This window comes from Aliiroseovarius marinus (assembly GCF_050881025.1).
Classification (GTDB): Bacteria; Pseudomonadota; Alphaproteobacteria; order Rhodobacterales; family Rhodobacteraceae; genus Aliiroseovarius; species Aliiroseovarius marinus_A.
Map to the genome: position 1 here is coordinate 56,863 of NZ_JBNNXQ010000002.1, position 452,052 is coordinate 508,914.

The 452,052-nt window shown below is 59.0% G+C and carries 453 protein-coding genes, 11 tRNA genes, 1 pseudogene and 1 riboswitch (2 of these 466 cut by a window edge); of the genes and pseudogenes, 207 read left to right on the forward strand and 258 right to left on the reverse strand.

From position 1 onward, the window contains the following. The 6 genes from ACRY08_RS05655 to ACRY08_RS05680 all read right to left on the reverse strand — a co-directional run. On the reverse strand, positions 1–1,640 hold the 5' portion of the coding sequence (locus tag ACRY08_RS05655; protein WP_432448915.1) for an SIR2 family protein. 859 nt of this gene lie to the left of the window's left edge; the window shows 1,640 of its 2,499 coding nt (coding positions 1–1,640); the start codon lies at positions 1,638–1,640; its stop codon lies beyond the left edge, outside the window. Positions 1,641–2,097: 457 nt separating this feature from the next. Continuing rightward, entirely contained in the window at positions 2,098–2,400 is a 303-nt protein-coding gene (locus ACRY08_RS05660) for a hypothetical protein (protein ID WP_432448916.1), read from the reverse strand. 96 nt (positions 2,401–2,496) lie between these two features. Beyond that, entirely contained in the window at positions 2,497–2,715 is a 219-nt protein-coding gene (locus ACRY08_RS05665; protein WP_432448917.1) for a hypothetical protein, read from the reverse strand. A 5-nt stretch (positions 2,716–2,720) separates the two neighbouring features. Further along, positions 2,721–3,548 (reverse strand): hypothetical protein, encoded by an 828-nt coding sequence (locus ACRY08_RS05670; protein ID WP_432448919.1) that lies wholly within the window; start codon positions 3,546–3,548, stop codon positions 2,721–2,723. Between the two features lie 192 nt (positions 3,549–3,740). Beyond that, positions 3,741–3,816 (reverse strand) — tRNA-Thr (locus tag ACRY08_RS05675). Between the two features lie 44 nt (positions 3,817–3,860). Continuing rightward, positions 3,861–5,522, reverse strand: a complete 1,662-nt coding sequence (locus ACRY08_RS05680; RefSeq protein WP_432448920.1) for an ABC transporter permease — start codon at positions 5,520–5,522, stop codon at positions 3,861–3,863. Between the two features lie 81 nt (positions 5,523–5,603). Here ACRY08_RS05680 and ACRY08_RS05685 point away from each other — a divergent pair, with 81 nt between their 5' ends. Continuing rightward, positions 5,604–6,479 (forward strand): hypothetical protein, encoded by an 876-nt coding sequence (locus ACRY08_RS05685; RefSeq protein ID WP_432448922.1) that lies wholly within the window; start codon positions 5,604–5,606, stop codon positions 6,477–6,479. An 84-nt stretch (positions 6,480–6,563) separates the two neighbouring features. Here ACRY08_RS05685 and ACRY08_RS05690 read toward each other — a convergent pair whose 3' ends face one another. Continuing rightward, positions 6,564–6,821, reverse strand: coding sequence for a DUF2312 domain-containing protein (locus ACRY08_RS05690; RefSeq protein ID WP_432448923.1), 258 nt, complete (start codon positions 6,819–6,821; stop codon positions 6,564–6,566). A gap of 161 nt (positions 6,822–6,982) precedes the next feature. Between ACRY08_RS05690 and ACRY08_RS05695 the strand changes: the two genes are divergently transcribed. Next, on the forward strand, positions 6,983–7,198 hold the full coding sequence (locus tag ACRY08_RS05695) for a hypothetical protein (protein WP_432448924.1): 216 nt from the start codon (positions 6,983–6,985) through the stop codon (positions 7,196–7,198). Positions 7,199–7,207: 9 nt separating this feature from the next. On the opposite strand, the gene ACRY08_RS05700 is transcribed toward ACRY08_RS05695, so the two are convergent. The 8 genes from ACRY08_RS05700 to ACRY08_RS05735 form a co-directional block, all read right to left on the reverse strand. Continuing rightward, complete coding sequence (locus ACRY08_RS05700; protein ID WP_432448925.1) at positions 7,208–9,316, reverse strand: 3-hydroxyacyl-CoA dehydrogenase NAD-binding domain-containing protein; 2,109 nt, start codon at positions 9,314–9,316, stop codon at positions 7,208–7,210. A 140-nt stretch (positions 9,317–9,456) separates the two neighbouring features. Beyond that, a complete protein-coding gene (locus tag ACRY08_RS05705) occupies positions 9,457–9,669 on the reverse strand; it encodes a hypothetical protein (RefSeq protein ID WP_432448926.1) in 213 nt (70 codons plus the stop codon). A 93-nt stretch (positions 9,670–9,762) separates the two neighbouring features. Further along, a complete protein-coding gene (locus ACRY08_RS05710; protein ID WP_432448927.1) occupies positions 9,763–10,089 on the reverse strand; it encodes a TraR/DksA family transcriptional regulator in 327 nt (108 codons plus the stop codon). 112 nt (positions 10,090–10,201) lie between these two features. Further along, positions 10,202–11,380, reverse strand: coding sequence for a FliM/FliN family flagellar motor switch protein (locus ACRY08_RS05715; RefSeq protein WP_432448928.1), 1,179 nt, complete (start codon positions 11,378–11,380; stop codon positions 10,202–10,204). Between the two features lie 97 nt (positions 11,381–11,477). Then, positions 11,478–14,174 carry an ATP-binding protein gene (locus ACRY08_RS05720; protein WP_432448929.1) on the reverse strand — a complete coding sequence of 899 codons (2,697 nt, stop codon included), beginning with the start codon at positions 14,172–14,174 and terminating at the stop codon, positions 11,478–11,480. Further along, positions 14,171–14,539, reverse strand: a complete 369-nt coding sequence (locus tag ACRY08_RS05725; RefSeq protein ID WP_432448930.1) for a hypothetical protein — start codon at positions 14,537–14,539, stop codon at positions 14,171–14,173. The genes ACRY08_RS05720 and ACRY08_RS05725 overlap by 4 nt, the downstream gene beginning before the upstream one ends. 80 nt (positions 14,540–14,619) lie before the next feature. Continuing rightward, on the reverse strand, positions 14,620–14,985 hold the full coding sequence (locus ACRY08_RS05730; protein ID WP_432448931.1) for a response regulator transcription factor: 366 nt from the start codon (positions 14,983–14,985) through the stop codon (positions 14,620–14,622). Positions 14,986–15,120: 135 nt separating this feature from the next. Then, entirely contained in the window at positions 15,121–16,518 is a 1,398-nt protein-coding gene (locus tag ACRY08_RS05735; RefSeq protein ID WP_432448932.1) for a short-chain fatty acyl-CoA regulator family protein, read from the reverse strand. Positions 16,519–16,754: 236 nt separating this feature from the next. Here ACRY08_RS05735 and ACRY08_RS05740 point away from each other — a divergent pair, with 236 nt between their 5' ends. The 6 genes from ACRY08_RS05740 to ACRY08_RS05765 all read left to right on the forward strand — a co-directional run bounded on the left by ACRY08_RS05740 (position 16,755) and on the right by ACRY08_RS05765 (position 22,513). Next, the gene (locus ACRY08_RS05740) at positions 16,755–18,101 is read left to right on the forward strand and encodes a substrate-binding protein (RefSeq protein WP_432448933.1); all 1,347 of its coding nucleotides are present in this window, start codon (positions 16,755–16,757) and stop codon (positions 18,099–18,101) included. Between the two features lie 120 nt (positions 18,102–18,221). Then, on the forward strand, positions 18,222–19,253 hold the full coding sequence (locus ACRY08_RS05745; protein ID WP_432448934.1) for a branched-chain amino acid ABC transporter permease: 1,032 nt from the start codon (positions 18,222–18,224) through the stop codon (positions 19,251–19,253). Positions 19,254–19,256: 3 nt separating this feature from the next. Continuing rightward, entirely contained in the window at positions 19,257–20,462 is a 1,206-nt protein-coding gene (locus ACRY08_RS05750; protein ID WP_432448935.1) for a branched-chain amino acid ABC transporter permease, read from the forward strand. Between the two features lie 15 nt (positions 20,463–20,477). Beyond that, positions 20,478–21,233, forward strand: coding sequence for an ABC transporter ATP-binding protein (locus ACRY08_RS05755; protein ID WP_432448936.1), 756 nt, complete (start codon positions 20,478–20,480; stop codon positions 21,231–21,233). 14 nt (positions 21,234–21,247) lie between these two features. Next, complete coding sequence (locus tag ACRY08_RS05760) at positions 21,248–22,042, forward strand: ABC transporter ATP-binding protein (protein ID WP_432448937.1); 795 nt, start codon at positions 21,248–21,250, stop codon at positions 22,040–22,042. Between the two features lie 159 nt (positions 22,043–22,201). Then, positions 22,202–22,513 (forward strand): glucose-6-phosphate isomerase, encoded by a 312-nt coding sequence (locus ACRY08_RS05765; RefSeq protein WP_432448938.1) that lies wholly within the window; start codon positions 22,202–22,204, stop codon positions 22,511–22,513. Positions 22,514–22,688: 175 nt separating this feature from the next. Here ACRY08_RS05765 and ACRY08_RS05770 read toward each other — a convergent pair whose 3' ends face one another. Then, on the reverse strand, positions 22,689–24,194 hold the full coding sequence (locus tag ACRY08_RS05770; RefSeq protein WP_432448939.1) for a class I adenylate-forming enzyme family protein: 1,506 nt from the start codon (positions 24,192–24,194) through the stop codon (positions 22,689–22,691). A 229-nt stretch (positions 24,195–24,423) separates the two neighbouring features. Between ACRY08_RS05770 and ACRY08_RS05775 the strand changes: the two genes are divergently transcribed. From ACRY08_RS05775 to aat, 5 genes are all read left to right on the forward strand, one after another. Then, positions 24,424–24,978 carry a LuxR C-terminal-related transcriptional regulator gene (locus tag ACRY08_RS05775; protein WP_432448940.1) on the forward strand — a complete coding sequence of 185 codons (555 nt, stop codon included), beginning with the start codon at positions 24,424–24,426 and terminating at the stop codon, positions 24,976–24,978. Positions 24,979–25,106: 128 nt separating this feature from the next. Beyond that, positions 25,107–25,556 (forward strand): hypothetical protein, encoded by a 450-nt coding sequence (locus tag ACRY08_RS05780; protein ID WP_432448941.1) that lies wholly within the window; start codon positions 25,107–25,109, stop codon positions 25,554–25,556. Positions 25,557–25,751: 195 nt separating this feature from the next. Further along, positions 25,752–26,249, forward strand: coding sequence for an acetyl-CoA carboxylase biotin carboxyl carrier protein (gene accB / locus ACRY08_RS05785; protein WP_432448942.1), 498 nt, complete (start codon positions 25,752–25,754; stop codon positions 26,247–26,249). A gap of 10 nt (positions 26,250–26,259) precedes the next feature. Then, on the forward strand, positions 26,260–27,612 hold the full coding sequence (gene accC / locus ACRY08_RS05790) for an acetyl-CoA carboxylase biotin carboxylase subunit (protein ID WP_432448943.1): 1,353 nt from the start codon (positions 26,260–26,262) through the stop codon (positions 27,610–27,612). Positions 27,613–27,618: 6 nt separating this feature from the next. After that, positions 27,619–28,275: a leucyl/phenylalanyl-tRNA--protein transferase gene (gene aat, locus ACRY08_RS05795; RefSeq protein WP_432448944.1), complete on the forward strand. Its 657-nt coding sequence runs from the start codon at positions 27,619–27,621 to the stop codon at positions 28,273–28,275. Here the strand turns inward: aat and ACRY08_RS05800 are convergent. The 17 genes and pseudogenes from ACRY08_RS05800 to ACRY08_RS05880 form a co-directional block, all read right to left on the reverse strand. Then, on the reverse strand, positions 28,239–28,595 hold the full coding sequence (locus ACRY08_RS05800) for a DUF2155 domain-containing protein (protein WP_432448945.1): 357 nt from the start codon (positions 28,593–28,595) through the stop codon (positions 28,239–28,241). The two genes, aat and ACRY08_RS05800, sit on opposite strands and share 37 nt — an antisense overlap. Continuing rightward, complete coding sequence (locus tag ACRY08_RS05805) at positions 28,595–29,053, reverse strand: outer membrane lipid asymmetry maintenance protein MlaD (protein WP_432448946.1); 459 nt, start codon at positions 29,051–29,053, stop codon at positions 28,595–28,597. The genes ACRY08_RS05800 and ACRY08_RS05805 overlap by 1 nt, the downstream gene beginning before the upstream one ends. 60 nt (positions 29,054–29,113) lie before the next feature. Next, positions 29,114–29,485, reverse strand: a complete 372-nt coding sequence (locus ACRY08_RS05810) for an NADH:ubiquinone oxidoreductase subunit NDUFA12 (RefSeq protein WP_432448947.1) — start codon at positions 29,483–29,485, stop codon at positions 29,114–29,116. Between the two features lie 199 nt (positions 29,486–29,684). Further along, complete coding sequence (gene clpX / locus ACRY08_RS05815) at positions 29,685–30,953, reverse strand: ATP-dependent Clp protease ATP-binding subunit ClpX (protein ID WP_432448948.1); 1,269 nt, start codon at positions 30,951–30,953, stop codon at positions 29,685–29,687. A 162-nt stretch (positions 30,954–31,115) separates the two neighbouring features. Further along, positions 31,116–31,742 carry an ATP-dependent Clp protease proteolytic subunit gene (locus ACRY08_RS05820; RefSeq protein ID WP_432448949.1) on the reverse strand — a complete coding sequence of 209 codons (627 nt, stop codon included), beginning with the start codon at positions 31,740–31,742 and terminating at the stop codon, positions 31,116–31,118. Positions 31,743–31,982: 240 nt separating this feature from the next. Then, positions 31,983–32,807 (reverse strand): annotated as a pseudogene (locus ACRY08_RS05825) (ABC transporter permease); the annotation flags it as partial. A gap of 32 nt (positions 32,808–32,839) precedes the next feature. Next, complete coding sequence (locus ACRY08_RS05830; protein WP_432448950.1) at positions 32,840–34,114, reverse strand: ABC transporter permease; 1,275 nt, start codon at positions 34,112–34,114, stop codon at positions 32,840–32,842. 119 nt (positions 34,115–34,233) lie between these two features. Then, complete coding sequence (locus ACRY08_RS05835; RefSeq protein WP_432448951.1) at positions 34,234–35,340, reverse strand: extracellular solute-binding protein; 1,107 nt, start codon at positions 35,338–35,340, stop codon at positions 34,234–34,236. Between the two features lie 113 nt (positions 35,341–35,453). Continuing rightward, positions 35,454–36,554, reverse strand: coding sequence for an ABC transporter ATP-binding protein (locus ACRY08_RS05840; RefSeq protein WP_432448952.1), 1,101 nt, complete (start codon positions 36,552–36,554; stop codon positions 35,454–35,456). Positions 36,555–36,956: 402 nt separating this feature from the next. Then, entirely contained in the window at positions 36,957–38,165 is a 1,209-nt protein-coding gene (locus tag ACRY08_RS05845; protein ID WP_432448953.1) for an aminopeptidase P family protein, read from the reverse strand. Positions 38,166–38,376: 211 nt separating this feature from the next. Beyond that, positions 38,377–39,591: an efflux RND transporter periplasmic adaptor subunit gene (locus ACRY08_RS05850; RefSeq protein WP_432448954.1), complete on the reverse strand. Its 1,215-nt coding sequence runs from the start codon at positions 39,589–39,591 to the stop codon at positions 38,377–38,379. 5 nt (positions 39,592–39,596) lie between these two features. Continuing rightward, entirely contained in the window at positions 39,597–41,927 is a 2,331-nt protein-coding gene (locus ACRY08_RS05855) for an ABC transporter permease (RefSeq protein WP_432448955.1), read from the reverse strand. 39 nt (positions 41,928–41,966) lie between these two features. Beyond that, complete coding sequence (locus ACRY08_RS05860; protein WP_432448956.1) at positions 41,967–42,692, reverse strand: ABC transporter ATP-binding protein; 726 nt, start codon at positions 42,690–42,692, stop codon at positions 41,967–41,969. Between the two features lie 208 nt (positions 42,693–42,900). Then, positions 42,901–43,332 carry a universal stress protein gene (locus ACRY08_RS05865; RefSeq protein ID WP_432448957.1) on the reverse strand — a complete coding sequence of 144 codons (432 nt, stop codon included), beginning with the start codon at positions 43,330–43,332 and terminating at the stop codon, positions 42,901–42,903. Further along, positions 43,329–45,944, reverse strand: coding sequence for a TRAP transporter permease (locus tag ACRY08_RS05870; protein WP_432448958.1), 2,616 nt, complete (start codon positions 45,942–45,944; stop codon positions 43,329–43,331). The genes ACRY08_RS05865 and ACRY08_RS05870 overlap by 4 nt, the downstream gene beginning before the upstream one ends. Before the next feature lie 131 nt (positions 45,945–46,075). Then, positions 46,076–47,044 carry a TAXI family TRAP transporter solute-binding subunit gene (locus ACRY08_RS05875; RefSeq protein ID WP_432448959.1) on the reverse strand — a complete coding sequence of 323 codons (969 nt, stop codon included), beginning with the start codon at positions 47,042–47,044 and terminating at the stop codon, positions 46,076–46,078. A gap of 37 nt (positions 47,045–47,081) precedes the next feature. Continuing rightward, positions 47,082–47,957, reverse strand: a complete 876-nt coding sequence (locus tag ACRY08_RS05880; RefSeq protein WP_432448960.1) for a MurR/RpiR family transcriptional regulator — start codon at positions 47,955–47,957, stop codon at positions 47,082–47,084. 141 nt (positions 47,958–48,098) lie between these two features. Here ACRY08_RS05880 and ACRY08_RS05885 point away from each other — a divergent pair, with 141 nt between their 5' ends. Together ACRY08_RS05885 and ACRY08_RS05890 are read left to right on the forward strand one after the other, a co-directional pair. Next, positions 48,099–49,418, forward strand: coding sequence for an aspartate aminotransferase family protein (locus ACRY08_RS05885; RefSeq protein WP_432448962.1), 1,320 nt, complete (start codon positions 48,099–48,101; stop codon positions 49,416–49,418). Beyond that, a complete protein-coding gene (locus tag ACRY08_RS05890) occupies positions 49,415–50,194 on the forward strand; it encodes a 3-keto-5-aminohexanoate cleavage protein (protein WP_432448963.1) in 780 nt (259 codons plus the stop codon). The genes ACRY08_RS05885 and ACRY08_RS05890 overlap by 4 nt, the downstream gene beginning before the upstream one ends. A 12-nt stretch (positions 50,195–50,206) precedes the next feature. Here the strand turns inward: ACRY08_RS05890 and ACRY08_RS05895 are convergent, their stop codons facing one another. The 12 genes from ACRY08_RS05895 to ACRY08_RS05950 form a co-directional block, all read right to left on the reverse strand. Beyond that, positions 50,207–50,725, reverse strand: a complete 519-nt coding sequence (locus ACRY08_RS05895; RefSeq protein WP_432448964.1) for a DUF2478 domain-containing protein — start codon at positions 50,723–50,725, stop codon at positions 50,207–50,209. A 66-nt stretch (positions 50,726–50,791) separates the two neighbouring features. Beyond that, positions 50,792–51,493, reverse strand: a complete 702-nt coding sequence (locus tag ACRY08_RS05900; RefSeq protein WP_432448965.1) for a NapC/NirT family cytochrome c — start codon at positions 51,491–51,493, stop codon at positions 50,792–50,794. 31 nt (positions 51,494–51,524) lie between these two features. Next, on the reverse strand, positions 51,525–51,953 hold the full coding sequence (locus ACRY08_RS05905; RefSeq protein WP_432448966.1) for a nitrate reductase cytochrome c-type subunit: 429 nt from the start codon (positions 51,951–51,953) through the stop codon (positions 51,525–51,527). Positions 51,954–51,975: 22 nt separating this feature from the next. Beyond that, positions 51,976–52,899: a quinol dehydrogenase ferredoxin subunit NapH gene (gene napH, locus ACRY08_RS05910; RefSeq protein WP_432448967.1), complete on the reverse strand. Its 924-nt coding sequence runs from the start codon at positions 52,897–52,899 to the stop codon at positions 51,976–51,978. Further along, entirely contained in the window at positions 52,896–53,762 is an 867-nt protein-coding gene (gene napG / locus ACRY08_RS05915) for a ferredoxin-type protein NapG (RefSeq protein ID WP_432448968.1), read from the reverse strand. Before napG ends, napH begins: the two co-directional genes overlap by 4 nt. A 26-nt stretch (positions 53,763–53,788) precedes the next feature. After that, on the reverse strand, positions 53,789–56,290 hold the full coding sequence (gene napA, locus ACRY08_RS05920) for a nitrate reductase catalytic subunit NapA (RefSeq protein ID WP_432448969.1): 2,502 nt from the start codon (positions 56,288–56,290) through the stop codon (positions 53,789–53,791). 13 nt (positions 56,291–56,303) lie between these two features. Next, positions 56,304–56,576: a chaperone NapD gene (locus ACRY08_RS05925; RefSeq protein ID WP_432448970.1), complete on the reverse strand. Its 273-nt coding sequence runs from the start codon at positions 56,574–56,576 to the stop codon at positions 56,304–56,306. Next, complete coding sequence (gene napF, locus ACRY08_RS05930; protein WP_432448971.1) at positions 56,573–57,073, reverse strand: ferredoxin-type protein NapF; 501 nt, start codon at positions 57,071–57,073, stop codon at positions 56,573–56,575. Before napF ends, ACRY08_RS05925 begins: the two co-directional genes overlap by 4 nt. Positions 57,074–57,429: 356 nt before the next feature. Next, on the reverse strand, positions 57,430–58,554 hold the full coding sequence (locus tag ACRY08_RS05935; RefSeq protein WP_432448972.1) for an aminodeoxychorismate synthase component I: 1,125 nt from the start codon (positions 58,552–58,554) through the stop codon (positions 57,430–57,432). An 84-nt stretch (positions 58,555–58,638) separates the two neighbouring features. Beyond that, on the reverse strand, positions 58,639–60,246 hold the full coding sequence (locus ACRY08_RS05940; protein WP_432448973.1) for a hypothetical protein: 1,608 nt from the start codon (positions 60,244–60,246) through the stop codon (positions 58,639–58,641). 116 nt (positions 60,247–60,362) lie between these two features. Next, positions 60,363–60,815 (reverse strand): ribose 5-phosphate isomerase B, encoded by a 453-nt coding sequence (gene rpiB, locus ACRY08_RS05945; RefSeq protein ID WP_432448974.1) that lies wholly within the window; start codon positions 60,813–60,815, stop codon positions 60,363–60,365. A gap of 195 nt (positions 60,816–61,010) precedes the next feature. After that, positions 61,011–61,100: transfer RNA gene (locus ACRY08_RS05950), tRNA-Ser, on the reverse strand. Between the two features lie 230 nt (positions 61,101–61,330). Between ACRY08_RS05950 and ACRY08_RS05955 the strand changes: the two genes are divergently transcribed. Further along, the gene (locus ACRY08_RS05955; RefSeq protein WP_432448975.1) at positions 61,331–62,566 is read left to right on the forward strand and encodes an aspartate kinase; all 1,236 of its coding nucleotides are present in this window, start codon (positions 61,331–61,333) and stop codon (positions 62,564–62,566) included. 50 nt (positions 62,567–62,616) lie between these two features. On the opposite strand, the gene ACRY08_RS05960 is transcribed toward ACRY08_RS05955, so the two are convergent. Next, positions 62,617–63,522, reverse strand: a complete 906-nt coding sequence (locus ACRY08_RS05960) for a DMT family transporter (protein ID WP_432449606.1) — start codon at positions 63,520–63,522, stop codon at positions 62,617–62,619. 150 nt (positions 63,523–63,672) lie between these two features. Here ACRY08_RS05960 and ACRY08_RS05965 point away from each other — a divergent pair, with 150 nt between their 5' ends. Continuing rightward, the gene (locus ACRY08_RS05965; protein ID WP_432448976.1) at positions 63,673–64,545 is read left to right on the forward strand and encodes a hypothetical protein; all 873 of its coding nucleotides are present in this window, start codon (positions 63,673–63,675) and stop codon (positions 64,543–64,545) included. 38 nt (positions 64,546–64,583) lie between these two features. On the opposite strand, the gene cysK is transcribed toward ACRY08_RS05965, so the two are convergent. Continuing rightward, positions 64,584–65,651, reverse strand: a complete 1,068-nt coding sequence (gene cysK, locus ACRY08_RS05970) for a cysteine synthase A (protein WP_432448977.1) — start codon at positions 65,649–65,651, stop codon at positions 64,584–64,586. A 363-nt stretch (positions 65,652–66,014) separates the two neighbouring features. On the opposite strand from cysK, the gene ptsP reads away from it, so the two are divergent. Both ptsP and ACRY08_RS05980 read left to right on the forward strand, forming a co-directional pair. After that, positions 66,015–68,264: a phosphoenolpyruvate--protein phosphotransferase gene (ptsP, locus tag ACRY08_RS05975; RefSeq protein ID WP_432448978.1), complete on the forward strand. Its 2,250-nt coding sequence runs from the start codon at positions 66,015–66,017 to the stop codon at positions 68,262–68,264. A gap of 87 nt (positions 68,265–68,351) precedes the next feature. Continuing rightward, a complete protein-coding gene (locus ACRY08_RS05980; RefSeq protein ID WP_432448979.1) occupies positions 68,352–68,735 on the forward strand; it encodes a hypothetical protein in 384 nt (127 codons plus the stop codon). On the opposite strand, the gene ACRY08_RS05985 is transcribed toward ACRY08_RS05980, so the two are convergent. Then, positions 68,692–69,213 (reverse strand): GNAT family N-acetyltransferase, encoded by a 522-nt coding sequence (locus ACRY08_RS05985; RefSeq protein WP_432449607.1) that lies wholly within the window; start codon positions 69,211–69,213, stop codon positions 68,692–68,694. The two genes, ACRY08_RS05980 and ACRY08_RS05985, sit on opposite strands and share 44 nt — an antisense overlap. 84 nt (positions 69,214–69,297) lie before the next feature. Between ACRY08_RS05985 and ACRY08_RS05990 the strand changes: the two genes are divergently transcribed. Continuing rightward, positions 69,298–69,903, forward strand: coding sequence for a flavin reductase family protein (locus tag ACRY08_RS05990; protein ID WP_432448980.1), 606 nt, complete (start codon positions 69,298–69,300; stop codon positions 69,901–69,903). 99 nt (positions 69,904–70,002) lie between these two features. Further along, positions 70,003–70,668 carry a CatB-related O-acetyltransferase gene (locus ACRY08_RS05995; protein ID WP_432448981.1) on the forward strand — a complete coding sequence of 222 codons (666 nt, stop codon included), beginning with the start codon at positions 70,003–70,005 and terminating at the stop codon, positions 70,666–70,668. Here ACRY08_RS05995 and ACRY08_RS06000 read toward each other — a convergent pair. Then, positions 70,665–72,260 carry a SulP family inorganic anion transporter gene (locus tag ACRY08_RS06000; protein WP_432449608.1) on the reverse strand — a complete coding sequence of 532 codons (1,596 nt, stop codon included), beginning with the start codon at positions 72,258–72,260 and terminating at the stop codon, positions 70,665–70,667. The genes ACRY08_RS05995 and ACRY08_RS06000 overlap by 4 nt on opposite strands. A 193-nt stretch (positions 72,261–72,453) precedes the next feature. Between ACRY08_RS06000 and ACRY08_RS06005 the strand changes: the two genes are divergently transcribed. From ACRY08_RS06005 to ACRY08_RS06015, 3 genes are read left to right on the forward strand one after another with little or no spacing between them, the layout of a single operon-like run. Next, on the forward strand, positions 72,454–73,323 hold the full coding sequence (locus tag ACRY08_RS06005) for an S-methyl-5'-thioadenosine phosphorylase (RefSeq protein ID WP_432448982.1): 870 nt from the start codon (positions 72,454–72,456) through the stop codon (positions 73,321–73,323). After that, a complete protein-coding gene (locus ACRY08_RS06010) occupies positions 73,320–74,348 on the forward strand; it encodes a DUF418 domain-containing protein (protein WP_432448983.1) in 1,029 nt (342 codons plus the stop codon). Before ACRY08_RS06005 ends, ACRY08_RS06010 begins: the two co-directional genes overlap by 4 nt. After that, entirely contained in the window at positions 74,345–74,875 is a 531-nt protein-coding gene (locus ACRY08_RS06015; RefSeq protein ID WP_432448984.1) for an adenine phosphoribosyltransferase, read from the forward strand. The genes ACRY08_RS06010 and ACRY08_RS06015 overlap by 4 nt, the downstream gene beginning before the upstream one ends. Before the next feature lie 278 nt (positions 74,876–75,153). Here the strand turns inward: ACRY08_RS06015 and ACRY08_RS06020 are convergent, their stop codons facing one another. From ACRY08_RS06020 to coxB, 10 genes are all read right to left on the reverse strand, one after another. Next, entirely contained in the window at positions 75,154–76,560 is a 1,407-nt protein-coding gene (locus ACRY08_RS06020; protein WP_432448985.1) for an FAD-binding oxidoreductase, read from the reverse strand. Positions 76,561–76,670: 110 nt separating this feature from the next. After that, entirely contained in the window at positions 76,671–77,255 is a 585-nt protein-coding gene (locus tag ACRY08_RS06025; protein ID WP_432448986.1) for a GNAT family N-acetyltransferase, read from the reverse strand. Beyond that, positions 77,255–78,517 carry a M16 family metallopeptidase gene (locus ACRY08_RS06030; RefSeq protein ID WP_432448987.1) on the reverse strand — a complete coding sequence of 421 codons (1,263 nt, stop codon included), beginning with the start codon at positions 78,515–78,517 and terminating at the stop codon, positions 77,255–77,257. Before ACRY08_RS06030 ends, ACRY08_RS06025 begins: the two co-directional genes overlap by 1 nt. After that, a complete protein-coding gene (thrC, locus tag ACRY08_RS06035) occupies positions 78,514–79,911 on the reverse strand; it encodes a threonine synthase (protein ID WP_432448988.1) in 1,398 nt (465 codons plus the stop codon). The genes ACRY08_RS06030 and thrC overlap by 4 nt, the downstream gene beginning before the upstream one ends. 14 nt (positions 79,912–79,925) lie before the next feature. Continuing rightward, the gene (locus ACRY08_RS06040; RefSeq protein WP_432448989.1) at positions 79,926–80,594 is read right to left on the reverse strand and encodes an SURF1 family protein; all 669 of its coding nucleotides are present in this window, start codon (positions 80,592–80,594) and stop codon (positions 79,926–79,928) included. A gap of 74 nt (positions 80,595–80,668) precedes the next feature. Then, positions 80,669–81,469, reverse strand: a complete 801-nt coding sequence (locus ACRY08_RS06045) for a cytochrome c oxidase subunit 3 (protein ID WP_432448990.1) — start codon at positions 81,467–81,469, stop codon at positions 80,669–80,671. Between the two features lie 27 nt (positions 81,470–81,496). Beyond that, entirely contained in the window at positions 81,497–82,072 is a 576-nt protein-coding gene (locus ACRY08_RS06050) for a cytochrome c oxidase assembly protein (RefSeq protein ID WP_432448991.1), read from the reverse strand. Then, positions 82,069–82,242 carry a hypothetical protein gene (locus ACRY08_RS06055; RefSeq protein WP_432448992.1) on the reverse strand — a complete coding sequence of 58 codons (174 nt, stop codon included), beginning with the start codon at positions 82,240–82,242 and terminating at the stop codon, positions 82,069–82,071. The genes ACRY08_RS06050 and ACRY08_RS06055 overlap by 4 nt, the downstream gene beginning before the upstream one ends. After that, positions 82,242–83,186, reverse strand: a complete 945-nt coding sequence (gene cyoE, locus ACRY08_RS06060) for a heme o synthase (RefSeq protein WP_432448993.1) — start codon at positions 83,184–83,186, stop codon at positions 82,242–82,244. Before cyoE ends, ACRY08_RS06055 begins: the two co-directional genes overlap by 1 nt. Positions 83,187–83,280: 94 nt before the next feature. Next, entirely contained in the window at positions 83,281–84,138 is an 858-nt protein-coding gene (gene coxB, locus ACRY08_RS06065; protein WP_432448994.1) for a cytochrome c oxidase subunit II, read from the reverse strand. Between the two features lie 219 nt (positions 84,139–84,357). Here coxB and tldD point away from each other — a divergent pair, with 219 nt between their 5' ends. The 6 genes from tldD (at position 84,358) to ACRY08_RS06095 (ending at position 91,391) form a co-directional block, all read left to right on the forward strand. Next, positions 84,358–85,782, forward strand: a complete 1,425-nt coding sequence (tldD, locus tag ACRY08_RS06070) for a metalloprotease TldD (protein WP_432448995.1) — start codon at positions 84,358–84,360, stop codon at positions 85,780–85,782. A gap of 109 nt (positions 85,783–85,891) precedes the next feature. Continuing rightward, a complete protein-coding gene (gene dprA, locus ACRY08_RS06075; protein WP_432448996.1) occupies positions 85,892–87,082 on the forward strand; it encodes a DNA-processing protein DprA in 1,191 nt (396 codons plus the stop codon). A gap of 149 nt (positions 87,083–87,231) precedes the next feature. Beyond that, positions 87,232–90,672 carry a pyruvate carboxylase gene (locus ACRY08_RS06080; RefSeq protein WP_432448997.1) on the forward strand — a complete coding sequence of 1,147 codons (3,441 nt, stop codon included), beginning with the start codon at positions 87,232–87,234 and terminating at the stop codon, positions 90,670–90,672. A 51-nt stretch (positions 90,673–90,723) separates the two neighbouring features. Then, entirely contained in the window at positions 90,724–91,113 is a 390-nt protein-coding gene (locus ACRY08_RS06085; protein WP_432448998.1) for an MAPEG family protein, read from the forward strand. 85 nt (positions 91,114–91,198) lie between these two features. Beyond that, positions 91,199–91,273: transfer RNA gene (locus tag ACRY08_RS06090), tRNA-Gly, on the forward strand. A 43-nt stretch (positions 91,274–91,316) separates the two neighbouring features. Continuing rightward, positions 91,317–91,391 (forward strand) — tRNA-Gly (locus ACRY08_RS06095). A 461-nt stretch (positions 91,392–91,852) separates the two neighbouring features. Here ACRY08_RS06095 and ACRY08_RS06100 read toward each other — a convergent pair. Continuing rightward, positions 91,853–92,215, reverse strand: a complete 363-nt coding sequence (locus ACRY08_RS06100) for a helix-turn-helix domain-containing protein (RefSeq protein ID WP_432449609.1) — start codon at positions 92,213–92,215, stop codon at positions 91,853–91,855. Between the two features lie 228 nt (positions 92,216–92,443). On the opposite strand from ACRY08_RS06100, the gene ACRY08_RS06105 reads away from it, so the two are divergent. The 4 genes from ACRY08_RS06105 to hisH all read left to right on the forward strand — a co-directional run bounded on the left by ACRY08_RS06105 (position 92,444) and on the right by hisH (position 95,689). Beyond that, positions 92,444–93,325 (forward strand): LysR family transcriptional regulator, encoded by an 882-nt coding sequence (locus ACRY08_RS06105; protein WP_432448999.1) that lies wholly within the window; start codon positions 92,444–92,446, stop codon positions 93,323–93,325. Positions 93,326–93,551: 226 nt separating this feature from the next. Next, positions 93,552–94,268, forward strand: coding sequence for a hypothetical protein (locus tag ACRY08_RS06110; protein ID WP_432449001.1), 717 nt, complete (start codon positions 93,552–93,554; stop codon positions 94,266–94,268). A gap of 170 nt (positions 94,269–94,438) precedes the next feature. Next, on the forward strand, positions 94,439–95,026 hold the full coding sequence (hisB, locus tag ACRY08_RS06115; RefSeq protein WP_432449002.1) for an imidazoleglycerol-phosphate dehydratase HisB: 588 nt from the start codon (positions 94,439–94,441) through the stop codon (positions 95,024–95,026). 24 nt (positions 95,027–95,050) lie between these two features. Continuing rightward, positions 95,051–95,689, forward strand: coding sequence for an imidazole glycerol phosphate synthase subunit HisH (gene hisH, locus ACRY08_RS06120; RefSeq protein ID WP_432449003.1), 639 nt, complete (start codon positions 95,051–95,053; stop codon positions 95,687–95,689). Positions 95,690–95,734: 45 nt separating this feature from the next. Here the strand turns inward: hisH and ACRY08_RS06125 are convergent, their stop codons facing one another. Beyond that, complete coding sequence (locus tag ACRY08_RS06125; RefSeq protein ID WP_432449004.1) at positions 95,735–96,118, reverse strand: DUF2147 domain-containing protein; 384 nt, start codon at positions 96,116–96,118, stop codon at positions 95,735–95,737. A 138-nt stretch (positions 96,119–96,256) separates the two neighbouring features. Here ACRY08_RS06125 and hisA point away from each other — a divergent pair, with 138 nt between their 5' ends. The 4 genes from hisA to ACRY08_RS06145 are packed head-to-tail and all read left to right on the forward strand — an operon-like array spanning position 96,257 to position 98,599. Beyond that, positions 96,257–96,982, forward strand: a complete 726-nt coding sequence (gene hisA / locus ACRY08_RS06130) for a 1-(5-phosphoribosyl)-5-[(5-phosphoribosylamino)methylideneamino]imidazole-4-carboxamide isomerase (RefSeq protein WP_432449005.1) — start codon at positions 96,257–96,259, stop codon at positions 96,980–96,982. A 1-nt stretch (position 96,983) separates the two neighbouring features. Next, positions 96,984–97,460 (forward strand): DUF2867 domain-containing protein, encoded by a 477-nt coding sequence (locus tag ACRY08_RS06135; protein ID WP_432449006.1) that lies wholly within the window; start codon positions 96,984–96,986, stop codon positions 97,458–97,460. Positions 97,461–97,490: 30 nt separating this feature from the next. Beyond that, positions 97,491–98,288 (forward strand): imidazole glycerol phosphate synthase subunit HisF, encoded by a 798-nt coding sequence (gene hisF / locus ACRY08_RS06140; protein WP_432449007.1) that lies wholly within the window; start codon positions 97,491–97,493, stop codon positions 98,286–98,288. Continuing rightward, positions 98,285–98,599: a phosphoribosyl-ATP diphosphatase gene (locus ACRY08_RS06145; RefSeq protein WP_432449008.1), complete on the forward strand. Its 315-nt coding sequence runs from the start codon at positions 98,285–98,287 to the stop codon at positions 98,597–98,599. The genes hisF and ACRY08_RS06145 overlap by 4 nt, the downstream gene beginning before the upstream one ends. Positions 98,600–98,709: 110 nt before the next feature. Here ACRY08_RS06145 and ACRY08_RS06150 read toward each other — a convergent pair whose 3' ends face one another. The 3 genes from ACRY08_RS06150 to rlmB form a co-directional block, all read right to left on the reverse strand. Next, positions 98,710–99,153: a CoA-binding protein gene (locus ACRY08_RS06150; protein WP_432449009.1), complete on the reverse strand. Its 444-nt coding sequence runs from the start codon at positions 99,151–99,153 to the stop codon at positions 98,710–98,712. A 213-nt stretch (positions 99,154–99,366) separates the two neighbouring features. Then, a complete protein-coding gene (locus ACRY08_RS06155; RefSeq protein ID WP_432449010.1) occupies positions 99,367–99,834 on the reverse strand; it encodes a YHS domain-containing (seleno)protein in 468 nt (155 codons plus the stop codon). Positions 99,835–99,907: 73 nt separating this feature from the next. Beyond that, a complete protein-coding gene (rlmB, locus tag ACRY08_RS06160) occupies positions 99,908–100,690 on the reverse strand; it encodes a 23S rRNA (guanosine(2251)-2'-O)-methyltransferase RlmB (RefSeq protein WP_432449011.1) in 783 nt (260 codons plus the stop codon). Between the two features lie 160 nt (positions 100,691–100,850). Between rlmB and ACRY08_RS06165 the strand changes: the two genes are divergently transcribed. Further along, positions 100,851–100,934, forward strand: a tRNA-Tyr gene (locus tag ACRY08_RS06165). Positions 100,935–101,130: 196 nt separating this feature from the next. Here the strand turns inward: ACRY08_RS06165 and ACRY08_RS06170 are convergent. From ACRY08_RS06170 to capB, 7 genes are read right to left on the reverse strand one after another with little or no spacing between them, the layout of a single operon-like run. Then, positions 101,131–102,300 carry an ABC transporter substrate-binding protein gene (locus tag ACRY08_RS06170; RefSeq protein ID WP_432449012.1) on the reverse strand — a complete coding sequence of 390 codons (1,170 nt, stop codon included), beginning with the start codon at positions 102,298–102,300 and terminating at the stop codon, positions 101,131–101,133. Next, entirely contained in the window at positions 102,297–103,370 is a 1,074-nt protein-coding gene (locus tag ACRY08_RS06175) for a branched-chain amino acid ABC transporter permease (protein WP_432449013.1), read from the reverse strand. The genes ACRY08_RS06170 and ACRY08_RS06175 overlap by 4 nt, the downstream gene beginning before the upstream one ends. A gap of 3 nt (positions 103,371–103,373) precedes the next feature. Continuing rightward, entirely contained in the window at positions 103,374–104,288 is a 915-nt protein-coding gene (locus ACRY08_RS06180) for a branched-chain amino acid ABC transporter permease (RefSeq protein ID WP_432449014.1), read from the reverse strand. Beyond that, the gene (locus ACRY08_RS06185; protein WP_432449015.1) at positions 104,285–105,019 is read right to left on the reverse strand and encodes an ABC transporter ATP-binding protein; all 735 of its coding nucleotides are present in this window, start codon (positions 105,017–105,019) and stop codon (positions 104,285–104,287) included. The genes ACRY08_RS06180 and ACRY08_RS06185 overlap by 4 nt, the downstream gene beginning before the upstream one ends. Then, positions 105,019–105,768 (reverse strand): ABC transporter ATP-binding protein, encoded by a 750-nt coding sequence (locus ACRY08_RS06190; RefSeq protein WP_432449016.1) that lies wholly within the window; start codon positions 105,766–105,768, stop codon positions 105,019–105,021. Before ACRY08_RS06190 ends, ACRY08_RS06185 begins: the two co-directional genes overlap by 1 nt. Before the next feature lie 3 nt (positions 105,769–105,771). Further along, entirely contained in the window at positions 105,772–107,898 is a 2,127-nt protein-coding gene (gene capA / locus ACRY08_RS06195) for a caprolactamase subunit alpha (RefSeq protein ID WP_432449017.1), read from the reverse strand. A 24-nt stretch (positions 107,899–107,922) separates the two neighbouring features. Continuing rightward, the gene (capB, locus tag ACRY08_RS06200) at positions 107,923–109,674 is read right to left on the reverse strand and encodes a caprolactamase subunit beta (protein ID WP_432449018.1); all 1,752 of its coding nucleotides are present in this window, start codon (positions 109,672–109,674) and stop codon (positions 107,923–107,925) included. Positions 109,675–109,943: 269 nt separating this feature from the next. On the opposite strand from capB, the gene ACRY08_RS06205 reads away from it, so the two are divergent. After that, entirely contained in the window at positions 109,944–110,894 is a 951-nt protein-coding gene (locus ACRY08_RS06205) for a helix-turn-helix domain-containing protein (RefSeq protein ID WP_432449019.1), read from the forward strand. 358 nt (positions 110,895–111,252) lie between these two features. Then, positions 111,253–111,696 carry a hypothetical protein gene (locus ACRY08_RS06210; RefSeq protein ID WP_432449020.1) on the forward strand — a complete coding sequence of 148 codons (444 nt, stop codon included), beginning with the start codon at positions 111,253–111,255 and terminating at the stop codon, positions 111,694–111,696. Here the strand turns inward: ACRY08_RS06210 and ACRY08_RS06215 are convergent. After that, entirely contained in the window at positions 111,667–112,407 is a 741-nt protein-coding gene (locus tag ACRY08_RS06215; RefSeq protein WP_432449021.1) for a hypothetical protein, read from the reverse strand. The genes ACRY08_RS06210 and ACRY08_RS06215 overlap by 30 nt on opposite strands. Before the next feature lie 129 nt (positions 112,408–112,536). Here ACRY08_RS06215 and ACRY08_RS06220 point away from each other — a divergent pair, with 129 nt between their 5' ends. Beyond that, positions 112,537–113,946 (forward strand): DNA cytosine methyltransferase, encoded by a 1,410-nt coding sequence (locus ACRY08_RS06220; protein ID WP_432449022.1) that lies wholly within the window; start codon positions 112,537–112,539, stop codon positions 113,944–113,946. Here ACRY08_RS06220 and ACRY08_RS06225 read toward each other — a convergent pair. Then, entirely contained in the window at positions 113,943–114,782 is an 840-nt protein-coding gene (locus ACRY08_RS06225) for a hypothetical protein (protein ID WP_432449023.1), read from the reverse strand. The two genes, ACRY08_RS06220 and ACRY08_RS06225, sit on opposite strands and share 4 nt — an antisense overlap. 135 nt (positions 114,783–114,917) lie before the next feature. Then, a complete protein-coding gene (locus ACRY08_RS06230) occupies positions 114,918–115,967 on the reverse strand; it encodes a hypothetical protein (RefSeq protein WP_432449024.1) in 1,050 nt (349 codons plus the stop codon). A gap of 168 nt (positions 115,968–116,135) precedes the next feature. Between ACRY08_RS06230 and ACRY08_RS06235 the strand changes: the two genes are divergently transcribed. The 7 genes from ACRY08_RS06235 to ACRY08_RS06265 all read left to right on the forward strand — a co-directional run bounded on the left by ACRY08_RS06235 (position 116,136) and on the right by ACRY08_RS06265 (position 120,536). Then, positions 116,136–117,047, forward strand: coding sequence for a tyrosine-type recombinase/integrase (locus ACRY08_RS06235; RefSeq protein WP_432449025.1), 912 nt, complete (start codon positions 116,136–116,138; stop codon positions 117,045–117,047). A 20-nt stretch (positions 117,048–117,067) separates the two neighbouring features. Continuing rightward, a complete protein-coding gene (locus ACRY08_RS06240; RefSeq protein ID WP_432449026.1) occupies positions 117,068–117,295 on the forward strand; it encodes a hypothetical protein in 228 nt (75 codons plus the stop codon). Next, on the forward strand, positions 117,259–117,861 hold the full coding sequence (locus ACRY08_RS06245; RefSeq protein ID WP_432449027.1) for a hypothetical protein: 603 nt from the start codon (positions 117,259–117,261) through the stop codon (positions 117,859–117,861). Before ACRY08_RS06240 ends, ACRY08_RS06245 begins: the two co-directional genes overlap by 37 nt. Positions 117,862–117,969: 108 nt before the next feature. Further along, positions 117,970–118,239, forward strand: a complete 270-nt coding sequence (locus ACRY08_RS06250) for a helix-turn-helix transcriptional regulator (RefSeq protein ID WP_432449610.1) — start codon at positions 117,970–117,972, stop codon at positions 118,237–118,239. Positions 118,240–118,568: 329 nt separating this feature from the next. After that, positions 118,569–119,552 (forward strand): DNA-primase RepB domain-containing protein, encoded by a 984-nt coding sequence (locus ACRY08_RS06255; protein ID WP_432449028.1) that lies wholly within the window; start codon positions 118,569–118,571, stop codon positions 119,550–119,552. Then, positions 119,549–120,202, forward strand: a complete 654-nt coding sequence (locus ACRY08_RS06260) for an AAA family ATPase (protein WP_432449029.1) — start codon at positions 119,549–119,551, stop codon at positions 120,200–120,202. Before ACRY08_RS06255 ends, ACRY08_RS06260 begins: the two co-directional genes overlap by 4 nt. A 136-nt stretch (positions 120,203–120,338) precedes the next feature. Continuing rightward, positions 120,339–120,536 (forward strand): hypothetical protein, encoded by a 198-nt coding sequence (locus ACRY08_RS06265; protein WP_432449030.1) that lies wholly within the window; start codon positions 120,339–120,341, stop codon positions 120,534–120,536. A 550-nt stretch (positions 120,537–121,086) separates the two neighbouring features. On the opposite strand, the gene ACRY08_RS06270 is transcribed toward ACRY08_RS06265, so the two are convergent. Next, positions 121,087–121,317 carry a hypothetical protein gene (locus ACRY08_RS06270; RefSeq protein ID WP_142854522.1) on the reverse strand — a complete coding sequence of 77 codons (231 nt, stop codon included), beginning with the start codon at positions 121,315–121,317 and terminating at the stop codon, positions 121,087–121,089. A 434-nt stretch (positions 121,318–121,751) separates the two neighbouring features. Here ACRY08_RS06270 and ACRY08_RS06275 point away from each other — a divergent pair, with 434 nt between their 5' ends. Continuing rightward, positions 121,752–122,267, forward strand: coding sequence for a hypothetical protein (locus ACRY08_RS06275; RefSeq protein WP_432449031.1), 516 nt, complete (start codon positions 121,752–121,754; stop codon positions 122,265–122,267). Between the two features lie 13 nt (positions 122,268–122,280). Here ACRY08_RS06275 and ACRY08_RS06280 read toward each other — a convergent pair whose 3' ends face one another. From ACRY08_RS06280 to ACRY08_RS06290, 3 genes are all read right to left on the reverse strand, one after another. Then, a complete protein-coding gene (locus tag ACRY08_RS06280; RefSeq protein WP_432449032.1) occupies positions 122,281–124,017 on the reverse strand; it encodes a UvrD-helicase domain-containing protein in 1,737 nt (578 codons plus the stop codon). A gap of 2 nt (positions 124,018–124,019) precedes the next feature. Continuing rightward, on the reverse strand, positions 124,020–125,948 hold the full coding sequence (locus ACRY08_RS06285; RefSeq protein ID WP_432449033.1) for an ATP-dependent nuclease: 1,929 nt from the start codon (positions 125,946–125,948) through the stop codon (positions 124,020–124,022). 660 nt (positions 125,949–126,608) lie between these two features. Beyond that, complete coding sequence (locus tag ACRY08_RS06290; RefSeq protein ID WP_432449034.1) at positions 126,609–126,986, reverse strand: hypothetical protein; 378 nt, start codon at positions 126,984–126,986, stop codon at positions 126,609–126,611. Between the two features lie 844 nt (positions 126,987–127,830). Between ACRY08_RS06290 and ACRY08_RS06295 the strand changes: the two genes are divergently transcribed. The 5 genes from ACRY08_RS06295 (at position 127,831) to ACRY08_RS06315 (ending at position 131,849) form a co-directional block, all read left to right on the forward strand. Next, positions 127,831–128,406, forward strand: coding sequence for a hypothetical protein (locus tag ACRY08_RS06295; RefSeq protein ID WP_432449035.1), 576 nt, complete (start codon positions 127,831–127,833; stop codon positions 128,404–128,406). 11 nt (positions 128,407–128,417) lie between these two features. After that, a complete protein-coding gene (locus tag ACRY08_RS06300) occupies positions 128,418–128,750 on the forward strand; it encodes a DUF2190 family protein (protein ID WP_432449036.1) in 333 nt (110 codons plus the stop codon). Between the two features lie 21 nt (positions 128,751–128,771). Beyond that, positions 128,772–129,710: a major capsid protein gene (locus tag ACRY08_RS06305; RefSeq protein WP_432449037.1), complete on the forward strand. Its 939-nt coding sequence runs from the start codon at positions 128,772–128,774 to the stop codon at positions 129,708–129,710. An 8-nt stretch (positions 129,711–129,718) separates the two neighbouring features. Beyond that, positions 129,719–130,633 (forward strand): hypothetical protein, encoded by a 915-nt coding sequence (locus tag ACRY08_RS06310; RefSeq protein WP_432449038.1) that lies wholly within the window; start codon positions 129,719–129,721, stop codon positions 130,631–130,633. A 472-nt stretch (positions 130,634–131,105) separates the two neighbouring features. Continuing rightward, positions 131,106–131,849, forward strand: coding sequence for a DUF4145 domain-containing protein (locus ACRY08_RS06315; protein WP_432449039.1), 744 nt, complete (start codon positions 131,106–131,108; stop codon positions 131,847–131,849). Positions 131,850–131,966: 117 nt separating this feature from the next. Here ACRY08_RS06315 and ACRY08_RS06320 read toward each other — a convergent pair. The 11 genes from ACRY08_RS06320 to ACRY08_RS06370 form a co-directional block, all read right to left on the reverse strand. Next, positions 131,967–132,041: transfer RNA gene (locus ACRY08_RS06320), tRNA-Phe, on the reverse strand. A gap of 80 nt (positions 132,042–132,121) precedes the next feature. Beyond that, the gene (locus tag ACRY08_RS06325; RefSeq protein ID WP_432449040.1) at positions 132,122–132,316 is read right to left on the reverse strand and encodes a DNA gyrase inhibitor YacG; all 195 of its coding nucleotides are present in this window, start codon (positions 132,314–132,316) and stop codon (positions 132,122–132,124) included. Beyond that, positions 132,316–133,353, reverse strand: coding sequence for a ribonuclease E/G (locus ACRY08_RS06330; RefSeq protein WP_432449041.1), 1,038 nt, complete (start codon positions 133,351–133,353; stop codon positions 132,316–132,318). Before ACRY08_RS06330 ends, ACRY08_RS06325 begins: the two co-directional genes overlap by 1 nt. Further along, a complete protein-coding gene (locus ACRY08_RS06335) occupies positions 133,350–133,934 on the reverse strand; it encodes a Maf family protein (protein ID WP_432449043.1) in 585 nt (194 codons plus the stop codon). The genes ACRY08_RS06330 and ACRY08_RS06335 overlap by 4 nt, the downstream gene beginning before the upstream one ends. A 13-nt stretch (positions 133,935–133,947) precedes the next feature. Then, complete coding sequence (gene infA / locus ACRY08_RS06340) at positions 133,948–134,166, reverse strand: translation initiation factor IF-1 (protein ID WP_008186030.1); 219 nt, start codon at positions 134,164–134,166, stop codon at positions 133,948–133,950. Between the two features lie 122 nt (positions 134,167–134,288). Beyond that, entirely contained in the window at positions 134,289–134,696 is a 408-nt protein-coding gene (locus tag ACRY08_RS06345; RefSeq protein ID WP_432449044.1) for a low molecular weight phosphatase family protein, read from the reverse strand. A 65-nt stretch (positions 134,697–134,761) separates the two neighbouring features. Then, positions 134,762–135,244 (reverse strand): UPF0262 family protein, encoded by a 483-nt coding sequence (locus ACRY08_RS06350; protein WP_432449045.1) that lies wholly within the window; start codon positions 135,242–135,244, stop codon positions 134,762–134,764. Between the two features lie 16 nt (positions 135,245–135,260). After that, entirely contained in the window at positions 135,261–136,562 is a 1,302-nt protein-coding gene (hisD, locus tag ACRY08_RS06355) for a histidinol dehydrogenase (protein WP_432449046.1), read from the reverse strand. Positions 136,563–136,626: 64 nt separating this feature from the next. Then, positions 136,627–137,109, reverse strand: coding sequence for a DUF2948 family protein (locus ACRY08_RS06360; RefSeq protein ID WP_432449047.1), 483 nt, complete (start codon positions 137,107–137,109; stop codon positions 136,627–136,629). Positions 137,110–137,114: 5 nt separating this feature from the next. Beyond that, a complete protein-coding gene (gene murA / locus ACRY08_RS06365) occupies positions 137,115–138,380 on the reverse strand; it encodes a UDP-N-acetylglucosamine 1-carboxyvinyltransferase (protein ID WP_432449048.1) in 1,266 nt (421 codons plus the stop codon). A gap of 10 nt (positions 138,381–138,390) precedes the next feature. Beyond that, positions 138,391–138,549: a hypothetical protein gene (locus ACRY08_RS06370; protein WP_432449049.1), complete on the reverse strand. Its 159-nt coding sequence runs from the start codon at positions 138,547–138,549 to the stop codon at positions 138,391–138,393. An 89-nt stretch (positions 138,550–138,638) separates the two neighbouring features. On the opposite strand from ACRY08_RS06370, the gene ACRY08_RS06375 reads away from it, so the two are divergent. The 3 genes from ACRY08_RS06375 to ACRY08_RS06385 all read left to right on the forward strand — a co-directional run bounded on the left by ACRY08_RS06375 (position 138,639) and on the right by ACRY08_RS06385 (position 140,231). Next, a tRNA-Thr gene (locus ACRY08_RS06375) sits at positions 138,639–138,713 on the forward strand. Between the two features lie 266 nt (positions 138,714–138,979). Then, positions 138,980–139,591 carry an autoinducer binding domain-containing protein gene (locus ACRY08_RS06380; protein WP_432449050.1) on the forward strand — a complete coding sequence of 204 codons (612 nt, stop codon included), beginning with the start codon at positions 138,980–138,982 and terminating at the stop codon, positions 139,589–139,591. A gap of 52 nt (positions 139,592–139,643) precedes the next feature. Beyond that, on the forward strand, positions 139,644–140,231 hold the full coding sequence (locus ACRY08_RS06385; protein ID WP_432449051.1) for an acyl-homoserine-lactone synthase: 588 nt from the start codon (positions 139,644–139,646) through the stop codon (positions 140,229–140,231). Between the two features lie 68 nt (positions 140,232–140,299). On the opposite strand, the gene ACRY08_RS06390 is transcribed toward ACRY08_RS06385, so the two are convergent. Together ACRY08_RS06390 and ACRY08_RS06395 are read right to left on the reverse strand one after the other, a co-directional pair. Then, positions 140,300–142,192, reverse strand: a complete 1,893-nt coding sequence (locus ACRY08_RS06390) for an acyl-CoA synthetase (RefSeq protein WP_432449052.1) — start codon at positions 142,190–142,192, stop codon at positions 140,300–140,302. 213 nt (positions 142,193–142,405) lie between these two features. Beyond that, on the reverse strand, positions 142,406–144,202 hold the full coding sequence (locus ACRY08_RS06395) for an ABC transporter transmembrane domain-containing protein (RefSeq protein ID WP_432449053.1): 1,797 nt from the start codon (positions 144,200–144,202) through the stop codon (positions 142,406–142,408). A 213-nt stretch (positions 144,203–144,415) separates the two neighbouring features. Here ACRY08_RS06395 and ACRY08_RS06400 point away from each other — a divergent pair, with 213 nt between their 5' ends. After that, the gene (locus tag ACRY08_RS06400) at positions 144,416–144,811 is read left to right on the forward strand and encodes a hypothetical protein (protein WP_432449054.1); all 396 of its coding nucleotides are present in this window, start codon (positions 144,416–144,418) and stop codon (positions 144,809–144,811) included. Further along, positions 144,808–145,287 carry a YdcF family protein gene (locus tag ACRY08_RS06405; protein ID WP_432449055.1) on the forward strand — a complete coding sequence of 160 codons (480 nt, stop codon included), beginning with the start codon at positions 144,808–144,810 and terminating at the stop codon, positions 145,285–145,287. The genes ACRY08_RS06400 and ACRY08_RS06405 overlap by 4 nt, the downstream gene beginning before the upstream one ends. On the opposite strand, the gene ACRY08_RS06410 is transcribed toward ACRY08_RS06405, so the two are convergent. The 5 genes from ACRY08_RS06410 to ACRY08_RS06430 form a co-directional block, all read right to left on the reverse strand. Then, positions 145,271–145,687 (reverse strand): hypothetical protein, encoded by a 417-nt coding sequence (locus ACRY08_RS06410; protein WP_432449056.1) that lies wholly within the window; start codon positions 145,685–145,687, stop codon positions 145,271–145,273. The genes ACRY08_RS06405 and ACRY08_RS06410 overlap by 17 nt on opposite strands. A 212-nt stretch (positions 145,688–145,899) precedes the next feature. Beyond that, positions 145,900–146,484 (reverse strand): rhodanese-like domain-containing protein, encoded by a 585-nt coding sequence (locus tag ACRY08_RS06415; protein ID WP_432449057.1) that lies wholly within the window; start codon positions 146,482–146,484, stop codon positions 145,900–145,902. 92 nt (positions 146,485–146,576) lie between these two features. After that, complete coding sequence (locus tag ACRY08_RS06420) at positions 146,577–146,897, reverse strand: antibiotic biosynthesis monooxygenase family protein (protein WP_432449058.1); 321 nt, start codon at positions 146,895–146,897, stop codon at positions 146,577–146,579. A gap of 83 nt (positions 146,898–146,980) precedes the next feature. Then, positions 146,981–147,361, reverse strand: coding sequence for a zf-TFIIB domain-containing protein (locus ACRY08_RS06425; RefSeq protein WP_432449059.1), 381 nt, complete (start codon positions 147,359–147,361; stop codon positions 146,981–146,983). Between the two features lie 138 nt (positions 147,362–147,499). After that, positions 147,500–147,907: a universal stress protein gene (locus ACRY08_RS06430; RefSeq protein ID WP_432449060.1), complete on the reverse strand. Its 408-nt coding sequence runs from the start codon at positions 147,905–147,907 to the stop codon at positions 147,500–147,502. A 128-nt stretch (positions 147,908–148,035) separates the two neighbouring features. Here ACRY08_RS06430 and ACRY08_RS06435 point away from each other — a divergent pair, with 128 nt between their 5' ends. The 12 genes from ACRY08_RS06435 to trmD all read left to right on the forward strand — a co-directional run bounded on the left by ACRY08_RS06435 (position 148,036) and on the right by trmD (position 155,123). After that, positions 148,036–148,158 carry a hypothetical protein gene (locus ACRY08_RS06435; RefSeq protein WP_432449061.1) on the forward strand — a complete coding sequence of 41 codons (123 nt, stop codon included), beginning with the start codon at positions 148,036–148,038 and terminating at the stop codon, positions 148,156–148,158. A gap of 21 nt (positions 148,159–148,179) precedes the next feature. Beyond that, positions 148,180–148,530, forward strand: coding sequence for a hypothetical protein (locus ACRY08_RS06440; protein WP_432449062.1), 351 nt, complete (start codon positions 148,180–148,182; stop codon positions 148,528–148,530). A 187-nt stretch (positions 148,531–148,717) separates the two neighbouring features. After that, positions 148,718–150,232: a signal recognition particle protein gene (gene ffh, locus ACRY08_RS06445; RefSeq protein ID WP_432449063.1), complete on the forward strand. Its 1,515-nt coding sequence runs from the start codon at positions 148,718–148,720 to the stop codon at positions 150,230–150,232. Positions 150,233–150,242: 10 nt separating this feature from the next. Continuing rightward, positions 150,243–150,806, forward strand: a complete 564-nt coding sequence (locus ACRY08_RS06450) for a GNAT family N-acetyltransferase (RefSeq protein WP_432449064.1) — start codon at positions 150,243–150,245, stop codon at positions 150,804–150,806. Beyond that, on the forward strand, positions 150,803–151,351 hold the full coding sequence (locus ACRY08_RS06455) for a GNAT family N-acetyltransferase (RefSeq protein ID WP_432449065.1): 549 nt from the start codon (positions 150,803–150,805) through the stop codon (positions 151,349–151,351). The genes ACRY08_RS06450 and ACRY08_RS06455 overlap by 4 nt, the downstream gene beginning before the upstream one ends. Continuing rightward, on the forward strand, positions 151,348–151,644 hold the full coding sequence (locus ACRY08_RS06460; protein ID WP_432449066.1) for a chorismate mutase: 297 nt from the start codon (positions 151,348–151,350) through the stop codon (positions 151,642–151,644). The genes ACRY08_RS06455 and ACRY08_RS06460 overlap by 4 nt, the downstream gene beginning before the upstream one ends. A gap of 44 nt (positions 151,645–151,688) precedes the next feature. Beyond that, positions 151,689–152,090, forward strand: a complete 402-nt coding sequence (rpsP, locus tag ACRY08_RS06465) for a 30S ribosomal protein S16 (protein WP_432449067.1) — start codon at positions 151,689–151,691, stop codon at positions 152,088–152,090. 21 nt (positions 152,091–152,111) lie between these two features. Next, entirely contained in the window at positions 152,112–152,741 is a 630-nt protein-coding gene (bluB, locus tag ACRY08_RS06470; protein ID WP_432449068.1) for a 5,6-dimethylbenzimidazole synthase, read from the forward strand. An 8-nt stretch (positions 152,742–152,749) separates the two neighbouring features. Beyond that, entirely contained in the window at positions 152,750–152,917 is a 168-nt protein-coding gene (locus ACRY08_RS06475) for a hypothetical protein (protein ID WP_432449069.1), read from the forward strand. Between the two features lie 3 nt (positions 152,918–152,920). Continuing rightward, a complete protein-coding gene (gene rimM, locus ACRY08_RS06480) occupies positions 152,921–153,433 on the forward strand; it encodes a ribosome maturation factor RimM (protein WP_432449070.1) in 513 nt (170 codons plus the stop codon). Continuing rightward, on the forward strand, positions 153,430–154,230 hold the full coding sequence (locus tag ACRY08_RS06485) for a hypothetical protein (RefSeq protein ID WP_432449071.1): 801 nt from the start codon (positions 153,430–153,432) through the stop codon (positions 154,228–154,230). The genes rimM and ACRY08_RS06485 overlap by 4 nt, the downstream gene beginning before the upstream one ends. A 38-nt stretch (positions 154,231–154,268) precedes the next feature. Continuing rightward, positions 154,269–155,123, forward strand: a complete 855-nt coding sequence (gene trmD / locus ACRY08_RS06490) for a tRNA (guanosine(37)-N1)-methyltransferase TrmD (protein WP_432449072.1) — start codon at positions 154,269–154,271, stop codon at positions 155,121–155,123. A 61-nt stretch (positions 155,124–155,184) separates the two neighbouring features. On the opposite strand, the gene ACRY08_RS06495 is transcribed toward trmD, so the two are convergent. Beyond that, the gene (locus ACRY08_RS06495) at positions 155,185–157,095 is read right to left on the reverse strand and encodes a cation:proton antiporter (protein WP_432449073.1); all 1,911 of its coding nucleotides are present in this window, start codon (positions 157,093–157,095) and stop codon (positions 155,185–155,187) included. 456 nt (positions 157,096–157,551) lie between these two features. Here ACRY08_RS06495 and rplS point away from each other — a divergent pair, with 456 nt between their 5' ends. Then, positions 157,552–157,926 (forward strand): 50S ribosomal protein L19, encoded by a 375-nt coding sequence (gene rplS, locus ACRY08_RS06500; RefSeq protein WP_432449074.1) that lies wholly within the window; start codon positions 157,552–157,554, stop codon positions 157,924–157,926. A gap of 11 nt (positions 157,927–157,937) precedes the next feature. After that, positions 157,938–158,159: a 50S ribosomal protein L31 gene (rpmE, locus tag ACRY08_RS06505; RefSeq protein ID WP_432449075.1), complete on the forward strand. Its 222-nt coding sequence runs from the start codon at positions 157,938–157,940 to the stop codon at positions 158,157–158,159. 55 nt (positions 158,160–158,214) lie between these two features. Here the strand turns inward: rpmE and ACRY08_RS06510 are convergent, their stop codons facing one another. The 3 genes from ACRY08_RS06510 to ACRY08_RS06520 all read right to left on the reverse strand — a co-directional run bounded on the left by ACRY08_RS06510 (position 158,215) and on the right by ACRY08_RS06520 (position 159,372). Beyond that, positions 158,215–158,469, reverse strand: coding sequence for a peptidase (locus ACRY08_RS06510; RefSeq protein ID WP_432449076.1), 255 nt, complete (start codon positions 158,467–158,469; stop codon positions 158,215–158,217). A 199-nt stretch (positions 158,470–158,668) separates the two neighbouring features. Then, on the reverse strand, positions 158,669–159,028 hold the full coding sequence (locus ACRY08_RS06515; RefSeq protein ID WP_432449077.1) for a Lin0512 family protein: 360 nt from the start codon (positions 159,026–159,028) through the stop codon (positions 158,669–158,671). Beyond that, a complete protein-coding gene (locus ACRY08_RS06520) occupies positions 159,028–159,372 on the reverse strand; it encodes a Lin0512 family protein (protein WP_432449078.1) in 345 nt (114 codons plus the stop codon). Before ACRY08_RS06520 ends, ACRY08_RS06515 begins: the two co-directional genes overlap by 1 nt. 173 nt (positions 159,373–159,545) lie before the next feature. On the opposite strand from ACRY08_RS06520, the gene ACRY08_RS06525 reads away from it, so the two are divergent. The 11 genes from ACRY08_RS06525 (at position 159,546) to ACRY08_RS06575 (ending at position 170,911) form a co-directional block, all read left to right on the forward strand. Continuing rightward, positions 159,546–160,358, forward strand: coding sequence for a division plane positioning ATPase MipZ (locus ACRY08_RS06525; protein ID WP_432449079.1), 813 nt, complete (start codon positions 159,546–159,548; stop codon positions 160,356–160,358). 61 nt (positions 160,359–160,419) lie between these two features. Further along, positions 160,420–161,367, forward strand: a complete 948-nt coding sequence (locus tag ACRY08_RS06530; protein WP_432449080.1) for an ABC transporter permease — start codon at positions 160,420–160,422, stop codon at positions 161,365–161,367. After that, the gene (locus ACRY08_RS06535; protein ID WP_432449081.1) at positions 161,364–162,188 is read left to right on the forward strand and encodes an ABC transporter permease; all 825 of its coding nucleotides are present in this window, start codon (positions 161,364–161,366) and stop codon (positions 162,186–162,188) included. Before ACRY08_RS06530 ends, ACRY08_RS06535 begins: the two co-directional genes overlap by 4 nt. Then, positions 162,185–163,762 carry an ABC transporter ATP-binding protein gene (locus ACRY08_RS06540; protein WP_432449083.1) on the forward strand — a complete coding sequence of 526 codons (1,578 nt, stop codon included), beginning with the start codon at positions 162,185–162,187 and terminating at the stop codon, positions 163,760–163,762. Before ACRY08_RS06535 ends, ACRY08_RS06540 begins: the two co-directional genes overlap by 4 nt. Then, on the forward strand, positions 163,763–165,202 hold the full coding sequence (locus ACRY08_RS06545) for an aldehyde dehydrogenase family protein (RefSeq protein WP_432449084.1): 1,440 nt from the start codon (positions 163,763–163,765) through the stop codon (positions 165,200–165,202). It begins immediately after the preceding gene. 3 nt (positions 165,203–165,205) lie between these two features. Further along, positions 165,206–165,634: an acyl-CoA thioesterase gene (locus ACRY08_RS06550; protein WP_432449085.1), complete on the forward strand. Its 429-nt coding sequence runs from the start codon at positions 165,206–165,208 to the stop codon at positions 165,632–165,634. Continuing rightward, on the forward strand, positions 165,631–166,788 hold the full coding sequence (locus ACRY08_RS06555; protein ID WP_432449086.1) for a winged helix-turn-helix domain-containing protein: 1,158 nt from the start codon (positions 165,631–165,633) through the stop codon (positions 166,786–166,788). Before ACRY08_RS06550 ends, ACRY08_RS06555 begins: the two co-directional genes overlap by 4 nt. Positions 166,789–166,841: 53 nt before the next feature. Further along, positions 166,842–167,582, forward strand: coding sequence for an SDR family oxidoreductase (locus ACRY08_RS06560; RefSeq protein WP_432449087.1), 741 nt, complete (start codon positions 166,842–166,844; stop codon positions 167,580–167,582). After that, positions 167,582–168,568 carry a P1 family peptidase gene (locus ACRY08_RS06565; RefSeq protein WP_432449088.1) on the forward strand — a complete coding sequence of 329 codons (987 nt, stop codon included), beginning with the start codon at positions 167,582–167,584 and terminating at the stop codon, positions 168,566–168,568. The genes ACRY08_RS06560 and ACRY08_RS06565 overlap by 1 nt, the downstream gene beginning before the upstream one ends. A gap of 36 nt (positions 168,569–168,604) precedes the next feature. Beyond that, positions 168,605–169,162 (forward strand): hypothetical protein, encoded by a 558-nt coding sequence (locus ACRY08_RS06570; RefSeq protein ID WP_432449089.1) that lies wholly within the window; start codon positions 168,605–168,607, stop codon positions 169,160–169,162. A gap of 270 nt (positions 169,163–169,432) precedes the next feature. After that, positions 169,433–170,911 carry an NAD-dependent succinate-semialdehyde dehydrogenase gene (locus ACRY08_RS06575; RefSeq protein ID WP_432449090.1) on the forward strand — a complete coding sequence of 493 codons (1,479 nt, stop codon included), beginning with the start codon at positions 169,433–169,435 and terminating at the stop codon, positions 170,909–170,911. Positions 170,912–170,963: 52 nt separating this feature from the next. Here the strand turns inward: ACRY08_RS06575 and ACRY08_RS06580 are convergent, their stop codons facing one another. The 11 genes from ACRY08_RS06580 to ACRY08_RS06630 form a co-directional block, all read right to left on the reverse strand. Continuing rightward, a complete protein-coding gene (locus tag ACRY08_RS06580) occupies positions 170,964–171,977 on the reverse strand; it encodes a biotin-dependent carboxyltransferase family protein (protein ID WP_432449092.1) in 1,014 nt (337 codons plus the stop codon). Next, complete coding sequence (locus tag ACRY08_RS06585; protein ID WP_432449093.1) at positions 171,974–172,657, reverse strand: 5-oxoprolinase subunit B family protein; 684 nt, start codon at positions 172,655–172,657, stop codon at positions 171,974–171,976. Before ACRY08_RS06585 ends, ACRY08_RS06580 begins: the two co-directional genes overlap by 4 nt. Position 172,658: 1 nt before the next feature. Beyond that, positions 172,659–173,426: a LamB/YcsF family protein gene (locus ACRY08_RS06590; protein ID WP_432449094.1), complete on the reverse strand. Its 768-nt coding sequence runs from the start codon at positions 173,424–173,426 to the stop codon at positions 172,659–172,661. Positions 173,427–173,503: 77 nt separating this feature from the next. Then, a complete protein-coding gene (gene nadC, locus ACRY08_RS06595; protein ID WP_432449095.1) occupies positions 173,504–174,361 on the reverse strand; it encodes a carboxylating nicotinate-nucleotide diphosphorylase in 858 nt (285 codons plus the stop codon). Then, positions 174,358–175,926 carry an L-aspartate oxidase gene (locus ACRY08_RS06600; RefSeq protein ID WP_432449096.1) on the reverse strand — a complete coding sequence of 523 codons (1,569 nt, stop codon included), beginning with the start codon at positions 175,924–175,926 and terminating at the stop codon, positions 174,358–174,360. The genes nadC and ACRY08_RS06600 overlap by 4 nt, the downstream gene beginning before the upstream one ends. A gap of 6 nt (positions 175,927–175,932) precedes the next feature. Continuing rightward, the gene (nadA, locus tag ACRY08_RS06605) at positions 175,933–176,982 is read right to left on the reverse strand and encodes a quinolinate synthase NadA (protein ID WP_432449097.1); all 1,050 of its coding nucleotides are present in this window, start codon (positions 176,980–176,982) and stop codon (positions 175,933–175,935) included. 236 nt (positions 176,983–177,218) lie between these two features. After that, a complete protein-coding gene (locus tag ACRY08_RS06610; protein ID WP_432449098.1) occupies positions 177,219–177,788 on the reverse strand; it encodes a DUF3833 domain-containing protein in 570 nt (189 codons plus the stop codon). A gap of 5 nt (positions 177,789–177,793) precedes the next feature. Then, entirely contained in the window at positions 177,794–179,011 is a 1,218-nt protein-coding gene (locus tag ACRY08_RS06615; RefSeq protein WP_432449099.1) for an MFS transporter, read from the reverse strand. Beyond that, complete coding sequence (locus ACRY08_RS06620; protein WP_432449100.1) at positions 179,011–179,505, reverse strand: hypothetical protein; 495 nt, start codon at positions 179,503–179,505, stop codon at positions 179,011–179,013. Before ACRY08_RS06620 ends, ACRY08_RS06615 begins: the two co-directional genes overlap by 1 nt. Then, the gene (locus ACRY08_RS06625; protein ID WP_432449101.1) at positions 179,498–180,655 is read right to left on the reverse strand and encodes a class I SAM-dependent methyltransferase; all 1,158 of its coding nucleotides are present in this window, start codon (positions 180,653–180,655) and stop codon (positions 179,498–179,500) included. Before ACRY08_RS06625 ends, ACRY08_RS06620 begins: the two co-directional genes overlap by 8 nt. Then, on the reverse strand, positions 180,594–181,937 hold the full coding sequence (locus ACRY08_RS06630) for an NAD(P)/FAD-dependent oxidoreductase (RefSeq protein ID WP_432449102.1): 1,344 nt from the start codon (positions 181,935–181,937) through the stop codon (positions 180,594–180,596). The genes ACRY08_RS06625 and ACRY08_RS06630 overlap by 62 nt, the downstream gene beginning before the upstream one ends. A 128-nt stretch (positions 181,938–182,065) precedes the next feature. Here ACRY08_RS06630 and ACRY08_RS06635 point away from each other — a divergent pair, with 128 nt between their 5' ends. Both ACRY08_RS06635 and ACRY08_RS06640 read left to right on the forward strand, forming a co-directional pair. After that, positions 182,066–182,833 (forward strand): DUF1365 domain-containing protein, encoded by a 768-nt coding sequence (locus ACRY08_RS06635; RefSeq protein WP_432449611.1) that lies wholly within the window; start codon positions 182,066–182,068, stop codon positions 182,831–182,833. Continuing rightward, complete coding sequence (locus ACRY08_RS06640) at positions 182,830–183,555, forward strand: SDR family NAD(P)-dependent oxidoreductase (RefSeq protein WP_432449103.1); 726 nt, start codon at positions 182,830–182,832, stop codon at positions 183,553–183,555. The genes ACRY08_RS06635 and ACRY08_RS06640 overlap by 4 nt, the downstream gene beginning before the upstream one ends. A gap of 40 nt (positions 183,556–183,595) precedes the next feature. On the opposite strand, the gene ACRY08_RS06645 is transcribed toward ACRY08_RS06640, so the two are convergent. The 3 genes from ACRY08_RS06645 to ACRY08_RS06655 form a co-directional block, all read right to left on the reverse strand. Further along, positions 183,596–184,231, reverse strand: a complete 636-nt coding sequence (locus tag ACRY08_RS06645; RefSeq protein WP_432449104.1) for a ChrR family anti-sigma-E factor — start codon at positions 184,229–184,231, stop codon at positions 183,596–183,598. Next, positions 184,228–184,815 carry a sigma-70 family RNA polymerase sigma factor gene (locus ACRY08_RS06650; RefSeq protein ID WP_432449105.1) on the reverse strand — a complete coding sequence of 196 codons (588 nt, stop codon included), beginning with the start codon at positions 184,813–184,815 and terminating at the stop codon, positions 184,228–184,230. The genes ACRY08_RS06645 and ACRY08_RS06650 overlap by 4 nt, the downstream gene beginning before the upstream one ends. A gap of 340 nt (positions 184,816–185,155) precedes the next feature. Next, positions 185,156–187,411: an adenosylcobalamin-dependent ribonucleoside-diphosphate reductase gene (locus tag ACRY08_RS06655; RefSeq protein ID WP_432449106.1), complete on the reverse strand. Its 2,256-nt coding sequence runs from the start codon at positions 187,409–187,411 to the stop codon at positions 185,156–185,158. A gap of 134 nt (positions 187,412–187,545) precedes the next feature. Here ACRY08_RS06655 and ACRY08_RS06660 point away from each other — a divergent pair, with 134 nt between their 5' ends. The 13 genes from ACRY08_RS06660 to ACRY08_RS06720 all read left to right on the forward strand — a co-directional run bounded on the left by ACRY08_RS06660 (position 187,546) and on the right by ACRY08_RS06720 (position 198,719). Continuing rightward, positions 187,546–187,983 (forward strand): DUF1489 family protein, encoded by a 438-nt coding sequence (locus tag ACRY08_RS06660; RefSeq protein ID WP_432449107.1) that lies wholly within the window; start codon positions 187,546–187,548, stop codon positions 187,981–187,983. A gap of 242 nt (positions 187,984–188,225) precedes the next feature. Beyond that, positions 188,226–189,092: a branched-chain amino acid aminotransferase gene (locus ACRY08_RS06665; RefSeq protein WP_432449108.1), complete on the forward strand. Its 867-nt coding sequence runs from the start codon at positions 188,226–188,228 to the stop codon at positions 189,090–189,092. Between the two features lie 64 nt (positions 189,093–189,156). Further along, positions 189,157–189,612, forward strand: coding sequence for a universal stress protein (locus ACRY08_RS06670; RefSeq protein ID WP_432449109.1), 456 nt, complete (start codon positions 189,157–189,159; stop codon positions 189,610–189,612). 81 nt (positions 189,613–189,693) lie between these two features. After that, the gene (locus tag ACRY08_RS06675) at positions 189,694–190,257 is read left to right on the forward strand and encodes a NifU family protein (protein WP_432449110.1); all 564 of its coding nucleotides are present in this window, start codon (positions 189,694–189,696) and stop codon (positions 190,255–190,257) included. Beyond that, on the forward strand, positions 190,247–190,852 hold the full coding sequence (tsaB, locus tag ACRY08_RS06680) for a tRNA (adenosine(37)-N6)-threonylcarbamoyltransferase complex dimerization subunit type 1 TsaB (protein ID WP_432449111.1): 606 nt from the start codon (positions 190,247–190,249) through the stop codon (positions 190,850–190,852). Before ACRY08_RS06675 ends, tsaB begins: the two co-directional genes overlap by 11 nt. 11 nt (positions 190,853–190,863) lie before the next feature. After that, complete coding sequence (locus ACRY08_RS06685; protein ID WP_432449113.1) at positions 190,864–191,298, forward strand: GNAT family N-acetyltransferase; 435 nt, start codon at positions 190,864–190,866, stop codon at positions 191,296–191,298. Positions 191,299–191,493: 195 nt separating this feature from the next. After that, complete coding sequence (locus ACRY08_RS06690; RefSeq protein WP_432449114.1) at positions 191,494–192,489, forward strand: BMP family lipoprotein; 996 nt, start codon at positions 191,494–191,496, stop codon at positions 192,487–192,489. Positions 192,490–192,496: 7 nt separating this feature from the next. Beyond that, positions 192,497–194,068, forward strand: coding sequence for an ABC transporter ATP-binding protein (locus ACRY08_RS06695; protein WP_432449612.1), 1,572 nt, complete (start codon positions 192,497–192,499; stop codon positions 194,066–194,068). Beyond that, positions 194,065–195,171: an ABC transporter permease gene (locus ACRY08_RS06700; protein ID WP_432449115.1), complete on the forward strand. Its 1,107-nt coding sequence runs from the start codon at positions 194,065–194,067 to the stop codon at positions 195,169–195,171. The genes ACRY08_RS06695 and ACRY08_RS06700 overlap by 4 nt, the downstream gene beginning before the upstream one ends. A 1-nt stretch (position 195,172) precedes the next feature. Then, on the forward strand, positions 195,173–196,180 hold the full coding sequence (locus ACRY08_RS06705; protein WP_432449116.1) for an ABC transporter permease: 1,008 nt from the start codon (positions 195,173–195,175) through the stop codon (positions 196,178–196,180). Then, a complete protein-coding gene (locus ACRY08_RS06710) occupies positions 196,164–196,967 on the forward strand; it encodes a purine-nucleoside phosphorylase (RefSeq protein ID WP_432449117.1) in 804 nt (267 codons plus the stop codon). The genes ACRY08_RS06705 and ACRY08_RS06710 overlap by 17 nt, the downstream gene beginning before the upstream one ends. A 67-nt stretch (positions 196,968–197,034) precedes the next feature. Continuing rightward, positions 197,035–197,952, forward strand: coding sequence for a sulfite exporter TauE/SafE family protein (locus tag ACRY08_RS06715; RefSeq protein WP_432449118.1), 918 nt, complete (start codon positions 197,035–197,037; stop codon positions 197,950–197,952). Further along, a complete protein-coding gene (locus tag ACRY08_RS06720) occupies positions 197,952–198,719 on the forward strand; it encodes a TIGR02186 family protein (protein ID WP_432449120.1) in 768 nt (255 codons plus the stop codon). Before ACRY08_RS06715 ends, ACRY08_RS06720 begins: the two co-directional genes overlap by 1 nt. Before the next feature lie 219 nt (positions 198,720–198,938). Here the strand turns inward: ACRY08_RS06720 and ACRY08_RS06725 are convergent, their stop codons facing one another. The 6 genes from ACRY08_RS06725 to ACRY08_RS06750 all read right to left on the reverse strand — a co-directional run bounded on the left by ACRY08_RS06725 (position 198,939) and on the right by ACRY08_RS06750 (position 206,084). Then, positions 198,939–199,667, reverse strand: coding sequence for an SDR family oxidoreductase (locus ACRY08_RS06725; protein WP_432449121.1), 729 nt, complete (start codon positions 199,665–199,667; stop codon positions 198,939–198,941). Next, positions 199,660–201,198 carry an ATP-dependent DNA helicase gene (locus ACRY08_RS06730; RefSeq protein WP_432449122.1) on the reverse strand — a complete coding sequence of 513 codons (1,539 nt, stop codon included), beginning with the start codon at positions 201,196–201,198 and terminating at the stop codon, positions 199,660–199,662. Before ACRY08_RS06730 ends, ACRY08_RS06725 begins: the two co-directional genes overlap by 8 nt. A 69-nt stretch (positions 201,199–201,267) precedes the next feature. Beyond that, entirely contained in the window at positions 201,268–201,918 is a 651-nt protein-coding gene (locus ACRY08_RS06735; RefSeq protein WP_432449123.1) for an acyl-homoserine-lactone synthase, read from the reverse strand. Positions 201,919–202,006: 88 nt separating this feature from the next. After that, positions 202,007–202,720 carry a helix-turn-helix transcriptional regulator gene (locus ACRY08_RS06740; protein WP_432449124.1) on the reverse strand — a complete coding sequence of 238 codons (714 nt, stop codon included), beginning with the start codon at positions 202,718–202,720 and terminating at the stop codon, positions 202,007–202,009. A 467-nt stretch (positions 202,721–203,187) separates the two neighbouring features. Continuing rightward, entirely contained in the window at positions 203,188–204,477 is a 1,290-nt protein-coding gene (gene ccrA / locus ACRY08_RS06745) for a crotonyl-CoA carboxylase/reductase (protein WP_432449125.1), read from the reverse strand. Positions 204,478–204,638: 161 nt separating this feature from the next. After that, on the reverse strand, positions 204,639–206,084 hold the full coding sequence (locus ACRY08_RS06750) for a 1-acyl-sn-glycerol-3-phosphate acyltransferase (RefSeq protein WP_432449126.1): 1,446 nt from the start codon (positions 206,082–206,084) through the stop codon (positions 204,639–204,641). A 227-nt stretch (positions 206,085–206,311) separates the two neighbouring features. Between ACRY08_RS06750 and ACRY08_RS06755 the strand changes: the two genes are divergently transcribed. Next, positions 206,312–208,276, forward strand: coding sequence for a methylmalonyl-CoA mutase family protein (locus ACRY08_RS06755; protein ID WP_432449127.1), 1,965 nt, complete (start codon positions 206,312–206,314; stop codon positions 208,274–208,276). Positions 208,277–208,449: 173 nt separating this feature from the next. On the opposite strand, the gene ACRY08_RS06760 is transcribed toward ACRY08_RS06755, so the two are convergent. Continuing rightward, a complete protein-coding gene (locus tag ACRY08_RS06760) occupies positions 208,450–208,992 on the reverse strand; it encodes a DUF4329 domain-containing protein (RefSeq protein ID WP_432449128.1) in 543 nt (180 codons plus the stop codon). A gap of 45 nt (positions 208,993–209,037) precedes the next feature. Between ACRY08_RS06760 and deoD the strand changes: the two genes are divergently transcribed. Beyond that, entirely contained in the window at positions 209,038–209,742 is a 705-nt protein-coding gene (gene deoD / locus ACRY08_RS06765; protein ID WP_432449129.1) for a purine-nucleoside phosphorylase, read from the forward strand. A gap of 53 nt (positions 209,743–209,795) precedes the next feature. On the opposite strand, the gene creD is transcribed toward deoD, so the two are convergent. Next, complete coding sequence (creD, locus tag ACRY08_RS06770) at positions 209,796–211,358, reverse strand: cell envelope integrity protein CreD (RefSeq protein ID WP_432449130.1); 1,563 nt, start codon at positions 211,356–211,358, stop codon at positions 209,796–209,798. Between the two features lie 68 nt (positions 211,359–211,426). Beyond that, on the reverse strand, positions 211,427–212,290 hold the full coding sequence (locus ACRY08_RS06775) for an urea carboxylase-associated family protein (RefSeq protein ID WP_432449131.1): 864 nt from the start codon (positions 212,288–212,290) through the stop codon (positions 211,427–211,429). A gap of 117 nt (positions 212,291–212,407) precedes the next feature. On the opposite strand from ACRY08_RS06775, the gene ACRY08_RS06780 reads away from it, so the two are divergent. Continuing rightward, positions 212,408–212,914, forward strand: a complete 507-nt coding sequence (locus tag ACRY08_RS06780; RefSeq protein WP_432449132.1) for a DUF2478 domain-containing protein — start codon at positions 212,408–212,410, stop codon at positions 212,912–212,914. 3 nt (positions 212,915–212,917) lie between these two features. Here ACRY08_RS06780 and ACRY08_RS06785 read toward each other — a convergent pair whose 3' ends face one another. The 3 genes from ACRY08_RS06785 to ACRY08_RS06795 are packed head-to-tail and all read right to left on the reverse strand — an operon-like array spanning position 212,918 to position 215,023. After that, positions 212,918–213,775, reverse strand: a complete 858-nt coding sequence (locus ACRY08_RS06785) for an acyltransferase (protein WP_432449133.1) — start codon at positions 213,773–213,775, stop codon at positions 212,918–212,920. Then, positions 213,744–214,547, reverse strand: coding sequence for a tryptophan synthase subunit alpha (gene trpA, locus ACRY08_RS06790; protein WP_432449134.1), 804 nt, complete (start codon positions 214,545–214,547; stop codon positions 213,744–213,746). The genes ACRY08_RS06785 and trpA overlap by 32 nt, the downstream gene beginning before the upstream one ends. Before the next feature lie 59 nt (positions 214,548–214,606). Next, the gene (locus tag ACRY08_RS06795; RefSeq protein WP_432449135.1) at positions 214,607–215,023 is read right to left on the reverse strand and encodes a VOC family protein; all 417 of its coding nucleotides are present in this window, start codon (positions 215,021–215,023) and stop codon (positions 214,607–214,609) included. A 99-nt stretch (positions 215,024–215,122) separates the two neighbouring features. Between ACRY08_RS06795 and ychF the strand changes: the two genes are divergently transcribed. Then, entirely contained in the window at positions 215,123–216,220 is a 1,098-nt protein-coding gene (gene ychF, locus ACRY08_RS06800) for a redox-regulated ATPase YchF (protein ID WP_432449136.1), read from the forward strand. Between the two features lie 208 nt (positions 216,221–216,428). Here the strand turns inward: ychF and ACRY08_RS06805 are convergent. The 3 genes from ACRY08_RS06805 to ACRY08_RS06815 form a co-directional block, all read right to left on the reverse strand. Then, positions 216,429–216,515 (reverse strand) — tRNA-Leu (locus tag ACRY08_RS06805). Between the two features lie 52 nt (positions 216,516–216,567). Continuing rightward, the gene (locus tag ACRY08_RS06810; protein WP_432449137.1) at positions 216,568–217,125 is read right to left on the reverse strand and encodes a tetratricopeptide repeat protein; all 558 of its coding nucleotides are present in this window, start codon (positions 217,123–217,125) and stop codon (positions 216,568–216,570) included. Between the two features lie 31 nt (positions 217,126–217,156). Beyond that, entirely contained in the window at positions 217,157–217,636 is a 480-nt protein-coding gene (locus tag ACRY08_RS06815) for an Lrp/AsnC family transcriptional regulator (protein WP_432449139.1), read from the reverse strand. 109 nt (positions 217,637–217,745) lie between these two features. Here ACRY08_RS06815 and putA point away from each other — a divergent pair, with 109 nt between their 5' ends. Together putA and ACRY08_RS06825 are read left to right on the forward strand one after the other, a co-directional pair. Continuing rightward, the gene (putA, locus tag ACRY08_RS06820; RefSeq protein ID WP_432449140.1) at positions 217,746–221,198 is read left to right on the forward strand and encodes a bifunctional proline dehydrogenase/L-glutamate gamma-semialdehyde dehydrogenase PutA; all 3,453 of its coding nucleotides are present in this window, start codon (positions 217,746–217,748) and stop codon (positions 221,196–221,198) included. A 77-nt stretch (positions 221,199–221,275) separates the two neighbouring features. Continuing rightward, positions 221,276–222,022: a rhomboid family intramembrane serine protease gene (locus ACRY08_RS06825; RefSeq protein WP_432449142.1), complete on the forward strand. Its 747-nt coding sequence runs from the start codon at positions 221,276–221,278 to the stop codon at positions 222,020–222,022. A gap of 43 nt (positions 222,023–222,065) precedes the next feature. Here the strand turns inward: ACRY08_RS06825 and ACRY08_RS06830 are convergent, their stop codons facing one another. The 3 genes from ACRY08_RS06830 to ACRY08_RS06840 all read right to left on the reverse strand — a co-directional run bounded on the left by ACRY08_RS06830 (position 222,066) and on the right by ACRY08_RS06840 (position 224,102). Continuing rightward, the gene (locus tag ACRY08_RS06830) at positions 222,066–222,266 is read right to left on the reverse strand and encodes a hypothetical protein (RefSeq protein WP_432449144.1); all 201 of its coding nucleotides are present in this window, start codon (positions 222,264–222,266) and stop codon (positions 222,066–222,068) included. A gap of 69 nt (positions 222,267–222,335) precedes the next feature. After that, on the reverse strand, positions 222,336–223,124 hold the full coding sequence (locus ACRY08_RS06835) for an inositol monophosphatase family protein (protein ID WP_432449145.1): 789 nt from the start codon (positions 223,122–223,124) through the stop codon (positions 222,336–222,338). Positions 223,125–223,196: 72 nt separating this feature from the next. Next, a complete protein-coding gene (locus ACRY08_RS06840) occupies positions 223,197–224,102 on the reverse strand; it encodes a LysR substrate-binding domain-containing protein (protein ID WP_432449146.1) in 906 nt (301 codons plus the stop codon). Positions 224,103–224,199: 97 nt separating this feature from the next. Between ACRY08_RS06840 and metF the strand changes: the two genes are divergently transcribed. Both metF and ACRY08_RS06850 read left to right on the forward strand, forming a co-directional pair. Continuing rightward, entirely contained in the window at positions 224,200–225,066 is an 867-nt protein-coding gene (gene metF, locus ACRY08_RS06845; RefSeq protein ID WP_432449147.1) for a methylenetetrahydrofolate reductase [NAD(P)H], read from the forward strand. A 151-nt stretch (positions 225,067–225,217) separates the two neighbouring features. Then, positions 225,218–225,700 (forward strand): PaaI family thioesterase, encoded by a 483-nt coding sequence (locus tag ACRY08_RS06850; protein ID WP_432449148.1) that lies wholly within the window; start codon positions 225,218–225,220, stop codon positions 225,698–225,700. A gap of 12 nt (positions 225,701–225,712) precedes the next feature. On the opposite strand, the gene ACRY08_RS06855 is transcribed toward ACRY08_RS06850, so the two are convergent. Beyond that, positions 225,713–226,852 carry a type III PLP-dependent enzyme gene (locus ACRY08_RS06855; RefSeq protein WP_432449149.1) on the reverse strand — a complete coding sequence of 380 codons (1,140 nt, stop codon included), beginning with the start codon at positions 226,850–226,852 and terminating at the stop codon, positions 225,713–225,715. A gap of 121 nt (positions 226,853–226,973) precedes the next feature. On the opposite strand from ACRY08_RS06855, the gene ACRY08_RS06860 reads away from it, so the two are divergent. From ACRY08_RS06860 to ACRY08_RS06870, 3 genes are all read left to right on the forward strand, one after another. Further along, a complete protein-coding gene (locus ACRY08_RS06860) occupies positions 226,974–227,405 on the forward strand; it encodes an Lrp/AsnC family transcriptional regulator (protein WP_432449150.1) in 432 nt (143 codons plus the stop codon). Between the two features lie 55 nt (positions 227,406–227,460). Further along, on the forward strand, positions 227,461–229,089 hold the full coding sequence (locus ACRY08_RS06865) for an alpha-D-glucose phosphate-specific phosphoglucomutase (RefSeq protein ID WP_432449613.1): 1,629 nt from the start codon (positions 227,461–227,463) through the stop codon (positions 229,087–229,089). A gap of 138 nt (positions 229,090–229,227) precedes the next feature. Next, positions 229,228–232,275 (forward strand): valine--tRNA ligase, encoded by a 3,048-nt coding sequence (locus tag ACRY08_RS06870; RefSeq protein ID WP_432449151.1) that lies wholly within the window; start codon positions 229,228–229,230, stop codon positions 232,273–232,275. Between the two features lie 40 nt (positions 232,276–232,315). Here ACRY08_RS06870 and ACRY08_RS06875 read toward each other — a convergent pair whose 3' ends face one another. Then, a complete protein-coding gene (locus ACRY08_RS06875; protein WP_432449152.1) occupies positions 232,316–232,492 on the reverse strand; it encodes a Tat pathway signal protein in 177 nt (58 codons plus the stop codon). 97 nt (positions 232,493–232,589) lie between these two features. Here ACRY08_RS06875 and ACRY08_RS06880 point away from each other — a divergent pair, with 97 nt between their 5' ends. Further along, positions 232,590–233,705 carry a pyridoxal phosphate-dependent aminotransferase gene (locus ACRY08_RS06880; RefSeq protein ID WP_432449153.1) on the forward strand — a complete coding sequence of 372 codons (1,116 nt, stop codon included), beginning with the start codon at positions 232,590–232,592 and terminating at the stop codon, positions 233,703–233,705. Positions 233,706–233,771: 66 nt separating this feature from the next. On the opposite strand, the gene ACRY08_RS06885 is transcribed toward ACRY08_RS06880, so the two are convergent. Beyond that, positions 233,772–234,971, reverse strand: a complete 1,200-nt coding sequence (locus tag ACRY08_RS06885) for a pyridoxal-phosphate-dependent aminotransferase family protein (RefSeq protein WP_432449154.1) — start codon at positions 234,969–234,971, stop codon at positions 233,772–233,774. Positions 234,972–235,113: 142 nt separating this feature from the next. Between ACRY08_RS06885 and ACRY08_RS06890 the strand changes: the two genes are divergently transcribed. From ACRY08_RS06890 to ACRY08_RS06900, 3 genes are read left to right on the forward strand one after another with little or no spacing between them, the layout of a single operon-like run. Then, positions 235,114–235,800, forward strand: a complete 687-nt coding sequence (locus tag ACRY08_RS06890; RefSeq protein ID WP_432449155.1) for a tyrosine-protein phosphatase — start codon at positions 235,114–235,116, stop codon at positions 235,798–235,800. Then, positions 235,797–237,680, forward strand: a complete 1,884-nt coding sequence (locus ACRY08_RS06895; RefSeq protein WP_432449156.1) for an ABC transporter ATP-binding protein — start codon at positions 235,797–235,799, stop codon at positions 237,678–237,680. Before ACRY08_RS06890 ends, ACRY08_RS06895 begins: the two co-directional genes overlap by 4 nt. A 53-nt stretch (positions 237,681–237,733) precedes the next feature. Then, positions 237,734–238,474, forward strand: coding sequence for a YgfZ/GcvT domain-containing protein (locus tag ACRY08_RS06900; RefSeq protein ID WP_432449157.1), 741 nt, complete (start codon positions 237,734–237,736; stop codon positions 238,472–238,474). 88 nt (positions 238,475–238,562) lie between these two features. On the opposite strand, the gene ACRY08_RS06905 is transcribed toward ACRY08_RS06900, so the two are convergent. Further along, on the reverse strand, positions 238,563–239,108 hold the full coding sequence (locus ACRY08_RS06905; RefSeq protein ID WP_432449158.1) for an rRNA large subunit pseudouridine synthase E: 546 nt from the start codon (positions 239,106–239,108) through the stop codon (positions 238,563–238,565). Positions 239,109–239,218: 110 nt separating this feature from the next. After that, a complete protein-coding gene (efp, locus tag ACRY08_RS06910) occupies positions 239,219–239,782 on the reverse strand; it encodes an elongation factor P (RefSeq protein WP_432449159.1) in 564 nt (187 codons plus the stop codon). A 224-nt stretch (positions 239,783–240,006) separates the two neighbouring features. Between efp and ACRY08_RS06915 the strand changes: the two genes are divergently transcribed. Then, complete coding sequence (locus ACRY08_RS06915) at positions 240,007–240,324, forward strand: DUF6280 family protein (protein ID WP_432449160.1); 318 nt, start codon at positions 240,007–240,009, stop codon at positions 240,322–240,324. Between the two features lie 116 nt (positions 240,325–240,440). Next, positions 240,441–241,901 (forward strand): cobyric acid synthase, encoded by a 1,461-nt coding sequence (locus ACRY08_RS06920; RefSeq protein ID WP_432449162.1) that lies wholly within the window; start codon positions 240,441–240,443, stop codon positions 241,899–241,901. Between the two features lie 132 nt (positions 241,902–242,033). Here ACRY08_RS06920 and ACRY08_RS06925 read toward each other — a convergent pair whose 3' ends face one another. The 3 genes from ACRY08_RS06925 to ACRY08_RS06935 form a co-directional block, all read right to left on the reverse strand. Beyond that, positions 242,034–243,095, reverse strand: a complete 1,062-nt coding sequence (locus ACRY08_RS06925; protein WP_432449163.1) for a hypothetical protein — start codon at positions 243,093–243,095, stop codon at positions 242,034–242,036. 122 nt (positions 243,096–243,217) lie between these two features. After that, positions 243,218–244,600 (reverse strand): TolC family outer membrane protein, encoded by a 1,383-nt coding sequence (locus ACRY08_RS06930; protein ID WP_432449164.1) that lies wholly within the window; start codon positions 244,598–244,600, stop codon positions 243,218–243,220. A 104-nt stretch (positions 244,601–244,704) separates the two neighbouring features. Beyond that, positions 244,705–245,358 carry a protein-L-isoaspartate O-methyltransferase family protein gene (locus ACRY08_RS06935; protein WP_432449165.1) on the reverse strand — a complete coding sequence of 218 codons (654 nt, stop codon included), beginning with the start codon at positions 245,356–245,358 and terminating at the stop codon, positions 244,705–244,707. A 212-nt stretch (positions 245,359–245,570) separates the two neighbouring features. Here ACRY08_RS06935 and ACRY08_RS06940 point away from each other — a divergent pair. Then, positions 245,571–245,644, forward strand: a tRNA-Cys gene (locus ACRY08_RS06940). Positions 245,645–245,862: 218 nt separating this feature from the next. On the opposite strand, the gene ACRY08_RS06945 is transcribed toward ACRY08_RS06940, so the two are convergent. Then, complete coding sequence (locus ACRY08_RS06945; protein ID WP_432449166.1) at positions 245,863–246,795, reverse strand: hydrogen peroxide-inducible genes activator; 933 nt, start codon at positions 246,793–246,795, stop codon at positions 245,863–245,865. Positions 246,796–246,928: 133 nt separating this feature from the next. On the opposite strand from ACRY08_RS06945, the gene katG reads away from it, so the two are divergent. Then, on the forward strand, positions 246,929–249,109 hold the full coding sequence (katG, locus tag ACRY08_RS06950; protein WP_432449167.1) for a catalase/peroxidase HPI: 2,181 nt from the start codon (positions 246,929–246,931) through the stop codon (positions 249,107–249,109). A 165-nt stretch (positions 249,110–249,274) separates the two neighbouring features. On the opposite strand, the gene ACRY08_RS06955 is transcribed toward katG, so the two are convergent. The 10 genes from ACRY08_RS06955 to ACRY08_RS07000 all read right to left on the reverse strand — a co-directional run bounded on the left by ACRY08_RS06955 (position 249,275) and on the right by ACRY08_RS07000 (position 260,911). After that, entirely contained in the window at positions 249,275–250,666 is a 1,392-nt protein-coding gene (locus ACRY08_RS06955; protein WP_432449168.1) for a TRAP transporter large permease, read from the reverse strand. A 3-nt stretch (positions 250,667–250,669) separates the two neighbouring features. Next, positions 250,670–251,329 carry a TRAP transporter small permease gene (locus ACRY08_RS06960; protein ID WP_432449169.1) on the reverse strand — a complete coding sequence of 220 codons (660 nt, stop codon included), beginning with the start codon at positions 251,327–251,329 and terminating at the stop codon, positions 250,670–250,672. 104 nt (positions 251,330–251,433) lie between these two features. Then, positions 251,434–252,435, reverse strand: coding sequence for a DctP family TRAP transporter solute-binding subunit (locus tag ACRY08_RS06965; protein ID WP_432449170.1), 1,002 nt, complete (start codon positions 252,433–252,435; stop codon positions 251,434–251,436). Between the two features lie 236 nt (positions 252,436–252,671). After that, a complete protein-coding gene (locus ACRY08_RS06970; RefSeq protein ID WP_432449171.1) occupies positions 252,672–253,898 on the reverse strand; it encodes a sigma-54-dependent transcriptional regulator in 1,227 nt (408 codons plus the stop codon). After that, positions 253,895–255,655, reverse strand: a complete 1,761-nt coding sequence (locus ACRY08_RS06975; protein WP_432449172.1) for a sensor histidine kinase — start codon at positions 255,653–255,655, stop codon at positions 253,895–253,897. The genes ACRY08_RS06970 and ACRY08_RS06975 overlap by 4 nt, the downstream gene beginning before the upstream one ends. 95 nt (positions 255,656–255,750) lie before the next feature. Beyond that, a complete protein-coding gene (locus tag ACRY08_RS06980) occupies positions 255,751–256,650 on the reverse strand; it encodes a glucokinase (RefSeq protein ID WP_432449173.1) in 900 nt (299 codons plus the stop codon). Continuing rightward, positions 256,647–257,744 carry an ABC transporter ATP-binding protein gene (locus ACRY08_RS06985; RefSeq protein ID WP_432449174.1) on the reverse strand — a complete coding sequence of 366 codons (1,098 nt, stop codon included), beginning with the start codon at positions 257,742–257,744 and terminating at the stop codon, positions 256,647–256,649. The genes ACRY08_RS06980 and ACRY08_RS06985 overlap by 4 nt, the downstream gene beginning before the upstream one ends. A gap of 97 nt (positions 257,745–257,841) precedes the next feature. Then, positions 257,842–258,738: a carbohydrate ABC transporter permease gene (locus ACRY08_RS06990; protein WP_432449175.1), complete on the reverse strand. Its 897-nt coding sequence runs from the start codon at positions 258,736–258,738 to the stop codon at positions 257,842–257,844. Then, the gene (locus ACRY08_RS06995) at positions 258,731–259,603 is read right to left on the reverse strand and encodes a carbohydrate ABC transporter permease (protein WP_432449176.1); all 873 of its coding nucleotides are present in this window, start codon (positions 259,601–259,603) and stop codon (positions 258,731–258,733) included. Before ACRY08_RS06995 ends, ACRY08_RS06990 begins: the two co-directional genes overlap by 8 nt. A gap of 63 nt (positions 259,604–259,666) precedes the next feature. After that, positions 259,667–260,911: an ABC transporter substrate-binding protein gene (locus ACRY08_RS07000; RefSeq protein WP_432449178.1), complete on the reverse strand. Its 1,245-nt coding sequence runs from the start codon at positions 260,909–260,911 to the stop codon at positions 259,667–259,669. Positions 260,912–261,132: 221 nt separating this feature from the next. Here ACRY08_RS07000 and ACRY08_RS07005 point away from each other — a divergent pair, with 221 nt between their 5' ends. The 4 genes from ACRY08_RS07005 (at position 261,133) to comE (ending at position 264,828) form a co-directional block, all read left to right on the forward strand. After that, positions 261,133–261,876, forward strand: coding sequence for a response regulator (locus tag ACRY08_RS07005; protein WP_432449179.1), 744 nt, complete (start codon positions 261,133–261,135; stop codon positions 261,874–261,876). Then, the gene (locus ACRY08_RS07010) at positions 261,873–263,321 is read left to right on the forward strand and encodes a sensor histidine kinase (protein WP_432449180.1); all 1,449 of its coding nucleotides are present in this window, start codon (positions 261,873–261,875) and stop codon (positions 263,319–263,321) included. Before ACRY08_RS07005 ends, ACRY08_RS07010 begins: the two co-directional genes overlap by 4 nt. Before the next feature lie 449 nt (positions 263,322–263,770). Next, positions 263,771–264,277 (forward strand): sulfopyruvate decarboxylase subunit alpha, encoded by a 507-nt coding sequence (comD, locus tag ACRY08_RS07015; RefSeq protein ID WP_432449182.1) that lies wholly within the window; start codon positions 263,771–263,773, stop codon positions 264,275–264,277. After that, positions 264,274–264,828 (forward strand): sulfopyruvate decarboxylase subunit beta, encoded by a 555-nt coding sequence (gene comE, locus ACRY08_RS07020; protein ID WP_432449183.1) that lies wholly within the window; start codon positions 264,274–264,276, stop codon positions 264,826–264,828. Before comD ends, comE begins: the two co-directional genes overlap by 4 nt. Before the next feature lie 159 nt (positions 264,829–264,987). Here the strand turns inward: comE and mnhG are convergent, their stop codons facing one another. From mnhG to ACRY08_RS07070, 10 genes are all read right to left on the reverse strand, one after another. Then, on the reverse strand, positions 264,988–265,365 hold the full coding sequence (gene mnhG, locus ACRY08_RS07025; RefSeq protein ID WP_432449185.1) for a monovalent cation/H(+) antiporter subunit G: 378 nt from the start codon (positions 265,363–265,365) through the stop codon (positions 264,988–264,990). Then, entirely contained in the window at positions 265,362–265,649 is a 288-nt protein-coding gene (locus ACRY08_RS07030) for a K+/H+ antiporter subunit F (protein ID WP_432449187.1), read from the reverse strand. Before ACRY08_RS07030 ends, mnhG begins: the two co-directional genes overlap by 4 nt. After that, positions 265,646–266,146, reverse strand: coding sequence for a Na+/H+ antiporter subunit E (locus tag ACRY08_RS07035; protein ID WP_432449189.1), 501 nt, complete (start codon positions 266,144–266,146; stop codon positions 265,646–265,648). The genes ACRY08_RS07030 and ACRY08_RS07035 overlap by 4 nt, the downstream gene beginning before the upstream one ends. A 1-nt stretch (position 266,147) precedes the next feature. Then, positions 266,148–267,689 carry a monovalent cation/H+ antiporter subunit D gene (locus tag ACRY08_RS07040; protein ID WP_432449190.1) on the reverse strand — a complete coding sequence of 514 codons (1,542 nt, stop codon included), beginning with the start codon at positions 267,687–267,689 and terminating at the stop codon, positions 266,148–266,150. Next, positions 267,686–268,036 carry a Na+/H+ antiporter subunit C gene (locus ACRY08_RS07045; protein WP_432449192.1) on the reverse strand — a complete coding sequence of 117 codons (351 nt, stop codon included), beginning with the start codon at positions 268,034–268,036 and terminating at the stop codon, positions 267,686–267,688. Before ACRY08_RS07045 ends, ACRY08_RS07040 begins: the two co-directional genes overlap by 4 nt. Position 268,037: 1 nt before the next feature. Beyond that, complete coding sequence (locus ACRY08_RS07050; protein WP_432449194.1) at positions 268,038–270,917, reverse strand: monovalent cation/H+ antiporter subunit A; 2,880 nt, start codon at positions 270,915–270,917, stop codon at positions 268,038–268,040. A 942-nt stretch (positions 270,918–271,859) separates the two neighbouring features. Then, on the reverse strand, positions 271,860–272,207 hold the full coding sequence (locus ACRY08_RS07055) for a DUF779 domain-containing protein (RefSeq protein WP_432449195.1): 348 nt from the start codon (positions 272,205–272,207) through the stop codon (positions 271,860–271,862). Between the two features lie 89 nt (positions 272,208–272,296). After that, on the reverse strand, positions 272,297–272,713 hold the full coding sequence (locus ACRY08_RS07060; protein WP_432449196.1) for a c-type cytochrome: 417 nt from the start codon (positions 272,711–272,713) through the stop codon (positions 272,297–272,299). A 128-nt stretch (positions 272,714–272,841) separates the two neighbouring features. After that, positions 272,842–273,462 carry a pyridoxamine 5'-phosphate oxidase family protein gene (locus tag ACRY08_RS07065; RefSeq protein ID WP_432449198.1) on the reverse strand — a complete coding sequence of 207 codons (621 nt, stop codon included), beginning with the start codon at positions 273,460–273,462 and terminating at the stop codon, positions 272,842–272,844. Between the two features lie 32 nt (positions 273,463–273,494). Beyond that, on the reverse strand, positions 273,495–274,067 hold the full coding sequence (locus ACRY08_RS07070) for a tetratricopeptide repeat protein (RefSeq protein ID WP_432449200.1): 573 nt from the start codon (positions 274,065–274,067) through the stop codon (positions 273,495–273,497). A gap of 182 nt (positions 274,068–274,249) precedes the next feature. Between ACRY08_RS07070 and adh the strand changes: the two genes are divergently transcribed. Beyond that, entirely contained in the window at positions 274,250–275,770 is a 1,521-nt protein-coding gene (gene adh / locus ACRY08_RS07075) for an aldehyde dehydrogenase (RefSeq protein ID WP_432449202.1), read from the forward strand. Between the two features lie 89 nt (positions 275,771–275,859). Here adh and ACRY08_RS07080 read toward each other — a convergent pair whose 3' ends face one another. The 4 genes from ACRY08_RS07080 to ACRY08_RS07095 form a co-directional block, all read right to left on the reverse strand. Next, positions 275,860–278,097: a PAS-domain containing protein gene (locus ACRY08_RS07080; protein WP_432449204.1), complete on the reverse strand. Its 2,238-nt coding sequence runs from the start codon at positions 278,095–278,097 to the stop codon at positions 275,860–275,862. Then, complete coding sequence (locus tag ACRY08_RS07085; protein WP_432449205.1) at positions 278,090–279,235, reverse strand: FIST N-terminal domain-containing protein; 1,146 nt, start codon at positions 279,233–279,235, stop codon at positions 278,090–278,092. Before ACRY08_RS07085 ends, ACRY08_RS07080 begins: the two co-directional genes overlap by 8 nt. A 21-nt stretch (positions 279,236–279,256) precedes the next feature. Next, positions 279,257–279,964, reverse strand: coding sequence for a LuxR C-terminal-related transcriptional regulator (locus ACRY08_RS07090; protein ID WP_432449206.1), 708 nt, complete (start codon positions 279,962–279,964; stop codon positions 279,257–279,259). A gap of 70 nt (positions 279,965–280,034) precedes the next feature. Further along, the gene (locus tag ACRY08_RS07095; protein WP_432449207.1) at positions 280,035–281,786 is read right to left on the reverse strand and encodes a PQQ-dependent methanol/ethanol family dehydrogenase; all 1,752 of its coding nucleotides are present in this window, start codon (positions 281,784–281,786) and stop codon (positions 280,035–280,037) included. A gap of 149 nt (positions 281,787–281,935) precedes the next feature. Between ACRY08_RS07095 and ACRY08_RS07100 the strand changes: the two genes are divergently transcribed. From ACRY08_RS07100 to ACRY08_RS07120, 5 genes are all read left to right on the forward strand, one after another. Continuing rightward, positions 281,936–282,895, forward strand: a complete 960-nt coding sequence (locus tag ACRY08_RS07100) for an ABC transporter substrate-binding protein (protein WP_432449208.1) — start codon at positions 281,936–281,938, stop codon at positions 282,893–282,895. Between the two features lie 173 nt (positions 282,896–283,068). Continuing rightward, positions 283,069–283,662 carry an ABC transporter permease gene (locus tag ACRY08_RS07105; protein ID WP_432449209.1) on the forward strand — a complete coding sequence of 198 codons (594 nt, stop codon included), beginning with the start codon at positions 283,069–283,071 and terminating at the stop codon, positions 283,660–283,662. Next, positions 283,649–284,254 (forward strand): ATP-binding cassette domain-containing protein, encoded by a 606-nt coding sequence (locus ACRY08_RS07110; protein WP_432449210.1) that lies wholly within the window; start codon positions 283,649–283,651, stop codon positions 284,252–284,254. Before ACRY08_RS07105 ends, ACRY08_RS07110 begins: the two co-directional genes overlap by 14 nt. A gap of 59 nt (positions 284,255–284,313) precedes the next feature. Then, positions 284,314–286,332 (forward strand): 4Fe-4S binding protein, encoded by a 2,019-nt coding sequence (locus ACRY08_RS07115; RefSeq protein WP_432449211.1) that lies wholly within the window; start codon positions 284,314–284,316, stop codon positions 286,330–286,332. Continuing rightward, positions 286,329–287,213 carry an FAD:protein FMN transferase gene (locus tag ACRY08_RS07120; protein ID WP_432449212.1) on the forward strand — a complete coding sequence of 295 codons (885 nt, stop codon included), beginning with the start codon at positions 286,329–286,331 and terminating at the stop codon, positions 287,211–287,213. Before ACRY08_RS07115 ends, ACRY08_RS07120 begins: the two co-directional genes overlap by 4 nt. A 3-nt stretch (positions 287,214–287,216) precedes the next feature. On the opposite strand, the gene ACRY08_RS07125 is transcribed toward ACRY08_RS07120, so the two are convergent. Together ACRY08_RS07125 and pedF are read right to left on the reverse strand one after the other, a co-directional pair. Further along, a complete protein-coding gene (locus tag ACRY08_RS07125) occupies positions 287,217–288,128 on the reverse strand; it encodes a substrate-binding periplasmic protein (protein ID WP_432449213.1) in 912 nt (303 codons plus the stop codon). Positions 288,129–288,133: 5 nt separating this feature from the next. Further along, the gene (pedF, locus tag ACRY08_RS07130; protein WP_432449214.1) at positions 288,134–288,841 is read right to left on the reverse strand and encodes a cytochrome c-550 PedF; all 708 of its coding nucleotides are present in this window, start codon (positions 288,839–288,841) and stop codon (positions 288,134–288,136) included. A 120-nt stretch (positions 288,842–288,961) separates the two neighbouring features. Between pedF and ACRY08_RS07135 the strand changes: the two genes are divergently transcribed. The 10 genes from ACRY08_RS07135 (at position 288,962) to ACRY08_RS07180 (ending at position 295,674) form a co-directional block, all read left to right on the forward strand. Next, positions 288,962–290,137: an ABC transporter substrate-binding protein gene (locus ACRY08_RS07135; RefSeq protein WP_432449215.1), complete on the forward strand. Its 1,176-nt coding sequence runs from the start codon at positions 288,962–288,964 to the stop codon at positions 290,135–290,137. 4 nt (positions 290,138–290,141) lie between these two features. Continuing rightward, a complete protein-coding gene (locus ACRY08_RS07140) occupies positions 290,142–291,110 on the forward strand; it encodes a YVTN family beta-propeller repeat protein (protein WP_432449216.1) in 969 nt (322 codons plus the stop codon). Between the two features lie 10 nt (positions 291,111–291,120). Beyond that, the gene (locus tag ACRY08_RS07145) at positions 291,121–291,555 is read left to right on the forward strand and encodes a hypothetical protein (RefSeq protein ID WP_432449217.1); all 435 of its coding nucleotides are present in this window, start codon (positions 291,121–291,123) and stop codon (positions 291,553–291,555) included. Further along, positions 291,552–292,262: an ATP-binding cassette domain-containing protein gene (locus ACRY08_RS07150; RefSeq protein WP_432449218.1), complete on the forward strand. Its 711-nt coding sequence runs from the start codon at positions 291,552–291,554 to the stop codon at positions 292,260–292,262. The genes ACRY08_RS07145 and ACRY08_RS07150 overlap by 4 nt, the downstream gene beginning before the upstream one ends. Further along, a complete protein-coding gene (locus ACRY08_RS07155; protein ID WP_432449219.1) occupies positions 292,259–293,044 on the forward strand; it encodes an ABC transporter permease in 786 nt (261 codons plus the stop codon). The genes ACRY08_RS07150 and ACRY08_RS07155 overlap by 4 nt, the downstream gene beginning before the upstream one ends. A gap of 726 nt (positions 293,045–293,770) precedes the next feature. Next, positions 293,771–294,007 (forward strand): ParB/Srx family N-terminal domain-containing protein, encoded by a 237-nt coding sequence (locus tag ACRY08_RS07160; protein ID WP_432449220.1) that lies wholly within the window; start codon positions 293,771–293,773, stop codon positions 294,005–294,007. Between the two features lie 144 nt (positions 294,008–294,151). Beyond that, complete coding sequence (locus tag ACRY08_RS07165; protein WP_432449221.1) at positions 294,152–294,466, forward strand: hypothetical protein; 315 nt, start codon at positions 294,152–294,154, stop codon at positions 294,464–294,466. Beyond that, positions 294,421–294,858, forward strand: a complete 438-nt coding sequence (locus ACRY08_RS07170) for a DNA-methyltransferase (protein WP_432449222.1) — start codon at positions 294,421–294,423, stop codon at positions 294,856–294,858. Before ACRY08_RS07165 ends, ACRY08_RS07170 begins: the two co-directional genes overlap by 46 nt. A 77-nt stretch (positions 294,859–294,935) precedes the next feature. Next, positions 294,936–295,400 carry a DUF5681 domain-containing protein gene (locus ACRY08_RS07175; RefSeq protein ID WP_432449223.1) on the forward strand — a complete coding sequence of 155 codons (465 nt, stop codon included), beginning with the start codon at positions 294,936–294,938 and terminating at the stop codon, positions 295,398–295,400. 64 nt (positions 295,401–295,464) lie between these two features. Further along, complete coding sequence (locus ACRY08_RS07180) at positions 295,465–295,674, forward strand: hypothetical protein (protein WP_432449224.1); 210 nt, start codon at positions 295,465–295,467, stop codon at positions 295,672–295,674. Between the two features lie 195 nt (positions 295,675–295,869). On the opposite strand, the gene ACRY08_RS07185 is transcribed toward ACRY08_RS07180, so the two are convergent. After that, on the reverse strand, positions 295,870–296,748 hold the full coding sequence (locus ACRY08_RS07185; RefSeq protein WP_432449225.1) for a LysR family transcriptional regulator: 879 nt from the start codon (positions 296,746–296,748) through the stop codon (positions 295,870–295,872). Positions 296,749–296,838: 90 nt separating this feature from the next. On the opposite strand from ACRY08_RS07185, the gene ACRY08_RS07190 reads away from it, so the two are divergent. Genes ACRY08_RS07190 through ACRY08_RS07215 form a run of 6 tightly spaced genes read left to right on the forward strand, consistent with a single transcriptional unit; the run spans position 296,839 to position 300,336 of the window. After that, positions 296,839–297,138, forward strand: a complete 300-nt coding sequence (locus ACRY08_RS07190) for a DUF2218 domain-containing protein (RefSeq protein WP_432449226.1) — start codon at positions 296,839–296,841, stop codon at positions 297,136–297,138. Positions 297,139–297,141: 3 nt separating this feature from the next. Then, positions 297,142–297,633 (forward strand): hypothetical protein, encoded by a 492-nt coding sequence (locus tag ACRY08_RS07195; RefSeq protein ID WP_432449227.1) that lies wholly within the window; start codon positions 297,142–297,144, stop codon positions 297,631–297,633. Between the two features lie 53 nt (positions 297,634–297,686). Further along, positions 297,687–298,064 carry a DoxX family protein gene (locus ACRY08_RS07200; protein WP_246934373.1) on the forward strand — a complete coding sequence of 126 codons (378 nt, stop codon included), beginning with the start codon at positions 297,687–297,689 and terminating at the stop codon, positions 298,062–298,064. 21 nt (positions 298,065–298,085) lie between these two features. After that, positions 298,086–298,874, forward strand: coding sequence for a nuclear transport factor 2 family protein (locus tag ACRY08_RS07205; protein ID WP_432449228.1), 789 nt, complete (start codon positions 298,086–298,088; stop codon positions 298,872–298,874). Between the two features lie 56 nt (positions 298,875–298,930). Then, complete coding sequence (locus ACRY08_RS07210; RefSeq protein ID WP_432449229.1) at positions 298,931–299,806, forward strand: SPL family radical SAM protein; 876 nt, start codon at positions 298,931–298,933, stop codon at positions 299,804–299,806. Beyond that, positions 299,803–300,336 carry a redoxin domain-containing protein gene (locus tag ACRY08_RS07215; protein ID WP_432449230.1) on the forward strand — a complete coding sequence of 178 codons (534 nt, stop codon included), beginning with the start codon at positions 299,803–299,805 and terminating at the stop codon, positions 300,334–300,336. The genes ACRY08_RS07210 and ACRY08_RS07215 overlap by 4 nt, the downstream gene beginning before the upstream one ends. A gap of 428 nt (positions 300,337–300,764) precedes the next feature. Here ACRY08_RS07215 and ACRY08_RS07220 read toward each other — a convergent pair whose 3' ends face one another. From ACRY08_RS07220 to ACRY08_RS07285, 14 genes are all read right to left on the reverse strand, one after another. After that, entirely contained in the window at positions 300,765–301,175 is a 411-nt protein-coding gene (locus tag ACRY08_RS07220) for a universal stress protein (protein ID WP_432449231.1), read from the reverse strand. Between the two features lie 48 nt (positions 301,176–301,223). After that, complete coding sequence (locus ACRY08_RS07225; RefSeq protein ID WP_432449232.1) at positions 301,224–303,017, reverse strand: thiamine pyrophosphate-binding protein; 1,794 nt, start codon at positions 303,015–303,017, stop codon at positions 301,224–301,226. Then, entirely contained in the window at positions 303,017–304,426 is a 1,410-nt protein-coding gene (locus ACRY08_RS07230) for an aldehyde dehydrogenase family protein (RefSeq protein ID WP_432449233.1), read from the reverse strand. Before ACRY08_RS07230 ends, ACRY08_RS07225 begins: the two co-directional genes overlap by 1 nt. Next, positions 304,407–305,321: a sugar phosphate isomerase/epimerase family protein gene (locus tag ACRY08_RS07235; RefSeq protein WP_432449234.1), complete on the reverse strand. Its 915-nt coding sequence runs from the start codon at positions 305,319–305,321 to the stop codon at positions 304,407–304,409. The genes ACRY08_RS07230 and ACRY08_RS07235 overlap by 20 nt, the downstream gene beginning before the upstream one ends. 117 nt (positions 305,322–305,438) lie before the next feature. After that, a complete protein-coding gene (locus ACRY08_RS07240; protein ID WP_432449235.1) occupies positions 305,439–306,629 on the reverse strand; it encodes a Gfo/Idh/MocA family protein in 1,191 nt (396 codons plus the stop codon). 1 nt (position 306,630) lies between these two features. Continuing rightward, on the reverse strand, positions 306,631–307,296 hold the full coding sequence (locus ACRY08_RS07245; RefSeq protein WP_432449236.1) for a hypothetical protein: 666 nt from the start codon (positions 307,294–307,296) through the stop codon (positions 306,631–306,633). After that, entirely contained in the window at positions 307,286–308,482 is a 1,197-nt protein-coding gene (locus tag ACRY08_RS07250; RefSeq protein ID WP_432449237.1) for a Gfo/Idh/MocA family protein, read from the reverse strand. Before ACRY08_RS07250 ends, ACRY08_RS07245 begins: the two co-directional genes overlap by 11 nt. After that, the gene (locus tag ACRY08_RS07255; RefSeq protein WP_432449238.1) at positions 308,472–309,296 is read right to left on the reverse strand and encodes a citryl-CoA lyase; all 825 of its coding nucleotides are present in this window, start codon (positions 309,294–309,296) and stop codon (positions 308,472–308,474) included. The genes ACRY08_RS07250 and ACRY08_RS07255 overlap by 11 nt, the downstream gene beginning before the upstream one ends. Then, positions 309,293–310,153, reverse strand: coding sequence for a shikimate dehydrogenase (locus tag ACRY08_RS07260; protein WP_432449239.1), 861 nt, complete (start codon positions 310,151–310,153; stop codon positions 309,293–309,295). The genes ACRY08_RS07255 and ACRY08_RS07260 overlap by 4 nt, the downstream gene beginning before the upstream one ends. Continuing rightward, complete coding sequence (locus tag ACRY08_RS07265) at positions 310,150–312,033, reverse strand: bifunctional sugar phosphate isomerase/epimerase/4-hydroxyphenylpyruvate dioxygenase family protein (RefSeq protein ID WP_432449240.1); 1,884 nt, start codon at positions 312,031–312,033, stop codon at positions 310,150–310,152. The genes ACRY08_RS07260 and ACRY08_RS07265 overlap by 4 nt, the downstream gene beginning before the upstream one ends. After that, the gene (locus ACRY08_RS07270; protein WP_432449241.1) at positions 312,033–313,328 is read right to left on the reverse strand and encodes a TRAP transporter large permease; all 1,296 of its coding nucleotides are present in this window, start codon (positions 313,326–313,328) and stop codon (positions 312,033–312,035) included. The genes ACRY08_RS07265 and ACRY08_RS07270 overlap by 1 nt, the downstream gene beginning before the upstream one ends. Beyond that, on the reverse strand, positions 313,325–313,891 hold the full coding sequence (locus tag ACRY08_RS07275) for a TRAP transporter small permease (protein WP_432449242.1): 567 nt from the start codon (positions 313,889–313,891) through the stop codon (positions 313,325–313,327). The genes ACRY08_RS07270 and ACRY08_RS07275 overlap by 4 nt, the downstream gene beginning before the upstream one ends. Positions 313,892–313,918: 27 nt before the next feature. Continuing rightward, positions 313,919–314,929: a TRAP transporter substrate-binding protein DctP gene (gene dctP, locus ACRY08_RS07280; protein ID WP_432449243.1), complete on the reverse strand. Its 1,011-nt coding sequence runs from the start codon at positions 314,927–314,929 to the stop codon at positions 313,919–313,921. 94 nt (positions 314,930–315,023) lie between these two features. Further along, a complete protein-coding gene (locus ACRY08_RS07285) occupies positions 315,024–316,109 on the reverse strand; it encodes a Gfo/Idh/MocA family protein (protein WP_432449244.1) in 1,086 nt (361 codons plus the stop codon). Positions 316,110–316,314: 205 nt separating this feature from the next. Here ACRY08_RS07285 and ACRY08_RS07290 point away from each other — a divergent pair, with 205 nt between their 5' ends. Next, on the forward strand, positions 316,315–316,968 hold the full coding sequence (locus ACRY08_RS07290; protein ID WP_432449245.1) for a GntR family transcriptional regulator: 654 nt from the start codon (positions 316,315–316,317) through the stop codon (positions 316,966–316,968). A 267-nt stretch (positions 316,969–317,235) separates the two neighbouring features. Here the strand turns inward: ACRY08_RS07290 and ACRY08_RS07295 are convergent, their stop codons facing one another. Beyond that, positions 317,236–318,114, reverse strand: coding sequence for a LysR substrate-binding domain-containing protein (locus ACRY08_RS07295; RefSeq protein WP_432449246.1), 879 nt, complete (start codon positions 318,112–318,114; stop codon positions 317,236–317,238). 98 nt (positions 318,115–318,212) lie between these two features. On the opposite strand from ACRY08_RS07295, the gene ACRY08_RS07300 reads away from it, so the two are divergent. The 5 genes from ACRY08_RS07300 to ACRY08_RS07320 all read left to right on the forward strand — a co-directional run bounded on the left by ACRY08_RS07300 (position 318,213) and on the right by ACRY08_RS07320 (position 321,455). Then, entirely contained in the window at positions 318,213–318,917 is a 705-nt protein-coding gene (locus tag ACRY08_RS07300) for an SDR family oxidoreductase (protein WP_432449247.1), read from the forward strand. Further along, positions 318,907–319,158, forward strand: coding sequence for a DUF6552 family protein (locus ACRY08_RS07305; protein ID WP_432449248.1), 252 nt, complete (start codon positions 318,907–318,909; stop codon positions 319,156–319,158). Before ACRY08_RS07300 ends, ACRY08_RS07305 begins: the two co-directional genes overlap by 11 nt. 255 nt (positions 319,159–319,413) lie before the next feature. Then, positions 319,414–319,827, forward strand: coding sequence for a DUF2924 domain-containing protein (locus ACRY08_RS07310; RefSeq protein ID WP_432449249.1), 414 nt, complete (start codon positions 319,414–319,416; stop codon positions 319,825–319,827). Beyond that, entirely contained in the window at positions 319,824–320,924 is a 1,101-nt protein-coding gene (locus ACRY08_RS07315) for a recombinase family protein (protein ID WP_432449250.1), read from the forward strand. Before ACRY08_RS07310 ends, ACRY08_RS07315 begins: the two co-directional genes overlap by 4 nt. A gap of 6 nt (positions 320,925–320,930) precedes the next feature. After that, positions 320,931–321,455: a hypothetical protein gene (locus tag ACRY08_RS07320; protein WP_432449251.1), complete on the forward strand. Its 525-nt coding sequence runs from the start codon at positions 320,931–320,933 to the stop codon at positions 321,453–321,455. Between the two features lie 172 nt (positions 321,456–321,627). Here ACRY08_RS07320 and ACRY08_RS07325 read toward each other — a convergent pair. The 7 genes from ACRY08_RS07325 to ACRY08_RS07355 form a co-directional block, all read right to left on the reverse strand. Beyond that, a tRNA-Gln gene (locus ACRY08_RS07325) sits at positions 321,628–321,702 on the reverse strand. A gap of 207 nt (positions 321,703–321,909) precedes the next feature. Next, the gene (locus ACRY08_RS07330) at positions 321,910–323,358 is read right to left on the reverse strand and encodes a phosphomannomutase/phosphoglucomutase (protein WP_432449252.1); all 1,449 of its coding nucleotides are present in this window, start codon (positions 323,356–323,358) and stop codon (positions 321,910–321,912) included. 39 nt (positions 323,359–323,397) lie between these two features. Next, a complete protein-coding gene (locus ACRY08_RS07335) occupies positions 323,398–325,116 on the reverse strand; it encodes a capsule biosynthesis protein (protein ID WP_432449254.1) in 1,719 nt (572 codons plus the stop codon). Then, positions 325,094–325,753, reverse strand: a complete 660-nt coding sequence (locus tag ACRY08_RS07340; protein WP_432449256.1) for an ABC transporter ATP-binding protein — start codon at positions 325,751–325,753, stop codon at positions 325,094–325,096. Before ACRY08_RS07340 ends, ACRY08_RS07335 begins: the two co-directional genes overlap by 23 nt. A 211-nt stretch (positions 325,754–325,964) precedes the next feature. Then, complete coding sequence (locus tag ACRY08_RS07345) at positions 325,965–327,266, reverse strand: Na+/H+ antiporter NhaA (RefSeq protein WP_432449257.1); 1,302 nt, start codon at positions 327,264–327,266, stop codon at positions 325,965–325,967. Positions 327,267–327,431: 165 nt separating this feature from the next. Beyond that, entirely contained in the window at positions 327,432–328,478 is a 1,047-nt protein-coding gene (locus tag ACRY08_RS07350) for a permease (RefSeq protein ID WP_432449259.1), read from the reverse strand. Next, the gene (locus ACRY08_RS07355; protein ID WP_432449260.1) at positions 328,471–328,812 is read right to left on the reverse strand and encodes an ArsR/SmtB family transcription factor; all 342 of its coding nucleotides are present in this window, start codon (positions 328,810–328,812) and stop codon (positions 328,471–328,473) included. Before ACRY08_RS07355 ends, ACRY08_RS07350 begins: the two co-directional genes overlap by 8 nt. Positions 328,813–328,908: 96 nt before the next feature. Here ACRY08_RS07355 and ACRY08_RS07360 point away from each other — a divergent pair, with 96 nt between their 5' ends. Together ACRY08_RS07360 and ACRY08_RS07365 are read left to right on the forward strand one after the other, a co-directional pair. Continuing rightward, positions 328,909–329,490, forward strand: coding sequence for a uracil-DNA glycosylase family protein (locus ACRY08_RS07360; protein WP_432449261.1), 582 nt, complete (start codon positions 328,909–328,911; stop codon positions 329,488–329,490). Between the two features lie 17 nt (positions 329,491–329,507). Further along, positions 329,508–330,296, forward strand: coding sequence for an SseB family protein (locus tag ACRY08_RS07365; protein WP_432449263.1), 789 nt, complete (start codon positions 329,508–329,510; stop codon positions 330,294–330,296). A gap of 61 nt (positions 330,297–330,357) precedes the next feature. Here ACRY08_RS07365 and ACRY08_RS07370 read toward each other — a convergent pair whose 3' ends face one another. Then, a complete protein-coding gene (locus ACRY08_RS07370; RefSeq protein ID WP_432449264.1) occupies positions 330,358–330,600 on the reverse strand; it encodes an accessory factor UbiK family protein in 243 nt (80 codons plus the stop codon). Between the two features lie 91 nt (positions 330,601–330,691). On the opposite strand from ACRY08_RS07370, the gene lgt reads away from it, so the two are divergent. The 3 genes from lgt to pgeF are packed head-to-tail and all read left to right on the forward strand — an operon-like array spanning position 330,692 to position 333,425. After that, positions 330,692–331,585: a prolipoprotein diacylglyceryl transferase gene (lgt, locus tag ACRY08_RS07375; protein WP_432449265.1), complete on the forward strand. Its 894-nt coding sequence runs from the start codon at positions 330,692–330,694 to the stop codon at positions 331,583–331,585. After that, the gene (locus ACRY08_RS07380; protein ID WP_432449266.1) at positions 331,582–332,670 is read left to right on the forward strand and encodes a class I SAM-dependent methyltransferase; all 1,089 of its coding nucleotides are present in this window, start codon (positions 331,582–331,584) and stop codon (positions 332,668–332,670) included. Before lgt ends, ACRY08_RS07380 begins: the two co-directional genes overlap by 4 nt. Next, positions 332,667–333,425 carry a peptidoglycan editing factor PgeF gene (gene pgeF, locus ACRY08_RS07385; RefSeq protein ID WP_432449267.1) on the forward strand — a complete coding sequence of 253 codons (759 nt, stop codon included), beginning with the start codon at positions 332,667–332,669 and terminating at the stop codon, positions 333,423–333,425. The genes ACRY08_RS07380 and pgeF overlap by 4 nt, the downstream gene beginning before the upstream one ends. Positions 333,426–333,899: 474 nt before the next feature. Here the strand turns inward: pgeF and ACRY08_RS07390 are convergent, their stop codons facing one another. Then, positions 333,900–334,400, reverse strand: coding sequence for an Lrp/AsnC family transcriptional regulator (locus tag ACRY08_RS07390; protein ID WP_432449268.1), 501 nt, complete (start codon positions 334,398–334,400; stop codon positions 333,900–333,902). Between the two features lie 248 nt (positions 334,401–334,648). Here ACRY08_RS07390 and trxB point away from each other — a divergent pair, with 248 nt between their 5' ends. Both trxB and ACRY08_RS07400 read left to right on the forward strand, forming a co-directional pair. Then, on the forward strand, positions 334,649–335,590 hold the full coding sequence (gene trxB, locus ACRY08_RS07395; RefSeq protein WP_432449269.1) for a thioredoxin-disulfide reductase: 942 nt from the start codon (positions 334,649–334,651) through the stop codon (positions 335,588–335,590). Between the two features lie 143 nt (positions 335,591–335,733). After that, a complete protein-coding gene (locus tag ACRY08_RS07400) occupies positions 335,734–337,809 on the forward strand; it encodes a bifunctional sulfate adenylyltransferase/adenylylsulfate kinase (RefSeq protein ID WP_432449270.1) in 2,076 nt (691 codons plus the stop codon). Between the two features lie 112 nt (positions 337,810–337,921). Here ACRY08_RS07400 and ACRY08_RS07405 read toward each other — a convergent pair whose 3' ends face one another. Then, positions 337,922–338,161 (reverse strand): DUF1150 family protein, encoded by a 240-nt coding sequence (locus ACRY08_RS07405; RefSeq protein ID WP_432449271.1) that lies wholly within the window; start codon positions 338,159–338,161, stop codon positions 337,922–337,924. A gap of 4 nt (positions 338,162–338,165) precedes the next feature. Beyond that, positions 338,166–338,579 carry an Hsp20 family protein gene (locus ACRY08_RS07410; protein ID WP_432449272.1) on the reverse strand — a complete coding sequence of 138 codons (414 nt, stop codon included), beginning with the start codon at positions 338,577–338,579 and terminating at the stop codon, positions 338,166–338,168. A gap of 164 nt (positions 338,580–338,743) precedes the next feature. On the opposite strand from ACRY08_RS07410, the gene ACRY08_RS07415 reads away from it, so the two are divergent. From ACRY08_RS07415 to ACRY08_RS07425, 3 genes are all read left to right on the forward strand, one after another. Beyond that, a complete protein-coding gene (locus ACRY08_RS07415; protein WP_432449274.1) occupies positions 338,744–338,962 on the forward strand; it encodes a YdcH family protein in 219 nt (72 codons plus the stop codon). 76 nt (positions 338,963–339,038) lie between these two features. Then, positions 339,039–339,527, forward strand: a complete 489-nt coding sequence (gene purE, locus ACRY08_RS07420) for a 5-(carboxyamino)imidazole ribonucleotide mutase (protein ID WP_432449275.1) — start codon at positions 339,039–339,041, stop codon at positions 339,525–339,527. After that, positions 339,520–340,608, forward strand: coding sequence for a 5-(carboxyamino)imidazole ribonucleotide synthase (locus ACRY08_RS07425; RefSeq protein WP_432449276.1), 1,089 nt, complete (start codon positions 339,520–339,522; stop codon positions 340,606–340,608). The genes purE and ACRY08_RS07425 overlap by 8 nt, the downstream gene beginning before the upstream one ends. 170 nt (positions 340,609–340,778) lie before the next feature. Here the strand turns inward: ACRY08_RS07425 and ACRY08_RS07430 are convergent, their stop codons facing one another. The 3 genes from ACRY08_RS07430 to ACRY08_RS07440 form a co-directional block, all read right to left on the reverse strand. After that, positions 340,779–341,264 (reverse strand): DUF2937 family protein, encoded by a 486-nt coding sequence (locus tag ACRY08_RS07430; RefSeq protein ID WP_432449277.1) that lies wholly within the window; start codon positions 341,262–341,264, stop codon positions 340,779–340,781. Between the two features lie 140 nt (positions 341,265–341,404). Further along, entirely contained in the window at positions 341,405–342,757 is a 1,353-nt protein-coding gene (gene proS / locus ACRY08_RS07435; RefSeq protein ID WP_432449278.1) for a proline--tRNA ligase, read from the reverse strand. Positions 342,758–342,833: 76 nt separating this feature from the next. After that, entirely contained in the window at positions 342,834–343,034 is a 201-nt protein-coding gene (locus tag ACRY08_RS07440; protein WP_432449279.1) for a hypothetical protein, read from the reverse strand. Between the two features lie 164 nt (positions 343,035–343,198). Here ACRY08_RS07440 and ACRY08_RS07445 point away from each other — a divergent pair, with 164 nt between their 5' ends. The 4 genes from ACRY08_RS07445 to ACRY08_RS07460 are packed head-to-tail and all read left to right on the forward strand — an operon-like array spanning position 343,199 to position 348,797. Next, entirely contained in the window at positions 343,199–344,284 is a 1,086-nt protein-coding gene (locus ACRY08_RS07445) for an AI-2E family transporter (RefSeq protein ID WP_432449280.1), read from the forward strand. Beyond that, positions 344,284–344,967 carry an HdaA/DnaA family protein gene (locus tag ACRY08_RS07450; protein ID WP_432449281.1) on the forward strand — a complete coding sequence of 228 codons (684 nt, stop codon included), beginning with the start codon at positions 344,284–344,286 and terminating at the stop codon, positions 344,965–344,967. The genes ACRY08_RS07445 and ACRY08_RS07450 overlap by 1 nt, the downstream gene beginning before the upstream one ends. Before the next feature lie 41 nt (positions 344,968–345,008). Then, complete coding sequence (locus ACRY08_RS07455) at positions 345,009–347,207, forward strand: RNA degradosome polyphosphate kinase (RefSeq protein WP_432449282.1); 2,199 nt, start codon at positions 345,009–345,011, stop codon at positions 347,205–347,207. 48 nt (positions 347,208–347,255) lie between these two features. Continuing rightward, on the forward strand, positions 347,256–348,797 hold the full coding sequence (locus ACRY08_RS07460) for a Ppx/GppA family phosphatase (RefSeq protein WP_432449283.1): 1,542 nt from the start codon (positions 347,256–347,258) through the stop codon (positions 348,795–348,797). A gap of 85 nt (positions 348,798–348,882) precedes the next feature. Here the strand turns inward: ACRY08_RS07460 and ACRY08_RS07465 are convergent, their stop codons facing one another. From ACRY08_RS07465 to ACRY08_RS07525, 13 genes are all read right to left on the reverse strand, one after another. Next, positions 348,883–349,224: a hypothetical protein gene (locus ACRY08_RS07465; RefSeq protein ID WP_432449284.1), complete on the reverse strand. Its 342-nt coding sequence runs from the start codon at positions 349,222–349,224 to the stop codon at positions 348,883–348,885. A gap of 36 nt (positions 349,225–349,260) precedes the next feature. Further along, positions 349,261–350,286 carry an endonuclease/exonuclease/phosphatase family protein gene (locus ACRY08_RS07470; RefSeq protein WP_432449285.1) on the reverse strand — a complete coding sequence of 342 codons (1,026 nt, stop codon included), beginning with the start codon at positions 350,284–350,286 and terminating at the stop codon, positions 349,261–349,263. After that, on the reverse strand, positions 350,286–350,966 hold the full coding sequence (locus tag ACRY08_RS07475) for a TerB family tellurite resistance protein (RefSeq protein WP_432449286.1): 681 nt from the start codon (positions 350,964–350,966) through the stop codon (positions 350,286–350,288). The genes ACRY08_RS07470 and ACRY08_RS07475 overlap by 1 nt, the downstream gene beginning before the upstream one ends. A 30-nt stretch (positions 350,967–350,996) precedes the next feature. Continuing rightward, positions 350,997–351,470 (reverse strand): GNAT family N-acetyltransferase, encoded by a 474-nt coding sequence (locus ACRY08_RS07480; RefSeq protein WP_432449614.1) that lies wholly within the window; start codon positions 351,468–351,470, stop codon positions 350,997–350,999. After that, positions 351,470–352,084, reverse strand: coding sequence for a VOC family protein (locus tag ACRY08_RS07485; protein ID WP_432449287.1), 615 nt, complete (start codon positions 352,082–352,084; stop codon positions 351,470–351,472). The genes ACRY08_RS07480 and ACRY08_RS07485 overlap by 1 nt, the downstream gene beginning before the upstream one ends. A 68-nt stretch (positions 352,085–352,152) precedes the next feature. Then, positions 352,153–354,279, reverse strand: a complete 2,127-nt coding sequence (scpA, locus tag ACRY08_RS07490) for a methylmalonyl-CoA mutase (RefSeq protein ID WP_432449288.1) — start codon at positions 354,277–354,279, stop codon at positions 352,153–352,155. A gap of 81 nt (positions 354,280–354,360) precedes the next feature. Beyond that, positions 354,361–354,876 (reverse strand): hypothetical protein, encoded by a 516-nt coding sequence (locus ACRY08_RS07495; RefSeq protein ID WP_432449289.1) that lies wholly within the window; start codon positions 354,874–354,876, stop codon positions 354,361–354,363. Continuing rightward, positions 354,873–356,426 carry a hypothetical protein gene (locus tag ACRY08_RS07500; RefSeq protein ID WP_432449290.1) on the reverse strand — a complete coding sequence of 518 codons (1,554 nt, stop codon included), beginning with the start codon at positions 356,424–356,426 and terminating at the stop codon, positions 354,873–354,875. Before ACRY08_RS07500 ends, ACRY08_RS07495 begins: the two co-directional genes overlap by 4 nt. Before the next feature lie 2 nt (positions 356,427–356,428). After that, positions 356,429–358,474, reverse strand: coding sequence for an acetyl-CoA carboxylase biotin carboxylase subunit (locus tag ACRY08_RS07505; RefSeq protein WP_432449291.1), 2,046 nt, complete (start codon positions 358,472–358,474; stop codon positions 356,429–356,431). Positions 358,475–358,605: 131 nt separating this feature from the next. Beyond that, complete coding sequence (locus ACRY08_RS07510; protein WP_432449292.1) at positions 358,606–358,812, reverse strand: hypothetical protein; 207 nt, start codon at positions 358,810–358,812, stop codon at positions 358,606–358,608. A 316-nt stretch (positions 358,813–359,128) separates the two neighbouring features. Further along, a complete protein-coding gene (locus ACRY08_RS07515) occupies positions 359,129–359,485 on the reverse strand; it encodes a hypothetical protein (protein WP_432449615.1) in 357 nt (118 codons plus the stop codon). Positions 359,486–359,499: 14 nt separating this feature from the next. Beyond that, positions 359,500–359,997, reverse strand: a complete 498-nt coding sequence (locus ACRY08_RS07520; protein WP_432449293.1) for a DUF6497 family protein — start codon at positions 359,995–359,997, stop codon at positions 359,500–359,502. Continuing rightward, on the reverse strand, positions 359,967–361,499 hold the full coding sequence (locus ACRY08_RS07525) for an acyl-CoA carboxylase subunit beta (protein WP_432449294.1): 1,533 nt from the start codon (positions 361,497–361,499) through the stop codon (positions 359,967–359,969). Before ACRY08_RS07525 ends, ACRY08_RS07520 begins: the two co-directional genes overlap by 31 nt. A gap of 132 nt (positions 361,500–361,631) precedes the next feature. On the opposite strand from ACRY08_RS07525, the gene ACRY08_RS07530 reads away from it, so the two are divergent. After that, a complete protein-coding gene (locus ACRY08_RS07530; protein ID WP_432449295.1) occupies positions 361,632–363,035 on the forward strand; it encodes a helix-turn-helix domain-containing protein in 1,404 nt (467 codons plus the stop codon). Further along, positions 363,032–363,862: an alpha/beta hydrolase gene (locus ACRY08_RS07535; protein ID WP_432449296.1), complete on the forward strand. Its 831-nt coding sequence runs from the start codon at positions 363,032–363,034 to the stop codon at positions 363,860–363,862. Before ACRY08_RS07530 ends, ACRY08_RS07535 begins: the two co-directional genes overlap by 4 nt. 51 nt (positions 363,863–363,913) lie before the next feature. On the opposite strand, the gene ACRY08_RS07540 is transcribed toward ACRY08_RS07535, so the two are convergent. The 4 genes from ACRY08_RS07540 to betI form a co-directional block, all read right to left on the reverse strand. Next, the gene (locus tag ACRY08_RS07540) at positions 363,914–364,153 is read right to left on the reverse strand and encodes a YdcH family protein (RefSeq protein ID WP_432449297.1); all 240 of its coding nucleotides are present in this window, start codon (positions 364,151–364,153) and stop codon (positions 363,914–363,916) included. Positions 364,154–364,233: 80 nt separating this feature from the next. Then, positions 364,234–365,889, reverse strand: a complete 1,656-nt coding sequence (betA, locus tag ACRY08_RS07545) for a choline dehydrogenase (protein WP_432449298.1) — start codon at positions 365,887–365,889, stop codon at positions 364,234–364,236. 22 nt (positions 365,890–365,911) lie between these two features. Further along, positions 365,912–367,420 carry a choline-sulfatase gene (gene betC, locus ACRY08_RS07550; protein WP_432449299.1) on the reverse strand — a complete coding sequence of 503 codons (1,509 nt, stop codon included), beginning with the start codon at positions 367,418–367,420 and terminating at the stop codon, positions 365,912–365,914. Further along, positions 367,417–367,998, reverse strand: coding sequence for a choline-binding transcriptional repressor BetI (betI, locus tag ACRY08_RS07555; protein ID WP_432449300.1), 582 nt, complete (start codon positions 367,996–367,998; stop codon positions 367,417–367,419). The genes betC and betI overlap by 4 nt, the downstream gene beginning before the upstream one ends. A gap of 196 nt (positions 367,999–368,194) precedes the next feature. Between betI and choX the strand changes: the two genes are divergently transcribed. From choX to ACRY08_RS07590, 7 genes are all read left to right on the forward strand, one after another. Beyond that, positions 368,195–369,127: a choline ABC transporter substrate-binding protein gene (gene choX, locus ACRY08_RS07560; protein ID WP_432449301.1), complete on the forward strand. Its 933-nt coding sequence runs from the start codon at positions 368,195–368,197 to the stop codon at positions 369,125–369,127. Positions 369,128–369,201: 74 nt separating this feature from the next. Next, a complete protein-coding gene (locus ACRY08_RS07565) occupies positions 369,202–369,816 on the forward strand; it encodes a LysE family translocator (protein WP_432449302.1) in 615 nt (204 codons plus the stop codon). A 3-nt stretch (positions 369,817–369,819) separates the two neighbouring features. Then, positions 369,820–370,656, forward strand: coding sequence for a choline ABC transporter permease subunit (gene choW, locus ACRY08_RS07570; protein WP_432449303.1), 837 nt, complete (start codon positions 369,820–369,822; stop codon positions 370,654–370,656). Continuing rightward, a complete protein-coding gene (choV, locus tag ACRY08_RS07575) occupies positions 370,653–371,678 on the forward strand; it encodes a choline ABC transporter ATP-binding protein (RefSeq protein ID WP_432449304.1) in 1,026 nt (341 codons plus the stop codon). Before choW ends, choV begins: the two co-directional genes overlap by 4 nt. 87 nt (positions 371,679–371,765) lie before the next feature. Then, entirely contained in the window at positions 371,766–372,524 is a 759-nt protein-coding gene (locus tag ACRY08_RS07580; protein WP_432449305.1) for a hydroxypyruvate isomerase family protein, read from the forward strand. A gap of 72 nt (positions 372,525–372,596) precedes the next feature. Beyond that, the gene (locus ACRY08_RS07585) at positions 372,597–372,962 is read left to right on the forward strand and encodes a VOC family protein (RefSeq protein WP_432449306.1); all 366 of its coding nucleotides are present in this window, start codon (positions 372,597–372,599) and stop codon (positions 372,960–372,962) included. 3 nt (positions 372,963–372,965) lie between these two features. Next, positions 372,966–373,664 (forward strand): helix-turn-helix transcriptional regulator, encoded by a 699-nt coding sequence (locus ACRY08_RS07590; RefSeq protein WP_432449307.1) that lies wholly within the window; start codon positions 372,966–372,968, stop codon positions 373,662–373,664. A 3-nt stretch (positions 373,665–373,667) separates the two neighbouring features. Here the strand turns inward: ACRY08_RS07590 and polA are convergent, their stop codons facing one another. From polA to ACRY08_RS07610, 4 genes are all read right to left on the reverse strand, one after another. Then, positions 373,668–376,460, reverse strand: a complete 2,793-nt coding sequence (polA, locus tag ACRY08_RS07595; protein WP_432449308.1) for a DNA polymerase I — start codon at positions 376,458–376,460, stop codon at positions 373,668–373,670. Positions 376,461–376,547: 87 nt separating this feature from the next. Beyond that, a complete protein-coding gene (locus ACRY08_RS07600; protein WP_432449309.1) occupies positions 376,548–376,730 on the reverse strand; it encodes a zinc-finger domain-containing protein in 183 nt (60 codons plus the stop codon). Between the two features lie 152 nt (positions 376,731–376,882). After that, positions 376,883–377,266 carry an HIT domain-containing protein gene (locus tag ACRY08_RS07605; RefSeq protein WP_432449310.1) on the reverse strand — a complete coding sequence of 128 codons (384 nt, stop codon included), beginning with the start codon at positions 377,264–377,266 and terminating at the stop codon, positions 376,883–376,885. Between the two features lie 47 nt (positions 377,267–377,313). Continuing rightward, the gene (locus tag ACRY08_RS07610) at positions 377,314–378,891 is read right to left on the reverse strand and encodes a DUF5928 domain-containing protein (RefSeq protein WP_432449311.1); all 1,578 of its coding nucleotides are present in this window, start codon (positions 378,889–378,891) and stop codon (positions 377,314–377,316) included. Between the two features lie 151 nt (positions 378,892–379,042). Between ACRY08_RS07610 and ACRY08_RS07615 the strand changes: the two genes are divergently transcribed. Both ACRY08_RS07615 and ACRY08_RS07620 read left to right on the forward strand, forming a co-directional pair. Further along, entirely contained in the window at positions 379,043–379,861 is an 819-nt protein-coding gene (locus tag ACRY08_RS07615; RefSeq protein ID WP_432449312.1) for a sulfotransferase family protein, read from the forward strand. Positions 379,862–379,900: 39 nt separating this feature from the next. Continuing rightward, on the forward strand, positions 379,901–380,317 hold the full coding sequence (locus ACRY08_RS07620; protein WP_432449313.1) for an OsmC family protein: 417 nt from the start codon (positions 379,901–379,903) through the stop codon (positions 380,315–380,317). A gap of 507 nt (positions 380,318–380,824) precedes the next feature. Here ACRY08_RS07620 and ACRY08_RS07625 read toward each other — a convergent pair. Together ACRY08_RS07625 and nth are read right to left on the reverse strand one after the other, a co-directional pair. Continuing rightward, on the reverse strand, positions 380,825–381,817 hold the full coding sequence (locus ACRY08_RS07625; protein ID WP_432449314.1) for an adenosine kinase: 993 nt from the start codon (positions 381,815–381,817) through the stop codon (positions 380,825–380,827). Then, positions 381,814–382,458, reverse strand: coding sequence for an endonuclease III (nth, locus tag ACRY08_RS07630; protein WP_432449315.1), 645 nt, complete (start codon positions 382,456–382,458; stop codon positions 381,814–381,816). Before nth ends, ACRY08_RS07625 begins: the two co-directional genes overlap by 4 nt. A 115-nt stretch (positions 382,459–382,573) precedes the next feature. On the opposite strand from nth, the gene ACRY08_RS07635 reads away from it, so the two are divergent. From ACRY08_RS07635 to ACRY08_RS07645, 3 genes are all read left to right on the forward strand, one after another. Next, on the forward strand, positions 382,574–383,437 hold the full coding sequence (locus ACRY08_RS07635; protein ID WP_432449316.1) for a bifunctional helix-turn-helix domain-containing protein/methylated-DNA--[protein]-cysteine S-methyltransferase: 864 nt from the start codon (positions 382,574–382,576) through the stop codon (positions 383,435–383,437). A 101-nt stretch (positions 383,438–383,538) separates the two neighbouring features. Continuing rightward, entirely contained in the window at positions 383,539–384,204 is a 666-nt protein-coding gene (locus ACRY08_RS07640; RefSeq protein ID WP_432449317.1) for an OmpA family protein, read from the forward strand. A 131-nt stretch (positions 384,205–384,335) separates the two neighbouring features. Then, positions 384,336–385,091, forward strand: coding sequence for a FadR/GntR family transcriptional regulator (locus ACRY08_RS07645; protein WP_432449616.1), 756 nt, complete (start codon positions 384,336–384,338; stop codon positions 385,089–385,091). A 72-nt stretch (positions 385,092–385,163) separates the two neighbouring features. Here the strand turns inward: ACRY08_RS07645 and ACRY08_RS07650 are convergent, their stop codons facing one another. The 5 genes from ACRY08_RS07650 to ACRY08_RS07670 all read right to left on the reverse strand — a co-directional run bounded on the left by ACRY08_RS07650 (position 385,164) and on the right by ACRY08_RS07670 (position 387,825). Beyond that, positions 385,164–385,733, reverse strand: coding sequence for a F0F1 ATP synthase subunit B (locus ACRY08_RS07650; protein WP_432449318.1), 570 nt, complete (start codon positions 385,731–385,733; stop codon positions 385,164–385,166). Then, positions 385,730–386,269: a F0F1 ATP synthase subunit B' gene (locus ACRY08_RS07655; protein WP_432449319.1), complete on the reverse strand. Its 540-nt coding sequence runs from the start codon at positions 386,267–386,269 to the stop codon at positions 385,730–385,732. Before ACRY08_RS07655 ends, ACRY08_RS07650 begins: the two co-directional genes overlap by 4 nt. 76 nt (positions 386,270–386,345) lie before the next feature. Beyond that, entirely contained in the window at positions 386,346–386,582 is a 237-nt protein-coding gene (locus tag ACRY08_RS07660) for a F0F1 ATP synthase subunit C (protein ID WP_055188564.1), read from the reverse strand. Positions 386,583–386,642: 60 nt separating this feature from the next. Further along, complete coding sequence (locus ACRY08_RS07665; protein ID WP_432449617.1) at positions 386,643–387,446, reverse strand: F0F1 ATP synthase subunit A; 804 nt, start codon at positions 387,444–387,446, stop codon at positions 386,643–386,645. Positions 387,447–387,474: 28 nt separating this feature from the next. Then, positions 387,475–387,825 (reverse strand): AtpZ/AtpI family protein, encoded by a 351-nt coding sequence (locus tag ACRY08_RS07670; protein ID WP_432449320.1) that lies wholly within the window; start codon positions 387,823–387,825, stop codon positions 387,475–387,477. A 229-nt stretch (positions 387,826–388,054) separates the two neighbouring features. On the opposite strand from ACRY08_RS07670, the gene ACRY08_RS07675 reads away from it, so the two are divergent. Then, positions 388,055–388,387: an ArsR/SmtB family transcription factor gene (locus tag ACRY08_RS07675; RefSeq protein ID WP_432449321.1), complete on the forward strand. Its 333-nt coding sequence runs from the start codon at positions 388,055–388,057 to the stop codon at positions 388,385–388,387. A 108-nt stretch (positions 388,388–388,495) separates the two neighbouring features. Here the strand turns inward: ACRY08_RS07675 and ACRY08_RS07680 are convergent, their stop codons facing one another. Further along, positions 388,496–389,386 carry a LysR family transcriptional regulator gene (locus tag ACRY08_RS07680; RefSeq protein WP_432449322.1) on the reverse strand — a complete coding sequence of 297 codons (891 nt, stop codon included), beginning with the start codon at positions 389,384–389,386 and terminating at the stop codon, positions 388,496–388,498. A gap of 104 nt (positions 389,387–389,490) precedes the next feature. Between ACRY08_RS07680 and ACRY08_RS07685 the strand changes: the two genes are divergently transcribed. Next, entirely contained in the window at positions 389,491–390,054 is a 564-nt protein-coding gene (locus ACRY08_RS07685; protein WP_432449323.1) for an FMN-dependent NADH-azoreductase, read from the forward strand. Between the two features lie 170 nt (positions 390,055–390,224). On the opposite strand, the gene ACRY08_RS07690 is transcribed toward ACRY08_RS07685, so the two are convergent. Next, positions 390,225–390,311: transfer RNA gene (locus ACRY08_RS07690), tRNA-Leu, on the reverse strand. A 116-nt stretch (positions 390,312–390,427) separates the two neighbouring features. Here ACRY08_RS07690 and lipB point away from each other — a divergent pair. The 4 genes from lipB to ACRY08_RS07710 all read left to right on the forward strand — a co-directional run bounded on the left by lipB (position 390,428) and on the right by ACRY08_RS07710 (position 394,188). Continuing rightward, on the forward strand, positions 390,428–391,108 hold the full coding sequence (gene lipB / locus ACRY08_RS07695; RefSeq protein WP_432449324.1) for a lipoyl(octanoyl) transferase LipB: 681 nt from the start codon (positions 390,428–390,430) through the stop codon (positions 391,106–391,108). Positions 391,109–391,237: 129 nt separating this feature from the next. Further along, positions 391,238–391,720, forward strand: coding sequence for a c-type cytochrome (locus ACRY08_RS07700; RefSeq protein ID WP_432449325.1), 483 nt, complete (start codon positions 391,238–391,240; stop codon positions 391,718–391,720). 198 nt (positions 391,721–391,918) lie between these two features. Beyond that, a complete protein-coding gene (locus ACRY08_RS07705; RefSeq protein ID WP_432449326.1) occupies positions 391,919–393,592 on the forward strand; it encodes a cytochrome c oxidase subunit I in 1,674 nt (557 codons plus the stop codon). A 77-nt stretch (positions 393,593–393,669) separates the two neighbouring features. Then, on the forward strand, positions 393,670–394,188 hold the full coding sequence (locus ACRY08_RS07710; protein WP_432449327.1) for a DUF2244 domain-containing protein: 519 nt from the start codon (positions 393,670–393,672) through the stop codon (positions 394,186–394,188). 65 nt (positions 394,189–394,253) lie between these two features. On the opposite strand, the gene ACRY08_RS07715 is transcribed toward ACRY08_RS07710, so the two are convergent. Further along, positions 394,254–394,712 (reverse strand): GatB/YqeY domain-containing protein, encoded by a 459-nt coding sequence (locus ACRY08_RS07715; RefSeq protein WP_432449618.1) that lies wholly within the window; start codon positions 394,710–394,712, stop codon positions 394,254–394,256. A 195-nt stretch (positions 394,713–394,907) separates the two neighbouring features. Between ACRY08_RS07715 and carA the strand changes: the two genes are divergently transcribed. Both carA and ACRY08_RS07725 read left to right on the forward strand, forming a co-directional pair. Beyond that, entirely contained in the window at positions 394,908–396,080 is a 1,173-nt protein-coding gene (gene carA / locus ACRY08_RS07720) for a glutamine-hydrolyzing carbamoyl-phosphate synthase small subunit (RefSeq protein WP_432449328.1), read from the forward strand. Between the two features lie 211 nt (positions 396,081–396,291). Further along, positions 396,292–398,205: a glycosyltransferase family 2 protein gene (locus ACRY08_RS07725; RefSeq protein WP_432449329.1), complete on the forward strand. Its 1,914-nt coding sequence runs from the start codon at positions 396,292–396,294 to the stop codon at positions 398,203–398,205. Here ACRY08_RS07725 and ACRY08_RS07730 read toward each other — a convergent pair. Next, positions 398,177–398,821 (reverse strand): GntR family transcriptional regulator, encoded by a 645-nt coding sequence (locus ACRY08_RS07730; RefSeq protein WP_432449330.1) that lies wholly within the window; start codon positions 398,819–398,821, stop codon positions 398,177–398,179. The genes ACRY08_RS07725 and ACRY08_RS07730 overlap by 29 nt on opposite strands. Before the next feature lie 152 nt (positions 398,822–398,973). Here ACRY08_RS07730 and ACRY08_RS07735 point away from each other — a divergent pair, with 152 nt between their 5' ends. From ACRY08_RS07735 to ACRY08_RS07745, 3 genes are all read left to right on the forward strand, one after another. After that, positions 398,974–399,648: a pyrimidine 5'-nucleotidase gene (locus tag ACRY08_RS07735; protein WP_432449331.1), complete on the forward strand. Its 675-nt coding sequence runs from the start codon at positions 398,974–398,976 to the stop codon at positions 399,646–399,648. Between the two features lie 3 nt (positions 399,649–399,651). Continuing rightward, the gene (locus ACRY08_RS07740) at positions 399,652–400,863 is read left to right on the forward strand and encodes an FAD-dependent monooxygenase (protein WP_432449332.1); all 1,212 of its coding nucleotides are present in this window, start codon (positions 399,652–399,654) and stop codon (positions 400,861–400,863) included. Between the two features lie 112 nt (positions 400,864–400,975). Next, entirely contained in the window at positions 400,976–401,176 is a 201-nt protein-coding gene (locus tag ACRY08_RS07745) for a hypothetical protein (RefSeq protein WP_432449333.1), read from the forward strand. A 6-nt stretch (positions 401,177–401,182) separates the two neighbouring features. Here the strand turns inward: ACRY08_RS07745 and ACRY08_RS07750 are convergent, their stop codons facing one another. Beyond that, positions 401,183–401,653 (reverse strand): Lrp/AsnC family transcriptional regulator, encoded by a 471-nt coding sequence (locus ACRY08_RS07750; RefSeq protein ID WP_432449334.1) that lies wholly within the window; start codon positions 401,651–401,653, stop codon positions 401,183–401,185. Continuing rightward, positions 401,650–402,105: an Lrp/AsnC family transcriptional regulator gene (locus ACRY08_RS07755; RefSeq protein WP_432449335.1), complete on the reverse strand. Its 456-nt coding sequence runs from the start codon at positions 402,103–402,105 to the stop codon at positions 401,650–401,652. The genes ACRY08_RS07750 and ACRY08_RS07755 overlap by 4 nt, the downstream gene beginning before the upstream one ends. 139 nt (positions 402,106–402,244) lie before the next feature. Here ACRY08_RS07755 and ilvC point away from each other — a divergent pair, with 139 nt between their 5' ends. Next, the gene (ilvC, locus tag ACRY08_RS07760) at positions 402,245–403,267 is read left to right on the forward strand and encodes a ketol-acid reductoisomerase (RefSeq protein ID WP_432449336.1); all 1,023 of its coding nucleotides are present in this window, start codon (positions 402,245–402,247) and stop codon (positions 403,265–403,267) included. A gap of 89 nt (positions 403,268–403,356) precedes the next feature. Next, the gene (locus ACRY08_RS07765; protein ID WP_432449337.1) at positions 403,357–404,259 is read left to right on the forward strand and encodes a DMT family transporter; all 903 of its coding nucleotides are present in this window, start codon (positions 403,357–403,359) and stop codon (positions 404,257–404,259) included. 110 nt (positions 404,260–404,369) lie between these two features. On the opposite strand, the gene glmM is transcribed toward ACRY08_RS07765, so the two are convergent. The 8 genes from glmM to ACRY08_RS07805 form a co-directional block, all read right to left on the reverse strand. Then, complete coding sequence (gene glmM / locus ACRY08_RS07770; protein WP_432449338.1) at positions 404,370–405,716, reverse strand: phosphoglucosamine mutase; 1,347 nt, start codon at positions 405,714–405,716, stop codon at positions 404,370–404,372. 4 nt (positions 405,717–405,720) lie between these two features. After that, a complete protein-coding gene (gene folP / locus ACRY08_RS07775) occupies positions 405,721–406,725 on the reverse strand; it encodes a dihydropteroate synthase (protein ID WP_432449339.1) in 1,005 nt (334 codons plus the stop codon). Continuing rightward, complete coding sequence (locus ACRY08_RS07780; protein WP_432449340.1) at positions 406,722–407,621, reverse strand: dihydroneopterin aldolase; 900 nt, start codon at positions 407,619–407,621, stop codon at positions 406,722–406,724. Before ACRY08_RS07780 ends, folP begins: the two co-directional genes overlap by 4 nt. Before the next feature lie 99 nt (positions 407,622–407,720). Then, a complete protein-coding gene (locus tag ACRY08_RS07785) occupies positions 407,721–408,389 on the reverse strand; it encodes a cell wall hydrolase (RefSeq protein WP_432449341.1) in 669 nt (222 codons plus the stop codon). 88 nt (positions 408,390–408,477) lie between these two features. Further along, positions 408,478–411,045: a putative PEP-binding protein gene (locus ACRY08_RS07790; RefSeq protein ID WP_432449342.1), complete on the reverse strand. Its 2,568-nt coding sequence runs from the start codon at positions 411,043–411,045 to the stop codon at positions 408,478–408,480. A gap of 118 nt (positions 411,046–411,163) precedes the next feature. Next, positions 411,164–413,389, reverse strand: coding sequence for a glycine--tRNA ligase subunit beta (gene glyS, locus ACRY08_RS07795; RefSeq protein ID WP_432449343.1), 2,226 nt, complete (start codon positions 413,387–413,389; stop codon positions 411,164–411,166). 5 nt (positions 413,390–413,394) lie between these two features. Continuing rightward, positions 413,395–413,832, reverse strand: a complete 438-nt coding sequence (locus tag ACRY08_RS07800) for a DUF6446 family protein (protein ID WP_432449344.1) — start codon at positions 413,830–413,832, stop codon at positions 413,395–413,397. A gap of 26 nt (positions 413,833–413,858) precedes the next feature. Further along, on the reverse strand, positions 413,859–414,803 hold the full coding sequence (locus tag ACRY08_RS07805; protein ID WP_432449345.1) for a glycine--tRNA ligase subunit alpha: 945 nt from the start codon (positions 414,801–414,803) through the stop codon (positions 413,859–413,861). A gap of 214 nt (positions 414,804–415,017) precedes the next feature. Here ACRY08_RS07805 and ACRY08_RS07810 point away from each other — a divergent pair, with 214 nt between their 5' ends. After that, positions 415,018–416,835 (forward strand): serine protease, encoded by a 1,818-nt coding sequence (locus ACRY08_RS07810; RefSeq protein ID WP_432449346.1) that lies wholly within the window; start codon positions 415,018–415,020, stop codon positions 416,833–416,835. 12 nt (positions 416,836–416,847) lie between these two features. Here ACRY08_RS07810 and ACRY08_RS07815 read toward each other — a convergent pair whose 3' ends face one another. The 7 genes from ACRY08_RS07815 to ftsY all read right to left on the reverse strand — a co-directional run bounded on the left by ACRY08_RS07815 (position 416,848) and on the right by ftsY (position 424,089). Beyond that, complete coding sequence (locus tag ACRY08_RS07815) at positions 416,848–418,296, reverse strand: TrkH family potassium uptake protein (protein WP_432449347.1); 1,449 nt, start codon at positions 418,294–418,296, stop codon at positions 416,848–416,850. Between the two features lie 72 nt (positions 418,297–418,368). Beyond that, complete coding sequence (locus tag ACRY08_RS07820) at positions 418,369–418,587, reverse strand: DUF1127 domain-containing protein (protein ID WP_432449348.1); 219 nt, start codon at positions 418,585–418,587, stop codon at positions 418,369–418,371. A gap of 119 nt (positions 418,588–418,706) precedes the next feature. After that, the gene (folE2, locus tag ACRY08_RS07825) at positions 418,707–419,813 is read right to left on the reverse strand and encodes a GTP cyclohydrolase FolE2 (protein ID WP_432449349.1); all 1,107 of its coding nucleotides are present in this window, start codon (positions 419,811–419,813) and stop codon (positions 418,707–418,709) included. Positions 419,814–419,898: 85 nt separating this feature from the next. Beyond that, positions 419,899–421,077: a trans-sulfuration enzyme family protein gene (locus ACRY08_RS07830; protein ID WP_432449350.1), complete on the reverse strand. Its 1,179-nt coding sequence runs from the start codon at positions 421,075–421,077 to the stop codon at positions 419,899–419,901. A gap of 68 nt (positions 421,078–421,145) precedes the next feature. Continuing rightward, positions 421,146–421,224, reverse strand: a riboswitch (SAM riboswitch). A 23-nt stretch (positions 421,225–421,247) separates the two neighbouring features. Then, entirely contained in the window at positions 421,248–421,871 is a 624-nt protein-coding gene (locus ACRY08_RS07835; RefSeq protein WP_432449351.1) for an inner membrane-spanning protein YciB, read from the reverse strand. 10 nt (positions 421,872–421,881) lie between these two features. After that, positions 421,882–422,784, reverse strand: coding sequence for an EamA family transporter (locus tag ACRY08_RS07840; RefSeq protein ID WP_432449352.1), 903 nt, complete (start codon positions 422,782–422,784; stop codon positions 421,882–421,884). Positions 422,785–422,790: 6 nt separating this feature from the next. Next, positions 422,791–424,089 (reverse strand): signal recognition particle-docking protein FtsY, encoded by a 1,299-nt coding sequence (gene ftsY, locus ACRY08_RS07845; protein ID WP_432449353.1) that lies wholly within the window; start codon positions 424,087–424,089, stop codon positions 422,791–422,793. A 103-nt stretch (positions 424,090–424,192) separates the two neighbouring features. Between ftsY and ACRY08_RS07850 the strand changes: the two genes are divergently transcribed. Beyond that, positions 424,193–424,939 (forward strand): hypothetical protein, encoded by a 747-nt coding sequence (locus tag ACRY08_RS07850; protein ID WP_432449354.1) that lies wholly within the window; start codon positions 424,193–424,195, stop codon positions 424,937–424,939. Between the two features lie 110 nt (positions 424,940–425,049). On the opposite strand, the gene ACRY08_RS07855 is transcribed toward ACRY08_RS07850, so the two are convergent. After that, entirely contained in the window at positions 425,050–425,685 is a 636-nt protein-coding gene (locus ACRY08_RS07855; protein ID WP_432449355.1) for a lysoplasmalogenase family protein, read from the reverse strand. A 103-nt stretch (positions 425,686–425,788) separates the two neighbouring features. On the opposite strand from ACRY08_RS07855, the gene ACRY08_RS07860 reads away from it, so the two are divergent. Next, complete coding sequence (locus tag ACRY08_RS07860; RefSeq protein ID WP_432449619.1) at positions 425,789–426,688, forward strand: lytic transglycosylase domain-containing protein; 900 nt, start codon at positions 425,789–425,791, stop codon at positions 426,686–426,688. Position 426,689: 1 nt separating this feature from the next. Here ACRY08_RS07860 and ACRY08_RS07865 read toward each other — a convergent pair whose 3' ends face one another. Then, complete coding sequence (locus ACRY08_RS07865; protein ID WP_432449356.1) at positions 426,690–428,375, reverse strand: NAD(P)H-dependent oxidoreductase subunit E; 1,686 nt, start codon at positions 428,373–428,375, stop codon at positions 426,690–426,692. A 193-nt stretch (positions 428,376–428,568) separates the two neighbouring features. Between ACRY08_RS07865 and ACRY08_RS07870 the strand changes: the two genes are divergently transcribed. The 10 genes from ACRY08_RS07870 to dtd all read left to right on the forward strand — a co-directional run bounded on the left by ACRY08_RS07870 (position 428,569) and on the right by dtd (position 437,723). After that, positions 428,569–429,642: an alkane 1-monooxygenase gene (locus ACRY08_RS07870; RefSeq protein ID WP_432449357.1), complete on the forward strand. Its 1,074-nt coding sequence runs from the start codon at positions 428,569–428,571 to the stop codon at positions 429,640–429,642. 111 nt (positions 429,643–429,753) lie between these two features. Then, entirely contained in the window at positions 429,754–430,581 is an 828-nt protein-coding gene (locus tag ACRY08_RS07875; RefSeq protein WP_432449358.1) for a TerC family protein, read from the forward strand. A gap of 146 nt (positions 430,582–430,727) precedes the next feature. Beyond that, entirely contained in the window at positions 430,728–431,612 is an 885-nt protein-coding gene (locus tag ACRY08_RS07880) for a 5-bromo-4-chloroindolyl phosphate hydrolysis family protein (RefSeq protein WP_432449359.1), read from the forward strand. Positions 431,613–431,628: 16 nt separating this feature from the next. Then, a complete protein-coding gene (locus ACRY08_RS07885) occupies positions 431,629–432,822 on the forward strand; it encodes a toxic anion resistance protein (protein ID WP_432449360.1) in 1,194 nt (397 codons plus the stop codon). Positions 432,823–432,852: 30 nt separating this feature from the next. After that, entirely contained in the window at positions 432,853–433,812 is a 960-nt protein-coding gene (locus ACRY08_RS07890) for a DUF2927 domain-containing protein (protein ID WP_432449361.1), read from the forward strand. Between the two features lie 22 nt (positions 433,813–433,834). Continuing rightward, positions 433,835–434,944, forward strand: coding sequence for an SPFH domain-containing protein (locus tag ACRY08_RS07895; RefSeq protein WP_432449362.1), 1,110 nt, complete (start codon positions 433,835–433,837; stop codon positions 434,942–434,944). 3 nt (positions 434,945–434,947) lie between these two features. Continuing rightward, complete coding sequence (locus tag ACRY08_RS07900; protein WP_432449363.1) at positions 434,948–435,475, forward strand: cytochrome b; 528 nt, start codon at positions 434,948–434,950, stop codon at positions 435,473–435,475. A gap of 9 nt (positions 435,476–435,484) precedes the next feature. Next, positions 435,485–436,600 carry a primosomal protein N' (replication factor Y) - superfamily II helicase gene (locus ACRY08_RS07905; protein ID WP_432449364.1) on the forward strand — a complete coding sequence of 372 codons (1,116 nt, stop codon included), beginning with the start codon at positions 435,485–435,487 and terminating at the stop codon, positions 436,598–436,600. A gap of 8 nt (positions 436,601–436,608) precedes the next feature. Beyond that, positions 436,609–437,286: a nitroreductase gene (locus ACRY08_RS07910; protein ID WP_432449365.1), complete on the forward strand. Its 678-nt coding sequence runs from the start codon at positions 436,609–436,611 to the stop codon at positions 437,284–437,286. Next, on the forward strand, positions 437,286–437,723 hold the full coding sequence (gene dtd / locus ACRY08_RS07915; protein ID WP_432449366.1) for a D-aminoacyl-tRNA deacylase: 438 nt from the start codon (positions 437,286–437,288) through the stop codon (positions 437,721–437,723). The genes ACRY08_RS07910 and dtd overlap by 1 nt, the downstream gene beginning before the upstream one ends. 228 nt (positions 437,724–437,951) lie before the next feature. On the opposite strand, the gene ACRY08_RS07920 is transcribed toward dtd, so the two are convergent. The 9 genes from ACRY08_RS07920 to ACRY08_RS07960 form a co-directional block, all read right to left on the reverse strand. After that, positions 437,952–438,884 carry a 2-hydroxyacid dehydrogenase gene (locus tag ACRY08_RS07920; protein ID WP_432449367.1) on the reverse strand — a complete coding sequence of 311 codons (933 nt, stop codon included), beginning with the start codon at positions 438,882–438,884 and terminating at the stop codon, positions 437,952–437,954. Beyond that, positions 438,881–440,029, reverse strand: coding sequence for a rod shape-determining protein RodA (rodA, locus tag ACRY08_RS07925; protein ID WP_432449368.1), 1,149 nt, complete (start codon positions 440,027–440,029; stop codon positions 438,881–438,883). The genes ACRY08_RS07920 and rodA overlap by 4 nt, the downstream gene beginning before the upstream one ends. Beyond that, a complete protein-coding gene (mrdA, locus tag ACRY08_RS07930) occupies positions 440,026–441,981 on the reverse strand; it encodes a penicillin-binding protein 2 (RefSeq protein WP_432449369.1) in 1,956 nt (651 codons plus the stop codon). The genes rodA and mrdA overlap by 4 nt, the downstream gene beginning before the upstream one ends. Next, complete coding sequence (locus ACRY08_RS07935) at positions 441,978–442,517, reverse strand: rod shape-determining protein MreD (RefSeq protein WP_432449370.1); 540 nt, start codon at positions 442,515–442,517, stop codon at positions 441,978–441,980. Before ACRY08_RS07935 ends, mrdA begins: the two co-directional genes overlap by 4 nt. Then, positions 442,514–443,377, reverse strand: a complete 864-nt coding sequence (gene mreC, locus ACRY08_RS07940) for a rod shape-determining protein MreC (protein ID WP_432449620.1) — start codon at positions 443,375–443,377, stop codon at positions 442,514–442,516. The genes ACRY08_RS07935 and mreC overlap by 4 nt, the downstream gene beginning before the upstream one ends. A 142-nt stretch (positions 443,378–443,519) precedes the next feature. Then, on the reverse strand, positions 443,520–444,557 hold the full coding sequence (locus tag ACRY08_RS07945; RefSeq protein ID WP_432449371.1) for a rod shape-determining protein: 1,038 nt from the start codon (positions 444,555–444,557) through the stop codon (positions 443,520–443,522). A 165-nt stretch (positions 444,558–444,722) separates the two neighbouring features. Further along, positions 444,723–446,126, reverse strand: coding sequence for an MFS transporter (locus ACRY08_RS07950; RefSeq protein WP_432449372.1), 1,404 nt, complete (start codon positions 446,124–446,126; stop codon positions 444,723–444,725). 98 nt (positions 446,127–446,224) lie between these two features. Continuing rightward, entirely contained in the window at positions 446,225–447,769 is a 1,545-nt protein-coding gene (locus tag ACRY08_RS07955) for a 2-isopropylmalate synthase (RefSeq protein WP_432449373.1), read from the reverse strand. 268 nt (positions 447,770–448,037) lie between these two features. Beyond that, a complete protein-coding gene (locus ACRY08_RS07960; RefSeq protein ID WP_432449374.1) occupies positions 448,038–449,546 on the reverse strand; it encodes a 2-isopropylmalate synthase in 1,509 nt (502 codons plus the stop codon). 163 nt (positions 449,547–449,709) lie between these two features. Between ACRY08_RS07960 and ACRY08_RS07965 the strand changes: the two genes are divergently transcribed. Beyond that, positions 449,710–451,371, forward strand: a complete 1,662-nt coding sequence (locus tag ACRY08_RS07965) for an NAD+ synthase (RefSeq protein ID WP_432449375.1) — start codon at positions 449,710–449,712, stop codon at positions 451,369–451,371. Positions 451,372–451,412: 41 nt separating this feature from the next. Beyond that, on the forward strand, positions 451,413–451,841 hold the full coding sequence (locus ACRY08_RS07970) for a DUF1801 domain-containing protein (RefSeq protein WP_432449376.1): 429 nt from the start codon (positions 451,413–451,415) through the stop codon (positions 451,839–451,841). 12 nt (positions 451,842–451,853) lie between these two features. Here the strand turns inward: ACRY08_RS07970 and ACRY08_RS07975 are convergent, their stop codons facing one another. Then, positions 451,854–452,052: the 3' portion of a hypothetical protein gene (locus ACRY08_RS07975; RefSeq protein ID WP_432449377.1), read on the reverse strand. Its footprint extends 242 nt past the window's final position; only the last 199 of its 441 coding nucleotides appear in the window; the start codon falls outside the window, past its right edge — the gene reads right to left on this strand; it ends in the stop codon at positions 451,854–451,856.

The window sequence follows — 452,052 nt, forward strand, 5'->3', positions numbered from 1 at the left end:
CTAGTCTTCATGTCATCGGGTTGACCTCGGCCTAGTTGATCAAATTCTTTCAGAATGATTTCGTCGAGAGATTTCGTTTCAAATAGGTATTTTAATGAGACAAATAAGTCGGATTTTGCGCGCTTCCTAATGGTCTTTTGGATCTGGTCGTGTGTCATTGACTGGATGTCAGCAGACAACAATCTGGCGATTTCCGGCAGTCGCTTGACGTGAGTTGCTATGCTCTGAACGTCAGTAGGGGTCAGGCGCGACAGGTTGTGGACTCTCGCCTTCGTGGTCAACTCCGGCGACTTAGTCCGATAACTCCAAATAGATGGATGATATGCAATAATGAGCGAGAGCGCGCGTTCCTGTTCCTGCCCAAGATAACTGGCCAATTGGTTCACTGCGAACTGGCTTGCATTCGGTTCATCGAGGAAAAGGCAAGCGCGCTGTCCATCTGTGTGATGCTCTCTTTCGACGTCTTGCCAAGTCGGAAAATCAACGGCAACGTGCGCCTTGTGCTCGTAGCAGACTATGCCACGCTCACTAAGCTCATGAATTGCCAACCTCCCAGCGCTTGTTTTCCCGGAGCCACTTGGCCCGAGCAGCACATGCATAGAGGACGAATTCGTCGAGGTTACTTGCTGGACAATTTCGGTAGCCGCTGACCGGCCAAATGCGTTTCCTACACGAATATCGGCGTAGGTCACTGGGCTTCCAGTGACCATTCGACTAATATTGCTGGATTTGGCGCCTTCCTCAACTGGATTGAGTGACGAGATTTCAGCGGCTATTACATGCTTAGGAACGTCTGAAATCGGGCTAAATATACTGACCGCGCTTGGGCTCTGATCGACGGAAGCTAAGGTACCCAGCAAGGCGTCTAAATCGCCAAACCCCACTTGCAGGCCGCGATTTCTCCATCTCGTAGCTTCGATCTCATCTTCTTCATACAGTATAAGGAATATTTGACCCGGGCATTCTTGTGAGCCGGCCAACTCGACCGCACGTTCCACGTATTGTTTGATATTGGCGTCGGCCATTGAATACCCAACGAATACAACATTGGATGTTGCCAGAGATTGCTCGAAATTCTGAAAGCCAATTTGCCGAAATTTTCGGTATGTTGAGTAGTCTTCATCTGTAATTATCATTCCATGACTTAAGCCGTCGGCGCGATCTTCCGTAATGCAGCCATGCAACTTGAATAGCATGGTATTGTACTGACGGTAATCGAAAGCGTAGTCCTTGTTGGAGCGTACTACTGGCAGTTCGACGCCAGCCTTTTCGAACGCCCTTTCGACAAGCAGATCATAATTTGTCGTGAAGATATTGGCGAAATTGAACTCCGGCAGACGAAGGGCAGCCTTAGACGGTTGGAGTGGTTCGATCTTTGATCGAAGAAATTTTACTAAGTCTTCCCGCCCATACTTCAGCTCAACACGACCGGAAACATCCGAAAGTTCTCTGGTGCGCTCGCCAGTGAAAAACTCTTTCGTTAAATCGTCAGATAAGGCAAATCCAGATGGCGCGCCAGACGGAATACTAGCTCCTGCCCCAAGAAAAAGTGTCGTCGGTATGTTCGACGTGGAGATCGCTGTGGCAATTGCCTTTATGGTTTCCAAATCACTGCTCCAGTATTGTGCGTGGATCGGCATCCCAAGTTGGTAGCCCCCACACCGAAATTCCTACACCACTGGTAGCGTATTAATGCGCATTCTGACCAATTCTTTTTTCTTCCGGGGCACTTCGCGGACGCTGCACTGCGGTGATGTCCAAATCCGTGCAGGCCGTGGTGCTGGCGGTTCCTAGTGAGAAAACGAAACCTCAGGCTTAGTTCCAAGATAACCGACCATTGTAGCGCCCGCGCTGCTGTTGAACGCACGACCAACCTTGCGCAGGTCGCGCTGTGGCACGACTGCGGATGCTTGGTTGCTCGCCACCAAGTATAACCGGTTTTCATCTTTCACTTCGAGAAGGCTCCTGCCGTCTCCGAAGGACTTGGCGTTGAGTACCTGGCTAAGCGCCTCCCAAAGAATGAATCCATCGCCTTTCTTGCGGTGGTTCTGAGGTTCCTTTTAGAACAATTTCCACAGGTCATCCTCGGTCGCGATCTCAGTCATCAGGCGGCCCCTTTGTTTGCTGCGGGCGTCTTGCGATGCGTTCGCGCAGGACACCGCGGTAGTGGGAGTCGTCCACACGGTACGGCTGCATGGCATTCTCGACGACCTTCGCGATCCGCTTTTTGACCTGTTCGACATCGACGGGAGTATCGGTGCGTTTCTTGCGGATCGTGACGATGATCTCGGTGTCGGTGACGCGGACCGTTTTGTCTGCCCTCCAACCCGCCTCTTTCAGGTTGTCTGAAAGAGCAAATTCTTCGGCTTCCGCATTCTTGATCTCTTCCCGTTGCTTCACCGCTTCGGCTTCCGCGAGAGCCTCAACGGAAGGTATGAGTATCGGGTCGATTTCGCCGGTTTCGACAAACCTTTCTTTCGCCGCCTGCTGTTCATTTTATCGCGCCGTTAGGCGCTTCTCGGCACTTTCAAGCCCAGCGAGACGCGCTCTCGTTTCTTGGATTTTTCGCCTGACGTCTTCCAAATCGTCGAGTGTTTCGTCGATGGCAGGTTTGAATGGGTCGTCAAGGTTGTAGTTCGTTGTACCATCTGCCATGCGATTGAGAACGTCAGCGGCAGTCGTGCCACCGGGGTGGAAAAGCAATCCGTCGCTCATGGTTCTCATGGCCGCACCCAGTATCTTGAGGCGGCGATGCCTCGCACGTTCTTGCCCCTAAACAAAAGGCGAGAATGGTCGCCATCATGGACGAACTTAATCTCAGTCGCGATCTTGATGGCGTTCAGCAAGGTCGCTTGCTCGAAGGCAACTTCGTGCGCCGTATGCGTTTCGATGCGCAACTCGGTGTCAGGGCGGTTATCAAAAACTCCTCCGGTGATGCGATCTGGGTAGATTTGCATCAAGCCGTCGTTGTCGCGGACGGGTTTGAAAGAGAAATGCCCGATAACCTGCGCCTGCCAGTCGTTGGAAATGCTGTGTAAGTCGTTCCAATCGTGCGGATCGAACAACTGACTAAGGTCGACCGATCTGTTCGGGCTATGACATAGCGAGAGACTGCTCCCGTTCTCCCATCTGAAGTGCGCGGTTTCTCCGACGCTCACTTGGGATGGTGCAGTGCCAAACGCCTTGATCAATCGAACCTGCCGAACAGAAAGCGAGAAGCTAAGATCGCACTCGCCCGTATCGTATTCGATCACCAACTTGTTGTCGGTTGCGTATGTTTTTCCATCGTGGAGGTGGACACAGTTGATGGGTGTTGTAGCCTCTGCTTTGGAAGGCTTTTTCTTTTTTCTGCTCGTCTTGGGTGCAGACCCGGTGAACCGTGAGGCGAAGTCGATGCCTTCAAGGAATCGTTCCGGCAGAAGGTACCAGTTGTCCGCCTGCGGGGCATCAAAGCACATCAGTTCGCCGTCGAACGCCTTAAGCGGCAGCCGGTAAACTCTGCTCACTTCGTTGCCGTTCTTGATCTCCCGAAGCTGGTTCACGTCCATCCACGCCCTAACTCGCAGACAAACTCGCACACGAAGTCAGCATCTTACGGAATCGTAAACAGAAGTAGGTTACCAAAGCGTTAACAGAATCAATGTGCGGAAAAACCCGTCCGTGTTTGAAAAACGTTTGAAAAACACAGTCCGTCAAGACTGGCGCAATACGATTTTTCATTCACTTTCAATGATTTAAAATGGTGCCCCCACACGGACTCGAACCGCGGACCTACTGATTACAAATCAGTTGCTCTACCAGCTGAGCTATAGGGGCACTCAAGGGGCATTTAAGCCCTTCCTTTCGCGGGATCAAGCGATTTATTGGCGGCTTGCGCGCGCCATGAATGCGACGGCAAGCAACCCGACCGCGATGACCATCAAGGCAGGTGGCGCTGCCTGCCCCAACTGCTCTAGCGAGGCTTGTTCGTACACGCGCGTGGCAAGGGTTCCGTAGTTGAACGGGCGCAGCAGAAGTGTCGCTGGCAACTCTTTCACACTGTCTACGAACACCAAAAGCAGCGCGGTGCCGACGGAGCCTTTGATCAAGGGGACATAGACCTCGGACAAGGCACCGCTTGCTGACCGTCCCAATGAACGCGCGGCCATGGGCAGATTGGGGGACACCCTGTCAAAGGCCGCGTCTGTCGCACCTTGCGCAATCGCGAAAAACCGCACGCAATAAGCATAGACGATAGCAAATGCGGTGCCTGTCATCATCAAGCCGGGGTCCCAGCCTGTGACGGCCAGCACCCCGTCGGCCAGCGCATTGTCTGTCGCAGCCATCGGGATCAGAATGCCGATGCCCAGCACGGCGCCAGGTGCGGCGTAGCCAATGGTGGTCAGCGGCATCAGTTTGCGCGGCAAGACACGGCCGGACAGGCGCACGCCATAGACCAGAAAGATCGCTCCGATCACGGTCACAACCGCCGCGATCCCCCCCACTGTCAGAGTATGGATCAGCGCCGACACCAGACCGTTCGAGAACCAGTATTCCGGTTTGGCCACCGCGTGATCCAGAAGCACGCCCACCGGAAGGACAAACCCGACAAGGAAGGGCAGAGCACAGGCCACAAGCGCACAAAGACCAGTCCAGCGGCCAAGTTGCCGCGGCGCGATGGGACGGCTTTGTCGCGACATCCGGTAAAACCGCGACCGGGAGCGGCTGATTTTCTCAAACGCGGCCAGCACAAAGACAAACAGCAAGATCACCAGAGCGATCTGGGCAGCGCCGCCTGCATTGTGGCTTTCCAGCCAGACCGTGAAAATACCCGTGGTCAGGGTCTGTACGGCGAAATAATCAACGACGCCGAAATCCGACACGGTTTCCATCATCACGATGGCCATGCCGGCCGCAATGGCCGGGCGCGTCAATGGCAACCCAACGCGCCAGAACCGCGCGAAGGGGCCTGCGCCCAATGCGCGGGCGACCTCGTAACTGTCTGCGGATTGTTCGCGAAACGACGCACGGGCCAGCAGGAACACATAAGGGTTAAGCGCGGCGGTCAGAACCACGATTGCCGCCCAACGCGACCGTATCTCGGGGAACCAGTAGTCGCGCGCATTTTCCCAGCCAAACAAGGCGCGCAAGCCGGTTTGAACAGGCCCGGCATATTCCAGGAAATCCACCAGCGCATAGGCCCCGACATAGGCCGGGATCGCCAAAGGGGTCAGCAACAGCCACTCCAGCCAGCGCGACCCTGGAAAGCGATACATGGTGATCAACCACGCAGACCCCGTTCCCACAGCCCCCGCAAGAAGCCCGACGGACAGACACAGGACCACCGTATTTGTGACATAACGCGGCAGGGTCGTTGCCATCAGATGCGGCCAGGCGTTTTCTTCCGGCGTCAGTGCCAACCAGAGGATTGAAAGGATTGGCAGGAAGACCAAGACCGCAATCAACGCAGCGCCCACAGACCAGCCATCAAGGCGCGGCAGGCGCGATTTGGCAGAAGCAATCTGAGTGTTTTGGTCGGTCATATCTGCCTTTTGCCTGAAACAGGTTTAACTGTCCAGAAATCCAACCTATGGTACCGAAAGTTTTCAAAGGCCGCACGCAGAATGCATGTCTCTTTTCACCTTGGTGCTCACCGCACTGACGAAGATCAGCTGATTAAGTCGCTTCTTAAGAATGGCGGGCGGTTGGCGCAGGAAGGCGTGGCCGTGCCCGGGCCGGGGCGCTATCGTAGTCTGGTCAGCGATGTGGTGTCCAAACTGGGTGGGAAACGCGCCAGTCAGGACACGCAGGACCTTCTGATCGAAACCCTCGTGGATATGGATGATGCCGACCGCCTGGTGTTGGGACATGAGAACTTTTTTGGCGCGCCCCACCGCGCGCTGGAACACGGACAACTTTACCCGCTGGCTGAACGCAACTCGACCTGGCTGCGCAACATGTTTCCGGACCTGCGGGTGAGTTTTTTCATGGGAATGCGCAATCCCGCAACGTTTGTGCCCGCAGTTCTGTCAGGCCTGTCAGACGAACAGCGCAACGCGATCATGACCCAATTGGATCCGCGTGCGTTGTTCTGGTCAGACACGATACACGCCATTCGGGATGCCAATCCCGACTGTTCGGTCACCGTTTGGTGCAACGAAGACACCCCGCTGATCTGGCCCGAAATCATGCATGAAATCTGCGGCCTGGACGCAACCACACAGCTGAAGGGCGGCTTCGATATCCTTGGGCAGATCATGCAACCCGAAGGCATGCAGAGGATGCGCGCGTATCTTGCAAGTCACCCGTTGCAAAATGAAATTCAACGCCGCCGTGTCATCGCAGCCTTTCTGGAACGTTTTGCCATTGAAGACGAGATCGAGGAAGAGATTGACCTTCCCGGCTGGACAGAGGAGTTGGTGGAAGAGCTATGCGCCGCCTATGACGATGACATGCTTGAAATCAAACGCATTCCGGGCGTGACACTGCTGACCGCGTGATCTTTCCAACCTGCACCTCAAAAAGAAAAGCCCGCACAGTGGCGGGCTTTGATCTTTGCTGCGATCTTGTCAGCGACGGGCCGCTTACATGCCCAGCGCTTCTTTATACATCTCAAGCACCGCTTCTTCTTCGGCAATATCGTCCTTGTCGCGCTTGCGCAGCGCAATCACCTTGCGCATGACCTTGGTATCGTAGCCGCGCGATTTCGCTTCGGCCATCACCTCTTTTTGCTGGTCGGCAATGTCTTTCTTTTCCATTTCCAACCGCTCAATGCGCTCGATGAACTGACGCAGTTCATCTGCGGTCACGCGGTAGCTGTTGTCGCCTTTGTAATCGTCCATCTGTCTCTTTGCCCCTGGTATCGGTTCCACGACTGCCCGTGGTGTCAGTCGGTCTGATGTAGCCGCTTCGTCCGCCCGCTTCAAGGTCGGGAACGCCGACAGGGGTTGCATGGGCGACGTGGGCGGGTTACCCGCGTGCAACTGAATTTGCGGAGGTCACCATGGACTGGCTTATCATCATCGGCGCAATCCTGTCCTTGATCGGGCTGACCGGGCTGGTCGCCAGCGCTTTGAAAGTGCTCAAGGCCAAACGTGCCGGGCTTGAAGACGCGGAACTGCGCGCCCGGATCCAGAAAGCCATGGCCCTGAACATGGGCGCACTGGGCCTGTCAGTGATTGGCCTGATGTGCGTGATTGTCGGTATTTCGCTGGGCTAAAGCGCGCGCTTACCCGTTGTTCATGTCCGAAAACCTGCGCCCGTTCTTGATCAACTCGTTGAACAGCGGTGACGGCGCCCAGAAACGGGGCTCTTCGGCGCTGCGTTCTTTCAGACCATTCATGACCGACAGAAGGCCACGCTGATCTGCAGCCATCATCGGTCCGCCCTTGTGACGCGGGAACCCGTAGCCAAAGATTTTCACCACATCGATGTCAGAGGGCCGCAGGGCCACGCCCTCTTCCAACAGTCTCGCGCCTTCATTGGCCATCGCGTCCAGACAGCGTGACTGGATTTCTTCTCGGCTGAACATACGCGGAGTAATGCCTTTGCGCGCGCGCTCGGCGGCGATGATGTCCAGCACCTCGGGATTTTCGATCGGGCCATTGTCCTGATCATGCACATAGTAGCCCCGCCCGGCTTTCTGCCCGAACCAGCCCTGCTCGCAAATCAGGTCACCAATGGCGACATAGCGTTCGTTCGGGTCGCGTGTCGCCGCCAGACGCTTGCGTCGCGCCCACGAGATATCCAGCCCTGCCATATCAAGCACTTGATACGGGCCAACCGGGAAACCATAGGCCCGCATTGCCGCGTCAATCTGGGCTGGGCTTGCGCCATCCTCCAGCATGAAATCCGCCGCCAGCCGATACGCAGCCAGCACGCGGTTTCCGATGAACCCGTCAGCCACGCCAGCCCGCACCGGCACTTTGCGCAGCTTCTTGGCCAGCGCGAACCCGGTCGCGACCACATTGGGATCGGTTTTGTCGCCAACCACAACCTCAAGCAGCTTCATGATATGGGCGGGCGAAAAGAAGTGATACCCGACCACATCCTCTGGCCGCGAGATCGTTGCCGCCAGCGCGTTGATATCAAGATACGAGGTGTTTGTGGCCAGAATGGCGCCCGGACGCATCACCGCATCCAATTGAGCAAATACGTCGCGCTTGACCTGTTCGTCTTCAAACACCGCCTCGATCACCAGATCCACATCTGCCAGCTGTGCCATATCCGTTGTTCCGGTCAGGCGCGCCATGCGGGCATCACCCGTGGCCGTATCAATCCGCCCCTTGGCAATGGACCGGTCATAATTGGTTTTGATGCGCGCAACCCCGCGGTCCAACCCTTCCTGATCGCGCTCAATCAAGGTGACCGGGAAGCCCGCATCCAGACAGGAAATGGCGATACCCGCGCCCATCGTGCCTGCCCCTACGACGCCAATCTTGTGAACCTCTCGCAGCGTGGCCCCGGCCAGTTCCGGCACTTTGGCGGCGCGGCGTTCGGCAAAGAAGGCATGGCGCAGTGCCGTGGCCTCGGGGCCAGGTTCGCATTCATCAAAAGCGGCGCGCTCAAAGGCGATACCGTTGTCGAATGGCAAAAGCATGGCGCGCTCCACGCAGTCCACGATTTTTGCGGCCGCAGGCACCGGGCGTTTTGCCGCCTGTGCGCGCCAATGTTCAACCGCATCCGAAAAAGCCGCGGGATCACCAAGCCCCTCAGCGCGATCACGTGTCGGGCGTGGGGCTGTGCCTTGGGCAATCATATTGCGCGCGGTTGCGAAGGCGGCTTTATCCACATTGCGTTCGGCAATCTGGTCGATCAACCCCAGCGCCTGCGCGCGTTCGGCTGTGACCGGCTTTCCGGTCATCATCAGTTCCAGCGCCGGACCGGCCCCCGTAATCCGGGGCACGCGCTGTGTCCCGCCGCCACCCGGCAGAACGCCCAACGTGATTTCTGGCAAACCAAGACGTGTACCCTGTTGCGCGATGCGATAATGGCAAGCCAGCGCGATCTCGAAACCACCGCCCAGCGCGGTCCCGTGAATGGCGGCAATTACTGGCTTTTGAGACGCTTCGATCAGGTCACAGACCTGCGACAGGATCGGCGTGGCGCGCGGCTTGCCAAATTCGCGTACATCCGCGCCTGCAGGAAAACTGCGTCCCTCGGCACCGATGACAATCGCCCCAACCGCCGTGTCATCCTGCGCCCGCTTCACCGCTGCATGTAGCCCAGCGCGGACATCCGCGCCAAGCGCATTGACCGGCGGGTTGTTGATCATTATGACCGCCACGCCTTCGCGGGTTTCAAAGGTGACGAGATCGGATTTCGCTGTTTCGGACATGCCGCGCTCCTGCCTTTTAAGATTGCCTTAAGGGGCAGACCAGCGCGCCTGTTGTCAATGAAAACCGGACAGGCGCACAACATTTCCGACCATTTGGTCGGGAATGTTGCCGGGCGGCCACCCGGATCGGGCGGCCGTGCTTAAATCGGCATATTATCGAACAGATCATCCGCGTCGTCGTCTTCCAGTTCGCTTTCGAACTTGCGAATGTCATCAGGGACCGGCTGACCGGTTTTTTCCAGTTCCGAGATCTTCTCTCGCAGCTGTTCTTGCAAAATATGCCGATCTTCGGGGCGCTTTGCGATCTCGTCCAAGATAAGACCAATCGCGGCTTTCAGTTCTTCAAATGCCATAGTTCCTCCCTTTCCTGACCGGCCAAGCGGGCAGTATCCTTGTTTCCCAGACCGCGCCAATGCGATGAGCTGCGCGTCTGATGCGCCGAACACTCAGCCGTGTTTTGCGGCGCAGTCTTTGCAAAACGGCGTATGCGGCAGCACGTCCAGACGTTCGGCAGACACTTCGCTTCCGCAGTCGACGCAATAGCCAAATTCGCCTTCGTCCATACGGGTAAAAGCCGCGCGAATTTTGATGATTTCGGCTTGACCGGATGTGCCCAGCCCTTCGAGAACCTCATCCTCTTCGCGCTCAACCGCCAGCTCCTCCCAGTCTTTTGACTGATGGCTGTCCAGCTCCTCCTCAATGTCGTGCAGGCGCACGTCAAGCTCCTTCATCCGGGCTTCAAGCATCGAGCGATATTTGGCAACGTCAACCATGGCGGTCCTCCTTTACAAGGAAAAGCATGGCATTCAGACCGCGTTGCGACCTTGATCAAGGTCAATAAAATGAGCGGTTCTTTGGCTAGTGCGGTGGGTCGCGCCCGGCGGGTCACGCGGTTTCCGGTTCGGGTAAGTCGGGCAGGTTTCCGATATCTGGCAGATCGCCCAAGTCCGGCAAATCACCCGTATCAAGACCGCCGTCCAATGGCGGCAGGTCAGGCATATCTGAGCCGGGCAAAGGCGCCATTTCCCCGTCTCCCAATGCCTGATCGAATTCAAGCGCAACCGCGCCTTCCGCCATGGGTAGCTCTTCCAAAGCAGGCAAACCCATCTCATCCGGCAAGGACATTTGCGCGGGCTGCGCCATTGTCATGGACCCGGAGGCGGCAGGGTCCATGGTCTCGTCATAGGCCTCTCCAATCCGCAAGGCGCGCCGACCACCTTGCTGGCCCAGCCGACACTGCGACACGACCTGACCAGACACATCAACAAGGTCAACCTGCCCCAGCTTTTCGCGCGCCAGAGGCAACATCATGCCAACCTCAAGCCCCGAGACATCCGCCACAGTCATGCCCACGCGGTTCAGAACGGCATGCAATCTGGCTTCGGTGCCTTCGACAATCTGCGCCATATCCCCCTGCCCCGAGGCCGCCCCATCGCTGTCATCCATCGCAACATGGCGCGGTGCGGGGGGATCGAAAGGCAACACGATCAGAAGATTGCCCTCTTTGGCACCTCCATCCAAATCCAATTGTGCCGACAAGACCCGATAAGGCACATTTTCCAGCGCCATGTTTGCCGCGCGCATATCCGCAAGCCGCAACGCGTAGCGATAGCCTGACACCGCATCCGCCAGCGGCAACTGGGCCTGCGCGGCATTGACTTCAAACAGCTCAAGCAGCTTGTCGACGAAATCAGAACACATGATCGCATCCGTGCGCGTGGGCGCGCGTGGCACGGCGGGGGTCGGCACCACGCGACCCGTTGTCTGAACTTCGACCAGTGCGGCCATCACATTCGGGTCCAAAACCACCAGCCCAAACGCGCTTCCCGGTCCTTCCACAAGAATGAGCAGGCTGTGTTCGACCACTTTTTCCGTGAGTGTCTCGAGGGTCATGCGGTCTTCATCAACCCCGATGGGCGCCGCGATCAACGCCGCCACATCCTCGGCCGATTTGGACAACGCCATGCGCAGTGCCGACCCTGATGTGGTCGGCGAGATTTCGGGCGGGGGACGCCCGGCACCGGCTTTGCGCCGGATCGCGCTGGTCATGTCCTGATCGGCCATATCCGTCCTGCATGTCGTTGTCGAAAGCGCTTTGTGAAAAAGCGTTTGAACCAGATGTGCCAAGACAAGGTTTACAATTCGTTTATTTCCGCCGAAATCAGGCTGTTTTTTCCAACGGAAGCGTGACCCGAAACGCCGCCCCGCTTTGGCCTGGCAGATAGGTGATGGTCCCACCCAGTTTGCCCATGATCTCGCGGCAGATGGCAAGACCAAGCCCCGCCCCCCCGGCCGCCGCCTGATCAGACAGGCGCGAGAACTTCTCGAAAATCACAGCCTCGCTTTCGGGCGGGATGCCCTTGCCGTTATCGACAAAATCCAAACGCAACAGGCCGTCGCCTTGCTTCACGCGGATTTTCAGCTCTTTCTCAGGCGCATCACAGTATTTGGCGGCATTGGCGATCAGGTTGATGAACACCTGCGTCAGCCGGTCCGTATCCGTGTTCAGCATGACCTCTTCACGATGCGGTTTGCGCAGAACCGACAGCCCCTGCGCTTCAACCAAAGAGCTGGTTGCCGCCTCGGCCCGATCCAGCACCGAAGAAAGCGCCTCGTATTGCATGTTGAGCTGTACCTGACCGTTTTCCAACACGCTGAGGTCCAGAAGATCGTCCAACAGCCCGGTCAGACGCACGGCCTCGCCATGAATGATCGCCGCGTGGCGTTCGGCGGCCTCTGGCTGCGCGGTGCCGCCATCGCGCAGAATTTCCGAAAACGCCCGGATCGAGGTCATGGGCGTGCGCAATTCATGGCTGATCTGGCTGAGAAACGCGTCTTTCTGGATCGACAATTGCGTCAGCTTGCGGTTGGCATCCGACAGTTGGCGCGCGGTTGACGTCAGCTCTTTTTGCTTCTCTTCCAGCTGCAACGAATACTCGCGCATCTGCGCCGTCTCATCAGCCACGGCCATCAGATCGTCGACAGAAACGGTTTCGCCCCCCATGATCTGTGCGATCATCGCATGAGCGGTCGCGGCCCCGACCGAACCGGACAAAGCCCGCTCCAGACGCGAGATGAAATCTGGTGTGGTATCAGGCAGATAGCCCTCTTTTCCCTGCCCACGCGCTTCGGCCTGAAACAGTGATTGCGCCTCGTCGGCCCCCATGATGCGCTGCGCCATCACCAACAGATCTTCCGCCGCAGCGATGCCATGCGTCCAGCGCTGTGTGGCGCTGGTGTGATCCAGAACATTGACGAACTGCGCGCCCTGAAGGCGCTCCAACGGGCCGGGGAAGGTGATCAGCGACACGGCCACAAGGGCTGCCGTGTTCAGGGCCATGGACCAAAACAGCGCATGCACCACCGGGTCCAACCCGGTCACGCCAAACAGCGCCTGCGGGCGCAAAAGCGATAGACCAAAGGGACCATTGGCCAAGAGCTCGGCGCTCATCACGCCTGCGCCGCCCACGCTGGGCAGAAACAGCGTGTAAGCCCAGATCGCGAAACCTGTCAGCAGACCCGCCGCCGCCCCGCTGCGCGAGGCACCGCGCCAGAAAAGCCCGCCCACCAGCGCCGGCAAAACCTGCGCCACGCCAGCAAAGGAAATCAACCCGATTGCGGCAAGCGCCGCGCCACCGCCGGACATCTGGTAATAAAGATAGCCCAGCGCAAGCACCGCCGCGATCGAGATCCGGCGTGCATAAAGCAGCAACTGACGCACATCCCCGGCCATTGACGCGCCGCCGGGGCGGGTCGACAGCCAGATCGGCATCACGATGTGGTTCGACACCATGGTCGACAGCGCGATGGCCGCCACGATCACCATCGACGTCGCCGAGCTGAACCCGCCAAGGAAGGACAGCATGGCGAGCATCTGCTGGTCGAAATGCAGCGGGATTGTCAGCACGAAAAGGTCCGGGTTGGAGCCTTCGGGCAGAATGGACAGGCCCATAACCGCAATCGGCAGGACAAAGAGGCTCATCAAAAACAGGTAGGAGGGAAAGGCCCAGGATGCCGTCGACAATTGCCGTTCATCGATGTTTTCCACCACCAACACCTGAAACATCCGCGGCAGCGTCAGGAATGCGGCGGCGGACAGGAAGGTCAGCCCGACCCAGCGCCCGCCACGCAAGGCCCAAGCCTCTTCGGGCACACGGGTCGCCGCCTCGGTGATTGCCTGATAGATGCCCGACGGTCCCCCGCCGACCCCCCAGACCACAAAGGCCCCCACGGCCATCAGCGCCACAAGCTTGACCACGGCCTCGACCGCGATGGCGATGACCACGCCATGGTGGCGTTCATTCACATCAAGATTGCGGGTGCCAAAAAGGATGGTGAACACCGCGAGCCCCGCCGCCACCCATAAAGAGGTCGTTTCACGGTCCGCCAGCGCCCAGCCTTCAGGGCGGTTTTCCGCAAAAACCGCAAAGGAAAGCGTCACGGATTGCAGCTGCAATGCGATATAAGGCGTGGTGCCGACCACCGCGATCAGCGTCACGATCACGCCCAGCAGGTTAGACTTGCCATAGCGCGATGACAGAAGGTCAGCGATCGAGGTAATCCGCTGGCTGCGCCCCACCCGTACCAGCTTGCGCAAGAGCCACCACCAGCCCACCATAACAAGCGTCGGGCCAAGATAGATGGTGACAAACTCCAGCCCGGAGCGCGCCGCATATCCCACCGCGCCGTAAAAGGTCCACGCCGTGCAATAGACCGACAGTGACAGCGTGTAGATCATCGGCGAGGTCAGAAAGCGGCTTTGATGACGGCGCGCAGAGCGGTCCGCACCAAAAGCCACCAGAAACAAAACGATCACATAGAGCAGGCACACAAAAACCAGCGTGTTGAAACTGATCATGCGGAGGTTCCTGATCTAGGGCCCGTTTTCGGGGCCGGGACGGACCCAGAGCTGGCCTTGTCATGTGCATGGGCCGCAGGTTGGGTCTTTGCATCCCCGACATCCCCGTGCGCCCCGCCTTCGTCGTCCCCATCGACCGTCGGCATGCGCGCCAGCGCCCGCGATATCAAAGCGGCCCCGGCGATCAACCCGAACCAGACCAAAAACACATAAAGCCCGCGCTGCGCAACCGAGGCATACCGCGCCAAAAGCGGCAGCAAGAACAAAAAAGCGCCAAGCAGCGGCAAAAGTCGCGCGGCATCCTCCACCCGGCGGCGGCGGTAACTCAGTCGCTCAAGGAATAACGGTTCCCGGCGTGCTCTCATGCCACGCGCCCCCCGTCACCTCGATACCCCGCAAATGCGGCCCTGACCTGATGGATCTGAACACGCATGGCTGGCCTCGTTTACGGAGAAATTTCCCGAAGGGTTTCAAGAACTTCTGCATTGGAAAACGGTTTGGTCATGAACTTGCTGACCCCAAGGCGTGCGGCCAGATCACGATCGGTTTGTTGTCCACGCGCGGTCAGCATGAGAACCGGCAAATCGCGGGTCGCCCCATCGGCACGAAGATCTTGCAAAATATCATAGCCCGACCGACCGGGCAGCATCACGTCAAGGATCAACACATCCGGCCCAGCCTCTTGCACGGCCTGAACCGCCGTTTCTCCATTGGCATGGGTCGACACCGTCCAGCCATCGCGAGACAGGATGAAACTGATCGCCTCGACGATATTGGGTTCATCCTCGATCACGAGCACCTGTTTTGACATGCATTCCTCCCCACGCAGGCCCGGAACCGGTTCGCGACCGGGCCTTGAACGACTATCTCGGATGCGCCCGGACATGTCAAAGAAAAGGCGCTAACACCTGACAATACTGATGCAATAGGCCCTTGATGTGCAACTTTAACGCGCACCGGACAGGATCGAGGCCTCTCTGCGGGCCAAGCAGCCGGTCCGTGGGCACACCCGACAGGTCGACCCGACCGGCAGGGCTTCATCTCGTCCGCCCGTGCTGCCGGAAAACGCGGCCAAGGCGCTGCCCTCATCCGCACGCCCGGAAAGATGCGCCAGCCAATCCTCTTCCGGCAGGATCAGCATGACCGCCTCAAGCGTCGGTGGAAGTTTGAAATCCAGCACCCCTTTGGGCAGACAGATTGCCATGCACAGGAACCGGCGCGGCGTGGGGCCGGGCTGTTCGACCACCGCGCGGCAGGGCTGTCCGGGATGGCTCAGCGCTTGATAAAGCGGCCAATATGGGCAAGCCGCGCCGAACCGCGGAATGGCAAATCCGGGCAGCGCCTTGCGCAAAACCAATGCCCCCGACCCGTCACATGACACGATCCCTGCCCCCGGCAATCCAGCCTCTTGCGGCAGAAACGCCAGGCGACGCATCACGGCGGGCAATTGCTGGCTGAACCGGGTCGCAAGGGCGGACAGGTCCGGCCCCAATTCTTCAACGGCCGCCTGAAAGCGCTGCAAAGGCATGGCAGCGGCATCGCCGAGATATTGATCGAAATGGCGGCGCGCCATGCCCCGCGCTTCGGCCGTTTCAAAGGCGGCCAGCTGCCCGGTCAAATCGCTGATGGCCGCATCGGTCTGCGCCAGATCATGGCCCGCATCAGCCACCGCCTCTAATTCCGGCAAATGGTGCCCGCGCCCCTCAAGGAAAACCGCCAGTTCTTCACCCGGGGCGACAGGGGCCATATCCTGCCCGGTGCCCGCATCCAGATATTCCACCAAACCCTGCGCAGCACCTGACAGGCGCCGCCCCTCTTCACGCAGGTTGCGCAAAAAACGAGACTGCCAGTCCGGGTCCACATCCCCGCCCTCCGACAGGATCGCCGCGGTCGAACGGATGGCCGTCACCGCCGAGATCACCTCGTGCAGCGACGCCGCAAGTTCCGGGTCATGGGTCAATCTGTCTGACAGGGCTTCGACCAAGCTTTCCAGATCACGCACCCGCTGATGCTGCGTGGCCACCAGCGATGACCAGCCGGGAAACCGGCCTGCCAGATCTTCGGCCCGGTGCAGCTCTGCCTCGGTTTCCGGATGGCGCTGACCGGCTTCGCGCAAAGCCCCCAGAAGCGCGGCCTCGGCCCCCTCGGTCAGGGCCATCGGATCAGTGTCCAGCTCGCGGGCAATGTCCTGCAACAGCTTGCCACCGATTCTGCGTCGATTATGTTCAATCAGATTCAGGTAGGCCGCCGAGATTCCGACAGCTTTCGCCAGCTTTGATTGCTTTTGCCCCAAAAACAGGCGGCGTTCACGGATACGGCTGCCGGTCAGGCGGGATTGAGGCATCGGGATTTCCTAGCGTTTTCGGACACTTTCTGCACCTGCGCGAAAAATAGTTTACAACTCATAACATGTTCATGTTCATTTGTTTACAAAAAAATCGTTTCGTTAAAAGCATTTGTTGCGGAGTTTTCTGATCGCCCCGTAAACTGGAAAAGCCCTGTAAAGGGTCCCCAAGTCATTGGGGCGGGTTAAAAGCGGAGGAGGCTCTGACCCGAAAATGTCCAAACGGGAGGAATAAAATGTCCAATTCAAACCTGACGCGTCGCGGCGTATTGAAGTCGGGTGCCATCGCCGGTGCCGGCGTTGCACTACCGACCATTTTCACCGCATCCAGCGCGGCAGCCTATACCAATGAACCTACCGGTGGTTCGGTCACGCTGGGCTTCAACGTGCCCCAGACCGGCCCTTACGCTGACGAGGGTGCCGACGAACTGCGCGCCTATCAGCTGGCCGTGGAACACCTGAACGGCGAAGGCGACGGCGGCATGCTGAACACCTTCTCGTCGAAAGAACTGCAGGGCAACGGCATCCTGGGCAAGAAGGTCGAGTTCGTGACCGGCGACACCCAGACCAAGTCTGACGCTGCCCGCGCATCGGCCAAGTCGATGATCGAAAAAGACGGCGCGGTGATGATCACCGGCGGATCAAGCTCGGGTGTTGCGATTGCTGTGCAGGGTCTGTGTCAGGAAGCTGGCGTGATCTTCATGGCCGGTCTGACCCACTCCAACGACACCACCGGCAAAGACAAGAAGGCGAACGGTTTCCGTCACTTCTTCAACGCCTACATGTCGGGTGCCGCGCTGGCACCGGTGCTGGCCGCGCGTTACGGTGCTGACCGTAAAGCCTATCACCTGACCGCCGACTACACCTGGGGCTGGACCCAGGAAGCGTCGATCACCGCCGCCACCGAGGCGCTGGGTTGGGAAACTGTCAACGCCGTGAAAACGCCGCTGTCGGCCACCGACTTCTCGTCCTACATCACGCCGGTTCTGCAGACAGATGCAGACGTTCTGGTGCTGAACCACTACGGCGGCAACATGGTGAACTCGCTGACCAACGCTGTTCAGTTCGGTCTGCGTGAAAAGCAGGTGAACGGTCGCAACTTCGAGATCGTCGTGCCGCTCTTCTCGCGTCTGATGGCACGTGGTGCAGGTGAGAACATCAAGGGTATCCTTGGCTCCACCAACTGGCACTGGTCGCTGACCGATGAAGGCTCGCAGGCCTTCGTGAAGTCCTTCGGCACCAAATATGGCTTCCCGCCGTCGCAGGCTGCCCACACCGTTTACTGTCAGACCCTGCTTTATGCAGACGCCTGTCAGCGCGCGGGCACCTTCAACCCGTGCGGCGTGGCCGAAGCCCTGGAAGGCTTCGAGTTCGACGGGCTGGGCAACGGCAAGACCGTCTACCGCGCCGACGACCACCAGTGCTTCAAAGACGTGCTGGTTGTGAAGGGTAAAGACAACCCGACTTCAGAGTTCGACCTTCTGGAAGTTGTGGAAGTGACCCCGGCGGCTCAGGTGACCTATGATCCCGAGCACCCGATGTTTGCCGGTGGCAACCTGGGTCAGTGTAACGGCGGCGCATAAGCCCCCGTTTCGCAACCTTAAATCAAGAAACCGGCCGTGCGGGAGATCCCCCGCACGGCCCTCCCTGACCGGGCCGATCAAGGCAACCGGAAGGGCTGGTTACATCCAAAGGTGGGGACAATGGACGCCATCCTGCTTCAAATCCTGAACGGCCTCGACAAAGGCTCGGCCTATGCGATGATCGCATTGGGCCTTACTCTCATTTTCGGCACATTGGGTGTCGTGAACTTCGCCCACGGGGCGCTGTTCATGATCGGCGCCTTCTGTGCTGTGACCCTGCAACGGTTGTTCGGCCTCTCGTTCGAGACGGTCGACCCGACGCAGAAAGACTTTCTGGGCAATCCGCTGAAGGTGAAGACACCTTACGTGGAAAGCTGGTTCGGCCCCGAGATGGGCGCCTCGATCATCGACTGGGCGGTGCCGCTTGCGATCCTCTTCTCGATCCCGATCATGCTTCTGGTCGGCTACGTGATGGAACGCGGGCTGATCAAACACTTCTACAAACGCCCCCATGCGGACCAGATCCTTGTGACCTTCGGTCTGGCGATTGTACTGCAGGAACTGGTGAAATACTTCTTTGGTGCCAACCCGATCCCCACGGGCGCGCCGGATGCGTTCCGGGGGTCGTTTGATTTCGGCGTCTTGCTGGGCTTTGACGCCAATACGATCATCTACCCCTACTGGCGCATGGTCTATTTCTTCTTCGCCGCCGTCGTGATCGGTGCAGTCTTTGCCTTTTTGCAATTCACCACCTTCGGGATGGTGGTGCGCGCCGGCATGCAGGACCGCGAAACCGTGGGCCTTCTGGGCATCAATATCGACCGCCGCTTCACCATCATGTTCGGCATCGCCGCCGCCGTGGCGGGGCTTGCGGGCGTGATGTATGCGCCAATCAACTCGCCCAACTACCACATGGGTATGGACTTTCTGGTCCTGAGCTTCGTCGTGGTGGTTGTGGGCGGCATGGGCAGCCTGCCCGGCGCTGTCGCCGCAGGCTTCATGCTGGGAATTCTGGAGAGCTTCGCCTCGATGAACTGGATCAAGTCCATCGTGCCCGGCATCGACCAGATCATCATCTACCTCGTTGCCATCCTGATCCTTCTGACCCGTCCGCGTGGTCTGATGGGTCGCAAAGGCGTGATGGAGGAATAAGACATGCTTGGACTGAACAAAAAAGACACCCGCTTCCTCTTGATCGTCATCGCCCTGACCATGGCGACACCGATCCTGTTGCAACCCTTCCCCGAAGGCTCGGGCCTGGCGCAGTTCAACGCAGGCTACCCGGACCTGATGCAGCGCTTTGCCATCTTTGGCATCTTCGCGATTGGCTTCAACATCCTCTTCGGCCTGACCGGCTACCTGTCCTTTGGCCACGCGGCCTTCCTGGGGATCGGCTCTTACTCGGTCGTCTGGATGTATAAGCTTCTGGATTACAACGTGATCTACGGCCTGCCGCTGGCAGTGGTCATGTCGGGCCTCTTTGCCCTTCTGATCGGCTATGTCAGCCTGCGTCGCTCGGGCATCTACTTCTCGATCCTGACGCTGGCCTTCGCACAGATGAGCTTCAACCTTGCCTATTCGGTGCTGACCCCGATTACCAACGGGGAAACGGGCCTGCAGGTCTATACCAATGACCCGCAGATCCTGATGGGCGCAAACGAGCCCAACAGCCCGCATTTCTTCGGCATCGTGATGAACCAATCGGCCAAGATCAACGTGGGCGACTGGGTCTTCACCTTCAACAACGGCTACTACTTCTGCGCCGTGATCGCGATTGCCGCCTTCTACCTCAGCCTGCGCATCTTCCGGTCGCCCTTCGGCCTGATGCTGCGCGCGATCAAGACCAACCAGACCCGTCTGAACTATACGGGCCTGAACTCGCGCCCCTACACGCTGGCGGCCTTTGTGATCTCGGGCATGTATGCCGGTCTTGCGGGCGGCCTGATGGCCTCGATGGACCCGCTGGCAGGGGCTGAACGCATGCAGTGGACGGCCTCGGGCGAGGTGGTTTTGATGACCATCCTTGGCGGTGTCGGCACCATGATGGGCCCGGTTCTGGGCGCAGGCGTGATCAAATACATGGAAAACATCTTTTCCAAGATCAACGATCAGGTTCTGCACGGCTGGTTTGGCTGGATGCCCGACGGGCTGGAAAGCCTCGTGATCGGCTTCAGCCACTTCTTCGTGGGCAAAAGCTGGCACCTGACGTCAGGCCTTCTGTTCATGGTGGTCGTGATCTTCCTGCCCGGCGGGCTTGTGGAAGGCGGCCAACGCATCAAGGCGCTGTTTACGCGCAAGAAGGGTGGCGACGATGACGACGCCGCGCATTCCCCGAAACACGCGCCCCACGTGGCCGAATAAGAAGGAGACGCACAGATGGGACTTCTTGAAGTCAAAGACGTGGGCAAACGCTTCGGTGGCCTTCAGGCACTGGGGGATGTGAACCTCAGCGTGGCCGAGAACACTGTACACGCGATCATCGGGCCAAACGGGGCTGGCAAGTCGACACTGCTGAACTGCTTTGTTGGCAAGTTGATCCCGGATACCGGCAGCGTCATGTTTGACGGCCAGTCGGTTCTGGGGCGCACCCCTGCCGAAATCAACCAGATGGGCATCAGTCGCGTGTTCCAGACGCCAGAGATCTTCGGAGATCTGAACGTCATGGAAAACATGATGATCCCCTGTTTTGCCAAACGCGACGGTGCCTTCCGCCTGCACGCTTTCGAAGGTGTGGAGAACGAGAAAGAGCTGGTCGAAAAAGCCGAGCAGATGCTGATCGACGTGAACATGATCGACAAACGGCACATGCACGCGGCCTCGATGTCGCGCGGTGACAAACGCCGGTTGGAAATGGCCATGTGTCTGGTGCAGGAGCCGAAGCTTCTGCTGCTGGACGAACCCACCGCGGGCATGGCGCGCGCCGACACCAACAACACGATCGACCTGCTAAAGGAGATCAAGGAGAAGCGCGACATCACCATGGCGATCATCGAACACGACATGCATGTGGTGTTCAGCCTGGCCGAACGGATCACCGTTCTGGCGCAGGGCACGCCGCTGGTCGAAGACACGCCCGAAAACATCAAAGGCCACCCGAAGGTTCAAGAAGCCTATCTGGGTGAGGCGCATTAAGAGAGGTCAGACACATGGCAGAAGAAAAACTGATCGACCCCGCGGATCACACAAAGCGGGAAAAGCGCGACTTTTCGAAGTTCCAGAACAAGGCCGCCACCGCGCCCGCCTATTTCTCGGTCTGGGATCTGCACGCGTATTATGGCGAGAGCTACATCGTACAGGGCGTGAGCTTCACGGTGCATGAGGGTGAAATCCTTGCCCTTCTGGGGCGCAACGGGGCGGGCAAAACCTCGACCCTGCGCGCGATTGCCCGGTTGGACGAACCGATGATCACCCATGGCGAGGTCTGGCTGGACCACAACCACCTGCATGACCGCAAAAGCTATGAGGCGGCACAGATGGGCATGGCGCTGGTGCCAGAAGATCGCCGGATCATTCAGGGTCTGACGGTCGAGGAAAACCTGCAGCTGGCGCAGATCATCGAGCCCGTGGGCTGGTCGCTGGACCGGATTTACGAGCTGTTCCCGCGCCTGAAAGAGCGCCGCAAACAAGAAGGCACCACCCTGTCGGGCGGCGAACAGCAGATGCTGGCCATTGCCCGCGCGCTGGCCCGTGACATCAAGGTGCTGCTTCTGGACGAGCCTTACGAAGGCCTTGCCCCGGTGATCGTGGACGAGATCGAAAAGACGCTCAACATCATCAAGGAACAGGGCATCACCACCGTGATCGTCGAACAGAACGCCGTGCGCGCGCTGGAACTGGCGGATCGCGCCGTGATCCTGGACACCGGTAAAGTGGTCTTTGACGGCACCGCGCAAGAGGTTTTGGACAACGAAGCGCTGCGCATGGAATACCTTGCCATCTAAGGTCTGATACTCCCCGAGCGGTCCCCGGGTCGGGGCCCCTCACTTCCTGATGGCCGGCGGCACCCCGTCGGCCATTTTTTTGATAAGCAGGTTCCCGCCTGAAAGGTCGGGTTTTCCGCCATTCGGATGCGCTTGACCCTGCCCGGGCATAGATTCACAATGAGTTTATATTTCATCCAGGAGGATATGATGAAGAAAGCTGTTTTGACCCTTGCCTGTGTCGCAACCCTTGCGGCGACAGCCTGCAATCGCCCGCTGACCGATCAGGAAAAAACCATTGTTGGTGGCGTGGCTGGGATCGGCGCTGGTCTTCTGACCGCAAATGCGATCGGCGCGAACAAAAACTGGACCGTGATCAGCTCGCTGGCCGGCGCAGCTGCTGGCATCATGGTGGCGCGCAACTACCAGACAAACCAATGCGCCTATTCCAACGGCGACGGCACCTATCGCACCGCGCCCTGCCCAGTCTGATACGTTCGGAAAGACTTTCAAAAGGCGCTCTGTTCAGGGCGCCTTTTTCTATGCCAGTTTTTTAAAGCGCTTCGACTTATTGTTGAGGCCCAACAATGAGACGAAACGCACGGAACCTACCAATGTTGTGGGCGTTTCGAAATCAACTTGTGTTTCAAGTTAATCTCGAAACGCTTTAGGCCAACAGCTTGCGCAATTCCGTCTTCAACACTTTGCCATAGTTGTTTTTGGGCAATTCTTGCAGGGCGAAATAGGCTTTAGGCCGCTTGAAACGTGCGATTTGTGACAGGCAATGCGCTTCCAGTGCAGCCTCGTCCAACGTGGTATCCGGTGCAGGCACCACAAAGGCGACCACATCCTCTCCCCAGTCTTCACTGGGCCGCCCGACCACGCTGACCTCTTGCACATCAGGATGGGTCAAAAGCGCCTCTTCCACTTCGCGCGGGTAGATATTCGTCCCGCCCGAGATGATCACATCTTTGGACCGGTCCCGCATGGTCAAATAGCCATCCTCATCCAGAAACCCCATATCTCCGGTCATCAACCAGCCATCTTTCAGAGTATTGGCGCTGGCCTCGGGATTGTTCCAATAGCCGGGCATGACAGGCACGCCGCGCACCATGATTTCTCCCACTTCTCCGGTGGGCAGCGGCGCGCCACCTTCGTCCCCGATACGGATCTCGACCACGCTTTGTGCCCGCCCGACCGAGGCCAACCGTTCCCGCCAACGCGGATGCGTGCGATCCGCCACATCATCACGCGACAGGGCCGAGATCGCCATCGGGCATTCGCCCTGCCCATAAATCTGAACAAAGCGCGGCCCGAACCAGCTTACCGCGTCTTCGATATCCGCCAGATACATCGGGCCACCGCCATAAACGATGGTTTTGATCCCCTCGCCACGCCGCCCCAATGACTTGGCAATATCGGTGAAGCGGCGCACCATTGTGGGGGCCATGAACATCTGAAGCGGACCCTGATTTTGGGCCGTCTCCAGCAACTCCACCTCGTCAAATCCGCCAGAGGCCGGGGTGATATGACGGGCACCTTTGGCCACGTGAATGGGGGCGTAAATGCCTGCCCCGTGGCTCATCGGCGCCATGTAATACACCGCGTCATCAGGAGAAACCTCATCACAATCAAGTAGATAGGACATGGATGCCGCGCGGATCATCGCATGACTGATATAGACCCCCTTGGGCCGGCCCGTGGTGCCGGACGTGTAAAAAAGCCACGCAAGATCATCATCACCGCGCGGCGCAAAGGCGATCGGGTCCGCTGCACACATTTGCGAAAACGCCTGCCCCTCGACCGAAATCAATGGCACATTTGTCACCGCCTGCAACTCCGCGCCTAAGTCATCCGTGACCAGCGCCAGGGACGCGCCTGCATTTTCAAGAATATACGCCGCCTCGCGCGCATGAAGCTTGGCATTGATCGGCACCACCGCAGCCCCAAGCCCCCAAACGCCGAAAAACCCCAACAGGTATTCTGGGCAGTTTTTCATGAACAGCGCAACCCGGTCTCCCGGCCCGATGCCACGCGCCGCCAGCGCCCCTGCCAGCCCCTGCGCTGCACGGTAGAAGCCCGCATAGTTATATTCCTGCACGGCCCCGCGAAAGATTGCCGGGCGTTCCCCTGATATCTGGGCAATGCGTTCCAGCCAAAGCGCAAGGTTCATGGCACATCTCCGTCATTGTCACGCAGGACCAAAGCGTCCGACCTTTAACCTGAGACAGGGTAAAGGTCGGGCGCTGCGCAACATATCAGTGTTCCGCACGCCCTGCCCCAAACCCATTTCTCGGGTTTATGGCAGGACACTTTATCAGCCAGCCCTGCCCGGCGCGACAACCCCCGTATTACTACGCAACCCATTTGTATTCCCCGCCGAGCTTTGGCAGGATGGTCAAATGAATGATGCATCGCAAGAAATGGATCTGGCTTTCATGCACGCCCCAACCGGGCTTGCCCTGACCGAAAACCGGATCGTAAGACGGTGCAATCTGCGCTTTGCCGAAGTGTTTGGCGCAGATGTGGTGAGCTTTCACAACATGCCTTTGGAACGGCTTTACCCGTCACTGAACGACTATGAAAAAGTCGCCCGTGTTGGCGGGGATATCCTAAGGGAAACAGGACGTTACGAAGATGAACGGGTGATGCGGCGGCTGGATGGAACGCTGTTTTGGTGTCGTGTGCGCGGCACCAGCCTGACCCCGCAGGATCCGTTCAAACAAGGGGTGTGGAGCTTTGCTGATCTGTCTTCCGAACGCCCCGTGGTCGAACTGACCGCGCGCGAACGAGAGGTGGCCATTCTGACCTGTCAGGGCAAAACCTCGAAAGAGATCGGCCTTGTGCTGGGCCTGAGCTATCGCACGGTCGAAGCCCATCGCGCGCGGCTTTTACAGAAATTCGGTGCGCGGAAGCTGCCCGAGCTTGTGGCAAAGTTTTCGGGCATGCCGCTCTAAGCTGAGCGACCCTTTATAAGGCCTTGTTAACCAGCCGGTCCGGTTTTCTGTGGATATTAAGCCCACGGTAAGGTTTTCAGGCGCAGTCTACCCAGTGGTGGGGGCTCTGATTGCGAACGGAGCCGAAAATGGACTTCTCTCTTCCGTCGCCCCTGGGGGCGCATGCCACGCTGTCGGGCCAGTTACCGGTGCGCAAACCGCCAGACAGTTCGCGCGTTGAAACAGCGCCGGATACGGGAAAAACCCGGGCCGACATGCACAATTCCAAAGACCACGGTGAAGATGGCGCCTCGTTGACCAAATTGGCCCAGCAACTGCTGGATCCCGATCAACCGGTTGGACCGCCGCCGAGTTTTCAAATGAATGTCCTTGAAATGGAGCAGGAACTGCAGCACCGCCTGGCCAGCATCGAAGCGTTGCGCAACCAGCAAAACGGTGCAGATGACCGGCTTTCCGCCGCCTCGGCCCCGCCCGAGGACAATGCCGCGGCAGAACCCTCCACGCACATTGACACGATGCGGGAAGGCCAATCCGAAAAATATGTTGAGGACAGAGCTGACGGCACGGCGCCAGAGTAGGGCCGCCCGCAGCCCGGATTCCCTTAACAGCATCGTAAAATCAGGCGGATTCGCCCCATGCCAGCGCGTGATTGACGACGGTTTTTCCGGTTCTGTCACGCTTCACGCTTTTCTCCCCTTACGCAGCGTCCTATAAGCGTTGCAATGAGTATTGGCCCGCTTTCCAACTGGGCGAACAATCAAGGGTGAGGACCCATGACAAAAAAACATGATAACGATGTGGCGTTCATCGAAGCGCTGGCAAAACTGCTGAAAGAAAACGACCTGACCGAACTTGAGGTCATGCGCGACTATGGTGAAAGCGATAGCCTGAATGTTCGGGTGAGCCGCGCGAAAGAAGTGGTGCAGCACATTGCTGCCCCGGTGGCGGCTGCCCCCGCAGCGCCCGCCGCACCCGCAGCTGCCGCCCCGGCAGCGGTCGATGCCCCTGCAGCGGCCTCTGATGATCCGGCCAGCCACCCCGGTGCGGTGCCCTCGCCCATGGTTGGCACGGCTTACCTGCAGCCCGAACCCGGCGCGCCCTCCTTTGTCAGCGTCGGCGACACCGTGTCGGAAGGTCAGACCGTTTTGATCATCGAAGCGATGAAAACCATGAACCAGATCCCGGCGCCCCGTTCGGGTAAAATCTCGCGTATTTTGGTTGAAGACGGCTCGCCGGTCGAGTTTGGCGCGCCTCTGATGATCATCGAATAAGGGGCGGAACATGGCCCAGTTCGACAAAATCCTGATCGCCAACCGCGGCGAGATTGCGCTTCGCGTGATCCGCGCGGCGCGTGAAATGGGGATCAAAACCGTTGCCGTGCATTCCACCGCTGACGTGGACGCGATGCATGTACGCATGGCGGATGAAAGCGTCTGTATCGGACCCAATGCGGGCACGGACAGCTATCTGTCGATCCCTGCGATCATCGCGGCATGTGAAATCACCGGCGCACAGGCTGTGCATCCCGGCTATGGTTTCCTGTCAGAAAACGCGACCTTCGTGCAGGCGCTCGAAGATCACGAGATCACCTTTATCGGGCCGTCTGCGGAACATATCCGCATGATGGGCGACAAGATCACCGCCAAAGACACCGCGAACCGTCTGGGTATTCCCTGCGTTCCCGGATCGGATGGTGGCGTGCCCGACATCGAAACCGCGCGCAAGGTCGCGGCTGATATGGGCTATCCGGTGATCATCAAGGCCACTGCCGGTGGCGGCGGTCGCGGCATGAAAGTGGCCGAGACCGAAGCCGATATCGACACCGCCTTCTCGACCGCGCGTTCGGAAGCGAAAGCCGCCTTTGGCAATGACGAAGTCTATATGGAGAAATACCTCCAGACACCGCGTCACATCGAAGTGCAGGTCTTTGGCGACGGTCAGGGCGGCGGCGTGCATCTGGCCGAGCGGGACTGTTCACTGCAGCGCCGTCACCAGAAGGTCTTTGAGGAAGCCCCCGGCCCCTCGATCAGCCCGGAAAACCGCGAAAAGATCGGGTCGATCTGCGCCAATGCCGTGGCCGAAATGGGCTATTCCGGCGCCGGTACGATCGAATTCCTCTATGAAAACGGCGAGTTTTATTTCATCGAGATGAACACCCGTTTGCAGGTGGAACACCCAGTGACCGAAGCCATTTTCGGTGTCGATTTGGTGCGTGAACAGATCCTTGTGGCCGAGGGCAACAAATTGTCCTTTGACCAGAAAGACCTGACGGTAAACGGCCACGCCATCGAAGTGCGCCTGAACGCCGAGCGCCTGCCCAACTTCACCCCCTGCCCCGGCAAGATCACCCAGTATCACGCCCCCGGCGGTCTGGGTGTGCGTATGGATTCGGCGCTTTACGACGGCTATTCGATCCCGCCCTATTACGACAGCCTCATCGGCAAGCTGATCGTACACGGGCGCGACCGGCCCGAGGCCTTAGCGCGTCTCAGCCGCGCCTTGGGTGAGCTGATCATCGACGGGATCGAAACCACGGTGCCGCTGTTTGATGCGCTTCTGGCCGAGGCTGACATCCATTCGGGTGACTACAACATCCACTGGCTGGAACGCTGGCTGGATGAAAACATGGGGTAAGGGCCATTGGCCCTCCCCCCTTCCGATCCCCCTCCGCTCACGGCTGATCTGTTGCTGCGTGCCTATGCCATGGGTATCTTTCCCATGGCCGAGGCCCGCGATGATCCCGAGGTTTTCTGGGTCGATCCCAAACTTCGGGGCATCATCCCGTTAGACGGTTTTCATATGTCGCGCAGCCTTGCGCGCACCATCCGAAAATCTCGGTTTCAGGTCAGTATAAACAGCGATTTTCCGGCTGTTGTTGCGGGGTGTGCAGATCGGGAGGAAACCTGGATCAACGCCACGATCTTCGCGCTCTACCAGGAGCTTCACGCCATGGGGCACGCGCATTCGCTTGAACTGTGGGACGGCGAAGATCTGGTTGGGGGCGTTTATGGTGTCACGCTCGGGGGCGGGTTTTTTGGCGAAAGCATGTTTTCGCGTCGCAGGGATGCCTCGAAAATCGCGCTGGCTTATCTGGTGGCCCATCTGAACAACACAGGTTTCACACTGTTTGACACGCAGTTTCTAACACCCCATTTGGCCAGTCTGGGTGCGATTGAGATCACGCGAGACGCCTATCACGATGAACTGGATCGCGCCTTAGGGGTTCAGGCGGAGTTTGACAGCAACCCCCTGCCCGACGCTCATTGCGTCGCGCAGCGCAGCACCCAGACGTCATAGCGCGGGTGATCCAGCGCATTCAGCGCAGGAGAGGACGCAACCATCCAGCCTTCAAAGGCGGTCTGTTCGGCATTGCCATCCCGGATCACCAGCCATGCATAGGCATCCCCTGAGGGGTTGTCCGTGGGGTAGCGACATTCCCCAAGCGTGATGCGCAGCTTGCCCAGCTCGACCGTATCACCGATTTCCATTTTGAAATCCATCGGCGCGCCAGACACTTTGTCGAGCCCGCGCAAAAGCGCCCCGGGCGCTTTCGCCGTTTGGGCCGCAAGCGGAAGGGCCGCAAACATCGCGGCGACAAAGGCGGCGGCGCGCAGCATCACTGGGTGGCGTCCTCGCCGCTTCCGGCCACGTATTTCAGCAAAAGCTGAACCAGGCTGACAGAGCCTTGCGTGTCCTCGATCTCGGCACCGGGTTCCAGATTGAAGGGGGATCCACCGGGCAGAAGCTCGACAAAATTCCCGCCCAGAAGACCTTCAGAGGACACGATAACCGATGTGTCATCCGGCAGGGCAATATCCGACAGGACCGTGAAATCAGCATCCGCACGGAAGGTTTGCGGGTTCAGGGTGATCTCGGTCACGGTGCCGACTTTCACGCCGCCCAAACGCACATCCGTCCCGATCGAAATCCCATCAGCGGTGCGAAATGAGGCTGTGTAGCTGTTGGCGGAACTGCCGCCCGACAGACCGACAATCTGCCCAGCATAAAGGAAAAATCCGACAGCGGCGGCCAGGACAACGCTGCCCGTGACGACTTCGGTTGTATGGCCACTCATCTTGCCAACCTTTCCTGAAAACACACGGGGGACCGGTTGAGCACCGGTCACTTTGGGGGGTTATTCGGGCTGCCACGCCTCATAGTCGCGGCGATCCGCAGGGGCGGTCTGACGCAACGAGCCTGCCGGTGCATAGGCCAGATCCGAGCCAGTCAGGTTGTCCTGATGCGGCTTTTCCCAGCGCTTATGTGTCAGCGGTTTATCTTCGGGGCAATTGTCGAACGTGTGGTGCAGCCAGCCATGCCAGTCAGGGCTAACGCGGCTTGCTTCAGGCTCGCCCGCATAGATCACCCAGCGGCGGCTGTCGTCACGGTTGCGATAAAAGACATTGCCCTGATCATCTTCGCCGACTTTCACGCCCTTGCGGCGGGTGAAAAGCCAGGTGCCGATGGTCTCACTGTGATACCAGGTCAGAAGCGAAAGAAGGCGCATGTCGATCTCCGAAATTTCCTGTCTCTGATATGGCCCAAGCGACTGCGAAGGTCCAGAGCTTTGCCTGTGTTTGAGCGGGCTTTGCGCGATTTGGGGCCGGTTTCTGCCCAGTGTCCGCCCGGCACAGGCAAAAAAACGAAAGAACCCACCGAGGGCACGGTGGGTTCGATCTTGGATATTGTCCGAATCTGTGGGCGGATCAGCTGGCCGAAACCTCTTCCTTGGCGCCTTCGCCATAGATGATCAAAGGTTTGCTGTCCGAGTTTACGGCTTCGTCATTCACCACAACCTCGTCCACATTTTCCAGCCCCGGCAGATCAAACATCGTGTCGAGCAAAATGTCTTCCATGATCGACCGCAACCCGCGCGCGCCGGTTTTGCGTTCGATGGCACGGTTGGCAATCGCCATCAAAGCGTCCTCGGTGAAGGTCAGCTGAGCGTCCTCCAATTCAAAGAGGCGCTGATATTGTTTCACCAATGCGTTTTTCGGTGCGGTCAGGATGGTCACCAGAGCATCCGCGTCCAAATCTTCCAGCGTCGCGATCACTGGCAGGCGGCCAACAAACTCCGGGATGAGGCCAAATTTCAGCAAATCTTCCGGCTCCAGTTCCTGGAACAGCTCGCCGACGCCGCGATCGTCATTGTCGCGCACATCCGCGCCAAACCCCATGGCCGAGCCCTTGCCGCGCTGCGCGATGATCTTGTCCAGACCCGCAAACGCACCACCACAGATGAACAGGATATTGGTCGTGTCCACCTGCAAAAATTCCTGCTGCGGATGCTTACGACCACCTTGGGGCGGCACCGAGGCCACGGTGCCTTCCATGATCTTGAGCAGCGCTTGCTGCACGCCTTCGCCCGACACGTCACGCGTGATCGACGGGTTGTCGGACTTGCGGGTGATCTTGTCCACCTCGTCAATATAGACGATGCCGCGCTGCGCCCGTTCCACATTATATTCAGACGCTTGCAGAAGCTTCAGGATGATGTTTTCCACGTCCTCGCCCACGTAACCGGCCTCGGTCAGCGTGGTCGCATCCGCCATGGTGAAGGGCACATCCAGAATACGTGCAAGGGTCTGGGCCAGAAGGGTTTTACCGCAACCCGTCGGACCAATAAGCATGATGTTGGATTTTGCCAACTCGATCTCGTCGCCATTGGCAGCGGCATGGTTGAGGCGTTTGTAGTGATTGTGAACCGCAACCGACAGCACGCGTTTGGCATGCCCCTGCCCGATCACGTAATCATCAAGAACCTGACAGATCTCCTGCGGCGTCGGCACACCCTCAGAGGATTTCAGGCCCGAGGATTTCGTCTCCTCGCGAATGATATCCATACACAGTTCAACACATTCATCGCAGATGAACACGGTGGGTCCCGCGATCAGCTTACGCACCTCGTGCTGGCTTTTGCCGCAGAACGAGCAATAGAGTGTGTTTTTGCTGTCACCGGAGGAATTATTCGCCATAGATCAGTTCCTAACGGCCCGGTTCGGACCTTGTTTGCGCCCCTCGGGGCCATCGACCTGCCCCTCGCCCTCAACTCTAGGGCAGGCAATCGGCAGGCACAATCCGGTTTTTCCCGGCGGCCTGCCCCGTGTTGCATTCCGTTTCAGGCGGAAGACCCGGCCTTATTCGTCATCCGTTTTGGCACGGTTTTCGACGATCTCGTCAATGAGACCCCATTCCTTGGCCTCTTCCGGGTCCATGAAATTGTCACGTTCCAGCGCTTCGACAACGGCTTTCATCTTCTGGCCGGTGTGTTTCACATAGATCCCGTTCAGCCGGTCCTTCAGCTTCTGGGTTTCCTGCGCGTGGATCATGATGTCCGTCGCCTGGCCCTGATAGCCGCCCGAGGGCTGGTGCACCATCACCCGCGAGTTGGGCAGCGAGAACCGCATGCCGCTTTCGCCAGCTGCCAGCAGAAGCGAGCCCATCGAAGCCGCCTGTCCGATCACCAGCGTCGAGACCTTCGGCTTGATGTATTGCATCGTGTCATAGATCGACAGACCCGAGGTCACCACGCCACCGGGCGAGTTGATATACATCGAGATTTCTTTTTTCGGGTTTTCCGCTTCAAGGTGCAAAAGCTGCGCCACGATCAGGCTGGACATGCCATCATGCACGGGGCCAGACAGGAAAATGATCCGTTCTTTCAAAAGACGCGAGAAAATATCATAGGCCCGTTCACCGCGCGAGGTTTGTTCCACAACCATCGGGACGAGGGTGTTCATATAGGTATCAATAGGGTCGTGCATGTCCGCCTGCTTTCTATTCACGCCAGAACCCGTTCTGGGTCCCTGACGCCAAACTAGTGCCGTGCCGGGGGGGCTGCAAGGGGCCGCGGACCCCTCACCCCGCGCAACGTGCACATTTCCGTCAGGCTTGCCTGAAAAGGGTTAACAATTCCCTTCATGCAGTGCCGCCAGAAGCGCTTTTGACAAAGAAAAACGGCGCCCCGCGGGACGCCGTTTGTTTCTTTTGTCTCTTTGGGCGTATCAACCCGGCGACATGCCGCGCAGGCGCTCAGAGCGGCGGCGCAGAAGCTCGACCGTGGTCAGGAGCGCAATCGAGATCACAACAAGGATCGTCGCCACCGCCAGAATGGTCGGCGAGATTTGCTCGCGCAGCCCGGTGAACATCTGCCATGGCAGCGTCTGCTGCTTGGCCGAGCCCACGAAGATCACCACCACAACCTCGTCAAACGAGGTGATGAAGGCAAAGAGCGCACCCGAGATCACGCCCGGCAGGATCAGCGGCATCTGCACCCTAAAGAAGGTGGTTACCGGGTCCGCCCCCATATTGGCCGCCGCGCGGGTCAGCGAACGGTCAAAGCCCACAAGCGTCGCGGTCACCGTGATGATCACGAAGGGAATGCCCAGCGCAGCATGTGCCAGAACAACGCCCCAGTAGGTGCCGGCCAGACCAATGCGGGAATAGAAGAAATACATCCCCGCAGCCGAGATGATCAGCGGCACGATCATCGGCGAAATCAGCGTCGCCATGATCGCCCGGCGGGCGGGCACATGCGGCTGGCTCAGGCCGATGGCAGCCAGCGTGCCCAGCGACACGGATAGGAAGGTCGCGGCGGGCGCAATCTTGACCGAGTTCCACAGCGCATCCTGCCAGTCCGGGTTCGAGAAGAAGTCACGGTAGTGCTTCAGCGAATACCCGGCCGGATCGAGGCTCAGCATCTCTTTGGTGAAGGTAAAGAAATCCTGCGCGTTGAAGCTCAGCGGGATCACCACAGCGATCGGTGCAATCAGGAAGAAGAAGATCAACCCGCAGATGATCCGGAACGTGTAGTACCAGATGCGCTGGCCCGTGCTTGCATATGAAGGAATTGCCATGTCCGTTACCCCAGCTTCACGTTGTCGATGCCGACGATCTTGTCATAGGCCCAGTAGAGCACCAGAACGACCGCCAGAAGGATGGCGCCCAGCGCCGAGGCCAAGCCCCAGTTGAGCGAGGACGAGATGTGGAAGGCGATCTGGTTCGAAATGAACGTGCCTTTCGTGCCCCCGACCAGTGCCGGCGTGATGTAGTAGCCAATCGCCAGAATGAAGACGAGGATCGAGCCCGCGCCAATACCCGGAATGGTCTGCGGGAAATAGACCCGCCAGAAGGCTGTCCAATCCGTCGCGCCAAGGCTCTTTGCCGCGCGCAGATAGCTGGGCGGAATGGTCTGCATCACCGAATACATCGGCAGGATCATGAAGGGCAGAAGGATGTGGGTCATCGCCACGATCGTACCAAACTGATTGTTGATGATGATCAGGCGCGCATTGTCATCCACCAAGCCGATCCAGACAAGCAGATCATTGATCACACCTTGCTGTTGCAGCAGGATTTTCCATGCCGAGGTCCGCACCAGAAGCGAGGTCCAGAAAGGCAGCAAAACAAGGATCATCAGGATATTTGCCTGTCGCATCGGCAGGTTGGCCAGTATCCATGCCACCGGATAAGCCAGCATGATGCAGCAGAAGGTGATCGCCAGCGACATCCACAGGGTGCGCCCCAGCAGGTTCATATAGATACGTTCGGCCTCGGGGCGCATTTCTGCCCCGTCTACGCCCACGCGCATATCAACCGCGTTCAGGAAATACCCGGCCGTGACTGGCGGTGAATAGGTCTGGATCGTGCGCCAGTTGTCAGCGTCCCCCCAGCCTTTGTTGATGTCAATCAGCGCCTCTTTCCAAGGGCCTCCGCCTTCGATGTCGAACTTCTTCGCCTTGCGACCGGTCTTGCGGAACAGCGACGAAATACCGGGGTTTTCATAGTTCAGGCGGGTGCCGACCTTGGTGTGGGTCTTGGCCGCCGCCGCGTCTTTCAGGTCGGCTGCCATAGCGGCATAGACCGCTTCACTTGGCAAATCACCTGAATCCGCGTCCCAATCCGCCAAGGCCACAACGGTCCGCGGCAACGTATCGGTTACGATCCCGTTCTTGACCGAACGATAAAGCATATCGGCCACGGGCAGGATGAAGCTGATCAAAATGAACAAAAGCAGTGGCGCAATCAGCAGCAGCGCACGCATTTTCTGTCTGCGAAGCGCCCGTGCAAGACTGCGCTTCAGTGGCGTTCCGTCTGCGGCCAGAACCGGGCCGCCGGTGTCGGTCATATCGCTCATATCATCCCTGTCGGCTGTTGCCGTTTCTTGGTTTCATGTCAGGTCAAAGTGACAAACGAATTAGAAAATAAAGAAAAAAGGGGGTGGAAGGGGCCGAACTGGCCCCTTCCAGTATCGAATTACTTGGCCAGCCAAGCTTCGAATTTCGCGTTCAGATCATCGCGGTTGTCTGCCCACCATTCGTAGTCATAGACATGCACGTTGCCCGAGTTTGCCGGGTCGGTCGGCATGTGCGGCGCCATGTCGATGCCCAGTTCAGCATGCTTACCAACCAGCGGTGCCGACGACTTACGGGCCGGACCATACGAGATGTAAGCGGCCTGATCGGCCAGACGCTGGGTGTCGGTGGCAAACTTCAGGAAGTCCATCACACGTGCCTTACGGTCTGCCGGCAGACCAGCGGGAACAACCCAGCCGTCAAGGTCAAACGACTGCATGTCCCAAAGCATACCGATCGGCTGGTTCTGTTCAGCAATGGCCGAGAACAGACGACCGTTGAAGGTCGAACCGAAGACAACTTCGCCATCAGCCAGCAGCTGCGGAGTTTCGGCACCAGCGGTCCACCAGACCACCTGGTCTTTGATGGTGTCCAGCTTGGCCAGCGCCCGGTTCACACCCTCTTCGGTGCCCAGCGTGTCATAGATCGCGTCTTTCTCAACGCCATCGCAGTACAGAGCCCACTCCATGTTGTCGATCGGGCGCTTCTGCAGCGAACGCTTGCCGGGGAAGCCTTCCAGATCGAAGATGGCGCAGACGCTGTCAGGGGTCTTGTCGCCAACCAGATCGGTGCGGTAGCCGAAGGTGGTCGAGTAAACGATCTGCGGCACGAAGCAATCCGATACCAGCAGCTCGCCGAAGTCTTCCGAAGCCGAGGTGCCATCGGGGGCAGCGGCCAGGTCTTCGTCATGATTGATCTCTTCGGCCAGACCTTCGTCGCACAGGCGCATCGAGTCCGATGCCACGGCATCGACCAGATCCCAGGTCACGTTGCCGGCTTCGTTCATGGCGCGCAGTTTCGCCACGGCTTCGGCCGAGCTTTCGTCCCAGGTGACTTTTACTTCAGGGTGCATCTTCAGATAGGGCTCGACATAAGCCTTCACCTGGCTGGCCTGATAGGCGCCGCCCCAGGAAACGAGGGTCAGCTCGTTGGCCATGTCCTCTGCCGATGCAGTACCAGCGGCAACGGTCAGGGCCGTGCTGGCCATAAGCAGTTTGGAAAATTTCATTCTTGGTATCTCCCTAGTTGTCCCGTTTGGTTGTTAAGGCCTGCCTCAACGGGCACAAGGCAAACCATGGCTGAATGCCCGGGACCGCTAAAGCGCCCCCGGAGCAATAAATATCAGGCGTCGAGCGCGCGGCAGTCTTCCGGCAGCCAGCCAATCTCGATCTGCTGGCCGGGCTTCAGGCGTTCCACATCCGGCGCATTGCGCGTCTTGATGATAAAATCTTCGTTGCCGGCGACCCGCAGGCGGGTCCGGAAAATGTCACCCATATAGATAAACTCAAGCACTTCGGCTTTCAGCGTATGGGCGCCTTCCTGCAGGCGGTCCTTGTTGTATTCAACGCGTTCCGGGCGGATCGAAACCGTGGTCCGGTCGCCGACTTTCGACACGTTGATCGGGGTCGCGTCCAGCTCTTCGCCATCGTCCAGACGCACCACACAGGTGTTGCCCGAAATCTCGGTCACCACGCCTTCCAACGTGTTGTTTTCGCCGATGAACTGCGCCACGAAACTGTTTTCGGGCTTTTCATACAGAAGATCCGGCGGGGCCAGCTGCTGAATGCGGCCATCATCGAAGACAGCGACGTTGTCTGACATGGTCAGGGCTTCGGTCTGGTCGTGGGTCACGTAAACCGTGGTGATGCCCAGATTATGCGCCAGGTGGGTGATTTCGAACTGCATCTTTTCGCGCAGCTGCTTGTCCAGCGCGCCCAGCGGTTCGTCCATCAACACCAGTTCAGGCTCGAACACCAGCGCACGGGCCAAAGCCACACGCTGCTGCTGACCACCTGAAAGCTGCGCCGGACGGCGGCCACCAAAATCGCCCATCTCGACCATGTCGAGCGCGCGTTTGATCTTGGCTTCACGATCAGACTTGCCCATCTTGCGCACTTCCAGTGGGAAGGCCAGATTTTCGGCAATCGTCATATGTGGGAACAATGCATAGTTCTGGAACACCATGCCAATGCCGCGCTTATGCGGCGGGATGTTGTTGATTGGCTGACCACCAAGGCGAATATCGCCATGGGTTGCGGTCTCGAAGCCAGCCAGCATCATCAGGCAGGTGGTTTTGCCGGACCCGGATGGCCCCAGCATGGTGAGAAACTCGCCCTTCGCAACGGACAGGTTCAGGTCTTTTACAACCAGCGTCTCCCCGTCATAGCTTTTCTGGACACGATCAAAAACGACAAATCCGTCGTCGGAAGCAGCTTCAGCCAAGTGACCCCCCTGGTCTATGTTTTTCGTTTTTCTTGCAGACAAGCCAACACGAAGAAATGAGTGAATTCAACAGCCAATTCGACTTTATTCACACCGTTTTGCCAAAAGATCGGCTTTTTGACCGTCAATCTGGACGATTCCAAGCGTGCTTCTGTCGTGCAAAACGCCTTGCGTGGCGCGCCTCCGTCCCGTTGCGGCTTTCCGCAGGGTCATGCCTGCGGAAAACCTGTGTTCCTTTGGTGCGGCTGCTTCGTTCTATCGACGATTCTCGTTCTGCCGCCCCGACATCGTAGCCCCCCCTCGAGGACATTTTTCGTCGAATGAACCTAGTCTGACGACTTTTTACGTCGCTTTTTTACGTTCACGCGACCCTCGAAGGGAATTTTGCGTCACATTTTCCGCCTAAAGCGAAATAATGTTGTGCTCCGGACCGTAAGGGAAACCGGTGATGTTTTCGGCCCCATCTTCGCCCACGACCAAAATGTCATGTTCGCGGTACCCCCCAGCCCCAGCAGTGCCTTCGGGCAAAAACAGCATCGGCTCCATGGAAACAACCATGCCCGGCTCCAAAACCGTGTCGATGTCTTCGCGCAGCTCCAGCCCGGCCTCGCGCCCATAATAATGCGACAGCACGCCGAACGAATGGCCGTAGCCGAAGGACCGATACTGCAGCAGATTTTCCTGCTCGAAGAAGCGGTTGATCTCGGCGGTGATGCCCGAGCAGGTTGCGCCCGGTTTGATCAGGCTCAGGCCCAATTCATGCGCGGCCACATTGGCTTCCCAGATGCGCAGGCTTTCCTTGTCAGGATCACCAAGGAACAAGGTGCGTTCCAACGCGGTGTAATAGCTCGAGATCATCGGGAAAGTGTTCAGTGACAGGATATCGCCGCCTTCCAGCTTGCGGGTGGTGACCGGGTTATGGGCGCCGTCAGTATTAAGGCCCGACTGGAACCAGACCCAGGTATCGCGCAGCTCGCTGTCGGGATGCGACCGAGCGATCTCGGCCTCCATCGCGTCGCGACCGGCCATGGCCACGTCGATCTCGCGCGTGCCCAGCTTGATGGCGTCATAGATAGCCGCGCCCCCCACATCGGCGATGCGCGCGCCTTCGCGGATCAGGGCGATTTCCTCGGCGGATTTCATCATGCGCGCTTGCATCGTGTCAGCAGCAATGTCGGTGAACTGGCTGTCGGTCAGGAACTCTTCGGCCAGCGCGCGCTGCGCCAGCGTCATGTGATCCCCTTCGATCCCGATGGACTTGGCGTTCCCAACAAGGTTCTTCACCGCGCGCCAGTAGTTGTTGCGTTCCCAGTCGGTGTAGATGACGTTGTCGCCATAGCTGCGACGCCACGGCTGGCCGCCGTCGATATTGGCCGACACGGTGGTCGCGCGATCTGCCGTGACCACCAGCCCGTAAGGACGACCAAAGGCGCAATACAGAAAGCCCGAGTAATAGGCGATGTTGTGCATCGAGGTGAACACGGCGGCTTCGACCCCGCGGTCAGCCATGATCTTGCGCAGCGCGCCAAGGCGGCGTTCATATTCCGCGTCCGAGAAGGCCTGAGGCGCTTTTTCACCGTTTTCACATACAAAGAATTGAGGGCGTGACATGTCCCGTCTCTCCATTTCCGAGGCCGGGAGGTTTATATCTGCGCCCGGCCAACCAAACTCCCCGGCGTCCAGGGTGGTTGATCTCCGGACCTGTGCGTTGCCACGATGGGACCGGCACAGGGCAGCGACGCCATCGCTGCGGATGGCCAAAATCTGTCTGGGAAAGGCGCGCCTGTCAATCTTTTTGCGCGCGCCTCTTGGCGCGCGCGCATTAAAGCGTGTCGCGATCCACCACAAGCACCCCATCCATCACACGATCCGAGGGGTGGGCAATCACGCGCGCACCTTCTGCCGGGCCCTTTAAAAGCTCGGCCATGTCGCTGTTCTGCCGCCCGATATCAACATGCTGCAAAACGGCGTGCTCGCCGTCCAGCGTGAACACCGCCCAGCTGTCGCCATCGCGAAACAGCGCTGACAGCGGGACCTGCGTCACCTCGCCCTGCCATTCGACAATGCGCAGATAGGTGCGAAAGGCGTGACCCAGCTGACCACGCGCCTCGGGTGGTGTATCCAGGTCCAGCACCACGCGCACGCGCTGTTCTTCGATGCCCAGTGCGGACATCTTGGTGAAGCCCGACGGTTCAATGACCGAGACATGGGCCTCAAGCACCCCTGCCCCGCCCCAGCGTTCCACATAAGCACGCGCGCCTGTTGTCAGGCGCACCGCGTCCGTTGACAGGATGTCGGCCTCGATCTCCAGCGCATCGGTCTGGCCGATGGACAGGATCGGCGCGCCGGGCATCACCGCTCTGGCGCTTTCATTTGCAACGCTCAGGACCATGCCGGACACGGGGGCATAAATCTCGACGCAGCAGGCATCACTGACCGCGGCCACATCTCGCGCGCCTGGTTCGATCAGCGTGGCCTTTTGCGCGGCCAGTTCTGCCAGTCGCATTTCCTGTGCTGCATGGGCACTGTCGAGCTTGGCCGCCGCCACATCGACGCCCAGCTCGGCGCCGTCAAGCTGCGCCTTGGGAATGGTGCCACGCGCATGCAGGTCATGCAGACGGTTCAGCGCGGTTTGGGCATGGGCCAGATCAGCCTCGGCCATGGCAATCTGCGCCTCGGCCACGGACACGGCCGCCTGCGCCTGCGCCACGGCCGCCGTGGCCTGCGCGCGGGCGCGGTCGTCCAGAAACGCCGGATCACCCGGTGCAATCCGGGCCACCAGCGTTTCCCCCGCCACCACCGCGTCGCCCACCGCCACGGGGCTGCGCTCCAACTGGCCGGACACCGGCACGGACAGCTCGTAGACATCCTTGATGCGCGTGCGGCCCTCGGCGTTCACCGTGACCTCCATCGGCCCGGTGGTGATGGTGACCAAATCCACCGGCACATATTCGGGGCGCGAGGCGGCCCAGACGAATACCCCGACCCCGATCGCGGCCAATCCCGCAAGAGTTACAGTGCGCATATTCCAGTTCATCAGGGTCACTCCCTTGTTTTCATCACGGCGACCAGATCCATCCGGTCAATCCGACGGCGCACGATCAGCGCCGATATGACAGAGGCCGCGGCCACAACGCCCGCCGCCCATAAATACGTATCGCGCGACACCACCAGCGGGATCGCAAAAAGGTCGCTTTCAAAGCTGGCCACCATGGCGCCCGCCAGACCGCGCCCGATCAACAGGCCCAATGGAATGGCGGCAAGGGTCAACAAGAAAAGCTCGCCCAGCAGGATGTAGCTGACCTCGCCGCGGGTGAAGCCAAGGATGCGCAGGCTGGCCAGTTCACGGGCGCGTTCCGAAAGCTGGATGCGCGCGGCGTTATAGACCACGCCAATGGCAATCAGCGCGGCAAGGAAGCTGTTGATCGTGGTGGTCATGCCCGCATTTTGCGCAATCGTATCCGTGAAGGCCTGCCGCACATCAGCCATCAGGGTGAGCCCCGCGATGGCCGGCGCCTGTTTGACCGCCCCAAACAGCGCATCACTGTCGCGCGCATCGATCAACAGGTTGGCGCCGGTCACTTGCGCAGGGCGGTCGATCAGTTTCGCCAGCTGGGCGGCGTCCATATAGGCGCTGAGGCCAAAATACTGCCCGGCCAAGCCGGTCACGACCAGTTCAAAGTCGCGCCCCGGCAGGGTCAGGAAGGAAACCGTGACCCGATCCCCCACGCCCAGCGCCAGCTTGTCTGCCAGCCGCCGCGCCAGCACAATGCCATGGGCCGGATGCACAACCTGTCCGTTCTCGGCATCAAACACACGCGAGAGCTGGTCGTCATCCTGCCGGCCCTCGATGGCAATGCGACGCGTGAGATGGCCGTTGGTCAGACGTGCGGGCATCATCCAGACGCCCTCGGCCGCCATGACACCGGGCAGTTGGGTCAGATCGTCCACCACCGACCGGGGCCGTGGCAGGGCAAATTCAACAATCGCATCCTGTCGGTTGATCTGCACAAAGCTGACATCCATCAGCTCGTCCATTGCATCAAACATGAACAGCGAGGCGATCATGACCGAGGCCGATGTGGCAATGCCGAGCGTGGTCATCGCCGCACGTAGGGGCCAGCGACCTATGGCGCGCAGGATCATCATCGTGGGTTGCGCTGGTTTCAGCCACAAGATCACCCGGTCAAACATGCCGCGCCTGAACCGCGTGGGTGCGGGCGGCGACATGGCCACCGCCGGGCTCAACGCCAGCACCCGGCGCACCGCCATCAAAGCACCCGAGGCCGCCGCCATAAGCCCCGCCAGCGCCGAGATCGCATAGACCGACGGGTATTGCACGAAGATCAGGTAAGGAAAGTCGAAGAACTGCGCATAAAGCTCGGCCATGCCCCGGCTGGCCAAGGCGCCAAAGCCCCAGCCCAGCGCCACCCCGACGCCACCTATGACCATGGCCAGTTTCACATAGTGCCAACCAATCTCGGCCCGCTGATACCCCAGCGCTTTCAAAAGCCCGATCTGCTCACGCTCGAGCGAAATCAGCCGCCCCAGCACCATGTTCACCAGAAAGGCAGAAATCACCAGAAAGATGGGCGGCACAACCCGCGCCATCACATCAAGCTGTTTCAGCTCTCCATCCAGAAAGGCGTTGGAAATCTGGTCCTTGCGGGGATAAGCGCCGGTGCCCCCATAGGGTTTCAGCAAGCCATCCAGCGCCTGCGTGATCGCCGGTTCATCCGCCCCGCGCCCAAAGCCCACAGACACGGTGTTGAAAGCGCCGGTCAGATTATAAGCGGCCTCGAGCACATCTTCGGCCATCCACAAAATGCCAAAGCGCCGATCGTCCGGCATGATCGTATTGGGGCCGATCGTATAGATGAACTCGGGGCTCAGCGCCGTGCCCACGATGGTCAGCGCGCGCTTCTGCCCGTTCAGGGTTACATGAAACCCGTCGCCAAGCTGGAACCCATGCGCCTCGGCAAAGCCTTGATTGACCAAAACCTCGCCACGCGCACCGGGTGTGGGCAGCCGCCCATGGGTGACGCTAGGCACATTCATCGCGGGGCGGCCCGAAGGCGGCACCGACACAATCTGCCCCATCGCCGGTTCCACCATGCCCGCCACATCCAGAATGGCAATGTTCGAGATGCGCGTTTCCACCCGCGCGACACCGGGGATGGTGGCGATCTGGTCGGCCAGGCTGTCCGGCGCGCGGGTGGCCGTGGCAAATAAATCGCCAAAGCGGTTGCGTTCATAAAACGTGTCGCGGGTTTCACGCAACGACCGCTCGGTCCCATTGGCCATGACCATGATCATGACCCCGACGGCCAGGACGGCGGCGATGGCCAGGCTTTGCGCCCAGAGCCTGCGCATATCGCGCCAAAGCTTATGATCCAGCGCCCGCATCAAGGCCTACCAGACGATCTGCGACGGATCGATCCGGGTCGCGTTTTCACGGATTCCCGAGATGTTGCCATCCGCCAACTGCACCACGCGATGCGCCATCGCCTGAATACCCGCATTATGGGTGATCACGATGGTCGAGGTGCCAAGCTCTGCGTTGATCTGCTCCAGCGCCTCCAGCACCTGCACGCCGGTCTTACTGTCCAGCGCGCCTGTGGGTTCGTCGCACAAAAGCACCTCGGGCCGCTTGGCAATGGCGCGGGCGATGGCGACGCGCTGCTGTTCGCCCCCCGACATCTCGGCCGGGAAGTGGTCCATGCGGTAGCCCAGCCCAACGCGCTCCAGCGCCTCTTCGGGGGGCATCGGATCACGCGAAATCTCGGTGACCAGCGCCACGTTTTCGCGCGCGGTCAGCGACGGCACAAGATTGTAGAACTGAAAGACAAAGCCCACATGATCACGCCGATAGCGGGTCAGCTCGCGTTCGCTCATCGCGGTCAATTCCTGACCCTGAAACCACGCCTGACCCGACGTGGCCGTGTCCAGCCCGCCCAGAATGTTCAGAAGGGTGGATTTGCCCGAGCCGGACGCGCCCAAAAGCACCACGAACTCGCCCGCAGGCAGATCAGCCGTGACACCCCGCAGGGCGTGCACCTCGACCGAGGATGTGCGGAAGCTCTTCCAGATATCCTGCATCCTATAAAGGACATGGTCCTGACCGGTTTTGGCACGCATGCTGGCCTCCAAGGGTTCAGCGTGTGGGTTCAGCCTGTGGGTTCAGCCTGTCGGTTCGGAATGGACGGAGCTATCGGCGCCATTCCCTATCTGAAATGTCATGGTTTCAGGCAGGGGTTTCAACCCCTGCGATTGTCGCATTCCGCAAAAGAAAACACCCGGCCACTGGACAGAGGCCGGGTGCGATCATGTAGCTGTCGTGATTGCCCTAGCGGCGCACCACGTAGACCGAGCATTTGGAATGGCGCACCACGCGCGCGGCGTTTGGACCCAGCAGATAGTCCTTCAGATCAGGGCGGTGAGCACCGATCACGATCAGGTCCGCTTTGCCAATGTCAGCAGCTTTCAGCACCTCTTCATATACCGTGCCCGACGACACGATATGGCGCACAGCCTCATCCGCGTCCCCAATGGCATCCGCCGTCAGGGCTTTCAGCGCCACCCCCGCATCATCCTGTGCGGATTTCACGTGATGATCCTGAAAATACGCCCCGACGATGCTCATCCCGAAATCGGGCATGACGGTGATCACATCAAGCTGCGCGTCCTCCATCGCGGCCAATTTGGCCGCGGTTTTCAGAACATGTGCTTCGTCTTCAGGCCGGTTGATATCTACGGCGCAGAGAATGGTCTTGGTCATGCCACCACTCCTTCAATAGGGTCTTCGTCTTTGGCCCGACGCGATTGCACAAAGGCGATAAGGCCCAAAAGCAACAACGCGGGAATGAAGATCAGTTCCTTTGGCATCTGATCGGAGGGCGCCTGTACGGCCGCGATTTGCACCGGATCATCTCCGTAGAAATCGAAGGTCGACAGCTTGTCTGACAAGGGTGTGCCGAACATCGGTTCGTCGATGCGCATCACCTCGCCTTCAGGCATCAACATGATGCCGGATGCCTCCAGACGTGCTGCACCGGTTTCTGCGTCAGGCACCTCGACCACAACGGTCAGGTCTTTCACCTCAAGCGTGTCGAAATCCGGCCCCGAGATGACCATGCGCAACGTATCACCCGGCTCGGCGTCCCCGATGGCCTGTTCGACCCCAGCCGGTGCGATTTGCGTGAACGGCGGTTGGATCTGGTTCATGAAGAACCCCGGACGGAACAGCGCAAAGGCAATGACCAGAAGGGCCACCGTTTCCCAGATGCGCGATTTCGTCAGGAAGAACCCCATGGTGCCAGCCGTAAAGACCAGGATACCGATGGTCGAGACGATGAAGACCATGATGCCTTGCGTCAGTGTCACGTCAATCAACAGAAGGTCGGTGTTGAAGATGAACACGAAAGGCAGGGCCACGGTTCTGAGCGAATAGAAGAACGCCGTGAACCCGGTGCGGATCGCGTCCCCACCTGACACAGCCGCCGCCGCGAAGCTTGCAAGCCCCACAGGGGGCGTCACATCCGCCATGATCCCGAAGTAGAAGACAAACAGGTGCACAGCGATCAGCGGCACAACAAGGCCCGATTGTGCGCCCAGTTCAACCACCACACTGACCATCAACGAGGACACAACGATGTAGTTCGCCGTGGTCGGCAGGCCCATCCCAAGGATCAAGGACAGGATGGCCACGAAGACCAGCATCAGGATCAGGTTGCCGCCGGACAGGAACTCGACGAAATCCGCCATCACCTGACCGATCCCGGTCAGCGATACCGTGCCCACGATGATACCTGCCGTGGCCGTGGCCAGACCGATCCCGATCATGTTGCGCGCGCCGTCGATCATGCCTTCTACAAGGTCGACCACGCCGTCACGCAAACGCGCGGCCGGGCTGTCTTCGCCCCGGAAGAAGGCCTTCAGCGATTTCTGTGTCAGCAGAATCCCGAAGAGCAGGAAGGTCGCCCAGAAGGCCGACAGGCCCGGGGATTTGCGTTCGATCATCAGGAAGTAGACCAGAACGATGATCGGCAGCAGATAGTAAAGGCCCGACTTGTAGATTTTGGCCACGTCGGGCAGCTCGACCACCTCGGCGTTTGGATCATCGGGTTCCAGGTCCGGCACCTGAGCGGCCAGATAGATGAGCGCGATATAGATCGCGAAAAGCAGGATCGAGAGCACCCAGCCAGAACCTGCCGGGAACAGCGAAACAATCCAGCCAACGGGATATTGCGTGGCATAGCACAGCCCCGCGAAACCTGCGAAGAACAGGAACATGCCGCCGATGGTTTTGCCCATTGATACGACCTTGTTGCCGATGGTCGGCATGCGGTTCTTCACCGCCTCAAGATGTACAATATAGACCAGCGCGATGTAGGAAATAATCGCGGGCAGGAAGGCGTGGGTGATCACCTCGACATAGGAGATGCCCACATATTCCACCATCAGGAACGCGGCTGCGCCCATGACGGGGGGCATGATTTGGCCGTTCACGGAAGAGGCGACCTCGACCGATCCGGCTTTCTCTGCCGAGAAGCCAACACGCTTCATCAGCGGGATGGTGAAGGTGCCGGTTGTGACCACGTTCGCAATCGACGACCCAGAAATCAGGCCCGTTGCGGCAGAGCCAACAACAGCAGCCTTTGCGGGACCCCCACGCAGGTGGCCCAGCGCTCCAAACGCCATCTTGATAAAGTAGTTGCCCGCGCCTGCGCGATCCAGAAGCGCACCGAACAGCACGAAGAGGAAGACGAACTTGGTCGACACGCCCAGCGCGATGCCAAAGACACCTTCAGACGTGATCCACATATGGCTCATGGCTTTGCGCAAGCTCGCGCCCGCCCAGCGGATCTGGTCTGGCACAACCTCGGATGACCCGAAAAAGACGTAAAACAGGAAGACAATGGCCAGCGCCACCATGACGGGGCCAAGGGTGCGGTAGGCCGCGATGAACAAAAAGGCCAGACCCGCCAGCGCCACATAAGCGTCCGTCTGATCCGCCAGACCGCCATTCGCGACGATCTTGTCATACATGAAATAGCCATACATCGCCAAAAACGCGCCGCCGATGCCCAGCACCCAGTCGTACCACGGGATGTGATCACGCGGGCTGGATTTGAACAGCGGATAGGCCATGGCCGCCAGGAAAATCGCGAAAGCCAGATGAATCTGGCGCGAGTTGTTGATCAGGTCTCCGGGCAGGATATAGGGCGCAACGGGCGAGGCCAGCAGCACCTGGAACACGGACCAGATCAGGGCCACCGCCGCGATCATCAACCCGACAGAGCCTTTCGGACTGCGCGCGCCAGTGTCACTTGCGGCCACAAGCTCCTGAAGCTCGGCCTCGGACAGCGCCTTGTCTTCTGTGTTGGACATTTCTTTCTCCCTCGGCTGCGGGTGGGCAGCACTCACTTGTCAATTCTTCCATGCGCCCGATCTTTGCGTCGGTTCACATATGATCCGGGGGCAGTCACCCACCCCCGGATCGTCTTGTCAGACAGGACCGATTATTCGATCAGGCCTTTTTCTTTGTAATACTTCGCCGCACCGGGGTGCAGAGGTGCCGACAGACCAGCCGATGCCATCTCTTTCGGGTCAAGATTGGCGAAAGCAGGGTGCAGGCCTTTGAAGTCTTCGATGTTGTTCATCACCGACGAAACAACCGCATAGACAGCGTCTTCCGACACTTTGTCCGAGCTCACGAAGGTCGCGCCCACACCAAAGGTCGCGGTGTCCGCGTCATTGCCGCGATACATGCCGCCGGGGATGGTGGCGGTACGGTAGAACGAGTTGTCTTCGACCAGTTTGGCAACCGCGTCGCCCGACACTTCAACCAGAACCGAATCGCAGGCCGTGGTGGCTTCCTGGATCGAACCCGAGGGGTGACCAACGGTGTAGACCATCGCGTCGATCTGGTTGTCGCACAGAGCCGCCGACTGTTCCGAGGCTTTCAGCTCGGTCGCCAGAGCGAAGTCTGCCGAGGTCCAGCCCAGCGCTTCCATCAGAACTTCCATGGTGCCGCGCTGACCGGAACCGGGGTTGCCGATATTGACGCGTTTGCCTTTCAGGTCTTCGAACGTCTTGATGCCGCTATCTGCACGGGCAACGACGGTGAAGGGCTCTGGGTGCACCGAAAAGACAGCGCGCAGGCCTTCGAACTTGCCGGCATCTTCGAACTTCGAGGTGCCGTTATAGGCGTGGTACTGCCAGTCCGACTGGGCCACACCAAATTCCAGTTCGCCTTCGCGAATGGTGTTGATGTTGTAAACCGACCCGCCGGTCGATTCGACCGAGCAGCGCACACCGTGCTCTTTGCGGCCCTTGTTCACCAGACGACAGATCGCGCCGCCTGTCGGGTAATACACACCCGTCACACCGCCGGTGCCGATGGTGATGAATTCCTCGGCGTGGGCGACCGGTGCCAACATCGTGGCAGCAACGCACCCAGCGGCGGCGAATTTAAACTTCTCGAACATAACATACTCCCTTTGTTTTTCGTTCGATGACCTGTGTTCAACCGTCCCAGACTTCCGCCAGAATACGGTTGGCTCGTTCGACCTCGGATATGCGGTCCCTTGCACCCTTGCCCGAGCGGCTGACCAACAGGCCAATCAGCGTTTCGACAAGAAAGACGGTAACCACATAGGACGAATAGAAATGCGGGCTTTCTGTGGGAACCACAAAAGACGCCGATGCATGTTTCAGTGCAGGACAGCCCAGCGTATCGGTGATGACCACCACATACGCCCCTTTTTCGCGCGCCATCTCAGCGGCGCGAATGGACCGTTCGGCAAAGGGGGGTTTGGTCACGATGATCAAAGCATCACGCGCATCGATCCCGGTCAACCCGCCCCCCAATGATGCGCCCATCCGACTGGCCATCGACCAGTTCCCGGCGCAAAGGCTGGCCATATAGGCCAGGTATTCAACAACCCCCGTGGACCCCAACGCCCCCAAAAGCACCACGTTGCGCGCATCGCCGATGCGACTGACGGCCGCGTCCAGAACCTCGTGATCCACAGTGTCCGAGAAGCTCTGCAGATTGCCCAGACAGGCGGCAAGATGGGCGTTGAAAAAACCAGATTTATGCCCTGCATGATCATCGGCATGATCTTCCTGCAGGCGTTGCGCGCGGTCCGCGAAATTATTGACCCTGCGGCCGATGCTTTGGCGCAGCTCGTCGCGAATTTCCGCAAAATCCGCGTAGTTCAATGCACGTGCAAGCCGGGAAAACGCCGCCGGAGAAACCTCGCAATCCGCCGCCACCTGCCTCAGGGGGCGTGTGGCGACCTCGACCGGATGCGCGCGCAGGAAATCCGCCGCCCTTTGCAGGGTTTCAGACAGATCGCCGTAGTGGTCCGTCAATCGTTTTTCAAATGCGTGCGACAAGTGGCCCCCTGGCAGCTCACGTATTCACAAAGAGTGTTCACTTTGTTTCACACGTTGTCAATTTTTGATTCATGTGTTTCAGTAACGAAAGAAAATTACCCGGCCAATTGGTCGTCAACCTCTGGAATGCGGTCCTGAACCATGTCTCATATCTTTCCACGTCACTGCAAATCAACCCCGGAAATCGCCGCGCGCGGGGATGGAATTTATATATATGATTCAAAGGGAAAGCAATATCTCGATGGATCAGGTGGGGCGGCGGTTTCCTGCCTTGGACATTCAGATGCCGACGTCACCCAAGCCATCAAGGACCAATTGGACCAACTGGCCTTTGCCCACACCGGATTCCTGACATCCGCCCCGGCAGAACGGCTTGCAGAGCGACTCGTTTCACATGCACCAAAAGGAATCGACCGGGTTTATCTGGTCTCGGGCGGGTCCGAAGCGGTGGAAAGCGCGCTGAAACTTGCCCGCCAGTATATGATCGAGATCGGACAACCGAGCCGCACCAAATTCATCGCCCGCAAGCAAAGCTATCACGGCAATACGCTGGGCGCGCTTGGGACCGGTGGCAACATGTGGCGGCGTGCGCCCTTTGATCCGGTGATGGTATCCGCCAGCCATATTGACCCGTGCTATGAGTATCGCCTGCGCGAAGAGGGTGAAAGCGAAGAGGCCTATGGGCTGCGTGCCGCCAATGAACTGGAAGCCGAAATCCTGCGACAGGGCCCCGAAAACGTGATCGGTTTCCTGGCCGAGCCGGTTGTCGGCGCCACCGCCGGGGCCGTGCCCGCCGCGAAAGGCTATTTCAAGCGCATCCGCGAGATTTGCGATCGTTATGGCGTGCTGTTGATCTTGGATGAAGTCATGTGTGGCATGGGGCGCACCGGCACTCTGTTCGCCTGCGAACAGGATGGCGTTGCCCCCGATATGATCACGATCGCAAAAGGGCTGGGCGCGGGGTACCAGCCCATCGGAGCCATGCTGTGCACTGGCCAAATCTATGACGCCATCGCGCAGGGGTCAGGGTTTTTTCAGCATGGTCACACCTATATCGGGCATCCCATCGCGGCGGCTGCGGCGGACGCGGTTGTGAAGAAACTGACAGAGGGCGGGATGGTTGCCCGATCGGCGCAGATGGGCGACGTGCTGCAAACCACGCTTGCCGCCCGTTTCGGCCAGCACCCCCATATCGGTGACATTCGGGGCCGCGGCATGTTTCGCGGGTTGGAACTTGTCGAAAATCGCGAAACCAAAGCGCCTTTTGACCCCAGTCGCCAGATCGCCAAGAAACTCAAGGCCGCCGCGTTAGAGGCCGGGCTGATTTGCTATCCGATGAATGGCACAATCGATGGGCAGCGCGGGGATCACATCCTTCTGGCCCCGCCCTTTATCATCACGCCCGACCAGATTGACGAGTTGGGCGACAAGCTCTCGACCGCGCTGGAGAAGGTTCTGTGAGCTCTGATACACCGCTGCCTCACGTCATGGTTGCCCCGAATGGCGCGCGGCTGACGAAGGCTGACCACCCTGCCCTGCCAATCACATTGGCAGAGCTGATCACGACGGCGCTGACCTGTCGCGCGGATGGCGCAGACGGCATTCACCTTCACTTGCGTGACAAAGATGGCGGGCATCTTCTGGATGCCGGGGCCTATCGCGAGGCGGTGGCGCAATTTGCGACCGAGCTTCCCGGTTTCCCGGTACAGATCACCACCGAAGCCGTGGGCCAATACGACCCCGACCATCAACGCCAAATCGCCCTGAACAGCGGCACCACGCTTGTGTCTGCTTCGGTGCGCGAATTGCGGCGCGACAGCCTTTCCACCACGCGGGACTTTTATGAAGAATGCGCGGCGCGCGGCATTGCGCTGCAGCATATCCTTTATGATGTGGAAGATGCCGATCTGCTGGTTAAATCCTTGCCCGAACACATGTTTGGGGACGAAGAGCTGCAGCTTTTGTTTGTCCTTGGACGCTATAGCGCGGATCAGAACGCCGACCCGGCTGCGCTTGATCGGTTTCTGGCCTGGATGGCTCGACATGCGATCAAACCCGATTGGGCCGTCTGCGCCTTTGGCCAAAACGAAACCCCATCGCTGCTGCGCGCGGCGCGCAACGGTGGCAAATGCCGGATCGGTTTTGAGAACTCTCGCCAACATGCTGATGGGCGCGTGGCCCGCGACAACGCCGAACGCGTGCGCGAGCTGGTGCTGGCGCTGTCTCAGCAAAGGTAAGCGTTGCCTGTATCAGGTCAGTACCGAGAGGCCCAATTGGCAATCAAGCCAGGCTTTCAGCGCAGCGCGACTGGCGGGGACACGCTCTGCCTGACCTTCACAAAAGGATAGAAACGCCGCGTGGTTAAGCTTGTTCACCCCGACGAGCACAGGCACATCAAGTGCCAGCGCCTCGGCGATGACACCGCGAAAGCCACGCCCTTCGGCTTCGTGCTTGCCAAACTTGTTCACCAAGAGAAGGTCCGCGCCATTTACCAAAGCGGCCTCGGTTTCAGCCACGGCCTCTTCCAGCGCCGCCGGGTTCAGACGGCAACCACGCGATCCGGCCCCAAGGGACTGAGATATGCGGATCACCCTGCCTGATTGCAGCAGCGTCACATCCATATCGCAATGATGCGTATCGATCCGGGCCGTGTCGGTCTGCACCGTGCCCACAACCTTCTTCCCATGGCTGGCGAGTGTCTTTGCAGCCTCGGCAAGAAGCAGGTTGGTTTGCCCACGCCCCGGTGCAATCGTATATCCAAGCTTCATATCCGTAGCCTTTTCAAGCGTGGAACAGGCGGGCCACAGCCAAGGCTTGGCCCGCCGTGACAACGATCAATTCTGACCGGTCAGATAGCCTTCCAGTTCGACTTTTGCATCGGCCACGACGCGGCCATTGCCAAGCGGCAGATTGCCATCGGCGGCCAGCTGATCAGAGATCTCTTCATAGCGATCCTGCCACCCTTCGGGCAGATCATGCGCGATACCTTGGTGGCAATCGATGCAGGTTTTCCCTTCATCCAACGCGATCTGGTGGTTGTCCGCCGCACGGTTTTCCTGCTGGGTGAAATCCATGAAGTCAAAGCTGTGACAGTTGCGGCATTCCTTGCTGTCGGTGGATTTCATCCGCGCCCATTCGCGGGCCGCCATATCGATACGGTGGTCTTCGTATTTTTCCGGCGTCCAGATCACACGGGTGACAAAATGGCCATAAAGCTCTTTCGAGGCCTGGATCTTGCGCACGATCTTCGGGCCCCAATCTTTGGGCACGTGGCAATCCGGACAGGTGGCGCGCACGCCAGAGCTGTTGTTTTGGTGAACCGAGCCTTGATATTCGGCATAGGGGTTTTCTGCCATCTCGTGGCAAGAAATGCAGAACTTCTCTTTGTTGGTCATCTCAAGCGCCCAGTTGAAGCCGCCCCAGAAAACCACACCAACAATGAAGCCCCCGATCAGAAGCGTGCCAAGCGAGACACCAGAAGGCGTCCAGAAGCGCGCCCAGAAGCGACGGATAAAGCCGGGATTTTCTTTAGACATGTCCCTGTTCCTTTCGCGTATTCATCCCGCCTCAGTTCGAGGCTTCAAAAGTATTGTCCACCAGTGCCGGCGCATCGGCCTGCGGCACGTGGCACTGGTTGCAGAACCAACGCGTGCCGGCGACCACATCAAGCTGGTTGCCATCGCGGTCCTGATAGTGGGTCATCGACAGGGTCGGCGCCTTGCGTTCACCGGCCACGGTCCAGTCATGGCACGACAGGCAGCGGTTGGCCTTCAGGTCGATCTGGTATTGGTCGATCGAGTGTGGCACCAACGGGGGCTGTTGACGGTAGTTGCGCGTGAAGCGGCTTTCGTCTTGGTGAAACACATCCTCGACGACAGCAGGTTCAGACACATCATTGGTCCGAAGCGAGCTGACGCCATCCGCGCTTTGCGCGAAAGCGAAGGTGGCCAGAAGCGTCGGGGCGACGATGGCACTGATCAGAAGGTTCTTTTTCATTTGGGCATCTCCCGTATTTGTCTCAGGCCGCGCGACTGGCCTCGGGTTGACGGTGTTTGTTCCGGCGTGCCGCGCGGGCTGGCGCGGGGGTCTCATCGAACCGGGTGGTGAATTTAAAGACGTCGGGCGCGCAGACATCGATGCAGCGGCCGCAATTGGTGCAATCCGGCGACAGGATGATCGGCGTGTCCTCATCCGCGCCGCGAAGCGCGGGGGTGATCACCTGCATTTCCGGGCAAACGGCGAAGCAGTCCATGCAGTCGTCGCAATCCGCGCGTTTCACGGCGCTGACCCGAAGGATCGAGTGGGTGCCAAGCAGTCCATAGAATGCGCCGACCGGGCAGAGATGTCCGCACCAACCGCGCCGCGATACGACGAGGTCAAAAAGGAACACGGCAAGGACGAAGGTCCACGCGAACCCCATGCCGAAGATCAGACCCCGGTGCAGCATCGAGATCGGGTTCACGACCTCCCATGCGATGGTGCCGGTGAGCGCGGACACGGCAAGAACCATGCCCAGGACCCAAAAACGCGTGTTTTTCTTGGGCTGCCAGCCTTTTGACAGGCCCAGACGGTCGTGCAGCCAATGGGCGGCATCGGTCACAGGATTGATCGGGCAGACCCAGCTGCAATAGACGCGGCCACCGATTAGGGCGTAAGCCACGCCGACGATCAGCGCGCCAAGGATGGCGGTGGTTTCGGGCCAGTGTTGGGCGACGATGCCCTGCACCAGAACGAAGGGATCGGTGAGTGGTAATATGTCGAAGGTCAGCGATCCGGCCAGATTGCCCTTCACCCACCAGATGCCGAACCAAGGGCCAAGCAAGAAAAGGACAAGGAAACCCACTTGGGTCACACGCCGCAGGATCAGGAACCGGTGGGCCAGCCACCAGCCTTTTTCGTCAATAGCTTCGCGCCCGACAGGAAGGGTTGTGGATTGGCTCATTGCCCTGCCCCCCCTGTTCCTGGAAGTCCAAAGCTTGGCGTGAAACCACCATCCATCGAGGGATCAGGCAGGCCTTCAGGCAAGTATCCGCCGGGGGCGACAAGGTTATCGGTGCCCGGTCCGGGCAGGCGATCGGGCAGGTCGATCAGGTCATCCACCAGCGGGTTGCGATCTTCCCAGCCAAGTTTGTAGTGATCTGCGGCCTCGGCCATCGCGACACGGCGCGGCAGCACCTTGATCGCACTTTCGCCCGGCAACACGCAGGACTTCTCGCATTTGCCGCAGCCGGTGCAGTGATCCGAATGCACGATGGGCATGAAAATCGCATGGTGACCCGAGCGTTCGTTGTGACGCCGCTCCAGCGTGATCGCTTTGTCGATCACCGGGCAGACGCGATAGCACACGTCGCAGCGCAGACCGAGGGCATTGAGGCAATGTTCCTCGTCGATCAGCACGGCAAGGCCCATGTCGGCGTCGTCAATATTGGTCAGCCCGTGATCGAGCGCGCCGGTGGGGCACGCCACGACACAGGGAATGTCATCGCACATCTCGCAAGGCACGTCGCGGGCGGTAAAGAATGGGGTGCCGGTTGCGGGACCTTCGATCCCAAGCTCGGCCAGCTTCAGCGTGTCATAGGGACAATCGCGCGCACAAAGCCCGCAACGAATGCACGCCGCCAGAAAATCCTCCTCGGGCAAGGCGCCCGGGGGACGAATGGCTTGCGCAGGGAGAGCGCGCGCATCCGTTGCGAGTTTGCTCAGAGCCATGCCCGCCACCGCGCAAGCCCCCGCCGCCCGCGCCGCATCCTGAAGGAAGCGGCGACGGCTGGTCGGCGAGGTTTTGCGTTTCGGGGCGGCGGACATGGTGTTTGCTTTCTTCCGTTCAGCGCTTAGGCGCGTTCGACTTTACAGGCGCATTTCTTGAAGTCCGTTTCCTTGGAAATCGGGCAAGTTGCGTCCAGTGTCAGCTTGTTGGTCAGCTGGCCTTCGTCGAACCACGGCATGAACACGACACCACGCGGCATCTTGTTGCGGCCACGGGTTTCGACGCGCGACAGAACCTCGCCGCGACGGGTCGAGACCTGGATCTCTTGCCCGCGCTTCAGGCCACGATCCTTGGCGTCTTCGGGGTGCATGAACACCACGGCAGACGGGAAGGACCGGTGCAGTTCGGGCACGCGGCGGGTCATCGAGCCTGAATGCCAATGCTCCAACACGCGACCGGTGACAAACCACAGATCGTATTCAGCATCCGGGCTTTCAGCGGCGGGTTCGTAAGGCGCAAAGATGATGTTGGCCTTGCCATCGGGCTTGCCGTAGAACTTCACGCCCTCGCCTTCTTTCACGTAGGGGTCATAACCTTCGCGGAAGCGATAGAGCGTTTCCTTGCCGTCCACCACGGGCCAGCGCAGACCGCGGGCCTGGTGGTAGGTGTCGAAATCCGCCAGATCGTGCGCGTGGCCACGACCGAACTCGGCATATTCTTCGAACAGGCCTTTCTGCACGTAGAAGCCGAACTCTTTCGATTCCACGTTGTTGAAGCCTTCAGCCGTTTCCGAAAGCGGGTATTTGTTGACCTTGCCGTTTTCATAAAGCACTTCGAACAGTGTCTTGCCTTTCAGCTCTGGCATGGTGTCCAGAAGCTCGGCCGGCCAAACCTCGTCCGTGGTGAAGCGTTTTGAGAACTCCATCACCTGCCACACGTCCGACATGGCTTCGCCCGGTGCATCCACCTGCTGACGCCAAAACTGCGTGCGGCGTTCTGCGTTGCCATAAGCGCCTTCCTTCTCGACCCACATGGCGGTGGGCAGGATCAGGTCAGCGGACAGCGCGGTAACGGTCGGGTAAGGGTCAGACACGGTGATGAAGTTGTCAGGGTTGCGATAGCCCGGCAGCCCTTCTTCGTTCATGTTCGGCGCGGCCTGCATGTTGTTGGTGCACTGCACCCAGTGGCAGTTCAGGTCGCCGTCTTTCAGCTTGCGGTGCTGCAGCACGGCGTGGAAGCCGGGCTTGCCGGGGATGGTGCCTTTCGGAATGCCCCATGCTTTTTCGCAGATGTCGCGGTGCTCTTCTTTCATGACCACCATGTCAGCGGGCAGACGGTGAGCAAAGGTGCCCACTTCGCGCGCCGTACCACAGGCAGACGGCTGGCCGGTCAGCGAGAAGGGCGAGTTACCCGGTTCCGAGATTTTGCCCACCAGCAGGTGCACGTTGTACATGAGCGAGTTCACCCACGATCCACGTGTGTGCTGGTTGAAGCCCATGGTCCACAGGCTCATCACCTTGCGGTTCGGGTCGGCATATTGCTTGGCCAGCGCTTCCAGTTTCGCGACCGGAACGCCAGACAGCTCGGACACATATTCGGCGGTGTAAGGCGCAACCGCTTCTTTGTATTCCTCGAACGTCATGTCCGACAGTTTGCCGTGCGTGCCGTTGTGAGCGGGGTTTTCAGCGGCTTGTTCCAGAGCATGCTCGGGACGCAACCCGTAACCGATATCGGTGTTGGTGCGTTTGAAATGGGTGTTCTTCTCAACGAAGTCCCAGTTCACCGCATCATTTTCGATAATGTAGTTGGCGATGTAGTTCAGGATCGCCAGGTCGGTCTGCGGTGCGAAGATCATGCCGTTATCCGCCAGTTCAAACGAGCGGTGCTCGAAAGTCGACAGAACATGCACTTCTGCGCCCGGCTTGGTCAGGCGGGTGTCGGTCAGACGCGACCACAGGATCGGGTGCATCTCGGCCATGTTCGATCCCCAAAGGACAAACGTGTCGGCGTGTTCAAGGTCATCATAGCAGCCCATCGGCTCGTCGATGCCAAAGGTGCGGATGAACGAGGCCACCGCGGAGGCCATACAGTGACGCGCGTTCGGGTCGATGTTGTTTGACCGCAGACCGGCTTTCATGAACTTGGCAGCGGCATAGCCTTCCCAGACGGTCCACTGGCCAGAGCCAAACATGGACACGGCAGTCGGGCCTTTGTCCTTGATGGTCTGTTTCCACTTCTCGGCCATCACGTCGAAGGCTTCGTCCCAGCTGACCGGCTCGAAGTCGCCGTTTTTGTCATAAACGCCATTGGACTTGCGCAAAAGCGGCTGGGTCAGACGGTCCGATCCATACATGATCTTGGACAGGAAATAGCCCTTGATGCAGTTCAAACCACGGTTCACCGGGGCTTCCGGGTCGCCCTGGGTGGCCACAACGCGGCCATCTTTCACGCCCACAAGCACGGAACAACCGGTGCCGCAGAAGCGGCAAGCGGCTTTGTCCCAACGGATGTCAGGGGCTTTGGGTTGTGCGATTGCGCCATTGGGCAGCGTAATACCTGCGGCCGAGGCGGTCGCGGCGGCGGCGCTGGCCTTCAGGAATGAGCGGCGGGACGATTTCACGGTCATGTCTGGTCTCCCGTTAGTGTTTGGTCGGCGAAGGGGCGGCGGCGGGTTCGTCGTCGAGCTCTTCGAAATGGTGATAGGTAAGGGTTATGGTCAGAACGCCGGGGATCTGGTGCATCTCCATGATCTGGTCAGATGCGCGCATTTGGGTCGTGTCTTCGACAGTCACGACGATGCGTCCGTCTTCATGCGCATGCACTTCGCCGCCTTCGGTTGCGGCAATGGCCGTCATGACCTCGGCGGTCTTTTCCGGCATCGTGTGCACAAGGCAGCCACAAATGTTGATCATGAGCGAGCCTCCGTTTTGGGTTTGATCTGTTTGAACGAGATGGCGCCGACCGGGCAGGCCAGCGAGCAACCGCCACAGCCATTGCACAGGTCTTCGTCCAGCACAGGTTGCGCCCGGCCACCTGTCTGCAACTGGAACCCAATGGCGCGCTCGTCGCAGTGGTCTTCGCAGGTCCGGCAATTCACACCGTTCATCGACAAGCAGCTGGGTTCAACCGCGCCACGCCACAGAAATTCTCGTTCTGGCGACAGGGCGTCATAGCTGCAGGCATCCGTGCAAGCATGGCAGAAGGTACAGGCGCCCTTGGTGTAATCCAGAAACGGCAGCCCCTTTTCATCGACGCCGATGATCCCTTCGGGGCAGGCTTCCACGCAATCTTCGCATTGCTGACAGGCGTCGTGAAACGCCATCTCAGCCGCCGCACCGGGCGGGCGCTGGCGCAGGGTTTCATTCACCTGACCACGAAGAAAAGCACGTCTGGAAGGGGTGGAAGTCACTGTTGGCTCGCTGTGTTATTTGGCTTGCGCTTTCAGCGATACTCCTTTGCGGCCACCAACCTGTTGACATATGTCAAAGCGAGCCCTGTAAATTTTTCCTTGAAATACATATACTTACAAAATCGCATGTCTGAATTCATGAAAAAAATTCACGTAACCCGCCGAAAACCAACCCAGTTTCAAATCACGCCCGCCCGATGGTTTTCGGAAAGCACGCTGAAATACGCTGCCGTCGTGAGGTAAAAAATTTAACAGTGGAAGGAAATTTCTCAGACCACTGCGACGCAAACACCCGTCGCAGCTTTTTCGCAGCTAAAACGTTTCCATATTGGGTTGAATGAACGGGATGTGGAAACTCAGCTGGCCGTTACATTTAACCGCGCCGCATATTGCGCCTTCCACAGCGCCTCTTCGTATTCTGATGCGGCAGTGCTGTCATAAACCACACCGCCCCCGACATTCAGCGTCACCTGCCCGTCTTCCACGATAGGCGTGCGGATCGCCACGTTAAACTCAGAACGCCCGTCTGGCGCGGCCCACCCGATGGTGCCGCAATAGATATCGCGCGGGAGGTCTTCGAGCTCGGCGATGATCTCCATCGCGCGCAGTTTCGGGGCGCCGGTGATGGACCCGCAGGGATAAAGTGCGCGAAAAATATCACCAAGCCCTGTGTCGGGGCGCAGTTGCCCTTCGACCAAGGACACCATCTGATGCACGGTTTCATAGGTTTCCACGGTGAACAATTCCGGCACGCGTACCGAGCCCACGTCACAGATGCGCGATATGTCATTGCGCAAAAGGTCCACGATCATCAGGTTTTCAGCCTGATTTTTCTCGTCCGTTTTCAAAAACATCGCACGCGCGGCATCCTCAACCGGGTCCGCGCCGCGCGGCTGGGTGCCTTTCATCGGGCGGGTTTCGATGCGGCCCGAGGTGTCGGTGCGAAAGAACAGTTCGGGCGAGCGCGACAGGATCGCGGGCAGACCCGGCGCTTCGACCAGCACCCCGTGTTTGACCTGTTGCAACTGACAAAGTGCTGCATAGATTTCGGTGGGCGTGCCCGTGACACCGCCGCGGATCGGGAAGGTCAAATTGGCCTGATAGATATCGCCGGCACAGATGTAATCCCGCACCCGCACAAAGGCCTGCTCATAGCGCGCTGCATCCCAATCTGGCGTAAGATCATAGAAATGACCCTGCGGCGCAGGCAGGGCCGCTGCCGCTTCAGGCCCGTCATACAGCCCGAACTGCAAAAGCGGCAGGCGGCGACGTTCAGGCAACAGCGGCAGCAAACGTTCTTCCAGAACATAGCCCAGCTCATACGAAGCAAACCCCGCCAGCCACGCCCCCTGCCCGCGCGCGGCATTCAGCGCCTCAAGGGCTGCGGGCACCTCGTCAGGCGTCATGGCCCGGATCATCCCGGACGGGCGATCAAACGCCGCTGCCTCTCGCTGTGGGCCATGATCAAAACGCAGACGCATGGGGTTCCTCTTGCTCTCCCCCCCCTCCTACCGAGAAGTCAGGGGGAACGACAAGACGATTGCGACCTTTGGCGGTGCAAATGGCTATTGTAGCGCCGCCGCGCGCATCTGCGCATAAGATCGAAACCCCACCTGCTCGAAACTGCGGCTTAACGCGGCTTCAAACGCCCCAAGATCAATCTGACCACCACGTTTGATCGCATAAAGATGGCTCCAACCCGCGCCATATCGCGCCGCGACAAGGTCATAGCGGTTCGGGTTTTGGCGGATGTGGTCATAGACGGCAACCGGCGCGCGTGCGACGCGATCGAAAATCTCATGCACTGGGGGAAGATCGGCGGCCTCTACCGTCGAGATCAGGTCTGAGCCTGACAGGCGGCAATGGTCCAAATCATTTGGGCAGCCCGGCGTGATTGTCCCGGCCACATGCCAAAAGATCAGATCCGGGTCACGGGCAGAAATATAGCCAGCCGTCGCCCCGTTTTTCGCCGTCTCGGCCGTGTTCAACCCCACAAGGTCATAGGTTTCCCCCTCGAGCCAATAGGCCAGACGCCCTGCCTCGGTCAGTGCGATACGCGCGGTCGCGGGCACGGCGCTGCGCAGGTGGTAGGGAAAGCTGTTGATATAGTCATGGTTGGTCAACACGCCGACCAGCCGCATCGCCCGTGGGGCGTGATAGGCCAGATGAACCACCGCAAGGGCGGTGATCAGGATCGCGGGCCACGGGCCAGCGCGGCGGCTGAAACCGGACAGGCAGACCATTGCCCCCATCAAGACAACAACGCTCATCGGGGCCTGAAACCGCATGGCGATATTTTGACTTTGCGTGGCGAAGGTCAGCGCAAGAAACAGGGCAATCGGGCCGAGGCTGGCGATGATGAAACGGCGGCGTATCGCAGGCGCACGATAGAGTGCCCAACATGTCAGGCCCAGCAGAAGGACATTGACCTTCACCCAGCGCAAATTGTCGGCAAGTCCCGCAAGCGCCTGATCCGACGCGCTTTTTACGTAAAGCGGCAAAGGCAGAAGTGCCCCGAAATAGCTCATGCGCCAGATAAAATAGGCCAGCCCGATCCCCAAGGCCACCGCCATAGACATAAAGTAGCGCCGCCGATCTTCGCGCGCAATCAGAGGCAGGCAAGCCAAAGTGGCGACGACGCCGATGATCACGCCATCGGGGCGCACAAGTCCAATGAGGATCGACAAAAGCGGCACCGCGGCAAGCTGGCGACTGGGCAGGTTCAGGATCGCAGCCATAAGCGCGGCGATCAGCGCCGCATAAAGCCCGGCCGAAAAGCCCGCGACACTGGCCTGAGCGATAGAATATGCCGGCAGGAACAGAACCAACCCTAAAGGCACCCAAGCGGCAGCGCCCCGCCGCGCGGCTTCTTGGCACAGGATATGCGCGAGCAGCCAAAGTCCGGCTGCATTCAGAACGACACCACCCCAGGCTGCCGGAATGCCCAATGCGGCCAGCCCGGCCAGCGCCAGCATCCACAGAAAGTCAGTTGCACCTTCGGCGGCGGGACCGCCCTCGAAATAGGTGATCTCGCCAAACCGGGCCAGATTTTCTGAATAGATATGAAGGATATAGGCGTCTTCATGCGGGTGCCCGGTGATCAACACATATGCGCTGATCACGGTGAAGATCATGGCCGTCAGGCTGGGAGCAAGAAATGTTCGGGAAGGCACGCCGCGCAATCCTGAGTTGTGTTTCACACAACGCTAGAGTGTTCCGCGCGGGCTGGCAAGGCAGCGCAAGTGGCCCTGTGCCCTGCCCAGTCAACCTGCCCAGTCAATCTGTCCCGTCAAACGACTTCGATCGCCTTGATCATCTCAACGCGCGGGCCATGACGCCCGCCTTCGAACTCGGCGGCCAGGAAGGCATCAACGATGTCCAGCGCCTGCCCCATTCCGATCACACGCGCGCCCATCGCCAACATATTCGCATCATTGTGCTGGCGGATCATCCGAGCCGAAAACGTGTCCGAACAGACACCGCAGCGAATGCCTTTGACCTTGTTGGCCGCCATCATGATGCCCTGACCGGTGCCGCACAGCAGGATGCCCAGATCCGCCGCGCCAGAAGCAACCGCACGCGCAGCTTCTTCCCCGTGTTTGGGATAATGGGTGCTGTCCGTGGTCATCGGACCGATGTCTTCAACCACGTGGCCCTGCGCCGCAACATGGGCAGCAATGGCTTTGCGCATCTCGATATCCGCGTGATCGCTGGACAGGATAATCCGTTTGGCGTTGGTCATGGCAAAGCTCCCCGTGATTGGCAGGACAAACATCAGTGGTTGGCCCGTCTTTAGTGTGTTCCGCGCCGGTTCGCAAAGGATTCGGTCTCTTCAATGGCAACGGCCATGTACAGTCAACGTACTGACCCAAATAGTCGATGCCACGCGACAGAGCGGGGCGGGCACTTGGCCTATCCAGAATTGATCCGAAGAAAATGGCGGAGACGAAGGGATTCGAACCCTCGAGACGGTTTCCCGCCTACTCCCTTAGCAGGGGAGCGCCTTCGACCACTCGGCCACGTCTCCGTCGACCCGTTTATCCATCTCGAATTGCAGGGGCAAGAGTGAAAACGAAAAAATGGCCGCGAAGCGCAGAGTTGGTCACAATTTGCGCCAGAAACCTCCGCGCAACCCGGCCATTTCGGACATTTGCGTTTCGCGTCGAAATCCTGAGCTTTTCATCCACTCTTGCCCTTTGCCCCCACGCGCCCTAAACACGCCGAAACGTAAGATGACGAAGTGGGGATAAGCCCATCATGCCAATTCTGGTGATGAAATTCGGCGGCACATCGGTCGCCAATCTGGACCGGATCCACCGGGCCTCGAAACGCATCGCGCGCGAGGTGGCCAATGGCTATGACGTGATTGTCATTGTCTCGGCCATGTCGGGCAAAACTAACGAGCTGGTGGGCTGGGTGAACGAAACCTCGCCCATGTATGACGCGCGTGAATATGACGCCGTGGTCAGCTCGGGCGAACAGGTGACCGCGGGCCTGATGGCCCTGCGCCTGCAGGAAATGGACATCCCGGCACGCAGCTGGCAGGGCTGGCAGGTGCCGGTGAAAACCACCGGTGTGCATTCGGCCGCCCGGATCGAAGAAATTCCGTCCGACAACATCATGGCGAAGTTCGGCGAAGGCATGCGCGTCGCTGTCGTGGCGGGCTTTCAGGGGATCGCCGATGATGGCCGGATCACCACGCTGGGCCGTGGCGGATCGGACACCACCGCTGTCGCCTTTGCCGCGGCTTTCGATGCGGAACGCTGCGACATCTATACCGATGTGGACGGCGTCTATACGACCGACCCGCGCATCTCGGACAAGGCGCGCAAGCTGGATCGCATCGCGTTTGAGGAAATGCTGGAACTGGCATCGCTGGGTGCCAAGGTTCTGCAGACCCGCTCGGTCGAGCTGGCGATGCGCTATAAGGTGAAACTGCGGGTTCTGAGCAGTTTCGAGGAATATGACCCGGAAGCAGGCACATTGGTCTGCGACGAGGAGGATATCGTGGAAAGCAATGTAGTTTCTGGCGTCGCATACAGCCGCGACGAAGCGAAAATGACCCTGATCTCGGTGGCCGACCGCCCCGGCATCGCATCGGCCATCTTCACCCCGCTAGCGGATGCTGGCGTGAACGTGGATATGATCGTTCAGAACATCTCGGAAGAGGGTCGCACGGACATGACCTTCTCGTGCCCTGTCGATCAGGTGGCGCGGGCTGAAAAAGCCATGACGGACGCCAAATCCGCCGGTGACATCAACTTCCACGACATCGTGGCGGATCAGGATGTGGCCAAAGTGTCGATCGTGGGCATTGGCATGCGCAGCCAGGCCGGGATTGCCGCCAAGATGTTCGAGGTGCTGTCGAACGAGGGCATCAACATCAAGGTGATCACCACCTCTGAAATCAAGATTTCCGTCTTGATTGACCGCAAGTATCTGGAGCTGGCCGTGCAGGCGCTGCATGATGCGTTCGAGCTGGAAAAAGCCTGATACGCTCCGACATACAGATGAATAGGCCCGGCATTGCGACCGGGCCTTTTTTATGGCGTATGTGATTTTGCGGCGCGGCGAAACAGCCGCCCATCATTCACCGCAAAGCCAAGCGCGATGATGGCAAAGCCCAGCCAGGCCTCGGGGCCGATGCGTTCGTCCAGGAAGGTCGCCCCCAACGAGATGGCAAAGGGCGGAATCAGCAGCGTGACCAGCATCAGGTTCGCAGCCCCTGCCCTTGCTAGGATCGCGAAATAGAGCACATAAGCCAGAGCGGTCGACAGACTCGCAAGCCCTAAAAGCGCGCCCCAAGTTATGGGCGTCAGGTCCAGCGATGGCGCGCCATCCACCATCCAGACCACGGGCAGCATGATCAAAGCACTTGCGCTGACCATACCCAGCGCGTTCATCAAAGGCGGTTGCCCCGCCAGCATGACCCGCCCCCAGACACTGGCGAAGGCATAGGATAAGGCGGCGCCCATGATGGCCAGTTGCGCGAGGTTCGCGGGGTTGAACCCCGACAGGGCGTCTGGCCCCATGATCACAGCAACGCCGCAAAGCCCCAGGACGGCACCCGCCAGCTTGCGCGCCGTCAGCCGCTCGTCCGCCAAAAGCACCCCGGCCACCACCGCGCCGAACATCGCCGTGGTGCCATTCAGGATCGAGGCCAATCCGCTTTCAATCTGCACCTGCCCCCAGAAAATCAGCGAAAACGGGATGGCGTTGTTCAGCGCCCCCATGCCCAGATAACCCAGCAATATCCGTGGGTTGCGCGGCAAGGGGATGCGCTTCATCGCGACAATCAGCGCCAGAATAGGAATGGTCCAGACTACACGATGCAACGTGATGGTCAGGGGAGGCACCTCGCCCAGCGCGACCTCGGCAAAGAAGAACGACCCGCCCCAGACGGCGGCCAGGGCGATCAGCATGATCCAGGCTTTTCCATCCAATTGCATCTGCACGTTCCGATCCTCTGTTAACCCCAACAACACGCTAGCTTGCCCCACCGGGCAACCCAATCCGTTTCTTGCGCATGCCGCCTGTCCTGCAGCCAGATAGATTTCGTGCTATGATGGCATTTCGTCACAACAGAATTGGAGCACATCATGTCATATGCAGACACAGCCGGTTTCAAACGTTGGGCAAAGAGCAGACAGCGCGCATTTTTCGAGGGCATCTATGATCAGGTGAAGGGCGACATACTGGATGTCGATCAACCGGTCACCCTTCCAATCGACGCGGGCAGCGCGCCCTGGCGTCGATTTACCGTGACACTGATGGATTTCATGGTCATGGCGCAATACGTCTTTCCGGGCGGCGACGAGGACCCAAATTTCGTCGGAACTTACACGGTCAACAACACGCCGTTCGGCTTTGCCGTATCCCCCGGAGATATCGACACGGATCTGGGTAAGGTTTTTGGTCTGAACCACAAGGTTCTGACGATCGAGAACCTCGATATTGGCCCGGTCCAATCCAGCCTTTACGTCAAGGCGTTCGACACGTCAGACGTGTTGGTCAAGAAGTTCCTTGGGCATTTCCACACGGCGGCGACCTCGACCCTGAATGGCGTGACGGCCCCGCTGCCCTTTGGCAGCCAGGCGCAGGACATGGCAGCCGGGGTCATGGACAAGCTGGTCGACATGCTGGGATCGCCAACCCAAAAGGGTGGCCGCCCATATCTTTACACCACCAAGAAACGCATGTGGATCCGCCCGCCGGATCTGACCTATTGGCGCAAGTTCAAGTTCATCGCTTTTGTCGAGGATGATCCCGGCGACCCGGACCATCCTTACAAAGAGATCTACCTGACCCTTTGGAAGCTCGAGCTTGAAAGCCGGGAATCAATGGAGGGCAACCCCGGTGCCGCCACGCATAGTGCAGGCATGGTGCCGGTCAAGAAAACGACCGAGCCAGCGGCTGAAACCGAAACGCCCGAGGCCGAAACCCCCACGCCTGAAACGCCCGGGGGCAACTAGCCGCCCCTAGGGTGGCCAGCACAGGTGGCAAGTGACGCCTACATCTGCCCGTAAGGCGTCGAGCGCGAGATTTCGAGTTCTTCGTCGCTCATCACCTCTTCCACGCCTTCAAACAAGGGCGTCGAGAGATAGCGTTCGCCGGTATCCGGCAGCATGACGAGGATGTTGGCGCCTTTGGGGGCATCCTTGGCCACCTCAATCGCGGTGGCGAAGGTAGCCCCGGCCGAGATGCCGACGAAAATGCCTTCCTCGGCGGCCAGACGTTGGGACCACTTGATGCCGTCCGGGCCGGGGACCGAGGTCAGCTCGTCATAAAGCCCGCCATCCAGCGCCTCTTGCAGCACGTGGGGGATGAAGTCCGGGGTCCAGCCCTGAATGGGGTGCGGGTTGAAATCCGGGTGGCCTTCGGTGGGCTGGCCTGCATCGTTACGGGTGTTCACATAGCCCGAGGCGACAAGGGCTGCATTGGCCGGTTCGGTCAGGATGATCTTGGTGTCGGGGCGTTCGCGCTTCAACACACGCCCGATGCCCGTCACCGTGCCGCCGGTGCCATAGCCGGTGACCAGATAGTCCAGCCGTTCGCCCTCGAAATCGGCAAGGATTTCGCGCGCCGTGGTGTTTTCGTGGATATCGGCATTGGCGTCGGTTTCAAACTGGCTGGCGAGGAACCAGCCGTTGGCCTCGGCCAGCTCTTTGGCCTTGGAATACATGCCAAAGCCTTTCAGCTCTTTGGGCGTCAGAACGACCTTCGCGCCAAGGAAACGCATCAGCTTGCGCCGCTCGACCGAGAAGCTTTCGGCCATGGTCACAACCAGCGGATACCCCTTGGCCGCGCAGACCATGGCGAGCCCGATGCCGGTGTTGCCGGACGTGGCCTCGACCACCGTTTGGCCGGGCTTCAGCGCTCCGCTCGCTTCGGCCGCTTCAATGATATTCAGCGCAAGGCGGTCTTTCACCGAACCCGCCGGGTTGAATGCCTCCATCTTCACAAAGATATTCACGCCCTCGGGCGCAATGCGGTTGATGCGGATCACGGGCGTGTCGCCCACCGTGTCCAGAATGCTGTCGTAGCGCGTGCCACGCCCGTTTGTCTGACGCGTTGCCATGGAAATTCCTTTCGCAATCACTGTATGTTGCAAGTCTTGCATCAATTTAGGTCTGTTGGCGTGGTCCGAAAACCTAATCGCCGCAAAAAGACCGATATTCGCCCCACCCGATGGCAGGCAGGCGTTTGTCCCGACAATACCCTCTGCCCGGAGTTCCCGTTCCGCCCAGTTTTGCCGAAGGTTTCAGCGCTGCGGGTTTATTTTGCCCGTTCTCCAACCAAATCGGCAGGCGCGCGGGATTTCGCCGAAAATACGTTACGTGTTTCTGGCATAGCGGGAAGACAGCAGATACGATGGGCGGGAAAACGATGCGCCCGGCCCAAGATCCAACGCAAGACATCGTGACAACAGGGAATGGTGAAGATGGCAGAAAGCCAACAAAGCGACAGTCGCAAGCTTCTGGTCTCCTTGCGCGAAACCCTTGCGGCAGCGTCCGAGGGGCAGGAACGGCTGGACCGGATCACATCCCTGATCGCGGAAAGCCTTGGGGTCGAAGTGTGCTCGATTTACCTGTTTCGTGACAGTGAAACGCTGGAGCTTTGTGCCACCGAAGGTCTGAAAGCGGAAGCTGTGCACCAGACGCGTCTGCGTGTGGGCGAAGGGCTTGTGGGGCGCGTGGCCCGCCGGGGCCGCGTGATCAATACCGAAGACGCACCGTCAGAGCGTGGTTTCCGCTATATGCCGGAAACCGGCGAAGAGATCTATTCCAGCTTCCTGGGCGTGCCGATCCAACGGCTTGGCGAAAAGCTGGGCGTGTTGGTCATCCAGTCGAAAGAATCCCGCGTGTTCTCGGCAGACGAGCTTTATGGCGTCGAGGTGGTCGCCATGGTGTTGGCCGAAATGACCGAGCTGGGCGCCTTTATCGGCGAAGGCGAGGCTATGGGCGCACTGCACCAGCGCCCGGCGACATTCACGGGCGGCGTTGGACAGGAAGGTGCGGCTGAAGGTCATGTCTGGCTGCACGAACCGCGCGTGGTTGTCACAAATCCGGTCGCGGACGACCCCGAGGTTGAACTGACCCGCCTGACCGACGCGGTGGATGAGCTGCGCGTGTCGGTTGACGAAATGCTGGAAAACGCCCGCACCAAAGACAAAGAGCAGATGCAGGTTCTGGAAGCCTACCGCATGTTTGCCAACTCCAAGGGCTGGATGCGGCGGATGACCGAGGATATCTCGCGCGGGCTGTCCGCCGAAGCGGCGGTTGAAAAAGAGCAATCGGCGGCGCGTGCGCGCATGGGACAGGTGCCCGATGCCTATCTGCGCGAACGTCTGCATGACCTTGATGATCTCTCGAACCGCCTTTTGCGCATCCTGACCGGTCAGGGCAAGGATACCGGCGCCGAGATGCCTGAAAACCCGATTTTGATCGCCACCAATATCGGGCCGGGCGAGCTTCTGGAATATGGCCGGGGGCTGCGTGGCATCGTGCTTGAGGAAGGCTCGGTCGCCAGTCACGCCGCGATTGTGGCGCGCGCCTTTGCGATCCCCTTGATCATTCAGGCGGGCCATATCTCGACCGAGGCACTGAACGGCGATCACATCCTTGTGGATGGGGAAAATGGCGTGGTACATCTGCGCCCGGAAGACGAGATTATCTCGGCCTTTCGCGACAAGATGGCCATGGAAGCCAAGCAGCAGGAACGCTATCGCAGCCTGCGTGACAAGCCCGCCATGGGGCTGTGCGGCACGGAGGTCAAGCTGCATATGAATGCAGGCCTTATGGCCGATCTGCCGTCGTTGGAAAGCTCTGGTGCGGCCGGGGTTGGCCTGTTTCGGACCGAACTTCAGTTCCTGACCGTGGACCGTGTGCCGCGCAGGGGCGATCTGGCCGCCACCTATGCCCGCGTGATGGACGCGGCGCAAGGCAAACGCGTGACCTTCCGCACGCTGGATATCGGGTCCGACAAGGTGCTGCCTTACATGAACCCGCTGGATGAACCGAACCCCGCCCTTGGGTGGCGCGCGATCCGCGTGGGTTTGGACAAACCCGGCGTCATGCGCATGCAGTTGCAGGCGCTGATCCGCGCGGCAGCCGGGCGGCGGTTGACCGTCATGTTTCCCTTCATCGCGCAGATGGACGAGTTTCGTGACGCACGCGAAATGCTGCTGGCCGAGATCGAACGCGAACGGGCCTTGGGCCACATCCTGCCCGAGAAGGTTGAGATCGGCGCGATGCTCGAGACCCCCTCGATGGTCTTCGCGCCCCAGCAATTCTTTGAAATGGCCGATTTCATCTCGATCGGTGGCAATGACCTGAAGCAGTTCTTCTATGCCGCGGATCGCGAAAACGAACGGGTGCGGCGGCGCTATGACACGCTGAACGTGTCTTTCCTGAACCTGATCGAGGAAATCGTGACCCGTTGCGATGCGGCGCGCACACCGCTGAGTTTCTGTGGCGAAGACGCAGGCCGGCCGATTGAAGCCGTTTGCTTCGCGGCGATCGGGATGCGGCATTTGTCGATGCGTCCGGCTTCGATCGGGCCGGTGAAACACCTGATCCGGCGCACCAATCTAGAAGACCTGAAACAGCTGATCGACGATGTGCGCCTGTCGGGTGAGCAATCCGTGCGTCCGGCTGTTCTGGATTGGATGACCAACAGAAAACCGTCCTGACGGGATCACATTCAGATTTCAGCTGGCAGGTTTAGCGAATCTTCAGAAAGATCGAACAAAATAAGAACAGCAACGAGGAGAATCCCTATGCTGTTTCGAATTTTGGTCACTGGCATCTTCACAGGCACCCTTGCTGCCATCGCGGCATTTGCGCATGGATACGGGGCCATTCTTTCCCTGCTGGCCTATGCAGGCTTTGGCGCCATGGCAGTTGTTGGCATGGGCGTCTTGTCGCTTTTCGCCCCCAAGAAACCTGCCCCCTTTCATGAATGGCAACTGGCACGCGCCCGATCAGAACGGGCTGGTGCCCTGTGGCATCCGCTTGCAGGACCTCTGCCGCGCAAAAGCGTGATTTGGCAGGATCGGCTGGATCGGCTCGACCAGAACACCCCTTCGAAAGGGGCGCCGGCCATCGTGTTCTCGTCTGTCAGAAGCGCGCAGGCCCGTTCAGACGCTGCACATCACCGCTGACGCCCTGCCAGTGGCCCCGCTCTTGCGCATGACCCAGCACCCGATCCGGGTTGGTGGGGGGCGGCATGACAATCCCGTCAAGCTGCGTGAACCCAAAACGCCGGTAATAAGGGGCGTCGCCAACCAGCATAACGCGGTGCCATCCCTTGCGCGCCGCAATGGCCAGACTGTCGGTGATCAACTGACCACCCAACCCCTCGCCCTGCCGTGTCGGGTGCACGGCAACCGGCCCCAATAGCAACGCATCATGGCTTTTCGCCTCAACCTGGCCCGGCACGATACGAACCGGCCAATACCGAATGGCACCTGCCAAAATGCCGTCCACGTCGCGCGCGACAAGCGACAGCGCTGCGACCGGATCAACCCCGTCACGCAGGCGGTAAGACGACAAGGCCTCGCGCCCCGGTGCAAAACACAGGTCATAGAGCGCCTCGACCTCCCACCAGTCCTCATCTGTTTCCGGTGCCAGATAATACAGCGCTTCGTCCCCGTCTTGCCCTGACTTGCTTTGTTCTGCTCTCCTGCTATCACGTCAAGCATATGAAACGGAAGGGAGAAGCCGGTGTTCTATCAACCGAAACAGGGCCACGGGTTGGCGCATAATCCCTTCAACGCGCTGATCGTGCCTCGCCCGATCGCTTGGATTTCAACGCGCAGCGAAGACGGATCGGAAAACCTTGCGCCCTATTCGTTTTTCAACGGCGTGGCCTATGACCCGCCACAGGTGATGTTTGCCACCACCTCAGGCAAAAACGATCGCGAGCTGGGCAAAGACACGCTTGATAATATTCGTCAGACGGGCGTGTTCTGCGTGCATATGGTGGGCGAGGAGCTGACAGAGGCGATGAACATCTCTGCTGCTGCCTTTCCCCGCGACAGGGACGAAATCACCGAAACCGGGCTGTCACGTGCCGAATGCACCACCATCGCGGCCTCTTATCTGCCTGCCGCCCCGGCTGCACTGGAATGTAAGCTCACACAGATCACCCGCCTGCCGGGCGCAGACAACCACGTCTGTTTCGGAGAGGTCATAGGCGTTCACCTGCGCGATGACTGCATCAAGGATGGCCTGTTTGACATCACACAAGCCCGCCCCTTGGCCCGGCTGGGCTATCGCGACTACACGGTGGTAACCGAAAGCTTCACCCTGAACCGCCCGGGCGAATAGACGCGGCGCCCCCCGCCTGCTATGCTGGTGCCCCAACCATGGAGGGTGAGATGAACAAAACGGCCTGATGTCTTCAAATCAATTCTTGTAGGAGCACATATGCCGTATTCTCTGCCCGACGCCACGCGCGTCCACCCCGTGACCCTGCCCGATGGTTCGATCCACAAGGGCACGGTTTTCCTGTCATCCGTCATTGATCAGTCCAACATAGACGTGGGCGCTTTCACCTATGCGTCGGATTTCGATCCTCCACCACCCGGTGGCTGGGCCGCGCGCCTCGCCCCCTATCACTTCCCGATGTCCAAGGGGCAACTGAGCATCGGCAAGTTTTGCCAGATTGCCCATGGGGTGCGGTTCATCACCGCCGCCGCCAATCACGCCTATTCAGGGCTGACCAGTTATCCGTTTGGCATTTTCGCGCTGGAGCACGAGGTGATGGCCCAACCTGACAGCCGAGATACAAAGATCGGGCATGATGTGTGGCTGGGCTTTGGTGCGATTGTCTGCCCGGCGGTCACCATCGGCAATGGCGCCATCATTGGGGCCGGGACCGTGGTGCGCTCGGACGTGCCGGATTACGCAATTGTCGCGGGCAACCCGGCAGAAATCGTCAAAATGCGCCTGTCCTCCAATGACATCGAACGGATGAACCAGCTGGCATGGTGGGACTGGCCCATCGACCAGATCGCCCGTGCGCGGGGTGCGCTGGAAGCAGGCGATCTGGATAGATTGGAGGTCATGGCGGCCCAGAACCCGGGGGCTTAGTGGCCGCCCAGAATTCCGGTTTTCACCGAGTAATCCACGGCGACCTCGTAATCGGGGTCGTCGTCGCTGTCGACAACAAGGTGACCTGCTTTGGTCAAAAGGTCGTGGCAATCACGGCTCAGATGGCGCAGCTGCGCCTTCTTGCCCAGCGCTTCATATTTCAGCGCGACCGCCTCGATCGCCTGCAGCGCGGATTGGTCCACCACGCGCGAGCGGGCAAATTCGATCACCACCAGATCCGGGTCATTCTTGACGTCGAAAAGCTCAATGAACCCGTCGGCCGACCCGAAAAACAGCGGGCCTTCAACGTCATAGACTTTGGCGTCGCCCTCGATGCGGGTCACCGCATGAATACGGGCCGCCGCGTTCCAGGCATAAGCCAGCGCCGATACGATCACGCCGACCACCACGGCGACCGCAAGGTCTTCATAGACGGTCACAGCAGTCACAAGAAGGATCACAAAAGCATCCGTGCGCGGCACGCGGCGCAGAATTTTCAACGAATTCCAAGCGAATGTGCCGATCACCACCATGAACATCACGCCGACCAAAGCCGCCAGCGGGATCATCTCGATCCAGCTTGAGGCCGCAACGATGAAGAGCAAAAGGAAGATCGCCGCCGCGATCCCGGCAATGCGTGTCCGCCCGCCCGAACGCACGTTGATCATCGACTGGCCGATCATGGCACAGCCGCCCATACCCCCGAAGAACCCGGTGATCACGTTGGACGTGCCTTGCGCGATACATTCCTGCGATGCGCCGCCGCGCTGGCCGGTCATTTCGCCCACAAGGTTCAGGGTCAGAAGGCTTTCGATCAGGCCAATAGCCGCCAAAATCACGGCATAGGGCAGGATGATCCAGAAGGTTTCAAGGGTGAGTGGCGCAAGTGCGGTGCCATAAAGCCCTTCGCCCGTGCCAAACGGGTTGTGGAAGCTGGGCAGGCTGCCCTTGATCGACGCCATATCGCCCACGGTGGGCACGTCGATCCCGAAGACAATCACGAGCCCGGCAACGACGCCAATGCCCGCCAGCGGTGCGGGAATGATCGAGGTCAGCTTGGGCAGCCCCCAAATGATCAGCATGGTCAGGCCCACAAGGCCCAACATCATGTATAGCTGCATGCCCGACAGCCACGCCTCGGTGTTGTCGGGGTCTTTGAACTGGGTCATCTGGGCCAGGAAAATCACAATCGCCAGCCCGTTCACAAAGCCCAGCATCACCGGGTGCGGCACGAGCCGGATGAACTTGCCCCAGTGCATAACGCCTGCAAAAACCTGCAGCAGGCCCATCAGAACGACCGTGGCAAAGAGGTATTCGACCCCATGTTCGGCAACCAGCGCCACCATGACCACAGCCAACGCCCCGGTCGCGCCCGAAATCATGCCCGGACGGCCACCAATCAACGCGGTGATCAGCCCAACCATGAAGGCCGCGTAAAGCCCGACCAGCGGGTGCACGCCGGCCACGAAGGCAAAGGCCACGGCCTCGGGCACCAGGGCCAGGGCCACGGTCAGGCCAGACAGCACCTCGGTCTTGATACGCGAAGGTGTCAGCTCGTCATTCGGCGACAAGCGCAGATCAGGACGTTCAATACGATTGGCAAAGCTTGCCAGCAGGGCTCGGGCCACGGGATTACCTCATGCAGGGAGTTGTTCGCGATGGCGCTGTCTAACGGCTTCGCGGCCATCGGGCAATGCCTCAGATGCGAAGCCAACTTGCAATTGTCGCATGGTAACAGACGCGTCCGCACGTTAGGGTGCAAAAAACAGCAGTCAGGAGGCACGAATGGACACCCATATCGGGATCATCGGCGGGTCCGGCATCTACGAGATGGACGGGCTGGAAGACGCGGCTTGGATCGATGTGGACAGCCCTTGGGGCGCCCCATCGGACCAGATTCTGACAGGCAAGCTTGACGGTGTGTTCATGTCATTCCTGCCCCGGCACGGGCGGGGTCATGTGCACAGCCCGTCAGATGTGCCCTACCGCGCCAATATCGACGCGCTCAAGCGGATCGGGGTGACGGATGTGATCAGCGTCTCGGCCTGCGGGTCCTTTCGCGAAGACATGGCACCGGGTGATTTTGTCATGGTCGATCAGTTCATTGACCGAACTTTTGCACGTGCCAAAAGCTTCTTTGGGTCGGGCTGCGTGGCCCATGTGGGCTTTGCCCATCCCACCTGCCCACGCCTGTCTGCCGCCTGCGCAGATGCGGCCCGCGCGGCGGGTGTCACAGTGCACGAGGGCGGCACCTATCTGGCGATGGAAGGCCCGCAGTTCTCGACACTGGCCGAAAGCCGGATGTATCGCGACCAGTGGGGGGCGCATGTAATTGGCATGACCAACATGCCCGAAGCGAAACTCGCCCGCGAGGCCGAGCTTTGCTACGCCTCGGTCGCGATGGTCACGGATTACGACTGCTGGCACCCGGACCATGACGAGGTGGACGTGGCGCAGGTGATCGCGACACTCACAGGCAATGGCGACAAGGCCAAGCGCATGGTGGCCGGGCTGCCCGCGCGTCTGGGCGCCGGTCGCACACCCTGCCCGCATGGCTGTGACCGGGCGCTGGATATGGCGATCATGACCGCACCGGACAAGCGTGATCCGGCGCTTCTAAGCAAGCTGGATGCTGTGGCTGGGAGAGTGATTTGAACCGACTTCATGGTATAGACATTGCCCGCTATGCCGCCTTTGTGGGCATGGTTCTGGTCAACTTTCGGCTTGCCGCAGAAGTTGGGTCCGGCCCCGGCATCGGCACGTTGATCACCGACAATCTGGAAGGGCGCGCGGCGGCGCTTTTTGTCGTTCTGGCAGGCGTTGGAGCCAGCCTTGGGCGCGCGGCGTGGCATGTGACCCTGCGCCGTGCCACGTTCCTGTTTGTCATTGGCATGATGAATATGGTGATTTTCGACGCGGATATCCTGCATTTCTATGCCCTCTATTTCGTCGTCGCCATCGGGTTCATGTCGCGTTCAAACCGCGGGCTTTTGGTGGGTGTGGCCGGGTTCATCGCAATCGCGCTGGCCGCGCAGCTTTGGTTGGATTTCGATCGGGGCTGGAACTGGGACACGCTGAGTTACACCGGGTTTTGGACGATTGAAGGCTTCTTGCGGCATTCGCTCTACAATGGTTGGCACCCGGTGTTTCCATGGGTGTCTTTCCTTTTGTGGGGCATGTGGCTGGGCAGGCAATCCTTGGGAAAACCGTTGGTTCAAATCCTGATGATCCTTGGCGGCGCCTTGGTGGCTGTGGCCGCACATCTGGCCAGTTCGGTGTTGATCCATGACCCCGAGATCGGCGCGTTGATGACAACCGAACCCATTCCAGCTGGCCCACTTTACATGCTGGCAGGCGGTGCTACCGCCACATCAGCGTTAGGCGCGTTCCTGTTGATCACACCCGCGCTTCTGGCCCTGCCTCTGGTGCGGCGGCTGTGCGATGCGATGATTGTCGCCGGACGCCAGACCCTGACGCATTACGTGGCGCATATCCTGATCGGCATGGGCACGCTGGAGGCCATGGGGTTGTTGGGCGGCGCGCTTGGACCTGCGCAGATATTCTGGATATCGCTTGGCTATTGCGCATTTGCCGCGTTGTTCAGCTGGCTATGGTCGCATAAGTTCAAACGCGGTCCATTAGAGGCCGCAATGCGCCTGATTACCGAGGGGAAAACATGAATACCGTCCGCGACTATATCCGCACCATTGTCGACTTCCCGCATGAGGGCATTCTGTTTCGCGATGTCACCACGCTTTTTGCGGACCCGCGCGGGTTTCGCATGGCGGTGGACCAGATGCTGCACCCCTATGCGGGCATGCAGATTGACAAGGTGGTTGGGCTTGAGGCGCGCGGGTTCATCTTGGGCGGCGCGATTGCGCATCAACTGACCCTTGGTTTTGTGCCCATTCGCAAGAAAGGCAAACTGCCCGGCGCAACCCTGTCACAGGCTTATACGCTGGAATATGGCGAAGCGGTGATGGAGGTGCATGACGACGCCATCCAGCCCGGAGAACGCGTGCTGCTGGTGGATGACCTTCTGGCCACGGGTGGCACCGCCGAAGCCGGCATCAAATTGATTGAACGGCTGGGCGGCGAAATCGTTGGCTGTTCTTTCATCGTGGACCTGCCAGAGCTGGGCGGGCGCCAGAAGCTGGAAGAATTTGGCATGGACGTGAATGTTTTATGCGAGTTCGAAGGGTTGTGAACCTCCCGTTAACCTTCTCGCTCTAATCATACCCCTGCCTGATGGGAGATCAGGCGCTGCTTGTGCACACGTAACCAACGTGCGACGCCCTGCCTCCACCCCGGCAGGGCGTCATGCCGTTTAAGGCCATGTTTCAAAGCATGAGGCAGCTGCCTGTGATCCGGGCGGCGGCGGCTCAAAGCAAGCTTTGAGCCTGCATGGTATCTGGTGGCTCACTTCGTGAGCCTTTGGCGCCCGGACCGGCCTGCAGCGCAGTCCTGACCGGTCAGCTCTGGCTGTCAGGTGGGGAAAATCACGCCGGGGTTCATGATCCCCTTGGGATCAAGCGCCTGTTTGATCGCGCGCATCGCGGTCAGGCGGGCAGGATCGCCATATTGCGCCAGTTCATGGGTTTTCATCCGCCCGACCCCATGCTCTGCGCTGAACGATCCCCCATGATCATGCACCAGATCATAGACACAACGCCGCACGGCATCGCGCATTGCCACGAAATCCCGTTTAGACGCGCCCTCTGGCGCAAACACGTTGTAGTGCAGATTGCCGTCCCCAAGATGCCCAAAAGCGTTCACGCGAAACGGCGCGATCTCTGCCAAAGCCGCATCCGCCCGCGTCAGGAACGTGGGGATTTCCGACAATGGAAGCGACACATCATGCGAACTGATCGCGCCGATTGCCCTGTTGGCCAGCGGGATCTCTTCACGCAGCTTCCACAGGGCTGCACTTTGCGCCTCTGACTGCGCAATCACGCCATCTGCGCACATCCCCTGTGTCTGTGCCTCTTCAAACAGCGAAAGCAACACGGCCTCGGGATCCTGATCACGCCCCAATCCCAGCTCGATCAGCACCGACCAGTCAGGCGCTTCACGAAAGGGCTGAGGCCCGCCCAACCCTGTTTCAGACAGAAAGTGAAGGCTGGTGCCCTTGATCAGCTCAAAGGCGCTGACACCCTGCGCCACGCGCCCCTGCAGCATGGACAAAAGCGCCAGGGCGGCGGTTGGGTCGGACACAGTCAAAAGCGCAACACCGGTGCGTTCGGGGCGGGCAAACAAACGCAGGCTTGCCGCCGTGATCACTCCCAACGTGCCTTCCGCCCCGCACATAAGACCACGCAGATCATAGCCCGTATTGTCCTTGCGCAGGCGCTTCAACCCGTGATGCACGGAACCATCCGGCAACACGGCCTCGACCCCAAGACACAGGTCGCGCGCCGTGCCATAGCGCAACACGTTCAGCCCGCCCGCATTGGTCGACAGACAGCCGCCGATCCGACACGACCCTTCCGAAGCAAGAGACAGTGGAAAAAGCCGCCCCGCATCCCGCGCCGCGTCCTGCACATCGGCCAGAATGGCCCCGGCTTCGGCGATCATCACGTTTTCCGACGGGTGAACCGCACGGATGCGGGTCATACGTTCAAGGCTTAGCACCACGGGGTTTGCATCCGGCATCACCTGCCCGCCAACCAGCCCCGTACCGCCACCAAAGGGCACAACGGGCACGCCCCCCGCATGGCAGGCCCGCAAAAGAGCCGCCACCTCTTCGCTGGATCCAGGCGCCACCAGCAATCCGCCCTTGCCCTGAAACAACCCGCGCGGCTCTTCCAGATAGGACGCCGTCAAAGGGCGGAATGCCGCGTCAGGCAACAGCCCGCGCAACTTGGCTTCAAACGCTGCGTCAGCTGAAGTCAAACCCGTCCCCTTTTTCGTGTCTCAAACATCCAAAAGCCACGCGGCACGTGCAGCCACCGCGACCGGGGATCGCCACCCGACGCGGGTGGGCATCGGCCGCGAAACCAAGATCACCCCGCCTGCGTGCGCCCGCGTCGATCTGAGCGCAGATTGGCATAGAGCACATGATTGCGCCAGCGTCCGTTGATCTGCAAATAGCTCTGCGCCACGCCTTCGTATTTGTAGCCGACCTTTTCAAGAACCCCACGCGAGGCTGCGTTTTCCGGCAGGCACCCGGCCTCGAGCCGCGACAGGTCCAGCTCGTTGAAGGCGTAGTGCACCAAGGCTTCCAACCCTTCGCGCATATACCCCATGCGCGCGAAGCGTTCGCCGACCCAATAACCGGTGGTGCCAGCTTGCGACGGCCCACGACGAATATTGTCCAGCGTGATTGCCCCCAGAAGCGCGCCGTCTTCGCGACGAAACATGAAAAGTGGAAGTGCGGTGCCACCAGCGACCGAGCGATTGGCCCAGTAAACGCGATTTGTGAAAGACTTACGTGTCAGGTGATCGGTGGCCCAGCTGGGTTCCCATGGGCTTAGAAAGTCGCGGCTGGCCATGCGCAGGGCGGCCCACATGCGATAGTCACCATGGCTTGGCGGCCGCAGCGTCATGCGCGCCGTTTCAATGCGCACCTTTCTGGGGCGCGAGAACATCAGGCCGCACGCCTTTCCAGCAATGCCTCCAGGCTTTCAGCTTTTGAGGCCGGGCCATAGACGGCCATGGCCATCGGTGCGCGGGTCAGGCTTTCACCAAAGGCCGTCAGATCACCCAGTGTGACCGCTTCGATCTTGGCGATGGTCTCGCTTAGGCTGGGCACATGTCCCCAGATACCCACAAGCCGCGCCATGCGTTCGGCCCGCGCAGAGGGGCTTTCCAACCCCATCAACAGCCCGGCTTTCATCTGCGTGCGTGCGCGGTCCAGCTCGCGCTCGGACATGTCAGATGCCGCGCGTTTCAGCTCGTCAATGCAAAGGGCCGACAGGGCCGCGATGTCATTGCCCGAGGTGCCTGCATAAAGCGTCATCATGCCGGTGTCGTCATAGGCGCCCAGCTGCGAGAAGATCGAATAGCACAGCCCGCGTTTTTCACGCACCTCCTGGAACAGGCGCGAGGACATGCCGCCGCCCAATGCCGAAGAATAAAGCTGGGCCGCATAAAACCCGTCATCGCGGTAAGAAGGCGCTTCGAAGCCAAGGGTGAAATGCACTTGTTCGAGCGTGTCATTCACCTCGACCCGCGCGCCAGAATGCCAGCGCGCTATATCTGCCACCGGGGTCACGCGGGATTTGAGATGGCCAAAAGCGGCCTCGGCCAGTCGCAGCACCTCGTCATGATCCACCGCGCCGGCGGCCGACAGGATCAGCTGGTCGGGGCCGTAATGCTGGTCGACGAAACCCGACAGGTCATCGCGACCAAAACTTTGCACCCGCTCTGCTGGGCCCAGAATGGTGCGCCCGATGGGTTGGTCGGGAAAGGCCGCTTCCTGCAGCCAGTCAAAGACCACGTCATCAGGGGTATCCAGTGCCTGTCCGATTTCCTGCAAGATCACGCCGCGCTCGGTCTCGATCTCGCCCGCGTCAAAAACCGGGTTCAGCACGATGTCGGAAATCACATCAAGCCCCAGCGCCACGTCGTCTTTCAAAACGCGCACGTAGTAGGCCGTGACCTCGCGCGAGGTATAGGCGTTGATATAACCGCCCACATCCTCGATCGCCTCGGCAATCTCCAGCGCGGACCGCTTCTTCGTGCCCTTGAACGCCATATGTTCAAGGAAATGAGCGATGCCGTTTTGGGACGGTGTCTCATGCCGCCCTCCGGCCATCACCCAAACGCCAAGGGCAGCGCTTTCCAGCCCCGGCATGTGTTCTGTGACGACGCGCACGCCGTTGGGAAGTTGGTCCAGACGCACGCTCATGCAGGGGTGGCCTTTCCGGTGCGCTCCATGATCAACGCTTTCAGCGCGTCCAGATCATTGGCCACGCGGGTCATGCGTTCGTCTCGGTCAAACAGGTCTGCCATATGGGGCGGCAAGGGCGCGTCCTGCCCGCAGGCGTCTTTCACGGCTGCCGGGAATTTCGCGGGATGCGCGGTGGCCAGCGTGACCATGGGGCTGTCGCCCAAGTGTTCGTTTGCAACCTTCACACCCACGGCGGAATGCGGACACAGCACTTCGCCGGTGGTGGCAAAGCTTGTCTTGATCTGCGCCATGGTTTCATCTTCGGAGGCTCGACCCGAGGTGAACTGCTCGCGCAGATACTCCATCGCGCCCTGGCTGATCGAGAAGCCGCCGTCTTTCAGGTCATCCATCTGACCGGCCACCGCCGCGCCATCACGACCATAGGCATCAAACAGCGCGCGTTCAAAGTTCGACGACACCTGAATGTCCATCGACGGGCTGATCGAGGGCGTGACGCCCGCCTTGGTATAGGCGCCCGTTTCCATCGTGCGGTGCAGAATGTCGTTCTGGTTCGTAGCAATCACCAGCTGGTCGATGGGCAGGCCCATCTTCTTGGCGATATAGCCCGCGAAAATGTCACCGAAATTGCCGGTGGGCACGGTGAAGCTGATCTTGCGATGTGGTGCGCCCAGCGACACGGCGGACGAGAAGTAATATACCACCTGCGCCAGAACACGCGCCCAGTTGATCGAGTTCACACCGGCCAGTTTCACGCCATCGCGGAAATCAAAGTCGTTGAACATGTCCTTGAGGCGGGCCTGACAATCGTCGAAATCCCCGTCAACGGCCAACGCATGCACGTTCGATTCCGACGGCGTGGTCATCTGGCGACGCTGCACCTCTGACACGCGACCATGGGGGAAGAGGATGAACACATCCACCGCATCCAGCCCCTTGAAGGCTTCAATGGCAGCCGACCCGGTATCGCCCGAGGTTGCGCCCACGATGGTCACCTTCTCGCCGCGACGGCTGAGTGCTGCTTGAAAAAGCTGACCGATCAGTTGCATTGCGAAATCTTTGAAGGCCAGCGTCGGGCCGTGGAAGAGTTCCAGCAGAAAATGGTTTGGCCCCAGCTGTACCAAAGGCGCGCGGGCGTCGTGACCGAAACCCTCATAAGCTTTGGCGATGATCTCTTTGAACGCGTCATCCGTGAAGCTGTCGCCCACAAATGGCTGCATCACGCGAAAGGCAATCTCCTCGTAAGGCAGGCCTGCAAGTGCTGCGATCTCATCCTTCGACATGGTCGGGATGGTCTCGGGCACATAGAGGCCACCATCGCGCGCAAGGCCGGTCAGCATGGCCTCTTCAAAGCTCAGTACAGGGGCGTCACCACGGGTCGAGATATAGCGCATCGAATTTGAGTCCTTCAGGAGTTTCGGCGCTTCTTACGCCAAAGCAGGGTGAGTGTCATCACTGACCATGTCAGCGCCAGTAAAAACCATGTGCCGGCATATTCAAGATGGCGGTTGGGAACACCTTCGGAGGTGACAGGCAGCGGCAAAACACGCGCCTCGGGCGGAGTCATCTGGCGGGTGATGACAAGAAGCGGCTTGGTGTTCAGTGTGTCGGCCATCTGGTCAAGGTCGCGGGCGAACCACGTGTTGCCCGCCACATCATTGTCAGGGGTCGAGCTGCGACGGTCGTCCGGCCAATGCAGGTTGCCTTCGATGGTGACCGGACCAGTGGGCACCGGTGGCAATTCATCCGCCACACGGATGAAACCGCGGTCGATCAGGATCGCGCCCTGATCGGTCTGCAAGGGTGAAATCAGGCGATACCCCGCGCCCGCCTGTTTGGTCGAGACCAGCACGCGCAGGGTGCCGCCGCCGAACTGGCCCGCGACCATGACCGGCAGATAGGTGTCGCGCGCTTTGTCGGGCGCTTGTGGCAGCGCGACCGGGTCGGCCGCGATGCGGGCGTCGATCTGGGCCAGCACGCCCTCTTTCCACTGAAGGCGTTGCACCTGCCATGTGCCCAGCCCGATGAACAGGGCCAGGACGGCGAGGCTTAGAAAGATGGTGATCGCGTTGCGCATGTGAGGACCCGAAAGAAGAAAGGCGCGAAGGTTTCCCCTCGCGCCCATTCATTAGGACTAATCGCAGGTCAGGTTCAACCGCCCCAGATGTAAACGGCTGCAAAGAGGAACAGCCAGACAACGTCAACGAAGTGCCAGTACCAGGCCGCCGCTTCGAAACCGACATGGCTTTCCGGGGTGAAGTGACCCTTCATCGCGCGCAAAAGGCAGATGAACAGGAAGATGGTGCCGACGATCACGTGGAAGCCGTGAAAGCCCGTCGCCATGAAGAAGTTCACACCATAGATGTTGCCTGCGAAGTCAAAGGCTGCGTGGCTATATTCATAGGCCTGAAAACCGGTGAAAATAACACCCAGGATCACCGACAGGGCCAGACCCCAGACCAGATCCTTGCGGTTGTTCTCATGGGCAATCGCGTGGTGAGCCCAGGTCACGGCGCAGCCCGACAAAAGCAGGATCAGCGTGTTGATCAGCGGCAGGTGCCAGGGGTCAAAGGTCTCGATGCCCGCGGGGGGCCAGACGCCATCAATAGCGGGCGAACCTTCGGTCATCGGGTACATGGCGTGTTTGAAGAAGGACCAGAACCATGTGACGAAGAACATCACCTCGGACATGATGAACAGGATCACGCCATAGCGCAGGCCGATTTTCACAACCGATGTGTGGTCGCCGGTTTCGCCTTCATGCACCACGTCCGACCACCAGGCGAACATGACGTAAAGAACGCCGGCCAGACCGGCAAAGAACATCCAAGGTGTGCCATTGGCCATCCACTGAACGGCGCCAAACAGCATGACGAAACCCGCCACGGCACCCAGGAACGGGTTCACCGAAGGCGGAAGAATGTGATAATCGTGGTTTTTTGCATGTGCCATAAGCGTCTAGTCCCTGTTCTTCTGGCGTCAGTTATTCACGGCCGTCGCGGCGGGCGCAAGCTGCGCCACCTCGTCCGGCAATTCGGTTTCATGGAACGTGTAGGACAATGTGATTGCATTCACATATTTGGCCTCACGGTCCTCGATGATTTCGGGGTCCACGTAGAAGGTGACCGGCATGGTCACACGTTCGCCCGGTTGCAGCACCTGCTGTTCAAAGCAGAAGCAGTCAATCTTGGTGAAAAAGCCACCCGCCGAGAAGGGGGCGACATTGTAGCTGGCGGTGCCGGCCACGGGGCGGTCTGTGGGGTTATAGGCCTCGTAAAAGGCCAGACCGGTTTCGCCCAGACGGATTTCCATCTCGTGCTGGACGGGTTTGAACTCCCACGGCATGCCGCGTTCTTTCGAGGCGTCAAAGCGCACCAGAACCTTGCGGTCCAACACCACGTCCGAAGCCTGTTCAGCCACGCCTGTCACGCCGCCAAAGCCCGTCACCCGGCAGAACCAGTCATAAAACGGCACAGCCGCCCAGCTGAGCGATCCCATCAGGATCACCACGCCGACCATCTTGGCCGCTGTTTTATGGTGCTGGGTCAGGCTCATTCGCTGGCCTCAGTTGTTGCGGCGGGGTTTGCTTCCGGCTGATAGAGCTCGCCAACCTTGGCCACGGTCAGCCCGTAGACAAGGGCCACAAAGCCCACCAATACGACACCCAGCCCGACATTGCGCGACAAGCGGCGCTGATGCATTTCATGCTCTGCCTTGATCGCCATCAGCCCCAGCCTCCCAGACCAAAGGGTTTCAGCGAGGCTTCAATCAGAAGCGCGCCGTAGTGCAAAAACAGGTAGGCCAGTGACAGCTTAAACAAGCCGCGTTCCGCCTTGTGGCTGTCTGCTTCGCTGTCTGCATCCGTGCGGCGGAACACGTCCCACGCGCCTTTGATGAACAGGGCGTTCAGCACCAGCGCAATCACCATATAGGTGGGGCCACCGACCGAGGTCAGGCCCAGCGCGATGGCGACAGCGGCCAGCGCGAACGTATAGCCAAGAATATGGTTTCGGGTGGCTTTACGACCGTGGGTCACGGTCAGCATGGGCACGCCCGCGTTGGCATAGTCCCCCTTGGTGAACAGAGCCAGCGCCCAGAAATGGGGCGGCGTCCACGCGAAGGTCAAAGCGAACATCAACACGCTTTCGATCGAGATCCCGCCAGTGGCCACAGCCCAACCGATCATCGGAGGGAAGGCCCCCGCCGCGCCACCGATCACGATGTTCTGCGGGGTCCAGCGTTTCAGCCACATCGTGTAGATCACGACATAGAAGAAGATGGTGAAGGCCAGCAAAGCTGCTGCCATGAAGTTGGAAGCCAGTCCCAGCATCACCACAGCCATCACCGACAGGGCGATACCAATGGCGAAGGCCTCGCCCTCTTCCACCTTGCCCGACGGGATGGGGCGCGAGAGCGTGCGCTTCATCTTGCGGTCGATATCGGCGTCCCACCACATGTTCAGCGCGCCCGAAGCGCCGCCGCCCACGGCGATGAACAGGATCGAGGCCAGCCCAACCACCGGGTTCACACCCACGGGGGCCACCAGCAGACCAACAAAGGCGGTGAACACCACCAACGACATGACGCGCGGCTTCAGAAGCGCGAAATAATCGCCAAACCCGGCCTCGCCGGTGTCGGTCTTGGTGCTTTGTATGCTGGCGTCGCTCATGTCAGGTTCAGCTCTGGCTATGCGTTTTGCTTGCACGAACCGCCCCCTGTGGGGCGGCTGCAGGTCGAAGCGGCCGGGCCGCTCCGGTCACGGTTCAGTTGGCCGAGGCGATCTGTACGGTCGGCGCGGTGGTCGCGTTGCCGGCATATTCTTCGATCGCGCCTTTCAGCCAAGCGTCATACTCTGCCTGGCTTACGGCTTTCACGGTGATCGGCATATAGGCATGGTCCTTGCCGCAAAGTTCCGAACACTGGCCGAAATAGATGCCTTCCTTGCCTTCGTCGACTTCGAACCACAGCTCGGCCAGACGACCGGGAACAGCATCCTGCTTCACGCCAAAGGCCGGGATGGTCCAGGAGTGGATCACGTCAGCAGCCGTCACCTGCATCACAACCTTCTTGCCGGTCGGCACCACGACAGCGGTGTCGGTGGCCAGCAGATAGTCGCTCTGCTCATATCCGTTTTCTTCCAGAGCCGATTTATCCAGCAGGAAGCTGTCGAACCCAAACTCGTGCTCGGGATATTCATAGCCCCAGTACCACTGGTAGCCCGTCACCTTGATGACAACGTCGCCCTTGGGGATCACCTGTTGCTGGAACAGAACCGGCAACGAGAAGGCCCCGATGAACACCAGAATGACAACCGGGATCAGGGTCCATGCGATTTCAATCGGCGTATTGTGCGAGAAGGTCGCGGGCTCGGGGTTGGCGCGGCGGTTGTGGCGCACGATCACCCAAAGCAAAAGCGCTGTCACGAAAAGCGAGATCGCGATGATGATCACGTTGATCAGCCCGTCCAGCCCCTGTGCGGCCTCGGCAATGTTGGTGGCTGCGGGCTGGAACCCGATGGCGCCGTCGACCGGCTTACCGATCACTTCCAGGTTCTCTTGTGCCATAGCGGCGCCTGCGGTCATCATTGCTGTAGCAGTGGCGAAAAGGCTGCTGAAACGCATCATATTCGTCTTTCTCTTCCCTGTGCGGCGCGGCCCGACCCCGGCTCTTCCCGGATCAGGCTTCATCCCGCTCTAACCTCTCCCGCGCATGGGGGCGCGGGAATCCCTTGTTTCTCACTCCTGAAAAACCATATTAAGAGGCTGGGAACAAGAAAAAACCTTCGCAAGTTAATGAACAAAACCGCAAATCCCGGCGGTTAGCGCTAATCCGAGGCCCCGATGACCGAGACCACCCCTTTTCGCCCTTTTGAAACCCAGCTGGACCGGGACACTGCGACCGGCATTTTGACCGAGGCGACGCGTGGCGCGGATGATGGCGAGTTGTTTTTTGAGCGCATGCGATCCGAGGCGCTGGTCTTTGATGATGGGCGGCTGAAAAACGCAAGCTATGACGCATCGGAAGGGTTCGGGTTGCGCGCCGTGAAGGGCGAAACCACCGGCTATGCGCATTCGACCGAGATCAGCGAAGCCGCACTTAAACGTGCCGCCGCCACCGCGCGGCTGGCCGTGGGCGATGGCGGCGGCACCTGGGCTGATGCGCCCGCCCACACCAATCGCAAGCTATATACGGATGCCGATCCGATGGCGGATGCGGGCTTTGGCCTGAAGGTTGAAACCCTGCGCGAGATCGACGCCTTCACGCGTGATCTGGATGCGCGTGTGGTGCAGGTCTCGGCCACCATCGCGGCGTCTTTGCAAGAGGTGCATATCCTGCGCCCCGATGGGCAGCTGGTCTCTGATACCCGCCCGATGACCCGTCTGAATGTCTCGGTGATCGTCGAGAAAGACGGGCGGCGCGAAAGCGGCTCGGCGGGTGGGGGCGGGCGCGCCGGCCTGACCGGGTTGATGGAGGCGTCGCACTGGCAAAGCACCGCGCGCGAAGCCCTTCGCATCGCTTTGGTGAACCTCGACGCGGTGCCTGCGCCCGCTGGCGTGATGGACGTGGTGCTTGGCAATGGTTGGCCCGGCATTCTGCTGCACGAGGCCGTCGGTCACGGGCTGGAAGGTGACTTCAACCGCAAGGGCTCCTCGGCCTTCTCGGGCCTTGTCGGCCAGCAGGTCGCGGCCAAAGGCGTGACCGTTGTCGATGACGGCACCCTGCCCGACCGGCGCGGATCGATCACCGTGGATGACGAAGGCACACCCTCGGGCCGGGCCGTGTTGATCGAGGACGGCGTGTTGGTCGGCTACATGCAGGACCGCCAGAACGCGCGGCTGATGGGGGTTCAACCCACGGGCAACGGACGGCGCCAAAGCTATGCGCATGCGCCGATGCCGCGCATGACCAACACCATCATGGAAAGCGGCGACTCTACACCCGAAGAGGTGCTGGGCGCGTTGAAGGACGGCATCTATGCTGTCGGGTTCGGCGGCGGTCAGGTGGACATCACCAACGGCAAATTCGTCTTTTCCTGCACAGAAGCCTACCGTGTCGAGGGCGGCAAGGTTGGTGCGCCCGTGAAAGGCGCCACTCTGATCGGGGATGGTCCGCAAGCGATGAAGCAGATCCGCGCTATCGGCAACGATATGGCGCTTGATCCGGGTGTTGGCACATGCGGGAAATCAGGACAATCCGTGCCGGTGGGTGTGGGCCAGCCCTCTTTGCTGATTGGCGGATTGACTGTTGGCGGATCAGCGGCGTGAGGGCGGCGTAAGGGCGGGGCGGGCCATGCAAGGGGCTGAAAAACACATCCGTTAGGAGTACGTTAACCATTTCCATCGCATGGTTAACCGGTAAGAGACGGAATCAACCATGCAATCGGATCTAATCCCTTCCCTCCACCCCACCCCCTCACCCCAAACTGTGGAAGACAAGCTGGCTTGGATCCGTCTCTTGCGATCACGCCGCGTTGGTGTGACCACATTTTTCAGACTTATGAACGAACATGGCAGCGCGCAGGCCGCCCTTGAGGCGCTGCCCGAAGTGGCGCGCGTCGCTGGGGTGAAAGACTACGCCCCCTGTCCGCTGGCCGTGGCCGAAGCCGAATATGAACGCGCTCAGATGGCGGGCGCCAAGATGGTTGCCTGGGGCACCAAGGCCTATCCCGAGCTGCTTTCCGAAATCCCGGACCCGCCGCCCTTTTTCTGGACCATTGGCGATCAGGCGTTGCTTCACAGCCCCATGGTTGCCCTGATCGGGGCACGCAATGCGTCCTCCATCGGCACACGCATGGCCCGCAAACTGGCCGGCGAGCTGTCGGACGCAGGGTTCACCGTTGTGTCCGGATTGGCGCGCGGCATCGACACGGTCGCCCATACCGAAGCCCTGGCACGCGGCAAAACCGTGGCGGTGCTGGCCGGTGGTGTGGATGTCATCTATCCCAAGGAAAACACCGTGCTTGCCGAAGAGATCGCCCGCGACGGGCTGCGATTGTCGGAACAACCCATCGGGCTTTCCCCTCAGGCGCGCCATTTCCCGCGCCGCAATCGCCTTATTTCAGGTCTGGCGCGGGCCGTTGTGGTGGTCGAAGCCGCCGCGAAATCCGGCTCTTTGCTGACCGCCAGAAATGCGCTGGATCAGGGGCGCGACGTGCTGGCGGTTCCCGGCCACCCGTTTGACGCCCGCGCAACCGGCTGTAACTTCCTGATCCGTGATGGCGCGGCGCTTGTGCGTGGCGCGGATGACGTGATCGAGGCGATTGGCCCTGCGCGTACAGCGGCAAATGGCCTGCCAGATGACGCAAATTCACCCGTTTCTGACGTTTGTGTTGACGACATTCCCCCCGCCCCGCCGGAAAAAAGAACCCTGGCCGAAACCGCACAGCTGCACCGGCATATTCTGTCGCGGCTTGGCCCCAGCCCGCTGGCCGAGGATCAATTGATCCGCGACATGGGGGATCAACATGGCGCCAGATCGCAAGACATCCTGCCGGAGCTTGTGACGCTGGAGCTTGAAGGGCGAATCACACGCCAGCCGGGGGGGCTTCTTTCGAAGCCCAACTGAGAAGGTGTGCCCGCATTGGTAAAATGATTTTACCAATTTAGCGCTAAACCTTGCGAAATCCTTTCAAAAACTATTGCGCTGCAGCGCGGCACACCCTACGACTTTGGCAATTCCAGCTAAGGGACATGCCGAAACGGGGGGGAAACCTGATGCGCGACTTTCAGAAAATCCTGATTGCCAACCGGGGCGAGATTGCAATCCGCGTGATGCGGGCCGCAAACGAAATGGGCAAAAAGACCGTGGCGGTCTATGCCGAAGAAGACAAGCTGGGCCTGCACCGGTTCAAAGCCGACGAGGCCTACCGGATCGGCGAAGGCATGGGTCCGGTCGCAGCCTATCTGTCGATTGACGAGATCATCCGGGTCGCAAAGGAATGCGGCGCAGATGCAATCCATCCCGGTTACGGGCTCCTCTCAGAAAACCCAGATTTCGTGGACGCCTGTGCCGCCAACGGCATCACCTTCATCGGCCCCAAGGCGGAAACCATGCGCGCCCTTGGCGACAAGGCATCGGCCCGCAAGGTCGCCATTGCCGCCGGTGTGCCCGTCATTCCCGCCACCGAGGTGCTGGGCGATGACATGGGCGCGATCAAATCCGAAGCCGCCGAGATTGGCTATCCCCTGATGCTGAAAGCCAGCTGGGGTGGCGGCGGGCGCGGCATGCGCCCGATCTTTGGCGAAGACGAGGTTGAAGAGAAAGTGCTGGAAGGCCGCCGCGAGGCGGAAGCCGCCTTTGGCAATGGCGAGGGCTATCTGGAAAAGATGATCACCCGCGCCCGCCATGTCGAGGTGCAGATTCTTGGCGACAGCCACGGCAACATCTATCACCTCTATGAACGTGACTGCTCGGTCCAGCGCCGCAACCAGAAAGTCGTCGAACGCGCGCCCGCGCCTTATCTCTCTGAGGCCCAGCGCGAAGAGATCTGCGAGTTGGGCCGCAAAATCTGCTCTCACGTGAACTACGAATGCGCGGGCACTGTCGAATTCCTGATGGATATGGAAACGGGCAAGTTCTATTTCATCGAGGTGAACCCCCGCGTTCAGGTCGAACACACCGTGACGGAAGAGGTCACCGGTATCGACATCGTGCAGGCGCAAATCCTGATCGCCGAGGGCAAATCACTGGCCGAAGCGACAGGCAAGGCCAGCCAGTATGACATCCGTCTGAACGGCCATGCGTTGCAGACCCGCGTGACCACGGAAGACCCGCAAAACAACTTCATCCCTGACTATGGCCGCATCACCGCCTACCGCTCGGCCACCGGCATGGGCATCCGTCTGGATGGCGGCACCGCTTACGCGGGCGGGGTGATCACGCGCTATTACGACAGCCTTCTGACCAAGGTCACCGCCTGGGCGCAAACGCCAGAGGCCGCGATCGCACGCATGGACCGGGCGCTGCGCGAGTTTCGTGTGCGTGGTGTGTCGACCAATATTGCGTTTGTCGAAAACCTTCTGAAGCACCCGACCTTCCTGAACAACCAATACACCACCAAGTTCATCGACGAGACGCCCGAGCTGTTCCAGTTCAAGAAGCGTCGCGACCGGGGCACGAAGGTTCTGACCTATATCGCGGATATCACCGTGAACGGGCACCCGGAAACAGCAGATCGCCCGGCCCCGCCCGCTGACCTGAAGACCCCCAAGCCCCCTGCCCTGCGTGCAGAGCCGGCGGCGGGCACACGTACGTTGCTAGAGGCCGAAGGGCCGCAGGCCGTGGCCGATTGGATGAAGGCGCAAAGCCAGCTTCTGATCACCGACACCACCATGCGCGACGGACACCAGTCGCTTCTGGCAACCCGCATGCGCTCGATTGACATGATCAAGGTGGCGCCGGCCTATGCCGCCAATCTGCCGCAGCTCTTCAGTGTCGAATGCTGGGGGGGTGCGACCTTTGACGTGGCCTATCGCTTCTTGCAGGAATGCCCGTGGCAACGCCTGCGCGATCTTCGCAGCGCGATGCCCAACGTGATGACTCAAATGCTGCTGCGCGCATCAAACGGGGTGGGATACACCAACTATCCCGACAACGTGGTGCAGGCCTTTGTGGCGCAGGCGGCAAAATCCGGCGTGGACGTATTCCGCGTGTTTGATTCACTCAACTGGGTCGAAAACATGCGTGTCGCAATGGATGCCGTTGGGGCTGCGGGCAAGGTCGTCGAGGGCACTGTTTGCTACACCGGCGACATTCTGAACCCCGACCGGGCCAAATATGACCTGAAATACTATGTCGGCATGGCCAAAGAGCTGGAGGCCGCAGGCGCGCATGTTCTGGGCCTGAAAGACATGGCGGGTCTGTTGAAACCGGCCGCTGCGCGGGTGCTGATCAAGGCGTTGAAGGAAGAGGTCGGTTTGCCGATCCATTTCCACACCCATGACACATCCGGCATTGCTGGCGCGACCATCCTGGCAGCCGCTGATGCCGGTGTGGATGCAGTCGACGCCGCGATGGACGCCTTCTCGGGCGGCACATCGCAGGCCTGTCTGGGTTCGGTGGTCGAGGCGCTGCGCAACACCGACCGCGACACCAGGCTGGATATTGGCGCGATCCGCGAGGTTTCGAATTATTGGGAAGGCGTGCGTCACCAATATGCGGCGTTTGAAAGCGGTCTCGAGGCGCCTGCCTCCGAAGTTTACCTGCACGAGATGCCCGGCGGCCAGTTTACCAACCTCAAGGCGCAGGCGCGTTCGTTGGGGCTGGAAGAGAAATGGCCGGACGTGGCGCAGAGCTATGCGGATGTGAACCAGATGTTTGGCGACATCGTGAAGGTGACGCCCTCATCCAAGGTCGTGGGCGACATGGCGCTGATGATGGTCAGCCAGGGACTGACCCGTGCCGAGGTCGAGGACCCCAAGACCGATGTGGCCTTCCCTGACAGCGTGGTCGATATGATGCGCGGCAATCTGGGCCAACCGCCCGGCGGCTTCCCCAAGTCGATCATCAAGAAGGTGCTCAAGGACGAGAAACCGAACCTGAAACGCCCCGGCGCGCATCTGGAGCCGGTTGACCTGGAGGCCACCCGCGCCGAGCTGTCCAAGGAGCTGGAAGGCTTCAAGGTCGATGACGAGGATCTGAACGGCTACCTGATGTATCCGAAGGTGTTTTTGGACTATATGGGCCGCCACCGGACCTATGGCCCAGTGCGCAGCCTGCCCACCAAGACCTTCTTTTACGGTATGGAGCCGGGCGAAGAGATCACCGCCGAGATTGATCCGGGCAAGACGTTGGAAATTCGCCTGCAGGCCTTGGGTGAAACCGACGAGAACGGCGAAGTGAAGGTGTTCTTTGAGCTGAACGGTCAGCCGCGCACCATCCGCGTGCCGAACCGGTTGGTGAAATCCGCCACCCAAGCGCGCCCAAAGGCCGAGGACGGCAACCCCAACCACGTGGGCGCCCCGATGCCCGGCGTGGTGGCCTCTGTCGCGGTGGCCGCCGGGCAGCAGGTGAAAGAAGGCGATCTGCTTTTGACCATCGAAGCGATGAAGATGGAAACGGGCATTCACGCCGAACGCGACGCGGTTGTGGCCGCGCTGCACATCCAGGCTGGCGGCCAGATTGACGCCAAGGACCTCTTGGTCGAACTGGAATAAACGACTATCCCTTGTCGGGTCGGCAACCGCCGGCCTGACAGGGGAGTTTCCATGAGTATCACCATCACATCCGTTGCCGCCGCCCTGATCGGGCTGCTTTATATCTGGCTGTCCACCCGCGTGGTTGCCTTGCGCATTTCCAAACGGGTGAGCGTGGGGGATGGTGACGACAAGGCGCTGCTTTACCGGATGCGCGCCCATGCCAATTGCGCGGAATACGCCCCCATCAGCCTGCTGCTTTTGCTTTTGGTCGAGCTTTCCGGGACGCCACAGGGCGTGACAGTGGCCCTTGCCGCATTGATTGTGCTGGGCCGTTTGCTGCACGCCTATGCGTTCATTCGCCGCCCAATGAACTTTCTGGCGCGGCGCGCAGGCATGCTGATGACCTTTGCTGCCATCGCCATTTCAGCGATCGGGCTGATCGGTCACGCATTGCTTTGAGGCTTGCGCGAAATTCTTTGGAAAAGCGGGCAAAACCCTCTTGCGGCCCCCATCCCATGTCGCTATATCCCCCTCACCGAAGGAAGCGGGCGTAGCTCAGGGGTAGAGCATAACCTTGCCAAGGTTAGGGTCGGGCGTTCGAATCGCCTCGCCCGCTCCAATCGGATACCCGGTCTGGTCACCCGCCAGACAAACCATAGGAAGCGGGCGTAGCTCAGGGGTAGAGCATAACCTTGCCAAGGTTAGGGTCGGGCGTTCGAATCGCCTCGCCCGCTCCAAATGGGACCCTCCGGATATTTTCAGATCATGTGTGTCAGATCAGGCTCATAAGAGCCCGAAGACACCCGTATCACGCCATGCACGGCCACCAATTGCACGGCTTGGAACATGATCCGCCCACAGGTTCGTGACGTCCGCAAATGAAAAAGGGACGGTCAACACCGCCCCTTTTCCTTGTCGCCCGAGCATGATGTCGTCGCAACCGTCCCCACGGCCGCACATCCTTCGCAAACCCGTTAAAGCGTTTCGACTTATTGTTGAGGCACAACAATGAGACGAAACGCGCGGAACCTACCAATGTTGTGGGCGTTTCGAAATCAACTTGTGTCTCAAGTTAATCTCGAAACGCTTTATTCACCCCTCGCATTTGCGGGGCGCGGGCGACAGACCTTTGAACCGTCAAAAGCCCAGCTGGAGCATTTCGGAACAAACATGAGCCTCAAGTTTAATCCGAGACGCTTTAGCTCGCCGCGCGTTCGGCAAGCTCGTGAATCATCGAGTGTATTTGATTGCGCACTTTCTCATCGGCGATGGATGACAATGCCTGCGCCGCTTTTGCCGTGCGTTCATCCAACGCCCCGTTGGCGGCAGCGTCACTGCCCTCACGTGGCAGGCCATCAAAGAAATACCCCGGCTCTACTTTGAGCAGACGCGCAATCTCGAACATTTTGCTGGCTGAAACGCGGTTATACCCCGTTTCGTATTTCTGCAGTTGTTGGAAGGACAGCCCAAGTTGATCTGCAACGATCACCTGTGTCATGCCGCGCAAAAGCCGAACTTCCCTGATTTTCTTGCCCACATGGACATCCACTGGATGAACCATCTTTTTCACCAATTGTTGTTACCCGTATAGCGAGAGTGGCAGGAATTGCACTCAAGCCCAATTGGTTAGCTTTGAACAGGATGGGTAAATAAACTATCACATGATGGGTGATTTTTTTACCCGACAACCTAAAGCTGCTTGTAAAAAGGATTTTTTTGCAAATAGTCTGTCTGTATTCTGGTGAAGCCGCGCCATGAAAGCGGTTAATTTGGAGGCACGGGTATAAAAATGTCCCATCGCGACAGCCCTGCATTGCTTTACGAGATGCTGCGCTCATTCGCATCTTTGGCGCGCACATTGAACCTGTCTCAGACGGTCAGCGACCTGAAAAGCACGCGCCAGACCGTGCGGCGCCATATTGCGCTTTTGGAAGAGTACAAAGGCAGCCCGCTCTTCACCTTGGAAAACCGAAGCTACAAGCTGACCGAAACAGGCCGCAATTCACTGCGCGAGGCCGAAGAGCTGATCGCGCGGGGCGAGGCCTGGCTGCATAATGAAAGCAAACATATCAACGACCTTTACTATTTGGGTCTGCAACTGGGGCCCGTGCCCTATTACCTGCAACAACATCCCTTGACGGCAATATGGGACAAGGGCTCGGATTTGCTGAAATTTGGCTTTCACGCCTGGGCGCGCAGCGAAGGAGATTTGGAAAGCGAGAGCTTTTCGTTGCTGCGCCCCTATCTGATGGTGTTTCGGTTCAATGACGAAAACGGGGACTGGATCTGCACGGAAGTGGGTGAAAAGTCGTCTTTCGCCACGTGGTTTGGGTGGGAGAAATACCGCTCCTCGGTCGGTAAGGGCGTTGGAAGCCTGCCCGGCGGTCCGGGATTTGCCAATCTGCTGGCACAGCCCTTCCATGACATCTCAACCACGCGATCGATCCGGCTGGATCACATTCACACGCGCATCGCCCATGGTCCTGATGACCAGTTGACCCCCATCAGTTACCAGCGCCTTGCGATGGCCTGTCGTTTTGCCGATGGGGAATTTGCTCTGGCCACATTGATTGACCGGACCCGCAACGTAGAGATCAACGATCTGCCGGATGATGTGCGCTGTTCGATGCCTGAAGAGCTGACCATGCGCGTGGTGCCGCCAGAGCTTTGAGGCGATCACCTTGGTGACACGTCCTGCATGCGCCCTGTGCACCCAGCGCGTTGGCGCACATGAACCCTGCCCCCTTCAACCCTGCTTGTCTGCTTGAAATCGGTGCGAGGCTGGCACGGTAGATCATTAAAATTCTAATTATCGCGCCAAAACGTCGATTCCGTTCGAAATAATTCGCGCATAGGTTAAGCTATCCCATGGACAATCGGACGCATGGGAGATGATTATGACCATCCACGACACATTCACCGGAGCACAATATGTGACCGCTATTCTCGACATGGCCAATGACAAAGGCTTGATGATCGAAATGGGGTCGGATTTCAACCTTTACGGGAAATATATCGAAGAGCATCGCACACATCAACCCCTTGGGGACCCATTCAATCCAAAATTGCACCAGATGTCCGAAGACAATGGTTTCTGGATTGCCGGATGGAACGAAAATGGTGAATTGGTGCACACGCAAGCCATGCGTTTGTTCGATCTGCAAGGGGCGGTCCTGTCAGACTATCTGACCCGAAACTTCCAGGCTTTCCCCCCCACCGGGCTGGATCTGGACATGGCGCGCAGCAACTATCAGCCCGGCCCCGGCGCGCGGCGGATTGCCGGCAAAACCTGTTATCACGGCGAACTTTGGGTGCGCGGCGATGATCGTTATCGCGGCACCGGCTTGCCCGGCATGCTGGCCCGGTTTGCACTGGCCACATGTGTGCTGCGCTGGTCGCCGGATTTCATCTTTGGTTTCATGCCCGAGAAATACGCCTTCCGCGGACTGGCCGAGCGCGAAGGCTATATGCACACGGATCCGGGCGCCCTGTCATGGTTTGCCAAAGGGTCAAACGCGCCGCTCAAAGGGTTCATGACCTATATGGGGCGCGAAGATCTGAGCCATCTTCTGACGCTCTGCCCGCGTGAATTCATGACGTCGCAGGCCGCCTGACACCTTTCTGCCCCCAAACGGGGCCGATTATCGCATCCCGCGCGCGCACCCATGTGTCCAATCGCGTGCGCGGGGCTGCGCGGCCACAGCTGCCGCCCGGCTTGCATTGCCATCTTTCCCATACTGCCCAGCCCGCCTATAAGGGGCCGAGACAAAAGAAGGATGACCCGATGCGGCGCGCCCAGATCACTCGTAAAACCGCTGAAACCGCCATCTCGGTCGAGCTGAACCTCGACGGGACCGGACAGTATGACAACCAGACCGGCGTGGGCTTTTTTGACCACATGCTGGACCAGTTGTCGCGCCACTCGCTGATCGACATGACGATCCGCGCCGAGGGTGATCTGCATATCGACGACCACCACACGGTCGAGGATACCGGCATTGCGATCGGGCAGGCGCTGGTCGAGGCGCTTGGCGACAAGAAGGGCATCCGTCGCTATGGCGAATGCCACCTGCCGATGGATGACGCGCAGGTGCGCGCGGCGCTGGACCTGTCCGCCCGCCCCTACCTGATTTGGAATGTGGACTTCGCGGCCCCGAAGATCGGCACCTTCGACACCGAGCTGGTGCGCGAGTTCTTTCAGGCTTTGGCGACCCATGGCGGCATCACGCTGCATATCGACCAGATCCACGGCTTCAATGCCCACCACGTGGCCGAGGCCGCCTTCAAGGCCGTGGCCCGTGCCCTGCGCTTGGCTGTTGAAACTGATCCGCGCAAAGCGGAGGACATCCCCTCGACCAAGGGTGCTCTGTAAAGCACACCCGACCCGGAGACCAACATGCTGACCGTGATCATCGACTATGACAGCGGCAACCTGCACTCGGCCGAAAAAGCGTTTCAGCGCATGGCGGCTGAGACGAATGCAGGTGACGTGATCGTATCCACCAAGCCTGAAGACGTGACCCGCGCCGACCGGATTGTGCTGCCCGGCGACGGGGCCTTCCCCGCTTGCCGCCAGCAACTGTCCGACCATCGCGGCATCTATGAAGCGCTGGAAGAGGCGGTGATCCGTCAGGGCCGCCCTTTCATGGGCATCTGCGTGGGCATGCAAATGCTCGCCACCGTAAGCCACGAATATCAGGACACAGAGGGGTTTGACTGGATCAAGGGGCATGTGCGCAAGATCACCCCCGCTGACCCGGCCCTGAAGGTCCCGCATATGGGCTGGAACGATCTGGTGATCGACAGCACCCACCCTGTGCTTGATGGCGTGACAACGGGCGACCACGCCTATTTCGTGCACTCCTACCACTTTGTCGTGGACCACCCTGCCGACCGTTTGGCCCATTGCGACTACGCGGGCGACATCACCGCCATTGTGGGCCGTGACAACATGATCGGCATGCAGTTCCACCCGGAAAAAAGCCAGGCGGCGGGGCTTAGGATGATCGCGAACTTCCTGAGCTGGACACCATAAAAAAGGGCGCCTCGACGGGCGCCCTTTTCGCTTATGGAGCACTGGTTACTTCACGCGTGACCATGTTTGTTTCTTGCAGATCGGGCCAACACAGCCTGCAACCTTCAGGGTCGATCCGCTCAGAGTCATCTTGGATTTGTAAACCTTGCCGGTCGAGGGCTGCCAAATCTTGCCCCCTGAGTATTTGCCACCGCCATTTGGGCTCATGTCCCACACCAGCTTTTTGCCGATGTTTTCGGATTTGTATTCACCCGATGCATTGAACGTGCGCGAGATTGCACCACAAAGCGCCGCGCCACATTTCGAGAATGTGACATGGGCATAGGCCCCGTCATCCACCTGTGTCTTCCACACACCCATAACCGGATCAGCCGACGCGGCCCCGGCCAAACCAACCACCAGCGCAGCCGCTGTTAGAACTCGTTTCATGTTTTCCTCCCGTTTTCATGCATCCTGCCGCCCGGCCCGGCCTGCTGGCAAGTGTGACGTAGCTGGAGCCATCTCTTGCCGCCTGCCCGCGTCCGTGCCAAAAGCGGCCTGACAAACATATAAGCCGGAGCACCTGCCATGATCCTTTATCCCGCCATCGACCTGAAAGACGGCCAATGCGTGCGCCTGTTGCGCGGCGAGATGGACGCGGCAACCGTGTTTAACGACGACCCCGCCGCGCAGGCGCGCGCGTTTCAGGATGCAGGTTGCGAGTGGATTCACCTGGTCGACCTGAACGGTGCTTTCGCAGGCGAGCCGGTGAACGGCGGCGCGGTCGAGGCCATTCTGAACGCCATCGACGTGCCCGCCCAACTGGGCGGCGGCATTCGCGATATGGCCACGATCGAAGGCTGGATCGAAAAGGGCCTGTCCCGCGTGATCCTTGGCACCGTGGCGGTGGAAAACCCTGATCTGGTGCGCGAAGCTGCCCGCGCCTTCCCCGGCAAGGTCGCCGTGGGCATTGATGCGCGTGACGGGCGTGTCGCCACCAAAGGCTGGGCGGAAGAGACCGATGTGATGGTCACCGATCTTGCCAAATCCTTCGAGGACGCGGGCGTGGCCGCCATCATCTACACGGATATCAACCGCGACGGCGCGATGCAGGGGCCCAATGTCGAGGCGACCGCCGATCTGGCCCGCGCGGTCTCGATCCCGGTGATCGCCAGCGGCGGCGTCAGCTCGCTGGATGATCTGCGCGCGCTGAAGTCCTGTGGTGCGCCTCTGGATGGTGCCATCTCGGGCCGGGCGCTTTATGACGGCGCGATTGATTTGAATGAGGCGCTTGGCGTCCTGAAAAGCGCGTAAGATGGGCCGGGTCCGCACGACCTCGCTGCCCCGCACCTCAAAGCTGTGGGAGCGTTTCACCAAAGGTGACTTTATCGACGGCTATGCCGTGACAAGTCCGCTCAGCGCGCAGGAGGCGCTGCAAATTGGACTGGCGCTACCGTCATGGGCCATGACGCTTCTGAAAATTCGCAACCGCATTCTGTCTCCTTTCGGGTTCAAAACCCGGATCGACAAAGGGTATGTGGACAGCATCTTCCCGCTCGAATTTGAGGATGAGAACGAGGTCATTGTCGGCACGGATGACTGGCATCAGGATTTCCGCATTTCGGTCTTTAAGGCGGATGATACGATCCACATGGCCACTTGGGTGCACCGCCACAATCTGGCCGGCTATATCTATCTGGCCGTGGTCATGCCATTTCACATCCTGATCGTGCGCGATGCCATGCGCCGCATAGCCCGCGCGCCGATTGCACCCGCGCCCCAAGCACAGTAGACACGACCCCGTCCAACAACCGAGGCCCCAATGCTGAAAACCCGCATCATCCCCTGTCTCGACGTGGCCGAAGGCCGCACGGTGAAAGGCGTCAACTTCGTCGATCTGATCGACGCGGGCGACCCGGTGGAACAGGCGCGTGCCTATGACGCCGCCGGGGCGGACGAGCTGTGTTTCCTCGACATCAAGGCCACCCATGAAAACCGCGGCACCATGTTCGATCTGGCCACGCGCACGGCCGAACAATGTTTCATGCCGCTGACCATCGGCGGTGGGGTGCGCGCGCCCGAAGATGTGCGTGACCTGCTTTTGGCAGGTGCTGACAAGGTCAGCTTCAACTCTGCCGCCGTGGCCGACCCGGACGTGATTGCCCGCTCGGCAGACCGCTTTGGCAGCCAATGCATCGTCGTTGCCATCGACGCGAAAACCATTGGCCATGATGCGGATGGTACCCCCAACAAATGGGGAATCTTCACCCATGGCGGGCGCAAAGCCGCACTGGACGCAGACGGCAATCCGATTGACGCCGTTGAATTCGCCAAGTTGATGGAAACCAAAGGAGCCGGCGAGATCCTTCTGACCTCGATGGACCGTGACGGCACCCGCGCGGGCTTCAACCTGCCACTCACGCGGGCCATTTCAGATGCCGTGCATGTGCCCGTGATCGCCTCGGGCGGCGTGGGCAATCTGGACCACCTTGTCGACGGCGTGACCAAGGGTGGGGCCAGCGCGGTGCTGGCCGCTTCGATCTTTCACTTCGGTGACTACACCATCCGCGAGGCCAAGGAACACATGGCCGCCGCGGGCATCCCCATGAGGCTGTCATGAACGTTCTCGATCAACTCGCCGCCACCATCGACGCACGCAAAACCGCCGATCCCGACAGCAGCTGGACTGCCAAGCTCTTGTCCAAAGGCCCGGAAAAATGCGCCGAGAAATTTGGCGAAGAAGCGGTGGAAGCCATCATTGCAGCGGTGAAAAATGACCGCGAGAACCTGACCTTTGAGGCCGCCGACGTGCTTTACCACCTGCTGGTTGTACTTGCCTCTCGTGACGTGCCCCTGGCGGATGTGCTGGCCGAACTGGCGCGCCGCGAAGGCACCTCCGGCATTGCCGAGAAAGCGGGCCGCAAAAGCTAAAGCGTTTCGACTTATTGTTGAGGCACAACAATGAGACGAAACGCGCAGAACCTATTGATGTTGTTGGCGTTTCGAAATCAACTCGTGTCTCAAGTTAATCTCGAAACGCTTTAGCCGACCAGCGCTCCGTCGCCGATCAATCGCGGATACTCGATCGCAGGGCAGCGATCTTCTACCACCTCGATCCCGCGCGCCTGTGCCTTTTCCCGCGCGGCTGCGTTGAAGATGTCCAGTTGCATCCAGACAGTGCGCAGGTTGGGCAATGCCGCAAGGGCTTCGTCCACGATCGGCTCAATCGCTTCTGAGCGGCGAAACAGGTCAATCATATCCGTCTCTGTCGGCAGGTCTGCGACAGACGCCCGCACGGTCTCGCCAAACATCACCTGCCCGGCCAGACCGGGGTTCACGCCGATCACCCGGTATCCCTTTTCAGACAGGAACCGCGCCACGCGAAAGCTGGCGCGTTCCGGCTTGTGAGACAGGCCAACAAGGCCGATCACGCGGGTGGTTGTCAGGATGTGCTTCAGGCGGGCGTTTTCATCTGCATGTGTCATAAGAAACAGCTAAGCTGCCCGCCCCGATACGCCAAGCCCGGTTGCAAAAGAAAAATGCGCCCGAGGGGAGTAGGCCCCGGGCGCAAGTTGGTGGAACGAGGGACAGTGAATTGAGCTTGCAGGCGTTCCACGACCTGCGCTCTGATCTTCATCTATGTGCCATTCCCTTGTGAAAAAGGGCCGGTAAAACACTTGTGAACTGGCTGTGACCCGTCAGGCGTCCAGGATGCCGGGCCAGTTTGCATTGCCCTTGGCGATGTTCCCGGTCACATCCTGCAACCACAGCTCGCGCGCGCGCAGGCTGAAATTCAGGTAAAGCTTGCCTTCGTGAACGGTCCAGGCCTCGGGCACGGTTGGGGCGATATACCCTTTGCTGGCGGCATAGGCGCAATAGCCGCCAAACTGTGGCGCGTATTTCGCGGGGTCCGCCACGAACATGTCGCGGGTCTCGGCGCTGGAGAAAAGCACTTTGGCCCCCTCATGCATCACAGAATGCGCCTCTGATCCGGGCATCGGTGCGCCTTTGGTGAAATAGGCCACCGGGTCGTGACCATCCCAGGCGATGCCATCCTCGGCATAGATGGGCGGGTTCGCGGCAAAGGCGGGGCGGGTCACGAAGGCCGCGCCCAGCGGCAGGGCGGCAAGTCCGGTCAACATGTGGCGGCGGGTCAAATGGGTCATTGGGGTCTCCTTTCGGTTTCCCCCAATCTGCCCCCTGCCGGGCGATATTACAGCCCCCCGCACGGGGAGTTGATCACCGCGTGAGCCGCGTGGCGTAGAGCGCAACGGCGGCGGCGTTCGACACGTTTAGCGATCCGAAGTCACGGGCGAAGGGAATTTTGACAAGCGCATCACAGGTCGCCTTGGTCTTTTCACGCAACCCCGGGCCTTCTGCGCCCATCACAAGCGCCACGGGGCGGTCGGGCCGGGCCGCCAGCGCATCCCCGATGGTTTCATCCGCTTCGCCATCCATGCCCAGCACAACAAAGCCCATGCCCTGCAGTTCAACCATCGTATCTGCCAGATTGCGCACCCGCAGATAGGGCTGGCGCTCCAGGGCGCCGGATGCGGTTTTGGCCAGCGCGCCGGTTTCGGGTGCTGACCCGTGTTTCGTACCAATCACTGCGGCCGCGCCGAATACCTCGGACGAGCGCAAAACAGCCCCGACATTATGCGGGTCCGTCACCCGGTCCAGCAGCACGACCACAGGCATTTTCCCCGTGCCGCCCATGACGCGGGTGGCAAAATCCCCCCAGTTCAAGGGCTTCACCTCAAGAGCGGCCCCCTGATGCACCGAATTTGGGTCAAGCGGGGCGGGAAACTTGCGCGGGTCAGCCATTTCAGGGGTCATGCCGGAGGCTTCAATCGCTTCGGCCAGCTTGTCAGAGGCATTTTTCGTCACGATCAGGCGCAGCTTCTCGCGGTCGGGGTTTTCCAGCGCGTCGCGCACCGCGTGAAGCCCGAAAAGCCAAACGGTTTCAGACGCCGCCTTGCGCTTGTCCTGCTCTTTTTTCACAACCCATTTCGGCTTTTTCATCGCGCCATCCGTCCGTGCAAACCCTTGCCTTTTCACAAGGCCCGGACAATGCGCCAAGCGCCCGGTCGAGACAAGTGCATTTGGGTGATTTTTCATATTGACGCCGCCCGCCGCCCGCGATACCTAGCCCCACGTTCGGCGCATCAGCGCAGGGCAAAGTGGGCGACAGGCCGCAAGGTGTGGCAGGGGACTGTAACTCCCTCGCGGAGACGCACGCTTGGTTCGATTCCAAGGTCGCCCACCACTTTCCCCCCCAAATGTTTGTTTCTGGAATTGTGGCTTGCCGCGTACAGAGAATATCCGTCTCCATAAAACAGACAGTTCAAAACTGGTCGCCCCGCAGGCCGAACGACCGAAACACGCTCTGCAGCCGACAAAGAAGTGATTAAAACCTGCCCCGCTTGCGCAGGACAGGTTGTGATTTTTCAGTCAATGGGCGGTTATTTCAACAGCACATCCAGCGGCACCGGTTCGCTGATTGTCCAGTCACCGACCACGCCGGGCTTGGCATCAGAAATCTCGATGATCTGCATTTTCGCGCTATTTTGGTGATGCAGTGTAGCACTGAAGCTGCGTGGGCCGAATGCTGTTTCCTCTCCTTGCATCTTTTCAAGCTCTGCGGTTACGGCAGGTCCCTGCACGGACCCTGCCCGCTCGACCGCTTTGGCCCAAAGGTCAATCAGGATATAGCCAGGATAGGCATATTGGCTGGACGGGCGCGCGCCGGTCGCTGCCTCATAGGCTCGATTAAAGCCTTCCACGTCTGCGCGCGGGTCATCGCCATAGATCGAGCCCTGAACAGGCAACACGAAACCCGACAGGCCCGGCACCGCATCCAGCCAGTAGGACCCATCAACGGCCGACCCGTTCAGGATGAGCGAATTGATGCCCGCGGCCCGCAACTGGCGCACCGCAGCTGCCGCACCGGGAATGTAGGAACACAGCATGATCACATCGGGTTCCTGCTCCAGAGCCTTGATCCGGCTGATCTGGCTCGCAATCGAGGCGTCATTGTTCTTGAAGGTGTCACGCCCAACGATTTCGCCGCCGGCTTTGGGAAACATCCAGTCAAATCCGGTGCAAATCCCCTTGTTGTATTCAATCGTGCTGTCCAGAAGCACATAGCCCGTTCTGGCGTCGCGCGCGGCTTGCGACCATTCCGCCATCGTCGCGCCCTGAACCGCAGCCAACACCGATCCCGAGAAACTGTTCGGCCCGACACCCTGAATGCCAGCCTTCACGTCCTCGGCACACAAGAAGAACGAGTTTTTGCCCGCGGCTTCTGCAGCCAGAGCGGCCGGTGCGCCAAAGTCGTAATCACAACTGACCACCATCATGTCTGCGCCTTCATCCAGAACCTGCAGGCCAGCTTTGGCAGATTGAGCACGATCTGTTTTCGTGTCGACCTCGACCCATTTAATCTGCTGCCCCAAAAGCCCGCCATTGGCATTGATTTCGTCAATGCGGATTTTTGCAGCGGCGGTTGCAGGGCTGTCATAGGCCTCCATCCAGCCGGATTTGGCAATGGCAAAACCGACGGTGATGTCATCAGCGATGGCGGGCGTCGCCAATGCCAGCATAAGCGACGATGCAATTAAAGTGGATTTCATGGACTTGGACTCCTTGTTGGTTGTTGATTGTTTTTGTTCGATTTTCCACCCCGAATGGGGAATTTCATATCGTTGCCAGCCATCAATCCCGCTGGGCGCAGCATCAGAACAAGGATCATGATCGCGCCGATCAGGATTTCCTGAGCCCCACCGGGAAGAGTGATGGATGTCGGCCCGATCGCCACGCCGTGTTCTAACCGGACCAAGCATTCGATGATGATCGACAGGGCAAGCACACCAATCACGGCGCCCGACAGGCTGCCGATCCCGCCAACCACCAGCATCGCAAGCGAAATGAACGTAATGCCCAGATAAAAACTGTCGGGGTTAAGTACGCCGATCGAATGGCCCAGAAGAGCGCCCGAGACACCGGTGAAAAATCCGCTGATCACCAGCGACAGAAGCCGGTGGTAATACATGTTGATCCCCGACGCCGATGCGGCAACCTCGTCTTCGCGCGTCGCGCGCAAAGCCAGCCCACTGGCAGAATTGGCATATATATTCGCCGCCAGGATCGCCGCGGCCGCCCAACCCAGGGCAACCCATTGGTCAACATAGCGCGCGAGCCCTACCACCGACGAGGTCGCGCCGGTTACACCTTCCCAGTTGGAATAGACGGTGTTGACGATCGCAAGGAACGCAAAGGTTGCGATTGAGGCCGCAATGCCCGACAGGCGCAAGATGGCAGCGCCGGATATCAGCGCGATCAGTGACGCCAGAAGGCCCGAGACGATGGCGGCCGGAAACACTGGCCATTCCGCCTGTGCCAGCCAAGGTGGCAGGTCCGGCAGAAACAGAGATTTCATCTGCGGCTTCAACGTCAGCCAAGCCGAACAATAGGCCCCGATGGCCATGTATCCGGCGTGCCCAAAACTGATGATGCCGGAGTTGCCTACAAATATCCAAAGTCCGACGACCAGAACGACGCGGGTCAACGTTTCGGCGGCCATACGGGCCAGCGTCTTGTCACCTGTCAGGGTAACCAGCAGGGCAAACACCCCCAAAAGGCCGATCAAAAGCGCCGGTGTCGAATAACTCAGCAGGCGGTTTTGTGCATGTTGTGCTTGCATGGGTCAGATCCTCGGTTTGGCAGAGCTGGGCACAAAAAGTCCCTGCGGGCGCACCAGCAGACAGGCGATCACCAGTGTGTAGAGAAAGGCGTCTCGAAAGGGTCGCACCTCTAGCGGCAGGGAGCCTTGCAACAGCACGGACGCCGCTCCGATCAGAAACCCTGCCGCAACCGCTCCGGGCAACGACCCAAGGCCACCAATGACCGTAGCAATAAACGCCACCAGCATTATCTGCCCCCCCATGCGCACGTCGGCCACACCCGTTTGGGTGGCCATGATCAAAGCCACGGCTGCCGCCAGCGCACCCGAAAGAGCAAAGGCACCAGTGATCACAACATTGGCGCGCACCCCCAACAACCGCGCCATGGTGAAATTCTCGGCCGCCGCGCGCATTTCCAGTCCCAGCCGGGTCTTCTTCAACAAAAGCGCGAGCGCACAGACGGCCACCAACGTGGTCAGGATCACGATCAGTTGCAAAAGCGGCAGCTGCGCCCCCACCAAAGAGATCGGCGTGTTCAGATCCGGCCAAAGGCTGATCGCTTTGGGACGCCCTCCATAAACCGCCAACAAGGTGTTTTGCAGGATGAACCCCAGCGCAAACGAAGAAATCATCATCGCCACCGGCGTGGCCTTGCGCATATGCCGAAACACCACGTATTCGCTCGCCACCGCCACAAATCCGCCGATCGCCAGAAGGGTCGGGATCAGCAAAAGCGCCGGCGCTTTACCAAGAAACATGACAGCGACAGCATCGGTCGACGGAACAATCAGGGCAAAAACGCAAAAGGCGATATATTCGCCATGGGCAAAGTTCACCAAGTTCATCACCCCAAAAATCAGCGCGATACCAAGGGCGGCCATTGCATAGATTCCCCCCAGCGACGCCGCATCAAAGAACAATTGGACCGCAGAGCTCATTGGGCCACCTCTGGGTTGGATTTTCCAAAATAGGCTTCGCTTAGAAGATCGGTTTCAGCGAAATCCGCCGCATTTCCATCACCGATAACGGCCCCGTTTCGCAGAAGAATCATCCGCCCCCCCACACGCGCTGCACGGGTCGAACTTTGTTCGACGATCAACAAGGTGAGGCCTCTGTCTTCTTGCAGCTGAACCAGCGTTTCATAGACCTGGTCGACAATCTTGGGTGCAAGCCCCAACGAAGGCTCGTCCACCAACATAAGCTTGGGATTTGTCATCAATGCGCGGCCAATCGCCAGCATTTGCTGCTGCCCGCCTGACAAGGCCCCGGCACTGGCATTGCGGCGTTCCCCAAGGATCGGAAATGCCTCGTAGATTTCAGCAATGTCGCCTTCGATAGCGCCACGGTCCCGGCGTAGCCCAGTACCCACGCGCAGATTTTCATCCACGCTCAAACTGCCAAAAATCTCGCGTCCTTCAGGCACCATCGACAACCCCAGCCGCGCTATGGCTTCTGGCGGGCGGCCGGTCAAAAGATCACCATCCATCTCGATGCGCCCGTGGCTGGTGGCCACTGCCCCGCTGATCGCTCCCAACAGCGAGGACTTCCCCGCGCCATTTGGACCCGAAACGAATACACGCTCGCCTTCTTGCATGTGCAGTGTCACATCGGTCAAAGCGGGCACCTTGCCGTAGCGAACGGAGACATCGAAAATACCGAGTTTGGACATCACGCGGCCTCCTTGTCTGCACCCAGATAAGCATCGCGCACGGCCTGGCTGGACAAGATCACATCCACGTCGCCTTCTTCGATGATCTGGCCGGCATCCAGAACGTAAACGTGGTGCGACACTGAAAGGACCAACCCGACATTGTGTTCAATCAGCAAAACACCGATGCCCAACTCATCCGCGACGCGGCGGATCAGATCGGCCAGATCTGAGGCTTCCGCTTCGGACATGCCTGCGGCCGGTTCGTCCAGCAAAAGATATTGCGGCGCGAACATCAGAGCGCGCGCGATGCCCACTCGGCGTTCATCGGTATAGGGCAATCCCGCTGCAGGCAGGGCCGCCAGATGGGCAATCCCGATCCAATCCAAAAGCCTCATGGCTTCCGCTTCCGAGGCCGACCGGGACCGTCCCAGCCCAACCCCTGTAACAGCCAGGTTGTCCAACACATCCAGCCCGGTGAACAGCCGACCAGCCTGAAAGGTGCGCGCCACACCGGCACGGCGCAGGTCATGGGGCGGCAGCGTCCCGACATGTCGCCCGCCCAGACTTACCTTCCCCGTTGTCGGCGCCTGAAACCCGGTCAACGTGTTGACCAGCGTTGTTTTTCCCGCCCCATTCGGCCCGATCAACCCATGAACGGCGCCGGGGGTGATGGTCATGGTCACATCGGTCAGGGCTTTGAACCCGCCGAAGACCACAGTCACCCCCGTTGCCATCAGGGAGGACGAACTATCCAGCTTGCGCACCATCGCTCAAACCTCGGCCAGCTCTTTGGGCTGATCGGCGGTGGGTTGTTCAGCCTTCGCATCTGCGGTCAAAACATAGACGCCCGTGTCATGCAGGCTGACCGTCCAGCCCGGCTCTACCACGATTGTGGTGGTGACCTCTTCGATCACTGCCGGCCCTTGCAGCGTGTCACCGGCCCCCATGGCCGCACCGTCATAGACGGGCGTATCCTGCGCGGTGCCATCAGCCGTGAACACCATCGGGCGGCGACCTTTCAGGGTTGCGTCAGCCCCTTTGCCGGCCGCAATGGTCATTCGCTTGGGCTTATCGACGTGGCCCGCAATAGTGCTTTCGACATTTACCACCTCGACCGCGCTTTGTGGCTCGTCATAGGTGTAAAGCTCTTTATGACGGGCATGGAACGCGGCCTTGATGTCTTCCAGCGTGGTCTCAGTCACATCGAAGGGGGCAATTTCTACGGTGCATTCATGCACCTGCCCGACATACCGCATATCGAGCGAACGGCGGACTGAAATCCGGTCTTTGGCAAACCCGTCGCCCGCCAGATCATCATGGCCGCGTAGCTCAAGCGATTTGAACAACGTGTCCAGCTTGTCAGCGGCGGCTCCCCCTTCCAGACGGATCGGTGCAGGTGCCATATAGTTGTATTTTACGTCGGAAATGATCTGCCCATAGGCACACAGCCCTGAGGCCAGCTTTGAAATCAGAACTTTGGAAATCCCCATCTCGCGGGCCAGCGCGGTGATATGTGCTCCCGTCGCACCGCCCGCCCCCATCAATACAAAATCACGCGGATCATAGCCCCGTTCCACCGAGACACGGCGGATCGCATTGACCATGTTATTGTTGACGATGGTGAACATGCCGTAGGCGGCTTTTTCGACCGAGATCCCCAGCGGATCAGCCAATTTGGACTGGATCGCACCGCGTGCTTTTGCGACGTCCAGCGGCAGACGCCCCCCTACCAAACCATCGGCGTTCAGATAGCCCAGCGTCAGGTTCGCATCTGTGGTGGTCGGGTTCTCACCCCCCTGCCCATAACAGGCTGGGCCCGGTTCGGAACCTGCCGATTGTGGCCCCATCTGCATCAGGCCCATACTGTCAATCCAGCCGATTGAGCCCCCTCCGGCGCCCAGTGTTTCAACCTGAATCATCGGAATCCCGATGCGATAGCGCAGAAAGTCGATGTTCTTGTTCACATTGGCCTGCCCATCTTTGGTCAGCGTGATGTCAAACGACGTGCCCCCCATGTCACAGGTGATGATGTTCTCGTCGCCCCAGGGCTCGGCCACATCAAGCGCGGCTTGAGGCGCGGAAGCAGGGCCGGAATTGATCGCATAGACCGACTGGTCGCTGACGACTTTGCCAAGTGCAAGACCGCCGTTGGATTGAAAATACCGCACCGGGTGCTGCGACCCCAATTCTCGGAAATAAGCATCGATCGCTTCAACATAGCGTTGCAAGATCGGCGCCAGATAGGCGTTCACAATTGCGGTCGAGGTGCGGGTGTATTCACGCACTTGCGGATAGAGCTGCGAGCCGATGGTCAGACGCACATCCGGCATCATCTCGCGCACGATCTCGGCGGCGCGCAACTCATGTTCGGGGTGCAGCACCGACCAGACAAAGCTGATCGCGACGGAATCCACCCCTTCCGCGATGAAATAGCGGCAGGCGTCACGCACATCGTCCTCATTCATCGGCGTCTTGACCGTACCGTCGGAAATCACGCGTTCGCTCACACCCTTGCGCAAATGGCGCGGTACCAACATGGTTGCCGGCGGATAGTCAGGATCATAGCGATAGCCGTCTTCCTTGTGACCCAACCGGATTTCAATTGAATCCTCGTGACCGCGGGTGGCAATCAGCCCTGTTTTGGCACCCGTATGCGTGATCAACGCATTCAGCCCCACGGTGGTGCCATTGATGCAAAGATCCGAGTTCGAGACGATCTCTTGTGCCGTCAGCCCGGTTTCCTCGGTGATCAAGGCAAGACCGTTTTTGATCGCTTTGGTGGGTTCAGTGGGCGTGGACAGAACCTTGAATATCTGTGTGCTGCCTTCTTTGTCAGCAAGAATGAAATCGGTGAATGTGCCGCCGGCATCAATGCCCAGACGATATTGGGTGCGCATGGTTTTATCCTTTCAAATCAGGTGTCAGGCGGCCGAACGAGCGGCAGCTGTGGCGGCTTCGTCGATGGTCAGTGTGTCGACATCTGCGATGATCACGCCGTAATCCAGACGCGCACCTTCGACCGACACCAGCCCATTGCGGATATCCTCGACCACTTTCAGCGGGTCACGTTCAAGCGGGTTGCCAAAACCCCCGCCGCCCGGGTTCAGGTTGGCGGCGATCTCGCCGGGTTTGATCGTCTCAATCACATTGTCGGTGATGATCTGGGTCTCGCCATTGCGCGTGATTTCCAGACGGCCAACCTTTTTGTGAACCATCTCAGATTTTGCGCCCGCAGCACCCATCGCCGGGATACGGCGACCTTCGCCAAAGGTGACCAATGTCATGTCCTGATCCAGTGGCTCCACCGCCCAGCGGGTGCCCGAGCCCCCACGGAACTTGCCCGCGCCACCGCTATCCTCCATCAGCCCATATTCATGAATGATGATGGGATATGAATGTTCCAGCATCTCGATATCGCCCGAGGTCAGCGCGCCAAAACAACATTCAGGCCCGCAGGCATGCCACCCATCCTGCGATGCCGTGGCGCCCGCCCCCGAAATGATCGAAGCCAGAACCATGGTCACATATTCCTCGCCATGGCGGCTATCCCACCCCGCGATATTACACCCGTTGGCATGGCCCCAGCTGGCTGACACCTTGTCGGGGGCGGCCTGTTCAAAGGCCAGTCGCACCGCATCAGTCAGGGTTTCCATCGGCGTGGTGGTACAATTCATATGCGGTGCAGGAGGCTTGGCGTTGCACAGCGTGCCCTTCGGCCCCATATCCACCGTCACATTGCGATACAGCCCCTCATTGTAGGGCGGCGGCAGTTGAGCAAACATCATCAGGCCCAGATAAACGCCGGAATAGCTGTTGCCCTCGTAGGAGTTGATGAAATAGGGAATCTGCGGCGGGCTGGCGATCTCAATATGACAGCTTTCGCCCTTGATGGTGACGGTCGCGCTGATGTCGAAATCACCAAACCCGTGACCTGCGTCCTCCAACACAGCTGTGCCTGAATAGGTGCCGTCAGGTACCTGAGAAATCAGGCTGTTCATGTGCTTGTTCGCCATGGTCAACAGCTCTTCGATACAGGCCTGAACCGTGTCCTTGCCGTATTTGTCCATCAAGGCGATCAGGTTGCGTGCGCCAACCTGGCAGGCGCCGATCAGGGCGTTGAAATCCCCCTCCTGATCGCGGCGTGCGCGCATGTTGGTCAGCAGCATGTTCATGATGTCGTCGCGCGGCACACCCTTGTCCCAGATCTTGATCGGCGGAATGCGCAGACCCTCGGCAAAGATCTCTTTGGCTTCCGGGTTATAGCCGGCGGGAACCGGGCCACCGATATCGGTCAAGTGACCCTTGCACACTGTCCAGAACACCAGCTCGCCCTGATAAAAGACCGGGTAGTACATGCAGGTATCGATGATGTGGCTACCGGCATAATCCGGGTCATTGTGCAAAATCAGGTCACCTTCATGGATGTCGCCCTTGAAGAAGCCAGCCACTGCTTTCATGGCGGGAATAAGAGACCCCAGATGGATCGGAATATCCTGCCCCTGCAGGATCATTTCCGGCGTGTGATTGAACAGAGCCGTCGAATAGTCATGCGCCAGATTGAACACTGAACTGCGCGCTGTTTTCTCCAGCGCCAGCGTCATCTCGCGCTGGGTGGTTTCCAAAACCCCCCGCACCACTGACAATGTGATGGGGTCTATTCGCTTCTCTGTCATAATCCGGTCCTTTACTTGGGGCAAAGGGGCGCGCCTGATTGGGTATTTCCACCCTTTCGAGCAGGTGTGCGCCTCTTGCACATCAATCCTGAAAGACAGCTTGTTGCAGGGGGCCGACACAGTCTTGACGATCCGCGCAGAAGCATTTGACCGTCGACGCAGAAGAATTTGTTAATCTGTGCAGAATTTCTTGTCCCTCAGCGCATGTCCGCAGATTTCCTTTGTTTTATTGGGAACTCAGGCTAACGTCTTGCAGGGAGGAAACTCATATGACCGCCGGGTTCACATTCTCGACGGCGTCTACAAAGCCGCAAAATCGCTCTAGCCGGTGGAACGCCGTGATCGCCGAAGCCTACTTTCCGCTAGAGCTTCAGTTTCGCGATCCCATCAATTTCAATGGCCAGCTCAGCCGCCAGTCTCTGGGGCATGTCGGGCTCTCGCGATTGACATCAGACCCTGTGAGCTACGAACGTAGACGCGCCCATATCCGAGAAGCGCGAGAAGAGGAGTATCTGGTCACGCTTCCGCGCTCGACATCTGTCGAGTTTCGTCAACTAGGGCGCGACGTTCGGTGTGATCCAGGTGGCTTTATCATCGAACGTGGCGATGAACCTTACCGCTTCATCTACGAAAACCCCAACGACCTGTTTGTTCTCAAAGTCGGACGCAAGGCGCTTGCCGAACGTGTCCGCCAACCCGACCGGTTTTGTGCGCGCGTGATTGATGCCACCTCGGGGACTGCACGCCTGTTCGCAACGATGGTCCATCAAGCGCAGACTCAGGCCTCCGAACTGGGGGGCGGAGCTGCCGAAACAATTGGGCGTCAGCTATTGGAGCTTCTGGGTCTCGCTCTGGACGAAACCACCGATGCAAACTCAAGCACACTATCGTCGGTGCGCGCGGCGCACATTGCACGTGTCGAAAAGTTTATCCGCGAAAACCTGAAAAACCCGAACCTGTCACCCGACCTTGTTGCTGAAAGCTGCGGCATCTCAAAACGCTACCTGCACGATCTTTTTAAGGATGTGAACGGAACGGTAGGCCAGCAAATCCGTGACCAGCGCCTGATTGCCGCCAAAGACAGGCTTGCCGCCGCACCCGGACTTGCGATTGCAGAGGTGGCCTATCGGTTTGGATTCTCGGACCAAGCGCAATTCTCGCGCCTGTTCAAAACCCGGTTTGGCATGACCCCTTCAGAGTTCAAATCGGACGCTGGTTGAGACGGATATAGGCGTCGCACAAAACGAGGCTTCTATGATGTTTTCATTTAAATGGTGCCCGGGGGCGGAATCGAACCACCGACACGAGGATTTTCAATTTTCCTAGGCTTCTTTTCGAACCCTTGCAACTCGCTTCAGGCCGAAGCGAAATTTGTTTACCTTCAATTACTTGTCGCCTTCAGAGCGAAGTAGCCTACTTCACCACATTTCATTCAAGCGCACGAATTCTTGCACCCATAGCGCACCCCGTTGCCAGATTTGGAACTAACCCTTGCCCCTGATGATCTTGAAATTTGACATGCAACAACTCAGGTAAAATCAAACATTGAGATTTAGGAAAGTCGGGAAGTCTACAAACATGCTGATTGCAGAAGAAGAACACCCATTTGTAAACTGCGCAATCGAGGCGAATGCTGAAAAAGGCCAATTCGTCGGCACCCTGTCGTATCGTGGGTTCGAGAACGGAATACTGACGGGCGATAGTCTAGCTGCAGTGCAGCAGCAGTATCGGATTATTTGCGCATTGATTGACAACGATGGCGGCATGTTAAGGCGCGGAACCATCATGTTAGGATACCATAACGAGGTGCTAAAGGGCGACGTGCTTTTGCCGGATGGTGAGGTCGTAGGTTACTGGGAAATGGAAGATGATGACGATACCAGTCATTTCACACCGTGTGGACAATCAGAACCTCAATGCAGTGCTCCGTCAGCATGGATGCTACAAGACTCTATCGTTAGTTGGTTAGCAAACCAAAACCGAGAAGGCGAACTAGCTACTATCGCGGGCAAAGACACCTGACCGACCCTGTTTTGCGAATGCACATCTCCTAAATAAGATGCAATCAGAACACTTGGGTTTGTTTGACCGGCAAACAGTTGAAGCAAAATCCAGTATCGCCCAGTTGGTTTCCGCGGGGTGATCCTTCACCAACCAGTGAGCAGCAGATTGAAGCCAAGGGTCGTGGCGGATGTCGGCAAGCTTTCTAGGCCGTAGCACGCGCTCTATGACCCTCGCCATGTTGACGTCGACCAATGGCCGCGCTTGGCCATGTTGAAAGAGCAGTATCGCGTTGCCCACGTACTGCCCGACGGCAGGCACCTTTTTCAGATCCTCCGCAGTAGCCGGAAAGCATCCGTTTCTTTCAGCCGCGTAGCTCGCAAGCGCTTTAAGCGATACGGCTCTTCGTCTCCAGAGGCCCAGTGGTTTCAACAATTGTCCGAGATCACCCTCGGGGCAGGATGCAATACTTTCCCACGATGGTAGACGGTTGAAGAATTTGTCGTAGATCGCAGAGACTGTTTCGCGGCGCGTTCTTTGCAAAAGCACCTCCACGCAGATGCGTTCATAGTCAGATACTTCTGGGCGCCTCCACGGAAAAGTCGCTCCATTGGTGGTGTACCATTCCAACAGCGTTTCTCTCAGTAAGGTCAGTTTCCGCCTCTCGCCACAGGATACCACAGGAGGTGGCTTGCGCCTTTCGAGCGCTCTGATGTTCTTTTTTTGTTTCATTTTCTGTTGCCACGGAGTTTAACCGTAAATTAGGTATATCACGTCAAGTTCAGGCAGGTTTAGTCGTTCACAATCTGTCTTGAACTAGATATGCTACATCAACGCCCAAAACAGCTACATTTCTTGGATATGCTTGAAGCCGTGAACAAAGTTGTCGAAATCGACCCTACTACCGACGAAAAAGCCGGCTCAAACCGTCGCCCCATGTATATGGTCGACATGTTCGCAGGCTGTGGTGGCTTGTCCATGGGCATGGAGAACGCGGACTTCGTTCCGGTCTTCGTGAACGAACTGAACCCGGACGCGATGGCAACGTACCTGAAAAACCGTCACCATTCCTTGGGAGGGGTGCATTTCTCGGCGAACGAGGACCTTCGGTGCAATGATGCCAATGACTTGCGCGGACCAAGACTAGAACAACTGGTGTCTGATCTCAGGAACATTCCCGAGCTTGGTCTGCAATTTGATTTGGGAGCGAGTGTAAAGTCGGGCGCTGGTTCCAACCTTGATGTTCTGGCGGGTGGGCCTCCTTGCCAAGGCTACTCCGGCATCGGCATCAGGCGTTCCTACGATGTGGACAAGGCTGACATGCCGTCTAACCACCTGTTTGTTCGCATGGCGCACGTCATTCGAAAGCTGCGACCGCGAATCTTCCTTTTCGAGAACGTGCGGGGTCTCCTGAACGCGAAGTGGACGCGTGGTGGCGATGACCAGATTTTTCCAGACGTGCTATCCGAATTTCGTTCGATCCCCGGCTACACCGTTCGTTATTCGCTGGTGAAGGCAAAAGACTACGGCGTGCCGCAGAACCGTCCTCGCGTTCTACTTGTCGGTATTCGTGACGACATCTTGGATTCTTGTGAATGGCTGGAGCCTCAGGCTCATAAGGAAGATGCCGTGAAATGTGGCTTTCTCCCCCAACCCACGGGGGGCTTCCCAGACCTTATCGACCTGCTGGGCGACCTGATCGATGACGGTGTTGCTGATACCTTGCGCAGAGGCGATTTCGCGAAAGGGTCATTCACGACGGACAAGTATCCTTCGAAGCCAAAGAACGATTTGCAGAAACGGCTTCGGACGGCCCCCCACTGGTTCCACTGCAAAACGGTGCCCTTAACTGAACAAGAGTACAGCAAGCACAAGCCGAACATCGTCGCTAAGTTCCAGCACATGCTGGACAATAACGGTGAAATCCCTGACCATTTCAAAACCAAGAAATTTTCTCAGCGCGTTCTTCGTGCGCGTTGGGGTAACACCGAACCCAACATCACTGCGACTTCGCTAGCAGATGACTACGTGCATTTCAGCCAGCCACGCGCCCTGACGGTTCGCGAGTGGGCACGACTTCAACTGTTCCCCGATTGGTACCAATTCGCTGGCAAACGAACCACAGGTGGTTTGCGTCGCGCAGGCAATCCGCGAGAAGGCTTGTTCGACCGCGAAGTGCCAAAGTACACCCAGATCGGCAATGCTGTTCCGGTGGGTCTTGCCGAGGCCGTAGGTGAGCACTTCCGCAAGATTATCGATTCGGCAGTCTAGCTTTCAAACAGACCCGTTTGGGTGTCGATTGATTTCTTTATGCTGGCGCGGACGTTCAAGCTGAATGCGCTCGCGAAATTACTGTCGAATATCTCTGACAGCGAAAGGGCAACGCCGGATTTCGTGGGCAAGCCCCAGTAGTTACCCCCAGTGAGGTTGCAAACACGCTTGACGGCCATCTGCGTGCTCTTGCTGGGCATGCGTCCTTCTTTCTGTGACGGGACGGTCACAAAAGAGTAGGTGAACCTTTGAAGGTTCTTCACGCTGTAACCATTCTTCCCAATGTGGATGCCTGTGCTTGGCCCAAAGCTAGCCCGGTACACCATGTCCCACAACATTGGCACTTGAGCGTTGTCGTTCCAGTTCGTCTTGCACTGAATGATCCCGAGTTCAACGTCACCAATTCGCTTGGCTACCTCGACATCCAAGTTCTTCATGAAACCCTTGTCGGGTTCTGGGAAATCGAAACCCTCGGGGTACACCACGACACAAACATCTGACTCCGTGTTCGTCTGATGGTTTCCGTACCGGATCGTTGTTGCGTCCAGCAAGGTTCGAGGCACCACGGCTTGAGACTGTCGCATCGCAACGGCGTTCGTTCCTGAGAACACCAAGTTGAGATACCACGTGACCAGACTTTCCCAGCCAGCCCCACCACCAGACAATGAACCCTGATCTCGACTACCAGTGTTGGTTGCGAAGAAAACTTCGCGAAGGTGATCTCCAACCTGATGCACCTTGGTTGCGTCGGACAAATCATCTGTAAGGTCAGACACGACCTCGCGCCAAATTGGCCAGCAATCTTGCCAAGTCTTGATCGACGCAACAGCGTCCATCGCCAATTTCCTGTGGTATTCAGCCGTCATTTCAAATCGCTCAAGTTAGTACACGATATTGCTACACGTCTTCTAAGGCACCTCCAAGCCGAATTCACAAAAGGCAACCAGCCAGAAATCGCATTTTTTAGGCAGTTATGTTGAACTTTCTCCTGCGCGTTTTCTGTACTCACCAGCAACTGCCAAGTTAAACTCCAAAATGCGCTGCCAAGGCCCATCCTCTGTACTGAAACCCTCCGGTGCGACACTCTCAAACATCATGTTTTGATATTCGTAGATTTGTGCGATCAGTTCGCCAAGTGGCCGACACTCGCGCCCGGTAACAGAGTCGAATTCAATCTTCTGCTCGATATCCGGCAACGGAACGGTTTGGTCTTGGAATTGGCGTAACACGACGCCTTTGGGTTGGAAATGTGGTGGGTACGTTCGCGGCGCAAGATATGAATCGAAATCCCAATTAACGCCCAAGAAGTTTCGCATAGTTTCCTGTGGTTCCGTTGAGGCCGCCTCACATGCGTCCAATTGCAGGATAGGCTGAACCAACTCGATTGAAGCCTTATGCATCCTCGGGTGTAGAACAGGGTGCTCGACTGCTTTTCGCATGTCAAAATCGACCAACCTTTGAGCACCTACGCATTCACCTTCGTTTATGCACTCTCGGCGTGTTGGAAATGGGAAACCAGCTCGTTCTGAAAAGATGAAATCGGCAGAAATATTGACTAGAAGAATGCTGTTAACCTTCAACCCGAAGCAAATGGGCGCGTTGTGAAATACGATGCTCTCCACACCAAACGCGTTTAGGCTTTTTTCCTCGGTATCAATTGCGTGGACTGCAAGGTATCGATCCTTTCGGCCGATCCTTTCCTTGATGTGGAAGTTAGGGGCTATCCCCGTCGGGTTTCCTTGGAGGACGTGGTAATTTAACCAAAGCCCGACGCGAACTTTATCCATCCAGTCCATAAGCAAGATGTAGTTCTCGACGGTCACGCCCTCGCGATGTTGTAACGCCTCGATGATCGGCTTGATCCGGCTTTCAAGACCAGAGAATTCGTCGTTGCAGGATGTGCACGACGGCATGGTCAAGCTATTCCAAGAGAACTCTATGGGTTTCTGTGTTTTGTAGTTGATGCCCATTTTCACAACGCGCGTTGGGTCGCCTGTCTCCCTTAAGAGCCACTGGGGCAAGACGTGCTCTTTATTCTTGTTTTCCGGAGGTTTCCCACAGAAGACACAAAATCTTTCCAAAAGCACACCCCCAACTGAACGCATTCTATAGAAGTCTTGAACATAAACTCTCAGGCCGCACCAAACCATACCCTGACACGCGGATTCTGGGTGTCTTACAATGTCTGCATGAAACAAATGCTGACAACCAAATCACTCGACGCGATGCCTCCCGCAACCACAAAGCGATACGAGGTTCGCGATGCTAAAGCACCTGGCCTGCATGTGCGTGTGTCGACCACAGGTGCCAAGGTGTTCTACACGTTGGTCCGCCCGAATGGTTCGCGCAGGCGCATCAAGATAGGCCCTTATCCTGTGGTCTCCCTTGCCGACGCCAGACGCAAGGCGATGGAGATCGCCCGTGATGTCGAGTTGGACGAGTTCGACAAAACCCCTGAGGTTTCAGAGTCATCGGCCCTGACGCTGGGTGAGACAATCCCCAAGTTCATTGAGTTCCATACGAAGCCAAACACTAAGGACTGGAAACGCACCGAAAGCGTTATGCAAAAATTCGGCGGCTTGAAGGATCGGCCTATCGACCAGATCAAGCGGCAGGATGTCAGCAAGGTGCTGGACGGCATCATCGCCAACGGCACGCCGACACGCGCAAATCGGGCGCTTTCAGCGATCAAAAAGCTCATGAACTGGTGCGTCATGCGTGGCGATATCGAAACATCGCCTGTGGCTCTCCTCAGGCCGCCTACGCGCGAAATCCCTCGTGATCGTGTGCTGAGTGATGACGAAATTCGCACGATATGGCAGTACAGCGACGCCGAGGACTATCCTTTCGGTCCCTTCCTCAAGCTGCTGATGATGACAGGGCAGCGACGGGCAGAAGTGTCTGACATGCGCTGGTCTGAACTCAACCTTGATGAGGGTATTTGGGAACTTCCAACGAGCCGTGTGAAAAACGGGCGCTTGCATATCGTGCCTCTGCCTCCACAGGCCTTGGACAACTGCGATCCCAGCACAGGTTCCTCGACAGCGACTTCGTGTTCACAACGACTGGGCGTTCTGCGATTTCTGGGTTCGGACGTCTAAAGGAACGTATCGAGGCGACGATGCCCAAAAACACACATGATTGGCGCTTCCATGATTTCAGACGCACGGCCTCCACAGGCATGGCGAAGATCGGCGTGGCACCTCATGTGATCGATGCCGTGACCAACCACAAATCAGGGGTCGTCTCAGGCGTCGGCGCAACCTACAATCGCTACCCGTATTTCAACGAGAAGCGTGAGGCGCTGGAATTGTGGGCAAGCGAACTGAGCAAAATGGTGGGCAGCTAGTTTTCGGGCAAAAGGCGCTGGATGACATTTATGCCCTGTTAAAGGCGGATTTGCACCCGGCATTAATCAATCGACTAGATCAGATCGTCCAAAAATTTCGCCCGATAGTTCTCGCGGTGCCCACCCACTCCAAACTTGGTCCAACACACATCGACGTATCCAAGCAGGCTCAATGGGTTCAGAACAGCATTATCAACACAGCAGAAGAGCTGCGTGATGCGCTTGCGAACGAGTCGCATATGTTTCGTGGTATTATGTCGCCTCAAGCAGATCAGTTGATTGATACATCGACATATATCCCGATGCTCAACAAACTGATCGATGAAGCTGATATGGCTTTTGTGGACTTGGACCAGCAAGCCGCACTCGGAATTCGCAATTCTGAACAACTACAATTTGAGATCGTCAAAGAGTTGTGGGCCGCTTTTTCGACTCATCTGGGTAAGAAATTTCACGCTCGCGGACAGAAGAATGCGGATGAAGCTATTCGGGTTGCTTTCGCGGAGGTTTATGGAAAAGGCGAACGCCTCGCAAGCCTTTTAAAAGTAATGAGAAACTCTAGCTAAGCTGAAGCTGGAATAAGCTATCGACTTCGTGGAACTACCGTTCAGATCGCGCCATCATGTGAGAAGGAGATGGCCATCTCCATCGTAGCAACCGATGGAGGATCTACTATGCAAGACACCGACGAACTGCACCCAAGTATTGGCGAAAATGTGCAGGTAAAGCCAACGAACAAGCTTCTGCTTTCAAGAGCAGATCTAAAGGAGTTGGGAATCTGGCAGTCGAATTCGACGCTAATCAGTCTCGAGCAAGCTGGACGATTTCCCCTGCGCATTCGACTTTCAGGCGCTTGCGTATGCTGGGACCGTAAGGAGGTTTTGTCTTGGATTGAAGCTCGCAAAGCTGAACGCGCCTCTTGGCGCTATGCAGATGCGAGGTAAGCCAAGATGGAAACCACGTACATACGCACCTATTGCCCGAGATGCCTGAGATACTTGGGCATCAAAGACACTCCTAAACATCTGAAACGCTTTGAATCCAAAGGAGTGTTTCCCAAAAGAATTGGCCCGTCCACCTGGAACGCCGAAGAGGTCGACAAGTGGTATTTGGCTGCAACGGGTGTGCACCCACCCATCCTCATTTGCAGAAGCTGAAACAGACGATGGAGGGGCGATAAACGCCCCTCCACCTCTCAATAAAACGCGCAGCCAAAACGACGCGCCAATGGCGCGAACGGAGAAGTTGCGTTCGCAAAAAATGGAAAACCGATATGACGAAAAAGAAAACTTATGTGCCGAACAAGCACCCCAAGAATACCGCCAAAATCTTCAAGGATCTTGACGACGACGCAGATGTCACTCGCAGCCAATATCAGTTCTTTCACGATGTCTGGGATTTCTGGAATGGCCCAAATGGAACCCTCTATACATTCTTGGCATTCAAAAGAGTTTCGGATGGCAAGTGGATCGAAAAGGCAATCAAGATCAAAGACGGCGCGTTGCCTAGGGAAGTCTTCGAAATACTGACCGAGTTCAATCGTTGGGACTACGATCAGTATTTCTGTCCGATTGCATTTTCGAAGCCTCGTCGCAAACGACAGTATGCCTTGCCGACTAGATTTGGTTGGTGCGACATAGATGAAAGCGACCCGTACGCCTACGACCCTTGGCCCAGCCTGCCCTGGCAAACTTCACCCAATCGCTATCAGGCGCTTTGGTCATGGGACAAATACCATAAGCCAAACGAAGCCGAGCGGTTCTCTAAGGCTTTGGCTTACCGACATGGTGGCGACCGGAATGGTTGGACGATTACCAAAATGTTGCGCCTGATGGGTTCAATCAACCACAAGACCCAATATGATGAACCCATTGTTCAAACGGTAGCACGTGATTGGACCGAGGTACGCGCACGCCCTCTAATCTTGAAACGAGATCAGGCGAAGCTCTCCACCCCGATACCAGACGTTGATGCCGATCCCACAAAGTTCAATGCGGCTGATGTCGTTAAGAAGTACAAGGGTGATCTTCACCCTAAAGCGCACACATTAATGAGGAACCGTAAGGCATACGAGCCAAACCGATCCGCCCAGATTTTCCACATGATCGCTGCGCTTCACGAGGTCGGTGCAAGCCATGACGAAATTGCCAGCGTGATCTGGCCCAACCCCTATTTCATCGAAAAGCATGGACGCGACATGGGCAAGCTCAATGAGGAAATTGCGCGTGTTGTCGGTAAGTTGGAGGGTGACCAATGACTTCAAAGAAAAGGGAGCAATTTGTCGGTCTGGACACAATCGACCCCAAGGAAGTCGAGTGGCTTTGGGAACCCTTCATCCCGTTCAGTATGATCACGATCATGGAGGGCGACCCCGGCATCGGTAAGTCATTCCTCGCGATGCAACTGGCCGTGCAGGTCAGCATTGGTGGGGAATTGCCAGATGGTCAAAAGCTAGGGCGTGGTCGTGTGATTTATCTCAGCGCCGAGGATGACGCAGCCTATACGATCAGGCCGCGCATCGATGCGATGGGGGGCGATCCGTCGCTCATTCGGGTTCAGGGTGACTTCCTGTCGTTGGACGAGAAAGGTCTGCAAGCGCTCATGCGCGAGGTGAAGCGCAAACCGCCAGACCTGCTGATCCTTGGCCCTTTGTTCGCTTACATTCCGGCTGGTCAGGATATCTATAAGCCCAACGTGATCCGGCAGCTTTTGTCGTTCCTGAAAGACATCGCAGAGGCTGGCGAGACTGCCGTGGCGATCATCCGGCACCTAACCAAAGCCAAGCATTACAAGGACATATACAGCGGTGGTGGCTCGATGGATGTGATTGGCGCGGCGAGGCGAGATCGGCGTTTCTGGTCTGCGAACACCCGAATGACAGTTCGACCAAGCTGGTGGTTCACATAAAACACAACATCGCCACGAGGGGACAAACGCAGAGCTATGAGATTGCTGGCGAAGAAGGAGGTATGGTGACCCTGAATTGGCTCGGGCCTTCGGATATCACAATCGATGACCTGATTTCTTCTGATGGCCACCTCGAATGTCGGCGCTGGATGAGGCGACCCAGTTCCTGCGCGTATTTCTCAAGAACGGCCCTGAGGCGTCCACAAAGGTTGAGAAAGAGGCTGCTGCACGCGACATCGCCCCCAAGACCTTGGAACGTGCACGGCGCGCTTTGGGCGTCAGGTCGAAGAAGAAGGGGAAAGGCTGGTTCCTGTCGTTGCCCGACGAAGATTGACCACAGGCAGGGTATGAAGTGCGCCAAGAACGCCAACATCGCCATCGATGATTTTGGCGCACCTCACCCCCAAAGTTCGTCACGATCATGCATGACGCCCTTGGCGATCGTGACGTTCTTGAAATCGGCTAGGGGCCGAAAACCTCGGAAGTATGCATGACCACTTGTCTGCCCATATGGCGCGCTCCGATAAAAAAAACGCCTCTCCCATCCCCCTCCTTGTGGTCACCTCATACCAGCGCCTTGGCAGGTTCGCTCAGAAGTGCCCGAGACCGACACGCGGACTATTGATCAGGCTGTTGGAGGCAAGGCGGCCCCAAATATCTGAGTCTTTTCAATTGGTCCGCATTCAGCGCTGTCTGCATTCGCCGATTTGGGTGGCGTGTGGGTGGGTTTACTCATCGGCTAGAGTGTCCATTGTGCCGTTTTCTCATCGGTCCGTTCATATGGATGGGCCAAGCGGCGTTGGCTGTTATTGACGTTAGATCACCATCAAGGTTTTGGGTGCCGCTTGGGTGAACGGATGTCGCCTTGTTGCGCGCTTGCGGCATCAGTTTTGCTCCCAACCTTTGCGATAGAAGTGGCGCATTACGATGGCGCGGTTGTACAGGGGAAAGCCGATCCACAGGCCGTTGGCCGTAATCAGCGACAAGATGGCCCACAACCACATCCCCTTGAACAAATAATACAGCGGCCCGAATAGCAGACACCACAATCGGTGCCAGTTTCCGAGTATGACTTTCTCCTGCCCATTGAATTTCCATGTTGCCCGAATGACCATTGTGGTCTCCTTTGCTGGTTGCGGTTGCAACAGCGCAATAAGATCGTGCAGTTGTGGGCGTCAGGGTAATTCCTAGATCAATGAGCGTCTGCGCAGCCCACAGGGGCCAGCACTGGCGTCAACGGCGCTTTCGTCGCAACACGTCGTTCGTGACGGCCACATGGCCTTCTGGCTCAATGTAACGCGGCCACGCGCGGCCCGCGAGAAGCTACGCGCCGCTATTGGTGACGCAAAGGCGAACCCAGAACTTGCTATGGCCCGCAAGCCACGCACACCATGGCAATGGGTGAAAGGTTCGAGCGCTGAGAAGGAAGCTAGGCGTGCCTTGTCCAATTAGGCAATTACATCAAGTGTAAGGTGTGAACGCTATGTAGCTTTTTCCTTTTGCACACGCAGTCCTTGCTCCAATCCGGTACAAATCGTAGAATCAACTTATGGATGAAAAGGCGCCGCAAATACGCCGTGGGAAATGGTCCCAATCTGGGGTGCCCCACAAGGGGTGGTTGTGCATTTCTACACGCGACCTTCGCGAAGAAGAAGAAGAATACGTGACGTGTGAGATGTGTGAGGCACAGACCATTCGTTTTGTTCATACGATGAGGCACCCAGACTACCATAAAGAATTAGACTGTGGGTGCGACTGTGCCGGTTACATGGAAGGAAACAAGAAGCGGGCACAAGAGCGCGACTCCAGTATGAAAAGAAGGGCCGCACGGCGGCAGAAATTCCCAGATCGAAAGGGCTGGAAAGTTTCAGCCAAAGGCAATCCCCATATCAAAGTGGAAGCGTATCACTGCATTGTCTCAAATCGCAGGTCCGGTTTTACAGTCGGGATCACCGCTCCTTGGTCAGCCGACCCGACTTGGGGCAAGAAAACATACAAGACGCTACGAGAAGCCAAAGAAGGCTGTTTTGATGCTATTGAGTACATGAAACAGTCCAGTCGATAACGGCAGCGCAGCATTACTCGTCCACAAGTGCGCGAGCCTTCTTCGGGCGAACGAGCACAACAAAACTTCGGGCGCGTGAAATACCTACGCGAAGCAGTCTCCTAGAAGCCGCATAAGCTGGTGCTTCATGTGCCATAAAGAAGGGACTAGAATGCAACCCTTCGACTAGCACGACACCATCAAATTCTTTTCCTTTCGACTTGTGAATGGTCATGAGCGTGACGCCTTCTGGATCACGATCCATTCCCATCAAGCGCTCTTGATCCAACACAACTTTCAAAACACGTGCAGCGCCAACATAGTTTGCTTGAGACACCCAAAGATTTGACAACGAAGAAGATAGCGCGTCGGATGCGCGATACAATCGAACCATTCTAGCATCTTGGAAAATGCCCCTTAGGTCAGCGTGTGAGCTAAACGCCGCCCGAACGAGTTTCCAATCTGTCACCGGGTCACCAATCAGGGTAGCTGCATCAAACAGCGCTTGCTCAAGAGTTTTCGGTGAGCCAGCGCGCAGAGCTTTTCCTTCATCCAAGCAAGCTATCGCACGCTCAAAACGACTGACACGATCACCTGCTGTTGAAGCGCCCCGCCCTCCATAGCGTTCGCAAAAGTCTTTCTTAACGAGGAAGTAGGCCTTAATTTTGAAGTGCATCATGCGACGAGTCGCTTGGTTCGGCTCCGATTTGAATTCAAGCGCCGATGCAATTGCCTCTCCCGCTGTCGCAGATAGGACCTGATCCCACACGATATCATGTGGAATAGGTTTCCATTCTCGACCCTTGAAATTGTGCGAAACTTGGAGTGAGTCAGAAATTTCCGCTATTAATTCGTTGCCACGGGCGAGAACCGCTACAGTCGGTTGTTCTTTGCCTCGCTTTCGAAGTTCTCCCAACGTCGCAGCAACTGCGAAGTGGACCGATGATCTGAAATTTTCGCCAGCATAAGAATATAAGAGTCTTTTAACGTCGCTTGTTTTTGGAAGCGGACCGTTCCCGGACAAGACTGCATTGGCATATGCAAGGATCTCGCTGTCTGCGCTACGATAATTATCATCGATTAAATCGACCGCTTTAATTGCGACATCGGACTTGAGAATGTCGAGGCGATCAGCCCTTACGCCGGGTCGGAAAGAACCTTCAAAAATGCGTTGTTCAGTGTCAGCCAAGAAAAGGGTCTGCGTAACATCGCAAAGCTGGCGCACAAATCCCCACTGTTCGTCGTCTGAATCTTGAAACTCGTCTAGAATAACGAGGGGAAAGAGGCGCCCCATCCAGTCGCGAAGATGATTACTACGCTCAAACAGGTCCTTCACGGCCGAAGCAAACAAATCGAAACACACGCGGCCGTCTTGTTCGAGGAGGCGATGACTTTCATCGGTCCAGTTCCCATCGAATTGCGTACGTAATGCCCCTTCGTCTGAAGGAGACATCATCAACAATCGCTTGCCTCCTAGCAATCCGCCGTGACTGTGAAGGACATCCCAACAAAATGAGTGATACGTTCGGACGTCGATGCACTTCATTTCTTCTTTTGAAAGAATTTCCCTACAGCGCCGCAGAATCTGTTGGACAGCCGCCCTTGAGAAGCTAAGAAACAGGATACCTTGTCCAGGCGTTAGTTCTGGGATCAATGCCTTGCATTTCAGAAGGGCGAGTGTCGTTTTTCCGGACCCCGGCCCACCGACCACCAAGGCGTGCTCCCGAGCATCAATAACGGATTGGCGCTTTTCGCAAATCTCGAACGCCATAGCTATAGAATATCGTCTAGGTCGATGTCAGCCAATGGGTCGTCATCTCCTTCGCCATCGCCTTCCTCTATGTCGTCACTCTCTGGTTCAGTATCCAGACTGGGCAGGGCCATTGTTGCCCCGACCTGATCCAAAAACTCCTTTATCGTAACTGGCAATTCGTCGAGCGCTTGGCATTGCTCAATCGCCAGCGCGGCAAACCCAGACCCCTTTTTGTGAAACAAAACCTTCCTAGCTAGTTCTGAGACCTCCGCTTCACTAGGTTCATTGCTGAGGTAGCCCTTGTCGGTTGGATACTCAGCATGAGAAGCCGCTGCTTCAAGGAACCTTTTCAAAACATGGTTCGGCAGTTCAGCAACCAACAATTCTTCCGAACCGGAATAGTCGCTCTCAAAATTTATTTGATATGTTCCCAAGGCCTCTTGCTGACTTTCAGTCCATGCCTTCTTCGGTTTGTCATGGAATGCGAAGGTCACTTTGTTCAGCGTCTCAAAAAACGGACCCCACTTAGGGACACTCGATTGGCTAGTAGCATCAAAAACGCTCACACCTATTAAATCTAAGGGAACGTACTTTCCCGTCGTATCCACAGCCTCGTACACGTAGCTGGCCGCGAGCAACATCTTCGCTTCGGTATCCCCCTCTGCGACCACTACCCCTCGCGCCAAGACAGCTTCTGCTAGCTGCCTGCGGTTCATTCTCAGCGCGCTAGCCTTCACTTTGTCGACGTCTATGCGGTCGGATGAAAGTTCACCATCTTTCCGAGTGATTGATGTCACTGCCTTTAAATCAAACTCTTCAATCACGTATGGCGAGTGGGAAGTTATGATGGCCTGTCCCATGTTACGGAGAAGGTATTTGGCAATTCTGCGTTGAGCGTGAGGGGGAAGAGCGATCTCTGGTTCTTCCATGGCAAAAATGATCGCGTTGCTACCGCGTAGATCAGCAATGTGAGTCAGAAGCGCAAAAACGAGCGCATTCACTGAACCTGTTCCGAGTCTGTCAAACGGAACTGGATGATTGCTTTCGGAGGATTTCAGAAAGAGTTGGACAACCTCGCGCAGATTATCCCGTGTAAGATCAGAAGCAAAGAAACCGGTGGCATCATCGTCGTGTGACAACCCGACGAAACGACCCATCCTATCCCGAACCTGATCCTGAATGCTCTCCAATTGAGGGATGTCACCGATTGCTGGGTCTAGCGAGCTTAATTGCTTCAAGGTGCTTTCCCACATGGACTCTTTCCCTGTGTCACCTAAGCGAAGAATTGTATCCAGTAGAGAGCCACGCTGGAGGCTAAGTGCACGCCGCCCAGTACGAAGAGTTCGCAGATATATGAAACCACACCGCAGTTTCCACTCCCGATTGAAGAATGTCAGTCCAGTTTGGGGTTTGCCGAAATTCTCGTCGTCCTCAGCAACTTCCTCGACAGGGTGAGAAAAGTAGGTAGCCCCAACGAAATCATCTTCCTGTCTGTCGTAATAACCCACGAACTTTAGAGGAAGTGCGCGACAGACATCATCAACGTCAGTGTCCTCTGGGACCGCGCCGTCAACGTCTAGAAAGCCACCCTTAGTGTCGCTCCAAGGTCGTGTCTTGGAAAATAGCTTCTTTTCCATTTCGTCTGGCAAATTCAGCAACACAACATCGATCAAGATTGGTTGTGGATTTCCTTCATCATCCAAATATCGCCCAGCATGAAAGTCATGCTCGTTTACAATCGGTCTGCGGTATCCACGCTCAGGGCCAAGGACGAGTTCTAACGCCTCACATATCGTAGACTTACCCGCATTATTGCCGCCGACTAAAAGCGTATCTCCGTGAAATTCGACCGTTCCCTTCTTAACCCCGCGAAAGTTGGTAATTTCCAACCGTCGAACAACAAGTGGCTTGATCGGTTCTTCTTGCTCGGGGGGGGCAGCATCCGTCATTAAAATATTCCCAAAATACAATTGCCTGAACAATTGCAGCGTAGGCCACGCCATCGCCGCAACGCAAGGTTGAATGAGGTGCGTGCTGTACAGTGTCCACTAGGTTGGGCGACCTAATCGCTAGCAAACTAGCAATCATGTCCTTAATGTGGGGGGGCAGTACCTTTGAGACTGGTGATTGAGACAGGGAAATCCCGAAAAGGCCTTTAAAACAACGCCAAACCTAAAAGGTGGGCGAAAACCCGGCGTGGGCGATTTAGCGCATAAGGCACCATATGTTCACCATGCTTGAGACTGGTGGGACACACGAACGCGCCAAAAATGATGTTTCGATGTGGTGTGGGAGAATTGAGGAATAACCTTGCCTAACAGGGCTTTGAGTGCATCTGATAGTCGCCAGCGGTGCGCCCTGTCGGATACGATTGGACCATGTAGTCTCAAAGTTAGAGAACGTTTGGTGGGACATTCTTGTCCCACCAACGTTGCGGGTGTCCCACCAAGAAAAACAACAAAGAAAACAAAGGCATAACTGAAGGTAAGAGTTTCTGGTGTTCGAACTAGGTGGGACGCGCCGAAATCAGTCTGCCATCCAGCGCGAAAAGCTAAGCGAAATAATTTCGTTTGCAGGTGAGGCGATCAGAATGTAGCAAATTTGGCGCGTTAATCGGATGGGTTGTTGATCCCGTCACACTCGTGAAGTTCGCATTCAGCTATTGGTCGAGCAGTTGGAAATTTATCTTCGGAGTTCACTTCGTTGCGACCAAAGACGTTATCATTGGCATAAAGCGTCTTGGTTGGAACTGGCGCTAAACCTAATGGATTGCCGTCGGCTAGTCTGTAAGCGCGAACCCATCGATACAATGTTCCACGGGACAGATTGATGGAACCTAACCGATTGGGTTGGCCGTTGGCAGATATTACGGCTTCTATTAGATGCGGTGGGATTTTTCGCTCACGAATGCGTTCCTCAATCACACTGATTGCCTGCCCTAAAGACGAAGCTCGGAGTTGTTTGTAGATCAGGATGAACTCTACCACCTCTTTGCGTGCAGCCGCTATATCTACACGATCAATGGTGTTTGGTTTTGGGAGGTAACGTCTAAACTCGCGAGACTTGATGGCGGGGAGCGCGCCCCCACGCCATGTTATTCTAGGCGGGTTACGCACTTTGCTTCTCGCTTTCTACTACCCCCAAAGGATCAATCGAGTATAAGTTCCACAGCTCTCGGTTTGTGTCAGTAGCGTCTGTAATTTCTAGAGCGATGTCATCTAGTAGCTCGGTAATCCCAGATCCGATGTTTGGTTCGTCTGGATTGTCTAGCGCGCATTGCAATAGATTGCTTAAGCATTGGAGTTTTCGGACAGATGCAAGAAGGGCTTCATGTGCATCATTGAAAGCGATTTTGTGCGCTACGACAGCTTCGTCACTTAGTTTTGTCATGCTATTTATTCCTAGTTTCTTTCTAATTCTGGCGGCCCACACCACGTGAGAGGCCGGGAGTTAGAAACTGCACTAGGACAGCGTCGGTGCTTTTAGGCTATCGCCTTGGACATCTGCACAGACCTCCCGGCCACGGTGTATCGCGCATGTGAACGGGCACAAAAATAGCGCCGTTTGATCGTCTTTGATCGGGTGGCGCTGACCGCCTAGTGTGGGTTTCTAAGCCCACATTCTTGTTACCCAATTGGTGGAATCCGGGCAAGTCTTTTGTTGAATGCCGGGCGAGGACCCCCGAGGTACCCGCCCGGCACGTTCTTTAGCAACTGACCGGTTGCTGAAATCGACGATAATCGATGCTTGCCATCTTGCCAGACACGCACGCGCGCGCGTGCGGACATATGTCCGCCTTCTTTATGGTCAGACGGCGGCCAAAGTCCGCCCATGGAAAGCACATCAAACATACCTCATGCAGCGGCCGACACGCTGGCTCAGGCGTTCAGCGGTGACAGCGATATAGATCTACTTGCGCAGTCAACTTCGCCGCAACTCGCGGCGCTTCTCTTGCGAAGACTGCCGGGAGTGGAACTTAAGGTCGGCCTTAAGGTGAACTCTGAACACTTCGTGTCTCAAGCCATCGGATTAGAAAACGCCAAGCAGCTGGCCGAGTACTTAGCGGGTGGGACAATCTATGTGCCAAAGCGGCATCCCGGATATCAAGCTTCGCTGAGGGATCAGATCCCAAAACTGATCGCAGCTGGATTGTCCCGCCCGGAGATCGCGGCGTCCTTGAGTGTCAGTCAACGTCACGTGCGCCGGATTGCGTCTAAACTAGGTCTGAGCGGCGTCTCGCGCGTCAAGCTCGGCCCCAAGCCCCACCCATCACCATCGCGGAGCGATTTTAACGGGGGTCTAACGGGGGTGTCAGCCGGTTTTGCGGGCAACACCCTATTCGAGGCCTGTTTTATCCCTCAGCGGGCAATTCTGAGCAAATACGGAATTTTCTCACCACAACCCTAAAAGGATTAGCTATGCCCCCCTCAAGTATTGACATCCTCACAATCACCGTTGCCGCGCTTTCCGAGCCAGTAAAGCTCGGTCAACTTGTTGGATATGACGGCGCACCGGCTGGTGTTGGTGATCCGGTTCTGGGCGTTGCCAAATATGACGCCGAAACGGGCCGTCCCGTTGCCGTCGTGACATGTGGTGTGGTGGAGATGAAAGCTGCCAGCAACATCGCGGTTGGCGATCTGGTTTACGCCGATGCGGCGGGCAATCCGACCTCAGTGGGCAACGCAAACCCGTTCGGCTTTGCCATCCAAGGTGGCGGTACCGGCGACCGTATCGCAGTCCTCCTCAAGTAACCCCGAAAGAAAGAAAACCACATGACCATGAACACAGATCAAGCTCGTGTTATCGATCCCGTCCTAACTCAAACCGCACAGGGATACAGTCATGCTGACCGTGTCGGTATGACGCTATTTCCTTTTGCTGATATTTCTCAGCGTGGCGGTGCGGTTCTGCGATTTGGCAAGGAAAGCTTCCGTAAAACCAACGCCCGCCGTGCTCCGGGTGCAGACACCCAAACTATTCAACTCGGCTACAACGGCGAGGCGTTCAGCCTTATGCAAGACGCACTAAACGCGACCGTGCCGCGCGAGCATCTGCAAGACGCGGAGGCGGTTCCAGGCATTGAGCTTGGTGAGGCGGCACTGCGTACGGTCATGAACAATATGACACTTAGCCTTGAGTGCGAGCAGGCCGAGATTGCCACGAAACTTGAAAGCTATCGTGACAGCCACCGCTCGGAGATGACAGGGTCAGATAAGTGGTCTGATCCGTCAAGTGACCCTTCCAAGGATATCGACGCCGCGAAGGATGCTGTGCGTGCACGGATCGGCGTAGAACCGAACCGTATGGTGATCTCGAAGCCTGTATTCACGGCTCTGAAAGGCCATCCCAAAATCAAAGACCAGTTCAAATATACATCCAGTGAGAGCATTACGGTTGCAATGCTGGCCGCATACTTTGAATTGGAGAAACTGGCGGTCGGAAAATCCGTTGTTCTCGACAGCCCTGACGATGACGCGAGTTTCTCCGACGTTTGGGGCAATGATGCGGTGTTGGCCTACGTTCCCACCGATAGCCGTGGTTTTGAAGAGCCGTCCTATGGCTACACATATCGTTTGAAAGGGCACCCCTTTGTCGAGCAACCCTATTGGGACAACAGCAAGAAATCTTGGGTCTATGGCGTGACGTTTGACCGACTGCCAATCATGACGGGCACCGATGCGGGCTTCCTGTTTAAATCGGTTGTGGGATAACACGTCCGATGTCGAGATATGATCAATACCATGCGGCGCACAGCGCCGCTCAACGGCAAATCGCGAAGCGCAATTCGGCAGTTACAGGTGTCGAGATTTTCAAGATCGGTCGGCACAAGCCGATGTTTGGAGAGGCACTTAACTTCCTTGATAGCGACCTTCAGCAAATTGCAGCCAGCTATGATGCCAAGCGGCATCCCGCGCCCATTGTGATCGGCCATCCAAAGACAGACGCACCCGCCTACGGGTGGGTGACCGGGTTGCGGGTCGAATCTGATAAACTTGTGGCAGATTTCGGGGATATTGAACCTGAATTTTCAGAGCTGGTGAAGGCAAAAAGGTATCGTAAGATATCTGCATCATTCTGGATCCCGTCTGCACCGAACAACCCCACCCCCGGTCATTATTCGCTCAAACATGTTGGGTTTCTCGGGGCTGCTGCCCCGGCAGTGCCGGGTTTGAAAGATGCTGCGTTCAACAGTGATGAAACAGGCACCGTTGAGTTTGGCGATGATGATATTGCGGATTTGCCAGTCGAACATCTGCGCATGATGGCGCGCCATCACCATGAAATTACACTGGATAAGCTTGTCGGAGAGGGGAAGCTGCTACCTTCCCACAAAATTCAGATGTTGGACTTTGTGAGTGCGCTTGACGACGGCACATCTGTTTCGTTTTCTGATGGCTGTACGCAGGGCAAAGCCGATTGGTTGCTTAGGTATCTCAAGTCGCAGCCCCCGATGGTTTCATTCGGGGAACTGGATGTCGAAACCAACGCGCTGTCTAACCCACATCAGCGGTTCGATTTACCTCACGGTTATGTGGTCGATCCTGAGCGTCAAGCACTTGCGGATGCTGCGCAGGTGATGGCTCAGGAGGAAGGTATCTCCTTCTCGGAAGCAGCACGCCGGTTGGGTGCATAAGGAAAAGAAAAGACCGGCTGGGATGCTCCACCGGTCTTTTGGCTCGTAGGAGTTCAGACCCAACATCGAGTGAGCTACGAGCCAGATGAATATTTGAGGCTTACGGCCAGAAGTCAAGAAACCCGGAAAGCTCGCGCCCGTATTGAAGAATTCAAATTTGGTGTGACAAGGCTGACGGCGAACAAATTTTGCATGATTCACCGTAATGGGCAGAAGATGTCTTAGGCGACTCAAGCCAGAAAGGTAGATCAAATATGCACGTGAAACACGATACGTTTGCCACGCTACGAAACTGCGAAAATGCAGTGCATGATGCCTTTAAGACGCATTCCAAAGACCCGTTGGCTCTGTCCAATCAGATTGGGGCCCTCTATAGTGATTTTGGGCAGGAAGCTGTTCACGCGGCGATGATCAATTGTATGAGAATTGCCTATTTGAAGGATCAATTTCGGTCATAAGCTTGGAGAGTGGTGTGTACTATCACGCATTGAAATGTGGAAACTGTAACCATCTAGTTGATTTTGACTTTCGCCGGGTAGGGGATTTTACTCCACGCACCCCGGAGCAAATTAAAGAGCTATCTGAAACCAACCGCCCCCGTCGTGATCTAGGAATCTCCGTCAGGACGCTGGAAGATAAAGATATCGTGCAAGGCTTTGCGCAAAGCCAATGCCCTCGATGCTACCACCCCACATTGATCGTCTATGAATGCACCCGCCTTGCGCATAAAGCGCTCAGTGAGATGGCCGACGAAGAGGACAAGGGTTTTATCATCGGCGGACCTAGCCGCATTACCATCAAAGCAATCTATCCTACGCCCGAAACCGCCGAACAAAATCCGTTTTGGCCAGAAACACTTCGTCAGCAATTTGCGGATGCTCAAGATATTTTGGCAGAAGGTCGCTCACCTTCCATTGTTCTGGCGACTTGCCGGACGGTACTGGAACTAGCGCTTAAAGAACTGGATCCGCAGGATCTCAAGTCGCCGTTGTTCAATCGGATCGAAAAGCTACACTCGTCTGGCCGCATTACCACGCCGATTAAGGACTGGGCTCATGATGTTCGGCTTGACGGGAATAACGCAACTCACGATGGGACTGGAGACCGCGCCGCCGCTGCTGAGTATGTAGAGTTCTTGAAGATGTTCCTCAATATGACGTTCTCACTGCCAGCACGGATTGAAGAAAAACGCAATCAGCAGAGCAAGTCACCGTAGAAGCACAAAATTGGTGTCTCAAAGCTAGTGCAAATCTGTCTCAAAGCTGGCGGCGCGCCACACCAACAGCATAATCGACAATGCTGAAGGTAACATACTGTTATCATTTGGTAAAAGTGGTGCCCGGGGGCGGAATCGAACCACCGACACGAGGATTTTCAATCCACTGCTCTACCCCTGAGCTACCCGGGCACGGGTGAACGTTTCATCGTTCGGGTGGGCGGGTTTTAGACGCGGGGTGCGGCGGTGTCCAGAGGGAAAATGAAGGTTTTTCAATGTGGACGGCGGGTTTCTTTGGAAAGCTCTTGTGACAGGGCGTCGGCGGCCTCGTCCAGGTCTTCTGGGCTGTCTGCTGGAACGGCATAAGACCCGTTCAGCCAGCGCCCCAGATCCACATCAGCACAGCGACGCGAGCAGAAGGGGCGGTATTTCTGGTCCGTTTCCTTTTCGCAAATCGGGCACGCCATCACTGGCCCTCCAAACAACGTGACAATGGCAGACGCTCGCGTTTGCGCTGCAGTTCAAAAAGGCCCAACTGGGTCCAGCCGACCATGGCGGTCTCGATCCCATCCGCCTTCAGGGCTGCGCGCAGCACCTGTTCCACCTGGCGGCGGTCCTTTTTCGGGCAAGGGGCGAAATCAATCACGACCTGTCCGCCCAGACCGCGCGTTTTCAATGCGGCGGGCAGCGCGCGGGCTGCGGCGATATTGGCCTTCAGACCCGCCGCTGCGCTGGTGTCTGCGCCCGTGTTGACGTCCACGGCCACAAGCGCGCGGGTGGGTTCCACAAACATCGTCGCTCCTCCGGTCAGGCGCACAAGGGCGCCGCGGGTGCTGGCGACCATCTCGTGCACGTTGTGACGCTCAAAAGCCCCCGTGTCAGCATCCAGTTGATCGGCCTCGGGCCATTCACGCCAGGCCAGCTCATGCGGGTCCGGGCCTTCGACCAGGAGCTCGGCGTCGCCATCAGCATCGGCCAGCACCGCACGGCTGAGGTCAAGCATCGCAGCAATATCTTCTGCCACCTCATCAAGGTCCGCATTCGCCGCGACCGAGCGAATAATCAGACCTTCTTCGCCCCCCTGCATCACCTCATGCGCGACCTCCAGAAGACGCACACGAGCCTCTTCGTCACGAATCGAGCGACTGACATTGATGCCCGGTGCGCCGGGGGTGACGATGGCATAACGGCTTTTGAACAGAACTTTTTGCGTGACGGGAACGGCTTTGCCGTCGTCGCCAAAGCCCGTGACCTGCACCAGCACACGCTCTCCGGGTTTCAGGCCCTTGCCTTGGCGCAGAAACGCCGAGCGGCCGCCCGGCAGGCGCAGCATCATGCCCCCCTGCCCTTTCAGCGGACGATCGCAGATGGCGCGGAAAATGGCGCCGGGCAGCACCACGCCCTCGGGCGGTTCGACCAGAAGATCGGTTAGCTTCCCGTCGACAATCTGCGCCGCGGCCATGCGGCCCTTGTAGGTATCAAGCGCAATCACGCTGCCCTTCATGTCTGATCTCCGTAAAGGGGGAAGCCCGCAGCCAAGAGCAGCCCGGCGGTCTCTGCCACGGGCAGACCGACCACGCCGGTATAGCTGCCCTGTAACCATGGGATGAACGCGCCTGCCGGTCCTTGAATGGCATAGCCACCCGCCTTGCCCTGCCAGTCGCCGGTGGCGAGATAACCGTTCAGCTCTTCGTTCGACAGGCGTTTCATTTTTACCTGTGTGACCACATCACGCGCCCACGTGCCGGTGGCGTTGCGCACCACCACGGATGTGATCACCCGGTGGCGGCGGCCCGACAGCGACATGAGGAACTCAGCCGCCTGCCCCGCATCTTCGGGCTTGCCCATGATGCGGCGGCCCAGCGCCACGGTGGTATCGGCACAGAGCACGACCTCATCCACACCAACCGTCATCGCCGCCGCTTTCGACGCGGCAATCCGCCGGCAGTAGTTTAGTGGCAATTCCCCCTTCAACGGGGTCTCGTCCACATCCGGTGGCCGCACGTCATCAGCAACAAGGCCGAGCTGCCCCAGCAACTCGGCCCGTCTTGGGCTGCCAGAGCCCAGAATCAGTTTGGGGCGCATCCTGCGCGACCGCTTACTTGAAGCGGTAGTTGATCCGACCCTTGGTCAGATCATAGGGGGTCATCTCGACCTGCACCTTGTCGCCAGCCAGAACGCGGATGCGGTTTTTGCGCATCTTACCTGCCGTATGAGCGATAATCGTATGGCCGTTTTCCAGCTCGACCAGGAATGTCGCATTCGGCAGGAGTTCCTTAACGACACCGGGAAATTCGAGCAGTTCTTCCTTGGCCATGTTCACTCCTGTGTTTTACCCGCCCGTTTGCGGGCGCGCTATAGATGGGGGGAAACGTCCCGGTTTTCAAGGGAATTCCGCATCAAGCGTGCAATTGCGGCAACAAGAGGCGATGCTTGGTCTTAAACAGCTGCCTGTTCGCGTGTTGGCGGGCCGAAACGCGCCATAATCCGGTCCCTGATCTGGTCGCGCGCCTGCCGGTAATTGACCAGCTTTTCCTCGCGCCGCGTACCCAGCCCGGTGGGGTCAAGAATGGGCCAGTATTCCACATCCAGATGAAACACGCGCGTCAGCTCCAGCGCGCGCCGTTGGCTGGCGGGGGAAAGTGCGATCACCAGATCAAAGCTGGACAGGTCATCGCCCCATTCTTCCATCTGGTCAAAACTACGCACCCGGTGGCCCGAAAGCTCGATCCCCAGCTCGTCACAAACAGCGACAGAAAACCCGTCGATATCCAGCTCGCTGTGGACGCCCGCCGATTGCACATAAATGTCATGGCCGTAAAACGCCTTCATCATCCCTTCTGCCATTGGTGAACGCACAGAATTGTGGTCACAGCAAAACAGCACGGATTGGGGACGTTCAGCGCTCAAGTTCACCCCCAGTGCAGCACGCAGATAAGGGTGAAAAGGCGACGCGCGGTGTCGATGTCGATATCGGCCTTGCCGTCCAGACGTTCCTGCAACACCCGCGCGCCTTCGTTGTGAATGCCGCGCCGCGCCATGTCGATCGCTTCGATCTGGCTGGGGGGCAGTTTTTTCACCGCATCGAAATAGCTTTCGCAGATGGCGAAATAGTCCTTCACCACCTGGCGAAACGGACCAAGCGACAGGTGAAATTCGCCCGCGGCCTCCCCCGTTTCGGTTTTTGCATCCACCACAAGGCGTTTTTCGCGAATGGCCAGGCCCAGATGATAAGGTCCATCGGGCACCGGCTGATCACCACGGGGGGCCAGCGTGAAGCTATTATCTTCCAGCAGGTCGAATATCGCGACCTTGCGTTCTTGCTCGATCTCGGGCGTTGGCGCGGCAAGGCCGGTGTCGTCTATTTCGATATGGGTGATACGTTGTGTGGTCATTGGCACTATCTGAAGGTCAATCGTTAAGGGCGTCAAGTCTTGCGCGCACGGACAACCCGTGGGCTTCAAGACTTTCGGAAATGGCAAGGGTTTCAGCCGCCGGGCCGATGGCGGCCAAGGCGCCGGGCGTCATGCGTGCCAAGGTGGTGCGTTTGAGGAAATCCATCACCGACAGGCCCGAGCTGAAGCGCGCCGAACGGGCGGTGGGCAGCACGTGGTTGGGGCCGCCAACATAGTCGCCGATGGCTTCGGGCGTGAACTGACCCAGGAAAATTGCGCCCGCATGCACGCATTTTTCAGACAAGGCTTCGGGGTCGGCCACACAGAGTTCCAGATGCTCAGGCGCGATGCGGTTGGACAGGCTTGCGGCCTCGTCCAGATCGGCAACGGTGATCACCGCGCCAAAGTCACGCCAGCTGGCTCCGGCAATCTGGCGACGTTCCAACGTTTCCAGCCGTGCCTCAACCGCTTGTGCCACTTTGCGGCCGAAGGCTTCGTCGGTGGTGATCAGGATCGACTGGGCGCTTTCATCGTGCTCGGCCTGGCTCATCAGATCCAGGGCCAGCCAATCGGGATCGTTATCCGCATCCGCGATGACCAGAATTTCAGACGGGCCTGCGATCATGTCGATGCCCACTTTGCCAAAGACGCGGCGCTTGGCGGCGGCGACAAAAGCGTTGCCCGGCCCGGTGATCTTGTCCACGGGCGCGATGGAATCCGTGCCATAGGCAAGGGCCGCGATGGCCTGCGCGCCGCCGATGCGATAGACCTCGTCCACGCCTGCAATGCGGGCCGCCAGAAGCACCAGCGGGTTCGTGACCCCATCGGGCGTCGGCACGGTGATGGCAAGCCGTTCAACCCCTGCAACCTTGGCGGGGATGGCGTTCATCAGAACCGATGAGGGATAGCTGGCAAGCCCGCCCGGCACGTAAAGCCCGGCTGCGGTTACTGGCGTCCAGCGCCATCCAAGATCGGCGCCCGTCTCATCCGTCCAACGCTGATCAGCCGGCATCTGGCGCGCGTGATAGGCGCGGATGCGCTCGGCGGCGAGCTCAAGCGCGGCGCGGTCTTCACCCGAGACCTTCGCGCATTCCGCGTCAATCTCCGCGTCCGAGAAGCGCAGTGTCTCTGGGGTCAGCTCCAGCCGATCAAATTTAGAGGTCAGGTCAATCACCGCCTGATCGCCCTGCGCACGCACATCCGCGATGATCCCAGCCACGGCGGTGTCCACATCGGGGCTGTCTTCGCGTTTCATCGACAAAAGCGCGGTGAACCGGGCGTCGAAATCGGCGTCTGTGCTGTTCAGAAACTGGGGCATGGCGCTCTCCTTTGCGCCGTTTTAGCTGCGGCGCGGCACGGCTTCAAGCTGGCTTGGGTGGGGATCACGCCGACATGTCATGTTCCGGGGTATGTTTTGATGGCGCGACATAGGGGCGGGTCACATCTTGCAGGGTCACGTCCAGCGCCTCGACCTCCAGCGCGATGGCCCCATCGCCTGCGAGCACCAGCTCCAACCGGCCCATGCCATCGTCGCCTGGCACAAAGGACAAGGACAAAACCGACAAGATCATGTCCGCATCGCCCTTTTCGATCCCCTGACTTTGCACTTTCAGCACATCCGAGACGGACAGCACCGATTGCACCCGTTCCACATCACGCCCGCGCGCCTGAGCGGCAGACCTGTCTTCCCAGCGGAAGCGGTTGAGCAAAAGCGCAAAGCGACGCCGTCCCGCATCCCACGACATTTCCGACGCCGGAAAGACCGCGTCCTGAACAAGTGCCGACACGACGGCCAGATCTTCACCATCCAGCGCCACCAGTTTCAGCGCACGTTCACCACCATCTTCGAACCGGGCGTCCTGCATGTCGATCACTCCTTCACGCGTTCGATCTTGGCCCCGATCGAAGACAGTTTGCGCACCACTTTTTCATAGCCGCGATCAAGGTGATAGACGCGGCTGACCACGGTTTCGCCTTCTGCGGCCATCGCCGCAAGGATCAAGGAGACAGAAGCGCGCAGGTCGGTCGCCATCACAGGCGCGCCTTTCAGCTTTTCCACACCATGCACGGTGGCGGTGCCGCCATGTACCTCGATATTCGCGCCCATGCGAATGAGTTCCGGGGCGTGCATGAAGCGGTTTTCGAAAATCGTTTCGTGCAGGGTCGAGGTGCCCTCAGCGGTACACAGCATCGCCATCATCTGTGCCTGCAGGTCAGTCGGGAAACCGGGGAAGGGTTCCGTGGTCACATCCACGGCAGAGACGCGGCCGTTTTTGCGCGCCACCTTCAGTCCCTTTTCGGTTTCTTCCACCTGAATGCCGGCAGCGTCCAGTTTCTCGCAGAAGCTTTCGACCAGCGAAATGCGGCCACCGATGCATTCCACCTCGCCACCCGCAATCGCCGGGGCCAGCATATAGGTGCCCAACTCGATCCGGTCGGTGACAACAGGGTGTGTGGCGCCATGCAGGCGGTCCACGCCCTGAATGACAATCTCAGATGTGCCGTCGCCTTCAATCTGTGCGCCCATCTTGCGCAGGCAATCCGCCAGATCGACGATCTCCGGTTCACGGGCCGCGTTGCGCAGAACCGTGGTGCCTTTGGCAAGGGTCGACGCCATCAGAATATTCTCGGTCGCACCGACCGAGGCAAAGGCCAGCTCGATTTCGGCACCTTTCAGGCCCCGCGGCGCTTTGGCGTGCAGATAGCCGTCTTTCAGTTCAATCTCGGCGCCCAGCTTTTCCAGCCCGAAGATGTGCAAATCCATCGGGCGCGCACCAATGGCACAGCCGCCCGGCAGCGACACAACCGCATGGCCCAGACGGGCCAGCATCGGACCCAGCACGAGGTTCGAGGCACGCATCTTGCGCACGATGTCATATTCGGCAACGTGGTTGTCCAGATTGTGGCTGGACAGGGTCAGAACCTGACCCTCTTGCATGGATGCGGCTTCGGCACCAAGGCTTTCCAACAGCTGTGTCATCGTCTTGATGTCCGACAGGCGCGGTGCATTTGTCAGGGTCAACGGCTCTTCAGACAGAATCGTTGCCGGCATCAAGGTCAGACAGGCGTTCTTGGCCCCTGCAATCGGAATTTCACCACGCAGCTCTCCGCCGCCCGTTACCACAATCGAATCCATCTGCCCGCCTTTACTCTTTGTTCTGACTGTCTTGCGCCTGTGTCCCACCCGCGCGCGCCTTCGCCTGTGCCTTGCGCCGGGCCATATTGGCCTTCAACGCTGCTTTCAGCCGGGTCTCGCGATCGGCCCCATTTTTCTGGGCTTTCGAGGGTGTGTTTTTACGCTCCATACCGCCTTCTGTAACCCGGTTTCAAAAAAGGGTCCAGAATGCGCTTGCGTCCTCGCACGAATAGGGCTAATCAGCCGCCCACGACGAACGCTGCAGTAGCTCAGTGGTAGAGCGCGTCATTGGTAATGACGAGGTCGGGAGTTCAATCCTCCCCTGCAGCACCACCCCCCTTCCAAAGATGACAGCCCTTTAGCCTTACGTGCAGGCGATCTGTATGCCGTTCGAAGTGGCGCAGGGGCGTCCCAATAACGCACGCCTTCCCGCATAAGTTTACCTTCCGTGACGGAACCTCCAAAATGCCTTGCCGCAACGTCAGTTAGGTGAAAGATTCCTTATACGCCACAGGCAAAGATGATCTCCATCTAATTGCATTGGCGCGGTAAGTTCTTTTTTAGGTTGAGTTTCCCGAGGCAAAAGACACACTTCTAGTATGAGCCGGAATCAAGAGATCGACTCGCTGGTAAGCGCATTGGACGCAGCGGCCCCTTCCGGGCATTACGTTGCGCTTCATATTCGTTTTGCAGCGCCCTTGATGACATTCCAGACCTATCCCCAAGCTTGGACAGATCACTACAGCCAAAACGCTTACGCGCTGCGTGATCCGATGATTGCCTGGGGTATTTCCTCCACCGGGGCCACCCGGTGGAGCGCCATCGACCTGCCCGACCCGTTCGGGATTTTCGAGCAGGCGGCGTCGTTTGGATTGCGTTACGGGGTCTGTATTTCTTGCGGTGAAGTCACCTCGCGCACAATTGCGGGGCTTGCCAGATCCGACCGGGAATTCACCGATGAAGAAATCGCAGATGTGACAGGCATCGTGTTGCGCCTTCATCATCTGGCCCAACCCCCTGACAATCTGACCAAAGCCGAAATAGAAGCGCTGCGTGTCCTTGCGTCGGGGGAACGATATGCCAATGGAGCTGCGCTCCTTGGTATTTCGGAAAGTGCCCTGAAAGCCCGGCTTTCCTCCGCTCGTAACAAGCTGTTTGCACGCACTTCTGCCGAAGCCATTCAACGCGCCAAGGATTACCGGCTTATTTAAAGACTGCCCTGCCGGGACGCGTGCATTCCCACCTTAACACCTGGAGGATGTCATGCAGACCACCACACTTTCGTTCGCAAATATACACAACCATGGCGAGCTTTTTGCCAATCTGCTTCGCGCTAGACGTCAAAGCTTTATCGTTCAAAACCGCTGGGATCTGCCCGAGGCGATGGGCATGGAATACGACCAGTACGACACGCCTGCCAGCCGCTGGGTCGCGGTGCACGAATTTGGCCGGGTGCTGGCGGGCATCCGCCTGACCCCCACCACGGCGCGTTGCGGGATTTACACCTATATGATCCGCGATGCGCAATTGGGCCTGCTGGATTCGATCCCATCGGACCTTTTGTATGATGACGCCCCTGTCGCTGAAAATGTCTGGGAAAGCAGCCGCGTTTTCGTGGCCCATGACACGCCCCAGCGCATCCGCCGTCGCGTGCATGCCTTTCTGATCAGCGAGATGACCAAATCCGCCCGCGAATTGGGGGCAACCCGCGTACTTGGGCTGATCCCGGCCAGCTGGCCCCGTTGGGCCAGACGCTGTGGGCTGGACGCGTCAGCAGCGGGCCGCGTGATGGAGATTGACGGGATCAACAACCAAGTCGTGTCCATCGACCTGTCCGCCAAGCTGCACTGATCCGCAGGAAAAAGAAAAAGGCGCGGCGGGGTACCCGTCGCGCCTTTGTCGCACCCATCAGGGACAGGTCAGTCCATCCATTCAAATGGCCGGGTAAACTCGCCCAGGCAATGGTTGATCGCGTCATAATCCACATCCCCCGTCGCACGCAGGCGCGCAACCAGGCCGCGTTTCTTGTCGTCGATCACCTCGACCACCTGAGCGGCATGACCCGCATCGGCCAGCGCCTTGTTGTAAATGCGCGTGATGGCAGATTTGCGTAGGTCAGGCTTGAACACTTTACCCACGGCGGTCTTGGGCAATTCATCCAGAATTTCCACATGCTTGGGCAGCGCGGCTTTTTCATGGATGTGCTTTTTGGCATAGGCCAGAAGCTCTTCCGGGGTGGTGCTGGCCCCGCCAACAAGTTCGACATAGGCACAGGGCAGCTCGCCTGAATAGCTGTCAGGCTGGCCAATGGCCCCCACCATGGCAACGGCCTCGTGCCCGGCCAGAACCTCTTCGATCTCAGCCGGGTCGATATTGTGACCACCGCGAATGATCAGGTCCTTGGCACGTCCCGTGATCCACAGATAGCCATCTTCGTCCAGCCGCCCCAGATCCCCCGTACGCAGATATTTTTCCTGCGCGAACAGGCCGACATTCTTTGCCGCTTCGGTATAGGTGTTGCCCGCGAAAACGCCGGGGTTGGACAGGCAAATCTCGCCCACTTCGTCCACGCCGTGTTCGGTCACCACCGTGCCCGCCTCGTCGCAGGTCAGGATTTTCACATCCGTATAGGGGAAGGGCACGCCGACCGAGCCAACTTTCTTGGCGCCCGTTGGCGGGTTGCAGGACACAAGGCAGGTGGCCTCGGTCAACCCGTAGCCTTCGACGATATTCACACCCGTCGCTTCCACGAAACGGTTGTAAAGCTCGATCGGTAAAGGGGCCGAGCCGGAAAACGCGGTTTTGAGCGTCGAGACATCCGCATCCACCGGGCGCTGCATCAGCGCCGAGATGGCCGTGGGCACGGTGATCATGAAGCTGACCTTGTAGCGTTCGATGAGCTTCCAGAAATTGTCAAAAACGCCATCGCCGCGATAACCCGCAGGCGTGGGATGCACGAAATGGCTGCCCGCCATCAGGACCGACATCCAGATCACATCGACCGCAAACACATGGAACAGCGGCAAGGGGCAGATGATCACGTCATTTTCGTCAAACAAAAGCGACGACCCCAGCCAGCCGTTGTAGACCATGCCGGAATACTTGTGCTGCGCCACTTTGGGCGTGCCGGTTGTGCCACCCGTATGGAAATAGGCCGCCACACGATCCTCGGGTTTGTCTTCAAAATCGAGCGTGGTGTTCTGGCGCTTCATTTCAGCCACAAAATCCAGAACCTTGGCAGTATGCTTCACCGGGTTCTTGGGACGCAGAAGCGGCACCAGCCAGCTTTTGGGCGGCTTGAGGTATTTGTTCAGGTCAATTTCCAGCACCGTTTTCACGTTGGGCGCCATCGACACGGCCTCGTTGGCCAGCTGCGCCACTTCGGATTTCGGGAAGGCTTTCAAGGTGACCAGAACCGTCGCGCCGGTTTCTTTCAGGATGCCCGCGACCTGCTCGGCATCCAAAAGCGGGTTGATCGGGTTGGCGATGCCGGCAATGCCCGCGCCCATCAGCGCATAGATCGTCTCGTTCGAATTGGGCAGCAGATAGGCCACCACATCATTTTCACCGACCCCAAGCGAGCGAAACAGGTTGGCCGCCTGACACGAGCGTTCCAGCATCTGGCGCCATGTCACGGTTTCCTTGGGGTCACTGGGGCCCGAGGTGATCTGGAATGACGCCGCCGGACGGTCCGGGAACTTTTTCGCGGTGCGTTCCAGCATCTGGTAAAGCGTCGCAGGCTTGTCGCGCGCCTCCCAGCTCATTTCGGCCTCGACCGCGTTGCGATCCGTCATCGAGCCAAAGTCATACATTTACGATCCTCCCTATGCCCGTTTTCCGGGCTTCATTTGGGGCACGAGCATGATCCCAAACGGCAAAACCCGCAAGTGTGACGTGACGTGGAAGCCAAGGTGACGAAAGGGAAGCTTTGAGCCAGAAAATAAAGGCTCCCGCGCATCTGCCCCATCTAGGATGGGTCTTGCTGCTTGGGGGTGGCCGCGCGCTGACGCGCGCGGCAGAAGCCCCTAGGCCTGACCTTCGGTGAACTGCAAACGCGCGAGACGCGCATAAAGCCCGTCCTCGGCCACAAGCTCATCATGGGTGCCCTGCGCCACGATGCGCCCCTCGTCAAACACCACGATCCGGTCCGCCTTTTTCACCGTCGCAAGCCGGTGCGCCACGATCAAGGTGGTACGCCCCTGCGCCAGCTCGTCCACAGCGCCCTGAACCAGACGTTCGCTTTCCGCATCAAGTGCCGAGGTCGCCTCGTCCAACAGCAACACAGGCGCATCGCGCAGGATCGCACGGGCAATCGCAATGCGCTGTTTCTGCCCGCCCGACAGCATCACCCCACGTTCGCCGACATAGGTGTCATAGCCTTCGGGCAAACGTGACAGGAAATCATGCGCGGCCGCGGCGCGCGCGGCGGCTTCAACTTCTGCATCTGTAGCGTCGGGTCGACCAAACCGGATGTTTTCACGGGCCGAATCCGCGAAGATCACAGCATCCTGCGGCACAAGCGCGATATGCTGACGGAAATCGTCACGGCGCATTTGGCGCAGGTCCACCCCGTCCAGCATTACCGCCCCGTCTTCAGGGTCATAAAAGCGCTGGATCAGTTGAATGATGGTGGATTTCCCGGCCCCTGACGGGCCGACCAGCGCCACGGTTTCACCGGCCGCCACGTTCAGCGTGATCTCTTCCAAGGCCGCCTGATTGGGGCGGGCGGGATAGTGGAACGTCACATTGTCAAACCGGATCGCGCCCGAGGGACGTTTCTCGATGGCAACCGGTTGCGTGGGGTCCTTGACCTGATCCTCTGCGTTCAAAAGCTCTACCAGACGTTCCGTGGCCCCTGCCGCGCGCTGAAGCTCGCTCCAGATCTCGGACAAGGCGCCCACGGCCCCCGCCACCATCACCGCATAGATTACGAACTGCACAAGCGCACCGATGGACACATCACCCCCGGTGACATCGCGCATCCCGATCCACAGAACGCCCACGACGCCCGAAAAGATCAGCGAGATGACGATCACCGTCATCACCGCGCGGGTCAGAATGCGGTGCTTGGCCGACAGAAAGCTCTGCTCGGTCAGCCCGGCAAACTCACCACGGCTCAGATCTTCATGGGTAAAGGCTTGCACGGTCTGCACGGACAAAAGCGCCTCGGAGGCATTGCCCGAGCTTTTGGCAATCCATTCCTGATTTTCACGCCCCAAAACGCGCAAACGGCGCCCCAGTACGATGATTGGCACGATCACCACCGGCACAATCAACAAGACCAAGCCCGTCAGCTTGGCCGAGGTGAACAGCATCAGGATCAACCCGCCAAGGAAGATAAACAGATTGCGCAGGGCCACCGACACAGAGGACCCGATCACCGACAGGATCAGCGTTGTATCCGTGGTGATGCGCGACAGCACTTCGCCGGTCATGATCTTCTCATAGAAAGCCGGGCTCATCCCCACGACGCGATCAAAGACTGCCTTGCGAATATCCGCCACGATCCGTTCGCCAAGACGGGTGACCAGATAGTATCGCAGCCCCGTGCCCAGAGCCAAAAGCGACGCCACGGCCAATGCGGCCAGAAAATACTTATCGAGCAACTGGTTCGTGGCACCATCAAACCCGTCAATCACACGGCGCACCGCGATGGGCAGGATCAGCGAAATACCGGCGGTAAAGACCAGGGCCACGAAGGCTGCAAAAATCCACAACCGATACGGCCGCATGAAGGGCCACAGCCCGGACAGCGCCCCGATGCGTTTCGACTTTTCGCGCTCGTCCATCTCGGCGCTCGACGCGCCTGCTTGTCTTGCCATGTGATCCGCTCCTTTCGGGCACAGATAACGAGAGCCATCGCGCCACACAACCCGCATGCGCCCGCAATTCCGCCTGATCCGCGCCGTCACCCCCTATGTCGCGCCCTGACGAAGGCCCAATCCCGCGCATCGCAGGCCGAACGGCTTCCAACGGCGCCACAAGCCCGATAGGGTTGATCTGACACGAAAAGGCCGCCCGGCAGGAGAAACAGTATGATCAGGTCAGTTCGCATATCACCAGCAGTGGCGACCGCTTTCTTGTTGATGATCCTCTCCGGCTGCGCCACGCCGCAGCAACAATGCATCGCGCGCGAAACGTCGGATTATCGGGCACTTCAGGCACAGATTGCCGAGGTCGAGGCCACCATCGCGCGGGGCTATGCGCTGCATCGCCAGACGATCCCTTACTCTGAAGCCCGTTTCTGCAAGACCAGCAGCGGGGCAGTTTACCCCTGCAACCGCACCCGGTTTCACCGGCTGGAAACCCCGGTCACGGTGGATATCAGCGCACAGCGCAAACAGTTGAAAGCATTGAAATCCAAACGCGCGAAACTGTCCCCACGTGCCGAAGCTGCCATTGCCGCGTGCCGTCACGCCCATCGCGAATGACCCGGATTGCCATTGTTCTGGGCGCTGCGGTGCGCCCCGACGGCACACCCTCGGCAGCCCTGTCGCGACGGGCCGAAACCGCTGCAGAACTGTACCATTCCGGCCAGATCGACAAGATCATCGCATCCGGCGGCGTGCCCGTTTCCGGCGTAACCGAAGCCGCACTGATCCGCGACATCTGCCAATCGAACGGGGTGCACGACGACGCGATCATCTGCGAGCATGCATCGTCCAACACGCTTGAGAACCTGAAGAACGCACAGCCGCTTTTGCCCAAACCCTGCAAGGTGACCTTGGTGACAGACCGCTATCATGCGCCACGTGCGCGGCTCATGGCCCGCCATCTGGGCATTGAGGCGCAGTCCGCATCCCCCAAAGGGCGCCCGGCGTCAGCGCGCTATCTTGTCAGGGGATATCTGCGCGAAGGGGCAGCACTTGCGCTTTACCTGATACGCCGGATCACTTCGCGACGGTAACCTGCACGGCGTTGCCAGTGGCACCTGATCCATAAATACGCACAAAAACGGTGGCCCCACCTTTCATGATGCGTTTTGCGGCATTCGGCGCGATCGACCCGTTTTTGACCATGCGTTCCATGACTTTGCGGTTGTTGATCGCCCCAAAGAACGGGTCCCATTCATCACCGGGCTGACTGATGCCAAAGCGATGGTAATTGGCGCGGTCCTGACGCAGCACCTGCCAAGGCGCGCTCAGACGTGCACCTTTGGAATTCACCAGATCCGCCTTGCCGATATAGGCCACATAAGCCCCGATCAGCTCCTGAGCTGCGGCTGGCGCAACTGCTCCGAAGGTCATGCAAATCCCCGCCGCAAGCGCAAGCACGGGTGTTTTTACGGAAAAGAACAGTCGGGTCATCGTCAGTTTTCCTTAAAGCGCTTCCAGCTCAAGCTGAAAACGCGTGCAGCGTTTTAATGTCGTCGGCGTTTTCATATGTCGTCATGTTTCAACAAAATGAGAAACCGCGTGCAGCGTTTGGCGCACAAGCACCGCCCCCCTAACGTGGGGGGCGCCAAGGCTTTCGTCAATGGAGGCGAACCTGACCCTGCAGCGCCCGCCCCAATGGGAAGTTAGCCGCCCGTAACGGTCAGACCCAGCATGCGCCAGGCATGCATACCGCCGCGATAATAGTGGATCAGCTCTGCGGGGAAGCCTGCCTCGATCATGCGACGCGCGGCGGTGGGGGATTGCCCGCACCAGTTGCCATTGCAAAACAGAGCGACCGGCTTGGCGTTTTCGCAATCGAAACCATCAAAATCCACTTCGCAGCCCAGCTCGTCCAAGCGGTCGGGGGCTTCGTTGTAAGGGATTGATATTGCGCCGGGAATTGTTCCTGTCTCGTGATCTGAAGCCACCCGGCTGTCCACGACAATCCTGTCGGGGTCGGCCAGCATGTCCATAAGCTCCAGCTCTCCGATCGGGATCACACCGGGGGCGGGCACCATGGGCTGCACGCAGAAGTTTGGGCAGGGCCGCGACGTGCGCGCCCATTCGCCCGACAGCTGATTGGCGGTGTCCGGGTTGCGCGAAATCTCGACCGGACCATTTTCTGTCTCGATGGTGACCGATGCGACATCAGGGCGAATATTCACGCCCTCGGCAAATAACGGGGTGGCGGCCAGCAACAAGGCGGCGGCGGTGGCAAGGGTTTTCATGGCGTCCTCGTTTGGTACGGTGATGACTTAAAGCGTAAAAATGTCGTGGGCGTCTTCATATTTCGTCATGTTCCACGAAATGCGAAACCGCCTTAGTTGAAGGTTTCAAACACGTCATACATGACAGGTTCGAAGCTTTTGCACAGCGTGGCGATGACCCGATTGCGTTCGCGCATCTCGTCGGTGCGAAGCATGGCCTGGAAATCCTCGCGCCGGGTCCATTGGCTGTAATTGGCGATCCGGGTCTGCGCGTCATTCACATGCAGCCCAGCGCCCACAAATCCGGGCTGTTTCGAGATGAAGTTCGTATAGGCGTCTGACAGAGCATCCAGAAGATCCTGACAGGTGCCGGGGGTCATCTCGAATGTCGTCAGAACCGTCTGATAGTCGGGGGCTTTGCTGATTTTTGGCATGGCGTCCTCCTTACACGGATCAGCCTAGCCTGAAATCTCTTACATATGAATATGTTTCGCACCAAACGGGGCGATGCGCCGCGTCAGTCAAAAAAGTCAAAAATCTCGGACAGAACCGATTTTTGCTTTTTCTTCTTATAGCGCCTTGCGTGGCGATAATCGTCATCATCCTCTTTGTAACGATCATCCCGGTAGCGGTCCTTTTTCGACGCTTTGCGGTGCGATTTATGGGCGGCTTCCTTTGGGCGCTCCATCCGGACCGGTTCGGGCGCAGGGGCGGGCGGTGCAGAGGGCAGTGGTTCAGGGTCGGGATCGGGCAACACAACCGCCGGCGTGGCTTTTTCGATGATCTTGTCCAGCTCGCCACGATCCAGCCAGACGCCCCGGCAGGTTGGGCAATAGTCAATCTCGACCCCTTGCCGTTCGGTCATCAAAAGCGCGGTACCATCCACAGGACATTTCATTGCCATTCCTCCGTTACACGCAACATTTAGGCATGAAAAAACGGGCCACAAGGGGCCCGTTTTCCAAACACGCTGCCAAAGCGTTTCGATTTCTTGTTGGGGCACAATTTAATCTCGAAACGCTTTAAGGCAGAGAATTCAGCGTGAGACGTGAACCGCGCAAGGCGCATGGCGCACGACACGTGCAGCGGTCGACCCCAGGAAGAAATCGGTCAGCCCCGGACGATGGGATGCGACCACGATGCAATCAATTTTCTGCGTCTTGGCATAGTCCACAATGGCATGACCCGCATGGCCAGACACCACCGCAATGGCCACTTCGGGCATCTCTTTCAGCTCATCCTGCAGACGGGCTTCCAGCTCGTTCACATTGTCTTCGATCTGACCTTCGGGAAGATACTGGGCGACATAGGCGGGCACCTCTTCCATCACATGAAGTGCGGTGATCTGGGCCCCCTCTGCGGCCACAGCTTTGGCAATATGCAGGGCTTCAGCCGTATCGCGCTCATGATCCAGCGCAATCGGCACAAGGACGTTCTTGTACATCACTGATTTCCTTTACTTTCAGTGTTCAGCTTTCTTCCTTGATAGCGTGAGCGCAAACACCGCTCCATGATACAAGTCAAATGGCCCGCCACCTTTCCCAACCAAAGCTTTGCGCATAGGATGACACGATGAAACTCAGTGTGAACACGCCCCAGATGCTGATCCTCGACCACAAACCGTGGCTCTTGTCTTTGGGCATGCTTGCGGGCCTGTTGATCTTTGTCGGGGTCGGGTTCGCGGCCATGACATAGGGCGAGCTTCTGTTTGGCCTGATGTTTGCGGGCATTGGCGGGCTGGTCTGGGGCGGATGTTTCGCGGTCTTCACCAAACGCGTGCAGCTGATCCTGGATGTGCAGGCCGGCCAGATCGTAAAGCGCAAACGCTCGTTTCTGGGCTATACGCAGGATGTCTATCCGCTCGACGCCCTACGTGCCGCCAAGTTGGAGGAAACCCGCAGCGACGGATCAACCATGTATCGCCCGGTTCTGGTGATGGACGGCCAACCGAACCTTCCCGTCGTGTCCTACTACACCAACGGATCGGGGCCGCGCCGCACCGCCGAGGCGATCAATGGCTGGCTTGACGCGCGCAAAAGCGCAACACAGCTTGACTCCGGGGGCTGAACCCCGTAACCCAGCCCCAAATCTCGGAAGTGCGAAACTTCCGGTCCCATGGCCCAAGCCGGGATCGCCCCCTGTCAGCGTGTTACGCCCACAGGGGCGCTCATCGTTTGGGAGCCCGGTTTCGGCCTTGGGATAAGCGCAACCCGCCCCTATCTAGGGTGAAACGAAACGGCAAAGGAGCCGCGAAATGTTTGAGAGCCTGTCAGATCGCCTATCCGGTGTCTTTGACCGCCTGACAAAACAAGGTGCGCTGTCCGAAGATGATGTAAAAACCGCCCTGCGCGAAGTGCGCGTCGCGCTGCTCGAGGCGGACGTCTCGCTGCCCGTGGCCCGCGACTTTGTGAAAAAGGTGCAGGAACAGGCCACCGGTCAGGCGGTGACAAAATCGGTCACGCCCGGCCAGCAGGTCGTGAAGATCGTGCACGACGCGCTGGTGGATGTGCTGACCGGCGAAGGCGAGCCCGGCGCGCTGAAGGTCGACAGCCCCCCTGCCCCGATCCTGATGGTCGGTCTGCAGGGTGGTGGTAAGACCACGACCACCGCAAAGCTTGCCAAACGCCTGACGGAAAAAGAAGGCAAGCGGGTCCTGATGGCCTCGCTCGACGTCTACCGCCCTGCCGCGATGGATCAGCTGGCCGTGTTGGGCACGCAGATCGGCGTGGATACTCTGCCGATCGTGCCGGGCCAGAAACCCGTCGACATCGCCAAGCGTGCCAAGCAGCAGGCGACGATGGGCGGCTATGACGTCTATATGCTCGACACCGCGGGTCGTCTGCACATCGACGAAGTCCTGATGGGCGAGGTCGAGGAAGTCTCGACCGTTGTGAACCCGCGCGAAACCCTCTTGGTGGTCGATGGCCTGACCGGTCAGGTCGCCGTTGAAGTGGCACAAGAGTTTGACGACAAAGTCGGCATCTCGGGCGTGGTCCTGACCCGTATGGATGGTGACGGACGCGGTGGTGCAGCGCTGTCGATGCGCGCAGTCACCGGCAAGCCGATCAAGTTTGTCGGTCTTGGCGAAAAGATGGACGCGCTGGAAACGTTTGAGCCCGACCGGATCGCAGGCCGCATCCTTGGCATGGGCGACATTGTTGCTCTTGTTGAAAAAGCCCAGGAAACCATCGAGGCCCAGCAAGCCGAGCGCATGATGAAGCGCTTCCAGAAGGGTCAGTTCAACATGAACGACCTGAAAATGCAGCTGGAGCAGATGATCAAGATGGGCGGCATGCAAGGCATCATGGGGATGATGCCGGGCATGAACAAGATGGCCAAACAGGCCGAGGCCGCGGGCATGGACGACAAGGTGCTGAAGCAGCAAATCGCTCTGATCCAGTCGATGACCAAACGCGAACGCGCCAACCCGCAAATCCTGCAAGCCAGCCGCAAGAAACGCATTGCCGCGGGGGCTGGCATGGAAGTCAGCGACCTGAACAAGCTTCTGAAAATGCAGCGCCAGATGGCGGACATGATGAAGAAGATGGGCAAGATGGGCAAAGGCAAGATGCTGAAACAGGCCATGGGTGGCATGTTCGGCAAAGGTGGCGGCATGCCCGATATGGGCGGCATGGACCCCTCGTCGATGGACCCGAAAGCGCTGGAAGCTGCGGCCAAAGCCATGGGTGGTAAGCTGCCCGGTGGTCTGCCCGGTCTGGGCGGCGGCGGCCTGCCCCCGGGCCTGTCGGGCTTCGGGAAGAAAAAGTAAGCGCGCGCCCGTGAAATTGCCTTTCGATCATATCACCACCCCGCGCCTTGTGCTGCGCCCGCCGGAAGCCGGCGATTGGGACGCGTTTCGCGATTTCCTGATGGACAATCCGCGCGCGCAGTTTGTGGGCGGTGGACCGAAAAGCGACAACACGCGCCGCACTGTCTGGCGCGCCTTTGGTCATGCGGTTGGTCACTGGGTGCTGAAAGACTACGGCCCCTTCATCGTGACCGACAAAGCAGACGGTCAGCCCATCGGCTGGGTCGGCCCCTGGTGCCCCGAAGGCTGGCCGGAACCGGAAATCGCATGGTCGCTCTGGTCAGATGCGCACGAAGGCAAGGGCTACGCCCATGAGGCCGCCGTGGCCGCTATCGATTGGGCCCACACCAACACCGACATTCAAAGCTTCGTCAGCTATGTGGATCACGACAACGCCCCCTCGGCCGCTTTGGCCAAACGTCTGGGCTGCGTGATCGACGCGGACGCACCGCGCTTTGAAGACGAGGACGACAGCTATGACGTCTGGCGCCACCCCGCGCCCGACACGGACGGCAACCCGGAGGCCTACGCATGACGTATCTTTCCGGCATCCCCACCCTATCCACCGACCGTCTGACACTGCGTGCCCCGGTTGAAGCTGACTTCGATCTGGTCGCGGCCTTTTTTGCCTCAAAGGAGCACAGCTGGGGTTTTGGCGGCCCGATGGATCGCACCGGCGCGTGGCGCTGGTTTGCGTCGAACCTTGGGCATTTTGCCCTGAAGGGCTACGGCTTTTGGTTCCTCGACACCGCCGACGGGCAGACCGTCGGCATGGTGGGCCTGTGGGGACCAGAGGGTTGGAATGAAACCGAGCTAGGCTATGTCCTGTTTGATGGGTTCGAAGGCAAAGGCTACGCGCTGGAGGCGGCACGCGCCGTGCGCGACCATGCCTATGACACTCTGGGCTGGGGACCGCTTTGTTCCAACATCTTCCCCGGCAATGATCGTTCGGTCGCGCTGGCGGAACGTATGGGCGCGACGCTGGAAGCCAAATGGGACAGCCCAACGCATGGCACCGAGCTTGTCTATCGTCACCCCTCGAAAGAGGCGCTTGCCCAGCAAAAGGAGGACACCGCATGACCGACGCAACCACCCGCGCCGCTGATCTTCTGAAGGAACACCGCGAGTCGATCGACCGGCTGGACGCGATCCTTGTTTACACGCTGGGCGAACGCTTCAAACACACGCAGGCCGTGGGCAAGCTGAAGGCTGAACACGCGCTGCCACCGTCTGACCCAGCCCGCGAAGCCAAACAAATCGAACGTCTGGAAGACCTGGCCACACGTGCCAATCTGGACCCCGATTTCGCCAAGAAATTCCTGAACTTCGTCATCGACGAGGTGATCAGGCATCACAAGAAACACCAAGAATGATCGGGCGCAAGCCCCTCAAATAGCTAGAAAAAAGGAAAACTCTCATGGCTATGAAAATTCGTCTCGCCCGTGGCGGCTCGAAAAAACGTCCCTTCTACCGCGTGGTTGCTGCAGACTCGCGCATGCCGCGTGATGGCCGTTTCATCGAAAAACTGGGCACCTATAACCCGCTCTTGCCGAAAGATTCGGAAGAGCGTGTGAAGCTGGACATGGAACGCGTTCAGTACTGGCTGGACCAGGGCGCCCAGCCTTCGGACCGCGTCAGCCGTTTCCTGGAAGCCGCTGGTGTTCTTGAGAAAAAAGAACGTGCCAACCTGAAAAAAGGTGAGCCGGGCCAGAAAGCCAAGGACCGCGCGGAAGAAAAAGCTGAAAAAGCCGCTGCTGCCAAAGAAGCTGCTGAAGCTCCTGCGGAAGCTCCGGCTGAAGAAGCTGCTGCCGAAGAATAAACCCGGCGGGTTGGATCTGACATGCACGCCTTTTCAGACGAGTTTCAGTCGGATCTTGAGGATCTGATGCGTTGGCGGCGCGACGTGCGCCGCTTTCGCACGGACCCGGTGGACGAGGCATTGCTCACGCAGTGCCTCGACGCGTTTCTGATGGCCCCTTCGGTGGGCCTCAGTGAGCCCTGGCGGGTGATCAGGGTGGACAGCGACGGCGCGCGTGCCGCTGCGCTGAAAAATTTCAAAGCCGCCAATGGCCAAGCCCTGAAAGGCTATTCCGGTGACAAGGCGCAGCTTTATGCGGGGCTGAAGCTTTCGGGTATGGAAGATGCCCCGGTGCAGCTGGCGATCTACTGCGACGAGGCGACCGACAAGGGCGCGGGGCTGGGCGCGGGCACCATGCCCGAAATGCGCCGCTATTCCGTGGTCTCGGCGATCATGCTCTTCTGGCTGGCGGTTCGTGCGCGCGGGCTGGGGCTGGGCTGGGTGTCGATCCTTGACCCCGACCAGCTTTCGCGCGATCTGGACGTGCCCGAAAGCTGGGAGCTTGTGGGCTATTTCTGTCTTGGCTGGCCCGAAACTGTTGACGACAGCCCGGAGCTTGAAAAAGCCGGCTGGGAAGCACGGCGCGGCGCGCTTCCCATCGAGAAAAGATAGGTCATGACATGGGTTTGCTTTTCCGTCCCTTTCGGTTGATCCTGATCATTGCTGCGGGCTTTCTGGCCGGGCTTTTATTTGAACGAAACAGCATGATCGACCGCTGTCTGGATCGGGGTGGCGCGGTGGATCGCGGTGTCTGCACAGGTATCGAAACTGGCATCGAAGGGAACTGAGACATGAGCGAAGAGCGCATCTGTGTTGGCGTGATTTCCGGCGCCTATGGGGTCAAAGGCGAAGCGAGGATCAAAAGCTTCTGTGCCGAACCCACGGCCATTGGCGACTATGACCCACTGTGGTCCGAGGACGGCACGCGCCAGTTTCACCTGACACTGGAGCGCCCGATCAAGAACGGCTTTGCCGCGCGCCTTCAGGGGGTCACCACCAAGGAAGAGGCCGATGCGTTGAAGGGGGTGCACCTCTATGTGGACCGTGCCGCGTTACCGAACCTGCCGGATGACGAATATTATCACACCGACCTTGTCGGGCTGACGGTTCTGGACACTGGCGGAGAGGTGCTGGGCAAGGTCATTTCCGTACAGAACCATGGCGCCTCGGATGTACTGGAAGTCTCGGGACCGGGCCTGTCCACCCCTGCCCTTTTGCCCTTCACCATGGCCGCCGTGCCCACGGTTGACCTTGCCGCAGGCCGTATCATCGCCGACCCGCCCGAAGGTGTTTTCCCCGAATGACCCGCGTCATTGTACATGCAGGCTATCACAAAACCGGCACCACAAGCCTGCAGGATTTCCTGTCGCAGAACCGGGACGCTCTGGCCCCCTATATGGCCTATTACGGCAAGATGGATTTCATGGATGCTGGCGCCATGGCGCGCATCTATGGGCAAAAGCCCTTTCCCCATCGCCTATTTGCCTTTCGCAAGACCTTCCGCGCCTTCCTGAACAGCATTGCGGATCATCCCTGCATCGTTCTGTCCCGCGAAACGTTTTCAGGCGGCATGCCGGGGCATCGGCGCCTGACCGGTCGTATGATCACCACCTATGATGGCCCGGCGCAAAAGCTGGCCAAAACGATCATAGCCGAATTGAAACGGCGGTTTGGGGAGGATGTGGAAATCACCTTCTTCTACACCACCCGAAGCGCAGAGGATTGGCTCAGATCGGTGCATGGGCACCTGCTGCGATCGATCAACCTGACCGATGATTTCGATGCATTTCGCGCTCGGTTTTCGCCACTGCGCGGCCCCGCAGAAGAAGCCCAGATCATGGCACGCGCGCTGGACCCGATCCCGGTGGTCACCGCAGCACTTGAAGACCATGCGAAAGACCCTTTTGGCCCGGCCCGCGCAGTGCTGGATCTGGCCCAAGTCCCGGACGCGGCACGTAACGGTTTGATCCCGGCGCCGCGCTCCAATACGGGGCAGACCGTTGACCTGCGCGCAAGCTTTCTGGACCTCAACCGGCGCGGGCTGGCAAAGCCGGAACTGAAAGCGGCCAAAGAGGCAATGATCAGCGAGAACCAGCGCTAACCCTTTTCGCGCGCGCGCAAACCCGCTATGGCAGCCCCATGACCAAAGACGACACTTCCACACCGGGGCCCAAACCCGCCAGATCCCGCGCGATGAAATCGCATGGGAAAGTGGCCATTTCAGCCTCGTTTAAACCGCGTGAACTGATGCAGGCCACGCCGCGATACGTGGGCACCTGGACCGCCAAAGTGATCACGCTGTTTCCCGGCGCCTTTCCCGGCGTACTGGGCGAAAGCCTGACCGGGCGGGCGTTGAAAGATGGGCTTTGGGCCTTGGAACCCATCGACCTGCGCATCTTCGGCGAAGGCAAACACCGCAATGTGGATGACACCCCCGCCGGCGGCGGCGCGGGCATGGTGTTGCGTGCTGACATCCTGTCACGCGCCATCGACACGGCCCAGAAATCCGTGCCCGCGGATCGGGCAAAATGGCCGATCATCTACATGTCCCCCCGGGGCAAGCCGCTGGATCAGGCTATGGCCCGGCGTTTTGCGGCCTGTGACGGGATGACTGTGCTATGTGGCCGGTTCGAAGGTGTCGACGAGCGGGTGCTGGAAGAATACGAGATCGAAGAGGTCAGCCTGGGCGACTTTGTCCTGACCGGCGGCGAGATCGCCGCGCAGGCAATTCTGGATGCCACCGTGCGCCTTCTGCCCGGCGTCTTGGGCAACGAGGCCTCGGCCGAAGAGGAAAGCTTTTCCGCAGGCCTTTTGGAGCATCCGCAATACACACGCCCCGCCGAATGGCGCGGACGCACGATCCCCGAGGTCCTGACATCCGGCCATCACGGCAAAATCGCCCAGTGGCGCCGCGAGATGAGCGAGCAGATCACCCGTGATCGCCGCCCGGACCTGTGGGAGGCGCACAAGGCCCGTCAGGATGGCGACGACTAAAGCGTTTTTCCGATTTCGTTGAAACAACGTGATCTGAAAACGCTTTAGCGCCGCACGCGCATCACGACCCTGACGTCTCCGCAGCGCCGGGCTGGGCTTTTTGCGAGGCCTGGTGCATGGACCCGCGCAGCTCCTCTTCCCATTCGTCACGCAGATCACGCAGCCGCTGCATGTAAGGCTCGTTCTCAAAAGCGGGCGTGTCGATATCATAAAGGTCTGCCAACTCGCGCAATGTGCGCCGGTCCATCTCGTCAAACGCATCCACCATGCGCTGCGCGGATGCGCGTGTCTCTCCCAATGCTTCAAAGACAGACCGCGTTGTGCGCAGAGAGCTGTCATAGGTCTCGCGAATGATATCGCGGCAGCCCGCAGCCCACAGGTGATAGACATGGTGACGGTCAATCGCGCGGGCGACCACATGCACATGCGGGTAGTGTCGTGTCACATGCTGAACGATATGCGTAATCGCATCCTGATCGTCGATGGCGACGACCAGCACCTTGGCTTCCGCGATCCCGGCTGCCTCCAGAAGGTCGGGGCGGGTTGCGTCCCCGAAGAAGGCCCTGAGGTCAAATTTCCGCAGCATCTCCAATTGCTCGGCGCTGTAATCCAGCACGGTCGTCTCGTAGCCTGCCCCGCTGATCGCCCGGTTCACGATACCACCGAAGCGCCCGTGTCCCGCGATGATGATCTTGGCCTCGCTGTCGATCTCGTCCGCCTCAAGTTCCTGCTGACGCGAATAGCGCGGCGCGATGATTTTGTCATAAAGGATGAACAAGGCCGGCGTCAGCAGCATGGTTAGCGCCACAACCAAAAGCAGGATATCCGCCACCTCTTGCGGCAGCACCGCATTGGCGACGGTAAACGAGATCAGGACAAATCCAAATTCGCCCGCTTGCGCCAAGCCAAGCCCAAACAGCCACTTGTCCCCGCCTTCCAGCTTGAAACTGCGCGCAAGCGCCAGAAGCACCAGCGCTTTCAGCGAAATCAGTCCCAGTGTCAGCCCAAGGATCAAGCCCAGCTGATCCCCCAGCAGTCCGAAATCAATGCTGGCACCAACGGTGATGAAAAAGACGCCAAGAAAGATGCCTTTGAATGGGTCGATATCGCTTTCCAGCTCGTGCCGGTATTCGCTGCCCGCCATGACAACCCCCGCCAGGAAGGTGCCCAGCGCAGGCGACAGCCCCACCATGGTCATCAAAAGCGCAATGCCCAGAACGAACATCAAGGCGGTGGTGACAAACAATTCGCGCAGTCGGGCGCGGGCAACAAAGCGGAAAACCGGCGTGGTCAGATAGGTGCCCGCCGCCATCACTCCCGCGATGGCCGCCAAAGTGACCAGCCCGGTTTGCCAGCCACTTAGCCCGTCGACGAGGCTCAGGTTCAGGCCACCTCCATGATCATCACCGTGACCACCGCCATGATCACCGGCGTGGGACATATGCTCGACCAGCTCGGGCAGCGCCAAAAGCGGCACAAGGGCCAGGATAGGGATTACCGCGATGTCCTGAAACAGCAAGACCGAGAAACTCGCCTGCCCGCCATCGCTGTTAAACAGTCCCTTTTCCTTCAGGGTCTGGTTCACAATCGCGGTCGAAGACAGCGCAAAGATCAACCCGATCGCCACGGCCACCGTCAGGGGCTGACCAAAACCCACGGCAACCCCAGCCACCAGCGCCGCTGTCACGCCAACCTGCAAGCCACCAAGGACAAAGATCCGCGCGCGCATTTCCCACAGGGCGCGGGGGTTCATTTCCAGCCCGACGATGAACAGCATCATCACAACACCAAACTCGGCAAAATGCTGAAGCGCCACAACGTCGACGCCTATGCCACGCAGAAACGGGCTGATCACAATGCCGGCAATCAGGTATCCCAACACCGACCCAAGACCGAAACGTGATGCGATGGGCACCGCCACAACGCCCGCAATAAACAATGTGAACGTGATCAGCATGAACTCGGCAGTCATGGGAAGGCTCCTGTCGCAAAATATCCCGAAAGGTTAACCGCGAAAGGGACAGGAAGGAAAGCCTAACCAAAGCGTTTTCAGTTGTTGCCCGATCACAGCAATAACTGGAAACGCCCACCATGCTTGCATGTTGCGCGGCGTTTCCACATCACGCTGTATCAACGCAATGTGGAAACGACCTTAGCCCTTCTTTTGCCCAGCAAAACAAGGGCAAAAATCCTTGATCCTGACCGCACATCCCCCTATACACCGCCTGTCCGGCACTCCTTCGTGAGTCGCACGGGCCGTTTTCCAATGCGCAAACGCCTTTCTTCGGCGCTCAGATGTGCCGGAAAACGTTGAAAAGAAACGACGAACTATCCTCCCGCGGGCGTGAAAAACGGACCCGGTGAAGACGCGGAGCTCTTGGACGGCAGCAACTTTGCGGAACAACCGCAAGCAAATATGGAGGATCAGATGGATCTGATCGCACAGCTCGAGGCGGAACAAGTTGCCGCCCTGGGGAAAGATATCCCCGATTTCAAAGCCGGTGACACCATCCGTGTCGGCTTCAAGGTGACCGAAGGGTCGCGCACCCGTGTGCAGAACTACGAAGGCGTTTGCATCAGCCGTAAAAACGGTTCGGGCATTGCCGGGTCGTTCACCGTTCGCAAAATTTCCTTCGGTGAAGGTGTGGAACGTGTGTTCCCGCTGCATTCGACCAACATCGATAGCATCACCGTTGTGCGTCGTGGCCGTGTACGCCGCGCCAAGCTTTATTACCTGCGCACCCGTCGCGGTAAGTCGGCCCGTATCGCCGAAGACACCAACTACAAGCCCAAGAAAGCTTAAGGAGCGTCGACATGAAAAAGGATCTGCATCCCGACTACCACCTGATCGACGTCAAGATGACCGACGGCACTGTTGTTCAGATGAAATCGACCTGGGGCAAAGAAGGCGACCAGCTGGCGCTGGACATCGACCCCTCGGCTCACCCGGCATGGAACGGCGGCAGCACCCGCCTTATGGACACCGGCGGCCGCGTGTCCAAGTTCAAATCGAAATACGAAGGCTTTGGGTTCTAAACCACGCCTCTTTCGAATGGGAAACGCCGCTTCAACCGAAGCGGCGTTTTTCGTTTCAGGCGGGTGGTGAAAGCCACAAATACCGTACAATGCCATAGACATAGAGCCCGGCAAACAGGATGTTGATGTATTTGAGCTGCGGCTCCCGGCGCAGCCACGCGCAGTAAATCCAGATCAGGCAAAAGGGCAGGCTCAGGCACATCGCAGCCAGTTGCCAGCCCTGCACAATCGAGACCGTGCTGGCCAGCCCCAAGCCAAACGCAATCCACTTCAACGGCTGCTCATACGCCGCAAACGTCATCAGCGTCATCTCTCATCTTTCAGGTAAACAGCGCCGTGAACCCGGCGATCTGCTGGCCGCAGTTTAAAGCGTTTTGGCTTATTGTTGAAGCACAACAATAAGACGAAACGCGCAGAACTCATTGATGTTGTGGGCGTTTCGAAATCAACTTGTGTCTCAAGTTCATCTCGAAACGCTTTAGATGATTTTCAGCGGCCGACAAAGCCCCTTAGCGGGTGATGGCCCACTTCCCCGCTTGATCCGGCAACCATGCCTCGATCGCAGCGGTGGCAACCACGTGGACCTGCCCCGCGCTGTCCGTGTTCATGCCGCCCTTCACGGCCTGCACCTCGGCACGGCCACGGGGCAGTTCGGCGCGGACGACGTCCAGATCGACCTTGTCGGGTTCCGCGACACCGATGGTCACCACCACGCGCATATCCTTGTGATCCAACCCCAGCGTTGAAAACAGAGTGATCGACGAATGGTGCAGCGCATCCTGCACCGCGCGACACGCCGCTTTGGTATAGTCCTGACCGTAAAGGTCATTGCCCGTGCCCATCTCTAGGATCATGCGTTTCTCGCCCATCACACGGCCTCCATATCGAAAGACACGGCGATGGCGACATTGGCAATCACCGTTTTCCCGCCCTGCGGCTTGTCGATGTCCAACCCGCCATGTTTGACCGCAAACGAGATATTGCCATAGGGGAAATCCTTGGCCAACTGGCTGGTGTCGACGCGGTCAGGTGCCTGCACGGCAACCTCGACATCCACGATCATGTCGGATTTTTCGAACCCGAACAGCTCGGCCATATTGACCGAATTGTGCCACAGCGCGTCCCGGATCGCGCGGGCGGCGGCCTCGGTGTAATCTTCGCGTCTGAGCGACGTGCCCATGCCAAATTCGACCAATACACGTGTTTTCGCCATGCCGGTTCCTTTCCGTTTCCCCATTCCTACCAGACTGCGCACGGGTTCATAGCGCCAGCTGCCCGGCGCGTGGCATGAATTTGGACCGGCCAGCGGCGCGCGGCCTCTTCCCCCCGCCCGCCATCGCACATATAGTCAGCGCCAACTATAAGCTTCAGGTCGGGGATACGGGCGTGGCACATATTATTGTCGTGGGGAACGAAAAGGGCGGCGCGGGGAAATCCACCGTGTCGATGCATGTGGCAACGGCCCTGTCGCGTATGGGGCATCGTGTTGGTGTGCTGGATTTGGACCTGCGCCAACGCACTTTCGGGCGCTATGTGCAGAATCGCATGACCACCATGAAGCGCGAGGGTGTTGACCTGCCTACGCCCGAATTCCACGAATTGCCCGAGGTTGATCCCACGGGGCTGAAGCCCGGCGAAAACCCCTATGACCGCCGCCTGTCCATGGCGATTGCCGCGCTGGAGCACAGTCAGGACTTCATCCTGATCGACTGCCCCGGTTCACACACGCGACTTTCCCAGGTGGCGCATTCGCTGGCCGACACGCTGATCACGCCCCTGAATGACAGCTTTGTCGATTTCGACCTTCTGGCCCATATCGACCCGGTCACGCTCGAGGTGAAAGGCCCCTCTGTTTACTCTGAGATGGTCTGGAATGCCCGCCAGCTGCGCGCCAAGGCCGGGCTGAAACCCATCGACTGGATTGTCGTGCGCAACCGTCTGGGCGCACAAATGATGCACAACAAGAAAAAGATGGGCGATGCGCTTGAGGACCTGTCGCGCCGCATTGGCTTTCGCGTGGCCCCGGGCTTCAACGAGCGTGTCATCTTCCGCGAGCTCTTCCCGCGCGGCCTGACACTTTTGGACCTGCGCGATGTGGGCGTTGTGGGGCAGATGAACATCTCGAATGTGGCTGCGCGTCAGGAATTGCGCGAGCTGATGAAGTCGCTGAACCTGCCCGGCGTCGAGGTGAAAATCTGACGCAGCGAAGCCGGGGGTCTTTTCCCTTTGCGCGCCCATCAAGGGCCGCTAGGCTCGGCCCATGTTGCGATATCTGATCACCCGCGCCCTGTCGCTTGGCGCCAGCCTTGTCGTCGCCTCGTTGGTGATCTTCGCAATGATCGAGGTCATCCCCGGCGACCCTGCCTCGTTCATGCTTGGGCTGAACGCAGCGCCCGATACCGTGGCCGCCCTGCGTGACGAATTGGGGCTGAACGGCTCTCTGAGCGCGCGCTACCTGTCATGGATCGGTGGGCTTATCACCGGGGATTTCGGCATTTCCTACACCTATCGCGTGCCCGTGGCAGAATTGGTGCTGGAGCGGTTGCAGGTGTCATTGCCGCTGGCGATCTTCGCGCTGATCCTGTCAACCGTGATCGCCATTCCCGTGGGCCTGATCGCCGCCTCCCGCCGGGGGGGCGCCGCCGATGTCACCATCATGGGGGCCACGCAACTGGGCATTGCCGTGCCGAATTTCTGGTTTGCGATGCTATTGGTCCTGCTCTTTGCTGTGCAGCTGCGCTGGTTTTCGGCCGGCGGTTTTCCGGGGTGGGAGGCCGGGTTTGGCCCTGCGATGAAAGCCCTGACCCTGCCCGCCGTGGCCCTAGCCCTACCACAAGCGTCCATTCTGGCCCGCGTCATGCGATCGTCGCTTTTGGATGTGTTACATCAGGATTATATGCGCACCGCCCGCGCCAAGGGGCTGACATATGCGCAGGCCACCCGCCGCCACGCGTTGCGCAACGCGCTCATTCCGGTTTTGACCATCATCGGGCTGCAGTTCAGCTTTCTTCTGGCCGGCGCGATCATCATTGAAAACGTGTTCTTCCTGCCGGGCCTTGGGCGGTTGATTTTTCAGGCCATCACCCAGCGTGACCTTGTGGTTGTTGAAAGCGTGGTGATGCTGCTGGTTTTTGCCGTGATCGTGGTCACCTTTCTGGTGGATGTGGCCTATGCCGTCGTGGACCCCCGGCTTCGGAGGCGCCCATGACCCGTCTGCCCGCCCAGCTTGTGATCGGAGCCGCCCTCAGCACCTTATTGCTGGCCGCAGCCCTTCTGTCCTTTGTTTGGACGCCTTACGACGTGACTGTTCTGAACATCTCAGCCAAGCTGACACCGCCCTCGGCTGACCACCTTCTGGGCACCGATCATTTCGGCCGTGACCTTCTGTCGATGCTGATGGAGGGCGGGCGGATATCCATCGCCGTCGCGGTTCTGGCCGTGGGCATCGGCATGGGTGTGGGCGTGCCTCTGGGCCTGATGGCGGCGGCCAACCGGGGCGGCTGGCTGGACGAGGTGATCATGCGCGGCAATGACCTGATCTTTGCCTTCCCGTCACTGGTCATCGCCATCCTGATCACAGCCACCTTTGGCCCCTCGGCCACCAATGCGATCATCGCTATCGGCATCTTCAACATCCCCGTCTTTGCCCGCGTGGCACGGGGCGGCGCGCTGACCATCTGGACGCGCGAGTTTATCATGGCCGCGCGTGTGGCCGGAAAATCCCGCACCCGGATCAGTGTCGAGCACATCCTGCCCAACATCGCGAACCTTCTGATCGTGCAGGGCACCATACAGTTTTCACTGGGCATTCTGGCCGAAGCGGGCCTGAGCTATGTGGGCCTTGGCGCCCAACCGCCCACGCCCAGTTGGGGAAGGATGCTCGCGGACGCCCAGACCATGATCTATACCACGCCACGGCTGGCCATCGCACCGGGGCTGGCGATTGTCGCCATGGTGCTGGGGCTGAACCTGATCGGTGACGGGCTGCGCGACCTTCTGGACCCCCGCATTCGGAGGGCGCGTGAATGATCGACATCCGAAATCTCAGCCTGTCCATCGCAGACAGCCCGATTTTGCACGACGTGGACCTGTCCATCGCCCCCGGTCAGGTGGTGGGTCTGGTGGGCGAAAGCGGGTCGGGTAAGTCGATGACTGCGCTGGCATTGATGGGGCTTTTGCCACGCGGGGCCGAGACGTCTGGGCAGATATTGCTGGAGGATCAGGACCTCCTGACCCTGGGCGAAAGCCCCATGTGCGACATCCGCGGGCGCCGTGTCTCGATGATCTTTCAAGAACCGATGACAGCGTTGAACCCGGTGAAAACCATTGGCGATCAGGTGGCGGAAACCATCTTGATCCACACGGATACGTCACGCACTGACGCCCAGCGCATCGCCGCCGAGAAACTGGCGCGCGTGGGGCTGCCGCAGGACCGTTTCCCATTGGATCGCTATCCACATGAGCTGTCCGGCGGTCAGCGCCAACGCGTGTGCATCGCCATGGCCATCGCGCTGCACCCAGAACTGTTGATCGCGGACGAGCCCACAACCGCGCTGGATGTCACCACGCAGGCGCAAATTCTTGTCCTCTTGAAAGAACTGGTGGCCGAGGAGGATATGGGCCTTTTGCTGATCACCCATGATCTGGCCGTGGTCGCGGGTATGGCCGATCACGTGGCGGTCATGCGCAAGGGGCGCGTGGTCGAACAGGGCGCAACCGAGGCGCTGTTTCGCACCATGTCCCACCCTTACACGCGCCAGCTGTTTGAGGCGTCGGAACACCAGCCGGACGGGGACAACAGGCCCGGCACCACGCCGCTATTAGAGGTGCGCGGCGCGATCCGCGAATATCCCCTGCCGCGCCAATCCCTCTTCGGCCCTGCCCCACAGTTTCGCGCCGTGGATGGGGTCAGCTTCACCATGAACAAGGGCGAAAGCCTTGGGCTGGTCGGCGAAAGCGGCTGCGGTAAATCCACGCTGTCACGCGCCATCTTGGGGTTGGAGCCGCTGCAAGGCGGTCAAATTTTGCTGAACGGCGCGCCCATCGCACCGGGTATGGACCCGGCCCGTCGCGCAGGCCTTCAGGTGGTGTTCCAAGACCCCTATGGCAGCTTCAATCCGCGCTGGACGGTGGAAAAACTTGTGGCTGAACCCTTTCACCTTCTGGGCACGCGGCCCGATGACTGGCGCGACCGGGTGCGGGATGCGCTGGCCGAGGTCGGCTTGACGGGCGAGGCCATGACCCGCTATCCGCACGAGTTTTCCGGCGGGCAACGCCAGCGCATCGCCATCGCCCGCGCGCTGATCTTGCGGCCCGAACTGATCGTGTTGGACGAAGCGGTCTCCGCGCTGGATGTCTCGATCCGGGCGGATATTCTGGACCTGCTGGCCATGCTACAGTCCAAACACGGGCTGGCCTATCTGTTCATCAGCCACGACCTTGGCGTGGTGCGTTCGATCACCGATCGCGTCATGGTGATGCAAGCGGGCAAGATCGTCGAACACGGCGACACCAAGACCGTCTTCACCACGCCCGCGCAAGACTACACACGAAACCTGATCAGCGCGGCGCCCCGCATTCCGCCCGCGTGGAGGGAGGCTTAGATGCACGTTCTTTGGTTTGACCCGACCGAGATTCTCATCGGTGGCAACTGGCAGAAAACCGACCAGGTGATCGACGTCGAAGACCCGTCGACCGGGCAGAGCTTCGCCCAGATTGCGCGCGGGCGCACACAGGATATCGACGCCGCCGTAAATGCCGCCCGCAGCGCGCTTGACGGCGACTGGGGTCGGATGACGGCCCTCGAGCGCGGCCGCATCCTGACCCGCATCGGTCATCTGGTGGAAAGCCGCGCGGACGACCTGACCGCGCTGGAAGCCCGTGATGTGGGCAAACCCCTGACACAGGCGCGCAATGACGCCATAGCCCTGGCGCGTTACATGGAGTTTTACGGCGGTGCGGCGGATAAGGTGATGGGCGACACGATCCCCTATCTGGACGGCTACACCGTTTACACGCTGCGCGAGCCGCATGGTGTCACGGGCCATATCGTGCCGTGGAATTACCCGATGCAGATCATCGGGCGCTCGGTCGGGGCGGCCTTGGCGATGGGCAATGCCTGCGTATTGAAACCGGCCGAGGAAGCCTGCCTGACCGCACTTGCCTTCGCGCGATTGGCCCAAGAAGCAGGCCTGCCCGCAGGGGCCCTGAACGTGGTCACCGGATTGGGCGAGGAAGCGGGCGCGGCGCTATCTGCCCATGCAGGCGTCGATCACATCAGCTTCACCGGATCGGTGCCCGTGGGCGCCTTGGTGCAGGCGGCTGCGGCCCAAAACGTGGTGCCCGTCACCTTGGAACTGGGCGGCAAATCCCCTCAGCTGGTGTTTGATGACGCCGATCTGGACGCGGCCCTACCCTTTCTTGTGGGCGCCTGCATTCAGAACGCGGGCCAGACCTGCTCGGCCAGTTCGCGCGTGCTTGTGCAGCGCGGCGTCTATGATCAGGTCGTCGCGCGCATGGGCGAAGCCTATGGCGCTTTGCGTGTTGGCCCGGCAGATGCCGATCTGAATATCGGGCCGCTGATTTCAGCGCGTCAAAAAGAGATCGTCGAGGGGTTTTTGACCCAGGGCGCAGACCTAAAACTTGCCGGACGTGGACAGATCACCGACACTCCAGACGGCGGGCACTACGTGGCCCCCACCCTTTTCGCCGATGTGCCACCAGATCACCCGCTGGCCCGTGACGAAGTCTTTGGCCCGGTGCAGGTGATCATTCCCTTTGACACCGAAGAGGACGCCATACGGATTGCCAATGGCACCGACTACGGGCTGGTTGCCAGTGTCTGGACCGCCGATGGCGCGCGCCAGATGCGGCTGGCAAAACGCCTGCGCGCGGGGCAAGTCTTTATCAACAATTACGGCGCAGGCGGCGGCGTAGAACTGCCCTTTGGTGGTGTCGGCAAATCCGGCCACGGGCGCGAAAAAGGGTTCGAGGCGCTCTACGGCTTTTCCAGCCTCAAAACCATTGCAGCAAAACACGGGTAACCCATGGCTTCTATTGAAACGTTCCGCCGGATCATTGACCCCACCGATTGCGACATGTTGGGGCATATGAACATAAGCCGCTATTTCGGCTGCGTGTCCGATGCAGGTCTTGGCCTGATGACCGCCTTCGGGCTGGGTCAGGACCAGATTACCGGGGGACGCAGGCAAGCCTTTGCCATGGTGCATTCGGATGCCAACTATCACCGCGAAGTGCTGGCCGGGGAATGGATTTACATGCGCTCAGCCGTGGCCGAGATCGGTCGCCGCTCCGCCACCTTCAAGCACTGGATGCATCGCGCCACCGATGACAAGCTGCTGTTTGATGTCACCGCGAAATGCGTGTTGATGGATCTGGACAAGCGGCGTGCCACCGTGATCGACGACGCACTTGCAACCGCCATGCAAACCTTCCTGACCGAGCACCCGGCATGAGCGCACCGCTGCGCATATCAAACCGGCAGGCGCGTCACTTGTGGTTATGGAGCAACCTCTTATCCGCCACACCGACCGGTGCTTTTGACCTGCAAGATATCATCTGGCGGCTGGGCTTTGTGCAGATCGACACGATCCGCAACGTGACCCGCGCGCATAACCACATTCTGTGGACACGCAACCAAAACATCCGCGAGGGCATGATCTGGGACCGGCTCCGCGCGCGCGGCATTTTTGAACACTTCACCCATGACGCCAGCTTGATCGACATGCGTGTCCTGCCCTATTGGCGACAGCAATTTGACCGGCTGGGCGCCCGTGTTGCGCGGTCTGACTGGTATAAGTCCGGGCTTGCACGCGATCAGATTTCGGCCATCCGAAACCGGATTGCCGCCGAGGGGGCCTTGTCGACCCATGCCTTCGACACAAAGGTCGACAAACGCGAGATGTGGGCCCGCCCACCCCATAAAAAGGCGCTCGATCAGATGTGGTATGCGGGCGAACTGGCCACCTGCCACCGGAAGAACTTTGTGAAATTCTATGATCTGGGTGAACGCGTCTTTCCCGCACATGATCCGGCCCCGGCCGGAGATGCCACGGACTGGCTATGTACACAGGCGCTGGATCGTCTGAGCTTTGGCACCTCTGGTGAAATCGGCCGCTTTTGGGATGTCCTGAACGCCCGCGAGACCAAAGCCTGGTGCGACGGTGCCGCGCTGGTAAAGGTCGAGGTCGAAACCGCCCAAGGCGACAGCTATGCCGCCTTGGCCCCGGCGGATATTGAAACCCGTCTGAACACCCTGCCACACCCGACGACACGCCTGCGCATTCTCAACCCGTTTGACCCGGCGATCCGCGATCGTGCGCGGCTCGAAAAATTGTTTGGTTTTGACTATCGCAATGAAATGTTTGTGCCAAAAGACAAACGGCGCTGGGGCTATTACGTCTATCCGCTGCTCGAAGGGGACCGATTTGTCGGGCGCATTGAGCTGAAAGCAGATCGCAAAGCCGGCCTTCTGTCGGTGATCGGCTTCTGGCCGGAACCGGGCGTGCGCTGGGGCGCTGCGCGCCATGACAAACTACAGGCCGAACTGGTCCGGTTCGGACGTTTTGCTGGCCTGTCTGCGACCGAATGGCAGGTCGGGAGGGCCTGACTTGCACGCGCCCGCAATTGGGCGCAAGCTGCGACACGAACCAGGAGATGAAAATGCGGCTTCAGGACAAAACAGCCATCGTGACGGGCGGCGCATCGGGCTTTGGCGCCGGGATCGTACGCAAATTTGCAGCCGAGGGCGCGCGGGTGATGGTGGCGGATTTGAACGACGAACTGGCCCGCGAAGTGGCCGGTGAGGTCGACGGGGTCGCGCATCATGTGGATGTTTCATCCGGCGACAGCGTGGCGCAGATGGCGCGCGCAGCTCATGAATTGTGGGGCCATGTCGATATCGTGGTGAACAACGCGGGCATCACCCACCTGCCCAAGCCGATGGAAGAGGTGGACGAAGGCGAATTTGACCGCGTCTTGGCGGTGAATGCCAAATCGGTCTATCTGACCGCACGCTATTTCGTGCCGGGCATGAAGGCCTTGGGCAAAGGGGCGGTACTGAACGTGGCCTCGACCGCCGGGCTCAGCCCGCGCCCGAACCTCAATTGGTACAATGCCTCCAAGGGCTGGATGATCACCGCGACCAAAACCATGGCGGTAGAGCTTGCCCCATTTGGCGTGCGGGTAAACGCGATCTGTCCGGTCGCCGGAGAGACTCCGCTTTTGTCCAGTTTCATGGGGGAAGACACGCCGGAAATGCGTGAGAAATTCGTCTCGACCATTCCAATTGGCCGGTTTTCCACCCCCGAAGACATGGGGAATGCCGCGTGTTTTCTGTGCTCGGACGAGGCCTCGATGGTCACGGGCGTCGCGATGGAAGTTGATGGCGGGCGGTGCATCTGATGAGACCGGGCGCCAGAAACCTGATCACCGACGTGGCTGGATTGCGGGTGGGCAATGCACAGGACGCGACCATCAAGACCGGAGCGACAGTGCTGGTGGGCGATGCGCCGTTCACCGCCGCCCTGCATGTGATGGGCGGGGCACCGGGCACGCGGGAATCTGATTTGCTGGCACCTGACAAGCTGGTGCAGCAGGTGGATGCGCTGGTGCTTTCGGGCGGGTCGGCTTTTGGGCTGGATGCCGCATCGGGCGTGGCCGACGGATTGCGCGACATGGGACGCGGGTTCCAGGTGGGCGATCAGCGCGTGCCGATTGTGCCCGGCGCGATCTTGTTTGATCTATTAAACGGTGGTGACAAAAGCTGGGCGGAAAACCCGTATAAAGCCTTGGGCCGGGCGGCATTGGCCGCGGCGGCAGAACAGTTTGATATGGGCAGCACAGGTGCGGGCTGTGGGGCCACCACGGCCAACCTGAAAGGCGGGCTTGGCTCTGCCTCTTTGGTGCTGGACAATGGGATCACAGTGGGCGCGTTGGTCGCGGTCAACGCTCTCGGTGCGGTCACCATGGGCGACGGGCCCGCGTTCTGGGCCGCCCCTTGGGAAATGGACAATGAATTTGGCGGGATTGGCATGGGGCACCATGACCCGCACGAAGAACCCCGGCCCGAGGCCCGCTTGGGCGAGAACACCACCATCGCCATCATCGCCACCGATGCGGTTCTTGATCAGGCACAGGCCACGCGACTGGCCACGGCCGCCCATGACGGAATGGCGCGTGCGATCCATCCCAGCCACACGCCCTTTGACGGCGACTTGATTTTTGCCGCGGCGACCGGGGTAAACCCCCTGCCCGATCCCGGCTTTGACGCGCTCAGGCTGGGGCATGCCGCCGCGACCTGCCTTGCCCGTGCCATTGCACGTGGTGTGCATGCAGCCACGTCTGCACCGCAAGATACCTTGCCCAGCTGGGCCGAGAAATTTTCCTGACGGGTCCGGCCCGTTTCCAACAGACAGGAGTATACCATGTCCCCCATTGCCAAACTCTCTCTTGTGGCCTTACTGTCCCTTCCCACCGTCGCGTTGGCCGACGAGGTCTCGGACACGTTGCAATCGGCGCTGTCCGCCTATGAAGAGGGTGACATCAAATATGCCTTGGAAGAGCTGGAATATGCCAAGCAACTGATGCAGTCGATGAAGACCGCTGACCTTGCCAAGTTCCTGCCCGAAGCACCTGACGGTTGGACCCGCGACGTGTCGACCGAAATGAACTCCGGGCTTGCGATGCTGGGCGGCGGCGCGGGGGCCGAAGCGACATATACCGGTGACGGAAACTCATTTTCGATCACCATCATGGCCGACAACCCCATGGTGGGGGCGCTGTCGGGCATGATGGCAAATGCCGGCCTGATGGGGATGAAGCTAGAACGGGTCGGGCGCATGAAATTCCTGAACCAAGACGGCGAATTGTCTGGCATTGTCGACGGTCGCATCCTGATACAAGCCTCGGGCGCGGACCCGGAGGTGATGAAGCCGCTGCTGTCAGAAATAGACCATCGCGCTTTGGAAAATTTCGGCCGCTGACACGCACGACCGGCCGGAACAGCACCTGAATCCAACGCTGAAACAGTCGCAGATCAGAAGAATCTTCCGCGCTGTTTGTCTGTTCTGGCCGAACTCCAAAAAAATGATCAAAAAATTGTATCCAATCGGGATGAAATGCGATCCCGAATAGGCTATGTCCGATTCCAAGAGGAGCGGCGGCGCGGTGCCGCCCTGCCGAAACACGAAAGCCACTGAACACGCCTGACAGGATCGAACATCCAAACGGCACAGGATTTGGGAGACACAAACATGAGCGCCAATGCCACCGAGTTGAAGAAACTTCTGAAAGACCCGACGCTGGTCGAAACCCGCGCCTATGTGAACGGCGAATGGATCGACGCCGATGACGGGGCCACGTTCGACGTGACCAACCCGGCGCGCGGCGACGTTATCGCCACGGTCGCCGATCTGTCGCGCACTGAAGTGGCCCGCGCCATTGAAGTGGCCGACAAAGCGGGCCGCGAATGGGCGAAACGCACCGCCAAGGACCGCGCCAACATCATGCGCAAATGGTTCAACCTGATGATGGAAAATCAGGCTGACCTTGCCGTGATCCTGACTGCCGAAATGGGCAAACCCCTGGCTGAAGCGACGGGCGAGATCGCCTATGGCGCCAGCTTCATCGAATGGTTCGGTGAAGAGGCCAAGCGCATCTATGGCGAAACCATCCCCGGTCACCAGCCCGACAAGCGCCTGATGGTGATCCGTCAGCCGATCGGCGTTGTTGCCTCGATCACGCCTTGGAACTTCCCCAACGCGATGATCACCCGCAAATGTGCCCCGGCAATTGCCGCAGGCTGTGGTTTTGTCGGGCGTCCTGCCGAACTGACACCGCTCTCGGCCACCGCACTGGCCGTTCTGGCTGACCGCGCGGGCATCCCCGCGGGTGTGTTCAACATCGTGCCCAGCTCGCGCAGCTCGGACATCGGCAAAGAGTTCTGCGAGAACCCGCTGGTGCGCAAACTGACCTTCACCGGCTCGACCAATGTCGGTCGCATCCTGCTGCGTCAGGCGGCCGATCAGGTTCTGAAATGCTCGATGGAACTGGGTGGCAACGCCCCCTTCATCGTGTTTGACGACGCCGATCTGGACGCCGCCGTGGAAGGCGCCATCGCCTGCAAATTCCGCAACAACGGCCAGACCTGCGTCTGCGCCAACCGGATCTATGTGCAGGAAGGCGTGTATGACGAATTCGCCAAGCGCTTCGCCAAAGCCGTGTCCGCCCTGCCCGTTGGTGACGGGTTGAACGAAGGCATTGCGCTTGGCCCGCTCATCTCACCTGCCGCTGTTCAGAAAGTGCGGGAGCACGTGGCCGACGCCACGTCGAAAGGCGGCGAGGTGATCCTTGGCGGCAAAGAACACGAAAACGGCGGGCTGTTCTTTGAACCCACCATCATCAAAAACGCCACCCGCGAGATGGAGGTCGCCACGGACGAGACCTTCGGCCCGATGGCGCCCTTGTTCAAATTCAAGGACGAGGACGACGTGATCGCACAAGCCAATGACACGATCTTTGGCCTCGCGTCCTATTTCTACGCCAACAACCTGAGCCGCGTCTACAAAGTGGCCGAGGCGCTGGAATATGGCATCGTCGGCGTGAACACCGGCATCATCTCGACCGAGACCGCGCCCTTTGGTGGCGTGAAACAGTCGGGCCTTGGTCGCGAAGGCTCGCGCCACGGGATCGAGGATTTCCTTGAGATGAAATACATCTGCATGTCGGTCTAAGGCCTGCCGAAAAGAACCGAAAACCCGCGCAGCTTGCGCGGGTTTTTTCGTTTCACTCTTCAGCGGCAGACACCGCGCCACTGATCAGATTGGTTTTCAGCAGCCGTTCCGAAAACGTGCCGCGCGGGATGCGCAGGGCGTCAAGATAAACACCGGCTTGTGCCGCTGCCTGCCGCGCGGCCACCACCGCCTCCTCGGGCGATATCGAGACAAACCGCACAGTGTCGCGCGCCCTGAGCTGCGCCAGACGATCCTGATCGGGGCCAATCACGGTGGCAATTTTCGGATAACCCCCGGTGGTCTGGTGATCGGCCAGAAGCACGGTCGGCACCCCGTCGCCTGCCACCTGAACAGACCCGCGCAACACGGGTTCAGAGGGAATAGACAGGGCACCATTCAGGGCAAGCTCCGACCCAGCCAGACGCACCCCCATTCGGTCGTAAGCATCTGTCAGCGCATAGTTTTCCTGTTGGAACGTTGCCAGCGCATCGGCGTGGAAATGCCGATCTTGCGGCCCCATCACAACCCGTGCCTCATTGGGTGCACCGGGATAGACCGGCGGCGAAAACGTGCCTTCGCGGGCCGGGTCAACCCGCGCGGCCTCGACGGTCAGACCCTGCCCCGTGACCACCGCCCCACCACCGAAACCTGACGCGCTGTGGGTGGCCACGCTGCCCAGCCAGTTGTCCGCCTGAAACAGCCCTGCAAAATGCAGATAGGCCCAGCTGCCCGATGCCCCGGGCCGGATCGAAAGGCTTTGCCCGGCCTCAATGGACAAGACGTTCCAGCTGTCCAGCGCCGCACCATCCAGGGTCACCGAGAAATCGCCGCCGGTCACCGCGAGCGTCGTGGCGCCCTCGGTGCACTCCAACACCAAACCGCCCATCGAAATCTCGATCCCGGCCGCTGTGTCTGGCAGGTCCAGCACCGCACGACCTGCCGCACAAGCCAGCCGGTCCATCGGACCCGAGCAGGGCACGCCAAAGCGCTTTTGCCCGCGCCGACCCACGTCCTGAACGGTGACAAGCGGACCGGCGAAGGCAACCCTGAACCTGGCAGCGCTCATCTGACACCCCCCTGCCCAGCTTCGAACTCCGCGCGACTGACGCGGGTGAACTGCACCCGGTCGCCCACATCAAACAGGAAGGGGCGCGCCGGATCGCCGGTCAGCACCCGTGTTGCCACCCGCCCGATGATGGACCAGCCCGTTGGCATCGTAAGGGTCGAGATCAAACATTGCGGCCCGGCAATCAAAAGCGATCCTGCTGGCACATCGCGCACGGGGCTGGGCTTTCGTGGGCATTGGATCGCCTCGGGCACGCCGCCCATATAGGCGTAGCCGGGTGCAAACCCATACATGAGCACGCGGTAGTCCCCCGCCAGATGCGCCTTGATCACCGCCTCTTCGCTGATCCCGGCGCGTGCCGCGACATCAGATAAATCCGGTGCAAAATCAGCGTCGTAGCAGACAGGCACCTGACGCAAGGGCGCGGCTTTCGTTGAAGAGGCCGTCTGTTCAAGCAGCGGGACCACCGCCGCTTGTATATCTTCGTGAGTGGTGGTCACCGGATCAAACTCGACCAACAGATTGACCAGTCCCGGCACCACTTCGACCAGCCCGTCAGGCGGGTGTGCGGTTAACGCGCGATCCAGATCAAGCACGCGTGCTGTCGCTGCCTCGCTGATTGCGTCGGCAAATTCGACCAAGAGGGCGTGATCGCCGACAGGCACGAAACGCGGGAACATCTTAGCCCCCGATGAACGGGGCAAGGGGCACGCCGGCACCCGTCAGACGCGCGCGGATTTGGCGGGCCGTTTCGACGGCAGCGGGATGGTCGCCATGCACGCAGATGGACTGCGCGGCCAGCGCAATGGGGTCTCCGTCAATCACCGGCATCAGCCCCGTGTCCAACATCTCCAGTAGTCGCTGGGCTGCATGCTCCGCGTCATGAATAACCGCATCCGGGTGGCTGCGCGGCACCAATTGGCCAGAGGACTGATAGGTTCGGTCCGCGAAGATCTCGGAATAAACGTCGAGCCCTTCTGCACGGGCCACCTGTTCAAACACCGTGCCCGAAATGGCCAGCACTGACAGATCGGCCCGCAGCGCTTTGATGGCGCGGGCAATGGCGCGCGCCACATCCGCGTCTGCAGCGGCCAGATTGGCCAGCGCCCCATGCGGTTTCACATATGCGACGGGCACCGGCACCATGTCGGCCACGGCCAAAAGCGCACCCACCTGGGCCGCCACCATATATCCGATGTCGTCAGGGGCCATGGGGATCACCCGGCGGCCAAACCCCTCGCGGTCGTTATAGCCGGGATGTGCGCCCACCGTGACGCCGTTTTTCGCCGCCATCTGCAAGGTTTCAAACATGGTTTTGGGGTCACTTGCATGGCCGCCGCAGGCAATATTCGCGCTGGTGACCAGCGCCAGCATCGCCGCATCATCGCCCATGGACCAAGCGCCGAAGCTTTCACCCAGATCGGAATTCAGGTCGATAGTGCGCGTCATGCTCTGCCCTCCCACGGTGCATCCTTGCCATCATGGGTAGGGCCAAGCGCCCCCGTCTGGCAAGCCAGAACTGCGCCCTAGCTGGCGTCGAAATCCAGCCCCAGGTCGACAGTGCGCGCCGAATGGGTCAGCGCGCCGGACGAGATATAGTCCACCCCCGTCGCCGCGATCGGTGCGATGCGGTCCAGTTTCACATTGCCCGAGGCTTCGGTTTTCATGCGACCATCAACCATTGCCACCGCCTCGCGCAGCATGTCGTTGTCCATATTATCAAGCAGCACGACAGAGGCCCCGCCGACCTCCAGCACCTCGGCCAGTTGGTCCAGCGTATCGACCTCGATCTCGACGGCCATCATGTGGCTGGCATGGGCTTTGGTGGCCTCCAGCACTTGCCGCACACCACCCGCCGCCGCGATGTGATTGTCCTTGATCAGGATCGCATCCGACAGGGAATAGCGATGATTGAACCCGCCGCCATGCAGGACGGCAAGTTTTTCGACCAGCCGAAGGCCGGGCGTGGTCTTGCGAGTGCAGGTCACGCGGGCATCTGTGCCCTTGGCCTCAGTCACGAAGCCGGCGGTTTTGGTGGCAATACCCGTCAGGCGGCCTGCAAAGTTCAGCGCCACGCGTTCGCCCGACAGGATCGAGGCCGCGCGGCCCGTGATCGTCATCAGCGTCTGGCCCGCCTTGCAGGGCTGACCGTCTGCCACATGGGTCACGACCTTTAGCTCTGCATCGACTAGGTGAAAGGCGATGCGCGCGACCTGCATGCCCGACACAATGGCGTCTTCACGCGCGTTCAGGCGGGCTTCATATGTGGTCTCTGCCGGGATCACCGCACGGGTGGTTACATCGCCGTAGCTGCCCAGATCCTCCATCAAAGCGTTGCGGATCATTGGTTCCAGAACCAGATCGGGGACAGTTGAAAAACTCATGTCAGTTCCTCGCAAACCTGCGCCCGGATCGCGAGCGCATCGGAAAGATGCAGTTCAGACCGGCTGCCCGGCCCGTCATTTGTCTGTGGAAAATCAGACCGTTCATGCGCGCCGCGACTTTCTTCGCGCATCAGCGCACCGGCGGTGATCAGCGTGGCCGTGGCCAACATGTTCCTGAAGGACAGGCTGTCGGCGTGGTCGGCTTCGAGCCGCGCGATCAGCTGCAGCGCCTGACGCAACCCGTCGGCGTTGCGCACTACGCCGACGTTTTCGGTCATGCATTGGCGCAGGGCCATCACGGCCTCAGGCGTCGGGGGTGTGCCGCCCGCGTCAAAACTGATGTTCAAAGGCGGGGCATCCGCAGATGCGCCTATTTCAGCCGCTATGCCCTCGGCGCAGATGCGCGCATAGACCAGCGCTTCCAACAGCCCGTTCGAGGCCAGACGATTGGCCCCGTGCAAGCCCGTCGAGGATGCCTCGCCGCAGACCCAAAGCCCGGCTAGAGTGGCACGCCCTTCCATGTCCGTGGCGATCCCGCCCATATGGTAGTGGGCAGCGGGGGCCACGGGGATCGGGTCGGTTGCCGGATCGATCCCGTTGCGCGCGCAATATTCGGCCACGGATGGGAATTGCGTCTTGATCGCCTCGCCCAGCACTTCGCGGGTGTCCAGCATCGGGCGGTTGCCCGCTTGCTTCTGGGCATAGATCGCACGGGCCACAACATCGCGCGGGGCAAGCTCCGCATCCGGGTGGATGGCCTGCATGAAGCGTTCGCCATCTTTGTTGATCAGGACCGCGCCTTCACCGCGCAGCGCCTCGGTCGCCAGCGGCGCTGGGTCTTCGCCCACATCCATCGCGGTGGGGTGAAACTGCACAAACTCAGCGTCCGAGATCAGCGCACCAGCGCGTGCCGCCATCCCGATCACCTGACCACGGATGCGGGGGGGATTGGTGGTCAGCGCATAAAGCCCGCCCGATCCACCGCCCGCCAGCAGAACCGCCGCGCCTTCAAGCATCACCGGGGCCGAACGGGCTTCGTCCGCTTTCTGGACCGCGACGCCAGTCACCCGACCGTCAACCACCCGCAGGTCCACCGCCATCGTGCCTTCCAGCACCTGGATCGAGGGCGTCTGGCGCACCTGTTCAATCAGGGCTGCCATGATCTGTGCGCCCGCCTGATCACCCTTCACCCGTACAACGCGGGCATAGCTGTGCGCCGCCTCGCGCGAGAGCACATAGCCGCCGTCTTCGGTCCGGTCAAAAGGCGTGCCCATGGTCGTCAAATCAAGGATGTAGTCGCGGGCCTCGCGGGTGACCAGATCAGCCACATTCGGGTCCACCGTCCCCGCACCGGCCTTCACCGTATCACGGGCGTGGTTTTGCGGACTGTCAGCTGCATCCATCGCCGCCGCGACACCGCCCTGCGCCCAGGCCGAGCTGGCTCCCTCGCCCAGCGTTTCGGGCGAGATCATCACCACCGGGCGCGGTGCCAGTTTCAACGCCGCATAGAGCCCGCCCAGACCGGCCCCCACGATAACAACGCGATCGGTGGGAATGGTTTTCATATCAGATCAAAGGCCCAGTTTCTTTGACAGGTCGATCATCGCCTGAACCGAATGACGTGCCTTTTCGGCCACCTTTGCGTCCACTTCGACCTGACCTTCCATCGTGTGCAACACGTAGAGGATCTTTTCCAAGGTGATCTTCTTCATATAGGGGCACATGTTGCAGGGGCCGACGAAATCGACCTCGGGCAGGTTGTCGGCAATGTTCGATGCCATCGAGCATTCGGTGATCAGCATCGCCTTTTCGGGCTTCTCGTCGGTCACATATTTCAAAATGCCACTGGTCGAGCCGGAGAAATCGGCCTCGGCCACCACATCGGGCGGGCATTCCGGGTGGGCGATCAACCGCGTGCCCGGGTTCCATTCGCGGAAATCGCGCAGGTCCTGAGCGGTATATTGTTCATGCACAATGCACGAGCCCGGCCAATAGACCACGTTTTTGTCGGCCTCGTTGGCCACATTCTGCGCCAGATACTGGTCAGGCGTCATGATGACCGTGTCGGCCTCCATCGCGTTTACGATCTGAACGGCGTTTGACGAGGTGCAGCAGATGTCGGACGCGGCTTTCACCTCGGCCGTGGTGTTCACGTAAGACACAACCGGGGCGCCGGGGTATTTGGCGCGCATCTCTTCAATGCCATCGGCGGTGATGCTTTCGGCCAGCGAACAACCCGCGGCCATGTCGGGCATCAAGACTGTCTTTTCGGGGCTGAGAATCTTTGACGTCTCGGCCATGAAATGCACACCCGCCTGCACAATCACATCCGCTTCAACTTCGCTGGCCGTCATCGCCAGCTGCAGGCTGTCACCCACAACGTCAGACACGCCATGAAAGATTTCGGGCGTCATGTAGTTATGGCCCAGAATGACCGCATTGCGTTCCTTTTTCAGGGCGTTGATCGCCTTGATATAGGGCGCGTAGATGGCGAAATCCGGGGGCGTGACGACGCGGTCCATGCGGGCATAGACCTCGGGCATCGACGCGGCCAGCTCGGCCGAGGGTTCCAGATCATAGCTTTCCGCCAGCAGGTTGCGGATGTCAGTTAGGTCAAGCAATACAGCGCTCCCGTCTTATGCGGCCCTCAGATAGCAAGTTGGCGCAGCAATTGCCACCAAATTGACAGGAAAGCTTGGCAATCACACGGGGAGCGATGCGCCTTTTTTAACACTTGATGCTGAAATAGGGTGACCTAGGGGCAAGACGCAGCCTTTGCGCGGGTTCGGGAGGGCGGCAAGCACACCGCCACTATCCGTTCCGAATTTGCCCCTCGGCGCGGGAAAATGCGTGTCCATCAATTCGCCATGGCCGCAGCGCTTTCATCAGGACGCATGGTCGCAACCAATTCGGCGACTTTGACCCCAAGAATGCGCATTTCCGACTTGTTCATGATGACCCCGTTTTCGGTCAGATACATCCAGTCTGTCGCATTCAGCGTGTAGCCACCGGCCTCTTTTGGCAAAATGATCTTGTAGCTCAGCCGCACTGTCGACCCCGAAACCACACCGCGTGCCTCGCCGACGATGTCATCGGCTGTGGCCGTAAAGCTGTTGTCGGGTCCGAGTGTCAAAAACCATTTCCGATTCTGCTCTTTGCCGTTCGAATAGCGAAAATGCTCGCTCAGCGTTCCTTGGTCGCCATTCCATTCGCCGGTCATTTTCGCCACGAAGCTGTTTGTGACTTTTCCTGTCGGGCCGTAGATCAACCCCTCGGACAGGATCGATCCCGAGAGATGTTCTTGCAAGTTAAACGCGGGGCCGGTTTGGGCATAATCGCTTGGGGATTGACTGCGAAAACTCATGAAGCGTGATTTCAACAGCATGCCCGTTACAACGATAAGCAGCAGAATAGTAAGGGTTTTCATCTGGTTCAGTCCTCTGTGGGAAGCGTCAGAACGACGCCTAGGGCAAGAATTTTCAACAGGCATGGCAAGACCGCGTAGGTCAGATTGAGCAGGGTCAACGCCTCGGCGCTGTTGGGCTGCCCCGGTGTGAACCCTGCCCGCTCTAAAAGCGGCAAGGTGACAAAGGCGGCCAAGGCCAGGCCCAGTTTTCCGGCAAGTGACCACAGCCCAAATGCAGAAGATGCATTCAAGCCCTGTCGGGTCAGAACGACAGAGAACATCGCCGGCAGAACCACCATATCCGCACCAAGCGCCATGCCCGACGCCACGCAGATTGCAGCAAAGCCCATGGGGTTTTCCGGAGCCAAAGCCCCTGCGCCGACAAAGCCAATGATAGACAATGGCATGGCAATCAGCAGTGTTCTTTTGCCGCCGATCCGGTTGCTGAGCCACGCCCAGAAAGGCACGGTCAGGCCTGCGCACAGGAAAAACAGGATCAGCATGCCCCCTGCCATGCCGGAAAGCCTGAGGCGATCTTCGACGAAAAACAGAAACAGGGTCGAGGTCAGGGCAACAGGCAGGCTGTTGACCAGCGCCAGAAGCAAAAGTCTCAGCGCGCCCGCATTTGCGAGCCCGGACAAGGAAAGCGTCTCGCTGGCAATGGGGCGACGTTGCCAGATCGGCCGGGTGACAAGCGCGGTAAACACGGCAACCGCACCAAGGAACACACCGAAAGCCGCATACCCATCCCTGCCAGCGCCAAACCCCACAAACACCGCCGGGGCGATGGCCGCGATGATCACCCCGGCCAGCATGCCCCCCTCTCGAAAGGCCGATACTTTCATGAGTTCCTGCGGAACGGGGCGCGCGGCCAATGTCGCGCTGCGCCCATAAAGCAGGATCATGCCAAGGCTATAGGCAGAGAACAGCAAGATCAGTATGGCGATCAGCGCTGGGACGATATTTGGTCCGGGCACCAACAAAAACAACATCGGGAAGCCGAAAGCCAGCCCGCAGGCTGACAGCATGGCAAACCAGACCTGAGCACGCGGCCAGCGGTCTATGGCCCAGCCCAGAAACGGGTCCTGCACCAGATCAATAAATCGGATCAGCAACAGAATGGTGCCAATCGCACCCAGACCCAATCCCAGATTTACCGACGCGAATCTGGGCAAATGGATGTAAAGCGGTATCCCAGCCGAGGCGAGCATCAACGCATAGAGACTGACGCGCGGATAGACCATCACATCCCTTTCAGTCGACGTGTAAACCGCGCAGATTGGGTTTTCTGCCCCAGAAAGATATCCATGAAGCGTCGTTTGATCCGGGGATAGGACAGGGTGCAGGTGGGCTGTCCATTGCGCCAGAACCGAATACGGTCTGGTCCGTCCGTGATCGCCAGATAGGTATCTGAACGGTTGACGTCCTGGAAACATGTTGCAAGCTGGCTTGCGATCGGAACCTGCCCCCCCATGCGCGCCATCTCGCGTAGGGTTGCTTGAATCAAATCATTTTCCGAAAGGCGGCGTTTGTATTTCAGTTCAAGCGCGAAATCCTGTTGCCAGTCCAGCTTTGCCCCACCCAAAGTGAACAGGCGCGCATCATATAGCGGCACCCCAAAATAGGAAAAAGTCGCCTGCCCCCGTTGCACCGCACCGGGAAGTGCCTTGTCTAGCGGCGTTGCAGAAAGCGTTATGGGCCATGACAAGAAAGCAAGAACGAGCGCAAGTCTAAGCATGGGCTAGCTCCACCTGAACCACATTCGTATGTCCGATTGCGAAGGAGGCTGCGCAAATCTCGAGATAGTATTGCCAGTTGCGAAAAAATGCCTCGCCGTAGCCCAACGCATCGATTTTCCGTTTCTGTTGCGCCAGTCGTCTGGCCCAGATCCGGCAGGTTTTGGCGTAGTCCTGACCGAAGGCGAAATTGTCCTGAACTGACAGCCCGGCCTGCTGGGCCTGATCTGCGATCACCTGATCCGACAGGAGCATGCCGCCGGGGAACACATATTGCCGGATATAGTCAGAGGACCCTTTGTAGCGTTCAAAGAAGCTGTCATTGACCGTGATGGCCTGCAAAAGCACGCGGCCACCCTCTGCGAGGTTGCGTTTGAGCGTGTCAAAGTAGCTTGGCCAATAGCGCTCGCCCACAGCTTCGATCATCTCGATTGAGACGATATTGTCATACCGCCCCTCGATGTCGCGATAGTCGCGCAGCTGAATATCGGCGCGGCCATCCAATCGACATTCCGCATAGCTGTGTTGGTTTCTAGAAATCGTCACACCCGTCACGTCACGCCCCTCGTCCGAGGCATGTTCGGCAAATCCACCCCAACCACACCCGATCTCAAGCACGCGTTCGCCATCGCTGAGACGCGACAGAGCACGGGCATTTTTGCGGGTCTGGGCCTGTGCCAGATCGTCATTTTCAGCGCCAAAAAGCCCCGAAGAATAGGTCATGCCTTCGTCCAGCCAAAGCCCGTAGAACTCGTTGCCCACATCATAATGCGCCCGGATATTCTTGCGTGATCCACGCCGGGAATTGGCGCGCAAAACAGTATCCACCAAGCGGAACTTTACCTTGTTGAAAGGGCTCGCTTGATCGTAGGCACCAAGATGGTCGCGGTTGATCATTGCAAGCGACATCAGCCGTTCGACCGACGATGTATCCCACATTCCCTGCACATAGGCTTCGCCCAACCCGACCTGCCCATGAGCGGCCATGGCCGAAACGGCGGCCCAGTCGCGGATCACCATCTCGGCCTCTGGGCCGGAGGTTCCAAAGTGATAGCGTTCGCCTTCGGGGGTGCGCAGGGTCAAACGGCCCTCACGCAGGCGCTCGCATGTCGCCAGGAACTCGGTCTTCAGGGCTTTGTTGGTCAATCGCAAGGGCTGTTCCTTTCTTAAAAACGGGGGCATTGATCATGCGGGTGATGCGAATGGCGCTGGCAATCCCATCTTCGTGAAACCCATGACGGTTCCATGCGCCTGCAAACCAAGTGTGGTTTCGCCCCTGCATCTCGCGGATGCGGCTCTGCGCCTGCAGTGCGGGCTTGTCAAAAACCGGATGCGCAAACGTGACTTCGTCGTAAATTTTGTCCCGCGGAATGGGGCGTGACGGGTTCAGCGTGACGAAAAGCGGATCATCCTCGGGGATGTTTTGCAGCTTGTTCATCCAGTAGGTCACACCAATGTCGCCTTGTTGCGAACGGTACGCCCAACTGGACCAACAGGCCCGGCGTTTGGGCATCTGATTGGTATCGCAATGCAAAACGGCCCGATTGGTCTGGTATCTGATGGCCCCCAGCGCAGACGTTTCATCAGGTGTTGCATCTTCACCCAGAATAGACAGCGCCTGATCGGTGTGGCAGGCAAAAATAACCTCGTCAAAGCGGGTCGGCTCTGCCCCCTGCGGATGCAACATCACGCCATCATCCTGACGCGAAACCCGTGCGACCGGACAGCCTGTTTGCACCTCGCAACCGCGTGCAATAAGCGCAGCCTCCAACCGGCGCACATATTCGATGCTGCCCCCCCGTACCGTCCACCATTGGTGTTCACCGCTGCCCGCAAGAAGCGCATGGTTGCGGAAAAACCGGACAAGTGATCGGGCCGGAAACTTGTCAACATCTGCAACAGGCGTGGACCAGATCGCCCCGCACATAGGCATCAGGTAGTTGTTGCGAAACCACGTCCCCAGCCCCAGCTCATCCACCAGCTCGCCGATGGTTTTGTCATCATTTTGCGCGGCAGCCTCTGCCCGTTTTCCAAATCGGATGATATCGGCGATCATCTTATAATACTGAGGCCGCGCCAGATTGCGCCGTTGGGCAGTGATGGCTCTGAGCGAGTTCAGGCCATATTCCAACCGCCCCCCATCAATGCTTGCGCCAAAGCTCATTTCGCTTTTCATCACCGGCACGTCCAGATCACGGAACAATCGCGTCAGATATGGGTAGGTCACGTAGTTAAAGACGATAAACCCGGTATCAACGGGTTGGTCTTGGTTTTTACCGGCAAGAACCGTGCGCGCGTGGCCACCCAGCCGTTGCGCGGCCTCGTACAGGGTTACATCATGATGCGCGGAAAGATAGTAGGCCGCTGAAAGGCCAGATATGCCCCCCCCAATAATGGCAATGGTCTTTCGGGGGCCTTGTGTCTGGTCCAACATGTCGTCCTCATGTTATGCTTTCGATATAAGGACTACGCAGTGGATGTGTTTCCGGATCAGAAAAATATTGAAGCGGCGGCACGTGAAGTGATCCGAGAACGCGCGCCGCGCGTATACGCTCTATCATGATGCAGCATATCCAAGCCCAAACCTATCACGCTCGCCGCGGCCGTTTGAAAAACGCCTTCCGCTATGGTGTCGATTTTGTGTTGACCGATTTTCAGGAAAAAGGTCCACGGGTCATCTCGTTTGATCGGTTCAATCTCTGGTCCCTGAACAGCGACAGGCACGGCGGGCCACGCAATGCCGGACAGGGCGTGTCCTGGTTTCGCGACATTTTGCTCGAGCGAGGCTTTCCCTTGGACGGCGCCGAGCTGTTGCTGCTGACACAGCCCAGCTATCTTGGGCTGCATTTTAACCCTGTGAGCTTCTGGATTGCGGTGCGCGACGGCAGCCCTTGCGCCTTTGTTGCCGAAGTGAACAACACATTTGGCCACCGGCATTGCTATTTCTGCGCGCATGATGATTTCCGCCCCATCACCCGAGACGACCGCATCACGGCAGACAAACTGATGCATGTGTCCCCCTTTCAAAAGGTCGAGGGCCAATATCGGTTTGTATTCGATATGACGGACGCTGCGTTCAACATCCGCATCACCTATGAGAATGGTGATCAGGGGGTGTTGGCCACGTTGACCGGCCTTCGGAAAACGGCGACAAACGCGTCGCTGATCCGGGCCGCGGTACGTCGCCCGTTTGGGGCGGGGCGTGTTGTGGCGCTGATCTACTGGCAGGCGCTGATCTTGTATATCAAACGCGCGCCGTTTTTGAAAAAACCACCACCGCCGGAAGCTCTGGTGTCTGACAGCCAAAACACTCAGCGGCACCGCTCATGATCAGGCTTGCGGGCAAAACTTATTGGCTGATCGGCGCAAGCGAAGGTTTGGGCCGGGCGCTGGCCAAAGAGCTGAGCAATGCGGGCGCAAACTTGGTTCTGTCTGCCCGAAATGCCGACCGGCTGGCCGCACTTTGCACCGAGTTGCCCAATGCGACCGCCCTACCGCTGGATGTGACCGATCCTGCCGGACTGACGGAAACGATGCGCCAGATCGGCAGGATTGATGGGCTGATCTACAATGCAGGTGCCTATGTTCCCATGCGCGCGACAGAGTGGGACAGCGACGCCGCCTTGCAGATGGTGGATGTAAATTTTCTTGGCGCGATGCGTGTTCTGGGCGCGGTTGTGCCAGATTTTCTGCATCAGGGCCATGGAGATATCACTTTGATCGGGTCGTTGGCCGGGTACCATGGACTGCCAGCGGCCATTGGATACGGCGCCAGCAAGGCGGCCCTGATCAGTCTGGCTGAAACGCTGAGACATGACCTGAAAGGGTCAGGCGTTGTGGTGCGCGTGGTGAATCCGGGATTTATCAAAACCCGGCTGACCGACAAGAATGACTTCAAGATGCCGATGCTGATGTCGCCAGAGGATGCAGCCGGCCGCGTGTTCAAAGCAATGCAATCCAGCCGTTTTCGCACGGATTTCCCTGCCCCATTTTCATGGGGCATCCGCCTTTTGGACCGTCTGCCTGATTTTCTGGTCTATCGCGGCAAGTAGCTGTCTGAGTTTTGCGACACAGCAATCGGCGTCTGAGCCATCATATCCGGAAAAAAGGTTGCAGCAGGCGCGGGATCATCGCGTTGAAGCGCAAGGGTGCATCTGTTGCGGCCAGGCAAATACAAGGATCCCCCGCCCCCGCAATGGGTGTATGCTCAAGCGCTTCATCGCCGATCTCGACATCGCCGACCCCAAAATAACCTGTTTCATCACTGAAGCTGCCCTGAAGAACCAAGGTCAGTTCCAACCCGCTATGGCTGTGCTCGGGCACCGCCTGACCGGGCGGAATGAACAGCAAGCGCACTGATCCTTCGTCCCCGTCCGACAGAATGCTCTGACGCACGCCCATCCCCAAGGATTTCCAACGCGGCGCCTTGCCTTTCAAGGCCTGCATGATGGGTCCCGGATAAATCCCGGTTCGTTCATAAACCGGCTCAGGAGAATACGGATCATCGAGCATATCCAAGACGCCCGACCTCAGCGTGTCAGAAACGCGCACCGACCGGCTGTCTTCCAGCATGACACCGCCAACTGCCTGATGGGCTTCAAGAGCAGCCCGGCACTCGGCACAAAGGGACACATGGCTTGCCACAACCAGGGCAAAGGGTGTTGGAAGATTGCCTGCTGCATATGCAGCCAGCATCGCGTCGGAAATATGGTGGGTAATTGCGGTCATTCTCGCAGCCCCTTCAGCTCGTGTCTCAGACGTTCCAGTCCAAGTCGAATACGTGATTTTATGGTCCCCAGTGGCAGGCCCAGCTTTGTGCTGATCTCCTTATGGGTCAGCTCACCCAGATAGGCTTTTTCGATTATCTCGCGCTGATCACTGTTCAGACGTTCCAGCGCGTTTTTCAACTGTCCGGCTTCCTGATCTACTGCCAGTATCTGACTGGCATCCGGTTCTGCACCGGGATCTTCGGCCAGCTCCTCTGGCAGAGGCCGCTTTTCTTTGCGGATCACATCGATCTGACGATTTCGCGCAATCTGATAAATCCACGCAGACACTTGCGCGCGATGCGGATCAAACATCGCAGCCTTGCGCCAAACCGTCAGCATGACATCCTGCACAATCTCTTCTGCCTGATCCGGCGAAGTGCCCGTGCGCATCACAAAACCTTTCAGACGCGGCGCAAAATGATCGAACAAATTGGCAAAGGCATCACGATCTCTCGTTTCCTTCACTGCCAGCATCCAGACAGTTTGCTGAGAAAGGTCTGGCTGACTCTCGATCACATGTAACCTTTCATCACGCGGCATCATCCCTGCGCGGAGCGTTTTTTCTGGGCGTTCAAGGGTCGTGGTCAACATAGACAGAATACGGCCCTGAACCGATTCCGGATCACTTTAAAGAAAAATCCATGATTTTAAAAAGGTTAGAAACATGATTGCCATCTCATTTGCGCAACATCGTCACCGCAAGAGTGAAAGAGCCTAGCTTTTATGTCGCCGTATTTGATCAAGATTGAGTTGATTTACCGCCGCCGGCAGTTCGCCCACTGGAGTGGACATTGGATGCACATACAGGTGTGACGCCAAGAAATGACACCTTTGCGTCAACACCTACTATCTGATGTGGGAACCCACCCCTCGGCGTTTTGCCCTAACCACATTTGGAATGGCCACAAGACCCGCAGGTCATGCAACCTTCCACCATGCGCATATCGAACTGGCCGCAGCTTGGGCAGGCCGGGCCGCGGGGGGCTTCGCCAAGGTTGACCACTTCGGCCTGCGGATCAGATTTCAACCCCATGCCCTCGCCTTCCAGAAAACCGGTGGCAACCATGTGACGCTCGATCACCGAACCGATGGCGGCAAGGATCGAGGGGATGTATTTCCCATCCATCCACGCGCCGCCACGCGGGTCAAAGACCGCCTTCAGCTCTTCCACCACAAAGCTCACGTCACCTCCGCGCCGGAACACGGCCGAAATCATGCGAGTCAGTGCCACGGTCCAGGCGAAATGCTCCATGTTCTTAGAGTTGATGAACACTTCGAACGGGCGGCGATGCCCGTTGATGATCAGGTCATTCACAGTGATGTAGATCGCGTGCTCGCTGTCAGGCCATTTGACCTTATAGGTGTGCCCTTCCAGCGATTGCGGCCGGTCCAGAGGCTCCGAGATATAGACCACATCCGCGCCGCTATCGGCCTCGGGCGCTTTCTCGCTTTCCTCGGACACGGACAGAACCGACCCGGTCACATCATTGGGGCGATAGGTGGTGCAGCCTTTGCAGCCGGTTTCCCAGGCTTGCATATAGACGTCTTTGAAGTCCTCGAAGCCAATATCCTCGGGGCAGTTGATGGTCTTGGAAATCGAGCTGTCGATCCATTTCTGAGCCGCCGCCTGCATCTTCACGTGATCCATCGGCGCCAGCGTCTGAGCGTTCACAAAGTAATCCGGCAGTTCCTTGTCGCCAAACTTGTCACGCCACAGCTGAACGGCATAATCGACCACCTCTTCTTCGGTGCGGGTGCCGTCGGGCTGAAGCACTTTACGGGTGTAAGCATAGGCAAACACGGGTTCGATCCCCGAGGACACGTTACCCGCATACAGGCTGATTGTGCCGGTGGGCGCAATCGAGGTCAGAAGCGCGTTGCGGATGCCGTGTTCGCGGATCGCGTCGCGCACGTCGTCATCCATATGCGCAAGCGACCCCGAGGCCAGATATTTCTCGGCGTCAAACAGCGGGAACGGCCCCTTTTCCTTGGCCAGTTCAACCGACGCCAGATAGGATGCACGCGCGATTTGCTTCATCCAGGCTTCGGTCTGGGCCGCGGCCTCGTCCGAGCCATAGCGCAGCCCCAGCATCAACAGCGCGTCGGCCAAGCCCGTCACGCCAAGGCCGATACGGCGTTTGGCTTGGGCTTCCTGCGCCTGAGCCTCCAGCGGGAAGCGGCTTTCATCCACCACATTGTCCATCATACGCACGGCGGTGGCGACCAGTTCGGACAGCGCGTCACCGTCCAGCTTGGCGGCATCCTCGAACGGGTCGGTGACCAGCTTGGCCAGGTTGATCGACCCCAAGAGGCAGGCACCATAGGGCGGCAGGGGTTGCTCGCCGCAGGGGTTGGTGGCGGCGATGGTCTCGCAATAATTCAGATTGTTCATCTGGTTGATGCGATCGATGAAAATCACGCCCGGCTCGGCGTAGTCATAGGTCGCACGCATGATCTTGTTCCAAAGATCACGGGCCTCGACCGTGTGATAGATCTTGTCGCCAAACTTCAGATCCCAGCTGCCGTCCGCCTTGACCGCATCCATGAAATCATCAGTGACCAGCACGGACATGTTGAACATACGCAAACGCGCCGCATCGGATTTCGCGGTGATGAAATCCTGAATGTCGGGGTGGTCGCAGCGCATGGTGGCCATCATCGCCCCACGGCGCGACCCTGCCGACATGATGGTGCGGCACATGGCGTCCCAGACATCCATGAAGCTCAAAGGCCCCGAGGCATCCGCCGCAACCCCCATCACATCCGCCCCGCGCGGGCGGATGGTCGAGAAATCATAGCCGATCCCGCCGCCCTGCTGCATGGTCAGCGCGGCCTCTTTCAGCATGTCGAAGATACCGCCCATGCTGTCAGGGATCGTGCCCATGACAAAGCAGTTGAACAGGGTGACCGACCGACCGGTGCCCGCCCCAGCGGTGATGCGGCCTGCGGGCAGATATTTGAAATCTTCCAAAGCGGCGTAAAAGCGATCTTCCTGTTCAGGTTCTGCCTGTGCAAGCGACCGGGCGATGCGACGCCAGGTGTCCTCGACCGTTTTGTCCTGCGCTGTGCCATCTGCGGATTTCAGGCGATATTTCATGTCCCAAATCTGTTCGGCGATGGGGGCAGCAAAACGGCTCATGCAGTTGATTCCTGTTCGTTCTGGATCAAAGTGAAGGGTCCTCGACTTTATGCCCCGAAGCCAATTGCGTCAATTGCAATTCCAATTTGAAACATCTAAAGTGAGGCTTTGATGGCACAACATATAGTGGTTACATGGCCGCCACCCATATAAATCTGGTAAAACTCTGCGTTGGCGCCGAGAAGGTCGAGGACCTGACCGCTTGGCAAGCCATGCGTATGGGCGCCTCGGGTCAGCCCAACCCGCGCCATGTCACCCGCATGTGGCCCAAACGCGAGGCCGAGCTGGTGGATGGTGGGTCTCTTTACTGGGTGTTCAAAGGGTTGATCCTTGCCCGCCAGCAGGTACTTCGGCTGGAAGAGGTGATCGGGGATGACGGCATCCGGCGCTGTGCCCTTGTACTGTCCCCCGATGTGATCCGCACCGAAAGCCAGCCGCGCCGCGCCTTTCAGGGCTGGCGCTATTTGACGCCCGCGGATGCGCCACGGGACCTGCCAGATGGCGGGCAATCGGATGACACCCCCCTGCCCCACGACCTTGCCGCAGCCCTGGCAGATATCGGCATCCGCTGATCTGTCACACCCTTGTTGCATCGGGCCTGCATGCTGCCGCCCGTGCTGCCCTGCTTTGCCGGCCGACCCGCCCGGTGCCAAGCGCGCCGCACGGCGCATGGATCCGTCTTGTCCCGAACATGCGCGCGCCTGGCAGCCATCCCCCGCTGCCGGGCGCCTTTCTTTGTGCGCTGTTCCCTCTGGACACGCCCCGCGCCGCTGCTAGGGTCCGCATCTGGAAAGATCCAGAACCGGAGGCAGTCATGACCCTAGGCACAAATATCCACACCTATTTCAACGGCAGTTGGCATGCGGGCGATGTCGCGATCATGAAAGCCGCTGATCATGGAAGCTGGCTGGGCAGCACGGTGTTTGATGGCGCGCGCCTGTTCGAAGGGGTTACCCCGGATCTCAAGGCGCATTGCGAACGGGTGAACCGTTCGGCCGAGGCGTTGATGATCACCCCAAACGTGACCACTGACGCAATGGTCGAAATCGTGAAAGAGGGCCTGGCGCTCTACCCTGCCGGCACGCCGGTCTATATCCGCCCCATGTATTGGGCGCTGGATGGCGGCCATCTGGGGGTTGCCCCGGAACAAGGCCCAACCGGTTTTGCCATCTGTCTGGAAGAAATCCCGATGGCCCCGCCCACGGCCGCGACCACATTGACCACCACGCAATTTCGCCGCCCGGTGATGGAAAGCGCGGTGGTAAACGCCAAGGCGGGCTGCCTTTACCCCAACAATGCGCGCATGCTGATCGAGGCCCGCAACAAAGGGTTCGGCAATGCATTGGTCGCGGACGCCATGGGCAATGTGGCCGAAACCGCCACATCAAACGTCTTCATGGTGCGCGACGGCGAGGTGTTCACCCCCATCGCCAACGGATGCTTTCTGGCGGGCATTACGCGTGCGCGCCACATTAAGAACATGCGCGCCGATGGGATCACCGTGCACGAAACCGTGCTGAGTTTTGATGATTTCCACGCGGCCGACGAGGTCTTTTTGTCCGGCAACATGATGAAGGTTACCCCGGTCAGCGGTTTTGATGACACATCCTATAACGCAGGCCCCATGACCCGCCGCGTGCGCGAACTTTACTGGGACTGGGCGCATTCAGCCGCGCAATAACATCTGAAAACGATAGACAGGCTCTTGGCGCTCGGGCACACTGGCGCCGTTTCGGAGGACAAACATGCGCAAGTTTCTTGTGATCCTTGATGACAGCCGCGAATGCCTGAACGCGATGCGTTTTGCGGCCATGCGCGCGGCGCATACGGGCGGCGGCGTGACCGTTCTGTCAATCATTCCGCCTGAAGAGTTCAACCACTGGATCGGTGTCGGCGAGTTGATGCGCGAAGAAGAACGCGAACGGATCACCGTGCATTACGAGGTCTTCGCCAAGTGGATGCGCGACCGGCAGGATGTTGAACCCGAACTGGTCATCCGCGAAGGCGAAGCTGTGCCTGAAATCCTGGCCCATGTGCGCGAAAACACGGATGTGGGCGTGTTGGTGCTGGGCGCGGGCGAAGGCAAAAAAGGGCCGGGCCCTCTGGTCACCCAGATGACACGAGCCTCGGCGGACCTGCCCATTCCGATCACCATCGTGCCCGGAACAATGACCAAAGAGCGGCTTGAAGCGATCACGTGACGCAGGCCCGGCGGACCAAGCGACGCTTGACAGATGCAGGGTCCAGCCCCATATGAAGCCTGACAAAAAAGGTATGCCGATATGTTCATCCAAACCGAATCCACCCCGAACCCTGCCACGCTGAAATTCCTGCCCGGCCAGGATGTTCTGGGCACGGGCACTGCTGATTTCCCCACGGCTGACGCCGCCGGGGCATCGCCGCTTGCGACACGCATTTTTGCCGTGAAAGGCGTCTCGGGCGTGTTTTTCGGCGCTGATTTCGTGACCGTCACCAAGGATGACGCGGTGGAATGGGACCATGTGAAACCCGCCATTCTGGGCGCGATCATGGAACATTTCCAATCCGGCCAGCCGGTGATGGCGGGCGACGCGGCCGCGCCTTCGGGCCATGCCGAACATACCGGCGAAGACGGCGAGATCGTCGAACAGATCAAAGAGCTTCTGGACACCCGCGTGCGCCCCGCCGTGGCGCAGGATGGTGGCGACATCACCTTCCACGGGTTTGATCGCGGCATTGTTTACCTGCACATGCAAGGCGCCTGCGCAGGCTGCCCGTCCTCGACGCTGACCCTGAAAATGGGCATCGAGAACCTGTTGAAACACTACATCCCCGAAGTGGTCGAGGTGCGCCCCGTTGCAGCCTGACCCGGTGATCCTGGCGTTTGACACATCGGCCGCGCATTGCGCGGCCGCTTTGCTGTGTGGCGACAAGATCGTTGCGGACAGACATGAAGACATGGCCAAGGGGCAGGCGGAACGTTTGCTGCCGCTCTTAGAAGAGCTGTTGGCCGCGGGCGGCAAAACATGGTCAGACCTGACGGCGATTGGCGTGGGCATTGGGCCGGGGAACTTCACCGGCATCCGTATTTCTGTCGCCACGGCGCGCGGGTTGGCCCTGTCCTTGGGCGTGCCTGCCATTGGGGTGTCGTCGCTGGAAGCTCAGGTCCATGGCCATGCGCACCCTGTCTGGTCTTTGGTCGATGCCCGGCGCGATCATGTCTATGCCCAGCATTTTGGCAGCACGCCCCAAGAGCCAAAGCTGATCCCGGCGGGCGAAGCCGCAGCGCTTGAGGGCCGCAAGCTTGGCCCCGCGCCCATCGCCTCTCCGGCCCCGGCAATCGCGCATATTGCGGCGCGGAAACTTGCCTCTGGCGCTGATCACCCGCGCCCTGCCCCGCTTTATATCCGCGCCGCAGATGCCGCACCGCCGCGCGATCCGGCCCCTGTCATTCTGCCGTGAGCCATGCGCTGATGGCCCAGGCAGAGAAACTCGCCCAAGTTTACGCCTCCGCCTTCGCGGACACGCGCCCCTGGTCCGCTGACGAAATCCGCGACCTTCTGAACAACCCCGATGTTTTCATTTGTGAGGATGACGCGGGCTTTGCCATGGGCCGGGTTGTTCTGGACGAGGCAGAGCTTTTGACCATTTGCGTTTTGCCCACTGCGCGCGGTCAGGGCAAAGGCGCGCGCCTCCTGCGCCGTTTCGAAGAAGCCAGCGCCAAGCGCGGGGCAACACGCGCCTTTCTGGAAGTGGCCCAGAACAACGCTGCCGCCCGCAGGCTCTATGCGTCCAATAGCTGGTCCGAGATCGGCCGACGCAAGCACTACTACACCGCACTAGATGGCAGCCGGTGCGATGCGATCGTCTTGCAAAAGCCTTTGCCGCCCTTGCAGCCCACGGATTGACCCAAGGGAAGCCCCTGAAAACACCGGCAATTTCCGCGTCAAATTGCGGCAGTGCGGCAAATATTTTTCCCGTCTTCCCCTTGCCCTTCAGCCAGAAAGCCGGATGATCCCAAACAGCGATCTGCTCGCAGACTTGGGGAATCGGCTGGCATACGGCCCGCCTGCCCCTTCACAACAACCGGGAGTATTAGTCACATGACCCTGATGAAGAGCTTTCTTGGCGCCGCTGCGTCGCTGGCCCTGACAGCCGGTGCCGCCCTTGCGGACCCCGCCATCATTTTCGACCTTGGCGGCAAATTCGATAAATCGTTCAACGAAGCCGGCTATAACGGCGCCGAAAAATGGGCCAAGGAAACGGGCGGTTCTTATCTTGAGATTGAACTGCAATCCGAAGCCCAGCGCGAACAGGCGCTGCGTGCCTTTGCCGAACGTGGTGCAAACCCGGTGATCACCATGGGCTTTGCCATGTCGACCCCGATCACGCAGGTTGCCCCGGATTTCCCCGACACCACTTTCGTGACCATCGATGGCTGGTCCGATCAGCCCAACGTGCTCAACATCGCGTTTTCCGAACATGAAGGCTCGTATCTGGTGGGCATGATGGCCGCGAAAGCCTCGAAATCGGGCACTGTTGGCTTCATCGGCGGCATGGACATTCCGCTGATCCGCAAGTTCGCCTGCGGTTATGCGCAAGGTGTGCTGGCAGCAAACCCCGACGCCAAGGTGATTTCCAACATGACCGGCACCACGCCGACTGCATGGAACGACCCGGTGAAAGGTGGCGAACTGACCAAAGCACAGATCAGCCAGGGCGCAGACGTGGTCTACGCAGCCGCTGGCGGTACCGGTCTGGGTGTGCTGCAGACAGCCAAAGACGAAGGCATTCTGGCCGTGGGTGTGGATTCGAATCAGAACCACCTGCAGCCGGGCACCGTGCTGACCTCGATGCTGAAACGCGTGGATGTGGCCGTATATGAAGCCATGAAAATGGGCGCAGACATCAAGCCGGGCGTGCAGGTGATGAACCTGGCCGCGGAAGGTGTGGGCTATGCGATGGACGAACATAACGCAGCACTTGTGTCGGACGACATGAAAGCCGCCGTGGACGCCGCCGCTGCCAAGATCATCGCGGGCGAACTGGCCGTGCATGATTACATGGCCGACGACGCCTGCCCGGTTCTGGACTTCTGATCCGACCATGACGGGTGTGCAAAACGGGGGGCAACAGGCGACTGTTGCCCCCGCCATCGAACTTCGCGGCATTTCGAAGGCCTTTGGGCCGGTGCAGGCGAACAAGGACATCTCGATTTCGGTGCAGCCGGGCACGATCCACGGGATCATCGGCGAAAACGGCGCGGGAAAATCCACGCTGATGTCCATTCTCTATGGGTTTTACAAAGCCGATGCGGGGCAGATCCTGATCCACGGCCGCGAAACCCAGATCCCCGACAGTCAGGCCGCCATTCGCGCCGGCATTGGGATGGTCTTTCAGCATTTCAAGCTGGTTGAAAATTTTTCCGTTCTGGAAAACGTGATCCTTGGGGTCGAAGATGGGCCGATGCTGCGCCCCTCGCTGGCCAAGGCCCGCAAGTCTTTGAAATCGCTGGCAGACGAGTATGAACTCCACGTTGATCCCGAGGCCCTGATCGAGAATCTGGGCGTGGGCACACAGCAACGTGTCGAGATCCTCAAAGCGCTTTACCGTGAAGCGGATATCCTGATCCTGGACGAGCCGACGGGGGTGTTGACCCCGGCCGAAGCCGACCATTTGTTCCGCATCCTCAATGGCCTGCGCGAACAGGGTAAGACGATCATCCTGATCACCCACAAGCTGCGCGAGATCATGGAAATCACCGACACTGTATCCGTGATGCGGCGCGGTCAGATGACCGCAACGGTGAAAACCAAAGACACCAACCCCGAGGAGCTCGCCGAGCTGATGGTCGGGCGCAAAGTCTTGCTGCGCGTTGACAAAACCCCAGCAAAACCGGGCGAAAAGGTTTTGGAAATCAACAAGCTGCACATGGTGGACGACCATGGCGTAGAGCGGCTGAAGGGCATTTCCCTTGATGTGCGCGCGGGCGAAATTCTTGGCATCGCGGGCGTCTCTGGCAATGGTCAGTCAGAGCTGATGGAGGTGCTGGGCGGCTATGCAACAGCCACCGGCGAAATCCGTGTGAATGGCGATCCGATCGACCTGACCGGGCGACATTCCGATGGGCGATCACGCCGGATGCGCGGCATCGCCCATGTGCCCGAAGACCGGCAGGAACACGGGTTGATCATGGATTTCCCGGCCTGGCAAAACGTGGCTTTTGGCTATCACCACGCACCGGAATACCAAAAGAACAAGCTTCTGATGGACAACGCCAAGATGGTCGAGATTGCACAAGACAAGATGGACCGATTTGACGTGCGCCCGCCGCATCCTCATCTGGAGGCGAAGAATTTTTCCGGCGGCAACCAGCAGAAAATCGTCGTCGCGCGAGAGATTGAACGCAACCCCGACCTTTTGCTGGTCGGCCAGCCCACCCGTGGCGTCGACATTGGGGCCATCGAATTCATTCACAAGCAGCTCATCGCCCTGCGCGACCAAGGCAAGGCCGTATTGCTGGTGTCGGTCGAGCTGGAGGAAATCCTGTCTCTGTCCGACCGGATCGCGGTGATGTTTGACGGCCATATCATGGGTGAACGCATGCCCGACCAGACCGATGAACGCGAGTTGGGTCTGATGATGGCCGGCATGACAAGCGAGGAGGCAAAGGCATGACCAAACTGCCCAAATGGGCCGATGTGGCCCTGATCCCGTTCCTGAACCTTGCCATCGCCTTCATCCTGTCGGGTCTTGTGATTTTTGCCATTGGCGAAAACCCTTTTGCGGCCCTTGTGACCATGATCAAGGGCGCTTTTGGCTCCACCTATGGCTGGGGGTATACGCTTTATTATACCACCAACTTCATCTTTACCGGGCTGGCTGTGTCCATCGCCTTCAAAGCCGCCATGTTCAATATCGGAGGCGAGGGTCAGGCGATCATTGGCGGTCTGGGCGTGGGGCTTGCTTGCCTGTTCATACCCACGGCGCTGATGCCACACTGGTCCTTTGCGCTGGTCTATGCGATGATCGCAGGCGCGATTTTTGGCGGCGGCTGGGCGCTGATCCCGGCCTATTTGCAAGCCAAACGCGGCAGCCACGTGGTGATCACAACGATCATGTTCAACTTCATCGCGGCCTCGGTCATGGGATATCTGCTGATCAAGCCGCTGAAAGCCAAAGGCGCGCAGGAAAGCGCGTCGGCCAGCTTTCCCGAAGTCACCCACCTGCCCACATTGCACGAGTTGCTGGCACCTCTGGGCATCAACTTCTCGAAATCCGCCCCGGCCAATGTATCGCTGTTCGTGGCGCTGGCCATGTGCGTGGTGGTCTATCTTTTGATGAACCGCTCGCGGCTGGGCTATGAAATCCGTGCCTTTGGGCTTAGCCCAACCGCCTCCGTCTATGCGGGGATTTCCCCCACCAAGATCATCATTGTCGCCATGATGCTGTCGGGCGCCTTGTCGGGGCTGATGGCGATCAACGCCACGATGGGACAGCACGAACGACTGATCCTGAACGCGGTCGAGGGCGCGGGCTTCATTGGCATCGCGGTCGCGCTTATGGGGCGCAATCACCCGTTTGGCGTGTTCCTTGCGGCGCTTTTGTTTGGCTTCCTTTATCAGGGGGGCAGTGAGTTGTCGCTGTGGACGAAAATTCCACGCGATCTGATCATTGTTATTCAGGGGCTGGTGATCCTGTTCACCGGCGCTTTGGACAATATGGTCCGCATGCCGGTCGAACGTCTGTTCATTGCCGCCGCCAAACGAAAGGAGGCGTAAGATGGATCTGGTCACGATCATCCAAATCGCAGACAGCGCGCTGCGCCTTGCCACGCCGCTTTTGTTCGCCTGCCTTGCGGGTCTCTTTTCTGAACGTGCGGGCATTTTCGACATCGGGCTCGAGGGCAAAATCCTCGCCTCGGCCTTCATGTCCGCCGCGGTGGCGGCCGTCACCGGGTCCGTCTGGCTGGGGCTTTTGTGCGGTGTCTTTGCCTCGATGTGTTTTTCGGCCGTGCACGGTGTGGCCTCGATCACTTTCCGGGGCAACCAGCTGATTTCCGGTGTGGCGCTGAACTTTCTGGCGGCGGGCATCACCGTTCTGGCCGCACAGGCCTGGTTCAAACAGGGTGGACGCACCCCGCCCCTGACCGGAGAGGGCCGCTTTATGCCCATCGACCTGCCCTTCGCACTGGGCCGGGCCGATGCCGAAGCTGCCGGTGTGCCGCTGCGCGTGCTTATTGAACAAGCGGGACCCGTTCAGCAGATTTATTCCGAGCTGATCTCGGGCCATACGATCCTTGTCTATGTGGCCCTTCTGATGGTGCCCCTGTCGTGGTTCGTGCTGTTTCGCACCCGTTTTGGCCTGCGCCTGCGCGCGGTGGGGGAAAATCCGGCCGCCGTGGACACGGCAGGCATTTCGGTGGTGCGGCTGCGCTATGCTTCGATGGCCATCGCGGGCGGGCTTTGCGGCTTGTCGGGCGTCTATCTGGCAACCGGCTTGGGCGCGGGCTTCATCAAGGATATGTCCGCAGGCCGCGGCTATATCGCGCTGGCCGCCCTGATCTTTGCCAAGTGGAAACCGGTGCCCGCTTTGGGGGCGACGATCCTGTTTGGCCTTCTGGAAGCGATCGCCAACCGCTATCAAAACATCGACCTTGGTGGCATCGTGATCCCGGTCCAGTTCATGCAGGCCCTGCCCTATATCCTGACCGTCGTCATTCTGGCGGGCTTCGTGGGCAGTGCGGTCGCGCCGAAAGCCGGGGGGCAGCCCTATGTCAAAGAACGCTGAGACCCTTGCAGCTTTGATCCGCGAACGCGCGGGGTCTGGCCCGGTAGAGGTCGGCTTGGTGCTGGGATCGGGACTGGGCCATCTGGCAGACAAGGTCGATGGCGTCGCGATCCCCTATGAGCAGCTTGACGGCTTTCCCCATGCCGGTGTGTCAGGCCACAACGCCAACCTTGTGATCGGCACGCTTGGCACCACCCGCGTGGCGGTGTTTGGCGGGCGCGAGCATTATTACGAGGCCGGACGCGCCGATGCGATGCGCCTGCCGCTTGAGGTCCTGAAGGCGCTTGGCGCGGACCGGTTGATCTTGACAAATGCGGCGGGGTCCATGCGACAGGACATCCCGCCGGGCGAACTGATGCAGATCACCGATCATATCAACTTCTCGGGTCTGAACCCGCTGATCGGCGAAAAAACCGATGCCCGTTTCGTGCCCATGGGTGGGGCCTATGACGCCGACATGGCTGAGGCCTTTCAACAGATTGCTGCCCGCGAAGGGATCACCCTTAAGCCGGGCATCTATGCCTGGTATTCCGGCCCCTCTTTCGAGACCCCGGCTGAAATTCGCGCGATCCGCACGCTGGGCGCGGACGCGGTTGGCATGTCCACGGTGCCCGAAGTGATTCTCGCCCGTTTTCTTGGACTGCGCGTTGCGGGGTTCTCGACCGTCACGAACATGGCCCAGGGCCTGTCAGACGAGGCGATTAGCCATGAACACACCAAGGCCATGGCGCCACTTGGAGCCGAAAAGCTGGAAAAACTGGTTCTTGGCTACTTAACGCGTGACTAAGCCCCGGAAATTGAGGCATTAATGGGTTAACTTCCAAGACGACCCAAAATCCAGAGACCTCACCACCATGCAGATATACCTGCCGATTGCCGAAGTGTCCGTGAACGCGTTCCTTCTGCTTGGGCTTGGGGGCATTGTTGGCATCCTGTCCGGCATGTTCGGCGTGGGGGGCGGGTTCCTGATGACTCCGCTTCTGTTCTTTATTGGCATCCCCCCTGCCGTCGCCGTCGCCACCGAGGCCAACCAGATCGTCGCCAGCTCGTTCTCGGGCGTACTCGCGCATCTGAAGCGAAAGACGGTGGACCTGCGCATGGGGGTCGTTTTGCTGATCGGCGGGTTAATCGGCGCCGCACTCGGCGTGCAGCTCTTCAATGCTCTGAAAGCCATTGGCCAGGTCGATCTGCTGGTCAAGCTTTGCTACGTGCTGTTTCTTGGCATCATCGGGTCGCTCATGTTCGTTGAAAGCCTGCGTGCGATGATGAAGTCGCGTGGTGGCAAATCCGTGCCCACACGGCGCAAACACACATGGGTGCACAACCTACCCTTCAAGATGAAATTCCGCACATCCGGGCTTTATATCTCGGTCATCCCACCGATCCTTGTGGGCGTGCTGGTCGGCATTCTGGCCGCGATCATGGGCGTGGGCGGCGGGTTCATCATGGTGCCTGCGATGATTTACCTGTTGGGCATGCCCACGAAAGTGGTCGTCGGCACATCGCTGTTCCAGATCATTTTCGTGACCGCGTTCACAACGCTCCTGCACGCCACGACGAACTATACGGTCGATATGGGGCTGGCGGTTCTTTTGCTGGTGGGCGGCGTGATCGGGGCACAGATTGGCGCCCGGATCGGTGTGAAGCTGAAAGCCGAACAGCTGCGTGTCTTGCTTGCGGTTATGGTGCTGGCGGTCTGTGGCAAGCTGGGTCTGGATCTGCTGATCATGCCCGCTGAGCTTTACGAAATTGGCGCGGCAGGGGGCCACTGATGTTGCGCCTTATCACCCTGATCACCGCATTCCTTCTGTCCCTTACGCCGCTGCGCGCTGAGGAGGTCGTGGCCGGCCTGAGCCAGAACCGCGTGTCCATCACGGCGACCTTTGTCGGCTCTGAAATCCTGATTTTCGGCGCGGTGAAACGCGACACACCGCCCCCCACGGACGAACCGCTGGAGGTTGTGGTCGTTGTGGAAGGCCCTGCCTCACCGGTCACGGTGCGAAAGAAAGACAAGCGCTTCGGGATTTGGGTGAACACAGACGCGATGGAGCTTTCCGCGGCCCCCAGTTTCTATGCTGTGGCCAGTTCGGCGTCGCTGGCCGAAAGCATTTCGGTTCTGGATGACCTGCGCCACCTGATTTCGGTTGAACGCTCCATTCAGATTTCAGACAGCCCGTTTAACATCGACGACCCACGTGACTTTACCGATGCCTTGGTGCGCATTCGCGAAAAGGCCGGGCTGTACAAGCTGCTTGAGAACACGGTGAACCTGCAACGTGACACCTTGTTTGACACGCGCATCGCGCTGCCAGCCAACCTGACCGAGGGGGAGTACCGCACACGTATCCTGCTGACCCGCGGGGGCTATGTGTCGTCTCAATACGAAACCGTCATCAACGTGCAGAAGGTCGGGTTGGAACGCTGGGTGTTCAACCTGGCCCACGAACAGCCGCTTATCTACGGCCTGCTTTCATTGGTGATTGCCATCGCCGCAGGCTGGGGCGCATCGGCTGTTTTCCGCATCATTCTGCGCAGCTGAAGACCAGCGCCTCCCGCGCCCTTACGACCTAAGGTCGACGTGCTTGGGGGTTGCCTCGCTTCGCTCGGTAGATTTGAAGCCTTCGGCGAAGGTATTTGGAACAAGAAAATAACAGCCGGGCATATCTGCATTTACTTGTCTAGAGCGTGTCCAGTGACTGCTGTGATCCAACAATCGCTGGAAACGCTTTCAGTGAGCCACCTCTGCCCCAATCGCGCGTCAGCCGCGCCCGATATAGGGCATTTTGGTCGCCATGACGGTCATGAATTGCACATTCGCTTCGGGTGGCAAGGTGGCCATGTGCAGCACTGAACGCGCCACATCGGCGACATCCATTGTCGGCGGCGGCAAGTCCCCCTTCGCCACGGCATCATCCACGATCCCCTGCAAAAGCTCCGTACGTGCGTTGCCAATATCTATTTGTCCGCAGGCGATGTCATAGGGCCGTCCGTCAAGGCTCAGTTGCCGCGTCAAGCCAGTGATACCGTGCTTCGTGACCGTGTATGTCACAGCCCCTTCACGCGGAACATGTGCGCTGATCGAGCCGTTGTTGATGATCCGCCCCCCTTGAGGCGCTTGTCGCCGCATTCGGGAAAACGCCGCGCGGGCACATAGGAACATCCCCGTCAGGTTTACCGACACCGCGCGGGTCCAATCCTCTACGGCGACTTCGTCAATTGGCGCCGCCGGGGTGAAAACACCTGCATTGTTAAAAAGCACATCCAACCGGCCAGCCTTTGCGACGAAACTATCAAACGCGGCGTCCACCGCATCCGGGTCCGAGACATCTGCCGACAGAAGCACGGTATTGCGCATCTCTGCAGCTGCCGCCTCTAACATGTCAGTGCGGCGTGCCAGCAGCCCGACCGTCCACCCATGAGAAGAAAACAGCTCTGCCGTCGCACGGCCAATGCCGGCACTGGCCCCGGTGATCAAAATGCTAGGCATCAGTTCCCTCCTGAGCTTCAAGGGTCAGCGTGGTGGGTTTCGATGACAAATCCGCCGTCGTCAAACCCGTCTCGGGCCGCGCCATGGCGTAGCGTGTGACCCAGTGCAGCCGCGTTTCTGCCCGTGTGATCGCCACATAGGCCAGACGTTTCCAAAGCGGCAGCCCAGCCTCGCTGCGCCCAGCCCAGGCAGCGGCGGACAAATCGGGGGCAAAGACCTGAACTTCGGGCCACTGAGACCCTTGCGCTTTGTGGATCGTCACCGCAGCCCCATGCAGAAAAGCCGCGCCCATGCGGGCGGCAAAGGGAATAAAGGGCTCCTCTTCATCAGGCTTTTCGATTTTCACAATTGATGCCGCAGAGACCTGCGGGTCTTCGGCGCCAAGCACATGAAGGCGCGAAAATCCGGGCCGTTTTCCCGGTCCCAGATAGACACATTGCGCGCCTTTGATCAGCCCGCGCGCCTCCAGATCGATGCGTTTTTTGCGATGTTTCAGGGGCAGCTCAATCCCGTCGCAGATCAGCGGCTCACCCGGCAGAAGCTCTATTTCCGGGGCGCCGTGCACCGACCGGAAGGCCTGAATCAACCGCACGCGCGTCTTGTTGCGCCACACCAGAACCGGCGAGCGCGCCATCAGGTCCGCATTCACCCGAGGTGCGACCACCACACGATCATCGCGCGCGGCGGCATCCTGAACCATTCGTTCAAACCCATCAAAATCAAGGCTGTCATCGGCCAAAGCATGCGCCAGATCGAGGATTGGGTTGTCATCCGCCTGACGGTGTACACGGTGCAAGATCAGTTTTCGGCGTTCATTGATCCCCTCGAAAACCATCTTGCCGGACTGGCCCACCGGCGCAAGCTGGGCGGGGTCGCCAAACAGCACAAGCGTTGGAAAGATCTCGCGCAGGTCATTGTACTGCTTTTCGTCCAGCATCGAGCTTTCATCCACAAACCCGATATCCAGTGGATCATCGCGTCGTTTCCAGCCGGTGATGAAATCTGATCCGCGCAAGCCCGCTGCGGCCAACGCGCCGGGAATGGATTTCTGCGCCTGGTAAAAGCTATAGGCCCGATCGAGCGCTTCATCCGTCAGCCCCTCTATCTCAGGGCGCTCTCCATTGCCCGCCAGCCACTCTGCAATCTTTTCATATTCAGGGTCATAGACGGGGGTATAGAGGATGCGGTGAATGGTGGTCGCGGGCACCCCGCGATTGCGCAAAACCGACGCCGCCTTGTTGGTTGGGGCAAGAATGGCAAGAGTGCGACGATCCTTGCGCCGTTTGCCCTCCCAATCGCCAGACACAATGTCGACGCCCGCAGCCTCCAAGGCGCGGTAAAGCTCTGCCAACAAAAGAGTTTTTCCTGAACCGGCTTTGCCGATCACAGCCATCACTTGGCTTTTGCCATCCGCCACGGGGGTCAGCAGTGCATCGTCCAGATTGACGCCCGACAGGCGCAACATTTCGGCCACGCGGTCATGGGCTTCGGCTTGATCGTCGGAATATGTCAACGGGGTGTGGTCGCTCATGTCGCGACCCTACCCCGCAGAGGTATCAGGCACCAGTCATCTTGCGTCTATCCGCGGGCGTTTTACCCGTCACGCAGTCTCGGCATATTTGGTCGAAGGGGTCACGCGGTTGCCAGATGTCAGCGAATAGCGCAGCCAGCCTTTCGAAGTTTCGCGGCTGACACCGACCCGTTTCAATGTCGGCTCAAAGGCGCTTTTGTCCATAGACCAAAGCCCGACACCGATCCGTTCGCGCCCTTCACCAGCGGTGCCGATCACGTCAGGCTCAAGGCCCATCAGGCGATAAATCCGCTCCATCCGCGGATCGAACACCCCAACGAAATGTTCCAGCTTGAACGCATCCATCACCTCGCCCGCGCCCAGCGCCAAGGCGGCCGAGGCCCGACGGTCCGCACCCGGCGACAGACAGAACCGCGTGCATTCCCAGATCAGCGGGCTTTCAATATGCACACCATCCGTCAGGTGACTGAAGTGATCATTGACCATCGTCGCGCCAACCGTGGGTAGAAGTCGCATCGATCCGCCATGGCGGCCATCTGCCTGCTCCCAGATCACGTATAGCGGGTTTATATCGTCGTATTCGTCGCGCTCGTGCCCCTGGTCGTTCACAGTGACATCCCAGTTCAACCGGCGCGAAAATTGCTCTGCCCGGTCCCGGAACATCGTGTCGCTTAGCAGGGGAAAGTTCTTTAGATCATTGCCGTATAGATAACGCAGCATTCGGGTTGCTCCTTTGTCCGATAGATAGGTCAAAGAATGTGCGCGTTAAGGTTAATGCAAGGCAAACACATCGCCCGGTTGCATAACCTCAGACGATGATGATCCCAGACGACAATGCCCGCGCGACCGCATGGGTTGTATTCATTGCGCCCAATTTGTGCCGGGCACTTTCGATATAGACCCGCAGAGTGTGCTCAGAGATCGACAGCTCTTTGGCAGCCTGCGCGCGGCTCATGCCCTTGGCCAGACAGGTCATCGCGGAAAGCTCGCGCGGCGACAGGCTGGTTTTACCGGCCTCGGATTCCCAGCCCTCGAATTCCAGAGCTTTCTTGTTCAGCTCATGCGCAAAGACCATCAGGTCACGTGTGTTCCGCTCTACGAAGCTCTCCCATGCGGCATCTTCTGCCGTATCATTCATGGTCAGCACGGCAAATTGCCCGTTGGGTCCGCGAATGGGGATCGAGTATCCCTGATTGCCCAACCCGTGATCCAACGCATCCTGAAACATCTCGCGCGCGGGTTTCGAAGACCAATCAAGCTCTTTCCAGACAACCGGTGTAAACCTTTGAAAACATCCGAAAAGCACTGGGTCAAGCCGCAGGTAATCCCGCTCAAGATATCGGTCCACCCATTCAGCGGGATAGGTCCCTGCGCCGAAACGTTCGCCGACCGAATTCACCCAGTGATAAACAGCATGTTGGACATTGTAGTGGTCACGCAGCGCTTCCAGGACATCCTGAAGGTCTTCAAGCGTGTTCGCCGCCTGCAACGTAGAGAGTAGGTCTTCCAACCGGCTTTTCATGTGTATGCGCAACTCCGTTCTGCCGACGGGAAGCGCTTGCAATCTCGGTCATCGCGATCAGTCGGGCATCATCCAACTGATCCGCTGTGACGGAAAGGCCGTTCTTTTCGGCAAACGTCTTCAGATCGGTAAGAACATCAAGAAGCCATTCGTTGCACATGTAAAGCCTCGATCATGAGTTGCAGGAAAACAACCCTAGCATGTAAGCTTTTGAATAAAATTCGCTGATTATTTCTCCCCCAAAATAGCGAGGCGCGGGAAATTATCCTTTTGTTAATGCGCCATTTCCTCACGGGCATTCTACTTTTTCGAAGAACTCACCCCCATAAACCCGGTGATTCGCTTTGAAACCCACGGCTTCGTGCTCACCGCCGGACCACCAGCCCCCCAACATCAAACACGCCCAAACGAAAACAGCCCCCCGCCTTGGGCGAGGGGCTGTCGGCAAAACGCAAGAGCGTTTCGGTTTACTTCGAACCGGCTTCCAGCGCGTCCTCAAAGGTGCGCAGACCGGTTTTCGGGGATTGAACCAGAACCGACATGTTGCCCGGCTTGTGCTCGTTCTTATACATCTTCATGTGCGCGTCCGGGATTTCGGCCCAGGGGAACACTTCCGACATATAGGGATCAATGCGACGCTCGATCATCAGCTTGTTCGCAGCCGCCGCCTGTTTCAGATGCGCAAAGTGCGAACCCTGAAGGCGTTTCTGGTGCATCCACGTGTAGCGCACGTCAAAGGTACAGTTGAAGCCGGTGGTGCCGGCGCAGATCACGACCATGCCGCCTTTTTTACAAACAAGGTTCGACACCGGGAAGGTCGCTTCACCGGGATGTTCGAACACGATGTCCACGTTGTTGCCCTTGCCGGTGATGTCCCAGATCGCCTTGCCGAAACGGCGGGCCTCTTTGAACCATGTGTCGTACTCCGGCGTGTTCACGGTGGGCAGCTGACCCCAGCAATCGAAATCTTTGCGGTTGATCACGCCTTTGGCGCCCAGCCCCATAACGAAGTCACGCTTGTCTTCGCCCGAGATCACACCGATGGCATTGGCACCAGCGGCATTGGCCAGCTGGATCGCATAGGAGCCAAGACCGCCCGAAGCACCCCAGACCAGAACGTTCTGACCGGGCTTCAGTTCATGCGGATGGTGACCGAAGAGCATCCGGTAAGCGGTGGCCAGCGTCAGCGTGTAGCAAGCGCTTTCTTCCCAGGTCAGGTGCTTGGGGCGCGGCAGCAGCTGCTGGGCCTGAACGCGGGTGAACTGAGCGAACGAGCCATCGGGGGTCTCGTAGCCCCAGATGCGCTGGCTGGGCGAATACATCGGGTCGCCGCCGTTGCATTCCTCGTCATCGCCATCATCCTGGTTACAGTGAATGACAACTTCGTCGCCCACCTTCCAGTTTTTCACCTTGTCACCCACAGCCCAAACGATGCCCGCGGCATCCGAACCTGCAACGTGATAATCCTGTTTGTGCACGTCAAACATGCTGACAGGCACACCAAGACCGGCCCAGATGCCGTTGTAGTTCACACCGGCGGCCATCACCATGACCAGCACTTCATGGCTGTCCAGCACGGGGGTGTCGACGACCTCGACCTGCATGGCCTGCTTGGGTTCACCCTGGCGGTCGCGGCGAATGGCCCAGGCGTACATTTGCGTCGGAACATGGCCCAGCGGGGGCATTTCACCGATCTCGTAGAGGTCTTTTTTCGGGGCATCATATTCGGCGATGCCGGTCTGTGTGTCCAAAGCCATGGTGGCCTCCTGTTTTGCGCGGTATCTGATTCTGTCGCCGCAGTGCAGAAATGCGGCTGCTACCGCAGCATTACGGATGCACGGGTAAGATTGCAACCACAATCGGAATGATTTTGTAATTTTATGTCGCGCCGGATTTGCGCATGGTCACCTACACAGGATCACGGCAGCACTGCCGCATCCGCCACTTCTGCCGGGGACAGGTCCGAAATATGCGTCGGCGCGATGTCTTCACTCAGATGCGCGATAGAGTTGGCATAGTAAGCCAGAATAAGACGATCAGGCTTGTTCACATGATAGATCATGCTGTCCCCGTCCCCGGTTGACCTGATCAGTTTGCGCAACGACAGCTCTCGCAGCCCCACTTCGGCGGCATAGCCCATATCACTGCGCGGGATATGTACATGGGCGCCTTGGGCCTCCATCCCCGAGACCAGCGCATCAAACCGGGCCACGATCTCGTCGCGGCTTCGACCGTCACCTTCCAGCAGAATGGCCGAGACGACCGGAACCGGCAGCACCGGCACAACATCGCGAATGCGCGCCATCAGCTCCTCGGCCAGGGGTTCCACCACTTCGTCGGCCGGGCGCGCGCCCATATAGTCGACCAGAGACACCGGATCCCCAAAGGACACGCTGGCATAGCCGAACCGGTGGAACCGCCCGGTCACCCTCTGCCACACATGTCGTCCGACATGGCGCGCGACGTATTTAAACCGCAACCCAAACCGGCGCGACCCCTTGATATCAGCCGAGACCAGCACCCGATCCTCAAGCACCCGGTCATAGTTCATCGCAACGGGGATGAAGACCACATTGCGGCTTTCGCCCGGGGTGAAATCCTGCAGGATATAGCTGAGCAAGCCCAGCTTGGGCGCGCCCACCTCGCCGTTCAGGCTCAGCCCCCCTTCAGGGAACATCGCTTGTGTCACCCCGCCATCGGTCGCCATACGCACATAGCGCGACAGCACTTTGCGATAGAGGTTGTTGCGGCTTTTGCGCCGGATGAAATAGGCCCCCATCGAGCGGATCAGCGTGCGCAGCGGCCAGACCCGCGCCCATTCGCCGACCGCATAAGACAGGTGGGAGCGTTCAGCGGCCAGCCATGTGACCAACACATAGTCCATATTCGAGCGGTGGTTCATCACGAAGACAACCGTGGCATCCGCATCAATCTCGCTCAGCCGCGCCTCGTCAAAGGCACCAAGGCGCACGCGGTAAAAGGCGCGGCTCAGAAGTTTAGCAAGCCAAATGCCGAAACCGAAATAGGCGGTGGCGGAAAAACGCGGCACGATCTCGCGCGCATAGCGCTGCGCCTTTTCGAAAGCGACCTGTTCCGGAATGCCCGCCTTGCGCGCGTGGTCTGCAATGGCTTTCGCCACTTCGGGGTCATAAGACAGGCGTTGCACCATATCATAGCGGCGCGCCAGCTTGAACGGTTCAATCGGGCGCTCGAGACGCTCGTTCAGCTGCGCCACCGCGCGTTCCAGACGTTTGCGGAAAAACCAGCGCACTGATGGGAACAGAAAATGTGATGCAAAGGTCACCGTGGCAAAGGCCAGGATCAAAACAAGCAACCAAAGCGGTAATTCCACACTACGCGTCATTATAAACCTGTCTCACCATTTTGCGAAAAGGTAAAGCACCAGACGCCCGCACGGGCGAAGCGAAGGCCGCCCCCCAACCGGCCTCAAGGCCCATCCAAAGCCCGGAGGGCCGTAGCGGCCGGGCGGGAGCGCCACACTGCGTAACTTTCTACTCTTCACATTATCACTTGCGTAATTTTCTTGCGTCACTAAAAATGCTGCAGCGCAACATAAGGTGAGTCCCTGCCATGTCCTCGAATACCATCCGCCCCTGGCTTTTCCGCACCTATGCCGGTCACTCGACCGCCAAAGCCTCGAACGAGCTTTATCGCACCAACCTGGCCAAGGGTCAGACCGGCCTGTCGGTGGCCTTCGACCTGCCCACGCAGACGGGCTATGACAGTGACCACAAACTGTCGCGCGGCGAAGTGGGCAAGGTGGGCGTGCCGCTTTCACATCTGGGCGACATGCGCGCGCTGTTTGACAACATCCCGCTGGAACAGATGAACACCTCGATGACGATCAACGCCACAGCGCCGTGGCTTCTGTCGCTCTATATCGCCGCCGCCGAGGAACAGGGCGCCGATATCTCGAAGCTGCAAGGCACCGTTCAGAACGACATCATCAAGGAATACCTGTCGCGCGGCACTTATGTATGCCCGCCCAAGCCCAGCCTGCGCATGATCACCGATGTAGCCGCCTATACGCGCGAGCACCTGCCCAAATGGAACCCGATGAACGTCTGCTCCTATCACTTGCAGGAAGCGGGCGCGACGCCGGAGGAAGAGCTGGCTTTTGCATTGGCCACCGCCATCGCGGTTCTGGACGACCTGAAAGAAAAAGTCCCGGCCGAGGCTTTCCCCGCCATGGTCGGCCGCATCTCGTTCTTTGTGAACGCCGGCATCCGCTTCGTGACCGAGATGTGCAAGATGCGCGCCTTTGTCGAACTGTGGGACGAAATCACCCGTGAACGCTACGGCGTCGAAGACCCGAAATTCCGCCGTTTCCGTTACGGCGTTCAAGTGAACTCGCTTGGTCTGACCGAGCAGCAACCGGAAAACAATGTCTACCGCATCCTGATCGAGATGCTGGCGGTGACCCTGTCGAAAAACGCCCGCGCCCGCGCGGTGCAATTGCCCGCATGGAACGAGGCGCTTGGCCTGCCGCGTCCGTGGGACCAGCAATGGTCGCTGCGCATGCAACAGATTCTGGCCTATGAAACAGACCTGTTGGAGTTTGATGACCTCTTTGACAACAACCCCGCCGTGGATCGCAAAGTGGGCGAGTTGAAGGACGGTGCGCGCGCCGAGCTGGCCCAGATCGACGCCATGGGCGGCGCTGTGGCTGCCATCGAATACATGAAGTCGCGTCTGGTGGAATCCAACGCCGCCCGCATCGGCAAGATCGAGGTGGGCGACACCACGGTTGTTGGCGTGAACAAGTGGCTTGAGACCACCGAAAGCCCGCTGACCGCTGGTGACGGCGCCATCATGGTTGCCGACAAAGAGGCCGAGGCCGATCAGATCGCGCGTTTGGAACAATGGCGCGCGGACCGTGACGACAAGGCCGTTCAGGACGCCCTGAACGCCCTGCGCGCCGCCGCCAAATCGGGCGAGAACATCATGCCTTCGTCGATTGCTGCGGCCAAAGCAGGTGTTACCACCGGCGAATGGGGCGAAGTGATGCGCCAGACTTTTGGCCAATACCGCGCACCCACCGGCGTGTCGAAGAACCCCTCGAACCGCACCGAAGGGCTGGATGACATCCGCGCGCGCGTGGACGCTGTATCAGATGCTTTGGGCCGCCGCCTGACCTTCCTGGTCGGCAAGCCGGGTCTGGACGGGCATTCGAACGGCGCCGAGCAGATTGCTGCGCGTGCCCGCGATTGTGGCATGGACATCACCTATGAAGGCATCCGCCTGACCCCCGAGGAACTGGTGGCGTCAGCCATCGAGACGAAAGCCCACGTCGTTGGCCTGTCGATCCTGTCAGGCAGCCACATCCCGCTTTTGGAAGAGCTGATCGAGCGCATGAAAGACGCAGGTCTTGGCGACGTGCCGGTCGTGGCCGGCGGCATCATCCCGGACGAGGATGCAGACCGCCTGCGCGCCATGGGTGTCGCCAAGGTTTACACGCCGAAAGATTTCGAGCTGAACACGATCATGGAAGACATCGTGACGCTGGTGGCCCCTGCCTCGGTCGCGGCAGAGTAACGCGTTTCGACTTGTTGTTGAGGCGCGACAATAAGCCGAAACGCGCGAAACTTATTGCTGTCGTGGGCGTTTCGAAATCAACTCGTGTCTCAAGTTGATCTCGAAACGCTTTCATCAAACACAAAGAAAAGCCGCGCCCAATTGACAAGGGCGCGGCCTCTTTTAAGCATGTATCAGTGATCGAGGCTTTCCAGCTTTTTCACCAGATCTTCATAGCGATAGCTCGGCGCGATCTTGCCCATACTGCCTTCGCGAAAGTTTTTGTCCTGCGGCAGGCAGCCAAGTCCGCACACCTGGCTGGCCACCATATCCGAACTGTCGATAAACCACAGCCGACCGCCGGGCGTGGCCACCCAACCGTCAATACCCTCGGCCTCGTCGGCCTCCATATCATCCCCTGACGGGGTTTCCGCCGCATAGTCGCCATGATGGGCGCCGTGGGTGTGATAGGATGCGATCACATATTCCAACTCATCTGGATACGCCGGTCTGCAGCCATCCTCGGACCCGCGCAAGGGCGGTGTGGCGATCAGTTTCTCGTCGCGGCTCAGGCCGATATAGCCGCAGTATTCCCGATCATCGCGGATCGACACCGGGTTCAGAGCGGTGAAAAGCCCCTTTACCAAAGCCAGTTCGACGTCTGCCTCGGATTGCGTTTGCTCTTGCGCAAAGGCAAATCCTGGCGCGATACATAGAGCGAGAAGAAATTGGCGCATATTGGCTCCTGAACAAGTTGCGCGCCCAACCTAGAGGATCAAAAGATGACCGTCCATATTGGTGCCGAGCCCGGCCAAATCGCAGAAACCGTCTTGATGCCCGGCGACCCCTACCGCGCCCGCTGGGCGGCTGAAACCTTTTTGGAGGGCGCAGAGCTGGTCAACGAGGTGCGCGGCATGTTGGGCTTCACCGGCACCTATAAAGGCAACCGCGTTACCATTCAGGGATCGGGCATGGGCATGCCGTCCATTTCGATCTACGCGAATGAGTTGATCCGCGACTACGGCGCGAAAACACTGATCCGCATCGGGTCGTGTGGCGGCATGCAGCCCCATGTAAAACTCCGTGACGTGGTGATCGCAATGACCTGCACCACCGTGGGCACCCCGTCCAACACCATTTTCCGCGAGCTGAATTTCTCGCCCTGTGCCGACTACGGCCTGCTGGCCGCGGCTGTGAAAGCTGCCGAGGGGCGCGATGTGGGCGTGCATGTGGGGGGCATTTATAGCTCGGACACGTTTTACGATGAACGCCCCGATCTGAACAAGGAAATGACCCGTCACGGCATTCTGGGCGTCGAAATGGAAGCCGCCGAGCTTTACATGCTGGCCAACCGTTATGGCGTGCGGGCTTTGGGGATCATGACCGTGTCGGACCATTTGCAGACCGGCGAGGCCCTGCCTTCGGACCAGCGTGAAAAGACCTTTGGCGATATGGTTGAGATTGCGCTGGACGCCGCCTTCGCCTGATCAACCCCACTGTAAACAGAGGCGCCGCAGGATGATCCCGCGGCGCCTTTTTGTCATTCTGCTGTCGGCTGTTGCTTGGCTGCAACTTTCGCTCCGCGCCGGGCAAACAGCCCCGGCCCCGGTCCATCCTCGCCATACCATTCTTCGTTGCGCGTGGCATACATGGTGGCCCCGATTGCCACGAAGGCCAGCGTGGCCCCGGCCAACAGCGCATAATCGGTGGAATAGAGGATCAGGTAGAGCACCGCGTAAAGCAGCACCAACATGCCCCCCAACACCCATGTTCGGGACCCCAGCTTCAACGCAAAGGCCCCAAACAGGGACAACAGCAGGATCAACGCGGCTGCAGACCCCAGATAGGCCAGCGAGAAGCCAACCTGTTCAGCATAAGCCAGCATGAGCAGCGTGAACACGGCCTGCGACAGGCCGATCAGCAGGTATTGCACCGGATGAACCGGCTTTTTGCTTTGCATATCCATCAACAAGACCGTCAGGAAGGTCAGCGACACAAAAAGGATGCCATAACGCGCCGCGCGCCAGGCTTTTTGATAGAAATCATTGGGTTGATAGAAGCTGACGCCGAAAGACGCGTCCCGTCGCGCGGTCGGTTCGTGATCTTGCCGCGAGATTTGCGGCAGGCTGCGCGCCAGATGCGGGATCGACCAGTTGGCCGTGAAACCCGTGTCCGAGATATCGGACCCATCGGGCAGGAAAGCCCCGCCGAAACTTGGGTCGGGCCAGTCGCTGGTCATCTGAACCGTGCTGGAGCGGCCAACCGGGGACACGCGCAGCTCGGCCGCACCATTGAAGCCCAGCGTCAGGTTGAAATGGGCCTGCGCCTTACCGCCCGGCAATGCCGCTGTCAGCCCGGCCTGCCCGCTTAGGGGTTCCAGCAGAACCTCGCGGGTCTTTGGCGTGTCATAGGCGCGCTCGACCGTTTCGACAGCTTCCACCGCAGCCTCCACCGCTTCCGCTGCGGCTGTCACGCTCTCGGTTTTAGCTGCAGTCAGGTTCTGCCCGCCAAGCCCGCTCATCGGCTCCAGCGCGATCTGCTGCCCGCCGGCCAGAAGCTTCGCTTCGCCCCGAAGCGCGCGGTTCGTGCTGACCGTCAGGCGCAGGCTGGCCTCGTCCCAGACAGCGAACTCGCCCTCGCCCAGTGTCGCTTCGACCCGGTCAAAAGGGAACGAGGTCGCGATCTCGGCCTTCGCCTGATAGACGGGCACCTGAAAAATGCCACGGTGGCGCATCTGCGTTTGCGACGTGATCTGCACATCAAAAACATCCGGATAGACATAGAGCGGCGCGCGTTGCTCGATGCGCTCTTCTTCCACCAGCTTTTGCAGGTTCTTGCCGGTCTCCGCGTCGCGCATGACAAGCCCCGTGGCCTCGTCAATCACGTTGTGCAGCTCGCTGACCATCACGCGGGCCTTCACCGGGATCACCACCTGCGGCCCCGAAATCGTTTGCCGCCCGCCCCATTCCTGACCGACAGAACGGATCGTGTCTTCGGAATAGTGGCGACGAGAATTGACGATGTCTGACACCATCATAAGCGGGATGAACATGACAAGGCACAACACCCCGACAATGATGAAACGCCAACCAAGCGACTTCATGGAACTCTCCTTAAACGACTTGTGTTGCAGATTACGGTGACACGCCACATGTGCAAGGTCAGGAACGCCTAGCGCCCGTGGCTGCCGTCATATCCGCTTCTCATCGGCGGTTCCCAGCCGATCAACGCGCCCTCTTGTGGGGCAAAGACCTCGACCAGCAGCGGGTAACAGGCGGCTTCATCCGAGCTGTGTTCAGAGGAGCAATCGCCGCCGGGACAGGCGCTCAATGCGCCCAGCAGGTCAATTTCTGCGAAAAACTCAAGATAATCACCGGGGCGCACGGGGCTGGCTTTCATAAAATACTGGCCGGTGTCGCGGGTGAAGCCCGTGCACATGAAGACGTTCAACACATCATGCACATGGGGTTCGGCCTCGGCAGGCGTGCAGCCCAGGTGATCGGCCAGCGCGCGCGTCAGGTTAGAGTGGCAGCACTGGTGATACTGCCCCCCGGACAACAGGTTATGCGTATAGGGATCGCAGCGCGTGCCGATCACGTCGTGCACAGACCCGCCAAAGTCATCGAACCCATACCAGTCCAGCGTATCATGGATGATCGTGGCCATGGGACGCAGGTTTGGGTGACTTGTCCACATCCGATCTGAGGTGCTCAGATGCGTGCCATGAAGGGCGCGGGTCTTGCCCGAATAGAACCTTTCAGACAGATCGCTCGCATTCCACAGGTTCAAGTCCCCCACCTGCGGCCCCTCGACCGAGGTGATGCGAAAAAACTGTCCCGCGGGCACGCTGAACGTGGCCGCATCGCGGGCAGGCACCAACACTTCATCTACCTTTGTCGCAGCCTCACGCGCGGCACGATAGAGCGCCAAAGGCGGCTGCGGCAGGCTGTCGACCGGGTAGCAAATCACCGGCGCAATGGCGCGCCGCGCCTGTGCATCCTCGGGGGCGGTGGTTTCGGGCTGATCAAGTTTCATCGCGCATGTCCTTGTGGTCTTTCGCGCATCAAGACACGGCACACGCCCACAGGCAAGCGCGGGAATTGACAAGCGGCGAGCAGATTGCCATCTGAAACGTCAGAAAAGGATGCGCCCATGAAACTTGCCTATGTGATTGCCCCCGGCCGGGGCCAGACCAATCTGTTGCTGGCGGGCGTGGCCGAAGCGCTGGCCCAACGCGGCCTATCACTCTGTGGCACGGTCCAGCTGGACACTGAACGGGCCGAGGAACATCACTGCGACATGGATGTGCTGGTACTGCCTGATGGGCCGAAAATCCGTATCAGCCAGTTTCTGGGCGCCAATGCGCGCGGCTGCAAACTGAACCCCGAGGCGTTGGAAACAGCCGTCGGTCAGACCGAGGCGCGGCTGAAAGATGGTGCCGACCTTCTGATCGTCAACAAATTTGGTAAGCAAGAGGCCGAGGGCCGCGGTTTTCGCGAAGCCGTGGGACAAGCACTGGCAAATGACATTCCGGCCATCATCGGTCTCAGCGAAGGATCGCGCGAGGCCTTCATGGAATTTGTGGGAGAAGCCGACGAAATTGCGCCCGAACATGACGCTGTGCTGGGCTGGGCAATCGCTATGACTGCTAAAAGGTAAGGATCACTCCTCAGACAACCAGTCCACACCCTGCCTTGCAATATAGTCCCTTGATCCGGGGTCAAGGCTCTCCATATCGCGGCTCCAACTCACATTTTCGCGAACCACGCGCGCTGGAACACCCACCGCGACACTGTTTTCGGGGATATTTCCGGGCACAACAGCGCATGTCCCGACAACACTGCCACTGCCAATTCGAGAGCCCGGCAAAAGCGTCACCCTTCGGCCGATCCAGACGTGATCTCCCACATGGGTTTCAGCGCGATCTGCCTGCGTAAACGCTCCCGTTTCAAGATCGACAATTCCATGCTGGTCCGATGTTTGCAGAATGACTTCGGAAGAAAACATGCAATCGACACCACAGGAAAACTCGCTTCTCTTGGCATAGAGTATCAGGCCAGTTGCAGAGCTGCGGTCTCCGATTTTCACTGTACTGCTATCGTGGCAAACAAGTTGAAATTGCCCTCGAACTTTATCGCCAATCCAAACATCAACATTCGATTTCCCGACGCTGATACTTAGATTTCCGCGCATCGCACCTAGGCGCAGTTTGCTGGCAACGCCAGCGCGCCCTTTCATGCCCTTCAACTGTACACGCAGGCGTCCGTCGCAAATTGCGGCGTAGGCCTCACGAGAGATGGCAACTTCCAGCTGGTCAGAGAAACTCCCAATCCACTTTAGATGCTTCAAATGCGTTGCGGTATCCTGCGTGACAAGAAAGTCCCCGTTCGGCAGGGTCGGAAAAGACGCGGTTTCGATCTGCTTGGAACGCCGCTTAAACAATCCAGCCAATCGAGATTTGAACGATGGGAAACGTGACGCCATGAATTTAGCGTTTTGCTCCAGCCCGATGCGCCCCATCGGCCAGAGACTTTACGAAGCCCAGAATATCCGCCACCGGTTCGCCTGCCGCGATCTTTGACACAATCGCCGAGCCGACCACGGTGCCATCTGCCACGCTGGCAATCGCCTGGGCTTTCTCGGGCGTGTTGACACCAAAACCCACGATCACCGGAATATCGGTTGCCGCTTTGATCCGCGCCACTTCTGGCCCGACATTGCCGGCCTCGGCCTCGGCCGAGCCGGTCACGCCGGTCACCGAGACGTAATAGACAAAACCCGACGTGTTCTGCAGCACCTTGGGCAGGCGCTTGTCATCGGTGGTGGGGGTGGCAAGGCGAATGAAGTTCAGCCCGGCCTTCTGGGCTGGGATACACAGCTCGTCATCCTCTTCGGGCGGCAGATCCACCACGATCAGCCCATCCACGCCAGCCGCCTTGGCGTCCGTCAAGAACTGGTCGACGCCACGATTGTAGATGGGGTTGTAATATCCCATCAGGACGATCGGGGTCGTGTCATCGCCCTTGCGAAACTCGGCCGCCATATCCAGCGTCTTTTGCAAGGTCATGCCAGCTTCCAGCGCACGCTGACCTGCCAGCTGGATGGTCGGGCCATCCGCCATCGGATCGGTGAAAGGAATGCCCAGTTCGATGATATCAACGCCCGCGGCCGGCAGCCCTTTCATCACCTCGAGCGAGGTCGCCATATCCGGATCACCGCCCATGATATAGCTGACAAAAGCCTTTTGGCCTTTCTCCTTAAGCGCGGCAAACTTGGCGTCGATGCGAGTCATGCGTGATCCCCTTCTTGGTTCAACCCGGTTTGCCCAAGCCAGACGGGAAAATCAATGGCTCACTCGTGGTTGCTCGTCGTCATAATCATCCAGCGCACGCCGTACTTGTCGCTGAGCAACCCATATAGCGGCGTCCAGAACACTGCAGACAATGGCATACGCACGTCGCCCCCTTGCGCAAGTGCATCCCAGACACGTTGGGTTTCGGCTTCGTCCGGTAGCGCGATGCAAACATCACTACCCGCCATTTCCGGCACCTGACCAGAGCTATCATCGCAGGCAAACAACATGCCGTCCCCGATGGCTACGCTTGCGTGCATCACGGCATCATCCGGCACGCCAGGCATCTCGGCCTGAACATCATCTGGCATATCCTCAAATGGCATGATCTCGGGCTCGTTTCCAAAGATCACCCCGTAATGCGTCATAGCCTCGCGACAATTGCCGTTAAAAAACAGATAAGGAACTGGTTGCATAGCAGATCTCCTTTTTGACTGCATTCTCGACTCCACCACGCTTGCACCCAGCCTGTCAAAGCCCTAGAACGCGCGGGTGTTTCAACGACGGAGGCCGTGATGGGTTTCAAGATGGGTATCGTGGGTCTGCCGAATGTGGGCAAATCGACGCTTTTCAACGCGCTGACCAAAACGGCTGCCGCACAGGCCGCCAACTTCCCCTTCTGCACCATCGAACCCAATGTCGGCGAGGTGAACGTGCCCGATCCGCGCCTTTACAAACTGGCCGAGATCGCATCCTCGAAAGAGATAATTCCGGCGCGCATGACCTTTGTGGACATTGCCGGTCTGGTCAAGGGCGCCTCCAAGGGCGAAGGGCTAGGCAACCAGTTCCTGGCCAATATCCGCGAGGTGGACGCCATCGCCCATGTGCTTCGCTGCTTTGATGATGGCGACGTGACCCATGTCGAGGGCCGCGTGAACCCGGTGGAAGACGCCGAGGTGATCGAGACCGAACTGATGCTCGCCGACCTTGAAAGCATCGAAAAGCGCCTGCAAAATATCGTGCGCAAAGTGCGTGGCGGCGACAAAGAAGCCGTGCAGCAGGAACGCCTGATGCAAGCCGCCAAAGCCGCTCTGGAAGAAGGCCGCCCGGCCCGTACGGTCGAGGTGGACGACGAGGACCGCAAGCAGTGGAACATGCTGCAGCTTCTGACCTCGAAGAAAATCCTTTACGTCTGCAACGTGGACGAAGGCGACGCGGCCACCGGCAACGCCTATTCTGAAGCGGTCGAAAAGATGGCCGCCGAACAAGGTGCCGCCAGCGTCGTGATTTCTGCCAAGATCGAAGAAGAAATCAGCCAGCTGGACGCCGATGACATGGAGATGTTCCTGGAAGAGCTTGGCCTGAAAGAGGCTGGTCTGGATCGCTTGATCCGCGCAGGCTATGAACTTTTGCATCTGGAAACCTATTTCACCGTCGGCCCGAAAGAGGCCCGCGCCTGGACCATCAAAGAAGGCACCATGGCCCCACAGGCCGCGGGCGTCATCCACGGCGATTTCGAACGTGGCTTCATCCGCGCTGAAACCATTGCCTATGACGACTATGTTGAACTGGGCGGCGAAGGCCCCGCCAAGGACGCGGGCAAAATGCGCGCCGAAGGCAAAGGCTATACCGTCAAAGACGGCGACGTCCTGCATTTCCTGTTCAACGCGTAAACCCGCGGCGATTTCGCCGATAATCTGATTTTTGAAAGCCGGAGCCATCGGGGTCCGGCTTTTTCCGTTCAGAATGTTTGAAAACTGTACCTGCAAAAAACCCGGCGCGTTCCTGACGGGCGCTCTCGGGCATTTGCTGCGCAATTGCCCTGCCGCTCAGTGTTTGGTGGGACCGTCGTTGCATGAATTTCCTTTGAAAATTCATGCTTGGTGCGGGCGGTGGGACTCGAACCCACACGGGCACACGGCCCAACAGATTTTAAGTCTGGTATGTCTACCATTCCATCACGCCCGCAACGCCCCTTCCCTACTATCAATGCGTTCAGGGGGCAACGGGGTTCAGATGATCAAAGCGCCGTGCCTTTAGGTTTGGCCAAAAGACGCCGCTCCGGCAGCCATGGGTTCAGCTTCAGGGCGTCTTTCAAAAGGTGCTGCGCCTCTTCATCGCGGCCCAGCGCGTGCAGGGTCAGCACCGATCCCGACATGGCTGCCACGTGACGCGGATTCAGCTCCATGGCGCGGGTCAGATCAGCATAGGCGGCCTGATACGCGGCACTTAAGAAATGCGCAAAAGCGCGCTGGTTGTAGCCTTCGGCATAGGATGGGCAATAGGCGATCAGCTCGCTCAACACCGCCTTGGCCCCTTCATAATCCGCATAGCGAATACGCGCACGCCCGTCATCCAACAGCCCCTGCGCGCGTTCATCCGGGGCACGGGTCCATAACAACCACATGCCATTCACTGCCGGGCGTGCCTCGGCCTCGCTGCGCGCATTTTGCGCCAGCGACAGCAAAGCATCCTGCTCATCCGCAATGTCAGGAGAGATTGGGCACTCATCGCCGCGCGCCACACCCGCCGAAATCAGCGCGGCCACAAAGCAAGCTATGAACCAAAGACGTGACATACCCAATTCTGGGCGCGACGCACGGGCTTGGTCAAATCACAACCCCGTGCCCATCATCCTTGACCACCTGCATCGCCACATGGGTCGAGCTTTGCGCCACATTGGGAAGCGACGAGATCTTTTCGCCCAGCACCCGTCGGTAATCGTTCATATCCTGCGTGCGCACCTTCAACAGATAGTCAAAATGCGCCGCCAGCATGTAGCATTCCTCGACCTCGGGAATTTCGGCCACACCGGTATTGAACGCCGTCAGCGCGGCTTCGCGCGTGTCTGACAGCTTGACTTCGACAAAGGCCACATGGTCCCGCCCCAGTCGGATCGGATCGACCTGCGCGCGGTATCCGGTGATCACCCCATCCACCTCAAGCTTCTTCAATCGCGCCTGTGTGGGGGACTTGGACAGGCCAATGCGCCGCGCCAGATCGGTGATCGAAATGCGCCCATCCCCTGAAAGGATGTCCAGAATCGCGCGGTCAAACCGGTCCAGCTCCGCTTTCCTTTTTTCCTTCATTTTTCATCACCTTGGGTAAATATGACTGCACTATACAGACATTCAGGACGATTAACTTGCAAAATCATAGTATCATAGGGCAATCGACAACTCCAAGGGAAATTGCCTGATGACCCGTGATCTGCGCCAGCACATTGATGACCTCACCTATGCGGATGAGAACGCCCATATTGCCACCCTCGTAGAGGACGCAGCACTGAGTGACAGCGATCGCGCGCGGATCACCCAAAGCGGTGCCGCGCTGGTGCGTGCCATTCGCGCCTCTTCCGACCCCGGTCTGATGGAGGTCTTCCTGGCCGAATACGGGTTGTCCACGGACGAAGGCATCGCGCTTATGTGTCTGGCCGAAGCGCTCTTGCGCGTGCCTGATGCCGAAACCATTGATGCGCTGATCGAAGACAAGATTGCGCCCTCGGATTGGGGCAAACATCTGGGGCGCTCCTCCTCGTCGCTGGTGAATGCGTCAACCTGGGCGCTGCTTTTGACCGGCAAGGTTCTGGACGAACCCGATCGCGGCATCGCGGGCGCGCTGCGCGGCGCGGTGAAACGCCTTGGTGAACCCGTCATCCGAACCGCTGTGGCACGCGCCATGAAAGAAATGGGCAGCCAGTTCGTCTTGGGCGAAACCATCGGGGCCGCGATGAAACGCGGATCGAAGATGGAAGAAAAAGGCTTCACCTATTCCTATGACATGCTGGGCGAGGCCGCACTGACTGACAGCGACGCGCGCCGCTACCAGATGGCCTATGCCAAGGCGATTTCCGAAATCGCCAGCGCCTGCACATCGGACAATATCCGCGAAAATCCCGGCATTTCGGTGAAGCTCTCGGCCCTGTTTTCGCGCTATGAACGCGCGCAGAAAGACCGGGTGATGGCCACGCTGGTGCCCCGCGTCTCGGCGCTGGCGCAGCTGGCGAAATCAGCCGGCATGGGCTTCAACATCGACGCGGAAGAGGCTGACCGGCTGCAAATCTCGCTGGATGTGATCGAGAAAGTGCTGGAAGACCCCGCACTGGCCGGTTGGGACGGGTTCGGCGTCGTGGTGCAGGCTTACGGCCAACGTGCGGGCGCGGTGATCGACTGGCTGAATGACACCGCCACCCGGCTGGATCGCAAGATCATGGTGCGGCTGGTCAAAGGCGCCTATTGGGACAGCGAGATCAAGCGCGCGCAGGTAGAGGGGCTGGAGGGCTTCCCCGTCTTCACCCGCAAGGTCGCCACGGATGTCAGCTATATTGCCAACGCCAAGAAACTGCTGGGCCTGACCGACCGGATTTATCCGCAATTTGCCACCCATAACGCCCACACGGCGGCGGCCATTCTGGACATAGCCCAAACCGGGAACGTGGCGAAAGACGCCTTTGAATTCCAGCGCTTGCACGGCATGGGCGAACGCCTGCACCAGATCATCATGGACGAAAACGGCACCAATTGCCGGATTTACGCCCCTGTGGGCGCGCATCGCGACCTGCTGGCCTATCTGGTGCGCCGCCTTCTGGAAAACGGCGCCAACAGCTCGTTCGTGAACCAGATCGTGGATGACAGCGTGACACCGGAAGAGGTCGCCGCCTGCCCCTTCGACGCGCTGGCCGCCGAAGCGCCCCATGTGCCCACCGGGCCGGAACTGTTTGGCGCCCGTAAGAACTCGATGGGGCTGGATCTGACCTACGAGCCGCATATTGCCCAGATCGAGGCCGCGCGCGCGCCCTTCGCAGATCATGCTTTCACCGCCGAACCACTGATCGCAGGCACGCCCGACGGCGGGTCTGTGGTGGCGGTCACCAACCCCTCAAACGGCGCGCCGGTGGGCCAGATCACATGGGCCAGCACGGCTGATGTCGACACGGCATTGGCCACAGCCACCCGCTGGGACGCGTCGCCTGAAACCCGCGCCGAGGTCCTGAACCGCGCCGCCGACCTCTACGAAGAAAACCTTGGCCGCTTCTTTGCGCTCTTGTCGCGCGAGGCGGGGAAAATATGGCTGGATTGCATGGGAGAGCTGCGCGAAGCCGTTGATTTCCTGCGCTATTATGCAAGCCGCGTTGATGATCACAGCCGCGATCCTGTGGGGCTCTTCACCTGTATTTCGCCTTGGAACTTCCCGCTGGCGATCTTCACAGGACAGATCGCGGGGGCTTTGGCCACAGGCAACGGTGTCTTGGCCAAACCTGCAGAGCAGACCGGGATCATCGCCTATGAGGCCGTGAAACTGCTGCACGAAGCCGGTGTTCCGCGCGAGGTCTTGCAACTTCTGCCCGGTGACGGGGTCACGGTGGGCGCCGCACTGACATCAGACGCCCGCATCGGCGGTGTGGCCTTTACCGGATCGACCGAAACCGCACAGATCATTCGCCGGGCGATGGCGGCCAACATGGCCCCCTCGGCCCCCTTGATCGCGGAAACCGGGGGGCTGAACGCGATGATCGTCGACAGCACCGCCCTGCCCGAACAGGCGGTGCGCGATATCGTGGCGTCAAGCTTTCAGTCGGCAGGTCAACGCTGCTCGGCCCTGCGCTGCCTTTATGTGCAGGAAGACATTGCCGACAATCTGACCGAGATGTTGATTGGCGCGATGAATGACCTGAACCAGGCCAACCCTTGGGATCTCTCTGTGGATCTTGGCCCGGTGATCGACGACGAAGCTTATCAGGGCATCAAAGCCTACATTGACACCGCCCGCGAAGGCGGTCGCGTGCTGCATGAACGCATTGCACCTGACGGCGGGTTCTATGTGGCACCGACCCTGTTGCGGGTCTCGGGCATTGAAGACATGGAGCGCGAGATTTTCGGCCCTGTGCTGCATCTGGCAACCTTCAGGGCCGACGAGCTGGACGCGGTGATCGACAGCGTGAACGCCACCGGATACGGGCTGACTTTCGGGCTGCACACGCGCATTGATGACCGCGTGCAGCATGTGACAGACCGTATTCACGCCGGCAATGCTTACGTGAACCGCAACCAGATCGGCGCCATTGTTGGCTCGCAACCCTTTGGTGGGGAAGGACTTTCCGGCACTGGCCCCAAGGCTGGCGGGCCCAGCTATATGGACCGGTTCTGCGCCACCGAGCCTGCGCCCATTGCGGGTCACGCGGATGGCGAAACCCCAAGCGACACCACCCTGATCCAAGCCATCTCGGCCGCGACGGTCGAGGCGACCTTGTCATCGTCCCGCCTGCCCGGCCCGACTGGCGAGCTGAACCAGCTCTCTACCCATCCGCGCGACCCAATCCTGTGTATGGGGCCGGGGCAAGACACCGCCAAAGCGCAGAAAGCGGCCGTCGAAGCTCTGGGGGGTACAGCGGTGCTGGCGCCCGACCTGACACCCGAGAGGCTTGAGGCCATCCAAGGCATCGGAGGCGCCGTTTTCTGGGGGGACGAGGACCGCGCCCGTGCGCTGGCCATCGCCCTGTCGCAGCGCAGCGGTGCGATCTTGCCCTTGGTCACAGGCAGCTTGACCCACGAGGTGGTGACCCATGAACGTCACCTATGTGTCGACACCACAGCATCAGGCGGCAATGCCGAGCTTTTGATGCTTTCGCAAACCAAGGCAGCGGCGGAGTAATCCGCCTGCCTGAAACGGGCTTGCCCAATGCTTGACCCATGCTTGACCCGGTGCCGCGCATCGGGTCAAGTGACCCCATGTTTCCCATCCGAGACCATAACCCGTCCACCCGCACACCCGTCGTGACTTACGGCCTTCTAGGTCTGAACACGCTGGTTTTTCTGTTCATGTGGCCGCTCTATGGCAGCCACGCGGCGACAGATTTATTCATGAGCTATGGCATGATCCCCGCGCGTTTGTCGGACGGGGCGGGCACGCTGACACTAATAAGCTCGATGTTCCTGCATGGGGGCTTCATGCATTTCGCGGGTAACATGCTGTTTTTGTGGATTTTTGGGGATAATCTGGAAGACATGCTGGGGCATGGCCGCTTCTTGGGGTTTTATCTCCTCGCCGGTATTTTGGCCGCCCTCGCACAGTTTGCAGGCGACCCGGCCAGCCCGGTGCCCATCGTGGGGGCCTCTGGTGCCATCGCAGGCGTGATGGGGGGCTATCTGCTGCTCTTTCCCAAGGCACGTGTGGACATTCTGTTAATCATTGTGATCATCTTCAAGATCGTGCCGGTTCCGGCTTGGCTGATGCTGATCCTGTGGTTCGGGCTGCAACTGTTCAACTCAGCTGCCAGCTTTGGCGGCGACGCGGGCGGCGTGGCCCATTTGGCCCATGCAGGAGGTTTCATCGCGGGTTTCGTGATGGTCCTGCCCCTGTGGCGCCGCTTGGGCGGGGCGTCTTTTTGGGATCGAACGAGTGGCCATCCGGATCATCCCGAGGCCCGCTACAGACTGACACGCAGCAACGTGCCGCAAGTCGGTCGGCGCAAATAAAGCGTTTCGACCTTCCCCCATCTCGGGTGAAAGCCGACACGGCTTAGCCATCAATCTCGAATGTCGACAGGCTTTTGCTGATTTGCTGGGCCAGACCCGGGATGTTGGCATTGACCGTGAAAGCCATCGCCAAACCCAGCATGACGAGCGCGGCGGTCATCACGATCCAGTCGATCGTGACGGCACCATCTTCATCCAGATAGCGCCGACGCAGTTGTTCCCAAAGGTTAATAAGTCTGTCCATGCCCCTGCATTTGCTTGCAAAATAAGGCGGCAATATGACCAGCAGAGCAGTTTTTTGCAGAAAGCAAACTCACGCGTCGCGTACAATTCCCGAGAACTTCTCGAAAATCGGTTCATTTGCGGCAATGATCGTGCCGTCCTCAAGGATCGACCCATCAGCATCCATAGGCTGCACCAGCCCGCCCGCTTCCTTCACAATCAACAGGCCCGCGGCCAAATCCCAAGCGTTCAGGCTGCGCTCCCAATAGCCATCGTAACGACCAGCGGCCACATAGGCCAGATCCAGCGCAGCAGAACCGAAGCGCCGCACACCAGCGGTCGACGGCAAAATGCGCGCCAGATCCTGCAGGGTTTCGGGCAGGTCCGCACGGCCCCCGAAAGGCAGACCAGTGGCAAAAATACACTCGATCATGCGCGAGCGGCCAGACACGCGCAGACGGCTTTGATTAAGCCACGCGCCTTCGCCCTTCTCGGCATAGAACATCTCGTCCTTGGCAGCGTCATAGACCACGCCAGCAATGATTTCACCCTTGTGCTCCAGCGCAATCGAGATCGCCCAATGGGGCAGACCGTGCAGGAAATTCGTGGTGCCATCCAAGGGATCGACGATCCAGCGACGGGTCGGGTCCTTGCCCTCGGCCGCGCCGCCCTCTTCAGCCAGCCAGCCATAGTTGGGGCGCGCTTCCATCAGCTCTTCACGGATGATCTTTTCAGCGGCGATGTCGGCCTTGGACACAAAGTCGCCCGCGCCCTTCATCGACACCTGCAGGTTCTCGACCTCGCGGAAGTCCTTTACAAGGCTCCGACCCGCGGCGCGCGCGGCCTTGATCATCACGTTCAGATTTGCACTGCCTTGCATGGAAAGGACTCCTGATGTTTCAAACGGCGCGTATACGCCCAGATACCTTGTTTGCCAAGCCCGAAAGCCAGTTTACGCGCGCTGAAGCTTAACGGGTTCGGATCGGCACAACCGGATCATATGCGCCATGAAGGGCACCATCGTATCTTCGTCGCGCGTGGCGGCATACATGCGCTTTGACAGCCCGCCGTCGGTCAGGCTTTTGGTCACATAGTCGGGATTGTTTTTCACGTCCGTCAACACCCAATCCGGCAACACGGTCACGCCCCGCCCAGCCGCCACCAACATCAAAATCACCTCGGTCATTTCCACTTGCCTTGTGCCGCGCGGCTCTATGCGCGCCGGGGTCAACAGGCCCGTAAACACGTCGATCTTGGATCGGTCTACCGGGTAGGTCAGCAGAAATTCCTCTTCAAAATCTTCTGCATCCACATAGGGCACATCCGCCAAACGGTGACCTGCTGCGGCAACGAAACGTGGCTCGTAGTCGAAGAGTGGCGAGAAGGTGATGCCCGGCATGTCCACCGGGTCGGACGAGATAACAAAATCCACCTCTTCGCGCCGCAGCGCCTCGATCGCGTCAAAGGCCAGCCGCTGACGGATGTCCAGATCCACATCGGGCCAGGCATGGCGCAGCTTATCAAGCACGGGAAACAGCCAGTCGAAACAGGCGTGGCATTCAATGGCGATATGCAGCCGCCCAGAGCGCCCGGATTTCAGCGCCCGGAACTCCTCTTCCAACCGGGCCACTTCGGGCAGTATTTGTTCCGCCAGCCTGAGCAGCTTCATGCCCGCTGGGCTCAGGCGCATCGGTTTGGTGCGGCGGTGAAACAGTTCCATCCCCACCTGATCTTCCAACCCTTTGATCTGGTGGCTCAGGGCCGATTGCGTGATGTGCAGAATATCTGCCGCCCGCGCCAAAGAGCCTGATTGATGGATTGCGCGGATGGTGCGCAGGTGGCGAAACTCCAGATACATGTGCAAGACTCATGTTTAATGTGAGAATTATGAATTTGTCTCACAATGCCCCATCTGGCACAAGTGGCGAAACCAGACAAACCTTGCCGAGGCTGCCATGACCACGCCGAATATCTCTTTCGAGTTCTTTCCCCCGCAATCGCTGGATGCCTCGTTCCGCCTGTGGGAAACCGTGCGCGAGCTGGCCCCGCTGGACCCCAATTTCGTGTCCGTCACCTATGGCGCGGGCGGCACGACCCGCGAGCTGACCCATGATGCCGTGGGCACGATCCACAAACATTACGGCCTGAATGTCGCCGCGCACCTGACCTGTGTCGAAGCCAGCCGGGAAGAAACCCTGACCATCGCCAAAGGCTATGCCGAGGTTGGCGTGAAAGAGATCGTGGCCCTGCGCGGCGACGCGCCCAAAGGGTCTGACACGTTTACGGCGCGTGAGGATGGCTTTGCCAACTCGGTTGAGCTGATCGAAGCGCTTGCCGATACCGGCGACTTCCATATCCGCGTGGGCGCCTATCCCGATCCCCACCCCGAAGCCGCCGATACGGATGCTGATGTCGCTTGGCTAAAGCGCAAGGTCGATGCAGGCGCAAGCTCGGCCATCACCCAATTCTTCTTTGAAGCCGACACGTTTTTCCGCTTCCGTGACAAATGCGAAAAGGCGGGCATTGATGTCCCGATCATCCCCGGCATTTTGCCCATCGAAAACTGGAAAGGTGTGCGCAAATTCGCCGAGCGCTGCGGCACAGCCATTCCCAACTGGCTTGATGATGCATTCCAAAAGGCGGCGCGGGACGATCGCACGGACCTTCTGGCGACGGCATTGTGCAGCGAGCTGTGCTCGGACCTGATCGATGGCGGCGTCACGGACCTGCATTTCTATACGCTGAACAAACCGGCCCTGACCCGCGACGTGACCCGCGCGCTTGGCGTCACGCCGCGCGTATCCCTGAAAGACGTGGCTTAAAGCGTTTCGACTTATTGTTGAGGCACGACAATAAGTCGAAACGCTCTAAACGCCTGAAACATCGCGTCACTTTCCACCGCGACCCGGCGTCAGCCTTGCCCAGCCGCCCCGCACAGGTCAGCATTCCCTTGCGTAAATACGGAGGGACCCCATGACGCTGATTGCTTCATCTTTTGATGACTTGCCCGGACCCGAGCTCACCGCTTCAATGTCCGGGCTTGATTTCATGCGCGGCGTGCTGGACGGCACCGTGCCCGGTCCCCCCATTGGTCAGGCCCTGAATTATCACCTGCATTCGGTTGAAGACGGGCGGGTTGCCTTCCGGGGCACACCTCTTTTTGACCATTGCAACCCGATGGGCACCGTTCACGGCGGATGGTATGGCACCCTTCTGGACAGCGCGATGGCCTGTGCCGTCATGACCCGCGTGCCCAAAGGATCGGTCTATACAACCCTTGAATACAAAGTGAATATTCTACGGCCGATCCCGCTGGGCGCCGAGATTGAAGCCACGGCAGAAATCCAGCACGCGGGCCGGTCCACCGGGATTTCCAATGGTGAAATTCGCGGGGTCGAAGACGGTAAACTTTATGCCACCGGCTCCACCACCTGCATCATCATGGCCCGCGCCTAGAGCGTTTCGAGACTAGAGCGCCAGTGACTGAACCGTCACCGTGTCGACCGCGCCATAGCCATTGAAGCGCGTGACCGTGGCCGTGCTATAGGCGCCCATGCCCGCGAACAGCAGATAATCCTCTTCCGCAAGATCAGCGGGCAGGCTCAAGGGATCGGGAAGCTGGTCAATGGAATCACAGGTTGGCCCAAAAACAACACGGGCGGTTGTCTTGCCGGTATGTACGCCCCCCTGCACCGGCACAGTGGTCAGGCGATCCGGCACCCCGATTGACGGAGCTTCGGACAATGCGCCGTAAATACCGTCATTCAGATAGACGGCGCCGTCTTCACGAATGGCTTTCACGCGCAGGCCAAGGGTAAAGGCCTCGGCGACCATGGCCCGGCCCGGTTCACAGACCAGTTCAGGACGCGCATCGCCAAATTCCAACGCGACCGCCGCGTGGATGGCATGAAAGATGGCCTCCAGATCCGGAGCCGTGCCCCGATTGGCCGCAAAGCCGCCACCCACATTCAACCGGCGCAGTTTTACCCCGGCCGCACGCGCCACGTCGGCGCATTGCGACACATAGGCCACCCATGCCCCCGGGTCAGCGCATTGTGTACCGGGATGAAAAGTCATCGAAGGGATATAACCCGCGGCTCTCACCTCTTTCAAAAGCGCGACAGCATGATCGGGGTCCGCCCCGAACTTATCGCCAAAATGATAGGCGGCACCTTCCACCGGAAGGCGCAACCTGACAGCAATTTCAACACCTTCGGGCTGAACTTGTTCTTTCAGCTTGGACAGTTCTCGCGCGCTGTCGACCGAGTATGAACGCACGCCCAGGGCCACGGCCTCGGCGATCTCTTCGCGCCCACGCACAGGGTTGTTGTAGTGCATTTCAACATCACGCGACACAGCACGCAGCGCACGCATTTCCGCAGGGCTGGCCACATCAAACGCCTGCAATCCGGCGGTCACAAGGTTTTCCAGCACCATGGGCGCATCATTGGCCTTCACCGCATAGGTCACCAACCCATCAAACCCAGCGATGAACCGACGCGCCGTGGCTTGCAGCACCGCAGGTGCGAAATACAAGACCGGTTGCACGGGCTGTTCGGATTTCAGATGCGACTTGGGCGTCAGCCAGATCGAGGGTTGCCTGCTCATGGTATTTTCCGTGTTCCTGTTGGCGCTATATCAAGAATCACAATCTCGCCCGTCGATTTCCAGTGGCATTCCGGGCGATTTGCAGGTTAAGTTTCGTCAAAATGCACCAGGGAGCGAACAAATGGACGACACTGACCGTGAGCTATTGGCACAGCTGGAGGGTAACGCACGCCTGCCCGTCGCCACGCTGGCCCGCCGACTGGGACTGGCCCGATCCACGGTACAGGCCCGGATCGAACGCCTTGAAGAGAAAGGCATAATCGCCGGATACGCCCTGCGCCTTGGGGACGCGGCACGGGGTGACCGCATCCGCGCCACGGTGCTGATTTCCATCGAACCGCGGTCAACCCCGGCGGTTCTGGCGCGGCTCAAAACCCTCACACAGGTCGAAGCCGCCCACACGGCATCAGGCCGGTGGGACATGATCCTGCATGTGGCCGCGCCTTCAACGGCGCAGCTTGACGAAGTGCTCGATGCCATTGGTGAGATTGACGGGGTAAAAAGCTCTGAAAGTCTGATCCACCTCTCGACGCGGATTGACCGGCTGGGGTAAGACTGCCCGAAAAGCAAACAATATTAGAGATTTGAGCGAGGCGATCATGTGCGAGTTGACCATCAACACTGTCCCGACGCAGCCCATCGAGGGCCAGGTTCCCGGCACGTCCGGCTTGCGCAAGAAGGTCGAGGTCTTTGCCGACCCCGGCTACCTCGAAACTTATACTCAGGCCATTTTCAACGCCATTCAGCCCCGCGGCAAAGAGCTTGTCCTGGGGGGCGATGGGCGGTTCTTCAACCGCGAAGCCATGCAAACCATTTTGCGCATGGCGGCAGCCAACGGGGTCGCCCGCGTCATCGTCGGGCAGAACGGCATTCTGTCGACCCCAGCGGCAAGCCATCTGATCCGCAAACGCGCGGCTTTTGGTGGGTTGATCCTATCGGCCAGCCACAACCCCGGCGGCCCAAAAGGCGATTTTGGCCTTAAATACAACATCGCGAATGGTGGCCCCGCGCCCGAAGACATCACCGACACCATCGTCGCCTGTGCCCAAAACATCGACGCCTATTACATCGCCAACGGTGAGGCCCCGAGCCTGTCCACGATAGGCGAAAGCCAGCTTGGGGACATGGTGATCGAGGTGGTCGACCCCGTGGATGATTACGCCGCCTTGATGGCCGAGCTTTTCAACTTCACCGCCATCCGCAGCCTGATCGCCAGCGGTTTCACCCTGCGCTTTGATGCAATGCATGCGGTGACCGGGCCTTACGCAACTGAAATCCTGGTGAACCGGTTGGGCGCACCTGCAAAATCGGTACTGAACGGCACCCCAAGCGAGGATTTCGGCGGCGGCCATCCAGACCCCAACCCGGTCTGGGCCAAGCCCCTATTTGACCTGTTGCACGGTCCCGAAGCGCCGGATTTCGGTGCGGCCTCGGATGGGGATGGGGATCGCAACATGATTCTTGGACGCGATATCTATGTCACGCCCTCGGACAGTCTGGCCGTGTTGGCGGCAAACGCGCATCTTGTTCCCGGCTATGCGGGTGGGATCACCGGCGTCGCCCGCTCGATGCCGACCTCCGCCGCCTCGGATCGCGTGGCAGAGGCGCTTGGTATCGAGGCCTTCCAGACCCCCACGGGCTGGAAGTATTTCGGCACGCTTCTGGACGCCGGGCGGGCCACGCTGTGCGGCGAAGAAAGTGCAGGCACCGGGTCTAACCATGTGCGCGAGAAAGACGGGCTTTGGGCCGTGCTTCTGTGGCTGAACATCCTCGCCGTGAAACGCCAAAGTGTGAAACAGATCCTGACCGATCACTGGGCGAAATTCGGGCGGGATTATTATTCGCGCCACGACTACGAAAGCATCGACAGCACCGCGGCAAACGCCCTGATGTCCGAGCTGAAATCAAACCTCGCCGCTCTTCCCGGGCAGAAAGCTGCAGGGCTGGTGATCAAATCGGCCGAGGATTTCGCCTATACCGATCCGATCAGCGGCGCAGCCACCACCGGGCAGGGGGTTATCCTGACCTACGAGGGGGGCGCACGGGCCATGTTGCGCCTGTCCGGCACAGGCACCGAAGGCGCAACGCTGCGCGTCTATCTGGAGCAATATGCACCACCCGGCGCCGCCTTGGACCGTGACGCGCAAGACGCTTTGTCCGCCGTGATTGCCGCCACAAAGGCGGTGGCGCGCATCCCTGAACACACGGGGCGCGATCATCCCGACGTGATCAGCTGATCCGGCGCTCACCCGCCCGATCAAGCCCCGCTTGCAACCACCCGCTTGTGTTTTTGCGCAGACTCCCCTGCCAAGCCTTTCCCTTTGCCGCCCACTTGGGTAAACGGTCTTGGATTTATCGGATTTGGGACGACCACCATGGCCATGGACAAGACCTTCGACGCAAGCGCCTCAGAGGCGCGCATCTATGCGAAATGGGAAAGCTCGGGCGCCTTCAAGGCAGGCGCAAACGCCAAGCCGGGCGCGGATAGCTTCACCATCATGATCCCGCCGCCCAATGTGACCGGCGCGCTGCACCTTGGCCACGCCTTCAACAACACGCTGCAGGACATCCTGATCCGCTGGCACCGCATGCGCGGCTTCGACACGCTGTGGCAGCCCGGTCAGGACCACGCGGGCATCGCCACACAGCTTCAGGTCGAAAAGATGCTGGCCGAGACGCAGCAGCCCGGTCGCCGTGATCTGGGCCGCGAGAAGTTTCTTGAGAAGGTCTGGGAGTGGAAAGGCGAATACGGCTCGACCATCATCGAACAGCTGAAACGTCTGGGATCCACCTGCGACTGGTCGCGCAACGCCTTCACCATGGCCGGTGCGCCGGGCGATCCGCGCGTCGGGCACGAAAACTCGGCCAACTTCCACGACGCCGTTCTGAAGGTCTTCGTGGACATGTACGACAAGGGGCTGATTTATCGCGGCAAGCGTCTGGTCAACTGGGACCCGCATTTCGAAACCGCGATTTCCGATCTGGAGGTCGAGAATATCGAGACCCCCGGCCATATGTGGCACTTCAAATACCCGCTGGCCGGTGGCGCGACCTACACTTACGTCGAGAAGGACGAGGACGGGAACGTCACGCTCACCGAAGAGCGCGACTATATCTCAATCGCGACGACCCGCCCGGAAACCATGCTGGGCGATGGCGCCGTTGCCGTGCACCCCGATGATGAACGCTATGCGCCCATCGTGGGCAAGCTTTGCGAAATCCCCGTGGGCCCGAAAGAGCATCGCCGCCTGATCCCGATCATCACCGATGAATACCCGGACATGAACTTCGGCTCGGGCGCGGTGAAAATCACCGGCGCGCATGACTTCAACGACTATCAGGTCGCCAAGCGCGGCGGCATCCCGATGTATTCGCTGATGGACACCCGCGGCGCGATGCGGGCCGATGGTCGCGCTTACGCCGAAGAAGCCGAGATCGCTCAGCGCATTGCGAATGGCGAAGAGGATTTCGACGAGGCAAAAATCGCCGCGATGAACCTTGTGCCGGATGAGTATCGCGGGCTGGACCGGTTCGAGGCCCGCAAGCTGGTGGTCGATCAGATCACCGCCGAAGGTCTGGCCGTGATGCATGACGTCACACGCACCGAGAAGGATGACGAAGGGAACGAGACCCAAATCACCGAGACCGTACCATACGTCGAGAATAAGCCGATCATGCAGCCCTTCGGTGACCGCTCGAAAGTGGTGATCGAACCGATGCTGACCGACCAGTGGTTCGTAGATGCCGAGAAGATCGCCGGCCCCGCGCTGGAGGCTGTGCGGGGTGGCGACGTGAAAATCCTGCCCGAAAGCGGCGAGAAGACCTTCTATCACTGGCTGGAGAATATCGAGCCGTGGTGTATCTCGCGTCAGCTGTGGTGGGGACATCAGGTGCCGGTTTGGTATGGGCCGAAGGTGCACTACCAAGAAAACAGTGATGGCTCCTTGGACTTTGAAATCGACTTTTCGGAAGTCACCGCCTTTTGCGCGGATAGTGAGAGCGAGGCTTTGGAGCAAGCCCGTAGCTACTACGGCATTGATGCTCGTGCATTTGGTGATGAGGCAGAAGCCAAAGCTGCTGCAGCGAACCCAAAAAGCCTTATGGCGGTGCCACTTTTTCGCGATCCCGATGTGCTGGACACATGGTTCTCATCGGGCCTTTGGCCCTTCGGCACGCTGGGCTGGCCGCAAGACACCGATGAGCTGAACCGTTTCTTCCCCGGTGACGTGCTGATCACCGGTCAGGACATCCTGTTCTTCTGGGTCGCGCGCATGATGATGATGTCTCAGGCCGTCTGCCACAAGAACCCGTTCCACACGGTCTATCTGCACGGGCTTGTCCGTGACGAGAAGGGCAAGAAAATGTCCAAGACCACGGGCAATGTGATCGACCCGCTCGAGATCATTGACGAATACGGCGCGGATGCGTTGCGGTTTACGAATACCGCAATGGCCTCGATCGGGGGCGTGTTGAAAATGTCCAAGGATCGTGTCGCCGGATACCGGAATTTCGGCACCAAACTTTGGAATGCTGCAAGATTTGCCGAGATGAACGACTGTAAACCGGTCGCTGATTTCGACCCGAAAAGCCCGGCCCAGACGGTGAACCGCTGGATCATCTCGGAAACCGCGAAAATCCGCGAGGATGTGGACGCAGCCCTGACAGCCTATCGTTTCAACGACGCAGCACACGGGCTCTATGCATATGTCTGGGGCAAGGTCTGCGACTGGTATGTGGAGTTCTCGAAGCCGCTTCTGAACTCGGAAGACGAGGCCGTCGTGGCCGAAACCCGCGCGACCATGGCATGGGTCATCGACCAGTGTCTGATCATGCTGCACCCGATCATGCCCTTCGTCACCGAAGAGCTGTGGGGCCAGATCGCCGAGCGCCCCAAAATGCTGATCCACGCCGATTGGCCGGAATACGGTGCCGAGTTGACGGATGAGGACGCCGCGCGCGAGATGAACTGGGTGATTTCGCTGATCGAAAACATCCGTTCGGCGCGGTCGCAGATGCATGTTCCGGCGGGTTTGAAAATCCCGGTGATCCAGCAGGAACTGGATGCTGCTGGGCGCACTGCCTTGGACAACAACCAAGCGTTGGTGATGCGCATGGCCCGCGTTGACTCGATCACGGAAATGGCTGAGCTGCCGAAGGGCTGTATCACGGTTGCCGTGGCGGGGGGCATCTTCGCCCTTCCACTGGCCGAGATCATCGACGTGGACGAAGAGATTGCGCGGCTTGAGAAGTCACTGGGCAAGCTGGCCAAGGAATTGGGCGGTCTGCGCGGGCGTTTGAAGAACCCGAAATTCGCAGAGAACGCCCCACCCGAGGTCTTGGCCGAGACGAAGGCGAACCTCGCCGCCCGCGAAGAGGAAGAGGCGACGCTGAACGCGGCGCTGGATCGTCTGAAAGAAATCTAAGGGACAGGCCGGGGAAACCCGGCCTTTTCTTTGGCGCGGTTCATGGCACCAGCTTTTCAACCGCGCGCATCATGCCCATGGATTTGTCATAGACCAGCGTCAGCACCCGGCGCATCGGCGGTGTTTTGGAAGCCTGCACCGCCACCTGCGGCAGTCGCGTGGCCGCCCCCGCAGCGGCGGCAGAGGCAAGGAATGTGCGGCGATTCATCTGAGGCATGGTGTCCCCCCCAACTTGTTAAGAACCATTCTTAGTTAGTCACGATCCGGCCAATTTCAACCTTGTCCGCCTGCGCCTGCCCTGCTCTAACGCCAATATGACCAAGACATATGCCCGCCTGACCCCGCTTGCTGCCAGCCTGCCTTCGACTGTGCCCTTTGTTGGCCCTGAAACGCAGGAACGCGCCCGTGGCCGTGCGTTTTCTGCACGCCTTGGGGCAAATGAGAACACGTTTGGCCCCTCGCCCAACGCCATCGCGGCGATGGCAGATGCCGCACGCGACGTTTGGATGTATGGCGACCCGGAAAACCATGATTTGCGCCACGCCCTTGCTGCGCATCACGGCATTTCACCGGAAAACATCACCGTGGGCGAAGGCATCGACGGGCTGTTGGGCTATCTGGTGCGGTTGCTGATCGGGTCGGGCGACAAGGTTGTCACATCACAAGGCGCCTATCCGACCTTCAACTACCACGTGGCAGGCTTCGGCGGCGAGCTGGAAACGGTGCCCTACAAGGACGACCGCGAAGACCCCGACGCCCTGATCGCCAAAGCGGCAGAGGTCGGCGCGAAACTTGTCTATATCGCCAACCCGGACAACCCGATGGGCACGTGGCACGACGCAGACACGATCCAGCGTATGATCAACACCGTGCCCGAGGGATGTGTGCTGGTACTGGACGAGGCCTACATCGAATTCGCCCCGGATGGCACCGCGCCTGCCTTCGACACCAACGATCCGCGCGTTGTCAGAATGCGCACGTTCTCAAAGGCTTACGGGATGGCGGGCGGGCGCGTTGGTTATGCGATTGGCACAGAGGAGTTGATCACCGCCTTCCACAAGATCCGCAACCATTTCGGCATGTGCCGGATCAGCCAGGCGGGCGCATTGGCGGCTTTGAGGGATCAAGCGCATCTTGAGAAAACGATCACGCAGGTCGCAAAAGCCCGCGGTCGAATTGACCAAATCGCACGGGACAATGGCCTGACCACCCTGCCCTCGGCCACGAATTTCGTCGCCGTGGATTGTGGGCAAGATGCCAACTTTGCCAAGGCGGTGCTGGATGCCCTGATAGATTTGGACATCTTTGCGCGTATGCCTTTTGCGGCCCCTCAAAACCGCTGCATTCGCATCTCGGCAGGTCGTCCTGAAGACATGGACGCCTTCGAGGCCGCGTTACCAAAGGCGCTCGCGGTCGCAAGGCGCAGCTAGCAAGGTATACTGCGCACCCCCGCCGACCCCTAAGGGTGCGTCAGCATCCTGAAGCGGGTCGGAACCTCAGGCTTCCGAGATCACCTTCGCCGCAGCGCTCAGTCCACCCGACCCATGTTCAATGCCCAGCGCGAGCATGCCAGCCTCCATCGCCGAGAGCGCGCTCATCACCATCGCCGCATTCACGTGGCCCATATGCCCAAGGCGAAAAAACCCATCCCCTTTGGGGTCATCTTCGGTCGACATCCCCAACCCGATCCCAAGCGTGATGCCTGTCTTTTCCGCGCACCATTTGCGCAAAGCCGTCCCATTGGGCGCCCCGATATGAAGCGCCGTCACCGCGCGTGACCGGTCAGACCGCTCGGCCACGTTCAACTCCAAGGGACCAGCCTTCGCCCAGACCTCCAATGCCGCCCAAATCGCGCGGGCCAGATGATCATGGCGCGCCCAAACGGCTTCGATCCCGCCCTCTTCGGCAATCATCGCAAGGGATTCCCGCAGGCCATAAAGGTGATGGGTGGGGGCCGTACCTCCGAAATACTGGTAAAACAGATCAGGGGCGACGCGCGGTTGCCAGTCCCAATAGCGCGATACTCGTTCCATTTGGTTTCGGCGTTCTGCCGCCTTATCACTGAAGAACACCAATCCCAGCCCCGGCGGCACCATCAACCCCTTTTGCGATGCTGCCACGGCCACATCCACGCCCCAGCCATCCATCTCAAACCGGTCACATCCCATCGAGGCGATGCAATCCACCATCAGCAAAGCCGGGTGCCCCGCCGCATCCATCGCAGCCCGCACCGCCGCCACATCATTCAGGATCGAGGTCGACGTATCCACATGGGTCAGAAGCACCGCTTTCAGCGCATGAGATCTGTCCGCCCTCAACACCGCTTCAACACGTGACGGATCAACAGGGGCGTGAAGGCCAAATTCCTCGACCTGCGCGGCAATCCCAAGGCCTGCGGCCATCTCGTGCCACCCATGCCCGAACCGACCTGTGCAGAGCGACAATACCTGATCGCCCGGCGCAAGAACGTTGGACAAGGCTGCTTCCCACGCGCCGTGACCGTTCGAAATATAGATCGCGGCGTGGTGTCGGGTGCGCGCGACGGACTTTAGACCCTCGATCAGGTCGGGCATCATCTGCACGATCTCGCCGTCATAGATATTGGGCGCTGCCCGATGCATGGCCCGCAGCACGCGATCAGGCATCACAGAGGGGCCGGGGATGGCAAGATAGGAGCGGCCGTGTGCAAGTGTCATGACGTTTTCCATTTCAAGATACTCAAGCGGTAATCGCAGGCCCCCTTAAGGTCAACGCCCCTGCGCTTGTCTCATGCGGCCCGACAAGTTACATCCGGATAGACTTGCCCGCGATCATCGGGCCCAACCCGGACACGCACCGATGTTCAGACAGTTGAAAGCCCAGATCAAGAAACGCGAACGCGCGTGGAAGACCTCGTTCGGCACGGATATCTCGACCCCTGAAGGCCGGCGCGCGGCGCGGCGTCACAACAATCTTGTCGATCATGCATTTCTGCGCCGGTTGCTGCCCAATCGCTATCAACTCAGCGCAGATGCCTGGCGGTCCAACCAGCCCGACCCGGTGCATTTTCCGGCACTTGAAGACGCCGGGATCAAAACGGTGATTAACCTGCGGGGCCCGGATATCTACTCTTACTATTTGTTCGAGGTTGAAGCCTGTCAGGATTACGGCATGACCCTTGTCGATCACACGCTGTTTGCACGCGTATTGGGCAGTGCCGATGACTATCTGAAGCTGCTCGACATCATGGAAAACGCCGAAAAGCCTATGCTGATCCACTGTAAATCCGGCGCCGATCGCACCGGGATTGCGGCAGCGTTTTACCTTTTGGATCAACAGGGTGCGACACCCGATGCGGCGCGCCGGCAATTGTCGATCAAATATGCCCATCAGCGTTGGTCAAAGGCCGGAATTCTGGATGCCCTGATTGACGCCTATGCAGATCATCACGCAAAAGACCCGATCGGATTGCGCGACTGGCTGCGCGATCACTACGACCCCGAGGCCATCACCGACGCCTTCAATGCGAAACGGAAACCACAATGAGCAACGTGCGACCCGACCAGAAAGAGATGATCCGCTGGCTCTGGCGCGGCTACATGCGGGCCTATCGACTGCCACTTTTTGCGGCGATGCTCTTGATGCTGGCCGAAGGTCTGGCATTGGGCGGGCTGAGCTACATGATCAGACCCATGTTCGATGTGGCGTTTTCCTCCGGATCAACGCAGGCGATCATAACTGTGGCACTGATCGTTGCGGGTATTTTCATCGTCCGTGCTTTTGCCGCTTTGGGTCACCGCGTGCTGATGGTTCACGTCGGGCAACGCGTGGCCGCAAAACTGCAATCAGATATGGTTGCGCATATGCTGACACTGGACAGCACGTATTTCAGGGACAACTCACCCGGCACGCTGATGGAACGGGTGCGCGGCGACGCACAAGCGATTGCCACGATCTGGGAGGTCGTTCTGGCCGCCGTGGCCCGTGATGTTGTGTCGCTTCTGGCGCTGCTGGCCGTGGCCATTTCCATTGATTGGCTCTGGGTGGTCGTCGCCATCGCGGCGGCGCCTGTGCTGACCTATCCAATGGGAAAACTGCAAAAGCGCGTGCGCCGTACGACCACGGACAGCCGGGGCGCTGCGGCCCAGATCTCGACCCGGCTGGACGAGATTTTCCACGGCATCAACTCGATCAAGCTCTCTGGCACCGAACGCCACGAACAATCCCGCGTGGATCGCGAAATCAGCGCGTTTGCAAAGACCCATCTTCAAAGCCAGGCCAACCAAGGGGCGATTGTCGCAATGGTCGACATCATTGCGGCCGTGGGGTTCTTCGGCGTGTTGGTCTATGGCGGGCTGCAGATCAATGCGGGCGAAAAGACCGTAGGCGAGTTCATGAGCTTCTTCACCGCTATGGCTTTGGTCTTCGATCCGCTGCGCAATCTGGGCAAAGTGTCGGGCGGGTGGCAGGCGGCCATCGCCAGCCTTGTGCGCATCCGCGACGTGTTTGCGCAGCGACCGACAATTCTGTCACCAAAGACCCCTGCATTGCCGCCGGCCGAAGCAAGCAAAGCCGATATCGTCCTGAAAGATGTGAACTTTGCTTATGGCGACACGCCGATCCTGCGCGATGCCAGCTTTACGGCTGAGGCCGGGAAAACCACAGCATTGGTCGGGGCATCAGGCGCCGGGAAAAGCACGGTCTTCAACCTGCTGACACGTCTGGCAGATGCGAAAACCGGCGAGGTCTCGATCGGTGGGGCCGACGTCACCTCTTTGCCTCTGGATCAATTGAGGAACCTGTTTTCCGTCGTCAGCCAAGAGGCTTTGCTGTTTGACGAAAGCCTGCGCGACAACATCCTGATGGGGCGCAAAGACGTAGATGACGCCACCATGAAACATGCGCTGGATACGGCGCATGTGGCCGACTTTGTCCCGCGGCTTGAAAACGGATTGGACAGCCCGGCGGGGCCGCGCGGGTCGAACCTGTCCGGTGGCCAGCGCCAACGGGTTGCGATTGCCCGCGCCGTTTTGCGCGACGCACCTGTGCTGCTTTTGGACGAAGCGACCTCGGCGCTGGACACCAAATCTGAAAAGCTGGTGCAAGAGGCGCTGGATACGCTGTCCAAGGGCCGCACCACGCTGGTCATTGCGCACCGCCTGTCCACCGTGCGCGATGCCGACAAGATCGTGGTGATGGATCAGGGCCGGGTTGTGGATCAGGGCACACATGACGAATTGCTGGCACGCGGCGGGCTTTATGCCCAGCTTTATAACCTGCAGTTTCAGGATGGCGCCGCTGGGCCACAGCCCAGCTCCGGGCGCGAGGAGGGCAGGTCTTCCCTGCCCGCCGAGACCCCGGACCCCGCCCGTTGGTCCTTTCGCCGCCTCTTCACCGGTGGGATCTTCGGCCGCAAGCGCGGCTGACCCCTTTTTTCCGGCCGCTCAGCGCCTATATTGACCCGCGACAGGAGAGCTTCATGACCGACCGAACCGTGCTTAAAATCACCGGCGCTGACCGCGAGAGCTTTCTTCAGGGCCTTGTCACAAATGACGTGACCGGCCTGAAGGATGGGCTGGTTTACGCAGCCCTTCTGACCCCGCAAGGCAAGTATCTGGCGGATTTTTTCCTCGTTCCAGCTGATGCGGCCGTGCTTGTGGATGTGTCCACACCGCTGGCACAATCGCTGGCGCAGCGCCTGAATATGTACAAACTCCGGGCGGATGTGACGATTGAAGCCACCGAAATCACCCCGGCCCGCGGCTTGGGGCCAGCGCCTGACGGCGCATTCGCCGACCCGCGCCACACAGCGCTTGGCTGGCGTGCCTATGATGGCCGCGCGAGTGATGCCGATGTCGATTGGGAGGCAATCCGGGTGGCCCATTGCATCCCCGAAACCGGGATTGAGCTGACCACCGACAGTTACATTCTTGAAGCCGGCTTCGAACGGCTGAACGGCGTCGACTTTCGCAAAGGGTGTTATGTGGGTCAGGAGGTCACGGCCCGCATGAAGCACAAGACCGCGTTGAAAAAGGGACTGGCCAGCGTCAGCGTGGATGGTGCGGCCCCGGTGGGCAGCGCGATCACACGGGACGGAAAATCCGTGGGCAGTTTGTTCACGCAATCCGGGGGTAAGGCCATTGCGTATTTGCGGTTTGACCGGGCCGCAGGCGACATGACTGCGGGACCGGCCCGCGTGGTTTGGGACGGCAGCGTATAAAGGGGCGCTGCCCCCGCCTGATTTTCCTGCGGAAACTCAGGCTCCCCCGAGGTATTTCGAACAAGAAAATAAGGGGCACTGTACGGGATTAGGCGTGGCGCCATTTTCCATGGCCGATCCCGTCCAGCGTATAGGCGCCAATACCGTATCGGATCAGGCGCAGAGTTGGATGGCCAACCGCCGCTGTCATACGACGCACTTGCCGGTTCTTGCCTTCGGTGATTTTCAATTCGATCCAGCTGTCCGGCACGGATTTGCGCACCCGAATAGGCGGATCACGCAGCCACAGCCCCGCTGGTTCTTCGATCCGTCGCGCCTTGGCGGGGCGAGTGCGCCCGTCTTTCAAATCAAGGCCATTTCTAAGGGACTGAAGCGCAGCCTCGTCCGGGATGCCTTCGACCTGCACCCAATAGGTCTTTGCAAGCTTGTGCTTTGGATTTGAAAGCTTTGCCTGCAGCCCACCATCATCCGTCAGCACCAACAACCCTTCGCTGTCTCGATCCAGCCGCCCGGCCGCATAGACACCCGGCAGGTCGATATAATCCGACAAAGTTTGCCGATCGCTGCCTTCATTCCCCTTGTCGGTGAATTGCGACAACACATTAAACGGCTTGTTGAACAGGATCGTCGTCATCGTGGCCTCAACCAAAGCGTTTCCAGATTACGTTGACTGAACGTGATGTGGAAACGCTGTAAAAAAGGGCAGAGCGCGTGCCCTGCCCCTTTGCCAACCTGGTCGCGCCATCATGCGCGTTCAGAATATTCCATGGTCTCGGTATTGACCACGATCGCCTCGCCTTGCGCCACAAAGGGGGGCACGGTGATGCGCACGCCATTGTCCAGCAAAGCAGGTTTGAAGCTGTTGGCTGCTGTCTGCCCCTTCACGACCGGCTCGGTCTCTTCCACTGTGCAGGTGACTTTCTGCGGCAAGGTCGCATTGAGCGCTTCGGTATCGTAAAACTCAACCACGATGGTCATACCATCTTGCAGGAACGGGCGACGTTCCCCCAGAAGGTCTGCCGAGATCTGGTTTTGCTCATAGGTTTCAGTATCCATGAAGATCAGCATCCCGTCATCTTCATAAAGGAACTGCTGGTCTTTTTGTTCCAGACGCACCCGTTCGACCTTGTCCGCCGACCGGAACCGTTCGTTCAGTTTCGAACCATTGCGCAGGTTTTTCAGTTCGACCTGCGCAAATGCGCCACCTTTTCCCGGTTTTACGTGGTCAACTTTGACCGCGGCCCACAGGCCGTCATTGTGCTCCAGCACGTTGCCGGGACGAATTTCATTGCCATTGATCTTGGGCATGCAGGAAAACCCCTTTGAAAGCTTGATCTTTGTTGGCTCGCACCTATATCTTGGCGGTCTGCCTGTGACAAGGCGTGCATCTGGTCGCGGCCAGCCCTGAAATATGACAGCTATGCGACAGACGCATGGCAGGCATGTAACAGCAGGGATACCGAATCGCTTGGAAAAAGCGATATTGGCCGTCACGCCAGAAACCGCAAGAGCAAGAATAATAAAGGACGACCATGCTGGACTCCGTAGACGGTACCGCTTTCAATAACGAACAGGGCAACCGCGCGCGCAAGCTTTTCGCTGCCGTTGTGCTTGCTGCTCTGGACGATGCCATTGCCGATGACAAGAAATACGGCAACGGACCTGATCAGATCGCCCGCTGGGCGCGTTCGCGCGATGGCCGCGAGGTGTTGAGCTGTGCAGGCATCGACCCCAACGAACGCGTTGTGAACGGGCTGATGGACTTTGTCTCGAAAGGTGTGCGGACTTCGGTTGCGCTGAGCCGCGAGGAAAGTGAACGTCGCAATGCAGCCCAGGCCGAAGCTGCCTGAGTCTGAGCTAAATACGCCATGAAAGACGCGCCCAATGGGCGCGTTTTTTCGTTTGTCGCCTGCGCATGGTCGGATCAAGGCTGGGCAGGATCATCAAAACGGCCTAATCATCACGCATGACCAAAGCGATAATGATTCAAGGCGCAGGCTCGAATGTGGGGAAATCCCTGCTGGTCGCGGGCATCGCACGGGCCGCGCGGACAAGGGGCCTGAAGGTCGCGCCGTTCAAGCCACAAAACATGTCCAACAACGCAGCCGTCACCATCGATGGTGGAGAGATCGGGCGCGCGCAGGCTTTGCAGGCACGCGCCTGTGGGCTGGAGCCGATCGTCGACATGAACCCGGTGCTTTTGAAACCTGAAACGGACACGGGCGCGCAGGTCATCGTTCAGGGAAAGCGCTTTGCCACGATGAAGGCGCGCGACTATGGGCAGGCGAAGGCCAAGCTGATGCCGCACGTGTTGGAAAGCTTTCACCGACTCGCCGCAACCTGTGACCTTATCTTGGTCGAAGGCGCCGGCAGCCCGGCCGAGGTCAATTTGCGAGCCGGAGACATCGCCAATATGGGCTTTGCCGAAGCGGCAGATATTCCCGTCATTCTGGCCGGGGATATCGACCGCGGTGGTGTCATCGCGCAGCTGGTGGGCACAAACGCCGTGTTGCCCGAGGCAGACCGGTCCCGCATCAAGGCATTCCTTGTGAACAAGTTTCGTGGCGACCCCAGCCTCTTTACCGACGGTGCGGCAGAGATCGCACGCCTGACCGGTTGGCGCGATCTGGGCACCCTGCCCTGGTTTGCCGACGCGTGGCGCCTGCCTGCCGAAGACGTCATGGACATTGCGACGCGCGCGGGTGGCGGGTTTAAGATCGCGGTGCCCCGGCTGAACCGAATTGCAAATTTCGACGATCTTGACCCGCTGGTGAATGAACCGGACGTCACGGTCGATATCATCGAGCCGGGCCGCCCCCTGCCCGGCGATGCCGATCTTGTGCTGATCCCCGGTTCAAAATCAACCATTGCCGATCTGGCCGATTTTCGCGCGCAAGGCTGGGACATTGATCTGGCCGCCCATATCCGCCGTGGCGGCCATGTGCTTGGTATTTGCGGTGGCTACCAGATGCTGGGCCAAAAAATCATTGATGCGGACGGTCTGGAAGGACCGGCCGGTGCGGTGGATGGGCTTGGACATCTGGATGTCATCACCCGGCTAGCCCCGCGCAAAACATTGGCGCTGACCCAGGCGCAGCATCTGAAAAGCGGACTGGACGTGCACGGCTACGAGATCCACCTAGGCCAGACAGAGGGCCCGGACTGCGATCGCGCCTGGCTGTCAATTGCCAGCCGCCCTGAAGGTGCCGCCAACACCACAGGACGGATCATGGGGTGCTACCTGCATGGGCTTTTTGCGGCAGACGGGTTTCGTCAGCACTATCTATCCGGGCTAGGGGCCACTAGCACCGGCTTGGGATACGAACAGACAATCGACGCGGTGCTGGACGATCTGGGTGCACATATGGAGCGGCATCTGAATATGGACATGCTCCTGTCGCTGACCGGCGATATCAAAACCCGCTAAGCGCAAGCTAAAGGATTTCGATTTATTGTTGAGGCACGACAATAAGTCAAAACGCGCGGAACCTACAATGTCGTGGGCGTTTCGAATAGTTCCAAAGAGGTACCAAACGCGATCAGGTCACGCGCGCGCCGCTTATTCCATGGATTTCAAGGTCAGGCTGCGTTCAATCTCTTTGCGCACCATGCGACGGATGGATTGGGTGATTTTCTCGCCCACTTCTCCGCGCAACTCTTCTCGCACAAGTCGTGAAACCAGTTCCCGCAGATACACTTCGTCAATGATCGCGGTGTCATCGCCCACAACTTCATCCGCATCGCGCGCGGCAATGTGATCATAGCGATCTGCCCCAGCAGCCCCTGCGGGCTCTACGGGATCAATATCAATCGTAGGCGTTTCTTCCATGCCAGCACTGCCGGGTGGCGGTGGGCTGTCTTCCCAGACCAGCGCTTCAATTGCGGGATCAAGTGGCGCTTCTTCAACCGTTTCGACCACGACATCCTGTGGCGCGCTTTCCTCGTCATCCGCAGCCGGAGCTTGCGCCTCTCGCGCTTCCTGGCGCGCACGGGCCGCGTGGAACATCAGCATCTCGGCCTGCAGCGTGTCTTCTCCGCCATCAGGCTCCCAGGCTTCGTTGCTGGCATTGATCACCGCCTCCAGACCTTCCGCCGCTGTTTCAGGCGTCGGTTCTGCAACTGCGGTTGGCCAGTCTTCTGCGTCTTGCGCATCTTCTGCTGCGACCTCGTGCGAGGTCACATCATGAGAAACTTCGTCTGGCTGCGCGGCTTGATCGCCGGTCTCTTCATCTTCGTCTTGCCCAGAAACGTTGTCAGACACCTCAGCCGCAGACTGATCTTCCGGGCTGTCTGCGTGATCTTCTGGCTGGGCAATGGGTTGCACAAGCTCCAGCACAGGCGCGGCTTCAGCGGTGGGTTCAGCAACCTGTTCAACCTCCGTATCGACAGAAGTCTCCTGAGCGGCTTCCGCGTCAGCATCGGCTTGCACGGCATCTTCACCCGACGCGTCATCCGTTACATCCTCGGCCACATCATCATGCACGCGGAATGCGGGGGTCAGCACCAGTTTTCCATCTGAAGCGGGGCCTGAGGCCTCTTGTGGCGCATTGCCTTCAGAGATCAGGCGGCGAATCGACGACAGCACATCTTCGATATCTGCATTGGTGACCGGGTCTGACATTCAACTATACCTGCACTATTGGGCTCATACCCGGTTTAGCCGGGCTTGCTTAACAGAAGATTACCCAGAGAATACCTAATGAGAGCGCAGCACACAACGTTGCACGGCAGCGTGGCTGATTATCACTTCTTGCCCAGCGCTTCCAAAAGCGTATCCAACCGCTTGCCCTGAGGGCTGACCCGATGGATCGGAGCACTCTTCACCGTGTTGTAATAAGCGTCCGCATCATAGGTCACCAGTCCAAGTTTCAGGTGTTCGGCCGTCAAAAGCCCCATCGCGGACAGTAGCGAATAATACGCAAGCTGCTGGTTGGACTGCGCCGAAATACGGGCGTCCTGCGCGTTCAGAAGCTCTTGCTCCGCGTTCAGCACGTCCAGGGTCGTCCGCGAGCCAAGGCTGGCCTCTTCCCGCGCGCCGCGCAACGCCACGCGGCTGGCGCGAATCTGACGCTCTGTCGCTTCCAAAGACGCCGTCGCAATCGCGATTTGCGCCCAAGCCCCGGCAACACCCTGATCGACGGCGATGCGGGCCTGATGAAGTCCTGCACGCGCGGCTTCGGACTGTGCAACTGCCTTGCGATACCGCGCTGCCAATTCACCGCCCTTATAGATGGTGCCCTGAAGCACAAGGCCTACGGACCCATCGACCGTGTCAGAACCGGGCGGCAAGGCCGAGCTGTCTTTCCAAGTCGCCTGCGCCTGCCCGGCCAGCGATGGCAGTGGCGCGGTTTTGGCAAGCTCAACAGCAATATCCGCTGCCGCGACATTGTGCTGCGCGGCCAGAATGTCCGGGTGAGTCTGTCGGGCGACCGCCTTGGCCGCATCCAGCGTTTTCACGGTCACAGGACGGCGCGGCAGAGCGTGCAAACGCCCCGGATACGCGCCGGTGGCTGCTTTGTATTCTTCACGAGCAATTGCAAGATTGCCTTGCGCGGCGGCTTCTCCTGACCGGGCAGCGGCCAGACGGGCCTGCGCCAGAGCGACATCGGTCTGGGTCACCTCGCCCACCTCAAACCGGTCATTGGCGGCCCGCAGTTCCTGCGTCAAAACCCGCACCGAATTGGACTGCAGCTGAACGTTTTCAGAGGCAGAGCGCACATCAAGAAAAGCTTTCACAGCGCGCAAAAGCACCTGCTGTTCCACACCGACAAGCGCATCACGCGTGGCCTGAACGGTTTCCTTGCTGGCCGCCACGCCCATCTTTCCACGCCCGAAGTTATAAATCAGGAACTGAGATGTCAGCTGCGCCGATGTTCCCCAGCTGCCGGTGTTGGGCAAGTTGAGATTTGTATCAGTATATCCGTGGCTGATCACATAGGTCAGCGTCGGGCGAAGTGATGATTGCGCAATGGCGACATCCTCGCTTGCCGCCCGCAATGTGGCCTGATTTTGCTTCAGAAGACCGCTGTGCTTATACGCCGCCACCATCGCATCCGACAGGCTTTCAGCAAAGCTTGCCTGTGCAGACACCACAGCCATTGCCGCTGCGCAGACAGAAACAGACATTGCCTTACCAACCCGCGATCGGGCCATGTTTCCAAATCGCATCGTCACACCTACTTCCATCTCGGCTTTGCCGGCCCAAGGCCGTCACAGCACCTGTTTAAAATCTAGAGAACGAACCCTCGCGGGGCTTCAAACCCGGGGATCAGCGGCGCGCCGGCAGCAAAAGCATGGCGCCAGACCATTTCGTTATCAATCTTGTATCCAACACGCACGGTGCCCAGCTTTCCGTCGGCGAAAATACAGGTGATCCGTCCACCATCTTTCAACTGATCGGTCAGGGTGGTCGGCACCTCTTCCACTGCGCCTTGGATCATGATCGCATCATAGGGACCGTTCTTTGCGTTGCCTTCGGTCAAAGGTCCGGCAATCACCGCAACATTATCAGCGCCATGCTCGGACAGCGCGGTCTGGGCCTCTCCAGCCATCGCCTCGTCTTCCTCGACGGCAACGACGAAATCAGCCATGCGCGAAAGAATGGCCGCGCTATAGCCAAGCCCACATCCCAAATCCAACACCACTTCGTCGGACTGAATATCGATTGCATCCAGCATCTTGGCCAAAGTGCGCGGCTCCAGAACCACGCGCCCGCCGCCCAGATCGACGTTTTCGCCCATATAGGCGGCCTCACGCTTGGAATCCGGCACGTAATCTTCGCGCGGAACACTCAGCATGGCGTCAATAATTGGAAATTTGGTTACATCCGAGGGACGAACCTGTGTGTCCACCATCATGGTGCGGCGCGTTGCGAAATCGGTCATGGCTAGCCTATTCAATGTGAGACATCGGACCTGTCTTGCCACAGATAAGCAGGCGCAGCAATCCCGCAAGGCGTTGCCATCTGATTTCCACAACAATTGTGAGCACTGAGACCGAAGCGCCCATCAATTCGTGCATTTAATCAGCTTGAGAAAGACGTTTCCCGCTGGACATCGACCCAAAAGAGCGGCTAGAGAACGCGCACACCACGGATGGCGAGTTGGCGGAGTGGTGACGCAGCGGATTGCAAATCCGTGTACACCGGTTCGATTCCGGTACTCGCCTCCAAGTATTTTCGAGCACTTAGCCGATCCAGCGTGCGCGTAGACACGCGAATGCTACTCACGTGCTACCCTTTCACGCTCCGTTCGCGTTCTGTCTGTCAGGGCCACCCCACCCCGACCAAATTACGCTGTTGGCGCGCAACATTGCCTGCCCCTCTGGCTCGAAACGAGCGGTATTCTCTTCGAACTGACGCCAAGCAGATATTGCTGGACCAATCTGCCCTACAAGACGGATACCGAGGCGTCTGGATTATGCGCGTTGCGTTCAGCTTCAGCCGCCTGACGAACGATCTTCGCTATTTTTACATACTGATCAGCAAGCGGACTTGTTGCCCGCCAGAGCATGCCGACAGTACGCGATGGTTGGGGATCGTGGAAATGGGCAACGGATACGGTGGCGGAGCGCGTTTCAACCGGCACGGCCATTTCGGGTATGAGGGTGACGCCCATCCCTGCACCAACCATTTGAACCAGGGTGGACAACGACGTGCCATCCAGAGTCTCGCGTGGCTGGCTTGACTGTATGTTGCAAAAAGAGAGCGCCTGATCGCGAAAGCAGTGACCCTCCTCAAGCAAAAGCAGGCGCATCTCTTTCAACATGTCACGGTTCGGAACGGGCTTGTTGCTGTCCGCCTCGGGACGGATGAGCACAAAGTTTTCTTTGAAAAGGGCAACCTCGGTCAGTCCGGGTTCCGAAATCGGCAGTGCCAGAATCGCGGTGTCAATCCGGCCTTCAGCAAGTTCCGTAAGCAGGGTTGAGGTCATGGTTTCGCGCACATGGATATCCATGCCGGTAAACTCACGCGAAAGCCGATCGACAATACGGGGCAGAAGATAGGGCGCGATGGTCGGGATGATCCCCATGCGCAACTGACCGATCCATTGGCCTTGCGCCGCCCGCGAAATATCCCCCAATTCGTCAACCTGCCTCAGGATCTCCTGCGCGCGTTTCAGAAACTCACGTCCAAGGGTCGTCAGCCGAATCTGGCGTGGCATGCGTTCAAACAAGACGCTGCCAAGCGTTTCCTCGAGTTCCTTGATCTGCACTGACAGAGCGGGCTGTGACACGGCACAGGCATCGGCGGCGCGACCGAAATGGCCATGCTGGGCCAAGGCATCAAAATAGCGAAGCTGTCGGAGTGTGATGTTTGCCATAATCTTTAACTATCATGAGAATTGGAAAATGCAATTTTATCTTATCAAACTCCCACACTAATCTCAAAGCATGAAATCGGGAACGACCGACCTTCGACCCGATCAATCGCCAAATCTTATTGGGAGTGGAATTATGGACGGAAACAACACGGGGAAATGCCCGGTTGCACATGGTGCGACGAGTGTCAGCATGCGGTCAAACAAGGACTGGTGGCCCAATCAGCTTAACCTTCGCATCCTGCACCAGAACTCAGCCAAGTCCGATCCCATGGGCGAGGCATTCGACTATGCCAAGGCCTTCGGGTCGCTGGACCTTGACGCCCTGAAAGAAGACCTTCGGGCGTTGATGACGGACAGTCAGGACTGGTGGCCCGCCGACTATGGCCATTATGGCGGTCTGTTCATCCGAATGGCATGGCACAGTGCAGGCACCTACCGAACCGCGGACGGGCGGGGTGGTGCCGGGACAGGTCAGCAGCGTTTTGCGCCGCTTAATTCCTGGCCTGACAACGGGAACCTCGACAAAGCGCGCCGCCTTCTGTGGCCGATCAAACAGAAATACGGCAACCAGATTTCCTGGGCAGACCTGATGATCCTTGCGGGCAATGTGGCGATTGAATCCATGGGCGGTCCGACGTTCGGCTTTGCCGGTGGTCGTGCGGATGTGTGGGAACCAGAGGAAGACACCTATTGGGGCGCGGAAACCGAATGGCTTGCCCCCGATGACAACCCAAACAGCCGCTATTCCGGTGAACGTGATCTGGAAAATCCGCTTGCCGCGGTGCAAATGGGCCTGATCTATGTGAACCCCGAAGGCCCGGATGGTCAGCCTGATATCCTTGCATCGGGTCGGGACGTGCGCGAAACCTTTGCCCGTATGGCCATGAATGACGAGGAAACCGTGGCCCTTGTTGCTGGCGGTCACACATTCGGCAAAGCCCATGGCGCCGGGGATCCCGGCCTTGTCGGCCCCGAACCCGAAGCCGCCGCGATAGAGGAGATGGGGCTTGGCTGGATCAATGCCCATGGCAGCGGCAAGGGTGATGACACCACCACCAGCGGCATTGAAGGCGCCTGGACCGCCAATCCGATCAAATGGGACAACGGCTATTTTGACCTTCTGTTCGGCTATGACTGGAACCTGACCAAAAGCCCGTCTGGCGCATGGATCTGGGAACCGGTTGGCGTCACGGACGAGGATATGGCCCCGCAGGCGCATGATGCCTCGAAGAAGGTGCCGACGATGATGACCACTGCCGACATGGCGATGCGGATGGATCCGATCTACGGCCCGATCTCCAAACGGTTCCACGAAAACCCGGACGAATTTGCCGATGCCTTTGCACGGGCCTGGTTCAAGCTGACCCATCGCGACATGGGGCCAAAATCACGCTATCTGGGCAAAGAGGTTCCGGCAGAAGAGCTGATCTGGCAGGACCCGATCCCGGCCTCGGAAACCGAGCTTTCAGACAGCGATGTGACCGACCTGAAGGCGGCTGTTCTTGCCTCGGGCCTGAGCATTTCGGATCTGGTCAAGACGGCGTGGGCTTCGGCCTCGACCTTCCGCGGGTCTGACAAGCGCGGTGGTGCCAATGGCGCGCGCATCCGACTTGAGCCGATGAATCGCTGGGAAGTCAACGAACCAGAAGAGCTTGGCCGCGTGTTGGCCGCACTGGAAAAGCTGCGCGCAGGTTTCGGCAAGCCAGTGTCGATGGCCGACCTGATCGTCATCGGTGGGGCTGCGGCGATTGAAAAGGCCGCGGCGGATGCGGGGCATGACGTCACCGTTCCCTGCACCCTGAACCGTGGCGATGCCACGCAGGATATGACCGATACCGAAAGCGTGGGGCATCTGGAGCCGCCCGCTGATGGCTTTCGCAACTGGCAAAAGACCGACTACACGATCTCGCCCGAAGAATTGCTGATCGACAAGGCCCAGCTCCTGACGCTAAGCGCGCCAGAGATGACTGTGCTGGTCGGCGGGCTGCGGGTGCTGGGGGCAAATCACGGCGGGACAGCACATGGCGTTCTGACCGATCGGCCCGGCCAGCTCACAAACGACTTCTTCGTGAACCTGCTCGACATGGGCACAACATGGACCGATGCTGGCGACGGGACCTATGAGGGGCGCGACCGCAGCACGGGTGACGCCAAGTGGTCCGCCACCCGCGTCGATCTTGTTTTCGGGTCAAATTCGCAGCTGCGTGCGGTGTCCGAGGTCTACGGACAGGAAGATGCCGGCGGCAAGTTCGTGACCGACTTCATCGCCGCCTGGAACAAGGTGATGAACGCCGACCGTTTCGACCTGGCCTGAAACGGGTGACGGATTGCCACAAACATCTGGCGGCGCCTCTTGTCCTGAGGCGCCGCTTTTTCTGTCAGATAGCCCATCCACCGGCGGTCGCCGAACCCAAGAATAGAATGTGGCGGCACGCTATCCGCGTGCCGCCACACAATCCGGTTCCAATGAACCGTCGCCTTACTTCGTAATGATCTCTGGCCCCAGAATGCTCGTGGGCAACCAAGTGGATAGCCACGGCACATAAGTGATCAGGATCAGGAACACGAAGAGCACCGCAAGGAAAGGTGCCGCTGCTTTCACGACCCTCATCATCGGCATGCCCGCCACGCCCGACGTCACGAAAAGGTTCAGACCAACAGGCGGCGTGATCATCCCGATTTCCATATTGACCACCATGATGATGCCCAGATGGATCGGGTCGATCCCCAGTTCGATCGCAATCGGGAAGACCAACGGCGCCACAATCACGATCAGGCCCGATGGTTCCATAAATTGCCCACCGATCAGCAAGATCACATTCACGATGATCAGGAACATGATTTTGCCAAAACCCGCCGACAGCATCGCTTCTGCGATGGATTGCGGAATTTGTTCGTCCGTCAGCACATGTTTCAGGATCAGCGCATTGGCGATGATGAACATCAGGGTGATGGTCAGTTTGCCTGCTTCAAACAGCGTCTTGCGCGTATCGGCATGAAAAAACGCGGTAATCAGCGCCTGCGGCTTTTGCAAAAGGCTCTTCTTGCCCTCGCCCGTATCCGCCAAAGGCCCCATGTCGCGATAGACGAACACCGCCACGATGAACGCATAGACCGAGGCCACGGCGGCAGCTTCTGTGGGCGTGAAGAAGCCCCCCGTCACGCCGGGAATGCCATAGATGCCCAGCATGATGATCACGATCAGAAGCAAACCCCAGACCGCATCCGAGAAACTGGCCAGAATCTCGCGCCAGCCGGCGAAATCACCCTTGGGCATGTTCTTGATCGTTGCCATCACATAGATCGCGATCATCAGGAAAACGCCTGCCAGAATGCCCGGAATGACGCCCGCCAGGAACATCCGCCCGACCGAGACCTCGACCGCCGAAGCATAGACCACCATCACGATCGACGGCGGGATCAGGATGCCCAGGGTGCCTGCATTGCAGATCACACCGGCAGCGAAATCCTTGGTGTACCCCACCTGACGCATGGCCGCGATGACGATTGTGCCGATGGCCACAACGGTGGCCGGGGACGATCCCGACAGCGCGGCAAAAAGCATACAGGCAAAGACACCTGCAATCGCCAGCCCGCCCCGGAAATGCCCGACACAGGCGATCGAGAAGCGGATGATCCGCTGCGCCACGCCGCCCGTGGACATGAAGCTTGAGGCAAGGATGAAGAAGGGGATGGCCAGCAGCGTATAGTGTGCCGCTTCAGCCTGATAAAATGTCTGCGCGACCGAGGCCAGCGAGGTGTCCGAGAACACCAGAAGGAAGATGATCGAGCTCATGCCCAGCGCCACCGCAATCGGCACACCGATCATCAGAAAGCCGATGACCATCGCGAAAAGAAAGACTACATCCATGGATCAACCCTCGGCCTTTTTGTCTTGCATCTGTTCGATTTCGTCTTCCACCTCGTGGCTGACAATCAAACTGCCCTGATGCCCGCGCCAGATGCGCGCCGTGGCCTGCACAAAGCGAAACAGCAGCAGCGCCGAGCCGATGGGCAGGATGGCATAGGGGATCACGCGGGGCAGCTTGTCATAGGTCTCGCCCTGATTGATCCAGCCCTCCATAAACCGCAGGAACTCGGGCATCGGCACCTGATCGGTAATGTACCATGCCTGATCGCGGGTCTGTTCAAACCCGGTCGGGAACCACCGGCCCGAGGTGCGATCCAGCGCCGCATAGGGCGCCCAGTAGTCCCACGAGCCTTTCAAAAGCAGAAAGGCATAGATGATACAGATCGCCGCTGCGATCAGGGCAACCACCTTTTGCAGTTTTGGCGGCATGATATTGGTCAACGCATCGACGCCCAGATGCGCGGTGATCTTGACGCCGTAGCTGACGCCGAAAAGCACCAGCCAGGCGAACAGGATCAGCGTCACCTCCTGACCCCAGATCAGCGAGGAATTGAACAGTTTGCGCAGCACCACATTGGTGAACGTAACCATCGTCATCAGGCCAAGGATTAGCGCAATCGCGCTTTCCTCAAAGCCCATGTTTTTGTTGGAATGAGAGCTCATGGCAACCTCCTTACCCAAGGGGGCGGGCTCAGATCGTGACCCGGACGGGCCAGCAGATCGTCGCAAAAAAGGGGCCCGCACAAAGCGGGCCCCGACAGGAATGCTTAGTGCATATCGTTGATTTTCTGGGCTTCCGCGATGTTCTCGGCGCCGACGTCGCCTTCGAACTGGGCCCAGACCGGCTTCATGGCTTCAACCCATGCAGCGCGCTGCTCATCAGTCAGCTGGCGCACAACGCCGCCCGCATCGATGATCGACTGTTTGGCCGCCTCGTTCACGGCAAAGGCTTCGGCATTACGGGTGGCGGTCACCTCGTTCATGATCGTGGCAAGCTGGTCGCGCACATCGCCCGGCAGCCCTTCCCACCAGTCAACGTTGGTGACAACCATATAGTCGAGCAGACCGTGGTTGGTTTCGGTCACGCCGTCCTGCACTTCGAAGAACTTCTTGCCGTAAATGTTCGACCAGGTGTTTTCCTGCCCGTCCACAACGCCGGTTTGCAGCGCGCCGTAGACTTCGGAGAAGGCCATCGGCTGCGGCGAGGCACCAAGCGCCTCCATCTGTGCGACCAGAACGTCGGAAGCCTGTACGCGGAACTTGAGACCAGCCCCGTCGGTCGGCAGTTCAAGCGGCACATTCGCCGAGAATTGCTTCATGCCGTTGTGCCAGAACGCAAGGCCAAGTAGGCCGCGGCGGGTCATGCTTTCCATCATCGACACGCCAGTGGCCGAGCTTTGGAAGGCGTCAACAGCGTCCATGTTCTTGAACATAAAGGGCAAGTCGAAGATGCGGAATTTTTTGGTGAACGCCTCGAATTTCGACAGCGAAGGTGCCGCCATCTGCACGTCGCCCTGCAACATCGCCTCTAGCACCTGATTATCGTTGTAAAGGGTCGAGTTGGGGTAAACCTCAACGCAAGCCTTGCCGTCCATCTCGGCGTTCACACGCTCGGAAAACAGCGACGCGGCGATGCCCTTGGGGTGCTTGTCAGTGTTGGTCACATGGCTGAACTTGATGACAATCTCGCCATCATCGCAGGCCGCGTTGGCAGCGCCTGCAGACAAGGCCATGGCAAGGGCGCAGGCGGCGGTGGTTAGATACTTCATCGGATCTCCTCCCAGAGAATTATTTGTGTCCCAGGCTCCGAACGGAGCGCTGCAGACATTGAGCTGGGAGATGCGCCATTACTCAACAAAAAACCAAACGCCCGGGACAACACGCAGAAAACAGCTATGTGTCAGCATGTTACAGGCCTTGAACCGACCTTGCGTGGGCACGGAAATGATGGACTGTGCGATATCCCGCACGGGCCAAAAGACCAGCTGTGCGGAAATCCGCACAGTCAGGCGCGATAGTCTTCCGGGCGAATCCCATGCCGCGAGAGCTTGTCGTAAAACGTCTTGCGCGGCAGTTTGAGCGCCTCTGCGGTGGTCGTCGCGACCCCATTATGCCGCCTCAGGGCCTCGATCAGCAGCGACCGTTCAACCCGCGCCATCTGTGCGGCAAGGCCAAGATCCTGCCCCTCTGACGGCTCTGACAGGCCCATCGCAAACCGCATGGCAGCATTCATCAACGCATGCGCATTGCCATCCCATTTGTCTGCCATGAGCGTGGCCAGATAATCCTGAGGAATTTCAGGCACTGGCAAGTCAGCCTGCTCACAGGTCAACCCGACATAGTGGCGAAACAAGGCCGGAATATCCTCTGCCCGTTCCCTTAGGGGAGGAACGGCAATACGGATCGCATCGAGACGGAATGCAAGGTCAGCGTGGAACCGGCCCTGCTTCACTTCCTGCTCCAAATCGCGATGCGTGCCTGCGATCAACCGAATTCTGGCCGCGTCATCCAACCGATCCAACAGGGCAAGTTGCATCGCCGGGCTCAGTCCGGTGACCTCATCCAGATACAAGGTGCCCCCATCAGCCTTCTCAACCTCCTGCGCGAGGTTCTCGGCATCCATTGCCGCGGCGGACACCTTCACGAAAGGGCGCATCGCGTCGCTTGACAGCAGGTGCACCACCTCGGCGACTTTCGAGATGCCCGTGCCCGGTTCGCCCGTGATCAACACGCAAGCCAGCGTGCGCGCCGCGGCCCTTGCCTGATTGCGCAACTCATCCGCGCGCGCAGAATCCCCCATCAACAGGCGCGCGGCGGCGTCACCCGTCTCGGCCTGACGCCGCAATCGCCGGTTTTCCAAAACGAGCGCGCGGGTGCGCAGCGCTTTCTCTGCCACCGCGATAATGTCTGCAGGTGCGCATGGTTTCTCGAGGAAATCAAAGGCCCCCTGGCTCATCCCCTGCACCGCCATCGGGATGTCGCCTTCACCCGTCAAAAGGACAACGGGAAGGTCGGGATCGACGTCATGTGCGTAAGACAAAAGGTCAAACCCGTCCTTGCCGGGCATGCGAATGTCACTGATGACAATACCATCGAACAAAGGAGAAATGTGATCCTTTGCCTCGATATAGCTGCCTGCCAAAATCGGCTCCATCTCGGCCAGTTGAAAGGTTTGACCCAAGGCTTCGCGGACCGCCTTGTCATCATCAACCATCAGCACCCGTCGCGTCATATCGTTTCTCCCGGTCGCGCCGCATTCAGTTCCACGGTGAAGATCGCACCGCCCTGTGGGTGATTTTGTCCCCGGATGGCACCGCCAAAGCTTTGAACCAGACCATAGCTGATCGAAAGGCCAAGCCCCATCCCATCTTCTCCGCCGACCTGCTTGGTCGAATAGAACGGGTCAAAAACGCGTTCGGGCTCTTCAAGCCCCGGCCCGGTGTCACAAACGGAAAGAACAACGGTATCGCCCAAATCCTCAAGCGCGATTTTCAGATGGCGTGTCGCACATCCCACCATCGCGTCGACCCCGTTTGATACAAGATTGACAACCACCTGCTGCAGGCGGACCTCTCCACCCCGCACCATCACAGGTGCCTGAGGCCGGTCCCAACACAATGTGACATCGCCGCCTGTGATAGAGGCACCGCAAACCTCCAACGCCTCGTCGACAACCTTGACCAGATCGACATCTCCGATGGGTTCGCTTTCCTGCCGGGCAAAGGCGCGAAGGTTTTTGATGATCCGCCCCATGCGCCGGGCCAGCTCCGAAACCCTTGTAAGGTTGTCACGTGCCGCGCCCTGATCGCCCTTATCCGCCAGCAGCACACCATTATCGGCAAACGATCGGATCGCCATCAGAGGCTGGTTCAGCTCGTGGCTGATCCCGGCCGACATCTTTCCAAGCGCTGTAAGCTTGCCGGCCTGCACCAGTTCTGCCTGCGCAGTCCGCAGCGCGGCTTCGGCCTCCTTGCGTTCGGTCACCTCGCGGCGCAAATTCACGTTCGCCTCCGAAAGCGCCTGAGTTCGCTCCTTGACCCTGATTTCAAGTCGCGCGTTCGCCGCTGCCTCAAACTCCAGCTTCTCTGACAGGGCACGGCGTCGCTCTGCTGCGAGCACGAAGATGGTTGCAAACACCAAAGAGATGGCTGCCAGAACCGATGCCTGAAGCAATGCCGTCGATGTCGCCTGAGAGACATCGGCCAAAATGGCACCGGTCAGGCCGACGATCGGCAGGTCGCGCTCAAGATAGAGCGCTTTTTGTGGCAAATACGGCCCGCCATCCAGCCTCCAGATCGTTTGACCAGTCCATGGTGTGACCACGTCATAGTTCACAAAGCCTTCGTCTGACCAAGGCTCTGCAAGAACCAACTCGCTCCGGTTGGAAACAAAAACCCTGCCGTTCGCATCTGAAAAATAGAGCGCCACCTCTGACGTGGGCCAGTTTTGCTCAAACAGCCAGATATCCACCTCGACGATGACAGCGCCGACCGGTGGACCCAAGTGATCAAAAATCGGTGCCGCAAAGGAAAACAAGCGCTGCGGCAGACCGCTTTCGGCTGGTGTCACACGGTTGGCAGTGCCCAGCGCGCCGTTCAAGGCGCGTGCAAGCGGGTTGCGGGTCGTGTCGATATCAGATCGGTCTTCACTCGACGTTGCCAGAACTTCGCCGTTCCTGCCGACAAGCTCGATGGACCGGGCGCCCGTCTTATCAGCCATGGAAAGAAGCACCGCTTCGGCCCGAGCCGTATCGCCACCCTCGGCAAGAAGTTCTCTTAGAACGGGATGCTCCGACAAGACGACCGCAAGTTCGCGATACTGCAAAAGATGGCCTGTCAGCCGGTCCGAAGCCAACGCGAGATCCAGCTCGGCACGTTCGTTAAGCTGGCCCAGCGCGGCCCGATAGGCAAAGCTCCACACGCCCGCACTCAACAAAGCGATCACCGTGATGATCGCAAACAATGTTGGAAGGCGCAGGATATGTCTCATCCCCACATTGTTAGGGGAACATGGCTTGGTTTTCCATGTCCCCATCGCGTGGTCAGGTCAAATTCCGCCAGAGCTGCGCTCGGGGTCCATAGGTCTTAATACGAAGCGCACCCCTTCAGGGCAGCCGCATCATCCAAGATAATATGGACCGGGGCCATCTGAATTGTGTTCAGCTCAAACGGTTGCCGCACAGCATCGACAAAAGCCGAGCCTACGTCAGAGGTCAGAAGATGTCGCGCGACCCCGCCTGCAAAGAAGATCCCTCTGCGCGGCAAAAATGCCTGCATCAGGTTTCGCGTCAGGATCGCCAGTAGCGTGGCATAAAACGTGTCAAACTCCCGCTGCATTGCCGCGGCTTCGCCATCAGTTGAACTGCCCTCTGTGGCAATATCCGACAGCGCTTTATATCCGCGGCCCGAAAACACATGCTCGATGGTGAGGAACGCTGCTGCGCTTTCTCCAAGCCGATCGCGCAGCTTCACCGCAACATCCAACGGCAGGCTGATATGTCCGTATTCCACTTCCAAACCGTCCACATGGTCCACAGTCTGCACCACGGGTGAAACATTGAAACCGGTCCCGATGCCGATCACAAGAGCCTGAGTTTCAGCCTGCGCCTGCGCGTCGGACGCATAAAGTGTTTCAAGGCTTTCCGGCGGCAAAGCACAGCAGGCCTGCCCAAGCGCGGCCAGGTCGTTCAACAAAGAAAACTCGCGGCCCTGAAAATCCTGCAACATCTGATCGCTGTCAAACTGCCAATTCCGGTTTGTCAGCTGGGCCTTTCCCGCATGAACTGGCCCGGCGACCGCCAGAACAGCGTCCGAAAATGAGGCATCCGGCAAGTCCGCCATGTAACGACGGATCACGTCATCGAAGCTTGAAAACTCGTCATTCCGATAGCTCCGGATCGAGCCTGCCTCCAGCGCACCGCCTTGTGACAATCCAAGGCGGGCGTTCGTGCCGCCGATATCAGCGACCAGTCGTCTTTCGTTCAATTCAGGCGTTCTCCGCTATCGGGGGCAAAATACGACACTTTGCCAAGATCAAATGCCAGGTCCAGCATCTGTCCCGGCTGTGCGACCGTTTCGGCATGCAGACGCGCGGTGACTTGCTTGCCTCCCAAGCTTGAAACAACATACGTGTCGGCCCCAGCGGGTTCAACCATGTCAATCATGCAGGCAGCCTGTTGCACATCGTCCCCGGCACGGAACCCGGCTTGGGCGATGTCTTCCGGGCGCAGACCCAGGATCACGTTTTCCGGCAGGTTCTGGGCATGTGTGTCTGTCAGCACCAAGGGGGCGGCACCGGCGCGGGTGATCTCGATCTGGGTGCCTTTGCCATTTGCCTTGGCGCGGGCGGGGATCAGGTTCATTGCCGGGCTGCCCATGAAATCCGCCACGAAGAGGTTGGCGGGCTTGTTATAGATCTCGGCAGGTGATCCGATTTGCTGCACGATGCCGCCTTTCAGGACAACAATCTTGGTGGCAAGGGTCATCGCCTCGATCTGGTCATGGGTCACATAGACCATGGTGGCGTTCAGGTTCTGGTGCAGCTTCTTGATCTCGGTCCGCATCTCGACGCGCAACTTGGCGTCAAGGTTGGACAGCGGCTCGTCGAAGAGGAAGAGCTTCGGATCGCGCACCAATGCCCGGCCCATGGCCACACGCTGCCGCTGACCGCCAGAAAGCTGGCCGGGACGACGGTTCAGAAGCGGCTCGATCTGTAGCTGCTGGGCCACCTCCTGAAGTTTCTGTTCCTGCGTTGCCTGATCCACCCCGCGCACTTTCATGCCGAAGGTGATGTTCTTGGCAACCGACATGGTCGGGTAAAGCGCGTAGGACTGGAACACCATGGCGATGTCGCGATCCTTGGGGCTGACATGGGTCATGTCGCGCCCGCCGATATCGATGGTGCCATCGGTGATCGGCTCAAGCCCTGCGATGCAGTTCAGAAGCGTGGACTTACCGCAGCCCGAGGGGCCGACCAGCACCAGGAAATCCCCCGGCTCGATCGCAACGTTGATGTCTTTCAGGATCTCGACGGACCCATAGTTCTTGTAGAGGTTTTTGATATCCAGAATAGGAGCCATATCAGTTGTCCTTTCCCTGCCGCGCGCAGCGGCTTACGGCGTTCGAGATTTGCAAAGTGCCCCCGGCACTTTTCATTTTTGTTTCAAAAACCATCTCTCACCCTTTCACGGAGCCCGCGGTCAGTCCGCGGATGAAGTATTTGCCAGCGACGACATAGACGAGGAGTGTGGGAAGGGCGGCGATGATCGCTGCGGCCATATCCACGTTGTATTCCTTCACGCCGGTGGTTGAATTGACGATGTTATTGAGCGCCACGGTGACGGGTTGGGTTCCGGCCTGACTGAAGCTGACCCCGAACAGGAAGTCGTTCCAGATCTGCGTGAACTGCCAGATGACGGTCACAACGATGATCGGCAGCGACAGCGGCAAGAAGATCGACCAGAAGATCCGGAAGAACCCAGCGCCATCCACCTTTGCGGCTTTCACCAGCTCTTGCGGGATCGACACATAGTAGTTGCGGAAAAACAACGTGGTGAACCCGATGCCGTAAATCACGTGCACGAAGATCAGCCCCGGAATGGTGCCAGCGATGCCCATAAGCCCCAACATGCGTGCCATTGGAAGCAGCACCACCTGGAAGGGGATGAAGCAGCCAAACAGCATCAGCGAGAAGATCAGGTTCGCGCCTTTGAACTTCCATTGTGCAATCACATAGCCGTTGATCGCACCCAGAATGGTCGAGATCGCAACCGCTGGGATGGCAAGGATGACCGAGTTCCAGAAGTAAGGGCGCAGGCCCTCGCACTGGATACCGGTACAGGCGCCGGACCACGCGGTGCGCCAAGCCTCGAACGTGACTTCACGGGGGAAGGCCACAAGGCTGCCAGTGCGGATCTCCTCGAGGCTTTTCAGCGAGGTGGTGACCATCACGAAAAGCGGCATCAGGTAGAACAGGGCAAAGATGCCAAGCAGTGTGAACAGAAGCCAGCGCAGGGCGATATTGCCCCAATTGCGCGACGGGCGGTGGGCGGGGGAAAGCGTGATATCAGTCATGTTTCACCCTCAGTTCCGAGTAAAGATAAGGTACGATGATTGCGAAGACGACAGCCATCATGACCATGGCGGAGCTTGCCGCCTGTCCGATGTCACCGCGCGAAAACGCCATGGCGTACATGTAGGTTGCAGGCAGGTCTGTGGCATAGCCGGGACCGCCTCCGGTCAAAGCGATGACAAGGTCGAAGCTTTTGATAGCTAGGTGGGCCAACACAATGAAAGCCGACAAGAAGATCGGGGCCATCGACGGAATGATGATGGCGGAATAGATGCGCCAGCTGGGGATACCATCGACTTGAGCGGCCTTGATGATCTCTCCGTCCACGCTGCGCAGGCCGGCCAAAAACAGGGCCATGACAAAGCCCGAGGCTTGCCAGACACCGGCGATGACAACGGCGTAGATCGCCATGTCGGGGTCAATCACCCAATCGAACGAGAAGTCTTCAAACCCCCAGTCGCGGACCATCTTTTCGATGCCCAGCCCGGGGTTCATGATCCACTTCCACGCGGTACCGGTGACGATCATCGAAAGCGCCATGGGGTAAAGGTAGATCGTGCGCAACACGCCTTCGGTGCGGATTTTCTGGTCCAGCAGGATGGCGATCAGCAGGCCAAGAACCATCGAGATGATGATGAAGAGCGTGCCGAAGATGAAAAGGTTCATCATCGCGGTATCAAACCGGGGTGATGCGAAGAGGCGTTCGTATTGAATCAGACCCTCGACCTCGTATTTCGGCAATAGCCGCGAGCGGGTCAGTGAAACCCAAGCGGTCCAGGCAATGAAGCCGTAAACGAAAACGAGGATGGCGATGAAAGAGGGTGCAAGCACCATCTTGGGGATATGACGTTCAAGCCATTCGGTCATTGTAACGATCCCTGAATATAAGGAGGCCCCGCACCTGAAAGTCAGATGCGAGGCCAGGGAGATTTACATGGAGTTGGCAACAGCGTCGGCCAGCTGGTTCACAGCATCAGCCGAGGACATGTCCGAGTTGAAGTGTGCGGTCACCACATCGGTGATGGCACCCGACTGCGCGCCACGCAGCGCCATACCGTGGGCATAGCTAGGCAGTAGCGAGCCGTTGTCCGAGCTCTCGCTCATGTCTTTGGCGGACAGGTGTGCACAGCTGTCAAATTCGTCCAGGGCAACGTCAACACGTGCCGGGATCGAGCCTTTGTTCAGGTTGAACACTTTCTGGAAGTTCTGACCGACGATAAGCTTGGACAGAAGGTCCTGACCCGCTTTCTTGTCGTCGCCATCCACGTTGAACATGGCAAAGCTGTCGACGTTGTAAAGGAAGCCATCACCCGGGACGGACGCACAGAGGAAGTCTTCGCCCGGCGCTTTGCCGGCGGCAAGGAACTCGCCCTTCGCCCAGTCACCCATGATCTGGAAGGCTGCTTCGCCATTCATGACCATCGCGGTGGCAAGGTTCCAGTCACGACCCGAGAAGTTGTCGTCCACATAGCCGCGCATTTTGCGCATCTGGTCAAAGACGGCGACCATCTTGTCGGATTTCAGCGTGTCCATGTCCAGATCGACAAAGGCTTTCTTGAAGCCGTCTGCGCCAAGAATGCCCAGCGCGACAGCTTCGAACACGGTTGCGTCCTGCCATGCCTGACCACCATGGGCCAGAGGCGTGACACCAGCGGCTGCCAGTTTGTCAGCGGCGGCGTTGAACTCGTCCCAGGTGGTGGGCATCGCGATGCCGTTTGCTTCCAGAACGTCAGCGTTGGCCCAGATCCAGTCCACGCGGTGCACGTTCACGGGAGCGGCACACCATTTGCCTTCGCACATCATGTGGCCAGCGATCGATGCCGGCAGGACGTCGGCCCAGCCTTCGGCATTCGCCACGGACGAGATGTCCGCCAGAACACCCTCTTCATACCATTCCTGAATGGCGGGGCCTTTCAGCTGAACGGCGGTCGGGGCGTTGCCCGACAGGACGCGGGCGCGCAGAGCGGTCATGGCGGAATCGCCACCGCCACCGGCAACCGGCATGTCAGTCCAGGTGCCGCCATTGTCGGCAAACTCTTTTTGCAACACAGCAACGGACTTGGCTTCACCACCCGAAGTCCACCAGTGCAGAACTTCTGCCTGAGGTTCGGCCAGCGCCGGGGCGCCAGTGCAAAGTGCCACGACAGACGCGGCCGTGAATACGGATCTTTTCATCAGATTTTCCTCCCTATGGCCGCCCTGAGTGGCAGCGCTGAACAAATCCTGCGTCGTCGTCACTATGGCGCGCAATCGCAAATCTCGCGGCCCACAGGTTTGGCATGCGGAAAACTTCCGGTTCTGTTACGCAATGTTACGCAAGGATTGATTTTGTTGCACGCTGTTACAATCAAGGCAAAGCTGGTGCGACGGTCGCACAGCCAATGGACGGAGGGCACATGGCGATTCCACGACTTCTGGTTGTCGATGATGATGCAGAGACACGCAGCATGCTGACCCAGTTCCTGCGCCAGAATGGCTTCATCGCCTTGCCGTGCCATAGCGAGGCAACGATCCGCGAGCAGATGTCGTCGGGGCGGGTTGACCTGATATTGCTGGATGTGATGCTGGGCGATGAGAACGGGGTCGAGATCTGTGGCCGGCTGCGCAGCGAACAAGATGTGCCGATCATCCTTGTCTCGGCGCTTTCGGCAGACAATCACCGGATGGCGGGCTACGAGGTGGGGGCGGATGACTATGTGGCAAAACCCTTCAACCCCGAGCTTCTTCTGGCACGGGTGCGCGCCGTGTTGCACCGGGCCAAGCGCAGTGCCTCGCTGGTTTACAGGCGCAGCGTTTCGGTCTTTGAGTTCGCAGGTTGGACCTATGATGCCAAGCTGGACGAGGTGACATCGCCGCAGGGCTATCAGGTCGCGCTTTCGCGCAAGGAAACGGCGCTTCTGAAAGTGCTCTTGGCCAACCCCCACATCCCGCTGACCCGGGAAGAAATTGCAACCGCTCTGGATGTCACCGGCGAGGCCAACGTGGCCAACACCGAAGGGTCAGGTCGCGCCATTGACGTGTTGGTGGGCCGACTGCGCAGCAAGATCGAAAGTGATCCCAAATCCCCCGAGCTTCTCAGAACTGAACGCGGTATCGGCTATGTATTTGCCGCCGATGTGGTGACGAAGGACAGCGCATGAGCAAAGGGTTCAGGCTAAAAACCCTTGGGGTCGCTCTGATCATCAGCTCTTTTGCGATGGCCTTCCTATCCGCCTGGATGTGGTTTTCCTCCAACCGGTCCTGGCAAGAGCATCTGACGCGCAGCTATGTCGCTGGCATATCGCTTTACGAGACGTTGCGCATCGGGGCCGCCCCGCCTGCCGGGCTGCAGGTCACCGATCTTTCTCTGGATCAGGCGGCATTGGCACATCGCGGTCAGTTTTTGCGCCTGCAAGACATCCCGACACCCGCCTTCGTCACCATCGTGTCGATCAAGGGCCCCGGTCGCGACCCGGTTTCGGGGGAAACGCTGTCGCTGGGGATCGTGTCGGGCAATATGCAATACGCCGTGTCCGAGCTTGTGTCGGATGGTGGGCAATCCGCGGCCCAGAAACTGGGCAATGTCACGCGCTTGCTGGCAACCTATTGCAGCGAACCGATCCTGTTTGCACGCATGGGCGCGCAGCCATGGAAGCAGATAGACGGGCGCGCGGTATGGGGTTGTTCGGTTGCCCCAAGGGATCTGCGCCTTGCGGGCGCGTTGCTATGCCTTGTTGCTTTGGCGGCATTGGCATCGCTTGTGCATGATACTTCCGCCCATTTCGACAGGTTTGCAAAAGCGCTGCAAAACCGGCGGCGTCTGGGGGGGCCGGAAAGCTATGCGGTGCAGGGACCGCAGGAGCTGCGAGACATCGTCCTTGCCGTGAACCGCTATCTGGAAGACGAACGCGACCAGCTCTCTAAACGCGCCTCTGTGTTGTCTGGGGTCAGCCATGACCTTGGCACGCCCGCAACCCGCCTGCGCCTGCGTACGGCACTGATCAAGGAGCAGGACCTGCGCGAAAAGTTCGATGCCGATATCGACAGCATGACCGAGATGATTGAAAGCGTGCTGGACTATACGCGGTCTGAAATGAACGAAGAAACCCCACGCCAGCTGTCCCTGACGTCATTGCTTGAAGCCCTTGTCGCAGATTATCAGGATACCGGGCGCCCCGTGTCCCTGATGGCACTAGAGCAACCCCAGATCGAGGTCAGCCGGTCGGTATTTGCCTCAAGCATTGGCCATGCTTCCCTGCCAGCAGGTCAGCGTATCCTTGTCTCGGCCCGCCCCGTATCCCTGAAACGCGCCATTTCCAACCTGATCGAGAATGCTCTGAAATATGGTCGACGTGCCTCGGTTGAACTGACCGCAAACAAGGATCACGCCACAATCGTGATTGAAGATGAAGGGTCAGGTATGTCTGCGGCGGATGTCGAAGCGGTTATTGCCCCCTTTAAGCGCGGCAACAACACACGCGCCGTCGATGGTTTCGGGCTTGGGTTGACCATCGTGGCAACCGTCGCCGAACAACATGGGGGACGTCTGTATTTCGAAACAGGCGCACAGGGGTTGCGGGCTTGTCTGGAGATCTGCCGGAACTAAAGTTTTTCCAGTTATCACCCGATCACAGCAAGAACTGGAAACGCGCTATGGGCTTTTTGAGGATACCACGAAAATACAGAACGCCTCTGCGGACCAGAGTGGGCCCAGGCATATGTTTGACAATCTGCAAAACCCAACTGTTCGACCATCGGGGTTCATTGCAGAAGGTTCACTCACCCTTTTGCACGCGCGCCATCCACAGGTTGCCTTGCCCGGTCAGTACCGTCGGTTTCGCCTGAGATCGCGGCAGGCCATACCTATCAGACAATCATCGATTTCTCGGCAGAAAATGACATAGGATGTATTGTGATTGGGTCCCGCAGGCTGGGGCTGAACGACTAGCTTCTGGGCACAAAGGCAGCCCGCGTGGTGCGCCATGCCCCCTGTGCCGTGCATGTCTATCGAAGCTCCTGACACCAAAGACGACAAACCATAAAGGCCAAATGATCATGAATATCGACAAGAAGATCACAGACGATCTGGTCGCAAACGACATTTCCTTTGTCACCACAGTGCCTTGCAAACAGCTGGCCGGGGTGATCGAGGAAATTGATCAGCGCGACGATATCTTTCACATTCCGTCGAACAAGGAAGACGAGGGTATGGGGCTGTGCGCCGGGGCCTGGATGGGGGGCAAGCGCCCGGCCATCATCATGCAAAACACCGCCATTGGCGTCACCATCAACACCTTGGCGACCCTGACGCAATATTACCGCCTGCCCCTGCCCATGCTGATTTCCTATCGTGGCGAGTTGCGCGAACCGGTGGCCTGTCAGGTCGAAATGGCCGTGCACACCAAAGCGCTTTTGGCGCAGCTCAACATCCCGACCTATCACTTCCACAAACAAAGTGACGTCGAAGAATTCGACACCATTCTGAAATACACCTTCATGTGTTCGAAACCCGTGGCGATCCTGACCGACGCCACCTTCTGGGGAGGCTACGGCGACCAATGATCCGTTCTGAAATCCTGCGTGATATCGCGCCCATCCTTCGTGACCAGCTTGTCGTCTGCAACATCGGCATTCCCAGCCAGGAACTGCACGCCATCGACGATCAACCGTCAAACTTCTACATGCTGGGCACCATGGGGCTTGCCTCATCCATTGGCCTTGGCCTTGCTTTGGCACAGCCCAAGACGGTGATCGTGATTGATGGGGACGGCTCGGTTCTGACCAACCTCGGCACGCTGCCCACCATCGGCAACAACGCCCCCGACAACTATATCCTGATGATCATCGACAACGGATCATATGGGTCCACCGGGGATCAGCCCACATATACCGGCAAGAAAACAGACCTTGCCGGCATGGCGCGGGCTGCGGGGTGCGACAATGTTGTGGTGGTGCAGGATGTGGGCACGGGCCCTGCGCTGCAAGAGGCCATCGACGGCGGAAAACCCACCGTGATGGTGGTGAAATGCGACAGCGGGAACGCCAAGATGCCGGTGATCACCATGGACCCAGTCATCATCCGTGATCGTTTCATGAAGGCGGTCGCTAGCTGATGAGGGCAAGCACCATCCACTGTGCCGATCAATGCGCACCGAAACCGAAAAGCTCTCGGCACGACCGGAGTTGACTTTGAACCGACATGCGTCGAGGCAGAGAAATCAGCCGTTGCTGGCCTCGAAGAGTTTCCGGTTTCCAGTCCATCCGCCCCGTTCTCAGCTGGGCTCGCGTTCAGGGTCCTTTGGGACATCAAGTGTCGACCACGTGTTGTCCTGCACGGGCTTCGGTGGTGTTTCACAGGTGCGGCTGTGGATGTTCACTTTCGCAATGAAGTTCGCAGAAACCGGTGCCGTCACGAAAAGAAAGGCCATGATCAACAGCTCATGATATGATGGCTCGCCCGCAGCAAGCGCTGAGAAGATAGAGGCCAGCAACAGCATCCCGATCCCAAGCGTTCCGACCTTGGTTGGTGCATGCAGCCGGGTCATCGGGTCGTTGAATTTCAACAGCCCCACCACGCCGACGACAATGAAGAAAGAGCCGATCAGAAGCGAGATCGCTGCCGCGAAAGTTGCCACGGTCGAGAGTGTCATTCGATAATATCTCCTCTCAGGATGAAGCGCGCCAAGGCGACGGTCGATACGAAGCCAAGCATCGCAACCAGCAAGGCCACTTCGAAATAAACCTTAAACCCCTGATAAATCCCCAGCACCACGACAAGGCCAAGGGCGTTGATCACCATTGTGTCGAGCGCCAAAATACGATCCGCTGTCGACGGGCCGATCACCAGTCTGACCATGGACAGAACCTGCCCAACCGCAAGAGCGATCAGGGTGATGACAAGGGCGGTATCAAGCAGTGCTTCGGCGGTAATCATGAGAAGATCTCCAAAAGACGGCGTTCGTAGCGGGTTTTGATATCATCCCGGACAGCGTCGGGATCGTCGGTGTGCAGAACATGCACAAGCAGGCTGTTGCCTTCGCTGGACAGGTCGGCCGAAACGGTTCCCGGCGTCAGGGTAATGGTTCCGGCCAGAACCGTGATCGCCTCGGGGTGTTTCAGTTCCAGCGGCACAACGATCCAGGCGGGCTTGAGCTTGGCGTTCGGGACCGAGATGACAATCCACGCGACCTGAATATTGGCGACCACGATGTCCCATAGCACGACAAAGCTATAGGTGATCATCTTGCCAAAATGGAACGACTTGGGCCGGTCGGGCCACCAAACCGCCGTGATCCGCGGGATGATGATACCAAGGATGATGCCGAAAACGACCATCCCGGCGGTGACCTTGTTCTGAAGAAGGACCCACGTGACCGCAAGGATCAACGTCAGAAGCGGATGCGGAAACAGCCAGTTGAAAACCCGCAGCATCTTAGTGCCCTCCCTTGTCGTCGCTCAGCTTGCCCGGCGTCTCCAGGACGATGGACATATAAGTTTCGTGATCAAAGAGCTCGGTCGCCACGGCACTGGTGTAGCTGTGGATCTTTCCGGCGAACACCGTGTGTGCGACCAGAAGGGCAAACAGGCCGCCGACAGCCACATAGCTGAGTGTTGCAGGCTTCTGAGCTTCCTCAACTGGCTCCGCCGCGGTCATGCCGTGGGCTTTCCAGAAGACAATGCTGCCCGCGCGTGCGAATCCCACGACGCTGACAAGGCTGGCCCCAAGGACAATCGCCCAGACCCAAACCACAAGGTCAGAGCCAGTTGAGGCGTCCAGAACCAGCAGTTTGCCAAGGAAGCCCGAAAGGGGCGGCAGGCCTGCCATTGCGATCGCTCCGACAAAGAACATGCCCGCGGTCATATGAGTGCCAATCATTGGCGGTTGGGGGGTCAGATCCAGATTGCCCCGACCTGTACGAACCAGATCAGCGATCAGGAACAGCGCAGCCCCGGCCAAGGTCGAATGGATGATGTAATAAAGTGCTGCGGCGATGCTTGCCGGATCAAACAGCGAGATCGCGACCATCACCATGCCCATCGAGCCGATGATCGAAAAGGCCACAAGCCGGTCCAGTTTGCGGGCAGCCAGCACACCGATCATACCGATGGCCAGCGATACCAGCGCGGCAGGCAGCAACCAAACCTCATGCAGACCCATCGTGGCCTCCAGCTCTGGCGGGAAGATCATCGTATAGACACGGATGATTGCATAGGCGCCAACCTTGGTCATGATCGCAAACAGCGCCGCCACCGGGGCCGGAGCCTCGGCATAGCTGGACGGCAGCCAGAAATGAAGCGGCACCAGGGCGGCCTTGATCGCAAAGACCATCAAAAGCAGGACCGCAGCGATGCGAATACCAACGGTTTCTTCCGCCCCGATCATGGCGACGCGGTTTGACAGGTCCGCCATATTCAGCGTGCCTGTTTCGGCATAGATCGAACCAAGCGCAAAGAGGAACAGGGTTGAACCGATCAGGTTGAACAGCACGTATTGCACCCCTGCCCGCAACCGTTCGTTGCCGCCTGCATGGATCATCAGGCCGTAAGACGCGATCAGCAGGACCTCGAAGAATACAAACAGGTTGAACAGGTCGCCCGTCAGAAAGGCGCCAATAATGCCCATCAGCTGGAACTGGAACAGCGCGTGGAAATGCCGCCCGCGATTGTCCCAGCCAGATCCGATGGCATAAAGCAGGACAAACAGCGCCAGAACCGAGGTCAGCAGCACCATCATCGTCGACAGGCGGTCCCCAACCAGCACAATCCCGAAGGGCGCGGCCCAGTTGCTGAGGCGATAGTAAAGAACCTCACCGCCTGAGACCTGCCAGACAAGCCACGCAGACAGGCCAACCAGGGCCACAACACCTGCCACCGAGAAAACACGCTGAATTCCGATGTGGTAGCGTGCAGCCAGCACAATGAAAGGTGCCAGAAAAGCGGGCATGACGATGGGAAGAATGATCCAGTGGCTCATTGATCGGCCTCCGATCCTTTGGGCTCTGCGGGGTCATCGACATGATCGTCATCCGATCCCAGATAGGCGCCAAGGCTGATCATCACGACGACGGCAGTCATGCCAAACGAGATCACGATTGCGGTCAGAACCAGGGCCTGCGGCAGCGGGTCCGTATAGGTCGTTGCACCATCGGTCAGAATGGGTGGGGCCCCAACGGTTAAACGACCGGAGGCAAACAAAAAGACATTCACCGCATAGGTCAGCAGGGACATGCCAAGGATCACCGGGAAAGTTCTCAGCCGCAGGACCAGATAGATTCCGGCAGCAGTCAGAACACCGATTGCGGAGGCGACAAGCAATTCCATATCAGTTGTCCCCTTTCATGTCGGCTGTGCCATCGTCAGCGGGTACATTGCGCGATGGGTCAATATCCATTGGATGCTCGCTTTCAGGTTTGTCCACGCGTCGCGCCAGTCTCGAGAAGCTTTCCAAAGACAGCATCACGGCACCGACGACGGCGAGGAAGACACCAAGGTCAAATAGGGCGGCCGTGGCCAGTTCAAACTTGTGGAACGGCGGGATGCGCACATAGGTGAAGTCCGAGGTCAGGAATGGCTTGCCGACAAACCACGACCCAATTCCAGTGAAACCCGCGACCAGAACCCCCGCGCCAATAACCCCGTGATAGGGATACCTCAGCCGGGCCGTGGCCCAAGAGAATCCGCTTGCCATATATTGCATCACCATGGCGATCGAGACGATCAGACCAGCGATAAACCCGCCGCCCGGTTCGTTGTGGCCGCGCAGGAAGATGTAGAAACCAACAAGCAGAACCACCGGCATGATCACGCGGGTCAATACGACCATCATCATCGGGTGCATATCGCCCGAGCGCGCCTGATCGGGGACGCGGTTTAGCAGGCGACGACGAACCGGGCCATCCAACAGGGTCTCGGTCAGCGCATAGATCAGCAGCGCGGCGATGCCCAGCACGATGATCTCGCCGTAGGTGTCAAAACCACGGAAGTCGACAAGGATCACGTTCACAACGTTGGTGCCGCCTCCGCCTTTATAGGAGTTGGCAAGGTGATATTCCGAAATCGACGTCGCAACCGTGTCGCGCAGCATATAGTGATAGGCCAGCGCGAATGTCGCCACACCAGCCGCCACCGCGACGCCCGCATCGCGCACGCGCCGCAAAGGCGTGCTTTCTGTCGGTGTTCGGTTCGGAAGGAAGTTCAGTGCCAGAAGCAGCAGGATGATTGTCACCACTTCGACGGTGAACTGCGTCATCGCAAGGTCAGGCGCACTCAGATAGACAAACCCGATCGAGACCATCAGCCCCACGATCCCGATCAGGATCAGCGCGAGCAGGCGGTTGCGATGCATCAAAACCAATCCCGCCGTCGCGGCCACAAGCATCGCCCAGCCCGCAATCGGAACCGGCCCAGAGGCTTGCAACTCTCGCACCGGGGCGGCGACGGTGCCGGTTGCCCAAGCGTGGTAACCCACCGCAATCATCGTCACGATGCCAATCATCGCATAGCGCGTGAATGAACCATTGTGCAGCGGATGGGTCAGCACCTGCGCCAAACGCACCACGGCGTCGATGATCGCCTCGAAGATCACCTTGGCCTCGGGGCGCGGTGTGGTCTCCCAGATTTTCAGCAGCGGTTTGAACACCAACATAAGGGAAAGACCGCCAACGACCGCGATGATTGACATGTAAAGCGCAGGCACCAAACCGTGCCAGATCTTGATGTATTTGGTTTTCAACTCTGCCGCTTCGCCGATCACAGCCTTGGCGACCATGAAGACGAAATCCTGCACCAGGAACGGTGCAACACCGATCACAACCACCAGAACCACCAGAATGGCTGGCGGCAACCACATACCCGCACCGGGATCATGCGGTTTGGTGGGGTAGTCGTCGCGCACCCGGCCAAGGAAGGTGTGCCCAATAAAGCGGAAGCAATAGGCCGCCGAGAAAAGCGAACCAACGGTCGCCATTACGGGCACCAGCCAGTGGTTGCCGAAAAGAACCGTGTGATGTGCCTCTTCCAGCATCATCTCTTTCGAGAGGAAACCGTTCAAAAACGGGATGCCTGCCATCGAAAGTGCGGCAAGGGTTGCGATGGTGAATGTCACCGGCATCAGATGGCGAAGACCGCCAAGGCGACGGATATCGCGGGTATGGGCTTCGTGATCCACGATCCCTGCCGACATGAAAAGCGCAGCCTTGAAAGTCGCGTGGTTGAGGATATGGAACACTGCCGCCAACGCGCCAAAGGCCGTGCCGGTGCCCAAAAGCATGGTGATCAGACCCAGATGGCTGACGGTTGAAAAGGCCAGCAAAGCCTTCAAATCATGTTTGAACAGCGCGATCACCGCGCCCAGAACCATCGTAATCAGGCCAGCGGTCGTGACGATATAGAACCACTCGGGCGTGCCCGACAGAACGGGCCACATCCGCGCCATCAGGAAAATACCTGCCTTCACCATCGTGGCAGAGTGCAGATAGGCGGAAACAGGTGTCGGCGCCGCCATCGCATGCGGCAGCCAGAAATGGAACGGGAATTGCGCTGACTTGGTGAAGCAACCCAAAAGGATCAGCAGAAGCGCCGGAACGTAAAGCGGGTCGGCCTGAATGGCCTCGCGGTTCTGCAAGATGACGCTTAGGTCATAGCTGCCGACGATCTGACCAAGGATCAGCATGCCACCGATCATCGCCAAGCCCCCCATGCCAGTAACGGTCAGCGCCATTCGTGCGCCCTGCCGTCCCTCGGGAAGGTGTTTCCAATAACCGATCAACAGGAAGGAGGCGAGCGACGTCATCTCCCAGAACACCAGCAAAAGCAGGATGTTATCACTTAGAACAATCCCCACCATCGCGCCCTGGAACAGCAAGAGGTAGGTGAAAAACTCGCCCATATTGTCGTCGCGGCTCAGATAATGCTTGCCATAGGCAATGATCAAAAGCCCGATGCCAAGGATCAAAAAGGCGAAGAAAAAGCCCAAACCATCCAGCATCAACGTGAAGTTCAGGCCAAGCTCCGGCATCCAGTTGGCCCGCGCCATGACCACTTCGCCTGCCAACACAGTGGGTAGGTTCGTCAACAAACCGACAAAAGCCATGAGCGTGACCGTAAAGGTGATACCAGCGCAGGCGGTGCGCCCTGCAGAGTTCATGATCCCCGGCAACAAAGCGCCAAAGAAAGGGAGAGCGACGAGGAGAAAAAGTGACACGACCCGTTCCTAAGTTATCAGATTGTTACCAACGGGAAAGAGGTCCACTCGACCCCCCTCCTCTTTTGAAGACAGCACCGAGCGCCATGGTTTTTCGTAGACTGGCAGTCCGGCACAGACTCGGCACCAAGTGACGTCGGGACAATCACCAATTCGCACCTTTTAGGGAGCCTATTGTTCACTTCATTCGAAGAGTAAAGGTCGAATTTCAAGGTCATCTTCGCCAACAGCTGTTCTAGTTTCTATTCTGTTATCATCATCTGTCGCGAGCAACAAATGGAGTGTCCGTGAGTGAGCGCATGCAACTATAGACCTACGGGATTTCGACGTGAAGTGGTGGTCTGAAAGTGCCCGTGGGTAGATTTTTTCGGAGAGTTGTTGGGGTGAGACGATAAACGTCAATTTGGGCGAACCACATATCTAGAAGTTGCCCTGTTCATCGGTGAAGGGAGTACTTCTTCAATAGAAGGAAGTGCCCACACTGTGCAAATTTGGCCTTCCCGGCTTGATATATTTCGAGGCAGATATGTCTTTGATATAACGGCAATAGCCCCGCTTTCCCTGCAGTCCCGACCTTTGGTTTTCGGGGCCCGCTGGCGCAGCATCGCTTAGCAAATCGGCATGTTTGTCGTCGCGGCGCTGCGCAAGTCACTTAACTGGTCTATTGCTGGTGTCGGCTGGCTTCTAACCGAGATCACAGTTTCTCTGAAGGCGGGTCAGATCACCAAGACCTAGGGCGAAGCTGACTTTGGTGGCATTGTTTCGGATGCCCATTTTGCACAATAGCAAAAAAACACTGCGTGCGGGATGCGTTTTCTGCGGCAACATCGCTTAGGAACGGCGACACAATCAGACCGAAATTGAGCATGAAACACACTCGATTGTTCAAGTGTCGATCGTCGCCTAGATTCGCGCAGGAAATCTGAGCATCATCAAAGAACTCTATTCATCGACAGACAGGATGCGTGAACGCGTCAGGAAGTGGGTCGTCCGGCCGTTGTCCAGACTAAAGCCCGCACCGGTTCCTGGCCCGGCATCTAGGATCATCTGAGAGTTCTGCCAAAGCTCCGCGATGGACGGCGCCGCCCAGATGCCGGCGTTGTCTGCCTCGCCCAGTTTGACGTCATTCACGCCAATCATGACGTCAGCTTCGCGAAAGCACATGGGCCCGGTGCCATCACAGCACCCGGCCGAGATTTTGAAAACAACATCGCCGTGTTCGGCCCGAATTTCTTCAAGCAGCGCCAACGCGGCTTCGGTTACGACAACTTTCTCCACTTCGTCCACCATCGTACGGCTCCTTCTTGGTGAAGTCAGCGTAGTCGGTAAGTGCCACCGGCAGTATGCGACCAAAGTCTAAAGGCGTCGGCGCTGAAAACTCATTCGGAAATCGCCGCGTTGTCCTGCGTTGTGATGCTTGTCAGATAGGCAATGATGAAATCCTGCACCGTGCGATCTTCGATGCCGACATGGCGCATTTTTGTTCCGGGCATGAAGCCATCATTGTCTTCCATCCACGCACGCAGCGCAGCAGGTGTCCAGACGATGCCAGAGGCCTCAAGACTGGTTGAATAGTCATAGTCTTGCACCATACCCGCACCGCGCCCGACGATATTTTCAAGCGGCGGGCCATAGCTGGGACCCGAGGCCTCTGCGGCATGACACTTGCGGCATTCGGAGTTGTACAGCTTTTCTCCGGCCTCGATCTTGATCTTTTCAAAGGTGGTTTCAGCCAAGGCGGGCGAAGCGCAAACGGCAAAGCAAGCGAAGCTGAGGGTACGGGCGAGATGTTTCATTGGGACCTCCGATTTGATGCCCGACCATAGAATGCGGCACATGTGGTCCGTTTGACGCAGGTCAACAAAACAAGGCGAATTCTCTACGACTTTAGTCGTAGGCGCCGTTCAGAAAATTGTGGTTCGGGCTATTGGCCACTTGTCTTTAGTGCGGCCAACTCAGCTTTCAGCGCATCGTTTTCTGTCTGAAGCTCTGCCGCATAGCGCTCAGTTGCGGCGTTCGCAACCTCGACCGGCACAAAGGGCGGAATGTATTTCGGACAGTTCCAATCCATTGCAACAATGTCGATGACCAGCAGACGCTCGGCGGGAACACCTTCTGTCGGAAACTGCGCAAGGATTTCGGGGTCCGCATCCGCGAGTCGCTGCAGCGTGGCACGTCCCTGCAGTTTCATACGGGCACGTCGCATGTAATCCATCAAGAACACCGAAACGCGCGGGTCTTGCGCGACATGTCCCATGGTGATGAACTGTCGATTGCCGACATAGTCAAGGCAGGCCACGCGGGTCGGGCCGATCACTTTCAGAAACCCAACCGGCCCGCCGCGATGCTGGATATAGGGCCAACCGTCGGGGTTCACGCTCGCGATATAAAAGCTTTGGCGCGACTGGATGAACGCAATGTCATCTTCGCTGAGTGCGGTTTGCGTGCGGCGTTGATAGTTGGCCTTGTGAATGCCGTGGCACCCTTCCGCCTTCTGTATCTCGGCAACTTGGCCACGAAACATCAGGTCTGCGTAGTTTTCCATTCTGGCGATCCTGTTCTTTGGCGGGCGCTAGGTCAGAAAGCGAGAGGGTGGTTGTATTTCCAACTGTCCGCATCCGGGGTGACACTTTCCAGATCATAGTCATTGTCGATCAGATGCTGCGCGCGTGGCTGGCCCATGGCGGCGGCGCTTTCGATCATCTTCCGCCCCTCTTTTTCATTCCGAGCCACCCCGCGTCCGCGCAGCAGGTTCAGGCCGTGATTGAACATGCCCACCTCGCTGCCCGCCTCGGCGGCTCGGCGGTCCCATTCGGCGGCAGCGGCAGGATCCTCTGGCCCCGCCAAACCGTTGTCAGCCATCCATGACAGCCACGTCATACCCTGCGGGCTGGCGAACTCGTCCACGGAGCCTTCGAACAGCCGTTTCGCTTCGTCATGCAGCCCGGCCTTCGCCGCGAAGTACCCCATGGCGTATTCCATGGGATGAGACTCTCCGTGTTCAAGCCGTTCCAACGCACCATGAAGGGTCAGCTCTTCGGGGTTGTGGGTGCCAAATTCATCTGACGTCATTTCCCTACTTTCGGCACAGGCGGCCCCGGCGGCAAACAACATGGCAAAGCTTATTTCCATCGATCTCTTCAGGGTCATCGGAACCTCTCTGACAATCTGCGGCCACATCTAAGTGGTCCAAAGCTGGTGACAGACTACCGCGTCTACCGCTTTCAATCCACGACTGGGATGTCCGACCAAAGTCGGGGGTGTCGAAACCGCTTCTGGGGTCCATGCTCTCGCCATCTGAACTTCATTCACCAATCTTGGGAGGAGACGTTATGAATGAGATGGCTCAAGAGGCAGGCACTTTCGCCTCACCCTTCAAAAATCGCTATGACAACTTCATCGGCGGCAAATTTGTTGCTCCGGTAAATGGAAAGTACTTTGAGAATGTGACGCCGATCACCGGTGCGGCTGTGTGCGAAGTGGCCCGCTCGGATGCCGCTGATGTCGAACTTGCTCTGGACGCAGCCCATGCTGCGAAAGAAGCCTGGGGTCGCACCTCGGCTGCCGAGCGTTCGAACATCCTGCTGAAGATCGCTGACCGGATCGAAGAGAACCTCGAGATCATCGCAACCGCCGAGACTTGGGATAACGGTAAGCCGATCCGCGAAACCACCGCCGCTGACATTCCGCTTTCGGTCGACCACTTCCGTTACTTCGCAGGTGTTCTGCGCAGCCAGGAAGGCACCATGTCGGAAATCGACGCGGATACAGTTGCCTACCACTATCACGAGCCTCTGGGCGTTGTGGGTCAGATCATCCCGTGGAACTTCTCGATCCTGATGGCGGCTTGGAAACTGGCACCCGCGCTGGCCGCAGGTAACTGCATCGTTCTGAAGCCTGCAGAACAGACGCCGGCTGCGATCATGGTGCTGATGGAAATCATAGCGGACCTGCTGCCAGATGGCGTTCTGAACATCGTCAACGGCTATGGTGCGGAAGTTGGCGCACCGCTGGCGCGTTCCAACCGCATTGCCAAGATCGCCTTTACGGGCTCGACCGAAACCGGCCGCCTGATCATGCAAGCCGCGACCGAGAACCTGATCCCGGTCACGCTGGAACTGGGTGGCAAGTCGCCCAACATCTTCTTCTCGGACGTTATGGCCGAAGATGATGCGTTCCTGGATAAAGCCGTCGAAGGCTTCGTTCTGTTTGCCTTCAACCAAGGCGAGGTCTGCACCTGCCCCTCGCGTGCACTGGTTCAGGAAGACATCTATGAAGAGTTCATGGCCCGCTGCATTGAGCGCGTAAAAGCGATCAAACAAGGTGACCCGCGTCTTGGCGACACCATGGTTGGCGCGCAGGCCAGCCAGGAACAGCAGGACAAGATCATGTCCTACCTGACCATCGGCCGCGAAGAAGGTGCCGAGGTTCTGGTCGGTGGCGATGCCGCTCGCTTCAACGGCGACATCTCGGGTGGCTTCTACATCCAGCCGACCATCCTGAAAGGCCACAACAAGATGCGCGTCTTCCAGGAAGAGATCTTTGGCCCGGTTGTGTCGGTCACGACCTTCAAGGACGAAGAAGAAGCGCTGCAGATCGCAAATGACACGATGTACGGCCTTGGCGCTGGCGTCTGGTCGCGTGATGCCAACCGCTGCTACCGCTTTGGTCGCGCGATCGAAGCCGGGCGTGTGTGGGTGAACAACTACCACGCCTATCCGGCCCATGCGGCCTTTGGCGGCTACAAGCAGTCGGGTATCGGGCGCGAGACTCACAAGATGATGCTGGATCATTACCAGCAAACGAAGAACGTCTTGATGAGCTACAACCCCAACAAACTGGGCTTCTTCTAGGATCACTCCCGCCGTGGCAGCCCCATGACCTGTCACGAAAACTGGAAACCCGCCTCTTCGAAGGCGGGTTTTTCTCTTTCGCCGAAGGCTTAGGTTTGAGCGTTTGATCGGCTTGCCAACAGGCCGCCGACAAGCTCCTGCAGATCCTCCACATCCAGTGGTTTATAGCGCAGGAACACACCTTGCTGGTGCGCTTCGCGTGCAAGCTCAGGCGACCTGTTCGCGGTCAACAAAACGCACAGAAGCGGGCCGTGTTTGCCACGCAGATTGCCAATCAAGTCGAGCCCGTTTTCGTTGTCGTCCAGATGGTAATCTACAAGAAAGATGTCAGGCAAAATTCCAAGCTCAGCGATCTGGGCCTCGGCCTCTTCCAGGGACGCAGCGATCAATGGCGCTGCGCCCCAGATCTCTAGCACCCGTTCCATGGCGTCTTGCACGGTCGGGTCGTTTTCAATCACCATGATCAATGCGTTCTTAAGCGACACTGGGATGTCCCGGCTGGGCTGCACAGTCTCGACGGCCAACTCTTCCTGCTCTGCGAGCGGGAGTGATACGCGAATGGAGGTGCCCACCCCAACTGTCGAGGTCAGCTCCAGCTCATGCTGCAGCATCCCGCAGGCGCGTTCCACGATGGCAAGCCCAAGCCCCATCGCGGATTCGGTCGCTTGGCCGGGATCGGACCTGTGGAACTCCTTGAAGACCAGTTCTTGTTCTTCGGCGGGTATTCCAATGCCGGTGTCGATGACAAAGACATCGATGCCTTCTTTGCGGTGGCGCGCACCAACCAATACGCGGCCCGTTTCCGTGTAGCGGATCGCATTTGACACAAGGTTCTGCAGAATGCGGCGAAGGTAAACAGGGTCGGATTTCACCCGGGCCTTGGTCGGTACAACAGCAAGATCAAGCCCTTTCTCGGCGGCGGCGCCTGAGAACTCTTCCAGCAATCGATCAAATATCTGATCCAACGAAAACTCCGAGATGTTCAGAGCTGCCTGCCCGGAATCGAGTTTCGAGATGTCCAGGAGCGCGCCCAATATCGTCTCGACCGAGTGAAAACTTTGCGAAATTCGCCCGACGATCGTCCCCTGTTTCGGATCAAGTTCGGTGTGTTCCAGAGACGAAATGAACAGCTTGGCTGCGTTCACCGGTTGCAGCAAATCATGGCTGGCCGCCGCAACAAATCGCGATTTGGACGCATTGGCCCGTTCCGCGGAATCCCGAGCGGCCCGAAGTTCGTCAGTCCGTTCAACAACACGCTGCTCAAGCGTTTCGTTGACCTGATGTAGGTCCTTATAGGTCTGACGCAGCTTGGTGACATCGTTGAACGAGACAAGGAATGAGCCATCCGCCATTTCCTGCCCGACAACATCGTATTGGAAGCCATTCATGGCCTCTAACTCGCAACGCAATATCTCGCGGTTCTTGTGGATTGACGCCCAGTCGAAGACCACTTGTGGCTGGCTTTCGGGGGTGAAGACGACACCCGGTTCAAACAGCCGTTCGAACCGGGCCAGGCGCATCCCAGCACGTGCAAGCCTGCGATGAATCTTCAGAATTTCGATGGCCGCATCGTTCCATTCGATCAGCTTTCTATCCGCGTCAAAGATCAAGACGCCCTGTTCGATATGCTCAAGCGTGGCTTTGACGATCTTGGCTTGCTGGTCCAGAATTTTGGCGCGCTCTTCACGCTCAAGCCGGGTATGGTCGGTAATATCCGTCTGCAGGACAATCGTTCCGCCATCCGGCGTGTTCTGCTCACTGATCTGCAGCCAAAGATCGTCTTTCAGTTCGAGTGTGAAGTTCACCGAGTTGCTTTCGTGAACAGCAAGGCGCTGGTTCACCCAGTCTTCAACCGACATGCCGCCGGGACGCACGATATACGCGCTGCCCGCCGTCAGACGAAGGTAGTCTTCAAAGCTCATACCCCGCTTGATCTCGCCCACCACGTCCGGAAACATCGTCGAGAACCGCGAGTTCTTCATCACCAACGTTTCGCTGGCGTCGAAAATCGCAAATCCTTCCTGAATCGTTTCAACAGCTGACGACAAATCCTGCCGGGCTTTCTCGGCCTCGCGCTGGGCTGCTGCAAGCTGCGCATTCGTGGCATGAAGCACATCCAGCGCTTCCTCAAGCTTGCTGGTTCGCTGCTGAACTTCGCCTTCCAAAGCAATCGCGCGCTCGAAATGCATGTACCCCTTGGCGCTGTCGACGGTCGCCCGTTCCACGCGAGACATCAGCTTGTCGACAATGACCTTGAGCTTTTCGTTTTCGCGCTCAAGGCTGTCGGTTGCCTTCAAAAGGCCATCTGTCGAATGCGGGTCACTCATGGTCAGGTGGATAAATCGCTATTCCAGTAAGGGTTTGATTTACATGCAGCATATTGTGCTGTTCGCCATAGGTTGAGAACCCAACAACACGGTGTTTTCTCAGCTCTGCTGACATATTGATAACTTCTTGTTTTTGCTCGGCCTCAAGCCGTCGAAGGATGCAATCACACGCAAAAATCAGGTCCGGTTCACGATCCGCCGACAGCTTTCCGAGCACCTCTTTGAGATGCTCAGAGATGTTTCTGGCCTTTGCAACCGTCAGCACCATGCCTTCATCAATAGACGCGAAAAACCTAAGATGTCCGTTTTCCTCGACACGCTGGATGGCGCGCACATGGTGTTGGTCGCCGACTGAGACAACGATCGGATGCGAGGCAAAAATGAACGGAGACAGCTGGTTCGGGTCAATGCCGACGATCCGCGCATATTCGGGCGCGGCGGGTTCGGCGTTGATCTCGGTCACAAGGCGTTTTTCAGGGATTGCGCCCGTCACGACCAATCGTTTCTCGGATGATTCAAAATGGTCCTCTCGGAACACCTCGAACCGACAATCGCTGCGGACAACGAGCACGATCGCGGCCTTGTCGCGGACTTGTCCATTATAGAAAACCGGCGCGCGTTCAAACCGCAACCCGTCGCCTGACGATCCGCCAAACAGTTGGGTCGACCCAAGCGCTGTCGAGATGTTCAGAACAAACGCATCCTCACGGCGTGACAGGCCGTCCACCAGAAGAAACGCGAACTCGTTTTTAAAATCATGCCGTTGTGCCTGTGCGTCATGGCGAAGAGCCAAGACTTCGCGACCAATCGCAACCTCGTCCGGATCATCAAGGGCTTCAAAAATGCGCGCGCTCGCAGCGAAATGCGATTGCGGGAAAGCAAGCGCGACAATCTTGTGTTCGCTATAGCCTTCGTCGCAGATTTCGCCTGCCGTACGCGCGCCCAAAATATGCGGGGAATCCAATTCCTTCTGCAATTCTGCAGTAAAGTGCTCCAATTCCACAGCGGGAGACGCTAAAACGATAATACAGGCATAGGATCCGTCACCCAATGCCTTGACCAGTTCCGCGACTGGATCCGTTTCAGCCAACAAATCGACCGATACGGTCTTGACGATGCTCGCGTCAGACTCGCTCAATCAGGTCCCCTCCCTGGAAATCTAGCAGCCGCCGGTTTCCCCCGTCAGCGAAGCATAGCTGACTTTTTTCGCGAGTAATACAGCTTGCGTCCTGTTTTGGACCCCAAGCTTGCGCATGATCGCGGTCAGATGCGCCTTCACCGTGGTTTCGGCAATGGAAAGGTCATAGGCGATCTGCTTGTTGAGCTTGCCTTCGCATATCAGGTTCAGAATGACTGATTGCTGGGGTGTGAGGCTGGACAGTTTCTCGACCACCGCCTGATTTTCCTGCGACAGTCCCCCGCCCTGCGGCGCGACAAAGTCTTCTGGTGTATAGATTTCCCCATCCGCTACGATCTGGAATGCGCGCACAAGTTCTTCACGCGGGCTGCCTTTGGGGACAAACCCAACGGCGCCGGAATCCAGAACGCTTGACGTCACGCGGTTGTCCGAGATCGACGACACAACGACGATCTTCGCGTCAGGAACAGCCGAGCGCAGCCGGATCAGGCCATCAACGCCGTCCACGTCCGGCAGGTTCAAATCCAGCACGATAAGATCGGGCGCGGCGTCTGCGACTCGTTTTAGAGCTTCCTTTAGTGTCGAGGCGGTTTGGATAAGGGGGGCGTCGAAAATCTCTCCGACGGTCATGGCCATCGCGTCGCAAAACAACGGGTGATCGTCGATCAACAACAATCTTAGTTCGCTTGTGTCACCGAAACTCGGCATGACGACCTCTGCCATTTTCATGTTCGCCTCTAAATTAAATAACGAAAGAGCGAAGCCCACAAGGCGCGGGCTTCGCATAGTTTGGCTTGGGTCAGTTCATGACCGGGATCTTGAAGACCCAGATCGAGCCACCTTGGTTCAGGAAGTTGACCTTCTTGGCCACTTCACCACCCCAGAGCGGAACCGCGCCACCCCAGCCCGAGGCAACAGCGACATACTGCTGGCCGTCTTGCTCCCAGGTGACCGGCTGGCCAACGATGCCAGAGCCCGTTTGGAACTTCCACAGCTCTTCGCCGCTGTCTGCGTCAAAGGCTTTCAGATAGCCCTCGGGCGTGCCCGTGAAGACCAGACCACCTGCGGTTGCCATCACGCCGCCCCAAAGTGGTGCATCGTTCTTGTATTCCCACTTGATGTCTCCGGTGTTCGGGTCAATCGCCTTCAGCGAGCCGATATAGTCCTCGAAGATCGGTTTGATCGTGAAGCCGGACCCAAGGTAGGCAGCGCCTTCCTTATAGCTGACGGGCTCGTTCCAGATGTCCATCCCCCATTCATTCGAGGGCACGAAGAACAGGCCGTTATCCGGGCTGTGCGCCATTGGCATCCAGTTCTTACCGCCCAAGAAGGACGGCACCGAGAAGACAACGTCGCCCTTGCCGCCATCCGCAGCATCCGCCGGGTTGCCCGGACGGTTTTCTTCATTGAAGATCGGGCGGCCGTTCTCATCGATGCCCGAAGCCCATGTGATGTCTTTCACAAAGGGCGAGGCCGAAACGAACGCACCATCTTCACGGTTTAGGACGTAGAAGAAGCCGTTACGATCTGCCGTGGCAAAACGCTTGTTACCTTCTGCATCGACGAACGGAACAACTTCGTTCACGCCGTCAAAATCCCAACCTTCGCGCGGGGTGGTCTGGAAGTGCCATTTGATCTCGCCGGTTGCGGGGTCGATCCCGATCCGCGACGCGGCATAGAGGTTGTCACCCGAGCCATCTTTCTGGTCACCCGCACCGCGCAGCCACGAGTTCCAAGGCGCGGGGTTACCGGCACCGAACACAAGCGTGTCGGTGTCCGCATCATAGGTGCCGCCAAGCCAGGTGGCGCCACCGCCGGTTTTCCAAAGGTCACCCGGCCAGGTCGCATTCAGCTCGCCAGTCATGGTGCTTTCTTCGCCATTCAGCGTGCCCATATGACCTTCGATCACCGGACGGGTCCAGACCACGTCGCCGGTTTCAGCGTCGCGCGCCTGCACCTCGCCGATGATGCCAAACTCACCACCCGAGTTGCCAGTGATGACCAACCCATCCACGATCAGAGGGGCAGAGGTATAGGAATAGCCGGCCTTGTAGTCCGCAATCTTGTCCTTCCAGACAACGTCGCCGGTCTTCAGGTCCAGCGCGACAATCCGTGCATCCAGCGTGCCGAAATAGATCTTGTCGCCATAAATGGCGCCCCCGCGGTTGATCACATCACAGCAGGGCAGAATGCCTTCGGGCAAACGGGCATCGTATTGCCAGATTTCTTCGCCGGTCTCGACGTCGATCGCATACAAGCGCGAATACGAACCCGTGACATACATGATGCCGTCATAGATCAGCGGCTGGGTTTCCTGCCCGCGCTGTTTCTCGCCACCCATCGAAAAGGACCAGGCCGGAACCAGGTGCTTTACGTTTTCTTTGTTGATCATGTCGAGCGGGCTAAAGCGCTGTTGATGACGCCCCATCCCGTTGCTTACGATCTGTGTGGTGATGTTTTGATCGTTGGCGATGTCCTCTTCGGTCACCCCCGCGATCGACGCCGTCGCCGCGAACAGTGTCGCAGTCGTCGCCAGTAGTAATTTCCTCATCGTGTCCTCCCATTCCGAGACGACAGAAACTCCAGATTCCTGTCGCCCAAAAAACTCGCGGAAACTCGGCCTGAAAGGTATTGCCAATTGGTCGTATAGAAGATGCGCCCCCTGCGCGCCTACGCTGCTTACAAACAGGGAGGACTGTTATGTTTGGATTCAAGAAGGCCGCGTTCAGCGCGGTATTTGCCTGTGTTGCACAGGTGGCTGTGGCGGCAGACTTGCCGGTCATCAAGCTTGGTGCCTTGTCCTTTGGCACGGTGAACTGGGAACTCGACACGATCAAGCACAATGGCTTTGATACGGCGAACGGCTTCACACTTGAGGTGGTTCCCATGGGTGGTGGCAACGCATCAGACATCGCTTTCCTTGGCGGCGAAATCGACGTGATGGTGTCAGATGTTGTGTGGGCGGCGCGTCAGCGCGCGGAAGGGCGCGACCTTAAGTTCATTCCTTATTCGACGGCCGTTGGCGGCATCATGGTAAAGCCAGAAAGCGGCATCTCGGACTTGTCAGGATTGGAGGACAAGACCGTTGGCATCGCAGGTGGCCCGCTGGATAAAAGCTGGTTGATCCTGAAAGCATATGCCGAAAAGACGGCTGGCCTTGATCTGCAAAGAATCACGAAACAAGAGTTCGGCGCGCCGCCGCTGATGTTCAAATCCGCCCTGACCGGCGAGGTCGATGCGGTGATCAACTTCTGGCACTTCCAGGCGAAGGCCAAGGCTGCGGGATTGGTCGAGATCATCTCGGTCCAGGAAGCGGCTGAAACGCTTGGGTTGAACCCAACCACGCCGCTTTTGGGTTACATCGTGAACGGCGACATGGACCCCAAGCTTTCTGAAGCGCTTTACGCCGCATCACGCGCGGCCAAGGACATTCTGCGCAGCGATGCAGCTGCTTGGGAGGTTGTCCGCCCGCGCATGAAGCCCAAAAACGACGCTCAGTTCGAGGCCCTTAAGGCCGGGTTCATTGCGGGCATTCCCGGCGGGACCGAGATCGACACCGATGCGGTGCAAGACATGTTGGGGCTTATGGGCGAACTTGGCGGCGAAGATCTTGTCGGGAAGGCGACAACCCTTCCTGCCGGGCTGTTCATCGGCAGCTAGTCCGGTCTATGCGTCGCGACACTGGCATACGTATCTTTTCCTTGGGGCTGTTCCTTCTTTTTTGGCACGGCCTCTCGGTCTTGCTGGGGGATCCGCAGGTCTTGCCGTCCCCGATGCAAGTTTTCCACGAGATGCGCGCGTTATGGCAGCAGGGCAGATTGCAGGAGAATCTGGTGGCAACAGGCTGGCGCGTCGCGGCGGCCTTTGGATTAGCGATGATCATCGGAGGCGCTTTGGGATATGCCATGGGCCGATCAGATAACGTGGACGCGTGGCTTGATCCGTGGCTGATCATCTTCCTAAACCTGCCCGCGCTTGTCCTGATCGTCCTGTGTTACCTCTGGGTGGGCCTGAACGAATTTGCGGCGGTTCTGGCGGTCACGCTTAGCAAAGTGCCGATGACCACGACGATCATCCGGGAAGGCGCGCGCAGCTCATCATCGGCGCTGCGCGACCTGGCAGGCGTCTACCGGCTTTCAACGCTGACGAAGTTGCGCCACATCATTCTGCCCGAGCTGTTTCCACATATCGTGTCCGCAGCGCGAACCGGCTTTTCGGTCATCTGGAAAATCGTTTTGGTGGTAGAGTTTCTGGGGCGCCCAAACGGGATCGGGCGACAAATTCACACACAGTTCTCGCTCTTTGATGTGACGGGCGTTCTGGCCTATGCGCTCAGCTTCGTCATCTGCATTCTGTTCATCGAATTCTCGATCATGCAGCCCAGCGAAAAGCGGGTAGGAAGGTGGCGCGTCGATGCTGAAGCTTGACCTTCACCGCAAATCTTTCGCAGGTCACACCGTTCTGGAGAATGTGCATCTTGATCTGAAACATGGCGATCGGGTCGCAGTGTTCGGCCCGTCAGGTGTGGGCAAGACAACGCTAATTCGCATTATTGCAGGTCTGGATAAGCGATTTGTCGGGACCCGCAAAGCGCCTGACGAAATCGCCCTGATGTTCCAGAACCCAACCCTTCTGGAATGGCGCACGACCGAAGAAAACCTGCAAATCTTTCACCCCGGTGCCTCGGACAACGACATTCAAAAGGCTCTGGCTCAGGTCGGCCTGCATGACAAGGCAGATCACTTTCCGCGTCAGCTGTCGGTTGGGCAGCAGCGCCGTTTGTCGCTGGCGCGTTGCTTTCTGACACCAACACCTCTGGTCCTGCTGGACGAGCCCTTTGCCTCGCTTGATCAAAGCCTAAGGCAAGAGATGCTTGCGCTTACGCGCAGGTTTTTAGACCAAACAGGAAGCGCGCTAGTTCTTGTGACACACGCGCAAGATGAAGCTGCGGCGCTTGGCGCTGACAGCTTTGAGCTGCGTGACGTGGTCCAGACCGGCGCGGAGATTGCTGCACTGTGAGATGGAAAAGCATCATCCAACGGCTGTTCTGCGCAATGGTGGGGGCGCTTTGGCTGGTCTTGAGCTCTCACTGGGCAGCGGCGGATTTGGTTGATGAGGCCGAGCTTCGCGACGCCGTGATTGCGCCCTACAGCCTTGGAGAGCCCACAGATATAGAAGGCGTGTGGGAGCTGCTTAATGGCAGCGGCGCGCGCGGTGGGTATGTCATCCAGTCCGAAGCCATATCTCCGCTTCCCGGCTTTTCGGGAGCATCGATCAACATCATGGTGTTGCTGGACATGGATGGCGGTTTCATCGACGTGAAACTGCTGAACCACAATGAACCCATCTTTGTGTCGGGGTTGGGTGAGGCCCCGTTTCGACAGTTCCTTGAACAATACCGCGGCCTGTCCATCAACACGCCCATCACCATCGGCACCAACTACGGCTCGGGTGGCGGAGGGTCGCTGGTCTATCTGGACGGCGTGACCAAGGCGACGGCGTCGGTCAGGATCGCCCATGAAAGTATCATGGCTGCAGCCCGCGAGGTTGCTCGCCAGAAGCTGAAGGGTATTGCCCGCCCGCAAGAGAAAGTGGTTGTGAAGCCTGACCTGGACATGAACTTCACGTGGCCCGAGTTGGTGGAGCAAGGTCTGGCGCGCCACGTGGTTACCACGCATGGTGAAGTGCGCGCCGAATTTGAAGGGACAACGTGGCAAAGCGATGATCCCTTTCCTGACGCCACGGACAGCGACCCTTTCATTGATCTGTGGATCGTGGACGTAACGGCGCCATCTGTGGCCAAGGCGGTCATGGGCCCCCGCATGCTGCGCGATTGGCAGCGGTTGGGAGACATCTCTCCCGATGATCAAACTTTGCTGCTGATCGAAGCCGGGGATCACGGCTTGGTGTCCGAGGATTTCGTCCGCAACACCGCGCCCTCGTGGATCGAGGCAAAGCAAGACGAATTTCCGGTGTCTGTCATGGATGCCGACCTTCTGATCGACCTGAAACCGGGAGTTCCAGACGGCAAAGCCATAGTATTGCGGCTGGATCGTCGGTTGGGGTTTAACCCTGTGCGTGACTGGCAACTCAGCCTTCTGGCTGTTCGTCAGCATGGAATGCTGCAGCCCGAGCTGGGACAAGCGCGGTTCAGCTGGACGGTCAGTGCCGATGACCGGTTTTTCGATATCCTGACGCCACCAAAACCCCTGTCCCCCTTTGAAAGTGCATTGGTGAACCGCCGCACGGATCTGATCATTCTGGTACTCTTCTTGGAACTGGTTTTCCTGCTTATGCTGTTCAACCGTCATTTCGTTCAGCGCGCCCACTACCGGCTGACACGCTTCAGCGTTCTTGCCATGACATTGGGATTCATCGGTTGGTGGGGGCAAGGGCAGCTTTCCATCCTGACCCCCATTGCGACCCTGTCCGCCGTTATGGCGGGGAAATCGCTCAGCTTCCTCCTCTACGACCCGTTTTCTCTCGTGATCTGGATTGCCGCGATCATCGGTTTCTTCATCTGGGGGCGCGCACTCTTTTGCGGCTGGTTGTGTCCGTTCGGCGCAATGCAGGAATTTGTCGGTGCGATCGCCAAGCGTTTGGGCGTTCGACAACTGACGGTCTCGGGCATGTGGGATCGGCGGTTGAAGTTCTTGAAATACGTCGTGTTGGCGGGTCTGATCGCGACCCTGCTCTATCGCCCGGAACAGGTTGAAACCGCAGCCGAAGTCGAACCCTTCAAAACCGCCATTTCGGTCTTCTTTCAGCGCGAATGGTACTATGTGTTCTACGCTGTGATCTGCCTGCTTGCGTCGGCCGTCGTCTTCAAAGCCTATTGCCGCTATCTCTGCCCTCTTGGGGCTTTGATGGCACTCGGCGGCTGGTTGCGCCTGACCCCATGGATCACGCGCCGGGCAGAATGCGGATCACCTTGCCAGCTGTGTAAGGTCAAATGCGAATACAAGGCCATCAAACCATCGGGCAAGGTCGACTACTCCGAGTGTTTTGGCTGCCTGGAATGCGTTGAAATCTACGAAGATCGCAACAAATGCGTGCCACTGATCGTCGCCGACAAGAAAAGGGCACGCGCGTCATGATGCAGCGAAGAAATGTCATCAAACTTGGGGCAGCCGCACTGGGGGCCTTGGCGTGCACGCGGTACAAACCAAGCCTGCGCGAATGGCACGGGCGCGGATTTGGGGCCGATCTATCCGTGGTGTTTCATGAACGCGGCGAAGACGCGGACAGGACGGTCGCGGCGATTGAAACCGAAGTTGAACGACTTGAAAATGTGTTCAGCCTGTTCCGTCCCCACTCGGCCATTTCGCAGTTGAACCGGGAAGGGGTGTTGCACAATCCGCCTGACGATCTGGTTGCACTGTTGAATATATCTGAAAAGATTTGGACCGTGACTGACGGGGTTTTCGACCCAACCATACAGTCGGTCTGGCAAGCTGAGCACGCTTCGCCAATCTCTCCTGCCGGATTTGGAACGATTGACGTCCGACGCGACGTCATCCGGTTCGAAAAACCAGACACAGCCCTGACGCTGAATGGGATCGCGCAGGGATATGCAAGTGATCGGCTGTCTCGTCTCTTGCAGCGCCGTGGACAGATCGAACATCTGGTCAATCTCGGGGAATTCGCGGCGGGCGAAGGGGATTGGCGCTTGGGCATCGAGAACGATGAGGCACAGCGGTTGGGGTATACCGATCTGGTAAATCTTGGCCTTGCGACCAGTGCTCCTGGCGCCATGACACGCGCCAATGGACAGGCGCATATCGTGCATCCTTTGGGACGCGATCCGGTTTGGAAAACCGTCACGGTTCAGGCGCAAAGCTCGGCGCTTGCGGACGGGTATTCCACTGCGCTTTCGCTCATGCCCAAATCAAAGATCGGCGCGCTTGATTTTCGCGCCCTCGGGATCGTCAATATCTGGTTGGAAAGCCCCGAAGGCGACGTGACCCGATTGGGCTGACGCTCAATATTCCGGGGCGGCGTGACTGACGCCATATTTCTCGAAAATGGCTGCGATCCGGCCATCTGCCAACGCATCCGAAATCGCATAGTCGGCGGCATAGGACAATTCACGGAAATTGTGACGCACGGCGATGCCCAGCGTCCAAGTATCGAGCGCGAAGTTCACAAGCGGCGGCGTGGCCACTTCGATGGCATCACTTTGGTCGAGATGCTCAAGAATGCTCTTCACGCCCATGACGGCATCCACTTCCCCTGCCTCCATTGCCGCAAAGGCATCTTCATGTTCGGGGTAATGGCGAATGTTGGGCAGCAGCATACCGCCGTTGAAGTTCGACAGATAGAAATCCGAGATCGTGTGGTTTTCTACACCCACCTTGTGAAAGCGGTAATAGGGTGTTGTCGGGGCATCGTCCGGGAACACGTCGATGCGATATGCCGTCGCCAATGTCTCGTTGAAATACTGACCGTTCAGCACAACAAGTTCGTTCCGGCATTGCAGGTCCTTGCTGTAAGGCACATGCATCATGATATTCGACACCCGGCCGCCGATCAAAGGACCCTTCCAGACCTGATTACGCAGATCGGCATCGACGTTTTCGTCGGCGGTCACGAAGTTGAAGCGCGCCTCTACCCCGATATCCTCGGCAATGATGCGCGCGATCTCGATATCAATGCCTTTGGGCTTGCCGGCTTCCTCCCATGAAAACGGGGCGAAGTCATCATAGACGGCAAACGTCAGAAACCCACGTTCAAGGATCGTGTCAAAGTCCTGCCCAACATTGATCCGGGTGTCCGCGCGGTTCGGGACCACGTCGTCATAGCCCTTGGCAAGATCTTCACATCGCGCCAGCGCGGACCCGGAGGTGCCGGCCAACAGGCCGAACACCAAGACAATATGAGCCCAAAACCGCACGCCGATCAGTTTGCAGCTGACAGGCCGATGGTCAGAATCTCGGCGGCTTTGGCGAAGCTTGTGGCACTCCCATCCAGCGCAATTGCTGCGCGGGACACCGCAGATTCCGCCACCGGAGCGTCCGACCCGGTTTCGGCAGCCGCGTTGATGTCGGTCAGCTCGGTTCGCAGCGCGGCGACCTCTTCGCTCAGCGACGCCACATCAACACCACCCTCAACCTCGCTTGCACGATCTTTCAGAAGATCCCGGATCGCAGACAAACGGGTTTGATGGTCATCAAAAGCGCCGTCATCCGGGCGGGTCTCGACATAGGTACGGATCGCCCACGCGGCCTCTTGTCCAAGAAGGTCACCGAAGGCTGGCATCTTCGTGATCCCGTTTTGGGTCATGCCATGACGGAATCTTTCAAGATACCATTCATCACCATCCCAATCTGCACTGAGGTAGCGCAGGTCCGGCGCAAGTCCGCCGGACACCACTTCCAAACCGTGGCACCGTGCGCAGTTCTGGTTATAGCCAGATGCGCCAATGTCGATCGCAGTTTGCCAGTTTTCGCCTGCCGGGTCACGCCAGGGGTTTTCTTCAAGCCATTCCTCACCAAGGTCAGGAAGGCCAGCTGTGTCTACCGCCTGTGGGGCTACGTCGCCGTGAGCGAAAGCGGCAGCGGCGGCAAGAATGAACGGTGGCACAAGCATCCGTGTCGAGAGTTTCATTGTGTCTCCTCCAAGCTTTTGAAACTTTCTAATTGGCTTGCTGCGGTCGCACTATTCGACCTTTGTCCAACTACTCGAACGTCTAGCAATCATAGACACTCTCTTGTTAGGGAGGATCAGATGACTGGATTGCTGAATTCATTTGTCGTCATGCTGGTTGTTGGTTTGCTCGCAAACATTGCGGGCGCTGCGGACAACAAGCGCGACATTGACGTGCTTTACCTCAGGATTGCCACGCCAGAGCGCCCTGTCTTGTCGAATCTAGATCCAATCCCCGAAGACCTCGGCCTTGCGGGCGCCTATTTGGCCGTTGCTGACAACAACACGACGGGTGGCTTCATGGGATACCAGTTCGTCATGGAAACCGTCGATCTGGCCGAAGGCGATCTGGGGGCCGCGCGCGCAGCATTGCACGACAGCGACGCGCCCTATGTGCTGCTCGATATGAGCGCCGAGGAAATGACCAGCCTTGTGGATGGGACCGAAGCGCGACTTTTCTTCAACGTCCGGTCCTATGATGACAGTTTGCGGGGTGAAAACTGCCGCGCTACGCTTTTACACAGCTTGCCGAGCCACGCGATGCGTGCCGATGCGCTGATGCAGTTCGTCTTGAAGAAGCGCTGGGACAAGATGGCGCTTGTAACCGGCAATGCCGCCGAGGATGCCAAGTTCGCCCAAGCCCTGCGCAAGGCATCAAAGAAGTTCGGGATGCGCTTTGCCACAGAAGAACCTTGGGTTCTGGACGGCGATCTGCGCAGGCAGGCGGGTGCCGAAGTGCCGCTGCTGACGCAAAAGCTTGGCGATTATGACGTGTTGTTCGTTGCGGATGAACACAATGATTTCGCGCGCTACCTTGCCTATAACACTTGGCTTGCCCGCCCAATTCTGGGCGGAGACGGTTTGCGCGCCACAGGCTGGGACCGGGTGAACGAACAATGGGGGGCTGCCCAGCTGCAAAGCCGCTTCCACGATCTGGCCGGGCGCAGCATGCAAGATGTCGACTATGCTGCATGGGCCGCATTGCGCGCTGTGGACGAAGCCCATCTCAGGACAGATTTCGCAGAAATCGACGGCATTCGCGCCTTCCTTTTGGACGGAATTGAACTGGCCGGGTTCAAGGGGCGTCCCCTGTCCTTCCGCAAATGGAACGGTCAGATGCGCCAACCCATCGGTCTGACCCATGCCTCGGCTCTGGTCGCGATGGCCCCGCTTGAGGGGTTCCTGCACGCCAGAAACGAGTTGGACAGCCTTGGCGCTGATACGCCGGAAAGCCAATGCACAGCATTCGGAGAATAGAGCTATGAAACGGAACACCTGTCTGGCGGCGTTGATCGCCCTCATACCCGCCGCGGCCCTGAGCGATGAAATCTGGGTCTCGAATGAAAAAAGCGACACGGTATCCGTGATCGATGTGGATACACTGGAAGTCGTCAAAGAATATGAGGTTGGCGAACGTCCGCGCGGCATCCTGTTCTCGAACGACTTCAAGTATCTTTACATCTGCGCCTCGGATTCGGACTCGGTTCAGGTGCTGGATGTCGAGGCGGGCAAGATCATTCACGATCTGCCCTCCGGCGAAGATCCCGAACAATTCGCGCTGCACCCGAACGGTAAGCTGCTGTATATCGCCAATGAAGATGATGCTGTGACCACGGTTGTGGACACCGAAACCCATCACGTGATCGCGCAGATCAATGTGGGCGTTGAGCCCGAAGGCATGGCGGTCAGCCCGGATGGAAAGACGACCATCACGACGTCTGAAACCACCAATATGGCGCATTGGATCGACACGGAAACCAACAGCATCTACGCCAACACATTGGTTGACGCCCGCCCGCGCCACGCCGAATTCACAGCCGATGGCTCGAAGCTTTGGGTCAGCTCGGAAATCGGTGGGACAGTGGCCGTATTCAACACATCCGATCAAAGCCAAATCGCCAGAATTGAATTCGAGATCACCGGCGTTCACCCCGACAAGGTTCAGCCCGTTGGGGTCGAGCTAAACGCAGATAACAGCCTTGCCTATGTCGCGCTTGGCCCGTCCAACCACGTCGCCGTGGTCGATACCGCAACCTACGAAGTGCTGGACTATGTTCTTGTGGGGCGCCGCGTCTGGCACATGGCGTTTTCGCCTGACGGCACAAAACTGTTCACCACCAATGGTGTGTCGGGCGACGTCAGCGTCATCGACCTTGCCACCAACAAAGCCATCAAATCCATCAAAGTGGGCCGCTTCCCTTGGGGCGCGGTGGCCCGCCCGACCAGTTGAGGATCAAGAAATGAAACACGCAATTCTTCTCGCCAGTCTTCTCGCCGCAAACACCGCGTTCGCAGACAACGATGACGATCTGGGCATGGCCGGGCTTTTGTCAGGCTCCAACAAGATTGACCTGCCCGAGGTTATCCTGTCCGTTGGGGAACCGCTTTCTGACGCTCCGTGGGAGCTGAAATCCGGCAAGTACTACGAGGTCGAGTTCACCGCAGATGGGTCGGGCGAAATCGGTCTTGCCGGGAATGATTTCTTCCGCGCCATCTGGGTCGACGAAGTTGTCATCGAAGGGTTGGAAATCCGCCCTTATGCGCTGCATTCGATCGAGTTTGATGACGCCGGCACGATGGAAATCGGCTTCGTTGCAATCAAACCCGGCACATACGAGCTGCGCATTCCAGGCAGCACAGGTGAAAGCCAAGCGATACAGATCGAGATTGAATGACAGACGCCATTATCCTGGAAAATGTGGGCCTTAGCTATGGACCCCGCACGGTGCTGTCGCAGTTTTCTCTGCGGCTGGACGAGGGGTCATTCACTGCTCTTCTGGGACCCAATGGCGCTGGAAAATCGACGATCTTCAACCTGATCGCGGGCCTTTTGCTGCCGGATCGCGGCGACGTGCGGGTGATGGGGCAGTCCATGTTGAAATCACGCGCGGGCTTGCGTGACGTCGGCATGGTGTTCCAGCAATCGGCCGTGGACCTGGAACTCTCGGTTGCCCAGAACTTGCGTTATTTCGCGGGGCTGCATGGGATGAAGAACCCGGCTGACCGGATCGGGGCGCTTCTGGCACAGTTTGGCCTAGAAGGGCGTGAAAAAAGCTCGGTGCGCGACTTGAATGGCGGGCACCGTCGCCGATTGGAAATTGCACGCGCGCTTTTGCCCAGCCCCAAGATCCTGCTGCTTGATGAGCCCACAACCGGGCTTGATCCCGCCTCCAAACACGCCATCGTTGAGGCTGTTCATGCGATGAGTGCTCAGGGTGTGACCGTCCTTTGGATTACCCACCTTCTTGACGAGCTTTGGCCGGAAGACGACGTGATCGTTTTACAATCCGGTCAGATCGTAAGCCGCGGCGGATTTGCAGAACTTGGAGGCGCTGAAGAGCTGTCGCGACACTATGCAGGCCATGAAAGACCGCAGCTATGATGACATGTCTCAAAGCCATCATCTTGCGCGAGCTCTTGCGCTTCCTGCACCAGCGCGAACGGTTTCTTGCGGCACTTGTTCGGCCCTTGGTCTGGCTATTCATTTTCGGCGCAGGGTTTCGTGCAGCACTGGGCCTGTCGATCATCCCCCCCTATGAAACCTACATCCGGTATGAGACCTATATCGTCCCCGGCCTCTGCGCGATGATCGTACTTTTCAACGCCATGCAGTCCTCGCTTTCGATGGTCTACGACCGAGAAATGGGGTCAATGCGGCTGCTTCTGACCGCACCTGTGCCGCGCTGGTGGATATTATTTGCCAAGCTTCTTGCCAGCGCCTTTGTATCTGTTCTGCAATGCGTCGTTTTTCTGGCCATCGCTTGGGTCTTCGATATCCGCATGCAGTGGGGCGGTTATCTTGCAGTATTGCCTGCCCTGTTCCTTGTCGGGCTGATGTTGGGCGCCATGGGGCTGTTCCTGTCCGCCATGATCCGCCGGCTCCAGAACTTCGCTGGGGTGATGAACTTCGTCATCTTCCCGATGTTCTTCCTGTCCACCGCGCTTTATCCCCTTTGGCAGATGCAGGAAAACGCGCCTTACATCGCGTCAGTGGTGGTTTGGAACCCGTTCACATACGCGGTCGAGCTGATCCGTTTCGCGCTTTATCTGCGGCTCGAACTCATGACGTTGTTTTGGGTTTGTGTATGCACCATTGGATTCTTCGTTCTGAGCCTGTTCGGATATGACCCAAAGAGACCGTTTTCAAAGGTAAAAGTTAGCTAGGAACAGATTGTCGAGTTTTCCCTAAGATGGTCTTCTCCGATGCTGACGCATGGTTACTGCAGGGAAAACCTTCTCCGAGCTCTCTGTCTCCGATTGCGTCTCGAAGCGTCGCAAGCGGGATGTAACCAACCCGGCGTTGCTCGCGCCCGATGTTCTTGACGGCATAGCCACGGGTGAAAAGCGCGATCAGTTCGCATCGTTCTGAAACAGAACACCCAAAAATCCACAAACTCGTACCGCCGGAATCGCAAACAGAGACTGCGCCCTTAAATCCGCCCGGTTCTTGCTCTTATCCGCGTCTCTCTTGAAATCCCCGTCCGCCAAGCACTCGAAAACACGTGACATTCGCGCGGTAAACTCTCAGCGTCTGAAAACAGGAAAGTGGTTGGCTGTGCAAACAGTCTTGAGCTATCGCGTCTCGGTCTGAATTTCCTGTTTACAGGGAATTGTCCGTTCAAAATCAGGGAACATCTAATCCTGAACAGGGAGAGAATGTGATGTTTGGTGCGAAACAAACGAATGCCGGCAAGAACCATGCTTACTTCTGACTGCCATTAGATCGGCGGTTGGGTTGGTGTGGATCTTAGTTTGGCCGCCCTTGCAAATTTCAAATGTTCATGTTGGGTAAATTAGCCCAAGGAGGATGGCCGTGTTGGCACGGGCGTCCTTTTTTGTTTTCGGCGCGTCTTGCGCCGATCGACAGGTGAGCAGAAGCAGGAGGTCTATATGACCCAGACAAGGGTAGAACAGATCGCCATCCGCGATCTTGAACCATGGGCAAAGAATGCCCGAACACACTCGAAGAAACAGGTGCGCCAAATTGCCAATAGCATCGAGACCTTTGGCTTCACCAATCCAGTGCTCATCGATGAGCGACGAACGATACTTGCGGGCCATGGTCGGGTTGAGGGCGCGAAGCTGCTCGGTTGGACCGACGTGCCTGTCTTCGTCTGGATTATATGACTGAGGACGAGAAGCGCGCTTACGTGTTGACCGACAACAAGCTTGCGCTCAATGGAGGCTGGTGACCCGGCAGAAGACGTACTGCCTTCTGCCATACCTGCCCGAGTGCAACCGGGGGACATCTGGCAACTTGGACGCCATCGCTTGGCTTGCGGTGATGCGCTGAACACCCAGGTGGTCTCTACCCTGATGGGGGGCGAACAAGCTCGGATGGTGTTCAGTGACCCGCCCTACAATGTGCCGATCGATGGCCATGTCGGCAACTCGGGCAAGATCCAGCACAGAGAGTTTGCAATGGCATCCGGAGAGATGAGCTCGGCCGAGTTCACCGGCTTCCTGAGGCAGGGTTGCGGAACCTTGCAGATCACAGTGTTGATGGATCGATCCATTATCTCTGCATGGACTGGCGCCACATGTCTGAATTGCTGGACGCGGGTGGCGCTGTCTATAGTGAGATGAAGAACCCGATCGTTTGGGCCAAAGACAATGGTGGCATGGGCAGTTTCTACCGTTCCCGCCATGAGTTGATATTCGTCTTCAAGAGCGGAACGGCACCGCATCTAAACAACTTCGAGCTGGGTCAAAACGGGCGCTATCGCACCAACGTCTGGGAATACCGAGGTGCCAATAGTCGCCGCACGGGACGCATGGAAGAACTGGCCATGCACCCGACGGTGAAACCCGTGCAGATGATCGCTGATGCGATCCGCGACGTGTCCGGGCGTGGCGACATCGTGCTGGATATCTTTGGCGGGTCTGGATCGACATTGATTGCTGCAGAGAAGACTGGGCGGCGCGGTTATCTCTGTGAACTTGACCCAGTTTACTGTGATCGCACCCTCGCCCGTTGAGAGACCTACGCCAGGGACGATGCAGAACAACTGGTGTGCGGTTGGCCACGGCAGGATCGGATCGTGGAGGCTGCTGAATGAAGAAGCGAAACTTACCCCAGCCCACACCTGATGTGAGCTATGAGGTCGGTTACCGAAAACCGCAGGTAGCGAACCAGTTCCAACCAGGACGCTCAGGCAATCCAAACGGGCGACCACGTGGGTCGAAAAACAAGCAACCCAAGCTAAATGAAGAGCGCCTTAAAGGGATCATTCTGGACGAAGCCTATCGTGACATCACTGTGCGCGACGGAAACCGCAACGTGACCGTACCAATGGCGCAGGCCGTTGTAAGGGCGCTTGCGGTCAATGCCGTTAAGGGTCAGCACAGGTCTCAAAGATTGTTTGCCGAGCTTCTGGGTGCAACGGAGCGTGAGAACAAGCAGTTGGCAGATGAGTGGGTTCAGACAGCGATCGCTTACAAGATCGAGTGGAACGAAGAGTTGCAACGCAGGAAAGACATGGGGATCACAGATTTACCAGCCCCCCCTGCCCCACCCTGATCAGGTCATCATTGACTTCAAAACCGGCGAAGCCCGAATACAGGGCCCGACGATCAAAGAGGACGTGGTCGAGCTTGAAAAATGGCAAGCACAAAGGGCCATATGGGCGCAAGAGCTTGTTGAGATCGGCAATGATTTGGAAACCGAAGAGGACGAAGGCATCCGCGCACTCCTTCAAGATGACAAAGTACAAGCCCAAAAAGATGCTCAGCATGCTCGATCGGCCGCTGGTGGCGATCGGGTTTTAGCGAGATATCCAATTCACAACCCGTAGCCGCAGACAAATCTCTGCGGCTACGGGCTGGTAGTTACAATTGCAGCAACAATCCAAATGGCCGCTTAGGATGGCCTTGCGTTCCAATCTAGAAAGCGCGGCGAATGGCTGCAAAGAGCCCATTGTTCCGGATGCTGCACAATGAACCAATGGCCGCTTACATGATTTCAGGCTGGCATCGCCTCAAACACATGGTCAGGTCTCGGCGACAATGTAATCTATCAACAGTCGAGTGAGAGAACTGCGGCGGCTGGTGTCTGGCCAGACGCCGTAGGTGCCTAGATCGGGGATCTTCCAATCGGGTAGTATCTCGACAAGCGCGCCGGACTTCAGGTCTGTGTCAGCGACCAAGGCCGGTAGCCGTTGAATGCCCAATCCGGCGCAGAGAGCGGATCGCAATGCTGCGAAATTATCCACAAGAACACGCCCGCGGCCCGTGTGCAGCACCTTTTCTTCTCCGTCTTTCAGCAGCACAATTTGTTCCAGCAACCCCTCCATGGCCACGAAGTCCGCGTTCTTGAGGTCATCTGGCGACCGTATCGGAGGAAGCGTTTGCAGATACGATGGTGCGCAGACGAGTTTGCGACCGAAGCTACCCAAGCGGCGTGATCGGAGAGCCGAATCCGGTAGTTCACCCATGCGCAGGGCAAGGTCGATCCCCTCGGCAACCAGGTCGAAATTGCGGTCTAGATACTTGATCGTGACTGCGACAGCCTGATGCTGCCGGGTGAAACTCCAGATGGCATGCTCATAGCTGCTGCCCGCCATGAAAGCCGGTAGAGTAATGGTCAGCGCGCCCGCGGGCTCACTGCTGATGTCGACGATACTGTTCAGCCCATCTTCTGCGGCAGTCATCATGCGTTGGGCATGCTCCAGCAAACGTTTGCCCTCGTTCGTGAGCGAGAGCGACCGCGTGGATCGGTAGAACAACGTGACGCCCAGCCGGTCCTCAAGCTTGGTCACATGCTGGCTGATCCCGGATGTCGCCAGCCGCAACTGCCGCCCCGCCGCTGAGAAGCTGCCGGTTTCGGCAACGGTCGCGAAGATTGCCATCGCGCGCAGGTCATCAATCATCTTTCATCCTAACTGAATAATGATTTCACTAATGTTCATATTATTGAAAGGCGCGGGAATGGCTAGTTTGTTCTCACGAAAGGACGCCCGATGATCATATCCACCAGCCAATTCGGAACGAAGCATGGCGCTGAGTATCTCAAACAGCTTTGCGCGCATTTTTCAAAACGCGTGCCTGTTCAAGCCAAATCGGACCAGGCGCATGTAACGCTGCCAATCGGAACTTGCGACTTTATCGCGAGCGGCGATGGCCTCGCGGCGCGCATCCAATCCTGCCCGGATCACATCGACCGAATGGAAGAGGTGTTTGGTGGATGGATAGAACGCATCGCCTTTCGTGAGAACGCAATCCTGACGTGGCACCGCGCCGCGCATCAAACAAAGGACTAACAGATGTTTCACAAATCAATTCTGGCCGCAGCGGTGGCCCTGACGGCGGGTGCCGCTTCTGCCGACACCATGTTTACCGTTGCGAACACTTTCCAAGACCCGCAAATGAACGGCGGCAACGAGATTTCGACCATCGCCTTCAGCGCCGATGTCTACGCCAATCAGGCAGCGACGGTGAGCGCAGATATCGAAATCCCGAACTTCGTCAATTTCTACGAGATCGACGTGGCAGAGGATATGTCCACACTGACCATGACGGTCAGTGAAACGGCCAAGCCTGCCAACAACCCGATGCCAGCCGAGCGCTTTGATCGCTACTACTACACCTTCACCGGTGCAGGCCCGGCCTCAGCTAGCATCAACGCCGACGCCTCCACAGCTGCGATTGCTGATGGCGCAACCGTTGCCGTCACAACAACTGGCCGTCTCGTCGTGGCCTTTGGCGAAGGCGCCGATTTCACGCCGGGCAACAAGGTGGTTGTCAACCTTCAATAACGCAAATTGCTGGCTCCAGAACGGGGCCAGCACCCTCAAAACGGAACTCCCACATGACCCTAATCACCATCTTTATTGGCCTCTTATCTGCCTTCTTCCTGTTCGCCAGTTCAATCAAGATTTTCGGTTGGCAAAAGATGATCTTTGAGACCCAGCTGGCAATGTTCATCAAATATGGTCTGAACCGCCAGATCATGGCTTTGACTGGCGTGGTTGAGCTGTTTGGCGCGATTGCCATTTGGTTCCAGGGGTCGTGGATCGGCACCCTGGGTGCGCTGGCACTCCTTGGGACTTCGGTCGGTGCAATCGGATGTCATCTGATTTGGGACACTTGGAAAGAGGGTGTTCCTGCGATGATCACAGGCACCTTGTCCGCCATCGTTGCATGGTCAGGGCGGGCAGCCTTGCTCGGGTTCTTGGGGCTCATCTAAATCCAACATTGGAGAAAGAATATGACAGACAGCATCCGCGTCTCGAACGCAAAAGGCCTATATCTGGAAGGCATCCGCGACGGCAACATGGTCGAAGCCTTGGATAAATACACCGGCGACCGCTACACCCAGCACTCGACTGGTGTGCGCGATGGGAAGGAGGGGTTCATTGAGTTCTTCACGCCATTTCTAGAACGCAATCCGATCCGCGACATTCAGGTTTTGCGCACAATTGAAGACGGTAGTTTTGTCTTCTGCCACGCCTATCAGAACCTTGGCAACGGTGAAGCGCAGTGGGTCACGGCGGACATCTTCGATACTGACGAAAACGGCAAGATCGTCGAGCATTGGGACGTCATCGCCGAATATAAATGGCCAACCGTTTCTGGTCGCACAATGGTCGATGGCCCGACCGAAATCGAAGACCTCGAGCTGACCGAGGCCAACAAAGCTGTCGTACAGGGATTTATCGACAACGTGCTGATGGGCGGGCGCGCTGATCTGGTGACCGACTACATCTCGACCGAACAATACGACCAGCACAACCCCGAAGTGGGCGATGGGCTGGAGGGTTTTGGCAAGCACCTCAAGCAAGTGATGGAGAGTGGTCAAGCCGCGCAATACCTCAAGGTTCATCACTTGTTGGGGCAAGGCAACTTTGTCGTGATCTATAGCCATGTGAAACAGGGCGGTGATGACTGGGCATTCTTTGATCTGTTCAGGCTCAAGGGCGGCAAGATCGTCGAGCACTGGGATGTTCAGGAAAAGATTGGGCCGAAAGAAACCTGGAACAACTCCGGCAAATTCTAAACAAGGCGCGGCCCCTGAAAGGGGGTTGCGCGTTGTCACACAGTAGGGGTCGAGACATGGCGCTTCAAATTCATGAAACCACAGCTAAATCCATCATCGGCAGTACCAAAGTGCCGAGTGCGGATTACGTGATCAATCCTTACACTGGTTGCCAGTTCGCCTGTATGTACTGCTTTGCCAGTTTCATGGGGCGTTTCGTGGGCGAGAGTAACGGCAACTGGGGCAACTACGTTTATGTGAAAACCAACGCTGTCGAGTTGATGGAAAAGCAAATCCATCGGCTGCTCAAGAAAGACCCACATCCACGCATCGCCATCAGTACAGTGACCGATCCCTATCAAGGGGTGGAACGCAAATATCGTCTGACACGCGGTATTCTGAAGGTCTTTGCGGAACATGACTATCAGGGGCGTGTCAGCATCCTGACCAAATCGCCAAACGTTCTGGACGATCTGGAGACGCTGAAACAGATCAAATACGCAGAGGTTGGCCTGAGCATCACCACCTCAGACGATATGTTGAGCAGACAGCTGGATGCGATGGCCCCATTGGCCCACGCACGACTTGAGGCACTGCGCAAACTGACGGATGCCGGGATAAAATCCTACGTCTTTGTCGGGCCGTTCCTGCCACACATGTACCTGCGACCAGAACTGATTGATGAGTTGTTCGCGGGTATTCGCGCCGCGGGCGCGACAGAGATAAAAGTCGAATACCTGAACTTGCCATCCTATGTGCGGCCACGTTTGCGCGAATTCCTCAAGGATCAACCCGCCGACATACAGGCCGTCTATGCCAATTCGCAGAAATTCGAATATCGCGACACGCTGGAACCCGTGATCCGCGAAGCGCTGGCCAACAATGGCCTCGAACTTCGCTTCAACGAAATCGTTCATCACGTCAGTGATCAAGACCTGAAGGAAACATCATGACCGCAATGAAACTCGCCGCAGGGGAGACCTTCCCAGTTTTGAAAACTGCCCGTTTGGGCGGTGGAGACCTCAGCCTTGGGAAGCCGTCAGGCTCCCATGATTGGCAAATGGTTGTCGTCTATCGCGGGAAACACTGCCCCTATTGCAGCCGTTATCTACAAGAGCTGGAACCACTCATTCCGCGCCTGAATGGGATCGGCATTGACGTCGCTGCAGTTTCTGCCGACAGCCTGGACCGCGCAGAACCCCATATCGCCAAACTGGGGGTCGATCTGACGATTGGGTATGATCTGTCAGTCGCGCAAATGAAATCGCTGGGATTGTATATTTCCGAACCACGTTCGGATGCCGAAAGCCCGCGACCATTCGCAGAACCCGGGCTTTTCATCATCAATGGTGATGGCACGCTGCAAGTGACTGATATTTCCAACGGCCCGTTCGTGCGCCCGCATCTGGAAACACTTGTCGGCGGGCTGGAGTTCATCCGAAACCCAGAACACAACTATCCAATCAGAGGATTGTTGACGTAGTTCGGCCTCGAGATGGAATTGCTGCCGTTCACAAGTGCTGGGTGAACGGCAGCTTCCGTCCCAAAGGTGACCTTAAACAGGGTGATCGAATGCCCCGACCGCAACCCGCATTGCGGACATTCGTTACGTCTGCTTATTGATGGCAACCAAAGTCAGCATCGCGGACGGGGTTGCACTTCCTGGCCAATCATCATCAATCTTCTTTGGGATGAGTAGCTAAGGGGGATCATCTATTCCCTTGTTAGAAATTTTCTGAGCCTGGCTGTGCACTTACGCTACCAACAACACCGATTGAGGTAGTAACCTTTCTTTGCCGCGCTCGCGTGCTCAAATGGCCAGCGAAATATCGCTGTCAGAATTCTGCGCGCCACTCCAACGCCTCACAAAGTCACAATCAAACCATATCAAACAGCAAACACGCTTTCGGGTCACCTAATCACCATCACCGAGCATGGCGCCCGTCTTGCCAGTCGTGAAGCGGTTGAGCCAAGCGCATAGCCTTCACTTCCAGGGCGGCTGGCGGCTGTGACGATCAGGTCTGCGCCAATCTCTTCGGCGTAGTTCGCGATCACCACGCCGGGCTTGCCTGCAAGCGTCACGCGTTCCACATCATCATGACCTGCCAAGGCATGCGCGAAGGCATTTCTGATTTCTTGAACCAGCTTCTGCCGGTCAGGTTTCACCATGGCATATTCCGCGACATAGGCGGGGATGTCCTCGATCACGGACACGGCGATGATACGGCCTTCGGTACCACGCAAATGGCGGGCGGCGTCCAGTTTCCGCTCGAGCATTTCGGTATGGTTCAAAGCGACAGGAACGAGGATGGTATTGAACATGGTGATCCCCCAATGAAGGGCCGGGGCGCGTGGCCCCGGCGGTTGGTTTCAGGTGGCGACGTGGGACACATCTTTGTCCGGCGAATAGATATCAAGGATATTCCAATGCCCTGTCGTGGGTGTCGGATTGTTGATCATCGGAACGTCCAGCACCGTGGGCTTTCCGCTGCCAATCGCCGCCTCGATTGCGGGAAGCAGCTCGTCCGCAGACGTAATCCGCACACCGACGGCGCCATAGGCCTGCGCGATCTCGGCATAGCCCGGCCCGTTGGTGGGCGCGGCGGCGGTGCCGGGGAAGGTCGTGCCATAGGTCAGCCCATAGTGGGCTTTCTGCAGCCCCGCGATGGTGCCGAAGGCGTTGTTGTTCATCACCAGCCAGATGATGCCCAGATCCAGCTCGACCGCCGTGGCCAGCATGGATGGGTTCTGGCCAAAGCCGCCATCCCCCACAAGGCTGATCACCACACGATCCGGTGCGGCCAGCTTGGCCCCAATCGTCGCGGGAGGACCAAAGCCCATGGTCGCAAAGCCGCCGGGGGTCAGGATCGAGCCGGAGGTCAGGATATCGAACTGCTGCCCCACCCCGTTTTTATTCCAGCCCACATCCGTGGTGATGATCGCATCTTCCGGCAGCGCCTTGCGGGCATCGGCCAGAATCCGTTCGGGCATCATCGGGAAGGCAGACGAGGTCTGCATCTCGGTGTTTGACGCCTTGAACTTGGTACGGAAGTCGGCAATCTCGGCCTTCTTTTCGGCCCGCGGGAAGCCATCGGGATACATCTCTTTCGCGACACGGGTTAGAACGCGCAACGCAGCTTTCGCATCTGCCACCACGCCGATTTCAGTCGGATAGTTGCGTCCGATTTCCTGCGGTTCGATATCGATATGGATGACCTTGGTTGTGTCGTCCTTGCCGCCAATATTGAACGTGTAGCCGGGATACCAGCTGGAGCAGTCCGCCTCTTTAAACCGCGTCCCCACGGCGAAAACATAATCGGCGTTCAGGCAAGACTGGTTCACCAATTCGGTGCCCCAGAACCCGGTCATACCCATGACCAGCGGGTGATCATCGCGCAGCGCGCCCTTGCCCATCAGGGAATGCGCGACCGGCAGTCCCATATGCTCGACAAACTCGCGCAGCTCTTCGCTGGCCTGTGCCAGAAGGATACCACCGCCCACATAGGCCACGGGGCTGTCGGCCTGTGCCAGTTTCTCGACAATCTCGCGTGCAGTTTCATCGTCAATCGACGGTTTCTTCAATGCACGGGTGTTGTCCAAGATGCGGTCAAACGTGTCCGACGGGATCACTTCCGAGAAGATGTCCATCGGCACATTGACCAGAACCGGACCGGGTTGACCGCTTTCGGCCAAATGGAATGCCTTTTCCAGAATCTCGGCCATCAGGTCCGCCCTATCCACGCGCCAGGCGCGTTTCACAAAGGGGCGATAGATTTCCCACTGGGCGGCATCGGCGTGCAGGTTGACCTCTTGGTGCGGGTGTTTGCCATAATAGTGGGACGGAATGTCACCCGCGATCACCACCATCGGGATACAATCAAGCGCCGCATTTGCGACCCCGGTGGCACAATTTGTCAACCCAGGAGAGAGATGTGACAATACCACCGAGGCCTTGCCCGTCACGCGCGCATAAGCGTCCGCCGCGTGGCTGGCGATCTGTTCATGGCGCACGGTGACGAAGTCAATCGGGCTGTCTGCCAGCGCCGCCAGAACCGCGATATTGGTGTGCCCGCACAGGCCAAACACGTGCTCGACCTCGCGCCGTTGCAGAAAATCGACGATATGTTCGGCAACCGTTTTGCCATCGAGTTTCGATCCATCCATCACGCGACCTCCTGTCCATAGAACTCGCCAAACAGCTCTTCTTCCGAGGGGCGATCTTCAGCGATGGGCCGCGAGACCCATGTGTAGTTCATCATGTGTTTCATGGTGACGTTTTCATTGGTGATATTGCCACCCCAGATGCCGCATCCCAGCGAACTGGTCATCGGCATGCCGTTGGTCCAGGCACCTGCATTGGCCTTGGATTGCGGCTGACGCACCATCATGCGGCTGACCGGAGCCAGACGGGCCAGTCGGTCGATGTTTTCGTCATTATGCGAATAGATGCCGCAGGAATGGCCCTTGCCGCCCGTGGCGTAGATTTGGCTAACTGTGTCGAGCGCATCATCGAAGGTCTCGAAGTGATACAGCGCCATCAACGTGGTCAGCTTCTCTTTCGAGAACTTGTGCTCTGGCCCGATCCGGCCTTGGTTTTCCACCATCAGGAACTTGCGATCTTCGGGGATTTTGAACCCAGCAACCTCAGCAGTTTGCTGCGGACGGCAGGCGATGGTCGGGAAAGTGCGGTTTCCCTTTTCGTCCCACATCGCAGCCTCAAGCAACGCCTTTTCTTCGTGCGAGCACAGATAGCCGCCTTCGGCCTCCAGCGCCTTGACCATATCGTCATAGATCGATTTCTGGATGATGATATTTCCATCCGCCGAACAGCCAGAACCGAAATCCGAGGTTTTCGAGATGCGGGTGTTCATCGCAGCGATGTCCAGATCGGCGGTCTCGTCGATCACAATCGACGAATTGCCCGCGCCCACACCATAGGCAGGACGGCCCGAGCTATAGGCCGCTTTCACCATCGGTTTGCCGCCGGTGGCCAGCGTCAGGTCGCAGATCTCCATCAGGTGCTGGGTCAGCGGGATCGACGGCTTTCGGATCGCCTGAAACAAATCCTCAGGCGCGCCAACAGCACGGCAAGCGGCGCGCATCACCTCGGTCATTTCCCATGTGGTCTGGGCCGTGCGCGGGTGGGGGGAAAAGATCACCGCATTGCGCGCATTCGCCGAAGACACCCCGGTCACCGGCGGCGTCATCGCCGGGTTGGTCATCGGGATAAGCGAGGCAATGACACCAGCCGGCTTGGCGTATTTCACCAGTCCCTTTTCTTCGTCCACCTCTACCACACCGGTCGACGGCGTACGCAACACATCACGCAGCACCATTTGAATCTTGAAACGTTTGGCAGGGCGCCCAGCGCGGTCGCCAATGCCGCTTTCATCCACGCCCTGTTCGGCCAGACGGGTGAAGGTTTTCTCGTTACCCGCATACCACGCGATGGCCTGAGACAGGCGGTTCAGGTCATCTTGTGACCAGTCTTCGATTTCAGCCATGGCCGCGCGCGCACGCGCCAGCATGTCGGCCGCCAGCTGGCGGTCCGCGTCAGTGAGCTCTTTGCTCATGATGATCCTCATTGTGTTGGAGAGTAGCAGTGTCCGGCATCCGGCGCTGAGAGCGCGCCTCACCGAAAGTTCGTTTCGCGTGTTGCAGGCAACGCCGCGCATGTTCTTCGTATCCCAGTTCCGCAACGCGGCTCTGGTTGGGCAATTCGATGGAATAATCCACCGGCGGCATCCGTTCGATGATGCCCGCAAAATCAATCCAGCCTTCGCCGGGGTAAAGCCGTGCGTCGCGGGCCAGCTGGATCATCCCCTCACGGGTGTCCGCGATACCGGGCAGGCAGTCCGAGATATGCAGGAAGTGAAAAAGCTCAGATGGAACGTGCAAAAGCTCGCCCAGATCGACACGGCTGAGATGCAGATAAAGTGTATCCACCAGAATGCCGCCATTGGGGCGGTCCGCAGCCCGCACGATGTCCAGCGTCTCGTCCAAAGTGCGCAGGCGGGAAAATGACGGGAACTCAAGATCAACGGATATGCCGTAAGGCGCGGCCAGATCGCAGGTCTCGCCATAGACGTCGACAAGGAAGTTGCGGTCGTCTCGGGTCGGCGTCCAGGCCGACATGATCATGCGCTTGGCCCCCAATTCGCCGCCTAATTCCAGCGCACGTTCGAAACTGCGGGGGTCCACGTCCTCGGTGATGCGGGCCAGTTCCACGTCCAGCACCTTCAATCCCGTCGAAGCCAATGCCGTTTTGGTTGCCTGCACCTGCGCCTTGTCCACCGGAGCTTCCGTGAACTCCCCCGGGACCTTCATCGGGATGAAACGCGGGCTGACGGCGTCATAACCCGCACGCGCAGCAATATAGACCAGCTCGGGCGGCGAGGCCCCGATCAGGGTCAGATGCGCCAATGAATACAGAGGAGTCTCATCGGCCTGTTGGGCAGTGTCGGGCATGAAATGGGCTCCGGACGAAATCAGCGAGTCGCAGGTTTATCCTACGCAATCTAAAATATCTGATATTTTGGATAATATCAATTACTGATTTCGTACCGGTCCCTCTGCTCAGCGGGGTCAGATCGCGACCCACGCTCCGCCTTGCTCATTCGACCGCACCGAGGCCGCTATGAACTGCACCCCGGCGGCTCCCTCGGCCACTTTTGGGAAGCTCACCCAGCCGTCGGGAAGGTCCACCCCATCACGCCGCGCCGCCACCGCCATGGCGAACTCGGTGTAGAGATTGGCCCAAGCCTCGATGAACCCCTCTGGAAAGCCACGCCCCGTGCGCACCAGACGTTCCGTGGCTGCGCTGACACCGTGACCATGACCCCGGCTGATCACCTGATCCGCTTCACCATAGCGATAGAATTTCAGCTGTTCGGGGTGCTCCAGATCCCATTCCAGACCACCCTCGGACCCGTAGATCCGAAGCCGCAATCCGCCGCGATTGCCCGGCGCAAGGCGCGTGGCCATCAGCGTGCCCGGCACATCATCTTGATACCGCGTGAACATGAACACCGTGTCTTCAAGCGGCTTCGGTGCGCCGCAAACATGGAACTCGGCGCGCAGGTCGGTCATGTCCAGACCCGAGACAAAGCTCGCCAGATGGGCCGCGTGCGTACCGATGTCACCCACACAGCTTGTCGGACCCGAAATTTTCGGATCGAGCCGCCATTGCACATGCGGGGCGTCGGCTACGTCATCAGGGGTCATCCAGTCCTGAAGGAACTCCACATGGATCTGGTTGATCTTGCCAATGCGCCCTTGGGCCACGATTTCGCGCGCCTGACGGATCATCGGAAAACAGGACATGACATAACCAACACCGAACACTTGCCCGGATTGCGCGGTCAGGTCGATCAGCGCTGTGGCCTCGTCCACCTCGTTGGTCAGAGGCTTGTCGCAGATGACATCAATGCCTGCGTCCAGAAACGCTTTGGCGGCTGGAAAATGCAGATTGTTCGGCGTGGTGATCATCACCGCGTCTACCCCATCCGGGCGGGCGGCCTCGATCCGCGCCATGTCTTCGAACGACGCATAGCTGCGGTCCGGGTCCATATACCACTCAGCCCCGCGCGCCTTTGCCCGCTCGGGATCGGACGACAGCGCACCAGCGACCACTTCCCAGCAGTCGGTCATCCGGGCTGCGGTGGCCTGCGTGGCCGAGATGCGCCCCCCGCCAACAACACCAAGTCGCAAGCGACGCGACAGAGCCGGGAACGGCCCGTAGAAATCCAAGTTTTCAGGCAGAAGTCTCTCGGTCATTTTATCCTCCTAGTTTCGGAATCTCTGCCCCCTCGGGCAGGATTTCCAGCGCCATGAAGATGCTGGGCGTGGTCGTTTCATATTGGTGCCAGGGATAGTTGCCCTGGTCGTCATACATCGGGCGATGGGTCATGCCCGGCGCCATTGGTTCTTCCAGATACAGCGTGGCGGGATCACGTTCGCGGCATTGCTGCATTTTGCCAAACCCAACGATCTGGGTGTGCACCTCGCGAAAGCCCGGCACCGGGCAAAACGGATGGTCTTTGTGCAGGCCGACATTCAGCGGCACCGAGGCCGAATGATACATGGTCAGGCCGATATTGCCGACAAAGACCTTGGGCGACATGTAGTGCTCGACACCACGCAGCCGCTCTTCGCCGCGCAGCTCGAAAGCCGTTGGCCAAGCCTTGCGCACCTCCGCGCAAAGGGTGGCGTCGTCGGTATGGGCATCGAAACGGTCCACCACGATGGCGCGGTCCACGTCATGCAAGGTGACATTGGCAAAAATCGCCGATTGCAGCGGGGCGAGGGTCTGATCCTCGATGCGCATAGGGCGATCAGAGACGTTCACCACAATCGCGCGGTCGGTAACGGCATACTCGGTCTCATCCGTGACGTGGCACATGCCGAAAAACGGCTCGGCGATGGTGACGTGTTCAATGGGCATTGGCGGCCTCTTGTGTCGAGTTGGTTTCACTGGCGGGGAAGGCTTGGGGCAGCGGTTCGGGCACGGGGCACGTGCTGGCGATACTCTGGTAAAGCCCTTCGTGCGGGGCACGAGCGATGGCGTCCATCACCTCGAACACATGGAAGGACAACTCGCCGCTTGCCCGGACCGGCCGGTCGTCGCGCACGGCCAAAGCAAGATCGAGCAGACCCAGACCCCGGCTGTTTTCGTTGAAGCCGTGGTGGTTCTCGACCACTTGCCAATCGTTACGCCCCGTGGGGCGGGGTTGGTGTGACCAGCGCGAGGTCTCGCGCGTGCGCAGCCAGACCGGACCGTGGAAGTCATTCGCTCCATGAACCGGATCGGGATCGGGGATCGAGATCACGCCGTCCTCGCCATAAACCTCGAAGCGCGGGGTTTCGCTGTCCCAGATATCGAAGCTCATGGTCATGGATCCGATCGCCCCGGTTTCAAACTCGATCAGGCTAAGGGAATGGGTGTCGACCTGAACCTCCATCCACTCGCCATTGCGGGGACCATTTTCGATCTGGCGCTGCGTGAAAGCACGGTTCGCCATGCCCGCCACACGTGCGATGGGGCCAAGGCAGAACACCATGGCAGTCAGGTAGTAGGGGCCAAGGTCAAGAAGCGGCCCGCCCCCTGCCTGATAGTAAAAGTCCGGGTTCGGGTGGTGCCGTTCCGTGCCATGCGTCCCCACGTGCGCAAACACCCCGGTCGGACGCCCAATCGCGCCTTCGTCGATCAGGCGTCGCACGGTTTGCCAGCGCCCGCCCAGAAACGTGTCAGGCGCGTTGCCCAACTTCAGCCCGCGCGCCTCGGCCAAGGCGAGCAACTCTCGCCCCTCATCCAAATCCGTCACGAAGGGTTTCTCCGAATAGACATGCTTGCCTGCCAAAAGCGCCCGCCGCGTGATGTCGGCATGGGCTGCCGGAATGGTCAGGTTGAGGATGCAGTCGATCTGGGGGTCGGCGATCACCTCGTCCACCAGACAGGCGCGCGCGATCCCGTGTTGCGCCGCTTTTGCCCGGCTTTCCTCCAGATCAAGACTGGCGCAGGCCACGACCTCGACTTCAGAGAATTTCGCAAGTGTTGTCAGATAGATGTCACTTATACGGCCACATCCAACAAGGCCGACCCGGAAGGTTTTCGGTGTCTCACCGGTCATCTTCTTTCGCTTCATAAAGTGGTAAATAGCTGGGCGGCATCGGACCTTTGTTCCGACCGCCCTGGTTCATTTGCTCCCAGGCATGGGACAGCACGCCGACGGACCTGGACAGGCAAAACAGCCCGCGCGACAGAGGCGCAGGGAAGCCAAGTTCGCAAAAGATCACTGCGGTCGCGCCGTCGATATTCATCGCGATCGGGCGCCCGCCACGCTGGCGGCCAAGTTCGGCCTGTACCTCTTCGCCGATATCCGCAAACCGGCCAGAGACAGTCCCCTTGGCGGCTGCCTCGCGTACCAACTGCATCAGCCGCGGGGCGCGTGGATCGACGGGCTTGTGGAACCTGTGGCCAAAGCCCGAGACAATCTTGCCGTACTGTGCGCGCCAATCGTCCAGCCCGCTTGTGACAGCCTCATTCAGCCCCTGCCCCTCGCGCAGATTGTCCGAGATGCCATAGTAAAGCTCGGCGCATTGTTCGCCCGCACCCCCATGCACGTCACCCAGCATGTTCACAGCCGTCGCCATCGCATTGTTCAGCCCGACACCACAGGTCGCCGCCATACGTGCGGCGGCAATTGAAGGCGCTTGCGGTCCGTGATCCACACCGGCCACCAACGCGGCCTCGAACAGGGCGGCTTCGTCGGCACTTGGCATATCTCCACGCACCATCAGCCAGATCATCTGGGGAAAGGACACATTGCCGATCAGGTCCTGAATGTGGTGGCCGCGGAACGCGATCTTACCCGGCTCCATGTCGATGATCGACGTGCGCCACCAATGGCGAATGGCGTCTGCATCTGAACGGTCGCTTGTCATGCCAATTCCTTCCGTTCCTGAGACACAAGATGTCTGAAGTGTTCGGTCATGCGGTCGGGTGAAGCGGTTTTCCCGGTCATCAGATGAAAGGCTGCAGCAGCCTGAAAAATCGCCATGCCGGATCCGTCCATCGTGCGAAGCCGGCGCGACGTCGCGCGCTCCAGCAGCGCGGTGCGACGCGGGAAATAGATGATGTCAGCAACCCAGCAAGCCGCCGCGAGATGACCGGGATCAAAGGCCATGCCCGGATGAGCATCCATCCCGACAGGCGTTGCGTTGATCACACCGCTCAGGCTGGTGGGACCCGCGTCTTCAAAGCTTCGCGCGACCTGAATTTGCGCGCGCGGACGCGCAGATTTCAACCGCAAGGCAAGGGCCTTGGCACGGTCGATGCAGGTGTCTGTAATGCAAAGCGTGCCGCACCCCTGATCAATCAGGGCAAGCGCAACAGCACCGCCCGCGCCCCCTGCCCCAACCAGCAAAACCTTCGCGATTGAGGCCATCGGCATCGCGCCGCGCAGCGCCGAGCGAAACCCGACATAGTCGGTGTTGTGACCAACCCAGCGCCCGCCTTCGAACAGGACGGTGTTCACAGCACCCAACGCCTCTGCGGTCTCGGAGCGCGCGTGCATCAACCCGGCGGCCTCCAGTTTGAACGGATGTGTCACGTTCACACCGACCATACCGTCCGCCTCGGCCCGATGCAGGATGTCCTTCAAGGGCATCGTGTCATAAGGCGCTTTTGCGGTATCAAACCGGCAATATTCATACGAAAAGCCCTGAGCTTTTGCCTCGGCCATATGCATGTCCGGGGTCAGAGATGCCCCGATATTCTGTCCAATCAGCGCGGCTTTCATGTGCGCGGTATCCCTGTTGGTCGTTGGTGTTTCATCTGTGCCGCCAGACGGGCCGACGCGTTGCGTGCCCCATAGCCTGCATAGGCGCGGCTGCGCTGGACGATCTCGAAGAAGAAGCCCTGAAAGATCGGCTGGCTGTAAATCTGGAAATAGGCGGTGTCCCCTTGCTGGTCATAAAGGATGTTTCCGTCGCGCAGACGCGCAACCAGATCGTCCTCCAGCCCGAATTGCGCCTGCAGATCGTCGTAGTAGTTGGGCGACATCTCCAACCTCGGAAATCCATGCGCCTGAAGCTGCGCAGAGGTCTCAAAAATGTCATCGCTCAGAAAGGCGATATGCTGCACCCCTGCCCCGAATTTATCCGCAAGGAACGAAGCCGCAAAGGTGCGATGGCCTTCCGCACCGTTCAGGTTCAGACGCACTTCACCTTCCGGGCTTTCAATGGCTTGGCTATGCACCACGCCTGCCGGGTCTGCCACATCGACAATGGGCGATTTCGCCATCTCGAAGGTCGAAGTGTAGTACAAAAGCCAGCTTTGCATCTCCTCGTAACGCATGGTCTGGGCCACGTGGTCGACGCGGCGCAGACCCGCCGGTTGGGTGGCTTCGGTTTTGGCGACGGGTTCGAACTCAATATCCCAGACCCGGTGCAGGTCGGATTTCTCGTCGATGAAATGCACGACATTGCCGCCGACACCGCGGATCGCCGGAATGTCCAGCTCGCCCGTGCCCACAGGTTGCGAGAACTCTGGCGTGCCAAGCGCGGTTGCGCGCGCGACGGTTTGGCCTGCGTCTTTCACCCGCAATCCCATGTCACAGACCGACGGGCCGTGACCAATAAAGGCGGAATGCGCGAAGCCCTCTTTCTCGGTGTTCACAACGATGTTGATTGCGCCCTGCCGCCACAGCTCGACCGATTTTGAGACGTGTTTGCGTTCCATTCGAAAGCACATGGCAGACAGTAAATCGGTCAGCTCCTTGCCGCTGGTGGCATCCGCCGCGAACTCGATAAACTCAAAGCCCGAGCTGTAAACCCGCGGCGGAAGGTCGGGGATGTCGAAGCGCAGATCGGGATCGCTGCGGGATACCTCGTCCAGCAGGTTCACAAGCGCCCGATAGCCATCTTGCGCCAAGGTGCGCCCACCGGGGCGCGGGCTGTGCTCGTTCACCCGTGCGACCGACCAGGCACCGGTATAGCCAGCCCGCGACAGCACCTTCACAAAGCCTGCAAGGTTCAGAGATCCCAGCCCCGGCAACATGCCGAAATGCCGCTTTAGGCTGCGAATGGCCCCTTGCGTGCGCGGTGCATCGGACAGCTGAACATGGAACACACGCTCGCCCGGAAGATCGCGCAACTGGGCGGGCTTTGCGCCATCCGCGAGCGAGAAGTAGCTGTTCAGCGCAAGACCCAGATTGGGGCTGTCGATCTGCTGGATCAGCTCCAGCGCTTGCGCGTCGGTCTGAACAGACCCCGCCCAAGGCAGTGCCAGATAGGCAAGCCGCATCCCACGCGCTTTCGCAATTTCGGCAGCCTCGGCAAGGTCTGTTGCCGCCTGATCCATCGACCCTTCCCGGCCGGAGGCGCCGATCAGCAGCATCTCTGTTCCCAATGCGCCCATCAGGTCGAACTTGCGTTCAAGCCGGTCAAAAGCGCGTTTGCGATCCGCGCCCTCCCATCCCTCAAGATCGTTGAAAGGTTTCAAAAGGTTGATCGAAAGCCCAAGCCCCTGCGCCATTTGCGCAACGTCTTCAGCGGTCCCGTGAAACCCCGTGAAATCCGGCTCGTGAAGTTCCACGGCGGTGAAACCCGCATCCGCGATGACCGAGAGTTTTTCCTCTAGATCACCGGGGATCGACGTGGTCGAAATGGCAAGTGACATTAGCCTTGGTATCCAAAGAGCCTCGGCAGCCACAGGATCATATCGGGCAGCAGCATCATCGCAATCAGCGCCAGAACCAGCACAATCAGGAAGGCCCAGATTTCAGAGATGATTTCGCGCAGCGGGATGTCGGTTACCGCGTTGATCACGAAGAGCAGGATCCCATAGGGCGGCGTGATCAACCCGATCATCGAATTCACCACCACCAGCACACCGAAGTGAACAAGGTCGATGCCCAAAGCCTCGCAGGTTGGGATGAACAGCGGGACGATCACCAGGATGATCGTGGTCGCGTCCAGCACGCACCCCAGCAGCAGGATCAGAACATTCACCATGATCAGAAACATGATCGGGCTGATATCCGCACCTTCCAACAAGGCCGAGATCGCCTGTGGAATCTGTTCCTGGATCACAATGAAGTTCAGGATGAACGCGCCGCCGATGACGATCCCGACGGATGCTGACGACCGGGCGCTATCAACAAACACCTGATAGAGCTTGCCCAGTGAAATGGCGCGGTAAAACATCAAAGCCAGCATCAGCGCATAGAATGCAGCAACAGCAGCAGCTTCCGTTGGCGTCGTGACGCCCCCGTAAATGCCGTAAAGCAGAATGGCGGGCATCAGAAGTGCGGGGAACGCATTTGCGGTTTTCCGCGGCAGTTCGCTCAGCGGAACCGGCTCTTCCAGCGCGAAGTCACGCTTGCGGGCAAGATAGCCGTTGATGCCCATCAGCACGGCACCCATGATCAAGCCGGGCAAGATGCCAGCAAGGAACAACGATCCGATGGATGCCTTGGAAACAAGGGCATAGAGCACCATGGGGATCGACGGAGGAATGATCGGGCCGATCGTGGCCGTGGCGGCTGTGATCGCCGCCGCATAGCCGCGCGGATAGCGGCCGCCCTTGGTCATCATTTCGATAATGATCTTGCCAATACCGGCCGCATCCGCAACCGCAGACCCTGACATGCCCGAGAAGATAAGAGACGCCACGACATTCACGTGTCCAAGGCCGCCTTTGAAACGCCCTACGGCGGCAACACAGAAGTTCAGAAGCCGGTCGGTGATCGACCCGGCATTCATGATATTGGCGGCGACGATAAACAGCGGCACGGCCAAAAGGATGGTGCTGCGATAGAAGCCTTGCAGGATTTTTTCGCCCGCCAAGGCGACGTCAAGGCCCGCGACACCCAGATAAACGACAGACGCCAGCAAGATCGAATAGCCAATCGGCGTGCCAATCCCTGCCAGAAAAAAGAGAGTGACAAGAAGGGAAATCAGCTCAAAGCTCATTTGTTTGCATCCTCTTGGGAAGTCTGTGCAGCTTCAGCTTCGTGAAGGGCCTCAACGGCCAGTTCCAGTTCGGTTTTGGGTGGCCCGTTCCGGAGCGTATCAACGAACTGCCATGCATAACGTACTGCGATTGCAACGATGAAAACGCCGTAGATCGAGAAGACATCGCGCAGCGGTATTTTGTTTCCCGTAAACGGGTTGCGCACAGTCGAGGTCTTTCGGATTTTCATCCAGTCAATGTAATCCAGTGTCGGAAGAAGCGTGTAGAGCATCCCAACAACCAGTGCGACAGCCGAGAGAAGCGCAAAGACCTTACGAACCGGTCTGCTGACCGACAGATAGATGATGTCGAATTTCACTTGATCTTGCTCGCGCACCACAAAGGCGCAGCTGAAGAAGATCACCCAGACCCACAGGATGCCGATCAGCTCCAACGTCCATCCGGCGGGCGTGAACAGGTATCTCAGTGCGATCTGTAGAAGAAAGGTCAGGAAGATTGCTGCCAGCATGCCGCCAGCAATCGCTTCTGCAAGACGGGAGAACCACTTGAATGCTTTCTCCATAGTCGTTCTCCCTCTTGTCAGTTTGGCTTAGTTGCCCAGCGCGTTGATTTTCTCAAGCACGCCTTCAGGCCAGCTGGCCGCGAACTCGGACCCAACATACTGTGCCTGCACGTGGGTGCGGAAGGCTTCCAGATCAGGTTCGTAAACCGACATGCCCTTCTCTTCCAAGAAGGCAACAAGGCTGCCTTCCAGCTCCAGCTGCTTTTGGCGGCCGCTTTCGGCGGCAGCATCAGCGGCTTTCTGAACGGTGGCCTGCTGGTCAGCCGACATGCCGTCCCAGACAGCTTTCGACATCGCGATGTAGTTCAGGTCAACAAGGTGCGAGGTCAGAACGATCTGCTTGGTCACCTCGTAGAATTTCTTGTCCACAACGGTCGGCAGCGGGTTGTCTTGACCGTCTACAGCGCCGGTCGACAGGCCGGTGTAAACTTCCGAGAACGCCATTGGCGTGGGCGCGGCACCAAGGGCAGCCCCCAGGAATTGCCATGCATCCGTGCCCGGCATCCGCAGGTTTACGCCCGCCAGATCTTCCGGCTTCATGACGGTCAGCTCATCTTTCGATTGACGCAAGTTCACCTGACGACGGCCCAGATACATGACGGACAACAGTTTGATGCCCAGCTCGTCTTCCACTTTGGCTTTAAACGGATCCATCAGAGGATCGTTGAAGACAGCAACCTGGTGGGCCGCGTCCTGATGGACATACCCAGTCGCGAAGATCGAGAACTCGGGGAAGAACTGTGCCAGTTCCTGAGCCGAGGCGATCGACATCTCAAGGTTTCCGCGCGAAATCGCGTCAAGTTCGGTGCCCTGTGCGAAGATGGTGCCATTATAGCTTGGCTGATAGTCCGCAAAATCTGCAACCATCGGCGCGAAGACTTCGGCCATGGCGACCGAACGCTGGTCCGTTTCAGACCCCGAAGTTGCCAGACGAAGTTGGATTTTGTCAGCTGCGAAGCTGGCACCCGAGGTGCCCGCAACAACGCCTGCTGCCACGATGGCAGAAATCGCCGCGCGGCGTGTAAGTTTGGTGATCATGATTTTCCTCCCTGAATATCGCATTGATCAGCTCGATGGTAAGTTTGCCTGATTTTGGATATTTTGCAATATTTTTTGCAAAATATCTGATATTTTATCCTGTAGCCGAATATTCCCGATTAATTTCAATATCTTGACCCGGCTGGATATCAACGATTTTCCCGGCTTTGCAGGCCAACTGAATGGCTTCCAGCACTTTCAAGGTGCGCAATCCCTCACGCCCGGACACCAAAGGTTCAGCCCGTCCAGCGATGACATCGGCGAAGTGATGCATCTGGTTGACCAGCGGATCCGACGCCTCGCGGATCAGCGTCGTTGCCGAAATCGGCGTCCACCAGTCGCGCTTTCCGTCTTGGTGGCTCCACAGACGCAAATCGGGGACAGATAGCGACCCATGTGCGCCGCCAATCATATAACAGCTTTCGGGCGTCGGCGGGTAAATCGGGTATTCGTTCGAGGTCAGCTCCCAGCTCCAAGGCGCGACGATACTGTCGGATACCGTTATGGTGCCTATGGCTCCGTTTTCGAACCGCAAGACCGCAGCGGCTACATCCTCGTTCTCGAACCCGCGCATTGACGGCGCGGACTGCGCCTGCACGCTTTGAACCTCGCCGCACAGATGGCGGATCAGATCCACATCATGGGCCAGATTAACCGAGATCGGCCCCGCCCCGGCTTTCTTGCGCCACGGCGCCTCGTCGAAATAGTGGTCAGGCTTGTAGAACCAGCAATTGACATGCACAGCGCGTACGTCACCGATCCCGCCTGTCGAAACAACCTCGTGCGCTTTGCGGATCAGCGGATTGTGGCGCCGGTGATGGCCGACAAGAATGGGAACGCCATTGGCTTCGGCCTGATCAACAAGCGTCCGCGCCTCACTGGCAGAGGTGGCCAAAGGCTTTTCGACCAGAACCGGGCACGCCTGGCGTACAGCTTCAAGTCCCTGCTCGACGTGAAGCAATGTGGGCGTTGCCAGAACCAGCCCATCCGGCCTTTGCGCGGCAAACAGCTCTTCCAGCGTGTCAAAACAGGGAACCCCCCGGTCCTGTGCAAAGGCGCGCCCTTCGTCGCTGGGATCGACCACCCCGCACAGTGTCACATGTTTCAGTTGATTGATGGCATCCGCGTGACGTCGCCCGACAAGGCCCACACCCGCAATTGCAATTTGAACAGTCTCCACTGGGACAGTCCCCCACAAGTGGCGCAGCCGCGCCTTGAATTACGTTGGACGAACAGAGTCGCCGGCGTCACACCACACTAGGGGTCGTCGGCGCGATTTGCAATAATATCTGATATTTTTTGTTTTAACGGATTTATTGAGTTATTGTGACCATATCCTCAAAATGGTATTGATTATGGAAAAGCAGAAAAAACCGGATAAAAAAATGAACAAGCAATTCGCCACTGTCGGATCGAGCACCTATCAGAGTATCAAACACGACATCATTTTCGGTGAATTGACTCCAGGGGCGAAACTGAAGCTCGAGGCGCTAAAGCAGCGCTACTCGGCAAGCTCATCGACGCTTCGCGAAACCCTTAATCGTCTCGCCAGCGAAGGGTTCGTCGAAGCGCCTGAACAACGCGGCTTTTTTGTCACCCCGGTATCCCGCGAAGACCTGATCGAAATCACCGAACTGCGCGTGCTTTTGGAATGTCACGCGCTGGAGCAGTCGATCAAGAACGGAGACACAGACTGGGAAGGCAATCTGGTAGCAGCCCATCACAAGCTGCACCTGATGGAACAACGCATGCTTGCAGGCGATCATTCCGAGAAAGAGATGTGGAAACGCTATGACTGGGAATTCCACCTGGCCATGATCGAGGCTTGCAACTCCAAGAATTTACTATCGCTCCACACGACACTTTACGACAAATATCTTCGCTATCAGATGCTGGTTCTGACATATCGTGGCGAAGAGGCCGTGTTCGAACACAAGGCCATGTTCGATGCAGCGCTGGCAAGGGACGCGCGCAGAGCCAAACAGTTGCTAGAAGAGCATATTCGCAACGGCTTGGAGCATACCTTGGCAGCTATGTAAGCGCGATAGTTTCCGTATCACTTTTTTAACATCCGCGAACTATGGAACGGTTCAGGGCTGAGTTCGTGCAGCGAATGACCGGAAACCGCCCTTGCCGTTTCTCGCTGCGGCGGCGAAGCGCTGAAAGCAGTGGTTGAAATTACGAACCGTAATTTCGGCTTGGTCCGCTAAGCAGACACTGGGCTAGACGGTTGCAAATGGCGGCAACGCAGGACCTTGCTGCCATCCGCCTTGATGAACTGAAGGACTGCTGTGAGTTCAAGGCAGTCAGAGCTCAGAGGCGGATTGCTCTTTAATCCATGTCACGACTTTCATCACGGCCTTATTGGTTTTTGCGTTGTGCGGAGTGAGGACGTAGAAGTCATTTTCGCCAGCCAACCAAGCCTTACCAACCTCAGTCAAACGACCGGCTTCGAGATCATGAGCCACCAGAAAACGGCTTACCAAGGCAACACCTTGCCCGGCGATGGCTGCATCTACTGCAAGCGATGTCTGACTTAGGCGCAGGCCACGAGGTGATTGGTCTTGCACGCCCAAATATGCAAGATAGCTCGGCCAAAGGTCGTGGGTGTCATGGATTTTCGGCAGTTTGGACAGTGTTCTTGGTTCAAGCGGATAAGGCTCGTCATCCGCAAGCGATGGTGTTGCAACAGCAATCAGCGTCTGCTTGAACAGCAACGTCGCTTCCAGTGATGCACCAAATGGTGGCGATCCTTGGCGCACTGCAAGGTCTATCCCGTCACTATGGAAGCTGGAGACTTTTTCCGTAGCCATGATCCGCAAATCAATTCCCGGATGTGCTGCCGTGAAGTCCGGTAGATTGGGGATGAGCCATTTCGCAGCAAAGGTCGGGGTGACGCTGATGACGACTTTATTCGGCTCTGGCTTCAGCTCAGCAGTTGAGGATCGCAGGTCAGCGAACACCTCAGCGATCCTATTGTGGTAGCTGCGCCCCACGGACGTGAACGCAAGACCCTTCGGCACACGTTCAAACAAGGTCACACCGAGATGCGCTTCGAGCTGGCGCACCTGCTGTGCAACGGCGCCTTGTGTGACACCCAATTCATCAGCGGCGGCGCGGAAACTTAGACGGCGACCTGCGGCATCAAAAGCACGCAATCCATTGAGAGGGGGAAGCTCAGTCATTTATCAATAGTATATCTACTGCCAAGCGACATCAATTCTCAATCGAACTTCCTCAAGATTTGCATAATATGAAGCTGAGACATGAAAGGGCGATAGAGATGACAGTAGAAAAAGTAGCGCTGATTACAGCAGGCGGTAGCGGCATGGGTGCGGACGCAGCCCGCAAGTTGGCGAAGGACGGGTTCAAGGTCGGTATCTTGTCGTCATCTGGCAAGGGTGAGGCCCTCGGCGGTGAACTCGGCGGTTTTGGTGTGACTGGCTCTAATCTTGACGCAGATGCACTCAACGCTTTGGTTGACGGTGCAACGGATCGTTGGGGCCGTGTTGATGTCTTGGTCAACTCTGCCGGTCATGGGCCAAAGGGACCGGTTCTTGAGATCAGCGACGACGACTGGCATCAAGGGATGGAAGTCTACTTGATGAACGTGATCCGTCCAACAAGGCTGGTCACGCCTGTGATGCAAGCGCAGGGCAGCGGGGCGATCATCAACATCTCGACCTTTGCGGCATTTGAACCCGACCCGCTCTTTCCTACGTCTGGCGTCTTCCGGGCCGGGCTTGCCGCATTCGCAAAGCTCTACTCGGACAAATATGCGCCCGAGAAAATCCGTATGAACAACGTCCTTCCGGGCTTCATAGACAGCCTACCCGAGGCCGAAGACCGCAAAGCGCGTATTCCGATGGGGCGCTACGGATCGGCATCTGAGGTGTCTTCCCTGATTTCGTGGCTCGCCTCCGACGATGGTGGCTATATGACTGGCCAAAACCTGCGCATAGATGGGGGCCTGACCCGTGCCGTCTGACACCATTGCCCTCGGACCATCGCGTGAGCGCCTTGTCTTTGCGGTCAAATGGGGTGCTTCCGCTATTCACATCATGGGATACACTGCGACAGGCTTCGGCTGGACCCCCTGGAACCTCTACCTTTTTCTCGTCGGTGTGGTGGGATGGTTCGCAGTGGGCGCATTATGGAATGACAAGGCGCTGATGCTTGTCCACCTAGTCGCGCTTGGTGCAATGATTGCCGGTATGGCGAGCAGTTGATTACGCTAGAGCGGCCATAGGTGCGTAGCGCAGCATGTGTAGCTCTGGGCTCTGAGCAGTCCTTCGCTGCAGTATGTTTGATTGACGGCTGTATGAGACGGATCTTAAAAATCCGTTTCCGACCCTTACGATTTTCACTGGACCTCCACGCGCCCGGAAGCGGTACTGGTTATAGCATTCACGCCCCTGCCTAGCGGGGCGCCACGCAGTATGAGGCGTTGGATTGACCCGCGCCCACGCGAGTGGAGAACTACGATGACCAAGGAAGCCAAGCGCGAACCTGAACAGACAATCGCTGCAATCGACGAAATGAACCGACCTGGGTGTCTTGACCTCTGGCGAGAGGTGTTTGGCAGGCCTCCCCCCAAACATCTCTCGCCGCAATTCATGAAGCGGGTGCTGATCTGGGAGTTGCAAAACCGAGAGCTGGGTCGCCTGCCGACAAAGACCAAGCGCCGCCTGCAACACATCGCATCGAACAAGACGCCCGCGGCACAGGCAAAACCAGGATCACATTTGGTTCGGGAATGGAATGGCCGCACCTATCAGGTTGAAGTGGTTAACGGCGGCTACGTGTTAGATGGCAAATCGTGGCGCTCCCTGTCGGCCATCGCCAATCATATCACCGGCGCGCACTGGTCTGGCCCACGCTTCTTCGGGGTTCAATGATGCGACGGGTTCGCTGCGCCATCTATACCCGCAAGAGCTCTGAAGAAGATTTGGAGCAAGACTTCAACTCTCTGGATGCACAACGGGAGGCCTGTGAGGCCTACATCGCGAGCCAGAAGCATGAAGGCTGGGAGCTGCTGCCGGATCACTATGATGATGGCGGCATATCGGGCGGTCATCTGGAGCGCCCTGCCCTACAGCGGCTGATGCAGGCTGTGGACGAGAAACGTGTCGATCAGATTGTGGTCTATAAGATCGACAGGTTGACCCGTTCTCTGGCCGACTTCGCCAAACTGGTTGACCGACTGGATGCGGCGGAAACCTCCTTTGTATCGGTCACGCAGTCCTTCAACACAGCCACAAGTATGGGGCGCCTGACCCTCAACATGCTGCTCAGCTTTGCCCAGTTCGAGCGTGAGGTCACGGCAGAGCGCATCCGGGACAAGATCGCTGCTTCCAAACGGAAGGGCATGTGGATGGGAGGGCGTGTGCCATTGGGCTTTCAGCCAGATGGGCGAACACTGAAGATAGATGAGGCTGAAGCTGAAACGATCAAGACGCTCTATGACCTCTATCTGGAACATCGCACCTTGCGGGATGTGAAAGAACAAGCGGAGAATCTCGACCTCAGGTCCCGGTGCCGGGAACGAGCGGGCGGTCGGGTATCCGGTGGAAAACACTTCGACCGCGGCCACATCCAGCATATCCTGAGCAATCCTATCTATGCTGGGAGGATCCGGCACAAAAAGCAGACCTATGATGGGCAGCACCCTGCCATCATTGATCCGCCGAATTGGGACAAGGTCCAGGACATGCTGCAGAGTGGGGCAGCGGTTGCTCGTGGCTCCAGACAAAAGGCAACCAGATCCCCTCTGGCGGGCAAGCTCTTTGATGAAACCGGCGATCGCCTGACGCCCAGCCACAGCCGAAAGAACGGCAAACGACTTCGCTACTACATATCCCGCAGGCTGGTCAAAGATCGCAGCCGGAAGCATCCGGATGCCTGGCGGCTGCCTGCAGATCAGGTGGAGGGCTTGCTGGCTGAACTGGTAGGGCGGCATTTGACCAGACCCGGTGCCGCGATCGCAATGACCTAAGGTTTGATGGCAGCTGAAGTCACAGGCGCATCGAAAAGGCTTCAGGACCAGGGCGATGTGACAGAACGACTGGCCTTGATCGAACGGGTTGATCTGCAACCGGGTTCCCTGACGGTGCGGCTGGACAAGGCAATGCTTGCTGACCGCCTTGGCGGCAGTCCGGAGCAGATCAATCTGGCTGAACTGAAAATCGAAGCTCCATTCCAGATGCGTCGGCGTGGCGTGGAATTGAAACTGCATCTCGGAGAACCACCGGCAGTGATCGACAGAACGCTGGTGCAGAACATCATGAAGGGACGCAACTGGTTGGCAATGGTCATCTCGGGCAAGACCTTTTCAGAGATTGCCGATGTCGAAGGTGTCTCGAAACGCCGTGTACAGGACGTGGTCAACCTGGCGTTGCTCTCGCCCGATGTTCTTGACGACATCGCCGCTGGTGAACAGCCCGATGGCCTCACCACGGACTACCTAATCAAGGCCCGCTTCTCGGCGGTCTGGTCAGAACAGCGCGAACAGTTCTCCACTCTCTGAAGCTCCACATCCCAAACTCGTACCGCCGGAATCGCAAACAGAGACTGCGGCCTGAAATCAGCCCGGTTCGTGCTCAGGATCGAGTCTCTGCTGAAATCCCCGTCTGCCAAGCGCCCGAAAACACGCGACAATTGCGCGGGAAACTTTCAGCGTCCAAGAACAGGAAAGTGTGTGGCTGGGGTGGTAGGATTCGAACCTACGGTACACTGTACCAAAAACAGTTGCCTTACCACTTGGCTACACCCCAGCAGTGCGCGCTTAACTAGCCAAAGCTCAAACCCGGTGCAACCCAAAATTTGACCTCTTTCAAAGAATTCTATGCATCGACCGTTTCATTGTCCAACAGATCGCCATACCAGCTTGCGCGGCGGTCCTGCTCGCCCCTATTTCCATACGGATCGCAGCACTTGCATCCTTGCAACCTGCGCGGCGCTCACATCACCGGGGATGACGTTTATAGCTGCTGGTCATAGGCTCCGATGCCGGGAACCTGCCGAATGAATGCATCAAATGACTGAAATAGTTGGTGCAGATCGTCGCGGCTGGTCATGCTTTCGCAAACCACAACAAGCGTCGGTGTGTTGGACGACGCGCGGGCCAGCGCCCATGCGCCATCCGCGAATTGAAGGCGCACGCCATTGATCGTCGACAGGCCAGTGATCTTGCGCCCGCCGATGTCACCCCTGTCTGCCAAAAGCTGCGCGGCGATGCTGGACAGTGTGGCAACCCGTTCATACTTAATGTCGTCTGCACAGTCTGCGGACATGGTTGGGGACGTCCAGCTGGCAGGCAGGTTCGCAACCATATCAGCCAAGGAGCGGGCTGGATGCGCTGCCATCATCTGGCAAATGGCCAAAGCGGCGCGCAAACCGCAATCATAGCCACGACCTTGATCCTTGCCGAAAAAGTAATGCCCTGATTTTTCAAATCCGGCATCCGCACGCAGCTCGTGCACGCGCTTTTTCATATGGCTATGGCCGGTTTTCCAATATTCCACCGATGCCCCATGGGCGCTCAGCACAGGATCGGTAGCAAAAAGACCGGTAGACTTGATGTCCACCACGAAACGCGCATCCGGCGTTTTGCGGGCGATGTCGCGCGCCAACAAAAGTCCGATCTTGTCTGCAAACACTTCCTGCCCCAGATGGTCCACCACCCCACACCGGTCCCCGTCACCGTCCAAACCGATGGCCATATCCGCACCTGTCTCGCGCACAGCTTGCGCCATATCTTCAAGCATTTCCAACGCTTCAGGATTGGGATTGTAATGCGGAAATGACGTGTCGAGCGCCGTATGCCGCTCGATCACGTCAACTCCCAGGCGGCGCAACATCTCGGGCGCAAACGCGCCTGCTGTACCATTGCCCGTAGCGCACACCACACGAAGCCTGCGCTTCAGCGCTCCGCCTGCCGTCAGATCATTCAAATATGCCTGCTTCACCCCCTGAACGTGACACAGCGTGCCTTCCGGTCGCTTCGACCATTTGCGTGATTGCCAGATTTCACGCAGCTCCTGCATGTCGCCGGGGCCATGCGTGCCGGGGGGGTAGAACCCCAGTTTCACCCCGGTCCAGCCGTTGGGATTGTGACTGGCCGTGATCATCGCCACAGAATCAATGCCCAGATGATCGCGCGCAAAATAGGCCATGGGGGTCAGGCAAAGACCGATATCATGCACAGTGATGCCGGCTGCCACCAACCCTTTGCACAGCGCCTCTTTCACGCTTTGGGAATAGCTGCGACTGTCATGACCCACGATGATCTGCGGGCACACACCACGCGTCTGCATTTGCGTGCCGATCGCTTGACCGACCTCGGCCAGCCCGGGCAGATCCACCTCGTCGGGGAACCGCCAGCGGGCATCGTATTCACGAAACCCCTTCGGGTCGACATGACCTGCCATAGTCAGGAGGCCCCTTGAACTATCACCCGCATATGCCCGTCACGACGACACTTGTTCGCGCAGGATCGAGGCTGTCAGCGAGGCCATCAGATAGATCCCTGCAAAGATCAGGAACGCCAGGATCGTGTTTTCAAATGCCCGCGGATAGGTCGGTTCATCCGGGGCCACAGGGCGCACACCCAGCTCCAGATAGCGGGTTTGCTTGTTGGCCTCGATGCGTGCACTTTCCAACTGCTGCAAGGCCTGCTGCATCAGGATCGTGCGCGTTTCCAGGTTGGTCTGTGCAATCCGCAACTGACCGCTGATCGAGGCGAGCGACCCGTTTTCGCCGCCCGCTTCTGTCAGTTTTGCGCGCAGTTCTGCAATCAGGGTTTCCAGTCGGGAAATGTCGCCCCGCGCGCCATCCACGCGCGCTTTATTGGGTCGGCTGTTGTCCAGAAGCTGCTGCAATGTCAGGCGTTTTTCCTGCAACTGCACTTCGAATGTGTTGATCTGTGACATGAGCGAAGACGCATCTGACGTCGCATCGAACACGCCCATTTCCTCTTGCAGGCTCAACACTTTGGCCTGCGCATCAAGCATCTCTTGCTCGGCCTCTTCATAGCTGTCGCGAGAGCCCTTCATCTGGTCTTCACGCAGACGCTGGGTCAGATTGTCCACCCGTTCTTCCGCATATGAAATCAACGCTTCAGAGAAGACCGCGCTGGCGGCAGGCGTGGCGGCGACCACTTCCATTTTCACAATGCCTTCGGTCGGGTCAAACCCGATCTTCACGTTCTTTTTGTAAAGCTTATAGGCCTGTTCGTTGGTCGCCCCCTCTTCAAGCCGCTGCACCACGTCGATCGATGGATCGGCAAAATGCGCCTTGTAGCCATGATCCGTATCCAGCCGCAGCATCGCATCGCGCGAGGTCAGATAGCTTTGCACGGTGATGCTGTCCTGCGAGGTTGCAAACCCGGACCCGGCCAGCAATCCGCCGGCCCCTCCGACCCCGCTGCTATCGGCCTTCTGGATCACAAACTCAGCCTTTGTGGCATACATCGGCGTGGCCACATTATAGTAATAATAGCCCGCAAGCAGCGTTGGCAGCCCGACGAAAAACGCGAGCCGCATCATCAGCATCACCATCTTGTGACGCCGGCGGCGGGCGATATCCTGCTGAATCTCGATCACCGAACGCGCGCGTTCGGCCGCATCCATCACCTGATTGGACGGCAGTTTCGGTTGTTCGACGGTTTGAGGCAGCTGCACAGGCGCCGCCTGCCCTTCGGTTTCGGCACCTTCCGCCGTCACCAGCTCCAGCATATTGGTGCGTTTGAACGGATCTATCCCCGCTTTGCGCAACTGGCGAACAGCGTCGAAATCAGACACGGCCGCAATGCCATGCTTCTGTGCAACGCGCCGCGCCATGCGCAGTTGACGGCCCGTCAGACCTTCGCGGCGGATCGCATCAATCTCTTGCTCGGCCGACACTTCAGCGGCGCTGTCAACCGCACCAGACCGCGCAGAGGCGCCTGCCGTGGCAAACCCTTCCTGCGGAAACCCATCTTCCTGCGGGGCGGCGGCGGCGGCCTCCATCGGGTTCATCGCACGTTTGCGAGGCGGACGTGTTGACGCCCCCTGCCCCTGAACAAGGCGCTGAACAGACGCTTCGGTTGCATCGGCTGCTGCTGCGCCCTGCGGCTGCGCTGCGGCACCAGCCCCCGCACCGGCAGAGCGGCGAATTCTGAATTTCTTAGCCTTGGGTTTGGTAGTCATAGAGACGTTTCGCTTCTTCCAAAGTGTCGAATTTGTAGAACTGCCCATCCATCAGAACAGCCGCCGATCGGCAGAATTTCTCAAGCGTCTGAGCCTGGTGCGAGACCACGATCACAGTCGCATCTTTCAAACGTTCCTGCAGCACATTGCCCGCTTTTCGGTTGAACTCTGCATCCGTGGTCTGCGGCATGCCTTCGTCGATCAGGTAGATATCAAAATCCAGCGCCAGGAGCAGCGAAAAGGTGAACCGTGACCGCATGCCCGCCGAATAGGTGCCAACCGGGAAATCATAGTATTCTTCCAGCCCGCAAAGCCAGCGCGTGAACGCCTCGATATAATCCGGGTCCAGACCGTAAAGCTGCGCCACGTAGCGCGCGTTTTCCTTGGCCGACAATTTGGGCAACACGCCGCCCATGAAGCCCAGCGGGAACGAGACACGGCAATTGCGCTTAATCTCACCTTCATCCGGCTTCTCAAGCCCGGCCATCATGTTCACCAGCGTGGTCTTGCCGGTGCCGTTGGGGGCCAGCACACCAAGCGAATTGCCCAGCTCCACACGAAACGACGCCTGATCAAGAATGACCTTGCGCTGTTTGCCCGTCCAGAAGGACTTGCTGACATTGTTGAACTCGAGCATCTCAGGCCCCGGCTACTCTTATTTGCCTCTACGCTCTTAAACGAGCTTTGTTAACTTTGACTATAGAGGCTTATTTGGGCGTCATTATGTCGGATGACACCTGAAATATACAACAATTTGCTGGAAAATCAGGGGGAAATGGGGCGGATTGGCCGCATTTCCCCCGTCTTTATTGATGCGCAGCCGAAAACAATGCGCGGATTCGCACGTATTAAGCGCTGTTTTGTTTCTCGACCTTGAACAGTTTTCCGGCAATGAAGCTCAGGAATACTGCGCCGAAGCTAAAGAGCGCACCCATTTTTGCAGCATCCTGAACCGGGCCCGGCGCAAAGGCGACCGAGGCCACGAAGAGCGACACGGTAAAGCCAATGGCCGCCACAAAACCGACCACGATCAGGTCAACGGTCCGCATCCCAGCCGGCAGGCCCAGCCGCATCGGACCAGCCGCCAGCCAGCCCATGAACAGGATGCCCACAGGCTTGCCGATGATCAGACCGGCCAAGACCAGCCATGTGGCTTCCGAGATGGCGCCAAATTCCACACCGGCATTCAGAAGTCCGAAGAAGAACAACACAATATCAACCGGAATGGCCAAGGAGTGCTCCATCTGGTTCAGCGTGTCGGTCAGGTATTTTTCAGCTTCCGAGAAGATGCCGAAGGCGCGATCCGCATGCGGGATCGCCGGGATCACCGGAAGCAGGCCCAGCGCTGGGTGAATGCCCGCCTGCGCAAAGCCGAACCAGCTCAGGCAGCCGGCAATGGCATAGGGCATCCAGCCCAGTTTCTTGCGTACAAAGGTTGAATGTCTGCGCAGTTGGTCGCCCCGGTCCCTGCGGCGGGGCAGCCAGTTGAAAAGAACATAAGCCAAAACCGATGCGGCGACCGACAGAAGCAACCATTCCGGCGCCAGTTCACCCGACGGGTAGAAAATCGCCAGAATGATCAGGCCAGCCGCATCATCCGCGATGGCCAGCAAAAGCAGGAAGCGCACAGCAGGGTGGCCTGCGCCAAAGACCAGACGGCCCACAAGATAGCTGAAGGCAATGTCGGTGGCCGTCGGGATCGCCCAACCGCGCGACACGGCATCAAAGGTCGAAGAGCCGAGGAAATAGGCAATGCCAAGGTATACGGCGATCGGTCCCAGCATACCGCCTGCGGTGGCCACCAGCGGGGTGGCCGCTTTCTTGCCGCGCAGAGAGCCGTTCTTCAGGATCACGGCCTCCCAAACCTCTTTACCTGCGATGGCAAAGAACAGCGCCATCAGCATGTCATTGATCAGGTAATGGAAGGTCACGACTTTCTCGACATCACCGTATTCAAAGTGATGCACGGCCTCGCCATAGGCCTTTTCCCAATAGCCGACATCCAGACCGATCCAGCTGTTGAAGAACAGCGGGTATTCCACAAAGTGGTGGTAGGAATGTGGATCGATATTTGCCCAGATCAGCGCCAGCACGGCGCCGCTGATCAGAAGAATCGAGTAGGTGGTGATGAAATTCCACACGCGATACATGCGTAAGCCCCGTCGTTGTCACGTTTTTTGCAAACAGTCGCGTCCCGGCCCGTTTGGGACAGGATGCCACGGTTCACGCGTTCCGTGTCGAAATAGTGCAATTGCCCGAAAACGACAATGGGGACAGGTCGGACCCTGCCCCCATTGCGATCAATCTTTGTCGGATCAGGCGATCAGGCTCCAGCCCACACCGGCCACAACGGCGCCAACCACGGCGATGCCCAGATAGGCAGCAAATACCCGCGGTTTGACCAGCGCCCAGACTGCCACGGCGGCCGGGATACAGCTGACGCCACCTGCGATGACAAAGGACATGGCCGCACCGTTCGACATGCCCTGCGCCAAAAGCGCATCGACCATTGGCACGGCGGCGTATCCGTTCAGATAGGCCGGTGCGCCCACGATGGCACCAAGGATGATCGGCCACAGACCCGCGCCGCCCAGCACCTGCGCCACCATATCGGCAGGAATGTAACGCAGCATCAGTGCTTCGATCATATAGGCCAGAAGCAGCCATTTCCCGAGGAAGAACAGGTTCTCAAGCGCGGCCTCGCGAAACGCATCGCGCCGGTGAGCTTCCGTCCAGAACCGCCAGTTCACCTGCCCAGAGTAGACATCCGCCCCGGATCCCGAACAGCAGCTGGAGCTGCCGCAGGATTGCACGGGCGCGTTTTTCAACGGGTCCACAAACAACGCAGTCTTGGCAAAAGCGCGCACGGTGAAGCCGCCCAACAGGCCGATAGAGACAGCCGCGACCAGTTTCGCCGTGGCAAACCCCGTGCCCAGCGTGCCTGCGGTGATGGCAAACATCGCAGGGTCCATCAGGGGCGATGACAGCCAGAACGCCATGACCGCCGATAAAGGTGCACCCACGGCCAGCATGGCGGCGATGAAGGGGATGACCTCGCACGAACAAAAGGGCGACAGCCCGCCCACAAGGGCTGCGATCACGATCATGCGCGTCTCGCGCCCTTCAAAAGCCCGCGCCAGCAGGTTCTCGGCCCCGGTCGCTTTCAAAAGCGCCACGGCCAGAATGGCAAAAAGGATGAAGGGCGCAGTGTGGCCCAGCGCGGTCAGGGCAAATGTGATCATCGGCCAGACTTCAGCCGGGTCAAACAGGGCCAGCACAATCGGGATCAGCACGATCACCGCCCAGGCCTTGTCGATCTTCCACCGTTTCGCAGGCGGTTGCGTTTGCACTGTGTCAGCCATGGTTGTGACCCTTTCCATCCGGGCAATCGGCGCAGCATTCGGACAAGAGGTAATCCGACAACGCGCGCATCACGTCATATTCGGCCGCCGCGCAGATGATCGAGCGGCCCTGTTTTTCCTGCGTCACCAGACCGGCGGCAGCGAGGATTTTCATGTGGTGGGTCAAGGTAGACCCACTGACCCCGCATCGTTCGCCCAGCGCCCCGATGGTCAGGCCTTCGGGGCCCGCGCGCACAAGGGTACGCAGAACGCTGAGGCGGTGTTCCGACCCAAGGGCCGCAAATTGCGAGGCAAAGACGTCAAGGTCTTGCGGAGAGGGAGATTCGTGTTTCATATTTCTAGAAATATCGAAATGTCAGCTCAACGCAAGCTATATTTCGACAATAATCGAAATATTGAACCCTGCCCCGCACGCGCTTACCCTGCCGCCATGACCCTTCAAGATGATATCTCGGCCTGCCGGCTGTGTGCGGATCGCTTTGCCGCCACCCAAACGGCGCATACCCCGCGCCCGGTGGTCTGGTTTCACGCCCGCGCCCGGCTGCGCATCATCGGACAGGCACCGGGCATGCGTGTGCACCAGTCCGGGCGGCCCTTCGATGACCCGTCTGGCGACCGGCTGCGCGACTGGATGGGAGTGGATCACGACACGTTTTATAACCGCGATCTGATCGCAATCACGCCCATGGGGTTTTGCTTTCCCGGTTATGACGCGAAGAAAGCCGACCTGCCGCCACCAAAGCTTTGCGCTCAGACATGGGCCGACCGAGTGGATGATGCGCTGAGCCCCGAGCTGACCCTGATCGTTGGCAGCTATGCGCAGGCCCGCCATCTGGGTCGGGGCAAGGGTGTAACGCAAACGGTCAGAGATTGGCGCGCCCATGCGCCGCGCCTCTTTCCCTTGCCTCATCCGTCCTGGCGCAATACGGGTTGGCTGAAGAAAAATCCGTGGTTCGAGGCCGATCTGCTGCCCGAACTGCGCGCGCGCATACGCGACGTGCTGACCACCTGACCCAAACGGGGACCAAGATGACCGAGACGACCAAGCTGGACGATGCCCACGCCCTTATGCAGGCCAACCTTGAAGACGACGCAGCGCGGCTTCGTTTCTATGAACGGCTTGCGGATGGAGAACTGTTCCTGCTGCTCGCCAAAGAGGCCGAGGGCGACGACATCGAACCCGAAATCTTCGAACTGGATGACGCCAGCTATGTGCTGGTTTTCGACCGCGAAGAACGGCTGGCCGAGTTTGTCGGCAAGCCTGCCCCCTATGCCGCCCTGCCGGGCCGCGTGATTGCCGCCACGTTGGCGGGCGAAGACATCGGTCTGGGGGTCAATCTAGGCGTCGCGCCCTCGTCGATCCTGATCCCCGCCGAAGCCATGGAATGGCTGTCGGACACGCTGAAATCCGGCCCGCAAGAGGTCGAGGCGCGCGTGGCCGAAATCCACCCGCCCGCCGTGCCCGAAGCCCTTTTGGCCGCACTGGATGCCAAACTCGCCAGCGCCGGCGGGTTGGCCACCCACGCCTGCCTGGCTGCTGTCACCTATGCCGACGGGCGCAAGGGGCATCTTCTGGGGTTCATTGACCCGGTTCAGGGTGCCGAACCTGCGCTGGCGGGGGCCGCGAACGAAGCGCTGACATTCTCGGGTCTGGATGCGGGCGAAATGGATGTGGGGTTCTTTGCCTCAGGCGATCAGATCGCCGGAAAGCTTGCAGCGCTTGGTCTTCGCTTTGACCTGCCCGCGCCTGCCACCCCCGAACGACTGGCCCCGGTGACGCCCGGGACGGACCCCGAAAAACCGCCCATCCTGAAGTGACCAGATAAAAAGGCGCAAGACATCCCTGCCCGCGCCTTTCACAGCACCAACTGCGCCGTGCCTATTTCTTCGCTTCCAAGGCGTCCAGACGGGCCTTCAAAGCCTCGTTTTCTTCCCGCGCCTTCTGCGCCATTGCGCGCACGGCGTCAAATTCCTCACGCGTGACGAAATCGCGATCCGCCAGCCAGCGATCCATCCAGCTTTTCATCGCGGTCTCGGCTTCGTCCTTGGCGCCCTGTGCCACGCCCATCGCATTGGTCATCAGCTGCGACATATCATCGAGTATCTTGTTGCGGGTCTGCATTGGCGGCTCCTTGCTTGTTGGCCTCTATATGGGCGTTCATCGCGCAAGAGACAAGGTTGACTTGCCCCGGCTTTGAGGGTCAGGAAGACGCATGTTGATGGCAATCCCCTTCCCCGCCCTCTCGCCCGAGATCTTCTCGGTTGAAATTGGCAGCTTCACCTTTGCCCTGCGCTGGTATGCGCTGGGCTATCTTGTCGGCATCGCCATTGGCTGGTGGCTGATTGCCCGCGCGCTGGCACGGCCCGCGCTCTGGGCAGGTGATCCGCCGATGACGCGGACGCAGTTGGATGACCTTGCCACATGGATCATCGTGGGCATCATCGCAGGCGGGCGATTGGGCTTCGTCCTGTTCTATCAGCCAGAGCACTATCTGGCTTATCCGCTTGATATTCCAAAAGTCTGGCAGGGCGGAATGTCCTTTCACGGCGGCTTTCTGGGGGTGATCGCGTCTGTCTGGCTCTATACCCGCCGCCACGGCTTGCCCACCAGTCAAGTCGCGGATCTGCTGGCCATCGCCGCACCCATCGGGATTGGGCTGGTGCGGGTGACGAACTTCATCAATGCCGAATTGTGGGGCCGCCCGACCGAGGCGCCTTGGGGCGTAATATTCCCCGGCGATGCCGCGCAGTTCTGCCCCGGTTGGGACGCCGCCCTTGGCGCCTGCGCCCGCCACCCCAGCCAGCTTTACGAAGCGGCGCTGGAAGGGCTTCTTCTGGCCAGCGTGCTTTTGTATCTTGCGTTCCGGCGCGGCTGGCTGAAACGACCGGGTCATCTGACGGGCCTGTTCTTTCTGGGCTATGGGCTGGCGCGTTTCACCGTAGAGTTCTTCCGCCAAGCCGACGCCCAATTCATTACCCAAGACAACCCATGGGGCCATGTGATCCGCGCCGGAGAGCTGGGGCTGACCATGGGCCAGACGCTGACCCTGCCGATGATTGCCATCGGCATTGTGACCCTCATCTGGGCAAGCCGAAGACCAACATGACCACCCTCATCGACCTGATAAAAACCCGCATTGCGACCACAGGCCCGCTGTCTGTGGCAGACTATATGACCGACTGCCTGATGCATCCAGATCATGGCTACTACGCCACGCGCGACCCTTTGGGCGCCAAGGGCGATTTCACCACAGCACCCGAGATCAGTCAGATGTTTGGCGAGATGCTGGGGCTTTGTATTGCGCAAGCCTGGCTGGATCAGGGCGCCCCCAGCCCGTTCACTTTGGCCGAGCTTGGCCCCGGCCGCGGCACGCTGATGGCGGACATATTGCGCGCCACACGCGCGGTGCCCGGGTTTCACGCGGCGGCAGACCTTCATATGGTCGAAGCCTCGCCGGTCCTACGCGCGGCCCAGACCCGCGCGCTTGCCCCGCACACACTCACCCATCATGACACCGCGAACACCCTGCCGGACGGGCCGCTCTATCTGGTGGCCAACGAGTTTTTCGACGCACTGCCCATCCGTCAGTTCATCCGCGAAGGCGAAATGTGGCGCGAACGGCAGGTTGGGTTGAAGGACGGCGCGCTTGCCTTTGGCCTTGGCACCCCGGCCCCCGTCCCTGCCCTGTCGCACCGGCTCGCAGACACGCGCGACGGGGATCTGGTCGAACTTTGCCCCGCTGCCGCCCCTGTCATGGGCGAGATTGCCGCGCGCATTCAGACCCATGGCGGGGTCGCATTGATCATCGACTATGGCGACTGGCACTCGCTGGGCGACACGCTGCAAGCGCTGAAAGATCACGCACCCGCGCGCGCGCTGGACACCCCCGGCGAGGCTGACCTGACCGCGCATGTGGATTTCGAGGCGCTGGCCTGCGCAGCCGCCCCCCTTACCCCGCATCTTCTGACCCCGCAGGGCGTGTTCTTGGAACGTCTGGGCATCACCGGGCGGGCACAGGCGCTTGCGACCAAACTGTCGGGTGCAACGCTGGACAGTCACATCGCCGCGCACCGCCGCTTGACGCACCCCGATGAAATGGGGACGCTCTTCAAAGTGCTGGGGCTGACTCGCGCGGATGCGCCCGACCTGCCCGGCCTGACCCGAAACCACCAAGGGGCCAACCCCGCATGACGCTAGACATCATCACGTCCGACGCCCTGTCGCCGCTCACACACGGGTTCTTCACCCGAAAGGGCGGGGCCTCGTCCGGCGTTTATGCCGGGCTGAATTGCGGCACGGGAAGCAAAGATCAGGCCGAACTGGTGCAGATCAACCGCGACCGCGTGGCGCAGGCGATGGGGGTCGGGAAAGATCAGCTTTGCGGTGTTTATCAAGTGCACTCGCCCGATGTGGTGGTGCTGGACAGCCCCATCGAAGGCGACAAACCCCATGCCGACGCCGTGGTGACGGCGACGCCGGGGCTGGCCCTGACGATCCTGACGGCAGACTGCCAGCCGATCCTGTTTGCCGATCCTAGCGCAGGTGTGATCGGCGCAGCCCATGCAGGCTGGAAAGGCGCCATCACCGGGGTGATCGACGCAACCGTGGCCGCCATGGTCAAACTGGGCGCCACGCCAGAAGGCATCACCGCGGTGATCGGCCCAACCATCAGCCGCGACGCCTATGAGGTTGGCCCGGAGTTTCAGGACACCTTCATCGCACAAGATCCCGGTCATGATCGGTTTTTCACCCCCGGCAAAGGGGATCGCGTGCAATTCGACCTGCCCGCATTCGGCCTGCACTGCCTGAATGCGGCAGGCGTCGATCGGGCGCATTGGGTGGGACACTGCACCTATTCGGACCCCGAGAGATTCTATTCCTATCGTCGCAGCTGCCACCGCGAAGAACCGGATTACGGCCGTTTGATCTCGGCCATTCGGCTTTAGGCCATCGCGGGGCCTGTTCCTGCCCCAATTCTGCCCTGATACGCGTCGACCTATTCGGCATGCGCCTGAAAACAAAGGGCGACGACCCGCATTGTCCACCACCGCGCGACAATCCGTCGATTTTCCTAAAATTTCACATACCTGCCCAAGAGCTGCCCCAATCGGCCTCTAGTTTCATCCTTAACGAAAGAACAAGCCGCCCCGAACGGGCCGAGCAGACAAGGATAAACAAGATGAAACGCCGCTGGATGAATTGGATTGTCGAGGCCGACGCAGACACCTCAGCCCTGCCCTTCACGCGCACCAACCGCAAAAAACGCGCGGCCAAAAAGGCCGCGTAACAGGTTACCATTTTCGGTTCGGGCGAGGTTCCATTTCCTCCCCCCTTTCTGGCACCTGCCTGCCCGGACCAAGGAAAAAGCCGCCCCGGATTTATCCGTGGGCGGCTTTTCAATGTTCAAAGCATGGGCGGCCTCAGGGCGTCTCTTCCATGCGCGCTTCCAGCACGTCAAACGGCACGCCTGGATCATCCTTGGCCCCCCGAATGACCAGCGAAGTTTTCACCGAGGCCACATTCTCGGCCGAGGTTAGCTCTTCGGTCAGGAAAGTCTGGAAAGTGGACAGATCGGGCGCCACACATTTCAGCACAAAATCCACCTCGCCATTCAGCATGTGGCATTCGCGCACAAGCGACCAGCTGCGGCATTGTTCCTCGAAGGCGGATAGATCGGCTTCGGCCTGGCTGACCAGCCCGACCATGGCAAACACCTGAACCTCAAAGCCCAGCGCGCGCGCATCCACATCCGCATGATAGCCGCGGATCAGCCCGCTTTCTTCCAATGTGCGCACCCGACGCAGGCAAGGTGGCGCAGAAATCCCAACCCGCTTGGCCAGTTCAACATTGGTCATGCGCCCATCCGCCTGCAATTCGGCCAGAATCTTGCGGTCGATGGGATCAAGTTTGCTTGCGGACATGTTTCGCCTTCCAAGAGGGGTGCCGCCGCGACAAAGCGCGGATACATGGAAATTGCGCAGAGAGTATCTGTGGGCGGAGGATTGCGCAACATTCTTTCGCAGTCGCGCAACATCATTTCTCTGAAAGGGTGCCAAACCGGGTTGCCGCTTCATACAAGCCCGTTTGCATACGGGCTTTCAATGCAGGCCACGCGGGCTTATATGCGACGCAACGACGATATGCATCCCAAACGTTCAAGGAATTTCCCATGACCGATACCCGCCATACCAAAGTCCTGATCATCGGCTCCGGCCCGGCTGGCTATACCGCAGGCGTTTACGCGTCGCGCGCGCTGTTGGAACCGATTCTTGTGCAAGGGATGGAACCGGGCGGGCAGCTGACCACAACCACCGAGGTCGAAAACTACCCCAGCTTTGTCGACATTCAAGGCCCTGAGCTGATGATGAAGATGGAAGAACACGCCCGCGCCATGGGCACCGAGGTCATCGGCGACATTATCATCGATCTGGACATCTCGAAGCGCCCCTTTGTGGCAAAGGGTGACAGCGGCACGACCTATACGGCGGATGCGGTCATTCTGGCCACCGGCGCCCGCGCCAAATGGCTGGGGCTCGAGAGCGAAGAGAAGTTCAAGGGCTTTGGCGTTTCGGCCTGTGCGACCTGCGACGGGTTCTTCTATCGCGGCGAAGAGATTGTTGTTGTGGGCGGCGGCAACACCGCGGTCGAGGAGGCTCTGTTCCTGACCAAGTTTGCATCGAAAGTGACGCTGATCCATCGTCGCGACACGCTGCGCGCGGAAAAGATCCTGATCGACCGGTTGATGAAAAACGAGAAGATCGTACCCCTGTGGGATCACACTTTGGAAGAGGTTGTGGGCGACGAAAACCCGCTGGGCGTGACCGGCGTGCGCGCCAAACATGTCGAGACCGGCGAGATCACCGAGATCCCGGCCAAAGGCGTCTTCATCGCCATCGGCCACGCGCCCGCAAACGAATTGGTGAAGGACACGCTGGACACCCATATGGGCGGCTATGTTGTGACCAAACCGGATTCGACCGCCACCTCGGTCCCCGGCGTTTTTGCCGCGGGCGACCTGACAGACCACAAATACCGCCAGGCGGTCACCTCAGCAGGCATGGGCTGCATGGCTGCTCTGGAGGCCGAACACTTCCTGGCTGAACAGGAGTAACAGCCACCACCGGCCAGCTCTGAACCCGCCCCGTTGCATCGCCGCAACGCGGCGGGTTTTCTGTTTTTAACCATAGAAATTCCTTTTCTTGGCGCGCGATCCGTGCAATGCGTTCACGCGTGAACACACTTTGAGTCGTAAACATGTCGTCACCCGTGACAAAACCCAATCCAGACGAGGAAGAGCAGCTCTTTCGCCTTCTGCGCCAGCTCGATGCGGCGCCAGAGGCGTCACAGCGCGCGACAGCCTCGGCCATTGGGATATCATTGGGGCGGCTGAATGCGCTTTTGCGCATGGCCACGGATGCGGGACTGGTGTCAATCACCGACCGTGACGGGCCAGACAAACGCCAGCGGTTTGCCTATTCGTTGACCGCAAAAGGCGGCGCGGAAAAACGGCGGCTCACTGATATTTTTCTCGCCCGCAAGCTTGCTGAATATGATGCATTGCACGCGGAACTAACCGGCACCACCAGCGGCATGGTTCCGCTTAAACACAGGACCAATCTTATGGAAAACAACCTCGCGCCCATCCCAGAGCTTTATGTCAGCCATGAAAGCGCATTAAAGCTGAAAGTCGAAGCGGCAGACCTGACCAGCCACGATCTGAGCCCGCGCCAGATCTGCGACCTTGAGCTTTTGATGAACGGCGGCTTCAACCCGCTGAAAGGTTTCCTGACCGAAGAAGATTATGACGGCGTTGTCGAAAACATGCGCCTGGCCGACGGCACCCTGTGGCCGATGCCGATCACGCTGGACGTGTCGGAAGACTTCGCGAGCTCAATCGAGCTGGGCCAGGACATCGCCCTGCGCGATCAGGAAGGCGTGATCCTTGCCACCATGACCGTGACCGACCGCTGGGAGCCGAACAAATCGCGCGAAGCCGAGAAGGTTTTCGGCGCCGATGACGACGCCCACCCGGCCGTGAACTATCTGCACAATCAGGCTGGCAAAATCTATCTGGGCGGCCCTGTGGTCGGCATCCAGCAGCCCGTGCACTATGATTTCCGCGCCCGTCGCGACACGCCCAACGAGCTGCGCTCCTATTTCCGCAAGCTGGGCTGGCGCAAGATTGTCGCCTTCCAGACCCGCAACCCGCTGCACCGCGCGCACCAGGAACTGACCTTCCGCGCCGCGAAAGAAGCACAGGCCAACCTCTTAATCCATCCGGTTGTCGGCATGACCAAGCCGGGCGACGTGGACCACTTCACCCGCGTGCGCTGCTACGAGGCCGTTCTGGACAAATACCCGGCATCGACCACCACTATGTCGCTTCTGAACCTTGCCATGCGCATGGCTGGCCCGCGTGAAGCCGTCTGGCACGGTCTGATCCGCGCCAACCACGGCTGCACCCACTTCATCGTGGGCCGCGACCATGCTGGCCCCGGCAAGAACTCGGCTGGTGAAGACTTCTACGGCCCCTATGACGCACAGGAACTCTACCGTGCGCACCAGTCGGAAATCGGCTGTGAAATGGTCGACTTCAAGCACATGGTCTATGTGCAGGAACGTGCGCAATACGAACCCAATGACGAGATCAAGGATCGCGACGACGTCACCATCCTGAACATCTCGGGCACCGAGCTGCGCCGCCGTCTGGCCGAGGGTCTTGAGATTCCCGAGTGGTTCTCGTTCCCCGAAGTGGTCAAGGAGTTGCGCCGCACCAAACCGCCGCGCGCCAAGCAAGGCTTCACCGTGTTCTTCACCGGCTTCTCGGGTTCGGGCAAGTCGACCATCGCCAACGCGCTGATGGTGAAGCTGATGGAACAGGGCGGTCGCCCCGTGACGCTTCTGGATGGCGACATCGTGCGTAAAAACCTGTCCAGCGAGCTTGGCTTCTCGAAAGAGCACCGTGACCTGAACATCCGCCGCATCGGCTATGTGGCCTCCGAGATCACCAAGAACGGCGGCATTGCCATCTGTGCGCCCATCGCGCCTTATGCCACCACCCGCCGCGCGGTTCGTGAAGACATCGAAGCCTTCGGTGCTTTCGTGGAAGTGCATGTCGCCACCTCGATCGAGGAATGCGAACGCCGTGACCGCAAGGGCCTTTATAAGCTGGCGCGCGAAGGCAAGATCAAAGAGTTCACCGGCATCTCGGACCCCTATGACGTGCCCGTGAACCCGGAACTGTCGGTCGAGACCGAAAACGTGGACGTCGACAACTGCGCCCACCAGGTTCTCTTGAAACTGGAAAGCATGGGGCTGGTCAAAGCGTAACGCCCGACCAGAAGAACAAGCAAAAGCCCGGAGGCAGACCTCCGGGCTTTTTCATTTGGGGTTCACTTTGAAGGCAAAATTCTGACAGGCCGGCAAAGCGACCTTGCAGGGATCAGTGAAGCGCCAGCGGCGACAGGTTGTTTTCACGCGCCAGCAGGAAGGCCAGATCACGATCTGCGACCAAAGCCAGCTGCTCTCCATCTTCACGATGCACCGCATAAAGAAGCCCGGCATCGCCAACCTGGGCGCGGGCCTCGTCCTGCACTTCAATCGGCAAATCGGAAATCGGCACAGGCTTTACGTAGACGAAATCGCCCGCCTGCATGTCCATCATCGGATGTTTGAAATCCATGCCCTCACCCTTTCCTGATCTCGATCTTTTGCACAACCTGCTCGGGCTCGGCCCGCGCCAGATCGATATGCAAAAGACCATTTTCGGTTTTCGCGCCCGTCACCTCAACCCCATCGGCCAGCACGAAGCTTTTCATAAACTGACGCGCGGCAATGCCCCGGTGCAAAAACACGCTCTCTTCGCCGGTGTCGCTTTGTGCGCCACGGATCACAAGCTTGGCGTTTTCGACGGTGATTGACAGGTCGTCATCGGCAAATCCCGCCACCGCAAGCGTGATGCGATAGGCGGTGTCGGACACCTGTTCAATGTTGAAAGGGGGGTAGCCATCTTTGCCGGTTTTCGCGGCCTGTTCGACCATGCGTTCCAGCTGCTCGAACCCAAGCAGAAAGGGATGCGTTCCCAAGCTCATCTTCGTCATCGACACGTCCTTGAATAAGCGACACGTTGGCGCGACCCCGACACCGGCGGTCACCTGTGAAATATGGGGGCGCCCGCGGGCAGTTACAAGCCCGGCTTTTGCTTGGTGATTCCGCCTGCTTGGCGTTAGGATGGGGCACCTCTCACGAAGAACGACTCGCAAACATGAGCAATGCCAAAGAGATGAAGACCGACGATGTGCTCCGGGTGGAGCTGGAGGTCTTCCGCGCCGAACATCGCGACCTTGATGACGCCATCCATGCGCTTGAGGAAAGCGGGCGGGCTGATCAGCTGCGCCTGCGCCGCCTGAAGAAGCAAAAATTGGCCCTGAAGGACAAAATTGCCCGGATCGAGGACAAACTGACCCCTGATATCATCGCCTGATTGCAACGCAGCATTGCATCGGGGGGCGCGAAGCCTGTAAGCAGGCGCCAACGTAAGCCTTGGACGCGAGGACAGCATGACAGATGTGAAAGTCGGGATCATCATGGGCAGCCAGTCAGACTGGCCCACGATGAAAGAAGCCGCAGATATTCTGGACGAATTGGGCATTGCCTATGAAACCAAGATCGTCTCGGCCCACCGCACGCCGGACCGCCTGTGGGACTATGGCAAGACGGCCGCGGATCGCGGGCTTCACGTGATCATCGCAGGCGCCGGCGGGGCCGCACATCTGCCCGGCATGATGGCGTCGAAAACCCGCGTGCCTGTCGTCGGCGTACCGGTGCAAACCCGCGCCCTGTCTGGCGTGGACAGCCTCTACTCCATCGTGCAGATGCCCAAAGGCTTCCCCGTGGCCACCATGGCCATCGGTTCGGCGGGGGCCGCCAATGCGGGCCTGATGGCCGCTGGCATTCTGGCTGTGTCAGACGCGGCTTTGGCCGAAAAGCTGGACGCATGGCGCGACGCTTTGTCAGCCTCGATCCCGGATGAGCCTTCCGATGACTGAGGTGTTGAACAAACCCCTTAACACCGGCGCCACCATTGGCATTCTGGGCGGCGGCCAATTGGGCCGGATGCTGTCGGTTGCAGCCTCCCGTCTGGGCTTCAAAACCCACATCTTTGAACCGGGTGCCAATCCGCCCGCTGGGCAAGTGGCTGATCAGGTCACAACGGCTGGCTATGACGACCATGCTGCGCTTGAGGCATTTGCTGGGTCGGTCGATGTCATCACCTATGAGTTTGAGAACATCCCGACCGAGGCTTTGGACGTGCTCGAAGCCCACAAGCCCATCCGCCCCGGCCGCGAAGCCCTGCGCGTCAGCCAGGACCGCCTGACCGAGAAAGACTTCCTGTCTGGCTTGGGTCTGCAAGTGGCCCCTTACGCCAATATTGAAAGCGCTGCAGACCTCACCGCCGCGATGGACACAATCGGCGCGCCGTCGATCCTGAAAACCCGCCGCTTTGGCTATGACGGCAAAGGGCAGGCGCGGATCATGGCCCCAGAAGATGCCGACGCCGCCCTGGCAGACATGCAGGGCGCGCCCTCGGTTCTGGAAGGGTTCGTGGAGTTTTCACATGAGGTCAGCGTGATCGCTGCACGCGGTGCGACGGGCGAGGTCGCCTGTTTCGACCCCGGCGAAAACGTGCACAAAGATGGTATCCTCGACACCACAACGGTGCCCGCCAATCTGACGGCCGCCCAGCGCATGGATGCCGTGCTGCTGGCCGCCAACATCCTGAACGCGCTCGATTATGTCGGCGTCATGGGGGTCGAGCTATTCGTCACGCCGCAAGGGCTGATCGTGAATGAGATTGCCCCACGCGTGCACAATTCCGGCCACTGGACCCAGCAAGGCTGCACCATCGACCAGTTCGAACAGCACATCCGCGCCGTTGTCGGCTGGCCGCTGGGCGACGGGTCACGTTTTGCCGATGTCACGATGGAAAACCTTATTGGCGATGACATGGACCGGGTGCCCGACATCGCCAAAGAGGGCAACGCGTCGCTTCACCTTTATGGCAAGGCCGAAACCAAGCCCGGCCGGAAAATGGGCCATGTGAACCGGATCACGCCGAAAACCAGCTGAGCGGATGAACGGGTGGGCGGCTTGCCCAGCGCCATCGGTCCGCCCACAGGTCCAGTTTTAAAGCGTTTCCAGTTATTGCCCGATCACAGAAACAACTGGAAACGCCCATCATCCTTACATGTTGCATGGCGTTTCCACATCACGCCGTTTCAGCGTAATGTGGAAACGCTTTAAGCGAGCCGCCGGAAGGGTCTGAGAAACGCCCCCAAAACCAGTGACAGCAAAAGCCAACCGGCAACAAAGCCAATCCCGGCGCAAAGAAGCCCATCGGCCGTCACGGGTACGGCAGGGCGGAAGTCATCCCATGTTCGTTTGACCAGATCAGTGTCGCGGAAATGCCAGACCTTGGTCAGGCGCATCAGCGGTTCCGAGCCTTTCAGCGACGTGTAAGCCGCGTCCAAGCGCTCATACCGGTCGAAATTGCCCTGCATCTGGTCACGCAGATCATTCTGAAAATCGGACCCGCCCATCTTTTCCAGCGCCTCGTCGCGCGTGTAGCCGGCGGCCTTCGCTGTCAGATCAAACCCGGTGGTGATCACTTTCAATTCAGTGCGCGCACCGGACAGACGTTGCATATATTGCTGGGAAAACTCGGGAAACTGGCTCAGCGTCACGGCGCCTGCCAATCCTCCGATCATGGTCAGTGTTTTGATCATCTATCTCACCGTTCCGGTTTGTCTGGGCATAAGCTTTCAAAGCTGGCAGGACTGGTCAAGGGGAGCAAAGCCTATGCCCTCCCCTAATACGAAAACGGCGCACCCTTTGGCACGCCGTTTTTACAAATTTTACCTAAGGCTCAAAGCCCGCGCACGTGATGCGGTTCGTAAATCTTGATGACCTTGGCAATCGCGGCCTCGGGCGACAGCTCTTCGCTTTCACCGGTGCGACGGCTGGTCAGTTCGACCACCCCGTTTTTCAGACCACGCGGTCCAACGGTGATGCGCCACGGAAGACCGATCAGGTCCATAGTGGCAAACTTGCCGCCTGCGCGTTCCTTGCGGTCATCGTAAAGCGGCTCAAGCCCTGCTTTGGTCAGCTCTTTGTAAAGCGCATCGCAGGCTGCATCGGCTTCATCATCGCCCTGTTTCAGGTTCACGATGCCCACATGGAACGGCGTCACACCTTCAGGCCAGATGATTCCGTTTTCATCATGGCTGGCTTCGATGATTGCACCCAGAAGGCGGCTCACACCAATGCCATGTGATCCCATATGCACGGGCACCTGATTTTGGTCCTTGTCGACAACCTTGGCCCCCATACTTTCGGAATACTTGGTGCCGAAATAGAAGATTTGCCCCACTTCAATACCACGCGCCACGCGGCGGCGTTCTTCCGGCACCTCGTTGAACTTGGCTTCGTCATGAGTTTCATCGGTGCGGGCGTATTTCGAGGTGAACTCCTCCATCACGCCCTGACACTGCGCCACGTCATCATAGTCGATGTCACGATCCCCGAAGGTCAGGTCGGTCACCGCGCTGTCATAGAACACTTCGCTCTCGCCCGTTTCGGCCAGCACAAGGAATTCATGGGTGTCATCGCCACCAATCGGGCCACTATCGGCCCGCATCGGAATAGCCTGCAGCCCCATACGTTCATAGGTGCGCAGATAGCTGACCAGATGGCGGTTATAGGCGTGCAGCGCGTCTTCTTTGGTCAGGTCGAAATTGTAGCCGTCTTTCATGTAAAACTCGCGGCCCCGCATCACACCGAAACGCGGGCGGATTTCGTCGCGGAACTTCCACTGGATTTGATAGAGCGTCAGCGGCAGGTCTTTGTAGCTGTTTACATGGCTGCGGAAGACGTCGGTGATGACCTCTTCGTTGGTGGGGCCAAACAGCATGTCACGCCCATGGCGATCTTCGATGCGCAGCATCTCTTCGCCGTAGTCCTCATAGCGACCACTTTCGCGCCACAGGTCGGCGGGCTGGATGGTGGCCATCTGCATGGGAATGTGACCCGCGCGGATTTGTTCCTCGTGCACGATGTTTTCGATTTTACGCAGGACTTTGAAGCCAAGCGGCAACCAGGTGTAGATCCCGGCGGCTTGCTGTTTGATCATGCCAGCGCGCAGCATATAGCGGTGGCTTACGATCTGGGCTTCAGAAGGGGTTTCCTTGAGCACAGGCAGGAAATAGCGGGACAGGCGCATGTCGACCTCTGTTGGTTTATTCGTCCCAAGCGGTCTAAGCCATTGGGCTGTCCGGGGCAATCACGCATTGGCGCGATCAGATCGACCCGCCCATACTGACCTTCAGCTTGGTTTCACTATGGGGCGCGGCCGTGCCGTTTTTATACACCACACCCGCCCCGGCCTCGCCCGACAGGGTGATCCCGGGCTTGCGCGGTTCATATTGATGGCCTTCGCATCCCGCCAAGATCAGCGCTGCGAGCAAGAGCCCGCCGGTGAAAATCCCCTTATGTGACATGGCCCAATATCCTTTCGCCTTTGCGCCGCATTGAAGCCCCACCCACGGCAACTGACAAGCCGATCAGGACAAAACAAGCGCAATCCTGCCGCCCCAAACTCCGAGAACCTCTTGAAAAGCCCGCATGTCTGGGCGACATAAGAGGCATTCAAAAAGGAAACTCCATGGCCCTGCCCGTTCAGACACAAGCAAAATACTGGTCCATCGCGATCGCCATTTTCGCTTTGGCCCTGTGGTATCTGGGCGATGTGATCATGCCCTTCATTCTGGGTGGCGCCATCGCCTATTTTCTTGATCCGGTCGCGGATCGTCTTGAAAACATGGGGCTTTCCCGTGTCTTGGCGACCGTTCTGATCTCGATCCTGGCGATCATCGTCTTCATCCTGGCCTTCCTTTTGGTGGTGCCCACGTTGGTGTCACAAGCCATTGCGCTGGCCGACGCCGCCCCCGGCTTGTTCTCTGAACTGCAGAACTTTCTGACAGAGCGCTTCCCGGCCCTGATGGATGCCAATTCCACCTTGCGCCAGTCGCTCGACGGGTTGGGACAAAAAATTCAGGAACGCGGCGGCGAGCTTGTCGGCACGCTTCTAAGCTCGGCCATGGGTGTGATCAACGTGGTGATCTTGCTGGTTGTCACCCCGGTTGTCGCTTTCTACCTGCTTTTGGATTGGGACCGGATGGTTGAACAGATTGACCGGCTTTTGCCGCTCGATCACAAAACCGAGATTCGTCAGATCGCCGGCAATATCGACAAAACACTCGCCAGCTTCATCCGCGGCCAAGGGTCGGTCTGCATCGTGTTGGGCACTTACTATGCGGTGGCGTTGATGCTGGTTGGGCTGCAATTTGGCCTCGTGGTTGGCTTCATCGCTGGCCTGATCACCTTCATCCCCTATGTGGGCGCCCTTGTGGGCGGCGCGTTGGCCATCGGATTGGGCGTGTTCCAGTTCTGGGGCGAATGGTGGAGCCTTGGGGCCGTCGCTGTCATCTTCGCGGTGGGACAGTTCTTCGAAGGCAATATTCTGACCCCCAAACTGGTGGGCAGCTCGGTTGGCCTGCACCCGGTCTGGCTGATGTTTGCCCTGTCCGTTTTTGGATCTCTGTTCGGTTTTGTCGGCATGCTGGTCGCGGTGCCCGTGGCCGCGTCATTGGGCGTGGTGGCCCGTTTCTTCATCGCCAAATACCAAACCGGGCGCCTCTATCAGGGCATGGCCGGTCGCAGCATCATCGACGAAAACACAGCTGACTGATGGCACAACAACTGACCTTTGACCTGCCTGCACGCGCAGCGCAGGGCTTGGATGACTTCCTGGTCACCCCCTCGAACGCAGCGGCCATGGCCGCCATTGAAGCCTGGCAAGACTGGCCCAACCGCAAACTTGTTCTGGCCGGAGAGACCGGCACCGGCAAAACACATCTGGCACATGTCTGGGCCCATCTTTCAGGCGCCCGGATCATCCCGGCCACCACCCTGCCCGATCAACAGATCGACCGTTTCGCAGGGGGCTCGGTGGTGTTGGAAGACGCCGAGCGCATCGCGGGCAACCGCCCGGCAGAAAACGCGCTTTTTCATCTTCACAACCTCGTTCTGGCCGAAGGCGGCGCGCTTTTGATCACCGCAGCAACGGCCCCGTCGCGCTGGGGCCTGACCCTGCCCGACCTGAAAAGCCGGATGGAGGGCACAACACTGGCCCGACTGGACGCGCCCGATGACATGCTGTTATCCGCCGTGCTGGTGAAGCTTTTTGACGACCGGCAACTGGCCGTGCCTGCCAATCTGATCGACTATCTGCTGCCGCGTATGGAACGGTCACTGGCCGAAGCCGCCCGCCTTGTCGACCAGCTTGACCGCGCCGCCCTGAGCGAAAACCGCGCGCTGACACGCCGACTGGCAGCCCGCGTGCTGGACAAAACACCGGATGACGGGGCATAACGTCACCTTCTCATTACAAATTGGCGCGATAGAGTGCGGCTATGAACACATCCAACACCCCATCCGTGCCCTTGGCGGATTTTCTGGCCTCGGATTTTCCGACACCCGCCAGTTTGCCCGATGACAACGTCGCCGGTCCCAAACGGTTCTTCAATCGCGAACTTAGCTGGCTGGGCTTCAACTGGCGTGTGCTGGAAGAGGCCGAGAACACCCGTGTGCCGCTTTTGGAAAGGCTGCGGTTCCTGTCCATTTCGGCCACCAATCTGGACGAGTTTTACACGGTGCGCGTTGCTGGCCTGCGCGAGTTGGTGCGCGAAGGTGTCTCAACCCCCGCGGCAGACGGTCTCAGCCCCTCCGAGCAGTTGAAGCTGATCGACAGCGACGCCCGCGCCTTGATGGCGCGCCAGCAATTGGTTTTTGAAACCCTCTCCTCCGACATGCGCGCGCAGGGCATCATCATTGCCCGCCGTGACGACCTGACCGATGCCGACCGCACCCATCTGGATCAGGTCTTTTTGTCACGGGTCTTTCCTGTGCTGTCGCCGCTGGCCATCGACCCGGCGCACCCGTTCCCCTTCATCCCAAACACGGGCTATTCGCTGGCGCTGCAGCTGGAACGAAAATCCGACAAGCAAAAGCTGAAAGCGCTTTTGCCGATCCCGCAACAGATCGACCGCTTCGTGCCCCTGCCTGCGGATGACGGCCAGTTCCGCTTTCTGCCTCTGGAAGACCTGCTGCTTGAACATCTCGGATCGCTTTTTCCCGGCTATGTCGAGAAAGGCAACTGTGCCTTCCGCATCCTGCGCGACAGTGATCTGGAGGTCGAGGACGAGGCCGAGGACCTTGTGCGCGAATTTGAAACGGCCCTGAAACGACGCCGCCGTGGCGAAGTGGTGCGGATGAAAATCACCTCGGGCGCCCCGTCTGCCCTGATGTCGATGATCAAGCGTGAACTGCGCGTGTCCGGCGATGAAATCGTCGAGGTCGACGGCATGATCGGCATGGCCGATCTGGGCGAGCTGGTCCTGAAGGACCGCCCCGACCTTCTGTGGCCCAGCTTCACCCCGCGCGTACCCGAACGCGTGCAGGACCACGAAGGCGACATGTTCGCGGCGATCCGCCAAAAGGACATGCTGCTGCACCACCCCTATGAAACCTTCGACATGGTGGTGCGGTTTCTGCATCAGGCTGCGCGTGATCCAAATGTGGTGGCGATCAAGCAAACGCTTTATCGCACCTCGCATGACAGCCCGATCGTGAAAGCGCTGTGCGAAGCCGCCGAGGACGGCAAATCCGTCACCGCGCTGGTCGAGCTGAAAGCCCGCTTTGACGAGGCCGCCAACATTCGCCAATCACGCCGTCTGGAACGCGCGGGCGCTCATGTGGTTTACGGCTTCATCAACTACAAGACACACGCCAAAATCTCGACCGTGGTGCGGCGTGAAGGCGACGAGCTGGTGACATATACCCACTATGGCACCGGCAATTACCACCCGATCACCGCGCGCATTTATACCGACCTTAGCCTGTTCACCTGTGACACGGCTTTGGGGCGCGATGCCACGCGGGTCTTCAATTACCTGTCGGGCTACGCCGAACCGCAAAGCCTTGAGAACCTTGCAATCTCGCCGCTCGATTTGAAGTCCACCCTGATCAAACGGATCGAGGCGGAAGCCGCATTTGCCCGCGATGGCAAGCCTGCCGAGATCTGGGCCAAGATGAATTCACTGGTCGAACCCGATGTGATCGACGCGCTTTACAAAGCGTCTCAGGCCGGGGTGAAAATCAGCCTTGTGGTGCGTGGCATCTGCGGGCTTCGCCCCGGCATCAAAGGCCTGTCCGAAAACATCCGCGTGAAATCCATCGTGGGCCGTTTTCTGGAGCATTCGCGCATCGTCTGCTTTGGCAACGGCCACGGCTTACCCGCCAAGAAAGCCAAGGTCTACATGTCCTCGGCCGACTGGATGGGGCGCAATCTGAACCGTCGCGTCGAAACGCTGGTCGAGATCAGAAACGCCACCGTGAAAGCCCAGATCGTCAGCCAGATCATGGCCGCCAACCTTGCCGATGTGGCGCAAAGCTGGGTCATGGGGGCGGATGGAAAGTTTACCCGCGCAGATTTGGACAGCATCGAACACCCGTTCAACTGCCACCGCTTTTTCATGGAAAACCCTTCGCTGTCCGGGCGCGGATCGGCGGGGGCATCTGATGTACCGGAATTGACTCATTCGCAAGATTGAATGGGGCAGCGGCGGCGGCTAGGCTGTCGGTGCGAAAGGGAGATTCTCATGGACGGACGCGGCGACACCGGTGACGATTGGGGCCCTTTCGGACGCCCGCTTTTTGATGACCCTTCCGCACGCGCTTTAAGCCGCGTGGGGGTGGTTGATGTGGGGTCAAACTCGGTGCGCCTTGTGGTGTTCGATGGTGCTGCCCGCTCGCCCGCCTATTTCTTCAACGAAAAGATTCTTTGCGGTCTGGGCACTGGCCTATCTGAGACCGGCAAGCTGCACCCGGAAGGCCGTGCGCGCGCGCTGGCAGCCATCAAGCGGTTTCAGCGACTGGCAGATGGCATGCACCTTGGGCCGCTCTCGGCTGTGGCCACCGCCGCCGTGCGCGAAGCCTCTGACGGGCCGGAATTCCGCGAAGAGGTGCTGCGCGAGACCGGGCTGGATCTTTATGTGATCGACGGCGAGGAAGAGGCGCGGTTTTCCGCACAGGGCGTTTTGTTGGGCTGGCCTGAAGCACAGGGTCTGATGTGCGACATTGGTGGCTCGTCACTGGAGCTGGCGCATATTTCACAAGGCGAGGTCGGCAAACGTGTCACCTCTCCGCTTGGACCATTGAAACTGGCGGGCGTGCCCGGCGGCAAAAAGGGGCTAAAGGCCGAAATTGCCCGTGTGGTGGATGAGCTGGCCGACGAGATGGGCACGGACCACAAGCGGCTCTTTCTGGTCGGCGGTTCGTGGCGTGCCATCGCACGGCTGGACATGGAACGGCGTGGCTATCCCCTGACCGTTCTGCACGAGTACCGCATGACCCCGAAATCCCTGGCGAAAACGCTGAAGTGGATTGACGAGGTGGATCTGGATGAGGTGCGTCAACGCACCGGCACATCCGCCGCCCGAATGGCGCTGGTGCCCATTGCGGCGCTGGTTCTGAAGCGCCTCATGCGGATTTTCCGGCCAAAAGAAATCGCCGTCAGTTCCTATGGCATTCGCGAAGGGCTGCTTTACGAGCAGATGCCCGACCGGCTGCGCAAACGTGACCCGTTGATCGAGGCCTGCTATCACGCCGAAAACAAAGACGCGCGCAATCCGGGCTTTGGCAAGGCGCTGTTCAAGTTCCTGTCGCCTCTCTTCAAGTCCGTGAAACCTGAAGAGCTTCGCGTGATCCGCGCCGCCTGCCTTTTGCACGATGTCAGCTGGCGCGCACATCCAGACTATCGCCACGAAGTGTGTTTTGACAATGCGACCCGCGCCAATCTGGGCGGGCTGACCCATGAAGAACGCGTGTTTCTGGGGCTGTGTTTGTTGCATCGCTATAAAAACAGCCGCGAGGGGTCACGTTTCGAACCGCTGTTTGACATTCTGCCTGAAAAGCTTCTGCACCGGGCCGAAGTCCTGGGCAAAGCGATGCGTTTCGGCGCGATGTTCTCGGTCGAGGACCCGACAATCATGGCAGAGCTTAAGTGGTTCCCGAAAAAGCGGGAACTTGTGCTGGGGCTCTACAGAAATGCAGACGGGTTGTTTGGCGAAGTGGCCGAGAACCGGTTCCAGACACTGGCCGACGCTCTGGACGCCACCCCCATCGTAAAGAACAAACGCTAGAGCTGATCGCCAGCCGCGCGCGAAGCGCGCGGCCCCCTCCCTCCGAATGCCCTGCGCGCCAGCGCTGGGTCAAGCGGAGGGAATATCAGAGATCCGTCTCACCGTCGGCAGGCGGCTCCACCACCAGCGGCTCCCGCCGCCGAATGATAATATCGCCATTGGGCAGCACCTCCGGCGGGTAATAGACCTGCATGTCGCCAAACTTCCGGGCCAGTTCCGCCCAGCCTTTCGACCATTCCTCTGCCAAGGGCTCAACCTCGTTGGCCAAGCCCTCAAGAAGCAGACGAAAGCCTTCGCTTAGAAGTTCAGCCCCTTCGGACAACTCCGGGTTTTCGTCAGCTGCAGGTGTATCCTCGGCCGAAGAAGGCAATGCAAATGCCGCGACACAGGCCAGCGCGACTGCGCCGTGTTTAAATTTCTGTTTCATGGAACACATGTAGGCGCAACGCCAGGAATGTGAAGATCACAGCTCCAGATCAATCGATACCGGGAAATGATCCGAGGCGGTCAAAAGCGCCTCGCGCAGCGCCTCAGACCCATAACATTCCGGGTCATCAAACGGATGCCAGATACGCCATTTCGGCGCGGTTTTGGCCAGATCGGGCGAGACCATGACATAATCCAGAAGCGCCTGCAGATAGCGCCCCTCGTGCGAGAGATAGAACCGGGAGGACGTTGGTCGTGCGCCCGTGCGCCGCGACAAGGCCATGCGCGCATGCGGGTCATGCATGCAGATCGCATCCCCTTCGCCCATCACAATCTCGACGCCAGACCGGCCAAAGAGTTTTTCATATTCGTCCAGACCGGGGCCATCGTTGAAATCGCCCAGCACGATCAGCGGTTCCCCCGCCGACAGATGCTCGTCCACGCGCTGACGTATCCAGATACATTGCGCCATCTGCTTGCGCCGGTTTTCGATCGCGATGCGCATCACGTCAGCGGGGTTGCGCGCGCCATGTGGCGCCTTGGATTTCACATGCACTCCGATCAGGCGTAGTGCCTTTCCCGTCGCCCGGTGGGTCAGGTCGACCTCCAAAGGCGGTTTGGAAAACACCACCGCCTCAGCGGCTGCGTCGGTATCCAGATCAAGCTGGAAACTGGTATCAAACCGAGGCGCCGCCAGCGCATCCTCGACATCCACGGCCCCAAGCGGATCATGGCGGGCCGAAAACACATCCGGGTCGTAAAGCAGTGCGATTTCCTGCTGCGTGTCATTGGCAAAGCCAATCATCGCCTTGCGCGCGCGCAGATCAAACAGCGCGGCAAAGCGTTCCAGCGCCAGAACCGTATCACGCTGACGGCTTTGATCGGGCGCCTCGATCACCATGACCGCATCGGCATCCAGCACCTTGAACACGATGCCCGCCGCTTTCAGCTGCGCACGTCGTGTCACATCCCGGCGACGTGACCATTCATTGTCGACAAGCGGTTCGCCCTGATCGTCAAACAGCGTGTTGAACCATTCGACATTATAGGTCGCAATCCGCATCACCCCTGCCCTTCGTTGATCTCATCCCAGGCGCGGTTGACGGCAATCAGGCGCTTCTCGGCCAGTTTTACTGCCTCTTCGGGTACACCGCGGGCGATCATCCGGTCGGGGTGGCTGTCGCGCACCTCTTGCCGCCAGGCTTTGCGAATATCAGCCAAGGGCGTGTCACGGCTGACGCCGAGTACCGTGTAGGGATCTGGATGTTCATCCGGCACCATACGCGACCGTAGGGACGTAAAACGCGCCGGGTCCATACCGAAAATCTCCGAGACATGCTCCAGATAGGCATTTTCCGCCGGGTGGTATTCGCCATCCGCCAACGCGATGTGGAAAAGACCTTCCATCAAGTCACAAAGCGCCGGGTCATCGGGGCCGAACATGGCAGCAACCCGTTGGGCGTAAAGCTCAAATCCGGCCACATCCGTACGGGCGAGGTTGAAAAGACGGGCGGCGTTTTTTTCTTCCGAGCGTGGAATGGTGAACACTTCACGAAAGGCAGACACCTCGTCACGGGTCACCTGCCCATCGGCCTTGGCCATCTTGGCACCCAGTGCGATCACCGCAATTGCGAAACCCGCCGACCTCTCTGGCGGCGTTCTGAGATGCGCGAAGACATCCGACAGGCTTTCACCCTTGGCCAGCGCCGACAGCGCATCTGATATGCGGGACCAGATAGACATGCGGCAGTGTTAACGCCAAATGCCGTCGGGTCACAGGATTTTCTGCATCAATACAAGATCATGCCACCCGCCCCATTTTTGCCCGGCTTCAGGCACTCGGCCCACAAGCTGAAACCCCATGGCCGCGTGAAAGGGTTCACCCATTGGGTTTGATCCGGATACGCCGGCAATCAATGAATGAACGCCCTGCGCGCGGGCTTCGTTTTCAAGCGCCTGCATCAGTGCTCGACCAATGCCGCGCCCACGGGCCGAAGGCGCCAACATGATCGAATGCTCTTTGGTATGAGCATAGCCAACCCCCGCCCGAAACGGGCCGAAGGCTGCATAGCCCTGCACCTCGCCCGCGTCTTCGGCCACGATAAATGCATCGTGATCTTCGATGGCCTGTGCCACCTCGTCGGGTGACTTTTCAACCGCGTTGAAGGTGATCAGCGTATCACGAATGGCGAGGTTCCAAAGCGCCTGAACAGCCAGTGCGTCGGCACCTGAGGCGGGGCGGAGGATCACAGCGTCACCTGCCCATCAGGTGTTTCGATTTGTGCAGACAGCCCCGGCGCACCATCCACAACAGTGATGCGTGCATCAGCGACCAAAGGGCCAAGTGCGACGCGCAGCGCCTCGGCTTCTGGATGCGAGATGCTCAGCGAAGACAGCCGCAGCCCGTGATCGGGCAGCACGGGTGCGGGCATCTTGCCATGCCAGCTTAAGAGCCCCGGTGCGCAATTTGTAAAAGGCAGTCGCCCATCAGCGGGCACTGCCATATCCCAGCGATAGTCTCCACGCGATAGGGAAAGCTCGTCGCCGCTGCCCACGGGGGCATGCAACAATGCCCCGTGTAGATCAGGCACGCGCACCGCCCAGTTGGTCAGCCGCGCTGGCCCGGTGAAGTAATCCAGATCGAACCAGCGCGCGTGATCGGGCGCGGGTGCCTCCGGGTTCACCGCGATCACTTCCAGATAAAGGTCAGGGCCAAGCGACAAAAGCGCATTGTGGGTGCCCATGAGCGGATGGTCTCCTCCCTCCGTCATGGGCACCGCCAGCAGGTCCTCGATATACGCAATCCCTTCGGAAAGGGATGCGGAGGACACCACAAGGTGATCCAATTCTCCCAGAGCCATCTTGGTCTCCCTTATGCTCTGGGATTGAGGCTGGCGGGAAACGCCGCCAGCCGCAAGTGTTTTCGGCTTTAGGCGCGCGCTTCGCGCACCAGTTTCAGAATGTCCTGAGCCGCTTCGGGGATGTTCGTGCCCGGTCCAAAGATGGCTTTCACACCATTTTCATAAAGGAAATCATAATCCTGCTGCGGGATGACCCCACCACAAATCACGATGATATCCTCGGCGCCCTGCTCTTTCAGAGCCTGCACCAACTGCGGGGCCAGCGTCTTGTGGCCAGCCGCCTGCGAGGAGATGCCCACGATATGCACGTCATTGTCGATGGCGTCCTGCGCGGCTTCGTCCGGGGTCTGGAACAGCGGGCCTACGTCGACGTCAAAACCGATGTCCGCAAAGGCGGTGGCGATGACCTTGGCACCACGGTCGTGACCGTCCTGCCCCATCTTCACCACCAACATACGCGGGCGACGGCCTTCGGCATCGGCAAAATCTTCGACCGATTTTTGAATGGCGGCAAAACCTTCGTCGCCTTCGTAGGCCGCGCCATAGACACCAGCCAGCGTTTTCACCTCGGCGCGGTGGCGGCCGAATTCGTCTTCCATAGCCATGGAAATCTCTCCTACGGATGCGCGGGCGCGGGCGGCTTCAACGGCGGCCTCCAGAAGGTTGCCACCTTCCTTGGCACGGCGGGTCAGTTCGGCCAAGGCGGCCTCGCAGGCAGCTGCGTCGCGGGTTGCGCGGATGTTTTCAAGGCGGGCGATCTGGCTGTCACGCACGGCCATATTGTCCACGTCGAGGATTTCGATCTCGTCCTCTTCCGCCAGCTTGTATTTGTTCACGCCAACGATGACCTCGTCACCTTTGTCGATCATGGCCTGACGCTTGGCAGCGGATTCCTCGATGCGCAGTTTCGGCATACCCGAGGCCACAGCCTTGGTCATCCCGCCCATGCTTTCGACCTCTTCCATCAGCTCCCAAGCCTTGTTGATCAGCTCGTCGGTCAGGCTTTCCACATAGTAGGAACCCGCCAGCGGATCGACCACATTGGTCACGCCGGTTTCTTCCTGCAGGATGATCTGGGTGTTGCGCGCGATACGGGCCGAGAAGTCGGTGGGCAGCGCGATGGCTTCGTCCAGTGCGTTGGTGTGCAGCGACTGGGTGCCACCAAGGGCCGCCGACATCGCCTCGTATGCGGTACGGATCACGTTGTTATAGGGGTCTTGTTCCTGCAAGCTAACGCCCGAAGTTTGGCAGTGGGTGCGCAGCATTTTCGACCGTTCCGACTTGGCGCCAAACTCGGTCATCACGCGGTGCCACAGGGTGCGCGCGGCGCGCAATTTCGCGGCTTCCATGAAGAAGTTCATGCCGATGGCAAAGAAGAAGGACAGGCGGCCTGCGAATTTGTCCACGTCCATGCCAGCCTCGATGGCGGCGCGCACATATTCGCGACCGTCAGCCAGCGTATAGGCCAGTTCCTGCACGAGGTTCGCACCGGCTTCCTGCATGTGGTAGCCGGAGATGGAGATCGAGTTGAACTTCGGCATCTCATTCGAGGTGTATTCGATGATATCCGAGATGATCTTCATCGACGGTTCTGGCGGGTAAATATAGGTGTTGCGCACCATGAACTCTTTCAGAATGTCGTTCTGAATGGTGCCTGCCAGCAGCGATTTGTCGTGCCCCTGCTCTTCACCGGCAACGATGAAGTTGGCAAGGATCGGAATGACCGCGCCGTTCATGGTCATCGAGACCGAGACCTTATCGAGCGGAATGCCGTCAAAGAGGATCTTCATGTCCTCAACGCTATCAATCGCCACACCAGCCTTGCCGACATCACCAACCACACGCGGGTGATCCGAGTCGTAGCCACGGTGCGTGGCAAGGTCGAAAGCAACCGAGACACCCTGCTGACCGGCGGCCAGATTGCGGCGGTAAAACGCATTCGACTCCTCGGCGGTCGAAAAGCCAGCATATTGACGGATCGTCCACGGACGGCCCGCATACATGGTCGCTTTCACGCCACGGGTGAAGGGACCAAAGCCCGGCAAGGTGCCCATATGGTCCAGATCCGCCGTGTCGTCTGCCGTGTAAAGCGGCTTCACGTCGATGCCTTCCAGCGTGTTCCAGGTCAGGTCATCAAGGGCACGGCCGCGCAGTTCTTTCTCGGCCAGCTCTTTCCAGTTCTTCGTGTCGCTCATCACGTCATCCTCTTCGTCATGCCTTGCCCGATTGGGTCGGGCGGGTCGGGGCGCCCATGTCGGGCAGGTTCGGTTGCGCCGTCAGATTGGGTCTCCGGCGGCAAAAAATAGTTTGCGCTCAAGGGGATCGATCACGATCAACCCGGAAAGTGCACGGTCATAGGCCAAAAGCGCGCCGGGGCGGGTCATGGCAAATTTCAAACCCCGGCTGATCGCGGGGGTGATGCAGGGTTCCACCTGAGCGGCTGCGGCCAGCGCTTGTTGCCCCAACATCCCGCTGGGCGTGGCCAAGAGCGCATCGGTGATCTGATGAGGCGATTTTCCAGAAATGCGCAGGCCCGCCAGTCCGGTGGCGACATAGGTGTCTTGCGCCTCTTCCAGACTGTCAAATAGCGGGAAATCCGGGCGGGGATCATTTTGATCGGCGCGAAAAACGGCTGCGGTGCAGGTCAGTTTGCTTTCGAAATAAAGCGTATCGCCAATGTGGAACTGGTCTTCAAGACCTGCGCGCAAAGCGGCCTCGCCATGCAAGGCGCAGCCGATCAAGGCCGCAACACCTGCCAAGGCTGCAAGGGGATATGCGCGCGCGTGCCTCATTCGGTATCCGTAACGACCTGCAATTCAACCGCCCCCACCGCATGCGGGATATAGGCGGCGAAAGCCTCGCGCAGTGCAGGTGCTGTTTCAGGGCTGGTCGCATAGTAGCTGACCGTCCGGTCGCCCAGAAATCCAGCATAGCCGGTATATTTCAGCTCGCCGATTTTGACCCAATCGGCACTGCCACCGTCTTTCAGCCATTTGTCATAGATGATCACCAGCCCGATGCCCGCATCCTTGACCATCTCAGCCGCCCAACCCGGATAGGGATTATCAAGACGTGTGGTCAGCGCGCGATATGACGCCAGCCCCCACAGGTCCAGCACCTGATTGGGGTTGCCCCAGGACACATGTCCCAGATCATTCACGGCCACATCGCCCTTGTAGTGGTCCTTGACGAACCGCGCCATGTTCTGGTGCTGTGCCTGAATGCCCAAGGGGCCATACACGCCGAGTTTCAGCGCGTAGCTCGCATAGTTGAACGCCAGAAATCCCATGCCCGCCACCAGGACCATACGCCCCGATCGCAGGGTGTCTTCGCGAAAAAAGGCGATCAGCAAAAGGCCGAAGACGAAGGTGAGCATGTAAAGCTCGTACCGTTCGAACCAGCCGAACTGCCCCAACAGCATATGACCGGAACCGGCAAAGATGGCCGCCAGCAAAAGCCCGCGTGCCTCGGCGGTGCCAGCCATGCGGCGCGCCAGCAGCAGGACGGCCATGATGATCGCGATCAGCAGCACAATCGCCGGGTTGTTTTGCAACTGGACCAGCACTTTGATCGGCAGCTCAAGCAAGGCAAAGCGTTCATTGCCATTGGTGCCCGCCAGTTTCGCCATGACTGAATTGGGCAAGGGTTTCAGGCCCAGCGACACAAGGAACCCCATGAACAGCCCAACCGGCACCAAGGCGGCCGCGAAAAGCCCAAGCCCCAAAGCCCAGCGCCCTGTCATGCCCAGCGCAAGTGCTGCACCACCGGTGACGGCCAGACCTTCGAAACGGATCATCGGGCCCAGCACCATGCCAGCCACCAACAGCCAGCTCAACCGATCCTCGTCAAAGCGAATTTGCAGCCCACGAAGTACCGCAAGGCTTGCGAGGATATGCAGCATATGCTCCATCGCGACGAAAGCGGCACCGTAGAAATTGAAGGCAAACAGCCCCAGAAGCGTCAGGCCAACCGCCCAACGCGTATCAGAAACCGCCGTGACGACAATCCGCGCCCACAGCCAAGCCGCGGCCACCATTGCCGCGACATTCCAAAAGAGCGGCAACCAGATTTGCGCGGGCGCACCGGCAAAGGGCAGAAGCAGAAACGGGTAAATCGGCGAAGAGGCCGCCGAGGTGAACTCGCCCGGATTGACGCCATAGCCCCCTGCCGCGATCTGTTCGGCCACGGCCATGTGAATATAGACGTCATCCAGCGGAAATTCGAAGCTGCCGGTCTTGGACAAGGCCAGCAGCTGATAAATCGCATAAACCGCCACGCTCACCACCACTGAAAGAACTGGGCAGAGCGCACGAAGGCGCGAGAGCGTGGCGGTTTGGGTCATTGTTATTCGAACTCCATGATCACTTCATCAACGGCAAGGCTGTCGCCTGCGGTCGCGTTGATCTTGGAGACAACACCCTTTTTCTCGGCGCGCAAGATGTTTTCCATCTTCATCGCCTCGATGGTGCACAGCGCCTGGCCTTCCTGCACCTCGGTGCCGACCTCGACGTCGACTTTCACCACCAGACCCGGCATCGGGCACAGCAGCATTTTCGAAGTGTCGGGCGGCAGTTTTTCCGGCATCAAACGGGCCAGCTCGGCCTGACGCGGCGTGCGCACATGCACTTTCAGGTCGGCCCCGCGGCTTCGCATACGGAAGCCTCCGGTGATCTTGTCGACCTTCAGAACCAGCTTCTTGCCGCCAACTTTCAGCGTGGCAAGGCTGTCACCCGGCGTCCAATCCGAGGTCACGCGCAGTTTTGATCCATCGTCAAACTTGATGGTCGAGCCTTTCTTGTCGGCCTTGATCTTCACTGCGAACTCTTCGCCCTGCAGGGCCACGTTCCAATGCTTGCCCACTTTGCGTTCGTGGTTGTCCATACGGCCCGAGATACGCGTGCGGCGGATTTCGGCCACGCGATACATGGCGGCGGCGGCAGCCGCGATGCGCTTCAGCGCCTTCCCTGGCAGTTCGACACCTTCAAACCCGTCGGGATACTGCTCTTCAATAAAGGCCGTGGTCATGTCGCCCTTCATGAAGATCGGGTGATCCATCACGGCGGCCACGAAGGGCAGGTTGTGTCCGATGCCTTCCAGCTCGAACCCGTCCAGCGCGTTGCGCATGGCTTCGATGGCTTCGTCACGGGTCGGGGCCCATGTGCAAAGCTTGGCGATCATCGGGTCGTAATACATCGAGATCTCGCCACCGTCATAAACACCGGTGTCATTGCGTACGGCGGTCTCGCCCACTGACGCCTCGTCAGCCCATTTATCATTTTCCAGCATCGGGCCAGCGGCCACTTCTGCAGGCGGGTGGTAACGGGTCAGACGCCCGATCGAGGGCAGAAAGTTGCGATAAGGATCTTCCGCGTAAACGCGGTTCTCAATCGCCCAGCCCGTCAAGGTCACGTCTTTTTGCTTAAGCGCCAGCTTCTCGCCAGCCGCCACACGGATCATCTGTTCCACAAGGTCCACGCCGGTGATCAGCTCGGTCACAGGGTGTTCCACCTGCAGGCGGGTGTTCATTTCAAGGAAATAGAAGTTCCGGTCGCCATCGACGATGAACTCCACGGTCCCTGCCGAGGCGTAATCCACCGCCTGCGCCAGCGCCACGGCCTGCTCGCCCATGGCTTTGCGGGTGGCTTCGTCCAGGAAGGGGCTTGGTGCTTCTTCAACAACCTTCTGGTTGCGGCGCTGGATCGAGCATTCACGCTCGCCCAGGTAAATGCCGTTGCCATGGCTGTCGCAAAGCACCTGAATTTCGATGTGGCGCGGCTGGGTCACGAATTTCTCGATGAAGATACGGTCGTCGCCAAAGCTATTGGCGGCCTCGTTCTTCGAGGACTGGAAACCTTCGCGCGCTTCTTCGTCATTCCACGCGATCCGCATACCTTTACCGCCGCCACCGGCGGAGGCTTTGATCATCACCGGGTAACCGATCTCGTTCGAGATCTTCACTGCCTCGTCAGCGTCCTCGATCAGGCCCATATAGCCCGGCACGGTCGACACTTCGGCGTCCTGTGCAATCTTCTTCGAGGTGATCTTGTCGCCCATCGCTTCGATCGCGCCTTTGGGCGGCCCGATGAAGGCAACGCCAGCAGCTTCCAGCGCTTCGGCGAATTTCGAGTTTTCCGACAGGAAGCCATAACCGGGGTGCACAGCCTCGGCGCCGGTTTCCTTGATCGCCTGCATCACCTTGTCGATGACGATATAGGACTGGTTTGCCGGGGGCGGGCCGATATGAACGGCCTCGTCCGCCATCTTCACATGAAGCGCATTGCGGTCGGCATCCGAATAAATGGCAACCGTCTTGATGCCCATCTTGCGGGCGGTCTTGATCACACGGCAGGCGATCTCGCCTCGGTTAGCAATCAGGATCTTTTTGAACATGTCCTGTCCTTTCGGTTCATGTGAGGGCGCGATGGGCAGAACCACCACGCGAATTGGCATAGAAAAGCCCGCCGGAACGCTGTCCAGCAGGCTGATGATCAGGTGAAACGCCGCAGATCGCGGCGGTGAAATCAGTTACAGATGCGCATGCCGACATCGTCGCAAAGCGCACCCGCGCCCGCGCCGATGACCGCGCCTGTAAGAAGGTTGCCGCTGGTTGCTTTCGCAACGACGGCACCGGTTGCCGCGCCAAGCCCGGCGCGGTGAAGGTCATTCCACTGGCATCCCGCCAGCATCGCAAGGGCAAACGCCCCCGCAAGGATTTTGCTGAACTGCATCTTGTGCTGCCTCTGTTTGTTTTATTATTGGCAGCTATTTTGCCCGAATTTGCCTTTTTTCCAAGGGAAAACCGCAGCCCGTTGTCAGATGACCCGGTGCTTGTGGCAAAAAAGGGCCCCGGTCCAGACGCAAGCGCCTGAGACCGGGAAGAAGAAGGGGAAGGGTAATGGTTTTGACAAACCATTGCAGAAAACGGGGATATGTTCTCTGCATGGGACAGAGATTGGCATGCCGCCCCCCTTTCGCAAGGGGCACCCGCGTCAAGACCCCAAACATGGGCCGGAAATTGCTCATGCAGGAAGGGGGCGGGCGAATTCATGCCGATTCCTCGCCGAAAATATCCGGAAAAGCCGCGCGGGCGCGGGCTTCGTTGATCACCAGCTTGGCTTCGTAGTCTTCCGGGTCAAACGGGTCTTCAGCCGCCTCGACTTCGCGTTCAAAGAACCACGACAGCCGGCCGGCATCCAGATTGCCGCGCTCAAAAGGCTGGTCGCCAAAATAATCCCACAGCGCCTGCATAAAGCCCGCATCCGCCCGCCGATCCGCGGGTTTGCGATCCGCATAGCGTTCACGCGCCACCAGTTTCGTGGCGCCGTCTTTGTTGGCGCGACGAATGGTGAACTGAAAGTCGGTTCCGGTCAGACGACCAGGAAACCCTTTGTGTTTCAACATATAGGGCAATGCCATCAGAACCCCTCCCAGATGCACAACCCGTCTTCGGGGCGGTAGGCTTCGAAAAACTGCGTGGCTTCGGGATCAGCGATGCCATGTACCGTCGGGCGATCCGCCAGCACGATGATGATCTGGTCGGGCATTTCGCCCGGCGCGACGTGAATTTGGGGCAAGACGTAATCCTGACAGATCACGACCATATCCTCTTCCGCCTGCATGAAGGCCACAGACCCGTCGGAACGCGCAATACCCGGTGCCAGAAAGCGATACCGTACTGCCGTGCCAACCGCGCTGTCTTCACCGCGAATGATGTCCATGAAAGACACGGACTGACCAGACGGGACAGTGATCTGAAAATCGGGATCCCAGCCTTCATCCCGCGCCTGCGCCGCCCCCGGCAAAGCAGGGATCAGGGTGGCGGCGGCAGCCACCACCCCAATCAGGCCACGAAGGCCCTGATATCCCGCCGTGCGACCCATGATCACAGCGGGATGTTGTCGTGCTTTTTCCACGGGTTCTGCAGTTTCTTGCCCCGAAGCGAGGCAAAGGCACGGCAGATCCGACGGCGCGAGGAGCGCGGCTGGATGACCTCGTCGATGAAGCCGCGTTCGGCCGCCACAAACGGATTGGCAAAACGGTCTTCATAGTCCTGCGTACGCTGCGCGATTTTCTCAGGCTGATCCAGTTCCGAACGATACAGAATCTCGGTCGCGCCCTTGGCACCCATCACTGCGATTTCCGCGGTTGGCCAGGCGTAGTTGAAGTCGCCGCGCAGGTGCTTGGACGCCATCACGTCATAGGCACCGCCATAGGCTTTGCGGGTGATCAGCGTGACCTTCGGCACGGTGGCTTCACCATAAGCAAACAAGAGCTTCGCGCCGTGCTTGATCACGCCGCCATATTCCTGGCTGGTGCCCGGCAGGAAGCCCGGCACGTCAACCAGCGTCAGGATCGGAATTTCAAACGCATCACAGAAGCGGACGAAACGGGCCGCTTTGCGCGAGCTGTCGATGTCCAGACAGCCAGCCAGCACCATCGGTTGGTTGGCCACAACACCCACGGTCTGGCCTTCAAGGCGCACGAAACCGGTGATGATGTTCTTGGCGTAATCTTCCTGAATCTCGTAGAAATCGCCTTCATCCGCCAGCTTCACGATCAGCTCTTTCATATCGTAAGGCGTGTTGGGATTGTCGGGCACCAGCGTGTCCAGGCTGTCCTCGACACGGGCGGGATCGTCAAAGAAGGGACGCACCGGGGCCTTGTCGCGGTTGTTCAGCGGCAAAAGGTCCACAAGGCGACGCACTTCGGTCAGCGCCTCCACGTCATTTTCAAAGGCCCCATCGGCGACCGAGGACTTCTTGGTGTGAGTCGAGGCGCCGCCAAGCTCCTCTGCCGTCACGACCTCGTTGGTCACGGTTTTCACCACGTCAGGCCCGGTCACGAACATGTAAGAGCTGTCCTTCACCATGAAGATGAAGTCGGTCATGGCGGGCGAATAAACCGCGCCACCGGCACAGGGGCCCATGATCACGCTGATCTGCGGCACCACGCCCGAGGCCATGATGTTGCGCTGGAACACTTCGGCGTACCCGGCAAGCGAGGCCACGCCTTCCTGAATACGCGCGCCACCGGAATCGTTGATGCCAATCACGGGCGCGCCGTTTTGCATCGCCATGTCCATGATCTTGCAGATCTTTTCGGCATGTGTTTCCGACAGCGACCCACCAAATACGGTGAAGTCCTGCGAGAACACATAGACAAGACGTCCGTTGATGGTCCCCCATCCGGTGATCACACCATCGCCAGCAGGCTTGTCGGCTTCCATGCCGAACTCGGTGCAGCGGTGGGCTTTGAACATGTCGAACTCTTCAAACGAGTCCTCGTCGAGCAACAGCTCCACACGCTCACGCGCGGTCAGTTTGCCCTTCTTATGCTGACTGTCGATCCGACGCTGACCGCCCCCAAGGCGGGCTTTCTCACGGCGGTCTTCAAGTTCCTGCAGGATATCTTTCATCTGGCGGCACTCCTTGATTTCAAGGCAAACTAGCGGGATGTGCGCCAACCCGAAAGCAAAAAGGGGCGAATTTGCAAAATTAATGCAAGTATGATACTGCAAATTGCAAATATGCGAAGAGGGAGGCGCGCGATGGCGACCCAGAAACTCTATGCCGGCGTGAAGCTCAGGGAAATCCGATCACGTCTGGACCTGACCCAAAAAGCTTTCGCCGAAAAGCTGGGGGTCAGCCTTCCCTATCTCAACCAGATGGAAAACAACAACCGCCCGGTCTCCACGGGTGTGGTGCTGGCCTTGGCGCAAGAGTTCGGCTTCGACGTGGCCGAACTGTCCACCGGGGATGCTGAACGGCTGGTCACCGATATGCGCGAGGCCTTCGCCGATCCGGTGTTTTCCGACATCCCGCCGCTTGCAGACCTGAGGCTGGCCGCCTCGAACGCGCCAGCCTTGGCGCACGCGCTTTTGGAACTGCATCGCGCCTATCGGTTGGGGCATGAACGCCTGGCCTCGATGGATGAAAGCCTTGGCGGAGACGACGGCCAGTCACAGGCCAGCCCATGGGACGAAGTGCGTGATTTTTTCCACTATTGCGACAACTATATCGATGCGGTTGACCGCGCAGCCGAGCATTTCGCCAACGCCGCCGCGGCACAGAAACTTGATCAGTCCAGCATGGCGGAAAACGTGCTGGCGGAACGCGGCATCACCTTGATCCGCGCCGACACGGACACCATGCGCCGCTATGATCCAGACCAACGCGCCCTGACCTTGTCGACCCGGCCACCCCGCGCCACACAACAATTTCAGCTGTTGATGCAGGTGGCACTTCTGACGCAGGACGCGCTTTTGGAAGCCACGCTGGATTTCGCGCGTTTCCAGACCGAAGAGGCACGTGCGATCGCCAAACTGGGGCTGGCCAACTACTTCGCGGGGGCCGCTCTTTTGCCCTATGAGCAGTTTCTCGCCGCCGCACATGAGACACGCCACGACCTGGAACGGCTGGCCGATCGCTTTGGCGCTTCGATCGAACAGATCGCCCATCGTCTGTCGACCCTGCAACGCCCCGGCGCGAAGGGTATCCCGTTCTTCTTTGTGCGCGTGGATCAGGCAGGAACGATCACAAAAAGACACTCGGCAACACGCCTTCAGTTTGCCCGTTTCGGGGGCGCCTGCCCCCTGTGGAATGTCCACCAAGCCTTTGAAACCCCTGGACGTTTTCTAAGACAACTTGCCCAGACCCCTGATGGGGTGCGCTATTTCTGTCTGGCCCGGAACGTGACCAAATCCGGCGGCAGTTTCGACGCGCCCGTGCGCCGCTATGCCATCGGCTTGGGATGCGAGGTCAAACATGCAGGTGCGCTGGTTTATGCCGATGATCTGGACATCTCGAACGACGCGGCTTTCGCCCCGATTGGCATCTCGTGTCGCATCTGTGAACGTCAGCTGTGTCACCAACGCTCGGTTCCTCCCCTTGAACGCAAGTTGCAAGTCGACCCATATTCACGCGGAACACTGCCTTACGAGATCAAGAGATGAACAAGTTTTTCCTACCCGCCCTGTTGGCCCTTGTGTTTACAGCCTTCGCCAACCCGGCACCTGCCCATGCGCAAAGCTTTTCCACCCTGATGGAGCAGCGCGTCTTCTACCAGTTTTCCTCCAAACGCTCGCCCGCCAGGAAGGTGCACGAGAAAATGTCCCAAAGGGGCTACAAAGGGCTGGTCCTGTGGGTCGCAAAACCCAAGCCGGGCCGTCCGACCGTTCTGTATCTGCCCGGATCGGGCGGCGACCTGAAGGTCCGCACCCGCAAGTTTCGGTTTTTCATTGCCAAGGGGTATGGCGTGGTGGCCATGGCCTATCCGGGCATGGCTGGCAGCAAGGGGGAACCCAGCCGCAAGCGCATCCAGTCGCTGGCCAACCAGCTTTACCGCGATATCGGCAAGTTCACACCGTCGAAGGATATCGTGATCATGGGTGAAAGTCTGGGCACTGGCGTCGCGCTGGAAATCGCAACCAGCAAAGCAGGGCGCGCGCGACCGCCGTCTGCGATTATCCTGCAATCGCCATACACATCGCTTGTTGATCTGACCGCAGCCAAGAACCCGGCGCTGTTGCCCTTCTTTGTCTCGCGCACCGACCTGTGGCCGTCAAAACGCACCATTCAGAAGCTGAAACTGCCCATTTTCATCATGCATGGAAAGCGCGACAAAACAGTGCCGTTCAAGATGGGGAAGACACTGTATGCGCTGTCGCCCAGCCGAAACAAGGTGCTGGCCACGCATCCGGACGCGGGGCATTCGTCGATCTGGCGCAGCGTGATCCTGAAACAGATGCACGCCTGGCTGAAAGAGATCCACGCCAAATGAAGAAGGCCGGGCAAAAATGCCCGGCCTTTTCCTGAACCTTTGTCAGGGCTGTCACGCCGTTGACAGCATCCGGTAAATTTCATCCTTCAGCGACGCCCGCTTTTTGCGCAGCTCTTCCTCGTTGAACTGATCGGTCGGTTCCACGTTGGTTTCTGCACGGTGAACAGCACGGTTCACCTCGTGGTACTCTTCACTCAGCCGCGCATAGTGAGCATCGGTGGTTTTCAGTTGGCTCATCTTCTCGGCAAATTCAGGGAATTCTTCGTGCAATTCATGCGGGGTGTTCGACATTCGCGTATTCTCCTCTGCGTCATTCGACCAGAGCTTGCGCCCGAACGCCCCGCGCCGCTTTGACAGGGATCAAAAACCGCTTATCGCTGCGCGTTTTGCCAATCGGGGTGAAGCCATGGCTCGTCATTGGCCGCAGGCAGGCGTTTGCCCAGAATATGATCTGACGCCTTTTCCCCCACCATGATCGACGGCCCGTTCAGATTGCCATTGGTGATGCGCGGAAAGACCGAGCTGTCAGCGACGCGCAGCCCGTCCACGCCGATCACCCGAAGCTCGGGATCGACCACCGCCATGGGGTCATCCGCCCGGCCCATTCGGCAGGTCCCACAGGGGTGATAGGCGCTTTCAGCGTGTTCGCGGATGAAGCTGTCGATCTCGTCATCCGTTTGCAGCGCGTTGCCCGGTTGTATCTCGAACTTCACGAAAGGCTCGAACGCAGCTTGCGAGAAGATCTCGCGCGTCAGGCGGATACAGGTGCGGAAATCTTCCCAGTCCTGATCGGTTGACATGTAGTTGAAGAAGATGCGCGGGGCCTCTTTCGGATCTGCCGACTTCAGCGTGATTTCCCCGCGCGAGGGCGAGCGCATCGGGCCGGTATGGGCTTGGAACCCGTGACCTTCCGCCGCCGCCTGCCCGTCATAGCGCACGGCAATCGGCAGGAAATGATACTGGATGTCCGGGTAATCCACGCCTGCGCGCGAGCGGATGAAGGCGGCACTTTCAAACTGGTTCGACGCCCCCAGACCGGTTTTGGTAAAGAGCCACTGCGCGCCCAGAATACCCTTCCAGATCAGGTTCCAATAGCGATACAGCGTGATCGGCTGTTTCGAGGCGTATTGCATATAAACCTCAAGGTGGTCTTGAAGATTTTGCCCGACGCCGGGACGGTCGGCCACGACCTCGATCCCGTGTTCGTTCAAATGCACCGCAGGTCCGATCCCCGACAGCATCAACAGCTTCGGCGAGTTGATCGAGCTGGCGGCGATGATCACCTCGACCTCGGCACGGATCACTTCGATCTTGCCGCCGCGTTCCACTTCGACGCCAACCGCGCGACCATCCTCGATCACGATCTTGCGGGCAAAGGCCCGGATCAGTTCGCAGTTGTCACGTTCCAAAGCCGGGCGGAGATAGGCATTCGCCGCTGACCAGCGCCGCCCCTTCCAGACGGTCTGCTCCATCGGGCCGAAGCCCTCTTGTTTCCGGCCGTTATAGTCGTCCGTGACTTCGTAGCCTGCCTGTTTCCCGGCCTCGACAAAGGCGTGGAATAGGGGGTTCTTACGCGGGCCACGGGTCACATGCAGCGGGCCATCCTTGCCGCGCCAATCCGGGTCACCGCCATGGCCGCTGTCATGCCAGCTTTCCTGTCGTTTGAAATAGGGCAACACGTCCGCGTAGGACCAGCCATCCGCGCCCGCTTCGGCCCAGTGATCGAAGTCCTTGGCATGCCCGCGCACATAGACCATGCCGTTGATCGAACTGGACCCACCCACGACTTTGCCGCGCGGCGTGACAAGGGTACGTCCCCCCAGATGCGGCTCTGGTTCCGTCTGGAAACCCCAGTCATAGAGCCCCATGTTCATCGGATAGCTCAGCGCCGCCGGCATCTGGATGAACGGCCCGGCATCGGTGCCGCCATGTTCGATCACCAATACCCGCTTGCCTGCTTCCGCCAGCCGATACGCCATTGCGCATCCTGCGCTGCCAGCGCCAACGATGATATATTCTGCTTGCATTGTCTTTCCGTTAGATCAGGGGTTACTCGCCACGGGGGAAGCGCGCGTTTTCTTCGACATTGTCGAGATTCATGTGGTTGCGCATGTAGCGTTCAGAGGCTTTGCGCAGCGGTTGGTAGTCCCACGGGAAATAAGCGCCGTTGCGCAGCGCCTCATAGACCACCCAGCGGCGCGCCTGGCTTTCGCGCACCTCACTGTCATAGGCATCCAGGTCCCAGCGGGCTTCCGACTTCGCGCGCAGCGAATTCAACGTGCCTTCATGCGCGGGATCACCGGCGAGATTGACCAGCTCATGCGGGTCAGCCTCCAGATCAAACAGCTGATCGGGGTCCAGCGCGCAGCGATTGTATTTCCACTTGCCATAGCGCAGCGACACCAGCGGCGCATAGGACGCTTCAGCTGCGTATTCCATCGCCACGGGGCTTGTGCGTTCTTCACCATTTGCCAGCGGCACGAGGCTTTCGCCATCGACCCACGGCTTCACCTCGTCCAGTGAAATTCCCGCCAAATCAGCCAAAGTGGGGGTTACATCCAGCGTCGAGACCGGCGCCTCGATCAATCCCGGCTCAAGCCCTGGCGCGCAAACCATCAAGGGCACCCGCGCAGAGCCTTCGTAGAAGTTCATCTTGAACCACAAGCCGCGCTCGCCCAGCATGTCGCCGTGGTCCGAGACAAACAGAATAATGGCCTCCTGCCGCGTGCGCTCCATCACGTCCAGCATCTCGCCGACCTTGTCGTCCAGATAGGAAATATTGGCGAAATAGGCACGGCGCGAGCGGCGGATATCTTCTTCAGTGATGTCGAAATTGCGCCAGTCATTGGCGTCGAAAATCCGCTGCGCATGCGGATCGTGATCCTCATAGGCCTTGGCCGGCACCTCGGGCAGCAGGTGCTCGCAATCCTCATAGAGATCCCAGTATTTGCGACGGGCGACATAGGGATCATGTGGGTGGGTGAAGCTGACAGTCAGGCACCACGGACGGTCATCATGGCCGCGCGCAAGGTCATAGAGCTTGGCGCAGGCGTTGTAGGCAACCTCGTCATCATACTCCATCTGGTTCGAAATCTCGGCGACCCCTGCCCCCGTGACCGACCCCATATTGTGATACCACCAGTCGATCCGTTCGCCGGGCTTGCGATAATCCGGCGTCCAGCCGAAATCAGCCGGGTAGATATCGGTGGTCAGGCGTTCCTCGAACCCATGCATCTGGTCGGGACCGACAAAGTGCATCTTACCCGACAGCGCTGTCTGATAGCCCGCGCGACGCAAGTGATGGGCATAAGTCGGAATGTCTGACGCAAATTCGGCCGCGTTGTCATAGACCTTGGTGCGACGGGGCAAGAGACCCGACATGAAGCTGGCCCGCCCCGGCGCGCACAGCGGGCTGGCCGTATAGGCGTTCTGAAACCGCACCGACCGTGCGGCCAGCTTTTTCAGATTGGGGGCATGCAGCCAATCGGCGGGACCGTCAGGGAAAAGCGTGCCATTCAGCTGGTCCACCATGATGATCAGAATATTGGGCTTACTCATTTGTGCGACTCCAAGATCACATCAAGACAGGCCAGAACCCGGTCACAGGCGCGTTTGCCCGAAGGTGTTTCCTCGCGCAGGGCGTGGCGGATATAGAGCCCGTCGATCATCGCGGCCAGCGTATCTGCGATGTCATGGGCGTCATCGCCCACCAAGGGGCGCAAATCGTGCACAAGGTTGGAATGCAGGCGGTGCTGATAGACACGCAAAAGCCGCCGCGCCCCGTCATTGCTTTGAGACAAAACATAAAAATTCAGCCATGCACTGATGACTTCCGGGCGAAAGTTGCCCGCTTCAAAGTTGGCGCGGATGATGGCCTCGACCCGGTCACGTGGCGTTTTCGCACCCAGAACAGCCGCACGCACCTGCGCGCCATAGACGGTCATGATGTGCCGCATTGCCGCCAGAAATATCTGGTCCTTGCCGCCGAAGTAGTGATGCGCCAACGCGCTGGAAACCCCTGCCCGCTTGGCAATTTGCGTGACGGTCACGTCAAGACTGCCTGCGCGCCCGATCTCGTGGATCGTGGCCTGCACCAGCGCGCCTTTGCGGATCGGCTCCATTCCAACTTTGGGCATTTCTTCCCCTCTTCATCACATGATTTTCACAGGATTGCGTTTTTTTAATTGACTCGTCAATCAATAAAAAGCACCGTCCCTTCCCAATGAATGCCGGTTCCCCCCCTCCGCTGGCTGCGATAGGGTTGGGCCGAATGGTTCGTTTGATACGGATCACCGGTCACTTGGAACCGACCAAATAACAGGGAGCTAAACTATGAACCTCAAATCCACTCTGTCCGCACTGGCGCTGTCCGCCGTTGCAACCACGGCATTTGCAGACGGTCATTGCGACAAGATCACATTCTCGGATGTAGGCTGGACCGACATCACCGCCACCACCGCCGCCACCACTGTTGTGCTGGACGCTCTGGGATATGAGACCGATATCAAGGTGCTGTCCGTGCCCGTGACCTATACCTCGCTGGCCGAGGGCGACGTGGATGTGTTCCTGGGCAACTGGATGCCGACAATGGAAGCCGACATCGCCCCTTACCGCGAAGCTGGCACCGTCGACACCGTGCGCACCAACCTTGAAGGCGCCAAATACACGCTGGCCGTGAACAAAGCAGCCGCCGATCTGGGCATCAAAGATTTCGCTGACATCGCCGCTCAGGCAGAAGCGCTGGAAGGCAAGATTTATGGCATCGAACCGGGCAATGACGGCAACCGCCTGATCCAGTCGATGATTGATGGCGACAGCTTCGGCCTGAAAGATTTCGAAGTGGCCGAAAGCTCGGAACAAGGCATGCTGGCGCAGGTCGCGCGCGCAGACAAGAAAGGCGAACCGATCGTCTTCCTTGGCTGGGAACCCCACCCGATGAACGCCAACTTCGAGATGTCCTACCTGACCGGTGGCGATGATTTCTTTGGCCCCAATCTGGGCGGCGCCGTGGTCGACACCAACACCCGTGCGGGCTATGTGACCGACTGCGCCAACACCGGCAAGCTGTTGCAAAACCTCAGCTTCTCGCTGGCTATGGAAAACGAGATCATGGGCGCAATCCTGAATGATGGTCAGGATCCGGCCGATGCCGCCAAAGCATGGCTGGCCGCCAACCCGGATGCCTTCATGGCATGGCTGGACGGTGTAACCACCAAAGATGGTGGCGACGCGGTTGCTGCTGTCAAAGCCTCGCTGGGCATGTAAACCCAGCACAAGATCAAACGCGCCGGGCCCCGTGTCCCGGCGCGTTTCGTTTTACCTGATCAGATGACCCCGACATGACCCTTGCCACACTCGCCCTGTTCATACCGGCCTGCTTCGCGCTGAATATCGCGCCGGGGCCAAACAACGTGCTGGCCTTTTCCAGCGGCGCACGCCGCGGGTTCTTCGTGGGACTTGCCGGTGGCATGGGGCGGATGCTGCCTTTTGCCGCGATGATCGGGATTGTGGGCGTGGGGCTCGGCGCTGTTCTGGCGACCTCGGAGACCGCGTTCAACATGGTGAAATTTGCTGGCGCTGCCTATCTGATCTATGTCGGCTGGCGCATGTGGCGCTCGGCCCCGATGGCGGAAACCGGTGCCCCGCTGGACGAGCCCATCGCAACTTTGGTCCGCCGCGACTTCCTGATTGCCATTGGCAATCCGAAAGCCATCGCGATCTTCACCGCATTCTTCCCGCAATTCACCGACCTCGCCCAACCACTCGCCCCACAATATGCGGCGCTGGGCGGGCTGTTTCTGGGGCTCGAGTGTCTTGCAGTCGCTCTTTACGCCGGGTTCGGCGCGGGCTTTCAAAGCCTCCTGACACCGGCGCGCCTACATCGCCTCAACCGGGGCGTTGGCGGGTTCCTTATCTTTTCCGGCTTTGCGCTGGCTCTAAACGAAAGGCCGTGACACGTGAACTGGCTAACTGACACGAAAATCCCTGTTGGCAGAACCATATCAAATGGCTTTGACTGGCTGACAGACGCGTTCGGACCTTTCTTCGATTTCGTCGACGAGGTGCTCAGCGATGGAATTGATGGCTTCCTGTGGCTGTTGCAAGCCCCGCCTGCTTTGTTGATCGTGGCCCTGCTGGGCGCTTTGACCTATTACATTCAGCGCAGCTGGGGCCGTGTGGCCGTGGTGCTTGTGTGTTTTCTTTACGTGCTGAACCAAGGCTACTGGGAAGAAACCACCGAAAGCCTGACGCTGATCGTGTTCTCGGTCATCTTCTGCATGGGCGTTGGCGTGCCCATCGGCATCTATGCCGCCCACCGCCCGCGCTTTTTTCAGGCCATCCTGCCCGTTCTGGACATGATGCAGACCATCCCGACCTTTGTTTACCTGATCCCGATGATCGTGCTGTTTGGCATCGGCATGGTGCCGGGGTTGGTGGCGACCTTCATCTTCGTCATCCCGGCACCGATCCGTTTGACGCAGCTGGGTGTCAGTCAGGTGCCCAAGGCCCTGACCGAAGCCGGGCAAGCCTTCGGGGCGACACGCATGCAAACCCTGTGGAAGATCGAGCTGCCCTCGGCTTTTCCGCAGATCATGACCGGGTTGAACCAGACCATCATGTTGTCCCTGTCGATGGTGGTCATCGCCGCCCTTGTGGGGGCAGACGGGCTTGGCGTGCCGGTGGTGCGCGCGCTCAACACGGTGAACGCCTCGCTTGGATTTGAAAGCGGGCTGGTCATTGTGGCCGTCGCCATCGCCCTTGACCGAATGCTGCGCGTGGAGGCCCAATCATGACCGCTGTTGAATTTGACAACGTCTCGATCGTATTTGGCGAGAAACCCAAAACCGCCCTGCCTGCGATGGACGAGGGCAAAGACCGCTCGACCGTGAAAACCGAAACGGGTCAGGTGCTGGGCGTTCATGACTGCTCGCTTTCCGTGGCCGAGGGCGAGATTCTGGTGTTGATGGGGCTGTCAGGCTCGGGCAAATCCACGCTGTTGCGCGGGGTGAATGCGCTGAACCCTGTGGTGCGTGGCTGCGTGCGGGTGAATGACGGCGACGGCTTGGTCGATGTGACCAACGCCGATGCCGCCACCCTGCGCCGTATTCGCCAAAACCACGTGGCCATGGTGTTCCAGCAGTTTGGTCTTCTGCCATGGCGCACCGTGCGCGAGAATGTTGGCCTTGGGCTGGAGCTTGCCGGAATGGACAAGGCCGAACACAAGGCCCGCGTGGATGAACAGCTTGAACTGGTCAATCTAAGCGAATGGGCCAACCGCAAGGTGGGCGAGCTGTCGGGCGGCATGCAGCAACGTGTGGGTCTGGCCCGCGCCTTTGCCACCCAAGCCCCCATCCTGTTGATGGACGAACCGTTCTCGGCCCTGGACCCACTGATCCGCGCGCGTCTGCAGGACGAATTGATCGAACTGCAACAGCGCCTGAAACGCACCATCATCTTTGTCAGCCACGATCTGGACGAAGCGTTCAAACTTGGCGACAGAATTGCCATCATGGAAGGTGGGCGCATTGTGCAATGTGGCACTCCGCGTGACATCTTCACCAACCCGGTGAATGAATATGTGGCGGATTTCGTGGCACATATGAACCCGCTGGGTGTGCTGACCGCGCGCGATGTGATGTCACGCGGCGAGGCGACGACAGAGGTCTCTGTCGACATCCATGATCGTGTCGATGTGGTGATGAAGACCCTCGCAGGGCAGTCCGAAATTGCCGTCACGATCGACGGCAAACCGGCCGGGCGCATCACAGCCGATGACGTAATGACCCGGCTTTTGGACCCGCGCACAAGCGACTGATCCCTGAAAGGCCACGAAACGGAACAACAGAGATTGCCAAACCTCTGGGACTTGCCCATTGTCCTGCCCGGATAGACCGGAGAGACAATGCCCAGATTTGCCGCCAACCTGACTTTCCTGTTCAAGGAGTTGCCGTTTCTCGATCGTTTTCAGGCGGCTGCCGAAGCCGGGTTCGAGGCAGTCGAGGTGCTGTTTCCCTATGATGATGCCGCCAGCGAAATCACGCGACGGCTGACCCAGAACGGATTGCATATGGCGCTGATCAACACGCCTCCTCCAAACTGGGCCGGGGGCGAGCGTGGATTTGCCGCCCTGCCCGGCGGCGAAACCCGGTTTCGTCATGATTTCAAACGCGCTTTGCGCTTTGCGCAAGCCTTTCGCAGCACACATCTGCACATCATGGCCGGCAAAGCCCAAGGAAAGATTGCCCACCGCACCTATGTAGAAAACCTGAAATGGGCCGCCGCACAGGCGCCCAAGCAAAGCCTGACCATTGAACCGATCAACCCGGTGGATATGCCGGGCTATTTCCTGAACAGCTTTGATCTGGCAGCCGAGGTCATCGCAGAGGTTGGCGCGCGCAACCTGTCGCTTCAGTTTGACGCCTATCACGCCGAAAAAATCACCGGAGATCTGTTTGGCACCTGGGACAAATTCAAACGGATCACCCGCCACATTCAGGTGGGCGGCATTCCAGACCGAAACGAACCCTTGCGGGGCGATGTGAATTTTCCGGCCTGGTTTCGTCAGCTGGACCGCGAAGGTTATAAAGGGTGGGTCAGCGGGGAATACAATCCAACAGCCCAGACCGAAGCCGGGCTGATCTGGATGCGCGGCTATGACTGACAGGCTCCTGACACTATGCTGTCAGGAGGGGTGTGCGACAACGCCTCATCAACATTGATGAAAGGACACACCATGACACCTCCCGTAGTTTGCTGGGCCGAAATTCCGGTCACCGACATGGACAAGGCGATCACCTTCTATAACGCCGTTTTCAAATGGACGATGGAGGTCGACAACACCGGCCCCAATCCCATGGCCACGCTGGGTGGCGCGATGGACACGACCAGCGGGCACCTTTATCCGGGCAAACCATCCACCGATGGTAACGGCCCGACCGTGCATATCGTTGTGCCCGACAAGCTGGAAGATGCGGCCAAACGGTGCTCTGATGCTGGTGGCACCGTGCTGTGCGACCCCATCGACATTCCGCCCGGCCGCTTTGTCTATGCCATTGACCCGGACGGCAACTCCATCGGTCTGTTCGAGCCGAAAGCCTAAGCCATGCGCCGCGCCGACCGCCTGTTTCAGATCGTGCAACACCTTCGGGGTGGGCGGTTGGTCACGGCGCGCCAGTTGGCAGAAACACTCGAGGTCAGCGACCGCACGATCTATCGTGATGTCGCTGACCTTATCGGGTCCGGCGTACCCATCGAAGGCGAGGCGGGCGTGGGCTATGTGATGCGTGCGGGCTATGACATGCCACCGCTCATGTTCACCCGCGAAGAGATTATGGCGGTGATCGCGGGCACGCATCTTTTGGAGCGCATGGGCGGTGCGGCCATGGCGGCATCGGCCCGCGAGGCCTTGGAAAAAATCCGCGCCGTATTGCCCGAAGCGCTTCAGGCGCAAGCCGAACGGGTTGAGATTCACGCAGGCCCCAGCCTGATGCCATCAGAACGTGACCGGCATTTCATCGACCAGATTGAAGAGGCCATTGATGCGCGCATCCGTTTGGCCCTGACCTATGCCGATGAACAGGGTGCCAAATCCACCCGCAGCATTCGCCCCTTGGCGCTGTGGCTCTGGCGCAATGGCTGGTGCGTGGTCAGCTGGTGCGAGCTGCGCGAAGATTTCCGCATGTTCCGCATCGACCGGATTGAAGGCTTCACCACCGGTGAACGCTTTCGCGAAGAGCGCGACAAATCCCTGCCCGCGCTTTATGCACAGATGGCAGAATGCGGGATCGACCCGCGCAAATAGCGCTTAATGCGCCTCGGCCCAGTTCATGCCGATGCCCGCATCGACCACCAATGGCACATCGAGCTTGATCGCGGGTTCAGCGGCCCCTTCCATCACGTTGCGCACCACCTCGATCACCTCGTCAACGGCACCATCTTCCACCTCGAAGATCAGTTCGTCATGCACCTGAAGCAGCATCTTGGCGGGCAGTTTTGCAATAGCATCCGGCATGCGGATCATCGCCCGGCGGATGATGTCGGCGGCGGTGCCCTGAATGGGGGCGTTGATCGCGGCTCGTTTGGCGAAACCTGCCTGCGGGCCTTTCGCGCCGATCTCGGGCGTGTGGATGCGACGCCCAAACAGGGTCTCGACCCGCTTGTGTTCTTTGGCGAAGTCGATTGTGTCATCCATGTATTTCCGAATGCCGGGGAAGCGTTCGAAATAGCGGTCGATGAAGCCCTGCGCCTCGGCGCGGGGGATGCGCAGGTTGCGCGCCAGTCCAAAGCCCGAGATGCCATAGATCACGCCGAAATTGATCGCCTTGGCCTGACGGCGGATGTCTGGTGTCATTTCGTCCAGAGGCACGTCAAACATTTCCGAGGCGGTCATCGCGTGGATGTCCTGGCCATCGCGGAAGGCTTGTTTCAACGCGTCAATGCCCGCCACATGGGCCAGAATGCGCAGCTCGATCTGGCTGTAGTCCAGACTGATCAGCTTGGTGCCTTCGGGCGCGATAAAGGCCTCGCGGATGCGGCGGCCTTCGTCAGAACGCACCGGGATGTTTTGCAGGTTGGGGTCTTTCGACGCCATCCGGCCGGTATTGGCGCCTGACTGCAAATAGGATGTGTGAACGCGCCCCGTCTCCGGATGGATATGGTCCTGCAGCGCATCCGTATAGGTCGATTTCAGCTTTTGCAGCTGGCGGTAGTCCAACACACGGGCAGCAAAATCATGCTCTGCGGCAAGGTCTTCCAGAACATCCGCCGGGGTGGACCATTGGCCGGTCTTGGTTTTCTTGCCACCGGGCAGTTCCATCTCGCCAAAAAGGATTTCGCCCACCTGCGCGGGGCTTTGCACGTTGAATTCCCGGCCTGCAATCTCGTGCAGCTCGGCCTCGAAACCCGCCATTTTCTGCGCAAAAGCGTTGGACATGCGCGAGAGCACTTCGCGGTCCACCTTGATGCCCGTCATCTCCATCTTGGCCAGCACCGGCACAAGCGGACGTTCCAGCTTTTCATAGACCCGCGTGACGCGTTCAGAATGCAGGCGCGGCTTCAGGATCTGCCACAGGCGCAGGGTGATGTCGGCATCTTCGGCGGCATATTTCACCGCGTCCTCAATCGGCACCCGATCGAAGGTGATGGCGGATTTCCCGGTGCCCAGAAGCGATTTGATCGGGATCGGATTGTGGCCCAGATATTCCTCGGACAGCTTGTCCATGCCGTGGTTATGCAGCCCCGCCGCCTGCGCATAGGACATCAGCATCGTGTCGTCAATCGGCGCTACATTCACGCCATAACGCGCCAAAATCTTGGCGTCATACTTCATGTTCTGACCGATTTTCAGGATCGAGGGATCTTCGAGCATCGGTTTCAGCGTGGCAAGCACCTGATCCAGAGGCAGCTGCCCGGGGGCCAGGTCAGAGCCGCCAAAAAGGTCATCGGCCTGACTGCTTTTATGGGCAAGCGGGATGTAGCAGGCCTCGCCCGGCTCAACCGCCAGCGAAATCCCGACAAGATCGGCGCGCATCTCGTCAAGGCCCGTGGTTTCCGTATCAAAAGCCACATAGCCGCGCGCATAGATGCGCGCGATCCAGTCGTTCAGCGCATCTGCGTCTTTCACCCACTCGTATTTCTCGGGATCAATGGCCGGCATTTCGATGGTTTGGGGGGCAGAGGCAGCATCCGGCTGTGCGATCTCGGGCGCCTCCATGCCCAGCTTCCCGGCGACACGGTTGGTGAGCGTGCGAAACTCCATCGCGGCCAGAAAATCCAGAAGCGTTTCCGGTTCGGGGTCGCGCAGTTCCATATCCTCGAAGGCTTCATCCATATCCATCTGGTCATCAAGCTTGACCAGCTCGCGACTGGTGCGAATCTGGTCGGCTTTTTCGATCAGTGTCTGGCGGCGTTTGGGCTGCTTGATCTCGTCTGCGCGCGCCAAAAGCGTGTCGAGGTCACCGTATTCGTTGATCAAAAGCGCGGCAGTCTTGATGCCAATGCCGGGCGCGCCGGGCACGTTGTCCACACTGTCGCCCGCCAGCGCCTGCACGTCGACAACCCGGTCGGGCCCGACACCAAATTTCTCTTCAACACCCTCCACCCCGATGCGCTTGTTCTTCATCGGATCGAGCATCTCGACCCCACCGCCCACAAGCTGCATCAGGTCCTTGTCAGACGACAGGATGGTAACGCGGGCGCCGGCCTCGTTGGCGCGGCGGGCAAGGGTGGCGATGATATCGTCAGCCTCAAAACCCTCTTTCTCGATGCAGGCGATGTTGAAGGCGCGGGTAGCGTCGCGGGTCAGGGGAAACTGCGGCTTCAGGTCCTCGGGCGCCGGTGGGCGATTGGCCTTGTAGTCGGGGTAGATGTCATTGCGAAAGCTCTTGCCGGAATGATCAAAGATCACGGCCACATGGGTGGGTGCGTCCGGGCCGGTATTGTCTTCGACAAACTTGAACAGCATGTTGCAAAACCCGGCCACCGCGCCAATGGGCAACCCGTCGGATTTTCGCGTCAGGGGGGGCAGCGCGTGATAGGCGCGAAAGATGAAGGCCGATCCGTCGACCAAATGCAGATGACACCCTTTACCGAAGCTCATCGGCCCCTCCCCTTGTCACACATCCAAAGATGCAAAAGGCCGCAAGGCGAATTGCCCGCGGCCCTGTTTTCTTGTGGTCAGCGGCGCTCAGGCGGCTTTATCCGCATGATCCTTTTGAACGAATTTGCAATCGCAATAGGGGCATTCCACCCAGCCGTGTTCATTGGGGATCTGCAAATAGACACGCGGATGGCCAAGCGCACCTTCGCCGCCATCACAGGCCACCTTGTAGCTGTCCACGATCTTGGTTTCGGGCGGAGTCTGGGTCATTTGGGACACCTCTGTCATTCGTCTTACGCCATGATAGCAAGGCCACCGGCTGCTGCAAGCGCGAATGGCGGCGATCTGCGCCAATTCGCGCCGGGATCACCCCCGGCAGCGCATCATGGGCCGCAGCAGAGGCGCTATCCGGCCAAAATCCCTTAGTCTGCGCGCTGCAGCATCCGACCCAGCGGGCGGCCTGCCAGAATATGGACGTGCAGATGGGGCACTTCCTGAACGCCATCATTGCCCGAGTTCGCAATGGCACGATAGCCCGCGCCCTCATGGCCCGGCGCCACCCCGAGCAAGGCGCAAACCTTGCCAATGGCACGGGTATAGCCAATGATTTCTGCATCAGTGGCTTCATTCGCGAAGTGATCATAGGTCACATAGGGGCCTTTGGGGATGACCAGAACATGAGCGGGCGCCTGAGGCTGAATATCGCGAAAAGCGAGCGCAAAATCATCTTCATAGACGGTGTCATTCGGAATCTCGCCGCGCAGAATTTTCGCAAAGATGTTTTCGTGATCGTAACTATAGCCCATGGTTTTCCTCTTGTTCCCCGGCTGTCGCGCCGCAGTTTGTCTGGCGGTCAATCGCTGTACAGATGCTCCATACCGGCAATCTCTGCCGCCCGTTCTTCGCTGATCGACAGGAATCGCGCCAGAGGGGCTGCGTTTTCTTCCGCACTGTCGACCTCGCAAATCCGGGAATAGTCGTCAAACCCCGCATCGCGCAACCGATCGCTTTCCAACGCCACATCAGACCGGATCGTGGGCAACAAACGGTCAATCGATTCTTGCGGGGTGTTTTCGCCCGCAAGCCCAACACGCTTGGCATGACCCAACAGGTAATCATCAGAAAACGAACTGTCGATTTCCAGAATGCGCGTCTTTGACCGATCGGCCACGAAATCCTGCATAAGGTCCACGCGGCTTGGGTCCATACAGATCACCAAACGGTTCGTTTCGTAATACTCAAACAGCATGCGCATCAGCGCGCGGCGGTGCCGCGCCCGCTTGCCAAGTTTTGACTGAATCCCCCCCAGATCGGGCATCGGGCAGCTTTCTTCGTCAAAAAGATATTCGATCACCGGCACGTTGGTTTCCTGCTGAATGCGGTAAATCAGCCGTTTGGCCACATGCCATTTCTTCGCCACCACGATCATCAGCTCGCGTTCACGCCCCAAGGTGCTTTCCGCCTCCCAGAACCGCGGCGCAAACCGATGGCCGACCCGCCCTTTCGAGGTCAGGAACTTGAACAGGCTGCGCCCTTCGTTGGAAATCTGAAAATCGAACCCTTCAGTCGCATAAAGATCCCCCAACCGGCGTTTCAGAACCTTCGCTTCGGGGCTGATCTTGCGCGCGAACAGGAAATCCTGACTGAGCAGAAGATCGTAGTGATCATTATAGAAGGTCACCGGCATCCCATAGTCGGTGAACATCAGAAATGTCAGCGTGCGGGTGCTGATTTCATTTTCCGGCACAAGGTGGCGCACGAGGGTCTGGAAGAAGGTCTCGTCGGGAATCCATGTGGTCCGGAAAAACCGCATGACGTCCTTGCGGGTGCGCACGAAGTCCAAAATCCACTCGATTGTGCGACGTCTGAGGCACCACCACTGGCTGCCGATCATCACCTGCAAATCCTTGGGCACCTCGCGCGTCAGCCCCAGCCTACGCTGCAGATTGAAGCTGGTATAAAAGCGCCATTTTTGCGTGCGTTCATTGAAGAAGTGGCGATAGATCAACCGCTCTTCCTTCATGCCGGTCTTGATCCAGTCACTGTCGAAGTAATCAAAGCTCTCGACATAATCGACATCGTTGGCATCAAGAAAATCATGTGCGTATTCAGCCGATTTGATCGCCATGCAATCACCCGACACCATGTAAAAATGGGTGGCGCGTGGAAAGGCATCAACGGCGGCCTCGACCGCGTTCAGCGTGGCCTGCACCAACGACCATTCCCCCCAACCACATTTGATCCGCTTGCGCGCAAATGTGACATTGGGATTGTCGGCCAAAGCCTCGCGAATGCGTTGATAATGTTCGGGCTTGGCGCGTGCATCAAAGTGAATCGCCATACAATCGCCGACCGCTGTCAGGCGCGTGGCCTGAGCGATAATCGCATCCGGATCCTTGTGACACAGCAGTATGAAGGCAATTTTAGCCATGATTTAGCAACGAAACCTCATTTACACCCGGATTGTTGCCATAGATAACGTAACCAACCATTGAAAAAACAGAGTTTCTTTGCTTTTTTCTGCTCAACTTGCGGGTAATATCGCATTCGGCCCTTTATGGGCCTCAAGGAGGCAAGAGTATATGGGTTTTCCCGGCACCTGGATGACGGAAAGTGAAAGTGTTGTATATCGGGTGGTCCCGAAATGCGCCTGTTCGACCATCGGTCAGATCATGTTTTATTCCGATCACGGCGAATTTTTCGACGGTGACATTCACGACAGCAAGGATCGGCTGCACAAGTGGTCACAGGATCAATCGCAGGATCTGATCAGCACAAATGTGCAAAACCACAACAGCTACGCCTTCACCTGCGTGCGCAACCCCTATACCCGCATCCTGTCCAGTTTCTTTGACAAAATCTGCGGCATTCAGCGCAACGGGCGGCGCTATCGCGGCAACCTTGTGCCCCTGTTGATCCAGAAATACGGGATCGAAGTGGGCGACCCGGACAACGGGTTCGAATTTGATCAGGTGCAAAGCTTTCGCCGCTTTCTTTTGTTTGCCCGCGACACCATCCGCTGGCGCAAACCGATGGATCCCGACATTCACTGGTCAGCCATGTCCGGCCACGTCTCGACTTTCATCGTGAACGGTGGTCGCTATGACAACATCTTCTGGACCGAGAAGTTCAACGAGGGCATGCAGTCCGTGCTGGACGCGATCGAAACCCCGCATCAGGTGAATCTGGACGAGATTCCCCGCTTCAACGAAAGCGAAGGTCACGGTCCCAAACGCGCCCATCCGGTCGAAGACTATTTCGACGACCTGTCGATGCACTTGGTCTATGAGATCTTCAAGCGTGATTTTGACCTGTTCAAATATGACTTCGAAAATCCCGGCAACAAGATGCCAATCGGCGAGATTGACCTGGACGAAGTTCACGCAAAACTGGGCGAATAACCCCCTGCGATCCGCCCAGCCATCCATAAGGACAGACCCATGAAAGCACGTGTGAAATGGGCCGAGGCCCGCACCTTTGTCGGCACTTCTGGCACCGGCCACAACATCGTTTTGGGCACCGGCCATGATGGCGCCGGCACGCCCGGCCCCAGCCCGATGGAGCTGCTCTTGATCGGCACGGCGGGCTGTTCAGCCTATGACGTGGTATCGATCCTTGAGAAAGGCCGGCAGCAGATTGAGGATGTCGAGGTAGAGGTCGACGCCGAACGTGCTGAAACCGATCCAAAAGTGTTCACCAAAATCCACCTACACTTCATCGTGAGGGGACGCGGGATCAGCGACACCAAGGTCGAACGCGCAATCTCACTATCGGTGGATAAATACTGTTCCGCCTCGGCGATGATGGCGGCCACGGCCGCCGTCACGCATGATTTCGAAGTCGTGGACACCGAATAGGTTCCAGTCTTACTCAAATGAGAATGCCCGGGTCGAAGGATCTGGGCGTCCTTGCCGTTGTCATTAAGACCAGTCAGATCAGATCACCGCGAAAAGCACCAACAAGTTACGATTGTAGCGACGCATTCCCTATTGGGAGACCACCGCCCAGAATACGAGCGACATCCACAACGCCGACGCTATGACGACGAAGGGCAACCAAGAAAATGCTCTCTCGCCACGACTTTTCCGGCGAAGGTAGTTCGGCCACCCGATCGCGCAGCAAATCGTGGGACCTGATAACATCGCGATAAGGAGCGCCGCCTTGGCGACATTGTTAGGGAAGTTCGGGCGGGAACCAATCGTACCAGATGGAGGCCAGAGGAGATCCGCTAGCATCAAAAACAGCAAGAAAATACTGATCGCCAACATTAGTGTTGCAACGCGGTCCAAGAATATCTGACCTTGTGACTTGTTCCCTGACAATTGTCTCTCCTCATTTAGAATTGCCGCATATCCCGCGGCGGGTCAGATCAACTCCTTTTCGCGAAACAATGCTAGCAGGTTGCGGTCCGCACGCGGGCCCATGTGGCGGATGACTTCTCCCGCCACGGTGCAGCCCATTTCACCGCAGGTTTTCAAATCCGACCCGGTGGCCAACCCATAAAGGAAGCCCGCAGCGAACCCGTCGCCCGCCCCTGTCGCATCCACCGGCGTGATGCGTTCGACGGGCACGTCGATGCGGTCCCCACCTGAGAGGATCGACACGCCGTCGCCGGACCGGGTGCAGGCCACCAGGGGACAGATCGCGGCGGTTTTCGCCATCGCCTCGTCCAGATCATCGGTTTGAAACAGCGCCTTCAACTCGTCTTCATTGCCGATCACATAGTCCAGCTCATGCTCGATCAGCATCAGAAAGTCTGTGCGGTGGCGTTCAACGCAAAAAGGGTCCGAGATGGCAATCCCGGCCTTGCCGCCCGCGGCTCGGCAGGCGCGGGCCATGGCGATGAACGCCTCTTTGCCTTTGTCCTTGTCAAACAGATAACCTTCCAGAAAGACGATCTCGGCGTCGGCGGCAACCTGCGGGTCCACGTCCTGCGGCCCAAGCTCGGCCGAGATGCCCAGATAGGTGTTCATCGAGCGTTCGCCATCGGGTGACACGAAGATCATCGAGCGCGAGGTCGGCAGCTCCCCCCCCGGCACCGGAGGGTTCACGAACCGGGTGCCATCCATCTCCATCGCCTCGGCATAGAAATGCCCCAGCGCATCGTCATGCACGCGGCCCACGAAGCCGGTGGTCAGGCCCAGATTGCCGATGCCCGCCAGCGTGTTGGCAACCGACCCGCCCGCCGCCTGTTTGCGGCTTTCCATGGCGCCATACAGCACCTCGGCCCGGTCCTTTTCGACCAGTTGCATGATGCCTTTCTCGATGCCCATCAGCTCCAGAAAGCTGTCATCCGCCGTGGTGATCACATCCACGACCGCGTTGCCGATGCCGACAACCTTAAACGTCTTCGTCATAGGTTCTTTTCCTCATAGGGACAGAGGTCCCGGATGATGCAATTGCCGCAGATGGGTTTGCGCGCCTTGCAGGTGTAGCGCCCATGCAGGATCAGCCAGTGATGGGCGTGATGCTGAAAATCGGCGGGAATATTGTCTTCGATGGCGCGTTCGACCGCATCCACGTTCTTGCCCGGCGCAATGCCGGTGCGATTGCCAACGCGGAAGATATGCGTGTCCACGGCCTGCGCAGGTACGCCCCACCACATGTTCAAAACCACGTTGGCGGTCTTGCGCCCGACACCGGGCAGCGACTGCAGGGCGGCGCGAGAATTCGGCACCTCGCCCCCGTAGTCATCCACCAGAATTTGGCTCAGCTTCATCACATTCTTGGCCTTCTGGCGGAATAGCCCAATGGTCTTGATGTGTTCGGTCAGCCCCTCGAGCCCAAGGTCCAGCATCTTCTGCGGCGTGTCAGCCACCTGAAACAGCGCGCGCGTGGCCTTGTTCACGCCCGCATCCGTGGCCTGTGCCGACAGGGCCACGGCCACCACCAGCGTGTAAACATTCACATGCTCCAGCTCGCCCTTGGGCTCCGCCTCTTGCGCCTTGAAGCGCTCAAAGATCGCGCGGATCTCATGATATCCGAGTTGTTTGGCCATGCGTTCCATCCGTTTGTCGCAGATCGTCTTACGCGACAGGAACACAATGCGCAATTTCCGGGTCGCCTGCGCGCGCAATTCGCGGCACTGTGATCAGACAACACATGAGGCCCCCATGACCCCCACCGAAGACAGCTATCATTACAACGTGATCCGCCGCGCGATCGAGGAAATCGACGCGGCCGGCGGCGACCCCTTGTCGCTCGAGGCGCTCGCCACGAAGATGGACATGTCGCCCGCGCATTTTCAGCGGGTCTTTTCGCGTTGGGTCGGCGTGTCGCCCAAACGCTATCAACAGTTTCTGACGCTGGGCCACGCGAAAGCCCTGCTGGCCGAGCGGTTCTCGACGCTGGACACGGCGCAATCGGTGGGCTTGTCAGGGCAAGGCCGTCTTCATGACCTGTTTCTGCGCTGGGAGGCGATGAGTCCCGGCGAATATGCCAAGAAGGGCGCAGGCTTGACGATCTATTGGGGGTGGTTCGACAGCCCGTTTGGCGCCTCGCTTGTGATGGGGACCGAACGTGGCATTTGTGGTATCGGGTTCGCCGATGAAACCGGCGCCGAGGAAACCTTTGAGGATCTGACCTCGCGCTGGCCCAACGCCACTTTCGTGGAAGACCCGATGTTTCTGCGACCTTGGGTTCTGGCGGCCTATGACACGGACCTGGGCAAGGATGGCAAAACCCCGCTGCACCTGATCGGATCGCCCCTGCAGATCAAAGTGTGGGAGGCACTTCTGTCGATCCCGTCGGGCCATGTGACCACCTATGGCCAAATCGCTGAAAAGATCGGCCAGCCCCGTGCGGTGCGCGCCGTGGGCACAGCCGTTGGGCGCAACCCGGTCAGCTGGCTTATACCCTGCCACCGTGCGTTGCGGAAATCTGGCGCATTGGGGGGGTATCACTGGGGGTTGCCGGTCAAACGCGCATTGCTCGCGTGGGAAAGTGCCGAATTGGAACAGAAGCTTGGTTCTGGGTAAGCCGTTGGAAACTGGCGGAACTTTGCCATAACACAGGCTTGTTATTCGATATCAGCCCGGAATTGGGTATGACGACCTCAACAAATCAAGAGGACGGCAGAATGCACCCAAGACATATGATTCTTTCCTTCGGCCTGATCGCCGGACTGGCCACATCCGCATGTACCACACCGATGCAAAGCCCCACGTCAAACATGGGTCCGCGCACCCAGAACGGCGCCGCGATTGGCGCAATTGCAGGTGGGCTTTTGGGCGCGACCCGCAAGGGTGACGGCAAGCTGGGCAAAGCCGCTGTTGGCGCGGTGATTGGCGGCGTGTTGGGCGGGGCCATCGGGCATCAGCTTGATAAACAGGCCGGAGATCTGCGCCAGTCCATTGGCAACGATCAGGTGAAGGTCGTGAACACCGGCAACGAGCTGGTTGTGACCATGCCGCAGGACATCCTGTTTGCCACGGACAGCGCCGAGCTGGGCGGTGCGCTGCGCGCGGATCTTGTCGCGGTGGCCCGCAACCTTCAGGCCTATCCCAACTCCACCGTCGAGGTGGCCGGGCACACGGACAACGTCGGCGCTGCGAATTATAACCTTGATCTGTCGCGCCGCCGCGCTGCCTCCGTTGCATCGGTCCTGACAGCCAATGGCGTGCCCGGCTGGCGGGTTCAGACCATAGGCTATGGCGAAGATCGTCCGGTGGCCTCCAATCTGGACACCTATGGGCGCCAACAAAACCGTCGGGTCGAGATTATCATCCGTCCGACCCAAAGCTGACAAGATAAGACCCGGCGCAGTCGCGCCACCCTACTCCAACGGGTCGAAAAGCCGGGCGACAAGCCCGGCTTTTTTCGTTTGTCCCAAAGGTCTGAATGTGGTCATATATTCTGACCAATTCAGAGGTTGCCATGCCATTTCAAAAAATCACCGCAGGGAAGTTGTCGAAATCCGTGGTCGAACAGATCGAACTTTTGATCCTGCGCGGCGTGTTGCGACCGGGTGAAAGACTGCCTTCCGAGCGTGACCTGTCAGAACGCATGGGCGTGTCGCGCCCATCGCTGCGCGATGCCATTGCCGAGCTGGAAGAAAAAGGGCTGCTGTCACGACGCGCTGGGGCCGGGATTTTCATTTCGGACAGTTTGGACAGCTCTTTTCCACCGGCCCTGACCAACCTTTTCTCGCGCCATGATGAAGCGGTCTATGACTATATTGCGTTCCGGCGCGATATGGAGGGCTTGGCCGCAGAGCGCGCCGCGAAATTCGGGTCGGACACGGATCTGGCCGTGATCAACGAGCTGTTTCACAAGATGGAAGCGGCGCCAGAGGGACAAGGGGCCGATCTGGATAGTGATTTCCACATGGCCATCATCGAAGCCAGCCACAATGTGCTGATGGTCCACATGATGCGCGCCATGTATGACCTTCTGAAGCAAGGCGTGCTTTATAGCCGACAGGTGGTGATCCAGATCACAAACACGCGCATGGACCTGTTGGAACAACACCGCGCCATCAACGACGCCCTACAGGCCCGCGACCCGGCCGCGGCCCGCACCGCGATCGAGGCGCATATGGATTTCGTCACGCAAGCCTATGGGGATCTGCGCCGGTCAGAGCGCAACGAAGAAGTGGCCCGTCAAAGGCTGGACTACGAAATCAATCGCTGACAAGACATCGCATTACAAAACGAGAAAGCCCGGCCATTGGCCGGGCTTTTGATCTTTGGATGTCGAACAAGCTTAGTGCAGCTTGGCTTCCACGTCCTTGATGGCTTCGTCGATCAGCTTGTTGCCGTCGGTTGCGGTCATCTGCTTGGCGATCAGGTCGCGGGCAGCGCCCACGGCGACCTGAACGGCGCTGTCACGGACTTCCTTGACCGCGGCGGCTTCGGCCGATGCGATCTGGTCTTCAGCCGCGGCCAGACGGCGCGCGATCGAGACCTTCAGGTCTTCCTTGGCCTGAGCGGCTGCGTTGGCGGCCTCTTCCTTGGCATGGGCGACGATGCGCTCTGCCTGCTCGGCGACTTCCTTCTGCTTACGCTCGTAAGACGCCAGAATGGTCTGGGCTTCTTCGCGCAGCTGACGGGCTTCGTCGAGCTCGGATTTGATGCCATCGGCGCGCTTGTCCAGCTGGTCGCCCAGCATCTTGTGCACGCCCATGTAACCCAGGAAGGTCACAAACAGCAGGAAGGCCAGCGTGACAACCATGTTGGTGTTCGCCAGATCGGTCCAGCCTGCGTCACCTGCTGCGAAAGCAGGGGTGGCAGCCAGAACCAGCGGGAGAAGTGCAATCTTTTTCATTGTCTTCACCCTTTCATCCGCGCGGTCACGGCAGCTGTCACCGATTTGGCGTCAGCCTTGTAGCCCATCGAGCCCAGGATTTCCTTGGCAGCGTCTTTCGACACGGCCTTGATGCTGTCGACAGCGCCGGCGCGGATCTCGGCGATCGCGGCTTCGCTTTCGGCGGCCTTTGCGGAAATCTCTGCATCTGCCTTGGCGGCAGCGGCATCGACATCGGCCTGAATTTCGGCACGCGCTTCAGCGACAATCTTGTTCGCTTCTGCACGGGCGTCGGCCAGAGCCTTGTTGTAAGCTTCTTCAGCCTCGACGGCCTTCTGCTTGAGCTCTTCGGCAGCGGTCAGATCGTTGGTGATCGTGCCCTGACGTTCTGACAGCACGGCCTCGATACGGGGCAGTGCGATCTTGGTCAGGACGAAGTAGATCACGACCAGCGTCACCACGAGCCAGAAGATCTGGTTCCCGAAGGTCGAGAAGTCCAGTTGCGGCATGCCAGCGGCTTCTGCGCCACCGTGTGCTGCTTCTGTGCTATGTGTGTTACTTGCCATGTCTTAAGTCCTCTGGAACCGAGTTACTTGGGGCGAAACGCGGACGCCTCGCCCCGGCGTAAGGATGGTTCAGGTCTTAGACAGCAAACATCAGCAGCAGAGCGACCAGGAACGAGAAGATGCCCAGGGCTTCTGCAAATGCGATACCGATGAAGAGCGTCGCGGTCTGAGCGGCAGCTGCCGACGGGTTGCGCAGAGCACCGGCCAGGAAGTTACCAGCAACGTGGCCCACACCGATAGCGGCGGCACCCGAACCGATAGCTGCCAGACCTGCACCGATGAATTGACCCATTTGAGCGATATTGCCTTCCATTGTGATTTCTCCTTACGTTGGAATGCTTGAATTAGGATTGGTGAGCGGGCTGCAACCGTCTTAGTGCGACGGATGCAGAGCGTCTTTCAGATATACGCAGGTCAGGATTGTGAACACGTAGGCCTGGATGAAGGCCACGAGCACTTCCAGTGCGTAGACGGCCGAGATGGCCAGGATCGGCAGGAAGCTGAACATGCCCAAGGCAGCAGCGAAGCCGGCGAATACTTTAATAACTGCGTGGCCGGCCATCACGTTACCAGCCAAACGAATGGAGTGGCTGACGGGGCGCACGAAGTACGAGATCAGTTCGATCACGGCCAGGATCGGGCGCAGTGCCAGCGGTGCCGACGACACCCAGAAGAGGCCCAAGAAACCCATGCCGTTCTTCACAAAGCCCAGCACGGTCACGAAGACAAAGACGATCATGGCCAGCACAGCCGTCACAGCGATGTGGCTGGTGGCGGTGAAGGATGTCGGGATCAGGCCAAGGAAGTTGGCAAAGAGGATGAACATGAACAGCGTCATGATGCCGGGGAAGTATTTCACGGCGTCCTTGCCAGCCACATCTTCGACCATCTTATAGACAAAGCCGTAAGCCATTTCGGCAACCGACTGGCCGCGTGTCGGGATGATCGCACGACCGCGCGAACCAACAACCAGCATCAAGACGATGCCGATGATGGCCAGAACCATCCAAAGCGTCTGGTTGGTGGGGGTGAAGGTGCCAAGGTGGTCCGAGCCAAACAGCGGCTTGATCTCGAACTGATCCATCGGGTGGATGGCCAGACCCGGATGTTCAGGCGCGAACAGCAGACCCGACAGCAGGACCAGAGCCAGCACGGCAAAGAATGCGATTTTGACGATCGGGCCTGCACCCTGTTTTGCGCCTTGTTCAGCCACGTGACGTTCCCTCTTCTTTCGCAGCATCCTGCGCGTCCTGCGCATCTGCCGCTTTCTTCTGCATCTGGGCCGCGGTTCCCAACATGACTTTCATGCCTGCCGCGAAGCCCAACAATATGAACAGCACCATGAATATCGGCTTGGTCCCAAAAAGACTGTCCAGCCCGTATCCGATGCCAAAGCCGATCACCAGACCGACCGTAAGCTCTATGACCATCTGCCAAGCGAAAGACGCTTGATTGTAGGCCGCGTCGCCGGTGTTTGCCGTGTCTTCTTCGCCCTTCGCCTTTTTCAGGCGCGCCTCGAGCTCTTTCAGGCGCTCGGCATCGGGTTCATTGGACAAGGGAAATCCCTCCGGTGACAGTTGCCCATGTGCTAAGGCGTGAGGCGCCATGAGTCAACGGCGTTTAGCGCCAACAGAGAACCACTTAAGGCATTGTAAGTTATGTATTTTTCAAAGTTTCGAGATTCTTCCCCGCGGCAATCAAACCCGAAAAGCCACAAATCCGCCCTACAGGGATTATTCAACCGTTTGGTTGACGATTGCTCCCAGCGCGCATAGGGCTTTGAACATGCACAACCGGCTTGACCTTGTATTTGCCGCGCTGTCAGACCCGACGCGCCGCGCCATTCTGACCATGCTTCTGGAAGATGACATGGCCGTCACGGATGTGGCTGATCCTTTTGACATGTCACTGGCCGCAATCTCGAAGCACCTGACCATCCTGACCCGCGCAGGGCTGATCAAACAGGAAAAGCGGGGGCGGGTGAAATGGTGCAAGCTTGATCCCGGCGCGATGAGCGAAGCGTCGGTCTGGATGCAGGGGTTTGGACAGTTCGAACCGGTCAATCTGGACGCGTTTGAACGGTTTTTGGAAGTCGAACTTGGGGACGAAAGCCCCTAAAGCGTTTCGGGATAAACTGGTCGCACATGTTTATTCCAAAACACCCACGACACTGATTTCTTATGCCGCGTTTCGATTTCCCCTGCTTCAGGCCAAATCCGAAACGCTTTAGGGCAAGCTTATCCCCGGCTCTTGCGCCGCCCAGTCTTTTGCCGCCTGCTTCAGATGCCCCAAAACAGCCTGCACTTTTGCGGTGCGGTGAAGGTCCACATGCGTCACCAGCCAGAACTGCGAGCGCCATTCAGGCCGGGGCGCCAATAGCTCGATCAGGTCTGGATGCTGACCTTTGGGCGCAAATCCCACCCCCGCCCCGGCCAGCAAGGCCTGCTGCAAGGACACGTCATCTGACACGCGAAAGACGATGTTTTCCTCTGGCACATTCTCTTTGATCCAACGCACGAACGGCGCACGAGAGGTCGCATCATCCCCACCAATGAACCGGTGCTGGTCCAGCGTGTTCGCAGTCGGCAGCCCGTAGCGTTCTACATAAGATGGCGCGACGCAGAGCGACAAATCCATATTGATGAATGGCAAGGCAACGTTGTCAGGTTCCGTGGGCGCATCACCTGCCCGGATGGCCACATGGGCCTCGCCATATTCCAGCCGAAACAACCGCAGCCCGGTGCGCAGAATGACCCGCGTATTGGGGTGCTCATGCTGAAACCCCGCCAGAACCGGCGTCAAACGGCGCGAGAACGTGGCCAGAGCCGTGACAACAACATCACCGGTCACTTCTTCGCCCTGCCCCTTCAGGCGCGCGCCCAGTTGGATGAATTGTTCTTCGGTGGCATCGGCAATGCGTGCAAGATCTGCCCCGGCTTCCGTGGGGGTGTAGCCGCGCGCATGGCGCTGGAACAGCTTCACCCCCAGCCGCGCCTCAAGCGCATCCACATGACGGATCACCGTGGCATGATGAATGCCCATGGCCTCGGCTGCGCCGGAAACGGTGCCCGCACGGGCCACGTGATAGGCGGTTCGGATTTCATCCCAGTGGTCCATGGCGACCCTCATGTGCATTTTTAAACAATATATGTGAATTATCACAAGTTGCGTTCTAAAATGCAAGGGTGCACCTATGGGGCAACATCAACGGAGACAAACTCATGACCCATATCCTTCGCATTGACAGCTCAGCTCGCACCGATGGCTCTGTTTCGCGCCAACTGACCGACGAGGTCATCGCCCGCTATCCCGGCGCCACTGTGACCACGCGCGACCTCTCGGCTGGCATTCCCCATATGGATGCCGCCTGGACCGCCGCGACCTTCACACCACCTGAAGCCCGTGATGACAGCGCAAAATCCGCCCTTGCCCTGTCGGACGAGATCGTGGCCGAAGTTCAGGCCGCCGATGTCATCGTCATTTCGATGCCTGTCTACAATTTCTCGATCCCCTCGACCCTGAAGGCCTGGGTCGACCAACTGTCGCGGGTTGGCGTGACGTTTCAATACACCGAGAACGGCCCCGTGGGCCTTTTGGAAGACAAACCCGTGATCGTGGTCAGCGCCTCGGGCGGCACCCCGGTCGGGTCGGATATGGATTTCGCCTCTCCTTATCTGCGCTTCATCTTTGGCTTCATGGGGATCACGAACCTGCAGTTCATCGGCGCAGCTGGCGAGGCTGGCGTAGAGCCTGCCAAGACGCAGATCGCGGCCTTGGCGGCGTAGCCGATAGAAACTCCAAAAGAATCAAACGAAGGGCGTCCGCGGGCGCCCTTTTTGCATTCTCCGCGTGCGTCTTCCTATCAGGAAAATCCCGGGTATTCGCTGCGCAAATTCCCCGCCGCTTTATATCTATGGGAACCGTTTCTGCTTCAGCTTTCTTCGCAAACTGAAGTTGGTGCGGTCGGTGGGACTCGAACCCACACGAGTGTTACCTCACAGCGACCTCAACGCTGCGCGTCTACCAATTCCGCCACGACCGCATGTCAGGCTAGGTGAGGCGCTACATAGCGAAGGGGCCAAAGCTTGTGAAGGGCAAAAAAGCGCGTCGCAGAAAAATACGGGCAGGCGTTTTGACAAAGGTCACCGGGACTGCCAAATGAACGGTATGAAAGCCTTGCCTGATATGCCGCCCGTGACTTGGGAAACCGCCGATACCCTTGTGGATTACGAGGCCGCGGTCGCCCGTATGGAAGCCCATGCCAACGCGATGGCGCGTGGGGAAGCGGGCGAGATGATCTGGCTTTTGGAGCACCCCCCGCTTTATACCGCCGGTACCTCTGCCGACCCCGCCGATCTGGTGGCGCCGGACCGCTTTCCGGTCTACCCGTCCAAACGCGGCGGGCAGTATACCTATCATGGGCCCGGGCAGCGCGTGGCCTATGTGATGCTGGATCTTGGCAAGCGTGGACGGGATGTGCGTGCCTTTGTGGCAGCACTGGAAGACTGGGTGATCCGCACGCTGGACCAGTTCAACGTGAAAGGCGAAACCCGGGACGGGCGCGTGGGTGTCTGGGTGGTGCGCGATGACAAGCCGCTGACGGCTCTGGGGCAAAATCCCGAAGACAAGATCGCCGCGATTGGTGTGCGGCTGCGCAAGTGGATCAGCTTTCATGGCATCTCGATCAATGTGGAGCCGGAACTTGAGCATTTCACCGGCATTGTGCCCTGCGGCATTACCGAACACGGCGTGACCAGCCTTGTGGATCTGGGCCTGCCCGTCACGATGGATGACGTGGATGTCGCCTTGAAGCAGGCGTTTCACGAGGTTTTTGGCTAAAACCCGCCAATTCTCGCCATACAATGGCATGCGACAGCACGCCCCCTTTTATTCCCCTTGCAATTATCGCAGGTTCCGATGGAATGTCGCACCCGCGACGCGAACGACTGAAACGCACAAGGACACATCATGAAGACGATTCTAGCTTCTGCCGCCACGATCATCGCCCTGTCGGGCACCGCCTTCGCCGAAGGTGATGCGACCAAGGGTGAAAAAGACTTCAAGAAATGCAAATCCTGCCACGCGATTGTCAGCCCTGATGGAGACGTGATCTTCAAAGGCGGCAAGACCGGCCCGAACCTTTATGGCATTGTTGGCCGTGCAGCTGGCACGATGGAAGGCTTCAAGTATGGCGCGTCGATCGTTGCCGCTGGCGAAGCGGGCACTGTGTGGGATGCCGACAATCTGGCCGCTTACATCAAGGACCCGAAAGGCTTCCTGAAAGAGGCCACCGGTGACAGCAAAGCCAAGTCGAAGATGACCTTCAAATGGGGCAAGCCCGAAAACATCATCGCCTTCCTGGCGACCTTCTCGGCCGAGATGCCGGCTGCTGACGCAGCCGAAGAAGCCCCCGCCGAAGCTGCCGAAGGCGAATCGACCGCAAGCGAATAAGCAAAACGGGGCCTCGCGGCCGCATAATTGCGCTAACACCGCGCCCTGCCGGGAAAAATTCACGGCAGGGCGCATTTTTTTTGTGATTTGCGACCATTGCGTCGTTGCCCCGGACCCTCCCTGCATATTAAACACGTTAAAAAGCCGGGAAGGGTGACCCCCTGCCCTGGTTACGTTTAACCCCAAAGGGAGGGATACATGGCGGACGCAGCCATTCACGACCATGATCACCACGACGAGCGCGGGTTCTTTACCCGGTGGTTCATGTCGACCAACCACAAGGACATCGGTATTCTCTACCTGTTCCTTGCGGGCCTGACCGGCCTCATCTCGGTCACGTTCACTGTTTATATGCGCCTCGAGCTGATGGAGCCCGGCGTGCAATATATGTGCCTTGAAGGTGCACGTTTCATTGCGGATTCAGCCGCAGAATGTACCCCCAACGGCCACCTGTGGAACGTGATGATCACCTATCACGGCGTCCTCATGATGTTCTTCGTTGTGATTCCAGCCCTGTTTGGCGGTTTCGGCAACTATTTCATGCCGCTGCAGATCGGTGCACCGGACATGGCCTTCCCGCGGATGAACAACCTGTCCTTCTGGCTTTACGCCACGGGTGTTGCCCTGGGTGTGGCCTCGCTTCTAGCGCCGGGCGGCAACGACCAGCTCGGCTCAGGCGTTGGCTGGGTTCTGTACCCGCCGCTGTCCACCACCGAGGGCGGATACTCGATGGACCTGGCGATCTTCGCCGTGCACGTCTCGGGTGCCTCGTCGATCCTGGGTGCGATCAACATCATCACCACCTTCCTGAACATGCGTGCCCCCGGCATGACGCTCTTCAAGGTGCCGCTGTTTGCCTGGTCGATCTTCGTGACCGCATGGCTGATCCTTCTGTCGCTGCCGGTTCTGGCAGGCGCCATCACCATGCTTCTGATCGACCGTAACTTCGGCGGGACCTTCTTTGACCCTGCCGGCGGTGGCGACCCGATCCTTTACCAGCACATCCTGTGGTTCTTCGGCCACCCGGAAGTCTACATCGTGATCCTGCCGGGCTTTGGCCTGATCAGCCACGTGATCGGCACCTTTGCGCGCAAACCGATCTTCGGCTACCTGCCGATGGTCTGGGCGCTGATTGCAATTGGTGTCATCGGCTTCGTTGTCTGGGCACACCACATGTACACCGTTGGCATGTCGCTGCAGCAGCAGAGCTACTTCATGCTGGCCACGATGGTCATCGCGGTGCCTACGGGTGTTAAGATCTTCTCGTGGATCGCGACCATGTGGGGCGGCTCGATCGAGTTCAAGACGCCGATGCTCTTTGCCTTCGGCTTCCTGTTCCTGTTCACCATCGGTGGTGTGACGGGTGTGGTTCTGTCGCAGGCCGGCGTCGACCGTCTGTATCACGACACCTACTACGTTGTGGCGCACTTCCACTACACCATGTCCATGGGCGCAGCCTTCTGTATCTTTGCAGGCATCTATTTCTGGTTCGCCAAGATGTCGGGCCGTCAATACCCGGAATGGGCGGGCAAGGTTCACTTCTGGCTGTTCTTCATCGGCGTGAACGTGACTTTCTTCCCGCAGCACTTCCTGGGCCGTCAGGGCATGCCGCGTCGTTACATCGACTACCCGGAAGCCTTTGCCTACTGGAACAAAATCAGCTCGATCGGTGCGATGATCTCGTTTGCCTCGTTCCTGTTCTTCATCGGCATCGTGTTCTACACCCTGCTGGCTGGCCGTCGCGAGACCCGCGCCAACTACTGGAACGAATACGCGGATACGCTGGAATGGACCCTGCCCAGCCCGCCGCCGGAGCACACCTTTGAAATCCTGCCCAAGCAGGAAGAGTGGGATAAGGGCCACTCGCACTAAGGTGACACACACTTATGAAAAGGCCCGGCAGCGACCGGGCCTTTTTCTTTTCAACGCCAATCACGGGATGATCAGCGATGCCCTATGAGTGGGTCGAGCCACAGGCACAAGACGCAGTCGACGGGGATGCCCCCATCGCCGAGCTGCATTTGTGGCCCTACCGGTCCCTGCCCCGACGTGGCTTTGTCTGGATCATGGCGATGGGATTTGGTTTCGCACTTGTGCCGATGCTGGCCCTTTTGGGATCGTCGCTTTTGTGGGGGCTATTGCCCTTTGCGTTGGGCGCGCTTGGACTGCTGTGGTTCTTTATCGAAAAAAGCTACCGCGACGGCGAGATTCTGGAAGAGCTTCGCATCTGGAAAGACCACATGATCCTGTCCCGCCATGGTCCCGGCAAGGCGTTTAACGAGTGGCAGGCCAACCCCTATTGGGTCACGGTAGAGCTGCACAAAACCTCTGGCCCCGTGCCCGATTATGTGACCCTGAAAGGGGGCGGGCGTGAGGTCGAGATCGGGGCTTTCCTGTCAGAGGAGGAACGCCCCGTGTTGCACGAAGAGTTGTCCAGACGTCTTATGCAGCTCAAGTCACATCAGTAACCGGCGCATGAAAAAACCGCGGGGCTTGCGCTCCGCGGTTTCAAAATTCCTGCCTGTTGGCGTGTTCAGCCCAGCTTGTCTTTCACCATGGGGCCGACCTTGCCGAAATCCATCTGGCCGGTGAACTTGGATTTCAGGACACCCATAACCTTGCCCATATCGCGAATGCTTTCGGCCCCGACCTCGGCAATCGCGGCGGCCACTTCAGCAGCGGTTTCGTCATCAGACAGCTGCTTGGGCAGGAAGTCCTCGATGACCTCGATTTCCGAACGCTCCTTTTCGGCCAGCTCCAGCCGCCCGCCCTCTTCATAAGCGCGCGCACTTTCCTGACGCTGCTTCACCATCTTGCCAAGGATCGCCAGAATGTCGGCATCTGTGATTTCGGCCTCCTCGCCTGTACCACGAAGCGCGATGTCGCGGTCCTTGATCGCGGCATTGATCAAACGAAGCGTCGAAAGGCGTTCGGCATCTTTGTTCTTCATCGCCGTTTTCAGAGCGTCATTGACGCGGCTGCGCATGTCCATGGGTCCATCCATCTCAAGTGGCCAACACAAAGTCCGCAACTTAGCGAAAACACTTCCGGCATTCAACAGGGTCAATTATCGCCTAACCCCTTGTAAAATAACATTATGGCAATTTTCCTCCTTTCTGCACTGCCCCTTGACCCCACCCGCGCGCACCTCTAGTTTCGCGCCAATTTGTCGATCGGGAGTCGTTCAATGTCCGCTGCCTCTGCCCCTCTTCAGGAAACTGCCAAACCCACTGCCTGTCTGGCCCTTGCCGATGGCACCATCTTTTATGGTCACGGCTTTGGTGCCACCGGCACCACCACGGCCGAGCTGTGTTTCAACACCGCCATGACCGGCTATCAGGAAATCATGACCGACCCGTCCTATGCAGGTCAGGTGGTCACGTTCACCTTCCCCCATGTGGGCAATGTGGGCGTAAACCCCGAGGATGATGAAACCGGCGACCCGGTTGCCGCAGGCATGGTGGTGAAATGGGACCCGACCGAACCCTCGAACTGGCGTTCGGTTGACCGGCTGGTGGACTGGCTGGAGAAACGCGGCCGCATCGGCATCGGGGGTGTGGATACCCGCCGCCTGACCCGTGCAATCCGCCAGCAAGGTGCGCCCCATGTGGCCATCGCCCATGACCCCGACGGGAATTTCGATATCGAGGCGCTGATTGCCCAGGCGCGTGGCTTTTCTGGCCTTGAAGGTCTGGATCTGGCCAAAGAGGTCACCTGCGCGCAGAGCTACAAGTGGGACGAGATGCGGTGGGCCTGGCCTGATGGCTTCCCTAAGCAAGACAATGCGCGCCACAAAGTTGTCGCGCTGGATTTCGGTGCAAAACGCAACATTCTGCGCTGCCTTGCTTCGGCCGGATGTGACGTGACCGTGCTGCCCGCCACCGCCACTGCAGACGAGGTGCTGGCCCACGAGCCTGACGGTGTGTTCCTGTCCAACGGCCCCGGTGACCCTGCAGCCACGGGCGAATATGCCGTGCCGATGATCAAACAGATCCTCGAGACCACAGACCTGCCCGTCTTCGGCATTTGTCTGGGTCACCAGATGCTGGCGCTGGCCCTTGGCGCCAAGACGATCAAGATGAACCACGGCCACCACGGCGCCAACCACCCGGTCAAAAACAACGACACTGGCAAAGTCGAGATCACCTCGATGAACCACGGTTTTGCTGTGGATACAGACAGCCTGCCTGAAGGCGTGATCGAAACGCATGTCTCGCTGTTTGACGGGTCGAACTGCGGCATTCGCATGGAAAAGCGCCCGGTCTATTCGGTGCAGTATCACCCCGAAGCAAGCCCCGGCCCAATGGACAGCTACTATCTGTTTGAGAACTTCGCCAAGGCGATGGATGCACGCGGCTGACCGGCATCTGTGACAAAATTGCAGAGAATTTTTGAGACGGCGGCTTGGTTAAGCCGCCGTTAACCTGTCATTAACCACTTCACACCCATGCTGGTCTGGTCTGACAGCCAACGAGCATAAAATGCCGCCCCCAAACCTGCGTCTCGTTCACGATAGTTCTTCCCGCGCGACGCCCCATCAGCAAATGGGGTCAACGGGTACGCATGGGCCCGTGTTCACGACCCTTTCGCAAACATCGCCACAAGACAGGCCACGCCCCGATCCATCGCGGCGCAAACCGTTGGGGCAGGTGCTGGTCGAAATGGGCGCGCTGTCACCCGAACATCTTGCCATGGCCGTCTCGCTTTCCGCGCGCGAGGATGCACGGTTCGGCGACATTCTTGTTGCCAACGGGTGGGTACGGCCCGCCGACCTTTACGCAGGTCTGGCCTGCCAGTTTGGGTGCAGCCTGGCCGATCTGTCTTCGGAGCCGCCAGACGTACGTCTAATCGACCAGTTAGGGCCGGATTTCTGCATTCAAAACGGCGTGTTACCATGGAAACAGGTCGGCGGCGGCACGGTGGTCATCTGCGCGCGCCCCGATGAGTTCGAACGTCTGTCCAAAGACTTCCCCGTAGAATGGGGGCGCTGTTTCCTGGCCATCGCGCCGGAACGCGACATCCACACGGCTTTGATCAACCTGCGCCACCGCACATTGGCCATCCGTGCTGAAAACAGGGTGAGCGAAGCCGAAAGCTGCCGGGGGTGGCGCCGTGGCGCTGTTGCACGGTTTGCCTTGGCGCTTTTGATCGCAATGGCGGGGCTTTTCATGATCTCGTCCTTCACAGGCTTCGTGGCTTTGGTGGCCTGGGCCGTTCTGACGCTGTTGCTGAACTCGTCCCTCAAGGCCATTGCGGCATGGCAGTTTTACAAACGCAAATCCTCCGAAGCCGCCCCGTTTATCTCGTCGCGCAGCGCTCAGGGGTTTCTGAAACTGCCCACGGTGTCGATCCTTGTGCCGCTTTACAAGGAACGCGAAATCGCCGGACGTCTGGTCAAACGGCTAGAGCGCCTGTCTTATCCGCGCGAACTGCTCGATATCTGTCTCGTGGTCGAAGAGGACGATGCGCTGACGCAGGAAACGCTTGCCTCATCTGAACTGCCCCGATGGATGCGCCAGATTGTGGTGCCGCGTGGCGTGGTCAAAACCAAACCGCGCGCGATGAATTTTGCGCTGGATTTCTGCAAAGGCTCGATCATCGGCGTCTACGATGCCGAGGACGCCCCCGCCGCTGATCAAATCCACAAGATCGTCCGTCGTTTCTCCGAGCGCGGGCCCGAGGTCGCCTGCCTGCAAGGCAAGCTCGATTTCTACAATGCCCGCACCAACTGGCTCAGCCGCTGTTTCACCGTGGAGTATGCTACCTGGTGGGGACTTGTATTGCCGGGGATCGAACGGATGGGCTTTGCCATTCCGCTGGGCGGCACCACGCTGTTTTTCCGCCGCGCGGCCCTTGAAGAACTGGGCGGATGGGACGCGCATAACGTGACCGAAGACGCCGATCTTGGCATCCGGCTGGCGCGCCACGGATACCGGACCGAACTGGTGGATACGGTCACAGAAGAGGAAGCCAATTGCCGGGTCTGGCCTTGGATCAAGCAGCGGTCACGCTGGATCAAGGGCTATGCGATGACCTATGGCGTGCATATGCGCAATCCTCGCCAGCTGCGCCGCGATCTGGGGTGGTGGAAATTCCTGGGTTTTCAGATTCTGTTTCTTGGCGCCCTGTCGCAATTCCTGCTGGCCCCGATCCTGTGGACCTTCTGGGCCTTTCCTCTGGGACTGCCCCATCCGCTGCGTGGCGTTATGCCCAGCGAGCTTTTGATCATCCTTGGGGCCGTCTTCATGGCGACTGAGATTCTGACGATCACCGTGGGCGTTCTTGCGGTCAGCAATGTAAAACACGCATGGCTGCGTTACTGGGTGCCGACCCTGCATTTCTATTATCCGCTGGCGTCGCTGGCCGCCATGAAAGGCTTCACCGAAATTGTCACGAAACCCTTTTACTGGGACAAAACCCAGCACGGGAAGTTTGACAAGCGGGATGCCTCTGCGGCTACTCCCCCGCCATCGAATCCAGTTTGATCCGGGTTTCAAAAGCTTTCGAGATATGGGCGCGCAGGGCCGACCGGGCGGCGTCCTGATCGCGTGCCTCGATGGCCGTGACAATGGCGTCATGTTCGGCAACGGCCGTTTCGCTGCGCCCTTCAGCCGCCAGCGATGTGGTGGCCAAAAGCGCCATGGTGCGATGCACAAGATCAAGCTGTTGCACCAGATAGCGGTTGTGCGAGGCAAGGTGCAGTTGCTTGTGGAACCGCCGGTTCGACCGGGCAAGCGCCGCCGGGTCATCCAACCGGTTGCGATCATCCTCGACCATCTCACGAAGCACGCGGATTTCCTCGGGGGCGGCATGCTGCGCGGCCAGTGAGGCCGCGAGCCCTTCCAGCTCGGCACGCACAACGTAAAGCTCGGCCAATTGATTGTGATCCAGCGAGGCCACGATCAGGCTGCGCCCGTCACGGGTCAGAAGTGACTGGGTTTCCAGTCTCTGCAAAGCTTCACGAATAGGCGTGCGGGACACGCCGAACCGATCCGCAAGCTCGCTTTCCACCAGCCGGTCGCCGGGCTTGTAGGTGCCCAGATCAATCGCTTCGAGGATCATCTCGTAAGCGTCCCGATGTCCTTGCCTTCCGTCGGCCATGGCGCTGTCCCTCCCGGCGCATTTGTCATCCGCACACATAAACACGCAGGCTTCGTCATGGCAAACCCCAAGCACGTGGCTTGTGGTCGCATTGCCCCCAAAACACCATTTCCACCCTTTCACCCTGCGCCCACCCATTGTAGCGTCACGCCATGGTCGCCGATCACTTCAACCACGTCAGCCACTGGGTCTTTGACCTGGACAATACGCTTTACCCGCCCCATGCGCGGCTTTTCGATCAGATCGAGATCCGCATGACCAATTGGGTGATGCAGGAGTTGGGCGTTGACCGGCACGAGGCCGACCGGCTCAGGCATCACTACTGGCGCACACATGGCACGACGCTGGCCGGCTTGATGCGTGAACACGGTGTGGATCCCGCCCCCTATCTGCAAGATGTGCACGATATCTCGTTTGACAGCCTCGACCCGGACCCGGAACTGGCAGCCCATATCCAATCGCTGCCGGGGCGCAAGATCGTCTATACCAATGGCTCGGCCCCCTATGCCGAACAGGTGCTGGCCGCGCGCGGTCTGGCGGGTCTGTTTGACGCGGTCTATGGCGTCGAACACGCAGATTTCCACCCTAAACCCGACCGCGCGGCCTTTGAGCGGGTCTTTGAACGAGACGGCGTATCGCCCGAGGTTGCCGCGATGTTCGAGGACGACCCGCGCAATCTGGCCGTCCCACACGCGCTGGGGATGCGCACGGTCCATGTGGCACCGGACCCTGCCCCAGCTGATCATATCCACCATCACACTGATGACCTGACCGGGTTTCTTGGCCGCCTTGTGGATGCGGCCTGCCCGCCTGCCTCTAAGGATTGACCCATGCCCGACACCAGAACCGAACATCAGGCAGACATCTTTATTTCGGGGGGCGGCATTGCCGGGCAGGTCACGGCCGCGGCGTTTGCAGCAGCCGGGTTCACGGTGGTGATGGCCGACCCGTTTGTGCCGGTCACCACGGCGGATGAAGAGGCGTCTGACCTGCGATCCACCGCCTTCTTGCGCCCAGCACGTCAGCTTTTTGACCGGATCGGGTTGTGGCCCGTGTTGGAGCCGCATGCCAAACCTCTGGACCAGCTTGCGGTCATCGACACAACCGGCTGGCCACCCGTGGTGCGCGACCGCCGGGTGTTTCGATCCGACGATATGGGCGAAGAGCCCTTTGGCTGGAACCTGATGAACTGGGTCGTCCGGCGCGAGATTTGGGATTACCTGCAAACCCAGCCCCGCATCACGCCACTTTACGGCACCGGCTTTCGCTCCATCGTGCAGCGCACAGGTGAAATCATCGTTTCACTGACCAATGGCGATCAGGTACGCGCACGGATGGGCATCGCCGCAGATGGCAAGTTTTCCCCCCTGCGCGAGGCGGCCGGAATCAGCGTTTCAACCACGCGCTATGGGCAGAAATCGCTGGCTTTCACGGTCACGCATGACGCGCCGCACGACAATATCTCGACCGAGATTTACAACGAAGGCGGCCCCTTCACCATCGTGCCGCTGCCTGACATGGACGGCAAACATGCCTCGGCCATCGTGTGGATGAACAAAGGCCCGCGCGCCCAGGAGCTGATGGATATGGAGGTGCCCGCCTTTGAGGACGTGATGTATGAACGTTCGACCGGGTTGCTTGGGCGGATGCAGCTGATGGGGAACCGGTCGGTCTGGCCGATCATCACGCAGACCGCTGATCAACTAAGCTCGGGTCGCGTCGCGGTGGTGGCCGAAGCCGCGCATGCATTGCCCCCGATCGGTGCGCAGGGGTTGAACACATCGCTGAACGACGTGATTTCACTGTTGGAACTGGCTGAAGCCAGCCCCGAGACCTTGGGGGACCCCGCGATGATGCGCGCTTATGAAAAGGCGCGTGCCAGCGACATTTCACGGCGGGCCCGCGTGATTGACCTGTTCAACCGTGTCACACGGTCCGGGGACAGCGTGATGCAGGCGGTGCGTTTGTTGGGGCTGAAAGCGGTTCATGACGTGGCCCCGATGCGCAAACGGGTCATGCGGGCGGGGCTTGGCCCGAGCTGATCCATGACAGAATTTCTGCACTGCGGCACGGCGCCGCATGACAGGAATGTCGCATGTTATTTCTTTAACCCATGCAGTTTATCCGGTTCCACACGCGAACAGGAGAACGCATATGTCGACCAAACTTACCCCCGCTGAAAAAGCCGCCGAAGCACGCGCCGAAAAGATTGCCTTCATGATCATGGGCGCGATTGTCGCCGCATTGGTTGTTGGCTTCCTGATCAAAGGTGTGGCCGGTGTTGGTCTTGTGGCACTTGCCACGGTTCCGGTGATTTATCTGCTTTTGGTCACGATGGCCGGCGGCAAGGGCTAAGAAGCTTCACGCCTCGGCCGTTCCAAGCGGGCCGGGGCGCCTTTCCTCCGACAAAAGCACATTGGCTTCGACATCGCCCACGCCGGGCAGCGTCATGATCCGGCGTCTGAGCACCCGTTCGAAATCGGAAATGTCGCGCGCCACCACGCGCAGGCGGTAGTCATAAAGCCCCAGCACATGTTCGACGGTCTGCACCTCGGGTATGGCGGAGACCGCGCGTTCGAAATCCTCCAGACTGACGCGCCCTTTGGTGGCCAGCTTCACCCCCAAAAACACAGTCACGCCAAAGCCCAGTGCCTCGCGATCCAGATCCAACCGCCGACCGGCAATCACGCCCAGATCCGTGAGCCGCTTGATGCGGCGCCAGGCGGCCGGTTGGCTCAGGCCCACGTCGCGCCCCAAAGCGCCAGCGGATCGGGTCGCGTCCTCGGACAGAAGGCGCAAAAGCGCAAGGTCGATATCGTCAAAATCGCTCACAGCGGCAGGCTTTCGTCAGATTTAATCCGCGCCACATGCATAAGCGCCTCGATATCGGCGATATGTGGCAATGCCAGAATTTGGTCGCGATAGATGCGCTGATAGTCGGGCATATCGCGCGCAATAACCGACAGGCGCACATCCACCCGCCCGACAAAGGTTTGAATCTCGATCACCTCGGGAATGGCGCGCGCGGCGTCGATGAAATCGTCAAAGGCGCGGGTTTGGGTTTTGTCGAGCGTCACGCGCAGGCTGACCTCGACCTCATAGCCCAGCGCGCGCCAGTTGATCACAGCGCGCGGGCCGCGCAGGATGCCTTGGTCACGCAACCTTTCAACCCGCCGCGATAGCCGTGCCGCTGACAGCCCCACACGCTGGGCCAACTCAGCCCCGGCAAGGGAAGAGCTGGCCTGCATCTGGCGCAATATGCGTCTATCAAGATCGTCAAGCATGAATTTTAAACTATCATCATTCAATACGAATAGAAATACGCATATTTGATGAATATATCGCGCGTAACCCACTCGAACCTCTGCAAATCATGCCTATGATGCGATCCAGAACAAAAACTCATGCAACGGAGCACCCGATATGCGCGTTTACTACGATCGCGATTGCGACATTAACCTGATCAAAGACAAAAAAGTGGCCATCCTGGGCTATGGCAGCCAAGGCCACGCCCACGCGCTGAACCTGCGCGACTCGGGCGCCAAGAACCTTGTTGTTGCCCTGCGCGAAGGCTCGGCTTCGGCCAAGAAAGCTGAAGCTGAAGGTCTGGAAGTCATGGGCATCGCCGAAGCTGCGGCTTGGTGCGACGTCATCATGTTCACCATGCCCGACGAACTGCAGGCCGAGACCTACAAGAAATACGTTCACGACAACATTCGCCCTGGCGCAGCCATCGCTTTCGCCCACGGGCTGAACGTGCACTTCGGCCTGATCGAGCCGAAAGAAGGCGTCGACGTGATCATGATGGCCCCGAAAGGCCCGGGTCACACGGTACGTGGCGAATACGTCAAAGGCGGCGGTGTGCCCTGCCTTGTGGCCGTTGACACCGACGCAACCGGCAAAGCGCTGGAAATCGGCCTGTCCTATTGCTCGGCCATCGGTGGCGGCCGCTCGGGCATCATCGAGACCAACTTCCGCGAAGAGTGCGAAACCGACCTGTTCGGTGAACAGGCTGTTCTGTGCGGCGGCATCGTAGAGCTGATCCGTTGCGGTTTCGAGACCCTGGTTGAAGCCGGCTACGCCCCGGAAATGGCTTACTTCGAGTGTCTGCACGAAACCAAGCTGATCGTGGACCTGATCTATGAAGGCGGCATTGCCAACATGGACTACTCGATCTCGAACACTGCAGAATACGGCCAGTACGTCACCGGCCCGCGCATCCTGCCCTATGAAGCCACCAAGAAAGCCATGAAGGAATCGCTGGAAGACATCCAGACCGGTAAATTCGTGCGTGACTTCATGCTGGAAAACGCTGTTGGTCAGCCGACCATCAAAGCCGCCCGCCGTCACAATGACGAGCACCAGATCGAAGTGGTTGGCAAGAAACTGCGCGACATGATGCCGTGGATTTCCGCTGGCAAACTGGTCGATCAGGAAAAGAACTAAGACCCGAAACGCAGCGGGTTGATTTCCGCCGCGCAGACAGGTCAAGTGGGGCGTCCGATTGCGGGCGCCCCTTTTCGTTGAGAGCACCAATGACAGACAATCCCACATCCCGCGACTGGGCGGGCGTCATAACCCTTGGCCTGATCTGGGGTGGCACGTTCATGGTCGTGGCCATTGCGCTGGAGGGTTACGGCCCCGTGACCGTGGCCACCGCCCGCACCACGTTGGGGGCACTGGCGCTTTGGGGTTTGATGCGGGTGATGGGCAAGACGATGCCCGGACTGTCCGGCGCGCTGTGGTGGTCAATCTCGATCATCGGCATATTGTCCACTGCCTTGCCCTTTGTGCTGCTCAGCTGGGGGCAGCAATATGTGCCCTCGGCCTTTGCCGGGTTGTCCATGGCGGCAATCCCGCTGATGGTGCTGCCGCTGGCGCATTTCTTTTCCGACGAGCCGCTAAACGCGCGGAAATTCATCGGTGTGTCATTGGGATTCTGCGGGGCGTTGGTGCTGATCGGGCCGGGGCTCATGCAACTGGGTCAGGGCACCGAGCCGCTGGCGCAGCTGGCCTGTGTGGGCGCGGCGTTTTGCTATTCGCTGGCCTCGATCCTGACCCGTCGCTGCCCGCCCATTGATCCGCTGGTGCTGGCCACTTTGACGTTGGTGGTGGGGTCGGTGTTGTTGTTGCCCATCATGTTGATGACCGAGGGTGTGCCGGACTGGCAAGGTGCGCGCCCCGGTTTGGCCATCATCGCGCTTGGCCTTTTGCCGACCGCTCTGGCCACGCTGTTGCGCGTGTCCATCATACGCTCAGCCGGGTCCGTTTTCATGACGCTGGTGAACTATCAGGTGCCTGTCTGGTCGATGGTATTCGGCGCGTGGATCTTGTCGGAAGCACTGCCCGTCCGCTTTTACGTGGCGCTGGGGCTGATCCTGACAGGCCTCGCCATCAGCCAGTGGTTCAGCCTGCGCAAGATGTTGATCGGGCGCTAAAGCGTTTCGAGATTAAGCCCGATCACAACTGGATTTCGAAACGCCCACAACATCAATAAGTTCCGCGCGTTTCGACATATTGTCGTGCCTCAACAATATGTCGAAACGCTTTAGGCGGTCACGGCCTCAACTTCGGCCACGATCCCGTCAACCACCTCGTTCAAAAGCGCCTCGTCCTCGCATTCCGCCATGACGCGGATCAAAGGTTCGGTGCCTGACTTGCGGATCAGCAAACGGCCTTTCCCGATCAGGCGCGCTTCGGCATCCGCAATGGCCGCTTTCACCTGCGCAGCCTCCAGCGGCGTCTGACCATCCGAGTAGCGCACGTTCTTCAGAAGCTGCGGCACGGTTTCAAACACCTTACACAGCTCAGAGGCGGGCTTGCCGGTTTCCACCATACAGGCCAGGAATTGCAAACCGGCCAAAAGCCCGTCGCCGGTGGTCGCAAAGTCGGTCATCACGATGTGACCGGACTGCTCGCCCCCCAGATTATAGCCACCCGCCCGCATCGCTTCGACCACGTGACGGTCACCGACCTTAGTGCGCACAAGCTCCAGCCCGCGCGCAGCCATGTGACGTTCCAACCCAAGGTTTGACATCACCGTGGCCACCAGCTTGCCACCTTTCAGGCGGCCCGCATCGGCCCAATGGGTGGCAAACAACGCCATCAGTTGATCGCCATCGGCTACCCGGCCCTTTTCGTCGATGATCATGATGCGATCCGCATCGCCATCCAGACAAATGCCCAGATCGGCGCCCGTTTCCACAACGGTGCGCGCCGCCAAAGCGGTGTCCGTGGACCCGCAACCCTTGTTGATATTTGTCCCATCAGGCGAGACGCCCACCGGCACAATCTCGGCCCCCAGCTCCCAAAGTGCAGAGGGCGCCGCGCGATAGGCCGCCCCGTTGGCACAGTCGATCACCACCTTCATTCCAGTGAGCTTCTTATGCTCGGGGAAGGTGGTTTTCAGATACTCTGTATAGCGCATCCGCCCTTCGTCGATCCGCCGTGCGCGGCCAATATTTTGCGGCTGCACCGGGTCGACACCTTCATGCACAAGGCGCTCGATCTCGGCCTCGTCTTCATCCGACAGTTTGAACCCGTCGGGGCCGAAAAATTTGATGCCATTGTCGTGAAACGGATTGTGCGAAGCGGAAATCATAATGCCCAAATCCGCCCGCATCGAATGGGTCAACCGCCCCACGGCGGGCGTTGGAACAGGCCCCAGAAGCAGCACGTTCATACCCGTCGAGGTCAGGCCAGCGGTCAAAGCGTTCTCGATCATATAACCCGACTGGCGCGTGTCTTTGCCGATCACAACCCGATGTCCGTTCGAATGATCGCGCCGGAAATGCCGCCCCGCCGCAGCGCCCAGTTTCAACGCCATTTCGGCGGTCATCGGCCAGCTGTTGGCCAGCCCGCGCACCCCGTCGGTCCCAAATAGTTTCTCGACCAAATCACTATCCTCTTTGCGTCAAAGATTGCTGCAATAGCAGCGCCTGTCGCGTCTCGAATGTATCATGCACCCGCAATATCTGCGCCCCATGCGCCACCCCATGCAGGGCCACGGCCACCGAGCCTGCAAGCCTGTCCTTGGCATTTTCAACCTGCCCGATCGTGCCGATGAACCGCTTGCGCGACACGCCCAGCAGCATGGGCAATCCAAGGTCATGTAACAGTGCAAGGTTCCTTAGCAAAGTCACATTGTGTTCCAAAGTCTTACCAAACCCGATGCCCGGATCGGTGATGATCCGGTCGCGTTTCACCCCCTTGGAGGTTGCGAAATCAATACGCTCCTCCAGCGCGGCCATCACGTCAAACACCACATTGTCATAGCGTGGTGCCAGCTGCATCACGTCAGGCTTGCCCTGCGCGTGCATCAGGCACACCGGCACGTCACGTTCTGCCACCAGATCAGCCAGCTCGGGGTCAAAGGTGAAGGCCGCCACGTCATTCACGATATTCGCGCCCGCATCCAAGGCGGCCTCGGCCACGCGGGCTTTGCGCGTGTCGATGGAAATGGGTGTGGTGATGCCGGCGGCACGAATGGCTTTGATCACCGGGGCGGTGCGGCGAATTTCTTCGTCCAAACCAACTTCTTCGGCGCCGGGTCGCGTACTTTCGCCGCCAATGTCCAGAATATCCGCATCCCCCGCCATGATGCGCGCGCGGTCCACGGCGGCCTCCAGCGTGACATGATCCCCGCCATCCGAGAAACTGTCTGGCGTGACATTGAGCACGCCCATGATCCGCGGCTCATCCAGCGTCAGGCCGCAGAGATCAGGACGCGGGGCAGACAGGCGGTTCAAAACAGACGGGTCGCAATCCTCGGCAGGCTGGCGGACACTGGCGCCGTCCTTATCCATGACGATCACCTCGTCAAACCATGCATGGGCCGCTCCGCCCAGCGCCGGCCCTGCAAATGGCTGACCCTGACGGGGCACGGGATAGTGGCGTTCGGTCATGGCATGTCCTCCACAGCGATTGGGCGGGTCACCAAAGCGTCCCGGTCAGTGTTAGATACGTCAACAATCAACATATCGCGCGCGCCGATCTCGCCCGCGAACCATCGTGCCAGCTCCAGCCCTTCAGCACCGCGCGGCCCCTGCACGGCATCCAGCACCATCTTTGAAGGGGTCCAGACCGAAAGCTGCCCGTTCTTCATGCCCCAGTCCAGCTCGGTGCGGGTGCCAACCGGGACGCAGCGCGGAAGGCGCGCTGCCAATGCCCATGCCGCGCGTTCAATGTCCAACAAGGCAATCCGCCGCGCCGCCCCGGACAAATCCGCCCCGCCATCTGCCGCGGAAAGGGTCACGATCAGGGGGTGTTCGCTGGCCTGCTGCGCGTCAAATATTGCATCAAGCGTGCCCGCCTGCAGCGCGGCCTGCGTCAGGTGCAAAATGCGCGGGCGCGGCGTGTCCGAGGCCAGCTCTACATCGTTGTTATCCACGCGTCGACGCACGATCTCGACACCAAGATTGCCGGGACCCCGATCCAGCTTTTCAATCCGCACAAAAACGCGCAAAGGCTGCGGTTCGTGCAAAATCCGATCCGCAATGCGTTCGGCAAGTGTTTCCAGCAAGTTCAACCGTTCTGCCGCCAATTCGGCCGTGATCGCTTCGGTCACCGCGTCATAGGACAAGATGTCATCCACATCATCCGTTTCGGCACCACTGCTGGGCGCCACTTCGACCACCACGCTGATCTTCAGGCGTTGGGTCACGTCGCGCTCGGCCTGAAAGGCGCCGATCTCGACCTCGGTGATATGGTCGCGCACGGAAATCCGGTCAGGAGGATTGTCCCCCCCCATTTGGGCGGCGCGGGTTTCTAGCGGGGAAAAAGCTGTGGTGCTCTGGGTCATGCGGGCCTCGGTCATCTGAACCAGACCATGCCCTGAACACACAGGGATTGACCAGTCGAAAGCGACCGGGCGAACGTGTTTGCGAACCGTCCGTCCAGTTTAGCCGGGCATCCGATAGAACCGATGCACCCCGATGGAGGCGGTGCGGGCAAAGACCGACGCCCAACGCGGCGACACGGCGGTGGTGTGATAATGCGTTGCCCCCGCGGTCAGGTTGCGCGGCGCGCCATCGATGACAGCCCGCGCGATCTTGCCAACACGTGCAAAGGAGGCAGGTTCATGGATCACCTCGGCGCGGCCATCACAGGTATAGGTGAACTGGCAGGCATATTTGCGCCCGGTGCCCTGATTGATCACCCCGCAGATCGTATTCGGGAAGCGGGCGTGTGCAACACGGTTCATGATCACCTCGGCCACGGCAAACTGACCTTTTACGGTTTCCCCACGCGCTTCGAAATACAGCGCTTCGGACAGGCAGCGCCATTCGGCATCCTGTTTTGGCGCGGGCTGGGCGGCAAGCCAGGCATGTGTATATGCCACCGGCGAAGCACCGTCCTCTGCGCCATTCGCCTGCGGTGGTTTCGCTGACGGCAAACTGCCAAAACGCGCGATGCTCGCACCGCTCATCGCCCCCATGCCCGCCTTTTGCTGATGCAACAAGGCGCTGAAGGGATTGCTGCGATCCAGCCCGGAAACGGGTGAAGCAGCCAATGCCACGCCCAAGCCAACGGCCATCGCGGCAGCACGAAAAGCGTTTGATGAGAACATGTTACCCCCCAGAAACTGAACGGCTGAGCACGTCAGCACTGGCGCTCTTTACTCAAATTGTCAGATTCGGTCCAGCCCGGTGCGGCAATCAGCCCTGCTTTGGTCCATCTTTCATTTGATCCAAAACGGCCAGATGTGCCGCCGCCAGCCGTGCGACCGGCACCCGGAACGGGGAACAGGACACATAGTTGAAGCCGGCGTCGCGACAGAAGCGGATGCTTTCCGGATTGCCGCCATGTTCGCCACAAATGGACAGTGTAAGCGATGCATCTTCCGCCCGGCCGCGTTCTGCGCCGATTTGCAAAAGCTCTCCGACCCCATCCGCATCCAGCATGTGAAACGGGTCCTCTTCATAGACGCCTTGTGCCACATATTCGGCCATAAACCGGCCTGCATCATCACGCGACAAACCATAGGTCATCTGGGTCAGATCGTTGGTGCCGAACGACATGAAAGATGCATGTTGCGCAATTTCGCCCGCACGTAGCGCCGCACGCGGGGTTTCCACCATCACGCCTAAACGGTAGTCCACATCGGCCCCCTGTTCGATGCGCACAGCGGCGGCCACGGCGTCAATCCGGGCCTTCACGATCTCGACCTCGCGCTTTGCCGATACCAGCGGGATCATGACCTCTGGCACCACCGGATCACCGGATTTCGACGCCTCAATCGTCGCCTCAAAAATGGCCCGCGCCTGCATGTCGTAGATTTCGGGCACGGTGACGCCCAGCCGAACCCCCCGCATGCCAAGCATCGGGTTGAATTCGCGCAGACCCGCAACACGGCGCTCCACGTCCCGCAAAGGCAGGTCCAGCGCCTCGGCCAGCTCTCGCAGACCTTCACGCCCATGCGGAAGAAATTCGTGCAAGGGCGGGTCAAACAGACGAATGCAGACAGGCTGGCCCTGCATGATCTCAAAAAGCTCGGTGAAATCCGCGCGCTGCATAGGAAGAAGGCGATCCAGCGCAGCCCTGCGGTCATCAGCATGATCTGCAAAAATCATCTCTCGCATGGCCAGAAGGCGATCATCATCGATGAACATATGCTCGGTCCGGCACAGCCCGATCCCTTCCGCCGCAAACATCCGCGCATTGCGCGCATCGGGCGGAGTATCCGCGTTGGCGCGCACACCAATATCGCGCAGCTCGTCTGCCCATGTCATCAATGTCTGGAAGCTGTCGCCCAGCTCGGGCGGGAGCATATTCACCGCACCTGCCAAAGCTTCTCCGGCAGCCCCATCTATGGTGATGATGTCGCCCTCGCGGAAGGACCGGCCATCAGCAGCCCGCAATTTGCCCTTTTTCTTGTCCAGGGTCAGATCGCCCGCCCCAACCACACACGGCAACCCAAGCCCGCGCGCAATCACGGCCGCATGGCTGGTGATGCCACCGCGAATGGTCAAAATCCCCTTGGCTGCATGCATGCCACGAATGTCTTCCGGGCTGGTTTCGCGGCGCACAAGGATGCAGTCCTCGCCTTGCGCGGCCAGCGCCTGCGCCCGGCGGGCATTGAAAACGACCTTGCCGGTGGCCGCGCCGGGGCTGGCAGCAATCCCGCGTGAAAACAGGTCCCGATCGCCCGATGGATCGATCTGACTGTGCAAAAGGGCCGTCAGCGCGCGCGGCGGGATGCGCAAAACAGCCTCTTCCTTCGAGATGATCTTGTCCTGAGCCAACGAAACGGCAATGCGCACATTGGCCCGTTCTGCCCGCGGCACGCGCACCGCGTCGAGGATAAAGAGCGCATCGTTTTCGATGGTAAACTCGATCTCCATCTCTTCGCGCAGACGGGAGCGGCACAGCGCGCCATAGCGCAGAAGGTCGGCGAAGTTTTCTGGCAGCACTTCTTCGATCGAACGCCCGCGTTCATCCTTGGTCAGATACATCACGTCGCGATCTTCGGCCTCGGTCAGCGCATCACGCCCCTGACTTTTGCAAAGATAGCGGCCACGGATTTCGCGATGCCCGGTGGCGCCATTTACAAACTGAATGACCCCCGATCCGCACACGCCCTGCCCGACACCCAGCGCCATTTTCTGCACCACAAGCCCAAGCCCGGCATCCGCAGGTGCGCCCTTGGCCTGACGCAGAAGCCGCGCGGTTGTCCCCTCCCAAGCCCTTGCCATGGAACGCAAAACTTCCGCCAACTGCTCTTTAGGGTCCTGCGGAAAATAGCTGTCGGTTTCTTCCTCATACAGCTCCAGCGCCGCTTTCAGCGTGGCTGCAGAGGGGGTCGAGAAATCGTCAAACTCATCCGGGTCCAACCGGCCCACATGCACGGCATAGGCCTGAATAAAACGCAAATACAGCGCGTTGGCGGCGGTTTCTCCGTGGCTTTCGCACAGTTTTGCGTGCACCACATCATTCATCCCGATATTCAGAATGGCGCCGGGACCACCCCAGTCGGGATCTTCTGATGAGGGGCGCACCGATACCAGCGGGTCATCGCCAAACAGGGCCAGCATCGCGTCAAGATCCGGCATGTCCCCGGCAGACACGCCATGCACTGCCTCAAAGCTCAGCGCACAAGTGAGCGGGACCGGCATCTCGAGCCGGATGAGCCGTTGCAGGCATTTGGCCCGCCCGCCGTGACGATTATTTTCGATCGCCGCTGTGGGGGTGATTTCGAGAAAACCCTGGTCTGTATCTTTCTGCACCGCAGCACCGCCTTTCGCCGATCACCATAACGCGACGGGCGTGTCATACAAGGGTTACATGCGGCAGCGCGGCGGGCCGGATGGATAATCCCCCGGCCCGATCAGGGCGTTACGTGGATCAGCCTTCGATCCGCGACAGGTCGGCAACGCCACCGCAAGTCGTGCGGATACGCGACAGCAGGTTCAGGCGGTTGCGGCGCAGCACCTGATTGTCCGCATTGATCTGCACGGCCTCGAAAAACGCATCAATCGGCGCGCGCAGGGCCGCCATGGCGGTCATCGCGGCGGCGAAATCCTCGGCCTGCATCGCGGGCGTGATGGCAGCTTCTGAGGCATCAAGTGCTGCGAACAGCGCCTTTTCGCTGTCATCTTCGGCGAATTTCACATCCGCACCATAGGAGTATTCCACGCCATCTTTTTCCTCCGCCTGCGCCAGAATATTCGACGCGCGTTTGACGCCCTGAAGCAGGTTTTCACCATCATCAGTGGACAGGAACCCGGCCAGCGCCTCGGCCCGTTTGACCAGAAGCGTCAGATCATCATTGCCCGGCATAGCAAGGCAAGCGTCGATCACGTCGTGACGGATACCTTTGTCTTTCAGGTAAACCTTCAAGCGGTCGTGGAAGAAAGACAGAAGATCACGCGAAACATCCGGCAGGTTATCCCTGATCTCTTTCATATGCGCCGACAGATCACCGTCGAAATGGTCAAGGATGGTGCGGATGGCCGCGCCGAACACGCCGTGATCGGCGATCTCGTTGTCGAGGTCACGCAAAAGCGCCATGCGCACGTCACCGTTTTCATTCAGCGCGATTTCATGGCGCAACAGCTGGGCGTCAAAGAGCTTGTCCAGCTCGACCCGAAGACCATTGTCCAATACCAGCCTGATCACGCCCAGTGCGGCGCGGCGCAGCGCAAACGGGTCTTTGGACCCCGTGGGCTTTTCGTCAATGGCCCAAAAACCGGTCAGCGTATCAAGCTTGTCAGCCAAAGCCGCGGCAACCGACACGGGCGCGGACGGCACATCGTCAGAGGGTCCGAGCGGCGAGTAATGCGCAAGCGCGGCATGGGCCACCTCCGGCGAATACCCCGCAGGCGCGGCGTAGTATTTGCCCATCAAGCCCTGCAATTCGGGAAACTCGTAAACCATTTCCGAGCTGAGGTCGGCCTTGGCCCACCGCGCGGCTTTCTCTGCCAGATCGGCATCGGCCCCGACCGAGGGTGCCAATGCGCGGGCCATCGCGGCGATCCGGTCGATGCGTTCGGCCTGACTGCCCAGTTTGTTGTGGAAGGTCACGTCGGTCAGGCTGTCGAGCCACGGTTGACCACCGGCTTCGGCCACGCGAATATCGTTTTCCCAGAAGAACTTGGCGTCTGCCAGACGGGCAAAGAGCACCTTCTGGTTGCCCGCCAGAATGGTCGCGCCGTGATCCGAAGTTTCGCGGTTGGCCACGGTGATGAACTTCTCGATCCGGTCAAACTTGGGGTTTTTCACGGAAAAGAATTTCTGGTGCTCGCGCATCGAGGTTTGCAGCACCTCGGGCGGCAAGTGGATGAAATCCTCGGCAATGTCACCCATCAGGACAACCGGCCATTCGACCAGCCCTGCGACCTCGGCCAGCAGCCCTTTGTCTTCGACAATCTCAAGCCCTTGGGCGAAGGCCGCGTTCTGCGCTTCGGCCCAGATGTGATCGGCACGCTCAGTGGGCGACAGGATCACCTTGGCGGCTTTCAGCTTGGCCTCGTAGTCGGCAAATCCTGTGACCGCGAAGCGTCCGGGGGCCATGAAACGGTGGCCTTCGGTGGTGTCACCCGCTTTGATCCCGTCGACCTCCATCGGCACGACAGAGGCACCGGCCTCATCCGATAGGATGCAGAGGATCGAGTGCAAGGGGCGCACCCAGCGAAGCGACCCCGTGCCCCAGCGCATCGACTTGGGCCATGGGAAATTGCGGATCGCGTTTTCCAGCACCTCGGCGATGATATCCGCCGCCGGACGCCCCTGTTTTTCGATGGTGGCGAAATAGACGGGCCCCTTGGGGGTGTCGCGTTCTTCCAGCTGATCACGGGTCACGCCTGCGCCGCGCAGGAAGCCCTCGATCGCTTTATCCGGTGCGCCCACCTTGGGGCCTTTGCGTTCTTCGCGCGTGTCTGGCGACTGCGCCAGCAGGCCTTCGACGGCCAGCGTCAGGCGGCGCGGCGTCGACAGGGCGGCGGCACCGGCATAGGTCAGGCCAGCCTCGACCAGACCATCGGTCACCAGCTTTTTCAGATCCTCGGCAGCGCGGGTTTGCATGCGCGCGGGGATTTCTTCGGAAAAGAGTTCAATCAGCAGGTCGGGCATGTCGGTTACTCTTGATATTTTTCGTTCAGCTGATGCCAGGCAAAGCCCCGGCCGTCAGGGAAAATGGCGACCACGCGGTCCACGCCATCCTTGATGTTGCGTTCACCCAAAAAGGCCAGTGCTTCGCCCTGTTCAATCGCGGTCCCGATGGCAACCGCGTCAAAGCAGTCAAACCAGCCGGGTGCCGTCAGGGGGGTGGCGTCTTCGTAGGGTTCAAAGGTTTCGGTGAGCATCGCAAGGCTCATCGTGGTGGTGAAACACCCGCGGTAGCGCAGCGGAGAGCTGTCCGCGTCGATGCCTTCGAAACTGTCATAAAGCACGATCTCAGGCTGGCCGGTGACCATATTGGTCATGCGCACGCCGTCGCCTGCCGACACCTCGTCATAGAAGGCGTAGAGCTGCAGATAATAGATCGCAACGCCAGAGATCAGGGCCGTTATCACGATAAATGCTCCTAACAGACGGCCGCTCACGCCGCGTCTCCGTCCTGGGTCCACCCACCGGCCGTGGTCTGCACGAAGGCGTCGGCGCACAGTTTCGCCAAGGCGCGCACGCGCCCGATATAGGCCTGACGTTCCGTGACCGAAATCACGCCGCGCGCGTCCAGCAAGTTAAAGAGATGCGAGGCCTTGATGCACTGGTCATAAGCCGGATGCGCCATGATGATGCGCTTACCGGTCTTGGGGTCGATATGTTCCTGATCAAGGATCGCCTGACATTCGGCCTCGGCTTCCTCGAAATGGCGCAAGAGCACATCAGTGTTGGCCACATCGAAATTCCAGCGGGCGTATTCTTCTTCGGTCTGTTTGAACACGTCACCATAGCTCAGCGGGATCATCGCGTCGGGCGCGTTGAACGGCATGTCCATCACGTGATCAACGCCCAACACATACATGGCCAGTCGCTCCAGACCATAGGTCAGCTCGCCCGAGACCGGTTTGCAGTCATGCCCGCCGACCTGCTGGAAATAGGTGAACTGGCTGACTTCCATGCCGTCACACCAGACCTCCCAGCCCAGACCCCACGCACCTAGGGTGGGGCTTTCCCAGTCGTCTTCCACGAACCGGATGTCATGCAGATCCATGTCGATGCCGATGGCTTCGAGCGACCCCAGATACAGCTCTTGCAGATTGGGCGGGCTGGGTTTGATCAGCACCTGATACTGGTAGTAATGCTGCAAGCGGTTCGGGTTTTCGCCATAGCGCCCATCGGTCGGGCGGCGCGAGGGCTGTACATAGGCCGCAGCCCACGGCTGCGAGCCAAGCGAGCGCAGCGTGGTCGCCGGGTGGAACGTGCCTGCGCCGACCTCCATGTCATAAGGCTGCATCACGGCGCAGCCCTTTTCAGCCCAGTAGTTCTGAAGCCGCAGGATGATGTCCTGAAAACAGGTCGGTTTCGTGTCGGTCTTGGCCATAGCGCTGCCCATCCGGTCGTTTGATCTGACGTTGCCACTCAATAGGCCCTGCCCGGATGGGGGTCAACGCGGGAAAACCCCTGTTTGGCGACGGCATGCGCCTTTTGGGGCAAAGAAATTTCCCATAGGCGGCGTGCGCGATGTTGACCTTGAGTGGGTGCATTGTGTTACTTGCCCAAAAAGAATTTCATAAGCCCGACGGGCCAGAGGATCCATGACCAAACGATTTGCCATCGCCCTTGCTGCCAGCCTGACCACCTGCCTGACCCCTTTGGGCGTTGTGGCCCAACAGACCACAACAGGTGCCCAAGCGCAGGGCGAGGTTGCTTGGATTCAGGTGGAAGCTCAGCCCAACCTGACGGCAGCCGAAGACCGCGTGCGTGCCTATGCAGCCCGGATGGAAGGCGTAAACGGGTTTCGCATCGGCGCAAACTGGTATGCGATCGTCCTTGGTCCCTATTCGCCCGATGCCGCAGCTTTGCAGCTGCGCAGCCTGAAAAACGCAGGCATCATCCCGCGCGACAGTTTCATCGCCGAAACGGGACAGTTCCGTCAGCAATTCTGGCCCGTTGGGGCAAATGCGCTGACCAGCGGGGCCGCGGTGATCCAGACACCTGTTCCAGAGACAGAACAGCAGGTTTCCGTACCGGTCGCCACCGTAGAACCGGCACAAGACACCCCGGCAGAGCCTGAGCCGCCGCGCGACGAGACAAAACGCGAGGCGCAGAAATCCGAACGTCTTCTGAACCGTGACGAACGCAAGGCGTTGCAGGTCGCGCTTCAGTGGGAGGGCTTCTATACCTCGACCATTGATGGCGCCTTTGGCCGCGGCACCCGCCGGTCGATGGCCGCATGGCAGACCGACCGCGGCTATGACCCCACGGGCATTCTGACCACCCGCCAGCGCGCCGAGCTGCTGGACGGCTACCAAGCGGTGATCGACGGTCTTGGATTGACCGATTTCGTGGATGAAACCGCGGGCATCGCCTCGCCAATTCCCGGCGCCATGGTGAAATTCGCGCGCTATGAAGCGCCATTCCTTCACTTCGACACCAAAGACGACAGTGGCGCCAAGCTGGTGATGATCAGCCAATCGGGCGATCAAAACACGCTCTTTGGGCTTTATGACATTCTGCAGACACTTGAGATTGTGCCCGCAGATGGACCGCGCAAACGTGGCAAAAACAGCTTCACCATCGAAGGTGAAAACGACCAGATCACGTCTTTCACGCAGGTCAAACTGTCTGATGGCACGGTGAAGGGCTTCACGCTTGTCTGGCCCAAAGGCGACAACAAGCGCCGCAATATGGTGCTGACAGCGATGCGCAAGGGCTTCAAATCGACCAGCTCTGCCGCGCTGGCCGACAATGCCGGGCTGGATCAGACGACGCAAAGCCTCGATCTGATTTCCGGGTTGGAAATTCGCCGCCCCGTACGGTCCCGGTCCGGCTTCTATGTGGATGGGTCTGGGTCGATCCTAACCACTGCCGAAGCGGTCAACAGCTGCGGGCGCATTACGATCAATGACGACCACGAAGCGACCGTGAAAGCGGTGGATGAGGCACTTGGCCTGGCGCTTTTGACCCCGACCGAGCCGCTGGCACCGATTGCGCACGCCGCCTTTCTGTCCAACGCGCCGCGCCTCAACAGCGACGTGGCCGTGGCCGGGTACAGCTTCGAGGGCCGCCTGAACGCGCCCAGCCTGACCTTTGGCAAACTGTCCGAACTGACCGGCTTGAACGGAGAGGCCGAACTGACCCGCCTGGCCCTGGCCGCCCTTCCCGGTGACGCCGGTGGCCCGGTTCTGGATGCAGGCGGCGCCGTGATGGGCATGCTTCTGCCCGCCCAGAAACCTTCGGGCCGGGCGCTTCCGGGTGATGTCAGTTTCGCGCTGCAATCCGCCAGTGTCTCGGCGTTTTTGACCGAAAACGGCGTCACGGCCGAAGCCACGGATGTGACCGCGTCGATGGACCCGATTGACCTGAGCGCGATGGCCGCCGACATGACCGTTCTGGTAAGTTGCTGGGAATAAGACCCGCGCAGATCACCCGCGCCAAAAGCCCACGGTGAACAGCACATAGACCGCCAACAGCTCCAGCCGCCCGATCAACATCGTGGCGGCGAGCAGCCATTTGGCCTCGTCACTGAGCGTGGCGAAATTGCCGGCCGGCCCCACGATCTCGCCCAGACCCGGCCCGATATTGGCCAGCGCCGCCGCAGCGCCCGATACCGATGTGACGAAATCCAGCCCGGTCATCCCCAAAAGCACCGCCACCACGCCCAAGGTCACGATGAAAAAGACGAAGAACCCCATGACCGAGGACAGCACCTCGTCACCGACGCGCCGCCCTGCGTAGCGCGGTGTAAAGATCCCATGCGGTGAATGGATCGCGCGGATCTGGGCCTGGATCGAAGAAAACAGCAGCTGATAGCGGAAGATTTTGATCGAACAGGCCGTCGATCCAGCGCAGCCGCCAATGAGGCCGATGAAAAAGAACATCACCACCGGAAAGGCGCCCCAACCCATATAATCCTGCGAGGCATAGCCTGTACCGGTCAGGATCGAGGTCACGTTGAAGAGCGTTTTGCGAAACCCCTCTTCCGTTTGAATGCCATCGGCAAGCCAGCGCCACGTCATCAAGATCGCAACAATTGCCAGAAGCGTGCCGAAAAATGCGCGCACCTGACTGTCTTGCAACAGCGGGCGCGCTGTGCCTGCCAGAATTTGCACGTAGCGCGCAAAGGGCAAAGCCGCGAGCAGCATGAAACACACCGCCGCATATTCCACCCCCGGCCCGAAGGCGCCAAACGAGGCGTCGTAATTGGCATAACCGCCGGTGGCGATGGTGGTCATCGCATGGGTGGCAGCGTCGAAAAGGTCCATGCCCATGGCGAAATAGGTCAGCGCGCACAGCCCGGTCAGCGTGAAGTAGATGACTGAGATGCGCGATGAAATCTCGGTGGCGCGCGGCAGGATTTTGCCCGAGGTATCAAAGCCTTCGGACCGGAAAATCTGCATACCCCCGACCCGAAGCTCGGGCAGAAACACCATCGCGACAACAATGATCCCGATGCCGCCAAACCATTGCAAAAGCCCGCGCCAGAACAAGAGCCCTTTGGGCAAGGCCTCGAGCCCCGACAGCACAGTCGCGCCGGTGGTGGTCAGACCCGACATCGCCTCGAAAAACGCATCAACCGGACGGGCATCCAGTTCGGAAAAGGCAAAGGGCAGCGCGCCAAAGACAGGCAAGGCCAGCCAGACGCCGGTGGTCAGCAAGAAGGTCTGTTGGATCGACAAGCCTTTGCGCACACCATTGGCAGTTGCCAGCGCCATCGCGCCACCAAACAGCGTTGTGATCACCGCGCTTTGCAAAAAGACGATCCAATCCGCGCTGCCATAAAGCAGATCAATCCCCATTGGGATCAACATCGTGGCACCCAAAGCTGCCACAAGCAGGCCGGTAACATAGATGACGGGGCGCAGATCGAACATGGGCGCAGGGTTGGCCCCCCGCGCCCATAGTGTCAAGCATCAGATGTCATGCTGGCCCCATCAGGCCCGTGCTCAGACGTAGAAGAGGTCCGAAAACACATGACGTACAATGTCGTCCCGCTTGATGCCTTTTGCAGCCAATTGGGCGTCTGTCATTGATTGCAACGCCTGGATGCGTTTCATGCGTGATGAGTTTTCTGCAGCGGCCACCAGACCGTTCCCAATTGCAGAAAAGAACGATTTCAGTGACGCGAAAACAGGTGTGCTTGCGTGAAGAGTTTGAGTAGCCATTGGAAACCTCTCGGCAAATGTGCGTTGGTTTCCTCCCTGACCTCAAAATAGGTCAGCATTGCTGTCGACACCACTGACAAAACCGCAACCCCGCCATGCAAATCAGTTCACTCGACGGATCACCCTACGTGAAACAGGGTTGAGAACAGCTTTGGATCAAGGCTTTCCGCGTCAAAGGTTTCGCCTTCGGTCAGGATCGACACGGCATCGTGGCTGTGCAGGCTTTCCTGGTGGCTGGCCACCACGCGGAAATCTCCGATCCGGTCGTCTTGCTGCAGTTGTTCGCAAAACAGCCGTGCTGCATCTTCGACGAAAATGGGATTGGCGGCATTGAGTTCGGCAAAGGCCTGTTCGTCTTCGCGTTTCACCATCACCTGCGTCTCGGTCGGCACGGCGATCCGACAAAGGTCGATCAGGTCTTCGAACCACAAGGTGCCCGTCGGCTGGTGGATTTTCTCGACCGATATGCGCGCCACCGAGCGTTGTGAATGCGGCGTGGCCAGCTGCCCGCGCATCTGGCGGGCATGTTCTGACAGCTCCAGCGAACAGGGGCAGGTCGAGGAATAGACATAGTCCAGATGCATGAATTTGCGCCGCTTGCCGCGATGCTCGACCAGCTCCAGCGCGATGTCGTAAAACTGATATCCCGACAGGCCAGAACGCAGGCTTTCCACCCGCGCCGGATAGGAAAACCGCATCTCGATCCGCGCATCAAGGCTTTCCAGATCGGTCTTGTAATCGTCCAGCGCCGCTTCGATCACGTCAAAGCTGAAGGTCTTTTCCGCATGGGCATAAAAGCTGCGCATGATGCGCGACATGTTGATGCCCTTCTTGCCGGCCTCAAGGCTGACCGTGCCGGTGACCGAGGTCTCAAGCGTCACATCCTCGCTGTCGCGCGTGTGATAGCGAATAGGCAGGCGGAAGTTCGAAATACCCACGTGTTGAATGTGCCGTTTGGCGCCCTGGATCAGGCTGGCAGGGCCGTTTTGCAGGTCGGGCATCGACGCCTTGTAAGCCGCATCGGGCTCGAAATCAGCCGGGTAGTCGCGGCTGAGATCGGGGTAGTTGGACAGGGCCGCATCGGGCAAAAGCCGGGCAATGGCCGGGTCCAGCGCCGCCACTTCGACCGGGTCGGCCTTTGACGCCCAGTTGCGCAGCAGTTCCAGCGCGTCCTCGGCCGCACGCATGTCCGGGGCGTCGCCGCCCTTGCGCTTCATCTGGTTCATCACGGACCCTCCGATCCTGCCACACACCCACTAACATAGGTATATGGCAGGGATTCTCCAAACGCACAGGGCGAAAAGCGACAAATCAGGCCGCGTCCAAGGCTTGTTTCAGGTCGGAAATGATGTCGTCGGGGTCTTCCAACCCGATCGACAGCCGCACCAGCCCATCAGAAATACCAAGCGTATCCTTCTGGTCCTGCGGCAGACGCTGATGCGTCGTGGTCGCTGGATGGGTGGCGATGGATTTCGCATCGGCAAAATTGTTCGAGATGGTGAATATCTGAAGCGCGTTGAGGAAGCGGAAACAAGCCTCTTTCCCGCCCGCGACCTCGATGGCCAGAACCGTCCCACCCGAGGGCGCCTGCTGCATGGCCACCGCGTGCTGCGGGTGGCTGGGGTGCTGCGGATAGCTCATCCGCAGAAGCTTGGGGTGATCCGCCAAAGCCTCGGCCACCTGCATTGTCGCGCCAGCCTGCGCCCGCACACGCAGATCCAGCGTTTCCAGCGCCTTCAGATGGGTCCAAGCCGCAAAGGGATTGATCGCGCCGCCCGTGTGTTTCACGTAAGCCTCAATCGGACCACGGATCAGGTCGCGCGGGCCACAGATGGCCCCGCCCAGCATCCGCCCCTGCCCGTCCACATGTTTGGTGGTCGAATAGACCACAAGGTCCGCGCCCAGCCGCGTGGCATAGGAATAGACCGGCGTCGGCATTGCGTTGTCCACCACCACCAGCGCGCCATGGTCATGGGCCAGTTTCACCACATGAGCCAGATCGATCACCTCGAGCGTTGGGTTCGAAATCGCCTCAAGGAAAACGAGCTTGGTGTCGGGGCGAATGGCGGCCTCCCACGCGGCGTTGTCGGTGCCGTCGACCAGCGTAATCTCGACCCCAAAACGACCCAACACATCTTCCAGAATGTAAAGACAGGACCCAAACAGCGCGCGCGAGGACACGACGTGATCCCCCGCCTGCGTCAGCGCCATGAGCGCGCCGTTCACCGCCGCCATGCCCGAGGCACAGGCGAAAGCATCTTCGGTGCCTTCGATGGCGGCAATCCGGTCTTCGAACATGCGGTTTGTCGGGTTGCCGTAACGCGCATAGATGAACTCGTCCGGGCCGCTTTCGATAAAGCGTGCCTCGGCGGCTTCGGCGGACGGATAGGCGAAAGCCTGGGTCATGAACATGGCCTCGGACAGCTCGCCATACTGGCTGCGACGGATGCCCCCATGCACCGCTTCGGTCCGTTTGCCCCATTTCGTCATCGCGCGTTCCTTTCGCACAAAAAAACCCCCACCGCGATAGAGCGTCGGGGGTGTTCGTACGGGTCTGACCTGTACTGTCCCTGACCTCTTTAGCAGAATGTTTTACGAGGCCCGCAATCCGGTGAACAAATCGCCTCGGTGCCGTTTCCTAGCGGCTGTGCGACATATCGTCAAGCCTGACCGCTGTCATCTTCGCTGGTGCCCTCTTCGACACCAAAGCGTTTGAACAGCCCCGTCTGGGTCATGAAAAACGCAAACGTTGCGGCGGGCAGTCCGAAGGTTTTGAAGTTCACCCAGGCATCCGTGGACATGGCGCGCCAGATGGCTTCATTGGCCACAGCCAGCACCAGAAAGAACAACGCCAGACGCTTGGTCAGGATCATCCAGCCCTCGCGTTCCAACGGCAAAGCCTTGTCCATCACCGCTTCCAGATAGCTTTCCCCGCGCATCAAGCCAAAGCCCAACACGCCCGCGAAAAGCAGGTAGATCATCGTCGGTTTCATCTTGAAGAAACGTTCGTCGTTGAACCAGATCGACAAGCCGCCGAAACCCACCACAAGCACCAAGGTGACGATCTGCATTTTCGACAGATGCCCGGTGATACGCCACAGGGCGAGCGTGGCCAGCGCCAGCACCGGGATGAACATGGCCGTGACCGCGACAAAGCCTGAATATTCAGTGCCCGCGACCATGAATGTACGGTCCTTCAGCATCGTGTAGGCCACGAAAAAGAGGATGATCGGCCCGTATTCCAACGCGGCTTTCAGGCCGGGGCTTGGCTGTTTCTCGGTCATGGGAACTCCTTTATCCACCCATCTCGACTATCACGGCGCCCGCCGCGATCAAAGCCATCATCGTCAGGCGGCGCGGACCCACCTTTTCACCCAGCACCAGCCAGCCAATCAGGGCCGCAAATACGGTCGAGGTTTCGCGCAGCACGGCCGCCTCGCCCACGCTGTCCAGACGGGTGGCCAGCATGATCGATCCAAAGCTGAAATAGGCAACGAATGCACCCAGAAGGCCGCGCCCCATCAACGGGGCCAGCGCAGGGCGTTCCGCCATGTTCCACCACCGAAGCCCCGCGATCACCGGCATGAAAAACCCGTCGATGAAGAAAAACCACGCAAGGAAGGTGAAGGGATCAGCGGTCGCGCGGATGCCGTAGGCGTCATAGGTTGTATAGGCCGCGACGAAAAGCCCGGTGACCACGGCCATCGCCAGCGCTGGCTTCAGCTTGTCGCGCCCAAGCGGCCAGTGGCGCAGGTTATAGGCGGCCAGTGCGAAGATGCCCGCGACCAGCGTGGCCACCCCCAACCATTGCAGCCCCGTGAAGCGTTCGCCGAACAACAGCCCCGCGCCGATCACGGTGAAAAGCGGCCCGGTGCCGCGCACCACAGGGTAGACCACCGTGTAAGAGCCCAGCTGATAGGTATAGCTTTGCGCCAGTTTGTAGCCCACGTGGATCACGAAGACGACGGCAAAGATCGGCCACATATGCGGCTCGGGCCATGGCACGACGAACAGCGCAAAAGGCGCGGCGATCAGGCCATAGCTCAGATCAATCGCGCCGCGTGACAGCCATGGATCGTGCCGCCCTTTCTGAAGCGCCCCGAAAAGCGCGTGTAGGAAGGCGGCAAACAAGGCCAGTGCCAGCGCAAGGTCATGCCCGGCGGCGGTGCCTTCCAGCGAGGTGAGCCAATCGCTCATCGCACATCACTCGGTGATGCCGATCAACGCACGGGCAAACTCTTCGGGGTCAAAGGGCGCCAGATCGTCGATCTGTTCCCCGACGCCGATGGCGTGAATGGGCAGGGCGAACTTGTCTGCCAGCGCGACCAGAACGCCGCCCTTCGCGGTGCCGTCAAGCTTGGTCATGACCAGCCCCGACACATCCGCCAGATCCTGAAAGGTGCCGACCTGAGACAGGGCGTTTTGACCGGTCGTGGCGTCCAGCACCAGAAGGGTATTGTGCGGTGCGGTTTCGTCTTTCTTCTTGATAACGCGGACGATCTTCGCCAGCTCCTCCATCAGGTCGGTGCGGTTTTGTAACCGGCCCGCGGTGTCGATCATAAGAAGGTCGGCGCCATCGGCTTCGGCTTGTGTCATGGCGTCAAAGGCAAGCGACGCGGGGTCCGAGCCTTCGGGCGCGGTCAGCACCGGCACACCGGCGCGGTCGCCCCAGACTTGCAGCTGCTCCACGGCGGCGGCGCGGAACGTATCGCCTGCCGCGATCACCACTTTTTTGCCAGCTGCCGTGAATTGGCTGGCCAATTTGCCAATGGTCGTGGTCTTGCCTGCGCCGTTTACCCCGACGATCAACACCACCTGCGGGCGTTTGGGATAAAGCGGCATGGGCACCGCGACAGGTTCCATGATGCGGGTGACCTCTTCGGCCAGCACGGCTTTAATCTCGCCCACGGAAAGCTTCTTGCCGAAATGCCGTTCCGAGATATTGGCCGTCACGCGCATGGCCGTATCGACGCCCATATCCGACGTGATCATCAGATCCTCAAGGCTTTCCAACATGTCATCGTCAACCGTGCGACGAACGACTTTCTGCGCCTCCTTGCGGCCAAACATACGGCCCAGAAGTCCAGGTTTGGCACTTGGGATGGGCGTGTCTTCGACCAGCGCATCAACGGTGGTTTCGACGGGCGCGGGTTCCGGTTCCGGTTCCGGTTCCGGTTCCGGTTCCGGTTCCGGTTCCGGTTCCGGTGAAACCTCAATCGTTTCCTCAACAATGGCAACAGGCTCAGGCTCAGGCTCAGGCTCAGGCTCAGGCTCAGGCTCAGGCTCAGGCTCAGGCTCAGGCTCAGGCTCAGGCTCAGGCTCAGGCTCAGGAGAAACAGGGGGTTCCAAGGCGGTTTCGTCAACAGAAACTGGTGCCGCCTCTTCGGTCAGGGTCTCCACGACCTCCTCTTCACCGCCATCTTCAACGATCGCCTCAAGCCCTTCTTCGAGCTTCGAAGAGGATTTGAACAGCCGTTCCTTGAGTTTCGAGAAGAATGCCATGCGAGCGACCCCATACTGCTTTTCTTTCACCTAAGGCACAAAAGGGCAGGATGGAAGGGGTTCCCCCCCTTCTAAACCCTTATGAAAATGATACACAGCGCAGATGACCAACCATGACCGCCATTTTGACAACCCGGCCCTGCAACGCCAGCTTGACCAGTTTCTGGCTGATCCCGATGCCCGGATTGCTCGGCTAGAGGATGAGGGCCAGACTTTCTGGGCCAAAAAGGCCGAGACCCTGTCTCTGCGGTGGCGCCTTCAAAAGGGCGACCCAATGAAGGCGTTCCGCGCCGATGTTGCGGGGCATCATGCCTTTGCAAATGCCGGTGTGCCGGTGCCTGACATCGCGGCCGAGGGCGAAAATTTCATTGTCACCGCAGATTGCGGCCCAACCCTGTCCCATATTCTTGTGAACCGTCTGGGAACGGAGGCGGACAGAGCAAAGGCCTTCCACGTGGCAGGGGCTGAACTGGCCAAAATGCATGCCAAAGGCCTGTCCCATGGCCGCCCTGCAATCAAAGATATGTGCTGGGATGGTCAAAGCATCGTGCTTTTGGATTTCGAACGATATTCACCTGCGCGCAATACGCCACGCGGGCATATGTATGACCTGATTATCTTCATTCATTCCATCTATGGCTTTGTGCCAAAGGATACCCCCGAAGCGCGTTCGGCGGCCGATGGCTATCGCGAGGCCGACACGACGGGCACATGGGATCGCGCGGCGGCATGGTGTGAAAAGATGCGCTGGCTTGATCCGGTCACCAAGCCCCTGCAATGGGGCAATCGCGTTGGCGCGATGGAGTTCAAGGCCATTCCCCTGACGCTCAAAACATTTGGTGTGCGTTAAAGCACTTCGACTTATTGTTGAGGCACGAGAATATGTCGAAACGCGCGGAACCTATCACTGATGTGGGTGTATCGAGATCAACTTGTGCTCCAACGTGATCTTGAAACGCTTTAGGCTGCAAGCCCGCCCAAAAGGATCAAAAGCTGCCCCGCGATGTAAAAGCCCCAGATCGCATATCCGGCCTTGAACCGGTGGTGATAGGTGTCCGACATGCGAAACAGGCTGATCGCGAGGATGACATCTGAAACGATGAACAGACCCGCGCCGATGACCGTCCAGCCAAAGGGCAAGGCCAGTGCACACAGCCCCATCACCCCGATGATGATGACATAGAGGCGCACGGGCCATTGAAGGTGACCTGTATGGGTCGCCAGCCACAGCTCGGTCGACACCATCAGCCCGACCAGCACAAGCGCAGGAATGGGTGCGGTGGAAAACGCCTCGTATATCGGTGCGCCTGAAAGGGTCAGAAAGTGAAGGATGTACAGAAGATGCGCCAGGGCGAAGGCTGACAGCCCGTAGAGAAATGGCCCGTCCCCATCCCGCGACAGCCCAAAATCACCCAGCGCTGACAGAAATAACCCGGCCACAAGATAAGCGCTTGCCCCCTGCTGATAGGCTGCGAAGGCAAAGGCCAAAAGCGGCACGGTCTTCACGAAACTGCGCGGCCAGCTGGGCGCCGCAGAGGTCAGGGGCAGATAAAGGGCCGCCATGAAAAGCCCAAGGATCACGGGAAGTTCTGTCATATCGTCCGGGTCAGGTTGCGTCCCCTCAAGCGATGCGCGTCACAAAGGGAAAGGTCAAGTGTGACGTTGACAGAAGGTAACAGGCGCGCAGGATGGGCGCGTGATGCGATTTCCTGTGTTTGCCCTTACCGCCGCCTTGGCTCTGATCAGCGCGATGCCTGCGCTGGCACAGCTCAGGCAGGTGGCCTGCACGGGGCTTGGGCGTGAACCGGTGGTCTGTATTCGCACCGCAAATTTCGCCCCGGACACCTGCCGCGCCATCGAGGTTCTGGCCACGCACCACGGTCTGGACGTTGGTTTCTTCGCGCGGCTCATTTGGCAGGAAAGCCGGTTTGACCCCAACGCCATCAGCCATGCGGGCGCGCAAGGCATCGCGCAGTTCATGCCGGGAACGGCGAAACTGCGTGGCCTGAGGAATGCCTTCAACCCCGCCGAAGCCCTGGATCGATCCGCTGAATACCTGGCGGAGATGACCAAAACCTATGGCAACCCGGGGCTGGCCGCGATTGGCTACAACGGTGGCGAAAAGCGCGCCGAAGGGTTGATCGCAGGCACCAGGGGGCTCATGCGCGAAACACGCGACTACGTGCGGATCATCACCGGGATGCGCGCGCCCGATTGGCTTGCCCCGGACGTAAAAATGCCGGACCTGCGGCTGGATGGCGACACGCCGTTTCAGACCGCCTGTGAAGACATGGCCAAAACCCGTCGCCTGTCCCCCGCCCCTCAGTCAAAACCCGCGCGCGCCCCTTGGGGGGTGCAGCTGGCCTTTGGCACCACCCGCGCAAAGGCCGAGGCCGGGTTTCGCGCCAAAACCCGGTCCTGTCGCAAGCTGATTGCAGGCGAGGTGCCAGACTACGTGCCGGTGAAAAACCGGGTCAGCGGGCGGCGCGGGTTTCTGATGGCGCGCATCGGGCGCGACACGCGCAAAAGCGCGATGGCGTTGTGCCGCAAGCTGTCGGCCTCTGGCTGCACCTGTCGCGTTTACCGCAACGAGGGGTAAGTCACACCTCGTCAGGGAAGTGCTTCATGGTCAGACGGATCGGGTTCGGCGCCGCCTGCCCAAGTCCACAGATCGAGGCATCGACCATCGTCTGGCTCAGCTCTTCCAGCAAGTCCTGATCCCATTTGTCGGCCTGCATCAGCTTCACGGCTTTCTCGCAGCCGACACGGCATGGGGTGCACTGACCGCAGCTTTCATCCTCGAAGAACCGCAGCATGTTGAGCGCGGCCTGCTTGGCGCTGTCGCGGTCTGACAGGACCACCACGGCGGCGGAACCGATGAACGTACCATGTGGCTGCAGCGTGTCAAAATCCAGCGGGATGTCGGCCATCGACGCGGGCAAAAGCCCCGAGGACGGTCCGCCCGGCTGATAGGCTTTGAAGCTGTGACCGTCAGCCATGCCACCGGCAGCCTCGATGATATCGGTGATGGTCGAGCCTGCGGGCAGCAGATGCACGCCCGGATTGGCGACACGGCCCGACACGGAATAGCTGCGCAACCCTTTGCGGCTGTTTTTCTCGACCGAGGTCAGAATCTCGGGCCCTTCGCGCATGATGCGGGCAACCCAATGCAGGGTCTCGACGTTATGCACCAGTGTCGGGCGGTTGAAGATGCCCACCTGCGCCACAAAGGGCGGGCGGTGGCGGGGAAGGCCGCGTTTGCCCTCGATCGATTCGATCATCGCGCTTTCTTCGCCGCAGATATATGCACCCGCGCCCCGGCGCAGGTCGATATAGCCGGGCGTGACGATGCCCGCTGCTTCCAGAGCCGCGATTTCACGGCCAAGGATCGCCAGCACGGCGGGGTATTCGTCGCGCATGTAGATGAAACAGGTTTCGGCCTCGACCGCCCAGGCGGCGATCAGCATGCCTTCCAGCATCAGATGCGGGGTGCGTTCCAGATAGTAGCGGTCTTTGAACGTGCCCGGTTCGCCCTCGTCGCCGTTGACGGCCAGATAGCGCGGACCTTCGTTGGCGCGCACAAAGCCCCATTTGGTGCCGGACGGAAAGCCCGCGCCCCCAAGGCCACGCAGGCCTGCGGACAACACGGTGTCCTGCACGTCTTTCCAGTCAGCACCTGCGCGCAGCTCGGCCAGTTTGGCGTAACCACCTTCCGCCTGATAGGCGGCCAAATCCTGATAGTCGGGGATATGCGCGTGGGTGTCGTCGGATTGGATAGCAGCGACGGTCGCCTCGAACGTGGCGTGATCAATGTGGTTGTGGCCCAACTCCAGAACCGGCGCCGTATCGCAGCGCCCCATGCACGGCGCACGCACGACGCGCACCTCGGATGCGTCCAGCCCGTCCTCAAGCGCTTTTTGCAGTGCTTCGGCACCGGCCAGTTCGCAGGACAGGGAATCACAGACGCGAATGGTCAGCGCAGGCGGAGGCGTCTCACCTTCTTTCACCACGTCGAAATGCGCGTAGAAACTGGCGACCTCGTAGATCTCGGCCTGACCGGTGCCCATTTCCTGCGCCAGCGCGCGGATGTGATCGGCAGACAGATGGCCGTATGCGTCCTGAATAAGGTGCAGAAACTCGATCAGCAGGTCACGACGGCGGGGCCGTTCCCCCAAAAGGGTCTGGATCTGGTCCAGTGCATCCATGTTCAGCTGGCGGCCTTTGGGCGTGCGCCGCCCCTTGCCTTTGCCTGACTTCCAGATGCCTTTTTTGTCGTCCAGCGCCATGGCTTACCCCGTTTCATCCTTGTGAAGAACGTCGCCAACATAGCGGGTCACGCCCATGACGCGCCATTCAAAAGCGACATACCCATGACGGATTGCGCAACTTGCATAGGGTGGATTGCACAGCCTTTGATTTTCGTCGATAGTTCGGCCAGCCAAGCTGGGGGGCGGGCTGCTTGTAACACCGGAGGCCATCATGGCGCTTTCCATCCCTGTGGATCATCCGCTGCGCTATTTCGCCGTGGCGTCCCTGACACCTGTTTTGCTGATTGCTCTGGGCGCCATATTCGGCGGCGTGATGGCGCTGATTGCCCTGACATATATGACCGCTTTGGCCTTTGGGCTGGACGAGGCCGTCGTGCGCCTGGCGCCCGCGCTGGACGAAGACGAGGTCGCGCAGGATGCAGACCGGTTGTCGGCCACGCTTGCGGTCAGCCATTTCGCGCTTCTGGCTCTGGTGGTCTTTGCGCTGTCCGGCGGCACCGGGCTGGGCGTGGGCAGCGTGGTCGTGGTGTTCCTGTCAGCCGGGTTGTTCTTTGGGCAGGTCTCAAACTCAAACGCGCACGAGCTGATCCACCGGGGCGACCGGAAGCTCAGATGGCTGGGGGTCTGGGTCTATATCTCGCTTCTGTTCGGCCATCACAGTTCGGCCCACCCGAAAGTGCATCACCGCTTTGTCGCCACACCCGATGACCCCAATTCCGCCCGGCAAGGCGAAACCTTCTATGACTTTGCCCCGCGTGCCTGGGTGGGGTCTTTCGTGGCAGGCTACGAGATGGAGAAACACGATCTGAGCCGCAAATCAGGCCGGGGGCTGAACCCCTATGTGATCTATATCGCCGGCGCAGCGCTGATGCTGGTGCTGGCGGTGCTGATTGGCGGATTTGGCGGCTTGATCGGATATTTGTTGGTCTGCATGCATGCGCAAATGCAGCTTTTGCTGTCTGACTTCGTTCAGCACTATGGGCTGCAGCGCGCAAAACGCGAAGATGGCAGCTATGAACCGGTCAGCGCGCACCACAGCTGGAACGCACCGCATTGGTTCACCTCACACCTGATGCTGAACGCGCCGCGCCATTCAGATCATCACGCCCACCCGATGCGCCCCTACCCGGCCCTGCGCCTGCCCACCGCAATGGAAGCCCCGATGCTGCCCTATTCGCTGCCCGCCATGGCCACGCTGGCCCTGATCCCCAGCCTGTGGAACCGCGTCATGACCCGCGCGCTGACCCGGTGGCACCAGCAGCTGTCGCAATCCACGCACGACTGACAGCGAACGGCGTGAAATTGCCGAGAACGGGGCCAATCCGCCCCGCTTTCCCCCTTGCCCTGTGAGCGCTCGCATCTATGGTGCGGCACTGAAACACATGCGGAGGGGCAGATGGCCGACCTTTTGACTTTTGAAAACCTCGGAAATCTTCTGATGCTCTGCTTCCTGCAGGCTGTGTTGGGGTTTGACAACCTTCTCTACATCTCGATTGAAAGCCAGCGCGCGCCCGTTGCCCATCAACGCGCGGTGCGCTTTTGGGGCATTATCATTGCCGTTGCGCTGCGTGTTGTGCTGCTTTTTGCCATGGTGCACCTGATCGGCGCACTATCCGAACCGTTCTACACATTCGACATGCCCGGGATCATCGAAGGCGGGGTGAACTTTGCCACCGTGGTTTTTGTCTTCGGCGGGATCTTCATCATCTACACAGCGGTGAAGGAAATCAGTCACATGTTGTCTTTGGACCATCTTGGTACGGATGTGTCCCATAAATCCGGCAAATCAGCGTTTCAGGTCGTGCTGCTGATTGTCTTCATGAACCTGATTTTCAGCTTCGATTCCGTCTTGTCCGCCATCGCCATCACGGATGTCTTCCCGGTGCTTGCCGCAGCGATCCTTCTGTCCGGGCTTGCCATGTTGCTGCTGGCCGATGGCGTCACCCGGTTTCTTGAGAAAAACCGCATGTATGAAGTGCTGGGCCTTTTCATCCTTCTGATCGTGGGCGTGGTTCTTTTGGGCGAAGCTGGCCCGGCAGCGGCTCATGCGATGCATGATGACAGCCTGCAGATCAAAATCATGGGCTATGACCTGATCCCGATGTCGAAAACCACCTTCTATTTCTCGGTCATTGTCCTCTTTGTCGTCGAGGCGATCCAGTCGGGTTACTCGCGTAAACTGGCCGCTGAACGCCATGCTGAACAAAATCGCAGCCACGGTTAAACATGGAAAGAGACGCGTGGCGCGCCTATATTGACGCCGAACGGCAACCGAAAGGAGCCTGACTTGTCCGAAAACGGATTGCAGAAAACCGCGTTTTTTATGCTTTTGGCACTGATCCTCTACGTCTCGATCGCGGGGGGTGCGTGATGGCACAGCGATATGGGGGCGAACACAGCCCCGGCGGACAGCCCAAAAACACGGCGCCCACGCGGCGCCCCTTTGACGGCAAAGAGCCCGCGCGTTCCGCAGGCCGCGTGAACTTCCTGTTTCTCGCCCCGCTGCCGCTGGCCGTCAGGGCTTTCTTTCAGGACCCTGCGGGTCTGGCGATGACACTTGCGGCTTTTGGTCTTTTGATCGGGTCTGCGTGGCTGACACGCGACGGTGTGATCGCCCATCAAGCCTATGATGCCCGCAAAATCGCTCGCCGCCCGGCGCTGCCGCGCAAGCTGTTTGGCAGCGTCCTGATGGGCGCGGGTCTGGGGCTGGCGGGCTTTGCCGGAGGCTCTGTCATCAATGCAGCAATCTTTGCCGTCCTTGGCGCAGCACTGCACCTTGCGGCCTTTGGCCCGGACCCCCTGCGCAACAAGGGCGTGGAGGGCATCGACGAATTTCAAACCGACCGCGTGGCCCGCGCTGTGGGCGAAGCCGAGAAGCATCTGACCGCCATGCGTGACGCCATCGCGCGCACCCGTGACCGCCATCTTGACGCGCGGCTGGACCAATTCATCACCACCGCCCGCGACATGTTCCGCACGGTGGAAAACGATCCGCGCGACCTGACGGCGGCCCGCAAATTCATGGGTGTCTACCTTCTGGGTGCACGCGATGCGACCACCAAGTTTGTCGATATTTACCTGCGCGATCCCCATGGCGGCGCGCGCGCAGATTACGAAGTGCTTCTGGATGATCTGGAAGCCAATTTCGCCGCCAAAACCCAACAGTTTCTAACCGACGACCGCAGCGACCTTGATGTTGAAATCGAAGTATTGCGCGAACGACTGGCACGCGAAGGCGTGACCGCAAACGAGTAAAGAGCGAGGATTTCCCATGACCGAGACCACACGCCAGAAGGCCCAAGCCGCCCTGAAAGAGATCGAGGACGTGACCGCCATCGTGCTGCCCGAACCCTCGACCGCGCTGGTGCCTTTGGAAGATGCCAACAAGAAGACCTCTGCCGCGATCACCAAGCGTATGAAAGAGATCGACATGGGCAACACCCAGTCGATCATCGAGTTTGGTTCGCGCGCGCAATCCGAACTGCAGGTGATCAGCCAGGACATGCTGTCGGGCGTGCGCAACAAGGATGTTGGCCCGGCGGGTGACTCCTTGCGCAACATCGTGACCACGATCCGCGGTTTCTCGATCAGCGAATTGGACATGCGCCGCAAGCGCAGCTGGTGGGAAAAACTGCTGGGTCGCATGGCGCCGGCAGCCAAATTCATGGCACGCTATGAAACCGTGCAGGGCCAGATCGACAAGATCACCGACACGCTTCTGAACCACGAACATCTGCTGTTGAAAGACATCAAGTCGCTGGACAAGCTGTATGAAAAGACGCTGGAGTTCTACGACGAGCTGGCGCTTTACATTGCAGCAGGCGAGGCCAAACTGGCCGAGCTGGATGCCACGGTCATCCCTGCGAAAGAGGCCGAAGTTGACGCCGCCCCCGAAGATCAGGGCGTGATCAAGGCGCAGGAGCTGCGCGACCTGCGCGCCGCCCGCGACGATCTGGAACGCCGGGTGCATGACCTGAAACTGACCCGTCAGGTGACCATGCAGTCGCTGCCTTCGATCCGGCTTGTGCAGGAAAACGACAAATCGCTGGTGACCAAGATCAACTCGACGCTGGTGAACACCGTGCCGCTGTGGGAAACCCAGCTGGCGCAGGCGGTCACCATCCAGCGTTCGGCCGAGGCAGCTGTCGCAGTGAAAGATGCCACTGATCTGACCAACGAGCTGCTCACCGCCAATGCCGAAAACCTGCAGGAAGCCAACCGCATGGTCCGTCAGGAAATGGAGCGCGGTGTCTTTGACATTGAAGCCGTGAAATCCGCCAACGCCACCCTGATCGCCACGATCGAGGAAAGCCTGGCGATTGCGGATGAAGGCAAAGCCAAACGCGCCGAAGCCGAGGCCGAATTGGTCAAGATGGAGGCCGAGCTGAAAGACACGCTGGCCTCGGCCAAGGCACGCGGCACCGCATCGGGCCACAATCTGGCACAAAGCGTGTCGGACAGCTAAGCTGATACGGACCGGGTGAAAGGGGCTGACATGCGCAGCGCGTGGCAAAAAGCGGCAACATGGGCAGGCGGGGCAGCGGTCATCGCGGCGCTGTCTGCCTGTAACGCGACCGCGCCGGGGGTCAGCGGGCCAAAAACCAGCCCGACGCCCCCTCCGCGCGCGGCGGTCACCCCTGCCGCGCCAGGCCCCAACAGCGAAGCGCTGCAAACCTACTATACAGCGGTGCAGCGCAGCTTGCTGACGCAGGGGCTTTTGCGCACCGATGGCGGCGGCGTGGATGTGCCCTTCACCCAAGCGATGCTCGCGCGCAATTTTGAACGCATCGCCCTTCATCAGGAATACACGGCCTCCGGCGGGCGGCTGGTGGCGTTTGAAAACGCCTCGAAGCTTACGCGTTGGGAAAAACCGGTGCGCATTTCGGTGCATTTCGGCCCCACGGTTGACGGCGCGAAACGCCAGAAAGATCGGGCCACTTTGAGCCGTTTCGCCGCCCGATTGGGTCGCGTGACCGGGCACCCGATTTCCATGGTGTCTGGCGGTGGCAACTTCCGCGTCTACGTGCTGAACGAGGACGAACGCCGCGCCTTCGGCCCGGAGCTCATGCGCATTGTGCCCGGCATATCCTCTGCCAGCCAACGGGCGGTGATCAACATGCCGCGCGACACCTACTGCCTTGTTTTTGCGCGTGACCCCTCAAATTCGGGTCGCTTTGATCAGGCTGTCGCCATCATCCGCGGCGAACACCCCGACCTGATGCGCACCGCCTGCATCCACGAAGAAGTGGCACAAGGTCTTGGCCTGTCCAATGACAGCCCACAGGCCCGCCCGTCCATCTTCAATGATGACGAAGAGTTCGGCCTTTTGACCACCCATGACGAGATGCTGCTGCGCATTCTCTACGACAAACGCCTGCGCCCCGGCATGTCTGCCACTGAGGCGCGCCCAATCATTCACCGTGTGGCCCACGAGCTGCTCGGCAATTCTGCGTGATTTGACCCCAAGGAGGAACCTTATGGGCATTCTTGATTTTCTGACCGGCGAGTTTATCGACGTGATCCACTGGGTCGACGACACGCGCGACACGATGGTCTGGCGGTTCGAACGTGAAGACCACGAAATCAAATACGGCGCCAAGCTGACCGTGCGCGAAGGCCAGTCGGCCGTCTTCGTTCACGAAGGCCAGTTGGCCGATGTGTTCACCCCCGGGCTCTATATGCTCGAGACCAACAACATGCCGATCCTGACCACGATCAACCACTGGGATCACGGCTTCAAATCGCCCTTCAAATCCGAGATCTATTTCGTCAACACGACGCGTATGGGTGACCTGAAATGGGGCACAAAAAACCCGATCATGCTGCGTGACCCCGAGTTCGGCCCGACCCGCATTCGTGCCTATGGCACCTATGCGGTGCGCGTGTCGGACCCGGCAAAATTCCTGGTGGAAATCGTCGGCACGGACGGCGAGTTTACCATGGACGAAATCAGCTTCCAGATTCGCAACATCATCGTGCAAGCCTTCAGCCGCGTGATTGCAAGCGCGGGCATCCCGGTTCTGGACATGGCCGCCAACACTGCTGATCTGGGCAAGATCGTTGCGACCGAAATCTCGGGCGTGGTGGCAGACTATGGCCTGTCGATCCCCGAATTCTATATCGAGAATATCTCGCTTCCGCCCGCGGTCGAAGCGGTGATGGACAAACGCACCTCGATGGGAATTGCGGGGAACCTGGACAATTACATGAAGTTCAACGCAGCCGAAGCCATGGGAGCTGAAAACTCGGCCATGGCGTCCTCGATGGGCGCAGGCATGGGGGCCGCCATGGGTATGGGCATGGCCGGTCAGATGCAGACAGGCCCATGGGGTGCCGCTCCTGCAGCGGCGCCTGCCGTGCAGGCCCCACCTCCCCCGCCGGTTGAACATGTCTGGCATGTGGCCGAAAACGGCGCCACGAAAGGTCCGTTTTCCAAGGCTGCACTGGGCCGCATGGCGGCAGCGGGCGAGCTGAGCCGCGACAGCCATGTCTGGACCCCGGGCCAGGACGGTTGGAAACGTGCCGAAGATGTGGCCGAGCTGGCCCAGCTTTTCACCATCCTCCCCCCGCCCCCGCCGGGCGCCTGATCCATGACCCGGCGCAGCGCGATCAAATGGCTGCATTGGCTGGCATTTGGCCTGATCCTCTATTTCTTCCTTGTTGAACCGGAAGAGGTAAGGGGCAATCCCGGTCTGGGTCTGGCCACCCATTCCGGCATGGGCATCCTTTTGGCTTTGGTGGCCGCAATCTGGCTGGGCATGTTCCTGTCAAAGGGGTTGGCGGGTCGGGCCGGGCCGAAATTGCCCGGTTGGGGCAAACGGTTCCATGTCCTGTCGCATAAGGCGCTTCAGATCGGCCTGCCCCTGACCGTGGCCACCGGTGCCTTTGCGGGTCTGGCAGCCCCTTTCGCCATTCGCGCCTTCGGGCTTGTACAAATCAATCCGGGCGGCGCGCCCAAGGGCCTGCACGACATCGCTGAAGAGATTCACGAAATCGCTTTTGATGCGTTTTTCATCCTGATGCTCGTGCATGCTGGCTTTCACCTGTGGCGCCATTTCGGCTTGAAAGACAACGCGTTGCGCATCATGGTCCCGAAAGCCCTGCACAAATACCTCTGAGGATATCGGATGGCGTTCCCTCGCGAAGACACCAAGGCCCCTCTTGAAGAGCACCGGTTTCCCTGCGACCAATGCGGGGCGGATCTGCGATTTGATCCCGAAGCGGATGAACTGACCTGCGATCATTGCGGCTTTCATGCGCCGATCGAGGATCGCCAACCTGCGCAACCCGTGATCCGCGAGTTGGATCTGGAGCGCGCGCTGAACGCGGATTTGCCAGAACACGAGCTGGAAGAAACCCGCGTGCTGTCCTGCCCAAACTGCGCCGCGCAAGTGGAGTTCGACGCCGCCACCCATGCCGCTGAATGCCCGTTCTGTGCCACCCCTGTCGTCACCGACACAGGCGCGCATCGCCACATCAAACCCAAGGGGCTTGCGCCGTTTCAAATCGAAGAACGTGCAGCCCGCAAAGCCATGACCGACTGGTTGGGGCGGCTTTGGTTTGCCCCAAACGGGCTGCGTGACTACGCTCGCAAGGGCCGTAAAATGACCGGTATCTACGTGCCCTACTGGACCTTCGATGCGGATACGAAAACACGTTATTCGGGGCAGCGCGGCATTGTGCATGAACGCACGCGCACCGTGGTGGTGAATGGGAAACGAGAGCAAAAGACCACGAAACACGTGCGTTGGACGCCCGTTTCTGGCCGGGTTGCCCGGTTCTTTGACGATGTGCTGATTCTGGCCTCGCGGGGGTTGCCGAAGAAATACACCGATGCGCTGGAACCATGGGATTTGTCCCGGCTGGAGCCCTATCGCCCCGAGTTTCTGGCCGGTTTCCGGGCAGAGGGCTACACCGTTGAACTGGACGACGGTTTCTCGGAAGCACGCGATCACATGAACCGGGTGATCCTGCGGGACGTGAAGTTTGACATTGGCGGGGATCGCCAGCGGGTCAGCCAAATGGATACGGACATGTCTGATCTGACCTTCAAACACATTCTTCTGCCGGTCTGGCTGGCCGCCTACAAATACCGGGGCAAGACCTATCGGTTTGTGGTGAATGGCCAAAACGGGCGGGTGCAGGGGGAACGCCCCTACTCGGCCTGGAAGATCGCTTTTGCCGTGCTTCTGGGGCTGATCATTGCCGGGGCAATCGGCTATTTTTCCGCGCAGAGCCAATAGGGTGCTTGATGCAATATGACGACTTTTCTGCGCTTCTAAGTGCGCGCCATTCCTGCCGTGCGTTCAGGCCCGACCCGGTCGCGCGTGCCGTGATCGAACAGATCCTGCTGGCCGCACAGAAAGTCCCCAGCTGGTGCAACGCACAACCTTGGCAGGTCGAGGTGACATCAGGGGCGCAAACCGCGCGCCTCGCCGATGCGCTTTATGCTCATGCCAGCAACAGCGAACAGGTGCCCGATGTGGACTGGCCATTGGCCTATACCGGGGCGCACCAGGCGCGGCGCAAAACCTGTGGGCTGCAGCTTTATGATGCGGTTGGAGTGACACGCGGGGATCGCGCGGGCTCAGCCCTGCAAATGATGGAAAACTTCCGCTTTTTCGGCGCACCGCATATGGCGCTGATCACCGCGCCGGGTGAACTTGGACCCTATGCCTATCTCGATTGCGGCGGCTTTGTCACCGGGTTCACCCTGGCGGCCACATCGCTGGGCGTATCCACGATCCCGCAGGCGGCCGTCGCAGCTTTTGCGCCCTTTCTGCGCGACTGGTTCGGGCTGGCCGAGGATCGCGTGGTTTTGTGTGGGATCGCCTTTGGATATGGCGACACAGATCATCCCGCCAACAGCTTTCGCACCGAACGCGCGGACCTGTCGGAATGGGTCAATTGGCATGAAGGAGACACCTGATGCGGGCATTGGTACAACGGGTCAGCGAAGCTTCGGTCCGGGTGGATGGAGAGGTGATCGGCGAGATCGGCGCAGGGTTGTTGGTGTTGGTCTGTGCCATGGACGGAGACGTGGAGGCCAACGCAGATACGCTGGCCGCCAAAATCTCGAAACTGCGGATATTCAAAGACGAAGCGGACAAGATGAACCGGTCTGTGATGGATATCGGGGGGCAGGCGCTGGTTGTCAGCCAATTCACGCTCGCCGCGGATACCTCGCGCGGCAATCGGCCGGGGTTTTCAACGGCGGCAAGGCCTGACGAGGGCGAAAGGCTCTACGCGTATTTTGCGGATCAGCTGCGTGGGTTCGGGATAGAGGTTGCGCAAGGGCAGTTTGGCGCGGACATGAAGGTTTCGCTCGTGAACGACGGACCTGTCACGATCTGGATGGAGTTCTGATCTGGGACACCCCGCCCCGCGCCCCGCGCGGGGCCACCCCCAACCCGCACGGACCGTCAGGTCACGTAAGGGGCGGGAGCGCATTTTTTGAAGATGCGGGCTGTCGGTAGCTCGCTCCGCGAGGCGTTCAGAGATGCGCCGCTGCGCGGAGGAAAGGGGCGCTGCCCCTACGCGCCAAATCTTCGATTTGTCGCTACCCCGAGGTATTTGTGACAAGAAAATGAGTGGTCAGTACCCGGCTTTCTTGTCCACAAGGTGCAGGAAGGGTTCCTTGGCCTCGCCGCGCCGGATGTTTTCAGCAATGACGCGCGCGGCTGTGTCCGGGCGGGTGTCCGAGGCGATATGAGGGGTCACGGTGACCTTCGGATGGGTCCAGAACGGGTCGTCATCCGGCAGGGGTTCGACGCGGAACACATCCAGCGTGGCGTGGGACAAGTGACCGTTGTCCAGAGCATCCAGAAGCGCTGCATCGTCGATCAATGGGCCACGGCCCGGGTTGATGATCACCGCCCCTTTGGGCAGCATGGCAAGCCGTTCGGCATTCAGCAGGTTGTCGGTGGCCTTGGTCGCGGGCAAAAGCAGCACCAGAATGTCCGAGGTATTCAGCACCCTCTCAAGCCCATCGTCGCCATGCAGGCAGGTGACGCCTTCGATCTGTTTCTCGCCCCGGCTCCAGCCGGTCACCGGGAAGTTCAGCGCATTCAGGGCGCAGGCCGCGACCTTGCCCAGCTCGCCAAGGCCAAGGATGCCCACGCGGCGGTCGCGTGCCAGCGGCGGGGCAAGACGGCCCCACGCGGGTGTGGTGCGGTGGATGTCCTGGTCCATTTCCAGATGATGGCGCAGCACATGACCCACCACCCATTCACGCATGCCTTCGGTCAGGCCGCTATCGACCATACGCGAATAGGGCAAAAGCAGCGTCGGGTTATAGACGATCCGCTCGACCCCGGCCCATAGGCCCAGCACCGCCTTGGCACGTGGGAAATCGGAAAAATCCTGCACCGGACCATTGGGATCGTAGACGATATAATCCACGTCGGAATGGGGGATGTCAGGCGATAGCACCGCGTCGATCCCGTAGTCGTCCAGTGCTGTTGTGATTTCGCGTTGGTAGACTTCCCAGCGGCCTGGGTTGCCTGCGTAAAGGATGTTCACGCTCATCTTTTCTGCCTCGCTCTATGGACATGTGCGCTTTGGACCAGCCCGAACCCTACCAGCAACACCAGCATGGCAGAGCCACCATAGCTGACCATCGGAAGGGGTACGCCCACCACCGGTGCCAGCCCCATCACCATCGACATATTTACCGCGAAGAAAAGGAAAAACGTCACGGCGATACCAAGGATCAGAAGCGAGCTGAAGCGGTCTTTGTTCTGTAGTGCAGAGAGGATGCAAAACAGGATGATCAGGATGTAGAGCATCAACAGCGACACCCCACCCAGAAAGCCAAACTCTTCGGCCAGAGTGGTGAAGATGAAATCCGTATGCTTTTCAGGCAGGAAGTTCAGACGCGATTGCGTGCCTTGCATAAAACCGCGCCCGGTCCATCCGCCCGACCCAAGCGCGATCTTGGATTGCGTGATGTGATAGCCCGCCCCCAGAGGGTCCGAGGCCGGGTCAAGGAAGGTGTCGATGCGACGGTACTGATAGTCTTTCAACAGCTGCCAGCTGGTGCCGCGCGACATGAAGACAGAAGTTACCAAGCCAATCCCAGCGGCGATCACCGCACCAAAATACCAAAGGCTGACACCCGCAAGAAACATGATCACACCGCCCCCTGTGACCAGAAGGATCGAGGTTCCAAGATCGGGCTGTTTCAGCACAAGCACTGTGGGCAGCAGGATAAGAAGGACCGGCAAAAGTACCCAAAGCGGGCGCGACACTTTTTTCACGTCCAGCCAGTCGTAATAGGCAGCCAGTATCATCACGAGGCTGATTTTCATCAACTCCGATGGCTGCAGCCGCATGAAGCCAAGGTCAATCCAACGCTGCGCGCCCATGCCGGTGGTGCCCACCAGTTCGACCAGCAAAAGCAGCACCAAGGACAACAGATAACCAAGCCCGGCCATGTTGCGCCAAAACCAGATTGGCACCATGGCGATGATGAACATCAGCGTCATGCCCATTGCGAACCGCTTCATCTGAGCCGCGGCCCAGGGGTCCATACGCCCGCCCGCCACGGAATAGAGCATCATGAAACCGACGCAGGCCACCGCAGCCAGCAAAAACACCAAAAACCAGTTCAGATAGAACACCTTACGCAGCCCCGAGGGCACGTATTTCACATTGTATTCAAGATAGCTCATGCGCGCCCCTCTGCCGCGCGGGCGCGGTCTGCAGGGGGCATATCCAGCATCTCTTTGATGTCGCGCTGACGCGAGCGGATGGTGCCGCGCTGGCTGGAGGGGTAGGCATCCAATGGTGGCTGCCCACCATAAACCGCCTGCAGCATCACATCGCGCGCGATCGGGGCCGCCGCGGTCGAGCCACCGCCGCCATGTTCCACCACCACGGACACCGCATAGCGCGGGTTGTCATGGGGCGCATAGCCCACAAACAGCGCGTGGTCGCGCCGTTCCCAAGGCAGGTCTTCGTTGCGGGTCACACCGCGCGCACGTTCCGCCTTGGTGATGTTGCGCACCTGGCTGGTGCCGGTCTTGCCGGCCATGCGCAGCCCGTCGGCCACCACTTTCGACCGGCCTGCGGTGCCGCGCCGCGCGTTCACGACCTCGAACATCCCCTTGCGGATCAAAGCCAGATTATCCGGGTCCAGATCTAAAGGCCCATCATCGCGCACCGGCGCCTCGACCCCGTTCACCGACCTGACAAGACGTGGCGAAATCACTTTTCCCGTGGACAGACGTGCCGTCATCACCGCCAATTGCAGCGGCGAGGCCAGCACAAAGCCCTGCCCGATCCCGGCGTTCAGACTGTCGCCCACGACCCAGTCCGCCCCGCGCGCTTCGCGTTTCCAGGCTTTGGTCGGCATCAGCCCCTGAGCCACAGCCGACAGCGGCACATCATGGCGTTTCCCCAGCCCAAGACGGCGCGCCATGGCCGAGATTTTCTCGATCCCGACCCGTTGCGCAATCTCGTAATAATAAACGTCACAGCTTTCACGCAGGCTTTTGACAAGATCAACGCTGCCGTGACCGGAGCGTTTCCAGCAGTGGAAATTGCGCGAATGCACTTCGACCTTGCCGGTGCAGCGCACGGTTTCCCCGGGGCGGATCACCCCGTCTTCAAGGGCCGCCAGCGCCGTGACCATTTTGAAGGTTGATCCCGGCGGATAAGTGCCCTGAGCAGGTTTTGCCGCCAGCGGGCGATACTTGTCATCCAGAAGAGCTTTGTAATCGGCACTGGAGATGCCACGCACAAATTTATTCGGGTCAAAGGTCGGGGCCGAGCCAATGGCCAGAATATCGCCTGTCACCGTGTCCATCACCACAGCGGCCGCGCTTTCACCAGCCAGGCGCGCCTGAACATAGGCCTGAAGCTCTGCATCAATGGTGATCTGGATATTGTCCCCGGCACGTCCTTCTTCGCGGCCCAGCTCGCGCATTTCACGCCCAACCGCGTTCACTTCAACCCTGCGCGTGCCCGCCGACCCGCGCAAATCCAGTTCCAGTTTTGCTTCGATACCGGATTTGCCAATCTGAAAGCGCGGGATTTGCAAAAGCGGGTCCGGGTCCTCGAGCTTCGACAAATCGTAATCCGACACCGGGCCAACATAGCCCAGAATATGGGCAAAATCATCGGCGCGGGGATAGATGCGCGACAGGCCAACCTCGGGTGTGACACCGGGTAGCGCGGGGGCGTTTACCGCAACCTCGGCCACATCTTTCCAGTCAATCCGGTCGGCCACTGTGACCGGAACAAAGGGGCTGCGGCGGCGCATCTCGTCCAGCGCGCGCTTGATGTCTTCATCCTCGATCCAGACCACCCGGCGCAGACGATCCAAAACAGCCTCGGGGTCGCCAGCATCTTCGCGCACCATCACGATGCGATAGTTCTGTTCGTTGCCAGCCAAAAGAACGCCATTGCGGTCATGCACAAGACCACGCGCGGGCGGGATCAGCTGAAACTTGATGCGATTTTCTTCGGCAAGGGTGCGATATTCATCCGCCTGATCCACCTGCATGAAGCGCATGCGCCCCACCAGAAGGGCCGCAAAGGACACCTGTAGCCCGCCCAAAAACAACCCGCGCCGGGTGATTTTGCCGGCACTTGCTTCGGTATCTGCAGCGGATCGTTTCATGAGGCTTGCCGTGTGCGCGCGTCTTCGCCTGGCTGCATTTTATCAATGCCCAAAACGAACTCGACCACGAAAACCACAAGCGGATAGATCAGCGCGGTCATCAAAACGGCCAACAGCTCGCGCCCAAGCGGCACCTGCTCCACGAAGAAAACTGTCAGCAACAGGCGGCGGCCCAATTCCATCACAGCAAGGACCCCCGCAACATAGGCCCATTCAATCCAAAAAGGCTGCTCACGCATGGAGTGTTCGCGGTTGCGCAAAAACTCCGTGCCCGTCAAAACGGCCAGCGTCCAAACGGCGGGCACGCGCTGAAACAGCATATCCATCAGGAAAAACAGCGCCACAATCAGCGCCGCAGGGGCATAATCGGGTCGGCGCAAAACCAGCGCCATAACAATGGCCAGCATCAGATCAGGCCCCGGAAAGCGTCCGGGCGTTAGGTCCAGCGGCAAAATTTGCACAAAAATCAGGATCAGGGTCAGCACCACAAGCCCCAGACGAAAGAGCCACCGCACAAGGACCAGATGATCAATCATCCGTCGCCCTCCGCGCTGCTTGGCTCTGCGCCTTCCGTGCCGGGTGTCGCAGCCGGGGCTTGCGTCGGGGTCGTGACAATCAAAGCGCCATTGTCATCCACCTGCTCACCCGGATGGCTGCGCAGGACGCGCAGGAATTGCAGCCGCTCGTAATCCGCTGACAAGCGCACACGCAGGCGACGATCCGTGCCCATCGCCACAAGGCCAACCAAAAGCCCGGCAGGGAACACGCCCCCGTCGCCCGACGATACGACACGGTCCCCCGGTCGCACTTTGTCTGGGCTTTCCAGAAATTCCAGTGGCGGGGCGGCGGTATTGTCGCCCACCAAAAGCGCATTCTGCCCGGAAGGCTGTACCGTGACCGGAATACGGCTGTTTGAATCTGTCAGCAAAATCACACGGGAGGTTTGTTTGCCCACACCCGAGATCCGACCCGCGATGCCCAACCCGTCCGTGGCGGCCCAGCCATCAACAATCCCGTCACGGGTGCCGATGTTCAAAAGCACCGACTGGCGAAACGGCGAGCCGCTATCGGCCAGCACCACGCCGGTCACATAGCTGAGCTGCGCATCAACCCGCACATTGTTCAGGTTCAGAAGCTGGGCGTTTTCCTGTTCCAGCTGAAGCGCTGCTTCTTTCCACGCCTTCATCTGTTGCAGCTCGCGGCGCAGCTCTTGGTTTTGTTCATAGATGCGCTGGTAGGACTGGAAATCCTCGACCATCCCGACCAGCCGCGTGACCGGCACCAGGGTCCATTCAAAGCTGGGGACAAAGCGGTCAATCAGGCCTGCACGAAACCGTTCTACGCGGGGGCTGTCGATGCGCCAGACCAGAAAGAACAGGATCAGCACCGCCATCATCAGCCCGACCAGAAGCCGCCGCAGAGGGCGGACGTAGGTCTCGGAGGATTGAGGGGCTTTGGCCAAACCAGTCTCCGCTTTACGTTTTCACTTTCACAACAGGGATGTTTCCAGCCAGCCCCAAAGGGCCAAGCCGCATCACTTAGCTGTCGTAGTCAATCACATGACGCAGCTGTTTTTCAAATTCCAGCGCCTTGCCGGTGCCCAGCGCCACACAGTTCAGGCTTTCATCTGCCACCGAAATGGACAGGCCGGTCTGTTCGCGCAGAGCCAGATCCAGCTCGCCCAACAGCGCGCCGCCACCCGTCAGCATGACGCCACGGTCAACAATATCGGCGGCCAGATCGGGGGGCGTGGCTTCCAGCGCGGTCATCACCGCTTCGCAAATCTGCTGCACCGGCTCGGCCAGTGCTTCGGCAACCTGTGCCTGGTTGATCTCGGTTTCCTTGGGCACACCGTTCAGAAGGTCACGACCCCGGATCTGCAACGAGGTGCCGCGTCCGTCATCGGGCATCCGTGCGGTGCCGATGGTGGTTTTGATACGTTCGGCGGTGGTTTCACCGACCAGAAGGTTCTGCTGGCGGCGCAGGTAGTTGATGATGGCATCATCCATACGGTCGCCACCCACGCGCACCGAACGCGCATATACGATGTCACCCAGCGACATGACGGCCACCTCGGTGGTACCGCCGCCGATGTCCACAACCATGTTGCCGGTCGGGTCAGTGATCGGCATGCCTGCACCAATTGCCGCGGCGATGGGTTCGGCCACCAGCCCCGCACGGCGGGCGCCTGCGGACAGGACCGACTGACGAATGGCGCGTTTTTCAACCGGCGTTGCGCCATGGGGCACGCAGACGATGATTTTCGGCTTCGAGAAAGTGGTGCGTTTGTGAACCTTGCGGATGAAGTGTTTGATCATCTCTTCCGCACTGTCAAAATCCGCGATCACGCCTTCGCGCATGGGGCGGATGGCCTCGATAGAGCCCGGCGTGCGGCCCAGCATCAGCTTGGCGTCCTCGCCCACGGCCAGCACTTTCTTCACGCCATCTTTGACATGATAGGCCACAACCGACGGTTCGTTCAGAATGACACCTTTGCCCTTCACATAGACCAGCGTATTCGCGGTCCCGAGGTCAATTGCCATGTCAGATGAAAACAAACTCGAAAGCCCAGCCATTGGATGCCTATCCCATAAAAAACCCTTCAGATCCGCGACTCCCCCAGAAGGCGCAGACGGGCGATATATAAGGAACAGCGCGCATGGGCGAAAGCCCTAATGAACACAGGCAAGCGGCTTATCGCCCACGTATTTCAGGATTTTCCCAAAGGTTTGGCACCTTGATCAGCCATGTGTTGGCCAGACGCGATGCTCGTCATCGATCACAAAAGCATGGATGTGACGCGCACCTTTGCCTTTATGGGCCAGAAGATGGGGATGGTCTGGCGGCAATTCCGGGTGGCTATGTTCAATCTCACGCTCCGCTTTCTTGGGCCAATACCATGTCGCCAGAAACACGCCAGACAACCCAAGCATGCCAAGGATCAAAATGGTGAGCGGAAGGCCAAATGCCTGCCCACCCCACCCCGCCAGCGGATAGGTCACCAGCCAGCAAGCATGAGACAAAGCAAACTGCGCCGCGAAAATGGCCGGTCGGTCCTTGGCATGCGACGAGACACGCAACAGCCGCCCGGAGGGCGTCAAAACCGCCGAATACGCCGCGCCGATCATCCCCCAGAGCGCAAGGAACAAAGGCCATGCGGGCAAGGTTTCCCCCCAGAACAGCCCCGCGAGCAAAAAGGCAAATCCGGTTAGGAAGGTTGCAGCGGGCAGCATCACATCGCGTTCACGCATATGCTGCAAAAGGCGGGGCATCAGAAGCGCCGATGCCATCGACCCGCCTCCGAAAGCGGCCATGGCAAGACCCAATGCGCCATCCCCCATGCCGTAATCCGACTTGACGATGACCACTGTATTCACCAGCACAAATGCACCAATGGCAGAGGTGGTCAGGTTCAACGACAGAAGGCCACGCAGCCGGGGTGTGGCCAGATAGATCCGCGTGCCATGCATCAGGCGCTCGCGAAAAGGCCGCGCTGTCGGACCTGTTTGGACCACTGGCAAGCTGACGCTTTGGACCAGCAGAGCAGACAGCAGAAATCCCAGCACCGTGCCGGCAAATAGTCCATGAAACGAGATCACCAGAAGCAGAAGCGACGCCAGCGCGGGGCTCAGCAGGTTTTCCAGATCGTATGCCAGACGCGACAGAGATAACGCCTGCGTATATGTGTCTTCGTCCTTCAGGACATCGGGAATTGTGGCCTGAAAAGCGGGCGTAAAGCTGGCCGAGGCTGCCTGCAGAAGAAAAATCAGCCCATAGATATGCCAAAGCGCGGATACAAAAGGCAGCGCCAGGGCAACGCTCGCACGGATCAGATCTGCCGTAATCAACACAGGCTTGCGCGGCAATCGTTCCGTCAGCGCAGCCAACAAGGGCGACAGCCCGACATAGGTGATCATCTTGATGAAAAGCGCGGTGCCCAGAACTGCCCCGGCAGCATCTCCGGCCAGATCGTAAGCCAGAAGACCCAGCGCGATGGTCATAAGCCCGGTGCCCAAAAGCGCAATCACCTGTGCGGTGAACAGCGTCCGATAGGTTGGGTTGGAAAGCGCTTTGTTCATGCGGGCAAGTCTAAAGCGTTTCCACATCACTTTGAAACACCGTGATGTGGAAACGCTGCGCAACATGCAAGTATGGTGGGCGTTTCCAGCTATTGCCGTGATCGGGCAATAACTGGAAACGCTTTAGGCCTGCCCGCATGGAGGTCAAGCGTCGAAGGGTGGGATCACACCGCCTCGGGTTTGGTCTTTTCACGGCGCGTGATCAGGTTGTTCAGCGCGTTCACATAAGCCCGGACAGACGCCAGAATCGTATCCGTATGCGATGATTGCCCGGTCACGATCTTGCCGTTCTCTTCCATGCGAACCGACACGGTGGCCTGCGCGTCGGTGCCTTCGGTCACGGCATGCACCTGATAAAGCTGCAGACGGGCTTCGTGCGGGAAAATCTGCTTCACACAGTTGAACGCGGCATCCACCGGCCCGTCCCCGTCCGAGGTCACTTTGTGTTCGACCCCGTTCACCGTCATGGTCAGATCGGCCGAGTTCTTTTCTTCGCCGCCCGCAACCACGCGCAAGGATTTCACCTGCAACTGGTCGTTGGCGTCATCGGTGCCATCGGTCATCAGGGCCACGATGTCCTCGTCGAACACCTCTTTCTTGGTGTCGGCCAGATCCTTGAAGCGCACGAAGACGTCCTTCAGCTGGTTGTCGCCCACGTCAAAGCCCAGATCATTGAGCTTGGCCTTCAACGCCGCCCGGCCCGAATGCTTGCCCAAGGGCAACGACGTGCCCGCCAGACCGATATCCTCTGGGCGCATGATCTCGAAGTTTTCGGGGTTTTTCAGCATACCATCCTGATGGATACCGCTTTCATGGGCGAAAGCATTTTTGCCGACGATGGCCTTGTTATACTGCACCGCAAAGCCCGAGACCTGCGCCACACGGCGCGAGATATTCATGATCTTCGTGGTGTCGATCTGGGTCTGGAACGGCATGATGTCATTGCGCACTTTCAGCGCCATGACGACCTCTTCCAACGCGGTGTTGCCCGCGCGTTCACCCAGCCCGTTGATGGTGCATTCGATCTGGCGCGCGCCAGCCTCAACCGCAGCCAAAGCGTTGGCCGTCGCCATGCCCAGATCGTTGTGACAATGGGTGGCAAAGATGATCTCATCCGCGCCCGGCACGCGGTCGATCAACATGCGGATCAGGTCGGCACTTTCGCGCGGCGCTGTATAGCCCACCGTGTCGGGAATGTTGATCGTGGTGGCGCCTGCCTTGATCGCAATCTCGATCACGCGGCACAGATAATCATGTTCGGTGCGCGTGGCATCCATCGGGGACCATTGCACATCATCCACCAGATTGCGCGCATGGCTGACGGTTTCATGGATCAAATCCGCCATTTCATCCTGCGTCAGGTCGGGAATGGCGCGGTGCAGGGGAGAGGTGCCGATAAAGGTGTGAATGCGCGGCTTCGCAGCTTTGCGCACCGCTTCGGCACAGCGGTCGATATCTTTGAAATTGGCGCGGCTCAGCCCGCAAATGGTCGAGTTTTTCGACCGTTCGGCAATTTCAGACACCGCTGCGAAATCACCTTCCGAGGCAATCGGAAAGCCCGCTTCGATGATGTCCACGCCCATTTCGTCCAGCATTTCGGCGATTTCAAGCTTTTCATCATGGGTCATGGTCGCGCCGGGGCTTTGTTCGCCGTCACGCAATGTGGTGTCGAAAATCAACACGTGATCCGAGGGGTTCGTCATGGTCATATTCTCTTTGATATTGGGTTCTTAGCCTTGGCCCGCAGGATGGGCCGGTGTGTGGCGCGGCTGGCGTGTCCCCTGAGCGGTCGCGCCAAAACGGCACGCTCAGAGGCGGCTAAGAAGTAGCAGAAGGCCCAGCGAAATGTGGGACGATGTGATATGTGTCTGCAATTCCATGGGCGCGACTATAGGCTGGTTTTTCACGAGGGAAAGCCCTTTTTGCGAGCGGGCACCGGATAAAGTCGCGAAATCAGCACAAATCCAGCGCGGCGCGTCAGTTGGCGCCCGCCTCCGGTTGCGGCGCGGGGGCAGGTTGCGCTGCAGAGGCGCCGCCTGCGTCACTGGCCGCATTCGCCGCGGCGGCACCATCCAGGCTTGGCGCCGGCTCGGTTGCAACCGAGCCTGATGCGATCCCGGCCTCCCAAACGCCTTCCTCACGGCGTCCGTCTGCGCGGATCACCACGCCTGCCCCGTGCCGTTTGCCGGCCTCAAACCCACCTTCATAGCGATCGCCATTCGGATAGACGGCGACGCCCTGACCGTGAAACGCATCTGACAGCCAGTCGCCTTCGTAGACAAACCCGGTGGCCGTGGCGAACTTGCCCTGCCCTTCCCGCATTCCACCAACATATGACCCCTGATAGGTGGACCCGTCCGCCAGTCGCGACACGCCCTGACCATGCGGCTTACCGGCTTGCCATGCGCCTTCATAAGCGGATCCATCTGCCGCCGTCAGCCGCCCGGCACCATCATAGAGCGCCTCTTTGAATGAGCCTTCATAGGTTGATCCATTTGCATAGCGCGCGATGCCCTGACCCTCGATCACGCCGCGCGACCAATTGCCTTCATAGGCGTTTTTGTCGGGATAGACGATCATCCCCGCCCCATCGGCCAAACCGTCGCGGAAACTGCCCTGATAGACCGACCCGTCGGGATAGGTGGCGATGCCCTGCCCGGCAATGACCCCATCCATCCAGTCGCCTTCGTAAAGATATCCGTCAGCCCCCTTGAAGCTTCCCTTGCCGTGGCGTTTGTCGCCCAGAAACGCGCCCTCATAGCGGTCACCATTGGCGTATTCGATGACACCCTGGCCAACCCGCGCTCCGGCTTCAAATGTGCCCGTATAAACATCGCCATTTGCCTGGGTCAGCGTGCCCTGCCCCTGCATCTGGCCTTTTGACCAGCCGCCATCATACATCATCCCGTCCGGTTGCGTCATCTTGCCCGCGCCGTCACGCAGCCCTGCCCGCAATTCGCCGTCATAGACAGAGCCGTCAGAGTAGGTTTCCTTGCCTCGGCCAACTTTCACACCGGCCACCCAATCCCCTTCATAAAGATACCCGGTTGGGCTTTGCAGACGCCCCTGCCCGTGATGCAGCGCGTTGCGAAAGCCGCCTTCGTATTGAATGCCATTGGCATAGCTCGCCACACCCGAGCCCGAGATCTTGCCATCCACCCAGTCGCCTTCAAAGGTGGACCCGTCCGCGAAGGTGATTTTGCCAAAACCTTCGGGCTTGCCCTTGTCGAAACTGCCCTCATAGACGGATCCGTTGGGGAAACGCGCCACGCCCTGTCCCTTGATTTCGCCTTCGAAAAACTCGCCAGTATATTCATAGCCCGTGGTCAGGCGCAGCGTGCCCATCCCATGCTGCACACCGCCGCGAAACGTGCCTTCATAGACCGATCCATCCTCGTATTGCTTGGTCTCGACCTGTGCCGAAGCCGGCAAGCCGGTGCCTGCAAGCATTGCAAAGCCGATGATGCCAGCGCGAAAGGATGTCATGGCGAACCTCTTTGAATGAGTGTCTTTTCCGGCGCCAGCCTATGCCGGGTGCGGGGGCGAAACAACGGTTTTCCCGCGCATGCTCTTTAACCTTGGCGCAAACCTGCTACATCTGTGCCGAACCATCCGGGCGCAGGGTGCGCCGGGCAGAAGGACATGCGCGATGAGTGAGACGTTTCGCCTGACACTGGCACAGCTGAACCCAACTGTGGGGGCGATTGCCGCCAATGCCGACAAGGCACGCACGGCCTGGGCCGCGGCAAAAGAGGCAGGCAGCGATATGGTTGCCCTGCCCGAGGCCTTCGTGACGGGATATCAGACGCAGGACCTTGTGATGCGCCCGCAGTTCCATCGCGATGCCATGGCGGCCATCGACGCGCTGGCCGTGGATTGCGCGAATGGCCCCGCAATGGGCATCGGCGCGCCCTATCATGACGGGCGCGACCTATATAACGCCTATTACATTCTTAAAGGCGGCAAGATCGCGGCGCGCGTGTTGAAACAACGCCTGCCCAATGAAACCGTCTTTGACGAAGAACGCCACTTTACCTCGGCCGATCCACAAGGGCCCTACGCGCTGGGACCGATCCGCATCGGCACGCCCATCTGCGAAGATGCCTGGCACGCCGAGGACGTCTGCGAAACGCTGGCTGAAAGCGGCGCCGAGTTCCTTCTGATCCCCAACGGGTCGCCTTACTATCGCAACAAGTTTGACGTGCGCATGAACCACATGGTGGGGCGCGTGGTCGAAACAGGTCTTCCCTTGGTCTATCTGAACATGGTTGGCGGGCAGGATGATCAGGTCTTTGACGGCGGGTCCTTTGCCCTGAACCCGGGCGGAGAACTGGCCCTGAAGATGTCGGCCTTCGACGAAGAGATTGCCCATATCGAGCTGACCAACACCGACGTGGGCTGGCGCATCACCCAAGGCCCCATCGCGACACATGGCGACGAATGGGAACAGGACTACCGCGCCATGGTCGAGAGCCTGCGCGACTATATGGGCAAGACCGGGTTCAAACAGGTGCTGCTTGGCCTGTCGGGCGGGATCGACAGCGCCATCGTGGCGACCATCGCCGCCGACGCGCTGGGGCCCGAGAACGTGCGCTGCGTGATGCTGCCGTCCGAATACACCTCGCAAGGGTCTTTGGATGACGCCAAGGACATCGCCCAACGCCTTGGCTGCACTTATGATTTCGTGCCGATCAAAGAAGGGCGCGATGCCATCACCAACACACTCGCCCCGTTTTTTGAAGGCACAAAACCCGACGTGACCGAGGAAAACATCCAGTCCCGCCTGCGTGGGCTCTTGTTGATGGCGCTGTCCAACAAGACCGGCGCGATGCTTTTGACCACCGGTAATAAATCCGAGGTCGCGGTGGGCTATGCCACGATCTATGGCGACATGGCGGGCGGCTATAACCCGATCAAGGACCTCTACAAGATCCGCGTTTTTGAACAATGCCGCTGGCGCAATCAAAACCACCGCGACTGGATGAAAGGCCCCGACGGCGAGGTGATCCCGGTCTCGATCATCGACAAGCCGCCCTCGGCCGAGCTGCGCCCGGATCAGAAAGACGAAGACAGCCTGCCCCCCTACGAGGTGCTGGATGCGATCCTTGAAGGGCTGATTGACGACGAGAAGTCCGTGGCCGAGCTGGTGGCTGAAGGCTTTGACAAAGCCACCGTGAAAAAGGTCGAACACCTGATCCTGATCTCGGAGTATAAACGCTTTCAATCGGCGCCCGGCACCCGCCTGACGAAACGCAGCTTCTGGCTGGATCGCCGTTATCCGATTGTGAACCGCTGGCGCGACAACAGCTGACGGGCTGGACGGGCGGGGCCGCCCCCGCCTATCCTGACCCCATGGTCCAGAACAAAACCCAGCCGACAGACACTACGCCCGCTGCGTTTATCGCGGCGGTCGAACCCGCATCGAAGCGTGACGATGCCCGTGTGCTGGATCAGCTGTTTCGCGAGGTTACCGGATTTCAGCCCGTCATGTGGGGGCCGTCCATCATCGGCTATGGCCGCTACCATTACCGCTATGACAGCGGCCGCGAGGGAGACTTTCTGGCCACCGGATTTTCACCCCGCAAGGCGCGCCATTCGATATACATCATGCCAGGCTATGCCGATTTCGGTCCAATTCTGGACCGGCTGGGCAAACACAAGATGGGCAAGTCATGCCTTTACGTGAACAAACTGGCAGATATTGACCTTGATGTTCTGGCTGACCTGATCCGGGCAGGCCTTGCTGATCTTGCCAAGTCTTGGCCCATCCAACCCAGTTGAAGCGCCGGGCCTCTACCACCCACCCGTGCGGATGAATGCACCGGCCAGCACAAAAAGCACCGACAACACCGTCACTGCGCGGATATGCCAGCCCATGATCGGCAGCGTTTCGGGGCTGAGGTTTGGGATCACCCTAAACCGCGCATTCACCGCAAACCCTGCGGTTGTCAGCAAAATCAGAAGCTTCACTAGGATCGCAGTTTCCAGTGCT

Excerpts from the sequence above, each read along its gene's own strand:
- ACRY08_RS05665 (WP_432448917.1), bottom strand. The coding sequence starts at position 2,715 with ATGAGCGACGGATTGCTTTTCCACCCCGGTGGCACGACTGCCGCTGAC.
- ACRY08_RS05670 (WP_432448919.1), bottom strand. The coding sequence starts at position 3,548 with ATGGACGTGAACCAGCTTCGGGAGATCAAGAACGGCAACGAAGTGAGC.
- ACRY08_RS05680 (WP_432448920.1), bottom strand. The coding sequence starts at position 5,522 with ATGACCGACCAAAACACTCAGATTGCTTCTGCCAAATCGCGCCTGCCG.
- ACRY08_RS05685 (WP_432448922.1), top strand. The coding sequence starts at position 5,604 with ATGCATGTCTCTTTTCACCTTGGTGCTCACCGCACTGACGAAGATCAG.
- ACRY08_RS05690 (WP_432448923.1), bottom strand. The coding sequence starts at position 6,821 with ATGGACGATTACAAAGGCGACAACAGCTACCGCGTGACCGCAGATGAA.
- ACRY08_RS05695 (WP_432448924.1), top strand. The coding sequence starts at position 6,983 with ATGGACTGGCTTATCATCATCGGCGCAATCCTGTCCTTGATCGGGCTG.
- ACRY08_RS05700 (WP_432448925.1), bottom strand. The coding sequence starts at position 9,316 with ATGTCCGAAACAGCGAAATCCGATCTCGTCACCTTTGAAACCCGCGAA.
- ACRY08_RS05705 (WP_432448926.1), bottom strand. The coding sequence starts at position 9,669 with ATGGCATTTGAAGAACTGAAAGCCGCGATTGGTCTTATCTTGGACGAG.
- ACRY08_RS05710 (WP_432448927.1), bottom strand. The coding sequence starts at position 10,089 with ATGGTTGACGTTGCCAAATATCGCTCGATGCTTGAAGCCCGGATGAAG.
- ACRY08_RS05715 (WP_432448928.1), bottom strand. The coding sequence starts at position 11,380 with ATGGCCGATCAGGACATGACCAGCGCGATCCGGCGCAAAGCCGGTGCC.
- ACRY08_RS05720 (WP_432448929.1), bottom strand. The coding sequence starts at position 14,174 with ATGATCAGTTTCAACACGCTGGTTTTTGTGTGCCTGCTCTATGTGATC.
- ACRY08_RS05725 (WP_432448930.1), bottom strand. The coding sequence starts at position 14,539 with ATGAGAGCACGCCGGGAACCGTTATTCCTTGAGCGACTGAGTTACCGC.
- ACRY08_RS05730 (WP_432448931.1), bottom strand. The coding sequence starts at position 14,985 with ATGTCAAAACAGGTGCTCGTGATCGAGGATGAACCCAATATCGTCGAG.
- ACRY08_RS05735 (WP_432448932.1), bottom strand. The coding sequence starts at position 16,518 with ATGCCTCAATCCCGCCTGACCGGCAGCCGTATCCGTGAACGCCGCCTG.
- ACRY08_RS05740 (WP_432448933.1), top strand. The coding sequence starts at position 16,755 with ATGTCCAATTCAAACCTGACGCGTCGCGGCGTATTGAAGTCGGGTGCC.
- ACRY08_RS05745 (WP_432448934.1), top strand. The coding sequence starts at position 18,222 with ATGGACGCCATCCTGCTTCAAATCCTGAACGGCCTCGACAAAGGCTCG.
- ACRY08_RS05750 (WP_432448935.1), top strand. The coding sequence starts at position 19,257 with ATGCTTGGACTGAACAAAAAAGACACCCGCTTCCTCTTGATCGTCATC.
- ACRY08_RS05755 (WP_432448936.1), top strand. The coding sequence starts at position 20,478 with ATGGGACTTCTTGAAGTCAAAGACGTGGGCAAACGCTTCGGTGGCCTT.
- ACRY08_RS05760 (WP_432448937.1), top strand. The coding sequence starts at position 21,248 with ATGGCAGAAGAAAAACTGATCGACCCCGCGGATCACACAAAGCGGGAA.
- ACRY08_RS05765 (WP_432448938.1), top strand. The coding sequence starts at position 22,202 with ATGAGTTTATATTTCATCCAGGAGGATATGATGAAGAAAGCTGTTTTG.
- ACRY08_RS05770 (WP_432448939.1), bottom strand. The coding sequence starts at position 24,194 with ATGAACCTTGCGCTTTGGCTGGAACGCATTGCCCAGATATCAGGGGAA.
- ACRY08_RS05775 (WP_432448940.1), top strand. The coding sequence starts at position 24,424 with ATGAATGATGCATCGCAAGAAATGGATCTGGCTTTCATGCACGCCCCA.
- ACRY08_RS05780 (WP_432448941.1), top strand. The coding sequence starts at position 25,107 with ATGGACTTCTCTCTTCCGTCGCCCCTGGGGGCGCATGCCACGCTGTCG.
- accB (WP_432448942.1), top strand. The coding sequence starts at position 25,752 with ATGACAAAAAAACATGATAACGATGTGGCGTTCATCGAAGCGCTGGCA.
- accC (WP_432448943.1), top strand. The coding sequence starts at position 26,260 with ATGGCCCAGTTCGACAAAATCCTGATCGCCAACCGCGGCGAGATTGCG.
- ACRY08_RS05800 (WP_432448945.1), bottom strand. The coding sequence starts at position 28,595 with ATGCTGCGCGCCGCCGCCTTTGTCGCCGCGATGTTTGCGGCCCTTCCG.
- ACRY08_RS05805 (WP_432448946.1), bottom strand. The coding sequence starts at position 29,053 with ATGAGTGGCCATACAACCGAAGTCGTCACGGGCAGCGTTGTCCTGGCC.
- ACRY08_RS05810 (WP_432448947.1), bottom strand. The coding sequence starts at position 29,485 with ATGCGCCTTCTTTCGCTTCTGACCTGGTATCACAGTGAGACCATCGGC.
- clpX (WP_432448948.1), bottom strand. The coding sequence starts at position 30,953 with ATGGCGAATAATTCCTCCGGTGACAGCAAAAACACACTCTATTGCTCG.
- ACRY08_RS05820 (WP_432448949.1), bottom strand. The coding sequence starts at position 31,742 with ATGCACGACCCTATTGATACCTATATGAACACCCTCGTCCCGATGGTT.
- ACRY08_RS05830 (WP_432448950.1), bottom strand. The coding sequence starts at position 34,114 with ATGAGCGATATGACCGACACCGGCGGCCCGGTTCTGGCCGCAGACGGA.
- ACRY08_RS05835 (WP_432448951.1), bottom strand. The coding sequence starts at position 35,340 with ATGAAATTTTCCAAACTGCTTATGGCCAGCACGGCCCTGACCGTTGCC.
- ACRY08_RS05845 (WP_432448953.1), bottom strand. The coding sequence starts at position 38,165 with ATGTCACGCCCTCAATTCTTTGTATGTGAAAACGGTGAAAAAGCGCCT.
- ACRY08_RS05850 (WP_432448954.1), bottom strand. The coding sequence starts at position 39,591 with ATGAACTGGAATATGCGCACTGTAACTCTTGCGGGATTGGCCGCGATC.
- ACRY08_RS05855 (WP_432448955.1), bottom strand. The coding sequence starts at position 41,927 with ATGCGCAGGCTCTGGGCGCAAAGCCTGGCCATCGCCGCCGTCCTGGCC.
- ACRY08_RS05860 (WP_432448956.1), bottom strand. The coding sequence starts at position 42,692 with ATGCGTGCCAAAACCGGTCAGGACCATGTCCTTTATAGGATGCAGGAT.
- ACRY08_RS05865 (WP_432448957.1), bottom strand. The coding sequence starts at position 43,332 with ATGACCAAGACCATTCTCTGCGCCGTAGATATCAACCGGCCTGAAGAC.
- ACRY08_RS05870 (WP_432448958.1), bottom strand. The coding sequence starts at position 45,944 with ATGTCCAACACAGAAGACAAGGCGCTGTCCGAGGCCGAGCTTCAGGAG.
- ACRY08_RS05875 (WP_432448959.1), bottom strand. The coding sequence starts at position 47,044 with ATGTTCGAGAAGTTTAAATTCGCCGCCGCTGGGTGCGTTGCTGCCACG.
- ACRY08_RS05885 (WP_432448962.1), top strand. The coding sequence starts at position 48,099 with ATGTCTCATATCTTTCCACGTCACTGCAAATCAACCCCGGAAATCGCC.
- ACRY08_RS05895 (WP_432448964.1), bottom strand. The coding sequence starts at position 50,725 with ATGAAGCTTGGATATACGATTGCACCGGGGCGTGGGCAAACCAACCTG.
- ACRY08_RS05900 (WP_432448965.1), bottom strand. The coding sequence starts at position 51,493 with ATGTCTAAAGAAAATCCCGGCTTTATCCGTCGCTTCTGGGCGCGCTTC.
- ACRY08_RS05905 (WP_432448966.1), bottom strand. The coding sequence starts at position 51,953 with ATGAAAAAGAACCTTCTGATCAGTGCCATCGTCGCCCCGACGCTTCTG.
- napH (WP_432448967.1), bottom strand. The coding sequence starts at position 52,899 with ATGAGCCAATCCACAACCCTTCCTGTCGGGCGCGAAGCTATTGACGAA.
- napG (WP_432448968.1), bottom strand. The coding sequence starts at position 53,762 with ATGTCCGCCGCCCCGAAACGCAAAACCTCGCCGACCAGCCGTCGCCGC.
- napA (WP_432448969.1), bottom strand. The coding sequence starts at position 56,290 with ATGACCGTGAAATCGTCCCGCCGCTCATTCCTGAAGGCCAGCGCCGCC.
- ACRY08_RS05925 (WP_432448970.1), bottom strand. The coding sequence starts at position 56,576 with ATGATCAACATTTGTGGCTGCCTTGTGCACACGATGCCGGAAAAGACC.
- ACRY08_RS05935 (WP_432448972.1), bottom strand. The coding sequence starts at position 58,554 with ATGCGTCTGCGTTTTGATCATGGCCCACAGCGAGAGGCAGCGGCGTTT.
- rpiB (WP_432448974.1), bottom strand. The coding sequence starts at position 60,815 with ATGACCAACGCCAAACGGATTATCCTGTCCAGCGATCACGCGGATATC.
- ACRY08_RS05955 (WP_432448975.1), top strand. The coding sequence starts at position 61,331 with ATGCCAATTCTGGTGATGAAATTCGGCGGCACATCGGTCGCCAATCTG.
- ACRY08_RS05960 (WP_432449606.1), bottom strand. The coding sequence starts at position 63,522 with ATGCAATTGGATGGAAAAGCCTGGATCATGCTGATCGCCCTGGCCGCC.
- ACRY08_RS05965 (WP_432448976.1), top strand. The coding sequence starts at position 63,673 with ATGTCATATGCAGACACAGCCGGTTTCAAACGTTGGGCAAAGAGCAGA.
- cysK (WP_432448977.1), bottom strand. The coding sequence starts at position 65,651 with ATGGCAACGCGTCAGACAAACGGGCGTGGCACGCGCTACGACAGCATT.
- ptsP (WP_432448978.1), top strand. The coding sequence starts at position 66,015 with ATGGCAGAAAGCCAACAAAGCGACAGTCGCAAGCTTCTGGTCTCCTTG.
- ACRY08_RS05980 (WP_432448979.1), top strand. The coding sequence starts at position 68,352 with ATGCTGTTTCGAATTTTGGTCACTGGCATCTTCACAGGCACCCTTGCT.
- ACRY08_RS05995 (WP_432448981.1), top strand. The coding sequence starts at position 70,003 with ATGCCGTATTCTCTGCCCGACGCCACGCGCGTCCACCCCGTGACCCTG.
- ACRY08_RS06005 (WP_432448982.1), top strand. The coding sequence starts at position 72,454 with ATGGACACCCATATCGGGATCATCGGCGGGTCCGGCATCTACGAGATG.
- ACRY08_RS06015 (WP_432448984.1), top strand. The coding sequence starts at position 74,345 with ATGAATACCGTCCGCGACTATATCCGCACCATTGTCGACTTCCCGCAT.
- ACRY08_RS06025 (WP_432448986.1), bottom strand. The coding sequence starts at position 77,255 with ATGTTCTCGCGCCCCAGAAAGGTGCGCATTGAAACGGCGCGCATGACG.
- ACRY08_RS06030 (WP_432448987.1), bottom strand. The coding sequence starts at position 78,517 with ATGAGCGTGCGTCTGGACCAACTTCCCAACGGCGTGCGCGTCGTCACA.
- thrC (WP_432448988.1), bottom strand. The coding sequence starts at position 79,911 with ATGCGCTATATCTCGACCCGTGGTGACGCCCCTGTACTGAGCTTTGAA.
- ACRY08_RS06040 (WP_432448989.1), bottom strand. The coding sequence starts at position 80,594 with ATGCGCAACGCGATCACCATCTTTCTAAGCCTCGCCGTCCTGGCCCTG.
- ACRY08_RS06045 (WP_432448990.1), bottom strand. The coding sequence starts at position 81,469 with ATGGCACATGCAAAAAACCACGATTATCACATTCTTCCGCCTTCGGTG.
- ACRY08_RS06050 (WP_432448991.1), bottom strand. The coding sequence starts at position 82,072 with ATGAGCCTGACCCAGCACCATAAAACAGCGGCCAAGATGGTCGGCGTG.
- ACRY08_RS06055 (WP_432448992.1), bottom strand. The coding sequence starts at position 82,242 with ATGGCGATCAAGGCAGAGCATGAAATGCATCAGCGCCGCTTGTCGCGC.
- cyoE (WP_432448993.1), bottom strand. The coding sequence starts at position 83,186 with ATGAGCGACGCCAGCATACAAAGCACCAAGACCGACACCGGCGAGGCC.
- coxB (WP_432448994.1), bottom strand. The coding sequence starts at position 84,138 with ATGCGTTTCAGCAGCCTTTTCGCCACTGCTACAGCAATGATGACCGCA.
- tldD (WP_432448995.1), top strand. The coding sequence starts at position 84,358 with ATGACCGAGACCACCCCTTTTCGCCCTTTTGAAACCCAGCTGGACCGG.
- dprA (WP_432448996.1), top strand. The coding sequence starts at position 85,892 with ATGCAATCGGATCTAATCCCTTCCCTCCACCCCACCCCCTCACCCCAA.
- ACRY08_RS06080 (WP_432448997.1), top strand. The coding sequence starts at position 87,232 with ATGCGCGACTTTCAGAAAATCCTGATTGCCAACCGGGGCGAGATTGCA.
- ACRY08_RS06085 (WP_432448998.1), top strand. The coding sequence starts at position 90,724 with ATGAGTATCACCATCACATCCGTTGCCGCCGCCCTGATCGGGCTGCTT.
- ACRY08_RS06100 (WP_432449609.1), bottom strand. The coding sequence starts at position 92,215 with ATGGTTCATCCAGTGGATGTCCATGTGGGCAAGAAAATCAGGGAAGTT.
- ACRY08_RS06105 (WP_432448999.1), top strand. The coding sequence starts at position 92,444 with ATGTCCCATCGCGACAGCCCTGCATTGCTTTACGAGATGCTGCGCTCA.
- ACRY08_RS06110 (WP_432449001.1), top strand. The coding sequence starts at position 93,552 with ATGACCATCCACGACACATTCACCGGAGCACAATATGTGACCGCTATT.
- hisB (WP_432449002.1), top strand. The coding sequence starts at position 94,439 with ATGCGGCGCGCCCAGATCACTCGTAAAACCGCTGAAACCGCCATCTCG.
- hisH (WP_432449003.1), top strand. The coding sequence starts at position 95,051 with ATGCTGACCGTGATCATCGACTATGACAGCGGCAACCTGCACTCGGCC.
- ACRY08_RS06125 (WP_432449004.1), bottom strand. The coding sequence starts at position 96,118 with ATGAAACGAGTTCTAACAGCGGCTGCGCTGGTGGTTGGTTTGGCCGGG.
- hisA (WP_432449005.1), top strand. The coding sequence starts at position 96,257 with ATGATCCTTTATCCCGCCATCGACCTGAAAGACGGCCAATGCGTGCGC.
- ACRY08_RS06135 (WP_432449006.1), top strand. The coding sequence starts at position 96,984 with ATGGGCCGGGTCCGCACGACCTCGCTGCCCCGCACCTCAAAGCTGTGG.
- hisF (WP_432449007.1), top strand. The coding sequence starts at position 97,491 with ATGCTGAAAACCCGCATCATCCCCTGTCTCGACGTGGCCGAAGGCCGC.
- ACRY08_RS06145 (WP_432449008.1), top strand. The coding sequence starts at position 98,285 with ATGAACGTTCTCGATCAACTCGCCGCCACCATCGACGCACGCAAAACC.
- ACRY08_RS06150 (WP_432449009.1), bottom strand. The coding sequence starts at position 99,153 with ATGACACATGCAGATGAAAACGCCCGCCTGAAGCACATCCTGACAACC.
- ACRY08_RS06155 (WP_432449010.1), bottom strand. The coding sequence starts at position 99,834 with ATGACCCATTTGACCCGCCGCCACATGTTGACCGGACTTGCCGCCCTG.
- rlmB (WP_432449011.1), bottom strand. The coding sequence starts at position 100,690 with ATGAAAAAGCCGAAATGGGTTGTGAAAAAAGAGCAGGACAAGCGCAAG.
- ACRY08_RS06170 (WP_432449012.1), bottom strand. The coding sequence starts at position 102,300 with ATGAAATCCACTTTAATTGCATCGTCGCTTATGCTGGCATTGGCGACG.
- ACRY08_RS06175 (WP_432449013.1), bottom strand. The coding sequence starts at position 103,370 with ATGCAAGCACAACATGCACAAAACCGCCTGCTGAGTTATTCGACACCG.
- ACRY08_RS06180 (WP_432449014.1), bottom strand. The coding sequence starts at position 104,288 with ATGAGCTCTGCGGTCCAATTGTTCTTTGATGCGGCGTCGCTGGGGGGA.
- ACRY08_RS06185 (WP_432449015.1), bottom strand. The coding sequence starts at position 105,019 with ATGTCCAAACTCGGTATTTTCGATGTCTCCGTTCGCTACGGCAAGGTG.
- ACRY08_RS06190 (WP_432449016.1), bottom strand. The coding sequence starts at position 105,768 with ATGGTGCGCAAGCTGGATAGTTCGTCCTCCCTGATGGCAACGGGGGTG.
- capA (WP_432449017.1), bottom strand. The coding sequence starts at position 107,898 with ATGCGCACCCAATATCGTCTGGGCATTGATGCCGGCGGCACATTCACC.
- capB (WP_432449018.1), bottom strand. The coding sequence starts at position 109,674 with ATGACAGAGAAGCGAATAGACCCCATCACATTGTCAGTGGTGCGGGGG.
- ACRY08_RS06205 (WP_432449019.1), top strand. The coding sequence starts at position 109,944 with ATGACCGCCGGGTTCACATTCTCGACGGCGTCTACAAAGCCGCAAAAT.
- ACRY08_RS06210 (WP_432449020.1), top strand. The coding sequence starts at position 111,253 with ATGCTGATTGCAGAAGAAGAACACCCATTTGTAAACTGCGCAATCGAG.
- ACRY08_RS06215 (WP_432449021.1), bottom strand. The coding sequence starts at position 112,407 with ATGAAACAAAAAAAGAACATCAGAGCGCTCGAAAGGCGCAAGCCACCT.
- ACRY08_RS06220 (WP_432449022.1), top strand. The coding sequence starts at position 112,537 with ATGCTTGAAGCCGTGAACAAAGTTGTCGAAATCGACCCTACTACCGAC.
- ACRY08_RS06225 (WP_432449023.1), bottom strand. The coding sequence starts at position 114,782 with ATGGACGCTGTTGCGTCGATCAAGACTTGGCAAGATTGCTGGCCAATT.
- ACRY08_RS06235 (WP_432449025.1), top strand. The coding sequence starts at position 116,136 with ATGAAACAAATGCTGACAACCAAATCACTCGACGCGATGCCTCCCGCA.
- ACRY08_RS06240 (WP_432449026.1), top strand. The coding sequence starts at position 117,068 with ATGCCCAAAAACACACATGATTGGCGCTTCCATGATTTCAGACGCACG.
- ACRY08_RS06250 (WP_432449610.1), top strand. The coding sequence starts at position 117,970 with ATGCAAGACACCGACGAACTGCACCCAAGTATTGGCGAAAATGTGCAG.
- ACRY08_RS06255 (WP_432449028.1), top strand. The coding sequence starts at position 118,569 with ATGACGAAAAAGAAAACTTATGTGCCGAACAAGCACCCCAAGAATACC.
- ACRY08_RS06260 (WP_432449029.1), top strand. The coding sequence starts at position 119,549 with ATGACTTCAAAGAAAAGGGAGCAATTTGTCGGTCTGGACACAATCGAC.
- ACRY08_RS06265 (WP_432449030.1), top strand. The coding sequence starts at position 120,339 with ATGTCGGCGCTGGATGAGGCGACCCAGTTCCTGCGCGTATTTCTCAAG.
- ACRY08_RS06270 (WP_142854522.1), bottom strand. The coding sequence starts at position 121,317 with ATGGTCATTCGGGCAACATGGAAATTCAATGGGCAGGAGAAAGTCATA.
- ACRY08_RS06275 (WP_432449031.1), top strand. The coding sequence starts at position 121,752 with ATGGATGAAAAGGCGCCGCAAATACGCCGTGGGAAATGGTCCCAATCT.
- ACRY08_RS06280 (WP_432449032.1), bottom strand. The coding sequence starts at position 124,017 with ATGGCGTTCGAGATTTGCGAAAAGCGCCAATCCGTTATTGATGCTCGG.
- ACRY08_RS06285 (WP_432449033.1), bottom strand. The coding sequence starts at position 125,948 with ATGACGGATGCTGCCCCCCCCGAGCAAGAAGAACCGATCAAGCCACTT.
- ACRY08_RS06295 (WP_432449035.1), top strand. The coding sequence starts at position 127,831 with ATGGAAAGCACATCAAACATACCTCATGCAGCGGCCGACACGCTGGCT.
- ACRY08_RS06300 (WP_432449036.1), top strand. The coding sequence starts at position 128,418 with ATGCCCCCCTCAAGTATTGACATCCTCACAATCACCGTTGCCGCGCTT.
- ACRY08_RS06305 (WP_432449037.1), top strand. The coding sequence starts at position 128,772 with ATGACCATGAACACAGATCAAGCTCGTGTTATCGATCCCGTCCTAACT.
- ACRY08_RS06310 (WP_432449038.1), top strand. The coding sequence starts at position 129,719 with ATGTCGAGATATGATCAATACCATGCGGCGCACAGCGCCGCTCAACGG.
- ACRY08_RS06325 (WP_432449040.1), bottom strand. The coding sequence starts at position 132,316 with ATGGCGTGCCCGATTTGCGAAAAGGAAACGGACCAGAAATACCGCCCC.
- ACRY08_RS06330 (WP_432449041.1), bottom strand. The coding sequence starts at position 133,353 with ATGAAGGGCAGCGTGATTGCGCTTGATACCTACAAGGGCCGCATGGCC.
- ACRY08_RS06335 (WP_432449043.1), bottom strand. The coding sequence starts at position 133,934 with ATGCGCCCCAAACTGATTCTGGGCTCTGGCAGCCCAAGACGGGCCGAG.
- infA (WP_008186030.1), bottom strand. The coding sequence starts at position 134,166 with ATGGCCAAGGAAGAACTGCTCGAATTTCCCGGTGTCGTTAAGGAACTC.
- ACRY08_RS06345 (WP_432449044.1), bottom strand. The coding sequence starts at position 134,696 with ATGGCAGAAGGGATGATGAAGGCGTTTTACGGCCATGACATTTATGTG.
- ACRY08_RS06350 (WP_432449045.1), bottom strand. The coding sequence starts at position 135,244 with ATGACCACACAACGTATCACCCATATCGAAATAGACGACACCGGCCTT.
- hisD (WP_432449046.1), bottom strand. The coding sequence starts at position 136,562 with ATGCCCCAGTTTCTGAACAGCACAGACGCCGATTTCGACGCCCGGTTC.
- ACRY08_RS06360 (WP_432449047.1), bottom strand. The coding sequence starts at position 137,109 with ATGCAGGACGCCCGGTTCGAAGATGGTGGTGAACGTGCGCTGAAACTG.
- murA (WP_432449048.1), bottom strand. The coding sequence starts at position 138,380 with ATGGATTCGATTGTGGTAACGGGCGGCGGAGAGCTGCGTGGTGAAATT.
- ACRY08_RS06370 (WP_432449049.1), bottom strand. The coding sequence starts at position 138,549 with ATGGAGCGTAAAAACACACCCTCGAAAGCCCAGAAAAATGGGGCCGAT.
- ACRY08_RS06380 (WP_432449050.1), top strand. The coding sequence starts at position 138,980 with ATGAGCCGGAATCAAGAGATCGACTCGCTGGTAAGCGCATTGGACGCA.
- ACRY08_RS06385 (WP_432449051.1), top strand. The coding sequence starts at position 139,644 with ATGCAGACCACCACACTTTCGTTCGCAAATATACACAACCATGGCGAG.
- ACRY08_RS06390 (WP_432449052.1), bottom strand. The coding sequence starts at position 142,192 with ATGTATGACTTTGGCTCGATGACGGATCGCAACGCGGTCGAGGCCGAA.
- ACRY08_RS06395 (WP_432449053.1), bottom strand. The coding sequence starts at position 144,202 with ATGGCAAGACAAGCAGGCGCGTCGAGCGCCGAGATGGACGAGCGCGAA.
- ACRY08_RS06400 (WP_432449054.1), top strand. The coding sequence starts at position 144,416 with ATGATCAGGTCAGTTCGCATATCACCAGCAGTGGCGACCGCTTTCTTG.
- ACRY08_RS06405 (WP_432449055.1), top strand. The coding sequence starts at position 144,808 with ATGACCCGGATTGCCATTGTTCTGGGCGCTGCGGTGCGCCCCGACGGC.
- ACRY08_RS06410 (WP_432449056.1), bottom strand. The coding sequence starts at position 145,687 with ATGACCCGACTGTTCTTTTCCGTAAAAACACCCGTGCTTGCGCTTGCG.
- ACRY08_RS06415 (WP_432449057.1), bottom strand. The coding sequence starts at position 146,484 with ATGAAAACCCTTGCCACCGCCGCCGCCTTGTTGCTGGCCGCCACCCCG.
- ACRY08_RS06420 (WP_432449058.1), bottom strand. The coding sequence starts at position 146,897 with ATGCCAAAAATCAGCAAAGCCCCCGACTATCAGACGGTTCTGACGACA.
- ACRY08_RS06425 (WP_432449059.1), bottom strand. The coding sequence starts at position 147,361 with ATGAAATGTCCTGTGGATGGTACCGCGCTTTTGATGACCGAACGGCAA.
- ACRY08_RS06430 (WP_432449060.1), bottom strand. The coding sequence starts at position 147,907 with ATGTACAAGAACGTCCTTGTGCCGATTGCGCTGGATCATGAGCGCGAT.
- ACRY08_RS06435 (WP_432449061.1), top strand. The coding sequence starts at position 148,036 with ATGAAACTCAGTGTGAACACGCCCCAGATGCTGATCCTCGACCACAAA.
- ACRY08_RS06440 (WP_432449062.1), top strand. The coding sequence starts at position 148,180 with ATGTTTGCGGGCATTGGCGGGCTGGTCTGGGGCGGATGTTTCGCGGTC.
- ffh (WP_432449063.1), top strand. The coding sequence starts at position 148,718 with ATGTTTGAGAGCCTGTCAGATCGCCTATCCGGTGTCTTTGACCGCCTG.
- ACRY08_RS06455 (WP_432449065.1), top strand. The coding sequence starts at position 150,803 with ATGACGTATCTTTCCGGCATCCCCACCCTATCCACCGACCGTCTGACA.
- ACRY08_RS06460 (WP_432449066.1), top strand. The coding sequence starts at position 151,348 with ATGACCGACGCAACCACCCGCGCCGCTGATCTTCTGAAGGAACACCGC.
- rpsP (WP_432449067.1), top strand. The coding sequence starts at position 151,689 with ATGGCTATGAAAATTCGTCTCGCCCGTGGCGGCTCGAAAAAACGTCCC.
- bluB (WP_432449068.1), top strand. The coding sequence starts at position 152,112 with ATGCACGCCTTTTCAGACGAGTTTCAGTCGGATCTTGAGGATCTGATG.
- ACRY08_RS06475 (WP_432449069.1), top strand. The coding sequence starts at position 152,750 with ATGGGTTTGCTTTTCCGTCCCTTTCGGTTGATCCTGATCATTGCTGCG.
- rimM (WP_432449070.1), top strand. The coding sequence starts at position 152,921 with ATGAGCGAAGAGCGCATCTGTGTTGGCGTGATTTCCGGCGCCTATGGG.
- ACRY08_RS06485 (WP_432449071.1), top strand. The coding sequence starts at position 153,430 with ATGACCCGCGTCATTGTACATGCAGGCTATCACAAAACCGGCACCACA.
- trmD (WP_432449072.1), top strand. The coding sequence starts at position 154,269 with ATGACCAAAGACGACACTTCCACACCGGGGCCCAAACCCGCCAGATCC.
- ACRY08_RS06495 (WP_432449073.1), bottom strand. The coding sequence starts at position 157,095 with ATGACTGCCGAGTTCATGCTGATCACGTTCACATTGTTTATTGCGGGC.
- rplS (WP_432449074.1), top strand. The coding sequence starts at position 157,552 with ATGGATCTGATCGCACAGCTCGAGGCGGAACAAGTTGCCGCCCTGGGG.
- rpmE (WP_432449075.1), top strand. The coding sequence starts at position 157,938 with ATGAAAAAGGATCTGCATCCCGACTACCACCTGATCGACGTCAAGATG.
- ACRY08_RS06510 (WP_432449076.1), bottom strand. The coding sequence starts at position 158,469 with ATGACGCTGATGACGTTTGCGGCGTATGAGCAGCCGTTGAAGTGGATT.
- ACRY08_RS06515 (WP_432449077.1), bottom strand. The coding sequence starts at position 159,028 with ATGGGCGAGAAACGCATGATCCTAGAGATGGGCACGGGCAATGACCTT.
- ACRY08_RS06520 (WP_432449078.1), bottom strand. The coding sequence starts at position 159,372 with ATGGCGAAAACACGTGTATTGGTCGAATTTGGCATGGGCACGTCGCTC.
- ACRY08_RS06530 (WP_432449080.1), top strand. The coding sequence starts at position 160,420 with ATGTTGCGATATCTGATCACCCGCGCCCTGTCGCTTGGCGCCAGCCTT.
- ACRY08_RS06535 (WP_432449081.1), top strand. The coding sequence starts at position 161,364 with ATGACCCGTCTGCCCGCCCAGCTTGTGATCGGAGCCGCCCTCAGCACC.
- ACRY08_RS06540 (WP_432449083.1), top strand. The coding sequence starts at position 162,185 with ATGATCGACATCCGAAATCTCAGCCTGTCCATCGCAGACAGCCCGATT.
- ACRY08_RS06545 (WP_432449084.1), top strand. The coding sequence starts at position 163,763 with ATGCACGTTCTTTGGTTTGACCCGACCGAGATTCTCATCGGTGGCAAC.
- ACRY08_RS06550 (WP_432449085.1), top strand. The coding sequence starts at position 165,206 with ATGGCTTCTATTGAAACGTTCCGCCGGATCATTGACCCCACCGATTGC.
- ACRY08_RS06555 (WP_432449086.1), top strand. The coding sequence starts at position 165,631 with ATGAGCGCACCGCTGCGCATATCAAACCGGCAGGCGCGTCACTTGTGG.
- ACRY08_RS06560 (WP_432449087.1), top strand. The coding sequence starts at position 166,842 with ATGCGGCTTCAGGACAAAACAGCCATCGTGACGGGCGGCGCATCGGGC.
- ACRY08_RS06565 (WP_432449088.1), top strand. The coding sequence starts at position 167,582 with ATGAGACCGGGCGCCAGAAACCTGATCACCGACGTGGCTGGATTGCGG.
- ACRY08_RS06570 (WP_432449089.1), top strand. The coding sequence starts at position 168,605 with ATGTCCCCCATTGCCAAACTCTCTCTTGTGGCCTTACTGTCCCTTCCC.
- ACRY08_RS06575 (WP_432449090.1), top strand. The coding sequence starts at position 169,433 with ATGAGCGCCAATGCCACCGAGTTGAAGAAACTTCTGAAAGACCCGACG.
- ACRY08_RS06580 (WP_432449092.1), bottom strand. The coding sequence starts at position 171,977 with ATGAGCGCTGCCAGGTTCAGGGTTGCCTTCGCCGGTCCGCTTGTCACC.
- ACRY08_RS06585 (WP_432449093.1), bottom strand. The coding sequence starts at position 172,657 with ATGTTCCCGCGTTTCGTGCCTGTCGGCGATCACGCCCTCTTGGTCGAA.
- ACRY08_RS06590 (WP_432449094.1), bottom strand. The coding sequence starts at position 173,426 with ATGACGCGCACTATCGACCTGAATTCCGATCTGGGTGAAAGCTTCGGC.
- nadC (WP_432449095.1), bottom strand. The coding sequence starts at position 174,361 with ATGAGTTTTTCAACTGTCCCCGATCTGGTTCTGGAACCAATGATCCGC.
- ACRY08_RS06600 (WP_432449096.1), bottom strand. The coding sequence starts at position 175,926 with ATGAAAACCATTCCCACCGATCGCGTTGTTATCGTGGGGGCCGGTCTG.
- ACRY08_RS06610 (WP_432449098.1), bottom strand. The coding sequence starts at position 177,788 with ATGAAAACCCTTACTATTCTGCTGCTTATCGTTGTAACGGGCATGCTG.
- ACRY08_RS06615 (WP_432449099.1), bottom strand. The coding sequence starts at position 179,011 with ATGGTCTATCCGCGCGTCAGTCTCTATGCGTTGATGCTCGCCTCGGCT.
- ACRY08_RS06620 (WP_432449100.1), bottom strand. The coding sequence starts at position 179,505 with ATGCTTAGACTTGCGCTCGTTCTTGCTTTCTTGTCATGGCCCATAACG.
- ACRY08_RS06630 (WP_432449102.1), bottom strand. The coding sequence starts at position 181,937 with ATGTTGGACCAGACACAAGGCCCCCGAAAGACCATTGCCATTATTGGG.
- ACRY08_RS06635 (WP_432449611.1), top strand. The coding sequence starts at position 182,066 with ATGCAGCATATCCAAGCCCAAACCTATCACGCTCGCCGCGGCCGTTTG.
- ACRY08_RS06640 (WP_432449103.1), top strand. The coding sequence starts at position 182,830 with ATGATCAGGCTTGCGGGCAAAACTTATTGGCTGATCGGCGCAAGCGAA.
- ACRY08_RS06645 (WP_432449104.1), bottom strand. The coding sequence starts at position 184,231 with ATGACCGCAATTACCCACCATATTTCCGACGCGATGCTGGCTGCATAT.
- ACRY08_RS06650 (WP_432449105.1), bottom strand. The coding sequence starts at position 184,815 with ATGATGCCGCGTGATGAAAGGTTACATGTGATCGAGAGTCAGCCAGAC.
- ACRY08_RS06655 (WP_432449106.1), bottom strand. The coding sequence starts at position 187,411 with ATGAGCCGTTTTGCTGCCCCCATCGCCGAACAGATTTGGGACATGAAA.
- ACRY08_RS06660 (WP_432449107.1), top strand. The coding sequence starts at position 187,546 with ATGGCCGCCACCCATATAAATCTGGTAAAACTCTGCGTTGGCGCCGAG.
- ACRY08_RS06665 (WP_432449108.1), top strand. The coding sequence starts at position 188,226 with ATGACCCTAGGCACAAATATCCACACCTATTTCAACGGCAGTTGGCAT.
- ACRY08_RS06670 (WP_432449109.1), top strand. The coding sequence starts at position 189,157 with ATGCGCAAGTTTCTTGTGATCCTTGATGACAGCCGCGAATGCCTGAAC.
- ACRY08_RS06675 (WP_432449110.1), top strand. The coding sequence starts at position 189,694 with ATGTTCATCCAAACCGAATCCACCCCGAACCCTGCCACGCTGAAATTC.
- ACRY08_RS06685 (WP_432449113.1), top strand. The coding sequence starts at position 190,864 with ATGGCCCAGGCAGAGAAACTCGCCCAAGTTTACGCCTCCGCCTTCGCG.
- ACRY08_RS06690 (WP_432449114.1), top strand. The coding sequence starts at position 191,494 with ATGACCCTGATGAAGAGCTTTCTTGGCGCCGCTGCGTCGCTGGCCCTG.
- ACRY08_RS06695 (WP_432449612.1), top strand. The coding sequence starts at position 192,497 with ATGACGGGTGTGCAAAACGGGGGGCAACAGGCGACTGTTGCCCCCGCC.
- ACRY08_RS06700 (WP_432449115.1), top strand. The coding sequence starts at position 194,065 with ATGACCAAACTGCCCAAATGGGCCGATGTGGCCCTGATCCCGTTCCTG.
- ACRY08_RS06705 (WP_432449116.1), top strand. The coding sequence starts at position 195,173 with ATGGATCTGGTCACGATCATCCAAATCGCAGACAGCGCGCTGCGCCTT.
- ACRY08_RS06710 (WP_432449117.1), top strand. The coding sequence starts at position 196,164 with ATGTCAAAGAACGCTGAGACCCTTGCAGCTTTGATCCGCGAACGCGCG.
- ACRY08_RS06715 (WP_432449118.1), top strand. The coding sequence starts at position 197,035 with ATGCAGATATACCTGCCGATTGCCGAAGTGTCCGTGAACGCGTTCCTT.
- ACRY08_RS06720 (WP_432449120.1), top strand. The coding sequence starts at position 197,952 with ATGTTGCGCCTTATCACCCTGATCACCGCATTCCTTCTGTCCCTTACG.
- ACRY08_RS06725 (WP_432449121.1), bottom strand. The coding sequence starts at position 199,667 with ATGCCTAGCATTTTGATCACCGGGGCCAGTGCCGGCATTGGCCGTGCG.
- ACRY08_RS06730 (WP_432449122.1), bottom strand. The coding sequence starts at position 201,198 with ATGAGCGACCACACCCCGTTGACATATTCCGACGATCAAGCCGAAGCC.
- ACRY08_RS06735 (WP_432449123.1), bottom strand. The coding sequence starts at position 201,918 with ATGCTGCGTTATCTATACGGCAATGATCTAAAGAACTTTCCCCTGCTA.
- ACRY08_RS06740 (WP_432449124.1), bottom strand. The coding sequence starts at position 202,720 with ATGAAAAGCCGGTTGGAAGACCTACTCTCTACGTTGCAGGCGGCGAAC.
- ccrA (WP_432449125.1), bottom strand. The coding sequence starts at position 204,477 with ATGGCTTTGGACACACAGACCGGCATCGCCGAATATGATGCCCCGAAA.
- ACRY08_RS06750 (WP_432449126.1), bottom strand. The coding sequence starts at position 206,084 with ATGACGCGTAGTGTGGAATTACCGCTTTGGTTGCTTGTTTTGATCCTG.
- ACRY08_RS06755 (WP_432449127.1), top strand. The coding sequence starts at position 206,312 with ATGTCCTCGAATACCATCCGCCCCTGGCTTTTCCGCACCTATGCCGGT.
- ACRY08_RS06760 (WP_432449128.1), bottom strand. The coding sequence starts at position 208,992 with ATGCGCCAATTTCTTCTCGCTCTATGTATCGCGCCAGGATTTGCCTTT.
- deoD (WP_432449129.1), top strand. The coding sequence starts at position 209,038 with ATGACCGTCCATATTGGTGCCGAGCCCGGCCAAATCGCAGAAACCGTC.
- creD (WP_432449130.1), bottom strand. The coding sequence starts at position 211,358 with ATGAAGTCGCTTGGTTGGCGTTTCATCATTGTCGGGGTGTTGTGCCTT.
- ACRY08_RS06775 (WP_432449131.1), bottom strand. The coding sequence starts at position 212,290 with ATGAAACTTGATCAGCCCGAAACCACCGCCCCCGAGGATGCACAGGCG.
- ACRY08_RS06780 (WP_432449132.1), top strand. The coding sequence starts at position 212,408 with ATGAAACTTGCCTATGTGATTGCCCCCGGCCGGGGCCAGACCAATCTG.
- ACRY08_RS06785 (WP_432449133.1), bottom strand. The coding sequence starts at position 213,775 with ATGGGGCGCATCGGGCTGGAGCAAAACGCTAAATTCATGGCGTCACGT.
- trpA (WP_432449134.1), bottom strand. The coding sequence starts at position 214,547 with ATGACTCGCATCGACGCCAAGTTTGCCGCGCTTAAGGAGAAAGGCCAA.
- ACRY08_RS06795 (WP_432449135.1), bottom strand. The coding sequence starts at position 215,023 with ATGCAACCAGTTCCTTATCTGTTTTTTAACGGCAATTGTCGCGAGGCT.
- ychF (WP_432449136.1), top strand. The coding sequence starts at position 215,123 with ATGGGTTTCAAGATGGGTATCGTGGGTCTGCCGAATGTGGGCAAATCG.
- ACRY08_RS06810 (WP_432449137.1), bottom strand. The coding sequence starts at position 217,125 with ATGTCACGTCTTTGGTTCATAGCTTGCTTTGTGGCCGCGCTGATTTCG.
- ACRY08_RS06815 (WP_432449139.1), bottom strand. The coding sequence starts at position 217,636 with ATGAAGGAAAAAAGGAAAGCGGAGCTGGACCGGTTTGACCGCGCGATT.
- putA (WP_432449140.1), top strand. The coding sequence starts at position 217,746 with ATGACCCGTGATCTGCGCCAGCACATTGATGACCTCACCTATGCGGAT.
- ACRY08_RS06825 (WP_432449142.1), top strand. The coding sequence starts at position 221,276 with ATGTTTCCCATCCGAGACCATAACCCGTCCACCCGCACACCCGTCGTG.
- ACRY08_RS06830 (WP_432449144.1), bottom strand. The coding sequence starts at position 222,266 with ATGGACAGACTTATTAACCTTTGGGAACAACTGCGTCGGCGCTATCTG.
- ACRY08_RS06835 (WP_432449145.1), bottom strand. The coding sequence starts at position 223,124 with ATGCAAGGCAGTGCAAATCTGAACGTGATGATCAAGGCCGCGCGCGCC.
- ACRY08_RS06840 (WP_432449146.1), bottom strand. The coding sequence starts at position 224,102 with ATGTATCTGGAGTTTCGCCACCTGCGCACCATCCGCGCAATCCATCAA.
- metF (WP_432449147.1), top strand. The coding sequence starts at position 224,200 with ATGACCACGCCGAATATCTCTTTCGAGTTCTTTCCCCCGCAATCGCTG.
- ACRY08_RS06850 (WP_432449148.1), top strand. The coding sequence starts at position 225,218 with ATGACGCTGATTGCTTCATCTTTTGATGACTTGCCCGGACCCGAGCTC.
- ACRY08_RS06855 (WP_432449149.1), bottom strand. The coding sequence starts at position 226,852 with ATGAGCAGGCAACCCTCGATCTGGCTGACGCCCAAGTCGCATCTGAAA.
- ACRY08_RS06860 (WP_432449150.1), top strand. The coding sequence starts at position 226,974 with ATGGACGACACTGACCGTGAGCTATTGGCACAGCTGGAGGGTAACGCA.
- ACRY08_RS06870 (WP_432449151.1), top strand. The coding sequence starts at position 229,228 with ATGGCCATGGACAAGACCTTCGACGCAAGCGCCTCAGAGGCGCGCATC.
- ACRY08_RS06875 (WP_432449152.1), bottom strand. The coding sequence starts at position 232,492 with ATGCCTCAGATGAATCGCCGCACATTCCTTGCCTCTGCCGCCGCTGCG.
- ACRY08_RS06880 (WP_432449153.1), top strand. The coding sequence starts at position 232,590 with ATGACCAAGACATATGCCCGCCTGACCCCGCTTGCTGCCAGCCTGCCT.
- ACRY08_RS06885 (WP_432449154.1), bottom strand. The coding sequence starts at position 234,971 with ATGACACTTGCACACGGCCGCTCCTATCTTGCCATCCCCGGCCCCTCT.
- ACRY08_RS06890 (WP_432449155.1), top strand. The coding sequence starts at position 235,114 with ATGTTCAGACAGTTGAAAGCCCAGATCAAGAAACGCGAACGCGCGTGG.
- ACRY08_RS06895 (WP_432449156.1), top strand. The coding sequence starts at position 235,797 with ATGAGCAACGTGCGACCCGACCAGAAAGAGATGATCCGCTGGCTCTGG.
- ACRY08_RS06900 (WP_432449157.1), top strand. The coding sequence starts at position 237,734 with ATGACCGACCGAACCGTGCTTAAAATCACCGGCGCTGACCGCGAGAGC.
- ACRY08_RS06905 (WP_432449158.1), bottom strand. The coding sequence starts at position 239,108 with ATGACGACGATCCTGTTCAACAAGCCGTTTAATGTGTTGTCGCAATTC.
- efp (WP_432449159.1), bottom strand. The coding sequence starts at position 239,782 with ATGCCCAAGATCAATGGCAATGAAATTCGTCCCGGCAACGTGCTGGAG.
- ACRY08_RS06915 (WP_432449160.1), top strand. The coding sequence starts at position 240,007 with ATGCTGGACTCCGTAGACGGTACCGCTTTCAATAACGAACAGGGCAAC.
- ACRY08_RS06920 (WP_432449162.1), top strand. The coding sequence starts at position 240,441 with ATGACCAAAGCGATAATGATTCAAGGCGCAGGCTCGAATGTGGGGAAA.
- ACRY08_RS06925 (WP_432449163.1), bottom strand. The coding sequence starts at position 243,095 with ATGTCAGACCCGGTCACCAATGCAGATATCGAAGATGTGCTGTCGTCG.
- ACRY08_RS06930 (WP_432449164.1), bottom strand. The coding sequence starts at position 244,600 with ATGTCTGTTTCTGTCTGCGCAGCGGCAATGGCTGTGGTGTCTGCACAG.
- ACRY08_RS06935 (WP_432449165.1), bottom strand. The coding sequence starts at position 245,358 with ATGACCGATTTCGCAACGCGCCGCACCATGATGGTGGACACACAGGTT.
- ACRY08_RS06945 (WP_432449166.1), bottom strand. The coding sequence starts at position 246,795 with ATGGCAAACATCACACTCCGACAGCTTCGCTATTTTGATGCCTTGGCC.
- katG (WP_432449167.1), top strand. The coding sequence starts at position 246,929 with ATGGACGGAAACAACACGGGGAAATGCCCGGTTGCACATGGTGCGACG.
- ACRY08_RS06955 (WP_432449168.1), bottom strand. The coding sequence starts at position 250,666 with ATGGATGTAGTCTTTCTTTTCGCGATGGTCATCGGCTTTCTGATGATC.
- ACRY08_RS06960 (WP_432449169.1), bottom strand. The coding sequence starts at position 251,329 with ATGAGCTCTCATTCCAACAAAAACATGGGCTTTGAGGAAAGCGCGATT.
- ACRY08_RS06965 (WP_432449170.1), bottom strand. The coding sequence starts at position 252,435 with ATGAAGTATCTAACCACCGCCGCCTGCGCCCTTGCCATGGCCTTGTCT.
- ACRY08_RS06970 (WP_432449171.1), bottom strand. The coding sequence starts at position 253,898 with ATGACGCGACGGGTGCTGATGGTTGATGATGACAAGGCGGTCCGCGAA.
- ACRY08_RS06975 (WP_432449172.1), bottom strand. The coding sequence starts at position 255,655 with ATGAGACATATCCTGCGCCTTCCAACATTGTTTGCGATCATCACGGTG.
- ACRY08_RS06985 (WP_432449174.1), bottom strand. The coding sequence starts at position 257,744 with ATGGCTCCTATTCTGGATATCAAAAACCTCTACAAGAACTATGGGTCC.
- ACRY08_RS06990 (WP_432449175.1), bottom strand. The coding sequence starts at position 258,738 with ATGACTGATATCACGCTTTCCCCCGCCCACCGCCCGTCGCGCAATTGG.
- ACRY08_RS06995 (WP_432449176.1), bottom strand. The coding sequence starts at position 259,603 with ATGACCGAATGGCTTGAACGTCATATCCCCAAGATGGTGCTTGCACCC.
- ACRY08_RS07000 (WP_432449178.1), bottom strand. The coding sequence starts at position 260,911 with ATGAAAAGATCCGTATTCACGGCCGCGTCTGTCGTGGCACTTTGCACT.
- ACRY08_RS07005 (WP_432449179.1), top strand. The coding sequence starts at position 261,133 with ATGGCGATTCCACGACTTCTGGTTGTCGATGATGATGCAGAGACACGC.
- ACRY08_RS07010 (WP_432449180.1), top strand. The coding sequence starts at position 261,873 with ATGAGCAAAGGGTTCAGGCTAAAAACCCTTGGGGTCGCTCTGATCATC.
- comD (WP_432449182.1), top strand. The coding sequence starts at position 263,771 with ATGAATATCGACAAGAAGATCACAGACGATCTGGTCGCAAACGACATT.
- comE (WP_432449183.1), top strand. The coding sequence starts at position 264,274 with ATGATCCGTTCTGAAATCCTGCGTGATATCGCGCCCATCCTTCGTGAC.
- mnhG (WP_432449185.1), bottom strand. The coding sequence starts at position 265,365 with ATGACACTCTCGACCGTGGCAACTTTCGCGGCAGCGATCTCGCTTCTG.
- ACRY08_RS07030 (WP_432449187.1), bottom strand. The coding sequence starts at position 265,649 with ATGATTACCGCCGAAGCACTGCTTGATACCGCCCTTGTCATCACCCTG.
- ACRY08_RS07035 (WP_432449189.1), bottom strand. The coding sequence starts at position 266,146 with ATGCTGCGGGTTTTCAACTGGCTGTTTCCGCATCCGCTTCTGACGTTG.
- ACRY08_RS07040 (WP_432449190.1), bottom strand. The coding sequence starts at position 267,689 with ATGAGCCACTGGATCATTCTTCCCATCGTCATGCCCGCTTTTCTGGCA.
- ACRY08_RS07045 (WP_432449192.1), bottom strand. The coding sequence starts at position 268,036 with ATGGAATTGCTTGTCGCCTCCGCAATCGGTGTTCTGACTGCTGCCGGA.
- ACRY08_RS07055 (WP_432449195.1), bottom strand. The coding sequence starts at position 272,207 with ATGGTGGACGAAGTGGAGAAAGTTGTCGTAACCGAAGCCGCGTTGGCG.
- ACRY08_RS07060 (WP_432449196.1), bottom strand. The coding sequence starts at position 272,713 with ATGAAACATCTCGCCCGTACCCTCAGCTTCGCTTGCTTTGCCGTTTGC.
- ACRY08_RS07065 (WP_432449198.1), bottom strand. The coding sequence starts at position 273,462 with ATGGAAAACTACGCAGACCTGATGTTTCGTGGCCAAGTTGCCGAGATA.
- ACRY08_RS07070 (WP_432449200.1), bottom strand. The coding sequence starts at position 274,067 with ATGACCCTGAAGAGATCGATGGAAATAAGCTTTGCCATGTTGTTTGCC.
- adh (WP_432449202.1), top strand. The coding sequence starts at position 274,250 with ATGAATGAGATGGCTCAAGAGGCAGGCACTTTCGCCTCACCCTTCAAA.
- ACRY08_RS07080 (WP_432449204.1), bottom strand. The coding sequence starts at position 278,097 with ATGAGTGACCCGCATTCGACAGATGGCCTTTTGAAGGCAACCGACAGC.
- ACRY08_RS07090 (WP_432449206.1), bottom strand. The coding sequence starts at position 279,964 with ATGAAAATGGCAGAGGTCGTCATGCCGAGTTTCGGTGACACAAGCGAA.
- ACRY08_RS07095 (WP_432449207.1), bottom strand. The coding sequence starts at position 281,786 with ATGAGGAAATTACTACTGGCGACGACTGCGACACTGTTCGCGGCGACG.
- ACRY08_RS07100 (WP_432449208.1), top strand. The coding sequence starts at position 281,936 with ATGTTTGGATTCAAGAAGGCCGCGTTCAGCGCGGTATTTGCCTGTGTT.
- ACRY08_RS07110 (WP_432449210.1), top strand. The coding sequence starts at position 283,649 with ATGCTGAAGCTTGACCTTCACCGCAAATCTTTCGCAGGTCACACCGTT.
- ACRY08_RS07120 (WP_432449212.1), top strand. The coding sequence starts at position 286,329 with ATGATGCAGCGAAGAAATGTCATCAAACTTGGGGCAGCCGCACTGGGG.
- pedF (WP_432449214.1), bottom strand. The coding sequence starts at position 288,841 with ATGAAACTCTCGACACGGATGCTTGTGCCACCGTTCATTCTTGCCGCC.
- ACRY08_RS07135 (WP_432449215.1), top strand. The coding sequence starts at position 288,962 with ATGACTGGATTGCTGAATTCATTTGTCGTCATGCTGGTTGTTGGTTTG.
- ACRY08_RS07140 (WP_432449216.1), top strand. The coding sequence starts at position 290,142 with ATGAAACGGAACACCTGTCTGGCGGCGTTGATCGCCCTCATACCCGCC.
- ACRY08_RS07145 (WP_432449217.1), top strand. The coding sequence starts at position 291,121 with ATGAAACACGCAATTCTTCTCGCCAGTCTTCTCGCCGCAAACACCGCG.
- ACRY08_RS07150 (WP_432449218.1), top strand. The coding sequence starts at position 291,552 with ATGACAGACGCCATTATCCTGGAAAATGTGGGCCTTAGCTATGGACCC.
- ACRY08_RS07155 (WP_432449219.1), top strand. The coding sequence starts at position 292,259 with ATGATGACATGTCTCAAAGCCATCATCTTGCGCGAGCTCTTGCGCTTC.
- ACRY08_RS07160 (WP_432449220.1), top strand. The coding sequence starts at position 293,771 with ATGACCCAGACAAGGGTAGAACAGATCGCCATCCGCGATCTTGAACCA.
- ACRY08_RS07170 (WP_432449222.1), top strand. The coding sequence starts at position 294,421 with ATGTCTGAATTGCTGGACGCGGGTGGCGCTGTCTATAGTGAGATGAAG.
- ACRY08_RS07175 (WP_432449223.1), top strand. The coding sequence starts at position 294,936 with ATGAAGAAGCGAAACTTACCCCAGCCCACACCTGATGTGAGCTATGAG.
- ACRY08_RS07185 (WP_432449225.1), bottom strand. The coding sequence starts at position 296,748 with ATGATTGATGACCTGCGCGCGATGGCAATCTTCGCGACCGTTGCCGAA.
- ACRY08_RS07190 (WP_432449226.1), top strand. The coding sequence starts at position 296,839 with ATGATCATATCCACCAGCCAATTCGGAACGAAGCATGGCGCTGAGTAT.
- ACRY08_RS07195 (WP_432449227.1), top strand. The coding sequence starts at position 297,142 with ATGTTTCACAAATCAATTCTGGCCGCAGCGGTGGCCCTGACGGCGGGT.
- ACRY08_RS07200 (WP_246934373.1), top strand. The coding sequence starts at position 297,687 with ATGACCCTAATCACCATCTTTATTGGCCTCTTATCTGCCTTCTTCCTG.
- ACRY08_RS07205 (WP_432449228.1), top strand. The coding sequence starts at position 298,086 with ATGACAGACAGCATCCGCGTCTCGAACGCAAAAGGCCTATATCTGGAA.
- ACRY08_RS07210 (WP_432449229.1), top strand. The coding sequence starts at position 298,931 with ATGGCGCTTCAAATTCATGAAACCACAGCTAAATCCATCATCGGCAGT.
- ACRY08_RS07215 (WP_432449230.1), top strand. The coding sequence starts at position 299,803 with ATGACCGCAATGAAACTCGCCGCAGGGGAGACCTTCCCAGTTTTGAAA.
- ACRY08_RS07220 (WP_432449231.1), bottom strand. The coding sequence starts at position 301,175 with ATGTTCAATACCATCCTCGTTCCTGTCGCTTTGAACCATACCGAAATG.
- ACRY08_RS07225 (WP_432449232.1), bottom strand. The coding sequence starts at position 303,017 with ATGGATGGATCGAAACTCGATGGCAAAACGGTTGCCGAACATATCGTC.
- ACRY08_RS07230 (WP_432449233.1), bottom strand. The coding sequence starts at position 304,426 with ATGAGCAAAGAGCTCACTGACGCGGACCGCCAGCTGGCGGCCGACATG.
- ACRY08_RS07235 (WP_432449234.1), bottom strand. The coding sequence starts at position 305,321 with ATGCCCGACACTGCCCAACAGGCCGATGAGACTCCTCTGTATTCATTG.
- ACRY08_RS07240 (WP_432449235.1), bottom strand. The coding sequence starts at position 306,629 with ATGACCGAGAGACTTCTGCCTGAAAACTTGGATTTCTACGGGCCGTTC.
- ACRY08_RS07245 (WP_432449236.1), bottom strand. The coding sequence starts at position 307,296 with ATGCCCATTGAACACGTCACCATCGCCGAGCCGTTTTTCGGCATGTGC.
- ACRY08_RS07250 (WP_432449237.1), bottom strand. The coding sequence starts at position 308,482 with ATGACCGGTGAGACACCGAAAACCTTCCGGGTCGGCCTTGTTGGATGT.
- ACRY08_RS07255 (WP_432449238.1), bottom strand. The coding sequence starts at position 309,296 with ATGACAAGCGACCGTTCAGATGCAGACGCCATTCGCCATTGGTGGCGC.
- ACRY08_RS07260 (WP_432449239.1), bottom strand. The coding sequence starts at position 310,153 with ATGAAAGCCGCGCTGATTGGACAGAATATCGGGGCATCTCTGACCCCG.
- ACRY08_RS07265 (WP_432449240.1), bottom strand. The coding sequence starts at position 312,033 with ATGTCACTTGCCATTTCGACCACGTCGATCCCCGGTGATCTAGAGGAA.
- ACRY08_RS07270 (WP_432449241.1), bottom strand. The coding sequence starts at position 313,328 with ATGAGCTTTGAGCTGATTTCCCTTCTTGTCACTCTCTTTTTTCTGGCA.
- ACRY08_RS07275 (WP_432449242.1), bottom strand. The coding sequence starts at position 313,891 with ATGGAGAAAGCATTCAAGTGGTTCTCCCGTCTTGCAGAAGCGATTGCT.
- dctP (WP_432449243.1), bottom strand. The coding sequence starts at position 314,929 with ATGATCACCAAACTTACACGCCGCGCGGCGATTTCTGCCATCGTGGCA.
- ACRY08_RS07290 (WP_432449245.1), top strand. The coding sequence starts at position 316,315 with ATGAACAAGCAATTCGCCACTGTCGGATCGAGCACCTATCAGAGTATC.
- ACRY08_RS07295 (WP_432449246.1), bottom strand. The coding sequence starts at position 318,114 with ATGACTGAGCTTCCCCCTCTCAATGGATTGCGTGCTTTTGATGCCGCA.
- ACRY08_RS07300 (WP_432449247.1), top strand. The coding sequence starts at position 318,213 with ATGACAGTAGAAAAAGTAGCGCTGATTACAGCAGGCGGTAGCGGCATG.
- ACRY08_RS07310 (WP_432449249.1), top strand. The coding sequence starts at position 319,414 with ATGACCAAGGAAGCCAAGCGCGAACCTGAACAGACAATCGCTGCAATC.
- ACRY08_RS07315 (WP_432449250.1), top strand. The coding sequence starts at position 319,824 with ATGATGCGACGGGTTCGCTGCGCCATCTATACCCGCAAGAGCTCTGAA.
- ACRY08_RS07320 (WP_432449251.1), top strand. The coding sequence starts at position 320,931 with ATGGCAGCTGAAGTCACAGGCGCATCGAAAAGGCTTCAGGACCAGGGC.
- ACRY08_RS07330 (WP_432449252.1), bottom strand. The coding sequence starts at position 323,358 with ATGGCAGGTCATGTCGACCCGAAGGGGTTTCGTGAATACGATGCCCGC.
- ACRY08_RS07335 (WP_432449254.1), bottom strand. The coding sequence starts at position 325,116 with ATGACTACCAAACCCAAGGCTAAGAAATTCAGAATTCGCCGCTCTGCC.
- ACRY08_RS07340 (WP_432449256.1), bottom strand. The coding sequence starts at position 325,753 with ATGCTCGAGTTCAACAATGTCAGCAAGTCCTTCTGGACGGGCAAACAG.
- ACRY08_RS07345 (WP_432449257.1), bottom strand. The coding sequence starts at position 327,266 with ATGTATCGCGTGTGGAATTTCATCACCACCTACTCGATTCTTCTGATC.
- ACRY08_RS07350 (WP_432449259.1), bottom strand. The coding sequence starts at position 328,478 with ATGGCTGACACAGTGCAAACGCAACCGCCTGCGAAACGGTGGAAGATC.
- ACRY08_RS07355 (WP_432449260.1), bottom strand. The coding sequence starts at position 328,812 with ATGAAACACGAATCTCCCTCTCCGCAAGACCTTGACGTCTTTGCCTCG.
- ACRY08_RS07360 (WP_432449261.1), top strand. The coding sequence starts at position 328,909 with ATGACCCTTCAAGATGATATCTCGGCCTGCCGGCTGTGTGCGGATCGC.
- ACRY08_RS07365 (WP_432449263.1), top strand. The coding sequence starts at position 329,508 with ATGACCGAGACGACCAAGCTGGACGATGCCCACGCCCTTATGCAGGCC.
- ACRY08_RS07370 (WP_432449264.1), bottom strand. The coding sequence starts at position 330,600 with ATGCAGACCCGCAACAAGATACTCGATGATATGTCGCAGCTGATGACC.
- lgt (WP_432449265.1), top strand. The coding sequence starts at position 330,692 with ATGTTGATGGCAATCCCCTTCCCCGCCCTCTCGCCCGAGATCTTCTCG.
- ACRY08_RS07380 (WP_432449266.1), top strand. The coding sequence starts at position 331,582 with ATGACCACCCTCATCGACCTGATAAAAACCCGCATTGCGACCACAGGC.
- pgeF (WP_432449267.1), top strand. The coding sequence starts at position 332,667 with ATGACGCTAGACATCATCACGTCCGACGCCCTGTCGCCGCTCACACAC.
- ACRY08_RS07390 (WP_432449268.1), bottom strand. The coding sequence starts at position 334,400 with ATGTCCGCAAGCAAACTTGATCCCATCGACCGCAAGATTCTGGCCGAA.
- trxB (WP_432449269.1), top strand. The coding sequence starts at position 334,649 with ATGACCGATACCCGCCATACCAAAGTCCTGATCATCGGCTCCGGCCCG.
- ACRY08_RS07400 (WP_432449270.1), top strand. The coding sequence starts at position 335,734 with ATGTCGTCACCCGTGACAAAACCCAATCCAGACGAGGAAGAGCAGCTC.
- ACRY08_RS07405 (WP_432449271.1), bottom strand. The coding sequence starts at position 338,161 with ATGGATTTCAAACATCCGATGATGGACATGCAGGCGGGCGATTTCGTC.
- ACRY08_RS07410 (WP_432449272.1), bottom strand. The coding sequence starts at position 338,579 with ATGACGAAGATGAGCTTGGGAACGCATCCCTTTCTGCTTGGGTTCGAG.
- ACRY08_RS07415 (WP_432449274.1), top strand. The coding sequence starts at position 338,744 with ATGAGCAATGCCAAAGAGATGAAGACCGACGATGTGCTCCGGGTGGAG.
- purE (WP_432449275.1), top strand. The coding sequence starts at position 339,039 with ATGACAGATGTGAAAGTCGGGATCATCATGGGCAGCCAGTCAGACTGG.
- ACRY08_RS07425 (WP_432449276.1), top strand. The coding sequence starts at position 339,520 with ATGACTGAGGTGTTGAACAAACCCCTTAACACCGGCGCCACCATTGGC.
- ACRY08_RS07430 (WP_432449277.1), bottom strand. The coding sequence starts at position 341,264 with ATGATCAAAACACTGACCATGATCGGAGGATTGGCAGGCGCCGTGACG.
- proS (WP_432449278.1), bottom strand. The coding sequence starts at position 342,757 with ATGCGCCTGTCCCGCTATTTCCTGCCTGTGCTCAAGGAAACCCCTTCT.
- ACRY08_RS07440 (WP_432449279.1), bottom strand. The coding sequence starts at position 343,034 with ATGTCACATAAGGGGATTTTCACCGGCGGGCTCTTGCTCGCAGCGCTG.
- ACRY08_RS07445 (WP_432449280.1), top strand. The coding sequence starts at position 343,199 with ATGGCCCTGCCCGTTCAGACACAAGCAAAATACTGGTCCATCGCGATC.
- ACRY08_RS07450 (WP_432449281.1), top strand. The coding sequence starts at position 344,284 with ATGGCACAACAACTGACCTTTGACCTGCCTGCACGCGCAGCGCAGGGC.
- ACRY08_RS07455 (WP_432449282.1), top strand. The coding sequence starts at position 345,009 with ATGAACACATCCAACACCCCATCCGTGCCCTTGGCGGATTTTCTGGCC.
- ACRY08_RS07460 (WP_432449283.1), top strand. The coding sequence starts at position 347,256 with ATGGACGGACGCGGCGACACCGGTGACGATTGGGGCCCTTTCGGACGC.
- ACRY08_RS07465 (WP_432449284.1), bottom strand. The coding sequence starts at position 349,224 with ATGAAACAGAAATTTAAACACGGCGCAGTCGCGCTGGCCTGTGTCGCG.
- ACRY08_RS07470 (WP_432449285.1), bottom strand. The coding sequence starts at position 350,286 with ATGCGGATTGCGACCTATAATGTCGAATGGTTCAACACGCTGTTTGAC.
- ACRY08_RS07475 (WP_432449286.1), bottom strand. The coding sequence starts at position 350,966 with ATGTCTATCTGGTCCCGCATATCAGATGCGCTGTCGGCGCTGGCCAAG.
- ACRY08_RS07485 (WP_432449287.1), bottom strand. The coding sequence starts at position 352,084 with ATGGCTCTGGGAGAATTGGATCACCTTGTGGTGTCCTCCGCATCCCTT.
- scpA (WP_432449288.1), bottom strand. The coding sequence starts at position 354,279 with ATGAGCGACACGAAGAACTGGAAAGAGCTGGCCGAGAAAGAACTGCGC.
- ACRY08_RS07495 (WP_432449289.1), bottom strand. The coding sequence starts at position 354,876 with ATGAGGCACGCGCGCGCATATCCCCTTGCAGCCTTGGCAGGTGTTGCG.
- ACRY08_RS07500 (WP_432449290.1), bottom strand. The coding sequence starts at position 356,426 with ATGACCCAAACCGCCACGCTCTCGCGCCTTCGTGCGCTCTGCCCAGTT.
- ACRY08_RS07505 (WP_432449291.1), bottom strand. The coding sequence starts at position 358,474 with ATGTTCAAAAAGATCCTGATTGCTAACCGAGGCGAGATCGCCTGCCGT.
- ACRY08_RS07510 (WP_432449292.1), bottom strand. The coding sequence starts at position 358,812 with ATGCAGTTCAGCAAAATCCTTGCGGGGGCGTTTGCCCTTGCGATGCTG.
- ACRY08_RS07515 (WP_432449615.1), bottom strand. The coding sequence starts at position 359,485 with ATGTTGAAACACAAAGGGTTTCCTGGTCGTCTGACCGGAACCGACTTT.
- ACRY08_RS07525 (WP_432449294.1), bottom strand. The coding sequence starts at position 361,499 with ATGAAAGATATCCTGCAGGAACTTGAAGACCGCCGTGAGAAAGCCCGC.
- ACRY08_RS07530 (WP_432449295.1), top strand. The coding sequence starts at position 361,632 with ATGGCGACCCAGAAACTCTATGCCGGCGTGAAGCTCAGGGAAATCCGA.
- ACRY08_RS07535 (WP_432449296.1), top strand. The coding sequence starts at position 363,032 with ATGAACAAGTTTTTCCTACCCGCCCTGTTGGCCCTTGTGTTTACAGCC.
- ACRY08_RS07540 (WP_432449297.1), bottom strand. The coding sequence starts at position 364,153 with ATGTCGAACACCCCGCATGAATTGCACGAAGAATTCCCTGAATTTGCC.
- betA (WP_432449298.1), bottom strand. The coding sequence starts at position 365,889 with ATGCAAGCAGAATATATCATCGTTGGCGCTGGCAGCGCAGGATGCGCA.
- betC (WP_432449299.1), bottom strand. The coding sequence starts at position 367,420 with ATGAGTAAGCCCAATATTCTGATCATCATGGTGGACCAGCTGAATGGC.
- betI (WP_432449300.1), bottom strand. The coding sequence starts at position 367,998 with ATGCCCAAAGTTGGAATGGAGCCGATCCGCAAAGGCGCGCTGGTGCAG.
- choX (WP_432449301.1), top strand. The coding sequence starts at position 368,195 with ATGAACCTCAAATCCACTCTGTCCGCACTGGCGCTGTCCGCCGTTGCA.
- ACRY08_RS07565 (WP_432449302.1), top strand. The coding sequence starts at position 369,202 with ATGACCCTTGCCACACTCGCCCTGTTCATACCGGCCTGCTTCGCGCTG.
- choV (WP_432449304.1), top strand. The coding sequence starts at position 370,653 with ATGACCGCTGTTGAATTTGACAACGTCTCGATCGTATTTGGCGAGAAA.
- ACRY08_RS07580 (WP_432449305.1), top strand. The coding sequence starts at position 371,766 with ATGCCCAGATTTGCCGCCAACCTGACTTTCCTGTTCAAGGAGTTGCCG.
- ACRY08_RS07585 (WP_432449306.1), top strand. The coding sequence starts at position 372,597 with ATGACACCTCCCGTAGTTTGCTGGGCCGAAATTCCGGTCACCGACATG.
- ACRY08_RS07590 (WP_432449307.1), top strand. The coding sequence starts at position 372,966 with ATGCGCCGCGCCGACCGCCTGTTTCAGATCGTGCAACACCTTCGGGGT.
- polA (WP_432449308.1), bottom strand. The coding sequence starts at position 376,460 with ATGAGCTTCGGTAAAGGGTGTCATCTGCATTTGGTCGACGGATCGGCC.
- ACRY08_RS07600 (WP_432449309.1), bottom strand. The coding sequence starts at position 376,730 with ATGACCCAGACTCCGCCCGAAACCAAGATCGTGGACAGCTACAAGGTG.
- ACRY08_RS07605 (WP_432449310.1), bottom strand. The coding sequence starts at position 377,266 with ATGGGCTATAGTTACGATCACGAAAACATCTTTGCGAAAATTCTGCGC.
- ACRY08_RS07610 (WP_432449311.1), bottom strand. The coding sequence starts at position 378,891 with ATGGCTAAAATTGCCTTCATACTGCTGTGTCACAAGGATCCGGATGCG.
- ACRY08_RS07615 (WP_432449312.1), top strand. The coding sequence starts at position 379,043 with ATGGGTTTTCCCGGCACCTGGATGACGGAAAGTGAAAGTGTTGTATAT.
- ACRY08_RS07620 (WP_432449313.1), top strand. The coding sequence starts at position 379,901 with ATGAAAGCACGTGTGAAATGGGCCGAGGCCCGCACCTTTGTCGGCACT.
- ACRY08_RS07625 (WP_432449314.1), bottom strand. The coding sequence starts at position 381,817 with ATGACGAAGACGTTTAAGGTTGTCGGCATCGGCAACGCGGTCGTGGAT.
- nth (WP_432449315.1), bottom strand. The coding sequence starts at position 382,458 with ATGGCCAAACAACTCGGATATCATGAGATCCGCGCGATCTTTGAGCGC.
- ACRY08_RS07635 (WP_432449316.1), top strand. The coding sequence starts at position 382,574 with ATGACCCCCACCGAAGACAGCTATCATTACAACGTGATCCGCCGCGCG.
- ACRY08_RS07640 (WP_432449317.1), top strand. The coding sequence starts at position 383,539 with ATGCACCCAAGACATATGATTCTTTCCTTCGGCCTGATCGCCGGACTG.
- ACRY08_RS07645 (WP_432449616.1), top strand. The coding sequence starts at position 384,336 with ATGCCATTTCAAAAAATCACCGCAGGGAAGTTGTCGAAATCCGTGGTC.
- ACRY08_RS07655 (WP_432449319.1), bottom strand. The coding sequence starts at position 386,269 with ATGGCAAGTAACACACATAGCACAGAAGCAGCACACGGTGGCGCAGAA.
- ACRY08_RS07660 (WP_055188564.1), bottom strand. The coding sequence starts at position 386,582 with ATGGAAGGCAATATCGCTCAAATGGGTCAATTCATCGGTGCAGGTCTG.
- ACRY08_RS07675 (WP_432449321.1), top strand. The coding sequence starts at position 388,055 with ATGCACAACCGGCTTGACCTTGTATTTGCCGCGCTGTCAGACCCGACG.
- ACRY08_RS07680 (WP_432449322.1), bottom strand. The coding sequence starts at position 389,386 with ATGGACCACTGGGATGAAATCCGAACCGCCTATCACGTGGCCCGTGCG.
- ACRY08_RS07685 (WP_432449323.1), top strand. The coding sequence starts at position 389,491 with ATGACCCATATCCTTCGCATTGACAGCTCAGCTCGCACCGATGGCTCT.
- lipB (WP_432449324.1), top strand. The coding sequence starts at position 390,428 with ATGAACGGTATGAAAGCCTTGCCTGATATGCCGCCCGTGACTTGGGAA.
- ACRY08_RS07700 (WP_432449325.1), top strand. The coding sequence starts at position 391,238 with ATGAAGACGATTCTAGCTTCTGCCGCCACGATCATCGCCCTGTCGGGC.
- ACRY08_RS07705 (WP_432449326.1), top strand. The coding sequence starts at position 391,919 with ATGGCGGACGCAGCCATTCACGACCATGATCACCACGACGAGCGCGGG.
- ACRY08_RS07710 (WP_432449327.1), top strand. The coding sequence starts at position 393,670 with ATGCCCTATGAGTGGGTCGAGCCACAGGCACAAGACGCAGTCGACGGG.
- ACRY08_RS07715 (WP_432449618.1), bottom strand. The coding sequence starts at position 394,712 with ATGGACATGCGCAGCCGCGTCAATGACGCTCTGAAAACGGCGATGAAG.
- carA (WP_432449328.1), top strand. The coding sequence starts at position 394,908 with ATGTCCGCTGCCTCTGCCCCTCTTCAGGAAACTGCCAAACCCACTGCC.
- ACRY08_RS07730 (WP_432449330.1), bottom strand. The coding sequence starts at position 398,821 with ATGGCCGACGGAAGGCAAGGACATCGGGACGCTTACGAGATGATCCTC.
- ACRY08_RS07735 (WP_432449331.1), top strand. The coding sequence starts at position 398,974 with ATGGTCGCCGATCACTTCAACCACGTCAGCCACTGGGTCTTTGACCTG.
- ACRY08_RS07740 (WP_432449332.1), top strand. The coding sequence starts at position 399,652 with ATGCCCGACACCAGAACCGAACATCAGGCAGACATCTTTATTTCGGGG.
- ACRY08_RS07745 (WP_432449333.1), top strand. The coding sequence starts at position 400,976 with ATGTCGACCAAACTTACCCCCGCTGAAAAAGCCGCCGAAGCACGCGCC.
- ACRY08_RS07755 (WP_432449335.1), bottom strand. The coding sequence starts at position 402,105 with ATGCTTGACGATCTTGATAGACGCATATTGCGCCAGATGCAGGCCAGC.
- ilvC (WP_432449336.1), top strand. The coding sequence starts at position 402,245 with ATGCGCGTTTACTACGATCGCGATTGCGACATTAACCTGATCAAAGAC.
- ACRY08_RS07765 (WP_432449337.1), top strand. The coding sequence starts at position 403,357 with ATGACAGACAATCCCACATCCCGCGACTGGGCGGGCGTCATAACCCTT.
- folP (WP_432449339.1), bottom strand. The coding sequence starts at position 406,725 with ATGACCGAACGCCACTATCCCGTGCCCCGTCAGGGTCAGCCATTTGCA.
- ACRY08_RS07780 (WP_432449340.1), bottom strand. The coding sequence starts at position 407,621 with ATGACCCAGAGCACCACAGCTTTTTCCCCGCTAGAAACCCGCGCCGCC.
- ACRY08_RS07785 (WP_432449341.1), bottom strand. The coding sequence starts at position 408,389 with ATGTTCTCATCAAACGCTTTTCGTGCTGCCGCGATGGCCGTTGGCTTG.
- glyS (WP_432449343.1), bottom strand. The coding sequence starts at position 413,389 with ATGCCCGACCTGCTGATTGAACTCTTTTCCGAAGAAATCCCCGCGCGC.
- ACRY08_RS07805 (WP_432449345.1), bottom strand. The coding sequence starts at position 414,803 with ATGGCCAAGACCGACACGAAACCGACCTGTTTTCAGGACATCATCCTG.
- ACRY08_RS07810 (WP_432449346.1), top strand. The coding sequence starts at position 415,018 with ATGACCAAACGATTTGCCATCGCCCTTGCTGCCAGCCTGACCACCTGC.
- ACRY08_RS07815 (WP_432449347.1), bottom strand. The coding sequence starts at position 418,296 with ATGTTCGATCTGCGCCCCGTCATCTATGTTACCGGCCTGCTTGTGGCA.
- ACRY08_RS07820 (WP_432449348.1), bottom strand. The coding sequence starts at position 418,587 with ATGGCTACTCAAACTCTTCACGCAAGCACACCTGTTTTCGCGTCACTG.
- folE2 (WP_432449349.1), bottom strand. The coding sequence starts at position 419,813 with ATGAACCAGATGAAGCGCAAGGGCGGCGACGCCCCGGACATGCGTGCG.
- ACRY08_RS07830 (WP_432449350.1), bottom strand. The coding sequence starts at position 421,077 with ATGACGAAATGGGGCAAACGGACCGAAGCGGTGCATGGGGGCATCCGT.
- ACRY08_RS07835 (WP_432449351.1), bottom strand. The coding sequence starts at position 421,871 with ATGACCGAGAAACAGCCAAGCCCCGGCCTGAAAGCCGCGTTGGAATAC.
- ACRY08_RS07840 (WP_432449352.1), bottom strand. The coding sequence starts at position 422,784 with ATGAGCGATTGGCTCACCTCGCTGGAAGGCACCGCCGCCGGGCATGAC.
- ftsY (WP_432449353.1), bottom strand. The coding sequence starts at position 424,089 with ATGGCATTCTTCTCGAAACTCAAGGAACGGCTGTTCAAATCCTCTTCG.
- ACRY08_RS07850 (WP_432449354.1), top strand. The coding sequence starts at position 424,193 with ATGACCAACCATGACCGCCATTTTGACAACCCGGCCCTGCAACGCCAG.
- ACRY08_RS07855 (WP_432449355.1), bottom strand. The coding sequence starts at position 425,685 with ATGACAGAACTTCCCGTGATCCTTGGGCTTTTCATGGCGGCCCTTTAT.
- ACRY08_RS07860 (WP_432449619.1), top strand. The coding sequence starts at position 425,789 with ATGCGATTTCCTGTGTTTGCCCTTACCGCCGCCTTGGCTCTGATCAGC.
- ACRY08_RS07865 (WP_432449356.1), bottom strand. The coding sequence starts at position 428,375 with ATGGCGCTGGACGACAAAAAAGGCATCTGGAAGTCAGGCAAAGGCAAG.
- ACRY08_RS07870 (WP_432449357.1), top strand. The coding sequence starts at position 428,569 with ATGGCGCTTTCCATCCCTGTGGATCATCCGCTGCGCTATTTCGCCGTG.
- ACRY08_RS07875 (WP_432449358.1), top strand. The coding sequence starts at position 429,754 with ATGGCCGACCTTTTGACTTTTGAAAACCTCGGAAATCTTCTGATGCTC.
- ACRY08_RS07880 (WP_432449359.1), top strand. The coding sequence starts at position 430,728 with ATGGCACAGCGATATGGGGGCGAACACAGCCCCGGCGGACAGCCCAAA.
- ACRY08_RS07885 (WP_432449360.1), top strand. The coding sequence starts at position 431,629 with ATGACCGAGACCACACGCCAGAAGGCCCAAGCCGCCCTGAAAGAGATC.
- ACRY08_RS07890 (WP_432449361.1), top strand. The coding sequence starts at position 432,853 with ATGCGCAGCGCGTGGCAAAAAGCGGCAACATGGGCAGGCGGGGCAGCG.
- ACRY08_RS07895 (WP_432449362.1), top strand. The coding sequence starts at position 433,835 with ATGGGCATTCTTGATTTTCTGACCGGCGAGTTTATCGACGTGATCCAC.
- ACRY08_RS07900 (WP_432449363.1), top strand. The coding sequence starts at position 434,948 with ATGACCCGGCGCAGCGCGATCAAATGGCTGCATTGGCTGGCATTTGGC.
- ACRY08_RS07905 (WP_432449364.1), top strand. The coding sequence starts at position 435,485 with ATGGCGTTCCCTCGCGAAGACACCAAGGCCCCTCTTGAAGAGCACCGG.
- ACRY08_RS07910 (WP_432449365.1), top strand. The coding sequence starts at position 436,609 with ATGCAATATGACGACTTTTCTGCGCTTCTAAGTGCGCGCCATTCCTGC.
- dtd (WP_432449366.1), top strand. The coding sequence starts at position 437,286 with ATGCGGGCATTGGTACAACGGGTCAGCGAAGCTTCGGTCCGGGTGGAT.
- ACRY08_RS07920 (WP_432449367.1), bottom strand. The coding sequence starts at position 438,884 with ATGAGCGTGAACATCCTTTACGCAGGCAACCCAGGCCGCTGGGAAGTC.
- rodA (WP_432449368.1), bottom strand. The coding sequence starts at position 440,029 with ATGAGCTATCTTGAATACAATGTGAAATACGTGCCCTCGGGGCTGCGT.
- mrdA (WP_432449369.1), bottom strand. The coding sequence starts at position 441,981 with ATGAAACGATCCGCTGCAGATACCGAAGCAAGTGCCGGCAAAATCACC.
- ACRY08_RS07935 (WP_432449370.1), bottom strand. The coding sequence starts at position 442,517 with ATGATTGATCATCTGGTCCTTGTGCGGTGGCTCTTTCGTCTGGGGCTT.
- mreC (WP_432449620.1), bottom strand. The coding sequence starts at position 443,377 with ATGATGGCGGTGCTGATCCTGTTCTTTCTGGTCTGGCGCATCGACAGC.
- ACRY08_RS07945 (WP_432449371.1), bottom strand. The coding sequence starts at position 444,557 with ATGGCTGGGCTTTCGAGTTTGTTTTCATCTGACATGGCAATTGACCTC.
- ACRY08_RS07950 (WP_432449372.1), bottom strand. The coding sequence starts at position 446,126 with ATGTTGCGCAGCGTTTCCACATCACGGTGTTTCAAAGTGATGTGGAAA.
- ACRY08_RS07955 (WP_432449373.1), bottom strand. The coding sequence starts at position 447,769 with ATGACCATGACGAACCCCTCGGATCACGTGTTGATTTTCGACACCACA.
- ACRY08_RS07960 (WP_432449374.1), bottom strand. The coding sequence starts at position 449,546 with ATGACATCCTTTCGCGCTGGCATCATCGGCTTTGCAATGCTTGCAGGC.
- ACRY08_RS07965 (WP_432449375.1), top strand. The coding sequence starts at position 449,710 with ATGAGTGAGACGTTTCGCCTGACACTGGCACAGCTGAACCCAACTGTG.
- ACRY08_RS07970 (WP_432449376.1), top strand. The coding sequence starts at position 451,413 with ATGGTCCAGAACAAAACCCAGCCGACAGACACTACGCCCGCTGCGTTT.